This window comes from Pseudomonas fluorescens (genome assembly GCF_040448305.1).
Taxonomy (GTDB): Bacteria; Pseudomonadota; Gammaproteobacteria; order Pseudomonadales; family Pseudomonadaceae; genus Aquipseudomonas; species Aquipseudomonas fluorescens_BH.
In genome coordinates this window covers 3964972-4424993 of the sequence record NZ_CP148752.1, presented here as the reverse complement: position 1 = coordinate 4424993, position 460022 = coordinate 3964972, and the positions used below count along the sequence as shown (strand labels likewise).

Here is a 460022-nt window from a genome sequence, read left to right as displayed (position 1 = left end):
TACGGAATTGATCGAGTCCATTGCGCGCATGCATCAGCTCAGCCAGCGCGCCAGCAACAGCCGTGAACTGATCGAAGCCTTGAGCCTGCGCAGCGATGATATCCAGCGAGTGACCCTGGTGATTCAGTCCATCGCCAGCCAGACCAACCTGCTGGCGTTGAACGCAGCGATAGAAGCGGCGCGGGCGGGGGAGCACGGTCGCGGCTTTGCAGTGGTGGCCGACGAAGTTCGCGGGCTCGCCGCACGCACGGCGACCGCCACGGGGGAAGTGGGCGAAATGGTGGCCGACATCCAGCAACGCACGGCGCAGGTAGTGGAGCAGATCCGGCAACTGTCCAGCGACCTTGACTCCGGCGTCGAGCAGGTAGAGCGCACGGGGCAGCACTTGGAAAACATTGCCCGACTGGCGGCCAGCGTCGAGTCCCAGGTCGGAGCAATCGCCCAAGGGGCAGACACCAACCGCGAACAACTCGACAGCCTGTTTCACGCCATCGAACAGATGCGCAGCGATCTGGCGGTCAGCGACCAGCAGACTCAGCGCCTGGCCCAGGCGGCGGTGCAAATGGAAGGGCAGGCCGAAACCATCAGCGAGCGTCTTGCCGAGGTGGGGCTGGATGACTATCACCAGCGGATCTATGACCTGGCCCGGGAAGCCGCGAGGCAGATTGCCACGCGTTTCGAAGCGGACATCGATGCCGGTCGAATCAGTCTCGACGATCTGTTCGACCGCAATTACCAGGCCATCCCCAATACCAGCCCGACCAAGTACCAGACGCGTTTCGACCGTTACACCGATCAGGTATTGCCAGCGATTCAAGAGCCGTTGTTGCCGCGTCACGAAGGATTGGTGTTCGCCATCGCCTGCACCCAGCAGGGTTATGTGCCAACCCATAACAAGGCGTTCAGCCAGCCGCTGACGGGGGACGCGCAGGTCGATGCCTTGCAGAACCGGACCAAGCGCAAGTTCGCTGACCGCACCGGGATCCGCTGCGGCAGCCATCAGAAGGCCGTGCTGCTGCAAACCTATACACGCGACACCGGCGAGTTGATGCACGATCTTTCGGTGCCGATCATGCTCAAGGGTCGGCATTGGGGCGGTTTGCGCCTGGGCTACAAACCGGAAAAGCCGCGCTAGAAGCCTCGGGCTGCCGGACGATTGTTACGAATCCTGCAATGAACCTGTGCAGGGTTTTGCTGTTTCCTCGTCGGAAAACTGATTAACATACCTACTAATTAGGTTGCTAATGAATTTCGAGAGGTCAGCATGCAAGGCAAAGTTGATGTCGCGGTCATGATCGGCAGCGGTGTACCCGCCAATTTGCGATCCATGGGGCGCAGGGTCTGCTGGGTGGTGTTGCTCAATGGCGAGCGCCGGGGTACGGCGTTCTCCAGTCGCGATGAAGCGGAGGAGTGCAAGGCTGCCTGGGTGGCGCAATTGAGCGCCGAAAGTCCTGGCAGCCTGCATTGAGGTTGTCAGTGGGTCTGGTGCATGCGCAGGTTCAGGTCGTCGACCACCCGCGCCCAGTCGGCGTCTTCGCGCAGTTGTTCCTTGAGGAAGCCGGCCTGTTGCGGTGACCAGAACTCGGCGTCGATGAGTTTCTTGTCGTCAGGCAGGGAATGGCCGGCAATGAAGTCGTCGATCGCTTTCTGGCTGGAGTCCAGGCCGAGCTGGTCGAACAGGCCTTTCAAGTCATGGGTCGGTGATTCCATCTTCATCTCCTTGCAGGTCATCAGTCGGTTCGAGAAGCGAAGCGCGGTGTCCTGATTTCGAGGGCACCGCACGGGCGGAGTTCGATCGCGATGTTCAAGTGCAACCATGAGCATAGACCGCCAACCCGACCATCAGGCTTTCAATGCACCAGCATCGACCGCGGCCTTCAGTTCCCGGGCCGATTCCTGGGCGGCAATGGCGGCCACATCCGGGGTTTTGAACCAGCGATCCTTTTCGACCTGGTGATACGTCACGGTCTTCAGCGGTGGTTTGGCCCGCATGACAATCACGGCCTGGAATTCACCCTCGACTTCTCTGGCTTCACCCCGGATAAAAAACTCGCCGATATCAAATTCCGTCACGTTGCCGACTTCCCCTGGAAAAACATTGTTGTTGTCAACGCAACCCGATTTTCTGCGGGTCCGTTTTATTTGGCGGGCAGTATGGCAGTAGTTGCCCGTCGACGGCTGAGATAAGTCGGCGGGCAGACGAAATGTCGATGGAAATGAGCACGACGGGCATGTCAACAATGTGATTCCAGAAACCGGGCGAGGGCACAGGCTTCGTTATGATCAGCTCGGAAACCTCTTACGCAGCCTGTCGAAATATCCTTGATATGAAAGAAGGCAATGCCCGCCATCACCACCTGAAATCGCGGGCGGGCCGGGACATCGGGAAGCGGTTCGTGTACGCGCAACCGTATCGGGTGCGGGATCGGCGCTGTTTCTGAGTCAGGCGCCAAGGGATAAGCAAAGTGAGTCAGCGTGCACATATGAAGTCCTTTTCATTGTTTACCGACGTATGTACGTCGTTTTGGCTAGTCTCCAAGAGCATCGCTGCTCTAGAATCACCCCCACTGGTGGGTGAATGATGTTTATCTAAAGCAATTTTTTGCGGACGATATGTAGGAAAAGATTTTTTCTTGATGAGATTTTTCCCCGAAGTTGATAGTCCATGATTTTCTGGCAGCAGGGAGGGCGTTTTCCTTCAACCTGTGACGAACGCCACGCAGGACGACGCGAGTGACGTTCCAGTAGTCTTCTCAAGCTTCGTGATGAATGAGTGCACTGCTCATTCAGGACTTCAATCCGGGTTCTTTGGCGACACCTTCGGCATTGCCGCTTTTTTGGCTGTGCGTTTATTTTTCGCGCACGGCGCCATTTTTCAGATGTGGGGATGTTTCCTTGGCAGTAAGTAATCTCGATATGCATGCTTTGTTCGTGCTGGGTGATTTGCGCGCAAAGCTGGTAAAGCAGTTTCAGTCACGTTTCGTTTACCTCACTGAACAGAACGCTGAAGGCATTTACATTGCCGAAATCGACACCGAATCAGCCCTGGTGGTGGACGACAAGCCCGGACTCAAGCTCAAGGTCGGCGATCATTTCAGCGCGTCCGTGCTGCCCAGCCGCGAAGGCGGCAAGCTGGACATCAAGTTCCGCGACATCAAGCTGACGGTTTACGGCATTGGCGATTACGCCTTCGTGACCACGGCTGACGGTCAGGGGATCGTGTTCAAGGAAGGTCATAGCGTGGTGATGGTGTTCGCCGCCCATCAACAGTTGCAGGAAGGCCTGACCAAAACCCTCAAAGCCGTGACCGCCAAGGCGGCCAAGTGGCGCAAGGGCGAACTGGTGACCTTCAAGGCCAGCGAGTGATGACCCTGACCCGCGCCGACTTCCACGAACAGAACCTGGCCAGCGCTCAAGACGAAGCGCAGCGGTTGTTCGGGCAGAAGACCATTCTGCAGGGAGCCTGGCTGAATTGGGTGGCGTCACAGCTTTACCAACTGCAACCGGCGGAATACGCCAGCATGGTCAGACGAGAGCTGATGCGTTTGCAGGAAACCTGCGAAAACTGACCCACGCACCTCGAAAGCAGGAACCTCTACTACAGTCAGTGGACTGAGTATTCAGAGGCTTCGCGGTCTACTGCCAGGCCATCCTGCTATTGCTGTGAACAGCACGAGGTGCAAAAGCATGAACGGATTTCGACGGTTGCTGGCTGCGGTCCTGGCCACTTTCGCTTTGCTGGCGACACCCGCCCCGGTGTTTGCCGCCCAGACGCCGATCCACTTCGCCGACCTGAACTGGGAAAGCGGCAGCCTGATCACCGACGTCTTGCGCATCATTGTCGAGAAGGGCTACGGGCTGCCGACCGACACCTTGCCGGGCACCACCATCACCCTGGAAACCGCGCTGGCCAACAATGACATCCAGGTCATTGGCGAAGAGTGGGCCGGTCGCAGCCCGGTGTGGGTCAAGGCGGAAGCCGAAGGCAAGGTCGTCAGCCTCGGCGACACGGTCAAGGGCGCTACCGAAGGCTGGTGGGTGCCGGAATATGTGATCAAGGGCGACCCGGCCAAGGGCATCAAGGCGCTGGCGCCGGACCTGCGCAGCGTCAGCGACCTGCCGCGTTACAAAGACGTGTTCAAGGACCCGGAAGCCCCGACCAAGGGACGTTTCCTCAACAGCCCCATCGGCTGGACCTCGGAAGTGGTCAACAAGCAGAAGCTCAAGGCGTATGGGCTGGACGACAGCTACGTGAACTTCCGCAGCGGATCGGGCGCGGCACTGGACGCAGAGATCAGTTCGTCAATTCATCGTGGCAAGCCGGTGCTGTTTTACTACTGGTCACCCACGCCGTTGCTCGGCCGCTTCAAGCTGATCCAACTCGAAGAGCCGCCGTTCGACGCCGAAGCCTGGAAGACCTTGACCGACGCCGACAACCCCAATCCACAGCCGACCCGTTCCCTGGCCTCCAAGTTGTCGATCGGTGTGTCCACTCCCTTCCAGAAGCAATATCCGCAGATTGCCGAGTTCTTCGCCAAGGTCGACTTTCCGATCGATCCGCTGAACAAAGCACTGGCCGAGATGAGCGAGAAGCATACGCCGCCACGTCAGGCGGCGGAGGCGTTCATGAAGGCTCATCCGGACGTCTGGCGGGCGTGGTTGCCCAAGGACGTGGCGGATAAAGTCTCCGCTGCCCTGTAGGCGCTGCCGCAGGTCGGGATCTTTTGATCTTTGTCATAAAAATGCAAAATCAAAACATCGCAGCCTGCGGTAGCTCCTACAATGTTCGGTTCATATCCCTTTCAAGGATCTCTGAACCATGACCCTGTTGTTGGCTCAATGGCTGGTGACGATCTTCGCAGTGATCAGTCTGGTGCATGTGTATTGGGCGTTGGGTGGTGAGTGGGCGGCAGTGGCGGCGGTCCCGCAAGTACCGCAGGAGGGCAGCGCACAACTGAGGCCAGCGTTCAAGCCACGAGGCTGGATCACGCTGGTGGTGGCCGGGGTGTTGCTGTTGATTGCGGTGCTGGTGTGCTTGCGGGTGGGTTGGTGCCTGCCACCCTTGCATCACTGGTCGTTGCAGTGGGTGATCAGCGCGATCGCGATTTTGCTGTTTGCCCGGGCCATTGGCGATTCGGAGTTGGTGGGTTTTTTCAAAGAGGTCAAAGGCTCTAAATTTGCCCGGCTCGACACCTGGGTTTACTCGCCGTTGTGTGTGGTGCTGGGGGCGGGGTTGTTGGCGGTGGCCTGGGTCTGATTAAGCGACGTTTCTGTAGTGACAATACTGGCCTCATCGCGAGCAAGCTGAACTGGTCAAGTAATCCCGGACACCGGTTACGGTGTTTATGCCGCTTTTTGCTCCATGGCTATTGGCGACAGGTAGTTGTTGTAGCTGTGGAGCCTGGTGCGGTTGTAGTACAGGAAGAAACGCACCATATCGGTTTTTGCTTCCTCGATCTTGCTGTAGCCACTACGAGGCACCCATTCTGATTTCAGCGTGCCGAAAAAGCGCTCCGTTGGAGCATTGTCCCAGCACTGCCCGCGATGACTCATGCTTTGCAAAATGCCATGACGCTTCAGTTCTTCTTGAAACTTGCGACTGGTGTACTGACAGCCCTGATCTGAATGGAACATCAGTCCAGGAGGACACGTTCGCACCTCTGTCGCCATGCGTAGCGCCTTGCTGACCAAGTTGGCGTCATTGACCAGCGAAAACGCCCAGCCAATGACGCGGCGAGCAAACAAATCGATCACGATGGCCAGATGAACCCAGCGCTCGCCCACCATCAAGCTGGTAACGTCGCCACACCAGACCTGATCAACTGCAGTCGGCTTAAAATTGCGCTTGAGTCGATTGGGCGCGACAAATGCTTCAACGCCTTTGGATCTGAATGGGTGAGGCTGGCGTTGTTTACTGACAATGTTGGCCTCCCTCATTAGCGCCCTGACAAGGCCTCTTCCGATCGCGATGTTTTGGGACTTCAGGTTCTTGCTGATCATTCTGGAACCCATGGCTTCCCGGCTTTCGCTGTGCAGTTCAACCACTTTCAGCTTGAGGTCTTCGCGTCTGATCCGCGGTTTGGCTCGCCGCTGAAGCCACTCATAAAAGCTGCTGCGCTTCACATCGAAAACACGACACACAATGGCAGTCGGGAATGACTCTCTTAGTTCCGCAATCATCGAAAACGATCGGGATCCGACATCAAGAGAGCGGTAGCCTTTTTTAAGATCTCGGCTTCCATTTCCATGTGTTTGATCTTGGCCTTTAGTTCCTGGATCTGGCGCTGATCTTCGGTAATCGCCTTGGTGCCTTTGACTGGCTGTCCCTCGCGTTCCTTGCGAACCTGATCGACCCAACGCCGTAAAGCGGTAGGGCCGATATCCAGCGATGCACACACTTCTGGAACCGGGCAGTTATCATCAAGCACCATGCTGGCAGCAAGCAGCTTGAACTCGCGGGTATAGACCTTTCTTTCGTTCATGGAACCTCCAAGTTGGCGAAATCATATCGCCCTTAAGAGGTGTCCGGAATTATTAGGCCAGTTCAAGCTCGCTCCCACAGGGTCAGTGTCGTATACAAGTTCCGAATTAAACACTTAACCCTGTGGGAGCGGGCTTGCCCGCGAAGAGGCCAGTCCAGTCAATACAAAACTTTGGTTTAACTACCGCTCTCACTCCGGCGGCTGCTCACTTCAGCCGGCACATCATCCCCGGCCATGCGTTTGCGAAACAGCGCCGCCCGGGCCAGCAGCAGGGTCGTCACCGGCACGGTAATCGCCAGCAGGATCGGAATCAGCCAGGCGTGCAATACCGGCGCGGACTTGAGCGCCGAAAAGTAGATGATCGACGCCAGCGCCACGCACCAGGTCCCGAGCGTCGAGGCCAGGGCCGGTGGGTGCATGCGCTGGAAGTAATCCTTCATGCGCAGCAGGCCGGTGGCGCCGATCAATGCAAACAGGCTGCCGAGCACCAGCAGGATCGCCACCGGGATTTCCACCCACAACGACAATGACGTGTTCATTCGATCACCTCGCCACGCAGCAGGAATTTCGCCAGGGCGAACGAACCGACGAAACCGAACAGGGCGATCAGCAGCGCCGCCTCGAAGTAGGTGTCACTGGCATAGCGAATGCCCAGCGCCAACATCATCAGCATCGCGACGATGTACAGATAGTCCAGCGCCAGAACCCGGTCCTGGGCCGACGGCCCCTTGAACAGGCGAATCAGGGTCAGGATCATCGCCAGGGAAAAGAAGAACAGGCTCAGCAGGATCGCGTTCGACAGCAACGGGCTCATTCGAAGATCTCCATCAACGGACGTTCGTAGGTCGCCTTGAAGTGCTGGATGAACAGCGCCTCGTCGTCCAGGTCGAAGACGTGCAACAGCAGGATGCTGCGATCCAGCGCCAGCTCCGACCAGACCGTACCGGGCACCACCGTGGTGATCATCGACAGCGCGGCCAGGCCGTTGGCGTCACGCAGGTCCAGCGGCACCTTGATGAATTGCGAGCGGGGCGGGCGGCGACCGGCATTGAGCACGCTCCAGGCCACGGCGAGGTTGGACACCAGCACATCGCGCCCGACCAGCAGGACCAGGCGCAGGATCACCCAAGGGCGACGGATGCGCACCGGCAGCGGACGCAGCCTGCGCATCATCAATGGCGCACAGAACCCCAGCGCAGCACCCAGCAGCAGATTGCCGGGGCTGATCGACAGGTTCAGCAACAGCCACAGCAGCCACAGGGCCAGCGATAGCAGCGGTGCCGGAAACAGGCGCTTCATGGTTGCACCTCCTGCGGGGCCGCTACGGCCGACGGGTTCGGTACGACGCGCGTGTCAAGCACCGCCATCACGTATTGCTGCGGGTTGTACAAGGCATCGGCGGCGGCCTGGGTATAGCGCAGCAGCGGCTCTGCCTTGAAGGTCAGCGCAATGCTCAAGCCCAGCAGGGCGAAGATCGGTACGCATTCAAGGCGTCGCAGCAGGGGCGATGGTCGTTCCGCTGGCGTCCAGAAACGCTGGATGCCCAGGCGCGAGAATGCGATCAGCGACGCCAGTCCGGACACAATCAACAACACCAACAGGCCCCATGCAGCATTGGAAATCGGTGCATCGCCGCTGTTGCCCAGGCCTAGCGGATTGAGCAACGCTCCAATCAACCCGAGCTTGCCGATAAACCCGGAGAGCGGCGGCATGCCGATGATCAGCAAGGCGCAGGCGATGAAACTCAGGCCAAGAAACGCCATGGTCCAGGGAATCACCTGGCCGACCACGGCTTTCTGGTCGTCGTCGAGGTTGGTGCCTTTGGGCGGATGCAGGGATTCCAGAGGACGGGGCAGCAATTCGGTTTCATCTTCGAGCAGGATTTCGTTGGCCGAGCGCGAGCGCTCGATCAGTTCGGCCAGCAGGAACAGTGCGCTCAGCGCCAGGGTCGAGCTGAACAAATAGAAAAGCGCCGCGCCGACCAGGTTCGGCTGGGCGAAACCGATGGTCGACAACAGAATGCCCGCCGACACCAGAATGCTCAGGCTGGCCATGCGCTCCAGGCGTTGCGCGGCGAGGATCGCCATGGCGGCGCAGACGATGGTCGCCATGCCGCCATAGATCAGCCAGTCGCCGCCAAAGAACGCCGATGCCCCGGCCTGGGCGGAGAACAGCAGCGTCCACAGGCGCAGCAAGGTGTAGACGCCGACCTTGGTCATGATCGCGAACATCGCCGCCACCGGCGCGCTGGCCGACGAATAGGCCGGCACCAGCCAGAAGTTCAGCGGCCACATGCCGGCCTTGGCCAGAAACGCGACGGCCAGGATCCCCGCGCCGGCGTGTAGCAAGCCGCGATCAGCTTCGGACACCAGCGGGATTTTAACCGCCAGGTCGGCCATGTTCAGTGTGCCGGTGACCCCATAGATCAGCGCCGCGCCAATCAGGAACAGCGACGAGGCCAACAGGTTGATCGAGATGTAATGCAGCCCCGACGACACCCGCGCCCGGCCCGAGCCGTGGAGCATCAACCCGTAGGACGCGGCCAGCAGCACCTCGAAGAACACGAACAGGTTGAACAGGTCAGCGGTGAGGAACGCGCCGTAAAGGCCCATCATCTGGATCTGGAACAGCGCGTGAAAACTCGAGCCGGCGCCGTCCCAGCGTGCCATGGCAAACAGCAGTGCACTGACGCCGATGATGCCGGTCAGCACCAGCATCAGCGCCGACAGCCGATCGACCACCAGCACCAGGCCGAACGGCACTTGCCAGTTGCCCGGCAGGTACACACCGATGGAGCCGGGTACGCCGGTGGCTTGTGTCCATTGCAACAATGCCACGGCAATGCCCAGCCCGAGCAGGCTGGAGAACAGATTGATCTTCGCCTTGAGCGGCCGGTGCTTCTCGCCGAGCATCAACATGATCGCGGCGGTCAGCAGCGGCAGCAGGATGGGCGCGACGATCAGGTGAGTCATCGCCATCATTCTTTGGGCTCCCGGCCATCCACATGGTCGGTGCCGGTCAGGCCCCGGGAAGCCAGCAGCACCACCAGGAACAGCGCGGTCATGGCGAAGCTGATGACGATCGCGGTCAGCACCAAGGCTTGTGGCAACGGGTCGGTGTAGTGCAACAGGTCCTGCGGCACGCCGTCCTTGATGATCGGCTCCTTGCCGATGAACAGGCTGCCCATGCTGAAGATGAACAGATTGACGCCGTAGGACAGCAGGCACAGGCCCATGACCACCTGGAACGTCCGAGGGCGCAGGATCAGCCAGACGCCGGACGCGGCCAGTACGCCGATGGCGATTGCGATGACTTCTTCCATCAGACGGCTCCTTTGGCGGCAACGGATCTGGGCTGGGCGGCGGTTTTGTGGCCGCGCACCGATTGGTGGGCGAGGGCGGTGAGGATCAACAGGGTCGAGCCGACCACCACGCCGTACACGCCGATGTCGAAGAACAGCGCGCTGGCCAGGTGAATGTCACCCAGCAGCGGCAATGAGAAATGCCAGGTGTGGGTGGTCAGGAACGGATAGCCGACGACCATCGCGCCCAGGCCCGTGGCCGTGGCAATCATCAGTCCGGTGCCCATCCAGCGCAGTGGCCGCAGGCTCATTTGCGCCTCGACCCACTGCGTGCCGGCGACCATGTATTGCAGGATGAACGCCACCGACATCACCAGCCCGGCGACAAAACCGCCGCCCGGTTGATTGTGCCCGCGCATGAACAGGTAGAACGACACCACCAGCGCCACCGGCAACAGCAGGCGCACCAGCACCGCCGGCACCATCATGAAACCGAGCGCGGTGTCGCTGGCGTGACGCGGGTTGACCAGGTCGGTGACCACATCCGGCGCGAGCAAGCGTTGCTGGGCTGGCAGTTGCAGGCTTTCTTTCGGCGGGCGGAAACGACGCAGCAGAGCGAACACGGTCAGGGCCACGGCCACCAGCACGGTGATTTCACCAAGGGTGTCGAAACCACGGAAGTCCACCAGCATCACGTTGACCACGTTGCTGCCACCACCTTCGGGCAAGGCGCGGCTGAGGTAGAACGAGGAAATGTCGTTGGGGGTTTGGCGCGTCAGCATGGCGTAGGCCAGCAACGCCATGCCGACACCGACCGCAGTCGACAGCAGCAAGTCGCGGATACGCCGCACCCGCGCCCGACGCAGGCTGCCCGGCAACGGCGAGACCTCCTCGATCCGTCGTGGCAGCCAGCGCAGGCCCAGCAGGATCAGCACCGTGGTCACCACTTCAACCGCCAGTTGCGTCAGGGCCAGGTCCGGCGCGGAAAACCAGACGAAGGTGACGCAGGTCATCAGGCCGCAGACGCTGACCATGGTCAGGGCTGCGAGGCGGTGATACTTGGCCTGATAGGCCGCGCCAAGGGCGCAGACGATGGCCAGCAACCACAAGGTGACGAAGACGATCGACCCCGGGATTTTCGGCCGGTCACCCCAGTGAAGGCTGCTGTGCAACATGGGGATCAACCCCGCCAGCACGGCGGCGAGCACCACCAGGAACAACTGCATTTGCAGGCGTTTGGTGCCAATCCGCGGTTCCAGGCGGCGGGCCAGGCGCATGATGGCGACCAGCGCGTATTCGAACAAGTGCTTGCCGTCCAGGCGCCCGATGACGGGCGGACGGTCGAAGCGCCCGCGCTTGAATTGATTGCGCAGCAGCAGATAAAGCACGGAACCGCAGGACAATGCGATCAGGCTCATGATCATAGGCGCGTTCAGGCCGTGCCAGATGGCCAGGCTGTATTCGGGCAGTGTGCCACCGACCACCGGTTGCGCCGCGGCAGCGAGCAGCGGGCCGACTATCTGGGCCGGGAAGATCCCCACCAGCAGGCAGGCGAACACCAGCAACTCGACCGGTGCGCGCATCCAGCGCGGTGGCTCGTGGGGCGTGTGGGGCAAGTCGGTCGCGGGCGGGCCGAAGAACACATCCACGGTGAAACGCAGGGAGTAAGCCACGCTGAAGGTACCGGCAATCGTTGCCACGATCGGCAGGCTCAGTTCGACCCAGCGCGTGGCATTGATGAACACGGTTTCGGCGAAGAACATCTCTTTGGAGAGAAAACCGTTGAGCAACGGCACGCCGGCCATCGAGGCGCTGGCGACCATGGCCAGGGTGGCGGTAAACGGCATCAGCTTGTACAGGCCACTGAGTTTGCGGATATCGCGGGTGCCGCTTTCGTGGTCGATGATGCCGGCGGCCATGAACAGCGAGGCCTTGAACGTGGCGTGGTTGAGGATGTGGAACACCGCGGCGACGGCGGCCAGCGGGCTGTTCAAGCCGAGCAGCAGGGTAATCAGGCCCAGGTGGCTGATGGTCGAGTAGGCCAGCAATCCCTTGAGGTCGTTCTGGAACATCGCGCAATACGCCCCGAGCAACAGGGTGCAGGCGCCGGCGCCACTGACGATGTAGAACCATTCTTCACTGCCCGACAGCGAGGGCCATAGCCGCGCGAGCAGGAAGACCCCGGCCTTGACCATGGTCGCCGAGTGCAGGTATGCCGACACAGGGGTCGGCGCGGCCATGGCGTGGGGCAGCCAGAAGTGAAAGGGAAATTGCGCACTTTTGCTCAGTGCGCCGATCAGGATCAGGGGCAACAGGATCGGGTAGAGGGCATGGGCGCGAATCAGGTCGCCGGCGGCCAGGACCTTGTCCAGGTCATAGCTGCCGACCACATGGCCGAGCAGCATGGCCCCTGCCAGCAGGCACAAACCGCCCGCACCGGTCACCATCAGCGCCATGTAGGCGCCGCGCCGGGCATCGGCGCGATGGTGCCAGTAGCCAATCAACAGGAACGAGAAGAGGCTGGTCAGCTCCCAGAAAAACACGATCTGGATCAGGTTGCCGGAGATCACCAGCCCGAGCATGGCGCCCATGAAGGCCAGGAAAAACGCGAAGAATCGCGGCACTGGATCGTTCGGCGACATGTAGTAGCGGGCGTACAGCGAAACCAGGGTGCCGATGCCCAGCACCAGCATGGAGAACAGCCAGGCGAAACCGTCCATGCGCAGGACGAAGTTCAGGCCCAGGCTGGGCAACCATGAAAACTCTTCGCGAATGACGCCGCCATCGGCGATCTGCGGGTACAGGAAGGCGACCTGAACGGTGCCGATCAGGGCGATCAGGCCAGCCAGCAGGGATTCGGCGTTACGTGCATTGTGCGGCAACACGGCCGCCAAACAGCTGCCTATGAAAGGCAGAAGCAGTAGAACTATCAGGGACATAGGCTTCTAATCTGCGGAAGTTTGTGAAGCATCATACGTGCCAGCTCCCGGATCACCAAACGCCAAGCTGTCGCAGAATCCTACACGGTAGACGGAAAAGCCCTGATTCACATTGTTTCTGGTAGAGGGTTTTCGCCTGTACTGACGCCATCGCGAGCAAGCTCGCTCCCACAGGTTTTGAGGTGTACATACAGTTTTGTGCGCAATACATAACACTGTGGGAGCGAGCTTGCTCGCGATGGCGGCCTATCTGGAAATGCAGAGTTTGCGGTTTATCACTGTGTTTCCTGCTCCAGCTCTTCCTCAACCACCGCACCCTTACCCTTGGTCTTCAACTCACTGACTATCACCGCCGCCACAATCAACCCGGCCCCGACCAAGGCAATCGCCGGCAAGCGTTCCCCGGCAATGCGCCCGACAATCCCGGCCCATACCGGTTCGCCGGCATAGATCAGCGTGGCGCGGGTCGGTGACACGCTTTTCTGCGCCCAGTTCATCGCCACCTGAATCGCCGCACTCGCCGCCCCCAGGCCCAGCGCGCTGCACAGCAGCAACCACGAGAAGTCCGGTATCGCCTCGTTGGTCGGCACCACCATCAGGAACGACAGCACCGAAGTGACTGCCAGTTGCACCGTCGTCACCCGGCGCACATCGACCTGGCCGGCATAGGTGCTGATCAGGATGATCTCGGCCGCAATGGCCACGGCGCTGATCAAGGTGGCGATTTCACCGGGGCTGAAGTTGAACGACGCACCGGACGGCCCGGACAACAGCATCAACCCGGTAAAGGCCAGCATGATGCCGATGCTGGGCATCAACCCCGGACGCCGCCCCAGCACCAGCCATTGCAACAGCGGCACAAACGGGACGTACAGCGCAGTAATGAATGCTGATTGGCTGCTGGGAATGCTCTGCAACCCGACCGTCTGCAAACCGTAGCCGAGCATGATGGCCACGCCGATAAACGCCCCGGCCTTGAGTTCGAACAAGGTCAGGTCGCGCAGGTGACGCCAGGAAAACAGGGCGACGATGCTCGCGGCGGCGGCAAAGCGCAGGCCGACGAAAAACATCGGGCCACTGACGGTCATCGCATGCTGTACCAGCAGGAAGGTACCGCCCCAGACCATCGTGATCAGTACCAGCACGCATTCGGCCTTGCTGAACCTTGTAAAACGGGAGGAAGCCATTGGGGAGTTCACCGACGTCATGACCTTGCACGCTACTGGAGGGGGACGCACAATGCGCCGAATGTTGCGCAGTATACTGCCCAACCCCACTCAGTGAGCAATATAGTGCACAAAGATTCTACTCAACGGGCTTCGGTCCTCCAGCACGTCAGTCAAAACGTCCGCCGTTTGCGTCATGCCGCTGACCTGAGCCAGACCGCGCTAGCCGAAAAGTCCGGAGTCAGCCGCCGAATGCTGGTGGCGATCGAGGCGGGGGAAAAGAACGTCAGCCTGACCACCCTCGACCGCGTGGCCGAAGCCCTCGACGTCGCCTTCAGTGATTTGATCCAGGCGCCCGACGCCCGCGATCCCAGCCGTATCAATGAGCTGGCCTGGACTGGCACGATCCCCGGCAGTAAAGCGGTGTTGCTCTCCAAAGCCCAGGCCAGCCGCGAAGTCGAACAGTGGGAATGGTGCCTGCAACCGGGCGAGGTGTATCCGTCGGAGCCGGACGCCGATGGCTGGAGCGAGCAGATTTATGTCTTCGAAGGTTGCCTGACCGTTATGCTCGGCGACCAGCCGCAGCATATCGGCGCGGGTGAATTTTTCATGTTCGCCAGCAACCAGCCGCACTGTTATCGCAACGATGGGGCGGTGGCGGCGAAGTTTGTGCGTAATGTGGTGATCTGAACAGGGAGAGTACGATGGGCCAGACCTTGACCAATGACGCCGACATCCTGATTGTCGGCGGCGGCCTCAGTGGCGCGCTGCTGGCGGCGCAATTGATGCGTTTGCCGGGCCGGCGCCGGGTGCTGGTTATCGAGCCCCGGGCCGAGTTGGGGCGGGGCGAAGCCTACAGCGCGGTGGAACTGGGCCATACGCTCAACGGCAATGCGGCGCGGATGAGTGTCGACCCGGACAACGCCGACGACCTGACCCAATGGTTGACCGGGTACATCGAGGCTGGCGGCTGGCCGGAATCGGATCAGCAGCACGTGCCGATCAGCGAGCTGTTTCCGCCTCGCGGGATTTTCGGCCTGTACGCCCGGCAGCGCCTGGCCGAAGCGCAGGCGGTGGGCGCTTTGAACGGTTCGACGGTCGAGCATGTGCAGGCCGAAGTGGTCGATTTGCAAACCGATGCCGACGCCGTGCGGTTGACCTTGAGCGATGGCCGATGCTTGCAGGGCGCTTTTGCGGTGCTGGCCACCGGGATGTTTCCCGCCGCGCGCACGCCACAAACCCGGACCAGCGGCTTGAATGCGGCGGCCCTCGACCCATGGGACGTGGCGGCCATGCAGCGGCTCGATCCGCAATCGACGGTCATGATCATCGGCTCGGGCCTGACCATGGTCGACGCCGTGGTGTCCCTGGAACAGGCCGGGCATCGCGGGCCGATTGAAGTGTTTTCCCGGCATGGCCTGCTGCCCCATGTGCGGCGCCAGCCACCGGCCTGGGTGGATTTTCTCGCCGAGGATCAGAGCATCCGCACACCCCGCCAGTTGATGCGCGAACTGCGTCGGCACTGCCGGGACGCCATCGCTCAGGGCGTCGACTGGCAGGCGCCGCTGGACACGGTGCGGGCGCACATTGGTCGCTTGTGGCATCAGGCGACGGATATGCAGCGTCGGCAGTTTGTGCGGCATGTGCGGCCGTGGTGGGAAAGCCATCACCACCGCTCGCCACCCTTGAGTGCCGAACTGGTGGAGCGCTTATATAAAGAAGGGCGGTTACGTATTCACGCGGCCTCTTACCAGGGCCTTGAGCCTTCGCTGAATGGCGAGGTGAGTATTCGCCTTCGACGGCGCGGCGAGGCGCACAGCTGTGTGGTCAGCGGTGCCGCCCTGATCAACTCCAGCGGTATCGAATACGACTGGCGCCGGGTTGCGCGGCCGTTGCCCCGGCAATTGCTCGCCCGAGGCCTGGTCCGGCCGGGGCCGTTGGCCTTGGGCATCGCGGCAGAGGTCGATGGTGCGGTCCTGAACGCCGAGGGTCAGCCCGCCCGTCGTCTGTTTGCCATGGGGCCGCCTTTGCGCGGTATGTGGTGGGAAAGTACCGCCGTCACCGACGTGGCTAGCCAGGCCAAGGCGTTGGCCGGGCGGCTGACGGGACTCGTCGATCAGGTTGTGGGTCTGAGTACATATCCGTTTCCTTAGTTACGGCGGCTGGTGGTTTCGCCCTTACGGCGAGTCACTTTTTTTACAAGCGCCTAAAAAAAGTAAGCAAAAAAACGCTCGCCCCGAACGTCCGGCCCCTCGCCAAGGCTCGGGGTTCCTTCGCTCCGGCATTCATCCGGGGGCATCGCCTCCGGTCGGCTTCGCTCGACCTCCTCTCGATGTGTTCGGCTGCGCCGAACGGCGCTGCGCGCCCACCCCCGGATGAACACCGGAACGAGGCCTGCCGAGGGGGCGGGTGGATCAAGATCAAGAGCTGCAGGCGAGCTAACGCTCGGCCTGTTGAGTGGTTAGAAGCGTGGGTGTACGCCGATCTGCTTTTGCTCTTCTGTGGGAGCAGTGTCGAGCGCAAAATCCGTGTACAACCACGCCCCCTGTGGGAGCGAGCTTGCTCGCGATGACGGCCTGTCAACCGACTCAATTCTCACAGACGAACAAACCCGGCAAAAAACCGCGGCCCCCCACCCGAGGCCGCGGTTTTCCATAGGGCTCAAGCCGGCCCCATCAACCAAGGTGGCTAATGGGGCGCGGGCTCAGTTGGCGATCACCGGCACCGTCCGCACGGAGCCTTGGGACGAGGTGATCGTGGCGGTCGGGTTCGCCGACGGTACGACCGTGGTGGTGTTGTTCACTGTCAACCGCCAGCGACCGTTCCCCGGTACGGTGGTGGTGCCCAGGGTGACCAATCCGGTCGGAGTGGTGACCTTGATGGTGATGGTGTTGCCGGTGGTCACCGATGAGGTGCCGGCAAAGTTCCAGGTGAAGCGGTTATTGGAACGGGCGCTCACCGTTGCGGTGGTCACTGCGAAGGTTTCCGCAGCAGGTCGTGGCGAGACCTGCACCGTGACCGTGGCCGGCGACGTCGACTGGGCGCCGAAGCTGTCCCGGGCGATGTAGGTGAAGGTCGTGGTGAAGGCCGTGGTGATGGTGGCCGGTGGGGTATAGGTGAGCACCGTGCCGTTACTGCTGACGGTGCCGCGATCTGCCGGTGGTTGAGTGAAGCTGGCGACCGCGAGTGGAACATTGCCTTCCGGGTCGCTGTCGTTGGCCAGCACGTTGATTGGAATCGCCACACCCAGTGTCGTGACGGCATCGGCGACTGCCACCGGAGGCCGGTTAGGCGCCACGGTAATGGTCACGGTTGCCGCTGTCGTCGAGGCCAGGCCTTTGACGTCTTGGGCCTTGTAGGTGAACGTCGTGGTCAGCGGCGCGTTGACGACAGCGGGAGGGGTGTAGACCACCGTCGTGGTGCCGCTCAATGCCACGGAGCCCTGCTCGGTGGCCGGTTGGGTCAGCGCGGTAATGCTCAGCGGCGTATTGCCGTCCGGGTCCCTGTCATTGGCCAGCAGGTTGAGGGTGATCGGCACGCCGAAGCTGGTGCCGCCGGTATCGGCGACGGAGATCGGTGCCTGGTTCGCCCCGGTGTCCGGTGCTGTGCCGACGACTACGACCGGCTCGGTGTCATTGCCGCCGGCGGCGGATTTGACTGTAACGGTTGCAGGGGGTTGGGTCAGGTCAGCCACCGTCAGGCGTTGCAGGGTGCCGGTTTTCGACAGCCGTCCGTAACCCTGGGCGACCATGTCCGGTACGACCACCTCGTCTGTGGACGTGGCCTCGATCAGCAGGCTGTGGTTGCTCCAGCTGTAACGAGCGGTCTGGATTTTCACCACGTCCGAGAGCTTGCTCGATACCGCGGTCGGGCGGGTGGTCCCGGCCGGGTTGGTGGCGGTGACCACCACGACTGGAGGCACCGTCCCGTTGGCCAGCAGATGCTGGCCGAAGAACACGCCGTTGTTGTCGCTCAGCATGTTGGTCTGGCAAGGCGACACAGGTGGGCCGGGGACCAGGGCAATGCTTTCGCGAAAGCACAGGGTCGAACCGCTAGCGGCTTTGGCAAACACTTCGATCCGGGTGTTGTTGCCGCCCGTGCCGGCTATGCGGCGGTAGGTGGCACGGCTCATGTCCACCGCGGTTTGCGCGCGGTTGTCGAGCACCTTGCCGGACAGGGTGAAGAGGTTGGTCTGGATAGTCCCGGCCGGGCCCTGGATGCGCACGAAGTTGGTGTTGTTGGGGCTGCCGGTCACGGCTTCGGTGAGGTTCGGGTCGCCGACGAAGGTTTCGACGGCACCGGTGTCCGGGTTCACTTCGGTGTAGGGGCCGTTGACGCTGCGCAGGAACGGACCGATCGCCCCATTGACTGCACCGCTGAAAACCCCCGGCGCACCGACGCCGACGTCCCGGGTGATGTTGATTGCACGACGGCCGGGGGTGGTGACGTTGACCGTTTCCACGCCATAGGGGTGGGTAATGGTGTAGGTCCCGGCTGTGGGAATGTTCACCCGCAGACGAATCCGCGCGAAGCTGATCTGGTCGCCGTCGAGCGGGTTGCCGCCAGCAAATGCAGCTTCGATCCCGGCGACATAAGCGTCCATGCCATAGCCGGCGGTGTTGTTGGGGATGCTGGTCTCGGCAAGGAACCAGAAGGCTTCGTCTGGCCAGTTATCCGGGAACACCATCGGCTGGGTGTCGTCGAAAACGCCAGGTGTCGGCAGCAGGGTGCACATGTAGGCCGGTGGCACACTGGCAGCGACCCGCGAGCTGGCGGCGCGTGACTGGCACAGCTCCATCGACAACAGATTGTTGTCCTGATACCAGATCGGGAATTTCCCGGTGGCAAAGGTGTAGGGGCCGGGATCGACGGCGGCGAGTTGCGCGAAGGCACTGCCGGACAGCGATAGAATCAGTCCCAGGGTGTTGAGCGCCAGGCGTGGCCATTTATTCATGATGCCTCCTGATGAGGATCCGGGCATGTGAGCGTTCATTGCACGATGACCACTTCTTCGGTATCGCTGCCGCCATTGGACGACGACACACGAACCTGGGCGGGCGGAATCGGCGAAATGCCGGTGGCCAGGCTTTTCACCGCGCCGTCACCACTCAAGGCGCCGATGGCGATACCGGTGCCGGAGGTGGCAGTGAGCACCGGTGGCGATGTTTCATCGCTGGTCGAGGCCACGATGGTGATTTGCCCGGTGCTCAAGCTGTACTCGGCGCGTGAGATCGTCACCAGGTCGGTCAGCGGCATGGGCAAGGTGGTCGGCGTGCTGCTGGCGATGGCCAAGTGGTTGTCGGCGGTCACCTGCAAGGTGCTCGGCAGCGTCGGATTGTTCGGCGACTGCGCATACCAGTGGCCAGTGGTGTTCGCTTCGGTGAAGTTCAGCACCGGGTTGTTGCTGTCCAGGGTCACGCTGGCCGGTGGTGGCGGGGCCAGCACGAACACGTCCTGCTGGGCCACCAGGGCGCTGGTGCCGGCCTGTCGCGAGTAGGTGCTGCGCTCGGCGATCACCGGGGTCGGCCGGACCACCGTCGACAACTTGCCGGATACGGCGAAGAGGTTGGTGCGCAAGTCCAGGCCATTGGGGCCTTCGATGCGTACGTAGTTGGTGTTGAACGGGCTGCCAGTGACGGCTTCGGTGAGGTTCGGATCGCCAACGAATTGTTCGGCCTGGCCAGTGCTCGGGTTGGTCTCGGTGTAGGGGCCATTGACGCTGCGCAGGAACGGCCCGACGTCGCCCTTGAGCGCGCCGTCGTAGGTTTTTGGCGCACCGATGCCGATGTCCCGGGTCATGTTGATCGCCCGCCGGCCGGGAGTGTCGACGTTGAACACTTCGACGCCGTAGGGGTGGGTGATGACATAAGTGCCGGCGGTGGGCACGTCGATGCGAATACGGATACGGGCGAAGCTGATCTGGTCGCCCTCCAGCGGATCGCCGCCACTGAAGGCTGCCTCAAGCGCCGAGACATAGGTCAGGTCGATGCCTCGGGCGGCATCGACGATGGTGGTTTCGCCTGTGGACCAGAACGCTTCGTCGGGGAAATTGGTCGGGAAGACCAACGGTTGAGTGTCGTCGAAAATTCCGGGGTTCGGGATCAACGAGCACATGTAAGTCGGGGCGCCCGGCGTGCTGGCAACCCTGGAACTGACAGCCTTGGATAAACACAGGTCAAGGGTTCGGCCGTGGGTATCTTGATACCAGGCGGCGAAATTGCCATTGGCTGGCAGGTAGGGGCCGGGGTCTGCGGCAAACAGCGCTGCCTGGGCAATGCCTTGGGCTAGAGCGGTCACAATCAGGGCGGACGCGGTTTTGCACAGTAAAGGGTGCATGAGTATTCCCTCTATCGAAGTACCAGTCCCTTGGGCATGGGGCAGTTGGCAGGGTGTTCGGCAACTTCCATACCAATCAGCGAAAACGCCCGTGGGAAGCCCGGAGTAAGGGCGATGGCGCAGTCGCGGGTGACAGACCGGGAGGCTGGGGCGCGGGCGGCTTTCCCCAGCTTTGGGGGTGGATAGGGTGCGCGGGGCGGGAGGGGATCGTAGTACACCGGGCAAACAGCCATGCGTGGGCTATAAACCTATAGGGGGTTTCCGGGAACCGTGTCCATGAACACCATCGCCAAAGTACTTGCGACCGAAAGCGAAGTTCGCTTGAACACGCGCAAGGAGCCGTTCAATCTGCTGCGCTGGTTTTCGCTGATCAGCATGGTGGTGATCGGCACGGTGGCGGTGGCGCTGGGGGCGGTGTCCTCGCGGTTCGTAATTACCGAAAGCGTGCAGCGCGATGCGCTATTGACCTCACAATTCATTCAGGCGATTGCCTCGGCCGAAGTGCGCCATGTGTCGATTCCCAATGTCAGGACCATGGGCGAGTTGCTCGACCCACGAAAAGACAAGGACTTTCCTGACGTCGACCCGCTGTCCCGTGCCAGTGCCCGTGGTGAATTCCTCGACCATATCGAAAATTTGCCGGACGTGATCCTGGTCAACATCTATGCCCCCGACCGTATGGTGATCTGGTCGACCAACCCGGCCTTGATGGGCATCACGATCCATGGCGATGAAGACCTCGACCGGGCATTCAATTCGAAAATTTCCGTGTCGACCAGTTACCACGATGTGGACAAATCCCGCATGGAGCAGAAGTTCCTGGAACCACCCAAATACACCTTCATCGAAAACTACATTCCCCTGTTCGACGCCGATGGCAGCACCGTCACGGCGATGGTCGAGATTTACAAGGAGCCACAGGACCTGATCAACCGCATGGAGCGCGGCCTGGTGCTGATCTGGCTGGCGACCGCCCTGGGCGGCGGTCTGATTTATCTGGGTCTGTACTGGATCGTGCGGCGGGCGGCGATCCTGCTGGAGACGCAGCAGAAGCAATTGATCACCAACGAAACCTTTGTGGCTCTGGGGGAGGTGTCCTCAGCGGTCGCCCACAGTCTGCGCAATCCGTTGGCGAATATCCGTTCAAGCGCCGAGCTGGCGATAGAGTTCGACAGCGGTCCGGCACACGGGAACATCAACGACATCATTACTCAGGTCGATCGCATGTCGACGTGGGTACGGGAATTGCTCCAGTCCCTGCGACCGCTCAATGACGAGGCGGAACCTGTGAACCTGGTGGCGGCCCTGCATGACAGCCTGATGGCTTACGAGCATCAGATCAGCAAGGCCAGGGTCAACGTGGTGTTCGAGCCGGACCAGACGCCCATGGTCCTGAGCCAGCACGTGCAACTGACCCAGATCCTCAACAGTCTGCTGTCCAATGCGGTGGAAGCCATGGACGGCGGCGGTACGCTGACCATCCAGATCGAGCCGCAGGATGCCCGGCGCGTCAGCGTGAGGGTGAGCGATACCGGCAAAGGCATGAGCGAAGAACAGCGCACCATGGCCTTCCGGCCGTTCTTCACCACCAAGCAGGGCGGGCTGGGGGTCGGGCTGGTGCTGGTCAAGCGGATCATGGAGCGTTTTGGCGGTGCGGCGACCCTGGATAGCCGTGAAGGCGAGGGCACCACTGTTCGCCTGTCGTTTAATCTGGTCCCCTGAAAACGGGGATGAACTACCCCCAATATCGGGGGTTCAATCCCCGGTCCTTTCCACGGTCATCGCCCATTGATTGTGATAAATCATTGTTTTGTTGAGTGTTAGTACCTTTTTGTAAAAAAAACACATGGTTGGCGAGGTCCTTGCAAACCACCATTACCCCCCTTCACGACATCGAGGCGGCTGGTGATGGAAAAAAAAGAGCTGCATTCGCCACGCGCACGAGCCTTGGGCATGCACCTGGTGCTGATGTTGGTGACCGGTTTGCTGGCCAGCCAGCTGCTGGTCGCCAGCCAGCCGACGTCGACGCCTGCACCTGCTCCTGCAGCCACTTCCGAGCCCGCTGTCGTTGAAGACGCCACCCCGTGGGGTGGCGACTATTTCCCCAACACCCTGCTGACCGACCAGGACGGACAGCAGCTGCGTTTTTTCGATGACTTGATCAAAGACAAGGTGGTGGTGATCAACTTCATCTTCACCTCGTGCAGCGACTCCTGCCCCCTGGAAACCGCGCGCATGCGCCAGGTGCAGAAACTGCTGGGGGATCGGGTCGGCAAGGACATCTTCTTCTACTCCATCAGCATCGACCCCTTGAGTGATACCCCCGAGGTGCTCAAGGCCTATGCGCAACGCTTCCAGGTCGGGCCCGGGTGGAAATTCCTCACCGGGGAATTCGCCGACGTGACCGACCTGCGCAAAAAACTGGGGCTGTTCATCGAAGGCGTCGATAACGGGCGCAACAAGGACCACAACCTGAGCCTGATCGTCGGCAACCAGGCAACGGGCCGCTGGATGAAAGCCTCGCCGTTCGAAAATCCGTGGATTCTGGCCGACCAACTGGCCAATACCCTGCATAACTGGAAACAGCCCAGTGTGGAAGAAAGCTATGTCGATGCACCGGAAATTCGCCCGCCGAGCAATGGCGAAGAGCTGTTTCGCACCCGCTGCGCGTCTTGCCACAGCCTCGGTCCGCTGGACGGGCAGGGCATCGGCCTGCGCAGCATCGGCCCGGACCTGATCGGTGTGACCTATCAGCGCGATCCGGCCTGGCTCAAGCGCTGGATCCGCGAACCTGACCGCATGCTCGCGGAAAAGGACCCGATCGCGATGGAACTGTTCGAGCGCTACAACAGGATCTCGATGCCCAACTTGCGGCTGGATGAGCGTTCCGCCCAGTCCCTCATCGATTTCCTGCGAGAAGAAACCGACCGTCAGCATCCGCCGGTGGTGCCATTGGCCAGTGGTAACGAGGAGCCTGAACAACATCATTCGGTCGCGCAACCCGACATGCCCAAGGTGCAATAGCGTCAAAAAAATTACGTTGGCCGGTCAATGGCTATCAATGCCACCTACACTGATCCAGAAAGCGGCTGAACAGGCTCGATTTCAAGTACCCAGGACACCGCCATGCAGATACTAGAACAACAAAAAGTAGCTGCGCCGCAGGCTCCGGCAGCACAACGCAAGAGTTGGCGGCCGCAGTTCAATTTACTGCGCTGGTTTTCCCTGGCGAGCTTTCTGATCATCGCTGTGGTGGCGCTGGGGCTGGGTTACATCTCCACGCGCTTTGTGGTCGACGAAAGCATCGAGCGCGATTCGATGCTGACCGCGCAGTTCATCCATTCCATTGGCGAGGCCGAAATCCGGCATGCCGGCATTGTCCCGGGCCGAACCATGGGTGAAATGCTCGACCCGCGCATGGACGATGCCTACCCCGACGTCAACCCCGTATCCCGGGCCGCCGCGCGTGTTGAGTTTCTCGACCATGTGGAGCATCTGCCGGACATCCTGCTGGCGACGGTGTACGCCCTGGACCGCACCGTGGTCTGGTCGACCAACTCCGAGTTGATTGGTGTGCGCATCGAAGGCGACGATGAGCTGGACGAATCCTTCGAAATGAAATCGCCGGTGTCCACCAGTTACCACGAAATCGATGAGGAGCGTCCCGAGCAGCGCCTGCTGCGCGAACCGGAGTATTTGTTCGTCGAGAACTACATTCCGATGTTCAACGCCGACAAAAGCAAAGTGATTGCCATGGTGGAAATCTATAAAGAGCCGCTGGATCTGGTGGAACGCATCCAGCGTGGCTTCAAGGCGATCTGGCTGGCCACGCTGATCGGCGGGGCGGCCATTTACCTGGGGCTGTTCTGGATCGTGCGACGCGCGGCGACGCTGTTGCAGAGCCAGCAGAAACAACTGATCGCCAACGAGACCTTTGTCGCCCTTGGCGAGATGTCCTCGGCGGTGGCCCACAGCTTGCGCAACCCGCTGGCCAATATCCGTTCCAGCGCCGAACTGGCCCAGGATATCGCCAGCCAGACCGCACAGAAAAACATCGGCGACATCATCAGTCAGGTCGACCGCATGTCGCGCTGGGTCCGTGAATTGCTGGTGTCGTTGCGGCCGATGAATGACGACTGTGAAACGGTCGACCTGGTGCTGGCCCTCGAAGACACCCTGAGTGCCTTTGAGTCCTTGATCAAACGTTCGGACGTCGAAGTGCGTTTCTCCCCTGTCAGCGTGCCACCGATCGTCAGCCAACAGGTGCTGCTCACACAAATACTCAATAGCCTGTTTGCTAATGCACTGGAAGCCATGCCCAAGGGTGGCGTGCTGACGATCGAGATCGATTCCTCGGTGCCCGGCGACTTGAGCATGACCCTGACCGACACCGGCAAGGGCATGTCCAAACAACAGCAACAAATGGTCTTCAAGCCGTTTTTCACCACCAAGCAAGGTGGGTTGGGCGTGGGCCTGGCCCTGGTCAAAAGAATAATGGAACGGTTTGACGGCTCGGTTGAACTGACCAGTCGGGAGCAGGAAGGAACCCGCGTTTGTCTCAACTTCAAAGTGGCAACGGGAGGGGAATATGGAGCACAGCATTCTGCTGGTCGAGGATGACGAAATCCTCGCCGAGAATATTCAGACTTACCTGGAGCGCAAGGACTTCGAGGTAACCGTCTGCCACTCGGCTGAAGATGCACTGGAGCAATTGGGTTCTTTCGCGCCTGACGTGGTACTGACCGACAACTCGTTGCCGGGCATGAGTGGTCACGACCTGATCCAGAAGCTGCGCATCAGCGCGCCGGATCTGAAAGTGATCATGATGACTGGCTACGGCAACGTCGAAGACGCCGTGGTGGCGATGAAAGAGGGCGCTTTTCACTACGTCACCAAACCGGTGGCCCTGCCAGAGCTCAAGCTGCTGCTGGACAAGGCCCTGGCCACTGACCGCATGGAGCGCACGCTGTCGTTTTACCAGGAGCGCGAGGCCCAGAAGTCGGGGGTGCAGGCACTGATTGGCGAATCGGCACCGATGGCGTACCTCAAGGGCACCATCACCCAATTGCTCGACGCCGAACGGCGGATGGCCAACAGCGATCTGCCGCCGGTCCTGGTGGAAGGCGAGACGGGCACCGGCAAGGAGCTGGTAGCCCGGGCCTTGCATTTCGACGGCCCGCGCGCCAAAGGCCCGTTCATTGAATTCAACTGTGCTTCGATCCCGTCCAATCTGGTGGAGTCGGAACTGTTCGGCCACGAGAAAGGCGCCTTCACCGACGCCAAGGATCGTCGCATGGGGCTGGTGGAAGCGGCCGATGGCGGCACGCTGTTCCTCGATGAAATCGGTGAAATGGACCTGCTGCTGCAAGCCAAGCTTCTCAAACTATTGGAAGACCGGACCATTCGCCGGGTCGGTTCGGTGAAGGAGCGCAAGGTCGATTTGCGGGTGATTAGCGCCACCAACTGCAATCTCGAACAAATGGTCCAGCAAGGCAAATTCCGTCGCGACCTGTTTTTCCGCCTGCGCATCATTTCCATCAAGGTGCCGCGCCTGTATACCCGTGGCGCCGATATCCTGCTGCTGGCCCGGCACTTCCTGGGGCTGCATGGCAAACGCTATGGCAAGCCGAACCTGCATTTCAGCGACCAGGCCGAAGATTTGCTGCTCAGTTACAGCTGGCCGGGCAACGTGCGCGAACTGCGCAACATGCTGGAGCAAACGGTGTTGCTGGCGCAAAGCGACACCATCGCCGCCCATCAGTTGAACGTCTGCCTGAGCCTGGTGGATGAACCTCCGATGTTTCATCACGAGCCGCCACATTTCAGCGAACCTCGTCCGTTCCACAACGGCGGCGAATCCATGAACCTGCCGGAAGTGGAGCGCGACATGGTGCGCAAGATGCTCGACAAGACCGACTGGAACGTCACCAAATCGGCACGCCTGCTGGGTCTGAGCCGTGACATGTTGCGCTACCGGATCGAAAAGCTCGGCCTCGCCCGCCCGGACAAACGCCAGTGGTAGGGGGCGTTCTCAATTGGTTTCCCCACCGCGTTGTCGCCTTAAAGCTGGCCAGGCAAGGCGTAGGCCGCGGGGAATGGTTGTTCCCTTTCCAAGGCCTGCAACGCAGCATGGCCAGCTTTAAGGCACAACCCGAAGGGCCGGGCCTGCTGTTGTGCAGGGCTGTGTTGCTCGAAGCTGATTTGGAATGACCAAACTGCGCTTCTCGCGCCTTGCCCTGCACAACAGCAGACCCGGCGCGGCAGGGAAACCAATTGAGAACGCCCCCTAGTGCTCACTGCAACACCGGGCCTTGACTCAGACAGGACTGCATGCAGCCGGGGTTCTCGACTTCCTGGTTCACGTACACGCCACGCTCCGGATCGTAGGAGCGGATAAACACCCGAACCGTGGCGTCGGCCACAGTCGGCAGGCGCGAGTCGGTAAACACATGCTCGCTTGAAACCGGAATGAATTCCCCGGGTGCGGTCGGGATGTACGAACCCGGTGGCACGATGCTCATGGACGGTGGTACGGGGTGGGCGAAGGGTTGGTCGGCGCCGTAATAGTTGAATTCGCTACTGTAGTTGGTGGTGGGCATGTCGTCGGCGTGGGCGACAGCGGGCGCGCCAAGGCAGAGGGCAAGCAAAAACGTCAGGTCGGTCTTTTTCATGGCAACACCTGCTAAATCTGTTTAACCACATTCCCCCCAAGGTTATTAACTATAGCTGCCGCCGTGGACAGCCGTCGGCGCTGCGCGGATTACAAGTTCGCAACACCTGCCAGGTTGAGGTTGATCTAGACTCCGGCCGGTCAAATCGACGACCTGAACCCTGGAGCGTGCAATGGAACTGCCGACAAAAGAACAAGCCATCGCCAGTAACCGCGAGGCCTGGAATGACTCCGCCCGTCACCACAAAGACTCCTGCGAATGGCAAGCCTTGTTGAAGGGCGTGGAATACGCGGATTTTTCCTGCCTGGACGACACACTGACCGCTTTGCTGACCCTGACAGGTGTCGACGGCAAGGACGTGGTGCAACTGGGCTGCAACAACGGCCGCGAAAGTCTGTCGCTGTTTGCCTTGGGGGCGCGCAGCGTGGTGGGCGTCGACCAGTCTGAAGCATTTCTCGGTCAGGCACGGGAACTGGCGTCCCGCTCGCCCCATGCGCCGCAATTCATCGAAGCGGACATTCACCACTTGCCGGCCGGACTGCAGGAGCGCTTTGACCTGGCGCTGATCACCATCGGCGTCTTGAACTGGATGCCGGACATCGGTGAATTCTTCCTCCATGTGGCGCGTACGCTGAAGCCGGGTGGGGCGCTGGTGGTGTATGAAACCCACCCGTTCCTGGAAATGTTCGACCCCGAGGCAGCCGATCCTTTTCGTCTGGCCAGTTCATACTTCCGTCGCGAACCGTTCGTGCAGCACGAACCGATCGTCTACGAAGGCAAGGTCGAACAGCCGTCGGCGGCGTCCTACTGGTTCGTCCACACCCTGGGCGATCTCTTCAGCGCCGCCATTGCGGCAGGGTTGCAGATCCGTCACTTCAAGGAGTACCCGCACTCCAACCGTGAAGAATGCTATGACCGCTATCAACAGCAGGTGGTGCAGTTGCCGTTGTGTTTTACGTGGGTGGTGGTGAAGAGCTGAGTGATGTGTAGCTCGGACTGACGCCTTCGCGAGCAGGGTCGCGAAGGCGGCCTGACAGCCGACCTGTTTTTTGTTGATGGTGTACATATCCGTTTTTTTGGTAACGGCGGCTTATGGTTTCGCCCTTACGGCGAGTCCCTTTTGGCAGACGCCCCAAAAGGAACCAAAAGGTCTCGCCCCGAACGTACGGCCCCTCGCTAAGGCTCGGGGTTCCTTCGCTGCGGCATTCATCCGGGGGCATCGCCTCCGGTCGGCTTCGCTCGACCTCCTCTCGATGTGTTCGGCTTCGCCGAACGGCGCTACGCGCCCACCCCCGAATGAACGCCTCCACTCAGCCTGCCGAGGGGGCGGGTGGATCAAGATCAAGAGCTGCAGGCGAGCTAACGCTCGGCCTGATGAGTGGTGAAGAGCGAAGGTGTACTCTGACCTGCTTTTGCTCTTCTGTGGGAGTGGCGGTGCGGCGATCCGACTTGCTCGCGAAGGCGGCCTGACAGCCGACCAATTTCTTTCGAATGTACCCAGCCCAACTGTAGGAGCGAGCCTGCTCGCGATGACGGCCTGCCAGCTGACTCAATGCTCACAGGCGAACGAACCCCGCGATCAGGCCGGCCGGTAGGCCGCCTCGCTTTGGCTTTGGCTTTTGATCTTCTTGCCCCCTCGAGAGGCCGAGTGGAGGTTCTGTGCAGTGGGCAACCCGGCATGGATGCCGGGTTAGCCGCCGCCGGCCATGGATGGCCGATGGCGGCGGGCCCACGGAGCAGGACCGGAGCGAGGGCATGCCGAGCCTTGGCGAGGCACCGAACGTAAGGGGCAAGAGCCCTTGGTTACTTGGGGCTTTTCCAAGTGACCCGCCGTAAGGGCGGAACCCTAAGTGGCCGTTACCGCAGAAACGGATATGTACACCATCAAAACAAATGCGCCTGACACATAGCCATCGCGGGGCCACGCTCCCACAGCGATTGCGGATTACTCCAGAACGCCCTGTGCGCGGTGAGGCGCAGCATCGCCCGCAGCGGTATAGGCCACCCGCGGCACACCCGGCAAACGCTGCTCCAGCAAAGCACTCAAGGACTCTCCCGGTTCCAGGTAGGCATCGCCGAAGTCGGCGCCGAGCTGGTTCGGGTGGGCGACGATTTCCAGCAGTCCGTCGGGCGGTGGCTCGGCGTTGCGCAGATCCACCGGGGTGCACACGTAGTCGGCGGTGGCACCGGCCAGGTTGCTCAGGCGACGGTTGAGCAGGTCCTTGAACACGCGCTTGGGCAGGCTGAGGTTTTGCCCCAGGTTGCGCGCCAGACGCACCGGCACCCCCTGGCGGGCGGCGAAGCGCGCGACGATCTCGCCGATCGGCCAGATGTTGTGCACGTGTTGATGGGAGTCCAGGTGGCTGGGGCGCAGGCCGTTGTCCAGGCAGCGCTGCCACTGGGCTTCGAGTTCTTCGAGCACGGCGTGGCGATCACGGCGCCCGAGCCAGAGGCGGGTGCGGGGCAGGTTGAGGTCGAACACGCCGGCACCGTCGCAAAACGTCGGACGCTGCACAATGCTCTGGCTCAACGGCCGGCCATAGGTCAGGTTGAAGTGCAGGCCAATGCGGCCTTCGAGCAACGGATGCCGGGCCAGGACGCAAGCCGCTTCGAACGCCGGCATGTTGGCCATGGCGGTGGCGGAGCTGATGAGCCCGGCCTGGAACGCGCCCAGAATCACCGCGTTTTCGCAGGCACTGAGGCCGAAGTCGTCAGCGTTGACTATCACTTGCCGAGGCATGTTCACCCTCCTTGAGTTTTTCCGTAGGCGCAGGCGCTTTGACCGCAGGTGCCGCGACGGGCGCCGGGGTGGCGACTGCGGCCGCGGCGCGCCGGGCGCGCCATTGCTGCAATCGGGGTTTGAAGCGTTGCCAGACCCGCAAGGCCAGCCCCAGCAGCAGACCGCTGGGGCGCCAGGAGTAAAAACTCCAGCGCCAGTGTTCCAGTTGCCCGGTCATGCGTTCGTGCAGTTGATGGCTGGAGTTTTCCAGGCTGACCCGCGACGCATCGATCCACAGCCAGTTGTCTTCCAGGCCCCAGCGAATCCACTCTTCGAGCAGCACCCGGCCGCTGCCCAGGTCGGCATATTGCGGCAGGAACGCCAGATTGTAGTCGTACAGTCGGCCCTGCTCCAGCAAGCCGAGGCGATAGCTGATGCAGCGCCCCTCCAGTTCCAGCAACACCACGCGCACCAGGCCTCGGGCCGCCAGGGCGGTGAAGGCGCGGTCCATCCACTGGCGATGGCGCGCATCGGCAAAGATCCCGACCCCTTCATCGCCTTTCCAGCTCACCGCTTCGACTTCACTGATTTCCTGCAACAGCGGCCCCATGGTCAGTGAGTCGGGGGTAATCCGCCGCACCAGGGCACCACACGCGGCGATGCGTTTGCGCGCCCGGCGCAGTTTGTAGCGCGGGTCGCCGGAGACTTCCTGATGGTCGGCCTCGCTGATCAGGTGCACCGGCACCCGACAGCTGAGGCGTTGTTCGGCGGTCGAACTCAGTGCCTGCCACGGTGCCAAGGCCTGCGCCGTGGAACCGACCAGTTCGTTGAGTTGAAGCACGGCATGGGGCAGGCGTTGACGGATCTGCGCCAGCGCCTTGCATAAATTGTCGCCTTCCAGCCTCGTCAGCAGCGCGAGGCGGTCGGTGAGGGGATAGCCCAAATGATGCAGGACCCGAAACGGCAAACGCGCAAAGCGCTCCACGGACGCCACCAGCGGCAGGCACAGCGCCAGTTCTTCACCCTGCCAGCCAAGCAGCACGTGCAACTGCTCGCCGGGTTTGAGTGCCAGTTCCGAGGCGTATAGCCAGGCCAGGGTGTTGAACGGCGTGTGGTCCGTTACGCGCTTGCGCAACGATTCATAAGCCGCAATCGGAAAGTCGTCGGTGCACAGCGAAGTGCGCCATTCGAATCGTGCAGACATAGGGTCAGCTCGCCTCGGCTGGAACAGGAGAGGGTGCCGGTTTGCGCAAGGCATCCAGGCGTGAACCGCTGTAGCGGGTTTCGCGGAAGAAGCGCCAGCCGAACAGGTGGTAGATGTTCATGATCCGTCCCTGCTCGCGATACCCCATGCGCATGTGCAGCTTGAGCGCGGGAATGTTGTGGGACTCGCAGATATCCACCACTTTGTTGCAGCCCTGATCAGCCATGGCTTTCCACAGGTTCAGCTGGAAATCGACCGACAGCGTGGTGCCCCGGTAGGCAGGAATCTGCTCGATGGCGAACTCGAAGAACTCACCTGGCTTCACCGGGAACATGCAGCCGTAGTAATGACGGTCGAAATAATCGCGTGTGCTGCCCCAGATAAAGGCCACGGTATCGCCGTTTTCATCCAGATACATATGCCCGGTGTACCCTTCGGACGCCAACTCGGCCATGGTGCCCACGCGATCGCCGAAGTGTTTGGCGAAGGCCACGGCGTTCTGTGGGGTGATGGTTTCCAGTCGCAGCGGTGTATAGGGCCGCAGCTTGTGTGGCGGTACCGGGCTCGCCAGATCGCGCTCCATCCACAACAGTTCTTCGTGGAAAAATACGTAGTGTTTCCACAACTTGCCGACGGTGGCGCGCAGGCCTTTTTGCTTGATGTGATCGCTGAGTTTTTTCAGAGCATTCATGTTTTTGACTCCTGACGGTGTTGGCCGTGAGTGGAGTGACTCAAGGCGCGACGAATCGTCCACGCGGTAAAAAATCAATGACGTTCATGAGGTGCTCCAGCTGAGGGCAAACAGGGTTTCTCCTGGTAAATCGAAGCTGATGCGACCCTCCAGGCATTTGAAAGATGCGTCGCGACTGCGGTTGTCGGCGCCGAAATAGAGCAATGCTCCCTGGGTCAATGGACATTGCGCACCGGCCAGGCTCACACGCTGCAAGCGTGAGCCTTTGTTGACGCCCAGCAGGCTGCGTTGGTGTCCGGCAGACATGGCCAGCACGTCAACCTCGAAGGCGTCGTTTTCCAGGCGCATGACATCGTGTAGCCAATGCTGGCGGATAAATTGTTGCGCCAGGCCTACGGGCTTGAGCTCGAATTCATCCTTGCCGAGCACGCGCAACATGCCCTTGGGATACTCAGGTTCGTCGGCGGCCTGGAACCAGCCAAGCATGTCGAGCAAGCCGTCTTGGGAAGCATTGATGATGACCGAGGCCCACCATAACGAGGCGTAGTGGGTTTCCTGATCGTAAGGGCTGAGGCTGGCCCCGCTGGACATGTTGGTCTGGTCCAGCAACAAGGCTTTGCGCGGTCGTCCCTGGGCGTCGAGCCCCACCAGCTCTGCCGCTTTGCGTACGCTATCGCGGTAGACACGGGTCGCCAGCAGGTCGCGGACCATCCATTCGTGCCAGGCCAGCGCATCGATCTTGTCGCCGGACTCGGCCAGCAAGCGTCGGGCCCAGTCGATGCCGCGCTTGTCGGCGGCATGGTCGATGAACGGGCCATTGACGAACCGGGAGCTGGCCGGCATGGCGATGCGTACGCCGGCTTTGGCGTTGTCCGGGTTGCTGCGCACTTGCCAGGCCATGCTGTTGAAGAGGCGCTTGTAGCTGGCGTAGTCCGGGTAGTTGAGGTTCGGTTCGTCGGCAAAGCCGATGTAGTGCGTGCCCTTGCCGCCAAGCGCACGTGTGGCGGCGAGCCAGGCATCGAGGCCGGCGTTGCTGGTGGTGTCGGCGCGCAGGTCGGCCTTGCGCTGACGGCCGGCCAGCAGGGTGATGTCCTGAGTGATGCCCAAGCGATCCTGATACAACCGGCGGAACACGTCTTCGTAATGCGGCCGCGTCGCCATGATGTCGACCAGGCTGTAGTAGGTTCCGGCCTGTGGTTGCAGGGCATCGAGCACGGCGAAACTGGAATCGGGCAGTCGCGCATAGGGCAGGGCGATACCCAGGTTCGGGGTCTTGCCGAGCACGTCGTTGTGCAGCGTCAGCCGGGTCTGGCCTTCGTCTTCGCGCAAGGGTTTGAGCTGTTGCGGGTTCTGGGCGAACAGGTTGGCCGTGCCGTCGAGCCAGAATGCGACCTTGCCGCTACCGCGCAGGTGCAGGCGCCAGACTTGATCGGTGGTTGCAACAGGCAACTCGACTTTGTCGAACTGCCAATAGGCGGGGTAAGGCTTTAGAGACAGTGAAAGTTGTTGGCCGTCACTCACGCGCTGCGCTTGCAACGCGCCGACGCCGCCGTGGTATTTACCGGCCAGCACCGCGTGCTCACCGGCCGCGACCTTGAAATACAACTGGTCACCGTCCCGGGACTCGGCGCTGAAATGCACCTTGGCCGGGGCGAACAGTGCGACGGTGTGGTCGTCGTGCTCAACCGTATAACGGCGGAAGCTGTAGCCAGGAATTTCCAGTCGATAACTGGCGGCACCCGGCGCCAGGGTCCAGCGTTGACTACCGCGGGGCTCATTGGCGGCAATCAGTCGTTCGCTCTGGAGTTTGCCCTGGCCGTCGAGCAAGTACAGGTGTTCTTCGTTGGCTTCAGCCTGCCACACCGGGGCCCAGAGCACTGTCAGGGTGTCGGGGCGGTCCGTTTGCAGGTACAGGCTGCCGTCGCGGATATCGGCCCAACGCATGGTTGCGGCTTCGGCGCTCAGCCCGAGGCCAAGACTCACCAGCAATAACAGGCGTTTCATGCCGATTTCCGTTGCAGCATCAGCAGCATCGGCACGATGTCGCCGGGCAGGACGATGAGCGTTTGCCAGACCGGCACGTGGCTCAACCGGCAATACACCACCAACAGCGCCAGGGTCACGGCCAGGTACGCGATAGAGGACGCCGCTGCTGCGCCGACGATGCCGTAGGTCGGGATCAGCAGCACATTGAGCGCCAGGTTGAGCAGGGCGCTGATGCCCATCAACAACGAAATCGTGCCGGGCCGGTTTTTGCCCAGCAGGTCCAGGCGCAGAATGCTCATGTAGCACAGACCCAACAGGCCTGGCAGCAGCGCCAGCAACGCAGGATAGGCAGGCTGATAGGCCTCGCCAAACAGCGTCACGATCAACCATTCACCCACCACTGCCATGGTCAGGCAAGCGCCGAGCATCACCGTAGCGGTCAAGCGCAAGGCCAGAGGCGTGACTTTTTCGATGCCTGCTTCCTGTTGCAGCAGACGCTTCATCAGCGGCGTGGTCACTGCTTCCGGAACGATCAGCAGCAACTCGGCGGCCGCGCTGGCCATGGCGTAGTGACCCAGCGCCGTGGTGCCGAGCAGGGCGCCGATGAACAGGTAGTCGGAGCGCAGAATCACTTGCTGGAACAGCAGGTCTGGATGACTGCGAACGCTGTAGCGCAGCAGTTCGTTCTGACTGGCGCGGTCCCATTGCAGACTCAGCGGATGCTCGCGCTTGAGCCACACCCAACCGGCCAGCACCACCAGGCTGATCCCCGTCAGCCAACTGATCAGCGCCGCTTCCAGGGCCGCGCTTTTCCACATCCAGAACAGGGCAAGGAACACCAGCAGCGGCGCCAGCGACTCGATCAGGCGCAAGGCATTGAAGGCGACCACGCCGCCCGAGGCGTTGTGCAGGGTCAGCAAACCGCTTTTGAGCACGGTCAGCGGCACCGCCAGCAGCAACAGCCAAGCGAGCAGGCCCAATTGCGTGGTGATGTCCAGTTCACTGCCGAACTCGCGGGTCAGCGCCACCACCAGCAAGGTCAGCAACGCCGCCGGTAGACAACCGAACAGCAGCACCTGGCTGAGCAGCAAGCCCATCGGTCGCTGCTTGGCCGCCTGGTAGCCCACCGCTGAATTCAAGCCGCCGCTGGTGGCAGCGCTGATCAGGTCGGGCAGGGCGCTGAGCAAGGCAAACAAGCCCCGTTCGCTGGGGCCTAAAATCCGCGCCAGCAACACGTTACGCAGCAAGCGCAGGGCGATCATCGCCAGTTTGGTGCCCATGCTCAGGGCCAGGTGCCTGAGGTAGTTGTTGCGGCTCATGGACGCGCCCCACGGTAGATGCGCCAGGACAGCAACCCGGGATTGCGCGCGGTACGCTGGCTGACGCCGAAGCGTGGCAGGGCCAGTGGATCTTCGGTTCCTCGATAAATGCCGGTGCCGGTGCCCAGGGCAAACGGGAAGTCATGCCTGGCCACCTGTTGGCGCACCCGCGCATCGTTGTCGCCATTGGGGTAGCAGTAAACCGGCAACGGCCGGTTGCAACCGTTGAGCAGCGCGTCGCGACTGCGGCTTAGTTCTTCGTCCAGGCGTTGATCGTCGAGGCCTGTGAGTATGGCGTGGCTGGCACCGTGGGGGCCGAAGCGCACCAGGCCAGACGCTTCCAGGTGGCGCACTTGCTGCCAGTCCAGCGCCTGGGGCAACGACTCTTGCGGGCAGGCGTCGGTCAGGCGATTGAGGTCCAGGGGCGACAGGGTTTTCAGGCTCTGCAAAAAGTTCAGCAACGCCAGGCTGCGGCGTTGCGGATCCGGGTCATCGCACAGTGCCGGCAACGGGCGCCCAAGTTGCTGTTGGCATTCGATCAGGTGCCGGCGTGCCTGTTCGCCATGGCTGTTCCACAGTGTTTCGCCGATGCTTTCCCACCAGAAGCGCTGGCGGCTGCCAATGAAGTCGGTAGACAGAAAGATGCTCGCCGGCACCTGGTGTTTTTGCAGCAGCGGGAACGCGTTCACCGCGTTGTCGCGCCAGCCGTCGTCGAAGGTCAACGCCACTTTCGGCCGCTCCGAGCGTGCAGCCGGTTGCAGAATGTCCATCAGCGGTACGCAGTCGAAGTGTTTTTTCAACCACACCAGCAGATGTTCGAACGCCTTTGGCCCGACGCACAGTTCATTGCGATGGGGCAGTTCGGCGGCCTGGTCGCTGGCCAGCACCCGGTGCAGCATCAGGATCACCCCGGCGCCGTGCAGTTGATTGCGCCCGACCGGGGAGTTGAGGTACAGCCAGCCACTGGTGCGTTTTAACAGTTGTTTGATCGCCACGGCACGCGCCTCTCATCGATTTTGCTCGGGGTTCCACTGGGCGTAACGCTGACCGCGCAGGAACTGCCACAGGCCGATGCTCATCCCGGCAAGGGTCACCAGGAGGAACGCGGCGAGGCGAAAGGGTTTGGGCAAGCGGTGTTGCGAATCCAGCAGGCCGGCAATGGCCGCCGTGTAACCGAGCAGTTGAGCGATCAGACTCAGGCGATAAAAGCCGTGATCCTCCCACAGCCAGAAGTTGCTCAGCAGCAACGGCAGCAACAGGATCGGTGCCAGACGCCGGATCAGCTTGTGGCTGATCAAGGCAATCGCATACAGGCCATGGGTCAGCGGATTAAGCAGCTCCCGGCGCTGGGCCAGGCTTTGCAAACCACCCACTGTGACCCGCTGGCGGCGACGGAATTGCTTGTCGGCTTCGTCCACACCCTGGTCGATTACCCTGGCCTGGGGCACGTAGACAATCCGCTTGAACGCCACCGGCGCGCAGGTGCTGATAAAGAAATCATCGTTGACCTCCGCTGGCACGCTCTGGAACAACTCGCGGCGCAGGGCGAGCAATGCGCCATCGGCGGAGACCATGCAGCCGGTGCGATTTTCCACGTAGCGCAGCCAGCCTTCGTAATGCCGATACAGGCTGTCGCCTACGCTCAAGCCCTTGCCGGTCACCGGAATCACCATTTGCCCGGCACAGCCACCGACCTGCGGGTCGTTGAGCGGCGCGAGCAAATGGCCGAGGGTGTCGGTGGACCATTGGTTGTCGGCGTCGGTGAACACCAGGATCGCACCGCTGCTGATCGCGACCCCGGCATTGAGCGTCGCCGCCTTACCCTGGCGGGGCAGGTCGAGCACGGTAATGCGCGGGTCATTGACCTTGTGTGCACAGGCCACGGTGTCGTCGGTCGAGCCGTCACTGGCCAGGATAATGTGCAGCGAGCGGGCCTGATAATCCTGGGCCAGCACGGTGCGCAGTTTTTCTTCGATATGCCGCGCTTCGTTGTGCGCGGCAATCACGATGCTCACGTCCATCGGTTGTGCCGGTCCATGGCGCGGCGCCGGGTAAAACGGTGCCAGCAACGTCAATAACAGTGGATAACCGAGGTAGGCGTAAACCGGTAGCAACAGGCACAACCAGAAAATGAATTCAGCCACGGGCGGGCCTCCTGGCATTCCAATGACAAAGGCTGAGGATGAACCCGGCGCCCGCCAGGTGCAGGCGCACCCAGTGCAGGCCCCAGAGTTGCAGGGTCAGGAGCGGGTCGCGGTGCCTGGCACTCTGACGCAGGCTCAGTGCCAGGGCGGGCAGGACGGTCAGCAGCAGCATCAGCAACGAATGATGGGGGAAACCGTCGAACAGGGCGGAAATGGCCATGAAATCGATCACCCAGGCGGCAATCGACAGCAGCGGAAAGCGCAGTAGGCGCAGGCTCGGGCCATGGGTGCGCAGCAGCTGCAGATGACTGCCCTGGCGCCATAATTCCTTGCCCATCCATTCCCGCCAACTGCATTCGTAGCCCCAATGCAGCGCCACGCTTTGGTTGACCGAGCGCAGCTTGGCACCGGCGTCGACCAGGCGCATGGTCAGTTCCTTGTCCTCGCCGGTGCGCAGTTGTTCATTGAAACCACCGACCTTGTCGAACCAGCGACGGCGCATCAGCAGGTTGCAAGTGGGCAGCCATTGCGCGACATGCAGCGGCTGCGTGTCGGGGCGCAAGGTGCGGCGCTGCCAGGCGTCGGCGTACCACGGCGCTTCGGCCGGGGTGTGCAGGTCCAGGCCGATGACATCGGCCTGGCCGCTGGACTCGAGGTCGAACAACAGCTTGAGCCAGTTCTCGGGCATCTCGACGTCGGCATCGATAAAGGCCAGCCATTCACCGCTGGCGATCTCCGCTCCGCGATTACGCAATGCACCGATGAGCAGGCCGGGCAGGACCAGCACCTGGGCGCCGAACTGCCGGGCAATGTCCGGGCCCTGGTCATCGGAGCCGTTGTCGACCACGATCAACTCGCATTCGACGTTGGCCGCCTCGGCGGCATGTCGTGCCGCTTGCAGGGTCCGGCCGATGTGCCGGGCCTCGTTGTACATCGGGATGATGATGCTGATGCGGTTCATGCCCTGACCTCCGTCGACGGGGCTTCTTCGGCTTTCGTGCGCAGCACGCTGGTCAACGCGAGCATGATCCACAGGTACTTATGGTTCGGCGCGCTGAGGAACATCAGGAACAGCGTCAACGACAGAAAGCTCATGCCCAGGTGGGTCATCAGATCGGCCTGATGCCCGTCTCCTCGCAACAGCCAGGCCCGGCGGGCGCGAATCAGGTTGTACAACCCCAGGGCCAGCATGCCGACGAACATCAGGCCGGCGGGAATCCCCAGTTCACTGAAGATCTCCAGGTAGGTGTTGTGGGCGCGACGGTACAGGTCGTCGGTCTTGCCGCTGACGGAAAAGGTCTTGGCATAACCGGTGGTGGCGTAGTGCAGCGGGAACGTGCCGGGGCCGGTGCCGAGCAAGGGGTTCTCGGCGATCATGGCGCTGCCGACCACAATGTAGGAGGCGCGACGGCCCAGGGACGCGTCCTGACTCTTGGCCCCGGAGCTGAGGATGCTCAGCGACTGGATGCGCGCCACGTAACTTGCCGGCATCGCATAGAGCCCAAGCGTAATCACAATCGTCAGGCCGAGCATGGCAAAGCCCAGGTGGCGTGGACGAATATGTGGTAACTGCGCACGATAGTGCCACGTGCCGATCAACAGGCTGAGGAGCAACACCACCAGCCCCGAACGGGATTCAGTCTTGGTCATGCCGGCCAGCAGCACGAGGGCACAGGCCCCCCAGAACAACCGGTGCAACCGGTTCGGGCTGCGGACCACCAGCAACAGCGCCATGGGCACGGCGAAGGCGATCATCAGGGCAAAGTCGTTCGGGTCATTGAGCATCCCGGACGCACGGCCGTCGTCCTGGTATTTGGCAGAGAACATCGCCATGGCGCAGGTCACCGCGACACTGAAGGCAACCAGTTTGGCGAACAGGTCGAGATTCAACTCACGCCCGACCAGCAGGGTGATGACAAACAGAATCAGGCCGACGCTCAATTCGCGCAGGTGGCCCAGGGAGAAGCCCATGTCGTCGGTGTTCAACAGGCTGAGCAGGTACAGCACCATGAAGCCGACCAGGAAGCGCCAGATATTGCTGCGCAGGCGCTCGGCTGACAGTTGGTGAATCGCCAGTTGCAGCATCAGGATCAGCGCCAGCGAAGCCCCGAGGAACTTGGAGCCTGATAACGCGTTGTCCTTGAACAGACCCTCGAAAGGCAGGATGGCGACAATCCCCAGCAGGCCCCAGGCAGGCTTGCGGTACAGCACCGCGACACCCACCAGGCCCAGCACCGCTCCCGGCGCCAGATACGGATAAGGGCTGGCCAGCAATCCGAGGCAGACCAGGCCGAGCAAACTGACGATCGAGAGCGGAACAATCACGCGCGTGCCTCCCGTGCAGTGCGGATGTAAACCTGCGACCAGCGTTCGGCCAGGACCTTGAGGTCGTAGCGATCCCGTTGCGTACGTTTTGCGTTCTCGATCAACTCGCCGGCCAGGGCCGGGTCACCCAGCAGTGCGCCGATCTGGCGGGCGAGGGCGGTGCTGTCGGTGGGCGCGGCGAGCAGGCCGTTGTGGCGGTCCTGCAAGACATCGGGAATCCCGCCGACACCGAAGGCCACCACCGGCACCCCGGCCTGCATCGCTTCGAGCAGAATCATGGGCGTGCCTTCGGTGCGCGAGCTGATCACCAACGCATCGAGTTGTCGCCACCAGGCGCGCATGGCGGTCTGGTAGCCCGGCAGCGTGATACGCGTCTGCAATCCCGCTTCGTCTATGCGCGTCTGCAGGCTTTCGCGCTCCGGCCCGTCGCCGAGCATCACCGCGTCCAGTTGCGGGTACTGCTGACACAACGGGATCAGCGCATCGAGAAACAGGTCAGGGCCTTTTTCGCTACTCAGGCGCCCGACGTAACCGGCCAGCCAGCGTTGACGCTCACCACTGTGCGGCGGCAAGTCCTGGGCCGCCGGCAGGCCGTTGGGGATCACCTGCAACTTGTCCGTGCGCACATTGGCCTGGCGGTGCAGCGCTGCAATGCTTTCGGCGACACACACCACCCGGTTCACCGAGGCCGTGCGGCACAGTTGCAGGCTCAGCCAGGTGTAGAATTTCTGCTTGCGACTGCGCGGGGTGAAGCCGTGCTGGGTGATCACCAGTGGCAGGCGCAACAGCGTGGCGCCGAACCAGCCGAACAACAGGCCCTTGAAGTTGTGCGTATTGATCAGTGGCCGCTGGTCCCGTCGCTGGCGCAAATGCCCAAGCAATGCGCCCAAGCCTGCACAGCCGAGGCAATCGACACCGGCCTGGCGAAAACGCGTGATCAGTTCTGGCGGTGCATCGAGAAACAGCACCTGGTGCTGCCCCGGCGTCGCCAGGCAATGATCCAACAGCATCCGCTCGGCGCCATAGAAGCCGCCGCTGCTGAGCATATGAATGATCGGCAGGTCGTGGGCGGTGCCGAGGGGCGCGTTCAATTGCGCACCCAATGCAAGAGGGCCGGTACGCTCCAGTTCTTGTGCGGATTGTTCGGCAGGGTGCTTTGATCGTTGATCACCAGCAGCACCGGCAAGCCCAGTTCATGGGTGATTTGCGCAGGGTGCTTGAAGCGGTGGTCGAAGAACTCACGCACATAGACCAGGGCAATCGCCAGCAGCAAACCGGTGAACAGGCCGAACGGAATGATCAGCATCGGCTTGGGGAACGCCGCTTCGGTCGGCTCGAACGGCGGGCTGAGTACCCGTGCGTTGGACAGGTCGTTGTCCAGCGCGCGCGCGGTGCTGCTTTCGGCGAAGCGCTGGGCATAGGTGCCGAACGCCTTGTGCAGCGCGTTGATTTCGGTGTCCATCTGGCGCAGCTTGCTGCGGGTTTCCTGCAACTGGTGGATGCGATTCTTGAACTCGGCAATGCGCGCGGTTTTCTGGTCGATGACCGAGCTGATCGTCGCCAGGTCGCTGGTGCGCTCCTGAATCCGGTTGCTGACAATCTTCAGGAATTGCCCACGGGCCCGGATGATTTGCTCGCGGGCCCTTTGCATCGGCTCACTGCCGGGCTGAAAGACCGCCAGGTCGTCCATGTAGCGGCTGACCAGGGTCGTCAGTTGCTCACCCAGTTGCTTGATCTCGCGGTCTTCGAAAGCGACGCTGTCGACCGTGGTGGTGAAGGTGTAGGGGAAGGTGTAGTCGTTGAATCTGGCGTTGTTGGCGGTCGCCAGGCTGGTTTTCAGGTAATCGAGCCAGCGCTGGCTTTGCAGCAGTCGGTCCTGATACAGGTTGAGCGCCTGCTCCTCGGTGTTGATCGCGTTGAGGCGGAACGTGATTTCTTCCTTGGGGTCGGACGAACCGATGCTTTCGAGCAAGGCCAGGCGATTGGCTTCCAGGCCATCGAGACGCACCTGGTACTGCAATTTCTTGGTCTCGTAGAAGCTCTGCGGCAGGTCGATCGATTGCATTTCCTGGCGGGTGACCAGGTAGTTTTGCAGCAGGGCGGCGACGAATCGGGTGCCCTGGGCCGGGTCAGGGAAGCTGTAGACGATCGAGATCACGTTGGAACCCGGCAAGGTTTCCACCTTGAGGGCATTGGATGCTTGCTGCGTGAGGGCATCGAGCAGGGTGTCGCGTACCGGATCGGTCTGCAGCCCGAGCAAGCTGCGAACCGGGTTGATCACGTGTTCGCGAACGGGATTGATCACAAACCGTTTGAGCGGCTGCACCAGCAGTTTGTTGAAGGCGCTCACGGGCTGCGTGTACTCACCCTTTTCGCGCAACTCGCTGATGGTCTGGCGGATCAAGGCCGGCGAACGCAGGATATTGCTCTCGGTCTCCATGTCGGCCAGCGACGGCGGGATGAAGGAAGCGTTTTCCTGAGTGAGGGTGCTGGTGGCATCCCCCTGGGAGATTTTCTTGGACTGCACGATCACCTGGGCGGTGATATCGAAACTCTGCTTGAGCAACAGCGGCAAGACCACGGCGATCACGGCAAAGACCAGGAATACTCGCTTCACCAGCTGCCTGTTGGCGAAGAAGATCCTGAAGAACTCATGCAGGTAGTTTTCCTTTGGATTCATGTGGGTACCTGAGAGTTAGTTGCTGCTGTCGTCTTTGTTGTCGACGCGGTAGCTGAAGCTGAGGCCCATGCCCTGGAACAACACGACGTCCGCCAGTTGCCGCGCGAGCTCACCGGCGCTGGCCAGTTTGGTCTTGGGCACGTACAGCATGTCGTCCGCTTGCAGGTAGGCGATCTGGGAGGCGTCGCCGGACAAGGCTTTTTCCACGTCGTAACGATGCGCGACCACTTGGTTGCCGTTGCGCCGCATGATCATCACCGAGTCCAGGCGTGCCTTGATGTTGGAACCACGGGCCATGGTCAGGGCTTCGAGCACCGACACCGGGCGGCGGATCGGATAGGCGCCCGGCTGGCCGACTTCACCCAGTACATAGATTTCGTTGCCGGCGGTGGACTTGAGCAGCACGTCCACGGTCATTCGCCCCGGCAGGGTGGCATAGCGTTTATTCAGGTAGGCCTCCAGTTGGTTGAGGGTCATGCCTTGCAGCGCTACGGCACCGATTTCCGGGAAGCTGGCGTAGCCGTCGGTGCCCACGGTGATTTCCCGGCTCATGCCGGTGGCGGGGTGGTTGAGCACGGACTTGAGGTTCCATTCATTGGCCAGCGGGCTCACCACCATCACTGACAGCTGATTGCGGTTGGGCTGGAACAGCTGTTTGCGATCGTAGGCGCGCTGAATCGCGTCCCGTGCTTCATCGCGGGTCAGGCCCTCGATTTTCACCGTGGTGTGGGCCCCCGGCAGTTCGATGGTGCCATCGGGCAACACCAACTGGTTGCCGTTGAACTGGCTGGCGGCGGTGAAGTTCAGCGCGATCGTGTCCCCGGACTGCACGCGATAGGCGGCCGAGCCACTGGTGCTGATGTGGAAGATCACGTCCAGCACATCCTGTGGGCGCAGGGTCTGCTCGACCTTGGGCACGTCAGTGGCCTGGGCGTTGGCCGGTGGGGCCGTGAGGATTTGCACCGGCATGCTTTGTGATTCGTCGGAGGAAGTGCTGGAGCAACCTGCAAGGGGCAGCAACAGCAAGACAAGCATCTTGGCGTTCATGGCGTCATCCTTGTCTGACTGCTCACAGGTTTTTGTACAGCCATTCGGGCATGTAGTACTTGCGTCGGTTGAACACGCTGCCGACCAGCTTCGCTCCCGCCTGGCTCAGGCGCTGGACCGCGGCCTGGGCCACTTCCCAGCGGGTGTCTTCCGCGGGCACGACCAGGACCACGCCGTCCACCTGGGTGCTGATGACCAGGGTGTCGGAGGCCGAATACACCGCGTCGCCATCGATCACCACGAAGCGGTAGCGGATGCCGAGTTGATCGAGCAGCGGGCTCAGGAGTTCGGGTGTCAGGTGTTCGTTGCCACGGAAGTAGCGGCCGAATGGCAGAACGTGAAAGGGCAGGCTGGAGACGTCCACCACACAGTCCTGCAACAAAGGCGGGCTCTGGGTGTTGAACAACAAGTCGCGAAACCCCCGTTCCTTGCTCAGCCCCAACTGTTGCGTGAGGTTGGTCGCCGACTGGCTGGCATCCACCAGCAGTACCAGGCCGCTGCTCATCTTCGCCAGTTGACTGGCCAGCGCCAGGGCGCTGGTGGTGGTGCCCGCACCGGGGTTGGCGGCGGTCAGTAAAAGGATCCGCAGGTTCTGGTCGAGTACGGTCGATGTCAGGTTGGACTCGCTCGGGCTGGCAATGCTGAGGCTTTTAGCCGTTGAACCGTCCATTTAACTTGCTCCGTGGCCGCTGAACACCTTGAAAGGGGTTTTCAGCAGAATCTTCAAATCAAGCAGCAGGCTCTGCTGGGCGATGTAGGCCAGATCCAGCTCAACGCGCTGGTCGAAATCGATATTGCTGCGCCCGGAGATTTGCCACAGGCCGGTCATGCCGGGGTAGATGCTAAGGCGCACGAGGTGTTTGTCCTTGTAGCGGTAGGCGTTGAACGAAGTCGGCCTGGGGCCTACCAGGCGCATGTCGCCGGTCACCACGTTGAACAGGTTCGGCAGCTCGTCGAGACTGGTGCGCCGCAGGAAGCCGCCGATACCGGTGATGCGCGGGTCCTTGTCGATCTTGAAATCGATGGCGTCGGCGCCGTGCTTGTTCAGGTGCCGCAAGGACTCCTTGAGCTCCTCGGCGTTGACGACCATGGTGCGGAATTTGTACATGCCGAACAGGCGGCCGCGGTAACCGGTGCGCTTCTGCACGAACATCACCGGCCCCGGGCTGGTGAGTTTGATGGCCAGCGCCAGCCCCAGCAGCACCGGCGAAATCAGCACCAGGATCAGCAGCGCGCCGAAGCAGGCCAAGACGCGGTTGGTGCGCGACAGGGTCCACGGCCGGCCACCTTCGCGACCGGTTATCCAGCCACAACCCTGCATATGGATCGCGGCATCCATGCGCTTGCGTTGCTCGGGGTCCAGGCGCTTGTCCCTGCGCATACTGCTAAGTGGCACGCTTTTTTCGTGTTCAGACATAAATTCTCCGCAGAGTTCAGCCGTGTGCGGCATGGGCGACGCAGTCAGTAGTAAGTGCGGAACCAGGCAACGAAGCGCCCCAGTCCCTCGTCCAGCTCGATACGCGGTTGGAAATCGGTAGCGCGGGCCAGCTCGCTGGCATCGGCGCAGGTGTTGAGGACATCGCCGGGTTGCAGGGGCAGCAGTTCGACCCGGGCTTTTTGCCCCATGTGTTTTTCCAGCAACGCCAGATAATCCTTGAGCTCTACCGGGTGCTGGCCGCCGATGTTGAAAATCCGCCAGGGCGCCATGCTCGTGGCCGGGTCCGGTTGTTCGCGGTCCCATTGCTCATTGGCTTGCGGTGGGCGGTCGATCAGACGCGTGATGCTCTCGATAATGTCGTCGATGTAGGTGAAGTCCCGCTGGTGCTCGCCGTAGTTGAACAGCTTCAGTGGTCGTTCTTCGGCGATGGCCCGGGCGAACTGGATCGGCGACATGTCAGGCCGTCCCCAGGGGCCGTACACCGTGAAGAAGCGCAGCCCGGTGCAGGGAATACCGAACAGGTGGCTGTAGCTGTGGGCCATCAGTTCGTTGGATTTCTTGGTCGCGGCGTACAGCGACAGCGGATGATCGACACCATCCTGCACCGAGTACGGAGTGTGCTGGTTGGCGCCATACACCGAACTGGACGAGGCGTAGATCAAATGCTTGACCGGGTGGTTGCGGCAGCTTTCGAGGATGTTCAGGAAGCCGCTCAAGTTGCTGTCCAGGTAGGCTCGGGGATTTTCCAGGGAGTAACGCACCCCGGCCTGGGCCGCGAGGTGGATCACGACCTCCGGTTGTTCCCTGGCAAACAGTGCCTCGATGGCCGGTGTATCGGCCAGGTCAACCGTTGAGAGCGGGAAAGGGCGTGCCTGCTCCTGCACCCAACGCACGCGATCGTGCTTGAGTTGCGGGTCGTAGTAGCTGTTGAAGTTGTCGAGGCCCAATACCTGGTGTCCATCGCGCAACAGTCGCAGCACGCAATGGGCACCAATAAAACCGGCCGCTCCGGTGACGAGAATCTTCATGGGCGTACGACCTCGGGCACGATGCGGCGCAAGCCAATGCTGCTGTAGTGCAGGCCGGCGGCCGCCACCTGTTCCGGGCTGTACAGGTTGCGCCCGTCCACGATCACCCGTTTTCGCAGTTTGTTCGCCAGACTGTCGAAGTCGACCACGCGGAAGTTCTTCCACTCGGTGCAGATCACCAGGGCATCGGCGTCTTCGAGTGTGTCATCGCGGGTGGCGCACAGATGCAGGTCGTCGCGGTAGCCGTAAATGCGCCGGCATTCGGACATGGCTTCCGGGTCGTAGGCGTGCACGCTCGCACCTTCGGCCCAGAGTGCCTCCATCAGGTAACGGCTCGGGGCTTCGCGCATGTCATCGGTGTTGGGTTTGAACGCCAGGCCCCACACGGCGATGGACTGGCCGGCCAGTCCCCCAGGAAATTGCGCCTTGAGTTTGCTGAACAGGATATGCCGCTGGTGATCGTTGACATCGGTCACGCTGCGCAGCAACTTCAGGGGCATTCCGGCGTGTTCGGCGGTGTGCAGCAGAGCGCGCAGGTCCTTGGGGAAGCAGGAACCGCCGAAGCCGCAACCGGGGTAGATGAAGTGGTAACCGATGCGCGGGTCCGAACCGATGCCTTTGCGCACGGCTTCGATATCTGCTCCCAGCAACTCGGTGAGGTTGGCCAGTTCGTTCATGAAACTGATGCGCGTGGCCAGCATCGCGTTCGCCGCGTACTTGGTCAGCTCGGCGCTGCGGTTGTCCATGAACATCAATTTGTCGTGATTGCGGCAGAACGGTGCGTAGAGCTCGCTGATCTGGCTGCGGGCTTCATCGTCACCGGTGCCGACGATGATCCGGTCCGGGCGCATGCAATCGGCCAGGGCACTGCCTTCCTTGAGAAACTCCGGGTTGGACACCACCCGTACCTTCAACGAACCTTTGCCGCGGCGCTGCAACTCTTCAATGGCGGTGGCACTGACCTGGTCCGCCGTGCCGACCGGCACCGTGGACTTGATGATCAGGGTGCGGTCGGCCTCCATGAAACCGGCAATCTGCCGGGCCACGTTCAGCACATGGCTGAGGTCGGCCGAACCGTCTTCATCGGCGGGCGTACCGACGGCGATGAAGATCAGCTCGGCGTGCTCTACCGCATCGCTGGCCTGGGTGGTGAAGAGCAGGCGACCGGCCTTGATGTTTTCTTCAAGGGTGCCGGAAAGCCCCGGCTCACTGATCGGTGGCACGGCCTGTTGCAGTTGCCGGATCTTGTTCGGATCGATGTCGACACACAGGACACGATGTCCGACATCGGCCAGTGCCGCTGCTTGAATCAGGCCAACATAGCCCGTACCAAATACGCTCACGTCCATATTAGCGTGCCTCGTAAGACAGTGGGGGAGTTGCAAAACAAGACTGTCAAAAGGGGTATAGACCAGCCTCGGCAAACCGTGTCAGCAAACCGGCGTGTTAAATTGGCAAGACACCCCCCAAAGTTGGGGCCATTGCCATCAAAGTCGCACCACCATTGGGTTTCTCCCCGGGTTTGAGCGTTTTCCGAGATTTTCAAAAAAAACGACAAGCGGTCGTAAGCCTTGAAGTACAAGGGTTGTAGCTGCGTGAGTGTGTCAGGTTTGAGTCACCGAATTAATGACGTTTTTTAACAGTGTCCGACGGTTTTTACGCGCGGATGGTGCAATGCCGGTGTTAAAAAATGTCCAACAATCTATGGGTCAAGTGCCTGTCGAGTCATAGCAAATTGCGTGGTTTTTTATCGACCTTGCCGGGTTCGCCAGGAGCCCGGCGCGCACCCCAGCCACCGCAGGCATGCACGGTTGAAACTTTGCACATCGCTGTAGCCCAGGCGGTCGGAAATCTCCACCAGCTCCAGGTCTGTCCCCTGCAAAAAGTCTTCGGCCTGGTAGCGGCGGTATTCGTCGAGCAATTCTGAAAAACTCCAGCCCAACGCCTTCAAGCGTCGGGCGGCGGTGCGCTCGAGCAAATGCTGGGTGGTGCAGAATTGCTGCCAGTTGGCCTCGGCGAGGTCGCCGATCAAATGATCGCAGACTTGCTCCAGCAAGGTCGGTTCGCTGTTGCGTCGGGTCTGCTCCAGCAGCTCGACCAGCGTGTGTTCCAGTTCATGATTGCCCGGCGTCAACGGGATGACGAACAGCTGTGGATCGAGGCGGATCGAGTGCTGCGCCTGCCCCCATTGCACCGCTGCGCGAAAGGCTTGTTGATGTTCCTGCGGGTTGGCCGTGCAGGCACCGGCCAGCCCGACGCTCAGAACCGGATCACGCTCCAGGCCGCTGGCGAGGAATTTGCGCCGCAACATGCTGCACAGGCTGATGAGGATGTAATCGGTGGTAGCCGCGTTGGTTTTCACGCTGCCGCGGTCGAGCAGACGCAATTCGACGCTGTCGTCGCCGCGCACGATCTGCGCCTGGAAGTGCCCGTTGAAAAACGGAAAGAAGCGCACGAAATACTGGCAGGCGCTGTCCAGTGAGGCGGCCACGTCGAACAGGTACGTCAGGCCGTTGGTGGCGGTGGAAACGAAACGCCGGCCAGCCGCCAGGCCGATCAACGGGTCGCCGGTCTGCTCCAGGGCAAACGCCCAGAAGCGCCGCGACATGAACAGCGGAATACGCATGAACGGCGTGCGCAACTCGAACAGGCTGCGACGAAACAGGCCTTCGATGCGTTCACGGTCCACACCGCGGGCCAGCAACTCTTCGATGGCCGGCAACAGGGTCGGCGCGTAGAACGCATTGGGTATCGATCGGTCGTGCAGTGGCTGATCGCTTTTTGTCATGTAGGGCTCACAGCTTGTTCCGGAACACTGGTTAGGCTGCCCGACGTTAAGCGATTTGCCGGAGCAAGACCATGCTTGATTTACGCCAGCTCGATTTGAACCTGTTGCTCGCCTTCGATGCGATTTACCAGCAGCGCAGCGTCACCCGTGCGGCCGAGGTGATGTGCCTGTCGCAACCGGCCATGAGCAATGCGTTGCGTCGCCTGCGCGAACTGTGCGGCGACCCGCTGTTCATCAAGAGTCGCCTGGGGGTGACGCCGACACTGGTCGCCCATCGTCTGGCCGACTACGTGCGCGCCGCGCTCGAGTCGTTGCGCGATGGCTTGCGCATGATTCCGGCCGCGCGGCAGAACAATCCGCTGCTGCGCATCAGTTGCCTGGATTGCCTGCAACCGGTGCTGCTCGATGCCTTGCTCGAATCGCCCCACGCCGATTGGCAGGTGCGGTACTTCCAGCCCCGGCGCCGCGACGCCTTGCAGGACCTGGCCAGCGGCAAGCTGGATATCCTGATTGACCTCGACCAGCCTCTGGCCGGGCTTGCCGGCCTGCACAAACAGGCACTGCCCGCCGACCATTATGTGTTCGCCTATGGCGCTGCGCTCAAGGAACCGCCGCGCACCCTGCAGGAATACCTGGAGCAGCCGCAGATTCAGGTATCCAGCCGCCGCGACGGGCTCAGCCCGGTGGACTTGCAGCTTGGCTTGAAAGGCCTGCGCCGGAATGTGGCGATGAGCACCCAAAGCACCCTGGCCGCAAAGCTCATCGCCGACCGCCAGCCGTTCGGCATCAGCCTGCCAAGTCGGGTCGCCAGTGTGCTGGGCTTGCAACACGTGCCGCTGCCCCTGGACGAACCCGTGGAGCTGAAATTGGCGCTGTACATCGAGTCGCGCTATCGCTTCGAGCGCAGCCGCGAGGAGGCGATGCACTGCCTGCTGCGCGCCCTCGGTGAGCCCCGGGCGTTGCAGGGGCTGGCGCGGCGTGCGTGATGTGGAGACAGCAACGCCAAACCCTGTGGGAGCGAGCTTGCTCGCGATAGCGGTGTGTCATTCAAAACGATGTCGACTGACACGGCCCCATCGCGAGCAAGCTCGCTCCCACAGGGGGCATTGGTTGCTCGACTAATTCGACGCCAGCAAGCGCCGGTCAACCGTCAGCACTGCATCGACCATCGCCAGCGCGGCCGGTGTCAGGGAATGGCCGGCACGGCTGACGATGCCGTAGTGCAACAGCAGGCCGGGGTCTTCCTTGGGCACGTCGGTAAATTCCAGCAGCCGGATCAGACCCTGGTCGACCAGTTCGGCCAAGGCCTCCACGGTGGCGATGCCCACCGCGTCGGAGCGCATCACCACGCGGCGGATCGCATCGAATTGCGCGCATTCCACGCTCGGGTTGAAGTCCGCTTCGCCCTGTACGTCGGCGAGGATCTTGCGGATCATCGGCGGTATTCGCGTGCCGACCACCGCGTAGTCGAGCAGGGCGCGCAGGGACAGGTTCTGCTGCTGCACCAAGGGATGACCGATACGGCAAAAGAACCGCCCACGTCGAGGGCGCAGCAGTTGCACCTGATATTGCGGGTCGCCGGTGAAGTACCGCGCGTCGGCCACGAGGAATTCGATCTGCTGTTCGCGAAGCCAGACCGCCAGTTGCTCCCAGTCACCCTGGTGGAAACTGATGCGGATCGCCGGATGAGCCTGGATGAACTCCGCCAGCGCCTCGGGCACCAGCACCTGGGCCGGGTACGGGCCGCAACCGAAGTGCAACTCGCCACCGGTCAGGCCGTTGTATTGCGTCAGTTCGTTGTGCAGGGCCTGGCTGCCGGCGAGCAGGCGCCGGGCATGTTGCAGCACCAGTTCACCCTGGCCAGTCAGGCGGAATTCGCGGCTGCTGCGTTCTACCAGCGCGCAGTCGAGGTCGCGCTCCAGGGTCTGGATGCTGCGACTGAAGGCGGGCTGGCTGAGGTTGATCGCCTCGGCGGCACGGCCGAAGTTGCGGTAATCGGCCAGGGCGACAAGGTGGCGGAGTTGTCGTAGATCCATCATGCGTCTCCTGCATTCGGCGGATACTTTTAATGCATTGGATCGATAGCACAGAGACTGGCATAAGTACACGCCTGTCTTCTCGCCGTAACCTGCCATGACTAGCCAACTGTTTATTTCCAGCGCCTTCACCCGCACCATTCTCAGCCATGCCCGGCAGTCCGGCCTGTGTCAGGACCAACTGTTGCAACGGGCCGGCATCTGCCTGTCGTTGCTCGAAGGGCAGGACCTGCATGTGCCCGTGCACCTGGTTGAACGCCTGTGGAGTGAATGCGAACGTGCGGGCGCGGGGGTGGCGTTTGGCTGCGAATTGGTCAACGGCATGGCGACCACCACGTTGCGGGGGTTGAACATTCTGCTGGACTCCGCCGCGACCTTGCGCGCGAGCCTGGCGTGTTTCACTGATTTCCTGCCGCGGGTGACCAACTACGTGGTGGCGGAACTGGAGGAGGGTGACGGGCTGGCTCGTTTGCATTTGCGCAGTGTTGACCGGCAGCCGCATTTTTTCGGCCTCGATGCGGCGACCCTGACGTTGGTGCGTAACATTGCCCGGCGTTTGGGGCGAGCGCCGGCCGAGGTGTTCGTCGCGGTCCACCTGACGCCGCAACAGGCTGCCGGGCAGTGGTTGCGTAGTGCTGGTATCGAGGTGCTGGAGGGTTCACATCCGTGTTTGAGCCTGCCAGCGGCTAGCCTCGATGAGCCTTTGCTGGGGGCCAATGGGTTTTTGCATCAGAGCATGTTGCGGTACTGGCAGACTGCGGTGGCGCAGCATACTCGCAGTGACAGTCTGGAGTTGGCGCGGCATTGGTTGACGTCGGGGGATCAGCCGATTGAGCGGATTGCCGAGCGGTTGGGGTATCGGCAGCCGAGTAATTTTATTCGGGCGTTTCGTAAGCAGTTTGGGATTACGCCTAAGCAGTTTCGTCTGGGGTTGTAGGGTGTGTACATATCCGTTTTTTGGGTAACGGCGGCTTATGGTTTCGCCCTGACGGCGAGTCACTTTTTTTACAAGCGCCTAAAAAAAGTAACCCAAAAAACGCTCGCCCCGAACGTACGGCCCCTCGCTAAGGCTCGGGGTTCCTTCGCTCCGGCATTCATCCGGGGGCATCGCCTCCGGTCGGCTTCGCTCGACCTCCTCTCGATGTGTTCGGCTGCGCCGAACGGCGCTGCGCGCCTACCCCCCGGATGAACACCTCCGTTCAGCCTGCCGAGGGGGCGGGTGGATCAAGATCAAGAGCTGCAGGCGAGCTAACGCTCGGCCTGTTGAGTGGTGAAGAGCGTGGGTGTACGCCGATCTGCTTTTGCTCTTCTGTGGGAGCGAGCCTGCTCGCGATGGCGGCCTGCCAGCCGACCAATATCTTACGGATGTACTGAGTACCTGTGGGAGCGAGCCTGCTCGCAATGACGACCTGCCCGCCGACTCAATGCTCACAGGCGAACGAACCCCGCGATCAGGCCGGTCGGCCGCCTCGCTTTGGCTTTTGATCTTCTTGCCCCCTCGTGAGGCTGAGCGCAGGTTCTGCGCAGTGGGCAACCCGGCATGGATGCCGGGTTAGCCGCCGCCGGCCATGGATGGCCGATGGCGGCGGGCCCACGGAGCAGGACCGGAGCGAGGGCATGCCGAGCCTTGGCGAGGCACCGAACGTCAGGGGCAAAGCGCTTTGGTTACTTTCGCGCTTTTCGAAAGTGACCCGCCGTAAGGGCGGAACCATTAGCGGCCGTTACCGCAGCAACGGATATGTACACCCACAAAACAATCATCGCCTGACACACAGCCATCGCGAGCAGGCTCGCTCCCACAGGTAACCGCATCCGCAGAAACGGATATGTACACCTTCAAAACAAATACCGCCTGCCCCGCAGCCACCCCCGATGATTATTTTTTGTCGGCCATCGCTTGCGTGTCGCGCTCGATAGTTGGGCACCGTGTCCGGGCTGAGCAAACCTGACCGGAGCCTAATAATGATAAAAAAACGCTCGGCCACAGCCGGAGTCCGCCAACGGCTTCTCCGGCTTGGCCATACCCGCCCGCAACCCCTTGCGCTGGCGATTCTTGCCGTACTGACGGGGCCAACGTACGCCACCACATTCGATCTCAACGAAGACTGGAGCCTGTCGACCAAGACCAGCCTGAGCCTGGGCAGCAGCTGGTCGACGCAAAACCCCGACAAAAGCCTGATGACCCGCGCCAACGCCTTGCAGGCCCAGGGCGTGAACGCCAATGGCACCAGCGTCAGCGCCGACGACAACCGGCTGAATTTCGAGAAGGGCGACTCCATCTCGCAACTCTTCAAGGGCCTCACCGATGTCAGTCTCGATGGCCAGGGCCAGGGCGCGTTCATTCGCTTCAAATACTGGTACGACCACGCCTATGAAACCGGCAATGGCCGCTTCAAGGATTTCGACGATTCAGGCTGGGACGACCTGGCCAAGTTCAAGGGCTTCGAGGTGCTCGATGCGTACGTCTGGAAAGACTTCCAGGTGGCCGAGCATCCGCTGAGCGTGAAGGGCGGCAACCAGGTGTTGTCCTGGGGCGAAGCGCTGCTGATCCAGAACGGTATCAATGTGATCAACCCGCTGGACATCTCGGCATTCAACCGTCCCGGCGTGGAAATCAAGGAAGGCCAGTTGCCGGTGGAGATGATCTCCTTCAGCTTCGGCTTGACCGACAGCACCAACCTCGAAGGTTTCTACCAGTACAACTGGCGCCCCAGCGTACTCGACGGTTGCGGCACTTTCTTCGCCAGCAGCGATGTGATCCAGCCGGGTTGCGGGCCGCTGTTCCTGAGTCAGGTACAGACCGATCAACAGATGCAGGCCGCCGGTTTGTTCGCCACGTCCCGGGGCAACGAGTCGCCGTCCGACAACGGCCAGTTCGGTTTCGCCCTGCGCCAGATGATCCCGGCGCTCAACGATGCGGAAGCGGCGATCTACTACATCAACTATCACTCGCGGTTGCCGTATTTCACCATTAACGCCAGGAACACCGCCTTGCCCGGCACCTTCCCCGGTGGCATCCAGGGGCCGAGCTATGCGGCGGCTTTCCCGGAAAACATTCACCTGTACGGCATCAGCCTCAACGGCGTCGAGCCTGTCACCGGGATTTCCCTGGCCGGTGAGTTGAGCTACCGGCCGAACATGCCGATCGGGATCAACGCGCCCGACGTCAACGTCGCCGTGATTTCAGGGCCAGGGGGCAGTTCCTGGGTGCAGTTGCCGCCCGGTTTCAGCACCACCAATGGCAGCCAGTTCGATGCGTGGGAACGCAAGGGTGTCTGGCAGCTGACCGGTTCGGCCACCCAGGCCATCGACAACGTGCTGGGCGCCACGCGCCTGAGCCTGTTCGGTGAAGTCGGGGTCGTGCACATCGACGATCTCGGCGACGAGCGCCTGGGCCGTAACGCCGCGTTCGGCCGCAGCGCCCCGCGCAACGGCACGCCGTGCAACACGGTGGCTTCCGGTGTGACCAACCAATACTGCACCGACAAGGGCTTTGCCACCGATTGGTCGTGGGGTTATCGCCTGCGCGCCAGCCTCGAATACAGCGATGTGTTGCCGGGCATCAACCTGATTCCGGCCGTCAACTGGCGGCATGACATCTCGGGCTATTCCTACGATCCGCAAGGGCCGTTCCAGGAAGGCCAGCAAGCGCTGGGCGTGAGCCTGACCGGCGTCTACATGAACGATTACAGCGTGGAACTGGCCTACAACGCGTTCTTCGGTTCCAACGACTACAGCACCCTCGACGACCGCGATTTCGCATCCGTCAGCTTCAAGGCAGACTTCTAAGGAGAACCGTTATGCGTATGCAATTGTGCGTGCTGGCCCTGGCCTGCACCGTCGGCCTGGCCCAGGCCAAAGGCACCGAATCGGCGGCACTGGGCAAGACCCTGACCCCCATGGGCTCGGAAATGGCAGCCAATGCCGACGGCAGCATTCCGGCCTGGACCGGCGGCCTGGCGAGCAACGCCGGCACCGTCGACAGCAAGGGCGGATACAGCGATCCGTATGCCGCCGAGAAACCCTTGTTCACCGTCACCGCGAAGAACGTGGCGCAGTACGAGAAGTTTCTCAGCCCGGGCCAAGTCGCGTTGTTCAAGCGCTTTCCCGACACCTACAAGATGAACATCTACCCGAGCCATCGCAGCGCCAACCTGCCCAAGGAGGTGCTGGCGGCCAGTCGTGAGAACGTCGCCAAGACCAGCATGGCCGATGGCGGCAACGGCTTGCACGACTATGCCCGGGGCATTCCGTTTCCGTTGCCCACCGAAGGCCTGGAGGTGATGTGGAACCACATGACCCGTTATCGCGGCGGCAGCTACGAGCGCATCAGCAGCGCCGCGCTGGTGCGTGAAAACGGCGCCACCAGCTACGTGCGCAACCAGTCGTTGATCAACTTCGCCGACACCGTGGGCGGGCTGGAGCCCAACTCGAACATCCTGTTCATGTTCAAGAGCCGGGTGCTGGAACCGGCGCGTCTGTCCGGCGAGGCGGTGCTGGTGCAAGAGCCGATCGACCAGGTCGCCGAGCCGCGTTCGGCCTGGCAATACCTGCCGGGGCAACGTCGCGTGCGTCGTGCGCCGATGATCGCCTACGACAACAGCGCCCGTTACAGCAATGGCCTGATCACCGCCGACAACATCGACGGCTACAACGGCGCGCCGGACCGTTTCGACTGGAAACTGGTGGGCAAGCAGGAGCTGTTCATTCCTTACAACAGCTACAAGATCGGCAGCCGCGACCTCAAGTACGACGCCGTGATCAAGCCCAACCACGTCAATCAGGACCTGGCCCGCTACGAGAAGCATCGCGTGTGGGTGGTGGAGGCGACCCTCAAGCCTGATGCGCGGCATATCTACGCCAAGCGCCGGTTCTATGTGGATGAGGACAGTTGGCAGATCGCCCAGTCGGACCAGTACGACAGCCGCGGTGAACTGTGGCGCAGCGGTGAACTGCACGCGATCCAACAGTACGACCACGGCTTCACCTACAACGTGCTGGAAACCTCCTATGACCTGATCTCCGGACGCTACTACGCCGGCGGCCTGGCCAACGAAGAGACCGAGCCGATGCGCGTGGGCTTCGCCGCCAAGACCGACGACTACACCCCGTCGGACCTGCGGCGCTGGGCCAAGTAACCATTCGCCAATCCACCGTAAATCCAATGTGGGAGCGGGCTTGCTCGCGAAGGCGGCGTGTCAGTGATTCCGGAAATGCCTGGCACACCGCTTTCTCAATGTGGGAGCGAGCCTGCTCGCGAAGAGGGCATGCCAGTCGACTTGTAGGTTGCCTGACACGCCGCTTTCGCGAGCAGGCTCGCTCCCACAGGGGCCGGTGTATTGATGTTTATCTGAAAGGAGATCTGCCATGCGCTACTGGATATCCGCTCTCGCCCTGGGCGCGAGCCTGGGCACTGTTCACGCCGCAACCCTCGATCAACAGCAGGCGAAAGCCCTGGCGCAGGAGGCCTACGTGTTCGCCTACGCCACCGTCGAACACGACAAGGTGCTCAGCGCCATCGCCGCGAGCCTGCCGTTCAACCGCCTCTACAGCGAGCCGCGCCTGCTCGGCCCGCAAGACAACAAAGTGGTGTCGCCGAACAACGACACCTTCTATTCCCGCGCCTTGCTCGATCTGCGCAGCGAACCGATGGTGCTGGACGTACCGGCCGTGCAAGGTCGCTACTACAGCTTTCAACTGGTGGACATGCGCACCGACAACCTCGACTACATCGGCACCCGCGCCACGGGGGAGCAGGCGGGGCGTTACCTGATTGTCGGGCCGGACTGGAAGGGGCCAGTGCCATCGGGTTTCAGCGCGGTGATTCGCTCACCGAGCCGGCTGGTCTTCCTGTTGGGACGGACCGAGGTCAAGGGCGAAGCGGATCAGAAAGACGCCGCGCAAGTGCTGAAGGGCTACGCCTTGCAACCGCTGTCCAAAGTCAATGGCAGCACGGCCCCTGAACCCTTGGCACCGCTGCAACTGCCAGCCTACACGGACACTAAACAAGGGTCGGCGCAGGCGCTGTTCAACACCTTCAACGCGCTGGCAACCTTGCACCAATGGACCGCCATAGAGCAAAAGAAGCTGGCCCGTTTCTCCGCCATCGGCGTGAAGCCGGGGACCGGATTCCAGGCCCCGGCGGACTTGATCGAAGCCGTCGCCCAAGGCGCCGAGGCCGGTCGCGAACAAGTACGCGCAGCCTCCAGCCAGCTGTCGGTGGAACAGCAGGGCTGGTTGCCGTCGCCGTCCAACGTCGGCAAATACGGCGACGATGACCTGACCCGTGCCGCGGTCGCCTGGCGCTACATCTACGCCAACGATGCGGTGGAAGCGCTGTACCCGATGGCGTTGCACGATGCCGAGGGGCAGGCGCTCACCGGCCAGCACGCTTATCGCCTGCATTTTTCCGCCGGGCTATTGCCACCAGTGAATGCGTTCTGGTCGCTGACCCTGTATGACGGTAAAACCCAGTTGCTGGTGGCCAACCCGATCCAGCGTTACGCCCTGGGCGATCGCAGCCCTGGTCTACAATACGATGCCGACGGCGGCTTGACCCTGATCCTGCAAGCCGATGCGCCCAAGGCTGCGCCGCAGGGCAACTGGCTGCCGACGCCGCAAGGTCCGTTCAACCTGCTATTGCGCCTGTACCTGCCCAAGGGCGGGGCATTGGACGGGAGTTATCAGTTGCCGACGATAACGAGGATCGAATCATGAACCTGATTTTCAGTCGCCGCCGGGTGCTGGGCAGCATGGGGGTATTGGGCGGCAGCCTGATGTTTCCACGCTGGTTGCTGGCCGCCGATTCCGATGACCTGCGGCAGATTGCCAAAGAAGCGTGGATTTACGCCTACCCCATGCTCATGCATTACCAGACCATGGAAAAACAGGCGCTCAACCCGGCCGCGCCAGAGTACGTTGGCGGCTTTAACCGCTTTCGTCATTACAGCGAGTTGTTCACCCCGAACAACCGCGACATCGTCACGCCGAACAACGACACGCCGTACTCCTGGGCCTGGCTCGACCTGCGCAGCGAACCCCAGGTGTTGAGCGTGCCGGCGGTCGATGACGAGCGCTATTACGTGCTTCAACTGGTCGACCAGTACACCCACAACTTTGCCTATGTCGGCGTGCTCAGCACCGGTCGCGATGCGGGGAATTACCTGATCGTCGGACCCGGCTGGCAAGGTCCGACACCGGACGGCGTCAAGGCCGTGCTGCGCAGTGAAACCGAAATCGTCATGGTGCTTGGGCGAACGGGCCTGAAAAACGCCGAGGACCTGCCGGCGGTGCGTGCCTTGCAGCAGCAATACGGTTTGCGTTCGTTGCATGAATACATCGGCAGTGCACCGCCCTTGGCTGCTCCAGCCATTGACTGGCAACCCTGGGACAGCAAGACCGGACTGGGACCGGAGTTCATCGCGACGCTGAACCAGATCCTCAGCCTGTGCCCCACGCAAGCGTCCGAGCAAGCCTTGCGTGCACGCTTTGCCCGGATCGGCATCGTGCCCGGTCAGGGTTTCGACCCGGCGACGTTGCCGCAAGCAACACGTCAGGCACTGCTCGCCGGGATTCAAGACGCCCAGGCGCAGTTGCAAGCCGCAGTGAGCCAGGTACGCACCACCCTCGGCCTGTTCGGCACTCGCGAAGCGCTGAACGGCAATTACCTCAACCGCGCAGTCGCGGCGAATGTCGGCATCTACGGCAACAGCGTGGAAGAGGCCTTCTACACCGGCACTCGCCTGGATAATCAGGGGCAACCCTTGCAGGGCGGGCGAAGCTATCGCCTGCGTTTCGCACCGGGTCAATTACCGCCGGCCAGCGAGTTCTGGTCGCTGACGCTGTATGACTTGCCGGACCGGCAACTGGTGGCCAACCCGATCAATCACTACTGCCTGAGCAGCCGGGATCATTTGCAAAGCGATGCGGACGGTGGCGTGACACTAATCATGCAGAGCACAGCCCCGCAAGAGCAGAGCAACTGGTTGCCGACGCCGGCAAGCGGGGCGTTTACCCTGGTCCTGCGCCTGTATGGACCTGGGCAGCAGGTGGTCAATCAGCGCTGGCAAATGCCGGTGGTTGAAGTGGTGTCTGCCTGAACCGCACCGTCGCTCCTACATTGGATTTGTGTCGATCACAATCTTTGTGTACGACCGGGATCCTGTGGGAGCGGGCTTGCTCGCGAAAGCGGTGTGGCAGGCGGCGTGGATTTTTACGGGTGTACATATCCGTTTCTTCGGTAATGGCCGCTGGCGGTTTCGCCCTGACGGCGACTCACTTTTTTTACAAGCGCCTAAAAAAAGTAAGCAAAAAAACGCTCGCCCCGAACGTCCGGCCCCTCGCCAAGGCTCGGGGTTCCTTCGCTCCGGCATTCATCCGGGGGCATTGCCCTCCGGTCGGCTTCGCGCGACCTACATGCAATGGGTTCGACTGCGTCGAACGGCGCTGCGCGCCCATCCCCGGATGAACACCTCCACTCAGCCTGCCGAGGGGGCGGGTGGATCAAGATCAAGAGCTGCAGGCGAGCTAACGCTCGGCCTGTTGAGTGGTGAAGAGCGACGCGGTGGTGCGTGCTGCTGTGTTTTTGCTTTTCTGTGGGAGCGAGCTTGGTCCGGGCGGCGTTCCGACGATGACGGCCTGCCAGCCGACTCAATTCTCACAGGCGAACGAACCCCGCGATCAGGCCGGCCAGCAGGCCGCCTCGCTTTTGCTTTTGCTTTTGCTTTTGCTTTGGCTTTTGATCTTCTTGCCCCCTCGAGAGGCCGAGCGCAGGTTCTGCGCAGTGGGCAACCCGGCATGGATGCCGGGTTAGCCGCCCCCGGCCATGGATGGCCGATGGCGGCGGGCCCACGGAGCAGGACCGGAGCGAGGGAATGCCGAGCCTTGGCGAGGCACCGAACGTCAGGGGCAAGAGCCCTTGGTTACTTGGGGCTTTTCCAAGTAACCCGCTGTAAGAGCGGAACCGCCAGAGGCCGTTACCGCAGCAACGGATATGTACACCCACAAAATTATCATCGCCTGACACAAAGCCATCGCGAGCAGGCTCGCTCCCACAGAAATTGCAATGACCTGTGGCAGCGAGCCTGGTTTCACGGGGTAACGATATTGAACTGCGGCGCAAACGTATCGAGGCTGCCCATCAACTCCCCAAGCTTCTTGCCATTGCCCTGCAACTTGATCAGGCCTTTCTGCATCGCCGACGGGATATCCAGTTGCTTGAGGCTGATCTGCTCCAGGGTGGCCTTGCTCATGGTCACGCTGGCATCCGCCTGAGCATTGAGCCCGGCACGGTGGGTCAGCACGCCATTGCGCAGGGTCAGGTTGAAGTCCTGGTTCAGGTCATCGAAGGTCCAGTTCAGGGTCAGGTCACGGCCTACGGCCTTTTCACTGTCCAGGCGCACCGCCAGGAAGTCGAAGAACATCTGCGGGCTCATCGCCCGCACCATGTCCACGGATACCGACGTGCCCGCATTGGGTGGCACACCGTTGCGCAGTTCCATGGCACCGCTCAGGTACATGTTGCGCCAGGTGGCGTTTTCACTTTGATAGCCCATTTGCTCCAGCGCCTGGGCCTGGGCTTTGCGGGCGTCGCCGTTGTCCGGGTTGGCGAACAGCACCTGATTGCCCAGTTGCGCGGCCCAGCGGTATTCACCCTTGGCCATTGCCGCCTGCATTTTCCCCAGCACCGCCGCTTCGCCGCCCATGGCCTCGACCGAACGCTTGGCCGTTTCTACCGGCGGCAGCGGATTGAGGTTGGCCGGGTTACCGTCATAGAAACCCATGTAGCGCTGATACACCGCGCGGGTGTTGAAGCTCAGTGAGCCGTAGTAGCCGCGGGTGTACCACTTCTGGTCCAGGCTGCCGGGCAGTTTCTTGATCGAGTCGGCGATTTCCAGCGGCGTCAGGCCCTGGTTCAGCAGGTGCAGGGTGCGGTCGTTGAGGAAGGCGTACATGTCGCGCTGGTCGGCGAGGAAGGTGCGGATGCGTTCGCCGCCCCAGGTCGGCCAGTTGTGCTGGGCGAACAACACGTCGCTCTTGTCGCCGTAACGCGCCAGGCTGCCGTCCAGGTACTCGGCCCAGGCCTTGGCGTCACGCACTTGCGCGCCGCGCGGGGTGAGGATGTTGTGCATCATTTGCGTGGCGTTTTCCGCCATGCACAGCGCACGCAATTGCGGCAGGTACAGGTTCATCTCCGCCGGCGCTTCGGTGCCCGGGGTCAACTGGAATTCCACGTCGAGGCCGGCGATGGTGCGGGTTTCCAGTTCCTTGTCGATCAGGTCGGTGGGCGGGATCAGGGTGACGGTGCCGCCGCTCGGCGTGCTCTTGCCCAGGCCAGCATCGACCTGGCCTTTTTCGCCACGGGGCAGCAGGCTGCCGAACTGGAACTGCGCGCGGCGGCTCATGGCGTTGCCGGCGTAGACGTTCTCGCTCATCACGTGTTCCATGAACCCGGCGGGGGCGAATACCTTGACCTTGCCCGCCTTGACGTCGGCTTCGTCGATGACCCCGCGCACGCCGCCGAAGTGGTCGACGTGGGTGTGGCTGTAGATCACCGCCACCACCGGTTTGTGCGGACGGTTCTGGTAGTACAGGTCCAGCGCCGCCTTGGCGGTTTCGGCCATGGTCAGCGGGTCGATGATGATCAGCCCGTCGTCGCCTTCGATGATGGTCATGTTGGCGAGATCAAGGCCGCGCACCTGATACAGCCGCGGGCTGACTTCGAACAATCCGGCATGGGCGCTGAGCTGGGCCAGGCGCCAGAGGCTCGGGTTGACCGACTCCGGGGCCTTATCCTTGGCGAGGAAGTCATAGGCCTGGATATCCCAGATGACCTTGCCCGAGGCGTCCTTGACCTGACCCTTGAACGGCGCGATCAGACCCTTGGTGACCGACTCGTAGTCGGTGCGGTCGGTGAAGGGCAGTTGTTGCAGCACGGCGGCGTTACTGGCCGTGGTTTGCGGGCTGGCCGCGACCGGTCCGTCGGCGGCGACCACCGATTGCGCAAGGCAGGCAGTGATCAGGCAAGCGAGCAGCCCACGAGGGCTCAAGGTGAAACGAGGCATGGCGTCTCCGTTTTTTATCGTTATGGTCAGACCAGCTTCGAGGGTAGGGCGGGGCTCGGGCGGGGCGATCATCAGCAACGGACAAAAAACATTCAGGGCCGCTATCCTTGGGCCATGCATATCCAGCAGGTTGACCCATGCTTGAAGTCCATGGCGTTTTCAAAAGCTACGCCACACCGCAGGGGCCACTGCCGGTGTTGCAAGGCGTCGACCTGACGCTCAGGCCCGGCAGCAGCCTGGCGCTGATGGGCGAGTCGGGCAGTGGTAAAAGCACTTTGCTCCACCTGATCGCCGGGCTGGACAAGGTCGATCGCGGCAGCATCCGCAGTGGCGAGCATCGTCTGGAGCAGATGAATGAAGGGCAACTGGCGAACTGGCGCCGTACGGAAATCGGCCTGGTGTTCCAGCAATTCAACCTGATCGGCAGCCTGCGGGTCGAAGACAACCTGGCGATTCAGGCACGCCTGGCGGGGCGCCATGACCCGCGCTGGCAGGCGCACCTGGTGCAGCGCCTGGGCTTGGGCGAGTTGCTGCGGCGCTACCCGGAGCAACTGTCCGGCGGCCAGCAGCAACGGGTCGCACTGGGCCGGGCGCTAGCATCGCGCCCCCAATTGCTGCTGGCCGACGAGCCCACCGGCAGCCTCGATGAAACCACCGGCGCCGAGGTGTTGCAGTTGCTGCTGGAATTGCTCGACGACAGCCCCACCAGCCTGTTGATGGTCACCCACAGTCCCGGCGTGGCGGCACGGCTGGCAGAAAAAGCCCTGCTGTGCGGCGGTCGTCTGGCCGGTGTGGGCGAGCGCTGACATGCGCATTTTCAGCGAAACCCTGCGCGCGTTGCTCAGCCACTGGCGGCAGCACCCGGTGCAGTTTTTCAGTGTGCTGACCGGGTTGTGGCTGGCCACCGGTCTGTTGACCGGCGTCCAGGCACTCAACAGCCAGGCCCGCGACAGCTATGCCCGTGCCAGTCAGTTGATCGGCGGCGAACCCCAGGCCAGCCTCAGCGCGCCCGGTGGCGGCACGTTCCCCCAGCAATGGTTTGTCGATCTGCGGCGCGCGGGGTGGCCGGTGTCACCGGTGTTGCAAGGCCGGGTCACGCTCAAGGGGCACGAAGGGCAGCGCTTGCAGTTGATGGGCATCGAGCCGGTGTCGCTGCCGGCGGGCGCGGCGGTGGCCGGGCAGGCCTTGGCGATTGAGCAGGTGGTTGGCTTTTTCAGTCCGCCGGGCAGTACCTGGATCTCGTCGCAGACCTTGCAGGCACTGGGTTTGCGCGAGGGTGACCGGCCACTGAACCTGGCAGGCACGGCACTGCCGCCGTTGCATGTGCAGGCCGATATGGCGCCCGGTGTGCTGCTGGTGGACATCGGTTTTGCCCAGCAGATTCTGGGGTTGCCGGATCAAGTGTCGCGGCTGCTGTTACCGAAGGATTTCACCGCACCGCTGCCGGAGCCGTTCAAGGGGCAACTGCAACTCAAGCGCGCCGGCGAAGAAAACAACCTGACGCGCCTGACCGAAAGCTTCCACCTGAACCTCGATGCCCTGGGGGTGCTGTCGTTCGTGGTCGGCCTGTTTATCGTGCACGCCGCCATCGGGCTGGCGCTGGAGCAACGGCGAAGCTTGCTGCGAACCCTGCGTGCCTGCGGTGTGAGTGCGCGGATGCTGATCGCTTGTCTCGCCGTCGAATTGGGTGGATTGGCCCTGATCGGCGGTGTGGCTGGGGTGGTCAGCGGCTACCTGCTGGCCGGCGTGCTGTTGCCCGATGTCGCCGCCAGCCTGCGTGGCTTGTATGGCGCTGAAGTGGCGGGGCAGTTGAGCCTCAGTCTGTTGTGGTGGTTCAGTGGTATCGGCTTGAGTCTGATCGGCGCGTTGCTGGCCGGGGCCAACAGCCTGTTGCGGGCGGCGCGTCTGCCATTGCTGGCGCTGGCCGACCCGCAGGCCTGGCATCAGGCCCATGCACGCTGGTTGCGACGCCAGGGTTGGGTGGCGGCAATGGCCGGGGTGATCGCGCTGCTGGCGTTGATTTTCGGCGACAGCCTTATCAGTGGCTTCGTGTTGATGGCTGCACTGTTGATTGGTGCCGCGCTGGCCTTGCCGGTGGTGCTCAGTTCTCTGCTCAATCTCGTTTCGCAGCGCAGTCGCTCGGTGCTCGGCCAGTGGTTTGTCGCCGATTGCCGCCAGCAACTGCCGGCCCTGAGCCTGGCGTTGATGGCGCTGCTGTTGGCCATGGCAGCGAATATCGGTGCCGGCAGCATGACTGCAGGCTTTCGCCAAACCTTCAGCGATTGGCTCGAGCAACGGCTGACGGCCGAGCTCTACCTCAATCCACAGAACCCGGCCCAGGCCCGGGAGCTGCACGGCTGGCTCAACCAGCAGCCGCAACTGGCGGCGGTGTTGCCCAACTGGCAGGTTTCGATCCAGTTGCAGGGCTGGCCGACGGACCTGTCCGGGATCATCGACCACCCGACCTATCGCCAGCACTGGCCGCTGCTCGAGGCCTTGGGCGACGACCCTTGGGAGCGACTGGCCAAAGACGATGCGGTGATGCTCAGCGAACAACTGGCCCGGCGCCTGCACGTGCAACTGGGCGACCACCTGACGCTGTCGACGCCCACCGGCCCGTGGTCGCCGCGGATCGTCGGGATCTATGCCGACTATGGCAATCCCAAGGGCCACATTCTGGTGAACATCAACCACCTGTTGCGCGGCTGGCCGCAACTGACACCGAACCGCTTCAACCTGCGCATCGAACCGGCGTCGATCCCGGCGTTCGTCACGGCGCTGCAGGCGCGTTTTACCCTGGAGGACAGCCGCATCGTCGATCAGGCGCGGCTCAAGGGCTGGTCCACGCAAGTTTTCGAACGCACCTTCGCCGCCACCGCCGCGCTCAACAGCCTGACGCTGTGCGTGGCCGGGGTGGCGCTGTTCATCAGCCTGTTGACGCAAAGCCAGAGCCGTCTCGGGCAACTGGCGCCGCTGTGGGCGCTGGGCGTGACGCGTCGGCATTTGATGTTGCTCAACCTCGGGCAAACCTGGTTGCTGGCGATATTGACCCTGGTGCTGGCGTTGCCGTTGGGCATCGCCCTGGCGTGGTGCCTGGACACGGTGATCAATGTGCAGGCCTTTGGCTGGCGCCTGCCGTTGCGGGTGTTTCCATTGCAACTGATGCAATTGATGGGGCTGGCGCTGGTGGCGACGCTACTGGCCTCGGCCTGGCCGTTGTACCGTTTGTACCGCACGCAACCGGCGGACCTGCTGCGGACATTTGCCCATGAGGATTAACGCTTGCGTGTTGCTCCTGGCGCTGCTGGCGAGCGGTTGCGATCAACCGGATCCGGTCGAAAAGGGCTTTGCCGGGCTGGGTATCCAGGCCGCTGCGTTCACCCCGGTGGTGCCCGGACGGGTGTTCAGCTTCCCGGCGGATCACCGCCCCCACGAGGGCTTTCGCATCGAATGGTGGTATGTCACGGCCAACCTGAAGGACGATCAGGGCAATGAGTTCGGCGCGCAATGGACCTTGTTTCGCAGCGCCCTGAAAGCCAGCCCCGAGGTGGCGGGTTGGCAGAATCAGACGATCTGGCTCGGTCACGCAGCGGTGACTTCGGCGACGGTGCATTACGCGGCCGAACGTTATGCCCGTGGCGGCGTCGGTCAGGCAGGTGTCAGCGTCGCGCCGTTCAATGCGTGGATCGACGACTGGCAATTGCGCAGCCAGGCGACGGCCGACGCCCCGTTGGCTGACGTGCTACTCAGTGCCCGCGACCGGCGTTTCAGCTACCGGCTGCGGTTGACCTCGACAGGTCCGCTGGTGCTTCAGGGGGATCGGGGCTTCAGCCAGAAATCCGAACAGGGTCAGGCCTCTTACTACTACAGCCAGCCGTTTTTCCAGGCCAGCGGCACCCTGGACATCGACGGCAAGACCTTTCAGGTCAGTGGCCCGGCCTGGCTCGACCGCGAATGGAGCAGCCAGCCCCTGACGAGCAACCAGACCGGTTGGGACTGGTTTTCCCTGCACCTGGACAGCGGCGAGCAGGTGATGCTGTATCGCATGCGGCACAAGGACGGCGAGCCTTACCTCACCGGCACCTGGATCGACGCCCGGGGCCAGACACAATTGCTGCACGCCGGCGACATCAGCCTCGCGCCGCAAGACACCGCCCGGGTTGCCGGGCGCACAATGCCCATTCGCTGGTCGATCAAAATCCCCGCCAGACATCTCGATATCGCCATTACCGCGCTCAATCCCCAGTCCTGGATGGACTTGCGCATTCCCTACTGGGAAGGCCCGGTGCGCCTCAGCGGCAGCCATGCAGGGCAGGGCTATCTGGAAATGACCGGGTACTAGGCGCTCGCGTAAGGAAAATCACCGCCCCGGCGCGACCACTCGCAGAACAGCGTCTATGCTCACTCGCACACATGGCGTTGAGTCCGGTTTCAACGCCGTCTGTTGCCATCTATCACAGGGAATGTTCTGCCTATGAAACGCCATGCACTGACCAAAGCCATCACCCTCGCTACCTTGTTATCTGCTGCCAGTTTTGGCGCGGTTGCCGCCGAAATTCCGTTGTCCGAAGTCGTGGTGGCTGATCAGGTCTCCACCAAAGTCGTTTCGGTTGATGCCGCGAACCATTCCGTGGTTCTAAAAGGCCCGCAGGGTAATGAGTTCCCGGTGCAATTGACCGACAAGGCGAAAAACCTCGATAACCTCAAGGTCGGTGATACGGTCGACATCACGGTCACCAGCGCCGTTGCCGCCTACCTCGACACCGATGTCGACAAAGGTTTGCCCGGCACCGCCGAAGCCATCGGCGAAATACGCGCAGCGCCAGGCAGCGCCAACCCGGGCGGCGAAGCTTACCGCCAGGTGAAAGTGCAGTTGAAAATCACCCACATCGACCTGAAGAAAAACCAGGTGACCTTCGAAAACCCGGAAGGCAAGTCCAAGACCGTCGACGTCAAGCGACCTGAAGTCCAGGCCAAACTCAAGGACTTGAAAGTCGGACAAAGCGTCAACGTGGTTTATACCGACGTATTGACGGTGACCAGCAAGCACTGATATCGAGTAATGGTTCTATACGGGCTGATTGTTTTTGTGCAAGTTTTGTATAGGAATAATCAGCTCATAATGGTCGAACTGGTGAGTTTGAGACTCCGTGTTGCATAGTATTTAAATCAACATCCTGTTAAACATTGTGTCGATAAATTTCATCTTTGCGGCACGGACATATTAATTCGCTTCTACTAAAATACTTTCCGTTCGCCCAGTGTCAGGGCTCTTTACCAGTGCATGGATTGCCGAGGCCATTGCACTGGGCGAACACTTTGTTTGCTGCACTGAAAGTTTTGGATATAAAAAAACCGGGAGACCTGTAGGTCGCCCTTTTTTTTATTGAGTTATGAGAAATCGTTCAGTCATGTTTTTTATTGACTTGAACAACATCGGCCAACGCGGTGAAACACTCTTCGATCGAACGCCGCTGGCTCTCGGCGTACAGCTCCAGTTCATCGATCGTCGAACGCCCCAGGGCCTGTTCGAATGCCTGCTGATTGGCATGCACCCCGTAACGGGTTTGTGCCGCGTCCCCCAGGTTCGACTGAAAAATCCCCGCCGCGCTGACGGGCAGGAAGTCTTCGTACACCAGTGGTTCAACCCGCAGGCAAGCGCTGTTGATCAGGTCTTCCAGAGGGGCGTTTTTCAGGTCGCCCGCCGCCAGGCCTTTTTCCGTCACGAAGTAGCGGAAGTAAGCCAGGCCCTGTTGGCGCATGTCTTCCCAGGTGTCAGGGAACTCGCTGAAATGCTGCGCCATCAGGGCGTTGTAGCGCGCGGCGTTGGCTTCGCTGGGGAAGTCCTTGAGTTCGTCCCGTGCGGCATTGAGCAAGCGGTCGTAGAGTGCGCGGCCTTTGGGCGTGAGGGCGGCACCGCGCTGTTCGATCTCGCCGAAGCGGGCACTGTGGCTGCCGCGAGCCTCGCTTTGATCGGTAAAGGCAATCGGCTCGTCCAGGGCCTTGAAGCTGGTCTGGCGCAGCAGGATCGGACACTGGCGGCGAGGCGGGCCTTCGATCACCGCTTTGGGGGTGATGCCATGGGCCGGCATCTGCGCCTGGACGATGTCGATGTCCAGGGTCCGCGGTGTCAGGTGGTTGATGTGCGGGCCTTTGAACGCTACCACGTCGGCGATCAGTCGATGCTGGGCGCTGAGCTGTCGATACTGTTCGGCGGTGACGGTGGCGCTGTGGTGCCAGCGAAACGTTTCCAGTGCCTGCTCGACGAACTCCAGGGCTTCCTGCTCCGTCAGGCCACCCCGGGATTCGGCACGTTCGATGAGCGTGAGGGCCGTGGGGGTGAAGATCGAGCGCTGGTCGAGCATCGACTGGGCGAACGCCCGCAGCTCCAGGTCTTCGATCAATTCCAGGCGCAACAGCGAGGTGAATACCCGGAACGGGCTGACCTGCAGCGACGCTTCATGCACCGCGCGAAAAGCCGTGGAGTGCACCGGCACGCCAGCCGGTGTCAGGTCGTAGTAACCCACCGGTTGCATGCCCATCACCGCGAACAGGCGGGCGAGGGTCGCCAGTTCATCGGCCGTACCGACGCGGATCGCCCCATGACGTTCCAGGTCCAGGCGCTCGATTTCGCCGGTGCTGGTGAGCTGCCGCAGGATTTGCCCATCGCTGTCCAGCACGTGACGGTTAGTCTGTTCCACCAGCTCCATCAACGCGCCGTACAACGGCACTTCCTCGCGGTACATGTCGGACATCGCTTTGGAGAAGCGTTGGCGGATCAGGTCAGGGCTGACGAAGTTCGGGTGGTTCATGAACAGGATTCCTGGCGCGGTGACGTAAAGGATGGACGAAAGATCGCAGCCTTGCGCGCCGGCGACAAACGAAGTTTCTGACGAACTTCATTCTACAAAGGACTAATGCAGTCGTTGATCCTGAGGGCTCTCCGAACGTAGCGATGCCAAAAACTCGCGATACAGCCGCGCCGAACCATATGGCGCTTCCACCATGGGCATGTGCCCGATGGCGTCCCAGATATGCACGCGCAGGTCGGCGATGCCCTTGCTCCAGACCGCCACGCTGCTGACATCGATCAGCCGGTCCTTGCGCCCCCACAGCAACAGCGCCGGGGCGGTGATGTCGGGCAGGTGCGGTTCCATCGGCGGGCTGGCGCGCAATTCGCGGAAAATTTCTTCCAGCTCTTCGCGGGACTGTTCATAGCGCTGGGCGACGGCATCGAGCACCAGCTTCGGTACCCAGGGTGGCGAAGCCATGGTCATGGCGTAGAAGCGCCGGAATTCTTCCCGTGAATGAATCAGAAACGGATTGTGGCCTTTGGCCAAATGCCGCTCAAGGTCACTGGGCTCGGGCGAGGTGACCCCGGCCGGGTCGACCAGGGCCACGGACGCAATGCGTTCCGGGTAAGTGGCCGCTAGCCACGCCGCCATGTAGCCGCCCATGGAGTTGCCGATGACGTGGACTTTCTCCACCCCGCACACGTCCAGCAGCTGGATCATGCGCTTGGCCTGCAGCGGGATGTCGTAGCCGCCACCCGCCTTGAAGCCGGTTTCGCCATGGCCGGCGATGTCCGGGATGATCACCCGATGGCTGCCGACAAAGTGCCGGGCGAAACGCAGCCAGAGGTTCTTGTCGGCGCTGAAGCCATGGAGCATCAGCACATTGCTGGTGGCTTCGTATGGCCCGCCTTGCCAGGTCGAGACGGTCATCTCGGGGATGGGCACGACGATCTTGTGCAGCCGGTACAGCTTGGCCTCGGCCGCCATGTTCAAGTCATAGAGCCAGTAGCCGATGGCCGGGTAGGTCAGCCAGCTCCAGGTGACGAACACTGCGAGAACGACGAACAACAAAAGCATCACGCGTCTCCCTTGTATCTGCTCAGGACAAAATGTGATCGGCGGGTTTCAGCGCTCGGGTCAAGCGATGAAAGCTGAAGCTGAACCCCGGAAACATGGCAATCACATGACCGCTCTTGCTTTGATACCAGCTGTGGCAACCACCGGATTTCCACACGGTGCGTTCCATTTCCCGGTGGATCATTTCAGTGTAGGTACGTTCCGCCTCATGGCGAACTTCGATGCTGCGTAAACCTTGATTCCTCAAGGTGCGAATGCAATCGAGGATGTAGTTCATCTGGGATTCGATGATGAACAGCGCCGAGGTGTGGCCGATGCCGGTGTTCGGCCCGGTGACGATGAACAGGTTGGGAAAATCGGGCAGGGCGGTGCCGAGGTAGGCCCGCGGGTATTGCGCCCAGACCTCCTTGAGACGGGTGCCGTTTTTGCCCGTTGCCGGGTAGGAAATCACCCCGTCGGTGGCGTCGTAGCCGGTGGACCAGACGATCAGGTCCAGGTCAATGTGCTGGCCATCCCGGGTAACGATGCCGGTTTCGTCGATGGCCGCGATGCCTTGCTCGCGGCTGTGCAGCGTCACGTTGCGGCGGGCCAGGGCCGGGTACAGCGTGCTGGACAGAATCACCCGTTTGCAGCCGATGGTGTAGTCCGGCGTCAGTTTGCGCCGCAGTTCGGCGTCCGGCACCTGGCGTTTGAGGAAGTGCAGGGCCTGGCGCTGAACCATGTGCACGGCCGGCTTCGAATACTTGAAGCCAAACACCCGGGTTTCGAATTGCCAGTAGATCCCCCAGCGCAGCAGCTTGTAGGCCGGCTTGAACCCCAGCAGCCAGCGCTGGAAGCGGCCAAACCTGCGATCAGCCCGGGGCAACACCCAGTGGGGCGTGCGCTGGAACACATGCAAGTGCCCGACGTCCGGGGCAATGGCCGGAATGACCTGGGCCGCACTGGCGCCGCTGCCGACGATGGCCACGCGTTTTTGCCGATAGTCGTAGCTGTGATCCCAGTTGTTGGTATGAAACGTCTTGCCCTTAAAGCGTTCCTGTCCGTTGAAGTGTGGAACCACCGGTTGACTCAGCGGCCCGGTCGCGTTGATCAGGAACTGCGCGCAAAACGTTCCTTTGCCGGCGGTGTATACCGTCCAGCGCTTGTTGGCGTCGTCCCATTCGACACGCTCGACATTGGCGTCCAGTTCCACTTTGTCCCGCAGGCCGAAGTGTTCCACCACATGGCGGGTGTAGCGGTGCAGTTCGGCCTGTTCGGCGAACATTTGCGTCCAGCGATACGGGGCGAAAGACAGGGAGTAAAGCGGCGAGGGCACGTCGACTGCCGCACCGGGGTAGGTGTTCTGGCACCAGGTGCCGCCGAAGAAATCCCGCCGCTCCAGCAGGCGAAAATCGTCGATGCCGGCCTTGAGCAAATTAATTGCTGCACACTGGCCGCCAAACCCGCTGCCGATGATCAATACTTGAAAGGTCTGCATGGGCCTCCTCTTATGGTCATTGATCAACCCTTCTTTCATGTATAGCCGTTTCTGGAGACGAGGCTTTTGCTTTTATGCGAGCGTGATGTAGCGATATTCAGCCTGTCAGACGGTGATGGCTATTTGATTTCACCCTGATAGACTCCAGCGCATAGGCACAGGCTGTTGTCGAATTCCGTCGAGTGGCACAGAGGCCCTATGGAAAAATCGGGAGGAACGGGATATTCATTGGCCAGGAGGCTCTATACATCGCGAATCCTGGGGGTGGCCCTGGGGTTGGTATGCGTGAGCGCGGCGATGTATCCACTCGATCCGGCGCCTTGGGTCTGGGGGTTCATGTGGTTCAATGGCCTGGTCTGGCCACACCTGGCCTACCATTGGGCGCGCCGGGCCAGAAAGCCTTATCACGCCGAACACCGCAATCTGCTGATCGATGCCTTTCTCGGCGGCTTCTGGATTGCCGCGATGCATTTCAATCCACTGCCCAGCGCGACCACCATTTCCATGATGGCCATGCACAACGTGGCCATCGGTGGCATTCGCTTCCTGCTGGCCGGGACGGCCGCGCAAGTATTGGGCGTGGGCGTTGGCCTGCTGATTTTCGCCCCGGCGTTCATTCCTGCCACCAGCCCGTTGCAGCTCTATGCCTGTTTGCCGTTGCTGTGCCTGTATCCGCTGGCACTGGGCTGGATCTGCTTCCGCCAGGCCCATACCCTCGGCCGTCAGAAGCGTGAACTGCTGGCACTGAGCCGCACCGACAGCCTGACGGGCCTGCTGAACCATGGCGCCTGGAAAGACCAGATGGAGGTCGAGTTCCAGCGTTGCAAACGCCAGCAAAAAGGCGGGGCGATCGCGCTGATCGACATCGACCATTTCAAAGCCATCAACGACACCTACGGCCATGTTGCCGGCGACATCGTTCTGCGCCAGTTGAGCAAAATGCTCAAGCAGAGCCTGCGAACGGCCGATATGGCAGGGCGCTACGGCGGCGACGAGTTTTGCGTGATCCTTCCGGACCTGCCCCTGAACCGCGCCGCCGCCGTCATGGATGCCCTGCGCGATCGCTTCGCTACCTTGGGGTACAAGCAGAACCCGGCGCTGAAAGTCAGCCTGAGCATTGGCCTGGCGTCATTCAACCCGGCCCATGGCGACGCGACGCTTTGGCTCAACGACGCCGATCATGCGCTATACGAAGCCAAGACCACCGGGCGTAATCGAGTGATCTGTTGCGGTAACGGGAAACCTCACCGCGAACTGCTCGACTCGGTTTAACCGCCCACCGCAAGACCTGTGGGAGCGAGCCTGCTCGCGATGGCGGCGTGTCAGGCGGCATGGATTTTGGCTGTGATGGCCCCTTCGCGAGCAGGCTCGCTCCCACAATTGATCGTTGGTGTACGCAATGATGTGACCACTGCAAATCCACTGTGGGAGCGAGCCTGCTCGCGAAAGCGGCGTGGCGGTTTAAACCGTCATTCCTTCACGCTCATGAACTCTTCCGCGAAGCGGATGTATTCCTCGGGTTGCGTGTAGGTGTGCGTCAGCTCGGTCGCGCTCAGGTCCGAGGTCTGGGTGAGGATCTGGCGTTGCTCGCGCAGGCTGTCGTAGGTCGCCTTGATCGCGGCGAAGTACGCGCCATGGCCGTCGATGGTCACGCGCACTCCCAGTTCGGCCAGGCGTTTGTCATCGCGTAGCAGCGGGTTGCCGTAGGTCACCAGCATCAGCGGCACGCTCAGGTGCTCGGCGATCTGCTCCAGATGGTCGAAGTCCTTTACACCCACCATGCAGATCCCGTCGGCCCCGGCGCTCTGGTATTGCCGGGTGCGGCTGATGATTTCCTGCACCGGCAGAATCCCGGCGTGGGTGCGGGCGATGATTGCCATTTCCGAATCGCAGCGGGCTTCCAGTGCCGCGCGGATCTTGCCGACGCCTTCGGCGACCGTGATCAGGTCGGTGGATTTGCGGCCAAACTGCGCGGGCAGCAGGGTGTCTTCGATGGTCAGCGCAGCGACGCCGGCACGTTCGAGTTCGACGATGGTGCGCATGACGTTGAGCGCATTGCCGTAGCCGTGGTCGGCGTCGGCAATCACCGGCAACTGGGCAACACGGCCGATGCGGGTGGCCTGTTCAGCGAACTCGCTGAGGGTGATCAGGGCAAAGTCGGGGGCGCCCAGCACTTGCAGCGAGGCGACCGAACCCCCGAGGATCCCGACTTCGAAGCCCAGGTCGGCGGCGATACGGGCCGACATCGGGTCGAACACCGAGGCTGTGTGGTAGCAGGTGTCGGAGGCGAACAATTGGCGAAAATTGCGGCGCAAATCTTGATGGGAAAGCCTGGACATATGAGTTCCACCAATGGAATGGAAGGGCTTGAGCAAAAGTGTCAACGCCGAAGAAGTAAAAGGCTATCACGCGTGCCGGGGGAGAATGATGACGAATTTACTGGGTAAGGCCGATTGACGTCGCAACGATGGAACTGATAGGTCACGCCGCCTCGGCCTGTAGCCGTTGGTCAAGCAGCGGCACGGCGCGCACCGAATCACCGGGTTGCAACTGCAAGCGCTTGGCGGTCAGGCGATCAACCACCAGGCTGTTGCCCACCTGTCGGGCCGGGGCGCAGGTAATGCGACAGTTTTCCAGACGGCGGTTGTGAATCAGCCAGAGGGGCGCTTTATCGTCCGGCGAGTCGATGGCCAGTATCAGCGGTTGACTGTCGCGCACAGTGCGGATCCCGGAAACCGGGGCTTCAAGGACCGGTCCACCGTCGAAGATATCGATGTAGCCCTTGTGGGCAAACCCTTCGGCGCTGAGGATTTTCAGGGCCGGCTCGGTATTCGTGTGGGCCTTGCCGATCACCGCCTGGGCCTGTTCGGTGAGCAGGCAGGTGTACAGCGGCTGGCGCGGCATCAGTTCGGCGATGAACGATTTGTTGCCCAGACCGGACAAGTGATCGGCGTAGCTGAAATCCATCTTGAAAAAGTGTCGGCCGAGGCTGTCCCAGAATGGCGAGCCACCTCGTTCGTCGGCACTGCCGCGTAATTCGGCGATGAGCCGGTTGCCGAACAGCTGCGTAAACTCGGCTACAAACAACAAACGCCCGAGCGAAAGCAAACGGCCGTTGCTGCCCTGGCGCTGATCGGGGCGCAGGTACAACGAGCTGACTTCCGATTGCCCGGTCAATTCATTGCTCAGGAACAGGGTCGGGATCTGGCGCTGGATACCCAAGTCCGCTGAAGCGCTGACCGTCAGCCCGACCCGGTAGTTGTACCAGGGCTCGCGCAGACCGACGGCACCTGTCAGGGCACTGACGCCCACCACTTGCTGCTCGTCATCCTCGAGCACGAACAGGTAGTCGGCATCGGCCCGATCGACCTGCCCGGCGAAGGTGCGTTGGGCCCAGCGAATCCGGTGGGCCAAGCGTTCTTCGTCGGCCGGCAGGCTGGTAAGCCCCGGAACGGCCTGACGCACCAGCTTGAACAGGGCGGGCAGGTCGGTGATCTGCACCGGACGGACAATCATGCGGCTGCTCCTTGTGCGCGCGTGCTCGGGCGTTGAATCTGGCGGGTATTCACAGGGCGATCAGCCTGATCGGGCTGCCCTCGGTCACCTTCAGCGCCTCGCACATGGCGGCGTCCAGCATCACGGGTTGCCCGGCGATGTAATCAAGATCGGCGACGATGGCCCGATAATCCGCCAAGGACTCGTTGCTCACCAGAAAGCTGCCACGGGCATCGATGACCGGGCCAGGCTGCGTTACGCCGCACTGGCTGTGGGCGATGGAACGAATGCCCGAGGTGCGCGCATAGAGCGTCGGGCCTCCATCGAACAGATCGATGTAACTGTTGGTTTCGAAACCTTCACGTTCAAGGATGTCGAAGGCTTCCTGGCCGTCGGGGTGGATGCTGCCGATGCAGTCCTGTGCCGCCTGGGGCAGCATGGGCACGTAAATCGGATACTGCGGCATCAGTTCGGCGAGAAAGGTGCGGCTCTGCAGGCCGCAAAGCCGTTCGGCCTCGACGTAGGGCAAGTCGAAGAAATGCTTGCCCACGGCGTCCCAAAATGGCGAGTGGCCTTCATCACTGCTGTAGCCGACGATCTCGGTGATCACCGTTTCGGAAAAACGCCGGGCGTGGGCGGCGATGAACAACAGGCGCGCCCGCGACAGCAGTTCGGAGTGCGCGCTGCGTACCCGCGCGGCATCGATATGGAAGCCCCGCAGCAAGGTGTGGCCACTGAGGTCGTGACACAACGACAAGGCCGGTACGCCGTGCTCGATGTTCAGTTCCCGCGAGGCACTGGTGAAGTGCCGGTTGCGCAAACTGTAGAACGGCTCGCTGAACCCCGCCGTGGCGAGGATTTCCGAGCAGCCGACCAGGTGCTGTGTCGTCAGGTCTTCGAGTACAAAGAAATAGTTTTCCGGGCCATGAGCCTCGACATCCTTCTCGAATGAGGCACAGGACTCGAGGATTTTTTCGCGCAACCGTTCGCTATCATCGGGCAGGGACGTTACGCCCACGAGGCTTTCACGAGCCAGCCTCTGCAATTGGGGCAGGTCGGCTAACTCGACTGGACGCAAGACCAGCATGGAGACGCTCCTGTATCAAACGATTCGGCGGGTTGAGCCGAACCTGACTATCACTGTCGGTTTTTTCACACATTAAATCGGTGGTCGTCTGAACGTTGTCAGGCGCCACTCTTTTTCTTGTCAGATGTTTCTTGGGATGGACCGCATTAAACGAGGAACGGGCAGTTCGGCCGGATGCGATGCCTGGCCAGGCGCATTGATGGGGAGTTTGAGAAAGGGCATCCGGGCTCCTGCTGGATGAGCGTGGCAAGTGTTTTAACAGTCCGTTGAAAGGAGTATTTAATTATCGCGCACTGCCTGTCTAGTGAATTTTCGCGTGGTCTGGCCGTGCCCGAAAAAGGGGCGAAGTGCCTGTACCAAGGGGCTACGCCGATGTCGTAAAGTCTTGTAGGTGATTGCCTGCATTGCGGTCAGCCATGACAGAAAACCTGGCAGGAAATGACTGAAGGATCCGTTTCAAACAGGAAAATTAAACACCACCCGGGGCTGCTTTGTTGCGGCACAATTGCACGATGGCGGTCACCTGACGCCGTCGTTCCTTTCCATCTTTAGAGTGATTGCTGGTGCAGGCGACCCGTTTAACCCTGATTTGTCATGCTCGAACCGTCGCACAGAAATTGGCGCGCTTTCCATTGGACGAGCCTCTGGAGATGGATTGGCAAGCGCTCAGGCTTTCCCGTTGCAATCAGTTCAAGGGCGCTCCACGCCTTGTCTGTGGCCCGGAGTTGCGCACCCGGCAAACCGCTGAACTGTTCGGCAGCTCGCCGCAGATTATCGACGCACTGAGGGACTGCGACTTCGGGCGCTGGAGCGGTGTGCGCATCGGTGAGCTGCAAAAAACCGAAGCCCAGGCGCTCCAGTATTGGTTGGCGGACCCGGCTTCGACACCCCACGGTGGTGAGTCGCTGGTGCAACTGGAGGAACGGGTGGACGGGTGGTTGACAACCTTGCAGTCGACGCCGGGGCACATCGTGGCCATTACCCATCCCTTCGTCATCCGCGCCGCGCTGACGCAGGTATTGCAGGGGGCATCGTCCAGCCTGATCGACGTCGAACCCCTGTCGGCTGTCGAGTTGCGGTTCCATGGTTGCTGGCGGCTACGCTTGCCGGGCACCGCCCCTGAGGACCTGCTGTGATGAAAAAACTCCTGGTCATCGGGATCGGTGCCGGCAACCCCGACTACATCACGATGCAAGCGGTGAAGGCGCTGAATCAAGTCGATGTTTTTTTTCTCATGGACAAGGGTGAGAGCAAAGACAAACTCATCGAATTGCGGCGCGAAATCTGTGAACGCTACATCACCGGCCACGATTACCGTTTGGTCGAAGCCCACAGCCCTGAGCGTGAGCGCGGTGAGGTGGACTACAAGACCAGTGTTGACGACTTGAACCTGGCCAAACAACAGACCTTCGAACGGCTGATCAATGAAGAACTGTCCGACAGCCAGTGCGGTGGTTTTCTGGTGTGGGGCGACCCGGCGTTGTACGACAGCACCATCCGTATCCTTCTGGCGATCCAGGCTTCAGGAACCTGTGCGTTCGAGTTCGAAGTGATCCCTGGCATTACCAGCGTCCAGGCGTTGGCGGCACAGCACAAGGTGCCGCTCAACCAGATTGGCCGCTCCGTTGAAATCACCACCGGCCGGCGTTTGGCGGCGGGGCAGGTGAGCGATGCCGACAGCCTGGTGGTGATGCTCGATGCCCAGGATGCTTACCATCAGGTGGTGGATCAGGAAACCGAGATTTACTGGGGGGCCTATTTGGGGACGCCGGATGAAATCCTGATCAGCGGCAGGCTCAAGGATGTGGCGGATGAAATCGAACGGGTGCGCAAGGCTGCGCGGCTGGCCAATGGCTGGATCATGGATACCTATCTGCTGCGAAAGCCTTGAGAGTTGAGGTGACCGGGCTCACGCCATCGCGAGCAAGCCCGCTCCCACAGTGAATCTCCAGTGTTCACGCCGTCCGTGTGGGAGCGAGCCTGCTCGCGATTGGGCCCTGAAGGCCAACCGAAGATAATGTGTTGCCCCCACACCCAAACCGCTCCCGATACACCGAAGGCGGCACGCCAACCACCGTTCGAAAAGCCACCCGGAAACTTTCCACCGAGCGATAACCACAACATTCGGCAATCTGCTCGGTGTTCTGGTCGCTGCTTTCCAGCAGTTCGCGGGCGCGGCCCAGACGTTCGTGCTGCAACCAGGTTTTCGGCGACTGGCCGCTGGCTTCGGTGAAGCGACGCAGGAAGGTGCGTTCGCTCATGGCGGCTTCGCTGGCCAGGTCGCGCACCTCCAGCGGTTCGTGCAAACGCTCACGCGCCCACTGCATGACGCGGGAAAGATCGCTGCGCGGTGTGGGACTGACCGGTGTCGGAATGAATTGCGCCTGGCCACCGCTGCGTTGCGGCGACATGACCAGCCTCCGGGCCACGGAATTGGCCACCTGCGTACCGAAATCCCGCGCCACCAGATGCAGGCAGGCATCGATACCCGCCGCGCTGCCGGCGGAGGTGATCAACTGGCCGGAATCGACATACAGCACGTCCGGGTCCACCAGGATGCCGGGAAACCGCTCGGCCAGTTCCGAGGTATAGCGCCAGTGCGTGGTCGCACCGTGGCCGTCGAGCAACCCGGTGGCGGCGAGGACGAAAACACCAGAGCAGATCGACAGCAACCGCGCCCCCCGCGCATGGGCCTGGCGCAAGGCGGCGATCAGTTCTGCGGGCACCGCGGCGCTGCGGTCGCGCCAGCCGGGAATGATGATGGTGCGGGCATCGGCGAGCATTTCCATGCCGCCATCGGCCAGGACCTGGATGCCGCCCATGGCACGCATCGGACCTTGATCGACCGCGACGATACGATGCTCGTACCACGGAAAATCGAATTCAGGTCGTGGCAGGCCGAAGATCTCCACGGCAATGCCGAACTCGAACGTGCACAGGCCGTCATAGGCCAGAATCGCGACCATTCCTGGGGTGGGGTGCATTTGGCGGAAAGTTCCCGGTGAGTGTCTTGTACGCCACTGTAGCCGCAAGCGGTTGGCGGATAAAGTCTTCCCACACCCACCGCTTCTTTGGAGTACCGCCCATGACCAGCCTGGTTCGCGAAATTTCCGCTGCCCCCTCGGCCATCGCCCTGATGCATTTCAGCAACCGTCTGACCTTCGAAACCGATTGTTCCGACGTCCACGGCAGCCAGCAGGCTGGCGAAGTCGATTTCATTCTGGTGGATGTTCGTGGCCCGCTGGCGTTCGAACGCGGGCATGTACCGGGAGCGATCAACATTCCCGGGCGCTTGCTGAGCGCCGAAGGTTTGGCGGGTTATCCGAAAAGCAGCCTGTTTGTGGTCTATTGCGCCGGGCCTCACTGCAACGGCGCCAACAAGGCGGCGGTGAAACTGGCGGCCTTGGGGTATCCGGTCAAGGAGATGATCGGCGGCGTGACCGGGTGGCTGGATGAAGGGTTTGAGTTGAGTGCCGGGGTGCAGCGGCAAACCAGCAGCGTGGTCGGTTGCGAGTGTTGATGTAACCGAAAAGATCGCAGGCTGCGCCAGCTCCTACATTGGATTGCGTTGCCTGTAGGAGCTGGCGCAGCCTGCGATCTTTTGATCTGTATTATTCATTTCCCGCCGCCCACCACTCATCCAGCGTTGCCTCTAACCACTTGGCGACTGCTGCGTAAGCCTCCGTCTCCAGCGGCCCCCGTGGCAACGGCGACTCATCGCCAAAATGCACATTGAGCATGGCCACCGACTCGGCGTTCCACTCCGGATGAAACTGCAACCCCAGCCGCGTCGGCCCGGCGCGGTACATCTGCTGCGCACAGTGCTCGCTGCTGGCCAACAGCTGCGCGGCAGGCGGCAGGTCGATGGCGTCTTCGTGCCACTCCAGCACCTTCAGCGTTTGCCCATCGATAAAGTTCACGGTGGTCCATCCGGTTTCGGTCCGGTCCATCCGCCGTACATTCCCGCCCAGGCTCAACGCCAGCAACTGTGCCCCCAGGCAAATGGCGAACACAGCCGCGTCCTGATCCAGACTGCCCCTGAGCCATTGCCGTTCGGCTTCCAGCCAGGCCGGACCGGCATTGGATTCATAAGGCCCGCCCAACAGGATCACCGGATCGGCGCTGACGGGCGGCAATTGGCCGAGGTCGGCGCGAAACACCTTCAGCGTCAGCCCTCGGGATTCGGCCCAGATGGCGATAGCGCCCGAACCTTCGGCGGGGTGGTGCTGGATCAGGTTCAACGTGGGCATCACGCTACTCTCGATGGGACGCAAGGGCGCTCAATGTGCCGCAAAACGCCGGGCATCGCCAGTCGTCCCATTCTGTCGGATGGAGCCGGAAAACCTGTAGGTCCGTTATGAAAGCGCGGTATGTCTGACAGACTTTGCACCGTCATGGCGCGTTCACCTCGACACCTCCCTCCGGGTGCCACTTTTCTATAAATATTTGTCGCCTCGGCGTAATTTGCCCTCCTGTAGCCACTCTAGACTGCCGGCCACTTCGGTTCCCGCTCACGAAGCGATGACCTAACGCTGCCAATCGAAGCTGCCAATAAAAGCCTCCGCACACAGGAGTTATAAATGAAGAAGCTAGTGATGTTCGGTGCCCTGGCACTGTCGATGTTGTCCCTGACCGCCGTGGCCGAAGACGCCAAGCCGATCCGCATCGGTATCGAAGCCGGCTACCCGCCATTCTCGATGAAAACCCCTGACGGCAAACTCACCGGTTTCGATGTGGACATCGGCGACGCGCTGTGTGAGCAGATGAAAGTCAAGTGCACCTGGGTCGAGCAAGAGTTCGACGGCCTGATCCCTGCGCTGAAGGTCAAGAAAATCGACGCCATCCTGTCGTCCATGACCATCACTGACGACCGCAAGAAGAACGTCGACTTCACCATCAAGTACTACCACACCCCGGCGCGCTTCGTGATGAAGGAGGGCAGCGACGTCAAGGATCCGCTGACCGAACTCAAGGGCAAGAAAGTCGGTGTTCTGCGCGCCAGTACCCACGACCGCTTCGCCACTGAAGTGCTGCAACCGGCGGGGATTGTCCTGGTGCGCTACGGCTCCCAGCAGGAAGCCAACCTGGACATGGTGTCCGGCCGCATTGACGCGCTGCTGGCCGACTCGGTCAACCTGGACGACGGTTTCCTGAAAACCGACGCCGGTAAAGGTTTTGCCTTCGTCGGCCCTGAGTACAACGATCCGAAATACTTCGGTGGCGGCGCCGGCATTGCCGTGCGCAAGGGCGATACCGCCCTGGCCGAGAAATTCAACACAGCGATCACCGAAATCCGCACCAACGGCAAGTACAAGCAAGTGCAGGACAAGTACTTCAAGTTTGATGTTTACGGCGAGTAATCCAGCCGTTTGGAAAAGTGGCAACCGTTGGCGCGGTTGCCATTTTTTTTGTGCAATCATTTTCAGCGCAGAGAGACCTGTGGGAGCGAGCCTGCTCGCGAAAGCGTCGTGTCAGGCAACATGGATGTTGAATGTAGCGCCGCCTTCGCGAGCAGGCTCGCTCCCACAGGTGATCTCGCCGTTCTGACATCAGGAGTCCCCCCATGCAACGCATCGACCACCAACTGCCCTGGAGCCACCTGGGCAGCGAGCGCACCCTCAGCGTGTTTCGTTATGGCGCGGGCACGCGCAAGGTGTACATCCAGGCCAGCCTGCACGCCGACGAACTGCCGGGCATGCGCACGGCCTGGGAGTTGAAGAAACGCCTGGCCGAACTTGAACAGCAGGGACAATTGAACGGTGTGATCGAACTGGTGCCAGTGGCCAATCCCATTGGCCTCGACCAGCACTTGCAAGGCAGCCACTTGGGGCGTTTCGAGCTCGGCAGCGGCAAGAACTTCAACCGCTCGTTCGTCGAACTCAGTGCGCCGGTAGCCGCGTTGATCGGTGATCGCCTGGGCACCGACGCCCAGGCCAATATCGCGCTGATTCGCCAGGCCATGGGCCAGGTCCTCGACGGCTTGCCGGCAGCGGCATCGCAGCTGGAAGCCATGCACCGCCTGTTGCTGCGCCATGCCTGCGATGCCGACATCACCCTCGACCTGCATTGCGATTTCGACGCGGCCATCCACATCTACGCGTTGCCGCAGCACTGGCCGCAGTGGCAATCCCTGGCGGCGCGCTTGAAAGCCGGCGTGGCGTTGTTGTGTGAAGACTCCGGCGGCAGCTCGTTCGATGAATCCTGTTCCTCGCCATGGTTGCGTCTGGCCAGGGCGTTCCCGGCGGCGGCGATTCCACCGGCCAACCTGGCGACCACCCTGGAGCTGGGCAGCATGGGCGACACCCGGGTCGACCAGGCCCAGGCCAATTGCGAGGCCATCCTCGGGTTCCTCGCCGAGCAGGGTTTCATCTCCGGCACCTGGCCGGCGGCACCGGCCGAATGCTGCGAAGGCATGCCATTCGAAGGCACCCAATACCTGTTCGCCCCGCATCACGGCGTGGTCAGCTTCCTGCGTGAGGCCGGGGAGTGGGTGGAGAAGGGCGATGCGCTGTTCGAGGTGGTCGACCCGTTGCACGACAAGGTCACCACCGTGCAGGCCGGCACCAGCGGCGTGCTGTTCGCTATCGACCGTGGGCGCTATACCCAGCCCGGCAGCTGGCAGGCGAAGGTCGCCGGGCGGGAGCCGATTCGGGTGGGCAAGTTGATTAACGATTAGCCTGGGAGCCTTTCCGGTTTCTAAGTAGAGCCGTAACAAGTAACCCTTCAGTTTCGTTTCGTACGGGGTAGTGCCTTGGGAGGTCTATGGCGGAAGTTCCTCGCGGCTGAGGTCGGTGGTTATCCGGCATTTCCTCGACTAACTTTACTGGTCTGATCGACTAGGCGGTTATTCGGTGGCGATTTCCTCGACATTGCATGCGGCGACTCCCAATTTGGTAGGCATAGACCCCCGAGGGTTGTCTGTGCGTACGATTGCCTACCATCGTCGCGCTGAAGATGAACCTCTCGAAAGACGGATCCAGCGTCAGGAGTATGACTCGGACGGTCGATTGGTCTCGCAGTGGGACGCACGGTTATGGGCATTGACGGAAGCCGGTGCAGCGGTGCCAGCGAACCAAACGTCAGTGTACGGTCTGTCGCACCAAGTGCTCTCCCACAACAGTGTCGATGCGGGATGGCGGGTAAGTTTGTCGACTGAGTCTGGTCAAATACTGTGTCGTAGGGACAGTCGTGGTAGTGATACTCGCTATGAGTACGATGCTTTGCTGCGTCCGGTGGCTGTGTTTGAGACCGCTCGACTTGGAAGTGAGCGTTGTATTGAACGTTTGCAATATGCCGGTCCAGACGAGGGAGCAGCTACGCATAATTTGTGCGGGCGGTGCGTCCGCCACGACGATCCTGCCGGAAGCCAAATGGTGCTGGAAGCTGGACTGAACGGTAGCATCCTGTTCCAGTCACGGCATTTTTTATCTACGGAGGCACAACCGGACTGGCCGCTACCGGAGGCTCAGCGCAATGGCCTGTTGGAGCCAGGAGCCGGTGTGCTGACGCGACAGCAATTCGGTGCCCTGGGAGAGTTGCTAGTCCACATTGATGCCAAGGGTCATAGGCAGCGCAGTGTTTACACGGTAGCAGGGCAGTTGTTCAGCACAAAATTGCAGTTGATGGGCGAGGCCGAGCAGGCGATTTTCACGGCAGTCAGCTATAGCGCCTTTGGCGATATAGAGCATGAAACCGCGGGAAATGGAGTGTCCAGTCATAGCTGCTATTCGCCCATCAATGGTCGGCTGGAGCAATTGATTGCCCGAAAGGCGGACGGCACGCTGTTACAGCATCTGACGTACAGTTTCGATCCGGTAGGCAACATCATAAGTATTAGGGATAGCTCTAAACCGGTTCGTTATTTTAAGAATCAGAGCATTGAACCGCTCAGTACCTACCGATACGACACCCTGTATCAGCTAGTCGAAGCCACAGGTCGAGAGTCGCGTGCGGGGGGGCAGAAGCGTGGATTGCCGGTATTAAAGCCAATACTGACCGATCCTGATCAACTAGCCAATTACACTCAAGTCTATAGTTATGACGCTGGTGGCAATCTGACCACCCTCCGTCACGTTGGCGCACAGTCCTTTACGCGTGAAATGCAGGTGGATGCCAACAGTAATCGTAGTGTGGAGAAGGATGGGGGCGACCCTGCCACTGCCTTCGATACAAATGGAAACCAACAGCAGTTACAATCGGGATGCGAGCTGACTTGGGATTTGAGGAATCAACTCAATCAACTTATTCAAGTAAGGCGGATCAATGCCGTTAACGATTTCGAACTCTATGTCTACAATAGCGAAGGCCGGAGAGTGCGAAAAATTCACACAGTCCAAGCTCGAAAAGTGGCGCATCGGACTGAGGTTCGATATCTGTCCGGCCTGGAGTTACGCACCAATAGCGTTACAGGAGAGTCTCTGCAGGTAATCGATATTTCAGCAGGCCGCAGCAGGGTTCGGGTATTACACTGGGAGTCCGGTCGACCGGAGGAGGTGCCGAATGATCAAGTGCGCTATAACCTGAGCGATCATCTGGGTAGTAGTAATCTGGAGTTAGATCAGCAAGCTCGATTAATCAGTCAGGAGGGCTATTATCCGTACGGTGGTACCGCTTGGTGGGCTGGGCATAATGTGACCGAAGCGAAGTACAAAGTGATCCGTTACTCCGGTAAGGAGCTTGATGCGAGTGGATTGTATTACTACGGATTTCGTTACTACGCTCCATGGCTCAACCGGTGGATTAATCCAGATCCTGCAGGAGATATAGATGGATTGAATCTTTACCGGTTTGTAGCTAACTCTCCGATAAGCCTTGTCGATGGTGATGGGCGAATGTTTGAGCGGGTAGTCGCAGATTTTGGATTTAATAATCAACAGTCTCGCGGAAAATTTGTATTTGACACATTAGGCTCGCATCAATTATCGCTCGCAGCTAAAGTCGCTTTTTCCGATGAGTTGGACCTTAGTGTGGTGTATCCAATGGATATGACGGAGTATGTGAAGAAGTTTGACGGTTTGAGCAACGTTGAGAAAGTAGCAGTTCGTGGTTGGACAAGTATTGATGACGCTTTTGAGTATCATGATAGAGTCAATGATGATGACTTGCCCCAGTCAATTAACTATGAGCTTCATGAACAGCTTTCAGTGTTGACGCCTTTTTCAAAAAAGCAAATGACGGCATATGAGAATTTAAAAAGTGCACTTTCGAAAATTCCAAGTGATAAAGCATCATTAATACGTACCTCTGAATACTCTAGTAAGGAACACCTGCCATGGGGAAGGACAGTCCATCAAGGTGATGTCGTCACGAACGGGGCTTTTTTTATGTCAGTTTCGGAAAAAAACGAATATGCTAAAAAGCTCACGTATCACCCAGAGCGGAAATCAACCACTACGCTTGTGCATTTTCTGATCAAAGAGGCGACGGCGACTCCTTTGGTCTACGGCATAGCCTCACCTGCGCATGCTGAATACGAGCGACTGTTTTCACCTCATAGACTTTTCGATGTAGAGGATATTGCTTTTGCATCAAAGCTTGACGCTAACTGGAATGTTGATCCTCAATATATGGGGAGAGTTGGTGTTGTGCTGAGGGAGAGAACGGGTTATGCCGGTTTAGTTAAGAATATACACACGGGTATTAGCCAAATTTAAACGCAAAGCTTCACAAAGGATTCAATGTGCCGAAGTACGCCCGAAGTATGTTTGAGAGCGCTCGCGTTTTTGTTATTAGCCACAAGTGCGATACCTTGCGCCGCTTCACAGTGTTAGGCTCTTCCCCGAATCCTGCATTCAGTGAAGGAAGACCCATGTTGAAGATGCTCGCGCTGCTCACGCTCCTGGTATCCACTGCCGTCCACGCCCAAACCCCGCTGCAAACCGACTTGCCGCTCAAGTACCTGGAGCAGGCCAGCTCCGATTCGAACCATCAACCCCTGGTGATTTTCCTCCACGGTTACGGCAGTAACGAGCAGGACCTGTTCGGCATCAAGGATGACTTGCCCGCGTCCTACACCTACCTGTCGGTGCGGGCACCGATGGTGATGGAGCCGGGCAGCTATCAGTGGTTCCGCAAGAAGGGCGAAGGGGCCTACAACGGCGAGACCGATGATCTGAAGTCCAGCGGCCAGTTGCTGCTGGATTTCGTCGCACAGGCCACGAAGAAATATCACACCGAACCCGAGAAGGTGTTCCTGGTCGGCTTCAGCCAAGGCGCGATCATGTCCTACGAAACAGGCCTGCGACATCCCGAGGCGCTCGGTGGGATCGCTGCGTTGAGCGGGCGGATTCTGCTAGTGCTCAAGTCCGAGCTTCAACCGGATGAAAAACGCCAGTCGCTGGCGATTTTCATCGGTCATGGCGAGCAGGACAAACGCCTTCCCTACAGCGACGGCACCGAAGCCAACAGCCTGTTGCAGAGCGTGTCACTCGAACCTGAGTTTCACGCCTACCCCGGTGTCGGTCACAGCATCAGCGCCGACGAGATACAGGATTTGAGCGCCTGGTTGCAGCGTCTCAACCCCTGAGCCTTACTTCCCGCTGACGATCTGTTTGACCAGGGTTTCGTGGGCCGCCATGTCGCCTGGGCGGGAAATCACCTGGATCACCGCCATGCGAGTGCCGGATGCCGCCATCAGCGTGGTGGTGAGGGTCATGCCACCGCCCTGCGTGGCAGTGCCGTCGATCTGGCGCAGGCCCAGCCCGGTTTTCCGGGTCAGGGCTTTCTCGCTGAGCTTGTTGTAGTCGGGCAGGGATGTGTGTTGCGCCGCATCGAAGTCGGCCACGGTGCCGTCGAGGAACCCGCCGTCGTTGTCCTTGACGCTGATACCGTTGGGCAGGGTGTTTTCAGCGGCGATCACCACGGTCTTGGTGGTCTCGTTGCTGTACAGGGTGCCGCTGGCGCCGTCCGGGCTGGCCGGCAGCGGATTGGCGATGAAACCCTTGGGCAGGTTGAAGGTGAACTTGCTGCCGAGCATCGAGACTTTGTGGGCGGACGCATCGCTGGACGCAGACTTGGCGGCCTGCGCATTCAAAGCCCCAAAGCCGGTAGCGGCGGCCAACAGAAGGACAAGGGCTTTTTTACTCAACAATGACATCGGGATCTCCAGGGATGGGCGCGCAGTGGGGAGCGATCATCCCATGGAGCTTGTGATGCGTTCCAGTGTGCTCTACCCAGCGGTCACCCTGCACCTGTGCTGAGGACAGCCTGATGAGCTGATGCAGCTTAGCGTTTGATGGCTGCTCCTTCAGTGTCAGTCGCCGGGCTCGCCGGCCGCGCCAGCAGGCGTTTGGTCACGCCCAGCATGGCCACCGACACCGCGACGCCCAGCACAAAAGCGTTCATCCCCATCGTCGGCAGGGCCAGGGCCAACACCAGGCAGAAGGCCGCGAACGAGTACATGCCGGTGGCGGTAGCGCGCAGCAGCGCGGCGGTGAAGGCCGGGCCACGGGTTTGCTGAGAGAACACCGCCATCACGCTGCCCAATACCGGGAACACCGCCAGCAGGCCGCTCCAGCGGTCGCCGACGGTGCTGGCCAGCAGCGTGACGACCAGGGTGAGCAATGCACCGGCCACCATGCGCAACAGGAGCTTGTCGGATTTCGGTGCCGGGCCACTGAGCACCGGTTGCACAGTGGGGAACAGGTACGGCGCGGCGAGCAGCGCGGTGGCGGCGGCGCACACCGAAAACACCAGGGAGGCCGGGATCAGCGACAGGACAACCGCCACCAGTGCCCAGACCGACAGCGAGATCATCAACGCCAGCGGCCATCCGGCCCGTTGTGCGACCTGGGCGTAAGTCACGCAGAACGCAATCATCGCGAACATGGCCGACAGGGCGGCGGTGGCCGATTGCGCGGCGAACGCCTGGCCTTGTTCGAGGGCGAGGAACAACAGGATCGGCCCGACCACTACCGGCAACCCCGATAACCAACCGGCCACGCTCGGCCCCCAGCGTTTGCCAGCCAGGGAAATCAGTAGCAGGAAGCCTGGGATCACCAGCAACTTGAGGATCAACACGCGCACGTCTCCGACCTGTGTGAGGTGGCAACGGTAACATTGCATCGGATAGATTGCTTTATGTGTATGTGCATTTTGTATACAAAAATAGAGCCATTATTGGAAATTGTACGAAAGGGTCTATTGCGTATACGTTTTTTTGGGCATCCCGCGATGAGGCCAATCTGCCATGAACCGCCAACGAACACCGCTGCGCCATGGTCTGTGGCTGCTTGTCTTGCTGAGCTGCCAGGCCCTGGCCAATTGGCAGGATTCGCTGCCCGGTGCGCAAATCCTCGGCAGCGGCGAGTTTCGCAAGTACGGCTTCGATGTCTACAGCGCACGGCTCTGGAGTACCTCGCGGCCCCTGGCGGGCGATCAGCCGTTTGCCCTGGAACTGATCTACCAGCGCAGCATTTCCCGTGATGACCTGGTGAACGCCAGCGTCAGGGAAATCAAGCGACTCGCCGGCACTTCGGTCAGTGCCGAGCAGCTGGCGTCCTGGCAGGCGCAGATGCACCAGTCGTTCGTCGACGTGTAGACCGGCACGCGGCTGACCGGGGTCTATCTGCCGGGGCAGGGCGTGCGTTTTTTTCTCGGTCAGCAGTTACTGCGTGATGTGACGGACCTGCAATTCGCCAAGGCGTTTTTTGCCATCTGGCTCGATCCGCGTACCAACAACCCCGAGTTGCGCCAGCAGTTGCTGGGCGCGGCCCCGTAGACTTTGCGTTTTGCCGGGTCTGGCCCGAGGTTTGTGGTGATCAGTGGGGCGAACAGTTGGTTGATTCTGCAGTTTGTGGGGTGACAGATCGGGCCTCATCGCGAGCAGGCTCGCTCCCACAGTTGACTTTCTGTGCCCACAAATCCCCTGTGGGAGCGTGCCTGCTCGCGATGAACGATGACTCGGCCCACCTGAAAAAACACAGACAAAAAAGAACCCGGTGCGACTTGCATCGCACCGGGTGTTTTTCCAGACGGTCACGGATCTTCGTGGGTCCCCGCGCCGTCTGTTGAACGCTGTTGGCTTACGCTCGCTCGAGCGCCAGTGCCACGCCCTGACCACCACCGATACACAGGGTGGCGAGGCCTTTTTTGGCATCGCGCTTGAGCATTTCATGCAGCAGGGTCACCAGCACGCGGCAACCCGAGGCACCGATCGGGTGACCCAGGGCGATGGCGCCGCCGTTGACGTTGACCTTGTTCAAGTCCCATTCCAGGTCCTTGGCCACGGCAAGGGATTGCGCGGCGAAGGCTTCGTTGGCTTCAACCAGCTCAAGCTGGTCGATGTTCCAGCCGGCCTTGTCCAGGCAGCGGCGAGTGGCCGACACCGGGCCGATGCCCATGATCGCCGGATCGACGCCTGCATTGGCGTAGGCGGCGATTTTTGCAAGGACTGGCAGACCCAGGGCCTTGGCCTTTTCGGCGCTCATCAGGATCACGGCCGCGGCACCGTCGTTCAGCGACGAAGCGTTGCCGGCGGTCACCGAACCGTCCTTCTTGAAGGCTGGCTTGAGCTTGCCCAGGGATTCGGCGGTGGTGCCGGTCCGTGGCTGTTCGTCGGTAGCGAAGGACAGCGGATCGCCCTTGCGCTGCGGGATCAGGATCGGCGTGATTTCAGCGACGAAGCGCCCGGCTTCGATCGCAGCCACGGCTTTCTGCTGCGAGGCGGCGGCGAACGCGTCCTGCTGCTCGCGGCTCAGGCTGTATTTCTCGGCCAGGTTCTCGGCGGTGATGCCCATGTGGAAATCGTTGAACGCATCCCACAGGCCATCGCTGATCATGGTGTCGACGATTTGCCCGTTGCCCATGCGCAGGCCGGTACGAGCACCGGGCATGACGTAGTTGGCCAGGCTCATGTTTTCCTGGCCACCGGCGATGATCACCTCGGCGTCGCCGCAGCGAATCGCCTGGGCGCCCAGGTGCAGGGCCTTGAGACCGGAGCCGCAGACCTTGTTCAGGGTCATGGCCGGCACGGCGAAGGGCAGGCCGGCCTTGATCGCGGCCTGGCGCGCAGGGTTTTGCCCGGCGCCGGCGGTCAGCACCTGGCCCATGATCACTTCATCGACTTGCGCAGGGTCCAGGCCGGTTTGCGCCAGCAGCTGACGGATCACCGCAGCGCCCAGGTCAACCGCGGACACATTGGCCAGGGATCCCTGGAAGCTGCCGATCGCGGTGCGCGTGGCGGCAACAATGACGACTTCTTGCATGGAATGATTCCTCACTGGGCAGCGAACTGCATTTCCGGCACGTGGTCCGGCACGATCAGTTTACCGGCAGTCTTGGCAACGATCTCTTCGACGCTGACACCCGGTGCACGTTCTTTGAGAATGAACGCGCCGTTTTCGATTTCCAGGTAGGCCAGGTCGGTCAGCACGCGCTTGATGCACCCGGCGCCGGTCAGCGGCAGGCTGCATTGGGACAACAGCTTGGACTCACCGTCCTTGGAGGCGTGGGTCATGATGACGATGATGTTGTCGGCGCCGGCAACCAGGTCCATCGCGCCGCCCATGCCCTTGACCAGTTTGCCCGGGATCATCCACGAGGCGATGTTGCCTTGCACGTCCACTTCAAAGGCGCCCAGCACGGTCAGGTCGACATGGCCACCGCGGATCATCGCGAAGGACTCGGCGGAGGAGAAGATCGACGCGCCGGTACGTGCGGTCACGGTTTGCTTGCCGGCGTTGATCATGTCGGCATCGATGGTTTCTTCGGTAGGAAACGGACCCATGCCCAGCAGGCCGTTTTCCGACTGCAGCATGACTTCCATGCCTTCGGGGATATAGTTGGCGACCAGGGTCGGAATGCCGATGCCCAGGTTCACGTAGAAGCCGTCCTGCATTTCGCGGGCGACGCGTTGAGCCATTTGTTCGCGGGAAAGTGCCATTGTCGTTATTCCTTCATTCGGTCCGGGGGCAGGGGATCACTTACGCACGGTGCGCTGTTCGATGCGCTTCTCGAACGTGCCGCAGATGATCCGGTCGACGTAGATGCCAGGGGTGTGGATCTGCGCCGGGTCCAGCTCGCCGGGTTCGACGATTTCTTCGACTTCGACCACGGTGATCTTGCCGGCGGTGGCCGCCAGCGGGTTGAAGTTCTGTGCGGTGTGGCGATAGATCACGTTACCGAAATGGTCGGCTTTCCAGCCTTTGACGATGGCGAAGTCGCCGGTGATGGATTCTTCCATCAGGTACTTGCGGCCATGGAATTCGCGGACTTCCTTGCCTTCGGCGACTGGCGTGCCAACCCCGGTGGCGGTGAAGAAGGCCGGGATGCCGGCACCGCCTGCGCGCATTTTTTCAGCGAGGGTGCCTTGCGGGGTCAGGGTGACTTCGATTTCGCCCTTGAGCAGTTGCTCTTCGAACAGCTTGTTTTCGCCGACGTAGGAAGCCACCACTTTGCTGATCTGGCGGTCGGTCAGCAGTACGCCGAGGCCGAAACCGTCGACGCCGCAGTTGTTGGAAACCACAGTGAGATCGCGGGTGCCCTTGCGCTTGATCTCGTTGATCAGGTTTTCCGGGATCCCGCACAGGCCGAAGCCGCCGGCGATCACGGTCATGCCGTCTTCAAGACCTGCCAGAGCTTCCTCGTAGGAACTCACGCGCTTGTCGAAACCTGCCATATGCACCTCTTTTATTCTTTGTGGGCGGCTGGCTAGCCGAATGGGATGGAGTGTCTCGCTAGAGTATTCATTTGTTAAGTTGATTTTTAAGGTTAATTAATAGATAAAACTCAACAATATGTAGAGGCTGCCGAAGGCTGCGATCTTTTGGATCAAGATCAAAAGATCGCAGCCTTCGGCAGCTCCTACAATACCCGGGAGAAATCGAGTATGACCGTCAAGCAGATCCGCGCCTTTCTGGCCGTGGCCCAGAGCCTGAGCTTTGCCGTGGCCTGCGAGCGCCTGCACCTGTCGCAATCGGCCCTGAGCCTGACCATCAAGGCGCTGGAGGAGGGCCTGGGCGGGCGCTTGTTCACCCGCACCACGCGCAACGTGGCGCTCACCGCCGAAGGCGAATCCCTGCTGCCGCTGGCGCGCCGGTTGATCGCCGACTGGGACAATGTCGAGGATGAAATGCGCCAACGCTTCACCCTGCAGCGCGGTCGCGTGACCCTGGCGGCGATGCCGTCGTTCGCCGGCAACCTGCTGCCGCCGATCCTCAAGACCTTCCGCGCCCGTTATCCGAATGTCAACGTGACGGTCAATGACGTGATCAACGAGCAGGTGCTGGAAATGGTCCGTGACCGTCAGGTGGAGCTTGGGGTGGCGTTCGAGCCGACCCAGAGTTCGTCGCTGCAATTCACGCCGTTGTACATCGACCGTTTCGTCGCGGTGGTGCCCCTGGATTCGGCGCTGGCCGAACTCGATGACATCGACTGGCAGACCTTGCTCAAGGAGCCGTTCATTACCTTGCAGCGCCCGTCGACGGTGCGGGTGATGCTGGAAGAACACTTGCAGGCCCGCGGTATGAAGCTGCCGGTGGAGTTTGAAAGCCATCAACTGGCGACAGTCGGGCGCATGGTCGCCAGTGGCCTGGGCGTGAGCGCGGTGCCGGCCTTGTGCGCGGGGCAGATGCGCGAACTGGGGGCGCGTTGCATTACCTTGCGTGACCCGGTGGTGGAGCGGGCGCTTGGGGTGTTGACCTTGCCTGGGGGAGAACTGTCGGCGGCGGCGCAGGCGTTGTTTGATGTGCTGAAAGAGGAAAACCTTGGGCAACGAGTTGCCATGAGCTGATCACAATCTCCCTGTAGGAGTGAGCCTGCTCGCGATGGCGCAGTGTCAGTCGACAAAGATGTTGTATGTGCTGACCCCATCGCGAGCAGGCTCACTCCTACAGGGATTGGGTTTTGTCAGTGGTTAAGGCGTTCGGCCAATAACGGAAGAAGCTGCTCACACGACCCCTCTATCTTCAAATCCAGCATCTCATCCGCCCGGGTCTTGCCCAGGTTGATCGCAATCAACGGCTTGCCCTGATCCACCACCGCCTGGCACAAGCGAAACGCCGAATAGGCCATCAGCGACGAGCCGACCACCAACAACCCGGCAGCCTGTTCGACGGCGGCCATCGCCTTGGCCGCCGTGGCCTGTGCGACGTTCTCGCCAAAAAACACCACGTCCGGCTTCATCCGTTCCCCGGCGCAATGCGGGCAGCGGGGGACCTGGAAGCGTGCTTCGAAGGCCGGGTCGAGCAAGGTGTCGCCGTCCGGCGCCTGCACCGCATCGACGCCAGCCAGGTACGGGTTCTGTGTTTCCATCAGACGCTGGATCGAATCGCGCTCGCTGTGCCGGCCGCAATCCAGGCACAACACCCGGTGCAGACTGCCGTGGAGTTCGATCACGTCACGGCTGCCGGCCTGGTCGTGCAGGGTGTCGACGTTCTGGGTGATCAACCCGCTGATCTGCTGCGTGCCTTGCAAACGGGCCAGGGTGTCGTGGGCCACGTTCGGTTGTGCCAGTCGCACCCTCGGCCAGCCGAGCATCGCCCGCGCCCAATAGCGTCGCCGGGACTCCGGGGCCGAGAGAAACTCCTGGTACATCATCGGCTGCCGGCCCCGGCGCACGCCCTGGTTGTCGCGATAATCCGGGATGCCCGAGGGCGTGCTGATACCGGCACCGGTCAGCACGGCAAACGGCTGATCCGCCATCAGTTGATGGAGGCGATCGAGTTGGTCACGGGTCTGGCGGTCGAGCATGCCGGGAAACCTGTAGGAGCGAGCCTGCTCGCGATGGTCGTCAACGATAACACTGTTAGCCTGATACCCCGCGGCGTGATCGCGTTTATCGCGAGCTAGCTCGCTCCTACAGAGATGGCCGCGGGGATTATTTACGCGCCTCCAGAATCAGGTTGAACGGCGTTTCCGTGGCCCGGCGAAAACGGGTGAATCCGGCCTCGCTGAACACCTTGCGTAACCGCGTTTCACCGGCCTGGGCACCGAGGCCGAGGCCGACTTCCTGGGACAGCGAGTTCGGTGTGCAGATGAAAGTCGACGCCGCGTAGAACAGGCGTCCGACGGGGTTGACGTTGTCGTCGAGCAAATCGTTGGCGTAGGGCTCGACCAGCAGCACCGTGCCGTCGTCCTTCAATGACTCATAGGCATGTTTGGCCGCGCCCACCGGATCGCCCATGTCGTGCAGGCAGTCGAAGTAGCAGATCAGGTCGTAGTCGCTGCCGGGGTAGCTTTTGGCCGTGCCCTGGAAGAATCTGGCCCGGCTGGATACCCCCCCTTCTTCGGCCCGTTGGGTGGCAACGGTAACGGATGGCGCGTGGTAGTCGAAACCGACGAAGCGCGAATCCGGAAACGCTTGGGCCATGATCACCGTCGAGGCGCCATGGCCGCAGCCGATGTCCGCCACTTTGGCCCCGGCTTCCAGTTTGGCCACCACGTCGTCGAGGGCCGGCAACCATTCGGCGACCAAATGGGCTTTGTAGCCAGGGCGGAAGAAGCGTTCGGTGCCGCTGAACATGCACGGATGGTGATCGCCCCAGGGCAGGGCGCCGTCGCCGCGCATTGCTTTGACCAGTTTGTCCTTGTCATGGAAAAACGACGCGACCACACCGATTCCGCCCGCCACATAAACCGGTGAGTCTTCGATTGCCAAAGCCATGGCCTGCTCTTCGGGGAGGCGGAACTGGCCGTCACGGTGTTCCATGTAGCCCGAGGCGGCGTGGGCACTGAGCCATTCGCGCAGCAGGCGGGTGTTGCAGCCGGTTTTCTCGGCAAGGGTTTCGGGGGTGATCGGCTGACTGTCGGCCATCGCCCGGTACAGGCCGAGTTCTTCGCCGAGGATGACGTTGGCGAGCATCGCCGCGCCGCCCATGTCATTCACCAGTTTGCCCATGAAATCGTTGAGTCTGGCCTCGTCCATCATGTGTGCTCCTTCAGCAGGATCACGGTCCAGGGGCATTGTCTGGCGAGGTGCTCGCCGCTGGGCGGTGGTCGTGGGAATGTACAGGGCACCAAGCGGGTCCTGTGTGCAGTAAGTTTAGTCCGGACCTTGTATTGCGTGGTCTGGCGCGACGAAAGCGGCGTTTTTCCCTGCCGACGCATGACCTTGTGGGAGCGGGCTTGCTCGCGAATGCGGTGTGTCAGACGGCAATGTCTTCGACTGACACTTCCTCTTCGCGAGCAAGCCCGCTCCCACAAGGGATTTGGGTTGTGTATTCCATTGTGTCCAACCCAGGTTTCGATACACAGACACCCATTGTCGCCCCCTGTCGAACACAGTCCCGATACACCCCTTCGATTAACTCTGTCTCAAGACGGGCACCTGCCCGCAATCCTTGACACATGCGAGATCGACACCATGCAGACCTCCACTCCCCCCGTAACCAAGGCCAGCGCAGGGCTTGGCCTGCGTCGCGGTTTACTCAACGACCTCCAGGCCGCACCGGCAGGCGATTTCGACTTTCTGGAAGTCGCGCCGGAAAACTGGATCGGCATCGGCGGTGCCCATGGTGCGGCATTGCGCGTCCTGGCTGAACGCTATCCGTTGTCCTGTCATGGCTTGTCTCTGTCCTTGGGCGGGCCGTCGCCGCTGGACGTCGATTTTCTGCATGAGGTTCGCAGCTTCCTCGATCACTACAACGTGCCGCTGTACAGCGAGCACCTGAGCTACTGCAGTGATGATGGTCACCTGTATGACCTGTTGCCGCTGCCGTTTACCGAAGAAGCGGTGCACCACGTCGCCGCGCGCATTCGTCAGTCCCAGGACATTCTCGGGCGACGCCTGGCGGTGGAAAACGTCTCTTACTACGCCGCGCCCCAACAGGACATGGACGAGGTGACGTTCACCAATGCAGTGCTGCGCGAGGCCGATTGCGACCTGTTGCTGGACGTCAATAACGTGTACGTCAATTCGATCAACCACGGCTTCGATCCGCAGGCGTTTCTGGCGGGCATCGATTCGGGCCGGGTGGTGGCGATGCACATTGCCGGGCACTTCGACGAGTCCGATTCCTTGAAGATCGACACCCACGGCGCTTCGGTCAAACCGGCGGTGTGGTCGTTGCTGGCCCAGGCTTATGCCCGGTTCGGTGCGCAACCGACCTTGCTGGAGCGCGATTTCAACTTTCCGGCATTCGCTGAACTGGTGGCGGAATTGCAGATCATTCGCCGCCTGCAACAGGAGGTTTGAACCGTGGAGAAGTCGAGTCTTTTGCATCAACAAACCACCATGGGCCTGTACCTGCGCGACCCTGAACACCACGCGCCCCCCACTGAAATGGACCCGGTGCGGGCACAGGTTTATCGCGATCTGGTGTTCGCCAACCTGTCTTCGCTGCTCAGTGGCACCTTTCCGGTGCTGGTGAGGATTCTGGGGGATGAGCGCTGGTGTTCGCTGGTGCGGATCTTTCTGCGGGACTACCGCGCTCGCACTCCGAAATTTGGTGAGATTGCTGAGGAGTTTGTCGGGTTTCTCGCGGCCGGGCCTCGGGCGTTGAGTGATGGGTCGTGGCCGCCATTCATGGTCGAACTGGCGCATTACGAGTGGGTGGAAATGGCGCTGCAGCAGTCTGATGCCGAGCCTCTGGTTGGTAGTGATGTCGCGTTGCTGCTGGATCGGCCCTTGCAAGTGTCGCCGCTGGCCTGGCCGTTGGCGTATGCCTGGCCGGTGCAATTGCTGGGACCGGATTACCAGCCGGACGTTTTACCTGCTCAGCCGACCTTGTTGCTGGTGCGTCGTGCCGAGGACTGGAGTGTGAGGTTTTCTGAACTGAGTCCGTTGGCGTGGCGGTTGTTGCTGCGTATTGGTGAGTTTCCGGAGTTGACCGGACGTGAGCAGTTGCACGGATTGGCGGTGGAGGCGGGGATGGTAGGGGCTTCTGAGTTTTTGGAGGGAGGGTTGGCGTTGTTGCGGCAGATGCATGGGGAGGGGGTTGTTGGGGGGGGGGACCTGGCGGCCTCTTGGCCGACCAGGCTGCTTTTTTGATTGAGTACATATCCGTTTCTGCGGTAACGGCGACTTATGGTTTCGCCCTTACGGCGAGTCCCTTTGGCAAACGCCCCAAAGGAACCAAAGGTCTCGCCCCTTACGTACGGCCCCTCGCTGAGGCTCGGGGTTCCTACGCTCCGGCATTCATCCGGGGGCATCGCCTCCGGTCGGCTTCGCTCGACCTCCTCTCGATGTGTTCGGCTGCGCCGAACGGCGCTGCGCGCCCACCCCCGGATGAACGCCTCCACTCAGCCTGCCGAGGGGGCGGGTGGATCAAGATCAAAAGCTGCAGGCGAGCTAACGCTCGGCCTGTTGAGTGGTGAAGAGCGAAGGTGTACGCCACTCTGTTTTTGCTCTTCTGTGGGGGCGACGGTGCGGCGATCCGACCTGCTCGCGATGGCTGCCTGTCAGCTGAGCAATATCTTGCGGATGTATTGAGTACCTGTGGGAGCGGCGGTGCGGCGATCCGACTTGCCCGCGAAGGCGTCCTGCCAGCCGAGCAATATCTTGCGGATGTACTGAGTACCTGTGGGAGCGAGCCTGCTCGCGATGACGGCCTGCCAGCCAACCATTCTTTACGGCAAGGCCGATATCCTCACCCTTAAGCCAAACCCTTCTACACCGGCAACTTCAGCTCCGCGCACAACCCGCCACCCTCACGATTGCTCAAGGTCAACGACCCTCCAATTGCAACCGCTAGCTGCTGGGCGATCGCCAGCCCCAGCCCGGTGCCGCCGGTGCTGCGGTTCCGGGAATTCTCAACGCGATAGAACGGCTCCATCACTTGCTTGAGTTCTTCCTCGGCGATCCCCGGGCCACGGTCGAGGATCTTGATCGACAGGTTGCCATCGGCCTGCTTTTCCACCCGCAACTCGGCGGCCCCGGCAAACTTCAATGCGTTGTCCGTCAGGTTGACCAGCACCCGGCGCAAGGCGTGTGGGCGGGTGTCGATGACGGCTGCACTCTTGCCTGTGAGCTGAACGTCCTTGCCCACGTCCTGGTAGTCGAACACCAGGCTGTCGAGGAATGAGTCGAGGTCGGTGCGGCGGCTTTCTTCGGTGGCGCCGTGGATGCTGCGGGCGTAGGCCACGCCTTCGCGCACCAGGTGTTCCATCTCGCCCAGGTCGTTCCACAGTTTGTCTTTCTCGCTGGAGTCGTCCATGAACTCGGCGCGCAGTTTCATGCGGGTGATCGGGGTTTGCAGGTCGTGGGAAATCGCCGCGAGCAGTTGCATGCGTTCCTTCAGGTACGCCGCGATGCGTGCCTGCATCGAGTTGAAGGCCCTGGCGGCGTGGGCGACTTCGGTCGGGCCTTTTTCGTCCAGGAGTACTGGGTGCGCGTTGGGGTCCAGGGTTTCGACGGCACCGGCGAGGCGGGTGAGGGGGCGGATGGCGATTCTCACCGCCAGCCAGGAACAGGCCAGCATCAGCGCCAGTTGCCCGAGCAACACGATGGGCAGCCAGGGCGACAACGGCACCATCGCCGGGCGGACGTCGATGGTCAGCGGGCTGCCATCCGCCAGGTTCAAGTGCACTTGAAAATGTTTTTTCGGCCCGGGAATGTCGGTAAAGGTCATCGGGTAATCGTGGCCGATGGCGTCTTTGATCGAGGCAATGGCAATGGGCGCATCGGGCATGTCGGTGCGGATGGGCGTGCCCGGCGAACCCTCATTGAGCAGGTAGCTGTAATTGCGCCGCTCCAGTTGTTTGAGCCAAGCGGTTCGCTCGTCGGCGGGCAAGCGGTCGAGGATGGCAACGGACGTGGAAACGTCAGTTTCCAGGTTGCCGAGCATGGTGGTTTTCGAGGACTCGTAGCGTTCGTAGTACTGCGCGCCGAAGGACAGCGCCTGGGCGAGGATCAGGCCGATCAGGAATATCAGCGACAGCCGCGAGGCCAGGGTGCGCGGCCAATGCAGCGCCAGGGTCATGATTGATCGCCCAGGATTTCCACCGGCAGGGAAAACACATAGCCTTCGCTGCGCACGGTCTTGATGTAGGCCGGTTCGCGGGCGTCGTCGAGCAAGCGCTGGCGCAGGCGGCTGACCAAAAGATCGATGGAACGGTCGAACAGGTCGGCGTCGCGGCCCTGGGTCAGGTTGAGCAATTGATCGCGGTTGAGCACCCGTTGCGGATGGTCGAGAAACACCCGCAGCAATCGATATTCGGCACCGCTCAGGGCGACCATGGTGCCGTCTTCATCGAGCAGGTGACGGGCCGAAGTGTCCAGGCGCCAGCGGCCGAAGGCCAACAGCCGGCTGGCTTCGGTCACCACCAGGTTCGGCGGCAGCATGCGCGTGCGTCGCAGCACCGCGTTGATCCGCGCCAGCAATTCACGGGCAGCGAACGGCTTGACCAGGTAGTCGTCGGCGCCCATTTCCAGGCCGAGGATGCGATCGGTTTCGTCGTTGCGGGCGGTGAGCATCAGCACTGGCGTGGCCTTGTGCTTGCCGGCGCGCAGTTCGCGGCAGAGCACCAGGCCATCGTCCCCCGGCATCATGATGTCCAGCACGATCAGGTCCACCGGGGTGGTTTCCAGAAAAGCGCGCATCTGTCGTCCATCCGCCACGACCGTAGTGCGCAGGCCGTTCTTCTTCAGGTAGTTGCCAACCAGTTCGCGGATTTCGCGGTCATCGTCAACGATGAGGATGTGATCAACGTGATCCATTGGGCCAAACCTCTGGTAAATGGGGAATGCCACACAGTCTATCGAGCCTCGGCGGGCTCGCCTGCCGCCCTTTGTATTGCAGTGTATCTGGCTTGCCTGCGGATACACACGAAGGCAAAAAAGCCGATTTCCAGCGGTTTTGTATGGCTGTGTATCCAGACGCCGTTCTGATACGCAGCGATTGATTCACGCCGATTCCCGACACAGACGAGATACCTCGCAGGCTTTTAATGGGTTCCATCGAGGCAAACCAGAGCGCCTCGGCCCAACGACCTGTCGAACCCTGAGGAATCCGCCATGAACACTAGAGCCATCTACGCCGCCTGCCTGTTTGCCGCCCTGAACATCTGCACCTTGTCGGCCCGTGCCGAAGCCGATGTCGCTCCCAAAACCTACACCTACGGCACCCAACTGGATATCAGGAAAGTGGTGTCGCTGACCGAGGACACTTCACCTTCCTGCGGCGTGGTGAATGCGCGGCTGACGTACCTCGACTCCCAGTCAAAAACCCAGGTGCTGGGTTACAGCAAGTTGGCTGACAACTGCAACTCGGAAAACTGAGTGTCGCGATCAACCACCGCTCAATCCATTTGAAACAGGAAGGACATCATGAACAACATTTCCCGCTATTTTACCGCCATCGCCTTTTCCATCGCCGGTGCGGCGGCCCATGCCAACGCCGCGGTAGAGCAAAGTGCCTGCGCCAGCAATACCTGCTTCCAGCTGACGCCGGTGGCAGAGAAGGGCACCAATGGCTTCCTGGCGCAAGACGGTTCCAGCCGCACGCCGCAGGGGCGGATGCTCGCCGAGAACGGTGCCGGTCGCACGCCTCAGGGGCGGTTGCTGGATGAGCAGACGGCTTGAGAGCCCCCCAATCCACTGTGGGAGCGAGCTTGCTCGCGATAGCGATGGTTCAGTCAACGATGTGCCGCCTGACCCGACGCCATCGCGAGCAGGCTCGCTCCCACATTGGCCAATGTGTTGCCTTCTAATGTGTATTAGGTGATCCCATGTTACTCATCGCTTTCCTGGGCGGCATATTGACCGTCCTCAGCCCGTGCATCCTGCCGGTCGTGCCATTCCTGTTTGCCGGGGCCGATCGCACACGCTCCTCGATCCTGCTGACCCTTGGCGGCATGGTCCTGACCTTTGCCCTGGTCTCCAGCCTGGCCGTGGTCAGCAGCGAGTGGGTGATCCAGGCCAGCAACACCGGCCGCCACGTCGCGCTGGTGGTGATGGTGCTGTTTGCCCTGTCGCTGATCTCCGCCCGGGTCGGTGACTGGCTGGCGCGGCCCTTCGTGTTGCTGGGCAACCGCATCGACCCGAACTCGCGCAAGAGGTCCGGGCCGCTGGCGTCGATCATGATCGGTGTCGCCACCGGGCTGCTCTGGGCACCCTGCGCGGGGCCGATCCTCGGGGTGATTCTCACCAGCGCCATGCTGCAAGGCGCGAACGCCGGCACCAGTCTGTTGCTGGTGGCCTATGGCGCGGGCAGTGCGCTGTCCCTGGGCACCTTGATCTTTGCCGGGCGCGGCCTGGTCAATCGCTTGAAACCGTCGATTCCGGTCACCGGCTGGCTGCGCCGTGGCGCCGGGGTTACGGTGCTCGCCGGTGCGGCGGCGATTGCAACGGGGGCCAATGACCTGTTGCTGGCCAACACCTCCTCGGAAGGTGTCAGCAGTGTGGAGAAAGGCGTGCTGGAAACCGTGCCGAAAGTCGTCGATTACCTGGTCAGCAAGGTCAAGGCTGACAGCACCATGGGCGATGCCCAGGGCGCCATGCCGTCGCTGTCCGGCGCGGTGGAATGGCTCAACTCACCGGCACTGACCAACGAAGCCCTGAAAGGCAAAGTGGTGCTGGTGGACTTCTGGACCTTCGACTGCATCAACTGCAAGCACACCCTGCCGTACGTGAAGGACTGGGCGAAGAAGTATGAAAAGGACGGACTGGTGGTGATCGGCGTGCACACGCCCGAATACGGCTTTGAACGCATCATCGACAACGTCAGGGCCAAGGTGAAGGAATACGGCATCACCTACCCGGTGGCGATCGACAACAACTACGCGATCTGGCGCAACTTCGACAACCAGTACTGGCCGGCGCACTACCTGATCGATGCCAAGGGCCAGGTGCGTTACACCCACTTCGGTGAAGGTAGCTACGACACGCAGGAGAAGATGATTCAGCAGTTGCTGGAGGAGGCCAAGGCCAGCGCGCCAGCGGCTTAGTCCGCTCGTTCAATGGCTCACGGGGCTTGCCTCGTGAGCCATGGTTTTTTTCTCCTGACCGCGCCGCCACGCCGCCGGTGGGGCACCGTACTCGCGACGGAAGGCGCGGCTGAAGGCGGTATCGGTCTGGTATCCCACTTCTTCGGCGATGCGCGTCAATGAGCTGTTGCTGCTGCGTAACAGGTTGGCGGCGAGCAACATGCGCCATTGCGTCAGGTACTGCATCGGCGACACCCCTACCAGTTGCTGGAAGCGTTCGGCCAACACCGATCTTGAGGTGCTGGCGGTGCGCGCCAGTTCCTCCAGCGTCCAGGCGTGGCAGGGTTTTTTGTGCAAGGCGTTGAGGGCGGCGCCGACGATGCGGTCGCGCACACCGGCCAGCCAGCCGGTGCGGCCTTCGCCCTGTTCGTTCATGTACAGGCGCAACACTTCGATGAACAGCACTTCGGCCAGTTTGGCCAATACCCCTTCGCCGCCAGGGCGGGGCGAGCGGGCTTCGGCGAGGGCATAGCGCACGGAGGACTCCAGCCAGATACCGGCATCCGAACCGCGCACATTGACCCGCACCACGGCCGGCAAGCCCTTGAGCAACATGCCCGCCAGGCGCGTGTCGCACGCCAGGTAACCGCAGACCAATCGGGTGACCGCGCCACCCCCGCCATAGCTTAATTGCCGGGGCCGGCGCGCCAGCACCGCATCCAGTCGCGCACCCGTGGCCGGGGGCAATCCGGGATGTGAGCACATGCGATGGGCATCGCCTTGTGGAAAGATCACCACGTCGCCCGCACTCAGCAGCAGCGGCGGGTCATCGCCCAGTTCGACGTAGCACTCGCCCTCGGTGATCAGGTGAAAGATCACCACCCGCTCCGCATCGGGCTCCAGAAACGGCGCCGCCGTATCGGCGCTGGGCGACTGGTAGCACCAGGGCGCGGTGAACCGGGCGTTGATGAAGATCGCGCCAACCAGGTGCACGACGCGCAGGGTCTGTGACAGAGCGTCCATTGGGGTTTCCCCGTGGGAGGTTCCTGATTGTGAACGCGCCTGCGCGCAACGTGGAATCTCCGGACGATCGGGCAGGGTTGGGCGACGATCGGACAGGACGCCAGCGCCCGTCAGGACGATAGTTTGATCACAGGGTGAGTGCCGCCCTGCCATCCACAACAATAAAGAGAGGTTGCCATGCCTAAGTTCGTCATCGAACGTGAGATCCAGGGCGCCGGAGCTCTGTCGGAAAGGGATTTGAAAGCCGCTTCGCTGAAGTCCTGCCAGGCGTTGCGTGAGTTGCCAGAGGTGCAGTGGCTGCAGAGCTATGTCACCGGTGACAGACTCTACTGCGTGTACATCTCGCCGAACGAGGCGCAGATCCAGGAGCACGCCAGGATCAGTGGCTTTCCCGCCAATCGCATTTCCCAGGTCATGAACATCATTGATCCGACAACGGCGGAGTGAATGCCCGCCAGGCCCGATTCGTGTTTCAACCCAGAGACCGTTTCCATGAGTACACCCATTGATCTGACTGCCTTGAAAAACCGCCAGATGGCCTCCTGGGCCAGCGGTGACTACGCCGTGATCGGCACCACCTTGCAGATTGTCGGCGAGCAACTGGCCGAAGCCTGCGACCTCTTGTGCGATGAACGCGTGCTCGACGTTGCCGCCGGCAACGGCAACGCAACCCTCGCCGCTGCCCGCCGTGGCTGCCAGGTGACGTCCACCGACTATGTTGCCGCCTTACTCGAACGCGGCGAAGAACGGGCCCGGGCAGAACGCCTGAACGTCTCCTTCCAGGTCGCCGATGCCGAAGCCTTGCCCTTTGCCGACGGCAGTTTTGATGCCGTGCTGTCGACCTTCGGCGTGATGTTCACCCCGGACCAGCCCAAGGCCGCCGCGGAACTGGCGCGGGTTTGTCGCCCGGGCGGGCGGATCGGCCTGGCCAACTGGACGCCGGAAGGCTTCGTCGGCCAGATGTTCAAGACCCTGGGCCAGCACCTGCCACCCCCTCCAGGTGCGAATCCACCCTCACGCTGGGGCACCGAAGCCTGGCTGCACGAGCATTTTGACGAGCGTGAATTCCTGCTCCAGGTGACGCGCCGCACGTTCAATTTCCGCTATCGCTCGGCGGCGCATTTCATCGACACCTTCCGCGAGTGGTACGGACCGGTGCACAAGGCCTTCGCCGCGCTGCCCGCGGACGGCGCCAAGGCCCTGGAGTCGGACCTGACCGAGCTGATCAACCGGATGAACCGGGCGGGCGACAAGTCGCTGGTGGTGCCGAGTGAATATCTGGAGGTAGTGATCACGCGGCGTTAAGCGATAACGATAACAATGCAAAACCCCCTGTGGGAGCGAGCCTGCTCGCGAATGCGGTGTATCAGCCACAGCATCTATGACTGAAAGACCGCTTTCGCGAGCAGGCTCGCTCCCACAGGGGGAGTGGTGGTGCCGGCTAAATAACCTTCGCCCCCCGCGCCTCCAGCAACTCGCGCAATACCGACCGATGACAATGCGCTTCATCCTCGCAGTAACACCCCACGGCCAGGGACGTCTGATGGGAGAGCGCGGCCAGCAGATCCAGCAACTGACTGGCCGCAGGCTGGCTCATCTCGGCCTTGAACTTGCGCCGGAACACCTCCCAGGCCTTGGCATCTTGCGCAGCCTTGGCCTCGGCCACCAACTGCGTACTGGGCGACAGCAGCGGCTGCCAGACATCATAAAAGTCCCGACGGGCGAATTCGGCTTTCGGTACGCCACGGGGAGGGCGGCGTACCGTGCCCAGGCGCAAGCCTTCGTCAGGTCGACGGGGTGATCCGAGTTGAACGATATGCACCACCATGGCTACTTGAACCTCGATTCGTCGAGCCACTCCAGCGCCGTGCGCCACAAGCAGATGCCCAGGAAGTACGCCGACATCAGCAGCCACAGCCCCATCACCAACGGATTGATCAACGGATGGTTGAGCACCAGCGACAAGCTGCACAGCAACCAGATGGCCGTCACCGCAATATTGATCGGCATGAACCGGCGCACGCGAAACGGGTGCAGGAATTTCATCCGGGACACGGTCAGCAGCGCCAGGCCAATCACCGTGACGAAGGTGATCCACGGCGACGGAGCGATGATGTACAGGCACAAGGCGACCACGTTCCAGGCGGCGGGGAAACCCTGGAAGTAGTTGTCTGTGCTCTTCATGTTGACGTTGCAGAAGCAGAACAGCGACGACACCAGAATCAGCGACACGCTCAGCAGCAAGGTGTAGTCCGGCAACGGGATGTAGCGATAGATGAACAGTGCCGGGATAAACACGTACGTCAGGTAGTCGATCACCAGGTCGAGGATCGAGCCATCGAAGCTCGGCAACACCGACTGCACGTTGACCTTGCGTGCCAGCGCACCGTCCAGTCCGTCGACGATCAGGGCGACACCCAGCCACAGCAGGCAATGGGTCGGCTGGTTATCCAGCAGGGAGAGGGTGGCGAGGAAAGCGGTGACCACGCCAGTGGCGGTAAAGCCATGGGCGCCCCATGCTTTGAGCCTGGCGATGTACTGGGTTGAAATCACGGGGGCGTTCTCCAGTGAATGAAGCAAGCCAGTTGTCACCCCGCGTACGGGGTGGTGGCAAACCGGGTCGGGTTGCAGGTATCGACCGGGTATCCGGGAATAAGGTTCACCACCTATGAATCTTAGCTGGCCCACAAAAAATACCCCGGAGCAATCCGCGGTAGCGCGGGCGGGTCAGCCCAACGGTGCTGGCACATTCGCCTGCGGGGGCTATCGTTGCCTGACTGGATAAACGCCCTTCAAGAGGACAAACGGCATGAACACCAGCGATCTGCTCGAACAATTACTGCGCGCCGGCCAGGGCTCTATGGCGCAACAGGGTGGCGGTGGCGCGTCGGCCCAAGGCGGGCTCGGCGACCTGGGTGGATTGCTCGACGGCTTGTTGGGCGGTGGCGCCGGTGCGGGTGCTGGTGGCGGTGGTGCAGGGTTGGGCGGATTGCTCGGTGGTTTGCTTGGCGGCGGTTCGCCGATGGGCGGTGCACCGCAAAGTCGTTCCGCTGGCGGCACAAATTATGCGGCGCTGGCGTCCCTGGGCATGATGGCGTTCCAGGCGTACCAGGCCTGGCAACGCAGTCAGGCGTCGGCACCGCAAGAAGCGCCACGGACCGTGGACTTGCTGGCCGGCCCGGAGGTCGAGGAGCACAGCCATGCGATCCTGCGGGCATTGATTGCCGCGGCCAAGGCCGATGGCCGCATCGATGTCGCCGAGAAGCAGATGATCAGCACTGAAATCGGCCGTCACACCGACGATCCGCAATTGCAGCAATGGCTGGACGACGAGGTCGCCAAGCCACTGGACGCCAATGACGTCGCGCAGTCGGCCACTGACCCAGCCATGGCCTCGGAGATGTACCTGGCCAGCGTGATGCTGGTGGACGACCAGCAGGACGCCGAGCGCAACTATCTGGATGAACTGGCCGCAGCGTTACAGATCGACCCGCAATTGCAAGTGCATCTGGAGCAGCAGGCCAAGGGCGGTGCGGCCTAAATCGCCCTGGGCAACAGAAACGTGGTGATGAAGGAGTGACCGCAAGAGTCAGGAAGGAACTCCATGTGGCGAGGGAGCAAGTTCCCTCGCCACATGGAGTGTGTTACTTGAGGAACGCCTGGAAGTCGGTGCCCAGTTTGTCGATCGCCGCCTTGAAGTCCTTGGCGGTAATCTGCTGGCTTTCGTTTTTCAGTTCGGTGCCGAACACCTTGCGCACCACTTTGGCCACGGTCTGGTTGCTCTTGGCGTCAACGAACTCGGCTTCGATGAACAGGGTGGTGTCCTGGTCACGGTGACCGGTGGCAGCTTGAGTTGCCCCGACTACGGCCGCGATGGGAACCACTTCATACCACTTCATGCCTTCGTTCTCGGCGTTCACCCCGGTGATCGCCGCACGCATGATCAGAGGGCGGGAACCCGCCGGAGCGGATGAGGAAGTGGGTACTACGCGATACTTCTGACCCAGGGAGGCCTTGGCCTTGCTGGTCATGTAGTTCTGAATGTCGGTCAGGGTCTGCTGGTTGACTCGCTCATCGGGTTTTGGCGCTGGGTAGAGCTCCAGTTTGTTGAACACCACGGTGTCATAGGCATTGGGGTTCCACGAAGGGCTGACCCAGCGCATCGCGGTTCCACCGCTCGGCGTTTCGACTTCCTGCAGGTTGTTGTAGTTGGACAGGAAGCCTGAGTATTGCTCCTTCTCCGTCACTTTCGAGGTGCAACCGCCTAGCAGCAGACTGGCCAGCGTGGCGCCGAAGAGCAGTTTTCGGGACAGATTCATAGTGGTGTTTACTCCTTGGAAGAAATCTTCGTTCTTTTGTTTACAAGACATCAAAATCGCCAGGTCATGTTCCCGCTCAAGGCTTGAATCCAGGCATTGTCGAATTGACCGGATACTCGATTGCCCGATACGGATTTGGTCTGCTCAACCGGCATGTCGCCGAGCCAGACCATGGCCCAACTGACGTTGACATCGGTGTCCTTGTTCAGAGCATAAGTGGCTCCTGTGGCAATACGCCAGGATTCGTTCATCGGCAGGATCACGCTACGGTTGCTGTCCGAGACGGCACTGCTGTCGTAGGCCACGCCGAAGTTCCACAGCCACTGCTCGGTCGCCTGGTATTGCGCGCCAAGGGAGAGGTGCCAGGTGTCCTTGAAACCAGCGTCGATCGTTTTCGATTGCGCTCCAAACGCGGTGGTGTCGACCTCTACGCCGATGTCGCCGAACTCCGACCAGTCCTGCCAGTTGGCCGAGGCCAGCAGTGCCCATTGCCGGTCCAATTGCTGGAACAGGCTCAGGGTGACGGTTTGCGGCACCTTCGTGTCGAGTTCGGTGTTGGTGTTGTTGACTCGTTCGAGTAGCCGACCATCGCCCTTGACGTCGAGCTTGTCTTCGAAGTCCAGGTCGACCTGGCTGGTGTAGGTCAGGCCGATGCGCGTGCCGGGTTGCGGGGCGTAGATCACGCCGACGTTGGCGCCAAAGCCCCAGTCGTTGTCCCTGTATTTGAATTGGCCGTCTGAGCGGTCAGTGAAGCCGAAAGGGGAGCGGTCGATGGCGGTGTCCGCCTTCAACATGCCGTACATGGCCTTGATGCCAAGCCCGACCGACCACTGCTCGTTGAAGCGATACGCCACACTGGGCACCAGCGACAAGCCGAGCAGGCTGTCGTTCTGCACGAAGTAGCGGCCAGACCAGTCGTTGTCGTAATTGAGCGCCAGGCCGAAGTCACCGTACTGGCCGAAACCGACGCTCCAGTGCTCGTCCAGTTCATGGCTGATGAAGAAGCTGCCACCGGGCATCGGATCGAGGGCATTGCCACTGCCGCTGCCCGGGGTGTTGGTACCGGAGTCGCGGTCGAAGCTCAGGTCGCCGTACAGGACCTGCAGGCCGGCGGTGATTTGCGTGCCCGGCAGGTAACTCATGCCCGCGGGGTTGCTGGCGATGGTCGAGGGGCCTTGGGCACGGGCGGCGGCACCGGCGTTGGCCAGGCCGGCGTTATCGGTGCCGATTTCATAGAGCATGATGCCACCGGCCCAGGCTTGCTGGCAGCACAGGGCAAGTAGCGCGGAGGTGGGCAGGGCAGCTGTTTTTATTGGCATTGAAATCCCTCGGCAATTGTCCATTTCGAATACGGGTGGACTGCATCAGCCACCCGTGGATTCGGCTGTTACTTGGCCATCTCTGCCCGAGCCGCGGCGATCTTGGCTTTAACCGAGTCGAGGTTGAAGCTCGCGCCTTTTTGCATCGGCGGGAACTCGATCGCCGTTTCCGCCAGTTTGGCCACCTGTTGCTGGACGAACACGAAACGCCAGAACTGGAACTTGAACCAGTCGAAGTACTGTTGCGAACCCTGCGCGGCCTGGTTTTCCGGCCAGCCCATGCGCTCGAACGGGTCGAGTCGAAGATTGGTCAGGATCGGCACGTCCACAGCAACTTTAGCCCCCATCCAGCCCCCCGGTTGGTCAATGAAGCGATATTTGTAGTCGTCTATGCGCACTGCACCCAAGGCGCTCTCTCCAAAGTAGAAGATTTCATGCCGGTTCGACGGACCTTTTCCGGTGATCATTGGAGTTTGATCATAGCCGTCCAGATGAACTTTGTAGGTGGTGTCGCCCAATTGTTTGCCTTTGAGCAGTTCGGCGGTGATGTTCGGGTTGCCCGCGGCAGCGACCAGGGTCGGGAACCAGTCCATACCGGACATGATGCCGTTGGCGACCTGGTTGGCCGGCACTTTGCCCGGCCAGCGAATGATCGCCGGCACCCGGAAGCCACCTTCCATGACCGTGCCCTTGCCCATGGCGAACGGCGTCGTGCCGCCATCGGGCCAGGTGAAGTTTTCCGCTCCATTGTCGGTGGTGAAAATGACGATGGTGTTGTCGTCCATGCCGTCTTTCTTCAGCTTCGCCAGGACATCGCCGACGATGTCATCGAGCTGCGCCATGCCGGCTTCCTGTTCCGACCAGCCATTCTGCGAGTTGCGCATGGCCTGGTACTTGTCGGACAGGTGCGTGACGATGTGCATGCGGGTCGGGTTGAGCCAGACGAAGAACGGTTTGTTGTCCTGCCTGGCCTTGTCGATGAACGAGAAGGCCTTGTCGCGAATCTCCTCGTCGACGGTTTTCATTCGCTCCGGATAGAGCGTGCCGGCGTCTTCGATTTTCTGCTTGCCCACCTTGCCCCAGCGCGGCATCACGGTCGTGTCATCGGTGGAGGAGGACCAGCTGTGGACCATGTTGCGTGGGCCCACGGTCGCGAGCAGTTCCTGCGGATAATTGGGGTGTGCCGGATCTTCCATGGCGTCGAGGTGATAGAGGTAGCCGAAGAATTCATCGAAACCATGGACGGTGGGCAGGAACTGGTTGAGGTCGCCCAAGTGGTTCTTGCCAAACTGGCCGGTGGCATAACCCATGGCCTTGAGTGCGGTCGCGATGGTGACGGCTTCGGCGGGAATGCCTACGGGCGAGCCGGCCTGGCCGACGGTGGTCATGCCCGTGCGAATCGGCAGTTCGCCGGTGATGAAATTGGCGCGTCCGGCGGTGCAACTGGCTTCGGCGTAATAGTCGGTGAAACGCATGCCTTCATTCGCCAGTTGGTCGAGGTTGGGGGTTCTGCCAGCCATCATGCCTTGGTTGTAGACGCCGATATTCGACCAGCCGATATCGTCGCCCATGATCACCAGGATGTTGGGGGACTTGTCAGCGGCCAGGGTCAGGCCAGGAAGCGCCATGGCAGATAGCAACAGGGGGACAGCAAACATCGAGGATAAGGTTTTCCGGTTCATGTCGAGTTCCTGTGTACTAGCGTGAGTACATTGAGACGAGCCCCCAACCGCCGCTGAAATGTGTTATCCCCCCGCGATGAGCGTAGGTTTGAATTGCGAAATATCCAGTAATGAGTAGTCAGAAAATCAGTGTTGCAGGGGCGTTGCATCGAATTGGCCTTCCGGCGAAGCAGCCGCTCAAGTCGGGCGGCGAGCGATACCCGCCGCCCCCTTCGTCATTACCGGTCGGCAGTGGCGGCCAGCAATGGTGCGATTTGCTCATCGGTCAAAGCGGCATGCACGTCCATGCTCATCAGGTCGTTCCACTCCAGCACCCATTTCTGAATCGGCACCAAATCACTCGCCTCGGCAATGCCGAAGCCGGCCGAGCTCCCTACAGCGTGCCAGCGCCCGTGCATGGTGACGCCTGCGGGCGGTGCGCCACCGGTCTTGAGAAAACGTGCGATTGCGGCATCACGGTTGTCCGGGCTGATTGTCCAACTGACGATGAATAACATCGGCCATCTCCTGTTGTGCACTGGCACCTGTTGTTTGCGCGCACCTGGCTGGCGCCGGGGCCGTGGTCACGCTTGGATTTCCAGTTCCGTCCTGGCTGGCTTGCGGCAAAATCTCCCAAGGAAGGCATAGCAGTGCCCCGCGATTCATGTATGACCGCCGATCCTGTTCCGGTGCATTTTCGAGGGGGTAACAGACGCCTGTTTCACCAGCGCAACATGGGCAGCGGGCGCAGTGGCGAGCGGAGCAATTGGCGGGCTGAAAGCTTCATCAGCATCGAGTGGAAACCGTGATCGGGAAAGGTCGCCTGCACGGTTTTGATGACGCTGCGGGGCAAGCCGAAACGCACCAGGCCCAGGGACACATCCACCAGGTCGGCCTGGCGGAAGGGCTCGACACTGTCGGCGTAGGCACCGCGATAGCGGCGCAGCTTGTGATGCTCAAGTATCAACGCGCTGACTTCATCCTTCAGTTCCGGTCGTTGCTGGTTGTCGAGGTATTCGGTGACCAGGGCAATGGACGGCGGCAGGTAGTCGAGCGTGTCATCGGTCCAGATACCCAGGTCATGAAACGCCGCCGCGATTTGAACGGCCTCCGAGGGCAGGCCTTCGGCACCGCACAGGGCGCCATGGAAATTCAGCACCCGGTAAATGTGGTTGCGGTAGCCCTGCAGGTCGGCACCGATGGCCAGGGCGAACGAGGTGAGAATCTCGTCGGTGATGGGGAATTCGAGAATGGGTTTCATCAGGCGTCACGCAACAGGTCGTTGGCATTGAGCAGCTCGTAGGCAATCTCCGGGCGCTTTTCCATGGCACGGCGAATGGCGGCGGGGATATTGGCGCGGGTCTTTCGGCACAGCCCCGGCAGTTCGCCAATCTGGATGCCGATGCCGCGCATGGTGCGCACTTCATTGAAGCCGGGGGCGATGTCCACGCGGATGCCCAACTGTTCGAGCATGCGCCGTTGCAGGTGCTCCAGATCGCTCAGGCTCTGCAGGTTTTCCAGGCGTTCGATCAGGCGTTTTTCTTCGTTGCGGGTCAGAAACAGAATGCGCAGGTCCGCCCCCGGTGTTTCCAGCAACGGGTCACGCCCGCAGTCGCAGGCGCCGGGCGGGCAGGGTGAGCGGATCGCAGCGGTGGTGGTCATGGGGATTAATCATAGAGCGCTGTGATCGAGTTTGCCCATAGGGATTTTTTGGGGGATGCAAAGCAATGTGGGAGCGAGCCTGCTCGCGATGGCGGAGTGTCAGTCGACAGTGATGTTGACTGAAAAAACGCTATCGCGAGCAGGCTCGCTCCCACAGGGGTTGCGGTGAATCTGCGTGACTTATTTCAGTACCAGCATCCGATAAACGCCGTCTTCGACTTCGATCCCGTGGGTGTCATGGGTGAAGCCGGGGAAGGATTTGTCGAAGGCTTCCAGTGCCTTGAGATACGCCAGCAACGGACCGTCCGCAGGACCTGCGTTCTCACCCGGCATGAGCAGCGGGATGCCGGGCGGATACGGCACGATACCGGTCGCGGCGAGACGCCCGGCGGCTTCGTTGAGCGTCACCAGCTCGATGTCGTTGCGCACCAGTTTTTCGTAGGCCTCCACCGGGCTGAACTCGGCTTTTGGCAGGGTGCCGAAGGCCTGGGACATGTTGGCGGTGGTTTTGTGTTTCTTCATGGCGGCGAAGATTTCGTCGGCCAGATCCTTCAGGCCCATGCCGGCATAGCGATGCTGGTTGGCGTTGTACAGGTCGGGCAGGCACAGCTCGAGCTCGGCGTTGTCGTCGTAGTCACGCTTGAAGTCGAGCAGGGCGTTGAGCAGGGTGCCCCACTTGCCTTTGGTGATGCCGATGGAGAACAGGAACAGGATGGTGAAGTCGGTGGTTTTCTCGACCACGATACCCTGGCGGCCCAGGTACGCGGTGACCACGCAGGCGGGGATGCCGTTGGCGAGCAGGTTGCCGTCGTCGCCCATGCCCGGGGCAAGTACCGAAACCTTGATCGGGTCGAGCATGCAGTAGCCGTCTTCGATGTCGCCGAAGCCGTGCCAGACCGCGTTCGGGTGCAGGACCCAGCAGTTCGGGTCGGTTTTCAGCGTGGCCGGGTCGACCTCATGGAACGGCACGGTCGCTGCGCCAACCTGTACGGTCGGCGGCTGCCAGCAGGTAAAGAACCAGTCATCCTTGCTCAGCATCTCGTTGTGCATGCGCGAGAGCACCTGGCGGAAGCTGATCGCTTCTTCAATCGACTCGTTGGTGAGGATCTGCCCGCTCGGTGCTTCCATCATCGCCGAGCTGACGTCGCAGGACGCCATGATCGCGTAGTTCGGCGAGGTCGAGGCGTGCATCATGTACGACTCGTTGAAGCGCGCATGTTCAATCGGGTTACGCCCGTTACGCACATGGATCATCGAAGCCTGGGACAGGGCGGCCAGCAACTTGTGGGTCGACTGGGTGGCGAACACGGTCGGCTTGGACTTGTCGTGATCGGCCGGGTCGCCGTGCATGGCATGGCGTCCGCTGTACAGCGGGTTGAAGCGCGCATAACCGTACCAGGCTTCGTCGAAGTGCAGGCGGTCCACGCTTTCGCCCAGCAGCTCTTCGACGCGGGTGACGTTGTAGGTCAGGCCGTCGTAGGTGGAGTTGGTGACAATGGCGTGCACCGGCGTCGGGTCGATGCCTTGCTTGACCAGCGGGTTGTCGGCGATGGCGGCTTTCACGCCTTCGGCGCTCAGGGTCTGCGGCAGGATCGGGCCGATGATGCCGTAGCGGTTGCGGGTCGGCACCAGGTAGGTTGGAATCGCCCCGGACAGGGTCATCGCGTGCTCGGCGGACTTGTGGCAATTGCGGTCGCACAGGGCGATCTGGTTGCGCGTGACGCTGGCCATCAGGATGACGCGGTTGGACATCGACGAGCCGTTGGTCACGTAGTACGTGCGGTGGGCGCCGAAGACCTTGGCGGCGTAGCGCTCGCCCTGGCCGATGGGACCACTGTGATCGAGCAGGGAGCCCAGTTCGCCGACCGAGATCGACAGGTCGGAACGCAGCAGGTTCTCCCCGAAGAACTCGTAGAAGGCCCGGCCTGCGGTGCTTTTCAGGAACGCGGTGCCGCCGGCATGGCCGGGGGTGTGCCACGAGTATTCATAGTTGCGGGCAAACTTCACCAGCGCACCGAACATCGGCGGCAGGGCGGCCTGGCGATAGCGCTCGATGGCCGCCAGGATGCGCCCGCTGAGGAAACGCGAGGTGTCCTCGGGCAGCCAGATGAAGTCGTCGGCGTGTTGCATGACCAGCAACGGAATGCTCGACGCGGTGGTGCGGTCGCTGATCAGGAACACCGGCACCCGGGTGTTGCGCTCGCGCAGCTTGACCAGCAATTTGGTGCAGTCGGCGTGGCCTTCGCTGGTGTCCATTTCCCATCGGATGAGTACGCATTGAATGGCCGGGTCCGAGCGCAGGATCGAGGCGGCATCGATGAGACTTTCCGAAGCCAGAACACTGACGCCACGTCCCTCTACGTCGTGGACCAGTTGATCCAGGGCGCGGCCAAACACCGTTCGCTTGTCCGGCGGGCTGCTGACCAGTAGCGCCAGCATGCCCAGCGAGTGTTTATATTCCGTCATGCTTGAACCTCCATAGTGGCTTTATTCAGATTGTTCACCGGCACTGGCTCGCCAGTGAGGTGCTGCGCGCTGACGGTTTGCGTCGGCACGCTGTTGTTGAGTGCTTCGAGGCGGATCAGGCGGTTGTTGACGAAGCCGAACAGGGTGTAACCAACGATCGTGGCCACGCCGCCCAGCATCAGGGCCTGCTCACCGGAGCTGTACAGCGCCAGGTAGCTGTAGGCCGCCGCGATCAGGGCAATGACGTTGGTGGCCAGTGCTTTGCCTTCCGGCACGTTGGAGACTTTCTGCATGGTCATCAGCGCGGCCATGGACAGGATGTAAGGCACCAGGTTGGTCACCACAGCGAGGTTGACCAGGGTGTCGAACTGCTTGCTCAAGTCGGGGCTGATGGTGAGCAGGGCCAGCGCGGTTTGTGCCGCCAGCAGCACCAGCATGCCGACAATCGGCGTTCCCGCTTTGTTGCCCTTGGCAAAGATCGGCAGGAAGTAACCGGTGTCCGCCGAGCTTTTGTACACCTGGGCGATGGTGAACTGCCAACCCAGCAGTGAGCCGATGCAGGCGAGCACCATGGCCGCCATCACGATGTCGCCGACCATAGGGGTGAACATCTTGGCGAACACCAGGCCGAACGGCGCGGTGGACGCGACCAGTTCTTCGTTGCCGACGATACCGAAGATGACGTTGGTGGAGACGATGTAGATCACCGCCGCCCCCAGGGTGCCGCCCAGCACGGCAATCGGTACGTTGCGCTCAGGGTTTTCCACCGCGTCGGTGTTGGCGCAAGCCGATTCCAGACCGAGGAACGCCCACAGGGTAATGGCCACCGAGGCGCCTGCCGCTTCGAACCAGCCCTTGTCGTGGGGGTTCCAGCCAGCGGCGTATACGCTGCTGTCGAACCAGAACCAGCCCACCGTGGAGACCAGTACCACCGGTGCAATCACACCCCAGACCGTGACCGCGCCGATCCGGCCGGTAATGCTGGCACCGCCAAAGTTGGCGAAGGTGGTGATCCACAACAGGGCAATAGTGGCCAGGCCTACTTGCAGTGAATCGAGTGTTATCCCGAACAACACCTGGATATAGCCGACCGCGGTAATACTGATCGCCACGTTGGCAATCAACAGCGAGAGGCCATAGGTGTAGTTGGTGATGTAGTTACCTGCTTTACCGAAGGTGTATTCGGCGTAACCGCCCATGCCGCCGGTCTTGCGGCTGAGCATCCCGCATCGTGCAAAGGCGTAGGCCAGAGCGAGGGAGCCGGTGGCCGTTATCAGCCAGGAGAGGATCGAAATCGCACCGACTTCCGCGAGTTTCGTCGGTAGCAGGATAATGCCTGAGCCCAACATGTTGACGGCGGTCAACATTGTCAGTTGCCCCACACTCATTTTCTTTGCGACTGACATTCCGTTGCCTCACTTAGTTGGCGATTGAGAACCTTAGCTATAGCAAAGGTTTGAAAACTCGCAAGAAATTGACGAACCCCCATCCGGCTTTTTCATTTATTTGCAGAAAAGGCACGATGCTGGCCCCCAAGTTTCAAAGTTCTCTTCAAAATTACTTGGTTTTCAGTTGGTTAGATAGGTCGAGATGCGCAAGATATGGATCGCATTAATCCCGCTGGTAGTTGCGGGAATAGCCAATTCGGCTCAAGCAAAAGAACTGGCCGCCAAAGATCAGTACATGTGCAGTTGGGGCGCGGGAACCGCTGCAAGGGCACAGGAACTCAAGCTTTCAGGCGTTTCCTTGTATGCCGCCCGCCAGAAAATCCAGGTCTACAAGTTCGCCAAAAGCTGGATGCGCATGATGGCTCTTGGCATTACAGAGCAAACTTATGACAGTCCGTCGCGATTCAAACCGACTGCTGTACGCCAGAGCTTTTATGAGGACTGCGTCAGGTACAAGTTGGCGCGTAAATAAAGAAGAAGCGGGCACCGGTCGGATCGACCGCGGTGTGGGGCTGCGACGACTATATTGATTGACCATCCCAGCGACCCGATGGGGTGTTAAAACCGGTTTCTTACAACTCAATCAGGAGGTCACCATGAACCAGATCGATAAAGTGTTGTACACCGCCCAAACCCACACCACCGGCGGGCGTGACGGCGCGTCCCGCAGCTCCGACGGGATCCTCGACGTGAAGCTTTCGTCGCCTGGTGCGGGCGGTGGCGGTACTAACCCCGAGCAACTGTTCTCTGCCGGGTGGTCAGCCTGCTTCATCGGCGCCATGCAGGTTGCGGCCAGGGAAATGAAAGTGGCGCTGCCCAAGGATGTGGCCGTCGATGCCGAAGTCGACCTGGGCACCAATGAAGGCGGCTACCTGCTGCAGGCGCGGCTCAATGTCAGCCTGCCGGGGCTGGATCGTGAGACTGCACAAAAAATCGTCGACACCGGGCACCAGTACTGCCCGTACTCGAAAGCCACGCGCAATAACATCAACGTCGTACTCAAGCTTGTTTGAGTTGATGTGAATAGGTTTTGATCTCTAAAAAAAGATCGCAGCCTGCGGCAGCGCCTACGAAATCGGTGTAGGAGCTGCCGCAGGCTGCGATCTTTTTGGTGTTGCGATACTAAGGGAAAATCAATTCATCTTGCTGTGGTCATGCATCATCTTGCTGTGGTCCATGGTGCCAATCGCCTTGGCAACGGCTTCAACCTGAATCGACTCTTTTGCACCCTTGGCGTCTTCCACGGTCAGGGTCAGTGGCACCTTGTCGCCTTCCTTGATCTGACCTGTGAGGTTCATCAGCATGATGTGGTAGCCGTGGGGATCGAAACTCACCGCTTTACCGGCCGGCAGCGCAACGGACTGCACCTGCTGCATTTTCATCACGTCGTCTTTCATGCTCATTTCATGAATCTGTACCAGCCCGGCAACCGGCGTTTGCACGCTCAGCAGTTTGCTGTCGCTGCTCGCGGTGACGGTCATGAAGGCGCCGCTCGACGGTTGGCCGGCTACTGTGGCGCGAACCCAGGCGTCTTTCACCTCGGTTTGTGCCGATGCCTGAAAGGCCAGGCCAGCCAGGGACAGGCCCAGTGCCAGTTGCCTGCAATGTTGTGCGAAACGGTTTTTAGCCTGCGGGGCATTCATTTCAGCAAATCTCCATCACGGTGAGCAGGTCTTCTGCGCACTCTTTGGCCGTCAGGGACGCGGACAGCCCCAGGCGCAGATTGCCCCGGGAGTCGAAGACATAGCTGGTCGCGGTATGGGAGAGGGTATAGGTATCGCCGCTCGGGACCTTCTCAAAGAACACGCCGAATTCCTTGGCGGTGGCGGCGGTTTCTTCAAGCGTGCCGTACAGGGCTTCGAAACTCGGATCGAAAGCCTTGACGTACTTGTCGAGCAACTCTGGCGTGTCGCGTTCAGGGTCCAGGGTGATGAAGACCACCTGCAGCCTTTCGCCATCGCGACCCATCAGCTTCTTGGCTTGGGCGGCGCGGGCCAGGGTGGTCGGGCACACGGCCGGGCACTGGGTGAAACCGAAGAACACCATCGGCATCAGGCCGCGATAGCTGCCCAGCATCCGGGTTTCGCCCTCAGGGTTCTTGAGCTTGAAGTTACGTCCCATGATCTTGTCGCTGAGGTCCTTGCCGTAGTTGAACGACAGCTTGCTGCTGTCGTCACAACCGGCGAGCAGGCCCAGGCTCAACAGGCCCATGCCTTGCAGGACAGTCCGGCGGGTATACAAAGTACTCATGAAAAAAGCATCCTGTTGAACAGGCTGAAATGACAGCGTGATGACTGTACAGACGAAAAAATCGCGGGGATGTTAACAAACTGTGCCAGTGCCGGAGGGGCGGATACGACCATTGGACCGGCGCACAGGCGTGACATAGTGTCGCGCCGGAGCGAGGTCGACCGAGGGCGAGCGCGCTCTTGTGGCGAGGGAGCAAGCTCCCTCACCACAGGTTCAGCGACGCAGCTTCGCGCAATGATCCTGTTGCGGTTGCGCGGCGGTGTACCACACGTAATCGGCACTCTCGACGGTCACGGTCTTGCCTGCTTCGGCCAGGATCAGCACCACATTCCCTTCACCGGCACCGAGATCCTTCAGGTGCAGCGGCACCCCCAGATCCTTGCGCACATGGAAGGCACCGGCCAGCAACAGCGCCGGTGTCGGCGCAGCCATCAGGCGTTCGGCCATGCGCCGGTCACGCTGTTGTTGCACGGCGAGCATGGCTGGCATCTGCGCTTCGGGCAGCAGGCCGCAATGGGATTCGCGGATGTCGTCCAGCAAGGTCGCCTGCACCTGTGGGGTGGTGGACGCTTGCCCCGTGAGCACCGGGCGCTGTTTGTAGATTTGCATGATCTGTGCGCGGTCCAGGTTTGCCGCCAGCAGTGGATACGGTTGGCGCAGCGCGTAGGTGACGAGTGCGCCATAAACACTCCACTCCCAATTGGCCTGCCAGGACAGCGCCGTGAACGTGTCGGCCGGTGGCTGGCCAGCGCGGGTCGCGGCCTGCGCGGCATCGACCCTGGCCTGTTGATCGGGATTGAGCATTTCCATCAACAAACTGCCTTGCGAGCGTTGTGCCGCCAGTTCGCGCAGCAGCCACAATTGCAGGGCGTGGTGGTCCGGGTTGTCGTGCTGTTCACCGACCAGAACACGCGGCACAGCGGCCAGTCGTTCGACCAGTTCTTGCGGCGTCAGCGTACGGCCCGTGGCGAGTTCGCGAATGACCCCAAGGTCGGTGTGATCACGCCCTTGCGGCGCGATCGGCGCCGGCAGTGGTGTGACCTGATGGGTTTGGCAGGCAGCCAACAGGCTGAATGCACAGAGCAACAGAAAGCGCATCGGTTTTCCTTAAATAGATAGAAGCCCCCTCGATCAAGGAAGGAGGGGGGCAGTATCAGCGCGCGATGATCAACGGGTGGCCGCGTTCCGGGTGTTGGTGAATCAGCACCTCCAACCCATACACCGCTGCCAGCGCTTCGGCGGTCAGCACCTCTGCCGGTGGACCGTAGGCGTGGGGCAGACCCTCTTGCAACAACAGCAGTTGATCGCAGTAACGTGCGGCCAGGTTGAGGTCGTGCAGGATCACCAGCACCGCGGCGCCACGCTCGGCGAAGTCGCACACGGCTTGCAAAATGGTGTGCTGGTGCAGCGGATCGAGCATCGACGTCGGTTCATCGAGCAGCAGTGTTTGCCCTTCGGCACCGGGCCAGAGCTGAGCGAGCACCCGTGCCAGATGCACGCGCTGGCGTTCACCGCCGGACAGGGCCAGGTAGCTGCGTCCGGCCAGATGAAGCGCATCGGCGGCTTTGAGCGCCTCGGCGACGATTTCGGCATCACGCACGCGGCCGCTGGCGTGGGGCAAGCGACCCATGCTGACGACTTCGTTGACTGAGAACGCAAAGTTCAGGCTCGAACTCTGCGGCAGCACGGCCAGGCGTTTGGCCCGCTCCTGACCCGGCCAGTCGGCGAGTGGACGCTCGTCGAGGCTGACCCTGCCTTCACTGATCGCCAGTTCGCCGCACAAAGCGGCGAGCAGGGTGCTTTTGCCGGCGCCATTGGGCCCCAGTACACCCAGCACTTCACCGGGACGCAACTCGATATCGATGTTCGCCAGTACCGTGCGGTTGCCACGACGTACCAGCAAGTTGTTTGCCCGCAGCATCAGGAACGCCCTCGTACCAGCAGATATAGAAAGAACGGAGCGCCGATCAGCGCAGTCACGATGCCGATGGGCAATTCGGCTGGCGCCAACAACAAACGCGCCGCCAGATCGGCCAGCAACAGCAGGCTCGCACCGGCCAGCAAAGAGGCGGGCAGCAACACCCGGTGATCCGGACCCACCAGCAGGCGCATCAGATGCGGCACCACCAGACCGATAAAACCGATCAGGCCGGCCGCCGCGACGGCGGCGCCGACGCCGAGCGCCGTGCACAACACCAGCTCAAGCTTGATCCGCTCGATGTCGAAGCCCAGGTGACGCGCTTCCGATTCACCCAGCAGCATCGCATTGAGCGCCGCCGCGCGACGGGGCAACCACAACGCCACGCCCAGGGTGACGATCAGCAACGGCCACAAGCGCGGGTAACTGGCACCGTTGAGGCTGCCCAGGTTCCAGAACGTCAGGGTGCGCAAGGTCGCATCATCGGCCAGGTAGGTGAACAGCCCGACCCCGGCACCGGCCATCGCCGTCATCGCCACACCCGCCAAGAGCATGGTGGCAACGTCGGTTTGCCCGTTGCGACGACCAAATCGATACACCACTGCCGTGACGATCAAGCCACCGACGAAGGCGCTCACCGACAGCAGGTAGGGTTCGATCGCCGGCGGCAAGCCACCGAGCAGGCTGCCGCCGACGATGGCCAGGGCGGCACCGAGCGCCGCACCACCGGACACACCGACCAGGCCCGGATCGGCCAAGGGGTTGCGGAACAACCCCTGCATTGCCACGCCGGACAGCGCCAGTACCGAACCGACGGCGATACCGAGCAGACTGCGCGGCAGACGAATCTGACCGAGGATCAGCTGCGCCTGCTGCGTGTCGCCACCTTCCAACGGCAACCCGAACAGGCGCATCCCGGCTAGCAAGGTATCGCCCAAGGGCAGGCTGACCGGCCCGAGGGCCAGGGACAGCCAGAACACCAGGACCAGTAACAGCATTAGAACGATCAACGTCGGACGCGGCCGAAAAATGGCCGTCATGGGTTGGTCCCGGCGGTCTGCGCTATGGCGTCCGGGTAGAACGCCGTGGCACAGGCCGGCAGTGTCTTGATACGCATCGGGACTATTCCTTGGCCGATCAGAGGGGGGCGGGCATCGAAACCTTCGTAGCGGGTGATGATGCCATCGACGCCCGGCTAACGCACACGCCACGGTTCGGTCACGCCGGATCAGGTGTTCATGTACGGTATCATTGATCATGAGAAGAACTTGTGATCATCACGATTAAAATGAGTTTGTCTCACTCGCCTGCACTGTCGACAATGGCCCCATTGAACGCATTGGAGTTATTTGACATGGCTGTGGCCCATTCCCTTGGATTTCCGCGCATTGGTCGCGACCGCGAACTGAAAAAGGCTCAAGAGGCGTTCTGGAAGGGCGAACTCGACGAAGCCGGTCTGCGCACCGTCGGCCGCGACCTGCGCAAGACCCACTGGGATTTGCAGAAAAAAGCCGGCATCGAGCTGCTGCCGGTCGGCGACTTCGCCTGGTACGACCAGGTCTTGACCCATTCGTTGATGTTCGGTGTGATCCCGGAACGTTTCCGCCCGCACGATGGCAAGGCCAGCCTGCAAACCTTGTTCGGCATGGCGCGCGGTGTGAGCGACAGCTGCTGCGGCGGCGCACACGCCCAGGAAATGACCAAGTGGTTCGACACCAACTATCACTACCTCGTCCCTGAATTCAGCGCCGATCAGCAATTCCAGCTCGGTTGGGACCAGTTGTTCGAAGAAGTTGAAGAAGCCCGCGCACTGGGGCACAACGTCAAGCCGGTGATCATCGGCCCGCTGACTTACCTGTGGCTGGGCAAGGCCAAGGGCGCCGAATTCGACAAGCTGGAGCTGCTGGATCGCCTTCTGCCGCTGTACGGCCAGATCTTCCAGCGCCTGGCGGCACAGGGCGTCGAGTGGGTGCAAATAGACGAACCGATCCTGGTTCTCGACCTGCCACAGGAATGGAAAAACGCCTTTGAACGTGCCTACAACCTGATTCAGCGTGACCCGTTGAAGAAGCTGGTCGCCACTTACTTCGGTGGCCTGGAAGAGAACCTGGGCCTGGCCGCCAACCTGCCGGTGGACGGCCTGCACATCGATCTGGTGCGCGCACCTGAGCAGTACCCGACCATCCTCGATCGCCTGCCGGCCTACAAAGTGCTGTCGCTGGGCGTGGTCAACGGCCGTAACGTCTGGCGCTGCGATCTGGAAAACGCTTTGGCCACACTGCAGCACGCTCAAGAACGTCTGGGTGAACGTCTGTGGGTCGCGCCATCCTGCGCGCTGCTGCACAGCCCGGTTGATCTGGGGCGTGAAGACAAGCTCGATGCCGAACTGAAAAGCTGGCTGGCGTTTGCCGTGCAGAAGTGTGAAGAAGTCGCGGTGCTGGCTCAGGCGGTGAATGAACCGGAAGCGCCGAAGGTGCTTGAAGCGCTGACTCACAGCCGCGCCGTGCAGGCCAGCCGTGCGGCATCGCCACGCATTCATAAGCCAGCCGTGCAGGCGCGTGTTGCCACCATCACCGCCCAGGACAGCCAGCGTCATTCGCCGTTTGCCCAGCGCATCGAGAAACAGCGCGCCGGCCTGAACCTGCCGCTGTTCCCGACCACCACCATCGGTTCGTTCCCGCAAACCGCGTCGATCCGTCTGGCTCGCCAGTCGTTCAAACAAGGCAAGCTGACCGAAGCCGAATACACCGAAGCGATGCACAGCGAGATCCGTCACGCCGTGCAAGTCCAGGAACACCTGGGCCTGGACGTGCTGGTGCACGGTGAAGCCGAGCGCAACGACATGGTCGAATACTTCGCCGAGCAACTCGACGGCTACGTGTTCACCCGTTTCGGCTGGGTCCAGAGCTACGGTTCGCGTTGCGTGAAACCGGCGGTGATCTACGGTGACCTGAGCCGTCCGAAAGCCATGACCGTTGAGTGGATCCGCTACGCCCAGGGCCTCACCGACAAGGTGATGAAGGGCATGCTGACCGGTCCCGTGACCATGCTGATGTGGTCGTTCCCGCGCGAAGACGTGAGCCGCGAAGTGCAGGCCCGTCAACTGGCGCTGGCGATCCGTGACGAAGTGGTCGACCTGGAATCCGCCGGGATCAAGATCGTGCAGATCGACGAAGCTGCGTTCCGCGAAGGCCTGCCATTGCGCCAGGCGCAGTCGCAGCACTACCTGGACTGGGCGACCGAAGTGTTCCGCCTGTGCGCCTGCGGCGTGCGGGACGAAACCCAGATCCACACCCACATGTGCTACAGCGAATTCAACGATGTGATCGAGTCCATCGCCGCCATGGATGCCGACGTGATCACCATCGAAACCTCGCGCTCGGACATGGAACTGCTGGACGCGTTCGAAGCCTTTGCCTACCCGAACGAAATCGGCCCGGGCGTGTATGACATCCACTCGCCAAGGGTGCCGGACTCCTCGGAAATGGCCAACCTGCTGCGCAAAGCCGCCAAGCGTATTCCCGCCGACCGCCTGTGGGTCAACCCGGACTGCGGCCTGAAGACCCGCGGCTGGCCGGAAACCGAAGCAGCGCTGGTGCACATGGTCAATGCGGCACGTCAACTGCGTAAAGAATGGGCCTGACGCTATAGTGGGTGTACCACTGACCCTGTAGGAGCGGGCTTGCTCGCGAAGGTGGCATGACAGCCAGCAATGCAGCGACTGCCAGACCGCTATCGCGAGCAGGCTCGCTCCCACAGTGATTTGGTTAGTTCGCAGATTTTGCGTACAGCCGCTGAACCTGTGGGAGCGAGCCTGCTCGCGATGACGGAGTGTCAGGCGACATCGATGTCGAATGTACCGGCCTCTTCGCGGGCAAGCCCGCTCCCACAATGATTTGGGTGGTTCGCAGATTTTGTGTACAGCCGCTGAACCTGTGGGAGCGGGCTTGCTCGCGATGACGGAGTGTCAGGCGACATCGTTGTTGAATGTGCCGGCCTCTTCGCGAGCAAGCCCGCTCCCACAGTTGATTTGGGTGGTTCGCAGATTTTGCGTACAGCCACTGAACCTGTGGGAGCGAGCCTGCTCGCGATGACGGAGTGTCAGGCGACATCGATGTCGAATGTACCGGCCTCTTCGCGAGCAAGCTCGCTCCCACAGTGATTTGGTTAGTTCGCAGATTTTGCGTACAGCCGCTGAACCTGTGGGAGCGAGCCTGCTCGCGAAGGCGGGGTGTCAGGCGACATCGATGTTGAATGTGCCGGCCTCTTCGCGAGCAAGCCCGCTCCCACAGTTGATTTGGGTGGTTCGCAGATTTTGCGTACAGCCACTGAACCTGTGGGAGCGAGCCTGCTCGCGATGACGGAGTGTCAGGCGACATCGATGTTGAATGTGCCGGCCTCTTCGCGAGCAAGCCCGCTCCCACAGTTGATTTGGGTGGTTCGCAGATTTTGCGTACAGCCACTGAACCTGTGGGAGCGAGCCTGCTCGCGATGACGACTCGACAGCCAGCAATGAAGTGATTGCCAGACCGCTATCGCGAGCAAGCCTCCAACGGAATTGCATCAATCAGCGCCGTGGCTCGGCCACCAACAGCAATGACTGCGGCACAGAGCTTTGCGGGTGCTGTGGCTCCTGCAGGCTGGCAAGAGTAAATCCCGCCATGTCCAGCGCATTCAGCCAACTGGACAGGGTGCGGAAATACCATGACATGGGCTGCCACTGCCCCTTGAACCCGGCGAAGGTCTCTTCCCGCCAGCCATCCTGATAATCGCCCGCCGCAGCCACCCACGGGTGCAGCGTCTGGATCACCAGCGCGCCACCCGGGGCGAGCAGGGTGTTCATGGCGGCGAGCAGGGGGATGATGTCCTGATGCAGCAGGGCGAAGTTGGCGCAGATCAGGTTGTAGTCGCGGCCGATGTCGACTTCGGCTTCTGCCAACTGTTCATAGCTCGCCAAATGCACTGGCGCAGCGCCCGCCGCCCGTGCTGCCTCCACCAGCGTCGTATCGCCATCCACGCCAACCGCCTCGATACCCCGGTCTGCCAGCGCCCGCAACAACCAGCCTTCGCCGCAACCCAGGTCGAGCACACGCTCGGGCTGGCGACCCAGCACCGCCAGCAGGATGGCCTGGTCGGTGACCTTTTGGCGGCTTTCGATGGTGCCGCTGCGTATGGCGTCGATCCAGGCCCGGGCGTTGTGGTGCCAGCTGTCGAGGAGGGTGGTTTCGGGGGCTGACATGGTCGATGTCCGGCGTGATGGGTTGGATGAAAGGATAGGGCAACAGAAGCTTTACGGTGGAGCCGGTTTTACCCGGCACCACCGATAGCGCAGAGAAGGATGGACCCGCGGCTAGGCGCTTTTGCTGGCTGCCAGATGATAGGCAACCAGCGCATTGGCGTGACCATGACCCATACCGTGTTCGGTTTTGAGCCAGGCCACCATTTCCATGTGTTTCTTGTCGCTGACGTTCTTGAGCAGGTCCAGCCAATGGCTGATCGGCTGCCCGTGCTTTTTTTCAATGGACGGGAAATACGAAGCCGGTCCTTTGGTTTTTGTCTCTTCGGTCACGATGCAAACTCCCTTTTCGATTTTCCAGGTTCGAAAACAGCACCGAATACGTTACTTATTTGCCGTCAACGCGTCCATCGTCCAGATAGTCGAACCTGAACCACGTCGCTCTCAGTAATTCATCCCGTCATCGATCGCGATACCCTGGGCACGCATGGCCTTGATCAACTCGCTACGGGTGCCGGGCAGGTTGAGCATGGTCTTGGCGCGCAATGCCGTGACTTCTTCGGCGGTGTAGGGCTGATAGTCGGCCGGCACGCTTTTGCCCGCCATGCCGTCTTCCCGCATCAGCCAGTTGAGCAAGTCCGCCAGTTGCGCGTTGTTCAGCGCCGATTGCGACATGCCCGGCACCCGCACGAGGAATTCGCGGCCACCGGGGACTTTGAGGAAGTTGCCGACAAAGCCTTTCATCCGTGGCGTGTCGTTGGCGGCGGAACCCGTGCCGTCGCCCAGGTGGCAACCGGCGCATTGCAGCTGGTAGTTCACGCCGACGCTGTAACCGGCCTGGGCAATCGGGGTTTGCAGCGATTCATTGCCCGGCGCGTGATGCTGGTTTGGGTCGGGAATGGCCCGGGCATAGGCGAGCGGGGCGCCAAGGGCGCAGACGAGACCGAGCAATATCAAACTACGCATGTAACCCAACTCCGCTGATGACCGGTTTGGCACCTGTAGGAGCGAGCCTGCTCCGGGCGGCGCTCCGACGAAGAACTCAAGGGCGACGCGTTAAACCAGATAGCCCGCGTTATCGTTGACGTCCTTCGCGAGCAGGCTCGCTCCTACAGGTACTCACACAAAGCAGTAAAAAAATAAAAAAGCAGCCACAGAAAAAAAGCGCCGGTTGCGCGAACAACCGGCGAAAAGCGCGTTTTTTTAAACGGCGACGCCGCGGATGACCGAAACGGTGCAGTGGTAGATGTGCGATTTGGCGGCCAGGCACCAGTTCACATCGTTGTTGTTGAACGGGCGGTAGGCCGGTTCTTCACTGTCGTTACGGGTGCAGGCGCACTGGGCGCAGCTCTGCTTACCGCAGCAGTCGTTGTACGAAATAATGTAGTCCTTGCCGTCGGCCGGGTTGCGGCAGGTGCCGATCCAGGTCACTTGCGAGGCTTCGGTGCCCGGTGGGCATGACGTTACCGACCCACCGCAGCAACTGCACAGAAAGCCGTCGACGGAGCAGTAGCGCCAGTAGTCGCAGCTGTTCGGATCACCCGGGTCGCCGGCCTGCGCAGGTTCCGCGGCCAGGGCCTTGCTGGTGCGATCCAGCGGCAGCAGCAGGGGCAGGGCGGCACCGGCCACCATCAGCGAACCCATGCGTGCCAGCAGTTTGCGGCGCGAAGTGGTGTCGGCGACACGGCGGGACGAACGCTCAAACAACAGATCCAGCAGTTTCATAAAGTTCTCCCTGCCTTATCAGTGGCTATGGCCGTGGCTGTGGTCGTGATCGTGGGTGTGCGGTTGGGCATTGAGGTACTGCTGCAGCGTGGCGTGCTTCAAATGCTCGACTTCGAACAGGCTGTCCAGGTGCTCGCGGGAGTTGACCAGGCCTTTGGCGCGCAGGGTGCCGGCCTTGTCGATCAGTGCGGCGTACGGCAGCTTGCCGATCTGGTAGGTCATGCCCACTTCCGGGCCGACCACGTAGGTGGCGTCTTCGAGTTTGTGTTCGCGGATCAGCGCTTGCTGGGCGTCCATGTCGCCATCGCTGACGAACACCACGTCCAGGCGGTCCGATTGCTCCCTGGCGATGGATTTGATTGCCGGCAGCAACGACTTGCAGATCGGGCAGGTCGGCGAGAGGAAGAACAGCAGTTGCGATTTCTCGCCGGCATAACCGAAGTTCACCGGACGACCGTGACGGTCGCTGGCGGTGACTTGCGGCGCAGGTTCATTGACCGCCACGCCTTTATCGACCATCAACGCGCCGGCCGGCGCCAGGCGACCGTGCAGCACGCCAATCTGCCGCACCAGGCCCATGACGACAAACGCCACGGCCACCAGCAGCACCCAGAGCAGAACGTTGGAAACAATCAAGCCTTCCATTTCGATTACCTACCAATCAATTTGAGCAGAAGAGGGGAATTCGCCAGCAAGCCATCGGCCGCGGCGTAGATGAGCAGCGCGACTGCGGCGGCGGCCAGGGTCACGAAGCCATCGAACAAGTTGAGGTCGCGGGCAACCGGGGCCACGCTGGCCACCAGCGCCAGTGCCACCAGTGCGCTGTTGCGCAGCAGCAGTACCGGGCGCAGCGGCTGTGCCTGGTCGGGGCCGGCGCAACCGCAGTCGATGTCCGCACGACCGCGCCACAGGTTGATACCGATGGCGGCGGCGTACAGGGCTAACAGGCTGGCGGCGCTCAACGCGGCGTAACCACGGCTGACCGGCGCCAGCAGGGCAAAGGCGATGGCCAGTTCCAGCAGCGGCACCAGCCGCGCCGTCGGGCGCACCAGCGCCTCGGGCAGCAGTTGATAGTCCGCCAGCTGCCGGGCGAAGCGGGCCGGCGCGCGCAACTTGTGGGTTGCGGCGCTGGCCAGCAACACCGCGATGGCGATGGCGCTGGTTATGATGAAGATCGGATCTGTGTGCATGGCCGAACCTCTCAGTAGCTCAGGACCTGAGTCGCGGTTTTGGCGACTTTCGGCATGCTGCCGGTGAGCTTGTTGGTCTTCAGATCGAAAATCTGCAAACCGCCTTCCACGTCGGCGCCAAGCAACAACGGCTTATCGTCGCCAGTGGCCTGCATGCTCCACACCGGAACCGGGGCCTCCAGGGTCGCCACCTTCTTGTGGGTCTTGAGATCAAACGCCCAGATCAGCGGGCTCGGGTCTTCCCACTTCATCGGTTCGTGGGCGTCGTGCATCAGCACGTACAGACGGTCCAGCTTCGGCGCCACGGCCATCATCTGCCACCCGCCTGGTGCCCAACCGGCCTTCTTGTCTTCATCGGAAACCAGCGACCAGGACGGCAGGACCTTCGGCGCATCACCGGCGAAATCCACCGGGCGTACGGTGCCGGTCGTGGTGGTGAAGTAGTAGGTGTCGCCGACGTTGACGGCGCGCTCTACCAGTTTTTCCGCGTTCGGATCAAAGAACGGCGTGCGGCTGCGCGCGGTTTCCTGACCCTGATCGTTGAGGGTCACCACCTGCAGGCTGCCGTCGCCGCACAACGAGGCGAAGCGGCGGTTGCCGACCGGGTAGTTGAGCACGCAACCGGGGATCGCAATCTCCGTAGCGACTGCCTTGGCCTGGGTATCGACCACGGTTACCGAGGTCGACGGCGTGAAGTTGTAGACGTAGACGAACTTGTCGTCGCCGCTTGGCTTGAGCGAGTAACGCTGGGTCAGCGACTCGGCGCGCTTGTTCGGAATCAGCACTTCCCAGGCTGGCGACAGGGTCGAGCTGTCCCACGCGGTGAGCACGTCGGTGCGGGTGCCGCGGGTGCCGCGGGAATACCAGATGTCCGCACTGTAGAGGGTTTTCTTGTCGTGGCTGAGGGTCGACGGCGCAGCGAAACCGGTCGGCACCATGCCGAGGATGCGCTTCTGGTCCGGGTCGACCACGGTCACGCGGCCAGCCACGAAGCTTTCGAACTCGACGTCGATGACGAACGCGCGGTGAGCTTCGGGTGGAAACGCCAGAACGGTCTGGCCAATCGTACCGGCGGGCAAGTCCGCGCGGGCACTGTTCAAACCGAGTACAAGCAGGCTCAGGCCTAGCGCTGACTGTACGGAGATCCTGTTTGTTCGCATAAGGGGAACTTCCTGAATTGTTGGTAACGCGGATCGCGGATGCTTTGGCAGATTTTTACCCTTTGATTCTGCCGTGCCCCGCGATCGGGAGAATTGCCCTGCCTGCCAAGTGTTTGTGTGTCTGTGCCAGTCGTACGGAAGAGCGAAAAGATCGCAGCCTTCGGCAGCTCCTACAGGGTAGTGAGGTCTCTGTAGGAGCTGCCGAAGGCTGCGATCTTTTGCTTTAAACGAGGGAAGCGAGGGGAAGGGAGAAGCTGAACACCGCGCCGCACGGCTCGAGGTTTTGCGCCCAGATATCGCCACGGTGGCGGCCGATGATGTTCTTGCACAGCGCCAGGCCAATGCCGTTGCCGCTGACCTTGGACGAGAAGAACCCGTCGAACAGCTTTTCCTGCGCCTGGGCCTGGATGCCTCGACCGCAGTCTTCAATGCGCACCAGGGCCACATCGTTCTCGCGGCTGGCATGGATGCGCAGCAAGCGACGTTCAGTAGGCAAGTCGGCCATTTCTTCAATGGCGTTGAAGGCCAGGTTAAGGATCACCTGGCCGATCAGCACCTTCTCGCAACTCACCCGCAGCGGTTCGGGCGCGGTGACGACTTCCACGCGCACCAGGCTCGGATCGGCCCGCAGGCTGATGAAGTAGCGGGTTTCGCGCAGCAGCTCATTGAGGTCGACCAGCTCTTCGGTCTGTTCCAGCTTGACCACGTAATCGCGCACGCTCTTGATGATCACCGAGGCATGCTCGATTTGCCGCACCGCGTTCTGCAAACCCCAGGCGACGCCTTGATCGGTTTCGCCGGCGTTGCCCAGGCGAATCACTGCGCCTTCAATAAAGTTGCGAGTCGCCGCCAATGGCTGGCTCAACTCGTGGGCAATCGCCACGGCCATTTCACCCATGGCGTTGTAGCGCGCCAGGTACTCGAGTTTCTGCTCGCTGACCCGCCGCGCCTCTTCGGCCTGCACCTGCTCGGTGACGTCGCGGAACAGCAGCAGGTGGCCGACCAGATCGTCCTCTATCTCGATGTAGCGGCAGGTTGCGTCATGCCAGCGCCACTCGCCATCGCGGCGTTGCACCTTGTAATGCACGTTGAACGGCGTGTGCTTCGGTCTCTCATGGGCAAGCTGTTGCAACAGGCGCTGGCCGGATGCGTCGTCGCACCAGGCCAGGAAGTTCTTGCCCATCAGCTTGTGCACTTCGCTGTTGAGCAGGTGCGCGCCGGAGTCGCTGATAAAGCGAATGTCGCCCTCGGGGCCGAGCACCGCCACGCCTTCGGCCAGGTCCTGCATGAAGGCCTTGAGCCGGCTCTCGAAACGCTTGAGGTCGCGCTTGACCTTGTCCTCCTTGGAAATGTCGCGGAACTGCACCATCAACACATCGCGACCGTCCAGGTGCACCAGGGTCGCCACCGCCTCGGAAAGAATCTCCACCCCTTGCTTGGAGCGATAGCACCACTCGATGGCCCGTTGCCCGGTGCGCGCGGCACCTTCCAGCCAGCGCAAGCCCACCGAGCGCCGGTACTTCGGTGCGTCGCGGGTCATGTCCGGGGCCTTGAGCGGCGTCAGTTCTTCCAGGGTAAAGCCCAGCGCCGCCAGGGCAGCGGCGTTGGCCCAGAGAATTTCCTTGGTGTGCGCGTCATGAAGAATGATGCACAGCGGCATGGCTTCGATCAGCGCATAAAAGTCGTTCGGTTTTGGCTGGTACATCGCACGGCCCCTGGCGGCAGAGATTTGCAGTATGGCGTTTTATACCTGCTCGCACAGCGGGATGCGCTCAGAGGTAAGGGGTGTCGGCCTAGGGGTTTTCTTTAGTCGGGGGGCTGCACGCACCAATAGTTGTGCCGGGACGCGGTTTTTACACTGGACCGCAATGCAAGGGTAACCACACCACTACCTGTAGGAGCGAGCCTGCTCGCGATGGACGTCAACGATAACGCGTCCGGTCTGAATGACCGCGTTGTTCAGACGATTTTCGCGAGCAGGCTCGCTCCTACAGGGAGCAGCGGAGCCCACTAACAATAATCAAAACGGAGAACTAGCCCATGCTGCGTTCAGCTGTCGCGCAACAAGACCCTGTGTCCGCCCCGGTCGTGCCAATGGTCGAGAGTCAGCTATTTCAGCAGGTGCTGGATGAGGTCCGCCAACGCCGCGAAGAATTCGACGCCGGCTCCCACGTGCCTCGGGACATGATCGAGCGCTTCAAGCAGGTGGGCATCTACCGCGCCGCCACGCCGAAATGCTTCGGCGGCGACGCCCTGGCACCTTCGCTGTTCCTGCAAATGATCGAGCGCATCTCCGAAGCCGACGGCTCGGCGGGTTGGGTGGCCAGCTTCGGCAGCGCCGGTGTCTACCTGGCAGCGTTGCCTCGCGAAACCCTGGCTGAACTCTACGCCGATAGCCCTGACCTGGTGTTCGCCGGTGGCTTGTTCCCGTTGCAACCAGCCGAGGCTGTAGAGGGCGGTTATAAGGTCAACGGCACCTGGAAATTCGCCAGCGGCTGCAAAGGCGCAGACCTGTTGGGCGTTGGCATCGGCGCCGCTGGCGGCAAGCCGCGCACGGCAGTATTTCGCCCGGAGCAGGTAGACATCGTCGAGAACTGGGAAGTGGTCGGCCTCAAGGGCACTGGCAGTCATGACCTGCGAGTGAGCGATAAACGCGTTGAGGAGCGCTGGACATTCATCCGTGGCGGTGCCGCGACCATCGAAGAACCGCTGTTCCACTACCCGTCGATCGCCTACGCCGCGCAAGTGTTGGCGGTGGTCAACCTCGGCCTGGCCCGTGCCGCACTGGACGAAATCAGCCGCATGGCTGGCGGCAGCGGCATCACCGGCGCACCGAAATTGTCCGACCGCGCTTACGTGCGCATCGAGATCGCCAAGGCTGAAGCCAAGCTCAGCGCCGCCCGCGGTTTTTTCTACAACGCCACCGAACAGGTGTGGAACTCGATCCTGGCCGGCAACCCGGTCACGCCGGAGCAAACCAGCCTGTTGCGCCTGTCGGCCATTCACGTGTCCCAGGCCGGTGCCGAGGTGGTGCAGAGCGCCTACAGCCTGGCCGGCACCACCGCTATTTACCTGCGCCATCCGCTTCAGCGCTATCTGCGCGATTCGATGGTGGTGACCCAGCACGCCTTCCTCAGCGAAGGCCTGTATGACGGCGCCGGCTCGGTGTTCCTCGGCGTCTCGCCGTTTCCGGGCTACATCTGAATCCCCATTACTTTTTCAAGGAATCGCACCCATGTCGCAAACCACCCAAGAGCCGTTGCGCGTCGTCTTCTGCATTGGCATCACCCAGAACTTTTTCGACCTGCCCACCGGCGAAGGCCTGAGCGTGTGGAAAGGCTTCAGCCAGATGATGGGCGATCTCGGTGCCATGCCCGGCATCACCGTGCTCGGTGCGATGGATGACGACCGCCTGATGGTCGGCCCGTCCACCACCTCGCCCTGGACCGTGTACATCATGGCCGACGTCGACTGCCACCAGTCGGTGATCGACGCCTGCAACCTGTTCCGCACCACGCCGGTCGGCCAGTACAGCCTGTGGCGCTACGCGAAGATCGAAGCGCGCATCGGTCGCCCGTTGACCATTCCTGATGCGGCCAAGGTGTAAGCCATGAACGAGGCCTTGCTGCAGCGTCTGGCGACGCTCGAAGGGGAAAGTGCAGTTCGCCGTTTGATGGCGCGCTACATGGACCTGTGCGACGTGCCGCGGGCGGCGATTCATCTGAGCCAGTTGGCGCAACTGTTCACCGAAGATGCGATCTGGGAAGGCCTCGGCACCCAGACCGCACAGACCTTTGGTCAACACCAGGGGCGTGAAGCGGTGGCGGCGTTTGTCGGCGGTTATCTGCCGCCGTCCGACCACTTCAAGCTGAACCTGCATTACCTCACCAGCGAGTCGATCATGGTCGACGGCAAGGCGGCGCAGGGGCAGTGGATCATGCAGCAGATCTCGACTTACGCCGATGGCCGCAACGAGCTGTTCGGCACGCGGCTGAACATCGATTTTCGCTGTGTCGACGGCGTCTGGCTGATCGCGCATTTCCGTACGCAACGTCTGTTCAATACGGAGCTATTCACCTTGGGAGCGGGCGCATGAGTACTTTCATCAGCGAATTCCTCCTCGGTGGCAACGGCAAACGGGTTGCGATCAAAGACTCCATCGACATCGCCGGCCATCCGACCCGTTCGGGCAGCCGTGCCTTCGCCGATGCACCGGCGGCGACGAAAAACGCCGAAGTGGTCGATGCGATCCTCGACGCTGGCTGGCAGATCGTCGGCAAGACCAACCTGCATGAACTGGCGTTCGGCGTGACCGGCATCAACGACTGGACCGGTACACCGATCAACCCACAAGCGCCGGACCGTGTTCCTGGCGGCTCGTCCAGCGGTTCGGCTTCGGCGGTCGCGGCAGGCTTGGCGGACATCGCCATCGGCACCGACACCGGTGGTTCGGTGCGGGTGCCGGCGGCGTGCTGTGGCATTGCCGGGCTCAAGCCGACTTATGGTCGCGTCAGCCGTGTCGGCGCCCATCCGCTGGAATCCAGCCTCGATTGCGTCGGGCCGTTCGCCAAAAGCATGGACGACCTGATTGCCGCGATGCAGGTGATCTGCCCGGGCTTTACCGCTCAAGGCCTGCCAAGCGATGGCGCCAGGGTCGGCTTTCTCGAGGTGGCCTGCGATTCGCACCTGCAAGCCAGCCTGGGTGCCGCCGCCGACCGCGCCGGATGGCGTCGCAGCAACCTGCACCTGAGCGAATTCGAAGCGGCGTTCGCCGCCGGCCTGACCGTGATCAATTTCGAAAACTGGGCGGCGTTCGGCCACCTGACCGGCAAGGGCCTGATCGGCGCCGATGTGGAAACACGTTTGCTGGCGGCCAGCCGCACCACGCGCCAAGACCTGGCCGAGGCCGAAGCCGTGCGCACAGCGTTCACCCAACAAGTGGACGCGGCGCTGGAAGACTTTGCGGTGTTACTGCTGCCGACGATGCCGACCCTGCCGCCGACCCTCAGCGAGGCCCGCGCCGGCAGCAAAGCGGTGGCCGGCATGACTCCGCTGGTTCGGCCTTTCAACCTCAGCGGCCACGCGGCCCTGACGGTTCCGGTGGAACTCGACTGCGGTGGGCTGAAGGTTGGCTTGCAAATCGTTGGGCGCAAAGGTCAGGACGAACTGGTCTGCGCCTTCGGCGCGCAACTGCAACAGAGCATGGCCGGTGAACGGCTTGGCTCTAAATCAAAATCATAAAAAGAAGCCATGAGGAGAACCGCATGAGCACTCATGAATATCAGCTGATCGCAACGTCGAAAAGCCCCGAAGACCTGGTTCAGCATGACCGCGTCGACGTCTCGCTGTACAACGACCCGGCGCTGTTCGAAGCCGAGCTGGACAAGATTTTCTACCGCACCTGGGTGTGGGTTGCCCACGAAAGCGAAGTGCGCAATAGCGGCGACTTCAAGACCGCCACCATCGGCCGTCGCCCGGTGATTGTCGTGCGCGACAAGAAGAACAACATCAACGTGCTGGAAAACCGTTGTCGGCACCGTGGCGCCACCGTGTGCGAGAAGCACAAGGGCAACGCCACCGGTTTCACTTGCCCGTACCACAGCTGGTCCTATGGCCTGGATGGCAAGCTGCGTGCGCTGCCGTATCCGGATGGCTACGAAGGCATCCTGGAGAAATCCGAACTGCCGCTGACCAGCCTGCGCGTCGAAAGCTACGCCGGCATGGTGTTCGCCAGCTACAACGACGAGATCGAACCGCTGGAAGACTTCCTCGGCGGCGCCAAGCACTGGATGGACCTGTTCATGAAGCAGGGCGCCGGTTACCCGATCAAGACCCAGGGCGAACACAAGTTCAGCTTCAAGGGCAACTGGAAGATCCAGCTGGAAAACACCACCGATGGTTACCACTTCCCGATCGTGCACAAGTCGTTCATGTCGTCGGTGGATGAAGAAACCTCGGAAATGCTCTCGTTCATGACCGACGAACAAGCCGTGACCCACTCCCTGGGCAACGGCCACAGCGTGATGGTGATGGTGCCGGAGCACGTCGACCTCGATCATGACGACGGCACCGAACAGTTGCAGGAGCGCTTCGCCCATGTGACTGAAGAACTGTCGAAAACCCTGCCGGCCGATCAGGTCCGTCGCATCGTGCGCTCGCTGCACGGCGCCGGTTTCAACCTGAACCTGTTCCCGAATGTGGCGATGTCGATGTCGTTCTTCCGCGTGCTGCGCCCGGTGTCGGTCACCGAAACCGAGATCCGCCACGTCGCCCTCGGCATGGACGGCGGCCCGGAAATCGCCAACCGCGAACGCATGCGCATCCACGAACACTTCCAGGGCCCGTTCGGTTTCGGCAGCCCTGACGATGCCGAGGCTTGGGATCGCGTGCAACGCGGCTCGTACGCCGGCGTCGATGCGCCAATCCTGGTCAACCGCGGCCTGAACCGCGAAATCACTGCTGAAAACGGCGACAAGGTCAGCCACGCCACCGACGAAGGCGGTATGCGCGGTGCCTACGACATGTGGAGAAGGATGATGAGCCAATGAGCAATCACGACACCCTGAACGGTTTTGCAGGTCCCTTGGCCCAGGCCATCGAGTTCATCTGGCGCGAAGCCGAACTGCTCGACCACAAGCACTACGCCGAATGGGCGACCCTGTGGAGCGAAAGCGGCAAGTACATCGTGCCGATCGACCCGGACACCGAGGACTTCGAGGCGACCCTGAACTACGCCTACGACGATGCGCGCATGCGTGACCTGCGCATCGAACGCCTGACCGCCGGCTACTCGCCGTCGGCAGTGGATGCAGCGAAAACCATCCGCACGATCTCGCGTTTCCGCCTGGTGGAAGCGGCCGGCGACATCGTCGAAGTCAACTCGGCGCAACTGCTGTACGCCTACAAGCGCGGCGTACACACGCCATTTGTGGCCGACCTGAACCACCGTATCCGCTTCACCGACGGCGTGCCGACCCTGGAGCGCAAAGTGGTGCGCCTGATCAACTCCACCGACAGCCTGAGCGCGCTCGGCTTCCTTTTGTGAGGGCAACATCATGAGTCGAGTAGCCCTCGTAACGGGTGCCTCGCGCGGACTGGGCGAGTGCATTGCCCGCCGTCTGCACGCGGCAGGTTATCGCGTCGGCCTGGCCGATGTGCGCCTCGATGGCGTGCAGCAACTGGCTTTGGAACTCGATGGCAGCGGCGCCAGCGCTATGGCCATCGAGCTGGATGTGCGTAGCAAGGCCGACTTCCAGCGTGCCCGCGATCTGCTCACTGAGCAGTGGGGTGGCACCGACATTCTGGTGAACAACGCCGGTGTGTCGAAAGTCGCGGCGCTGATGGACATCACGCCGGAAGAGTTCGACGAGTCGATGGCGATCAACCTGCGCGGCACCTTTGTTGCCTGCCAGGTGTTCGGCGCGCATTTCGCCGAGCGCGGCTTCGGACGCATCGTCAACATTGCGTCCCTGGCCGGACAGAACGGCGGCACCGCCACCGGCGCGCACTACGCGGCGGCCAAGGGTGGCGTGGCGACCCTGACCAAGGTCTTCGCCCGTGAACTGGCACCCCAAGGCGTGACGGTCAACAGCATTTCGCCAGGTCCGCTGGACTTGCCAGTGGTACGCGAAACCGTGGCTCCGGAACGTCTGGAACAGATCCTGAAGATGATCCCGGCCGGCACCCTCGGTGATCCAGCGTTCATCGCCGACAGCGTGTTGCTGCTGATCGCCGATAACGCGACCTCCGTGACCGGCGCGTGCCTGGACGTCAATGGCGGCTTGTTCATGCGCTGAGCGCGCCAACCCAATGTTATGGCCGGGGAATGATCCTTGTAGGAGCGAGCCTGCTCGCGATGGTGTATCAGCTGAATCGATGTCGACTGACACTCCATCGCGAGCAGGCTCGCTCCTACAAGGTGTAACCAAGCCGTAGTGCTAAATCAAAACAAGTGTATTCAGGTGATGCAATGATGAAGGTGAAGATCGAAAGGATCGTCGACGAAGCGCTGGATATCCGTTCCTTTCGCCTCGTGCGCAGTGACGGCCAGCCGCTCGACACCTATGAACCGGGTGCCCACGTCGACCTCACCGGGCCGACCGGGGTGACCCGCCAGTATTCGCTGTGCAGCCCGCCACAGGATCGCCGCGCCTACCTGGTGGCGGTGAAGAAAGAAGCGCAGTCGCGCGGTGGCTCGCTCGCGCTGCACGAGCAAGTGGAAGAGGGCATGGAGCTGGAAATGGGTGCGCCGCGCAACCTGTTCCGTCTCGATGAAACGGCCAGTGAACACGTGCTGTTCGCCGCCGGTATCGGTGTCACGCCGCTGCTGAGCATGGCCTACAAATTGGCTGGAAGCGGCCAGCCGTATCGCTTGCACTACTTCGCCCGCTCGGCGCAGTACGCTGCGTTTACCGAACTGTTGGCGACGAACTTTGCTGAATCAGTGGAGTTTCACTACGGCGTGGAACCCGCGGATCTCGACGCAGCGTTGAGCGAATGCCTGGAGCGTGCCGGCAGCGCCGCCCATGTCTACACCTGCGGCCCGGCGCCGTTCATGAACAAAGTGGTGGAAGTGGCGTCCCGCAGTCGCTCGGACGATGCCATTCACCTGGAGCACTTCGCCGCAGACCCGGCCGCCAACAGCGCCCCGGCGGGTACGTTCGAAGTCGAACTGGCCAGTTCCGGCGTGGTGTTGCAAGTGCCGGCCAACACCAGCCTGGTCGATGTGTTGCAGGCCCATGGTTGCGACATCGACACCGAGTGCCGCGAAGGTATCTGCGGCACCTGCATCGTCGAGGTGCTGGACGGTTTACCGGAGCACCGCGACAACTGTCTGTCGAACAAGGAAAAGGCCTCCAACAAGCAGATTTGCGCCTGTGTATCACGGGCGCTTTCCGCTCGTCTGGTATTGGACCTTTAACCGAAAGTCGACTGGAAAGCTTGGGCCGGAGCCTGTTGAATGGGCGCCCGGCGGCCGTCGAAGGAGGAGATGGCTACAGAAATAACCGTTTTGACGAACCGCTCGATGAAGCGGTCGAAAAATAACAACAAAAACGTGAGGCTTGCGGACATGATTACAGCATCGACGGTGCGCAACGAGGCGTTCGAAAGTTGGTTGAGCCAGGTGAACCAGGCCTGTGGGCGATTCGATGCCCGGGCGCTGGACACCGATTTCTATGGCGAACTGGCGGAATTTCGCAGCGGTGCGATCAACCTCAGTGTGGTCGACATGGCGCACGTGCATTTGTACCGCACCAGCAAGGACGTCAGCACCAGCAGCGACGGCCACTACTACGCGGTGTTCCAGATGCGCGGCAGCTCGCAGCTGGAGCAGGGCGACAACCGCGCGCAACTGGGCTGTGGCGACATCGCCCTGATCGACGCCAGCCGTCCGAGCGACATGATCTACAACGACGATTGCCGACAGCTGTCGCTGATTTTGCCGCGCCAGGTGGTCGAGCGCGGTTCGCACTTCAATGCCGTCAACTGCGCCACGCGCATCGCGGCCGGCAGCCCCCTGGCGGCGATGGCCAACAAGCTGGTGCTGGACACTCGCCAGCAGGACGGGCTGGACATGCAGGAAAGCGAGGCCGTGCTCGATGCCCTGGCCAGCCTGTTGCTGCCGGGCATCAGCGCCCGCGACTGCGGTGCGGACGCCCATGAGCGGCAATTTCGCAAAATCATCGCCTTCATCGACGCGCACCTGAGCGACGAAGAACTGTGCCCCGAGCTGATTGCCCGTGAAGTCGGGATTTCCGTGCGCGGCCTGTACCGGATGTTCTCCAAGCGCGGCCTGGTGGTGGCGCAATACATCAAGCACCGCCGCCTGGATTTTTGCGCCGAAAACCTGCGCCGGGCCGATGTCGAGCAGAAGCTTTCGGCGCTGTGTTATGCGTGGGGCTTCTCGGATTCGAGCTACTTCTCGTCGGCCTTCAAATCGCGCTTTGGTGTGTCACCGGGTGCTTATCGCAAGCGCTACAGTCAGAACTGACACCCGCTATTGATGTTGAGTCTGCTGGCCTCATCGCGAGCAGGCTCGCTCCTACAGTGGATCTCCAGCGAACACAAAATCTGTGTACGACGAGAGTCCCTGTAGGAGCTAGCCTGCTAGCGATGGCGGTCTCATGACCGCCACAAATCTCTCAGTGCCGCGCCGGCTCATCCACCGGCAAATGCAGCACCTCGCGCACCAGCATGGCGATGCTGGACACACCCATCTTTTCCTTGATCTTGGTGCGGTGCACATCAACGGTCTTCACGCTGATGTTGAGCTCCCGGGCAATCACCTTGCTGGCCTTGCCATCGATCACCAGCATCAACACTTCCCGTTCACGGCTGGTCAATAACGCCAGTTTGCCCTGCAGGTTCTGGCGCTGCTGCTGATCGGCCTGGGCGTGCACGGCGGTCTTCAGCGCGGCCTGGATGCGGTCGATCATCTGCTGCGGGTTGTAGGGCTTCTCGACGAAATCCAGCGCGCCGTTCTTCATCGCCGTGACCGACATCGGAATATCGCCATGGGCCGAGACGAAAATGGTCGGCAGGGTGCTGCCGCGCTGGTTGAGGATTTCCTGCAACTGGAAACCGCTGGTTTCCGGCATGCGCACATCGAGCACCAGGCAGGCGGGCTGCTTGGGGTCGTATTGGCTGAGGAACTCTTCGGCGCCGGCAAAGCACTGCGCCTGCACGCTGACCGACTCCAGCAACCAGGCCAGCGAAGTGCGCAGGTCCTTGTCGTCGTCAACGATATAAACAATCGGTTTACGGGTTTCCATCGGGGCTGCCACGAAGTTTTTAATTATTGTTTTCGCACGCGAACGCGCGGCGCGCATCGGCTCATCTTTGCGGAGCCAGTATGCAGAATACCCACTGTGGCCGGCCCTTGCGATAAAGAAACCACCTAGTCGACTAGCGGAAAGCCAACCTCTCCATGGGGATCGTCAGAATGGTTGCGGCGCGCCCGCAGCCTTAGTCTTGTTCCATCACCTACGGGCCGCAAGATAGCGGTCCTCCTGAAGGAAGGGGCATCGACATGGCCGACCTGAGCCAGCAGCAAATCGACTTTCGCAACGCCATGGCGCAGCTGCCAGCCGCGGTGAACATCATCACCACCAACGGCCCCGGCGGACGTTGCGGCATCACCGCCAGCGCCGTGTGCTCGGTCACCGACTCGCCGCCCACCGTGCTGGTGTGCGTCAACCGCAACAGTGCCACCCACGACGTGTTCCGCACCAACGGCCACTTGTGCGTCAACGTGCTGTGTGGCGAGCAGGAAGAACTGGCCCGGCATTTCGCCGGCATGACCAAGGTGCCGATGGACGAACGCTTCGCCTGGGACCTGTGGGACGACGGCGCCGCCGACGTACCGGTGCTGCGCGATGCTCTGGTGCAGCTCGAAGGGCGGATCAGCGAGTGCAAGGAAGTGGGTTCGCATTCGGTGATGTTCGTGGAATTGACGAAGGTGGGCGTGCGCGAGCCGCGCGATAGCCTGGTGTATTTCAACCGGTTGTTTCATCGCGTTGAGCATGCCAGCGCGGCTTGATATAGACCGCGTTATCGTTCTTCGCGAGCAAGCCCGCTCCCACAGGGGATCTTCGGTGAACACAAATACTGTGTACGACGAAGCCCCTCTGTGGGAGCGGGCTTGCTCGCGAAAGCGGTATCAATCTGGAATGCATGTTTAACGGCTGTAGGAGTAACTTCCTGCAAGCTACAACCGCTTGCGGCATTGCCTACAGCTACGCCAGAATCCGCCGGCTTGTGCGCCCTGGAGGCCATCGGTAACTTGGTCTGCGTCACTGATTTCCAGTGATCGGGTTTAGCAGCCCGTGGTGACATGAGGCGCATTGGCAGTCCAGACAGTCAGGTATTTCCCATCCCTGCACTTGATGGCAGTTGTGCGCAGGGCGCCCTCGGGCGCGCCGGTTGCGTGTCTCCCCGGTCTGCTAACCTGCGTACAGCCGCCACCCCTGTTCACCATCAACTCCGACATCGACACCGAAACCCTGCTGGCCCACGCCTGCGAATCGCTGGCCTCGGCGAATGTCATGGCCCATGACCTGGCGGGTTTCCTGGAAGGCACGCACCGCAACACCCTGCTGGGCATCGCGCAAGTGATCATGCTGGGGGAGTTGGCGGTGAATCGGGCTTTGGATCAGGTCGATCGGCCCGGCTAACCACTAAACACTGTGGGAGCGAGCTTGCTCGCGAAGAGGCCAGCCCAGGCAGCATCCATGCTGAATGTGCTGGCCAGCAACTTCAGCGCAATCGCTCAAGCATCTGGTAGTACCACATGCCGGCGGCGAGCATCGGGTTGCCGAGCAGGTCGCCCATGGGCACGCGGATGTGCTGGCAGGCGGCGAAGGTGTCGAACTGTTCCAGTTGCCCGGTGATTGCCTGGCTCATGATTTCGCCCATGATGTGGGTGGTGGCGATGCCGTGGCCGGAGTAGCCCTGGCAATACCAGACGTTGTCCGACAGCTTGCCCAGTTGCGGGATACGGTTGATCACGATGCCCATCGCGCAGCTCCACTGGTAGTCGATGGCCACGCCTTTGAGCGCCGGGAAGGTCTGCTCGATACACGGGCGCAGCTCGGCGGCGATGTCCCGCGAATCCTTGCCGCTGTAGTTGGCGCCGCCACCGAACAACAGGCGACCGTCGGCGGTGAGGCGGTAGTAGTCGAGCACGAAACGGCAGTCGTAGACCGCCAGGTCTTCGGGGTTGATCTGCCTGGCCAGATCACCCAGCGGCGCGGTGGTGACGATGCCGCCCATGGCCGGGAAAATCTTGCCCTTGAGCTTGCCCGGTTCCAGCTTGTGGTAGACGTCGCCTGCCAGCAGCACCTGGTTGGCGTCGATCTGCCCGTGGGCGGTGCGTATCCCAGGCGTGTCGCCGTGGATGATCTCCAGCACTTCGCTGTTCTCGAAGATCAACGCACCCAGGCTCTCGGCTGCGCGTGCCTCGCCGATGCACAGGTTCAACGGATGCAGGTGCATGTTGCGGGTGTTCTTGATCGCGCCGTGGTAGAGCTCGCTTTGCAGCAGGTCGCGCACCTGGCTGCGGTCGAGCAGGCTGACCTCGTCGCCCATGCCACGGTGCACCGCCTCGTCGTAATCCCTGCGCAAGCCGACCATGTGCGCAGGTTTGTACGCCGCGTGCAGGTGGCCGTGCTTGAGGTCGCAGACGATGCCGTACTTTTCCACCCGCTGCTGGATGATCTGGTGCCCGCGCCAGCGCAGGTTCCAGATGAAATCGTCGACCTCATCACCGATGCTGCGGCGCATCTGTTTGCGCATGGCTTCGTCGCCCGACAGGCTGCCGGTGACCTGGCCGCCATTGCGCCCGGTGGCGCCCCAGCCGATCTTGTGGCTTTCGACAATGGCGACCTTCAGGCCTTTTTCGGCCAGCTCGACAGCGGTGGCCACGCCGGTGAACCCGCCGCCGATGATCACCACGTCAACCCGGTGCCGGCCTTTCAGCGTCGGGTAATCGGTGTCCTGGTTGAGGGTGGCGGTGTAATAGGAATTGCAACGTTGAGTCATGTCGGTGTCCACGCAAATTTGGGAGAACCCAATGCCAGCCAGTCGAAGTGCGCAACCTGTAGGAGCGAGCCTGCTCGCGAATACGGAGTGTCATTCACCGTTGATGTCGAATGACACTCCGTATTCGCGAGCAGGCTCGCTCCCACAGGGATTGCATACGCTGAGCAAACGCAGGGATAGCGAAGGAGGGGGCTCGCCGATCAGGCGAGCAGGGTGCTATCCGGCGGACGTGCGGAGTGACGCAGTTTGGAGCGGCGCAGGGCCATGGGCAGGTTGACGATGCGCTTCATGCAATGCCGTCCACGGCCAGCAACGAGGTGGCCAGGTTCGAGAGGTTCAGCAGGTGCTGTTCTGACGGCAAAGTACGCATGGCGCAGGTTTCCGGCGGCGGAAATCGTCGGTGGCGAGTGGAACAAGCCATCCGGGGATGGCTGGATACTAGGGAGGATTGGGCCGCGTGTAAATGTTTGATTCAGAACATCAGGTGCACGACAAGGCCGATCAAACCGCAGCCGATCAAAACCTCGATCACTCCACGCTTGAAACGAAGCAATGCAACGCCCGCCACCATCGCGATCAGCAGCGAAGGCCAGTCCAGTGCTCCTTCGAAGCCTTTGGGCCAAAGTACGTGGTAGCCAAAGAAACAGGCCAGATTGAGAATCACGCCGACCACGGCGGCCGTAATGGCCGTCAGCGGCGCGGTGAACTTGAGTTCGTTGTGCGTCGATTCCACCAATGGCCCGCCGGCGAGGATGAACAGGAACGAAGGCAGGAAGGTGAACCAGGTCACCAGCGTGGCGGCCACGGCACCGGCGACAAACGCTTGATCCGGTCCGAAGACCTGAAGCACGTAGGCGCCGATGAACCCGACGAAGGCGACGACCATGATCAACGGACCGGGCGTGGTTTCACCGAGCGCCAGGCCGTCGATCATCTGCGTCGGCGTCAGCCATGCGTAGTGACCGACCGCGCCCTGATAGACATAAGGCAGCACCGCGTAGGCGCCGCCGAATGTCAGCAGCGCGGCCTTGGTGAAGAACCAGGCCATCTGCGTCAGCGTGCCTTCCCAGCCGAACAGTGCGGTGAGCATGGCCATGGGCAGTGTCCACAAAATCGCACCGACAATGGCCAGGCGCGCCAGTTTCCAGCCATTGAAGCGGGCGTGTTCAGGGGTTGGGGTGTCGTCGTCGATTACTGCCGGGCCGAAGGACTTTTTCGCCGCGCTGTGGCCACCGGTCCTGAATTTTTCCGGTGCCAGACGTCCGCCAAAAAAACCGATGACTGCCGCGCCGAGCACGATCAGCGGAAACGGCATATTGAGCACGAAGATGGCCACGAAGGACGCGGCGGCGATGCCCCATAACCAGCCGTTCTTCAAGGCCCGCGAGCCGATCCGGTGAGCCGCCTGCACCACGATTGCCGTGACCGCGGGCTTGATCCCGTAGAACAATCCGGCGACCACGGGCACTTCGCCAAAGGCGATGTACACCCAGGACAGCGCAATCAGGATGAACAGCGACGGCAACACAAACAGCACGCCAGCAATCACGCCGCCCCAGGTCCGGTGCATCAGCCAGCCGATGTAGGTCGCCAGCTGCTGAGCCTCAGGCCCGGGCAGCAACATGCAATAGTTGAGGGCATGCAGAAAGCGCCGCTCCGAGATCCAGCGCCGGCGCTCGACCAGCTCCTGATGCATGATCGAAATCTGCCCCGCCGGCCCGCCGAAACTGATGAAGCCAAGCTTGAGCCAGAACAGGAAGGCTTCGCGCAGGCTGATGGACCGGGGCTGTGGCACATCCTGTTGGGTGATCGGGGAGGGTGTGGGGCTCAAGCGGAAATTCCTTGTGCAGAAAGCTTGGAGCCAATGACTGTAGCTACGCCGAGGCGCGTTGCATAGCCGCCTGATGCGGCGTATCTGCCCAGCGCTCGAGGGCTGAGCGGTCGCTGTCACGGGCATCGACCCAGCGCGCGCCACTCGCCACGTCTTCGCGTTTCCAGAACGGCGCGTCGGTTTTCAGGTAGTCCATGATGAACGCACAGGCTTCGAAAGCGGCTTGACGATGGGGGCTGCTGACGCCGACAAACACGATCGGTTCGCTGATCGACAACGGGCCGATCCGGTGCACGATCTCCACGGCCCGGAGTGGCCATCGGGCCCTGGCGTTGTCGATGATTGTTTGCAGCGAGCGCTCGGTCATGCCCGGGTAGTGCTCCAGAAACAACCCGGTGACCGCCTCACCCTGATTGATGTCGCGCACGTAGCCGACGAAGTTGACCACAGCACCCACCCCCGGATCGTTCGCCTGCAGGCTGTCGATCAAGCGGCCGACGTCGAACACTTCACGCTGGACCCGAACCGTCATGCCTCAACCCCCGGTGACCGGTGGAAAAAAGGCGATCTCGTCATAGTCCTCGATCACCCGGTCCGGATGGCACAGCTCCTGGTTCAGCGCACACATCAGGTTGTTTTCACCCAGCACATGGCTCCACAGCTCACCTCGAGCCATCAACAGTCGGCGCACGTCCTCGATAGTCTTGAGGCTGTCGGTCAGGGGCAGTTTTTCGCCGCCCAGGTTGAGCTGCTCGCGGTAACGGGCGAAGTAATTGATCAGGATCATTGTGCGTCCTCAAACTTGAAATGACCGGAGCGGCCACCTTGTTTACTCAACAGCCGAATGTCATCGATGACCATGCCGCGGTCCACCGCCTTGCACATGTCGTAGAGGGTCAACGCCGCCACACTGACGGCGGTCAGGGCTTCGAGTTCGACCCCGGTCTGGCCCTCGACGCGGCAGGTACCGACGATTTTCACGCTGTCCGGTGTGCAGGCCTTGAGTTCGACGTGGATCGAACTGAGCAGCAGGGTGTGGCACAGCGGGATCAGCTCATGGGTTTTCTTCGCCGCCATGATTCCGGCGATCCGCGCCACGGCAAATACATCGCCCTTGGGGTGGCCGTCGCTTTGAATCAGCTTCAAGGTTTCCGGGCGCATCCGCACCCAGGCCTGGGCCTGGGCTTCGCGCTGTGTCGGGGCTTTTTCACTGACATCGACCATGTTGGCGCGACCCTGGCGGTCGAGGTGGGTCAGGCCATCGGGTGATGCATCTGCAATGTCTGTCATGGGAGGTTCCTGCGCTTGCCAGCGCGGTGATCAGGTGAAGGCATCATGCCGGGCTGTAAATGCGTGGTGCGTTGCGGTGGGGGACGTGAATCAGGTTGAGGCGATGCTTGATTGCCCATTGCACGGTCAGGGCGGTGGGCGCCGATAGGCTGACCAGTGTGCCGAGCCTGGCCCTGACGGCCTTGTGGATCAGTTCCAGGCTGCAACGGCTGGTGACCACGGTGAAGCCGCAACGGCTGTCGATGCCGGCGTGTTGCAGGGCACCGATCAACTTGTCCAGCGCGTTGTGGCGGCCGATGTCTTCGCGGCAGATCAGCGCATTGCCTTCGCTGTCGAAGTACAGCGCCGCGTGCAGCGCGCCGCTGCTGCGGGCCATTTGTTGGGCCTGTTCGATGCGGTTGCGGATGTCGATGAAATGCTCGGCGGGCGGCAGGGGCACCGGGTCGAGAATGTCCAGTTTCGGCAGGGCCTGCTCCAGCGCTTCCACACCACACAGTCCGCAGCCACTGGTGCCGGCCATTTGCCGACGATGGTTCTTCAGCGCCCAGAACGCGCGACTGCAGATCTGCACGTCTGCCTGGACGGCCTGGTCGAAGTGGGTGAGGCGCAAGTCGTAGATTTCGCTCTGGTCTGCAACGATGTCGTTGCTGACGCTGAAACCACGGATGAAATCTTCGAGGTTGCCCGGCGATACCATCATCACGGCCTGACTCAAACCGTTGTAGGTGATCGCCAGGGCAATCTCTGATGCCAACGCCGCCTGACAGACTGACGCGGCATTGTCGTACTCGCGAAAGTTCACATTCAACGGTTTTGGCGCGGGGGCGTTAGTGTCGCTTCGAATATCGGCTTGTTCAACTTGGCACAACATGAAAATAACCTCGAAGCGCTGAATTAAGTTCAGGCTACGGGTAACTTTTCAGAGCGTCCAATCGCTTGTTCCGATGCGCCGATTGGTGATGTCTATCAAGCCGGGCAAATATGTCCGGTTCGGATTTATATAAAGCCGAAACTTGATCAGTGGGTCCGGCTGAGTAACGTTCGTGCTTCGGCGAAACACTTCTCGGCAATCGCCGAGCGCGGTTCGGTCTTGCGCATCACCAGGCCCAAGGGCGCGAGCACGCTGGCATCCGGCAATTCGATGAACGACAGGTGTTCGATGGGCTCTTCCAGGCCACTGTCCAGCGGCATGATCGCGCAGCAGAAACCCTCGTGAATTGCCTGCAGCAACTGGTAGGTCGAGTCGCTTTCCAGGATCGGCTGTGGGTCCAGTCCGCGGCTGCGAAAGCTCAGGTCGATGGATTTGCGGTAGTGCATGCCGTTGCTGAGCATCCCCAGCGGCAGTTCGGCGGCGTCCTCCCAGCTCATTTGCGTGCCGTCGAAATGGAAGTGGCGGTTGTCGTACAGCAGGCCGACGCGGGTCTCGCCGATCTCGAAAAACTCGAAATAGCTCGGGTTGACGTGATCGAGGTAGCACACGCCCAGGTCCAGCTGATTGTTGCCAAGGCCCTCGATGATCTGGTCGGAACTCAAGGACGACAGGCTGTACTTGAGCTCGGGAAAGCTGCGAGACAGGCCCTGGATGTAGGTGACCGGATTGAAGCTGCTCAGCGGCACCAGCCCCAGGCGCAAGTTGCCGACGAGCTGGCCCCGGCACGCGGCGGCCTCGGCGAAGAGCCCGTCGTGGGCGGCCAGCAGGGTCCTGGCCCACGCCAGTACGCGTTCGCCGGCCTCGGTAAAACCCTCGAAGCGCTGGCCCCGGGTGACCAGCACCAGGTCCAGTTCATCCTCCAGGTTGCGCAGGCGCATCGACAGCGTCGGCTGGGTGATGTGGCAGCGCGCGGCCGCCTGGCCGAAGTGGCGGGTCTGCTCCAGGGCGATCAGGAACTTGAGTTGTTTGATGTCCAAGACGGCACCTGCTGGCGGGGGAGTGAAGGGGTAAGTATTGACTCAGGTGCGCAAGACACAAGGCGAGGCAGGAATCGTGAGGTGCGGACGATCTCATTGTCTTTGGTGTGCGTCCAATCACTGCTATCTAAGGGGTTATCGACGGGCTCTATCATTGAAGTTATTTCTGGTCCTTTTATATTGATAGATCGGCTCGATAGTCTGGTTGGTTAGAGTGATTAGACACGGCTTGTTTTATCGATTTAGTCTCCGTGAGCTATTTAATTTGGTTATTTAATCAATATCTGCCGGAGAACCCCATGAGCGTCAAACCGGATGCATTGTTTATACCCCTGAATATTGCCGTGCTGACCGTCAGCGATACCCGTGAATATGCCAATGACACCTCCGGCCAATTACTCGTCAGTCGCTTGCTGGAAGCCGGCCACACCCTCAGCGAGCGCAACCTGCTCAAGGACGACCTGTACAAGATCCGCGCGCAGGTGGCGAACTGGATTGCCGACGACGGCATCCAGGTGGTGCTGATCACGGGCGGCACCGGGTTCACCGGCCGCGACAGCACACCCGAGGCCGTGGCCTGTTTGCTGGATAAGCAGATCGACGGTTTCGGTGAGCTGTTCCGGGCGATTTCGATCCTCGACATCGGCACCTCCACGGTGCAGAGCCGGGCCCTGGCCGGGCTGGCCAATGGCACGCTGGTCTGCTGCCTGCCGGGCTCCACGGGTGCCTGCCGCACCGCCTGGGAAGGCATCCTCGCCGAGCAACTCGACGCGCGCCACCGGCCGTGCAATTTCGTACCGCACCTCAAGCCGGTGCAAGCCTGCGGGACGCGGGGATGAGCACTTCACCGCTGATGTCGGTGGAGCAAGCCATCGACCGGCTGCTGGCAATGGCCGAGGCGCAGTGGATTGAAGACAGTGAAGCGGTGACGCTGAGTGCCGCCAGGCAGCGGGTGTTGGCCACTGATCTGGTGGCGAGCCTCGATCTGCCGCCGTGGCCGAACAGTGCCATGGACGGCTATGCCCTGAATGTCGACGGTTGGGGCGGGGAGCCACTGACCGTGTCGCAGCAGGTATTTGCCGGTCACGCCCCCGAAGCCCTGGCGCCCGGAACCTGCGCGCGCATCTTCACCGGCGCCCCGGTTCCGCCGGGTGCCAACTGCGTGGAGATGCAGGAGAACACTGAGGTACTGGATAACGGACGGATCCGCTTCAAGCAGCCCCAGAGCGCCGGCAGCAACATCCGTCCGCAAGGCCAGGAGAACCGCGTCGACGATGTGCTGCTGCGCGCCGGCAAGCGCCTCGGCCCGTTCGAACTGGCGATCGCGGCGGCACAGGGTTGCACCCATGTGCAGGTGGTGCGGCGACCACGGGTGGCGTTGCTGTCCACCGGCGATGAACTGGTCGATCCGGGCACACCGCTCAAGCCCGGCAGCATCTACAACAGCAACCGCACCTTGTTGAGCCATTGGTTGAGTGCGTTGGGTTGCGAGGTCATCGATGCCGGCATTCTCCCCGACGAGCCACGCCAGACGCGGCTCAAGCTCGAACAGCTGCAACACACGGCGGACCTGATGCTCAGCACGGGCGGGGTGTCCGCCGGTGACGCCGACTGCCTCGGCCAGGTACTGCGCGAGTGCGGCAAGCCGTTGCTGTGGAAACTCTCGATCAAACCCGGCAAGCCGTTGACCGTGGGCCACTTCGGCCGCGTGCCGGTGATTGGCCTGCCGGGTAATCCGACATCGGCGTTGGTGACTTTCGGCCTGTTGGCCCGGGTTTATCTGTTGCGGATTCAGGGCGCCGAAGACGTAGAGCCTTTGAGCTTTCCGGTGAGTGTCGGCTTTGCCTGGCCCAAACCCGGGAGCCGCCGCGAGTACCTGCGGGCGAAACTCGAAGCCGGTCGCGCGGTGCTCTATCCCAACCAGAGTTCCGGTGTGTTGCTGGGCGCATCCTGGGCCGATGGACTGGTGGAAGTGCCGGAAGGCTGCACGCTGGAAATGGGCGACACGGCGCGGTTCATACCCTTCAGCGAGTTGTTCTGAATACCGCAAACATCCTGTGGGAGCAGGCTTGCCCGCGAAGAGGCCGGCACATTCAACAGAGATATTGCCTGACCCACCGCTATCGCGAGCAGGCTCGCTCCTACAGTTTTGATCTTCAGTGAACGCCAACCTTGCGGCCGGCCACAATCCCTGTGGGAGCGGGCTTGCCCGCGAAGAGGCCGGCACATTCAACAGAGATGTCGGCTGACCCACCGCGATCGCGAGCAAGCCCGCTCCCACAAGTGGCCGTTACCAAAGAAACGGATATGTACACGATCAAAAGCAAAGACTATCAGCGAATAAAGTGAATCTTCCCACTGTCGTCATTACCCATGTAAATGCCATACACCCCAGCCTGACGCTCCTCGATATAGCGCTCAAGGATCTGCCGGATCGCCGGGTAGTAGATGCTGTCCCAAGGAATGTCCTCAGGCGCGAAGAATTGGTAGTCGAGGGTTTCCGGCCCGTACTGCCCGGTGATCTCCAGCGCGATGGCGCGGAAGATGATGTACACCTCGCTGATCTTGGGCACGCTGAAGATCGAATAGGGCGAGACGATTTCCGCACGCACGCCGCTTTCTTCCCAGACCTCGCGCAAGGCCGCCTGCTCGGTGGTCTCGCCGCTTTCCATGAAGCCTGCCGGCAGGGTCCAGGTGCCGGGGCGCGGCGGGATGGCGCGCTGGCACAGCAGGTACTTGCCGTCCTGCTCGATGATGCAGCCGGCAATGATCTTCGGATTGATGTAGTGGATGTAGCCGCAGCCGCGGCACATCAGGCGCTCGTGCGTATCGCCCGGCGGCAACTGTGACCTGAGGTCTGCGCTGCCGCACTTGGGGCAAAAGCTCGGGCTGAACATTTCAGCGACCTATGCGCGGTTCTTTCAGCGCGATGGGCAGGGTGATCGCCGGGATGTCGCCGGTTTCTTCCTGCTTGCGCTTGAGGTAGTCCAGGGCCACGGCCGCGGCCGCACGCACGTGGTCGACGCAAGCCTGGTGGGCGGCCAGCGGGTCACCGCCCTTGATCGCCTCGACCATGCGTTCCATTTCCTGGTTACTGGCGCCGCGCCGGTTTTCCTGGGACACCGAGGTCGCGCGCAGGTAGCTGATGCGTGCCTGCAACTGGCGCAGCTGAGTGGCCGCGACGTGGTTGCCCGAGCCTTCGAGCAGCACATCGTAGAAACCCTGCACCGAGTCGATGACCTGTTGCAGCTCGCCATCTTTCAACGCTTTGCGGTTTTCTTCCAGGGCTTTTTCCAGGGCCTTGATGTCCTTGGCCTTGGCGCGCAGGGTGAACAGTTGCACGATCAGCCCTTCGAGTACGCAGCGCAGCTCGTAGATGTCCACGGCATCGGCCAGTGTGATGATCGCGACACGCGGGCCCTTGGCGTCGGCGAATTCCACCAGGCCTTCGGATTCGAGGTGACGCAAGGCTTCGCGCACGGAGGTACGGCTGACGCCCAGGCGATCGCACAGATCGCGTTCGACCAGACGGTCTCCCGGCAGGAGCTGGAAGTTCATGATGGCACTTCGCAGTTTATCCAGCACGATTTCGCGCAGGGTAACGGGGTTGCGATTGACCTTGAAGCTGTCGTCGAGTGGCAGGCGTTTCATGGGGTCCGCTCTGATTGTGGCTGTCCATGCAAAAAGAACACTTCGATTACGGGAATCTGGGTGCCCGGTCAGATCAAACAGCCAAGGGTTAACTGGAGGCCTCGGCATCGGCTTCGGCGAAGGCTTCACGGGCAAGCCGGAAACTGTCTACGGCAGCGGGGACACCGCAATAAATGCCGACCTGAAGCAGTATTTCGCGTATTTGCTCACGACTCAGGCCGTTACGCAAGGCGCCGCGCACATGCAGCTTGAGTTCATGGGGCCGGTTGAGGGCCGAGATCATCGCCAGGTTGATCATGCTGCGCTCCTTGAGTGACAAGCCCTCACGACCCCAGACATGACCCCAACAATATTCGGTGACCATTTCCTGCAACGGTCGGGTGAAGTCGTCGGCGTTCTCGATGGAGCGATTGACGTAGGCTTCGCCCAGCACTTGGGTGCGGATCTTCAGGCCTTTTTCGTATTTTTCGTTGTTCATTTGCGTAGCTCCCGTGGGCTCAAAGGCCGCCCATCAAGGTGTATTTGAGTTCCAGGTAATCCTCGATGCCGTACTTCGACCCTTCACGGCCCAGCCCCGAGGACTTGATACCGCCAAACGGCGCGACTTCGGTGGAAATCAGCCCTTCGTTGATCCCGACCATGCCGTATTCAAGCGCCTCGCTCATGCGCCAGGCGCGGCCCAGGTCGCGGGTGTAGCAGTAGGCGGCGAGACCGAACTCGGTGTCGTTGGCCATCTCGACGGCCTGGGCCTCGGTGTCGAAACGGAACACGGCGGCCAGTGGGCCGAAAGTTTCTTCCTGGGCGACTTTCATTTGCGGGGTAACGCCTGCCAACACGGTTGGCTGGAAGAACCCATTGCCCAACGCATGACGTTCGCCGCCGCACAGCAATTGTGCGCCGTTTGCCAGGGCGTCTTGCACGTGGTCTTCGACCTTGGCCACGGCACGCTCGTTGATCAGCGGTCCTTGAGTGACTCCATCATCGAAACCGCTGCCGACCTTGAGTTGCGAAACCCGCTCAGCCAATCGCGCGACAAAGGCGTCGTGGATGCCGTCCTGCACCAGGAAGCGGTTGACGCAGACGCAGGTCTGCCCGGCGTTGCGGAATTTGGCGATCAGCGCACCGTCAACGGCGCGCTCCAGATCGGCGTCGTCGAAAACAATGAACGGCGCGTTGCCGCCCAGTTCCAGCGAGACTTTTTTCAGGGTCGGCGCGCACTGGGCCATCAGCAGCTTGCCGATGGCGGTGGAGCCGGTGAACGACAGTTTGCGCACCTTTGGGCTGGCGGTTAGCTCCCCGCCGATGGCGATGGCGTCGCCAGTGATCACGTTGAAGATGCCCGCTGGAATGCCGGCCTGTTCCGCCAGTGCGGCCATGGCCAGTGCCGAGAACGGTGTTTCCGGGGCTGGTTTGACGATGCACGGGCAACCGGCCGCCAGCGCCGGGCCGGCCTTGCGGGTGATCATCGCCGCCGGGAAGTTCCACGGCGTGATGGCCGCGACAACGCCGATCGGTTCCTTGCTGACCACGATGCGCGCATCACCCTTGTGGCTGGGAATGGTGTCGCCGTAGATGCGCTTGGCCTCTTCGGCGAACCACTCGATGAAACTCGCGGCGTAGAGGATTTCACCCTTGGCTTCGGCCAGTGGCTTGCCTTGTTCGAGGGTGAGGATTTGCGCCAGGGCGTCGGCGTTTTCCAGCATCAGGGCATGCCAGCGCTTGAGGGTATTGCTGCGCTCCTTGGCGGTCAGCGCGCGCCAGGCCGGCCAGGCCTTATTGGCGGCCTCGATAGCCAGGCGCGCGTGTTCGGCGCCGAGGTTCGGCACCCGGCCGATGAGTTCACCGGTGGCCGGGTTGAAGATGTCCTGACAGGCGCCATCCGGCGCGTCCAGCCATTGGCCATTGATGTAGGCTTGCTGGCGGAACAGTTGCGAGGCTGCTGGGTTCATGCCGGCTCCTGGAAAGAATGAAGACTTATCTGTCTGGTGCAGTACCTGTGGGAGCGAGCTTGCTCGCGATAGCGGTGTATCAGTCGACATACATGTTGAATGTCAGTCCGTCATCGCGAGCAAGCTCGCTCCCACAAGGGATTGGCTCCCACAGGGGATTGTGTAGATCCATCAGGCCAAGGTGGGCAGCGGCCCCAGCTTGCCTTTGTGGTAGATCATCGGCGTCACCGGCCGCGCGGGCAGGATCAGGTTCTTCACCGCGCCGACGATGATCGCGTGATCACCGCCGTCGTATTCGCGCCACAGTTCGCACTCGATGATCGCCGTCGCCTTGGCGAGGATCGGGTTACCCAATTCGCTCAAGTGCCAGTCGATGCCCTTGGCCTTGTCCTTGCCTTTACCGGCGAAGGCATAGGCCTCGGCGGTCTGCTCGGCGGACAGCAAATGAATCGCGAACTGCTTGCTGTCGCGCAGCACCGGATAGGTGTCGGAGCCGTAATTGGGGCAGAACAGCACCAGTGCCGGGTCGATCGACAGCGCGCTGAAGGCGCTGGCGGTGATGCCGACGATGCCGCCATCCGGGTCGAGGGTGGTGACCACCGTGACCCCGGATGGGAACGAACTCATCACGTCTTTGTAAATGCCGGGTTCGATCATTTTCCAGGACTCCTAGCGCATCACGAAGGGATCAGGCATCGGTGCCTGGGACAGGTTGATCCACACCGTTTTCAGCTCGGTGTAGGCCAGCACCGAATCGATGCCGCTTTCGCGTCCATAGCCACTGTTCTTGAAGCCGCCGATCGGCGCCATGGCCGAGACTGCGCGGTAGGTGTTGACCCAGATGATCCCCGAACGCACGTCCCGGGCCAGGCGATGGGCGCGGCCCAGGTCGCGGGTCCAGATGCCGGCGGCGAGGCCGAACTGCGAGTCGTTGGCAATCGCCAGGGCTTCGGCTTCGTCCTTGAACCGGATGACCGAAGCCACCGGGCCAAAGACTTCTTCCTGCATGATCTTCATCGAGTTGTGGTCACACTCGAACAGCGTCGGCTCGTAGAACCAGCCGTCGCCAAGATTCTCTGGACGCTTGCCGCCCAGGCGCAGACGCGCGCCTTCGGCGATGGCATCAGCCACCAGGCCTTCGACCACGGCCAGTTGCTGCGCGGTGGCCATCGGGCCCATCTCGCTGCTGTCGTCCTGCGGGTTGCCGATGCGGATGCGCTGGGCGCGCTCCACCAGACGGCCGACGAACTCGTCGTAGATCTCGTCCTGCACCAGCAAGCGCGAACCGGACACGCAGCTCTGCCCGGAGGCGGCGTAGATCCCGGCGATGGCGCCGTTGATGGCGCTGTCGAGGTCGGCGTCGGCGAAGATGATGTTCGGCGATTTGCCCCCCAGTTCCAGCGACAGCTTGGCGAAGTTCTCCGCGCTGCTGCGCACCACATGTCGCGCCGTCGCCGCGCCGCCGGTGAAGGCGATCTTGCGGATCAGCGGATGGCGGGTGAGGGCGGCGCCGGTGCTCGGGCCGTAACCGGTGACAACGTTGACCACCCCCGGCGGAATCCCGGCTTCCAGGGCCAGGCGCGCCAGTTCGAGGATGGTCGCCGAGGCGTGTTCCGACGGCTTGATCACGATGGTGTTGCCCGCCGCGAGGGCCGGGGCGAGTTTGATCGCGGTCAGGTACAGCGGGCTGTTCCACGGAATGATCGCGGCAACCACGCCCATGGCTTCGTGCACGGTGTAGGCAAACAGGTCCGGCTTGTCCAGCGGCAGGGTGCCGCCTTCGAGCTTGTCCGCCAGGCCTGCGGTGTAGTGGAAGAACTCTGGCAGATAGCCGACCTGGCCACGGGTTTCGCGGATCAGCTTGCCGTTGTCTCGGCTTTCCAGCTGCGCCAATTGTTCCTTGTTCTCGGCGATCAGGTCGCCCAGGCGACGCAGCAATTTGCCGCGAGCGGTGGCGGTCAGACCGCGCCATGCCGGGCTGTCGAAAGCCGTCTGCGCAGCCTGCACGGCGCGTTCGACATCGGCTTCGTCGGCATCGGGCAGTTCGGCCCAGGGTTCGGCCAGCGCCGGGTTGAGGCTTTCGAAGGTCTTGCCGGACAGGGCATCGACCCATTCACCGCCGATGCACATCTGGAAGCGTGCGAGTGTCATGCAACGATCCCCTTGATCTGGTTTTGTTGGGAGTGCGCGGTCTGCAGAAACTCCAGCAACAGCTGGTTGACCAGGCGCGGAGACTCTACGGGCATCATATGCCGTTGCTCGGCGAGCACGGCAACGGTCGCACCGGGAATGCGTTCGGCCAGTTGTTTGGCCATTTCCGGGGTCGAGCCGGGGTCCAGTTCGCCGGTGGCGATCAGCGTCGGCACCTGGATGCTGGCCAGGTCGTCGGCGCGGTACATGTCCTGGGTGGCAAACAGTTCATAAGTGGTCAGGTAGCCCTGGGGGTCATTGCCGGCCAGGGTCTGGCGAATCGCGGCGATCTGCGCCGGGTTCGCCGCCTGGTATTCGCGGCTGAACCAGCGCGACAGCGCCGCTTCGGCATTGGCGTCCGGCCCGTGTTCGGCAGCCTGGCTGGTGCGGGCGATGACCCCCGCGCGCTGTTCGGCGCTGCGGTTGAACACGCTATTGAGCACCACCAGGCCTTCCAGGCGTTGCGGGTAGTGCAGGGCAAAGGCCCGCGCCACCAGCCCGCCCATGGAAAAGCCGATCACCGTTGCCTTGGGCAATTGCAGGTGGTCGAGCAGCTCCAGCAACTGGTCGGCATAACCGAGCAGCGGCGTGCCGATCGTAGGGCGCGGGCTGGCACCATGGCCGAGCATGTCGTAGGCGATGACGCGGTACTGCGTGGCCAGGCCAACGATCTGGCCGCCCCACATTTCTTTGTTCAGGCCCACGCCGTGGATCAAGACCACGGGCTGGCCTTGGCCGGTCGCCAGGTAACTGGTGCCAGCCGGGGTGAGTTCAGCGGTGAGCCGAATCATGGAGCGCTCCTGCAATGCCTTCTTGTTGTCGTTCTACTGGCCGGTTACTGGGCTTTTTCGGCGGCCAGTTCTTCCAGGTCGATGTAGCGGTTGCCGATGCGCGGGTGCAGGCGGCCGCCGTCGGCGCAACCCAGGACCACGACGATTTCGTCGGCACGCGGTGCGTCTTCGATCTGCATTTCCAGGGTGATGTAGTGCGAACGCAGGCCTTCGTCGTCCTTGTGCATCATCGGGATCTGGATCGAGGTGCCCGGGCCGCCGCGCTTGTTGGTGAAGCTCAGGTAGCTCTTGGCCTTGACCGCTTCGCGGTAATGGTTACCGAAGCGCAGGGTGTGGATCACCGCCGAAGCGTGTTCGATTTCGCCGTCGGCGCCGACCACCGCAGCCTTGCCGTAAGCCTCGATTTTCTCGGCACCGCCAATGATGCCCACCAGGCGCTCGACCATCAGTGCGCCGAGGTCGGAGCAGTTGGCGCGGATCTGTGGTTTCAGGTCTTCAACGAAACCGTTGCCCAGCCAGGGGTTCTTCATCACCACGGCCAGACCGACCATGGTCACGGGCTTATCGGTGGCTTTGCCGCCTTCAATAAAGGTTTCTTCGACATAGCTGACGATCTTGCGGATTTCGAAACTCATGAGCTGCTCCGTAGAGGTTTGGGTGTCTGTGCGTCTGATGGTATACCATAATACCGATAGCACAAGACCCTGAACGGAGTTTCTGCTCGGGTGGTAGGCGATAGGGGGGAGAAAACCGTTTTTGGCAGCCACAGCGAAACTGTGGGAGCGAGCCTGCTCGCGAAAGCGGTGGATCAGTCAACATCAATGCTGGCTGTACCGCCGCTATCGCGAGCAGGCTCGCTCCCACAGGTTTTGTGAATGGCTCAGAAGTTTTGAAAAGGCGCTCAGCGGGAAATGAGGCCGTGATCCAGGGCGTACTTGACCAGTGCCGCCGGCTTGTCGATGTTGAGCTTGCGCCGAATGCTCAAGCGGTGTGTTTCCACCGTGCGCACGCTGATATCCAGTTCCCGGGCCATTTCCTTGTTGTTCAAGCCTTGCGCCATCTTCGACAGCACCTGGCTTTCCCTCGGGGTCAGTTCGTTGTCGGTGTTCCTGTCGGCGATCAGCCGTTGGGCGATTTCCGCGCTGTAGAAGGTTCCGCCGCTGCTGATGGCTTCGATGGCGGCGATGATTTCCCGTGACGGGGCGTTCTTCAGCACGTAGCCGCTGGCGCCGGAGCGCACCGATTCGCTGACGTATTCGTAATTGTCGTACATGCTCAGCACCAGCACCTTGAGCGACGGGTACTGGCTGCGCAGCACGCGGGTCAGTTCCAGGCCGTTCATGTCCGGCAGGCTGATGTCGACCAGCAGCAGGTCCGGCTGGCAGCGTCCGACCATCTCGATGGCCTCGGCGCCGTTTTCCGCTTCGCCGACCATTTCCAGGGGTGACATCACGGCCAGCAGCGCCTTGATGCCGTCGCGGACCAGGGAGTGATCGTCGACCAGGGCGACGCGGATCGGGGAGGGCAGGTTCATCGCAGCTATTCACTCTTGTAGTTTTGGGCCGGCTCAGGGTTTTACGCCAGGTATCATTGGCAGCCGTACGTCCAGCTCACTTCTGCCCGGCATCGAGATCAAATCGAAGCGCCCGCCAAAATGTTCGACGCGTTCGCGGATGTTACGCAAGCCAATGCCGGCCTGACGACGTTCGACCTGGGCGACGTTGAAACCGATGCCGTCATCGACCACCGTCAGCCGCACGGACTCGTCGCAGCCGCGCAGTGTAATGGACACGTTCTTCGCCTGCGCGTGGCGTTCAATATTGGTCAGGCCTTCCTGGACGATGCGGAACAGCGACACAGCCGCGCCGTCGACCAGTTGGCAGTCGAATTCATTTTCGTCATAGGTCACGGTCAACCCGCTGCGCTGCTCGAATTCCGCAGCCAATTGGCCGATGGCCGCCGGCAGGCCGAGGGTATCGAGCAAGGATGAGCGCAGGTCATGGGAGAGACTGCGGACTTCACCGATGGCATCGCCCAGGCGCTCGGTGGCTTCTTTTAACGTGCTCAAGCCCTTGTCGTGGGCTTGTCCGCGTTCCAGCAGATGGCTGGCCAGTTCGAACTGAAACTTGATCGAGACCAGCACCTGGCTGATGCCGTCGTGCAACTCGCGGGACACCCGTGATCGTTCTTCTTCCTGCAGGCTGACGATGCGCTGGGTCAGGCGCTGCAGTTTCTTGTCCGCCAGGCGATGTTCGCTGACGTTGAGGGTCATGCCGGTGGCGAAGACAAACAGCACCGCGACGAGGGCGACCACGGCAATCGCCATCATGGTCTTGCGAATGCCCATGGCCACTTCGGCACGGGCCTGCTGGGTGGCGCGCTCGACGTCTTCAAGGTAGATGCCGGTGCCGAGCATCCAGCCCCAGCGATCGAGCATCACCACATAGGCGAGCTTGTCGGTCACCTGGCCGGAGGAGGGTTTGTTCCAGGCGTAGCGTTGAAAACCTTCGCCCGATTGCGCGCTTTTCAGCAGCGCCTGGATCACCGGCAGGCCGTGGGGGTCTTTCATGTCCCACAGGTATTGGCCCACCAGTTCCGACTGGCGTGCGTGCATCAGGCTGCGGCCTTCATGGTCGTAGACGAAGAAGTAGCCATTGATGCCGAAGCTGAGCTTGCGCAGTTCTTCCAGCACTCGTTGCTGGGCCTGGGCATCGCCGTGGCCGTCGTCGTACAGCGGCTCGATCAGGCTCTGGGCCATTTCCACGTAGTTTTTCAGCTCCGCGCGCTTGCTCGCCAGAATGCTGTCTTCGATCAGTTGCGCCTGTTGATCGCCCAGTTGGCGATTGAGGGAAATCACCAGCGCGCAGATGACGGCAATGGCCAGCACCAGCGGCAGAATCCCGAGGGCGACGATCTTGTGTTTGAGCTGCATGTTGACTCCTGCCCGCGCGAAGGCTCGGGATCATATGCCAAAGATAGACAGCCTTGTTGGACGGAATGACCATTGGCGGGAGAGGTCATTCAGTTGAAATGCTGAACCTGTGGGAGCGAGCCTGCTCGCGAAGACGGTGTATCAGTCGACATCCATGTTGAATGACAGAATGCCTTCGCGAGCAGGCTCGCTCCCACAGGGAAATCAGAGCCGTCTACGTAGAACTACGTAGATCCCACGTACGTAGTAACGCGGATTTATTTGTGGACGACATGCGCGGATATTGGGCCAGCTCCGCACCGCGGACACAATTATAAAAATTACCGCCGCAGTCACTGGCTGTCGGCAGGAGACACGCTATGCCCCGTCTGGCTAAACACCTCGCCTGGTTTGCCGTGGCTGTCCTGGGAGCGATTGCGCTGAGTGTCGTGGCCTTGCGCCGCGGCGAAGCGATCAACGCCTTGTGGATCGTAGTCGCAGCCGTCGCCATCTACCTTGTTGCCTACCGCTACTACAGCCTGTTCATCGCCAATAAAGTGATGCAGCTCGACCCCAATCGGGCCACTCCGGCTGTGCTCAATAACGATGGTCTGGACTACGTGCCGACCAACAAACACGTGCTGTTCGGTCACCACTTCGCCGCCATTGCCGGCGCGGGTCCGCTGGTCGGCCCGGTATTGGCGGCGCAGATGGGCTACCTGCCCGGCACGCTGTGGCTGATTGCCGGCGTGGTGCTGGCCGGTGCGGTGCAGGACTTCATGGTCCTGTTCATGTCCACCCGCCGCAACGGTCGTTCCCTGGGCGACATGGTCCGTGAAGAAATGGGCCGTATTCCCGGCACCATCGCGTTGTTCGGCTGCTTCCTGATCATGATCATCATCCTCGCGGTGCTGGCGCTGATCGTGGTGAAGGCCCTGGCCGAGAGCCCTTGGGGCATATTCACGGTAATGGCGACCATCCCGATCGCGATGTTCATGGGCATCTACATGCGCTACATCCGCCCGGGTCGCATCGGTGAAATCTCGGTGATCGGCGTGCTGTTGCTGCTGGGGTCGATCTGGCTCGGCGGGCAGGTTGCCGCGGATCCGGTGTGGGCCAAGGCCTTTACCTTTACCGGTATCCAGATCACCTGGATGCTGATCGGCTACGGTTTTGTCGCGGCGGTACTGCCGGTGTGGCTGATCCTGGCGCCCCGTGACTACCTCTCCACCTTCCTGAAGATCGGCACCATCGTCGCCCTGGCCATCGGCATTCTGGTGACCATGCCCGAGCTGAGAATGCCGGCGCTGACCCAGTTCGTCGACGGCACCGGTCCGGTTTGGAAGGGCGGTCTGTTCCCGTTCCTGTTCATCACCATCGCCTGTGGCGCGGTCTCCGGTTTCCACGCGCTGATCGCTTCCGGCACCACGCCGAAGCTGCTCGCCAGTGAGGGGCATGCCCGTTACATCGGTTACGGCGGCATGCTGATGGAATCGTTCGTAGCGATCATGGCCATGGTCGCTGCATCGGTCATCGATCCGGGCGTGTATTTCGCGATGAACAGCCCGGCGGCCGTGGTTGGCGCCGATGCGGTTACCGTTGCACAAACCGTCAGCAGTTGGGGCTTCGCCATTACCCCGGAAGCCCTGCAAGCGGTGGCTCACGACATCGGTGAAACCACCATCCTCGCCCGTGCCGGTGGCGCGCCGACCCTGGCGGTGGGGATCGCGCAGATCCTGCACCACTTGTTGCCAGGTGAAAACACCATGGCGTTCTGGTACCACTTCGCGATCCTGTTTGAAGCGCTGTTCATTCTGACCGCGGTCGACGCCGGCACCCGTGCCGGGCGTTTCATGCTGCAGGACTTGCTCGGCTCCTTCGTCCCGGCGCTCAAGCGCACCGAATCCTGGACCGCCAACCTGATCGCCACCGCCGGTTGCGTGGCCATGTGGGGGTATCTGCTGTACCAGGGCGTGATCGATCCGCTGGGTGGCATCAACACCTTGTGGCCGCTGTTCGGCATCTCCAACCAGATGCTGGCCGGTATCGCCCTGATGCTCGGCACCGTGGTGCTGATCAAGATGAAACGCCAGCGTTATGTGTGGGTGACCTTGCTGCCAGCGGTCTGGTTGCTGATCTGCACCACCACCGCAGGCTTCATCAAGCTGTTCGATGCCAACCCGGCGATCGGCTTCCTCGCCCTGGCGAAGAAATACAGCGATGCCCTGGCCAACGGTCAGGTGCTGGCCCCGGCCAAGAGCATCGACCAGATGCAACACGTGATCTTCAACGCCTACACCAACGCGACGCTGACTGCGCTGTTCCTGTTCGTGGTGTTCAGCATCCTGTTCTTCGCGCTCAAGGTCGGCATCGCTGCCTGGGGCACCAAGGAACGCACGGATAAAGAAGCGCCATATCAAGCGCTGCCGGATGCCTGATCATGTTCAATGACCTGAGTCGCCTCGGTAAATACCTCGGTCAGGCCGCACGCCTGATGGTCGGCATGCCTGACTACGACAACTACGTCGAGCATATGCAGACCAAACACCCGGACAAACCGGTGATGGACTATGAGGCGTTCTTCCGTGAGCGCCAGGAAGCCCGTTACGGCAGTAAAGCCGGACCGAAGTGTTGTTGAGCGACATAAAAAAACCGGCTGAATAGCCGGTTTTTTTTATTGAGTACGGGAACGCCCTGAATGGCTCAGGCCGGGTGGCAATCCGAATCGTCGCCGCCACTTTTGTCCGGGGTCATGGAAGTATTGCCAACATTTCGTTCATGAGGCTGATGATCCGGCTTGGCGATCTTGAGCGCCCGGTCGGCGACCTTGGCGTTATGCATCAGGCGACAGAACACGGCGGCGATGATGATCGACAGCAGTGACCAGATGACAATGGCTTTGAGGAGCATGGCGAAACCTCTCGCGGCAAACAATTCTTACGATCACCAGCGTCCTTGCAGCAAAGGCTACCCATCCATTGTGGCAGGTGTTCATGATCTTGCATTTCCTTGCTGATTTGAACTGTTTATCAGCTATCTCCCCAGATGGAGCGACAGTTTCCCGGACCGGTACTTTAATGGATGTTCTGGAGCGACTGATCACTGGGCCGTCATAGCCTTAAGGCTATGGATCCCATACCGAAAAGCTATTTCTTCAATCGGTGATCCGGATCCACGCTTAAGGATGGTTAGCTGAAAACAAAATAAAGAGGAGATGCCATGTCAACTGAATCGAAATGCCCGTTCAATAACGCCGCTGGCGGTGGCACGACGAACCGCGACTGGTGGCCGAACCAACTGAACCTGAAGATCTTGAGTCAACACTCGCCCAAGTCTGACCCGTTGGGGGGCGACTTCAACTACGCCGAAGCCTTCAAGAGCCTGGACTTCCAGGCGCTGAAAAAAGACCTGACTGCGCTGATGACCGATTCCCAGGACTGGTGGCCGGCGGACTTCGGTCACTATGGGCCTTTTTTTATCCGCATGTCCTGGCACGCCGCAGGCACCTATCGCACCGGTGACGGCCGGGGCGGCGCCGGCTCCGGCCAACAACGCTTTGCACCGCTCAACAGCTGGCCGGACAACGTCAGCCTCGACAAGGCCCGTCGGCTGCTTTGGCCAATCAAGCAAAAGTACGGCAACAAAGTCTCCTGGGCCGATCTGATCGTCCTCGCCGGCAACGTTGCACTGGAGTCCATGGGCTTCAAGACCTTTGGTTTTTCCGCTGGCCGCCCGGATGTCTGGGAGCCGGACGAAGACGTCTACTGGGGCTCGGAAAGCACGTGGCTGGGTGGCGACGTGCGTTATGGCAAAGATGCCGGGCAAGCTCCCGTAGAGCGCAATCTGGAAACCCCACTCGCAGCCGTGCAGATGGGCCTGATCTACGTAAACCCCGAAGGCCCTGAAGGCAACTCCGATCCGGTCGCCGCCGGCAAGGACATCCGTGAAACCTTTGCGCGCATGGCCATGAACGACGAGGAAACCGTCGCGCTGATCGCGGGCGGTCACGCCTTCGGCAAAACCCACGGTGCCGGTACTGTCGACCATGTCGGACCTGAGCCCGAAGGCGCCGGCCTCGAACTGCAGGGCCTGGGCTGGAAGAGCACGTTCGGTACCGGTAAAGGTGGCGACACCATCTCAAGCGGCCTGGAAGTGACCTGGACGACCACGCCAACCCAGTGGAGCAACAACTACCTGGAGAACCTGTTCGGTTACGAATGGGAACTGACCAAGAGCCCGGCGGGGGCAAACCAGTGGAAGCCGAAAAACGGCGCTGGCGCCGGCACCATTCCGGATGCCCATGATCCGTCCAGACGGCGTGATCCGACCATGCTGACCACGGACCTGTCGCTACGCTTCGACCCGATCTATGAGCCGATTTCGCGGCGCTTCCTGGCCAATCCAGACCAGTTGGCCGACGCCTTTGCCCGCGCCTGGTACAAGCTGATTCACCGTGACATGGGGCCGCTCTCACGCTACCTCGGCCCGGAAATGCCGAACGAAGAGCTGCTGTGGCAGGACCCGATCCCGGCCGTCGACCATCCACTGGTCAACGACAGCGATGTCGCCGCGCTCAAGGGCAAAATTGCGGCCTCGGGGCTGTCAGTCTCGCAGCTTGTGTCTACAGCTTGGGCGGCGGCTTCCTCTTTCCGTGGCTCCGACAAACGCGGCGGCGCCAACGGCGGGCGTCTGCGCCTGGCACCGCAGAAATCCTGGCAGGCCAACCAGCCGGAGCAACTGGCCCGCGTGCTGGCAAAACTCGAAAGCATCCAGGGCGAGTTCAACAGTGGCGGCAAGAAAATCTCCCTGGCCGACCTGATCGTGCTCGCCGGTGGCGTGGGCGTGGAACAGGCGGCGAAAAATGCCGGTCATAGCGTGACGGTGCCTTTCACGCCAGGGCGCATGGACGCCAGCCAGGAACAGACCGATGTCGACTCCTTCGGTTACCTTGAACCGATTGCCGACGGCTTCCGTAATTACCTGAAGCAACAGTACCGTGTGCCGGCGGAAAAATTGCTGATCGACAAGGCGCAACTGCTGACGCTCAGCGCGCCGGAAATGACGGTGTTGCTGGGCGGCTTGCGTGTGTTGAACACCAATGTCGGCCAGAGCAGACACGGTGTGTTCACCACGCGTCCGGAAGCCTTGACCAACGACTTCTTCACCAACCTGCTGGATATGGGCGTGGAGTGGAAGCCGGTATCGGATGCCCAGCAAGAGTATGAAGGGCGCGATCGCAAAACCGGTGCAGTGAAGTGGACGGGTACCCGGGTTGACCTGGTCTTCGGTTCCAATGCGCAGTTGCGCGCCTTGGCCGAATTCTATGCCACCGCCGATGCGCAACAGAAGTTCGTCAAGGACTTCGTTGCTGCGTGGACCAAAGTGATGAATCTGGATCGCTTCGATCTGGCGTAGTCAAAAAGCCTGAACTTGCCGCGACCCGAGTGGGATCGGATCGCGGTCACTTCTTCTTCGGCATTGACCACGATGCCAGTGGTCACAATGGCGTACCCGCTGATACGGGTTTGTATCCGCAGGTATCCGCAACGCCCTCCGTTACCCGGGCATACAAAACCGCCGTTTCCCGACACCCGGGCGATACACGACAGCCTTCAAATGGAACCACCGGCATCGCGCCACTTTCGGCGCGGCCTGGCGTGGTTCAACTGGAGGAAAGACAATGTTGCGTATCCACCCCCGTCACACCATCGGCAAGCTTGGTCTGGTTCTGGCCGCCGCCGGGCTCGCCACCCTCGCGAACTTCTCTCAAGCCCAGGAAACACAGCCAGCCCCGGCGATGAAAAGCTGGCAGCAGGGCCTGCATCGCACCGACCTGGTACGTGAAGACCTGGGCGCCGCCAACCGCGAAGTCCTGCAGGTGCTCGTGGACTTCGATCCGGGCGTGACGTCGCCTAGACATGCTCACCCCGGTGTCGAGGTGGCGCACGTGATCAGCGGCACTTTTGAGTATCAACTGGAAGGGCGCGCACCGGTAACGCTCAAGGCCGGTGACTCGTTGTACATCCCCGAAGGCGTCGCCCATGTGGCGAAGAACGTGGGCCAGGGCAAGGCCTCAGAACTGGCGACCTACATCGTGAAAAAAGGCGAGCCGCTGCTGATCCTGAAGGAGTAGGCGGGGGCCACCGGGTCATTGCGCACTGCACACCTCCCACACACAACCGCGCAGCCAGCGATGCGCCGGGTCGGCGTCCATGCGCGGGTGCCACAGCATCGAAACCGTGATGGGCGGCGTGGGGAACGGCAGGGCAAAGCAGTGCATCCCCTGGCACAGGTTGCCGACGTGCCGCTGCGGTACGCTGGCGACCAGGTCTGAAGCCCGTGCCAATGCAATCGCCGAAGAGAAACCGGCGACAATGGTGGCGATGTCCCGCTTCAGTCCCAGCTCATTCAAGGCGTCGTCCATGACGCCTTTTTCGTGGCCCCGGCGCGAGACCAGAATGTGCCGGGCGGCGGCATAACGAACCGCTGTCATCTCGCCGCGAGCCAGTGGATGGCCCTTGCGCACGACGCCCACGAACCGGTCGCGAAACAGCATCCGGGTCCGCACTTCCGGGCTGGTGGATTCGCCGATCACACCGGTTTCCAAGTCCACCGCGCCTTCGCGCAGCAGGGTGCTGTCCTTGTTCAGCTTCTGCACGAAATTCAGGCGGACACCGGGTGCCTCCTGGTGGATGCGGGCGATCAGTGGCGGTCCGAAATTTTCCACGAAGCCATCGCTGGTGCGCAGGGTGAAGGTGCGTGCCAGTTGATTGAGGTCGAGTGCCTCGGCGGGGCGCAGGACGGCTTCGGCGTCCTGCACCAGCGCGCCGACCCGTTCACGCAGTTCCAGTGCCCGGGGCGTGGGAACCAGTCCGCGACCGGCCCGCACCAGCAGCGGATCACCCGTGGTTTCGCGCAACCGCGCCAGCGCCCGGCTCATGGCCGAGGGGCTCAGGCGCAAACGCTGCGCGGCGCGGGCCACGCTGCCTTCTTCGAGCAACACATTCAGGGTGATCAGCAAGTTCAGGTCGGGCATGGAATCAATTCCTGTGGGGGCGACGGTGCGGCGATCCGACCTGCTCGCGAAGGTGGCACATTAAAAATGATGTTGTCTGACACACCGCTTTCGCGAGCAGGCTCGCTCCCACATGGGGTTTCTGTTATGTGGCGTCTAGTGCATGAATAAAGTGCAAATGCTGCGTCTTCCGCCATGTTATGGCCGGGCTTAGGCTTCGGACAACCTGTTTGCGGAGTCGCGAGAAAATGAAGTCCATATCGATCCGGGGCGCCTTGGCCAGCCTGTCGTTATCCATGCTGCTGTCGTCCCTGGGCACCAGCATTGCCAATGTTGGTTTACCGACACTGGCCGAGGCGTTTTCAGCGTCGTTCCAGGCCGTGCAGTGGGTGGTGCTCGCCTACTTGCTGAGCATCACCGCGCTGATCGTCAGCGTCGGCCGGCTCGGCGACCTCCTGGGGCGGCGGCGATTGCTGCTGATCGGCATTGCGCTGTTCACCGTCGCCTCGCTCCTGTGCGCCCTGGCGCCCAATCTGTGGCTGCTGATTGCCGCCCGTGCCTTACAGGGCGTCGGCGCGGCCACCATGATGGCGCTGACCATGGCGCTGGTGAGCGGGGCGGTGCCCAAGGAAAAAATGGGCAGCGCGATGGGCGTGCTCGGCACGATGTCGGCAATTGGCACCTCACTGGGGCCGACGCTTGGCGGCGTGTTGATTGCCCAGGTGGGCTGGCAGGGGATTTTTCTATTGAACCTACCCTTGGGTGTTTTGGCGATGGGACTGGCGTGGCGCTTCTTGCCGGTGGATCGCCACGAGATGACGTCCACTCGACCCGATTTCGACGTGCTTGGCACCCTGGTATTGGTCCTGACCCTGTTGGCTTACGCGTTGGCAATGACCTTTGGACGCGGCAGCTTCGGCCTGCTCAATACGGCGTTGCTGCTGGTCGCGGTGATTGGCTTGATGGTGTTCGTGTTCGTCGAGCAGACCGCCGCGTCGCCGCTGGTCAAACTGGTGATGTTGCGCAATCCGCTGCTGGGCGCAGGGTTCGCCATGAGCACCCTGGTGACCACGGTGGTCATGGCCACCCTGGTGGTCGGGCCGTTCTATCTGTCGGGTGCACTGGGGTTGAGTGCGGCGAGTGTCGGCCTGGTGATGTCGGCCGGCCCGCTGGTGGCGGCATTGGCCGGTGTGCCCTCCGGGCGGCTGGTCGACCGATTGGGCGCACAGCGTTCGAGCACGGTCGGGCTGATTGCCATGTTGACCGGCGCTTGCATCCTTCCCGTCGTGCCGATGAGCGTCGGCGTGCTCGGCTACCTCGCGCCGCTGGTGCTCCTCACGGCCGGTTACGCGCTGTTCCAGGCGGCGAACAATACCGCCGTGATGGCGGACATCGCGCAGGACCAACGTGGCGTGATGTCCGGTGTGCTCGGCCTGTCTCGCAACCTGGGGCTGATCACCGGCGCTTCGGTCATGGGCGCTGTGTTCGCCTTCGGCACGGCCAGCGACGATATTTTGCAGGCGCAACCTGAGGCCATCGCGCAGGGGATGCGGTTGACGTTTGCGGTTGCTGCGGGGCTGATTCTCGTGGCTCTGGTGCTGGGAGCGGTCAGCAAAATCGTTTCACGTCGCTTGATTGCGCCGTGCTGAAAAACGGCGCGACTGTCGTGAAAACGACCTGTTTGCGCTGAACGCGAAGCCTCGCGAGTTTTCTGTTGAACGAGTGTTCAGTCTGGACTATGTTGGGGGCCACCTTCCCCCGGCTGGTTGCGGGCTTGCGTTTCTTCAATTCGAACGAGGCACTGGCATGCGGTTTTCACCCTTTGTTGAACGGATCAGTGGCCAAGGCGTTGCCGCCTGGGATATCCACAACGCAGCCAACGCGGCACAGCGCAAAGGCGAGGACGTGATCATCCTCAGCGTCGGCGACCCGGATTTCCCCACCCCCGATTTCATCACCGACGCTGCCATCCACGCCCTGCGTGAAGGGGATACCCACTACACCGAAATCGCCGGCCGCCAGACCTTGCGCGAGGCCATTGCCGGCCGCTACAGCCAACTGATCGACCGCGAACTGCGGGCGTCGAACGTCATTCTCACGGCCGGTGCGCAGAACGCCTTGTTCGCCACCTCGATGTGCCTGCTCGGTGCCGGCGACGAAGTGATTGCCTTCGATCCGATGTACGTCACCTACGAAGCGACGCTCAAGGCGTCCGGCGCCACGCTGGTGCGGGTGCCCTGCGCGGCGGACTCGGGTTTCCGCCTTGATGCCGCGGTGTTGGCCAAGGCCATCACCCCGCGCACCCGGGCGATTTTCTTCTCCAATCCGAACAACCCCACCGGCGTTGTGCTGGGTCGCGAAGAGCTGCAAGCCATCGCCGAACTCGCCATCGCCCATGACTTGTGGGTGGTGGTGGACGAGGTCTACGAGAGCCTCGCCTACGAGCGTGAACACCTGAGCCTGGCGGCGTTGCCGGGCATGGCCGAGCGCTGCGTGGTGATCGGCAGCCTGTCCAAATCCCATGCCATGACCGGTTGGCGCATCGGCTGGGTCGTGGCCAATGAAGCCTTGGTCAATCATGTCGAAACCCTGGTGCTGAGCATGCTGTACGGCTTGCCCGGTTTCGTCATGGAAGCGGCGCTCAAGGCCGTGCAGTCCCACGCTGAAGTCACCCACGGCATGCGCGAGATCTATCGTCGGCGCCGCGACCTGGTGGTGTCCGGCCTGGCGGATTGCCCGGGCATCAGCGTGCTCAACCCCGATGCCGGCATGTTCGTGCTGGTGGACGTACGCGGCACCGGCCTGACCTCACTGGAGTTCGCCTGGCGCCTGCTGCGCGAGGCCGGTGTCTCGGTGCTCGATGCGGCGGCATTCGGTGAGCCGGCCCAGGGGTTTGTGCGGCTTTCGTTCACCCTCAGTGACGAGCGCCTGGCCCAGGCCTGCCAGCGCATTCGCGGCTTTGTCCAGGTACTCAATGGTGAAGCGCCGAGGCCGGTGATCGGCACGGTGACCAGCACTGCGACCGTCGAACCGGTCGCGGCCAAGACCATGATCGAGGTCGATGGCCTGCACAAACGTTTCGGCAATATCGAAGTGCTCAAGGGCGTTTCCCTGACCGCCCGCGAGGGCGACGTGATCTCCCTGATCGGTGCCAGCGGCTCGGGCAAAAGTACCTTGCTGCGCTGCATCAACATGCTCGAAGTGCCGGATCAGGGACGCATCCTGGTCGATGGCGAAAGCATTCACCTTAACCAGAATCGTCCCGGCGCACCGCTGGTGTCGGACGCCAAACAGCTTGTGCGCATAAGGTCGAGCCTGGGCATGGTGTTCCAGAACTTCAACCTCTGGCCCCATCGCACGGTGCTGGAAAACCTTATCGAAGCGCCGACCCAGGTCCTGCGTGAAAGCCGTGCGGAGGCCACTGAACGGGCCGAAGCGCTGCTCGAACGCGTCGGGCTGGCGGCCAAGCGCAACGAGTACCCGGCGTTTCTCTCCGGGGGACAGCAACAACGGGTGGCCATCGCCCGGGCCCTGGCCATGCGGCCCAAGGTCATGCTGTTCGATGAACCCACCTCGGCACTCGACCCGGAACTGGTCGGGGAAGTGCTGCGGGTGATCCGCTCCCTCGCCGAAGAAGGCCGGACCATGATCCTGGTGACCCATGAAATGGCTTTCGCACGCGATGTCTCTTCCAAAGTCGCCTTTTTGCATCAAGGGCTGATCGAGGAAACCGGTTCGCCGGACGAAGTGTTCGTACACCCACGCAGCGAGCGTTGCCGACAATTCGTCAACGCTCATCAGACTCGCTAATTCATCATAAAAAGACGGGAAAACAACATGGGAAATCGACGTTTTGCAAACTGGTTGACCGGTGCGGCCTGCGTAATGCTGGCCGGCATGAGCGCTGCTCAGGCACAGCCGATCAGGTTCGCAGTGGCAGCGGAACCCTATCCGCCGTACACCGAGAAGCAGGCCAACGGCGTGTGGAAAGGTTTTGAAGTCGACCTGATTCACAAGCTGTGCAGCGAAATGAAAGCCGAGTGCGAGATCAAGGAAGTGGCGTGGGACGGCATCATTCCGTCGCTGCTGGCGAAGAAGATCGACGTGATCTTTTCCTCGATGTCGGTGACCGAAGAACGGGAAAAACAGATCGCCTTCAGCAAGGCCTACTACGACTCGGTGATTGCCGTCGTCGGCCCGAAAGAGGCGGCGGTGAAGAAGTACCCGGATGACCTCAAGGGCAAGATCATCGGCGTGCAGAACTCGACCGTGAGCGCCAGTTACCTGAAGACCTACTACGAAAAAATTGCCGACGTTAAGTACTACGACACCCAGGACTCGGCCAACGCCGACCTGATTGCCGGGCGCATCGACCTGATGATGGCCGACGGCACCGCCATGGCCGCGTTCATCAAGACCCCGGATGCCAAGGACCTGGCCTACCTCGGCACCGTGCCTTATGACCCGATCTTCGGCAAAGGCGTGGGGGCCGGCCTGCGCAAGGACGACACCGAACTCAAGGCCAAACTGGACAAGGCCATCCAGGAGTTGCTGGCGAGCAAGGACTACGACGACCTGTCCCAGAGCTACTTCGGCACCAGCGTGAAGCCTGCGTTCTGATCCCAGGCACACAAAAAACCCTGTAGGAGCGAGCCTGCTCGCGATGGACGCAAAAGCGCCGCGGGTCATCTGAATGACCGCGTCATCGTTAACGTTTTTCGCGAGCGGGCTCGCTCCTACAGGGGACCGTGTCCTCCGACTGGAGAGTGATATGCCGGCAATGTTCGATCTGATCAATTTCACCGAGCAGGGATGGGGCAGTGCGCTGTTGAAGGGGCTCTGGATGACCCTGCAGATTTCCGCCGGGGCCTTTGTGCTCGGGCTGGCGATCGGGCTGGTGGTGGCGTGCCTCAAACTGGGCGCGCCAAAGCCGATTGCAGCGCTGATGCGCGGCTACACCACCTTGTTCCGCGCGGTTCCGGAATTGCTACTGATTCTGTTGCTGTACTACGTCGGCTCCATGCTCCTCAATTCGTTGATGACCCATCTCGGCTACGGCGCGGTTAATGTCAGCGGACCGCTGGCGGCCATCGTGGTGCTGGGGCTGGTGCAGGGCGCCTACGCCTCGGAGATTTTCCGCGCGGCGATCCAGGCGATTCCCTTCGGCCAGATCGAAGCGGCCAAGGCGTTCGGCCTCAACGGCTTCGGTCTGTTCCGCCGGGTCACGCTGCCGATCATGGCGCCTTACGCCATGGCCGGGATGGCCAACCTGTGGATCAACCTGATCAAGGACAGTGCGCTGATCAGCGTGGTCGGCACCAACGAGCTGCTGTACACCGCCAAGCAAGGCGCGGGATCGACGCGCCACTATCTGTTGTTCTACCTCACGGCCGCGGCGCTGTATTACGCGGTGACGCTGGTGTCCAACTACCTTTCGGGACGGTTGGAGCGACGCATTCGTCGCTGGATGCCTCTTGTTGACTGAACCGGCAGAGAGAATGAAATGATTCCAGCGTGGATAGTTGAATACGCGGCACTGTTGGGCCGGGGGCTGCAAACCACCCTCACGATTCTATTGATCGCCAGTGTGTTCGGGTTTGTCCTGGCGGTGCTGGTGGCGCTGGCGCGGATCTCGAAAAACAGGGTGATCGCCAAGGTCAGTCTGTTCTACACCAGCGTGACCCGCGGGACGCCGTTGCTGATCCAGATCTACATTTTCTACTACGGCCTGGGCAGCCTGTTTGCCCAGTTCCCTCTGATTCGCGGCAGCTTCCTCTGGCCGTACCTGCGCGACGGTTACTGGTACATCGTGTTCGCCCTGGTGGTGTCGGTGGGGGCTTATGTCGGCGAAGTGATTCGCGGTGGCCTGCTGGCGGTGCCCAAGGGTGAAATGGAAGCGGCCTCGGCCTTCGGCATGACGGCGCGCCAGTCCTTGCTGCGGGTACGCTTGCCCCGGGCGATGCGCCTGCTGCTGCCGACCCTGGCCGGGGAAACCGTGATGCTGCTCAAGTCCACGGCGCTGGCCTCGACCATCGCCGTGATCGATCTGCTCGGCGCCGCCAACGTGGTCCGCGCACAGACCCTGCAGGTGTACGAACCCTTGTTGCTGGTGGCCGGCGTCTACGTCTGCCTGACGTTCCTGATCGAAGCGCTGTTTGCCTTTGCCGAACGGCGCGGAACGCCCGTGCGCAGGTCGGCCTGATGAGTTCGCCACGGGTTGACCGGTCGTTGCAGGGCATTGGCCTGTGCACCCTGGGCTACGCATTCCTGTCGTTGCAGGATGCGGTCATCAAGTGGCTGGTGGCCGATTATTCGGTGGTCACCATTCTGTTCTGGCGCGCCGCCGTGGTGGTCGTGGCAGTGTTGCTGGTGGGGCGCCTGCGCCTGATCCAGCGGGCCTGGCGCTCGCCGAGCCGGCGCCTGCTGGTGGTGCGCGGCTTGCTGTCGATTGTCGCCTGGGTGCTGTACTACACGGCGGCCCGGGACCTGACCCTGGCCGAGATGACCACCCTGTATTTTTCCGCGCCGATCATGGTCACGGTGCTGGCGGCGGTGATTCTCAAGGAGCGCGCCAGCGGCTGGCAGTGGTTCAGCCTGATCATCGGTTTTGTCGGGGTGGTCATTGCCTGTCGCCCCGACAACATGACCGATCCGTTGCCGATCGTCCTGACCCTGCTGGCGGCGATGTGCTGGGCGTTTACCTATATTCAGCTGCGTCAGGTGGATGAACAGACCTCGGTGCTGGAGCAGATGCTGATCACCAACGTGGTGTTCGTGATCTGCATGGCGGTCGCCCTGCCGTGGACCCACACGCCAGCGCCGACACCCGCCTGGCTGGGCATGCTCGGTGCCGGCCTGGTGGGCGGCATCGGCCAGTTCCTGTTGTTCGCCAGTTTCCGCCGCGCCACCGCGACCTTGCTCGCGCCGTTCGAATACACCGGACTGATCTGGGCGTTTGCGCTGTCGAGCCTGGTCTGGGGCACGTTGATGGATACGTCGCTGATGATCGGTGCCGGGCTGATCGCGGTCAGCGGCACCCTGGCAATGATCTTCGGCCGGCATCCGTCACAGGACGTCGTCGGTGCTGAATGCTCCGTGACGCAGCCCCTTTATCCAGCAGCGGCAGATATGCAGTCCGTTGGCGGCGCTGAAGGTCTCGGGGTTCAGGCACCACTCGAGCCAGAGACCGTCGAGCATCGCCGATAAGCCGATGGCGGCCAGGCGCGTGTCGTGAATCACGAAGCCTTCGCTGGCGGCCAGCCCGTCGAGCAACTGGCGGATCAGATCAAGGTAGGCGCGGTAGCTTTTTTCGTGGGACTGGCTGACGTGTTCGGAGTGACGGATCAGGCTCCAGAACACCACCCACACGCCGAGCAGTTTCGGGTCCATGACCCTGGGCGAGAACGAGCCTTCGAGGAAGGCATCGATCTTTTGCGCGGGTGTCTCGGCCTGCTCGATTTCCTGGAGCAGGGCGGTGGTCAGTTCGCTGGCGAGCCGCTGGTAGGTGTCGGCGATCAGTGCCTCGATGCTGCCGAAGTGGTGGTTGAGCAACCCCACGGACACCCCGGCCTCGGTGGCAATGCGCCGTACGGAAATCCCGGCGTGACCGTCGCGACCCAGGCAGCGCAGGGTGGCGGCCACCAGCATTTCGCGACGGTCATCGGGTTCGGCGCGGCGGTTTTTCGGGGCATTGGTTGTCACAAGGCTGTCCTTGGGTGAGGTTCCACGATACCGAGCTTAGTTGAACGTCTGTTCAATCACCAGCCTCGGCAGCAGCGATACAACGTTTTTCAAGGTTCATGACGGGAGGGAAAGCCAATGCCGCAGGATATTTCGTTCAGTGTTTGCAACAACAACGGCGATGCCGTGCGGGTCGGTGCCTGGCGTTATGCAGGCGACGGCAGCGGGCCGAACGTGCACCTGCAGGCCGGTGTACATGCCGATGAAATCGCCGGGATGCTGGTCCTGCACCTGCTGATGCAACGACTGCAATCCGCCGAAACCCAGGGCCGGCTCAAAGGCAACATCACCGTGGTGCCGCAGGCCAACCCGCTGGGTATCGGGCAGTTTCGTCAGGGGCGGATCCTCGGCCGTTATCACGACGCTACCGGACATAACTTCAATCGCGCGTTCGACCAGTCGGCGGCCATGGAGCGACCTTCGACCTGCGTTCAGCAATGGCAAAAGCAACTGGTGCAACTGGCCGCCCCGGCCGATGTGATGCTCGACCTGCACACCGATGACGAGGCCTTGCCGTACCTCTACGTACACCGCAGTTTCTGGCCCCGTGGCCGCGAACTGGCGGCGGCGATGAAGATGGACGTGGCGATCATCTGGGACGACGGCGGCGATGGCTCCTTCGAGGAAACCATCATTGCCCCTTGGATACGCGACGGAGTCACAGCGGGGCGCATGGCCGCCACCCTGGAGCTGCGCGGGCAGGGCGATGTCAGCGATCGTTTCGCCGAACAGGATGCAGAAGGGCTGTACAACTGGCTGTGCGGTTGCGGTGTCATCGATGAGTCAGTGGCGCTCGCGGACTGGCCCGTCGAAGCCGTGGAAATGGGCCATATGGAAACCATCATCGCCCCGCAACCCGGGGTGTTGATCTTCGAAAAGGAGCTGGGGGATTTCGTCGAAGAAGGCCAACGCTTTGCGCGGATTCTCGGGCGGCCGGGTGATCCGTCTTCCGAAGTGGTGCTGCACGCCGAACAAGCGGGGCGCCTGGTGACGCGCTATCGCGATCGACTGATACCCCAGGGCATGGGGGTGGCGAAATTCACCGGTAGCCGGGTGTCGCGTAACTGGAGTGGCGGGTTGCTGGACCCGAACTAGTGATGGCCCAGCCAACATCAAAAACACAAAACCTGTGGCGAGGGAGCTTGCTCCCGCTGGGTCGCGTAGCGGCCCCAGCTCTTCACCTGAAAAGCAGGGCCTGCTGCGCAGTCCAGCGGGAGCAAGCCCCCTCGCCACAGGGTCAGCGTCAGCCACAGATTCAGTGATTATTCGCGCGGGTCGATTTGGTCCAGCACCCGATTCGCCGTGATCTCCGCCAACATCACACTGTTGGAAATCCCCAGCAGGGCATTGCGCGATCCTCCATCCAGGTGATCCACCAACTGGTGCACCATCACATCGACCGAGGCCAGCGTTTCGACCAGATACACCATCAGGGTTTCGGTATCGACCTCAGGGTCCACGGTAAACAAAGTGCTGGGTGTACGTGGATTGGCTTTGATGTCGGCAGTCGAGGGGAAATGGAAGGCGAGCGCGCGTTCGGCGGCCTCGTTGAGCTTGTTTGAATCGGATTCGTACGGGGATGTCGGATCGGTGTCCGGCGGGTTGGGGGTGACTTTGAACATGGCTGTCTCCGCTTCATGGTTGAAGCTGCCACGTTCGTTTCCAGACGAAGGGGTGGCAGCTGTACGCAGGCTGGAAACCCGGGGAAACGGCAACCCGGTAGACCCGAAGGTCTCCCGCGCACAGCCGCCATAACGGAGTGCACACTTAAAAGCGCGCAAGCATAGGTTATGAAGGGCGCAGTTGCGCCATTTTCATTTCGGGGTTTCCAGACCCGACCACTGATGGGCAGTGGCGCGGAAACGATAGAGACCAGAGGCAAGGCGCACAAGCCGGCGGATTCTGGCGTAACCGTAGGCAACGACGCAAGGTGTTGTGGCTTTCAGGAAATACCCTACAACCTTTTTAAACAGGTGCTCTTGCGGACATGAGCAACTGACTACCGGCTTTCGTGTATCGCTGTGTATCAGGGCGCGACATCCGCATACAGCCATACAAAACCAGCGCTTTACGGATACAGCCGGGATACACCACCGGGGCCAAATAGACCTGGCAAAGCGAGATGCACAACGTACCTCGCAACCAGGTTTATCAACCCTTGTGGTACGACCAATAGTGGTCCAGCCACGCAAATGATCCGGAGTATCAACATGTCTCGTATCCAGTCGAACAAAACCCGTATTGGCCTGATCGCTGTTGCACTGGTCGGCGGTATCAACTTCGCGTCCTCGGCGTTTTCGGCCGAAGCCTTGCCTCAGGGCTATCAGCTGGCTTCCGCGGAGAAGACCAGCGAAGGCAAGTGTGGTGAAGGCAAGTGTGGCGAAGGCAAATGCGGTGCCGAAACCGGCGCGCAAAAGACCCAGGCCGAGGGCAAGTGCGGTGAAGGCAAATGCGGCGATGCTTCTTTCGCGCGCACCGACACTGATGATGACGGCCGCGTATCGCTCAAGGAACTGCTGGCCGTGGCGCCCAAGGGCACTGAGGAATTCAAGGCGATGGACACCAACGGCGACGCTTTCCTGTCCGAGGGAGAGGTGTACAAGTTCCGCACCAACCAGTTCACCTCCAACGGCAAGAAAGTACCGACCGAGCTGTTCACCAAGTTGAGCCAGGCTAAAGACTGATCGGCCGCAAACAAAAAACCCTTCCTGTGTTGAAACGCAGGAAGGGTTTTTTTGCGCGGGCAGTACTGGTTTGGTCGTCAGGCGCGAAATGGCACTCCACTTGACCACCGATTGCATCGGATTTGACCAGCAGGGTTTGTAACCATGACCGGCAGAGAACGGCCATTTCCGGCCAGCAGTGACAGACATAAACTGGTCATCGTACCTGGCTCCGGTTCCGGAACTTTGCCCTGAGTGGGTATCTAGCGGTCAGTTATGGAAAGATTCGTGAGCGAAACAGAGGTGGCGCTTGAGCAGCTTGTCCCATACAGCACAGCAGTGATCATGGGCGTGATGAGTGGCGTTGCCGGAGGGGTGATCCGGGACGTGATGTGCAACGAGATCCCCCTGATTTTTCGGCAAGGGATTTACGCCTCCGCCTGCATCCTGGGGGCTCTGGTTTACATCGGCTTACGGCAACTGCAAGGCTCTACTGAAGTGGCTTCGATTATTGCGATGAGTACTGTGTTTGGCGTTCGCATGGCTGCCATTCGCTGGGAGTGGACGCTCCCCAGATTCCACCTATTGGACTGAGCCAGCTCAGTTAACAGAGCAACACCCGCAACAATAAAAAGAGTGATGTTGATTCATTGCTGTCCTCCCTTGTTTAGGCCGCCTTGTGCGGCCATTTTATTTCTTAACAGATCAGAAGCCCCGGCAGCCCGGCACCATGGGTAGACATCAGAAGCTTTCACTTGCAGCGCGATGGCAGCCCTGGAAGCCAGCAATTCCCTCAACCGCTCCAATCAGGTGTCACCACGCCTAGTCGAGAAACAGCGGTCCGGCGCCTGAAGCAATCAGAGGCGTCGATGGAACAGTTGCATGTATGGGACGTAGATTTCCTGTGGCAGGCAGGTTGCCTAAGCCGCCGTATGTACGACGGATCTGTCCACATGATTAATAGTGGCCAGGATCTGCTCTGGTTCTGCCAGCGCGGGCGCCAGGGTCCAGCGCTCGTAGGTGTCGTTGCCGATGCGCACTACGCCTGAGTGGTTCGCTTTATTGGCGTCGATCAATGGGTTGATATCGTAGAAGCCGAGGCTAAAGCGCAGTTCCTCGATGTCGTCGGGCTCACCGGTCAAGAACAACCAGCCCGGCCCGATGTGATGCCTCTCGACGTATTCCTTCAGGATCTGCGGCGTGTCCAACTCGGGCTGCAAGGTGATCGAATACATGAAGACGTCGCGGCCCACGCGCTCGCCCAGCATCTTCTGCACGAGCCGCAGGTTCGCCGTCGCGGCCGGGCAGGTCCCTGTGCATGAGGCATACATCATGTTGATTGCGACCACTTTGCCGCGAATCAGGTCATCGTAGAACCTGACCGCCTTGCCTTCGTGGGTATAGAGCGGCGTGTTCGGGAAGTAGCTGCCGTCCGCAGACCTGCTACGAGGGCGTTGCGGCTTAGCCGTGTCCCCCTGCCAGGCGATCACTCCGAGCGCGGCGATGCCCATGCCGGCCAATAGATTTCTGCGTGTGTTCATGTGAATCCCTCCACCCTCATAAGTGTTGTTGTCGCGCGCCACTCAGACGATGTCCCACCTCAGCATCATTGCGTGGTCTTCGTGGATCAGGTTGTGGCAGTGCATGACGTACTTCCCTTTGAAGTCGCGGAAGCGCAAGAACACCCGCAAGGTCGTGAACTCTTCGATTACATACACATCCTTACGGCCTTGCTCGTGCGCCAACAAGGGCTTTTTCACTCCATTCTGGATCTTGCCGATGATCTGCCCCTCTTCGAAGTGGATATGAATGGGGTGGGTCCAACCGTCTTCGGGATTCACTAACTCCCACACCTCGGCGGCGCCTTGGGGGATCGTGGCCCGCGGAACTTTCACGTTGAACAGCTCATTATTGATCGTCCACAAGCCTTTGCTGCGGTCGAAAACCCAGCGCCGCACAGTCGCTGCCGCGATTTCCGCAGGGTTGAGTGGCGGCAGCGCGCGCAGCACGCTCGGCACCTGACTCAGGTCCTGCTCTGGCTGGGTGCGATCGACGATGAACTTGAGCACGCGCGTGCCCGGCTCCTTGATGTCCTTGCCCTCACGGGTGTCTTCCTGGCGCATCCTGTTGACCAGGTAGAGCACGGAGCCTATCGGGTACTTGGAGAAGTCCACGACTATGTCGGATCGATTGGCCACGCCCATCTGCACCTGGGTTTGGTTCAACAGCGGGGCCGGCAACAGGTTGCCGTCGTTGGCGATGAGGGTGAACGTCTGCATCGCGCCGCTCGAGGAGAGCAGATAGAACGCGTAGAAGCGGCTGGGCCCAGCGTCGAGCAAGCGGAAGCGATACTTGCGGGCCGCCACTCGTAATACCGGCTCGATATAACCGTTGACGACCACCTTGTCGCCCAGAACCCCCTCGGGATTGACCTGGTCGAAGAACAGGATGCCGTTGTTGTCGAAACGCATGTCCTGAAAGCTCAGCGGGTAGTCGTAGGGATAGCTCGGCAGCCGCAGCGCGCTCGGGTTCGGATCACGCTCGTTGCCCGAATCGATATCGTCGAACAGGAAGTACATCCCGAACAAGCCACGAAGCATGTTCGGCGCGGTGAAGTCCAGGGTGTGGTCATGGTAGAACAGCGTGCCCAGGGCCTCGTTCGGATCGCCGATGTGGTTTTGCAGCTGGTCGTAGCCCGCATAGATGTTCGGGTAGAAGTGATCCTTGAATGCCCCCGGCGCGGCTAGGGTCGGGCCCGCCTTGTTCGCACTGTAGTAGTCACCCGGGAAGCCGTCGCTTTCCGACCCCGTGTGCGCATTGTGCAGGTGGGTGGAGATCTCTGGCGTGCCGAAACCGACTTGATTTTGCGGCAGGTCGTTGCGAAAGCGGACGATGACCGGTCTGCCATAGCGCGCGAAGATCGTCGGGCCGGGAGTGACCGCGCCCGGTGTATTGCCTTCGTAACCCCAGATGCGCTGCGGCGGATAGGCCGGATGGAACACCCAATCGGGACGCTCTTTGGCCTTCAGCTCGTACAGTAGCGGTGCGCCGAACACTCCGATGAACTCGGCGAAACGTTGGTGCGGCTCTCGCCCCGCTTCACCGCCGGCAGTATTCGCCGCCTCGGTGGGTCTCGGGTTGAGGAAGGCGACCGCTTCGAGCGGTGTGATCGCGTTGGGCAGCGTCACCAGCCACGGCGTGGTTGGCGGGCTGGGGGGGAATACCGGCTCATCCCTGGCGATGGCGCTACGCCCATCCAGTATAAGCGGCGTCAGCATTGCGGCAGCGCCGAGCTTAAGGAATGTGCGCCGGGCTTCGACATCGGCTGAGTCTTGCGGACTCGGCAGTTGGCCTTTCCTGTGTCTCAAGTCTGTAGGTTTCATGGCAGTGCTTCTCTCAGGCGGCTTGCTCCTCGCTGACTGCCCCCCGACACCTGGCAGGGTGGCAAAACGTCAGCTCCGTATTCGAACCAGAAGCTCGTGGGATAACGGCCACGGCCGAACTCCACTGAGGCGCTTTCGCATATCAGCGCTCAGTCGCAAGTGGTTCTCTGTATTGAGAACAACGGACAATCGGTAAGTATGGAGTTGCTCGGACGGGGCATTCGAGTGGGCTGAGAAAGCGCCGGTTAGTGGAGGCTCCATCATGTGAGTGAGTTGCTCTCTGTCCATGATTTTCTCCGTCGTTGTGTTGACGCTGGCACCGGGTGTCGTGCCTTGCCTGTGCTACACAACGCTCTGCAAAACGTCGAACTCCTCCTTGGAATTAAACTATGTTTCTAAAGGTTTCAATGACAGTTTAGATCGGAACCGTTCATGATAAGTAGGCAAATAACCGTTCTGCCAGAGGTTCAATAGATTGTTATGGCTCATTGGTATCAGCTGTTAAGCCTGTGAGCAATGGCAGGCACTCCGCTGCTGCCTCATCTCAACCAGGCGACGATTTCCCGCACCGAGAGCGCGCGAGCCGTGCCCGGTTATGCCGTGATTGGATGGGTAAGGGGACTGATTTATTTTGTGTTGGCTGAACGTCTGCTTTTGGCTGTGGATTCAACCGGTCGATGCAACAGATTGGGGTCGTTTTCTACCGGTCATAGCCATAAAACGCGCTAGTCAACTCCATACAAATGGTTGCTCAGGTCGAATGCAATCAGCTGAGCAAATCCATCCAATCCCCCATCACGCCTTGACCCAGCGCTGGCGGCTCCAGCTGCTCAACCCATCAACGGCAAACACCAACAGCAACATGGCGAGGATCACCGTGCTGGCCTGGGCCTCCTGGAACAGGCTGAGGCTGACATAGAGCATCTGCCCCAAACCGCCGGCACCGACAAAACCGAGCACGCTGGCCATGCGGATGTTGTTTTCCCAGCGGTACAGGATGTACGCCAACAACTGCGGAAACAGGTTGGGCAGGGTGCCGTAGCAGAAGGCCCAGACGACGTTGCCGCCTTGCAAGCGGATGGCTTCGGCCGGTTGCGGCGGGGTGTTTTCCAGTGCTTCGGCGAAGAGTCGACCGAGCACCCCGGTGGTGTGCATGGCCAGTGCCAGGGTCCCGGCGTTGGGGCCGAGTCCGGCGGCCAGCACCATCAGCGCGGCCCACACCAGTTCGGGAATGGCGCGCAGGGCGTTAAGCACGAGACGCGACGCACTCTGCAACGGCCAGCCGAAACGCCCGGCTGCCGGCAGTGCCAGCACCAGGCCCAATACCGCCGCAAGCAGGGTGCCGAGGGCCGACATGGCCATGGTTTCCACGGCGCCACGGCCGATGGCTTGCAGATGGCCGGCGCTCAGGTCCGGGCTGAGAAAACGCAGCACGTAGGCGCCCATCTGCTTCAGGTTACCGCTGCCACCCAGTTCGCCGAGGTCGATCCCCAGATAGCGGAACGAAGCGACGACCGCTGCGCCAATGCACAGGATCAGCAGCAGGTTGATCAGGCGATTCATGCGAACCTCCAGCGCAACAGGCGGCTGATCTGATCGGCGAACAGCACCAATACGAAAAAGGTCAGCAACATGCTCGCCACTTCACCGCCGGCGAACATGCGCAACGACAAATCAATCTGCTGGCCCAGCCCGCCGGCGCCGACGAAGCCCATCACCACCGACGCGCGGATCGCGCATTCCCAGCGATACACGGTGTACGACAGCAACTCCGCGCCGACATTGGGCAGGATGCCGTAGCAGAACGCCGCCAACCGGCTGCTGCCGGCTTGCAGCAATGAGTGGGCGGGACGCTGGTCGACCGACTCGAAGATTTCCGCGTAGACCTTGCCCAGCATGCCGCTGTAGGTGATGGCAATGGCCAGCACCCCGGCCGTCGGGCCAAGGCCGACGGCGCGCACGAACAGCAGGGCCCAGACGATTTCCGGCACGCTGCGCAGGAAGATCAGCAGCCCGCGCACCGGCCAGCGAAACAGCCGCCCGAGTGCGCTCGGACGACCACTGCGCGAGGCTGCGGACAGCGACAGCGCTCGACTGGCCAACAAGCTGGCGGGCACGGCCAACATCAAGGCCAGGGCCATGCCGGCGGTGGCGATGGCCAGGGTTTGCAACGTGGCTTGCCACAGTAGCTGAAGGAACTCTTCGCCATGGGCCGGTGGCCAGAAGGCTGAGACAAACCGGCCCATCTCACTCTGGCTGTCGGCCTGGAGCAGTACACCCAAATCCAGTTCGCTGAAATGAATTCCGGGCCACAGCAGAGCAAGTGCCAACAGACTGAGCAGCAGGCGGGGCAGGGTGGCCGGGTCTCGTGTATCGCGCGTCAGCATCGTGGAATCTGCAGGCTCAAGGGCGCCACCGGAACTGGCGGCGATAGCAATTGTTCGTTGGCGTAGAGCTTGTCGAGCAAATCGTGGTCGACGTCGCTGGCGGGAAGGTCGAACAGGACCTGGCCGTCTCGTAAGCCGATGATGCGCGAGAAGTGCGTCAGGGCCAGTTCCACCGCATGCAGGCTGGCGACCAGGGTCACCTTGTGTTCCCGGGCGTGGCGGCAGAGGACTGACAGGGTGTGCCCGGCCAGCACCGGGTCCATCGCTGACACCGGCTCATCGGCCAGCAGTACTTCGGGCGCCTGGTACAGCACCCGGGCAATGCCCACGCGCTGCAGTTGGCCGCCGGACAATTGCTGGCACTGGGCGAACAGCTTGTCACCCAGGTCCAGCTTGACCAGTGCCGCCCGCGCCCCCGGAACATCCACCGGATGCAGCAGGCTCAACAGGCTTTTGGCAAAACCCCATTGGCCCAGCTTTCCGGCCAGCACCGCCGTGACCACCCGTTGCCGCGGTGGCAGGGGTGGCGCCTGATGCACCAGGCCGATGCGCGCCCGCAGCTGCTGACGCCGATGGGCGCCAAGCTGCCAGGCGTGCTCGCCGAGTACCTCGACCGCGCCGTCGTCCGGGCGCAGGGCGGTGGCCAGCACGTTGAGCAGGCTCGACTTGCCGGCACCGGACGGGCCGATGATTGCGACTTGCTCACCGGCACCGATGTGCAGGTCGACCTCATGCAGCGCACGCACGCCATTGCCGTGGGTGAGGCTGACCCGGTTCAGATGCAAGGTCATTTCAGCAGGTCGGCAGCGCGCGCGGCTTCCTCGATGCCCTTGTAGTTATCCGGCTTGGTCTCAATGAAACGGCTGGCGGCTTGCAGGTCGAGAATGGCCTTGTCTTCGGGTTTTGCCGGATCGAGCGCGAGGAAGGCCGCCTTGATCTTGGCCGCAAGCGCCGGGTCGAGGGTGCCGCGCACGGTCCAGTTGTAGTCGAAGTAGGCTGGCGTGGTGGCGAAGACCTTGACCTTGTCGGTATCGACCTTGCCGGCCTTGACCAGTTTTTCCCAGACGCTGGCATTCAGCACGCCGGCATCCACTTTGCCAGCCTGGACCCAGGCGACGGTGGCGTCGTGGGCGCCGGAGTAACCGACACGGCTGAAATAGGTTTCAGGCTTGATGCCGTCCTGCAGCATGAAATAACGCGGCATCAAGCTGCCGGACGTGGAAGACACCGAACCGAAGGCAAAGGACTTGCCCTTGAGGTCGGCCAGCGACTTGACGGCCGGGTCGGCGGTGATGAATTTGCTGGTGAACTGGGCGTCTTGCTCACGCTGTACCAATGGAATGGCATTGCCGGTTTTCAGTCGCGCCTGCACGAAGGTGAAGCCACCCAGCCAGGCCATGTCGATACGGTCTGTGGCCAGGGCCTCGACCACCGCCGGGTAGTCGGATACCGGCACGAACTCGACCTTCATGCCCAGTTGCTTCTCCAGGTATTCGCCCAGTGGCTTGAACTTGCGCAGCAGTTCGGTGGGTGCTTCGTCAGGAATGGCGCTGACCTTGAGGGTCTCGGCGGCCTGTGCCAGCAGGGTGGAAAGGGACAGGGTCAGGCCGACGGCCATAGCCAGGGTACGTTTGAGCATGGAAGTTCTCCGGTTCAATAGCGGAAAAATGTCGATGCGCCCCGCACAAGCTGATTGCTGCACGACGCTTCGTGAGGGTAGACGAAAACGCCGCGATTATAGGGAGTCTTGTTTGCTTGACCAGCCTTGCAACAAGACTTAAGGCCAAAAAAAGACCTGTGGGAGCGGGCTTGCTCGCGAAAGCGGCGTGTCAGTCAGCATCAATATCGACTGATCCACCGCCATCGCGAGCAGGCTCGCACACAGGGGATCTTTGATGAACAGCCAATTTTTGCATGACAGACATTCAAGTGTGGGAGCGAGCTTGCTCGCGATAGCGGCGTGTCAGTCAGCATCAATATCGACTGATCCACCGCCATCGCGAGCAAGCCCGCTCCCACAGGGGATCTCTGCTGAACAGCCAATTTTTGCATGACAGACATTCAAGTGTGGGAGCGGGCTTGCTCGCGAAAGCGGCGTGTCAGTCAGCATCAATATCGACTGATCCACCGCTATCGCGAGCAGGCTCGCTCCCACAGGGGATCTCTGCTGAACAGCCAATTTTTGCATGACAGACATTCAAGTGTGGGAGCGAGCTTGCTCGCGATAGCGGAGTGTCAGTCAGCTTCAATATCGACTGATCCACCGCTTTCGCGAGCAAGCTCGCTCCCACAGGTTTAGTGGTGTGCCGAGATTTAGGCAACTTACATCCGCGCCAACGCCTGCGCCAAGTCAGCCCGCAAATCCTCCACATCCTCAACCCCCACCGACAACCGCACCAAGCCATCGCCAATCCCCAGTTCCGCGCGGGTATCGGGTGGAATGGTGGCGTGGGTCATGATCGCCGGGTGTTCGATCAGGCTTTCCACGCCGCCCAGGCTCTCGGCCAGGGCGAAGATCTGCACGCTTTCAAGGAAGCGTTTGGTGCCGGCCAGGTCGCTGTTGAGGTCAAGGGAGATCATCCCGCCGAAACCGCGCATTTGCCGTTGGGCCAGTTCGTGTTGCGGGTGCGACGGCAGGCCGGGGTAGTAGACCCGTGAGACTTGCGGTTGGCGCTCCAGCCACTGCGCCAGCTCCAGTGCGTTGCTGCAATGCCGCTCCATGCGCAGGGCCAGGGTCTTCACCCCGCGCAGGGTGAGGAAGGCATCGAACGGGCCGGCGATGGCGCCGACGGCGTTTTGCAGGAAGCCCAGGCGTTCGGCCAGTTCGGCGTTCTGCCCGACCACGGCGATGCCGCCGATCACGTCGGAGTGACCGTTGAGGTACTTGGTGGTCGAGTGCAGCACGATGTCGAAACCCAGTTCCAGCGGGCGCTGGATCCACGGGCTGGCGAAGGTGTTGTCGGCCACGCAGATGATGCCGCGGGCACGGCAGGTGCGGGCGATGGCGGCCAGGTCCGTGAGGCGCAGCAGCGGATTGCTCGGTGTCTCGACCATCACCATGCGGGTGTCGTCTTGCAGGGAGGCCTCGAACGCCGCCAGGTCGGTCAGGTCGACGAAGCTGAAGCGGTGCCCGGCGCTGCGCTGGCGCACCTTGTCGAACAGGCGGAAGGTGCCGCCGTACAAATCGTTGCCCGAGACGATGTGCGAGCCGGCGTCGAGCAGTTCGAGCACCGTGGAAATGGTCGCCAGCCCCGAGGCGAAGGCAAAGCCCCGGGTGCCGCCTTCGAGGTCGGCCACGCAGCGCTCCAGGGCCCAGCGCGTCGGGTTGTGCGAACGCCCGTAATCCAGGCCTTTGTGCACCCCGGGGCTCTGTTGCAGGTAGGTGGAGTTGGCGTAGATCGGCGGCATCAGCGCCCCGGTCGAAGGGTCCGGCACTTGCCCGGCGTGGATCACGCGGGTGGCGAAGCCCTGTGGCGAGGCGTTTTTATCCTGTTGACTCATGGCAGGGATCTCCGCAAATGGTTGAGCATGTCGGTTCGGGTAATCAGGCCGTGGAAGCCCGAGGCATCCTGGATGATCGCCACCAGCCCACGGCCCAGTTCTGCCTCCAGATCCGCCAGCGAGGCATCGGGGGACAGGGTTTGCAGTTTGTCGGTCATGGCGCTGGATACGGCCTTGCGGAAGTGCGCAACGTCTTCATGCACGCCCAGCAGGATGTCGGACTCGTCGATCACGCCGACCAGTTGTTTGCCGTTCACCAGCACCGGTAGCTGCGAGACATCCGCCAGGCGCATGCGTTGAAATGCCGTCAGTAGCGTGTCATCCGGGCCGACGCTGATCACCCGGCCATCCTCGAAACGCCGCGCGATCAGGTCGCGCAGGTCGCCGTAGTGCTTGCGTTGCAGCAAGCCCTGATCGTTCATCCACTGGTCGTTGTAGACCTTCGACAGGTAACGCGTACCGGTGTCGCAGACGAAGCTCACCACCCGTTTCGGCTGGGTCTGTTCGCGGCAGTAACGCAACGCCGCCGCCAGCAAGGTGCCGGTCGACGAGCCGCCAAGAATGCCTTCGGCGCGCAGCAGTTGGCGGGCATGGTCGAAGCTTTCTTCGTCGCTGATCGAATAGGCGTGGCGCACGCTGGACAGGTCGGCAATCGACGGAATGAAGTCTTCGCCAATGCCTTCCACCGCCCAGGAACCGGGGGTGGGGAGGGTGCCGCCGCGGCTGTATTCGGCCATCACCGAACCGACCGGGTCGGCCAGGACCATTTCCAGGTCCGGCTGCACGCGTTTGAAGAAGCGGGTCAGCCCGGTGAGGGTACCGGCCGAACCAACACCGACGACGATGGCGTCCACATCATGCTGGGTTTGCGCCCAGATCTCCGGCGCGGTGCTGCATTCGTGGGCCAGCGGGTTGGCCGGGTTGTTGAACTGGTCGGCGAAGAACGCATCGGGAATTTCCGCGGCCAGCCGCGCGGCGACATCCTGGTAATACTCAGGATGGCCTTTGCCGACGTCGGAGCGGGTGATGTGCACCTCGGCACCCATGGCCTTTAGGTGCAAGACCTTCTCGGTGGACATCTTGTCCGGCACCACCAGCACCACGCGATAGCCCTTGGCGCGGCCGACCAAGGCCAGGCCGAGGCCGGTATTGCCGGCGGTGGCTTCGACGATGGTGCCGCCGGGCCTGAGGCGGCCATCGCGTTCGGCGGTGTCGATCATGGCCAGACCGATGCGGTCCTTGATCGAACCGCCGGGGTTCTGGGATTCGAGTTTGAGAAACAGCGTGCACGGGCCGGTATCGAAACGGCTGACGCGCACCAGCGGGGTATTGCCAATCAGTTCGAGCACGGCAGGACGGGAATTGTCGGGCATGTCATCACTCCTTGCGTAGATCCGCACTGGATGGACAGCAATCCGCGCCGGGTCTTTGCGCCGGTCGCGGGCAATGCATCGCTTGGACCATAGGCCGGGATCGGGTCGGCCGCAACCTTGCACAGCCAACCGGTCACCTCGACGCTTTTTCCTCGCCAGCGACCACAAAAAACATAATTTCGCTATTTCCCGGCTCCGAACAGAATGCGGCCAACACCCTGACACCGATAGCCGCAGCAGAAGAACAACAGTGATCAGAATCGAGGCGGCAGCCATGACCGACCTGAATCAAACCACCTTTCAGAAGTGCACAGCCATGACAGTTGATAAGACCGAAATTGATACGCTTGTTGTTGGCGCCGGACAGGCCGGCGTGGCCATGAGTGAACACCTGAGCAAGCTCGGTGTGCCTCACCTCGTTGTGGAGCGCAATCGTATCGCCGAAGCCTGGCGCACCGGTCGCTGGGATTCGCTGGTAGCCAACGGCCCGGCCTGGCACGACCGCTTCCCGGGCCTGGAATTCGACGGCCTGGACCCGGATGCCTTCGCCGGGAAAGAGCAGGTGGCTGAGTACTTCGAAGCCTACGCCCGCAAGTTCAACGCGCCGATCCGTACCGGCGTGGATGTGAAGAAAGTCGAACGTAACACCGACCGTCCAGGCTTCACTGTCGAAACTTCCGATGGCGTGATCGAGGCCCGCCACGTGGTGGTCGCCACCGGTCCGTTCCAGCGTCCGGCCATTCCGCCGATTGCACCCGAAATCGCCGGCATCACCCAGATTCACTCCGCCCAATACTACAACCCGCAGCAACTGGCCGAAGGCGCGGTGCTGGTGGTGGGCGCAGGTTCCTCGGGCGTACAGATCGCCGATGAACTGCAACGTTCCGGCAAACAGGTCTACCTGTCGATGGGCGCCCACGATCGTCCGCCCCGTGCCTATCGTAACCGTGATTTCTGCTGGTGGCTGGGGGTGCTCGGCGAGTGGGATGCCGAGGCCATGCAACCGGGCAAGGAACACGTGACCATCGCCGTGAGCGGCGCCCGTGGCGGCCACACCGTGGACTTCCGCCGGCTGGCTCACCAGGGCATGACCCTGGTCGGCCTGACCCGGGCGTTCAACGGCGCTGTGGTGAGTTTCGAAGACAACCTCGCCGACAACATTAAACGTGGCGATGAAAATTACCTGGCGCTGCTCGACAAGGCCGACGCCTATATCGAACGCAACGGCCTGGACCTGCCGCTGGAACCCGAAGCCCGGGCCATGCTGGCGGACCCGGACTGCGTGACAAATCCAATCCTTGAACTGGATCTGCTCAAGGCCGGCGTCACCACGATCATCTGGGCCACCGGTTACTCCACCGACTACAGCTGGCTGAAGGTCGATGCCTTCAAGGAAAACGGCAAGCCACAGCACCAGCGCGGCGTGTCGGCCGAGCCGGGGGTGTATTTCGTCGGGTTGCCTTGGCAGTCCCGCCGCGGCTCCGCGTTTATCTGGGGCGTTTGGCACGACGCCAAGCACATCGCCGATCACATCGTTAAACAGCACACCTATCTCAACTATCGGGATGCGACCCAGCGTCAAGCCGAGGCCGCCCGTGCACCTCTTCAGAAAGCCAGCCTCATGGGAGTTCGTTAATGCCTACTCATACCCGCATCCGCATGTTCAACACCAAAGACACTTACCCGAACCAGACGCTGGACAACGATTTGTGCCAGGCCGTGCGCGCCGGCAACACCGTGTATGTGCGTGGTCAGGTCGGCACCGATTTCAACGGCCAACTGGTGGGCCTCGGTGATCCGCGCGCCCAGGCCGAGCAGGCCATGCGCAACGTCAAGCAATTGCTGGAAGAGGCGGGCAGCGACCTGAGCCATATCGTCAAGACCACCACTTACCTGATCGACCCGCGCTATCGCGAGCCGGTCTACCAGGAAGTCGGCAAGTGGCTCAAGGGCGTGTTCCCGATTTCCACCGGCCTGGTGGTCAGCGCCCTCGGCCAGCCGCAGTGGCTGATGGAAATTGATGTGATCGCTGTCATCCCTGAATAAGGAATTCGCCATGACTTTTTCCATCGTGGGTCGCTGCGCCGAGACCGGCCAGCTGGGCATTGCCATCAGTTCTTCGAGCATTGCCGTCGGCGCGCGCTGCCCGTGGCTGCGTGCCGGTGTCGGCGCGGTGTCGAGCCAGAACATCACGCTGCCGGCCCTCGGCCCGCAGATCCTCGATGAACTGGCCAACGGCTCGGCGCCACCCCAGGCGCTGGACCACTCATTGACCCGCAACGGCTACAGCCAATACCGCCAGGTGGCGGTGGTCGATGCCCACGGGCGCACGGCGGTGTTCAGCGGCAACCATGCGCTGGGTATCAACAACGCTGTGGCCGGTGACCAATGCGTGGCGGCCGGCAACCTGCTGGCCAATAGTGGGGTGATCGAGGCGATGGTCGCGGCGTTCGAATACAGCGAAGGCTGCCTCGCCACCCGGCTGATGAACGCCTTGCAGGCCGGCCAGGATGCCGGTGGCGAAGCCGGCGCGGTGCACTCGGCGGCGCTGTCGGTGGTGGGTGACCTGACCTGGCCGATGGTCGACCTGCGGGTGGATTGGGCCGATGAAAACCCGATCGGCGAGCTGGGCAAACTGTGGACGGCCTACGAGCCGCAACTTCAGGATTATCTGACCCGCGCCCTCAATCCGACCCTGGCCCCCGCCTATGGAGTGCCCGGCGATGAGTGAGTTGCGCAGCCGCGCCATGCTCGCGCGATTGATCGGGTTCGCCACGGTCAGCCGCGATTCGAACCTGGAACTGATCGAGTTCGTGCGCGACTACCTGCACGGACTGGGCGTGGATTGCGAACTGATCTACAACGCCGAGCGGACCAAGGCCAATCTGTTGGCCACGGTCGGCCCGCGCGTGGCTGGCGGCATCGTGCTGTCCGGGCACACCGACGTGGTGCCGGTGGACGGCCAGGACTGGACGGTCGAACCGTTTTGCCTGAGCGAGGCGAACGGCAAGCTTTATGGTCGCGGCACCGCCGACATGAAAGGCTATCTGGCTTCTGTGCTGGCGGCCGTGCCGATGTTTCTCTCCAGCCCTTTGAAGCGCCCGGTGCATTTGGCGTTTTCCTATGACGAAGAGGTCGGATGCCTCGGCGTGCGCGGCTTGCTGGAAGTGCTGCCGCAACGCATCCCGGCACCGGCGCTGTGCCTGATCGGCGAGCCCACCGAACTCAAGCCGGTGCTCGGCCACAAGGGCAAACTGGCGATGCGTTGCCACGTACGCGGCGCCGCCTGTCATTCCGCCTACGCGCCTTATGGGGTGAATGCCATCGAGCAGGCCGCGCGCCTGATCGGTCGGCTGGGCGACATCGGCGCCACCCTGGCCCGGCCGCCATTGCATGACAAGCGCTTCGACCCGGCGTTCTCGACCGTACAGGTCGGGGTGATCCAGGGCGGTACGGCGCTGAACATCGTTCCAGCGGATTGCCGTTTCGATTTCGAGATCCGTGCCTTGCCGGACTTCGCCCCGCAAGTGGTCGTCGATGAGCTGCAGGACTACGCCGAACAGACGTTGCTGCCGGCCATGCAGGCCGTGGACACCGATACCGGTATCCGCTTTGAAAAAATCTCGGCCTATCCGGGCCTGGCGACACCCGCCGACAGCGCGGCGGCCCGGCTGATTGCCCAACTGTGCGGCAGCGACGAGTTCAGCACCGTGGCTTTTGGCACCGAAGGCGGGCTGTTCGATCAGGCCGGCATTCCTTCGGTGGTCTGCGGTCCTGGCAGCATGGACCAGGGGCACAAGCCCGATGAATTTGTCAGCGTTGATCAGATGGCGGCCTGTGACCGCTTGATGGATCGCCTGGCGGCTTACTTGAGTGAATCCGAACACCCATAACAACAACGGGCCGACAAGCCCCGAGGAAGCGATCCATGTCCAGATCCTTGCGTTGCAGTGTTCCGTTTGCCCTGGCGTTGTTGAGTGCCAGTGTGTGGGCGGCCCCCCAGGACCTCACCGTGATTTCCTTCGGTGGTGCTACCAAACAGGCCCAGGATAAGGCCTATTTCCAGCCCTTCAACGCCAGCGGCGCGGGCAACATCATCGCCGGTGAATACAACGGCGAGCTGTCGAAGATCAAGGCCATGGTCTCCGCCGGCCACACCAGTTGGGACGTGGTGGAAGTCGAAAGCCCCGAGCTGTTGCGTGGCTGCGAAGAGGGCTTGTTCGAGAAGCTCGATGCGGGACGCTTCGGTGATTCGGCGAACTTTGTGCCCGGTGCGTTGACCGAGTGCGGGGTGGCCACTTACGTCTGGTCGATGGTCATGGCCTACGACCAGAGCAAGCAGGCCAAGGCGCCGCAGTCCTGGGCCGACTTCTGGAATGTCGCCGACTTCCCGGGCAAGCGCGGCCTGCGCAAGAGCGCCAAGTACACCCTGGAAATCGCTTTGCTGGCGGACGGCGTCAAGGCGGACGACGTGTACAAGGTCTTGAAAACCCCGCAAGGCGTGACGCGGGCCTTTGCCAAACTCGACCAGATCAAGCCGAACATCCAGTGGTGGGAGGCGGGCGCACAGCCGGCGCAATGGCTGGTGGCCGGGGACGTGGTGATGAGCGCCGCCTACAACGGGCGGATTGCCTCGGCGCAAAAGGAAGGCATGAAGCTGAGCATCGTCTGGCCGCAGAGCCTGTACGACCCGGAATACTGGGCGGTGGTCAAAGGCACGCCGAACAAGGCGCTGGCGGAAAACTTCATCGCATTTGCCAGCCAGCCGCAGACGCAAAAGGTTTTCTCGGAAACCATCCCCTACGGGCCGGTGCATCGCCAGACCCTGCCATTGCTGCCCAAGGACGTGCAGGACCAACTGCCGACCGCCGAGGCCAACCTGGCCGGCGCCCGGGCCGTGGACGCGGAGTTCTGGGTCGACCATGGCGAAGAGCTTGAACAACGCTTCAATGCCTGGGCTGCGCGGTAACACAGGCTCCGCAGGCCCCTGTAGGAGCGAGCCTGCTCGCGATGAGGCCATCAGATCCAACATCGTCGTTGGTTGATACACCGCCATCGCGAGCAGGCTCGCTCCTACAGAAAACTGGGTGCAATACCTCGGGCGTGCCGGGTTGAAATGATTGTGTAATTCGGGATGGTCGTTTGTCGGGCGTATGGCTATGCTCAGCGAGTTTGCCAATCGCCAAATAATAATAACCACAGTGAAACCATGAGCCAATCAGACACGCGTGCGACTGTTCTAGCGCAGTATCCGGAAGACTCCCGCGAGGCCGCGGCGTTGCTCAAGCAGGCAGTGCCGCTGATGGTTCGTCACAACATTGCGCCCAACCCGGTGCACTACGCGCTCTGGTACACCTACAGCAAAGGCCAGGAGCCGGAGCTCAATCGGCACCTGGACCGGTTGGTCAACGACTTCGACTATTTCCCGCCGGAGTCGGCCACCAGACTGTTTCGCGAGTACATCATCCGCGATGAGCTGGCGGATGCCCGTTCCGGGCAGCAGGACGCAATCAACCTGGTCGACGACATGGAGCGCGATGTTTCGCGCAGCGTGAAAGGCAACCAGAACTTCCAGGCCAGCCTCGGCCAATACCTGCAGATGCTCGAAGAGCCCGCCAGCGAGCGCTTGCCGAGCATCCTGGTCCAGCTGCAACAGAGCACTCGGTTGATGCAGGGCCAGCAGGAACACTTCCTCGCCCAGTTGCAGTCGGCGCAGCATGAAATCAAAAGCCTGCGGGACAAACTGGAGCGCGCCCAACTGGCGGCGACCCTCGATGGCCTGACCGAATTGCTCAACCGCACCACCTTCAACCGCCAGCTTGAACAGGCCATGAACAACGCGGCGACAGGCGTGGCGCTGGTGATGCTGGATATCGACCACTTCAAGCAATTCAACGACCAGTACGGCCATCCCTTGGGTGACCGCGTGCTTCAGCATGTCGCCCGGGTGTTGCGCGATTCGCTGCCCGGCGAAGCGTTCGCGGCGCGTTATGGCGGCGAGGAGTTCTGCGTGGTGCTCAAGGACTGCCCGGACCTGGCCGCCGCAGGCGCTGTTGCCGAGCGCCTGCGCCTGAAAGTCCAGGCGCTGCGGGTCAAGGCCCGGGGCACCGACACGGTGCTGGACACCATCACCGCGTCGTTCGGCGTGGCCCACGCACACCCCGGCGACACGCCGGAAAGCCTGTTGACCCGCGCCGACGATGCGCTGTACCAGGCCAAGCGAAACGGGCGTAATCAGGTACGTTAGCCGAGGATGAAGTAGACCTTGCGCACCTTGGTGAGGTTTTCCCAGGTGCCGTTGAATCCGCTGGCGACCACGAAGGAGTCACCGGGGCCGAACGTGCGCGCGACGCCCTCGGCATCGGTCAGGCGCACGCTGCCTTCGAGGATGTGACACAGCTCGTCGTAATCGCACTGGCAACGCTCCCGGTGCGGTCCCGCCTCCCAGATGCCGGCCACGGCGTTTTTCTCGGGCTGCACAAAGTGCCGCCAACTCTTGCTGCGATAAGGCGCGTCGACCACGGCCGGGTCGTTGATTTCAGTTTCACGGGGGGCAAGCTCGCTGGCGAAGTCGATGACGTGCCGGGGCAGGGCTGTGGACATGGTGGTCTCCGGGTCAGGAATCGAAACCGATGCCAAAGGCATCGAAGGTCTTGAGCAGCAGGTCGCGGTGACCGTCGCGGTCTTCGCGCGCCAGTGAACGCTGGGCCAGTTTCACGCCGACATAACGCAAGGGTTCGGGCGGAAAGCGGAACGGCGCCTTGGAGGTCATCAGCAGTTCGGTGCGTTCGGTGCGCTCGCCGGCCAGCAGGTCGAGCATGTTCAGCGCGGCAAAGCGGCTGGCGGATACGCCTTGCCCGGTGAAGCCCAAGGCATAGGCGACGCGGCCCTGGTGCTCGCAACCGGTGAACATCGTGGTGCGCGCGGAGGTGTCGATGATGCCGCCCCAGGCATGGCTGAAACGCACGTCGCCCAATGCCGGGAAGGTCTGTTGGAATTGTTCGGCCAGACGCTGGAAGCTCTGCGGGCGCTGGGTCAGGGCTTCGTCGCGGCGCCCGCCGAAATGGTAGATGGCATCAAAGCCGGCCCAGAGAATGCGGTCGTCGGCGGTCTTGCGCAGGTAGTGGAACTGGTTGCCGGCGTCGGCGATGCCGTAGCGCCCTATCCAGCCGATAGCTTGCAGCTGCGCATCGCTCAAGGGTACGCTGACCAGACTGTAGTCGTAGACCGGGATCACGCTCGATGCCAGATGGCCGAGCAGCGGCGGGGCGATGTTGGTGGCGAGGGCGATTTTTCCAGCGGTCACTTCGCCGTGAGCGGTTCGCAAGTGAAGATTGTCGTTGTTGGCTTGCAGTTGCAGGACCGGGCTGTTTTCGAACAGTTGAATGCCTTGCTCAAGGCAAACGCGGCGCAATTCAGCGGCCATTTTCGCCGGGTTGAGCAGGGCGTAGTTGGGCTCGAACAGGCCGGCCACATACGCCGGTGAATCAAGCTTGCGTGCCAGGTCGCCGCCTTCCAGCCACTGGCAGTCGATGCCGAATCGCGCATAGTTACGCTGCATCGAGCGCAGCCCGTCGACCTGCCACGGCCGGCTGGCGACGTTGAGTTTGCCCTGGCGTTCGAACTCGACGTGCATGCCAAAGCGTTGCAGGTCGGCGGCCAGTGCATCGAGGTTCTGCCGGCCGAGTCGGATCAGTTGCTCCGCTTCATCCGGCCAACGCTTGAGGGCGTTGGAGACCCCATGGGAAATGCTCGGCGCGCAGAAACCGCCATTTCGCCCGCTGGCTTCACCGCCGCAGCGTCGCGCCTCGATGATCGCGATGCTCAGCCCGGGGTTGCGCTGGCGTGCCAGTAGCGCCGTCCACAATCCGGTAAAGCCACCGCCGACCACCGCCAGGTCGCACTGCACCGTGCCGGTGATGGAAGGTGCGGCGGGCGGCGGGGTGACGGTGTCCTGCCAGAAGGGATGGGGCAGGACGTGGTCGAGGGCATCGAGACGCGGTGGGGCATTCATGCTGAAACTCCGGCGGTGTGTCGGGCAGCGACGATTGCGTTCGGTTGCCCGACGGTTTTTGTTGTTATGGCTAGAGGTCTGGAAGCGCCAGGATCGCGCGGGCGGCAATGTCGGTGCCGCGGGTCGCCTGCATGCGCTCGCTGAACGCGGTGAGGCGTTGTTTCATCGGCTGGTCGGCCAGCAGCTGTTCAAGCGCGGCGGGCAGGGCGGCGACGGGGTCGGCGAAGCGTGGCAGGTAGCGGCCGACGCCGACTTCCTCGGCGCGGGCGGCGTTGTCGTGGCCGTCCCAGCAGTACGGAATGATCAGCGATGGCAGGCCGAAGTACAGCGCTTCGCAGAAGCTGTTGTTGCCACCGTGGTGGATGAACAACTGGCATTCCTTGAGCACCGCCGGCTGGGCAAACCAGCTGTCGAGGTACACGTTGTCCGGCACGGTGGTGTACATGTCGCGGTAGGCGCCGACGTTGACCAGGAAGCGGTACGGCAAGGTTTCGATTGTGCTGATCAGGCGCTTCATCATCCCGGTGTCGGCGGCACCGAGGCTGCCGAAACTGAGGTAGATCAGCGGCGCGTCGTTGTGCCGTGGAAAGTCCGGGACGATGTACGGCGCTTCGCGGCGCACGCAGCCGTCGAGGTACACGTAGCGTTGCGGATCGAGCGGTTGCTGGCGCTCATAGCGCACTGGCGTCGGTGACAACAGCAAATTGAGCCACGGCGAGTCGGTGAGGAACTGCCCCGCAGGGCACGGCGCCGTATTGTTGCCGAGGAGAAATTGCGAAAAGCGTTCATGGGCCGGTGCGACGGCCCTGAGGTACTGTTCGGTGTAGCGCTCGCAGGCCTGGGTGTCGCTGGCCAGGCATCCGGACAGGTAGGGTGGAACGGCCGCATCCGGCAGTTCGGTTTCGGCGCAGGACACCACCCGCACCCAGGGGCAACCGGCGTTGGCGATGGCCGGGAACATCACCACGTTGTCGAGCACGATCACGTCGGGCTTGAGGCGGCCAAGCAACTGCTGCAAGGGTTTTTCCGCTTCGATGGCGGTGTCGATGATGGCTTCCCAGGCCGGCGCCACGTAGCTGTCGATCTGCGCCAGCGGGGTCTGGTCGAAGTAGGGAATGCTGCGCTCGATGAAGCGCTCCCAGTAGTGCTGGTGTTCCGCCGCCGACAGCGGACTCACTTGCGGAATCGGGTACTCGTCGAAACCGTATTCGGCAAACAACCCCTGGAAATGTTCATGGCAGATGAACACCGGCCTGGCACCCAGTTCACGCAGCGACTGAGCGATACCAATGCAGTTCAAGGCCGCGCCGAAACTGGCTTCCGGAAACAGGGCGATCAGTTTTTGTTTTTGCATGGCGAGGGACTGTCCATGGCGGGTCAGACCCGCCGCTCCTGAAGGTGTTTTTGATGCTGTCTTATTTTCAAAAAAAAATCATCATGTTTTTGCGAGCCGGTTAGCGACGCCCGAACAGATGGCTTTGCGGGATGCCACGGTTGGCGGTTTGCGGGCGTTGCGCGGCGCTCAAGCGCAGGTGCAGGCGCAGCAGGTCGGCGGCGATCTCCATCTGCCCGCGTTCGATCTGCGCGATGATTTGCAGGTGTTCGCGCAGCGCTTCCTGCAGGCGGTGCACGCTCACCGAGGGCAGCAGGTTCGGCAGGCGCCGCAGGCCTTGATGCTGGAGCAGGGCGTCGCTGATGAAACGGTTGCCGCAGCTCTGGGCCAGCAGTTCGTGGAAGCTTATGTCCAGTTCGCGAAACTGCTGGATATCGAAATCTTCCACGGGGCGGGCGAGCAGGCTTTGCGTGGCGCTGCGCAGCAACGCAAGGCGTTGCGGGTCGGCGTTGAAGCTCGGGCTGAGCAAGGCCTCGGGTTCGAGAATCAGGCGAAATTTCAGGCTTTCTTCAAGGGCGGCGAGGCTGTTCAGCGACGGACGAAACAGCCAGGACTGGCCGGGGCCGCGCTCGATGGCCTGGCTTTCGCTCAATTGCTGCAGGGCCTTTTGTGCCGCTGGCCGGCCGATGTCGTAGCGGCGCATCAGTTCGCTGATGCTGATGCTGTCGCCCAGGCGCCCGGCCATGCGGTCGCGCAGCACCGAGGCGGCCAGTTCTTCTTCCTCGGCTTGCGGCAAGGCAGCGTTGAAGGCCTGGCCCGCCGGTGAGGCCAGCAATCGGTAGCCCTTGCCGGCTTCGTGGCTCAGCAGGTTTTCTTCCAGCAGCACTTTCAACGCGCCGCGAATCAGCGTGCGCGAGACCTGGAAGGTCCGGGCCAGGGCCTGCTCGGCCACCGGGTCGCCGGCCACCAGGCCACTTTCCTGAGTGTGCTCGAGGATGCGGCGGGCCAGTTCCAGGTGATTGGTGCGCGGTTTTTTTTCGGCTGTCGTGCTCAAGCGTCTTTTCTCGTTGTGATCCGCTGTCGGGCTCGGTTGCTCATCTTAAGTCATGCGCCGGCGAAGCGTCAGGCCGGAAAAAATGCGTTGACATCTTTTGATACTGGTCCTAATTTCTAAAAAAAAACACCAGTAATCGTTTCTCGTTTTGCCGTACTGCCTTCGAACACAACAATAAACAATCGTCGGGTGAGTATTTATGAGCAAGCTGAATGATCTTCTGTGCGTGGGATTGGCCGTTTCCCTGGCGATCGCTTCACAGGCTGCAAGTGCGAAAGACATGGTGATTTCCATCTGGGACGGCTACATGGCCCCGGATGCGCTGGAGAAGTTCAAGGCTGCCAGCGGTGTGGACGTCGACAAGGCGCTGCACGCCACCAACGAAGAAATCATGGGCAAGCTGATGGCCTCCGGTGGTGAAGGGTACGACGTGGTGTTCGTCTCCTCGCCTTTCGCCGAAGTCCTGCACAAGCAGGGGCTGCTGGCGGACATCGATCCGGTCAAGGTCCCCAACCTGAAAAACCTCTACCCCGAAGCCACGCACCTGGAATATGACCAGGGCAATCGGTTCTCCGTGCCTTACACCTGGGGCACCACCGGTATCTGTTATCGCTCCGACAAGGTGACGCCGGCGCCACAGAGCTGGAACGAGCTGCTCAACCCGAGCGATGCCCTCAAGGGCAAGGTCACGATGCTCGCCACCGACCGCTGGATGCTCGGTGCCGGTTTCCTCGCCAAGGGTTGGTCGGTCAACGACAGCGACCCCGCGCAAATCGCCGCGGTTCGCGATCAACTGATCGCCACCAAGAAACGCATTCTCTCCTTCGACGACACCACCTTCTACTCCAAGCTCGCGTCCGGCGAATCGCTGATGGCTCACGCCTGGGACGGCTGGTGCAACTACGGCACCCAGGCCAACGCGGCGATCAAGTTCGTGGTGCCCAAGGAAGGCTCCGACCTGTGGGTGGACACCATGGTGGTGCTCAAGAGTTCGAAGCACCAGGACGAAGCCTTCAAGTTCATCAACTTCATGCTGGCCAAGGAAAACCACGCTTGGGTCGCTGAAAACATCCTCTATAAAGTCCCCAACCAGGCGGCCATGGCCGGGCTGTCCGCGGACCTGCTCAAGCAATACCCCAATTTGACCATGACGCCGAGCGAGCTGGTGAAGATGGAGCAATTGCGCGACTTGGGCGGCACCACGCAAAAGGCCTACACCCGCGCCGTCACCGAAATCATGGCGGCGCAGAACTAACGCCACGTCGATCCGAGGCATGCCCGGCATGCCTCGCCACGCTCGCAAGCCGCCTCTGTCCTGAGGCGGGAGGATATGGGTAATGAGTGCTTTGCATGCTGACAGGCGTCTGTCGGCCTGGCTTCTTGCGCCCGGCTTTGGCTGGCTGCTGATGTTCCTGGTGATTCCGTGCCTGCTGGTGCTGGTCTACAGCTTCGTTGAACGCGGCGCGTATGGCGGCATCGACTGGTTGTTCACCTGGGAAAACTACCAGCGTGCGTTCGATCCGCTGTACCTGGGCATCCTGCTCAAGTCAGCCAAGATTGCCGGATTGGCCACGCTGTTTGCTGTGCTCATCGGCTACCCGGCAGCTTATGCGATTGCCCGTGCGCCACGGCGGCGTCAGGCGGTGTACCTGTTTCTGGTGATGCTGCCGTTCTGGAGCAATTACCTGATCCGCACCTACGCCTGGATCGTCCTGCTCAACCGCGAAGGCCTGATCAACCGCCTGCTGCAAATGCTCGGCTACAGCGGCGAACCCATCAGTCTGCTGTACACCGAGTCGTCCGTGGTGCTGGGGCTGGTCTACAACTACATCCCCTTTGTGATCCTGGCGATTTTCTCGTCGCTGTCGCGGATCAATAACGAACTGTGGGACGCCTCGAAAGACCTCGGCGCCTCGGGCTGGATGACCTTCCGCCGGATCATCCTGCCGCTGAGCGTGCCGGGTATCGCGGCGGGCGCAGTGTTTGTCTTCGTGCTGAGCATCGGCAACTTCATCACGGCCGACCTGCTGGGTGGCAAGCAGGTGCAGATGGTCGGCAACCTGATCTATTCGCAATTCCTTACGGCGCGGGACTGGCCGTTCGGCGCGGCACTGAGCTTCTTCCTGATCGCGATCATGTTGATCCTGTTGTTCATCCAGGCACTGGTGGCCCGTCGTGCAGAAGGGGCGCGCTCATGAGTCAGTCTCGTTCTGTCAGCGGCACTTTGCTGGGGTCACACCTGGGGCTGGTGTACGCCTTCCTTTATATACCGATCCTGGTGTTGATCCTGCTGTCGTTCAACAAGTCCGGCTTGCCCACCGCATGGGGTGGCGTATCGCTGAAGTGGTACGCGGCACTGGCGCACAACACGGCGATTCTGTCGGCGGCGCTCAACACCCTGGTCGTTGCGTTGTCGGCGACCTTGATTGCCTGCGTGCTCGGCACGTTCCTGGCGCTGGGCATCGAGTTGCGCCGCAAGGGCAACGATAAAGGCCAGGTGGTCGACACCTTGCTGATGGCGCCGATGATCATTCCCGACATCGTGCTGGCGATTGCGCTGTTGAGCTTTTTCAACCTGCTCAAGGTCGGCCTGGGGCTGCACTCGATCATCATCAGCCACGCCGTGTTCAATATCGCCTTCGTCTGTGCGGTGGTGCGCACGCGGCTCAAGCACTTCGACTATTCGATCCTCGAAGCCTCGATCGACTTGGGGGCGAGTTGGTTCACCACCTTGCGCCGGGTGCTGCTGCCGGTGATTTTTCCCGGTGTGCTGGCCGGTGGATTGCTCTCGTTCACCCTGTCGGTGGACGAATTCATCATCGCCTTTTTCAACTCCGGTTCCGGCCAGGCCTCGACCACGTTGCCCATGCAGATCTACGCCATGATCCGCTTCGGCGTCACCCCGGAAATCAACGCTCTGGCGACGCTGGTGATGCTGGTCAGCATCACCGCGCTGCTGGCTTCGCAGCGTCTCAACAAGGCTCCTCGCACCCATGAATAATTCATCTGCGGTACTGATCCTGGATAAGGTCAGCAAGTCTTATGGCAACGGCCTGGCGGTCAACGAGGTGTCGCTGAGCATCCGCGAGAACGAGTTCTTCGCGCTGCTCGGGCCGTCCGGCTGCGGCAAGACCACGCTGCTGCGCATGCTCGCCGGTTTCGAGACCCCCAGCGGTGGCTGCATCTACCTGGACGGCAATGACATCTCGCCGCTGCCGGCCAACAAGCGTCCGCTGAACCTGATGTTCCAGTCCTACGCGCTGTTTCCCAACATGACCGTGCGCAAGAACATCGCCTACGGCCTGGAAATGGAGCGCCTGCCGGAAAGCGAAATCCGGCGCCGGGTCGATGAAGTGCTGAGCACCGCGCAACTGGGTGAGCTGGCCGAACGCAAACCCGATCAGCTTTCCGGCGGCCAGCGCCAGCGAGTGGCGCTGGCACGGGCATTGGTCAAACGCCCGCGAGTGTTGCTGCTCGACGAGCCCTTGGGCGCCCTCGACAAGAAGCTGCGGGAAAAGATGCAGCTGGAACTCAAGCGCCTGCAACACGAGAGCGGCATCACTTTCATCATCGTCACCCACGACCAGGAAGAAGCCCTGGTGATGTCCGACCGCATGGCGGTGCTCGACGGCGGCAAGGTGTGCCAGTGCGGCAGCCCGACCGAGCTCTACGAAAACCCCAGCAGCCGTTTTGTCGCCAACTTCATCGGCGTCAGCAACCTGTTCGAAGGCGTGCGCTCGGGCCGGCACTCGGTGCGGGTCAATGGCCAGGAACTGAGCGTCGAAACCGACGCGCCGCTGGTGAGCGGCCAAGCCGTCGCCGTGGTGGTGCGCCCCGAACGCCTGCAAGTGCTGACGGAGCAGGGCGGCGATTGCGCCAACCAGGTCAGCGGCAAGATCGTCGAAGTCGCCTACCACGGCCTCGACACCAACCTGCACGTGCAGACCCCCCTCAGCGATAAACCGCTGATCGTGCGCGTGCCGTCCTCACAGTTCGAATTCGCCCATTTTGCAATCGACACGACCATCCGGCTGGGCTGGCAGGCCCGGCATGCCCGCGTATTGACGCGCTGAACAAAAAAAAGACCAGGCAGGAGCAGCACTCGATGAAACAGAAAGTGATCGCATTCTTCCCCGAAGCCGCCTACGGCCCGGCGCTGAACTCAGTGGGTATCGCGCAGGCCTGTGAAGCCCTGGGGCATAAAGCGGTGTTCCTCACCGACCCGGGCATGAGCGGTGTCTACGCCGGTTATGGTTTTGAAGAGCACATGGTCAACATGTCGGCGCCGATGCCGGCCGAAGAGATGGCCCGCTACTGGGTGGATTTCATCAACGGCCACATTCCGAATTTCCGCAAGTCGCCGCTGGAACAGATCGACAACTACGTCAAGGAATGCTGGGCCGCCATCGTCGAAACCGCCAAGTGGGCGCAAAAGGACCTGCCGGCGGTGCTGGACAAGGTCAGGCCCGACCTGATCTGCGTCGACAACGTGATCCTGTTCCCGGCGATCAAGCAATACGGCAAGCCGTGGGTGCGGATCATTTCCTGCTCGGAAAACGAGATCGAAGACCCGGATATCCCGCCGCACCTGTCGGGCATGAGCATCGATGACAGGGCCGGCCACGCGCAATTCCGCCAGCGTTTCGAGGAAGTGGTCGGGCCGATCCACGACGACTTCAACCAGTTCCTCCAGGCCCATGGCGAGCAGCCGTATCCGCTGGGGACCTTCTTTGAGGCCTCGCCGTTCATGAACCTGTTGTTGTACCCGGATGCGGTCAAGTTCGACCGCCGCCATCCATTGCCGGCCGAGCGCTTCCATTACCTGCAAGGTTGCGTGCGTCACGACACACCCTACGAGATTCCGCCGTTCCGTGCGAACGACGACAAGCCGCTGCTGTACGCCAGTTTCGGCAGCCTCGGTTCCGGCGATGTCGAGCTGCTCAAGCGCCTGATCGATGCAGTGGGCAAGCTGCCTTACCGGGCGCTGTTCAACGTCGGCGAACACCTCGACGAATACCCGGACCTGCCGGACAACGTGCAGATTTCCAACTGGTTCCCGCAGCCGTCGGTGATCGCCCAGGTCGACGCGGTGATCCACCACGGCGGCAACAACAGCTTCACCGAGTGCCTGTTCTTCGGCAAACCGGCGATCGTCATGTCCTACGTCTGGGACGGCCACGACAACGCCATGCGCGCCGAAGAAAGCGGCCACGGCTTCAAGCTCGATCGCTACGAATGGAGCGAAGAACAGCTCGCGGAAAAACTCCACGCGTGCCTCAACGATGAGGCGATGCGCCAACGCCTGCAGCGCACCAGCGCGCAGATGCAATCACGCAAGGGGCCGCAAGACGCGGCCGCGATTCTTGACAAGGTGCTTAACGATGCCTGATTCATCCACCACGGCGGGTATCACGCCGTACCTCGAAGCCGTCAGCAGCCGCACCGACCTGGTGGACTGGGGCGTGCAGAGCGATGCCGTCGAAGGTGTCTCGCATTCCAGCGGCCGCTTGCTGTTCAAGGGCCCGAACAACAGCCCGGAAAGCGGACTGTGGGTGTGCACCCCCGGGCGCTGGCGGCTGTCGATTCCCCGGGACGAGCTGTGCCATTTCATCGCGGGTGTAGCGACTTACCGCAATGACAACGGCGAAGTGATCGAAGTGCGCCCCAACACCCTGGTGCTGTTCCCGGCCGGCTGGACGGGCGAATGCCATGTCCGGGAGACCCTGCGCAACGTTTACATGCTGGCTTGAGCCGGTAATCACTGTGGGAGCCAGCCTGCTGGCGATAGCGGTGCGTCGGGCGACATCTGTGTCGACTGTCCCGGCGCAATCGCCAGCAGGCTGGCTCCCACAGGGGATAACCGCCAAGACTGATTTTTTTACTGGAGAAGATGAATGACGACCCCGTTTCTGTACGACCCGCTGAGCATCACCGACGTCAAGGATTGGGGCGTGATCCCGACCATGCTTGAAGGTGAGTCCCGTGTATCCGGCGTGGTGCTGCACAAAGGCCCCGAAGGCCAGTCCGAATGCGGTATCTGGATCTGCACCCCGGGCAAGTGGTTCTGCCATGTCACCAGCGACGAGTTCTGCCACTTCCTCGAAGGTCGCTGCACTTACGTCCACGAGTCCGGCGAAGTGATCGAGATCAAGCCGGACACCGCCGCCTTCTTCGGCAAGGACTGGAAGGGTGTGTGCACCGTCCACGAGACCATCAAAAAGGTCTACATGATCCGGTGATCGCCATGACAGATGCACGGGCTTCATTGCCAACCCGTGAAGACCAGCGCGCCGCCTTTCTGGCCCGTGCCGGTTTCGCCGAGACCTTGTTGGTTGCCTTGCCGGCGGATGCTTCGACCCGGCGGTATTTCCGCCTGGACGGCGCCGGCCTGTTGTTGATGGATTCGCCGCCACACAGCGAGCCGATCGGCCCGTTCGTGCGGATCGCCCGGCAGTTGCAGGGGCTGGGCCTGTCCGCGCCGGCCTTGCTGGCGGTGGACGAGGTAGCGGGGCTGGCGTTGATCGAGGATTTCGGTCACGACACCTATACCCGGCTGCTGCTGGCCGGGCATTCGGAGTCGGCGTTGTATCACCTGGCGGTCGATACGCTGGTGGCGTTGCATCGCGCAGCGCCAGCCACGGAACTGGCGCCTTACGACGGGCAGCGACTGGCGGACGAGTACGCGCTGTTTATCGACTGGTACGTGCCGCTGCTGATCGGCAAGGACGCGGCGCAAGACCTGCGCGATGAGTATCTGGCGCTGTTCGCCGCCGCCTGTCGTGATGTCGCAAAACGCCGCGAAGCCCTGGTGCTGCGCGACTTTCACGTCGACAACCTGATGCTGCTGCAAGGCCGTGAAGGCGTGGCGGCCTGCGGCTTACTGGATTTCCAGGACGCCCTGGTCGGGGCGGCGGCCTATGACCTGATGTCGCTGCTCGAAGACGCCCGGCGCGATGTGCCCGAAGCGCTGCGCAAGGCACTGATCAGCCATTACCTGTCTCAGCGCCCGGAGCTGGATGCGCCGGGTTTTCTCGAAGACTACCGGCGCCTGGCCGCCCAGCGTCACGCCAAGGTGCTTGGGATTTTCGTGCGCCTGGCCGGCCGTGACGGCAAGCACGGTTACCTGGCGCATCTGCCGCGTACCCTGGGTTTGTTTGTCCGCGCCCTGGACGCCGAGGCCTTTGCGCCCCTGCGCCAATGGCTCGACCGGCAGGTGCCGGGCTGGCGTGATCAACTGCCCGCCGAGACCCTGGCGACGTTGCGCGAAACCCCTTATCGATTGGTTCAAGGATCATCCCATGGCCACGTTCAACACTGACACCGCATTGCGTTTCATCAATTCTGAATTCCTGCCGCTGACCGATGGCCGTGTGCGCGAAGTGCTCGACCCGGCGACCCTGCAACCGGTCGGGCAAGTCGGCGTGTGTGGCGCAGCCGATGTGCAAGCCGCCACCGATGCCGCCACCGCCGCGCAACGCCAATGGCGCTTGATCGACGCGAAAAGCCGCGCCGCGCGCCTGCATCAACTGGCCAATGCCATCGAACAGAACCTGGCCTGCAACCGTGAAGTCGCGCGCCTGATGACCCTGGAGATGGGCAAGCCGTTTCCAGAAGCCATGGGCGAGCTGGCCAACTGCGCGCCGATCTTTCGCTACTACGCGGAGATGGCCCGGGACGATGCCGGCAAGGTCGCCGGCACCACGCAGATCGGTTCGTTCCAGCATGTGCGTTACGAGCCGTACGGTGTCAGCGTGCACATCATGCCGTTCAACTTTCCGATCCTGCTGATGTGCTGGACGGTCGCCGCGTCTTTGGCGGCGGGCAATGCCTGCATCATCAAGCCGGCGGAAGCCACGACCCTGTGCACCCTCAAGTTCATGGAACACTTCACTGCGTTGCTGCCTGGGCTGGTGTCTTGTGTGCCGGGCGATGCGGTCACCGCGCAGTTACTGGTGCAGTCGGCGCAGACCCACGCGGTGGCATTCACCGGCAGCGTGGCGGCAGGCAAGGCGGTGGCCGTGGCCTGCGCCGAACGGATGAAACCTTGCGTGATCGAGGCCGGTGGCAGCGATCCGCTGATCATCTCCAGGCATGCACCGCTGGATGTGGCAGCGGCGGGTGCGGTGACCGCGGCGTTCCACCTGAGCGGGCAAATCTGCACCTCGGCGGAACGCTTCTACGTCGTCGATGAAATCCATGACGAGTTTGTCGCCAGGTTCGCCGAGCGTAGCCGCACATTGCGCATAGGCCATGGCCTGGAACGTTCTGAGATCGGGCCGATGGTCAGCGAGGCGGCACGCAACAAGGTCATGCGCCTGGTCGATGACGCCGTGGCCAAGGGCGCGACAGTGGTGTGTGGCGGACGGATTCCGCCCGAGCACAGCGTCGGCTGGTTCTATGAGCCGACCATCCTCACCGGCGTGACCGGCGACATGGCGATTCTGCAGGAAGAGTGCTTCGGCCCGGTGGCGGCGATCTGCCGGGTCAGCGATTTCGATGAGGCGGTGCGGTTGGCCAACGACTCGCCGTTCGGCCTTGGCGCCTCGCTGTTCACCACGGATCTGGCCGAAGCCATGGAAGCCGCCGAGCGTCTGGAGGCGGGGATGGTCTGGGTCAACAATCCGCTGATCGACAACGATGCGCTGCCGTTCGGCGGCTGGAAGATGTCCGGCCTTGGGCGCGAACTCGGGCGTCAGGGGCTGGAAGCGTTCCGCCGCTCTAAGATGGTCATCATCGACCACCAGCCGAAGATTCAGGACTGGTGGTACCCGTACGCTGACGACGTGTTCTATCGCGATCCGGCCTGAAGCCGGGATGCACACAGGAGGGTCGTGATGAGCGACAACATCGGCTGGCCGACCCTGGCGGTGATTCTCGCGGCAGGGCAGGGCACGCGCATGTGTTCGCCGCTGCCCAAGGTTTTTTCCCGATTTGTGCGCCTATGGAACTGGAAACCATTCTGGCAATCGAAGCCTATACGGGCGAGACGGGACGTTGTAACGGTTACGCGTTGGCATTGAACGCCCTGTATGGCTGTAAAGCCGGGAGGGTTGCATGGAAAGGGACGCGATGTTCAAGTTCCTTGCGGGCTACCTGTTGATGTGTGCCCTGTTGGCATGGGGGGTGGTCCAGGCGTCTCACTGGATTGCCTCTCGCCTGCTGCTGTATTGGATAATTTAGCGCCGACCCTCGCTGCCTCGCTCGACGTTTCCCGATATCTCCTTGCCGATACTTCAAGCACCGCAATGGTGCGAGCCACTGTCTGGCCTTCTCACTCGGCCCCCTGCCGTTAAACACCTGAAATCCAAAAAACCAGCGTGCCTGAGGCGGCAGCAATCAAAATCAAATGTATTCGATTGAATACATTTCGACTGCATAAATGCTAATGAGATGGTTTATCAATAGTATTTGTTTCTGCATTGCTTTCGATTAGACTCCTGCCCGCTGTAGGAAAACAGCTTTCTGGATGTAAGAAAAAAACAAAATATCTGTCGCAGGGGAGCGGGGCGTGAATTTCAAAAAAAATACAATTGCGTTGGCTGTGGGGTCGGCGGCTTGCCTGATGAACAGCGCATGGGCGGCCGAACAGTCGAACACAATGGAAATCGCCCCGATCACGGTGACGGGTGAAAAAATCAACCGCACCCTGGAACAGACTCAATCGAGCGTGGTGGTCGTCACCGACAAACAATTGCGCGAGAAGGCCGACCATGACCTGGTCGACGTATTCGCCCGTACGCCGGGCGTGTACAACCAGGCCGGTAACGAAAACTGGGGCATTCGTGGTGTACCGGTGTCCGGTTTCGATGACCAGGGACCGGCCACGCTCAACGGCGCGGTCTCGGTGTTCGTCGACGGCGCCGTGCAGCCGAACCGCGCACTGACCCTCAGCCCGATGCCGCTGTGGGACGTCGAGCAGGTTGAAGTCTTCCTTGGCCCGCAGTCCACCACCCAAGGCCGTAACTCCCTGGCCGGTGCCGTTGTCATCCAGACCAAAAATCCAACCTTCGAACCGAGTTTTTCCGCGCAGACCAACGCCGGGAACTACAACGAGCGCGGAGCGGCAGTGGCCGGCGGCGGTTCGATCGTCGACGACAAGATAGCCGGCCGTATCGCCGTGGATTATCAGGAAGGCGACGGCTATATAGACAATATCGCACTGGGTAACGACGCCAACCCGACCCGTACCAGCAATGCCCGCGGCAAGCTGTTGATCCTGCCCAACGACGATCTCGATGTGCTGCTGACCTACGCCCACGGTGAAAGCCGCAAGGGCGACAACTCGGTCATGCGTGAAAACGACAAGGTCCGCTACTACAAGATTTCATCCAATACCGATGCGTACGACAAACTCAGCCAGGACACCGTCAGCGCCAAGGTCGATTACCGCCTGGACGATCACTGGTCCCTGACCAGCCTCACGGCCAATACCAGCTCGGACTACGACGCCCGCCTGGACTTCGACCAGACGGCCGTGGACAACCAGGTGGTTCTGCGCAAGCAGGACGGCGACCTGTTCAGTCAGGAACTGCGTCTGAATTACGCCTCGGACACCGTGAAGAGCTTCGTCGGCGCCTATTACGGCCGCAGTACCAACAACTTCCACGACAAATTGCTGTTCGACGACGAACTGTTCGGCACCGCCAAGGGCGACACGACGATTGAAAACCAGGCAGTGTTCGGTGAAATCAACTGGACGTTCGCCCCGCGCTGGACCTTGATCACCGGTCTGCGCTACGACCACGAGACCAACGACACCGATATCGACCAGGACGACTTCTCCAGCCCTGGCAATGTCAGCAAGTCGTTTGATGCGCTGTTGCCGAAACTGGGTATCGACCATGAACTGGCCGCCAATCAGTACCTGGGATTCATGGTGCAGAAAGGCTATCGCGGCGGTGGCGTCAACGTCCGTGCCGGTGGCGGTCACGAACCGTACGATCCGGAGTACACCACCAACTACGAGTTGTCCTACCGGGGTTCGTTCTTCGACCAGACCCTGCGGACCCGCGCCAACCTGTACTACACCGACTGGAAGGACCAGCAGGTCAGCGTGCTGGACCCGGACACACAGTTCGCTCACATCTTCAACGCCGGCAGCAGCGACATCAAGGGCCTGGAAGTCTTCGTCGAAAAAGACCTTACCGAGCAACTGACCCTGACCGCCGGTGGTGCCATCACCGATGGCAAGTACAAGGACTTCGTCACAGGTGATGGCCGCGACATGAGCGGCGAATCGTTCCTGTATGCGCCCAAGTACAAGATGTCGGTCGGCGGCACCTATCGTTGGGACGACCGCCTGACGTTCAACACCGATGTCACCTACCAGAGCACCACTCCGTCGGAATACGAGTTCGACGACGCAGGGCAGGTCACCGGCGAGCGTCAGAGCGACAACTATTGGCTGGCCAACTTCAACACCGAATACAAGGTCACCAAAAACGTTGCCGTGTCCGGTTTCGTGAAGAACGCCTTCGACAAGGAATACATCACCAACAACCGCAGTGGCGACATCGTCGATGCCGGCGCACCTCGCACGGTGGGGTTGATTCTGCGCTACGACATGTAAAGCGACGGATGCCAGGCGTCTGGCACAACCGGCCGGCAACTGACCCAATTCAAGGATTGAGCCAGTTGCCGTCGATGCCGGGTTAGTGGAACGGAAAGATGTAGTTCATCCAGGCGGCCATGCGCAGAAGGATTTTGCGCATCATCGCGATGTGATGGAAATGCTGGCTGTACAACGCCGCCTGCCCGTACGCACCGCCGGGCATCTGGCCGGCGTACTGGGCATAGTCGGGATCGGTGATTTCAATGATCACCGGAACCCGGCCGGCCGGTGGTGATCCAGTGAAGCCGATCAGCGTGCCCGACGGTTGAACCTGGCCTTCGGCGATGACCGAAACCACGGTTTTGACCTTGCCTTCGAAAACCTTTCCGGGAATGCCGTCAAAAGCGACTTCGGCCTCGTCGCCCTCGGTCAGGCGCAACAGGCTGTTCTGCCGCATCCACGCCGCGAAGTAATGCCCTTCGGCGGGAATGAAGACCATCGAAGGGCGCAGTGGCAACTTGGTCGCCATCATGCCCGGACGCAACGAAACGTGGGTGACGAAGCCTTTGCTCGGCGCGCGGACGGTGGTGTTGTCGAGTTCGTACTGCACGTTGTCCAGTTGTGCCTTCAGGTCATCACTGCGCGCGACCACAATGTCCAGTTCCCGTTGGGTACTGAAATTACGCTTGATCAGCTCGGTGATCCGCGCGCGATCGGCCTGGGCGGCAATCAGCTGTGCCTTGAGGGATTTCAGTCGGTACTCGAACGGCGCGGGATCGATGCGAAACAGCACATCGCCTTTTTCCAGGGGCTGGTTGGTCTTCACCGGTACATCGATCACCTGGCCACTGACCACGGGTATCACCGGAACCGATACGAAATAGGAACGCGCCACCTCGGAATAGGGGTGGTTGTAGTTCATCGTGAAAATCAGCGCGCCGATAATCACGACTCCGCCCAGCACCGCCGTGGGCACCGTCCATTTGTTCAGGGGGATGCGGAAGATCTTGAAGATGGCTACGCAGAGAGCGGCATACGTCAGAATGAGTAAGAGATCCATGGCTCAAATGCCCTCGCCGAGATTGTCCGTTGGTACCCGGTTCTGCGTCGTGCCCGTCGCCGCCTCGAGGCGCTCGATCCGGCCTTGCAGTTCGGCGACCTGTTGTTCGAGGTGAACCACATGACTTTTTGCTGAATGTCCGTCACTGAAACCCCAGCCCCGGTCCTCTCGATAGGCCATCGCCCAGATCCACAGGAACGGCCATAGCGCGTGTAAGGTGAACAGGCTGACCCAGCCGGTGGCGTGGATTGCATCCTGGTGAGGGTGGTTGCGGTGTACGGCAATTTCATAGGGGATGTCGTGGAGCAGAATGATCCCGTAAAACAGGACAAGCCCGACAAAGACCAGCAGGCCCAGGGCGAAGTAATCAAGCATGAACCACTCCTCTTGAAGCGGATAACGTGTGCGCATGAGTGTAGCCGTTCAATCTACACTTGACGGGGATGCGGATATCCAGCCGGAACAACCGGTGCCTGGCCGAAGCGTTGACCGATATCGTGCAAGCACACTCCGACGAGGTGAATTCATGCCAACCAATGGTCGATTCGAGAGGGCGCCTGTACTTGACCCTGTCGAGCGCATTACCGAGGTGATCTTCGGCCTGCTGATGGCCATGACGTTCACCGGCACCATCAGCGTGGCCACGGCAGACCAGGCAGCCGAACGCACGATGATGATTGCCGCACTCGGCTGCAATCTCGCCTGGGGACTGGCGGATGCGGTCATGTACCTGTTGCGCGCGCTGGTCGAGCGCACGCGCAGGATCAAGCTGTACATGGCCCTGCGCAATGGCGCGGACGCCGCGGCCGGTCAGGCGCTCGTTGCGCAGGTGTTGCCATTGCAGTTTGCGGCATTGGCCGGCAGCGAGGGCCTGGAGTTGTTGCGCCGTCGGCTGCTCGAGCAGCCCCCCTTGCCGATCAGGGCAGGCCTGGGCTGGAACGACTTCAGGGGCGCTCTCGGTGTTTTCCTGTTGGTCGTGGGCTCGACATTTCCGCTGGTGGTGCCGTTCATACTGCTCGATCAGACGGCACTCGCCATCCGCCTGTCCAACCTGATCGGCCTCGTGGTGCTGTTCATCGCAGGCTGGATGCTCGCCAGATACGCTGGCGCCACGCAATGGCAGGGTGGGGTGATCATGGCCGCCACGGGGGGCGTGCTGATCCTTGCAATCATTGCGCTGGGTGGCTGACAACCGGTCATAATTCAACACACTAAAGACTCATTCTCATTTACTATTGCCCTTCCATTTACGTCGGGCAGCCCGGTATGGATGTTCTCGCCGCAATCCATCTTTATTTATCCCAATGGGTGATCGAGCCGGTCACCCGGCAGTTCCTGGGCATTTTCGACTTCAACGGCAGACTCGGTCTAGCCTTTCTCTGCATGTCTTACGGCGTCGCCTACTGCCTGTTCCGCTACCGAAAATCCCGGGGCCTGACCGACGCGCGCTCATTCGGGCAGTTCATCGGCGGCCGCCGGGTGTACCTGCATCGCTCGGCGCTGCTCGACTACCGCTACTACTTCGTACTCGCCATCCTCAAGGTTGCCCTGGTGCTGCCCATCGTCGGGCTGGTCGATCCGTACGTCTTGCGTTCAGCGGACTACATCGCGTTCTTCACCCAACTGTGGGGCGCGCGTACGCAAGTGGAGGAGCACCTGGCGCTGACCCTGTTCTATGGGCTGGGCGTATTTCTGGTCAAGGACTTCAGCCATTACTGGGGCCATCGCGCTTTTCATTCGCGGTATCTGTGGGCCTTTCACAAAGTCCATCATTCGGCGCCCGTGCTGGTGCCGGCGACGGCCAGCCGTGTGCACTTTCTGGAAGAAGTGGTCGAGAAGCTCACGGACATCATCTGCGTCGGCGCGTTTGCCGGTGTCTTCTGGTACGTCTGTGGCGGTGAGATCAGCCGCTACACCTTGTTTGGCGTGACCTACATGGTGTTCATCTTCAATGCCCTGGCGGCCAACCTGCGTCACAGCCATGTCTGGTTTTCCTTCGGGCCGGTGCTGGAGCGGGTGCTGAGCAGCCCGGCGCAACACCAGATTCATCACAGCGATGCGCCGCGACACTTCAACAAGAACTTCGGCATCAACCTGTCACTGTGGGACTGGATGTTCGGCACGCTCTACGTCACCCGGTCCACACCCGAGTCCATCCAGTTTGGCACTGGTGAGAACGATCACGAGCGTTACCTGACGCTACGGGGGTTGATCGTCACGCCTTTCATGGATATCGCCCGCAAACTCTTTCCTGGAAAACCCCGAAAGCACAGCCTGAAAGCGGATCTGATCCGTATTTTTCAGCGCAATCTGCCTCTGTAACGGATACAGCCGCCAGCCCACAATAAGTCTTCGGTACGACGCTCGGGCAGCACACGCCGCCCCCTGTACCGCCAATTCATAGTGTGGGAGGCCCCATGGCCAAGATGACGATTTTTCTCGGCGGTTTTCTGCTGTTGACCATCCTGATCGGTATGCTGGCGACGATTCCGCCGGCGTGATTACACACCGCAGATCACTCTGATTGCCTGGCGTGCCAGCTCCGTACCCATGGAGTGTCGACCCTCCTTCATTCCTCCAGTGTTCAAGCGGTGTTTGGCGGGTGGCGGCAGCCAGTGACGTCGTTGGCGTGGCTTACCCGCGATCCGGAACCTAGCCACACCGCCTCCGCGCTCACTGGTACTCATCATGCCGGCGCCACCAGGGCCCCGTTTCATTACGCCCCTTGGGCGCGCGGTCAAGCCATTGGTACATGTTCCACAACCCGTCCAGGCCCCGCGCGTAGGTGGAATAGGTGTGATAGATCTCGCCGTCTTCCAGCACAAACGTACTCAACCCCGGCCGGTCGCGGGTGTAGGTCGGCGCATCGGTGCCACAGGTCGCGGCGAACTGTTTCACCGGTTCCGGTATTTCACTGGCGTCCATGGCATGACCGCCGCGCTGGTAGTTGTATTCGACCAGCCCTTCACGCTGCTGGGCTTCGGTGAAGTAGACATTGAAGTCGGCAGTGAAGTCGCTGTCGGCGGCCGAGGCCCAGGGGAAGGTCCAGCCCATTCGGCGCTTGTAGGCCTGCAGTTTCGCCAATGGCGCGCGGGATATCGCCATCAGGGTCACGTCGTGGTTCGCCAGGTGGACGACGACGGGGTCGAAGCCATCGGCGATGGCAGAGCAGGACGGGCAGCCGGCGGTGTAGTCGGGGCCGAACATGAAGTGGTAGACCAGCAGTTGCGAGCGCCCTTGAAAGAGTTCGGCCAGGGTGGCGCTGCCGTTGTCGGTATCGAAGCGGTACGTCTTGTCGAGGCGAACCCAAGGCAATGCCTGGCGTTGCCTGGCCACTTCATCACTGCGTCGGGTCAGGGCCTTTTCCGCTTCGAGCAGTTGCAGGCGTGCCGCCAGCCATTGCTCCCGGGACGCGGTTTTGTGAGTGTTCATCGTTCTGCGCTCCTGGTGAAAGGTGGTGATTTAGACTAAACCCGAGTGTCAAATGATGGGAGTGACAAGCGTGGCGGGATTTCCATGGACTCGATGATCACGGCAGCCGCACAGGCGCTGGCGGCGGGCAATCCGCTGGGCGCACTGGACCGCGTGGCCTTGCGCGACGATGCGCCAGCGCTGGCCCTGCGCGGTATCGCCATGGCGCAACTGGGCGAACTGGTGCGGGCCAGGGCGCTGGTCAAGCGCGCGCAACGGGCTTTTGCGCCCAGGGAAGTGCTGGCCCGGGCGCGCTGTGTGGTGGCCGAGGCCGAAATCGCCCTGGCGTCGCGGGAGCTCGGGTGGCCGGTCAAGGCGCTCGAAACGGCGCGGGTCACCCTTGAACACCACGGTGACCGGGTCAATGCCGCCCATGCGCGTTATCTGCAAATCCGTCGTTTGCTGCTGATTGGTCAGCTCGATGAGGCGCAGCAGTTATTGGCCGAACTCGACCCCGACCCGTTGCCGCCAGCCTTGCGGGCAACCCATGAACTGGTGCTGGCGGGGATCTCCATTCGCCGCCTGCAATCGCATGCAGCGCGGGAGGCGTTGAACAGGGCCGGGCAGGCTGCCAGTCAAGCCGGAATTGCCGCGCTGATCGCTGAGGTCCAACACGCTGCGTATCTGCTGGATGCCCCCGCCGCACGCCTGATTGCCCAGGGTGAAATACGGCCTCTGTTGCTCGATGACGTTGAAGCGTTGTTCTGTTCAACGTCACTGGTGGTGGATGCCTGCCGGTACGTTGTGCACGGCTGTGGCATGTCGGTGCCGCTCGCGACGCGGCCGATCCTGTTCGTGCTCGCCCGTGCGTTGGCCGAGGCGTGGCCCGCCGACGTTGCGCGGGAAACGCTGATCGTCCGGGCGTTTCGTCTGAAGCTCTCGGATGAATCCCATCGCGCCCGGCTTCGTGTGGAAATCGGCAGGCTGCGTAAGGCACTCAAGCCGTTGGCCGACGTCATCGCGACAGCCCGCGGTTATGTCCTGCAATCGCCGGTGTGTACGGAGGTGGTGACACTGGCGCGACCGGTCGAGGAAAAATTTGCCGGGGTTTTGGCCTGCCTCGCCGATGGCGAGTCGTGGTCGAGTTCCGCCCTGGCACTGGCGCTGGGCACCAGCCAGCGCACGGTGCAACGGGCGCTCGATACACTGGCGGAGCAGGGCAAGGTGCAGTGGTTTGGCCGTGGTCGCGCACGGCGCTGGATGACGCCGCCGGTGCCGGGATTCGCGACGACCTTGTTACTCCCCGCGCCGCTGCCCGGTGGCTAGGATGAACGCCACCAACCCCCAATGAGGAATGCCAGGATGAAACACGCAACTGCTGAAATCATTCGTGAATATGGCCCGTTTGCCGATGTCGATCATGTGTGCGGCGTCACCTGGGACGGCGAAAAGGTCTGGTTCGCCAGCAACAGCAAAATCAACGCCCTGGACCCGGAAAGCGGCAAGGTGCTGGGTTCGATCGATGTCGCTGCCCATGCCGGCACCGCGTTTGACGGGGAGCACTTGTTCCAGATCGCCGAAGACCGTATCCACAAGATCGACCTCCGCACCGGCCGCATCCTCTCGACGATTCCTGCCCCCGGCGCAGGCACCGATTCGGGTCTGACCTGGGCTGAAGGGACGCTGTGGGTGGGCCAGTACCGCGAACGCAAGATCCACCAGATCGACCCCGAGACCGGCAAGATCCTGCGCACCATCGAATCCAACCGTTTCGTCACCGGCGTGACCTGGGTGGACGGTGCGCTGTGGCACGGCACGTGGGAAGGCGATGAAAGCGAGCTGCGCCGGATCGATCCGCAATCGGGCGAAGTGCTGCAGAGCCTGACAATGCCCGAAGGCGTGGGCGTGTCGGGGCTGGAGTCCGATGGTGGCGAGCGGTTGTTCTGCGGTGGCGGCGATAGCGGCAAGGTGAGGGTAGTGCGTAGGCCTTCGTGAGGCTCTCCAGCAAGGTCACCGGGTACAACCATTGTGGGAGCGAGCCTGCTCGCGATTGCAGAGTGTCAGGCAACATCAATGTTGACTGATTTGACGCTATCGCGAGCAGGCTCGCTCCCACAATGGATCTTCAGTGACCACAAAAATTCAGCCCACCCTGTGGGGCTCACTCACACCACTCAGTCCGTTTGTGGATGCTGATCGTTGATGTCGTACCAATCCGCTTTCGAGCTGACGCAAACATGTTTTTGCTTGCGTGTTCGTAGCGGCGTATCCAGCGTGCCGAGGGCAATCGAAATCCACTCGGAAAACGGTCCTGTCGAGTCAGTCCAGAACATCGAAGATCCGCAGCGGGAACAGAACTGCCGTGTGACACCCCTGGACGATTCAAAGGCCTGCAGCGAGTTTGCGCCGGTCATGATGGTCAGCGCCAGGGCAGGGGCGCTGGCATAGGTTGCAAACGCAGCCCCATGGCCCTTTCGGCATTGACTGCAATGGCAATGGGTGACGGCTTTCAGCTCGGTCGACAAGCGATATTTGACGGCGCCGCAGAGGCAACCGCCTTGGTGAAACTCATCCATGTAAAGTCATCCCTGGATCAATAGTATTTTTCCGTCCTGCCATGTTTTCTGCTGGTCGAAATCGGTCTAAAAGCCCGGTTGGCAATCGCTCCTGTTTTGCTATCCTCAAAACTGTAGGTGAAGACGCAGACTGATGCGCAAAAGGATAGCAAGGAGACGTGGGGCGCGTTCCGAAGGGTACACGGTTAGAAAGATCCCCGCGCTGGGATCCAGCCCTTATGCCGTGTGAAGCAGAAGAGTTCCATTACAGTTTCACGACTCTTTTGTGGGAGGCCTGATAAACCTTGTAAGCCGGAGACCAGCACCGGCCACCTACTTGTTACATTCACCCACAAAGCCCGCTCAGTGCGGGCTTTTTAATGCCCGCAAAGTGAGTCCGGTCAGCGGCTCAAGGCGCGCCAAACAGCATCGTCCAGTAGACACCGTTGTCGCTGCGCGCGTTGGCGGCGTAAGCGGCGCCGACCTGGGTGAACATCGGGTTCATCAGGTTGGCGCAGTGCCCGGGGCTGGCGAGCCAACCGGCCATGGCCTTGCTGGGTGAACCTTGCCCGGCGGCGATGTTTTCACCGATCTGCCGGCCACGGTAGCCGGCGGCCCTGGCGCGGTCGGAGGGCATGTCACCGTCGGGGTCCTGGTGGGCGAAATAGTTGCCGTAGGCCATATCCTTGCTGTGGCTTTGTGCTGCGGAGCCCAAGGCTGCACTCCAGGACAGCGGCCGTGCGGCGGCGAACCGCTGGCGACCGCACAGGCGCGGCTTGGCCCGGGCTGCGTTGACCTGCGCCAGCAACGCCTGTGCGGCGCTGCGTGGATCGCCGGTTTTCCCGTCGAGCACCGGCCGTGCCAGCACCACTTGCCACTCGCTCCCGGCGCGGCTGACACCGATGTCGGCGTATTGGTTGTCGAGCAGCGCGGCGCAGTGCTCGTCCTGGAACATATCGAAGGCTTCTTCGGCATCCCGAGCACCCACCACACGGATGGACCGCACCATGGTTGCCTGATAGCCGGAAGCCTTTAACCGGTCCCGCAACCCACCGCCATAGCCAACGGGCAGGGCCAGGTTCGACTTGAGCGTCAGGGGTGATAAACGTTGCGTCGGCCGCCGGTCGCAGCGTTGCGGATGGGCGCGATAGTCGTTGATGGCGTCTACCAGTTGCCGTTGCCCATCGGCGTGGGCGGGGCTTGCAAAAACGGGGAGCAGGGAAAACAGGCACAGCGAAGAAAAGCGCAAGGCAACGGCGGTTTGGCGCATGGACGGACAACTCGGATGAGATGACGACGAAAGGAGAGGAAAAACGCTGGGGTATGACTGGCTTCCTGGAACAAGGTTCACGGCGGGCGTGAACCTGTTTACTGCCGGAGCCAAATGTCCGACGAAGGGTATTGAAACGTGTGGGCAACGCTGCCCCCTGTAGGAGCGAGCCTGCTCGCGATGGACGTCAACGATAACGCGTGCTTCCTGATTCAACGCGTTGTAATTGAGTCCTTCGCGAGCAGGCTCGCTCCTACAGAAAAGCGGAATCGAGGTCCATCAATCCATACAGGCGTACACCACCAGCTCCACCAGCATTTCTTCCCGGGCCAGGCCCGCCACGACCATGGCGGCGCGGTTAGGGTAGGGCGCCTGGAAGTACTCGGCGTAGACCGCATTCACGGTTGCCAGGTAGCTGCGGTCAGTGACGTAGATCAGCACCTGGGTGACCGCGTCCAGCGAGCTGCCGGCGGCTTGCAGGGTATGGCGCAGGTTGTCCAGGGTCTGCCGGGTTTGTGCTTCGATGCCGCCGCTCACCACCTGGCCCTGGCGGTCGATGGGGATTTGCGCGGTGTACAGCGTGCCGTTGCCGACAACAGCCCATTCCAATGGCGCGCGCGAGGCAAAGAGGTCGGTCTTGATCGCCTGTTTCATTGATGATTCCTGATGCGGGTTTGAGGGTTTTACCGGGCGTCGCTGCCTTCACCGGCGCCATGGCGACGGGATTCTTCGGTGCTTTCCACCAGCACCCGCTCACCCAGTTTTTTCAACTGGGCCCAGACTTCATCATTGACCTGCAGCCCGCCCGCAGGTGCTGGCTGACTGAATTCAAGCGTCGGGGTCGCGTCTTCGGCACTCAGGCGCGGCAGTAGCGCGAAGTGTCTGGAAATCAGCACGTTGATGCTTTGCTCGTCGCCCTGCGCCGGTTGCGGCAGGTCATACACCCGCAAGACCGGGCCGGTGGTCCCGGCGCTGAAGGTGGCCACCAGTTCCTGCCGGGCATCGCGCCAGTACACACAAAAATTCAGACCCTCTCCGGCACAGCGCGCCAGGTAGCCCAGCAGCAGGATGCGGTTGTGGCAATGGCGGACGCGGATCAGCGCACTGCCACCGCGCAAGGCCTTGCCTACCCCCAGTTCGATTGCCTGGGCGGCGCAGCGCAACACGCTCTGACCATGGGCATCGAGGGTCAGTTGCGTGGCGTCTTCGTAGCAGGTTTCGATGGGGCGATCGACTTCATCGTGAAGGAAGTCCAACGCTTTTTTCAATGCGCCGATACCGTCGAGGCCTTGCTGTTGCAGCCTGGTAATCATCTCGGCGGCGTCGTCGCAATCACCGGGTGCAAAGCCGATGCCTTCGAAGGCCTTGCGGCAGATCACCTGGATTTCATTGAGCGATACACGCATTTCAGAGTGCTCCGGCAACGTTGGTCAGTTCAGGCATGACGGCAAAATTCCAGTCGTCGGGGAACGGCTGGCCGATCTCGCTGACCAGCGGTGCCCCCTGAAACAAGGTGATGCGCACCCAGCGGCTGGACTTGGGGTCGAACTTGCCGGCGCCGAAGAACGCCAGTTTGCAGCGCAGCAAGTGGATCGGCAGCATGCCGCGGTCCATCAGGTTGGCGCGGATCTCCCCGAAGGCGCAGCGGGCCATGCCTTGCAGGCGGCAGACCGTGCCTTTGAACTGCGGCAGCGCCAGCAGAAAGTGCGCGGTCAATTGCCGTGGGTGTTGCTCGCGGTAGGCAAGCAGGGCGCAATGACAACGTTGAATGTTGTGCGCGATCCCCAACTGCATTTCCTTCTCGGCGCCTGGCTCCATGGCCCTTTCGCCCAGGCGTGGTTCTTCCTTTTCCGCCGAGCGATACCAGAAAAAGTGGTTGGCCTCAGCGCCGCTCAAGTCGTAATCGAGCGCCCAGCGGTACTTGGTCTCGACGAGATCGCACAGCTCATCCAATGGCATCTCGGCGTTCAGGCGAAACCCCTCGTTGACCGACATTTTCTCGGCCAGCGGATCGACCTGTTCGGGGTACAACTCCAGCAGCAGGCTGACCAGCAGTTCCTGGCAACTGGGGCCGACGTTCACTTCGGTCCAGGCTTGCAGGCGCGACCACAAACCCGCGTTGACCGACTGGCCCGCGAACCACTCGGCCAGTTGTTCGAGATCGGCCAGCGTCTGCTGGTCGATGCCGCTTTGCCGTTGGTCCTCGGTGCTGGTTTGCTGCAAGTGCCGGCGGGCCCGTAGCAGCAACGCCTGAAAGCGCTGGGCGTGAGGCAAGTCAGCCGCTTGCACCACAACCTGCGCCAGTGCGGTCTCCCTGGCCCACAGCCATTGGTTGACCAGTTGCGGGTGATTGATCAGGAACGGCGCCATGCCCAGCCCCGTGGAATTGCCGACCCCAAGGTAACGCTGCAGGGCAGGGTCCAGGCCCACCGCCCGCTGCGGGTTGCGCGCCCGGGCCATGTGTTCGATCTGCTCGATGCTGAAATGCCGCAGTAGATACACGGTAAACATCTGGGCGCTGAAGGGTTGCGTGAAGTCCGCAGTGCCTTGCAGGCAACTGAAGTCGGCGATGCCGAACTTGCCGTTGCCGTACACCGCGGTGGTGCGATACAGGTAGCCGACCTCGGCCAGTTGTCTCGGGTCTGGCTGACAGCCTTCGGCCAGCGCTTCGAGGAAACGCTCGAAGTTGCGCAGGCTGCGGTTGGCCCGCGACAGCACCAGTACTCGCGAATCAAAACGCCCGGCTTCCTGCAACGGCACATTGCGCCGCAGGTCAGCCAATTGCTGCTCATCGACATCGCCGGCGACCAGGACAAAAGTGACATCCCACTGATCTGCGATGACCCGGTCGCTGCGTTTTTCCGGTGGCAGGTACGTGGAGAAAATCACGCAGTGATAGTGGGCACTGGCGGTGTCGATGCGGTAGATCGCCGTACCGAAGCCCTCGGCATCCAGGTCGAAACAGGTGCGCTGGATGCGCCACTGCCCGTTCATCATCCGCCGCATGCTGCTGCGCACGAAACTCAAGCGGCTTTGAAAGTGGCTGCCCAGCCGCTCCAGGTCCATGACCCGAGCGGCGGGCCGCAAGGCCGAAGAGGTGTCTGTGTCGGTGTGCGACATCATTGCGATTCCTGAACTGTTCATCATCAGACTGCCTGCTCGCGAGCCATCTGCCGGGCGATGCGCAGAGCATCCCAGAGCGACGGCAGGATCAGCAGTGAAACCGGTACGGCAGTAATTACGATAAAGGATTGCAGCGCCGTGACCCCGCCCGAACCAATGGTGATCAACACCACAGCGGCCAGGCCCATGCCGATGGCCCAGAAGGCACGCAGCCATGGTTTCGGCTTGTCATTGCGGGACATCGCCATCGCCACGGTGAACGCCATCGCATCGCCGTTAGTGGCCACCGATATGAAGCTCAGGAACAGGAACAGCGCCGAGATCAGTCCTCCCAGGGGCAGGTTCTGGGTCACGCCCAGCAGCAGGTCTTCGGGCTGCGCGCCGTGGGCGGTGACGATGCCTGGCGTCTGCAATTCCATGCCGATGCCAGCGCCGCCGACCACGGTGAACCAGAACATGGTCACCAGCGGGGCGATGATCGACAGGGTCATGATCACTTCGCGGATGGTCCGGCCACGGGAAATCTTCGCCACATACAGGGCGACCATCGGCGCGTAGCCAATGAACCAGCCCCAGTAGAACACCGTCCACCAGTCGAGCCATTTCGGGTCGGCGCGGAACAGGGTCATCGGCATGAACTGCTCCAGATGCAAGGCGAACGCGGTGGGAAAGCCGCCGAGAATGAAAACGGTGGGCCCCAGCAGCACCATGAACACCGCCAGGCCGATCATCAGCCAGACGTTGATTTCACTGACGAAACGGATGCCCTTGAGCCCGACCAGGCAGGACGTGGTGTACATCACGGTGACCAGAACGATGGTGATGGACTGCACCATCAGGTCATTGGGAATGCCCCAGACCGAGTGCAACGCACTGCTGATTTGCAGGCCGAGGAAACCGATCGGGCCGATGGTGCCGGCGACGACGGCGATGATCGAGGTGGCGTCCGCCAGCGTGCCGATCGGGCCCTTGAGCGCACGCTCACCGAACAACGGATAGAGCAGGGTACGCGGTGCCAGTGGCAAGCCTTTGTCGTAGTGCAAATGCATCAGCACGATGGCCAGCAGACTGCCCAGCACTGCCCAGGCCAGGAAGCCCCAGTGCACGAACGATTGCGCGAGCGCAGCGTGTGCGGCGGCTTCGGTGTGAGGCTGCACCCCTGCGAACAACGGTGGTGGGCTGGCGAAGTGCATCATCGGTTCCGCCGCCGCCCAGAATGCGCCGCCCCCGGCGAGCAGGGCGCACATGATCACGGCGATCCAGTTGAAGGTGCTGGAGTCGGGCCGCTGATCGACGCCGCCCAGCCTGACGCGCCCGCACTTGCTGAAGCAGATGATCAGGCTCATGGCAAAGGTCGCCAGCATCAGGATCTGCCAGTACAACCCGAAGAACTTGGTCGACCAGGCGAACAGCGTGTTCACCAACAGCGATACGCCATCGATGTCGATCAGTGCCGCGATCAGGAAGGCGCCGAGGAAGCCGCCACTGATTAAAAACAGCGGCCAGTCGATGTCTTTTTTCGGCGGTGCAAGGTCCAGTGGCTGGACGTCGGCTTGCAGGGAGTCGGATGTTTTCATGATGCCTCCAAAATACGCGCCTGGGGCTGTGCATCGCCGGTCGGGGAGATGAACGGGAGGCTATTGTTGTTATTTTTCATGCTGTCCTCACGGTGTCGATCAAGAGTCAGTCTTGCGCCGTCGAAGCGTTTTCCAGCAGGCGCAACCAGTTGAGTCCCATGATGTTGCGTACCTCGTCCTCGGCGAAGCCACGGTCGCGCAGGCCCTGGGCGATGACCGGGAAATCCCGGCTGTCGCGGAACCATTGCAGCGGTGCCGGCCAGTTGGCGTTGTCCTTTGATCCTTCGCCGTAATCCTTGTCTTTGCTCCAGCGCCCGTTGCGCATCCATTCGAGCACTTGCAGGGGTTGTTGCTGGCACAGGTCGGTGCCGATGCCGATGTGTTCGACGCCCATCAGTTCCGCCGTGCTGGCGACCATGTCGCAGAACGATTCCAGGGTGCAGCCCGACGCACCCTTGAGGTGGAACGGGTAAGTGCTGAAACCCAGCAGGCCGCCGGACTCGGCGATGCCGCGCAACACTGCATTGGACTTGTTGCGTTTGGCCGCATGGAAACTCGATGGGTTGGCGTGGGAGACGATCACCGGCCGGCTCGACAACTCGATGGCTTCCAGGGTGCTGCGCTCGGCGCTGTGGGACATGTCGATCAGCATGCCGACGCGGTTCATCTCGCGGATCACCTGGCGGCCGAAACGGCTGATGCCATTGTCTTCGGTCTCGTAGCAACCGCTGGCCAGCAGGCTCTGGTTGTTGTAGGTGAGCTGCATGATCAGCACGCCGAGCTGGCGGAAAACCTCCACCAGGCTGATGTCGTCTTCGATCGGCGAGCAGTTCTGGAAACCGAAGAAAATCCCGACGCGGCCTTCCTGATGCGCCAGACGAATGTCCGACGCCTGGCGCACCGGACGAATCAGCTCGGGCCAGGTTTCGAAGCGCCGGTTCCATTCGCCGATGCGCGACAGGGTTTCCCGGGCGTTCTCGTGGTAGGCGATAGTGGCGTGCACCGCGCTCAGGCCACCGGCCTGCATCTGGCGAAAGATCTCTTCGTTCCAGTGGGAATATTGCAGGCCGTCGATCATCAATAAATCGTGCATGGTGATCTCCTGTTCAAGGACGCACGTAGGTGGTCTTGACCACGGTGTAGAACTCGCGGGCGTACTGCCCTTGCTCGCGCGGCCCGAAGCTGGAGGCTTTGCGGCCGCCGAACGGCACGTGGTAATCGGTGCCGGCGGTGGGCAGGTTGACCATGACGCAACCGGTGCGGGCACGGCGCTTGAAGTCGCTGGCATAACGCAGCGACTGGGTGATGATCCCGGCGGTGAGGCCGTATTCGGTGTCGTTCAACACAGCGAGGGCTTCTTCGTAATCGCTGACACGGATCACACAGGCAATCGGCCCGAAAACCTCTTCGCGATTGATGCGCATGGTGTTGTGGGTGTTGGTGAACAGGGCAGGGCGCATGTAGTGCCCGTCCGGTTGCAGGTTCAGCAATTGGCCGCCCTCGACCAGGGTTGCGCCTTCGTCTTCGGCCAGTTGCAGATACTGAAGGTTCTGTTCCAGTTGCCGGGCTTCAGCCACCGGGCCGATCTGCACCCCTTGTCCGAGCGCATGACCGACCTTCAGCTGACGCATGCGTGCCACCAGCGCCTCGACGAAGCGGTCATGGATGCCGTCGCAGACGATCAATCGCGAAGAGGCCGTACACTTTTGCCCGGTACCGAAGAAGGCGCCGTTCAACGCGCATTCCACGGCGATTTCGAGGTCGGCGTCATCGAGCACCACCAAGGCGTTCTTGCTGCCCATTTCCAGTTGGCAACGCACCAGATTGCCGGCGGTGGCGACCGCGACGCGGCGACCGGTCTGCAGGGAACCGGTGAAGGTCAACGCATCGATGTCGGCGGACTGGATCAGGCTTTCGCCGACCACAGCGCCGCTGCCCATCACCAGGTTGAAGGTGCCGGCGGGCAAGGCCTGGCGACTGATGATTTCAGTCAGGGCCCAGGCGCTGGCCGGTACCAGGTTTGCCGGTTTGAACACCACGGCGTTGCCGAAGGCCAGGGCCGGGGCAATCTTCCACGCGGCGGTGGCCATCGGGAAATTCCACGGTGTGATGATGCCGATCACGCCAACCGGTTCACGCTGGACTTCGATCTCGATGCCAGGGCGTACCGAGGTGGCTGTCTCGCCCATCTGACGCAGCACTTCAGCCGCGTAGTAGTGGAAGAATTGCGCGGAGCGATTGACCTCGCCGACGCCCTCGGCCAGCGGCTTGCCTTCTTCCCGGGAGAGCAGTTCGCCGAGTTCTTCCTTGCGCGACATCAACTCGTTGCCGATGGCCATCAATACTTGCTGGCGCTGTTCCAGGCCACTGGCGGCCCATTGCGGTTGGGCGTCGCGGGCGGCGGCGATGGCATCCAGCGTCTGTTCGGCGCTGGCCTGGTGGTAATGGCCAATGAGGTCTTGAACATCCGAAGGGCTGTGGTTGGCGATGACGCCTTGGCCTTCGCACCAGTTGCCGCCGATGTAGTTTTTGTAGGGTTGCAGTGCCATGGGAACCTCCGATTGCGTTGGCCCCATCTTGAGAGTATTAGTCTGCAAATAAAAATTAATAATAAATATGAAATGATAAGGAAAACTTACCGTGCTTCCCGAGCTGAAGATTACCCAACTGCGCTATTTCGTCCTGGTTGCCCAGCTGAAAAGCTTCCACGGCGCAGCAAGACAGGCCTATCGCACGCAACCGGCGCTGTCCCTGGCTGTGCGCGAGTTGGAGCAGAAGCTCGGCCAGCCATTATTCGAAAAGGGCGGCAAAACCGAACTGACGCCATTTGGCGAGCATTGTTTGCCGCTGTTCCAGGATTTGCTGGCGCATCACGACCGCATCGCCCGCGAAGTCAGTTTGCTGGCGCGGCATGAAATCGGTCAGGTGAGCATCGCTACGGTGCCGTCGGTGGCCAGTCGGTTGTTGCCGCATCTGCTTGCACGGTTTGTCAGCGAGCACCCGAAAATGCAGATCAGCATGCAGGACGGCAATGCCGACAGCGTGCAGCAGTTGTTGGTCCAAGGGCAGGTGGATTTTGCGATCAGTAGCGTGTGGGCGGCGGACGAAAACATTGAGTTCGTGCCGATCCTGAGTGATCGGGTGGGGGTGGTCTGTCGCCACGATCATCCGTTGGTGGCCAAAGGCGAGGCACTGCATTGGTCGAGCCTGCAAGCCTATCCGTTGGTGCGCAATGGCACCTCGCGCTTGCTTGCGGGCACGGAAGCGGCGGGGTTGCTGGACAGCAGTTTGTTGTTCGTCTCCAACATGATTTCGCTGATCGCGATGCTTGAAGAGGGCATTGGCATCACGACGCTGCCGTCCCTGGCGTTCCCACAGGGCAATGAGAAGCTGATGTTCCTGCCGCTTTCAGAACCGCGGCTGGAACGCCAGATCGGCATTCTGTGCCGCAAGGGGCACAGCCTGTCGCCAGCGGCAGCCGAGTTGATGGGCTTTCTCAAAGCGAACATGCAGATGGTCGATCTGTAAGGTCAGTGTTCGAGTGGTGGCTCCGGGCTTTCTGTCGGTCGCAGCCTGAAGCGACAGACATGCCCGCCACGCACCATGCATTCGCTGTGCTCGACTTCGCCGCCGCCCAACGCGCCGATCAAGGCCAGGTCCAGTTCGCAGACCACCGGGTGCTCGGCGGCCAGGCGATGGAACACGCAGTTATGCGCGACGATTTCCGGGGTGCCGCCTGAACGAAAAAACACCTCGGCTTCGTAGCCCGTCTGGTTCATGTGCTGCACGATCCTGGCTTCATCCACGACCTGTTGTTCCAGATCCGAAGCCAGCTTGCGACCCATGCTGCGCATCAGCGAAGCCATGGCTTCAGGACCGATGATGGCGGCGACTTCATCAATCAATACGCTGGCCAGTAGCTGATAGTGGCGAGGGAACTGCTCCCGCGCGTGGTCGGTGAGCCGATACAGCTGCTCTGGACGACGACCCGTCGGACGGGTGTCGCCGCGCAGCACCAGACCGTCACGCTCCAGCGCTGCCAGGTGTTGGCGGATCGCCGTGCGCGTGACGGCCAGGTGTTCAGCCAACTCGTCAATGCTCATGCCGCCCGCGTGGTGCAGCAGTGCATTGAGCAGGTCCTGCTGTGTTCGGCCCAGTCCTTCCAGCATGGTGTGCCCTCGCGCGATATCAGAACTTGTCCGGGAATTGCTTGACCAGCGCGCCGGTCAACGCGTCGGCCAGGGCCAGGATGTGCGTGCGCATCATCGCCCAGGTACGGGCTTCGCCGGCGTAATCGTGTGCGGCGAATTCATCGATCTGGGTGATGTGGTGACCGCCATGGGCTGACAACATCGTCACCAGTGTCGCCTCAGGCAGATTGGGGTTCGCCGTAGCCAGAAACGCCGCAATCGCCTTGGCATTACTGGTCAACTCGGTGACGGCGGCCTGTTTGCCTTTCGCGTCTTTGGCGACTGTGGCGTCACTGTAGTGTTTCACCGCGCCCCAATGACCGGCAAGCAGCTTTAGCAGTTGATCCGCCGCCGGTTGGCCGTAGAGCGGGGCGATGCTGTTGGCGATTTTGGTGGCGTTGTCGACCACCTGGTCCGCCGCGACTTTGGCTTGCTTTTTGTCGGCGGATTGATTGGCCAGCGCGTAGTTTCTGATCCAGAAAATGTGCTCGACCCAAAGGTCACGCTCGGCCAGGCGCGTGGTCAGCGCGGGGCTGTCGGCAGCGGCGGGTGAGGCGGCAGGCGTTTGGCTCCAGACCGGTTGCGCACACAAAGCCAGCAGGAGCAAAGCCAGGGTTTTGATATTCATGACGGCACCCTCGGAGAGTGGGAATGTTCGACAATATCAATATAGGCATAAAAATATGTTTTTATTGGGCGAAGACATAATCTCGGACCAATGGTCGCCACGTACTACTTTGCTGGCTACAACCCATCCCCCAGCGCCTTTAAGTATTCAGGGCTTTCGCCGATCGAGTTATGCCCCGTCCCCGGTATCACCCGCAGTGACGCCACGCCTTTGGCGAAGTGTGTGTACAAACGTTCAGTACTCGGGCGCGGAATCACCTCGTCATGCTCAGCCGCGATCAACAATGTCGGCACCGTGATGCGGCCGGCGTACTGCCAGGACGGGTATTTGTCCTTCAACAACCAGCGCACCGGAAACCAGCGGAACTGACGGGCGGCCAGCCCTTCGAGGCTGTTATAGGGCGTGATCAGCACCAGTCGTGCGGCCGGGCGCTCGCTGGCAAGGCGCACGGCCACCCCGGAACCCAGGCTGCGTCCGACCAGCGCCACATGCGGATGGCTGGCATACACCTGGTCGAACAAGGTGATGGCATCGCGGGCAATGGCCTCTTCGGAAGGCGAGCCAGAACTGCCGCCATAACCACGGTAATGCAGCAGGTACAGCGCGTAGTCCGGGAACGCTTGGGAGAACTCGGGCAGGTTGCGTGAGACGTCTTCGGCATTGCCGCCGAAATAAATCAGCGCGTTCGGGCCATCGTGAGGACGGACGGAGACCAGCACCTGTGCGTCGGCGACCGGCAGGGTGAGCAGCGTCCCGGCTGCCCCAACGGCACGAGGCTGTGGGTAGTAAATCAGCGCCCGTTGAAACACGAACAACGTGACGCACAGCACCAGGTACAGCGCAGCGACAATGACGACGAGTAACACCAGGGTGCGTGACATTCGACTAACGTTAGTGGGCGGCATTGACGGCTCGGGGTTTGCAAGTGGCTAGCGCAAGGCTTCTTGAGTGTAGTCAATCGACCCTTGGCGCGGGGTATCCGGGTTGTCGGCGCAACAGCTCGGACCCCGGCGACTGGTGAGAAACGTTTTATGAGCCATCCTGAGGGTTACACCCGTAGAAAAGTACTCACGCTGGCTGCCGGTGCTTCGGCGGTCTTCACGTTCGGTCCGGTGGGTGCACAACCCGAGCCGTCGACGGGAACAGGAGGCAAGACTATGCAGACCCGCGCCATTCCTTCCAGCAACGAGTCCTTGCCGATCGTAGGGTTGGGCACTTACCGCGGATTCGATGTCGAGCCTTCGCAACCGGCTTACAAAGACTTGCCCGCGGTGCTGGATGCCTTGTTCGACAAGGGTGGCAAGCTGATCGACAGCTCGCCGATGTACGGTCGCGCCGAACAGACCCTCGGCGAACTGCTGTCGATCCATGAGCCGCGCTCGCCGGCCTTCCTGGCCACCAAGGTGTGGACCCGGGGCCGCGAAGAAGGCATCGCGCAGATGGAACAATCCTTCGCCCTGTTGCAGACCGACCGGATCGACCTGATGCAGATCCACAACCTGCTGGACTGGCAGACGCACCTGCCGACCCTGCGCCACTGGAAGGAAGCAGGGCGCATCCGCTACATCGGCATCACCCATTACACGGCGTCGGCCTATGAAGAAGTGGAAGCGGTACTCAAGGCCGAGCCACTGGATTTCTTGCAGATCAACTACGCCCTGGATGATCGCGGCGTCGAGAAACGCCTGCTGCCGTTGTGCCGTGAGCGAGGGGTGGCGGTGATCTGCAACCGGCCGTTTGGCGGGGGCGGCTTGCTGGCCAAACTCAAGGATAAGCCGCTGCCAGGCTGGGCGGCGCAAGTCGGGGTCAAGAGCTGGCCGCAACTGGCGCTGAAGTTCCTGCTGTCGCATTCGGCGGTGACTTGCGTGATTCCTGGCACCGGCAACCCGCGCTACATGGCGGAAAACGCACGGGCCGGTTTCGGCCCGATGCTGACCGATGCCCAGCGTCATCAACTGATTGCGCTGGTGGGCTAACGACTTGTTCCAAGCGTTGCGGCGAGTCGTCGAACCTCTCCTATACTGTCTCGCGTCCATGCCGTTTAAAGCGCATTCGTTGCCCTGACGGCGTCCCTGTCCATCACTGCAAGGAGATCGAACATGGCTATCCGCATTGGCGACGAAGCACCGGATTTCACCGCCGACACCACCGAAGGCACCCTCAACTTTCACCAATGGATCGGCGATGGCTGGGCCATCCTGTTTTCCCACCCCAAGGATTTCACCCCGGTGTGCACCACCGAACTGGGTTACCTGGCCAAACTCAAGCCGGAATTCGACAAGCGCAACACCAAGGTCCTGGGCCTCAGCGTCGACCCGGTCAGTGACCACAACCGCTGGGTCGGTGACATCGCCGAGACCCAGGGCGCAGCGGTCAACTATCCGCTGATCGGCGACGAAAACCTGGTGGTGGCCAAGCTCTACGACATGATCCACCCCAATGCCAGCGGCGGCGCGCGCACGGCAGTGGACAACGCCACGGTGCGTTCGGTGTTCATCGTCGGCCCGGACAAGAAGGTCAAGGCCATGCTGATCTACCCGATGAGCGCCGGGCGCAACTTCGATGAAGTGCTGCGCCTGCTCGATTCCCTGCAACTCAATGCCAAACACACCGTCGCCACGCCAGTGAACTGGCGGCCGGGTGAAGACGTGATCATCCCGACCTCGGTGTCTGACGAAGACGCGAAGAAGAAATACCCGGATGGCTTCACGACCCTGAAGCCGTATCTGCGGACGGTGGCTCAGCCAAAGTAGTCATCAGCCGTGAGACCGCCATCGCGAGCAGGCTCGCTCCTACAGGGATCTTCGGTGAACACAAAATCTGTCTACGACTGAAGCCCAATGTAGGAGCGAGCCTGCTCGCGATGGGGCCAGTCCTGCTGGCCTAGGACTTTTATTCAAACCAGATACTTTTTAAACCACCCCAACGTCCTCTCCCACGCCAGTTTCGCCGCCGCCTCGTCATAACGCGGCGTCGAATCATTGTGAAAACCATGATTACAGCCAGGGTAGATATAGGCCTCATAGATCTTGCCCCCGGCCTTCAACGCTTTCTCATAGGCCGGCCAGCCTTCGTTGATCCGCGTATCCAGTTCGCCGAAGTGCAGCATCACCGGGGCCTTGATCCGGGGCACTTCTTCGGCTGTCGGCTGACGGCCATAAAACGACACGGCGGCCCCCAGTTCCGGATAGGCCACGGCGGCGGCGTTGGTCACACCACCGCCGTAGCAGAACCCGGTGATACCGACTTTTCCAGTGGCGGCAGGGTGTTTCATCATCCACTCTACGGCGGCGAAAAAGTCGTTCATCAGCTTTTCCGGGTCGACCTTCGCCTGAAGCTCGCGGCCCTTGTCGTCATTGCCGGGATAACCGCCGACCGAACTCAGGCCGTCCGGGGCGAGGGCGATGAAACCGGCCTTGGCCAGACGGCGGGCCACGTCTTCGATGTAGGGGTTGAGCCCACGGTTTTCGTGCACGACCACCACCGCCGGCACCTTGCCGGTGGCCTTGGCCGGGCGCACCAGATAACCGCGAACCTGGCCGTGGCCCTTGGGCGAGGGGTAGGTGATGTACTCGGCAATGATGTCCGGATCGGTGAACTCGACCTGTTCGGCCAGCGCATAGTTGGGGCTTAGCGCGGCGAGCAGGGCGCCTGCGGTCAAGCCGCCGAAGGTAAACAACGCCGCGCGGTCGAGAAACTCCCGGCGGTTGATCTTGCCGTGGGCGTAGTAGTCGTACAGTTCCAGCAGTTGCGGGGAAAAGTCTTTGGCAGTTAGACGGGTCATTGCTGCAACTCCTCTCGGCTGGTTTAACACGGATCAATCTTGTTGGCGAAACGCCGTCCCTGTGGGAGCGAGCCTGCTCGCGATAGCGGAGTGTCATTCAGCATGGATGTCGACTGATCTGCCGCCATCGCGAGCAGGCTCGCTCCCACAGGGATCTATGGTGGATGTTTGATGTGCATTCTGTTCATTTCAGGCACTGCGCCCCGGCCTTGGCCACTTGCGCATCCTGCTCGGGCTTGACGCCCGACACGCCGATGGCGCCAATCACCTGGCCATCGAAAACAATCGGCACGCCACCCTCAAGCGAAGTCAGCAAGGGTGCTGAGAGGAAAGCGTAGCGCCCGGCGTTGACCATGTCTTCATAGCTTTTCGATTCGCGCCGCCCGAGGGCTGAAGTGCGCGCCTTTTCGGTGGCGATGTAGGCACTGGCGGGCGCGCAGCCGTCGAGGCGTTCGAGGGCCAGCGGGTGGCCGCCGTCATCGACCACCACGATGGTCACGGCCCATTGATTGGCCTGTGCTTCGGCGCGGGCGGCGGTGAGGATCTGGGCGACTTCGGCCTGGCTCAGGACGGATTTGCTGTTCATGGGCATCTCCAGGGTTCGGTTAAGGCAGGGCGGCTTCGACCAGTTCGATCCAGTGCCGCACCGGGGTTCGCCCCGCGCCGTCGAGGTGCGACTGGCAGCCGATGTTGGCTGTGACAATGACCTCGGGATGGCCGCTTTCCAGGGCGTTGAGCTTGTTGTCGCGCAGTTGTCGCGACAGTTCGGGCTGGGTCAGCGAATAGGTGCCCGCCGACCCGCAACACAGGTGTCCGTCGGGAACGGACGTCAGATTGAAGCCGAGTCCGGTCAGCAGCGCTTCCACGGCACCGCCGAGTTTCTGTCCGTGTTGCAGGGTGCAGGGGCAATGGAAGGCCACACGCTGCGAGGCATGGATGCCGAGCTTTTCCAGTGGCTCATCGCGCAACACCTCCACCAGATCCCGGGCCAGCGCACTGACCTTTTTCGCCTTGTCGGCATAGGCCGGGTCGCTGGCGAGCAGATGGCCGTAATCCTTGATGAAGGCGCCGCAACCGCTGGCCGTCTGCACAATCGCCTCGGCACCTTTTTCGATGCCCGGCCACCACGCGTCGATGTTGCGTCGGGCGCGATCGAGGCCGGCGGCCTGGGCGTTCAGGTGGTAGTCCACGGCGCCGCAGCAACCGGCTTCGCGGGTCGCGATGACACTGATCCCCAACCGGTCCAACACCCGCGCCGCCGCGGCATTGGTGTTGGGAGACAGGCTGGGCTGTACGCAACCTTCGAGCATCAGCACCTGACGCTCACGCAGGGTCGTGGGTCGCGGCTTGGCTGGGTAGACATTGCGCGGCAATTTGCTTTGCAGGGTGCCGGGCAGCAGCGCGCGGAACACCTGACCGCTATTGACCAGGCTCTTGAACAGCTCTGGATGGGGGACGGTCTGCCGCAACCCCTCGCGCAACAGGCGCTGACCGAGCGGGCGTGGCACCGCCGCATCGACCACCGCCCGCCCGATGTCCAGCAGGTTGTGGTAGTCGACGCCCGACGGGCAGGTGGTTTCGCAGTTGCGGCACGACAGGCAGCGGTCAAGGTGCTGTTGGGTCTTTTGCGTGACGTCGTTGCCTTCCAGCACTTGCTTGATCAGGTAGATGCGGCCCCGCGGTCCGTCCAGTTCATCGCCGAGCAATTGATAGGTCGGGCACGTGGCATTGCAGAACCCGCAGTGCACGCAGGTGCGCAGGATGCTTTCGGCTTCTGCGGCGCGGGGCAGATGGCTGGCGCTTTCACTCAAGGTCGTCTGCATGATTCAAAGCTCCGCGTACAGGCGTCCGGGGTTGAAGATGCCCCGTGGATCGAGTTGTTGTTTCAGGTTGCGGTGATAACGCATCAGCGCCGGGGGCAGCGGATGGAAGGGGCTGTCGGTCAGGCCGTGGCTGAAACAGGTGACATGGCCGCCGACCTCGTCGACGACCTGGCGGATGTACGCTGCATCGGCATCGGATTTCAGCCAGCGCTGGGCGCCGCCCCAGTCGATCAACTGGCGCCCCGGCAGCGACAGGAGCGGCGTGTTGTGCGGCAAGGACAGGCGCCAAAGCGGTTGGTCTTGATCGAAGAAACTCAAGCGCTGCTCGTTGAGATCGTCCCACCAGCAAGCCTCCAGCCGCTCACCCCCGAGGCGTTCATGGGCCGCCGCCACCGAACCTTCACCGCCCTCCAGTCGCAGGTGCAGGCGTTCGCCATCGTGGCAGGCCGCGCTGATCGGCAACGGCTGCTGGCCCCATTCCGCCAGGCGCAGCAAGGCCCGTTCGGCGTCCATTTCCAGGCTGATGCTTAAGGCTTGCCGGGGTTTTGGCAGCACTTTGAGGGAAACTTCGGCGATCAGCCCGAGGCTGCCGTAACTGCCGGCCATCAGGCGCGACAGGTCGTAGCCGGCGACGTTTTTCATCACCTCGCCACCGAAGCGCAACAGCTTGCCCTGGCCGGTGATGACCCGCGTGCCGAGCACGAAATCCCGCACCGAGCCGGACCACGGGCGCCGTGGCCCGGACAGCCCACAGGCGATCATGCCGCCGACGGTGGCGCCGTCGCCGAAGGACGGTGGCTCGCAGGGCAGCATCTGCTGCGCGGCGTCCAGCACCTGCGCCAGCTGCGACAACGGTGTGCCGCAACGGGCGCTGATCACAAGTTCAGTCGGGTCGTAACTGACAATGCCCCGGTGCGAGCGGGTATCGAGAATTTCCCCGGCCGTGGTGCGGCCGAGAAAGGCTTTGCTGTTTGAACCCTGGATGCGCAACGGCGTGGCGTTTTCCAGCGCCTGATTGACCTGTTCCAGCAGTGACGCGCTGTCATCGAAATCTTCAGGGCTGCGCATCAGAAACGCTCCAGCTCAGGGAAGGGCAATTGACCGCCATGTATGTGCATGGCACCGAATTCGGCGCAGCGGTGCAGGGTCGGAATGTTCTTGCCGGGGTTGAGCAGGCCGCCGGGGTCGAAGGCGGCCTTGATGGCATGGAACAGGGTCAGCTCATCGCTGTTGAACTGCGCGCACATCTGGTTGATCTTCTCGCGGCCCACGCCGTGTTCACCGGTGATGCTGCCGCCGACTTTCACGCACAACTCCAGAATCTTGCCGCCCAGGGTCTCGGCTCGATCAAGTTCACCGGGTTGATTGGCGTCGAACAGGATCAGCGGATGCATGTTGCCGTCGCCGGCATGGAACACGTTGGCCACCCGCAGGCCGTATTCGTTCGAGAGCTCGGCGATGGCCTTCAGCACGCCGGGCAGTTCGCGGCGGGGAATGGTGCCGTCCATGCAGTAGTAGTCCGGCGAAAGGCGGCCCACCGCCGGGAACGCATTCTTGCGCCCGGCCCAGAAACGCACGCGCTCGGCTTCGTCCCTGGCCTGGCGCAACTCGATGGCGCCGGCCTGTTGCAGCACTTGGCGCACCCGGTCGCAGTCATCTGAGACATCGGCTTCAACGCCGTCGAGTTCGCACAGCAAAATCGCCTGGGCATCCACCGGATAACCGGCGTGGATGAAGTCCTCGGCGGCGCGGATCGCCAGGTTGTCCATCATTTCCAGGCCGCCGGGGATGATGCCGGCGGCAATGATGTCGCCGACGGCGCGCCCGGCTTTTTCCACGGAATCGAACGCCGCCAGCAGCACTTTGGCGGTCTGCGGCTTGGGCAGCAGCTTGACCGTGACCTCGGTGATCACCCCGAGCAGGCCTTCGGACCCGGTGAACAGCGCCAGCAGGTCGAAACCGGGGGCGTCGAGGGCGTTGGAGCCCAGGCTCAGGTGCTCGCCGTCGACGGTGAGGATGTCGACCTTGAGCACGTTGTGCACGGTCAGGCCGTACTTCAGGCAGTGCACGCCCCCGGCATTTTCCGCGACGTTGCCGCCGATGGAGCAGGCGATTTGCGAGGATGGGTCCGGCGCGTAATACAGGCCGAAGGGTGCCGCCGCCTGGGAGATCGCCAGATTGCGTACACCGGGCTGAACCCGCGCAGTACGGGCGGCAGGGTCGATGTGCAGGATGTTGTTGAAGCGCGCCATCACCAGCAGCACGCCTTTCTCCAGGGGTAGCGCGCCGCCGGACAAACCGGTGCCGGCGCCACGGGCCACGACGGGGACGTGCAGCTCATGGCAGACCTGAAGCACCCCCTGGACTTCGTCGATGTATCGGGGCAGCACCACCAGCATCGGCGTGGTGCGATAGGCCGACAGTCCGTCGCATTCGTAGGGCTTGAGTTCCTCGCGCTGATGCAGGACTTCCAGATTCGGCAAGCGGGTTTGCAGGGCCTGCAGCAGCGCCTGTTTGTCGACGTCGGGCAGGGCACCGTCAACGCGTTCATCGTAGAGAATGTTCATCGGTTCATGACTCCCGCTGGAGGCCACTGATGTACATCATTGGCCTGAGACGGCCGGCTGTCCATGGGATCTTTGTCTGCTCGACGGACGATTCATTCCATAAACCACCGTCCACCAATGTGGGAGCGAGCTTGCTCGCGATAGCGGTGGCACAGTCGACATCTCTGTCGAATGTGACACGGTCATCGCGAGCAAGCTCGCTCCCACAATGGATCAGTTTTAAGCAGAATGACGCGTGTATTCGACTCAATGCCCGCCCACCACCATATGGCTGAACGGCGCGACGTAGGCCTGCAGCGTCACCAGGCCACCGACCAGGATCGCCAGCACAATCGAGTGGAAGAACACGTAGCGCAGGATTTCCCCTTCATGGCCGTACCAGCGGGTGGCGGTGGAGGCGACCACGATCGACTGGGCGTCGACCATCTTGCCCATGACCCCGCCGGAACTGTTGGCGGCGGCCATCAACACCGGGCTGATGCCCAACTGCTCGGACGTCACCCGTTGCAAGCCGCCGAACAGCACGTTGGACGCGGTGTCCGAGCCGGTCAGCGCCACGCCGAGCCAGCCGAGCAGGGTGCCGAACATCGGGTAGAAAATGCCCGTGGCAGCGAAGGCCAGGCCCATGGTCGCGTCCAGGCCCGAGTAGCGCGTGAGGAAGCCCAGCGCGAGCATCGCCACAATGGTGATCAGCGAGTAACGCACCACCCACAAAGTGCGCAGGTACTGGTGAATCAGTTGCGGGATCGAATACCCCATCAGCAAACCGCCGACAATCGCCGCCAGCAGAATGCCGCTGCCGGTGGCGGTGAACCAGGTGAACTTGTACACCGCTTCTTCGGTTTTCGGTGCGGCCACCACGGGCGGGACTTTCTCAATCTGCAAGTGCAGGGTGGTGAAGGTCACGACCGGTGCAAACAGCGGGTTCGCCTCACGCATCGGCTTGCCCTGCGGATCGAGCTTGGCGGCACTGGTTTGCGGGTCGATGGCAGGGCGGGTGTCGAAGGTGTTCTTGAAGCCCTGGGTGCCCCAGATGAACACGAAGACCGTCAGGATCAGCCACGGCATCCACGCCCGCATCACCGCCGGTTTTGCCTCGTTGGAAAAGGTTGCAGTGGGTACAGGCTTTTCGTCGTGCTCGGCGTCGATCTTCGAGTCGTCGACCCGGCCGGACAGGGCGGCGGACGTGTGTACGGTGGCCGGTTTCCACACCTTGAGGAAACCGGTCAGGCAGGCCATGGAAATCAGTGCGGCGATCACGTCCACCAGCATCGGCCCGTGGTAGTTGGACACCAGGAACTGCGGCACGGCAAAACTGACCCCGGCCACCAGGATCGCCGGCCAGATTTCCACCATCTTGCGCCAGCCGGCAAAGGCCCAGATCAGCCAGAACGGCACCAGCACCGAAAAGAAGGGCAACTGCCGACCGACCATCATCGACAGTTCCATTTCATCCAGCCCGGTGACCTTGGCCAGGGTGATGATCGGCGTGCCGAGGGCGCCGAACGCCACGGGGGCGGTGTTGGCGATCAGTGCCAGCCCCGAGGCGGCGAGTGGCGAGAAGCCCAGCCCGATCAGAATCGCCCCGGTCACCGCCACCGGCGTACCGAAACCGGCCGCGCCTTCGAAAAACGCACCGAAGCAGAAGGCGATCAGCAGCAATTGCAGGCGCCGGTCATCGGTGATGCGCGCCAGGGAGTCTTGCAACACCTTGAACGAACCGTTCTCGGTGGTCAGGCGGTGCAGGAAAATGATGTTCAACACGATCCAGCCAATCGGCAGCAGACCGTTGGCCGCACCGAACAGCGCCGCCGAACCTGCCATGCCCGCTGGCATGCCGAAGGCGAAGATCGAGATCAGCAAGGCCGAGACCAGGGCGAGCAACGCCGCCAGGTGCGCCTTGATATGAAAGAACGCCAGGGACGCCAGCATCACCACCACCGGCACAGCCGCCATGAGCGTTGAAAGCAACGGGTTACCGAACGGATCGTAGACTTGCTGCCAGACCATGTTCCACCTCTGCATTTTATTGTTGGACGTGCAGATCCCCTGGGGGGAGGTGGCTTTCAGTATAGGTGGCATTGCGCCGCTGTCAGGGCTGGCCTCCGGTCCTGCCAATCGGCGCACTTCCGAGGGCTGAGCTAGCATGGCCAGTAGGGTTTGAATTCAGTCAGGGGAGCAATGCAGTCATGACCGAGCGCCATATGGAGCACAAGGAAACGCTATCGAACGGATGCAGCATCAAAGTCACAGCCGAGATATTGAAAGACGGTTCGTTGGGCATGTTCATCGGCATCTATCGGCCGGACGGCACGGCCATCGATGAAAACCACGACCCACGGCCGCACATGCTGGACATGGAAGCGGCGATGGATTGGGGGATCGATATTGCCAAGGGGATCGGCAATAGTCAGCGAACGTTGTGAGCGGTTGCCGCCCATGCCCGGGCGACCGTTGGTCGCTGTCAGAACCCGAACGAACGGGCCGAGCCTTTTGCCAGTTCGACATCCAGCAGATGCTCGACCAGCACGTCATTCAAAAACCGGAACTGATCATTGAGCCCGACCACTTCGTTGCTGAAGTGATGATCGGCTGCCGGGATCAGCAATGCCTCGAACTTCTCGTCGAACATCAGAGTCAACTCTTTACGTGACTCGAATTCCTGCGCGTAGAAATTGTTGCCGAACAGCGGGAAACGTACGGCGAGGGTGACCGTGTGGATCATGATGTTTGCTCCTCGCTCAGGACGTACCAGGCAAACACACTCAATGTGAACGCCGTCAGGGCCAGGCAGGTCAGCAGATGGATCAGCATGAGGTTCCCCTCCGATTCGGGGTTTCGTGTTGGCTTGGGATCGATCCTACGCTGACGGCGTTCAAGCGGAAGGCAATCGCGGCGATGGTGAATATCGACGCCAGTGATGGTGGTTTTTGTGTTGTCTGCTCTGGCCCCATCGCGAGCAGGCTCGCTCCTGCAGGTTCACTGCCGACCAGAGTGGGAGCGAGCCTGCTCGCGATGGCGGCCTGCGGAGCACCGCCACCTATACTTAAACCGAGGGTTTTGGGTGTCGGGCATTTCGCCCGGTACACACTGCAGGAAGTCGCGATCTTGAGCCTGCGTTCGCTGGTCATTGCCGTACTGGTGGTGTTGGCAGGGTGCGCCACACCGCCGCGTGCGCCGGTGGAAGTGGCGCCGGTCATCGTTTCAGAGAGCACCTGGCAACAAGTGGATCGGGAGATCGTCGCCGCGTCGCAGTCGGCCACCGAGCAGACCCGAATCTACGCCCGCGGCGCCATGGATTACTGGCGCACACGGGTCTATGAATTGACCGAACAGAATTTCATTCCGTGGTTCAGCAATTACTGGACCCAGGAATGGCTGTCGGTGAAGGTCAGCTGGTACAACCTCAACGCCAAGGGCGAGCAGGACGCATCGGAAAAACGTCTGGCGGCGTACCTGCTCGAAGCCTATCAGGAGAAGGTTCTGGCCCCGGTGGCACGGGAAGTCGATCCCGATTCGATTCTCGGCCTGGCAGCGGCGTTCTACGTCGACATCCTCAAGGAAGAACTGCAGAAGATCTCCACCCGCCACGGCGTGCCGATGGCCCAGCTCAACGGGCGCATCCAGAAAATCCCGGCCATCGCCCTCGGGCCGCCGCCAGCGCGGAACGCCTCGTTGTACCAGATCGTGCACACCGAACAGCTGAACACCTTGCCGGCCTACGCCGCGCTGGTCGACAAAATCCACAAGGCCGGCGGCGACAGGGGCGTGGGTTCGACCGACACCGCGATGGCGCCGGTGGCCAGGCGCGCCAGCCGGCGGATGGAAGCCGAAATGGCCCCGCGCGGGGCCGCCAGCGCCGTGGCCGCGGCAGTCGGGAAACTCGCCGGTAGTTTGATCACGGTCGGGGTGGCGGGCATTCGCGCACTGATTCAGGCCAATGACCGGCCCGACAGCGAGGCGCTGATTCGCAGCAGCCTGGGCAATACCTTCGACAAGGCCTGGCTCAAACTGATGCAGAACCCGACCACCGGTGTCATGGCCGGCACGCTTTACATGGCGGGGCAGATCGAAGGCAGCCTGGCGGACCGCACTGCACCGCCGGTCGGTTTGAGCGCCGGGACTGTCGATTGGACGCCAGCGCAATCGACTACCCAGCAGAACACCCCATGACCCAAGGAGAAATACTCATGTCTTACGTCGATGGTTTTATCGCTGCCGTACCCTCCGCCAACCGCGGGCAATACATCAAGCACGCCGAAATCGCCGCCTCGATCTTCAAGGAAAACGGTGCCTTGAGCGTGGTCGAATGCTGGGGCGAGGATGTCCCGGAAGGCAAGGTCACCTCGTTTCCAATGTCGGTGAAGCTCAAGGAAGGCGAAACCGTGGCCTTCGGCTGGATCGTCTGGCCGGACAAGGCCACCCGCAATGCCGGGATGGACAGGATGATGCAGGACCCGCGCATGAAGCCGGACGTCAATCCGATGCCCTTCGACGGCCAGCGCATGGTGTACGGCGGGTTCGAAGTACTCCTCAAGGCCTGACGCCGCACGCGGGATCACTCCGGCGTCGGGGTGATCCTGCAACTCTTGCGCTGGCGGATTTCGTCGTCCGTCGGCCGCTCGCGGATGAACTCGAAGCGCGGTTCACCTTCGCTGTAATGCACCAGCCAGCCCCATTCCAGCTTGAGCTCATCCTGGCCGGGCTCGGGCGGTCTGGCCCACCATGGTTCCTTGCTGATGATCTGTCGCATGGCCCCCTCCGGTTTTTCGGGATGCTGAAACTATAACCTGCATGCCCCTCGGCGCCACAAATGCGCTGGTCGGCAAGCGGGTGTTGAGTACACTCAGGCAGTCTTCCCAGGAGGTGCCCGGCATGAACGACGAATCCCGCGAGCCGTTCAAGCGTCTGTTCTTTGCGCTGAACTGCGCCCCGGCCCAGCGCCGGGAGATCGCGCGGTGGCGCAGTGCGCTGCAACTGCGCAACGGACGGCCGGTGCCGGCGGAAAACTTTCACCTGACGCTGAAGTTTTTGGGGGCGGTGGGCGTGGCGCAGATTGCCGAGATCTGCACCGCTGCGGCGTCGATCCGTACACCGGGCGAGCGCTTGACGGTGGTGCTGGATCGGCTGGACGTGTGGCGCCGGGCAGGGGCGCTGGTGCTCGCGCCGGAGCAGGCGTCCCCGGCATTGCTACGCCTGGTGTATGCCCTGGAGCAGGCGATGTTGCCGTTCGGGCTGGAGGAAGCTCCAAGGGAGTACCGTCCGCACCTGACCCTGGCACGGCAGTATCGAGCGCCGGTACCGGAGTCCGCGACACCCCCCGAATTCTTCCTGCGAGCTGATCGATTCACCCTGTTCGAATCCCACAAGGGACGTTATCGGGCGCTGGCCGAATGGCCGCTGCTTGATTTTGACCGCTCATAAAAAAGGCGCCCGAGGGCGCCAAAATTCACCTGAACCGAGGGAACCAGGTGAGGCCGTTCTACTTGCAGGAGAGGCAGCGGTGGTAAGGCGCTGCGTGAACGGAAATTGGTAAAGCTGAAATGTGTGCTGGATGTTCTGGCCTCATCGCGAGCAGGCTCGCTCCCACAGGGGGGAGCGTCGTTCACATATCACGGGTTCAACACGGACCAATGTGGGAGCGAGCCTGCTCGCGAAGGCATTTGCGAGTGAATTACTGGCCGAGTTTCACCTTGGTCCAGCCACGGGTCATGACCCGCTGGACGGCAATCGGCTGGTCCGGCACGGCATAGAGCGTCGCCATAACCGCTTCCGGCGGGTAGGAGCCCGGATCGTTGCGGATCGCTTCATCGACCAGTGGCGTGGCCGCCGCGTTGGCGTTGCTGTAGCCGATGTTGTTGGTGATGTCGGCAATCACGTCGGGGCGCATCAGGAAGTTCATGAACAGGTAAGCGTTCTCGACGTTGGCGGCATCGCGGGGGATGGCGAGCATGTCGTAGAAACTGGCGGCGCCTTCTTTCGGGATGCTGTAGTCGATCTTCACCTTGTCCCCGGCTTCCTGGGCGCGGGCCTTGGCCTGCAGCACGTCGCCGGAGTAACCGACGGCCACGCAGATGTTGCCGTTGGCCAGGTCCGAGATGTATTTCGACGAGTGGAAGTACGCCACGTTCGGGCGAATCCTCATGAACAGCGCCTCGGCTTCGGCGATGTGCTGTTTGTCCTGATCGTTCACCGGGTAGCCCAGGTAGTGCAGGGCGGTCGGGATCATTTCAGTCGGCGAATCGAGGAAACTGATGCCGCAGGCTTTGAGCTTCTCGGCGTTTTCCGGTTTGAACAGCAGGTCCCAGGAGTTGGTCGGGGCGTTGGCGCCGAGCACTTCCTTGACCTTCTGCGGGTTGAAGCCGATGCCGATCGAGCCCCACATGTACGGGATGGCGTGGGCGTTTTCGGGATCGCTGGCGGAGGCGTTTTTCAGCAGCACCGGGTTGAGGTTTTTCCAGTTCGACAGCTTCGACTTGTCCAGTTCCTGATAGACGCCGGCCTTGATCTGCTTGGCCAGGAAGCTGTTGGACGGCACGACGATGTCGTAGCCGGATTTACCCGCCAGCAGGCGTGCCTCAAGGGTTTCGTTGCTGTCGAAGACATCGTAGGTCACCTGGATGCCGGTTTCGTCTTCGAACTTCTTGACGGTGTCCGGGCCAATGTAATCCGACCAGTTGTAGACGCGCAGAACCTTGTCATTGGCCTGGGCGCCAGTGGCGATTGCGCCCAATAAGGACAGTGTCAGCAGAGTCCTGCCAAACATTTTCATCGGTACAACTCCATTTCTTTTTTATTCAAAAACACAAAACCTGTGGCGAGAGCGCTCATTTGTAGGAGCGAGCCTGCTCGCGAAAAACACAAGGACGCCGCGTTAATTCAGACAGCCCACGTCATCGTTTACGTCCATCGTCGGATCGCCGCCCGGAGCAAGCTCGCTCCTACAGGAGGCGGCACTAGGCCGTCGCTCCTGCCATTTTCTTTTCAGGCTGCTGCCAGGATTCGCTGGTGGTCTGGTCCATGGCTTCCTGGATCGCGCGCTTACGGCTGGCTTCGGCACGGCGGCTGAAGTACCAGACCATGAAGGTCACGATCGACACGGCCAACAGGATCAGGCTGGCCACGGCGTTGATTTCGGGCTTGACCCCCAGGCGCACCGCCGAGAACACTTCCATCGGCAGGGTCGTGGAACCCGGGCCCGACACGAAGCTCGCCAGCACCAGGTCATCGAGGGACAACGCGAACGACATCATGCCGCCGGCCGCCAGTGACGGCGCGATCATCGGAATGGTGATCAGGAAAAACACCTTGAACGGCTTCGCACCCAGGTCCATGGCCGCTTCTTCGATGGACAGGTCCAGTTCGCGAAGGCGGGCGGAGACTACCACCGCCACATAGGCGGCACAAAACGTGGTGTGGGCGATCCAGATCGTGACGATGCCACGCTCCATCGGCCAGCCGATCAACTGCGCCATGGCCACGAACAGCAGCAACAGCGACAGACCGGTGATCACTTCAGGCATCACCAGCGGCGCGGTGACCAGGCCGCCGAACAGCGTGCGACCCTTGAAACGCGTAACGCGCGTCAGGACGAACGCGGCTAACGTCCCTAGTGCGACTGCCGCAATCGCGGTGTAGCAGGCGATTTCCAGCGAGCGTCCCACCGAGCCCATCAACTGGCTGTTGTCGAGCAAACCGGCGTACCACTTGATCGACCAGCCACCCCACACCGTCACCAGCTTCGAGGCGTTGAACGAGTAGATCACCAGAATCAGCATCGGCAGGTAGATAAACGACAGGCCGAAAATCAGCATGAACTTTGAAAATCCGAAGCGTTTCATCCCCGTGCCTCCATCTCTTTGGCCTGGCTGCGGTTGAACAGCAGAATCGGCACAATCAGGATCAACAGCATCACCACCGCCAGGGCGGACGCCACCGGCCAGTCGCGGTTGTTGAAGAACTCTTGCCACAACACACGGCCGATCATCAGGGTTTCCGGGCCGCCCAGCAGTTCCGGAATCACGAACTCACCGACCACCGGAATGAACACCAGCATGCAACCGGCGATGATGCCGTTCTTGGCCAAAGGCACGGTGATTTTCCAGAAGCTGTTGAAGGTGCTCGAACCCAGGTCCGATGCGGCTTCCAGCAGGCTTTGGTCATGCTTGACCAGGTTGGCGTACAACGGCAGCACCATGAACGGCAGATACGCATACACCACGCCGATGTAGACGGCGATGTTGGTGTTGAGGATCTCGATCGGGTGCGACGTCAGCCCGGTCCACATCAGGAACCCATTGAGCAGGCCGTTGTTGCTGAGGATGCCCATCCACGCGTAAACGCGGATCAGGATCGCGGTCCAGGTCGGCATCATGATCAGCAGCATCAGCACGTTCTGCGCTTCCTTGCTGGCCTTGGTGATGGCGTAGGCCATCGGGAAACCGATCACCAGGCACATCACAGTGCTGAAAAACGCCACCTTCAACGAACCCAGGTAGGCGGACAGGTACAGCTCATCCTCGCCCAGCAGGGTGTAGTTGCCGATGTTGAGCAACAGCTGGAATTTCTGCTCGGCGTAGGTGTAGATCTCCGAGTAGGGCGGAATGGCCAGGGCCGCTTCCGAGAAGCTGATCTTCATCACCAAAAAGAACGGCAGCATGAAGAACAGGAACAGCCAGATGAACGGAATCCCGATGACGAACTTGCGCCCGCTGGGGACCCACCTCAGGAATTGCTGATTGAAGGTTTTCATGCGCGCAGTACCACGCCGCTGTCGTCTTCCCACCACACGTAGACCTGATCGTCCCAGGTCGGACGCGCACCACGGCGTTCGGCGTTGGCCATGAACGACTGGACGATCTTGCCCCCAGGCAGCTCGACGTAGAACACCGAGTGGCCGCCGAGGTAGGCGATGTCATGCACTTTGCCGGCGGACCAGTTGTAGCGGTTTTCGGGCTTGACGGTGCTGACCAGCAGTTTTTCCGGGCGGATCGCGTAGGTGATCGACTTGTCCTGCACCGACGTGCTGACGCCGTGACCGACGTAGATCTTCTGCGCAAGATCCGGGCTGTGGATGATCGCGTGACCTTCCAGGTCCTCGACCACGGTGCCGTCGAAGGCGTTCACGTTGCCGATGAATTCGCAGACCATGCGGCTGACCGGTGCTTCATAAATGTCCACCGGGCTGCCGATCTGGGCGATCCAGCCCAGGTGCATGATCGCGATGCGCTGGGCCATGGTCATGGCCTCTTCCTGGTCGTGGGTCACCATCACGCAGGTCACGCCGACGCGCTCGATGATCTCGACAAGTTCAAGCTGCATCTGCGAACGCAGCTTTTTATCCAGTGCGCCCATCGGTTCGTCGAGCAACAGCAGCTTCGGACGCTTGGCCAGGGAACGGGCCAGGGCCACGCGCTGACGCTGGCCGCCGGACAGTTGGTGCGGCTTGCGCTTGGCGTACTGGGTCATGTGCACCAGGCGCAGCATCTCCTGCACCCGGGCGTCGATTTCGGCCGCTGGCAAACGGTCCTGCTTGAGGCCGAAGGCGATGTTCTGCGCCACCGTCATGTGCGGGAACAGCGCGTAGGACTGGAACATCATGTTGATCGGTCGTTCGTACGGAGGCATGTCGGTGATGTCGACGCCGTCGAGCAGAATCCGGCCTTCGGTCGGGCGCTCGAAACCGGCGAGCATGCGCAGCAGGGTCGATTTTCCGGAACCGGAACCACCGAGCAGGGCGAAGATTTCACCCTGGTGGATTTCCAGGGACACATCGTCCACGGCGGTGGTTTCGTCGAACTTCTTGGTGACGCGATCGATTTTCACCAACACCTTTTTCGGTGCCTGGTGACCCTCAAGAGCCTTCCTGTAGATGCTGGAGGCGTTTGCCATGTGAAACTCCCAACAGGTTTCAGTCGCCCGGCCAACACGGCCCGGCTTAATAGTGGATTGCAAACCCGTATCGGGGACTTCGGTCATAACGCAGATCCTGTGGGAGCGAGCTTGCTCGCGATGAGGCCGGCACAATCGACATTGATGTCGCCTGACACACCGCTATCGCGAGCAAGCTCGCTCCCACAGGGTTTTGCGTTTGCTGATCGAACTCACCCATACCGCTCGGGTTTATTCGGCGCCGCCATCCTGGCTGCCTGGTCGTACTTGTTGTTATTGCAGTGTGTTGTTTTCGCGAGCGGGGCACGCACAAGCGCCTGCCCGCTCGCGTTGGGCAGTTAATCGTTGAATGTGGGTATCAGTTCGTCAGCTCGAGTGACGCAGTGCCGCCCGTTGCCGGCAGGCTTCGCCGAACGCCTGGAAAATACTCAGATAAGGAGGGTTGTTCAGCACTTGCCATTCCGGGTGCCATTGCACGCCGAGGGCAAACGCCTGGCTGTGTTCGACCGAGATCGCCTCGATCAGGCCATCGGGTGCGACGGCTTCGGCGCGCAGGCCGGGCGCGAGGCGGTCGATGCCCTGGCTGTGAATCGAATTGACCTGGAACACCGCAGGCAGGTCCAGCGCTTCGAACACACCACCGGGCTGCACATTCACCCCGTGAGCGGGAGCGTATTGCACGGCCAGGTCCGGATGGTCGGCCTCGCGATGGTCGAGGAAGCCAGGCAGTTCATGGACCTTCTGATGCAGGCTGCCACCGAACGCCACGTTCATCTCCTGGAAGCCACGGCAGATGCCGAGCACCGGCACGCCCGCTGCAATAGCGGCGCGGATCAGGGGAAGGGTGGTGGCATCCCGCGCCGGATCATGATCCGTGCCGGGGGCGCTGTCGGGGCCTTGATAGTGGAAGGGTTCCACGTTCGAAGGCGAGCCGGTCAGCAACAGACCGTCGAGCTGCGGCAGCAGGTCATCGATGTCGGTCAGGTCGCCTAAGGAAGGAATAACGACGGGCAGCCCCAGTGCGGCAACGCTGACAGCACGCAAGTACTTGTCACCGCTGATGTGGTAGGGGTGCAGGCCAATCTGTTTGACGCATGCAGTAACGCCGATCAATGGCTTGAATGCCATTTTTATCACCTCGAAGTTTCACACTTGAACGAGCTTTTCTGGAGCTTAGCCTTGTTGATTTTAATTAACAACTCTCATGTAAAAAATTCTAAACGCCGCACGTCCGATCTTCAGGATTTACGCGTGTTCGAGGGCGTATCTGGCACTCTCGTCCCCTGATAGGCCCGAAAATAAACGTTGAAAGGCCAAGTGTTCGCTATTGACTTCACTTTGCCTTTCGGATTGACTGGGCTCGTGAAAGGGCGGTGAACATAATAATTAACAGTAAAAAATAGGTGCATCATGTCGGTCCCTCTGCGTACCGTTCAACTCAACGAAGCAAACGCATTCCTTAAGAAATATCCTGAGGTTTTGTACGTCGACCTTCTGATTGCGGATATGAACGGTGTGGTGCGCGGTAAGCGCATCGAACGCACCAGTCTTCATAAGGTTTACGAGAAAGGCATCAACCTGCCTGCGTCCCTGTTTGCTCTGGACATCAATGGTTCCACGGTGGAAAGCACCGGCCTGGGTCTGGACATCGGCGATGCCGACCGGATCTGCTACCCGATCCCCGGCACCCTCAGCATCGAGCCTTGGCAGAAGCGCCCAACCGCGCAACTGCTGATGACCATGCACGAAATCGAAGGTCAGCCGTTCTTCGCCGACCCGCGTGAAGTACTGGCCAATATCGTGCGCAAGTTCGACGACCTTGGCCTGACCATCTGCGCCGCGTTCGAGCTGGAGTTCTACCTGATCGACCAGGACAACGTGAACGGTCGTCCGCAATCGCCACGTTCACCGGTATCCGGCAAGCGTCCGATGTCGACCCAGGTGTATCTGATCGACGACCTCGACGAATACGTCGACTGCCTGCAAGACATCCTCGAAGGCGCGAAAGAGCAGGGCATCCCGGCTGACGCCATCGTCAAGGAAAGCGCCCCGGCGCAATTCGAAGTCAACCTGCATCACGTGGCTGACCCGATCAAGGCGTGCGACTACGCCGTCCTGCTCAAGCGTCTGGTGAAGAACATCGCCTACGACCACGAGATGGACACCACCTTCATGGCCAAGCCGTATCCGGGCCAGGCGGGCAACGGTCTGCACGTGCACATTTCGATTCTCGACAAAGAAGGCAACAACATCTTTGCCAGCGAGGATCCCGAGCAGAACGCCGCGCTGCGACACGCGATCGGCGGTGTGCTCGAGACCCTGCCGGCGCAGATGGCGTTCCTTTGCCCGAACGTTAACTCCTACCGCCGTTTCGGCGCGCAGTTCTATGTACCGAACTCGCCGAGCTGGGGCATCGACAACCGCACCGTGGCCGTGCGTGTACCAACCGGTTCGCCGGACGCCGTGCGCATCGAACACCGCGTGGCTGGTGCCGACGCCAACCCATACCTGTTGATGGCTTCGGTATTGGCAGGCGTGCATCACGGCCTGACCAACCAGATCGAACCGGGCGCCCCGGTGGAAGGCAACAGCTACGAGCAGAACGAGCAGAGCCTGCCGAACAACCTGCGCGATGCCCTGCGCGAGCTGGACGACAGCGAAGTCATGGCGCGCTACATCGACCCGATGTACATCGACGTGTTCGTGGCGTGCAAGGAAAGCGAGCTGGCCGAGTTCGAGAACTCCATCTCGGACCTTGAGTACAACTGGTACTTGCATACCGTTTGATGGCCCCGTGGATGGGTGGTGTGTACAGAGCCTGTGCCACCACCAGTCCCCTGTGGGAGCGAGCTTGCTCGCGATGAGGCCGTCACATTCAACATTAATAGTGACTGTTCCACCGCTATCGCGAGCAAGCTCGCTCCCACAGGTACTGCGGCAATCTGATCCATGACCGAATGGCATCAGTCCGACGATCACTTATCGAGTCACAACCATGACAAACACTCGCAGCGATTGGGAGCAGCGCTTCCAGTCCCTAACCATCGAAGGTCGCGCATTCATTGACGGCCAATACTGCGCGGCTGCCAGTGGCGCCACGTTCGAATGCATCAGCCCCGTGGACGGTCGTTTCCTGGCGAACGTCGCCAGCACCGACGAAGCCGACGCCAATGCAGCAGTCGCCGTCGCGCGCCGTACCTTCGAATCCGGCGTCTGGGCCAACCTGGCCCCAGCCGAGCGCAAGCGCATCCTGATCCGTTTCGCCGATCTCATTCTGGCGAACCAGGAAGAACTGGCCCTGCTCGAAACCCTCGACATGGGCAAGCCGATCAGCGACTCCATGAGCATCGACATTCCGGCGACCGCCAACGCGATCCGCTGGACCGCCGAAGCCATCGACAAGATCTACGACGAAGTCGCCGCCACGCCCCAGGATCAGCTTGGCCTGGTGACCCGCGAAGCGGCCGGCGTGGTCGCGGCCATCGTGCCGTGGAACTTCCCGCTGATCATGGCCAGCTGGAAATTCGCCCCGGCCCTGGCGATGGGCAACTCGTTCATCCTCAAGCCTTCGGAAAAATCCCCGCTGACCGCGATCCGCATCGCACAGCTGGCGCTGGATGCCGGCATCCCCAAAGGCGTGTTCAACGTCCTGCCGGGCTACGGCCACACCGTGGGCAAGGCGCTGGCATTGCACATTGACGTCGACGTGCTGGCCTTCACCGGCTCCACGGCGATTGCCAAGCAGCTGATGATCTATGCCGGGCAGAGCAACATGAAACGGGTCTGGGCCGAAGCTGGGGGCAAGAGCGCCAACGTGGTATTCGCCGATGCACCGGACCTGCGCGTCGCCGCACAAGCCGCGGCCGGTGCCATTGCTTTCAACCAGGGCGAAGTCTGCACCGCCGGTTCTCGTTTGCTGGTGGAGCGTTCGATCCGCGAGCAGTTCATTCCGCTGTTGGTGGAAGCCCTGCAAGCCTGGAAGCCAGGCCACGCGCTGGATCCTGCGACCACCGTCGGCGCGGTCGTCGACCAGCGTCAACTGGACAACGTGCTGCGCTACATCGGCATCGGCAAAGAGCAGGGCGCCGAACTGATCGCGGGCGGCAGCCGCACCCTCGAAGACACTGGTGGCCAGTACGTGGAACCGACGATTTTCGACGGCGTGACTAATGCCATGACCATCGCCCGGGAAGAAATCTTCGGCCCGGTGCTGTCGGTCATCACCTTCGATACCTTCGATGAAGCCCTGGCGATTGCCAACGACAGCATCTTCGGCCTGGCCGCCGGCGTATGGACCAGCAACCTGAGCAAGGCCCATACCTTCGCCCGTGGCCTGCGTGCCGGCAGCGTCTGGGTCAACCAATACGACGGCGGCGACATGACCGCGCCGTTCGGCGGGTTCAAGCAGTCGGGTAACGGTCGGGACAAATCGCTGCACGCGTTCGACAAGTACACCGAACTCAAGGCGACCTGGATCAAGCTCTAACACCTTTACAGCGACGGCCGCCGACACACTGTCGGCGACCCTCGGAGAAACGTATGAAACAGAACTCTTCAACACAACAGCATGTAAACAGCTACTACGCCGCCACCCGCAACTTCACCGGCGATTTCCCGGTGCTCGAAGGGGCGGTGGACTGCGACGTCTGCGTGATCGGCGCCGGCTACACCGGCCTGTCCTCGGCCCTGTTCCTCGCTGAAGCGGGCTACAGCGTGACCGTGCTCGAAGCGGCCAAAGTCGGTTTCGGCGCCAGCGGTCGCAACGGCGGCCAACTGGTCAACTCCTACAGCCGCGACGTCGATGTCATCGAAGAGCGCTACGGCGACAAGACTGCCGAAATCCTCGGCAGCATGATTTTCGAAGGCGCCGACATCATCCGTCAGCGCATACAGCACTACGACATCCAGTGCGACTACCGCCCCGGCGGCATCTTCGCGGCGATGAACAAGAAGCAACTCAAGGGCCTGGCCGAGCAGAAGAAGAGCTGGGAACGCTATGGCAACAAGAACCTGAAAATGCTCGACGCGGCCGACATCAAGCGCGAAGTCGGTTCCGATGCCTACGTCGGCGGCCTGCTGGACATGCAGGGCGGCCACATTCACCCGCTGAACCTGGCCCTCGGTGAGGCTTCGGCGATCATTGGCCTGGGCGGCAAGATCTACGAGCAATCGGCGGCGGTGGAAATCACCTACGGCGAACCGATCACTGTGCGCACTGCAAAAGGCGTGGTGAAGGCCAAGTACCTGCTGATCGCCGGTAATGCCTACCTGCCGCAGGGCCTGGACAACCGCGTGACCAGCAAGAGCATGCCGTGCGGTTCGCAGATCGTCGTCACCGAGCCGTTGTCGGAAAAGCAGGCCCGCAGCCTGATCAAGAACAACTACTGCGTCGAAGACTGCAACTACCTGCTCGACTACTACCGCCTGACCGCCGACAACCGCCTGCTGTACGGCGGTGGCGTGGTCTACGGTGCGCGCGAGCCGGACGACATCGAACAACTGATCCGCCCGAAGATCCTCAAGACCTTCCCGCAATTGAAGGACGTGAAGATCGATTACCGCTGGACCGGCAACTTCCTGCTGACCATGTCGCGCATGCCGCAATTCGGCCGTATCGAGAAGAACGCCTACTACATGCAGGGCTACAGCGGCCACGGCGTCACCTGTTCGCACCTGGCTGGCAAACTGATCTCGGAAATGATCCGTGGCGACGCCGAGCGCTTCGACGCGTTTGCCTCGCTGCCGCACATGCCAATGATCGGCGGGCGCACCTTCTCGGCCCCGTTGACCGCCCTCGGCGCCGTGTACTACTCGCTGCGTGACCGTTTTGGCATCTAAGCTTTACCTCGCCAGCGGCATCTCCCCAAAGGGTGCCGCCGGCTTTTTAATACCAGAAACACCGCGGTCCCCTGTGGGAGCGAGCCTGCTCGCGAAGAGGCCATATCGGCCAAAAAGGATGTCGCCTGACACACCGCTTTCGCGAGCAGGCTCGCCCCCACAGATCGTTTTTTTCTGCCGTTTATCGAACCTGCTGAGCATTATGAACAAACGTGATTTAATAGCCGCCTTTCACGTTTCCGGGACCGGAAAACGGCGTGATCCGCGCCTGCACTCCACCCATCCATTATCCCTGTAGGAGCGAGCCTGCTCGCGAAAGCGTTGGTTCAGTCGACATCAATGTTGAAGGTCAGATCGCAATCGCGAGCAAGCTCGCTCCTACGGGTTGGCACATAAGGCTGTCATGGACACGGGCTCACGACTCAAATTAGTACGCGAAAGCTACAAAATGTCCCAGCGCGAGCTGGCCCGGCGTAGCGGCGTCACCAATGCAACCATCTCCCTGATCGAACAGAATCGGGTCAGTCCTTCCGTCAGCTCCCTGAAGAAATTGCTGGAGGGCATCCCCATGTCCCTGGCCGACTTCTTCACCTTCGATCAGCCACCGCGCGAACACCAGTACGTCTTCCGCGCCAACGAACAGCCCGACCTTGGCCGCCATGGCCTGCGCCTGCTGCTGATCGGCGCGTCCGTGCCAAGCCGGCAGATGCGCTTGCTGCGCGAGCAATACGCACCGGGCGCCAGCTCGGGCGAAGAGCCGATCGTGCATTCCGAAGGCGAGGAGTGTGGGTTGGTGACACGGGGCACCGTGGAATTGACCGTGGATGGCCAAGTGAGTGTGCTCAACGCCGGGGATGGCTATTACTTCCCGACGACCTTGCCGCACCGGTTTCGCAATATCGGGGCGGATGAAGCGGAAATCATCAGCGCCAACACACCGGCGAACTTCTGATAACCGCTTTGCGGGCAGGGTTCATCAGGAACCAGTCGTTAAAACCCGCAGCTGATGCGGGTTTTTTTATCATTCGAATCTGGTGACTGCCAGGCATCTTGAATGTGCAGCGTTGGTCATTCCCGCTGCTCAGGACGAAACACTGCACCCTTTGCGGGTTATTTCGATCTGTTGGTAGTCGGCACGGTTATCTTTCTGCTGGGTGGCCAACAGAGCCAAAGTGGCTTGCGGATCATTGAGCGGTAATGTCTTGAGTACCTCGACATCGACATCCCACCACTTGCTGTCGATCAGCGCCTCAATCAACTCGGGTGTGTGCCGATACTTGACGACTTTTGCCGGGGTGCCGGCAACAATGGCGTACGGTGGCACGTCATGGGCAACCAGGGCGCGGGTTGCGATGACTGCGCCGGTGCCAATGGTCACGCCTTCCAGGATCATCGCGCTATGGCCGATCCAGACGTCATGCCCAATCGTGATGTCCGCAACCTCCGGGTCGTAAACCAGCGCGGTGTCGGTATATTGAAAGGGATGTGAACTGAGCCAGTCCAACGGATGGGAGCTCTTTTGTTGGCCGATAAAACAGCTGCTACTGATGGAGCAAAACCTGCCAATGGAGGAGACCGCCGAAAGGAAGCAGTCACTGCGGATATAGGTATGGGCACCGATTTCCAGCTTTTTTGACTCTATGACCACATGCCCAAGCGTCACGCCTTCTTCAATGGTCAGTGTCGTTCTTTTGTGCAGTGACAATAAACCGCCCGCCACTTTGCATTTGTGTTTGCGAATCCATCTTTTCCAGTAACTATTTCGCAAATAACTGATTATTTTTTTCATGAAAGGCTGTCTTGGATATCCGATACAGGGCAGGGCAGGGCAGGGCAGGGCCTGGCCTTATGAGCCAACAGTCGAGTCTAAATGAATCGGCCGGGGAGATGAATTTTTTAGAAGTTTTCAAAAACCGCTTTTGTGTCTCTCAGCCGCTGATCAGTGCAGGTGTCAGGGATGTGCGATGAGGAGGCGCAGTGAGATGCCTATAATCGACAAGCCCCATCCTTCGGCAAACACCTGCAAGGCTTCGATCGGATGAGCGTAGACGGTTTGGTGGTTGGTGACTTGATGGAACCAACTTCGTCTATAACGTCTAAATATTCAGGGAATATTCCCCACCACGAAGGAATGAATCATGTTCAGGACTCGATCATTGATTGCAGCTGTTACCTGTTTGACTCTGGTCTGCGGCTCGGTGACGGCGCTGGCTGATCCCGGTAATGGCCAGGGTAGCGGGAAGGTCACCCATGGCAACCAGGGCCAGGGCAACCAGGGTGGTCATGGCAACAAGAACAAAAGTTCCGGCGGCGGTGGGGACTGGAGCAATGGCCCGAGCATCAACCGGAGCAGCGTGCTCGAGATCATTGGCGTGAATACCGGCTACTGGAGCCCCGGACCCGACTTGCCACCGGGTATTCAAAAGAATCTTGCCCGAGGCAAACCACTTCCACCTGGCATCGCCAAAAAACTGGATGGCCGACTGGTCGGCAGGCTGCCCCACTATGATGGCTACGAATGGCAGCAAGTCGGCACGGACCTGATCCTGGTTGCGCTGGCCACCGGGCTTGTCTATGAAATTCTCAACGGTGCGTTTGATTAACGTGTGGAAGGTAGTCTTCTCGTTGTTTCAAGGTGCTCCAGCCGTTTGTCGTGGTACTTGAACTGTTGGAGGGATATCGCGTCATACGTCACGCGATATCAACCTCCTACGGAAGCAATCATGCTTTTTAAAAACAAGAGTCTCGTTGCTGTAATGTCATGCGCCATGATGCTTGCAGCCGCCCCGTTACTCCCTGATGGCTTGTCGATCATGGGTTCCGCATACGCGAAAGACGGCGGTGGCGGCGGTGGTGGTGGCGGAAACGGCGGCGGTGGCGGTGGCGGCGGTGGAAACGGCGGCGGTGGCGGCGGCGGAAACGGTGGCGGAAATGGCGGAGGCCACGGCGGCGGTATGGGTGGCGGACACGCCGGCTCAGGCCACTCCGGCAGTAACGGCCGCGGCAACGGGCTGGACAGCGACCATGCCGGCAAGTCCGTGCGCGACCGTGGCCTCAGTGGGAACCACTACGGTAGTGAGCGCAATGATGATAACGGTCATGGCACCACGACCTCAGGCCTCGCCCACTCCGATACCCGTGGCGTTGCCAAGGCCAGGGCGATTTCGGCCTCTACGCCGGGTGAGCACAATACCAAAGGCTTGAGTAAAGCCGGGCTGTCGACCTCGAAAAAGTCCCATTGAGTTCGCGGTTGTAGAAATCAGTTTCTGAAAAGCCAAAAACCCGCTGAAAGGCGGGTTTTTTGCAACTGGAATTTGATCACCGGACATTGCGCAGCTCGCTTCCCAACGGCATATCATCATTTCCGGCACCAAAGTTGGCCGCACAACGGGCATTACACGGACAGAAAACGAGCCACCCGGACACATCGCGCAGTGATTTGCGTTTGCCGGCGATTTGTCATGTTCAGCGCCATTTCAATGTAGATATTAGTCAGCCCAACGCGATTTCAATGAGGCTGCACTGTGTTCCAACGACTTGTGTGTTCGCTGTCTGTTTTGAGCCTGTCTATCTCTGCCGCCCAGGCCGCCGAGACTGTCCCCCTCAACACCCCACGCCTGAAGAGCATCGATAACTTGCGTGATGTCGCCGGTCTCACCACCGCGTATACCACGGCCAACGACGGCACCATGCGTGGCGGGGTGTTTTACCGCTCCAACGCGCTGACGCCGTCGGCGGCGGATCTGGCGACCCTCAACGGCCTGGGCATCAAGGCGGTCTACGACCTGCGCACGCCCAGCGAGATCGCCGCCACGCCCGACACGATGCCCACGGGTGCGACGTACACCAACATCGACATCATCGGCGGTTCCACGTCTGGCGCGAACATCACCAACATCGCGTTCCACAGTGCCGCCGAAGCCACTGCCATGATGCAGGACACCAACCGTGATTTCGTCCGGAACGCGGGGATGCGCAGCGAGTTCAACCAGCTGTTCAATGAGTTGGCCACGGTCGACGGCGCCGCGCTGTTCCATTGCACCGCCGGCAAGGACCGCACGGGCTGGACCGCCGCTGTGCTGCAAAGCATCGCCGGGGTCGACGATGCCACCATCATGAGCAACTACCTGGCGACCAACGACTACACCGCCGCGCGCATCAAGGCGACCATGGCGGCCTTGCCACCGAGCCTGGCGACCATCTATGGGCCGCTGATCGGTGTGGAGGCCAGTTACCTGCAAGCCGGCCTGGACCAGGTGACCGCGCAGTACGGCACGATGGACAACTACCTCAAGCAAGGCCTCGGCCTGTCCCAGGAAACCATCTACGTGCTGCGCGGCAAGATGGTGTTCTACAACAGCCTGCCTGGCGCTGCGGACCTGGCGGGCAACGCCGCGGCCGGCGCGCAGTTGCTGCAGCAACTGCAGAACAGCAACCTGTCGGGCACCTACAGCGCCTATAACTACTACCTGCAGTCGGCCATCGATGCCCGCAGCCTCGGGGGCGTGGAGTCCACCGTCGGCGGTCAGGTGCATGCCGACGCTGCGAGCTACCTGCTGCGCCAGGGCGCGATGATCGAGCAGGCCGCCGCGCCGTTCACCAGCGGCATCGACCTCAAGGCCGGGCAATATCGCCTGTGGAGCACCGCCCTGGCGGGGTATCTGGGCACCGACGGTTCGTCCCAGGCCTCCAGCAGCAACGAGCATAGCCAGGGCATGATGATTGGCCTGACCCAGCGCTTTTCCGAACAGCTCAGCGCCCATGCCGGTTTCGGCTACAGCAGCGGCAATGTCGGTGGCGCAGGTGGCGAGGCCGATACCGACCTGACCTTCTTCAGCGTCGGCGCACGCTTCGCACCGAACGGTCTGGAGCGCGGCCTGTTTGTGGATGCCGATGCCAGCGCCGGCTATCTCGATTACGAGAGCAAGCGCGAACTCGGCGGCGGTCTGGGCACGGCCAAGGGCGACAGCCATGGCAACCTCACCGGCGCGACCCTGGCGCTCGGTTACCGTGTGCCGGTGAACGGCGTGACCCTCGAGCCGAGCCTCGGCGTGCGGATCAGCCACGTCAACCTGTCGGGCTTCCAGGAAAAAGGCAGCGAACTGGCCCTGGACGTCGACGGCATCCACCAGACCCGCAAGAGCGCGGTGGCCAACCTCAACGCATCCTTTGCACCTGTCGGCCTGGGCGCCTGGCAAGTGGTGCCGGGCGTGCAAGTGGGCTACGAGCATGTGTTGGGCGACCCTGAAGTCGACAGCGAAGGGCAGCTGCTGGGCCTGGATATCGAACAGCAAGCCGCCTTCGACAACCGTGACCAGTTCACCGCTGGCGTCAACGTCATGGCCAACCTTGGTCCGTGGAGCGTGGGGGCAGAAATCGGCGCCAGCGGTGGCGGCGACAGCCATGGCTTCAATGGTGGGCTGAAGGCCAGTTATCTGTTCTGACGGTTAGTTGAGGCAATCTGTGGGAGCGAGCCTGCTCGCGAAGAGGCCGTATCAGTCGACGTAGATGTTGAATGTCACTCCGCCTTCGCGAGCAGGCTCGCTCCCACAGTGTTTTTTTGTCGTACACCGGATTTGTGTTCGGCACCGATCAAAGTGTGGGAGCGGGCTTGCTCGCGAAGGCGGACTCACAGCTAACGAAGAGGGCGGCTGACATTTCGCTTTCGCGAGTGCTCCCGCTAACCCCTCAATTGGTCGCCATCGGCCGCGTTCGCAGGCCCTTTCTCACGTCTGCGGGACTGATGCCGTAGGCACTCTGGAAATACTGGCAAAACCGGCCGACATTGCTGAAGCCGTGTTGCAAGGCCACGTCTGTCACCGACGGCGACACCTCCTGGGACAGCGCGGCAAAGGCGCGCTCCAGGCGTACCTGGCGCTGATAGGCAACGATCGAAGTGCCCATGAAACGCTGAAAACCTTCCTGCAATGCACGCAGGCTGACGTTGGTCAATTGCGCCAGCTCGGTGCCGCTGGCCAGGTGCTCGGGGTGCTCCTGAACGTACTCGACGGCCAGCTTCACATGCCGTGGCGCTAACAGTGGGGAAGGGCGTTGAAGGGCTTCGGTGAAGTTGTGCGGCCAGGCTTCCAGCACCGCATCGACCAGCATTTCGCGAAGGCGCGAAGGCATCAGCGAACCTGTGTTGATCAGCAGGTCGAATTCGGTTCCGGTGGCCATGTTCACCAGCGCCTTGATGCCCTGCAAGGCTGGTACGCTCAGATCCACCACGGGCTCAAAACAGACTTTTTGCAGGATCGGCTTGCCCAGCAACATCGACAGTCGTTCGGTGATCAGCGCCCGGCTGATCGAAATCCCGTGCTGCGCATGATTGTCGACAAAGCTCGCCGAGCGAACCTCGGCCTTGTCGATCGCCAGGCCGATCCGGGCGAAGCCTACCGATTCGGTGACGTGGTTGAAGATGATCTTGCCGGCGGTGGGAATGACAAACGTGATTTCATCAAGGGGGGCGGGGAAAGCCACCGTGAAGTCACCGCGATAGTGCATGCGACGAAAACTGACACCTTCGTGCCGGCCGTAGACCCCGCCGATGATGATGTTTTTCGGCGGCGGCGCAGAGTCGGAATAGAGGTTGCCGAACAGGTTCGAGAACAACGCGCCAAAGTCGTCGCAGCTCATGTCGTTGGACCTGATGATGATTTGCTTGCGCGTCGTGCTTGCGTACACCTGAAGTGTCACCTTGAGCGGATGGGCAAAGCCCTGGTACAGGGAACTGGGCGATCGGAGATCGAGCGGATGCGGTTCGGGAAAGCGCTTGGACGTTATCAGTGAGTAATGACAGGTTTGTTACCGGTTGTTGCCGTCGGCCCCGTTTCCGTCCATCCAACGCCACCGCTCGCACCGGACAACCGGTGGCGCGAGCGGTACTCGGGCGTGGGCCGACCTGAAACGGCCGGGGTTATTTCACTGGTTCTGTTGCCTTGATATCCCCGCAAAAGATATCGACGTTGCCATCGGTCGAAGCCGTTCGCACGACCACCGAATACTTGCCGTCCAGCAGGGTTTGCAACGGTACAGGCGCGGTTCTGGTAAAGGACCAGCCGCGTACGGGTTGGGCTTCGGTGTTGACGGTGTCGTTCATCGCGTAGGCGACTGACCCGGGTTGCTGGCAGGTGCCGTTATTGATGAACGAGTAAAGGCGCAGGGGCAGGGTAACCCCCATTGGAGCACCGCTGATGAAGAAACTGAGCCCGGTTTTCTTGTCCCAGTCAGTCAAGGTGACGGTGCCGATCTGACCGGCGTTTTGCCGGGTGGCGACCAGGTTGACGTTCACGCCGTGGGTCGATGAAGTGGTGCAGCCGAAAAGGCTTGCCGCAACCATGAGTGCTGCCAGTGAGGTTTTGAGCTTCATTGCCAAACTCCTGAGTTGAAGAACTGCAATGGGGAGAATTAGCGGGTATAGCTCATTTATCGCGTTCATGACGTCGTCCATATAAGGCTTTCCATTTTTTAGTGGTGATGGTGGGGCGTCTGTCTCCTTCGCCAGCCATGTGGCGGCGTAGCCGTGCAAACCGGCTACATTTGTAACTGGTCGAGTCTGCGTGTATTGCCTGCTGACACACGCGCTTCGATGCCAATGAAGGTTTGCAATGGTTGCGCGTGCAGTTAAAGGATTGTGCGGTCAGTTGAGCCCACTCATCATCCGCATGGAAGATTTGCCACCGGAGTGACTGATGAATCAACAAGGCAGCCATCCGCAGGAGCGGATTCCAGGCACTCCACAGCGGGGAACCTTGCGCAGCCTGTTGATCCCGGAATGGCTCGGCAGCTACCGGCCAGACTGGCTGCGCAGCGATGTGGTCGCCGGGCTGACGGCAGCGGCCGTGGTCATTCCCAAGGCGCTGGCGTACGCCACCATTGCCGGCCTGCCGGTGCAGGTCGGGCTGTACACGGTGCTGGTGCCGATGGTGATCTATGCCGTGCTCGGCACATCGCGCCCGCTTAGCGTCAGCACCACGACCACCCTGGCCATTCTTGCCGGCTCCGCGTTGGGCCAGCTCAGCCCCGATGGCGATGCGGCGACCTTGCTCGCCGGTTCCGCCACGCTGGCCCTGATGGTGGGCGCGATCCTGATTGTCGCGGGGCTGCTGCGCCTGGGTTTCGTCGCCAATTTCATTTCCGAACCGGTGTTGGTGGGTTTCAAGGCCGGCATCGGCGTGGTCATCGTGCTCGACCAGTTGCCCAAGCTGCTGGGCACTCACATCGACAAAGGCGGCTTCCTGCACAACCTGGTGGCCACGGTCCAGAGCGTCGGCCATGCCTCGCTGCCGACCGTGGCGGTCGGTGTGTTCATGGTCCTGCTGCTGGTGGGCATGAAGCGTTTTACGCCCCGGCTGCCCGCCCCATTGATTGCAGTGGCGCTTGGCATCATTGGCATGAACCTGTTTGGCCTGGAGCGCTTTGGTGTGTCCGCCGTCGGCGTGGTGCCGATCGGGTTGCCCACGCCGACCCTGCCGGTATGGTCGATGGTCGAGACCCTGTGGTCCTCGGCGATGGGTATCGCGCTGATGAGTTTCACCGAAACCATCGCGGCGGGGCGCGCTTTCGCCCGCAGTGACGAGCCCGCGCCACAACCGAACCGGGAGCTGCTGGCCACAGGCGTTGCCAACATCGGCGGTGCGTTTCTCGGGGCCATGGTCGCCGGAGGCGGGACCACCCAGACGGCGGTGAACCGCTTGGCCGGCGCCCGTTCGCAACTGGCCGCACTGGTCACCGCTGCACTGGCACTGGGCACTTGCCTGCTGCTGGCACCGCTCATTGGCCTGATGCCCAATGCCACGCTCGCCGCCGTGGTGATCGTGTATTCGGTGGGCCTGATCGAACCGGCGGAATTTCGCGAGATCCTGTCGGTTCGTCGTACCGAATTTGCCTGGGCCGTGGTGGCCATGATCGGCGTGATACTGCTGGGCACGCTGCAAGGGATCGTCGTGGCGATCATCGTCTCGTTGCTGGCCCTGGCCTATCAGGTCTCGGACCCGCCCGTGCATGTCCTGGGACGCAAGCCCGGCACCAATGTCTATCGCCCGCAGGCCACCGACCACGCAGACGACGAACACTTTGACGGGCTGCTGTTGCTCAGGCCTGAAGGGCGGGTGTTCTTCGCCAATGCCGAGCGCATCGCCGACAAGATCCGGCCGCTGATCGACGAGGCGAACCCCAAGGTCGTGGTCCTGGACCTGCGCAGCGTGTTCGACCTGGAATACACCGCGCTGAAAATGCTCACCGGGGCGGAACAGCAACTGCAGGAAAAAGGCATTTCATTGTGGCTGGTGGGCATGAGCCCGAGCGTATGGGAAATGGTCATCAAGGCACCCCTGGGCCATAGGCTGGGCGAGGCGCGCATGTTCCTGAACCTGGAACTGGCGGTTGAACATTATCAGCGCAGTCGACGCTGAATGAACGCGGCCGGGGGCACTCCGGACGCTATGTGACGCATTGAAGGAGGTAACGGGCATGGCGAAGAAGAAGGCCGCAACCAAAAGCAAACCGGTTGAAAGCGGCAAGCTCAAGAACAAGGTGTATCTCGAGGAGCTGGCGCAGCTGCATGTCGAGATGGTCAAGCTGCAGGAGTGGGTGCAGCACACGGGGGCCAAGGTCTGCATCATCTTCGAGGGCCGCGATGGCGCCGGCAAAGGCGGGACCATCAAGGCGCTCACCGAGCGGGTCAGTCCGCGAGTGTTCCGGGTAATGGCGCTGCCGGCGCCGACCGAGCGGGAAAAAAGCCAGATGTATGTGCAGCGTTATCTGCCGCACCTGCCAGCGGCCGGCGAAGTGGTGATCTTCGATCGCAGCTGGTACAACCGCGCCGGAGTTGAGCGGGTCATGGGCTTTTGCACCGATGAGCAGGTGCGCAATTTTCTCACCGTGGTGCCGCGCGTCGAGCAGGCACTGGTGGAATCGGGAATCATCCTGATCAAATACTGGCTTGAAGTGAGCCAGGAAGAACAGACCCGACGCCTCAAGGAGCGTATCACCGACGGGCGCAAGATCTGGAAGCTGTCGCCCATGGACCTCAAGTCCTATAACCGCTGGTACGACTACTCCCGTGCCCGGGACGACATGTTCGAGGCCACCGACACCGAATTCGCCCCGTGGCGGGTCGCCAACTCGAATGACAAGCGACGGGCGCGACTGAACATCATCAACGATGTGTTGAGCAGCATTCCCTACGAGGAAGTACCGCGGGCGAAAGTGAAACTGCCCAAGCGCCAAAGTCCCGGCAACTATCGGGATCCGAACTATCCGTTCAAGTTCATCGCGGAAAAATTCTAGAACGATGCATTGGGCAGGAGCCGGCCCACGCCGGCTCCTGCTGCAGCATCAGGCCTTGATCACGTACCCATACGCCCGGGTACGACCGCCTTCCTGCTTCAGGTACACCCCTTGCAACTCCGGCGTGAAACCGGGCAAGCGGTTGATGCCTTCTTCCAGGGCCAGGAAGTACTTCAGTACGGCGCCGCCCCAGATCTCACCCGGTACCACGCACAAGACGCCCGGCGGATAAGGCAACGCGCCCTCGGCGGCAATGCGCCCGTCGGCCTGCGCCAGCGCCACCAGTTCGACGTTGCCGCGGATGTACTCGATTTGCGCTTGCTGTGGGTTCATGGCCTTTTTCGGGAAGTGTTCCTTGCGGAACATGTCCTTCTGCAACTGCTGCACGTTGTGATGGCGATACAGATCGTGCATTTCCTGGCAGAGCTGGCGAATGGTGTAGTTGCGATAGCGCTCCTGATGCTGCGCGTAGATGGCCGGCAGCACCCGGCTCATCGGCGCGTCATCGCTGATGAAGCGTTCGAAGCGGGCGATTTGCGCCGCCAGGTGGGTCATCTTCGCCCAGTCTTCGGCCGGCGTGAGCAGGAACAGGATCGAGTTGAGGTCGCACTTTTCCGGGACGATGCCGTTCTCGCGCAGGAAGTTGGCCAGGATGCCGGCGTGAATGCCGAAGTCGGTGTAGCTGCCGTCCACCGGGTCGATGCCCGGCGTGGTGAACAGCAACTTGCACGGGTCGATGAAGTACTGCTTCTCGGCGTAGCCGGCAAAGGCGTGCCAGCGATCCTTGGGATGGAACTCGAAGAAGCGGATGTCGTTGGCGATTTCTTCCGTGGGATAGTCTTCCCACGCACGCCCTTCAATGCTGTACGGCACGAACGGGCGGACCATGGTGCAGGCTTCGAGGATCAACTTGCGCGCTTCGATGCCGAACTTCACGCAGTCTTCCCACAGGCGCAGGCCGCTGCGGCCGGAGTGGATGCGCGCATTCACATCCAGCGAGGCGAACAGCGGGTAGAACGGGCTGGTGGACGCCTGGGCCATGAACGCGTTGTTGAGCCGGTGATGGTTGCAATAGCGCGCCTGGCCTTTGATGTGGCGGTCCTTCTTGTGCACCTGGGAAGCCTGGGAAAAACCCGCCTGCTGTTTGTGCACCGACTGGGTGACGAAGATGCCCGGGTCGTTCTCGTCGAGGTCCAGCAACAGCGGCGAGCAGTCCTTCATCATCGGGATGAACTGCTCGTAGCCGACCCACGCCGAGTCGAACAGGATGTAGTCGCACAGCTTGCCGATGCGGTCGACCACTTGCCGGGCGTTGTAGATGGTGCCGTCATAGGTGCCCAGTTGAATGATCGCCAGGCGGAACGGCCGCGGCAACTGGGCCTTGTCCGGGGCGACTTCGGCGATCAGCTCGCGCAGGTAGTCTTCGTCGAAACAGTGGGCGTCGATGCCGCCGATGAAGCCGTAGGGGTTGCGCGCGGTTTCCAGATACACCGGCGTGGCACCGGCCTGCAGCAACGCGCCCTGGTGATTGGATTTGTGGTTGTTGCGGTCGAACAGCACCAGGTCGCCGGGGGTCAACAGCGCGTTGGTCACCACCTTGTTCGAGGCCGAGGTGCCGTTGAGCACGAAGTAGGTCTTGTCCGCATTGAACACCTGCGCGGCGTGTTTCTGCGCCAGCAGTGCCGGGCCTTCGTGGATCAGCAGGTCGCCGAGCTTGACGTCGGCGTTGCACATGTCGGCGCGAAACAGCGTCTCGCCGAAGAAGTCGAAAAACTGCCGACCGGCCGGGTGCTTGCGAAAGAACTGGCCGCCCTGGTGACCGGGGCAGGCAAAGGTCGCGTTGGCCGCCTCGGTGTAGTGTTTGAGCGAGTCGAAGAACGGCGGCAGCAGGCTTGCTTCGTAGGCCTTGGCGGCGGTCTCCAGTTGGTTGCCGTGGTATTCGACGTTGCTGGGGGACAGGTCGAAGATGCCGTTCACTTGCAGCAGCACGTCATTGAGGTGTTTGTAGACTTCCCGGGGGTGGGTGCTGGTGCCGGGGGACGCCACCAGGAAAATCGGGATATCAAACCCGGTGCGCTGAATGGTGTCGAGGGATCCGGCCAGCACATCATTGACCGACACCACGGCCACGGCGACGTCGGTGAAATCGGTGTGACTGAGCGGGACCACCTCCCGGGCATTCAGGAAACAGGCGGATGCGCCTTCACTGGCGGCGATTTTCAGGTCTTTCATCGGTGGTGTCTCCTGGCGGGCACTCAATTGTCCGCAGCTTTTTTAGAGATCAACTTCCGGGGGAGCCTTCCAGTTCCCCCTGATCGGAAATCGTGTCACCACTGGTTATAGAGCATATTCCTGATCTGTCAGGCTTTTACCGCGACCTTGCACATCTTGACGCCCCGCGACCTGTCGGTCAGGCGTGAACCAGCGCAATCGTGAACGAGACCACGATCATGCACGCAAAAGCAAAATTGATATTCATGAAGTTTCCATTCCGAAACATGAGTGACGGCGCCATCTTGAACAGGTCACGGGAAAATGAAAAATTCGGCGTAATGATTTGAAAGATCGAAAAAAATGATACTTGGCCGGTTCGTTGTTTTTGCTCCGGGTTGCGGATACTCTCGTGTAACGCGCAGTTTCACGCAAAAACGAGCAAAAACATGCACGACAACCATTCCGCTGCCGAACTTCCGTCAGTACGCCGGCAAAAAATCCTGTTGATCCTCGAACGTGACGGCAAGGTCATGGCCTCGGAGTTGAGCCTGCATTTCGCGGTGTCCGAAGACACCATCCGCCGGGATCTGGCGGAGCTGGCCAGTGCCGGCCTGGTGCAGCGGGTGCACGGCGGGGCGTTGCCGCGGCCCAAAGACACGGGCAAGGACTATTTCACCCGGATCAGTGAAACCGATGAAGTGAAAACCCATCTGGCGCAACTGGCCGCGCAACGGGTGCTGGACGGTCAGATCGTGGTGTTCGATTCCGGCACCACCACCTTGCAGATCGCGCGTTCGCTGCCGGTGGAGATCGCCATTACCGCGATCACCGCGTCGCCGATGACGGCCATTACCTTGTCCGAATACAAAGGCATCAAGGTGATTCTGGCGGGCGGCCAGCTCAACCCGGCGACGATGTCGGCCAGCGGCCACGAAACCCTGCGGCTGCTGGCGGGCATCAAGGCCGATCTGCTGTTTACCGGGGTCTGCGCGATTCACCCGCAGGTGGGCTTGAGCTCACTGCATTTCGATGAAGTGCCGGTGAAACAGGCGATGCTCGACTGTGCCTCCCACGTGATTGCCGTCACCACGGCGGACAAGCTCGGCGCGGTGGAACCCTTTGTCGTCGCGCCTTGCAACCGCGTGCACACGCTGATCACCGAACGGCATGTGGCGTCAGGCAATGTCGAGGACTACCGGGCGCTGGGGATCGAGGTGGTGCAGGCTTGAGTGGCTCTTTGTGGGAGCGAGCCTGCCCGCGATGACGGAGTGTCAGGCGACATCGATGTTGAATGTGCCGGCCTCATCGCGAGCAGGCTCGCTCCCACAATGATTTGGGTAGTTCGCAGATTCTGCGTACAACCGCTGAACCTGTGGGAGCGGCGGTGCGGCGATCCGACTTGCCCGCGAAGGCGGTGTATCAGGCACTGCAAATCTCAGATACGAAAGCTCCCCACCAACTGATTCAACTTCCACGTGGGCAACGACAACACTGTTGCCCACGGCCGAAATCAGAAACCGGTGGCGAACACCACCTGGGCGTAGACGTTCCTGTCGTTGTTACCCAGTTGGGTACCACCGTCTTCGGCGCTCTTGTCCGGTTGGTAGATGCCCACCAGTGGCATCACGGTCAGGTGGTCGTTGACGTGCCATTCGGCGTACAGGTCGACTTCGTGGCCATCGGTGTTGCCCAGGTTGCGGTCGATGGTGTCGAAGTTGAAGTACATCGCGCCGACGGTGAGGTTCTCCAGCGGCGAGACTTTCAACGTGACGTTCTGGATGCGCGAGTTGCTGTTGAACGGCCCGGCGTAGTTGCCCGCCACTTCACCCTGGAACCAGGTGCCGTAGCCACGGCTGAAACCGTAGAACAGGGTGTCGTAGCCTTCCGAGAAACGGCTGTAGCGGTAGCTGGCGCTAGGTGTCCAGACCGCGTCGGAGAAGGTCCAGCCGGCTTCCAGGTACCAGGCGTCTTCGCTGGAGGTGTTGGGTTTGTCCTGCTTGGCGTATTCACCGGACAGGAACAGGTCTTTGACCCCGGCGTTGCCCGCCGCACGCAGGCTGTAGGTCTTCATGCCGTCGCGTTCGAGCTGGATCGGCGAGGCGTACTGTTCATCGATATCGGTGGTCTTGATGTAGGTCAGGCCGACCGTGCCGGCCTCGGCCACGTGCTCCAGGGTACCGACGTACATTTCGGTCTTGGCCTGGGCGCGGTTGTCGGATTTGAGCCACATCAGGTCGCTGCGCCAGCCTTCCTTGCCGCCCAGACGCAATACGGCGGTTTTGTCGAAGGCCTTGCGCGCCGCCAGGTAGTAGGCGCCGCCACGGTTGAATTCGCCGTCGGCCAGGCCCTTGCCCATGTTCAGCGCGTCGCCGTCGATCAGGAACCCGTCGCCGACCACAATGTTCTGGCGACCGAAGGACAGGTCGACGCCGTCACTGCCCAACGCGCCGAACAGATCGGCCGAGCGCCAGCCGAGGTAGGCGTCTTCGAACTTGGTGGTGCGTTCGGAGCCATCGGAGAAGCCGGCGGCATCGCCATCGCCCCAGGTGCCGGAGCTGAGCATGTTCCCCGCGCCGTATGCGGTGCCCACACCGCCCAGGCCTTGATCGAAGCTCAAGCCGTATTTGATGTAGCCCTCGCGCCACGACGAGCTGCCTTCATTCAGGCGACCGGACAGGGCGTAGTTTTCCTGGCTGTGGAAAATGCCGAACACGGCTTCGAGGGTGGCGTTCAGGTGGCTGTCGTCATCGGCGTAGAGTTCATAGGCACCGGCATTGCCGGCACTGATCATCAGCGCGAGCGTCGAGAGACGAAGCAAGGGGGACTTGAGCATGGTGTGGCATCCGTTCTTGTTCTTGAGCGCAGGTTTGCGGTCTGTCCGGATACTAAGGCGCGACTTTCGTTTGCCCTTTTCCCTGTTTGCCAATTAGTTGGTTGTGCATGCCAGATTGCCCGGTTTGGCAGCCCGGCCAACACAACTGGCACGCAGGGCAAAACCTGCGCGCCGGCGACCACCGACAATCCCTACCAACCTGCCGAAGCACCGTTGCCTCGGCATTTTTAGTGTTGGCGTTCGCTTGCTGGCGGGCGCGTGGATTTTCAAGGTCGTTTTCCTATGTTCACTTCGCTGCGTTTGCCCCTGATCGGTTTGTTGTCCTTCACCCTGGTCCAGGCAGTGTCTGCCGCCGAGTGCGCCCCGGACACGCGCCGTGGTAGCGAGGTGTTTGCCACCGAGTGCAGCGTCTGCCACGCGGTGACCAAGGGCACGACCGGCATGATGGGGCCAAACCTGTTCGGTGTGTATGGGCGCAAGTCCGGCTCGCTGGCGGGCTTCAGCTACTCCCAGGCCATGCGCGACAAGGACGTCGACTGGCAAGCCGAGAACATCACCCAATTGATCACCCAGCCCCAGGCCTTCGTGCCGGGCACCTACATGCCCTACATGGGCCTGGCTTCCGCCGACGACCGCCAGGCGGTCGCTTGCTTCCTCAAAGAACAACACTGATCAGGCCGGATCTGCGCCTGAACAACTCGTCTGAATGAAAGGTGAATTATGAGCAACGTTGAAATCCTGCCCCAGGTTGCTGCATTCCTCGAACGTCGCCACGGCTGCTTCATCGATGGCCAGTGGGTGCTTGCCGAGGGCGACAGCATCGCCGTGGTCAACCCGGCCACCGGGCAAACCCTGTGCGAAACCCTGGATGCGCCGCTGGAACTCGTCGAGCGCGCCGTGCAGTCGTCCCACAAGGCGTTCAAGTCCGGCGTGTGGTCGAGCCTGCGTCCGGCCGACCGTGAACGCATCCTGCTGAACTTCACTCGCCGGGTCGAAGAACACGCCGAAGAACTGGCCCAACTGGAAACCCTGAGCCAGGGCAAGTCGATCAACATGGCCCGCGCGCTGGACCTCAACGCCACCGTGGAATTCATGCGCTACATGTCCGGCTGGGCGACCAAGATCGAAGGCCAGACCTTCGATGTATCGATCCCTCTGCCACCGGGCGCCAAGTTCACCGCGTTCACCAAGCGCGAGCCGGTGGGCGTGGTGGTCGGCATCGTGCCGTGGAACTTCCCGCTGCTGATCGCCGCCTGGAAACTGATGCCAGCCCTGGCCACCGGTTGCACGGTGATCATCAAACCAGCCATGGAAACCCCGCTGACCGCCATGCGCCTGGCTGAACTGGCGCTGGAAGCCGGCATCCCGGCCGGCGTATTCAACGTGGTCACCGGTGGCGGCGCTTCCGTTGGCGGCGTGCTGACCGCGCATCCGTTGGTGAGCAAAGTGTCGTTCACCGGTTCCACCGCCGTGGGCAAAAGCGTCGGCGTGGCGTGCATGGAAAACATGACGCGCTTCTCCCTGGAACTGGGCGGCAAGAACCCGATGATCGTGCTCGCCGATGCCGACATCGAAAAAGCCGTGCAAGGCGCGATCCTCGGCGGCTTGCTGAACAACGGCCAGGTCTGCGCCGCAGCCTCGCGCTTCTACGTGCACCGCTCGATCCACGACCAATTCGTCGAAGCCTTGGCCGCCGCCGTCTCCTCGATGCCGATTGGCGCCGGCATGAACTGTGATGCAGCGATCAACCCGCTGGTGTCGCGCAAGCAACAGCAAAGCGTACTCAAGCACATCGAACTGGCCCGCCAGCAAGGTGCGCGGGTGGTGACTGGCGGCGAGTTGCTGGAAGGCGACGGTTTCTTCGTGCAGCCGACCATCCTGGCGGACATCGACCACAGCATGGCCGTGGCCCGCGAAGAAGTGTTCGGCCCGGTGCTGGGCGTGATGCCGTTCGACGACGAAGACGCCGTGATCGAACTGGCCAACGACAACCGCTACGGCCTGGCCGCCAGCCTGTGGACCAACGACCTCGGCAAAGCCATGAACCTGGTGCCGCGCATCGAAGCCGGTACGGTCTGGGTCAACGCCCACGTGCTGCTCGACCCGGCGATGCCGTTCGGTGGTGTCAAGCAATCGGGCATGGGCCGCGAGTTTGGCCGTGCGGTGATCGAGGCTTACACCGAGCTCAAGTCGGTGTGTATCGCGCATTGATCGAGCGACCGCCTGCCGCGTGATCGAACATCACGCGGCAGGCGATCTCGCCAGTTCAATCCCGGCGGCCCCCAGCCGCTTGAGGATTTCAAACAGCAGCTCGCTTTTGATCGCGCCGACCGTGCGTGGGCTGCCGACATAACCGGTGATGGTCAATGTGATGCCTTCAGGTTTCAGCTGACTGAAGCGCAAAAACGGCGCTGGTTTATCCAGAATGGATTCATGCTCGGTGTAGGTGTCCATCAGCAGGTTCTGCACCAGCTCCGGATCGATGTTCAGCGGGAACATCAGTTCGAGTATCACCACGCCCTGGGCGCTGCCGCCGAGGGTGACGTTGCGCAGGTTCTGCGAAATCAGGTGAGAGTTGGGCACGATCATGATCGAGCGGTCGGCCAGTTGGATTTCCGTGGCCCGTACGTTGATCCGGCGAATGTCGCCTTCGACCCCGCTGATGCTGATCAGGTCGCCGACCTTCACCGGACGCTCGGTGAGCAGGATCAGGCCGGAGATGAAATTCTTCACAATCTCCTGAAGGCCGAAGCCGATACCCACTGACAGGGCACTGACGATCCAGGCCAGGTTGGTCCACTTGATCCCCAGCGACGCCAGTGTGAGCAGGACGACGGACACGTAGCCGATGTTGGCAAACAGGGTGCTCAACGAGGCGCACATGCCCGGGGCCATCTCGGTTTTCGGCAGGAACTCGTTATCCAGCCAGCGGCGCAGCGTGCGTATCAGGTAGACACCGATCATCAGTGTCAGGAGGGCATGCATCAAATTGTCCGGGACGATGTTCAGCTTGCGCAGCCCTTCACCACCGAGAATGGCCACGGTGCCGGTGACCAGTTGCCCGAGCGTCGTCCCCACGCCGCCGACAAACAGGGCAATGACGCCGATCAGCATCAGGATGGCGCGGCCAGCCCCGGACATTACGGTGCAAATCTGCTCCAGGCGTGGATTGCCGATGCCCAGCAGTTGTTTGATCGCCTTGCCGGTGGGTTGCCGGGGTGAAAAAACGTAGTCGCAGGTGTCCTGGTAGACCTGTGCGAGCAGGTAGAAGCCGGCGAAGATGATGAATATCCAGACCAGTTCATAGGTGATGAACCGGGCCATCGTCACGTAGCCGATCAGCAGGGCGAACAGGGACACCACCACGGCCGCGCCGGTGAAGGTGTAAATCAGACCGGCGAAGGTGGTGACGCCTTCGGGGTTTTCCCCGGCCGCTATCAGGTCGCGGCGAGTCTTGTTGACGCGCAACAGCAGCGCACCGATCACCAGTGCCACGACCAAGGCCACGATGCCCCGACCGAACAACACCACTTCGGCGCTCATGCCGGTGACATTGCTCATCTGCACCAGGGTTACCAGCACCAGCAGCAGGCTGGCCAGCAACCGCGGATAGGGCTCCATCGCCAGCGCCACCCGATCGGCAATATCGGGCAGGCGCCATGAAGGATGTTTGGTCGACAGCAGCGCGCGACTCAGCCCGGTGATCAGCACGCAGGTATAGGCCAGCTTTTCCAGATATTGCGCCAGGTCGTCCAGTTGGGGGGGGTAGGGCAGTTGCCGGGTCCCGGCAAAATGCAGCAGTTGCAGGGCGATGCCGGCGGTCAGCAGCGTCGCCATCACCGACGCCAGCGCAAGGGAGCTGCGCCGCAGCCGGCCTGCAGGCATTCGATGAAAGCACAGCCACGCCAGGACCCGGCCGGCGAGGTTTCGCCCCACGGTCCATATGACCAGGGCCAGCAACAGCAGGGCGGCCGTGATCGCGCGTTGTCCGGGTTGCCAGGCGGCCCGGTGCGTGGCCTCGAGTTGCTCGATGAGGGCGCTGAAACGTTGGCGGTCCTCGATCGGAAGATCGAACAATGGCGACCAGAAACCTGGGTTCAGGATGCTGCTGGTCTGCTGGGTCACCTCCGCTTCCAGCAGACTGCGCCGAATGCTGGCAATCTGGGTGATCAACTCGGCGGCACTTGTTTTAAGCGCGGCCAGGGTTTTGAGTTGGCTATCGATCTTGTTTTTTTGCTCGCTGAGAGTGTCTCGTTGAGAGGTAATGGCAGTCGTCACCTGTGCGTTCTCGTCGAGCGGTACTGGCCCCAGCACGTTCAGTTGCGCCTGCAATTGCGCCTGTCCAGGCAGCAGTGATGTGGACAGGCGTTCAATCTCCTGAATCAGTACTTGCATCTGGTCCTGTGAGTTTTCCAGCTGGGTGTGATTGGTGGCCTGGGAAACCTGCTGCTTGAGGCTGTTGAGCTGGTTTTGCACCCCCAGCAATTCGCTGTCGGAGATGCTGATGATCGGGGCTGCGGGAGCGGGAGCGGGGGCAATAGCAGGAGCAGGAGCGTCGGCCATGTCCCCCGCCAACAGCCATCCCGGGCTTGCCGCCAGAACCGCGAAGGCGACGTAGATCATTGACTTCAAGACATTGCGCATCGGCGAGCTCGACGGTTTGTTAGTCACATAGCCAATGAGGTTAGGTCAAGACACGCACCCTAGAGCATTGTTTTGTCGCAAGTGCTGCGGGTGGTTTTCGCCTGGGCGCTACTCATGCTGTTGTCGCGCCGGGAAAAACAGTTCGAAGCAGGTGACGCCGTCGGCACTGCTGACGTGGCAGGCACCGTTGTGCAGTTGCATGATCGTCGCCACGATCGACAGTCCCAGGCCATTGGATTGGGCCGAGCGTTCGCGGGACTCGTCGACCCGGTAGAAACGTTCGAACAACCGTGGCAGATGCCGGGCCGGGATGGTCGGGCCGTGGTTGCGCACTTGCACCTGGATGCCGTCGGCGGTCGGGCTGGCGTGGATACACAGCTCGGTATGCGGCGCGCCGTACTTGATGGCGTTGGCGCACAGGTTGGCCAATGCGCGGCGCAGCAGCATGGGCTCGGCCCAGATCAAGCCGCTGCCCCGGGCATCGATGCAGATGCCAACGTCGGTCGCCGGGCCTTCGAAATAATCGGCCATGCGTTGCATCTCGTCGGCGGCATCCAGCTCCTGACGCTGGCGCAAGGCACTGCGCGGATCGGTGCGGGCCAGGAACAGCATGTTGTCGAGCATGCGCGCCAGGCGTTCGAGTTCTTCGACATTCGAGGCCAACAGCTGCTGATAGGCTTCGGTGCTGCGGTTCTGCTGCAAGGCCACCTGGGTTTCGCCCAGCAGGTTGTTGATCGGCGTGCGCAGTTCGTGGGCCATGTCGGTCGATACCTGGCCCAGCTGGATGAAGCCTTTGTCCAGCCGGTCGAGCATGGCGTTGAAGGCGTCTATCATCGGCAACAGTTCCAGCGGCGCGCCCTGGCTGTCGAGGCGTTCGTTGAGGTTGCCGACGTCGATGCTCTGGGTGTGGCGGGCCAGGCGCCGCACGGGCAACAGGCCGCGATGCACCAGCACATAACCGGACAGCGCCAGCAGGATCGCCGCGACGCTGGCGAACAGGTACACATTGAGCCGGTAGTCGGCGAGCACGGCGGTGCGTTCGGTCATCAGGCGCCCGGTCACCACTTGCAGGCTGCCCAGGTCACCGGAATCGATGGTCGCCGCCAGGGCGGAAAACGGCACGCCGTTGACGTTGGGCAAATGTTGCACGTCGCTCAGGGTCAGCCGATGATCCATGGCCACCGGGGTCAGCGCCGGCATCGTCAGATTGCCCGGGTTGACCACCAGCAACGGCGGCTGGCCTGGGGTGCCGATGGTCAGCAGGGCCTCGCGGTTGCCCATCATGTTCTGGAACAGCGCCGGCTTGGCCTTGATCAGGTCCAGGGTATTGCTGTCATTGAGGAAGGTACGCAACTGGTCAATGCGGGTGATCAGGGCAATGTCGTCGCGATGGATCAGCTCGCGCTCCAGGTCGCGGTACAGCGCCACGCCCAGCAGCGCCAGCGAGACAAACGCCAGCAGGGCGAACACCAGCGCCAGGCGCAGGGTCAGGGAGTGGCTGAGGCGGGAGGCGGATTGCAGCGGCGTCATCACATTCATGGTTGAGTGTCGAAGCGGTAGCCGATGCCGCGCACGCTGTGGATCAACTTGAGCGGGAACGGATCATCGACTTTCAGGCGCAGGCGGCGCACCGCGACATCGACGACATTGGTGTCGCTGTCGAAATTCATGTCCCAGACCCGCGAGGCGATCATCGAGCGTGACAGCACCTCGCCCTGATGCGTGGCGAACAGGTGCAGCAGGGCGAACTCCTTGTTGGTCAGGGTGATGCGGTTGCCGGCGCGGCTGACGCGGCGCTTGAGTACGTCGATCTGCAGGTCGTCGACGTGCAGGTGTTCTTCTTCCCGGGTAGGACCGCGCCGGGTCAGGGTGCGCAGGCGTGCCACCAGTTCGGCGAAGGAAAACGGCTTGATCAGGTAATCGTCGGCGCCAAGTTCCAGGCCTTTGATGCGGTCGGCGATGTCATCCCGGGCGGTGAGGAACAGCACCGGTGTATCGGCCTCCTTGCGCAAGCGGCGCAGGACTTCCCAGCCATCCATCTTCGGCATCATGACGTCCAGCACGATCACATCGAAGTCGTGTTCCAGGGCCAGGTGCAAGCCATCGACGCCGTCCCGCGCCAGGTTCACGGTGTATCCGAGTTCCTGCAGGCCGTTGAGCAGGTAATTGCCGGCCTTGGGTTCGTCTTCGACAACGAGGATGTTCATGCAAACCTGCCTGATCCGGTCGGGCTACAGGGGCGAGCCAATGGCGAAAGTGTAGCCCGGTCGGCGGTGAATACAGGCATCCGCTCAGTTCTCACCAAGGCAACCCACGCCCTGGACCTGATAGTCCAGCTGGTGCTCGCGACCTTGGTGGTCGAGGTAGTTGAACTGCGCCGGAACGATGCCGCACTTGCCGTTGAGGTCGGTCATGGACAGGACCTTGGCAACATCTACCGGGACATAAAAGCCGACCTTGTCGTGGATGACCGGCGAGGTGGACTGGGTGGCGGCAAACGCCGAACCGGTGGCGAGCAGGGCGGTAAAACCCGCGATCAACATTTTCATGACGAATCTCTCTCTACAAGGGCAGGGTGACTGCCGGTGGTTGGCCTGACAGTGAGTTCAGGCTAACGAAGTGATCCGGACAGCCGACCAACAGCTTGATGACAAAGTTGTAATGAATGGATGGCAGGAGCACCCAGGTCCCTGTGGGAGCGAGCCTGCTCGCGATAGCGGTGTGTCAGACACCGAAAATGTCGACTGACACTCCGTCATCGCGAGCAGGCTCGCTCCCACAAGGGGCTCCCACAGGGGGTTTGCGGCGCCATTGGCGGGAGGTTTCAGCAAAACAGATCAGCCCACGGATCCATGGCCTAAGCTTGTTTGCAGGCCCCTGTTCATCGCACATCTCGATGAGCAAGCGGCACCCATAAAAACAATGCAATCAGGAGATGCCCATGTCCGCTTTGATCCGTCGTTTCAGTCGCTGCATGGCCGCCGGTTTGGCCGCAGCCGTGTTTGTTGCGCCAGCCTTCGCGCTGGATACCGTGAAATTCATGGCCCCGGGTTCCGTGGGCGGTGGTTACGACCAGACCGCCCGGGTGCTGGGCAAGGCCATGGTCGAGGCCAATACGGCCAAGTCCGCGACCTTCGAGAACAAGGGCGGGGCGGGCGGGACCCTGGGGCTGGCGCAATTTGCCAACAGCACCAAGGGTGACCCGAACGCATTGCTGGTGGTTGGCGCGATCATGGTCGCGGGCATCGAACAGAACAAACCGCAGATCAGCCTGAAGGATGTGACGCCCATTGCCCGGCTGTTCACCGAATACAACGTGATCGCCGTGCGCAAGGAATCTGAATTCAAGACCCTCGATGACCTGATCAAGGCCTTCAAGGCCAAGCCAACGAGCATCACCTGGGGCGGTGGCTCCAAGGGCTCGGTGGATCACATCGGCATCGCCGAGCTGGCCGGCAAGCTGGACGTGCCGGTCAGCAAGGTCAACTACGTGGCCTTTGGTGGCGGCGGCGAGGTGGTTGCCCAGGCGCTGGGCGGCCAGCTCAAGGTGATCACCGGCGGTTACGCCGAGCTGGGCCAATACATCAAGACTGGTCAGTTCCGGGTCCTGGGCATCGGCGCGCCGGAGCGGGTTCCCGGCATTGATGCACCGACCCTCAAGGAGAGCGGCTATGACGTGACGATCGGCAACTGGCGCGGTGTTTACGGTGCCTCGGGCCTCACCCCGCAACAGCGTAAAGAGGTGATCGACGCGGTCGTGGCTGCCACCAACAGCAAGGTCTGGCAGGACAATATCCAGGCCAATGCCTGGACGCCCAGCGTGCTGACCGACGATGACTTCGGCAAATTCGTCGAGGAAGAACACGTGCGGTTGCGCGCCATGCTGGTCAAGGTCGGGTTGCTTTGACATGGCCACACAGCGCGCAGTGGTGCCGACGCAATTGGCGGTCGGCATCGGCCTGATCGCCATCAGCGTTGTATTGGCGATTGGCGCCTACCGTTTCCCGCCCGAAATGGGCTTCGTGATCCTCCCGGCATACGTCTATCCCTATGTCGTGGCGGCGTTTCTGGGTGCAGTGGGGCTGCTGCTGGGGTATCAGGCCGTCAGTGGCGGCTTTCGCGAGCTGGACAACGACTCCGCCACGGTGTCCGGTGGAAAAACCGGTGCGGCCTGGGTGACGGCGGGGCTTGTCGGGGTGGCGGTGCTGATCCACCTGATCGGTTTTGTGCTGGCCGCCGGGTTGCTGTTTGTCTGTTCGGCGCGGGGTTTCGGCAGCCGTCATCCCCTGCGGGACCTGGCCATCGGCATTGCCTTGACCCTGCCGATCTACTGGCTGTTCAACGCCGGGCTCGGGGTTTCCCTGCCGTCGCTGATCAACATCTGGCTTTGAAAGGAGATCGACACCGTGGACATTCTTTCAAGTCTGGCGATGGGTTTTGCCGCGGCGCTGACACCGATCAATCTGATGTGGGGGTTCATCGGCTGCCTGCTCGGCACCGCCATCGGCGTGCTTCCGGGGATCGGTCCGGCGCTGACGGTGGCCCTGCTGTTGCCGATCACCGCCAAGGTCGACCCCACTGGCGCGCTGATCATGTTCGCCGGTATCTATTACGGCGCGCAGTTCGGTGGCTCCACCACTTCGATCCTGCTCAACACGCCCGGTGAGTCTTCGTCGATGGTCACGGCGCTGGAAGGCAACCTGATGGCGCGCAACGGCCGGGCCGGACCTGCGCTGGCGACGGCGGCGATCGGCTCGTTCGTCGCCGGCACCTTCGCCACGATTTTGCTTACGCTGTTTGCGCCCATCGTGGCCAGGCTGGCCCTGAATTTCGGTCCGACCGAATATTTCGCGATCCTGGTGCTGTCGTTCACCACCGTGTCGGCGGTGCTCGGCGCTTCGATGCTGCGCGGGTTTGCCTCGCTGGGCGTCGGGCTGACCATCGGCTTGATCGGCCTGGACTCGACCTCGGGCATTGCCCGCTACACCCTCGGCGTGCCGGAACTGGTGGACGGCATCGAAGTGGTGCTGGTGGCGGTTGGATTGTTCGCGGTGGGCGAAGCCTTGTACAGCCTGCTCTATCAAAAGGAATCAAGCGAAGGACGGCATCGCCTGACCTCGTTGTGGATGACCCGTGCCGACTGGAAACGCTCGGTGCCCGCGTGGCTTCGGGGCACGCTGATCGGTTTTCCGTTTGGCTCGATTCCGGCCGGTGGCGCCGAGATTCCAACCTTCCTGTCCTATTCCACCGAACGCAAACTCAGCAAGTATCCGAAGGAGTTTTCCGCCAACAAGGGCGAAGGCGCCATCGAAGGCGTGGCCGGCCCGGAAGCGGCCAACAACGCCAGCGCGACCGGATCGCTGGTTCCGTTGCTGACCCTGGGCATCCCGACGTCCGCCACCGCGGCAATCCTGTTGGCGGCGTTCCAGAACTACAACCTGCAACCGGGGCCGATGCTGTTCGAAACCTCCGCCGAACTGGTCTGGACGCTGGTGGCCTCGCTGTACATCGGCAACGCGATTCTGCTGGTGTTGAACCTGCCGCTGGTGGGGCTGTGGGTCAAACTGCTGCAAATCCCCCGGCCGTACCTGAACGCCGGCATCCTGGTCTTCGCTACCATCGGCGTGTACGGCATGCGCCACTCATCCTTCGACCTGATCCTGATGTTGGCGATTGGCTGGGGCGGGGTGCTGATGCGCCGGTTCGACTTCCCCGTCGCCCCGGTGATCGTCGGCATGCTGCTGGGGCCGATGGCCGAGAAACAACTGCGCAACGCCTTGTCCATCAGCGAAGGGGACTGGACGGTGTTCCTCACGCAACCGATCTCGGCGTTCTTCCTCGCCCTGACACTGCTGGTGCTGGTGGTGCCCCATGTGCTGCATAAACGCGGCATCAAGTTGCATGAGGATGATTGAGTCCCCCCTGTGGGAGCAAGCCCGCTCCCACAGGGTCTTGCAGTGGACCAGGTGGAAAACCAATACCTGACTAACTCAGGCCAGCATCGACATCAACCCACCCTGACGATCCAGTTTGGCCAGGTCGTCGAAGCCGCCGATGTGCGTGTCGCCGATGAAGATCTGCGGCACGCTGCGTCGACCACTGCGGTTGAGCATTTCCTGCATTTTTCCGGGCTCGCGCTCGATATTGATCTCTTGCATCACCGCGCCTTTGCTCGCCAGCAAGGCTTTTGCGTTGCGGCAGTAAGGGCAGGTGTCGGTTGTGTATAGGGTCACGGTGTTCATGGTGGGTCCTCCGTCAATCCAGTCATTCAGGCATCGATGGCCGGGAAGTCGATATCGGTCAGCGCTGTGTTGTTCAGGTAGTTGGTCAATGTCTGCGAAGCCACATGGGCGATCACTTCGATGATTTTGCTATCGTCGATGCCGGCGGCACGGGCAGCGGCGATCTGTTTGACGGTCAGGTGCCCACGGCTTTCGGTGATCTGGCGGGCGAGGGTGGCGAAGGCGTTTAACTCGCCGTGTCGTGCGCTGAGGATGTCCTGCTTCGACAGTCCGGTCTTGCTGGCGAACAGTGTGTGAGCGGCCAGGCAGTAGTCGCAGCCGTTGACCTGCGAAGTGGCGAGGGACACTGCTTCCTTTTCCGTGGCGCTCAGGGACGTTTTGCCCAACGCTGCCGAGTTTTGCAGGTACGCGGCCAGCACCGCTGGGGCGTGAGCCAGGACTTTGAAGGTATTGGGCACAAAGCCGACTTTTTTCTGCACGGCTTCCAGCAGCGGGCGGGTGGCGTCGGTGGCGTGTTCCAGGCTGATCGGGGCAATGCGGGTCATGGTGATACTCCGTGGTGTGAAGCGCGGTATGCGCTGGGAACGGAGCTGATGTTAGGGCGTGTGTCTGGCGTGATGGGTGCAAATCGTCGATGATATGCGACAGATCGTCCAGAATAGCCTTCGGGAGCCCTGTCATGGATCGTTTGTCCACGTTGCTCACACACTTCGGCGTCAATGCCGGCACTTTCCATAGCGGTACTTTTTGCGGCACCGCCGCCTACGATGGCCAACAGACCAGCGGTCATTTGCACTTGCTTCAGGCGGGCGAGTTGCGGCTCAAGTTGGGCGATCAGCCGGATCTGCAACTGACTGAACCGAGCCTGATCTTTTTCCCCCGGCCCTATCGTCATCGCCTGTTCGCGTCTGAAGCGTCCGGCACGCAACTGGTGTGCGCGACCCTGGATTTCGACGGCGGTGCGGGCAATGCCCTGGCGGCGGCGCTGCCGGATTACCTGGTGCTCAAGCTCGATGAAATCCCGACCCTGGCCGGGACTCTGGAATGGCTGTTCAACGAGGCGTTTGACGGTACGTGCGGACGCGAAGCGGTGATGGATCGCCTGTTCGAGCTGCTGGTGATTCTGTTGCTGCGGCACATCCTGAGCACCACCGGCCAGCAGCCGGGCATGATGGCCGGCCTTGCCGATGTGCGCCTGGCGCGGCCCCTGAGCCTGATGCACGAAACCCCGGCCAAGGCCTGGAGCGTGGCCGAACTCTCGGTCGCCGCCAATATGTCGCGGGCCAGTTTCGCCGAGCACTTTCGCCGGGTGGTCGGGCAGACGCCGGTGGATTATCTGGTGAGCTGGCGCATCAGCCTGGCGCAGAAACGCCTGCGCGAGGGTCGGCCGATTGCGTTGATCGCCGAGGAAGTCGGTTACGAAAGCCCCTCGGCGCTGGCCCGGGCGTTTCGGCGCAAGACCGGGCTCAGTCCCAGGGAGTGGAAAGGTAGTTGATTCACCCGAAAACCCCTGTAGGAGCGAGCCTGCTCGCGATGGTTGCTAACGATTACGCGTGTTACCTGAATAAACGCGGTGCATTTACGTCCATCGCGAGCAGGCTCGCTCCTACAGGTTATGTTGGTGGCTTACGAACTCATCAGAACTTGAACGCCTGCCGTCCCACCAGCAACCATTTGCCTTCCTGCTTTTGCCAGATCTGGAGGTTTTCGATTTCCGTCGGCACCACTTCAGTGCCTTTGAGCGCTTGCGCCGAGAAGTGGTGACGGACCAGCGCGACATCGCCGGAGACGGTTATGGTCTGGTTCTGCATCTCCAGGGTCTTGAACGCGCTTTTGCCGGTTTCGATGTCGGCGATGAAGGCCTTCTTGTCCTGGATCTTGCCGCTGGAATGCCCGTAGGTCAGGTTCTCGGCGGTCAAGGCGTTCAGTTCCGGGATGTCCTTGTGCAGCATGGCCTGGGTCAGATGGTCGACCGCCTGGGCCACGTCCTTGTCCGCGGCAACCGGGGTGGCCGCGACGTAGCCGCTGAACAGGCACAGAAAGCCGATCAGCACTTTTGCTTTTTTCATGGGTGTTTCCTTGTTGTTGTAGGAGTGGCGCGATGACTGGATGATAATTCGTCAGTCATCGTACAACATAGCATGCATTGGATGAAAAAAGCGAACTTGCCTGGCACCCTTGCCTCGAAGTTAAAAGGGCGATGCCCTGACTTCGAGGTATTGCACCATGCAGCCTGACCCGCGTTTACGGCTCGACCTGACGTTGCTCTTGGTGTTCGTGCTGATTGTCGTGGTGTCGGGTTTTTCTCCTCGCAGCCGGGTGGACTGGGCGCTGGAAAACCTGCTGGTGCTGTTGCTGGTGGGGACTTTGGTGGCGGTATCTCGTCGGTTCCGCTTGTCGGCGACGTCTATCACGCTGGTGTTTGCGTTTCTGTGCGTGCATGAACTGGGTGCCCATTACACCTATTCCCGGGTGCCTTACGATCATTGGTTTTCGGCGTGGTTGGGCTTCAGTTTCGACCGGGTGGCAGGTACACACCGCAATCACTACGACCGACTGGTGCATCTGAGCTACGGGCTGCTGCTGGTTTATCCGGTTCGTGAAGTGCTGTGGCGGCTGACGCCGTTGCGCGGGTTCTGGCTGTTTTTCGTGACCCTGAACATCATGCTGTCGACATCCGCCGTATATGAACTGGTGGAGTGGATCGGCGGTGCTTTCCTGGGCAAAGACACGGCGAAGGCCTTCGTCGGCGCGCAAAACGATCCTTGGGATTCGCAAAAGGACATGGCCATCGCGGTGGTCGGTGCGTTTGCCAGCCTGTTGCTGGTGTCCCTGCGGGGCATGGCGCAAAAACAAGCGATGACGACGGCGAGGTGATCGGTTCAGGCTTTGAGGTAGAGGTTGCCTGACAGGCGTCCTTCGCGAGCAGGCTCGCTCCCACAGGGGATCTTCGGCATATGGAGATCAACTGTGGGAGCGAGCCTGCTCGCGATGGCATTAGACCAAACAGCGCCAGACTCAAACCTTACAGGTACTTATCCGTCACAGCCCCCTCCGAAGCACTGGATACGGTCTTCGCATACTTGGCCAACACCCCGCGCGTATATTTGGATGGCGGCCGCACCCAGCGCGACTTGCGCTCGGCCAGCATGGCATCGGAGACGTCCACCGTGATCTGCCGGGTTTCAGCATCGATGATGATCCTGTCGCCATTCTCCACCAGCGCAATGGGCCCGCCTTCAAAGGCTTCCGGCGTGATATGCCCGACCACGAAACCATGGGAGCCACCGGAAAAACGCCCGTCGGTGATCAGCGCCACCTCCTTGCCGAGGCCCTTGCCCATGACCGCCGAGGTCGGCGAGAGCATTTCGCGCATGCCCGGCCCGCCCTTGGGCCCTTCGTAGCGGATCACGATCACTTCGCCGGGCTGCACTTCGCCATTGAGAATGCCGGCCAGCGCACCTTCCTCGCCGTGATAGACCCGGGCCGTGCCTTCGAAGCGCAGGCCTTCCTTGCCGGTGATCTTGGCCACGGCCCCGTTGGGCGAGAGGTTGCCACGCAGAATGACCAGGTGAGAGTCCTTTTTGATCGGCTGGTCGAAAGGCCGGATCACGTCCTGGCCGGCCGGGTAGTCGGGCACGCTGGCCAGGTTTTCCGCCAGGGTCTGGCCGGTGACGGTCAGCACATCGCCGTGCAGCATGCCGGCATCGAGCATGCGCTTCATCAGCGGTTGAATGCCGCCGATGGCCACCAGCTCGCTCATCATGTATTTGCCGCTGGGGCGCAGGTCGGCGACCACCGGGGAAACCTTGCCCAGCTCGGCGAAGTCATCCAGGGTCAGCTCGACATCCACCGCATTGGCCATGGCCAGCAGGTGCAGCACGGCGTTGGTCGAGCCGGCGAGGGCGATCACCACGCGAATGGCGTTCTCGAAGGCTTTGCGGGTCATGATGTCGCGGGGCTTGAGGTCGAGCTTGAGCAGCTCCATCACCTGCTGGCCGGCGCGGAAACTGTCCGAGGCCTTGTCGCCGCCAATGGCCTCCTGAGAGCTGGAGCCGGGCAGGCTCATGCCCAAGGCTTCAATGGCCGAGGCCATGGTGTTGGCGGTGTACATGCCGCCACAGGAACCGGGGCCGGGAATCGCCACTTCCTCGATCTGCTTGACCTGGATCTCGCTGATATCGCCCCGCGCGTGTTGGCCCACGGCCTCGAACACGGAAATGATGTCGGTGTGGCCGGCGCCCGGCTGGATGGTGCCGCCATAGACAAAGATCGACGGGCGATTCAGCCGTGCCATGCCGATCAGGCAGCCCGGCATGTTCTTGTCGCAGCCACCGATGGTCACCAGGCCGTCGAAACCTTCGCAACCGGTGACCACTTCGATGGAGTCGGCGATCACCTCGCGGGACACCAGCGAATACTTCATGCCTTCGGTGCCGTTGGCGATGCCGTCGGAAATGGTGATGGTGTTGAAGATCACGCCCTTGGCACCGGCGGCGTTCGCACCTTTTTCAGCTTCGAGCGCCAGCTTGTCGATGTGCATGTTGCATGGGGTGACCATGGCCCAGGTCGAGGCGATGCCGATCTGCGGCTTCGTGAAGTCTGCATCGGTAAAGCCCACGGCCCGCAACATGGCGCGTGCCGGTGCGGCCTCCACGCCGTCGATCACTTGAGAGGAGTACTTGCGCAGATCGTCTTTGTCACTCATGACTGCTCCTATCGCTCATGGCTGTTCCTCGCACACTCATTGAGAAAAACAGGATGAGTATAGAAGGCCGGGCGCCCGGGCCCGGACTTACCGGTCGGGAACAGACGCGCGGGTAAGCCTTGTCGTGATATTCTTGGCGACAACTTGGTTTGATCAATTCAGTTTGCGTGTCCTTGAGACGTGCCGACGGAATCACTGTCGCTCAAGTAGCTGAAGCCAATAAAGATAAAAAGTCAGTTCAGAAGGGACATTAAAGTGGGGTCGATGCGGTTCATCGGCCTTGTGTGCCCACCCTGCAATCCTTGAGTGCCGCACCCGTGACTGCCGTGAAACATGGGGCTGTGCGCGTGAGGATGGAAGGGCGGATGGCGTTTTATCATAGGTGCTACAGATGTTTAAGAAAGTGAACACGGCCCTGCTGGGGCTGGCTTTGTCCATGGGGATGTCTGCGGTCCACGCGGAAGAGGCCAAGAAAGTCGATGTGCTGCTGATCGGCGGCGGCATCATGAGCGCGACCCTGGGTGTGTGGCTCAATGAGCTGGAACCTGGCACCTCGATGCAAATGATCGAGCGCCTCGACGGCGTCGCCCAGGAAAGCTCCAACGGCTGGAACAACGCCGGTACCGGTCACTCCGCCCTGGCCGAGCTGAACTACACCCCGGAAGACGAGAACGGCAAGGTTTCGATCCCGAAGGCCGTTGAAATCAACGAAGCGTTCCAGATCTCCCGTCAGTTCTGGGCCTGGCAGGTTCAGCAAGGCGTGCTGAAGAACCCGCGTTCGTTCATCAACTCCACCCCGCACATGAGTTTCGTGTGGGGCGATGACAACATCAAGTTCCTGAAAAAACGCTACGAAGCCCTGCAGGCGAGCCCGCTGTTCGCCGGCATGCAGTACTCCGAAGACCCGGCTGTGATCAAGCAGTGGGTGCCGCTGATGATGGAAGGGCGTGACCCGAACCAGAAAATCGCGGCCACCTGGAGCCCGCTCGGCACCGACGTGAACTTCGGCGAAATCACGCGTCAGTTCGTTGCGCACCTGCAAACCACGCCGAAGTTCGACTTGAAGCTGTCCAGCGAAGTACAGGACATCACCAAGAACGAAGACGGCAGCTGGCGTGTCAGCTACAAGAACCTCAAAGACGGCAGCAAGACCGAAACCGACGCCAAGTTCGTGTTCATCGGCGCCGGCGGCGGTGCCCTGCACCTGCTGCAGAAGTCCGGCATTCCTGAAGCCAGGGAATACGCAGGCTTCCCGGTAGGCGGCTCGTTCCTGGTGACCGAGAACCCGACCATCGCCGAGCAACACCTGGCCAAGGCCTACGGCAAAGCCTCCGTTGGCGCTCCGCCGATGTCGGTTCCGCACCTGGACACCCGCGTGCTGGACGGCAAGCGCGTGATCCTGTTTGGCCCATTCGCGACCTTCAGCACCAAGTTCCTGAAAGAAGGTTCGTACCTGGACCTGCTGACCACCACGACCACCCACAACGTGTGGCCAATGACCAAGGTCGGCATCAAGGAATACCCGCTGGTCGAGTACCTGGCAGGCCAGCTGATGCTGTCTGACGAAGACCGCCTCAACGCCCTGAAGGAATACTTCCCGAACGCCAAGGCTGAAGACTGGCGCCTGTGGCAAGCCGGCCAGCGCGTGCAGATCATCAAGCGTGACGAAGCCGCCGGTGGCGTGCTGAAACTGGGTACCGAAATCGTCGCTTCGCAAGACGGCAGCATCGCCGGCCTGCTGGGCGCCTCCCCAGGCGCTTCGACCGCCGCACCGATCATGCTGACCGTGCTGCAGAAAGTGTTCAAGGACAAGGTCGCGACCCCTGACTGGCAGGCAAAACTGCACCAGATCGTACCGAGCTACGGCACCCAGCTGAACGCCAGCCCTGAGAAGGTTGCTGAGGAGTGGGCCTACACCGCCAAGGTGCTGGAACTGACTCCGCCACCAGCGGTGATCGCGCCGGCTGTGAAGCCTGTGACTGTCGACACGGATGCGAAAGCGCCGAAGGCTAATGCTGCGAGTGATATGGCTCTCTAATTAGACTGCCGGATCAAAAAAAGCCCACTGAACCGGCGACGGTCAGTGGGTTTTTTTGTGGGCTGGAAAATGATTCTGGAGGCATGATCGGCATTATGTTTGGTCGCGGTAGGGACGGCAGGTAACTGCCGTCCCTACCGCGACCGCCGAACTCACCTTCCTGATGCCTGCGCTCAGGGCGATGGAGTCCATCTATTGAGATGCCCTCACCTGTCGGGCAAACTCCTGTTGCTTCATTGGCCGATAACAGGAGTTTACGGATGCCATTTCCACTGACGGAACATAATGCCTTGTTGGCCCTGAAGGGCGTAGGGCCGGCCGTTATCGCTCGCCTTGAGCAGATGGGCATTGACTCGCTAGCTGTGCTCAGCAAAGCGAATGCTTGTGACATCCTGGCTCAGGCATCGGCAGCAGTGGGGTCGACTTGCTGGAAGAATAGCCCCCAAGCTCGGGCCGCCATTAACGCGGCCATTGAGCTTGCAAAGGACTCTCAGTTGAGCACACCTGGTGCGTAAAGCGGATCGCTTATTTCAATTGGTAAATCTGATTCGTGTCCATCAGCCAATCTCTGCTGAACGACTGGCGAGCCGAATTGGCGTTTCCGTTCGCTCGATCTATCGATACATCGACGACCTTTCCTTCAGTGGAATCCCAATCTATGGTACCGCTGGCGTGGGGTATGCCTTGGATGCCGATTTTGAGATGCCGCCGTTAACGTTGAACAGACTCGAACTGGATGCATTGATGCTCGGGATGGAAATGCTTTCAGCTTCCGCCGATAACGATCTAAGTGCTGCTGCGAGGATGTTGTTGAGCAAAATCTCAGCGTCCATAGTCCATCACAAGGTTGACCCCAGCGCAGCAAAAATCAGGGCACTTGGAACAACACCTTCCTCGACACGTGGTCATTTGGCAACCCTTCGAAATGCCATCGAAAACACTCAGGCGCTGAAGATAACTTATACCAGCTTGGACGGTGCGGTTTCGCAACGCCTCATTTCCCCCCTTGGCCTTTTCTACTGGGGAGGAAAGTGGACGGTTGGAAGCTGGTGTAGTACCAGGGCGGCTTACCGCGATTTTCGGGTCGATCGCATAGCCTCCATCGTTATTGCCCAACAACCATCACCCGACAATCCTGCCCTTGATCTCCAGGCGTATATGAAGCACCAGGCAAGCCAGTGGAAAGCGATCACCACTACTGACACTACGCTGTCAGTATGAGCTGCTGATAGTTGGGACTTCCTAACACAAGCAGGTCATCCCTATGCAGCGCTCATCTCATGTACTCGAATTAGCCATTTTCAAGGTCAAACAGGAATGCGTTGCGCAAGTGCCTGTACTCCGCGCGAGGCTTCGTGAAACGTTAAAGACTTTTCCGGGTTTGATTGAGTACCACGCGTACTGCCCTATGAGCGACGACCGAATCTTCGCGGACCTGGCAATGTGGGACAGTCTTGAGAGCGCACAAAAAGTGGCAAAGGCGTTCAACGATGGAGATCCGAGATTCTCTGAGTATATGTACGCTATTGAAAACCTGACGTTCATGAGTCATCTCGTTCCAGAGATGAGTTGACCCCCGACGGACTGCCAGAGCAGGCAAGAGACACCGATGCCTTTGCTTTCAGGCATCGGTGTCGTCACTTACAGTGTAAGTGTTCTCAGATCACCTATTGCTGGATTCCGGGCTGCAAACTGAAGTCATATGGTAAAACCGTTTCGAAAAAAGTAACCGTCCGGCCAACACATCTTCCTGATCCCCGCATTTAAGGCTACGGGGTCTGCCTTTGTCGATGTCAGCTACGCGGATCGAGCTTCGGCTCTAGAAGCTCTGAAGGCATCAATTACGTCTTGAGTGAGCGCCATAACTGTCGTTGTACTGACTTCAATGAGGCTGATAATGTCTGCTCGCGGGCCCTGTTTCCAGGCAGCGCTTGCGTAAAAAATATCTTGAGATGCTTGGCGATGGCTCTCGCTTTCATAGGCGCGAATCAGGTGATAGCTGTCACAATCATGCAATGAGCCGCCATATGAAACGACATCTATGCCAGCTTCCAGGTGAAGCGGAACACTTACATTCTGCATTATTCGATGAAAATCCAATCCCGATCCTGGCTTTAAGGTGTACATCAGGATTTCAATAATTCGAGTCATTCCAAGTCTTCCATGTGGAGTTTCAACGTGAGTATCCGTACATCCCGGTTTACGTTGTCAGGCGGGTGGCCAGTTATGCGGCAGCAGCTCGGTAATCTTACTCGCCCGCTGCGTCGGCAGGCGCGCTAAAACATCCTTCAGGTAAGCATACGGATCATGCCCGTTGAGCAAGCTCGGTTTACAGCATCTTTTTTGGTATCGAAGTGACCAGATGAACGCTGAGCACTACTGTACATATGCAGCGTCCCGCCCGGCTTTTGAGGACTTTTTGTTGGTTTGAAAGCGGTAATTAGTCTCAAGTTTTTCCATATCCCATGGGGCTTGCACTGCACAACCCACCTCGCTAACCTTCGCCCGTCGCTGCCAATTCAGCGACCGGGTGTGGTAGCCCGATTTTCATAGGAGCCCAATCCATTGGAGTTCCAAATGCTCAACGAAAACGCTAATTCATCAGCAACCCCAAGCTCGTCAAAGTTCGATGCTGAGTTCGTGTCCCGCAAACCGGCCGGGGCGGACCGCCGTCCCAACCCCATCTTCACCATTGCCCCCAACGTCAACAACGAAACCCTCCTGGTTCATGCCTGTGAAACCCTTGCCTCGGCCAGTGTCATGGCCAGTGAACTGGCGTTTATCCTCAACGGCCCTAAATGCAATTTGGCATTGGGAATTCAACAGATGATTGCCTTGGCAGAGTTATCGGTGAACCGCGTGCTGGATCAGGTAGATCCGCAGTAGCAGGCGAGGGCGGTTATTAGCCTGATGGGAAAAAGCCCACTGAACCGGCGACGGTCAGTGGGTTTTTTTGTGGGTGATGGCACAGGCAACGCCTTGAACCCGGAGTGTCTACGCCGGCCTTGACAGGGGGTTCTGTCATCAATTGTCAAGTCGCTGACGCTCAATGAGAAGCAGACAGTTTGGCCCTGAGGATACTGGTTTGTTTACCTACCTCGGTAAGGCGAAACCGTAGACCTGATACCTCTCCGCCCTGGCGGGAACTTGTAGGAGCGAGCGTGCTCGCGATGGACTCAAGTGCGCTACGTTTAGTCAGTAAGCACGCGTTTTCGTTAACGACCATCGCGAGCAAGCTTGCTCCTACAGTCAGTTGCATCTCAATAAAACAATCATAGAGAGCGCAGAATGAAGTTCAGTTTTGTAGACAACAGCAAACCGACCCGCCGGCGGGTTCTACGCGATGCTTTCACTCTGGCTTTGGCGGCCTCGCCGCTGGCAAGCCTGGCCCGGGCAGCCGACGGAACCGGGGCGGCCGGTGGGGCTGCCGAGGAAGTGACTTTTGCGGCGGGCCCACGACCATTGGTGCAATACCCGCAGAAACGCCCGTTGACCCTGGTGACCACGCGGCCGCCGCATCTGGAGACGCCGTTCCCTGTCTTCAACGAAGGGCCGATCACGCCCAATGACGCCTTTTTCGTGCGTTACCACCTGGCCAATTTCCCGACCAGCATCGATCCGGACAGCTACCGCCTGACGATCAAGGGCTCGGTCGACACGCCGCTGTCGCTTTCCCTCGCCGAGCTCAAGGCCCTTGCCAAACCGGTTGAAGTGGTGGCCGTCAATCAGTGTTCGGGTAACAGCCGTGGCTTCTCTATGCCGCGGGTCTTCGGTGCTCAGTTGGGCAATGGCTCCATGGGCAATGCGCGCTGGGTGGGGGTACCGCTCAAGGCGGTGCTGGAAAAGGCGGGGGTAAAAGCCGAGGCCCGGCAAGTGACCTTCCGTGGGCTGGATAAACCCGTGCTGCCGAGCACGCCGGAGTACATCAAGGCGCTGGACATCAGCCATGCCATGGACGGTGAGCCGATGATCGCCTGGTCGATGAATGGCACCGACCTGCCATTTCTCAACGGTTACCCGATTCGTCTGGTGGTGCCCGGCTATTTCGGCACGTACTGGGTCAAGCACCTGAGTGAGATCGAGGTCCTCGACCATACCTACGACGGTTTCTTCATGGCCAAGGGTTACCGGGTTCCGGATAACGATTGCTTCTGCATTGCTCCCGGCACCACGGCGGCGAAAACCCTGCCGATTTCCAAATTGCCGGTGCGCAGTTTCATCACCAGCGTTAAACACGGCGATGTAGTGCCGCTGAACAAAAGCCTGGAGCTCAAAGGCATCGCGTTCGACGGGGGCGTTGGGGTCAACAAGGTGGAAGTGTCGATCGACGGCGGAAAAACCTGGCGCGAAACCACGCTCGGGCAGGACCTTGGCCGTTACTCCTTCCGTGAGTGGACACTGCCGATCAGCTTTACCAGCAAGGGCGCCACGCAGTTGATGGTGCGAGCCAGCAACAGTGCCGGCGAGACACAACCGCCGCAAGCCGACTGGAACCCTGCTGGCTACCGCCGCCACGTCGTCGAAACCACCCACGTCACTGTCGCCTGAGGAGGGCTGCATGAAACTTGTGAAATGCATGACCGCCTTGCTCTGCGCGGCTCAGGTTTGTCTGGCGACCCTGGCTGGCGCCGCGCCGCTGTCCATCACGCTGCCGCCTGAAACGGCTGCGTTCAAGCCCAGCACGATGCCTGGCTACGCTTTGGCGCAGCAGAAGTGTTCCATCTGCCATTCGGCCGATTACATCAGCTTCCAGCCGCCTGGCCTGAGCCTGGCGCAGTGGACCGCCGAAGCGGGCAAGATGCAGCACGTGTACGGCGCTCCGATCAGCGATCAGGATGTGAGTGTGATCGGCGCTTACCTGGCGGTGACCTACGGCAGTGCGAAGGCCAATGATGCCGATGTTCAGGCTGCCTCGAACGCCCCGGCGGCCCAGCCCCCGGCGGTGGCTGTGGCAAAAGTCGACGCCAAGGCCTTGCTGCAGAACAACGCCTGCCTGGCCTGCCACGCGATCGATCACAAAGTGGTAGGCCCGGCCTACCGCGATGTGGCGGCCAAATATGCCAAGGACCCGCAAGCAATGGACAGGCTTATGTCCAGCATCCAGCACGGCGGCAGCGGGAAGTGGGGGGATGTGCCCATGCCGCCTTTCGCGCAGTTGAGTCCGGACGACCTGAAAAGCCTGGCGACCTTTATCCTGCAACAGTGAGCCAGTATCAGCCTGATGCGAAAAGCCCACTGAACCGGCAACGGTGAGTGGGCTTTTTTGTGGGCGCGGGATTATTCAAGACGTCGAGGTGTTGGCCGCACCGAAGCGCTTGAGTATGTCCTGGTACATTTTCGTCCGTCGATGACCTTGGCCATATCCGCCCGCCGCGGCGACGGTGCCGGACTGGACGTGGTCCAGGTACTTGAAGATTTTGCCGGGCGAAAGAAACACGACTTTGTAGCCAAGGTCGATCACGCGGTCTTGCAGCTCATAACCGGGCACACGGTCATCGATCTGAAAATGCAAACCCTGCTGCTTGATCAGCCTGCCATTCCATAGCGTGCAAAAGCTTTTCAGGTAGGTTTCCCGGTAGGGTTTCGGCTCCTTTGATCGCAGGCCCAGCGATTGCTTCAGGCGTCGGTAGTGGTGCTTGATCAGGCGTGAAGTAAAGCGCCACGCAGTCCTTGGCAGTCCGCGGTTGAGTTGCTCCGTGCAACCGACCGCGATGACGTTTTGATCCTTGGTGCAGTAGTCCATCATCATCGCAAAGACGTTTGCATCGAAGACGAACGTGTCGGTGTGCATCAGGAACAGGTAGTCGGTATTGACCCTGGCCAGCGTCATGTCCAGCGCTTTGCCGTGGGCGATGTGCCCTGGTTCTTTGGTGGGGGCATCGCGCTCGATCAGGTTGATCCAGTCGAGCGAGCGCAAATACTCGACGCTGGCGTCCGCCGAACCGTTATCCACCACCCAGACCGCAATGCCTGATTTTTGGACATGCTCCTGCAGCAGCTCCAGGCAGATCCTGGTGAGTTCGGGGGTTTTGTAATTAACCAGAACGATGCTGAACGGTGGCTTGGCGTTTGTATCGACACTACCCATCTTCGAAATGCTCGACTACTCGAAAGTGTCGAAGATTAAAGAAGCAACCTTAGCCCAAGCTTAATTTCACGCTTTGACGATAAAGCTCCGAATGTGGCGAGGGAGCTTGCTCCCGCTGGACTGCGCAGCAGGCCCATTTTTTGGGGTCGCTTCGCGACCCAACGGGAGCAAGCTCCCTCGCCACGGGTGCGGTGTTTGTCCTCCAGGACTTTCTGAGTGAGAGGCTTCTTACGGTTTGGCCTGGTTTTTCTGCCTCTCTTCGATTTTCGCGTCGACCGCCGCGCGAATCTGGTCAACGCTGAAACTGGCGGGCTTCTGGCTCGGCGGGTACTCGATGAAGGTCTGCAGGAAGCGCGCAGCCTTGGCCACACCCGCGGCCAGCAGGTAGGAGTTCTTCACGAGCCAGTCGTTGTACTGGTTCGAGACCAGGTCAGCCCGCTCATATGGGTCCATGCGCAGGTTGAACAGCTTGGGCACCCGCAGCGGCACGAACGGGCTGCTCCATACCGCAAAACCACCGGGTTCGCGCTGTTCGGCGAAGACCACTTTCCAGTTGTCGAAGCGCATGGACACCAGCACGCCGTCGTCGTTGAAGTAATAGAACTCGCGACGTTCCCCTTTGGGTTGTCGACCGGTCAGGTAGGGCAACTGGTTGTAGCCATCCAGGTGCACCTTGAAACTGGTGCCGCCCGAAGTCGGTGCCCAGCCTTTCAACAGCTTGTCCTTCACCTCGGTATCGCCAGCCGCCGCGAGCAGGGTAGGGAACCAGTCCAGGCCCGAGAACATCTCGTTGGACACTTCACCGGCCTTGATCTTGTCCGGCCAACGCACAATCGCCGGTACGCGATAGGCGCCCTCCCAGTTGGAGTTCTTCTCGTTACGGAACGGCGTGGTCGCCGCGTCCGGCCAGGAGAACTGGTTCGGACCGTTGTCGGTGGTGTAGACGACGATGGTGTTGTCGGTGATTTTCAGGTCGTCGAGGGTTTTTAGCAGTTTGCCGACGTCGCCGTCGTGCTCGATCATGCCGTCGGCGTAATCGTTGCCGGGCATGCCGCTCTGGCCCTTCATCGATTCACGCACGTGGGTGAACACGTGCATGCGCGTGGTGTTCATCCAGACGAAGAACGGCTTTTCCGCCTTGGCCTGTTTCTCGATGAACGCTTGCGCGGCGGCGGTGGTTTCGTCGTCGATGGTTTCCATGCGCTTGGTGGTCAGTGCGCCGGTGTCTTCGATCTTGCCGTCGGCGTAGCTGTGGATCACGCCACGGGGAGTCCGGGATTTGACGAAGTCCGGGTCGTCCTTGGGCCAGTACGGGCGCTCGGGTTCTTCTTCGGCGTTGAGGTGGTACAGGTTGCCGAAGAACTCGTCGAAGCCGTGGTTGGTCGGCAGGAATTCATCCTTGTCGCCCAAGTGGTTCTTGCCAAACTGGCCGGTGGCGTAGCCCTGGGACTTGAGGGCCTGGGCGAGGGTGATGTCGCGTTTCTGGATACCGATCGGTGCCCCCGGCACGCCGACCTTGGTCAGGCCGGTGCGCAGCGGTGACTGACCAGTGATAAACGATGACCGTCCGGCCGTGCAGCTGTTCTCCGCGTAGTAGTCGGTGAATAGCATGCCTTCGTGAGCGATGCGGTCGATGTTCGGGGTCTTGTAGCCAACCACGCCCATGGAATAGGCGCTGATGTTGGTCTGGCCGATGTCATCGCCGAAGATCACCAGGATGTTGGGTTTGTCAGCGGCATTCGCCGCCATTGCCATGACCGTTGTCGCCACCATGGCGAGTTTCGGCAGCCACTTTTTTATGCGAGTCATCTGACTGGCTCCTTGTTGACGGGCGTCGCGCAGGGCGACCGGTCCCGATGTTCAAGGGTCGTCAGAAACAACACGCCACCCGTATCAGGTGGTGTGGTTGTCGATATGCAACACCGCACCGGTGACGCTGGCACCCGCGCCACTGGCCAGCAATAGCAAGGGCCCGTTGAGCTCCTGCAGACCCGTGTCCTTGCCGCGTCCGGCGGCAATCACATTGACCCGAATCCGATGCGGCGTCAGCGACTGGGCCATGGCCCGGCTCATGCGGATCAGGCTGCTGTTGGAGCGCAAACAAGGGTTGGGCTCGCTGATCGGGCGGGGCGGCGGTTCGATGTTAACGATGCTGCCGCCACGTTCGGCCTTGATCATGCGCAGGCTGGTGCAATGGACCAGGTGATTGTTCAGCGCCACGTGCTCGCGCTCGGCGCTGTTGTTGATCAGTACATCGATGCTGCCGAAGCGCTCCTCGACGGCCTCAAGCGCCGCTTCGATGCTGGGACGGCGGGCGCTGTCGAGGCTGACGATCAGCACTTCACCACCCTCCCAGCGCAGGTCGGCTTCCAGCTGCTCAAGCTGTGCGGGGCGTTGCGCGCCGAGGGCTACCCGGGCGCCGGCGAGGCTGATCAGTCGGGCGAAATGGGTGCCGAGCCGGGTGGTGGCATCGGCTACCAATACGGTTTTGCCGGCCATGGAAAAGGGTTGCATGAGGTCGCTCATGAAACTGCCTCCATCGGCACAGCGCGGCGTGTAATGGCCACACGACGCACGGGTGGGCGAGGTGATGCGATGGGCGCGGCACCGAGCATTTTCAGCACCAGTTCCGAGTAATGGCGGATCACTTCGTCGACGCTCCAGCGGCCATCGGCCTGATACCAGACACAGGCGTGGGTGAGCATGTTGAACAGGGTGCGCGCCATCAGTTTGGGTTCGGCGCAGCTGAGCGAGCCTTCACGCACGCCTTGTTCCAGCAGATCTTGCACGTCTTTGAGGTAAACCCGACGGGCCTGGCGCACCAATGCCAGCGAATTTTCGTCCAGGCTCCTGAATTCCAGGTTGCCGAGTACTGCCTGGTCCTGATGTTCCAGGTGATAACGCACATGGCAGGCCACGAAAGCGCGGAGTTTGAAATCGGCACGCGCTACGGCGGGGCGGCACCGGGCCCACTCCTGGGACATTGCCTCGAAGTATTCGAGGATCAGCTCCAGCAGCAACTCGCCTTTGCCTTGGTAATAGAGGTACAGCGTCGAGGCGTTGATCCCCGATTCGGTTGCCAGTTGACGCAGGCTCATCGACCCGTAGCCATTACGCGAGATCAGTTTGATGGCAGCCTGGCGGATATTGGTTTCAGTCATGTTCATGGGTGATCCTGCGGTCATCAATCTCAAACAACGCCGCCGCGCCTGATCGGTGCGGCGGCGTGAACAGTTACTGCAGATTGCCGGCCACCGCGATGGTCTGGGCCGTGATGTAGTTCGACTCCGGCGAGCAGAACAGGTACACGGCGTCGGCCGCTTCCTTCGTGGTGCCCGGGCGGCCCAACGGGTTGCGCTGCGCGAAGGACTTTGCCGCTTCCGGGCTGATGCCGACGCGGATGTCACGGCCTTCGATGTTCACCGTGGCACCGGCATGGGCGTCGGCGCTGGTCATGCGGGTTTCGATGAAACCGAAGGCCACGGCGTTGACGTTGACCTTGAAACGGCCCCATTCACGTGCCAGCGCGCGGGTCATGCCCAGTACGCCGGCCTTGGCCGAGGAGTAGTTCATCTGCCCGGCATTGCCGTTGAGGGCCGAGACCGACGAGATGTTCACCACTTTGCGGAACACTTCGCGCTCTGCTGCGGCGTCCGCCTGGGCCTGCGCCTTGATGATCGGGTAGGCGGCACGCAGGATGCGGAACGGTGCGGTCATGTGGCAGTCGAGAATCGCGTACCACTGCTCGTCGGTCATCTTCTGGATCACGTCGTCCCAGGTGTAGCCGGCGTTGTTGACGATGATGTCGATGCCGTTGAAGTTGTCCATCGCGGTCTTGATGTAGCGCTCGGCGAAGTCCGGGGCGCTGACGTTGCCGTGGCAGACGGCGGCTTCGCCACCCATCTTGCGGATCAGTTGCGCAGTCTCGTGGGCCGGATCGGCGTCGAGGTCGTTGATCACGATACGCGCGCCTTCGCTCGCCAGTTTCAGGGCGATCTGCTGGCCGATGCCACGACCGGAACCGGTGACCAGTGCTACTTTGCCTTCGAGTTTTGCCATGGGGTGTTGCTCCTCAATTCTTGGGTTTGTTTACAGAGCGATCACGGCGTCACCAACGATCTTGGTCTCGCCGTATTGATTGGTGGTGCGCACTTCAACCTTGATGCGTTGCTCGCCGTCGACGTCAAAACGCTCGACCACGGTGCCGGTGCAGTTGATCTGGTGGCCCAGGTGGGTGATGCCGAGAAAGCGCACGCCGAACTCGCGCACTTGGCGCTGGTCGACCCACTGGGTCAGCAGGCGACCGAGGTAGGCCATCGACAACATGCCGTGGGCGAACACGTCGGCCATGCCGGCCTTGCGCGCGTAGTCGGTGTCGATGTGAATGGCGTTGTGGTCGCCCGACGCGCCGGCGAACAGCGCCAGGGTGGTGCGGTTGATCGGCGGCAGCGCCAGCGGTGGCAGGGTGTCGCCGATGTTGATTTTTTCCAGGCTAATCGCGTTCATCAGTGTTCTCCGCTTCAGCTGTTGCGCTGCACGAGCACGCTGCGCAGGTCCGCGACGTGCTCACCGTGCTGGTTGGTGACTCGGGTCTCGCGCACCACGAATTCCAGCGCGCCGCCTTTTTTTTCGTAGATGTCGGCGATGCGTACGTCGAAGCGCAGGGTGTCGCCGGCATAGGCCATGCGGTGATAACGGAACGATTCCTCACCGTGCAGGATGCGCGCGGTGACGATGCCCAGCTCAAAGCGCCAGGCGTTGGACGGGATCTGGAATTCCAGTGAGAACAGAAAGGTCGGTGGCAATGGCAGGTTCGGATGCCCTGCATCGCGAGCGGCCTGCTCGTCGAAGTAGATCGGGTTGGTTTCCCCGGTGGCCTTGGCGAAGAAGCGCAGTTGCCCGGCTTCGGCGGTGGCGAGGAAGGTGGGCAGTTGTCTGCCGATGTGTTTCTTGTCGATCATCTGAGTGACTCCTTGATTACCCGGTCGCTTCAGTTTTTCTGGTACACGGTGACGACGCAGGCGCCGCCCAGACCGAGGTTGTGCTGCACGGCGATGCGCGCGTTCGGCACCTGGCGTTGTTCGGCGGTGCCGCGCAGCTGATGAGTCAGCTCGTAGCACTGGGCCAGGCCGGTGGCGCCCAGCGGGTGGCCCTTGGAGAGCAGGCCGCCGGAGGGGTTGGTCACCCACTGGCCGCCATAGGTGTTGTCGCCGTCGTTGACCAGTTGCTCGGCGCCGCCTTCAGCGCACAGGCCGAGGCCTTCGTAGGTCAGCAGCTCGTTCTGCGCGAAGCAGTCGTGCAGTTCGATCACGTCGATGTCTTGTGGACCGATGCCCGCCTGGTTGTAGGCGATGTCGGCGGCCATGCGGGTCATGTCGAAACCGACCACGCGGATCATGTCCTTGGCGTCGTAGGTGCTCGGCAGGTCAGTGGTCAGGGCCTGGCCGGCCATCAGCACGTCGGTGCGCAGGCCATGCTTTTTTGCGAAAGCTTCGGAGACCACGATGCTCGCGGCGGCGCCGCAGGTCGGCGGGCAGGCCATCAGGCGGGTCAGCACGCCTTCCCACAACATTGGCGCAGCCAGGACTTCCTCAGGGGTGACTACGTTGCGGAATACGGCCAGCGGGTTGTTGGCGGCATGGCGGCTGGCCTTGGCGCGGATTTTGGCGAAGGTTTCCAGCCGGGTGCCGTACTTCTGCATGTGTGCGTAACCGGCGCCGGCGAACTGGCGGATGGCGGTCGGCAGGTCGGGCATGCCCACCAGTTCGTTGGTCAGCTTGAGGGCGCGCTCGGTGGCCGGGGCGCGGTCGGTCCAGGCGGATTTCAACGCGCCGGGATTCATCTGCTCGAAGCCAAATGCCAGGGCGCAGTCCACCGCACCGCTGGCCACGGCCTGCCGGGCCAGGAACAGCGCGCTGGAGCCGGTGGCGCAGTTGTTGTTGACGTTGATCAGCGGGATACCGGTCATGCCCACGCGGTACAGGGCTTTCTGGCCGCAGGTGGAGTCGCCGTAGACGTAACCGGCGTAGGCCTGCTGGATGTCACTGAAGTCCAGCCCGCAATCGGCCAGGGCCAGGCGAATCGCCTGTTCACCCATGATGTCGTAGGGCTCGTTGGTCCCCGGTTTCTTGAACTGGATCATGCCGACGCCAGCAACGAACACTTTATTGCTCATCGTTGTTTTCCTTGTTGTTTGAGAGGTTCAGAGCTTGCGCGCGATCATTTCGCGCATGACTTCACTGGTGCCGCCGTAGATGCGGTTGACGCGCATGTCGACGAACGCGCGGGCAATCGGGTACTCCATCATGTAGCCGTAGCCGCCGTGCAGCTGGACCATGTCGTCGATGCATTTCCACAGGGTTTCGGTGGTGTGGAGCTTGGCGATGGCGGCTTCTTCCAGGGTCAGCCGTCGGCGCATGTGTTCGCCCAGGTAGTAGTCGACCATCACCCGCAGGGCGGTGGCCTGGGCCTTGATGTCGGCGAGCTTGAATTTGCTGTTCTGGAAGTCCCACACGGTCTGGTTGAAGGCCTTGCGGTCTTTCACATACTCGATGGTCTGCTCCAGCAGGCGCTCAAGTTTGGCGGCGGCGGACACGGCGATGGAAAAACGCTCCTGGGGCAGTTCCCCCATCAGGTAGGTGAAGCCCAGGCCTTCCTCGCCCAGGCGGTTGCCCACCGGTACACGGACGTTGTCGAAGAACAGCTCGGCGGTGTCCTGGGCGTGCTGGCCGACCTTTTCCAGCTTGCGGCCATGATTGAAACCGGCGCGGCCGGTTTCCACGGCAATCAGGCTGATGCCCTTGGCGCCAGCGGCCGGGTCGGTCTTGCACACGACGATCACCAGGTCGGCAGTCAGGCCGTTGCTGATGAAGGTCTTGCTGCCATTGATCACGTACTCGTCGCCATCGCGTACGGCGGTGGTGCGCACGGCTTTCAGGTCGCTGCCGGTGCCGGGTTCGGTCATGGCGATGGCGAGGATGATTTCGCCTGCGCAGATGCCCGGCAGCCATTTCTGTTTCTGTTCTTCGTTGCCGCAACGGTTGATGTAGGGGGCGATCACGTCGGAGTGCATGCCGAAGTAGGCGCCGCTCACGCCAGCCCGGGCGAACTCTTCGTTGAACACCGCGCAGTGGCCGAAATCGCCGCCGCCACCACCGTATTCGGTGGGCAGGGTGATGCCGAGCAGGCCTTCGCGGCCGGCCTTGAGCCAGGTTTCCCGGTCGACCTGGCCGGCCTTGTCCCAGGCGGCCTGGCGCGGCAGGCATTCACGCTCGAAAAAACGCCGCACGGTGGTGCGGAACATCTCATGGTCGTCGCGGAAAACGGTTCGGGCGATGTGCACGCAAGACTCCTCAAAAATGCCAGGCCGGCCATAGGCCGAGCGCTTACGCAAGGCGCGAACTGCGCCTGTGGTCTGAGGGTTACGATAGGTGGGGGGCAGCGAGCGAACGCCACCCGAGGTGGGTGGCGGGGGGAGAATTTGCCGGTTACAGGCTCAACACAATCCCTGTGGGAGCGAGCTTGCTCGCGATAGCGGACTGTCAGTCGACATCTGTATTGGCTGGCAGTCAGTCATCGCGAGCAAGCTCGCTCCCACAGGTTCTTTACTTGTCTGTTATGGAGGGGTAACCCCGGTATCGCTTTGCGATTCCAGATCCCGCACCCGCGCCACCGCTTCATCGCGGCTGCTGACGCCGAGCTTGCTGTAGATATGGCTCAGGTGCCATTTCACGGTTTCCGGGGACAGCCCCAGCGCACGGGCGATTTTCTTGTTGGGCAGGGCCTGGGCCAGCAGGCGCACCACTTCGATCTCCCGCTCGCTCAAGGGCTCGATCCCGGCCGCCAGCGGTTTGCTGGTTGCCGCCGTCGCGGGCTTGGCTTTCGAGACCGCAGGGGCCGTGGCCCCGGCGGCCTGCAAGCGCTCGACATAAAACGCCAGCACCGGGTCCAGGACTTCCCGGCTGGTGATATCGCAGATCAGGTTCAACCCGTTCGGGTGGGCGTCGATGAGGCTACGTACCAGGCCGAAGCGTTGCCCTCGGCGCAGCGCCTCCATGACCTTGTCCCGCGCCTGCTCATGGTGACCCCGTTCGGACTCGATCACGGCACTGAGCACCATCAGGCGTACCGCTCCGAGTTGGCGGCGGTGCCTTTCACAGGTTTCGATCAGCTGTTCTATGCGTGCGAAGGCGCCGTCCAGGTCGCCCTGTGCCAGTTGCCAGCGAGCGCGGGCGTTCTCGGCCAGGATGTGGATTTCCTTGAGTGCCGTGTGCCCGGCGTCCGGGTGGCGCGCGTCGATGGCATCCAGGCGCGCCAGTTTGGCCTGGGCTTGTGCGGTTTCCCCGAGCGTCAGCAACCAGCGCACCTGCCAGGTCAGGCAGTAGGCTTGCAGGCGCTCCAGGCCGAGTTTGATCGCGTACTCATCAAGCCGCTCGACAAACGCCAGGGCCTCCTGATGGTTACCCGCCAGCCATTGCACATTCCACAGCACTTGCAGCACACGCAGCACGGAATCGGGAATCGAAATCCGTTCGAGAATGTCGATCCAGCCCGAGAGCATCTTGAACGCGGCGTCGAGGTCGTTGGTTTCGTATAGCACTTCGCCGAGCAGCGCAGCGGAGAGATAAGTCGCGTCGGCACCGCCCTTGCCGCATTGGCTGGCTTCATGCAGCACATCGCGGTAAACCCGTTCCGCCTGGGTCATCTGGCCTTCAAGGGCCAAGCTCAAGCCGATCAGGCAACGACCCTGAAGGCTGCCCGCCGTGGTCCCCAACAGCGGCTGGCCATTGATCAGCAGGTTCGGCCGGTCGAGTTGCACCTGCCGGGCCTTTTCGTATTCACCGCGGTGCATGTACAGCCAGGACAGGATGTTGGCACAGGAGCCGATGGCCACGCTGTTGCTGCCCGCAGGCGGGTTGAGCAATTGCGGCAGGACCGTCATGGCCGCATCGGTGTCATCCCGTTGCAGGGCCAAAGAGGCGCGCAGCAGCGAGATCATGAAGCGGTCATGGACTTCGCTCTCGGGAACGTCGCGAAACAGTTGTTCGAGGCTGGCGGTGCAGGCCACGAAGTCCCTGGCATACAGCTGCATCCGCGTTTTGAGAATGCGCAGCTTGACCCGGGCCTGTACCTGTTCGACCGGCAACAGCCGCACCAGCTCGATCAACATGCGCAGGTCGCCATGGGCGTACAGCGCCTCGCAGTGTTGTTCCACCAGATCGGCGGCGGCCGACGGGTCGCCGCCCATGACCGCATGGTGCACCGCTTCATCCAGGTGATTGTGCTCGCGGAACCAGTTCCATGCGCGAACGTGCACCGCTTGTTGCTCGGCGTTGCTGCGCGAGTCGAAATACTTGAGCAGGGTTTCGCGCAGCAATGGGTGCAGGCGATACCAGGTTTCGCGCTCGGCGCTGTCCACCGGAATCAGGAACAGGTTGTCTCGCTCCAGCCGCGTCAGCAGCGCGTTCGCCTCGGCAACCGCCTGCGGGTGACCGCTCAAGGCAGCGCACAACGAGGCGCAGAAACGGTTGCACACGGCCATGAGCAGCAACAGGTCCAGGTCTGTCGGTGACAGGTGGGACAACACTTCGACCTCGAAAAACCTGGCGAAGGCTTGATCGTCCCGTAGCTGCGCCTGCACCGACGTTGCCTCTGTGGCGGCAGGCGGGCGATTCTTTTTGCGGCTGACGGCGAGCAGTTGCAGGCCGGCGACCCAGCCATCGGTCAGCTCATGCATCATCCTGGCGTCCCGGGCGGTGATCTCGCCCAACTGCGCCTTGAGGAACTGTTCGGATTCGGCGGACGTGAAACGCAAGTCCCGCAGGTTCAGTTCCAGCACCAGTTCCTGGCTGCGCAACCGCGCCAGGGACAGCGGCACGACACTGCGCGATATCAGCGCCAGATGCAGGTTGGCCGGGGCGTAGTCGATCAGCCATTGCAGGGCCTGGTGAATGCCTACGTCAGTCAGGTGGTGCAGGTCGTCGAGTACCAGCACCAGCTCACGGCCACGGCTGGCAATGCTGCGCACCAGGGTGATGACAGTCCGCTCCACGGCTTCGCTGTCGATGCCGCGACCTTCCAGTTGAGTCGCTTCGCGCACGAGCGTCGGGTCGATCTGGCCGAGGCTCGCCAGCAGATAGTCAAGAAAGCGCGCCAGTTCGTTGTCATCCGCCGACAGCGTCAGCCACGCCACATCGAACCCCAGCGGCAACAGCGCCTGGCGCCAGGCGATCAGGGTCGAGGTCTTGCCACACCCGGCCGGCCCCTTGAGCACGATGCAACGCAGGCGGCGGGCCTTGAGCATTTGCTCCTGCAGGCGCTCGCGGGAAATCAGGCGCCCGGCGCTGCGCGGCGGAACCAGTTTGGTGCTGACGATCGGGGACTGAACCGGATTGAAGACCTGGCTGGCATGGGTGTCCGATGCATTGGACTTGCGGTGTTTATCCATGGGGCTGTCCGATTCTTTTTTGTTTTGTGAGTGCGCCGAATCTCATCGAGTGTAACCCAGACCATGGCCGGGATGACCCTGTCTTTGGCGGCCACCACCCGATGCGGGTGGTGGTCGGTGGGGCCGGGATTGATCTACTGGATGGCACAACAATAGGAGTGCTGCTGGCGCTCCAGAAGAATCACGGAGCGTTGGCGATGGGCGTACTGAGCGGCATTCGGGTGGTGGAGTTTGAGGCAATCGGGCCGGCGCCGTTTGGCACCATGCTGTTGGCCGACATGGGCGCCGACGTGGTACGCATCGACCGGCCGCAGAAGGCCAGTGACCTGGGGCCGAAACTTGAAGGCAAGCGGGCCGACATCACCGGGCGCAACCGCCGTTCGGTCACTCTCGACCTGAAACGCCCCGACAGTGTCGCTGTCGCGCTGGAGTTGATTGAACGCGCCGACGTGGTGATCGAAGGGTTTCGCCCCGGCACGATGGAGCGCCTGGGGCTCGGCCCGGAAGTCGCGCTACAGCGCAATCCGCGCCTGGTCTACGCCCGTATGACCGGCTGGGGCCAGACCGGCCCGATGGCCGATCGCGCCGGTCATGACCTGAACTACATCGCCTTGTCGGGTGTGCTGTCGAGTATTGGCCCGGCCGGTGGTCGGCCGGTGCCGCCGCTGAACCTGGTGGGTGACTATGGCGGTGGCGGCATGTTGCTGGCGATGGGCGTACTGGCGGCGCTGGTCAATGTGCAGCGCGGCGGCGCCGGGCAGGTGGTCGACGCGGCGATGACCGAAGGTGCGGCGCAGCTGGGCTCGGTGATCTGGGGCCTGCTGGCCGGTGGTCACTGGAAAGAACAGCGCGGCAGCAACCTGCTCGATGGCGGTGCGCCCTGGTACGACACCTACGAAACCCGCGACGGCCAGTACATGGCGATCGGGCCGATTGAATCGCGCTTCTATGGGCAGATGCTGGACATTCTCGGGCTCTCCAACGCAGACCTGCCCAGCCAGCACGACCGGGTTGGCTGGCCACGCCTGCGTGAGGCATTTACTGCCGCGTTCCTCGGTCGTACCCGCAAACAATGGGAAGAGGCCTTCGAAGGCAGCGACGCCTGCGTTGCACCGGTGTTGGGCCTGGCCGAAGCAGCCAGGCACCCCCACGGCGTTGCCCGTGGCAGCTTCATCGAAGTCGACGGGGTGGTGCAACCGGTCCCGGCTCCGCGTTTCCTCGGCACGCCATCGGCGCAACCGCAACCGGCGCCCGAGCGTGGAGAACATGGCGACGCAGCACTGCGCGACTGGGGCTTCGACACCGCGGCCATCGAGCGCTTGCGTGAACTGGGCCTGGGTTTTGGCGCCTGAAAAACAACATGAAGAATCGCGCAGCGCAGGAGTTACACCATGGCCATTCAGTTCAAGATCATCGATCACGTGGCACTCATCACGCTCGATGCGCAACAGTCGAACAACGCGCTGAGCGTCAGCGATCTGATGCACCTGCGCAAGACCCTGGGTGCCTGCCAGGATGACGAGCAGGTGCGGGTGATCGTCTTGACCGGTGCCGGCGAGCGCGCGTTTTGCAGCGGTGCAAGCCACAAGGAGTCGTTGCTGGCGGCATCCGGTTTTGTCGCCGGCACCCTCAAAAGCCGCGAAACCGAAGCCGAGGAGGGCGGCTACAGCCGGCTGTTCGACCTCAGCGACCTGGACATCTGGAAACCGGTGATTGCCGCCATCAATGGGGCCTGCCTGGGGGGCGGTCTTGAGCTGGCGCTGCAATGCGATCTGCGCATTGCCTCGGCCAGCGCCACGTTCGGCTTGCCTGAGGTGTGCGACGCGACCATTCCGGCGGCCGGTGGCGTGCAGTACTTGCTGCGTGCAATTCCAGCGGCCCATGCCATGAAAATGGCGCTGACCGGGGAATCGATCAACGCCGGGCAGGCCTTGGACATCGGTTTGATCATCGAGCTGCTGCCCAAGGACCGTCTGCTGGCAGCGGCGCTGGACCTGGCCGAGCGCATTGCCGCCAACGGCCCGCTCGCGGTGCAGTCGATCAAGCGCCTGGCCTTGCAGAGCGCCCATCTCGCGCCCCGGGATTTCGTCACCCAGGCCCATCTGCACTGGGGCTTGCTGCGCGACAGCGAAGATCACGCCGAAGGGCGCATGGCCCAGGTCGAGCAGCGCTCGCCGAAATACACCGGTACCTGATCCGTAGAGTCGCGTTCGTTACCTGACAACAATAATTCACAGGAGAACCTCATGTATCTGACCCAAGGCCTGCACCGCGTGCTGCAGCAACGTCCCCATGCCGTGGCGACGGTCTTTCGTGACCGACGCCGCACCTATGCCGAACTGGCCGACCGGGTGGCTCGCCTGGCCGGGGCCTTCCAGCAACTAGGGATGCAGACCGGCGATCGCGTCGGTCTGCTGGGCCTGAACTCCGACCGATTCCTTGAGTATTTCCTGGCGACCTGGTGGGGCGGTGGCGTGGTCAACCCGGTGAACATTCGCTGGAGCGTGCCGGAAATCGTCTATTCGCTGGACGACTGCGACACCCGCATCCTGCTGATCGACGACACCTTCCTGCCCTTGGCCGAAGGCATTGCCAGCAGCGCCAGGGTGCGGCCGCTGTTGATCCACATTGGCGACGGGCCGTTGCCAGAAGGCATGCTGTCCTACGAGCAATTGATTCGTGAAGCCACGCCTGTGGACGACGCGTTTCGCGGCGGCGATGACCTGGCGAGCATCATGTACACCGGCGGCACCACCGGCCGACCGAAAGGCGTGATGCAGTCGCACATGAACCTGTGGACCGCTGCCGTGGCCCGCGCCGCCGACGTGCCGGTGCCGGCGGACGCCTTGACCCTGCACATCGCGCCGATGTTCCACCTGGCGGCGCTGTCGCGGGTGATCCTGATTTCGCTGCTGGGGCTGCCGAGTATTTTCGTTCCGGCCTTCGATGCCCAGGACGTGATGCGCACCATCGAGCGCGAGCGCATCACCGATATCCTGATCGTGCCGACCATGCTTCAGGCGCTGATCATGCACCCCGATTTCGCCAGGCATGATCTGAGCTGCCTGCGCAGCCTGACTTACGGCGCTTCGCCGATTGCCGTGCCCTTGCTGGAAATGGCACTCAAGGCCTTGCCGAATGTCGAGTTCACCCAAGGCTACGGCATGACCGAAGCGGCGCCGCCGATCTCTGCCAACGGCCCGGAAAACCACAGCGCCGAAGGCATCGCCAATGGCCGCCTGCGCTCGGCCGGGCGGCCGGGGCTGGGGGTCACGGTGCGCATCGTCGACGAAAATGACAACGAAGTGCCCTGCGGTACCGTCGGCGAAGTGGTGGTGCGCGGCCCGAACATCATGCTCGGCTACTGGAACAACCCCGAGGAAACCGCCAAGGCCTTGCGCGGCGGCTGGATGCACACCGGCGACGGCGCCTACATGGACGCGGATGGCTTTATCTACATCGTCGACCGCTTCAAGGACATGATCGTCAGCGGTGGCGAGAACGTGTATTCCGGCGAGGTGGAAAGCGCCATTGCCAGTCACCCGGCCGTCGCCGCCTGCGCAGTGATCGGCATTCCCTGCGCGCAGTGGGGCGAAGCGGTGCACGCGGTGGTGGTGCTCAAGCCGGACAACGAGGTTGCAAGCGCCCAGATCATTGAACACTGCCGTCGGCAGATTGCCGGCTACAAGACCCCGAAATCCGTGGAATTCCGTGCTGCGTTGCCGTTGTCCGGTGCGGGCAAGGTACTCAAGCGCGATCTGCGCGAACCGTTCTGGCGGGGCACGGATCGGGGCGTGAGCTGACAGCATGTACATGACCCAATGCCTGCAACGCACGCTGCAACAGAACCCGGACCATATCGCGACTATCCATGGCGAGCGTCGCCACACCTACCGTGAATTTGGCGAACGGGTCGCTCGCCTGGCGGGCGCCTTGCAGAAACTAGGCATGGCGGCCGGTGACCGGGTCGGCATGCTGGCGCTGAACTCCGACCGCTACCTGGAATACATCATGGGCGTGTGGTGGGGCGGTGGGGTACTCAACCCGGTGAACATCCGCTGGAGCGTGCCGGAGATCGTCTATTCGCTGGACGATTGCAGTACCGGCATCCTCATCGTCGATGAACACTTCGCCGGGCTGGCCGACAGCATTCGTGCCCGTGCCCAGCGTGCTCCGTTGTTTATCTACGCGGGCGACGGTGACGTGCCGGCCGGCATGTCGGGTTTCGAGCAACTGATTGCCCAGACTGCTCCGGTGCAAGACGCCGGGCGGGGCGGGGAAGACCTTGCTTGCATCATGTACACCGGCGGCACCACCGGGTTTCCAAAGGGTGTGATGCAGTCGCACCTGAACCTGTGGTCGGCGTGCATGCCCCGCATGGTGGACATGCCGCCGATCCGCGGCGGCCTGCTGATGCATGTCGCACCGCTGTTCCATGTCGCCGGCATGGCCCGTGCGCTGATTCAGTTTCTGGCCGGTGAAAGCCATGTGCTGGTGTCGAGCTTCGACCCGTTGCAGACATTGCAGATGATTGAGCGCGAACGGGTCACCGAGACGTTGCTGGTGCCGGCCATGATCCTTGCGCTGTTGGCTCATCCTGACTTTGACCAGTATGACCTGGGCAGCCTGGAACGCCTGACCTACGGCGCTTCACCCAGTGCCGGGGATATGGTCGAGCAAGTGCTGGCCAGACTGCCGGACATCGAACTTTCACATTCCTACGGACTGACCGAGGCCTGCCCGGTGGTGTCCAGCAACCTGCCGTGCAATCACACGCCAGAGGCGCGCATCAGCGGTTTGTCGCGCTCGGTGGGGCGTGGCGGCCTGGGCGTCAACGTGAAGATTGTCGACCCGCAGGGTCAAGAGGTGCCGCGTGGCACGGTGGGCGAGATCATCGTGCGCGGGCCGAACATCATGCAGGGCTACTGGAACAAGCCCGAGGAAACCGCCAGCGCGTTGCGCGACGGTTGGCTGTACACCGGCGACGCAGCGTGGATGGACGAGCAGGGCTACCTGTTCATCGTCGACCGCTTGAAGGACATGATCGTCAGCGGTGGGGAAAACGTTTACTCGGCAGAAGTCGAAAACGTACTGGCGCGACACCCGGCCGTGGCGATGTGCGCAGTGATCGGCATTCCCCATGAGCAGTGGGGCGAGGCGGTTCACGCGGTGGTGGTGCGCAGGCCTGATTCGCAGGTCGATGAAGAACAATTGCGCCTGTTTTGTCGTGAATTCATCGCCCCCTACAAGTGCCCCAAGACCGTCGAGTTCCGCGACGAGCTGCCACTGTCAGCCGCCGGCAAAGTCCTCAAGCGCGAACTGCGTAAATAAGCGCATCACAAAAACCTGTGGGAGCGAGCTTGCTCGCGATAGCGGAGTGTCAGGCACCGCCAATATTGAATGTGCCGCCGCCATCGCGAGCAAGCTCGCTCCCACAGGGGGTCGCAATCCGCTACCCGATCCGGGTGGCTTCATCACCCACCCCCCGCCAATACAGTGGGCCCACGAACCAGGCGCATGCCTGCCTGGCAACCCACTGGAGATCCCGATGCACATCAACCGTACCGTCTACCGTGAAGACCACGAAATGCTGCGTGAAACCGCGCGGCGTTTCTTCGAGCGTGAATGCCTGCCCAAGCAGGCGCAGTGGGACGAGGCCGGGCAGGTCGACCGGGAAACCTGGCTCAAGGCGGGCCGTCATAACCTGCTGTGCCTCACCGTGCCGACCGAGTACGGCGGTGGCGGCGGCGACTTCGGCCATTCGGCGGTGCTGATCGAAGAGCTGTACCGCGCCGGTGTCTCGGGCTGGAGCCTGGGCGTGCATTCCGACATCGTCGCGCCCTACATCGTGCGCCTGGGCACCGAAGAGCAGAAGCAGAAATGGCTGCCGAAAATCTGCTCCGGCGAAACCGTGCTGGCGGTGGCCATGACCGAACCGGGCACCGGTTCCGACCTCAAGGCGATCCGCACCACCGCCGTGCGTGACGGTGACGAGTGGGTGATCAATGGCAGCAAGACCTTCATCAGCAACGGCCTGACCTGCGACATGGTCGTGGTGGTGTGCAAGACCGACCCGAGCGCTGGCGCCAAGGGTTGCAGCCTGATCATGGTCGAGTGCAATCGCGTGGGTTTCCGTCGTGGCCGCAAGCTGGAGAAGGTCGGCCAGCACGCTGCCGACACCGCCGAGCTGTTCTTCGACGACGTGCGCGTGCCGGTGGGCAACCTGCTCGGTGAAGAAAACAAAGGCTTCATGCACCTCATGGAAGAGTTGCCCCAAGAGCGCCTGGTGATCGCCCTGTACAGCGCCGCCAAGCTCGAGCGCCTGCTGGAGCAGACCGTCGAGTACGTGAAGGACCGCAAGGCCTTCAACCAGACCGTGTGGGATTTCCAGAACACCAAATTCAAGCTCGCCGACATCAAGGCCAAGGCCACCGCCGTGCGCCTGACCATCGACCACTACATCGCCGAACACATGCGCCGCCGCCTGACCGTGCAGGAATCGGCCATCGCCAAGCTGTACGCCACCGAGACGCTTTGGCAGTGCATCGACGACATGGTCCAGCTCCACGGCGGCTACGGCTACATGCTCGAGTACCCGATTGCCCGCGCCTTCGTCGACATGCGTGTGACGCGGATTTTTGGCGGCACCAGTGAAGTGCTGCGCGAGCTGATCGCGCGCCAGTTGTGATCCTTCCCCCTCATTTTCAGGTGACACCATGAGCGAAAAAGTACTGGTGGCCGGCGTCGGCATGATCCCGTTCCGCAAGCCCAGCGACAGCCCGACCTATGTGCAGATGGGTTCCGAAGCGGTACGCCTGGCCCTGGCTGATGCGGGCATTGACTACAAACTGGTGCAAGAAGCGTATGCCGGTTATGTCTACGGCGACTCCACCTGCGGTCAGACCGTGCTGTACGAAGTGGGCATGACCGGGATTCCTGTGGTCAACGTCAACAACAACTGCTCCACCGGTTCCACCGCGTTGTACCTGGCGCGCAAGGCCATCGAGTCCGGTTCGGCCGATTGCGTATTGGCGGTGGGTTTCGAGCAGATGCAGGCCGGCGCGTTGAAATCCCACTGGGACGACCGCCCGCCAACCCGCGAACGCTTCCTGCCGATCCTGCGCGGTCTCACCGCCGATATGGATGGCATGCCTCAGGCCATCCGTACCTTCGGTGGTGCCGGGCGCGAGTACATGCACAAATACGGCACCAAAATGGAAACCTTCGCCGCCGTGCGCGCCAAGGCCAGCCGTCATGCAGCCAACAACCCGCTCGCATTGTTTCGCAAGGTGCTTAGCGTCGAAGACGTGATGAACGACCCGGTGATTCTGCCAGGCGTCATGACCCGCCTGATGGCGTGCCCGCCAACCTGCGGTGGTGCCGCGGCGATCCTGGTGTCCGAGCGTTTTGCGAAAAAGCATGGCCTGCGCCGCGACGTGGAAATCGTCGCCCAGGCGATGACCACCGACACCCCGGAATCCTTCAACTTCGAAAAGCCGTCGCTGCTCGATTGGGTCGGCACCCACATGACCCACGCCGCCGTGGGCCAGGTCTACGAGAAGGCCGGTGTCGGCCCGCAGGACATCGATGTGTGCGAGCTGCATGACTGCTTCGCCCAGAACGAAGTGATCTGCTACGAGTCGCTGGGTTTCTGCCCCGAGGGCGGGGCCGAGAAGTTCGTCATGGACGGCGACAACACCTATGGCGGGCAAATCGTCATCAACCCGTCCGGCGGCCTGCTTTCCAAGGGCCATCCGTTGGGCGCGACCGGTCTGGCGCAGTGCTACGAGCTGACCCGGCAATTACGCGGCAACGCCGATCAACGCCAGGTCGACGGTGCACGTCTGGCCATGGCCCATAACCTCGGGCTGGGCGGTGCATGCGTGGTGACGCTGTACGGCAAAGTCAGTGGAGGTGCCCAGTGAGCAGCTTGCTCGACGCCTTTCGCCTGACCGCGCTGCCGCCACACGCCGAGGCCTTTCGTGCCGAGGTCAAAGGTTTTCTGGCCGAGCATCTGCCGAGCGTCCCGGCGGATGTACGGGCCCGCAGCTGGACCGGTTTTGACGCCGGTTTCAGTCGCCAACTGGCGCAACGTGGCTGGGTCGGCCTGACCTTGCCGGCTGCTTATGGCGGTGCCGGGCTGGATGCATTCAGTCGCTTCGTGCTGGTCGAGGAACTGCTGTCGGCCGGTGCTCCGGTGGCGGCGCACTGGATCGCCGACCGCCAGAGCGGGCCGTTGATCCTGAAATTCGGCAACGACGCGCAGAAGGATTTTTTCCTGCCGCGCATCTGCGCCGGCAAGGCGTTTTTCTGCATCGGCATGAGCGAACCGAACTCGGGGTCTGACCTGGCCAGCGTGCGCAGCCGCGCCACCCGTTGCCCTGAAGGCTGGCGTCTGAGCGGGCGCAAGATCTGGACCACCAATGCTCATCACGCCGACTACATGATCGCCTTGGTGCGCACCAGCGGTTCGCCCGAGGACCGTCACAACGGGCTGTCACAATTCATCATCGACCTCAGGCAGCCAGGCATCAGCGTGCGTCCCATTGTCGACCTGGCCGGCGACGCGCATTTCTCCGAAGTGGCCTTCGACGACGTCTTGCTCGGTGAAGACGCGTTGGTGGGCGAGGAGGGCAGCGGCTGGAAGCAGGTGAATGCCGAACTCGCGTTCGAGCGCAGCGGGCCGGAGCGTTTCTACTCCAGCGTGGTGTTGCTCGATCTGTGGGCCGACACCTTGCGCCGTCACGGCGCCACTGCACAGGAATCCGCGTTGCTCGGCAGTTTCCTCACGCAGTTGACCTGCCTGCGCAACCTCTCGCTGGCGCTGACTGCATTGCTCGCCCGGGGTGAAAGCCCGGTGGTGGAAGCCGCGCTGGTCAAGGACATCGGCACTGAATTCGAACAGGCGATTCCGTCAGCGATTGCCTCGGCGATCAGCGCCCATCCGGACATCCCCGTCGATGACGAGCTGTACCGCACGGTCGCCTACCTGAACCAGGTCGCGCCGACCTTCTCGTTGCGCGGCGGCACCCGGGAAATCCTGCGCGGCATGATCGCCCGCGGCCTCGGCCTGCGCTGATGCACCTCGAATAGGAAAAACTTCATGTTCACTGAAGCCATTGAAAAGATCCTCAGCGACTTGTGCACGCCGGCGCTGGTCCGTGCCGTGGAAAGCGGAGACAGCGCTGTAACGCTGTGGAGTGCCCTGGAAGACAGCGGTTTTCTCGAATTGCTGACGCCTGAAGTCGCTGGTGGCGCGGGACTGGCGCTGAATGCACTGCTGCCGATTTTTGTCGCCTTCGGTCGCTGCGCGCTGCCGGTCCCGGCGGCGCAAAGCATTGCCGCCCGCGCGTTGATGCGTGACTGCCCGAGCCGGCCACCGACCGGCATGTTGACCCTGGCCGGTACGGCCTGCCACCAGCCCGATGGCCTGTTGTGTGTGCCGCGTGTGGCGTTTGGTTTGTTGGCTGATTTCGCCCTGGTCAACCTGGACGGCGAGTTGCTGCTGCTCGATTGCAGCCTCGCCCGCCGCGAGCCCACGGGCGTTCACGGCAGTCAATGCGCCACCTTGTACTGGCCGCAGGATTCACTTGGCAGCGCAATCGGCAATAACGGCGAAGAAGTACGAGTGTTCAATGCCGCCATTCACGCCGCCGCCATCGCCGGGGCCATGGAGCAGGTTCTCGCCATGACGCTGGCGTACTGCAACGACCGGGTGCAGTTCGGCAAGGCCATTGGCAAATTCCAGGCCGTGCAGCATCAACTCAGCGTGATGGCCGAGCAAGTGGCCGCCGCGCGCATCGCCGCTGAACTGGCGTTTTCCGGCGCTTTGCAGGTGCCGGACCTGATGGCGACGGCCATTGCCAAAGCGCGGACCAGCATGGCCGTGCCTCAAGTCACTGCCATCGCCCACGCACTGTTCGGCGCCATCGGCGTGACCGAAGAACTGGACTTGCAACTGTTCACCCGGCGCCTGCACGAGTGGCGCATCAGCGACGGCTCGGAAACCTGGTGGAACGGCATCGTCGGCCAGGCGTTTCTTCAACAACCGGATACCTGCGCCAGCCATTTCGTGCGTCACGTCACCCTGTCCCCATCGGCCTGAGGATCATTCATGAGCCCGTTTTTGAAATACGAACAGGAAGGTCATGTCGTCACCCTGACAATGAATGACCCCGAGCGACGCAATCCGCTGACCGGCAACAGCGCCGTGTCGGAATTCCTCGAAGCCATTGAGCGAATCGAACGCGACAGCAGTGTGCGTGCAGTGATCATCACCGGCGCCGGCACGGCGTTCTGCTCCGGTGGCAACGTGCGCGACATGGATCGCTATGCGCAGATGTCGGGCATGCAATTGCGTCAGGAATATCGCACCGGCATTCAGCGCTTACCCCTGGCGTTGTTCAATCTGGAAGTGCCGGTGATCGCCGCGGTCAATGGCGCGGCCATCGGCGCGGGGCTGGATCTGGCGTGCATGTGTGACATCCGCGTGGCGTCGGAGCACGCGAAGTTTGCCGAGAGTTTCGTCAAGTTGGGGATCATTCCTGGCGACGGCGGTGCCTGGTTGTTGCCACGCATCATCGGTTTGTCCCGTGCCACCGAACTGACCCTGACCGGACAAATGATCGACGCTCGCCAGGCCGAGCAATGGAACCTGGTGTCCCGCGTTGTTCCCGCCGAGCAGTTGCTGGATACGGCGCGGGACATCGCTGCGTCGATCGCCGCCAACCCGCCTCACGCCGTGAGACTGGCCAAGCGTTTGTTGCGCGAGGCCTTGCACACCCGACTCGACACGCTGCTGGAAATGTCGGCGACGTTCCAGGTGTTGTCGCACCAGACCGCCGATCACCGCGAAGCCGTGGCGGCGTTTATCGACAAGCGAGCACCAACTTTTACCGGGTGAGTGTCACCGAGCGTAACGCACGGTGAGCGTCGTTCGAACCGGGTGGTTACGCGGCACAAAACCCCATCAATAACGCTGTTTCAAATCACCCGTTCGGGTGTGAGACCACCAACGGAGCGCCGCTAGCATGGGCGCTCCAACACTTAATCCTTAACCGGAGAAACCGCATGACAACAAAAACAATGCGCGGAGTCTTCCAGCCGAGTCTGCTGGCCGTCGCTGTGATGGTTGCCACTTGCGCGAGCAATGAGGCTCACGCTGTCGCTTTCAATATCGGGGAAATTCAGGGCAATTTCGATTCGTCGCTGTCGATTGGCGCGAGCTGGTCGGCAGCTGATCCAGACAAGCAATTCATCTCCAACTTCAACTCCCAGGGTGTCACCGGCGGCAAGTCCGCGTCCCGGACCACCGACGACAACCGCCTGAACTTCAAGAAGGGTGAAACCTTCTCGAAGATCTTCAAGGGCGTGCATGACCTGGAGCTCAAGTACGGCGACAGCGGCGCCTTCGTGCGCGGTAAATACTGGTACGACTTCGAGCTGATGGACGAGAGCCGTCCGTTCTATGACATCGACGACTCGGGACGTGACCGTGCGGCCAAGTCGTCCGGCGCGATGTTCCTCGACAGCTTCGTCTACCACAACTACACGATTGGCGATCAGGTCGGCAACGTGCGCCTGGGCAAGCAAGTGGTGAGCTGGGGCGAGAGTACCTTCATCGGCAACTCGATCAACAGCATCAACCCGATCGACGTCGCCGCCTTGCGTCGCCCGGGTGCGGAAGTGAAGGAGGGCCTGATCCCGGTCAATCTGCTCTACGTGTCCCAGGGCCTGGCCGACAACATCACCGCTGAAGGTTTCTACCAGCTGCAATGGGACAAGTCGGTGGTCGATAACTGCGGCACGTTCTTCGGCAACGACGGTGTGCCGCAAGGCTGTGACGATCGCCTGGTGATCGCCGGTCTCGACCTGCCACCGGGTGTTGCGAAGAACACCGGCGGTCTGGCTGCCATTGCTGCCGGCACCGACGACGCGTTCATCCCGCGCCTGAAGGACAACGATGCGCGCGACGGTGGCCAGTATGGCCTGGCGCTGCGCTGGTATGTGCCGGAAGCCAACGACACCGAGTTCGGCGCCTACGCGATGAACTACCACAGCCGCAACCCGCTCCTGAGCATCAATCAGATGAGCAACCCGGCCGGTGGCTTGGCCTCGGCGCGCAGTGCGCGTTACTTCATCGATTACCCGGAAGACATTCGTCTGTACGGCTTGAGCTTCCAGACCAACGTCGCCGGCGTATCGCTCGGTGGCGAACTCAGCTACCGGCCGAACATGCCGCTGCAACTGAACACCGCTGACCTGTTGTCCGCCGCGACTTTCGGCGCGACGTCACCGCTGATCACCACCGGTTTCGCCGGACGTACCCTGGGTGCCGAGGTCAACGGCTACAAGCGCATGCCGGTGACCCAGGCCCAGGTGACCGCCACGCAGTTCTTCGATCAGGTCTTCGGCGCCAGTCGCCTGACCCTGGTGGGCGAGGTGGGTTACAACAAGATCAACGGCCTGGGCAAGGCGGACGGTACGGACCTGCGCTTCGGTCGCAGCCCGGCCTTCGGTTCCGGCGAACTGCCGGGCGCAGCGGGGGCGGCCACTTGCCGTGGGACCGCAGCGGGCCTGCCCAACGCCAGCAACCCGGCGCAGGAGTGCAACAACGATGGCTTCTACACCAGCAGCAGCTGGGGTTATCGCCTGCGCGGCAAGCTCGATTACCAGAACGTGATCGCCGGTATCAACCTGTCGCCGAACATCGCCTGGTCCCACGACGTGCAGGGTTACGGCCCGAACTTCGATGAAGGCTCCAAGGCCGTGAGCCTCGGTGTCGACGCCGACTACCAGAACACCTACACCGCCAGCCTGAGTTACACCAACTACTTCGGTGGCGATTTCAACACCAACGTCGACCGCGACTATGCCGCGCTGAGCTTCGGCGTGAATTTCTGATGCAACCCTGCCAGAGGAAACTGAACATGAACGCACGTTTAATTCTGCGCGCTGGCGCACTGAGTCTGTCGTTGCTGGCCAGCGGTGTGATGGCCGCGGTTTCGCCACAGGAGGCGGCGCAACTGGGGACTACGCTGACGCCGTTGGGGGCACAGAAAGAGGGCAATGCCAACGGCAGCATTCCGGCCTGGACCGGGGGCCTCAAACCCGGCGCGGCGGCACTCGACAATGGTTTTCTCGGCGATCCGTTTGCCGGCGAAAAACCGCAGTTCGTGATCACGGCAGCCAATGTCGACCAGTACAAGGACAAGCTGACCCCGGGCCAGCTGGCGATGTTCAAGCGCTATCCGGACAGCTACAAGATCCCGGTGTTCAAGACCCAGCGCACCGCAGCCTCGCCACAAAACATCTATGACATCGCCAGGAAAAGCGCGGTAACCACCGAACTGACCCCCGATGGCAACGGCCTGGTGAACTTCACTCAGACCCGCTATTACCCGTTCCCGATTCCAAAGAACGGTGTGGAGGTGTACTGGAACCACACCAACCGTTATCGCGGCGGCAACATGGAACGTATTGCGGCCCAGGCTGCCCCGCAAACCAATGGTTCTTACAACATTGTCGAGTACGAAGACAAACTGGCTTTCCCGCAATTGATGGAAGGCGTCGATGCCGGGCAGGCCGATAACGTCCTGTACTACTACAAACAGGAAATCACCGCGCCGTCGCGCATGGCCGGTAGTGTGATCCTGATCCACGAGACCATCGACCAGGTCAAGGAACCGCGCCTGGCGTGGGTCTACAACGCCGGCCAGCGCCGCGTACGGCGTGCACCGCAAGTGGCTTACGATGGCCCGGGCAACGGCTCCGACGGCATGCGCACCGCCGACAACACCGACATGATGAACGGCGCGCCGGATCGTTATGACTGGAAACTGGTGGGCAAACAGGAGCTGTACATCCCGTACAACAACTACAAGTTGCAGTCGCCGAAGGTCAAGTATGACGACATCATCAAGCCGGGGCATATCAACCAGGACCTGACGCGCTACGAGTTGCACCGCGTCTGGCACGTGCAGGCCACGCTCAAGCCGGGTCAGCGTCACGTGTATGCCAAGCGTGACATGTACTTCGATGAGGACACCTGGCAACTGGCCGAGGTCGATCACTACGACGGTCGTGGCCAGCTGTGGCGGGTGGCGGAAGGTTATGCGATCAACGATTACGAGCGTGGCGCGCCGAACTTCGCGATGCTCGGTATCTACGATCTGATCGCAGGCCGCTACAACGTGCTGGCCATGACCAACCAGTCCAGGCATGCCACCACCTATGGCTTGACCGCGAAGATGACCGATTTCACCCCGGCTGCGCTGCGCAACGACGGCATTCGCTGACCGTTCGCCCTCGCCTCAAGCAACGCCCTGTTCGCAGGGCGTTGTGCATTGCAGGGCTTGCACCCACCTGATGCGGGTGGCGCGCAAACCGGTGTCCGGCTCAATGATGGAGTCCACTTCCCATCAGCGAGGTCCGCCATGTTTGTGCCACGGCCGCATCTGATCGATGCACTTGAGGGCAAGCAGTGCCGCTTGCAACTGCTTTGCGCGCCTGCCGGGTACGGCAAGACGTCATTGTTGCAGCAGTATTTGCAAGGCGTTGCGCCGCCGGGGCAAGTGGTGTGGATGTCTTTGGGTGCACAGTGGCAGACGCTGGAGCACTTCATTTCAGGATTGGCGGGTGAATTGGGGTTGGCGGTTGATACTGCGGCGGATGCAGTATTGGCGTTTCTCGATTCAAGAGCTGTGGTGCCTGAGCTATTGCTATCGCGAGCAGGCTCGCTCCTACAGGGGAACGCGGTCAACTGTAGGAGCGAGCCTGCTCGCGATGAGGCCCTTGAGGTAGCCCCAATCCACCTGGTATTCGACGATCTTCCCGTCGATATGCCCGCAGACCTGAACCACTGGTTCGATCAACTCCTGTCCCTCAAAACACCACGACTGCAAGTGCTGGTCACCTGCCGCCAGCGCCCGGACTGGAATCTGCCGCGCTTGATGCTGACCGGGCAGTTGCAGGAGCTGGGCACCGGGCAACTGGCCCTGCGCCCCGATGAGTTCGAATCGCTGATCGATGCCCTGGCGCCGCACACCGATGCACCGGCCAGAGAAAAACTCTGGCATGAGACAGGCGGGTGGTGCGCCGGTATTCGCCTGTCGCTTTCTTTGGAACAGGCACAGTCCTCACCCTTGCTCGCCCAATACCTTGAGCGCGAACTGTTGTCGCGACTGAGCCAGGAACAGCGCGAGGTCCTGTGTGGGCTCGCGCATTTGTCCCGATTCAGCGCGCACTTCTGCGAACAGTTATGGGAAGGCCAGCAGGGCGGTCGGGTGTTCAACAGCCTGCTGCACGGCCAGGCTTTTGTGTTCCCGGTGGAGCAACAATCTGGCTGGTTTCGGCTGCTTCCGGCCGTGGCCCTGGCGTTGCAGCACCAATTGACTGGCCTGGCACTGAACCGCTTGCGCCTGAGGGCCTGTCAGTTGCTCAGCGTGCTGGGGCATGTCGATGAGGCGGTGGAGCAGGCGTTGTGCGCTGATCAGCCCGAGGTGGCCGCCAATTACATGGAGCGCTTGTGGCTGAGCTGGATCCTCGGCGAACGGCATCTGAGCAAGCTGATGGACTGGCGTGAGCGTATCGAGCCGCAGTTGCTGCACAGCAGCCCGCGCCTGATTTACCTGTGCGCCAAGGCGCTGTTGTTCAGTGGGCGGCTGGACGAAGCCGCCGAGTGCCTGGCGCGGCTCGGGCATTTTCTGCCGCTGCCCGATACCCGACGCAATCAGCGCCTGCTGGCGAACTGGCAGGCGCTGTACGGCACCTTGCAGGCATTGCGCGGCCATGCCGATTCGGCGCGCCTGCATTGTCGGGCGGCCCTTGACGACCTGACGGCTGAAGATTGGCTGTCGGTGTTGCTGTGCCATTGCATCCTGGCGCGAATCGCGATGGAGGCCGGCGATCTGGTCGAGGCCCAGTCGCTGCTGGATCACTCACTGGAACTGGCCCGACGCCAGGGCAGTCATGAGTCGGAAGTGCTGGTCAACGTCGACCGGACGCGCCTGCTGATGCTCCAGGGGCAATGGGGGCAGGCGCAATCGCTGGTGCGTAGCGAGCTCAACCGACTGACCGTGAAGGGCGCGCAACCTTACCCGTTGCTCGGGCGGCTGCTGTTCGCGCAAGGCGAGTTGCTGTTGCAGCAGGGCCATACCCACGAAGCCGAGGTGGTGGTGCAAGCGGGGCTGTTGCAGGTCCGCGACTGCTGCGCCCCCTTTGTACTCAACGGCTATCTGCTGTTGTCGGAAATCGCTTCGCGCAGCCGTGACCCGGAAAAGGCCCGCTGGCACTTGTACGAAGCCGAGCGGCGCATGCATTGGGGCAAGATCCACGCGGCGTGTTACCAAGGGCCGATCGCACGGCAGAAAGCCCGGATCGCCGCCCGCGAGCAACCGGCCAACGACGACAAGGTTTTGCCGGTTCGCCTGACCGGCGTGGCGGATTACCAGGATGACCTGACACCCCGCGAGGTGTCGGTGCTCAAGTTGCTGGCCGAAGGCATGTCGGTACGCGAAGTGGGCAGCCGCTTGTTCATCTCGGAAAACACCGTGAAAACCCACGCCAAGAACATCAACGTCAAGCTCGGCGCCTGCCGTCGCACCCAGGCCATCAACAGTGCCAAGGCCATGGGCATCCTCGCTTGAGCCCATCGTCGTGGCGCCACCCACCTGATCCGGGTGGCGGCGCCGCGCCAGTGATGATCAACCATGCAGCCAGACCCTGTGCATTGCAGCCCGACCGTGGCCGCGTCCTGACAAAAACAAGAGAGGTAGTGATGAACGCCATCGAGAGTTCGACGAGCTGTGACATCCGCACGATCCTGGAAAAACAACGCGCGGCCTTCCACGCCCGCGAACCCTATACCCTTGAAGAACGCTGTGAATTGCTCGACCGGGCGATCGGTTTGCTGGTCAATCATGAGCAGGAAATCATCGAGGCCCTGACCGCCGATTTCGGCCATCGCAGCCCCGGTTTCTCCAAAGGCAGTGAAGTGCTGTCGCCACTGGCCACGCTCAAGCAGACCAAAGCCGAACTGGCGCAATGGATGCGCCCGGAACAACGTCAGGCCCGGGCCGGTGAAGCCTGGGTGCAATACCAGCCCCTGGGAGTCGTGGGCATCGTCACGGCCTGGAATGTGCCCGGCTACATGGTGTTCAGCGGGCTTGCCGGCGCTTTGGCGGCGGGCAACCGGGTGATGATCAAACCGTCGGAATTCAATCCGCACACCTCGGCATTGATCGCCCGTCTGATTCGTTCGGTGTACGCCGAAGAAGAGGTAGCGGTCGTTCTGGGCGGCGCAGAGGTCGGCCAGGCGTTCTGCGGCCAGCCGTTCGACCATCTGCTGTTCACGGGCGCCACCAGCATCGGCAAACACGTATTGCGCGCGGCGGCAGAGAACCTGGTGCCGGTGACCCTGGAATTGGGCGGCAAGTCGCCGACGATCATCTCGCGCTCGACGGACTTCAACGACGCGGTGGCCAAGATCGTGATCGGCAAGCTGCTCAATGCCGGCCAGTTGTGCGTGGCACCGGACTACGTGTTTGTCCCGCAAGAGTCGGTGGACGCCTTCATCGGCGTGGCCAAGGCCGTGGTGGCGAAGTTCTTCCCGACGCTCAGGGACAACCCCGACTACACCTCGATCATCAACGCCCGGCATTTCGAGCGCTTGCAGGGTTACCTGAGCGAGGCCCACGCCGCCGGTGTCGAGTTGATAGAGCTGAACGCCGGCGCTGAAGATTTCAGTCAATCGACACTGAACAAGATCGTGCCGACGCTGCTGCGCAACCCCGGTGACGATTTGCAGGTGATGCAGGATGAAATCTTCGGCCCGCTGCTGCCGATCAAGCCTTACGAATCGATCAGCGACGTGATTGCCCGGATCAACGCACGGCCGCGTCCGCTGGCCTTGTACTACTTCGGCAACGATGCCGCCGAAGAGGCCCAGGTACTCAGCCGCACCTGTTCCGGTGGCGTGACCCTCAACGGCGTGATGAGCCACGCCAGCACCGAAGGCTTGCCGTTCGGCGGTGTCGGCCAGAGCGGCATGGGTGCCTACCACGGCATCGACGGTTTCCGCACCTTCAGTCATGCCAAGGCCGTATTGCGTACAGCGGCCAGCCCGGCCTGAACCCCACATCATTGTTGAGAGAACTGCCATGAAAGCTGCCGTATTCCATCAGGTTGGAGCCCCGCTGGTCATCGAAGAGGTGGGCATCAGCAAACCGGGTCCGCGCGAAGTGTTGATCCGCACCAAAGCCGTGGGTGTGTGCCACTCGGACTTGCATGTCATCGACGGCTCGTTTCCGTATCCCGGCCCGATGGTGTTGGGTCATGAAGCCGCCGGTGTGGTCGAACAGGTCGGCTCCGAAGTGCGTTCGGTCAAGCCCGGCGATCATGTGGTGACCTGCCTGACGGTGTTCTGCGGTCATTGCGAACACTGTGTGACCGGCCATCTGGCGCGCTGCGTGTCGCCGGAAACCAAGCGCGACAAGGACGAAGAGCCGCGCCTGACCTACGTGCACAAACCGATGCCGCAATTCGTCAACCTGTCCGGGTTCGCCGAGCAGATGCTGGTGCACGAAAACGCCTGCGTGGCGATCCGCCGCGACATGCCGCTGGACCGCGCCGCCTTGCTCGGTTGCGCGGTGACTACCGGCACCGGCGCGGTGTTCAACACCGCCAAGGTGCGGCCGGGGGAGACGGTGGCCGTGATCGGTTGCGGCGGTATCGGTCTGGCCGCGATCAACGGCGCGGCGCTGGCCGGGGCAGGGCGGATCATTGCCATCGACATGCTCGACTCGAAGCTGGAACTGGCCAGGCAGTTCGGCGCCACCGATGTGATCAACGGCCGGGACGGCGATGCCGCCAAGCGAGTGATGGAGTTGACTCGCGGCGGTGTGCACCACGCTTTCGAATGCATCGGCCTCAAGCAGACCGCCGAGCAGGCGTTCGCCATGTTGGCTCGCGGCGGCACCGCCACGGTGATCGGCATGCTCAAGCCGGGCCTGAAAATCGAACTCGACCCGTTGCAATTGCTCCACGAACGGCGCATCCAGGGCTCGCTGATGGGCTCCAACCGCTTCCCGGTCGACATGCCGCGCCTGGTGGATTTCTACATGTCCGGCAAGCTCAAGCTCGACGAGATGATTTCCCAGCGCATCCGTCTGGACCAGATCAACGAGGCGTTCGAAGAACTGCGTCGCGGTGAGCTGGCGCGTTCGGTGATCGTTTTCGAATAAACACTGTATTGACCCCTGTAGGAGCGAGCCTGCTCGCGATGGCGGTGGGCCATTCAGCACATATGTTGAATGTGAAGACGCTATCGCGAGCAGGCTCGCTCCTACAGGGATTGTGTGTTGCCCAGATGGTTTTGGAGTGGATGGATGGACATTGAATTTTCCCCACAGGAACAGGCCTTTCGCCAGGAAGTCCGGGCTTTCTTGCGCGACCATTTGCCTGGCGAACTGTCCGAGCGAATCTCGTTGGGCAAACGCCTGAGCAAAGCGCATCAGGTGCAATGGATGCAGATTCTCGACCGCCAGGGCTGGCTCGCGCCGGGGTGGCCGGTCGAGTTCGGCGGCACCGGCTGGAGTGCCGTGCAGAAGCATATTTTCGACGAAGAATGCTTTGCCGCGGGCGCACCGAAAGTGGTGTCGTTCGGCCTGAAAATGGTCGCCCCGGTGATCATCAAGTTCGGCACCGCCGAGCAGAAAGCACACTTCCTTCCCCGGATTCTTTCCTGTGAGGACTGGTGGTGCCAGGGCTACTCCGAACCCGGGGCCGGCTCTGATTTGTCGTCGCTGAAAACCCGCGCGGTGCGCGAGGGCGATCACTACGTGGTCAACGGCCAGAAGACCTGGACCACCTTGGCGCACTTTGCCGACTGGATGTTCTGCCTGGTGCGTACCGACCCCGAGGCCCGTAAGCAACGAGGCATTTCGTTCCTGCTGATCGACATGAAAACCCCGGGCATCACGGTGCGGCCGATCATCACCCTGGACGGCGAACATGAAGTCAACGAGGTGTTCTTCGACAATGTGCGGGTGCCGGTGGCGAATCTGGTCGGGCAAGAGAATGAGGGCTGGACCTGCGCCAAGTACTTGCTGACCCACGAACGCACCAGCATCGGCGGGATCGCGCAGAACAAGGCATTGCTCACCCGGCTCAAGCGCATTGCCAGCCAGGAAGTGCGTGACGGTCGGCCGCTGATCGAAGATCCGTTGTTCCGCGCGCAGATCGCCGAAGTCGACATGCAATTGATGGCGGCCGAAATGAGCAACCTGCGCACGTTGGCGGCGACACAAAACGGCGATGTACCCGGTGCCGAAAGCTCGTTCCTGAAGATCAGGGGCACCGAGATTCGGCAGGCCATCACCTACCTGATCAGTAAGGCCGTGGGGCCGTACGCGTTGCCGTTCATTGAAGATGAACTGGGTTATGGCAGCGAACCGTTGCTCTACACCGACTACAGCAGCGCGGCCACCTACCAGTACCTGGATGCGCGCAAGGCCTCGATCTATGGCGGCGCCAATGAAATCCAGAAGAACATCATCGCGAAAATGATCCTCGAACTCTAAGGCGCCACGACCATGGATTTCAAACTGACAGAAGAGCAGCTGATGCTGCAGGAAACCGCCGCGCGCCTGGTGCGTGACGTTTATGGTTTTGAGCATCGCGAGCAGTACCGCCAGAGCAGGCAGGGTTTCAGCGGTCCGTTCATGCAGCAACTGGGTGAACTCGGACTGTGCGCCGCGCCCTTTGCCGAAGCCTATGGCGGCTATGGTGGCAGCGGTGTGGAGAACATGCTGATCATGACCGAACTGGGCCGGGGCCTGTGCCTGGAGCCTTTCCTGCATTCGGTGATTTTCGCCGGCGGCCTGGTCGACCAGTTGGGCAACGCTGCCCAGAAAGACACGCTGTTGCCGCAAGTCGGCAGCGCCGGCCTGCAACTGGCCGTGGCCCTCGATGAGCCGCAGAGTCACTACCAGCTGCACGACGTTCAGACCATCGCCGAGCCAGTCAGCGGCGGCTGGAAACTCAATGGCCGCAAGTCGGTGATTATCGGCGGTCAGAGCGCCGGGCTGATTCTGGTGTCGGCGCGCACCAGTGGCGGTGTTCGGGACGAGAAGGGCATCACTCTGTTCCTGGTCGACCCGCAAGACAGCGGCGTCAGTCGACGCACCTTCGACACCCTGGACGGGCGGATGGGCTGCGAGCTGTACCTTGAAGACGTGTTCGTCAAAAGCAGTGCGGTGCTCGGCGAAGTGGGGCAGTCCTTGCCGGCGCTGCGTTACCAGCAAGGTCGTTGCATCGCCGCGCAATGCGCTGAAGCCGTGGGCAGCATGGAAGCGGCGTGCGCCTTGACCCTCGATTACCTGAAAACCCGCCAGCAGTTCGGTCAGCCCATCGGCAAGTTCCAGGTGCTGCAACACCGCATGGTGGATATGCGCATCGAGCTGGACCAGGCCACCTCGATGACCCTGCTCGCCGCTTGCGTGGGCGATCAGGCCGACAGTGACGAGCGCAGCCGCGTCCTGGCCGCCGCCAAGTTTATCGTCAGCCGCGCCAGCCGCTTTGTCGCGGACCAGAGCATCCAGTTGCACGGCGGTATCGGCCTGACCTGGGAATACATGTTGTCGCACCATGCCAAGCATCTGCTGATGGTGGCGCGCCAGTTCGGCGACGACGATCACCATTTGCAGGCTTACGCGAAGTTGATGCCGGTGGCGTGAGGCATACCCCAACCGAGAGAGACGGTGGCTATCGCTGCCTGACGCCCTCGAACGAACCTGTGCGCACCTCGCCGCTGCGGATGTAGCGGGCGATCAGCACACCCCCGGGTGAGCTGATCGAATTCACCAGGGTGAAGGCCGACGCCTGTGCGTTGTCGTCGAACAGGCGCTTGCCGCGCCCCAGCAGGATGGGGTGAATCATCAGCCGCAACTCGTCCACCAGGCCGGCGGCAAGCAGTTGGCGTACCAGATCGCCGCTGCCCTGGGTCAGTAGCTGAGGACCGTCCTGGCGTTTAAGCGCGCTGATCGCGTCGACCAGGTTGCCTTCCAGCGCATGACTGTTGTGCCAGGCCAGCGAGTTGGCGCGATGGGTGGCCACATGTTTGGGGACGGCGTTGAACAGGTCAGCGATGGTGTGGTGGGTTGAGTCGGCCTGAATGTGCGGCCAATAGGCGGCGAAGATGTCGTAGGTACGACGTCCCAGCAGCAACTCGAATGGCTGCGAGAACAGGTCCTGGACGGCCTGGCCGGTGGTTTTGTCGGCGTAGGGCACGATCCAGCCACCGAAGCGGAATCCGCCACTGCAATCCTCCTCAGGCCCGCCGGGCGCTTGCATGACGCCGTCCAGACTCACGAATGCGGCAACGGTCAGTGTGCGCATGCTGTTCTCCTGGTTGATCCTGATTACAGAGTTTGAGTAGGGAAGTCTGCGATCCCCTTGAGGCCGTTCCCTGAAAGATAGTCGTTTCCATGTGCGACGAAAGTCATATGGCGGTCTGTGCTGGCGAATGTTAGAGAACGTTAATCTTGAAAGTGCAATTGCAAATTTGTATCATTCGTTTTCACTTCAGCGAAGCAGGGAACGCAGCGCCAAAACAATAATAAGGTCAAGGCAATGCTCAAAATGCTTCTCGTGTACGGTCATCTGCTCGCTACGTGTATTGCCCTGGGGAGGGTGTTGCAGGCGGATCACAAGCTTTGGAGTTGGCGCAAGGAAATACTGGACCAGGCGAGGCTTGAATACCTCGATGAAACCCAGAAGATTGTCAGCCTTGCCCTGCTGGCCCTTTGGGCAAGCGGACTGTTGCTGGTGCTACAGGGTTATCTCAATGAAGGCGACGCGTATCTGCTCAATCAGAAACTCTGGGCCAAGGTGACGGTCGTCGCGCTGCTGAGCCTCAACGGTGCACTCTTGCATCGAATCGGCTTCCCGCTGCTGCAAAAGGCTCCATTCGTCGCACTGCGCAGTGCAGGCCGCACGCGGCTCGCCTTGTTGGGTGCGCTTTCCATGAGCGGTTGGCTATTCGCCGCTTTCCTGGGGGTGGCTCGAGCCTGGAATCACGTGTTGCCTTATCTGCATGTGATGGGCGCATTCGCCGCATTCTCGTTACTGGCCTGTTGCGTGGCACTGGTCGTCGCCGGCAGGGCGGGCAGTGTCGGTGCGCAAAAAACCTCGGTACCGGGGTAGCGATCAACAGACTGTATTTCACATCTGTAAACCCGAACTAACTTCATTGCGCGGGAAAAATTCCCGCGCATAAAATTCAGGCGATGCTGTAAGTCTGACGGATTGCTCCCGTGCTATTCAGGGATTGCAACGCGTATTGCGTTGGCACTGCTCGCGGGAAATTCATGGGATTATTTCCCACGCAGCTATACTGGGGTTGTCTACCCAGGAATTCGCTGAATGCAATCGTCCACGCTGCCTACTTCGCTCCTCAAAGCCTTGCGGCATGTCATGCAGCCGCTGGTGCGCCTGATGCTGCGCAAAGGCGTCACCTACCTGGTGTTTGCCGACCTGCTCAAGGAGGTTTTCGTCGAAGTGGCGGACCGTGAGTTCCGCTTGGGCGAGAAGGCACCGACCGACAGCCGCATCAGCCTGCTCACCGGCGTGCATCGCAAGGATGTACGGCGCTTGCGCAATACCAGCGACCCGGCTGCTTCCACGCTTCCGGAAAACATCACGTTCGGTGCGCAACTGGTCAACGCCTGGGCCAAGGCGCCCTTTTGCAACGACGCCGGCCAGCCGCTGCCACTGCCTCGATTGGCCAGTGTCGGCGGCGACCGCTCCTTTGACGCCTTGGTGGCGCAGGTCAGTACGGATATCAGGGCGCGGGTGGTATTGGACGAGTGGCTGCGCCTGGGGGTCGTGCGCCTTGACGAACAAGAGCGCGTTCACCTTGAAGCCCAGGCCTTCGTGCCACAAAAGGGCTTCGATGAGAAAACCGCTTACCTGGGGCATAACCTGCACGATCATGCCTGCGCTGCGGTACACAATCTGAGCAGCGAAGCCCCGGCCTTTTTTGAACGCAGCGTGCACTATGACGCACTGGCCCCGATGAGCGTCGAGGCGTTGCGCGAGGCCGTGGCCAGCGAGGGAATGCAGGCCCTGTTGAGCTTCAACCGACTCGCCGCCGAACTGGAATTCCGGGACCTGCCCAGCCTTGAACCACGCCAACGCATCACGGTCGGCTTGTACTTCTACACTGAAGCTACCGATACCCATTCGCCAAAAGCCCCTGAACCATGACCGTCAAATTGCGCCTGATTCGTGCAGTCGCCCTCGTTCTGGGCCTCGCGCTTCCGATTGTGTTGCAAGCCGCCCCGGCCTGTGTCAGCCAGAATGACGCGGGCACCAGCGAAGTGCCGGTCATTCAGGCGCCGGGAGGCACCGGCGGCACGGGCGCAGCGCCTGGCGGCATGGGCGGTACCGGCATCGACACCGACAACGGTGGAGTCGGTGGTACCGGCGCACCGCTGAAAAAACGCCCTGGCGGCATTGGCGGCACCGGTGCCGTTGCAGGTGGAGTGGGTGGCACGGGTATCAGCGACGATAACGGAGGAATCGGTGGCACCGGGATTGTCGGCACCATCACCGGGTTTGCCTCGATCTGCGTCAATGGCGTGGAAGTGCACTTCAACAACAACGTTCCTGTCAGCGAGAACGGCATTGCCAGCTCCAGTACCCGCCTGGCGGTAGGCCAAGTGGTTGCCGTGGAAGCGTTCAACTCCCGGCGAGGGCTGGAAGCCGGGCGCATTTCTATCCTGCACGCCTACGAAGGCCCTTTGACAGCCCTGCCGCGCGATTCCATGCCCATGCGCGTCATGGGGCAACCAGTACGCCTGGCCAACGGTGCCCAGGTCGCTGCCGGTCTGCGTCCGGGTGATCCCGTACGGGTCAGCGGGCTGCGCGATGCTCGTGGCGAAGTGGTGGCCAGTCGCATCGACCGGGCGCCCGGCCTCAAGGAGGCCAGTGCCATCGGCTCGGTGGATCGCAGCGGCTATCTCCAGGGGCTCAAACTCAGCAATCACTCAGGTGCGGCGCAGGAAATGTTGGTGCGCGGCCACTGGTCCGGTCGCGAGCTGGACGTGAGCCAAAGCCGCCCCGACCCGAGCCTGCCTTTCATTGGCCGGGCACACAATGCGGTGATCGAGGGCCTGATACAGGGCCGGCAGGACCGCCATTTGGTGGTGGGCGGCTTTAATGTGACGCTGGCGCGCGACACTGTGTTTGTCGGTGTGCAGGCTTCGCAGCTGACGCTGGATCGACGTGTGCGGATCAACGGCGTGTTCACCGGCGCGCGGGACGTGCAGGCAACGCGTATCGAATTGCCCCGCGAGCGCTCCGATTCGCCAGCCAGCAACCGGCACGGACGACTCGGCACCAGCGAGCAAGACACCGACGACTCAAGTGGCTCGGGCAACTCGAGCGGCTCCGACAGCCCTGACAGTTCCGACAACTCCGGCAATTCCGGCAGTTCAGGGAACTCGGGCAGTGACAGGAGCGGCCGCTCCGAGGGCGCAGGCAACGTCATCGACGATACTCGCCACGGGGGCAGTGACAGTCATGGCGGTGGCGACAAGATAGAACGCGTGGACGTGGACAAGTCCGGCAAGTCAGAGCGTATCGAGAAGGTCGAGCAATCCGGCAAAGCCGAGAAAGTGGAGAGGGTAGAGAGGGTAGAGAAAGTCGAAAAGGTCGAACGTCCGGAGAAAGTCGAGAAAGTTGATCGGCCAGAGAAGGTAGAGAAGATTGATCGGCCAGAAAAAGTCGAGAAGGTAGAAAAAGTGGAAAAAGTGGAAAAAGTCGAGAAGGTTGAGCCGGTTGAAAAAGTCGATCGCTCTGGCAAGTCGGGTTAAGCAGTGCAGCCATGATGCACTTGCGTCATAAGTAACTAGGCTGGGTAAGTCACGCAACAAAACCTGCGTGTGAACTTCGATGACGCCAGAGACGAGGTGAACATGGACCCCAAGCGCATCCTGCTCGTCGGTTGGCTTGCCAGCCTGGCCTTGCCGGTCTTGGCCGATACCTTCACGACCTCGATCGGAGCCGACTACTCGCGGGGCGACTATGGCACCGGTACGACTTCCGAAACCTGGTACGTCCCGCTGGTGGGCAGATACGAAACCGGTCCCATGACCTACAAGCTCACCGTGCCTTGGCTGCGCATCACCAATCCTTCGGTCGGCCCTGACGGCGAGCCGTTGCCCGGCGGCTGCGGCAAAGTGGAAAGCGGTTTGGGCGACACCGTCGCCGGTGCTGGCTATGCCGTGCTTGACGGCAGCGTTGGCGGGCTGTTCGTGGACCTGATCGGCAAGGTCAAGTTGCCCACCGCCGACGAAGACGAGTGTCTGGGCACCGGCAAAACCGACTATTCCGCCCAGGTCGATGTCGCCAAAGCCTTCGGCCCTGTGACCGGGTTTGCGACCCTGGGCTGGAAAAAGTTCGGCGACCCGTCGGGCTCCGACTTCGACAACCCGATATTCGCCGGCCTGGGCTTCGCCATGCCGGTGTTCGCGCGCACCACGGCGGGCGTGTCCTACGACTGGCGACAGAAGGTCGTTTCCACGGGCGACCAGATCAAGGAACTCACCCTCTTTCTCACGCACAAGCTCAATCAGAACTGGAAGATTCAGTTGTATGCCGTCAAGGGGTTTTCCGACGCCAGCCCGGATAGCGAGGCTGGACTGTTGCTTGGCCACGGTTTCTGATACCCGGCCGTTGCCTGATATTTGGTCGTTGACACTTGGGCTGATAGGGCTAATCTGAATATGTGGGAATATTTCCCACGCTAAAATGCTAGCTGGCTCTGAGGGATCGTACGGAAACCGCGGTGGCTCGTTATTGCTGCAGATTTATGGCCGTGCCGGTTGGCTGGCCGCTCCAATGGGCGGCCGCGAACTCACTGGACATTGCGTTCAATACGGAGGTGACAACGCAACTCCAAGAGGAGGTGCATCATGCTGCTCAAGAAATGTTTGTTGGCTCTGGCAATAGGCGGGGTCCTGTCGGCATCGACTGTCCTGGTGCCCGATTACATCGGTAGTTTCTCCAGCGTGTATGCCAAAGATGGCGGCAGCGGCGGTGGTGGTAGCGGCGGAGGCGGTGGAGGTCACGGCGGTGGCGGTGGCGGCGGCTCCGGAGGTGGTGGTAACGGTGGTGGCGGTGGCTCCGGAGGCGGTGGTCACGGTGGTGGCGGTGGCTCCGGAGGTGGTGGTCACGGCGGTGGCGGCGGTTCCGGAGGTGGTGGTGACGGCGGAGGTGGCCACGGCGGCAGTGGAGGCGGTGGCTCCGGTAGTGGAGGTGGTGGCTCCGGTAGTGGAGGCTCAGGAGGCGGCGGTCACGGTGGTGACGGCGGTGGCGGTCATGGTGCAGCAGGCCATGGTGGTGACGGTAATGGAGGCTCTGGGCGCGGCGACGCTGACCATGGTGGTGTAGCCGGGAACAAAGGCCCGGGCAATGCGCATGACAACGACGATGACCATGGTGGTATGGCCGGGAATAGAGGCCCAGGCAAAGCAAAAGACAAAGACGCGCGTGACAACGACGATGACAACGACGCGGATAACGCCGCAGATGCCGCCAGGGAAGCCGCAGAAGACGCCGATGACGCTGCAAGGGAAGCCGCAGAAGACGTTGGTGACGCTGCAAGGGAAGCCGCAGAAGACGTTGGTGACGCTGCAAGGGAAGCCGCGGAAGACAGAGGCGTTGCCAGAAATGACGCTGATGTAGCCAGAGACGTGGCCAAGGCTGATGCAGATGCGGCCCGGGATGCGGCAAAAGCCGCTGCAGATACAGCCCGGGACGTCGCCAGAGCTGAGGCGGATGCAATCCGGGATGCCGCAAGAGCTGCTGGCGTACCGCGTGCAGAGGCCGATGCAGCCAGAGACGCTGCCCGGGCCGCTGCGGATGCAGCCAGGGATGCCGCGAAGGCAGACGCAGATGCCGCCAGGGACGCCGCCAAAGCCGAAGCGAACGCAGTCAGAGACGCTGCCAAAGCTGAGGCGAGAGCGGCCAGAGAGGATGTGGCGGACGCCCCGGATGCACCGGATGCGCCAGACGCCCCGGATGCACCAGACGCACCAGACGCGCCGGATTTCGACACGGTTGAGGTGCAGAACTAGGCCCGCACGTTCGGCAATGAACACGGCAGGCCTACCCGTCGATGACGTCCAGGGAGTTTGAAGGACGTATCGGCAACGAGTCGCAAGCCCTGAATAGTCGCGGGGCTTGCGACTTTTTTTCGAAGTCTGTCGCAGGTCTGAAACACTGACGAGGATGACGGAAGAAGAAGCGGAACTGGAAGGGTAAGCAATTGCCAGCCGTTCACAAAACCCGGAACCCTCCGTTTTTCCCGAACCAGCGGATTTAATGGGTTATGTCCGACACGACAAAATGTGCCGGACACTTCCACCACCGGAATTTACTTTTTAATGGACACAATCGAGGCGCTGTTACCCTCTAGCCGGAAGGAAAACGATACCCGGTCTCCAGGCATCAACCCCGACAACTGATCTTGCGTCACCGAAAAGGCCATCGTCATCGGCGGCCATTGCAGGGCGGGAACGGCGCCGTGGGAGATCGTCACCGTATGCTTCGTAGTATCGATAGCCTTGATCGTACCTTCGGCATTGGATACCGGAGCCTGTTTTGTTTCCTGCTTCATCTGCATGCCTTCCATGCCGTCCATTTTCATGCCTGGCATGTCCTGCGCGTGGGCAGAAAGTGATAGCGCGAATACGGTGCTTGCGACTGCAGTCAGGGTGAGTTTCATACGACTTTTCCTTGAGGTGTGGTGGGTACAGGCAGGAGGTGCCGGCGGCGCATCAATCGATAGGCTGCCGGAATGACAAACAGGGACAGCAAGGGTGCCGTGATCATGCCGCCGACCATGGGCGCGGCGATACGGCTCATCACCTCACTACCGGTTCCGCTGCCCAACAGAATGGGCAGCAGACCGGCAATGATCACGGCAACGGTCATGGCCTTGGGTCGAACGCGCTGCACAGCGCCTTCACGAATCGCCGCCACCAGCCCGCGTTCAGTGCGGTCACCGAGGTCTTCACGTTCGGCCCAGGCGTTTTTCAGGTAAAGCAACATAATCACGCCGAACTCGGCAGAAACACCGGCCAAGGCTATGAAACCGACCCCGGTGGCGACCGACAGGTTGAAGCCCAACAGGTAGAGAAACCATGCCCCCCCAGTCAGTGCGAATGGCAGAGTGGCCATGATCAGCAGGGCCTCATCGAATCGGGCAAAAGTCAGGTAGAGCAACACGAAGATGATCAGCAGCGTGGCAGGCACCACCAGTTTGAGCCGTGCGTTGGCCCTTTCGAGAAACTCGAACTGTCCTGAGTAGCTCAGGCTCATACCGGGCTGCAACCTGACCTGCTCATTGACGATCCGACGTAGATCGGCAACCACAGAAGCAATGTCCCTGCCGCGCACATCGATGTACACCCAGCCTGAAGGCCTTGCATTCTCGCTTTTGAGCATCGGCGGACCGTCGTTGACCTTGACCTTTGCCACAGTGCCAAGGGTGATCTGGCTCCCCAGAGGGGTGTAGATCGGCAATTGCTCCAGGGCGCCGAGCGAGTCGCGCCACTCCCGTGGGTAACGTACGTTGATCGGGAAACGCGCGAGACCTTCAATGGTCTCGCCGACGTTTTCACCACCGATGGCACCGGCCACGATGGACTGCACATCGGCGATGTTCAGCCCGTAGCGGGCGGCGGCCTTGCGGTCGATATCGACATCGATATAGCGGCCACCAGTCAGCCGCTCGGCCAGGGCCGAACTGACACCGGGTACATCCTTGGCCACTCGCTCGACCGCCTGGGTGACCGCATCGATTTCCGCCAGATTGGTGCCGGCAACCTTCACGCCGATCGGGCTCTTTATACCCGTCGCCAGCATGTCGATACGGTTGCGAATCGGTGGTATCCAGATATTCGTAAGCCCAGGGACTCGTACCACTCGATCCAGTTCTTCCGCCAACTTTTCCTGGGTCATGCCTGGACGCCATTGCTCATGTGGTTTGAACTGGATGGTGGTTTCGAACATTTCCAGCGGTGCGGGATCGGTGGCGGTTTCGGCACGACCAGCTTTACCGAAGACGTGTTCAACTTCTGGCACGGTCTTGATCAGGCGGTCAGTCTGTTGCAGTAGTTGCGCGGCTTTCTGCGCAGACAATCCCGGCAAGGCAGAAGGCATATAGAGCAGGTCGCCCTCGTCCAGCGGGGGGAGAAACTCGCCACCCAAGCGCGACATTGGCCATAGCGCACTGACGAAAACCAATAACGCCACCAGCAACGTGATCTTTGGTCGACGCAAGACCGCGTCCAGAGCCGGCTGATAGATCCGGATCAACCACCGGTTCAACGGGTTCTGTTGTTCACTGGGAATTCGCCCCCGAATCCAGTAGCCCATCAGCACCGGCACCAGGGTCACTGACAATCCCGCCGCTGCGGCCATGGCGTAGGTCTTGGTGAAAGCCAATGGGCCGAACAGTCGTCCTTCCTGAGCCTCCAGCGTGAACACCGGAATGAACGACAGGGTGATGATCAGCAAACAGAAGAAAAGCGCCGGGCCTACCTCTGCCGCTGCTTCGGTCATGACATGCCAATGACGCTCACCCTTCAGTTCCTCCCCTGGATTGGCCACGTGCCAGGCCTCAATCTTCTTGTGGGCATTCTCGATCATCACCACGGCGGCATCGACCATGGCGCCGATGGCGATGGCGATCCCGCCCAAGGACATGATGTTGGCGTTGATGCCTTGGTAGCGCATGACGATGAAGGCAATCAGCACCCCCACCGGCAGCGAAATGATCGCCACCAGCGATGAGCGCAAGTGCCAGAGAAAGATCCCGCAGACCAACGCGACGACGATGAATTCTTCGATCAGTTTGTGGCTGAGGTTTTCCACCGCGCGGTCGATCAGCTTGCTGCGGTCGTAGGTGGTGACGATTTCCACCCCGGCCGGCAGACTGCTTTTCAGTTCGTCGAGTTTGGTCTTGACCGCTGCGATGGTCTGGCGAGCGTTCTTGCCACTGCGCAAAATCACCACGCCACCGACCGTCTCGCCTTCGCCGTCGAGTTCGGTGATGCCACGGCGCATTTCCGGTCCCAGTTGAATCGTGGCGACATCGCCAAGGGTCACCGGCACACCACCCGCACCCAACTTGAGTGGAATCGCCCGAAAGTCATTGAGCGTCTTCAAGTAACCGGAAGCCCGCACGATGAACTCGGTCTCGGCCATCTCCAGCACCGCGCCTCCGGTTTCCTGGTTAGCCTTGCCGATAGCCTCGGTCACCTCGGCTTGAGTGATGCCGAGGCTGGCCAGTTTCAGCGGATCCAGCTGCACCTGGTACTGCTTGACCATCCCGCCGATCGTCGCTACCTCTGCGACGTTGGGCAGCGTCTTGAGTTCGAACTTGAGAAACCAGTCCTGAAGCGCGCGCAGTTGCGCCAGGTCGTGTCCACCACTGCGATCCACCAGTGCGTACTGGTAGATCCAGCCCACCCCCGTCGCATCGGGCCCCAACGCTGGCTTGGCGCTGGCCGGCAACCGACTCTGTACTTGGCTCAGGTACTCCAACACCCGCGAGCGAGCCCAATACAAGTCAGTGCCGTCTTCAAACAGCACGTAGACAAAGCTGTCACCGAAGAAGGAATAACCACGCACGGTCTTGGCGCCCGGCACCGAGAGCATGGTGGTGGCCAACGGATAGGTCACCTGGTTCTCGACAATCTGCGGCGCTTGTCCTGCATAAGGAGTGCGGATAATCACCTGCACATCGGATAGGTCTGGCAGCGCATCGATGGGCGTGCTCTGCACCGACCAGATCCCCCAAGCCGTGACGAACAGGGTCGCCAGTAGCACCAGGAATCGGTTGGCCACCGACCAACGAATCAGGGCGGCAATCATGGCTGGCCCCCCGATTTATCCAGGCGCTCGACACGCAAGCCATCGTCGGTCTGGCTCACCGCGACCCGAACCTTGTCACCCGCCTTGAGGCCCTGCATCAGCGCCGGACTGGCGAGTGGGAACGTCATCGTCATGCCAGGCATGCCCAGTGTCTTGAAGGGACCGTGGGCGAGCGTGACGTCTTTGTCGTTGATCTCGACGATCTGCCCATCCGCCTCATGCAAACTGGCGGCTGCTCCACTGGGTGGCGACTCTTCCTCCGTGCGAGCGACAATGCCCTTGAGACTGGCCTCGGAATCGAGGAGGAACTGGCCAGACGTAACCACCTTCTGGCCTTCTTCCAGGCCTTTCAAAATCGCCGTCTTGCCATCGCTTTCCTGCCCGGGTTGCACCTCCACCGGGCGGTAGCGGCCGGCGACTTCGGCGAGCATCACCAGGGCACGTCGGCCAGTGCGAATCACCGCTTCGCTCGGCACCCACAATACACTTTGCCCAGATGTACGATTCAGGCGGACCTGCGCCGTCAAACCTGGTCTCAGGCGTCCGTCCGGATTGGGTAACTCGACACGTACGCGAAGGGTGCGGCTGTCCGGATTGGTCTCGGGCAAAATCGCGCTGACCTTGCCATTGAGCATTGTCCCGGGGAAGGCGGGCAGTCGCGCTTCGACTGCCTGGCCCACAGTGATGGTTCCCGCCTCCGATTCCGGAACGGCCACGGCCAGCCAGACACTGCTCAAGCCATTGACGCGTGCCAGAGTCTCGCCAGCCGACACGGTCATACCCGCACGTACGTTCAACTCTTGCAGCACGCCGCTGATGGGGCTGGTGAGGGTCAGGTTCGGCTGGACTTTGCCACTGCGCTCTACCTGAGTGATCAGCGCTGCCGGCATCCCTGTGAGCCTCAGTCGCTGGCGGGCCGCAGCCAACAGGTCGGCATCACCGTTGCGCTTGAGGGCAAGAAACTCTGTCTGGGCGGCAGCCCACTCCGGCACCAGGATATCCGCCAAGGCCGCGTTGGCTTTGAGCACATCACCGGGTGCATGGGCATAGACCCGCTCCACAAAGCCAGGGGTGCGTGCCTGAATCACGGCGACATCACGTTCGTTGAACGCCAGGACACCGGTCACGTCGAGGCTGGACTCAAAATTTCCACGAGTGACAGTCGCAAAACGCAGACCGAGATTCTGGGTCAGGCCCGGATCGATACTGACGCTCGCACGGTCCCCTGTGCCGCTGGCGTACTGGGGGACCAGTTGCATGTCCATGAAAGGCGACTTGCCCGGCTTATCGAACTTTTGCTGCGGGTACATGGGGTCGTACCAATACAGAGCCTTGCGTTCGTCCGGTGAATTGAGGCTCTGCTGCGGGGCGGTACTGGGTACTCCGCTCATGCGTTGGGGAGTGAACCAGTAGCCACCGGCAACACCCAATGCCAGCGAGATGCCAACCAGCAATGCCCCGTTCCATTTTTCAAGGATCATTGGCCGGACTCCCCATAAGCAAAAAACAGACGCGCACTGGTCAGTGCTCGCTGTTCTTCCACGTCGATCTGTTTGAGTCGGGCTTCGATGAGTTCACGTCGGGCGGCAACAACGGCGTTTAAATCGCCTTTGCCGGCACGGTAGCTGGCCATGCTGAGTTCGACCTTTTCCCTGGCCAGCGGCAACAGCTTTTCCTGGTTGCGGCTTACCGCACGATTCAGGCGCTCATAGTCAGCCAGTTCGTTTTCCAGTTGCTGAGTGTGCTCGCGTGACAGGGCAACGCGCTCAGCCTCAAGCTGACTGAGTTCAGCCTGTTTGGCTGCGATTTTTGGATTTTGACGAGAGTCAGGAAACAGCGGTAGATCCCAGGAAAATTGCACACTGACCATGTCGCCAAACTCACGGCCACGGCGCTGGTAATCCAGTTCCCAGCTCCAGTCCGACTGCTTCTGCGACACGGCTTCACGAACCTGGGCTTGCGCTTCACGGGTCATCGGCGCAAACGCTGCCAACTCGGGGTGGTGTTGCAGTTTATGGGCGTAGCTTGAGGGATCGACAGGCCACTCCGGCAAGGTGCCCACAGGCTTGTCGTTGGCGGCGGAGCCAATCCAGCGTTTGAGGGCCGCTCGGGCCTGCGCTCTCTGGAGAACCAGATCGTCCTGTTGCTCCGCCAGTCGAGCCGCTTCTTGCTTGGGCGTCACCGCATCGGCGGGTTGAGCGCGGCCACCGGCAATTTGCGCCCGGACGGTGTCGGTCAGCAGGCGGTTTTCTTTGTAGAAGTCCTGGAACAGCGCATCTTTGCGCTCGACCGAGTAGCTGCTGATCCAGGCCAACGCCGTGGACTGGCGTACCTTCAGGCGTTCGACCCGACGCTCTGCCGCAGCTCGATCAACGGCCGCATCGGCGACCTCAATGCGCGCTTTGCGCTTGTCGCTGTTGGGCATCTCTTGCCTGACCCCGACCATTTGCATGGTCATGAAGTCCTGGTCGATGCTCCAGCGATCCGGGCCGCCGATGGGGTAGTTCTGCACACCTGCCAGCAACTTGGGGTCAGGTAATTCACCCGCTGGAATAGCCGCACTGCTGGCAGCCTGAATTTTGGCGTCTTGTGCGGTCAGCGACGGTGCATTGTTTTCAGCCAGCCGCAACGCTTCATCGAGTGTCAATGCGGCAGCGAAGCTCGGCAATGCCAGTACGCTTGCCGCCAGACCGGCCACGAGGGACCAACCTGTGCAATAGCACTTGGAGTTCATGTTTACGATTCCTGTGATCATCCACTGCACGCGTCAAAAGACATGCGCGCAGCCAGTCCATCCCGCTAATGCGGAATGAGGCTCAATGTTGGACAGGAATCAAACGCGAGGCGGTCGCCATACCCCGGACGGGGTTTGTACGGGCAGGGAATCACTGAAGAAGGAAACCACTACGGGGCTGAACACGGTTACAGGAGGCTTGAGGATCGAGACTTGCAGCATGCCGCCCGTCTTGCATTCCTGGCCCGGCTTGCAGGGTTTGCCATGCTCGGAAGGGCTTTTCATATCGTTGCAGCAGTCCATCCCCATGTCGTCCATCATCGCCATGCCCATCGTCTTCATCGGGCAAGGTTCTGTCGGTGCCTGAACGCCCGCCATCCCGCTGAGAGGAAGCGTCAAGCTGATCATGAAGATGATGCAAAACCGCAGGTAGCGTTTCATGGGCTGGAGTGTAGTGGCTGAAATGGGCTCTTACAATTGGATGAACGTTCTCACAGCCTGCCGAAGGCCCTGATTCAGGCGATATCACCGTACCTGTGTTAAGCCAGCATTATCGCTGACAGAGGATTTACGTCGCAGGTGCAATGACCCACAAGCGACATGCGTTGAAATTTCCTGCCGCAATCCAGCCCATCCATGGTGGTTTGTGCGAAAGCCCGCACGGTTACCTGGGGTTTTTGCACGAATCTTCACGGCTGTCGCTCGTATCATTTCACCCGGAAACCACGGTGAGCATTGCGATGACAAAAAACACAGCGTTGTGGGACATCAGTCCACCCTTGAGTAGCGAAACACCGACCTGGCCGGGTGACACGCCTTTCCGGGAGGAGCGTGTCTGGACCTACGGTCCCGAGTGTCCGGTGAATGTCGGACGCATCACCCTGTCGCCGCATACCGGCGCCCACGTCGATGCGCCGCTGCACTACAGCGCTGACGGCGCGGCGATTGGCGATGTCGGGTTGGATGTCTATATCGGGCCTTGCCGCGTTTTGCATTGTCTGGACAGCGGTGAGTTGGTGCAGCCGGGGCAACTGGAAGGGCGTTTGCACGATGTGCCCGAGCGTGTGCTGCTGCGCACCTATCGACAGGCACCGCTGACGACCTGGGATTCGAATTTCACAGCCGTTGCCAAGGAAACCATCGACCTGTTGGCGAGCCTTGGCGTGCGCTTGATCGGCATCGATACGCCGTCGCTGGACCCGCAGCAATCCAGGACCATGGATTCACACGGTGCCGTGGCTCGCCATCACATGGCGATTCTCGAAGGCATCGTGCTGGATGAGGTTCCGGAAGGGGATTATGAATTGATCGCCTTGCCGCTGCGGTTCGCTCATCTGGACGCCAGTCCGGTCAGGGCGATTTTGCGGCCGCTGAGTACGTCACAACCCGTGTAACCCATTCAACAAATCCGAAGTGGACGCCGGAACCGGGCGCCCGGTTCCGGCGTCGGTTCCGGCGCTCCCTTCGGGTGAGCGGTGTGGCGTTTCGCGCTTCAAGTTGTTCGACGCGTTCAAGAAGTACTGCGCCCTGTCGCCGATGGCCTACCTGAAAAAGTATCGCTTGAACGCCGTACGCCAGGAGATCCTCGAGCACGGCACGCAGTATTTCCGGGATCGCCATGGGCTGGGGCTTCATGCACCTGGGCCGTTTTTCCACCGAGTACCGCAAGCTGTTCGACGAAATCCCGAGCACCACCTTGCAGCGCAACGAAGCCCGGCGCCAGCAGGGACTTTGAAGGGCCACCCCGGCCTTACTTGCGCACCACCAGATCGAGCAATTGCTCGCGCTCCTTGATTTTTTGCAGGACGATTTCCGAACGTATATCGGTGACGCCGGCGGTGCGATTGAGGTGATTGACGATGAAATCCGAGAAGTGCTTGAGGTTGCGGGCCTGGACTCGCAGCACATAGTTGCTCGCCCCGGTGATGACATACGCGGTGACCACCTCCGGCCACTGCTGAACCTTCTTGATGAAGGTCTCGTGCCAGTCCTCGACGTCCTGTCGCAGCGACACATGAACGATGGCTTCCAGCTCAATGCCCAGCCGCTCGGCATTCAGCACCGCGCGATAGCCGGTGATGATTCCTTCGCTTTCCAGCAGGCGTAAACGGCGCAGGCAAGCCGAGGGTGACAAGGCGACTTTCTCCGCCAATTCCTGATTGCTGATACGGCCATCCTGTTGCAATTGATGCAGGATTCTCAGGTCTGTCGAGTCAAGATTCATGGTTTGAATAAATCCGCGTTTATTTTGGTTTGATTCGAATATTCTGCGAAATAACTACTACATGGCCGGTTACTTTGCACGAAAATTCTTCAATGGTTCGTTCATTATCTCTCCACCGAAAGGCAAGCGAATCGCCTTGAATCAGGGCGCCAGAACCGGCTGATGCAATCTGCCCGGATGGCGTCGCATAACAAAAAACAGGACACCCGATGACGACAAGAAACGATTGTCTGGCGCTTGATGCCCAGGACACGCTGGCGCCCCTGCGCCAGCAATTTGCGCTCCCCGAAGGGATTATCTATCTCGATGGCAATTCCCTGGGCGCGCGGCCGGTCGCTGCATTGGCGCGGGCGCAAGCGGTGGTCGCCGAGGAATGGGGCAATGGCTTGATCCGCAGCTGGAACAGCGCCGGCTGGCGCGAGCTGTCCGAGCGTTTGGGCAATCGCCTGGCGGGTTTGATCGGCGCGGGGGAGGGTGAAGTCGTGGTGACCGATACCACCTCGATCAACCTGTTCAAGGTGCTGAGCGCTGCCTTGCGCGTACAGGCTACAAGGTCGCCACAGCGGCGAGTGATCGTCAGCGAATCGAGCAATTTCCCCACCGACCTGTACATCGCCGAAGGCCTCGCGCAGATGCTGCAACAGGGTTACACCCTGCGCCTGGTCGACAGTCCTGAAGCGTTGCCGCAAGCGATTGACCAGGACACGGCGGTGGTCATGCTCACCCACGTCAATTACAAGACCGGCTACATGCACGACATGCAGGCCCTGACCGCGCTGAGCCACGAGTGTGGCGCGCTGGCCATCTGGGACCTGGCCCATTCCGCGGGCGCGGTGCCGGTCGACCTGCATCAGGCGGGTGCCGACTACGCCATCGGCTGCACCTACAAATACCTCAATGGTGGGCCAGGCTCGCAAGCCTTTGTCTGGGTTTCGCCGCAGTTGTGCGATCTGGTGCCGCAACCTCTGTCCGGCTGGTTCGGCCATTCGCGGCAGTTCGCCATGGAGTCGCATTACGAGCCGAGCAGCGGCATCGCGCGGTACCTGTGCGGCACCCAACCGATTACCTCGTTGGCGATGGTCGAGTGCGGCCTGGATGTGTTCGCCCAGACCGACATGGCCAGCTTGCGCCGCAAATCCCTGGCCCTGACGGACTTGTTCATCGAATTGGTCGAGCAGAGTTGCGCGGCTCACGAACTGAAGTTGATCACGCCGCGTGAGCACGGCAAACGAGGCAGCCACGTCAGCTTCGAACACCCGCAAGGTTATGCAGTGATCCAGGCCCTGATCGAGCGGGGCGTTATTGGTGACTACCGCGAGCCGCGCATCATGCGTTTCGGTTTCACCCCGCTGTACACGACCTTCACCGAAGTCTGGGATGCAGTACAGATCCTCGGCGAGATTCTTGATCAGAACACCTGGTCGCAAGCGCAATTCCAGGTTCGCCACAGCGTGACCTGAACCCTGCGGCGTCTGTGTCCTGCCGCGGGATTTTCCCCGCGGCAGGGCTTCGCTCGCCCAACAACCAGTTCTGCAATCACAATAATAAGGAGCACGCAGAATGAAACCGTCCCTCTGGCCTGCCTTGCCGCTCGCCATCTCCAGTTGCCTTGGCCAAATGGCCTGTGCCGCCTCTGACAACGGATTTGTCGAAGACAGTAGCCTGACCCTGACCAACCGTAACTTCTATTTCTACCGCAATAACCTCAACAACCCGGGCGGGCAGAACTATCGGGACGAGTGGGCCCACGGGATCATGCTTGATTACCGCTCCGGCTACACCCAGGGAACGGTGGGGTTCGGGGTCGATGCCTATGCGCAGTTGGGCCTCAAGCTCGACAGTGGCAAGGGACGCACGGGCACGGGTTTGCTGCCGGTCGATTCCGATGGCCGCCCTGAGGACGAGTACTCCGAAGCGGGTGGTGCGGTGAAGGCACGGATTTCGCAGACCGAACTCAAGTACGGCAACCTGACCCCGCTCAATCCGGTGTTCGGCACCGGCAATGCGCGACTGTTCACCAGTGTTGCCACCGGCTTTCAGCTGACCAGCAATGAACTCAAGGCATTGCAACTGGACATCGGTCACTTCACCGCCGGCAACGACAGTAATTCGACCAACGCCAATGGCGCGCTCAAAGCGCTGTACGCCGGCGTTGAAACCCGCAGCGTCGATTATCTGGGCGGCAGTTACGCCCTGAGCGATCAACTGAGTGTCAGCCTGTACGGTTCGCAGTTCACTGACATCTGGCGCCAGTACTACGCCAATACCAACTACACCTATGCCCTTGATGAAGGCCAGTCGCTGAACCTGGATTTCAATCTCTATCGCACCAACGACAGCGGCCAGAGCCTGGCCGGCAAGATCGACAACACCACCTGGTCGCTGTCCTCCGCATACAAGTTCGGTGCCCATCGGTTGACCCTGGCGTACCAGCGGGTCGATGGCGATGAGCCGTTCGATTACCTGGGGTTCGATCAGCAACCGGGTACCTCGATTTTCCTCGCCAACTCGATTCAGGTCCTGGACTTCAACGCCCCCAACGAACGCTCCTGGCAACTGCGTTACGACCTGGACATGGCGCCTTTCGGCGTGCCGGGCTTGAGCTTCATGTCCCGTTACGTCAGTGGTGACCACATCGATGACAGCCATTACGACGGCGGCCCCAATGGCGCCTATGGACGTTACGGCGATGACGGCAAGCGCTGGGAGCGCGACATCGAGGCGCGCTATGTCGTGCAGTCGGGCAAGGCCAGGGACCTTTCAATCCGCGTGCGTCAGGCCAGTGTGCGTTCCACCGCCCAGGTCGCCCGCGCCGACACCACGGACAACGACGAAGTCCGGGTGATCATCGAGTATCCACTGAGTATTTTCTGATCCGTGTCCTGCTGTGCGTGGCTGATCCCCACCGTTAAATCCACGACGTGCTCTTCAAGAAAGACAAAATCCAGAGGACATAAAAATGACCGATAACGCCGGTTTCGAAACGATATCCAACCGTGAACACGGCCTGCGGCGTCAGCTGACGTCGGGGCAGATGAGCATGATCGCCATTGGCGGTGCAATCGGCACCGGGCTGTTCATGGGCAGCGCCTATGCCATCGGCTATGCCGGGCCGAGTGTGTTGCTCAGCTATGCCATCGGCGCAATCATCACCTTGCTGCTGATGGGCTGCCTGGCGGAAATGACCGTGGCCCATTCGACCTCGGGCTCGTTCGGTGCCTATGCTGAATTTTATGTCAGCCCGCTGGCCGGGTTCCTGGTGCGTTATGCCTACTGGGCGGCGATTGTGCTCGCGGTCGGCACGGAAGTGACGGCGGTGGCGATGTACATGAAGTACTGGTTTGCCAACGTGCCGGAGTGGATATGGATCGTCTCGTTCTCCAGCGTGTTGATCGTGCTCAATGCCATCAGCGTGAAGACCTTCGGCACCTTCGAGTACTGGTTCTCGACCATCAAGATCGGCGCGATTGTCGGCTTCATCATCCTGGCGGTGTATGTGGTGTTCGGTTCCGGCAATCCGCAATACGGCGTGCACAATTACACCGCTCACGGCGGTTTCTTCCCCAATGGTCTGCAAGGGATGTGGATCGCGGTGATCGTGTCGATCTTCAGTTACCTGAGCGTGGAGATGATCGCGGTGGCTGCCGGTGAGGCAAAAGACCCGGAGCAAGCGGTGAAGAAAGCCTTTCGCGGGACTATCGTGCGCCTGGTGGTGTTCTACCTGCTGACCCTGGCGTTGATGCTGGCGATCGTGCCTTGGGTCCAGGCGGGCCATGCCCAGAGTCCGTTCGTCATGGTGATGCAAGCCATCGGCATTCCCGGCGCCACCGGCGTGATGAATTTCGTGATCCTGATCGCGGCGTTGTCAGCGATGAACAGCCAGTTGTACATCACCACGCGCATGATGTTCAGCCTGTCTCGTGCCGGCTACGCGCCAAAATCCATGGGGGTGTTGAGCAAGACCGGGATCCCGCTGAACGCGCTGTTGCTCTCGAGTTCAGGTATCGCCCTGGCGACCTTGCTCAACATCCTGTACCCGGAAAGTTCGTTCACCCTGATGATGGCGATCTCGATGTTCGGCGCGATCTTCACCTGGTTCATGATCTTCCTCACGCACTTCTGTTTCCGTCGTTTTCACGAACGCAATGGCAACCGCAAACTGTCGTTCCGCATGCGCCTGTTTCCCTACAGCACATTGTTGGGGCTGGTATTGATGGGGGCGGTGATGATCACTACCTACTTCACTGAAGCCTTCAAGATGACCCTGGTGTTCGGTGTGCCGTTCCTGCTGGTGCTGTCGATTGTCTATGGTGTTTTCTTCAGGAAAACCAGGGCGGTCACGGCGCTGAGTGCGCAGCCCAAGCTATAGCCTGAAGGTCGTACCGGGGCGGTGAAGTCCAGTCAGGTCGATGCATGGGTAATGCCCGGAACCTGACGATGCGTTGCCCCGGGTTCGATCAGGTTGCGGATTGATACTCGGGGTGTTGTTGATTCAAGCGCGGTACGGAGCGCGCACTGCTTCGAAAACAAGCAGCTGCGCGCAGTGGCACACGCAGCTCAACGATAATCAAGCTCTGTCAGGGGCATTTGGCCCTGAAGCAAATGAGCTGGATGCAGCCTCAATCCGCTCTTGCAGTTGCGCGACATATGTTTGGGCATCTTCCAGGTTCTTGAACGATACAGGGGAGTCGTCAAGCCAGACTTTGCAACCGCTTCCTTGTTCATTTGTTTCAATTTTGACATTCATCTGCAGCGTCCTTATGCGTATGGAGCGGCGGAGAGTAGCGCACTTTTAATGTGCTTCAAAATTAAACAAAGGCTCTAGAACAAGGCTTTCGTTGAGTCGACGCATGTTTCGTAGACGCTACTCAATGACTGTTTCTGGCCGTTTATTGCCTGGCGCCACCGGCCGCTTCACGCCCTGAGGAAGTCAGTCAACCTGAATCAAGACTCTTGAGGAGCGCCACACGCTACCGTGCCAGCGCTATTCGTCCACGCTGACGCCCGATCCCCCTAATTCGCTGGGGACATCCTTCAGCTTGGGTAACCCGTCTTTGATGCGCAGTACGGTTTCCTGATAGTGGACGTGAACGCCTGGCGAATACGCGAGATCCGGGATGACAGCGGCATATACGTCGATGAGCCCCATCCCTGGGTGTTCGGTGAAGATATGACCGCCGCAACTCTTGCACCATTTGCGATAACTCTGCGGTGTCTTGTTGTAGGTGCCAATGTTGTCAGCCCCCCGAGTCACTTGCACCGCCTCGGGTTTCCACAGCGTGAAGACATTGACCGGCGCTGCTGACCAATGTCGACACGACTCGCAATGGCAATAGCCCATTGCGGCCGGCTCACCGCTGACGGTGAACTCGACTGCGCCACAAAAACAACTGCCTTTGTAAGACCTTTGAATGCTCATGGAATGACTCCTTCATCAGTTGTTACGCATACCGCCGAAGTTGGGATGGATCGCCTGCGCGTTGGTTAGCTTCACCCGTCAATGTAGCGCACCGCTGTCGCCGGCGTGCGTCGCACCTGCAGCTCGAAAATGTCAGGGCGCGCATAGTGCCCGGTGACGTCGAGCGTCCGCCGCGCTGGCGCCACGAGTGAGACGTCGATGTCCGCATACAGAATGCCTGCCTCTCGGTGTAATGGACCGGCTGTGATCCGGCCTTGAGGGTTGACCACCACCGAGTCGCCGTCGTTGATCCACTCTTGCGGATCGGGAAACAGTTGCATGCGAGCCGGAAAGTCATCGGGGATATCGCTGCCGCGCAGCAAGGTGCCGCTGCCAAGCACCCAGCAACGGCCTTCGAGTGCAATGTGGCGCATCGTGCTGATCCAGCCATCGCCACTGTCATACGTGGGTGCGATGTAGATCTCCACCCCTTGGGCATACAGTGAATAGCGAGCCAGCGGCATGTAGCTTTCCCAACAGATGAGTGTGCCAACACGGCCGACGGGTGTGTCGACCGTACGTAACCCTGACGCATCACCGAAACCATGGACCATGCGCTCGGGGTTCGTTGGCATCAGCTTGCGGTGTCGGTTGAGCACTTCGCCGTTCGCGCCGATAACGACTACGCTGTTGTAGAGCGTGCCGCCGCCATGGCGCCGGTCGCATTCATTGATGCCGCACACGATCGTCACGGCGTGAACTCTGGCGGCCTCGCACAATTCGCTCAGGTCACCGTTCGCAATATCGACGGCGTTGGCCAGCAGCCGCGCATGCAACTGGCCCATTAAAGCCCCGTCCCTTCCCGCCGCCAGCCGCCAGATCCATGACGGGTAACCTGGAATGAACTGTTCGGGCAAAACGATCAGCGAGGCTCCCGCCGCCGCGGCCTCAGCGACCGATTGCACGGCCCGGGCGATCGTCGCGCTGCGATCGAGCAGCACTGGCGGCCGCTGAATGATGGCTATCTTGGTCATGGCGTTCTCCTGGGACGGTGGCTTTCGCAGGTTTGAGCGTGCACGTGGCGAAGTCGCGAGGCTAGTTCAGAATCTGAAGCGTTGTAGTTGCGGAGTACAGGCGATGGATGAAAGCTACGGTCAGTTTTGCACGGTCGCGCGCGGTGCTGAGGCACTGTGCGAGCGCTGGACGCCTTTGGTCGTGCGCGAGCTGCTATGTGGCAGTAAGCGCTTCAATGAGCTGCACCGTGGCGTACCACGGATGTCCACCAGCTTGCTGGCACAGCGGCTGCGCCACCTGGAAGATATTGGTGTCGTACATCGCACAGCCGCAGGCAAGGTCTGGGAGTACAGCCTGACCGAGGCAGGCGAGGAATTGCGCCCCATCATAATGGCGCTAGGCCATTGGGGCGCGCGCTGGATCGGCAGTCGCCTTCGCGATAACGAACTCGACGCGGGCCTGCTCATGTGGGACGTGCGCCGGTTCGCGCGCATCGAGATGTTCCCGTCCCGGTCGGTGGTCATCCACTTCAAGTTCCGCGACGCGCGGTCCGGCGAGCAAGAGTGGTGGCTTGTGGTCGAACATGGTGTGGCAGATCTGTGCCGCGACGACCCCGGACGCGAACTCACGCTCGTCGTGGACTCTAGCGTGCGCGCGTTGACCGAGGTGTGGACCGGCGACCGCACACCAAGGGAGGTTCTTCAGTCGCGAGAGCTGCGTGTAGACGGCGCTGTGCAGGATGCGGAAAACCTGTGGCGCTGGCTTGGCACGAGTGCGTTCGCCGGTACCCGGAGCGCTGCAATCGAGCCTTTGCAATAGCCATCGAGAAAAGTAAGCGGTCGACCGTCCGCTTTTGGCTGTGGATTCAACCGGTCGATGCAACACAACTAAATTCTGTGTAAGCAGAAGGAGTGTTGCAGATGAAGCAGAGACCTCGGTTGTTTTCAGAAACGGCACTGAGCAAACCTTTCCAATAGCGGTGAGGTCGGGAGCGCAGTGCCGCGGCACTCATCCCTCAGAAGCGAGCGCGGCGTTCCCCATCACCTGTTGGATGCCAGCGGCCGTCTGGCGACCCACCTTGAACCACGCGGCGTACAACGCCGGGACGAAGAAAATCGTCAGCAGCGTCGCCACGGTCAGGCCGCCCATGATCGCTATTGCCATCGGCCCCCAGAACACACTGCGCGTTAGCGGGATCATGGCGAGGACGGTGGCCAGCGCCGTCAGCATCACCGGACGAGCCCGGTGAATGGCAGCATCCAGAACAGCATTCCACGGGTCGCGCCCTTCGGCGATCTCGATCTGTACCTGATCGATCAGGATCACTGCGTTGCGCATGATCATGCCACCCAGTGCGATGATGCCCAGGATCGCGACGAAACCCAGTGGCGACTGGAACACCAGCAGTGCCGGCACCACGCCGATCAGGCCCAGCGGCGCGGTCAGCACCACCATCCACATGCGGGAGAAGTTCTGCAGTTGCAGCATCAACAGCAGAAGGATAGTGACCATCATCAGCGGGGCCACAGCCAGCAGCGCCTTGTTGGCCTTGTCACTTTCCTCCACCGCACCGCCCACGTCGATGCGGTAGCCCGACGGTAGCTTCGCTTCGATATCCTTGAGCAACGGCTGGATTTCCTGCGTCACCGATACACCTTGTTCGCCATCCCTCACATCGGCACGCACCGTGATCGCCATATCGCGGTTACGGCGCCACAGCACTGGCTCTTCCAGTTCAGAGCGCACCTGTGCGACTTGCGACAGCGGCACCACCGTGCCATGTCGCGTGTAGAGATTGATGTCTTTGAGTGTGTCGAGGCTCAAGCGCTCCTCAGGCACGGCACGGGCCACGATGTCGATCAGGTCCTCGCGCTCACGCAGCTGCGACAGGGTTGCGCCGTTCAGCACGGTCTGGGTCGCCAGCGACACGTCGGCCGGCGTGAGGCCAAGCGCGCTCGCCTTGTCCTGATCGAGCTCCACTTTCAGCGTGCGCACCGGGTCGTTCCAGTCGAGCTGGAGGTCGCGCACCTTAGGGTTGGCCCCAACCACCTTCTCCACGTCGCGGGCAATCTGGCGCACCACCTGGGTATCGGGACCTACGACGCGGAACTGCACCGGGTAGCCGACAGGCGGCCCCAACTCGAGGCGGGTCACGCGCACCCACGCCTGCGGGAATTGTTGGTCAGCCGAGGTCACCAGCCTCTCACGTACCCGTTCACGTGCATCCAGGTCCTTGGTCATTACAACGAATTGGGCGAATCCCGGATTCGGCAGCTCGGGGTTGAGCGAGAGATAGAAGCGCGGTGCGCCGGCGCCGGTGTAGGCGGTATAGAAACGCACGTCCTCGTCCTTCGCCAGGATCTCCTCCATGCGCTTGACCTGCTCGGTCGTCGCGGCGAACGAGGCGCCTTCCTTGACGCGCAGGTCAATGACCAGTTCAGGACGCGAACTGTTGGGGAAGAATTGCTGCGGTACTAGCTTGATACAGGCCAGAGCAAGCACCAGGGCGCCAAACGTCGCACCGATGACCACCCAGCGGCGCTCGATAGCGGCGTCGATCAGGCGGCGCAGTCTGCGGTAGAACTTCGTGTCGTACGGATCACCATGCTGGTGCTTGCCCAAGTCGTTGGGCAGCATCTTGACCGCCAGGTACGGCGTGAAGATGCCGGAGCAGATCCACGAGAACAGCACCGCGGCGCCGACGATCCAGAAAATGCCACCCGCGTACTCGCCGGTGGTGGACTGCGAGAGGCCAATCGGCAGGAAGCCCACGACGGTGATCAGCGCGCCGGTCAGGCGCGGCATGGCAGTAGACTGATAGGAGAACGCGGCCGCCTTCACGCGGTCCATGCCGGTTTCCATCTTCGCCACCATCATCTCGATGGCGATGATGGCGTCATCCACCAGCAGTCCCAACGCGATAATCAGCGAGCCGAGCGAGATGCGCTCGAGGTTCCAGCCCATCGCCAGCATCACCAGCGCCACGCCGCCCAGCACCAGCGGCACCGTGGTCGCGACCACGAGGCCGGCGCGCCAGCCCAGGCTGGCCAGGCTCACCGCGATCACAATGATCAGCGCCTCGGCCAGCGCGCGCCCGAAGTCGTGAATAGCATCCTTCACCGTGGTGGGTTGGTCGGCCACGAGCTCCAGCTCCACGCCGTGCGCAAGTTCCGACTGGATCCTGGCGACTGCCGTGTCCATCGCCTTGCCAAGGTCCACGATGTTGCCGTCGCTGGTCATTGTGATGCCGAGCATCAGCACTGGCTGGCCGTTGTGGCGCACCGTGTAGGTCGGCGGATCCTCGAAGCCACGTGCAACGGTCGCGATGTCGCCGAGCTTGATCAGCCGGCCGCCCGCAGAGATGGGTACGTTGCGGATAGCCTCTTCGCTGGAGAATTGGCCACTCACGCGCACCATGACGCGGTCGCCGCGGGTGTCGATCTGGCCTGCGGGCAACATCGCGTTCTGGCTCTTGAGGCTTTCGGCGATGGCCAGCGGTGTAATGCCCAGCGCTGCCAGGCGCTCGTGCGAGAACTCGACATAGACACGCTTGGCCTGCTTGCCGATGAGATCGATCTTCTTGACCATCGGCACCTTCAGCATCTGGCGCTTGATGTCCTCGGCCGCGTCCGACAGGTCGGCGTGGCCGACGCCGTCACCCTTGACCGCGTACATGAGGCCGTACACGTCGCCGTACTCGTCGTTCAGGATCGGGCCGATCACGCCGTCAGGCATCTCGAGGCTCAGGTCGTTGAGTTTCTTGCGCGCCTGGTACCAGGCCTCGCGCTGGTCAGCCTTGGAGGTGCCGCCGCGCACGGTGAGCGTCATGCCTGCGTAGCCTTGCCGTGCGTAGGTGACCACTTTCTCGAAGTTGTCGATCTGCTCGAATTTCTTCTCCATGCGGTTGAGGACCTGGTCCTGCAACTGCTGGGCGGTGGCGCCCGGCCAGATGACCATGGCGGTCATGGAGGGCACGGAAAAGTTCGGATCCTCGAGTTGACCGAGCCTGGTGAAACTGAAGGCACCGGCCACCGCGACAATGAGGAGCATGAACAGGACGATGGCGCGATGGCGCAGCGCCCAGTCGGTGAGGTTGAAGTTGTTCATCGGGCTGCCTGCTGCGTGGTGTTTGCGTCAACAATCGCCGCGCCAGGAAGCGCGACCTTCAATCCGGACGTCATTTTCTGGATCCCGGCGGTAACGACCAATGCGCCAGCCTGCGGCCCGGAGACGAGCACCTCGTCGCTGCGGTAGCCCCAAACTGCCACACGCTCCAGTTCGACGATGCCTACCGGATTCTTGCCCACAGGCGTGACGACCCACAGCGCCGGCTGGCCGCCGCTCTGCGTCAATGCAGTGGTTGGCACTGCCGCTACAGAGACACTTGTCATGACTCGCTCGGCCATCACCGTGGCGGTGGCGCCCAGCGGCAGCGTCTGCAACGGCTTGAGCCGCGCGCGATAGGTGCGCGTCTGTGCTGCAGCCTGTGGCGACAGCTCGCGCAGCTTGACATCGAAGATCTCGTTCGGCGCACTGGCCAGCGAGGCCTTGAAACGCGCGTCCTTGAAGACGGCTAGCTGATCCTCGGGCACGTCGATGACGATCTCGGCTTCATCCGGGTTCGCGATCGAGACAACCGGTTGCCCCTCCGGTACGACCTGCCCGGCCTCAAAGCGCACCGCCGTGACGACGCCGCTACGCGAGGCGCGCAGCATGGTATATTTGAGCCGGTTACGCGCGAGTTCGAGCTTTCGCGCCTCGGCCTCGGCGGTTGCATGCGCGGTTTGGGCATTGGTATGCGCGCGCTCGGCGTCGGCCGCACTGACCGAGCCGTCAGCCTTCAGGTCGGTCAGGCGCTGGCGGTCCGAGTCGGCCTGACGCGTCTGCTCGACGGCAACCGTCCACTGTTGTCGCGACGCTTCCTCGGCGAGGCGGTAGTCGCTGTCATCCAGCACAGCCAGTATGTCGCCTTCGCGCACGAACTGGCCTACCTCGACCTTGCGTTGTGCGACCTTGCCGCCCACGCGGAAGGCTTGGTCGACTTCATGTCGCGATTGTACGGTACCCACGTATCGGCTGATGTCGCGGGCATTGTCGTAGCTGATTTCAACGGTGTGTACCGGTCGTGGTGCCTGCACGGTGGGCTGGTCGGGGCTACACGCGGACAGCATGACGGCGACGGCCAGGGCGCCGGCCGCAGTAAGGGAGTTCTTCAAGACAGTTCCTCTTTGGAAAACGACAGATTCTTAGGAAAGTGGTGGCCGGTCGGCTTTGGCGGTTGCGGTTGGGTTGGAGGGTTGTTCGAACACCTGCCAGCCCCCGCCCAGTGCCTTGTAGAGCTGCACGCTATCGAGCAGCAGGCGGGTGTTGCTTTCGTTGGAATTCAGGCGTGCCGCCAGGCGCGCCCGCTGCGAATCCAGCAGTGGCAACAGGTCGATTTGCCCGCGGTTATACAGCGACTGGGCGCGGTTCTGCGCAGCCTCCGCGGACGCGGCGGCCAATTGCAGCGACCCCGAGCGGCGGCGTTCCTGCGCAAGCGTGACGAGGGCGTTTTCCACATCCTCGAGCGCCCGTACGATGCCGTCTTCCGCGCGCAGCAGCGCCTCTTGTTGAGCACTTTCGGCCGCTTCGTTGATCGCTTGCGTGCGCCCGGCGTTGAAGAGCGGCATCGCCAGCAGGCCCGCGACGTTGGTGAAGCGTGCAGCGCCGAGATCGGCACCGTTCAGGTTGAGACCCTGGCGGCCGAAGGACGCGCCGAGAAAGAGTTGCGGGAACCACTCGGCTTTCGCTTGCTGGCGACGAGCATTGGCGGCGTCGAGTTGTGCCATCAGCGCCAGTACGTCAGGTCGGCGTTGCAGCAACTCGGCGGGCTGGCCGGGCTTGGCCTCGGGCACGTCGATCAAATCACCGCTTGAAGGCTGGATGTTTGTGGTGTTGAAAGACTGATCTGCGGTTAGCACGGCGATACGGTGACGTGCCACCGCCACTTGGGTTTCCAGCGGCGGAATCTGCGCCCGCGCCGACAAGGCGTCGGTCTGCGCGCGTTCGACGTCGAAGGCGGATGCCAGCCCCACCTGTTGACGTGCGGTCACCAGGCGCAGCGTCTCGTCCTGCATCGCTGAGATTGCACGAAGCGTCGCGACCTGGCGTTGCGCACCGACCAGTGTGAAGTAGTTGCTGACGACGTCGCTCATCACCAGCAGGCGTACGCCGCGCATGCTGTGCTCCGCGGCCAGCGCATCGGCGTCAGCCGCTGCTGCGCCGGCGCGCAGACGGCCGCTCAGGTCGAGTTCCCACGAGACGTCCAGACCCACACTGGTGGTCTTGGTATCCGGATAGCCCTGTTTCGTGGTCGAGTTGTAACCGCTGCTGCGATCGCTGCCGGAGACGGATGCACCGACGCTCGGGAGCAGCCAGGACTGGCTGACGGTTTCTCCGGCACGCGCGGCACGCAAGCGCTCGGCGGCAATCTTGACGTCGCGGTTCTCACGCGCGGCTCGGCGCACCAGATCCGTCAGCACCGGGTCGTGGTAGACCTCCCACCACGCCGCCTCGGGTTCCATCTCAGAGGCCGTGCTCGCAGCGAAGTTGCTCGGCAGGTCGACCGACGGCTTGACGACCGGCGTGGAGCAACCGGCCAGGGCGAGGGCGATCGAAGTGGCAAGGGCGGCCGCAACGGCGAGCCCGGCCGGGCGTTTGGCCCGTTTCAAGGTTGTCCGAGCGGTGTGAAGGGGCAGTGGAAAGGAAACTGGAAGTCGCGGCATCGCATTGGACTCGTGTGGATTCGAGATGGCATCAGCGTATGGCCCGGCGTGCACGAAGTCGTCAGCGAAGCGTCGCCGTTCGGTCGCCATATCGAGCGCACATTCATGTGGGAGGCGTCACTCGCCGTCGGCATCGGCCGTGTGCTCGCCGGCTGCCAACGCGAGGTCCGAGGCAATCGACTCCAGCAGCTCTTCGGCTGACGAAAACTCGCGCTGTCGTCCGGTGACCAGGTTTTCGAGGCGGCCCACCAGGGCCCCCGGCGCGGCGTCGCTACGCAGCTTCACTACGTACGAGCGGCGGCTCGGGTATTTGGATTCAGGGTTCAGGATCATCGCAGGCCAGGGGGCAGGAAAGTTCGACGACAGCGTAAGCGGTTCCCTGGGGCGAGTCGTAAGCGAAAGGTCAGACTTCGGTCGGGACAGCGCCGCTCCCACAGAAATTAATGCCGGTAAGTTAAGGATTTGAACAACGCGAACTTGTGGGAGCGAGCCTGCTCGCGATGACGGCGGCACATTCAGCATCAATATTGGCTGACCCGCCGCCATCGCGAGCAGGCTCGCTCCCACAGGTCTGCGTCCTTAACTTTTCAATCAGACTTGGCAGCGTGAATCAGCGAGCGCGCACGTTTCGCCAGCTCGGTTCCGTCAGTTTCGGGTGACTGGTCAACCAGCGTGGCCAATGCCTTTTGGTCCTCGGCCGTAGCGTCAGGGTGCTCGCACAGTTCGACCAGCGCTTGCAGCTCCAGCCACGGTGCTTCCTGGGCGCGAGCCTCTGCAACCGCGCGCCGCACCGCAGCGATGCCGGCGTCGGGCTGACCCTGTGCTCGCGAGATCGCTGCCTCCAGCAGCAATAGCTGTGGCAGGTATACGCGCTCGCCCAGTTCCTCGCCCACCCGAAATGCTTCCTGCAGCTCGACTTGCGCTGCGTTGCAATCACCTGCGAGCAGCAGCGACTCGGTGGCGTAGCCGAGCACCTCGCTGGCACCGGAGCGCATTCCAAGCCCGGTGTGTTCATCATAGGCCTCACGGATGCGGCGGTAGCCGTCGCGCGGTGCACCGTTGCGCGCGTCGGCCCAGCCGCGCCACCAGCGACAAGCCGTTCGCCCCAATGCAAGCGAGTATTCATCGACCAACTTCTGCATGTCGTCAGCCAGCGCGGCTACACGCAGATGGTTCCCCAGCCGTACCTCGATCAGCACCTCCTGCCAGGCAGCGACCAGCCATGTCATAGGCTGGCGAAGCGCTTGCGCGCGGGTCCGCGCCCGCTGCATGTGGGCCCGGCCTTGCTCAACCAGGCCAGAACGCACGAGTTCTATGGCCAGCATACCGTGCAGCATGACCTGAGGGTCGACCGCAAAGATCTCGTTCGTCCCGATGTCCAGCGGCTCGGCGATCGCGAGGGCGCGCTCTAGCCAACGGCGGGTTGTCTGCGTGCGACCCTGGAGATGATGCACCTCGCCCTGCACGATGCACGCCACCAGCATGAGCACTGGATCGTTCGCCTCGCACGAGAGGGCTTCGGCGCGTTCCGCCACCTCCAGCGCCAGCGCATAGTCGCCGCGCAGACCGAGCAGATAGCCGAATCCGTGCAGCAGGCGACCGCGCATTGGATGCCCGGGTACATTCGTTAGCAGCGTGTACGCGCGTTCGAACGCGTTCCTGGCTTCGCTGCCGACACCGAACGTGTGGAAAGCCGACACCCCCTGCAGTGTGGCCAGGGTAATTTCGAGTGCATCGCGCTCCATCCCTTCTGGCGCTTGGCGCAGCGGGACCAATGCGCGCTCAGTGAGACCGATGCACAAGGCCGGGCTGAAGTGCAGCAGCGCGGCTTCTGCGGCCTCGGCGTAATAGCGCAGCGCGATCATCGGCTGCCGAGCCCGGTCGAAGTGCGTCGCCAGCTCCGAGGCAGCAACCGGCACGCCGGCCATGCGCTCACGTTCGAGGGCAGTGCCAACCTGGCGATGGAGGTGGGTGCGCAATGAGCGCGGCGTGCGGTCGTACAGTACCTGACGGAAGAGGGCGTGCCGAAACGAGTAGGGTAGCTCCACCGTCTCCTCAGGTTCGGCGGCCCGCGTGAGCCACACCTGCTCGCGTACCAGTTCCTCGCAGGTCTGGGCCACAGAAGCGAGGTCGCGTTCGAGGGCCAGCGAAACCGTCTCAACCCGGAATTCGACTCCGCATACCGCTGCCGCCGAGAGCAGCGCATGCTGCTCCGGGCCGAGCCTGGTGATGTAGTGATCAATGATGGCCGCGAGGTTCTCGGGAACCGCCATCCCCGCCAGCCGGGCCTCGATGGTGGCGTCGTCGTCCGTGGTGTCCATCACTTCGCTGATGACTGACGACACGAACAGCGGCACACCGTCGGTGCGCTCATGCAGGGCACGCACGAAGGCTTCATCGCGGGCCAGAGAGGCCGAACGCAGCGCAACAAAGTCAGCGACCTCGGTTTCCGAGAAAGGATCGAGCACCACTTCCTCGCACAGACGTTGCAGGCGCAGTTCGTGGCGCAACGAGTTGAGCGGGTGATCGAGCGCCACCACCTCGGCGACGCGGAAGCTCGCCAGCCACATAAGCCGAGTGCGGCTGCGTCGCCGCGCCACATAGTCGATGAGCTGGACCGTCGCCCGATCGCTCCAGTGCAGGTCTTCGGTTATCAGCAACAGCGGTCGCTGCTCGGTGTAGCGGTCCAGCAGTTCACCCATTTCCCGCAACATGCGATCCGGACCGATGCCGGCAAGCTCGCGCCGCAACGCGTCTCGCTCTTGCGCAGTGCTCAGCCACGGCAGTTGCAGCAACCAGGTCGGTGCCACGGCGCGCATCAGCGTCGGCAGGGCAGGGTCGCTGCGGCACAGATCGGCCAACGCCTCCAACACCGGCAGGTACGGCTCGCCGGTGCCGTAGTGCTCCACGCAATGGCCGCGTGCGCAGGCAATGCCGCCAAGGCTGGCGAGGAAATGCTCGATCAACGTGGTCTTGCCAATCCCCGGTTCTCCGGCAAGCCAGAGCACTGCACGTTGCCCGCCGTCAGCCCGTTCCCATGCCCGATGCAGCCTTGAGAGCTTGTCGATGCGACCAATGAACGGCGGTGATGGATGCACACCGACCGACGGCACTGTCGCGGATTCAGACGGCATCGAAGGCGCAGGGGAGGGCGCGGCGATGAAGCGATAGCCGCGTCGCGACACAGTCTCAATGAAGCGGGGCTGCCTGGAGTCGTCGCCCAGCACCTTGCGCAGATCGCTGATGGCCGTCTTCAGCACTGAATCGCTGACGAACCGATGCCCCCACACGGCATCAAGCAAGGCATCCTTGGTCACCAGCGATCCGGGTTGGCGTGCAAGTGCGCACAGCAGGGTGAAGGGCGTTGGCGCCAACGGCACGGTTTCTCCGTTACGTAACAAGCACGCGTTGGCCTCGTCGAGCTCGAAATCGACGAAACAGAGCTGGACCGGGTTCGGATGGGACTGCGGACGCGCCACGGTGGATTCCTGAAGTCTAAAACATGGGTGTGCCCTCGTGAGGCATGGCACGTGGTCACTCCAATAACAACGCTGATCGGCTCGGAAGCCAAGCCTCACCGGTCGGAAACTGGCCCTCGGCATAGCTCACATGGCCTCATCACGGTGCGGTAATGATCCCGGAAAATTAATGACAAGAATATCAATATTGAAATAATCCTCAATTTTACTTACCTTCACCTTGCCTGACGATGAGATCTCCACGTCTCACGACTTCAATCACAACAAGGGCTCGAGATGAACAACAACAAGAAAACTACCGAACTGCCTCCCACCGCTGTCGATGTGCTGGTCGTCGGTAACGGTCCGGTAGGGGCGACAATCGCGGCGCTGCTCGGCCGCTATGGGGTAAAGACACTGGTATTGGACAAGACCCATGAGGTCCTGCTGATGCCCCGCGCCATTGCTCTGGATAACGAGGCGCTTCGCATCCTGCAACTCGCCGGATTGTCGGAAGACGCTTTCGAGAAGATCGCTATCCCTGAAGTGAGGATGCACTCCCCGGTCCTCGGGCAATTCGGTCGGGCCAATACCGCGGGGTGCATCGACGGCCATCCCAAACTGGTGACTTTCTATCAACCCGACCTCGAACACGCGATGCGCAGCCAGGTTTCCCGGCTGAAGACAGTGACCAGCCTGGGAGGATTCGAGCTCGAGAACCTGGTCGAGGAATCAGATTGTGTCGTCGCCACCGTACGGGGCGATGATGGCCAGACGTATCCCGTTCGCGCCCAATACCTGGTAGGTGTGGATGGCGCAAGCTCCAGGGTCAGGGCACTGATTGGCCAGGAATTCGAAGGACAGACCTATGGTGAGGATTGGCTGATTGTCGATGCCAGGAACCGGCATAAGTCAGCCATCGATCACGTTGAGTTTATCTGTGATCCACGGCGTCCAACGCCGCACATGCCCGCTCCCGGCGGAAGGGAGCGTTGGGAGTTCATGCTACACCCGGGCGAATCCCGGGAAGAGCTGGAAAGCCCCGAAAGCATAGCCCGACTGATCGCGCCATGGATCAATCCGCAAGAGCTGGAAATCGAGCGAAAGGCGGTGTATCGGTTCCACGCGCGCTGCTGCAACAGATTCAGCAAGGGACGCATCTTTCTCGCGGGAGATGCAGCCCACATCACCCCCCCTTTTGTCGGGCAAGGTCTCGTAGCGGGACTGCGCGATGCAGCCAATCTTGCCTGGAAACTGGCCTGGGTCCTTCGTGGCCATGCCGCGCCTGCAATACTCGATACCTATGACGTAGAGCGTCGCCCCCATGCCCAGGCGATGATCAATCTGGCGAAACTCATGGGCCGCCTGGTGATGCCGAGAAACAAGGTCGCAGCGTTCTTCATCCACGGCCTGATGCGCACGCTGGCGTTGACTCCCGCTACCAGAAAGTACTTCGAGCAGCTGGACATCAAGCCAAAGAACATCTTCAAACAGGGGCTGTTCGTGCAGCATCGTCGTGGCGACAAGCTGGTTCGTGGCAGTCTGTTTCCCCAAGCCTGGGTTCGCAACATGCAACAGCAGATCCAACTGAGCGACGATGCGCTTGGAGCCAACCTGACCCTGGTTGGATTCGGTGTTGACCCAATGTCACTGCTGACCGCCGCTCAGGTCGTTTCCTGGGACAAAATGGGCGGCCACTTCTTGCAGATCGGACCCTGCGGCCAGCGCTCCGGTGGCGGTTGCGACTTCGTCGAAGACCTGAACCATGGCATCCTGCCGTTGGCTGCCAAAGGCACGCTGGTTGCGGTTCGCCCCGACCGTATCATCATGCACCACGCCCCAGGCGTAGAGGCAGGCAGTCTCGTTCGAGACTGTATGGGCCTGTTGGCTAGCGCCGACGCCACAGCCGATAGCGTTTCGATTACCATTAACGAGCCCCCTCGATTAAGAGCCTGAAGATGCCTTCCCCCACTTTTCCTTCAGAAGCAACTGAACAAGAGCCTCTCACTCGGGGGCACAAGAAGCGTGAACGCACCCGTCGCGGCCTGGTGGATGCGGCATTGCGTCTTGTCGCACGTAAGGAGGTGGGGGAGATTGCACTGCTCGATGTCGCCTCGGAGGCCGCGGTGTCCAACGGCACCATCTACAACTATTTTCGAACGCGCGACGAAGTACTCGAGGCGGTTGGCATCGCCATGGCGAGTGAGTTCTCCGATGCCATTTCCGCCCTGAGTTCGGGCGTGCACTGCGGTGCGCAGCGGCTTTCGATTGGTGTGCGTATGTTCGTATGCCGGGCTGCGTACGACCATCAATGGGCCAACGCACTGCTGCGCATCATCCATTCCGATCAGACCATGCGCTCGCGCCTGGCTGCTCATGTGCTGGGCGATCTGCGTGAAGGTCTGCGCGCGGGGACTCTCGCTTATGAGGACGAGGGGATCGCCCTGGACATGGTCGTATCGTGCACAACCGGAGCCATGCGCTCGGTTGTCGAAGGGCGTGTAGTGGCGGAACACGACCAGCGGGTCGCCGAGATGATTCTCAAGGCTCTGGGCGTAACACCTGCCAGAGCCAAGAGAATCGCCGGTAAGCCGCTACCCTAGGGGGCGTTCTCAATTAGTTTCCACACCGCGCCGGGTCTGCTGTTGTGCAGGGCAAGGCGCGAGAAGCGTGGTTTGGTCATTCCAAATAAGCTTCGAGCAACGCAGCCCTGCACAACAGCAGGCCCGGCCCTTCGGGTTGTGCCTTAAAGTGGGCCAGGCTGCGTTGCAGGCCTTGGAAAGGGAGCAACCATTCCCAGCGGCCTGCGCCTTGCCTGGCCCGCTTTAAGGCGACAACGCGGCGGGGAAACTAATTGAGAACGCCCCCTACATTGGCCGGCTAAACCCGGCCAACCCATTGCCGATAGTTCTTCGCCTGGCGACGAGACTTCAGCTGATTGCCGATCAATGCCATGAGTGGCGACGTCCTGGGTTTTGTCCGTTTCCCTTGACTCAGCAAGCCGAGCTGCTTCTTGATCACCGACGCCACTGCAAGCGATGCCAGCGCCTTGTTCTTCCAGCGGACGACGATGGGCTCCACTTCGGTGTCCTGACCTGCCATCCACTGGCTTGGCAGGGCCGGCTCGATTGCCAGCGCGGTGGCAAGCCCCACCATCGACACCGAACCGCTCACCACTCGCTGCGCCACCTCCTTTCTACGCACGCCGCCGGTGACCATCAGCGGCATGTGCGCTATTTCTCCTATTTTCTCCGCGAACTCGAGAAAATACGCCTCTCGAGCCAAGCGGCTGCCATCGCGGGTCTGCCCCTGCATCGCCGGGCTTTCGTAGCTGCCACCCGACAACTCGACCAGGTCGACCGCCTTGGCATTAAGCATTTCCACCACGCGAGCCGCATCCTCAGCATCGAAACCGCCGCGCTGAAAGTCCGCGGAATTGAGCTTCACAGCAACGCAAAATATAGGTGCTACTCGCTGACGTATTGCATCGATGGTTCGCAGGAGAATTTGCGCACGATTTTCCAGGCTGCCACCCCAGCAGTCGTTACGCTGGTTGGTCAAGGGCGAAAGGAATTGGCTGAACAGGTAGCCATGTGCTGCATGAATCTCCACGCCGGTGAATCCGGCACGTTCTGCCAACACCGCCGCTTGGGTATAGCGCTCAATCAGTTCCTCGATCTCCTGCTCATTCAAGGCCCTGGGTGGCACAAAAGCTTTTGAGAGGCCGGGGATATCGACCGCAACGGCGGAGGGGCCTCTTGCCGGTTGCCCCATTGAAGCCAATAGCTGCCGTCCAGGATGATTGATTTGCATCCAGGCCTGAGCTCCGCGACAGCGGCAAGCATCGGCCCACAGCCTGAATTTGCCCAGGTTGCGATCGTCCTCAAGCACCACGCCGGCGGGTCCGGTCAAGGCGTGGCGATCAACCATGACGTTGCCAGTGATGATCAGACCGGCCCCACCCTCCGCCCAGCGCCGATAGAGCTTGACCAGTGCTTCCCCAGGAGCGTGATCCTCATCGGCAAGGTTCTCCTCCATGGCAGCCTTGGCGATTCGGTTTGGAATCACCGTGCCGTTAGGTAATCGAAGCGGTTTGAAGAGCTTTGAGCCGGTCATGTTCTGTCCTTCAGCCGATGAGAATTTGGCCAGCCCGCGCAGGGCTTGATGTGCCGAGAAGGCAAGCCTGAAATACAACACAACTGAACATGCGTGTTCAATTGTGTCAATGGCGTAGGACTTTAATTGACCTGGCTTAAGGCCGGTTTTCAGGCAGAAAAAACGACATGCTTAAAAATATGGTTGACGAGAAATGAACACGAGTGTTCAATCGGTCCATGAGGTAATCCTGGAGAGAGAACCGTGGAATCCCTGAATCCAACACAGCGCCGCATTCATCAAGCTGCCTTTCGCCTGTTCGCCGAGAGAGGCACCTCCCAAGTGAACATCCTTGACCTCGCGCAAGAGGCAGGCGTGGCGCGCGGAACGGTCTATAGCAACATCGACAGCATGGAAAGCCTGTTCGAGGCGGTCGCCAGCCATCTCGCGAGGGAGATGCATGAGCGCGTCAACAAGAGCTTCAATTCCCTCTCCGATCCGGCTCAGCGCCTTGCCAATGGCATTCGGTTCTTCATTCGTCGAGCGCACGAAGATTCACAGTGGGGAGCATTCATCCATAAGTTCGCCATGAGCAATTCTTCGTTGCGCGAAATGTTTAGCAGCCAGGCGACTACGGATCTTCTGAGCGGGCTTTCCAATGGGCGCTACCAGTTTGCGCAGGAGCAATTGCTCTCAGTACTGACGCTGATATCGAGCAGCGTCCTGGGCTCGATTTTCCTGGTTCTGGAAGGGCACAGAACGTGGCGCGAATCGGGATCTGACACAGCGGAACTAGTGCTGCGGGCATTGGGTGTGCCTCTCGAGGAGGCTAGAGCGCTGGCAACCAAAGAGTTGCCGGCACTTCCTCCTCTCGACTGAGCGCTGTAACCGACTCAACAAAAAACACCCCTGGAATTTTCAGGGGTTCGGGGATCGCTTTGCCCTGAAAACTGGAAAACAAGAACAATGAATAACAAAAATGAAATGCCCCAGTTGGCAACACAACAACCTGTCCGGCATCCGCAACCGACGGTTAAAGCCCAAGGCCTGACTCACCTGATCTTTCAAAGGCCAGACTTGAATGAGGCGGCGCATTTCCTGACAGACTTCGGCCTGGCCGTCAGTCATCAGAACGCCGAAACGCTCTATCTGCGCGGCACTGAACCGGCTCCCTATTGTTACCGTGTCCAGCGTGCAGAAAATGCATGCTTTGTCGGGTTCGGGCTGGCAGTCCAATCGCTCAAGGATCTGGAAAAGCTGACGCAAATTCCAGGTGCGTCATCGATCGAGACATCGACACATCCTGGCGGCGGGCATTACCTCAGACTGACCGATCCTTCAGGGTTTACCGTCGAAGCAGTTTGTGGCCAGACTCCAAGTAAAACCCTGGCACACAGAGCCCCACTTCCCTGGAATCTGGCGCAAGAGCAATCGCGAATCAACGCCACGCAGCGTCCGCCGATTGCACCGCCTGAAGTAATCAAACTTGGTCACATCGTAATTGAGGTGGCTGACTACCAAGCGACCTGTGCCTGGTATACCCAGCATTTCGGGTTTATTCCCAGCGATGTGCAGGTACTGCCCGACGGCACCCCCATAGTCGCCTTCATGCGCCTTGATCTTGGTGAAACGCCCGCGGATCACCATACGCTCGCGATCGCGCAGGGGTTCATGGCGACCTACAGCCATAGCGCCTATGAAGTTGTCGATGCAGACGCGGTGGGCATGGGGCAACGGGTCCTGCGAGAGCGGGGTTGGGAGCACTCATGGGGAATCGGTCGGCACATCCTGGGCAGTCAGATCTTCGATTACTGGCAAGACCCTTGGGGTGATAAGCACGAGCACTACTGCGATGGGGATATTTTTACGGCCAGGCAGCCTACGGGCATACATCCCGTGAGTCCCGAGGCAATGGCGCAGTGGGGGCAGCGCATGCCCAAGAGTTTCACAAAACCCAAGATGAGCTTGATCAATCTGCGAGCACTGATCCGTAACCTGCGAAGCAGCCCGGACTTAACCATTCGCAAGTTGATAACGCTTATGCGGATGTTCGGGTAGAGCTGCCGTCATGTCGGGCAAATCTACTCGGTATGGCCGGCGAGACGTGCTCAAAGCCGGCGCTTTGATCGTCGGCGGTTCGTTGATCTACAGCATCGCCAGCCCACCCACAGAACAACACCTCAGTTCTCGTGCCACCGAGCTCGGGACAAACGCCGCTCCAGGAGTGCCTTCAATGTCTGCTGTACACGTAGTCCGTTTTGAATTCGAGAACGGTATCCATTGGGGCGTGCTACGCCAAGGCCGTATCACGGTTGTCCCAGGTACTTTCGAAACCACCGGTGACTTCATTCGCCAGAACAGTATCGACGACCTCGCTCAACTGAAAGGCCCTGAGCTGGAGGAGGGCGAAGTAAAGCTGCTGTCGCCGGTGACCCGTAACCAGCAGTTCCTCTGCCAGGGCGCCAACTATCGTCAGCACATGATCGAGTCGGGCATGGACCCGGATGCGAAGAAATTCAACATGATCTTCACCAAGGCGACGAGTTGCCTGGTAGCGGCTGACAGCGACCTGATCAAGCCGCGCCACGTGCGCTTCCTTGACTACGAGATCGAACTGGGCCTTGTGATGAAGCGCTCGATCAGCGGCGCTGTTGCTGTCACCGACGCCAATCTGCATGAGTTCATTGCAGGCGTCGTCATTGTCAATGACTACTCGGCGCGTGACATTCAGATTCCCCAGATGCAGTTCTACAAGGGCAAGAGCTACCGCACTTTCGGCCCAGTCGGCCCGTACCTCTGCCTTCTGGATACCAAGGACATGCATTACCTCAAGGCACTGCAGTTGAAGCTGACGGTCAACGACCAGGTGCGACAGAACGACAGCACGGCCAACCTGGTTTACGGCCCCGCTGAAACCCTGACCGAACTCTCCGCCTTGCAAGATCTTGACGTTGGAGACCTGATCGCCACCGGTACTCCTGCCGGCTGCGCTCTAACGATCCCTTCTCCTGGCAAAATGCGCATTGCAGCCCTTTTGCCAGAAGCCACCAAGTGGAAGCTTTTCCTCAAGGCGCAAGAAGGCCGGACGCAATACCTCAAGGCCGGTGACGTGGTCGAGGCGCGCATTCGTAGCGCCGATGGTGTGGTCGACCTCGGAGTGCAACGCAACCGAGTCGTGGGGGAAGCCTGATGGTTGTGCAGACCCTGAACGACATCGAAAGTCTCGAACGAGTCCCCTTGTCGGAGCGAGGCCTGGCTTGCAGCACTTATGACGCGCTGCGACAGGCGGCCGAGTACTTCCCTGAGGCACCGGCGCTAAGCTTCTTCGCCGATGCCGCCGATTTCAAACGTACCTACGAGTGGAACTACTCCCAGCTCTTCGCGGATATCACCCGCGCGGCAAATGCCTTCCATGACCTGGGCATAAAACCGGGAGAGGTGCTTGCCTTCATCCTGCCCAACCTGCCGGAAACCCATTTCACTATATGGGGCGGGGAGGCGGCGGGCATCGTCATGGCGATCAATCCTCTGCTCGAGGCCAGGCAGATGGCTGGCTTGCTGAATGCCGCGAAGGTATCCGTGGTGGTAACGCTTGCGCCGACTGCGGGCAGTGATCTGTGGCCCAAACTGGCTTCGCAGCTGGATCAGCTACCCACGGTCAGGTCTGTCGTTTGGGTCAGCATGGAGCCCTATGTCGCCGAACCTGTGCGTGGGGCTCTAAAGGCCGTGGCACTGAAGGAGCGAGACTTACACAGCGATATCGCGATCCACGATTGGCAATCGCTGATGTGTACTCAGCCGCACACACACCTGAAAAGCGGTCGACAAATCCGCCAGGATGACTGCTCCTCCTACATCTGTACTGGCGGCACCACCGGGCTCCCCAAGATCGCCGCGCGTACCCATGGTTCGGAAGTATTCAATGCATGGGCTGTGTCCGCTCATTTGCAGCCACGCAGTGGTGGTCAGGTTATCTTTTGTGGCCTGCCGCTATTTCATGTAAACGGACAACTGGTGACTGGACTGATGCCTTGGACTCAAGGCGACCATGTGATCCTCGGGACGCCTCAGGGGTATCGTGGCGAGGGAGTGATCCCGCGATTCTGGGAGATGGTCGAGCACTTCGGTATCAACCTCTTCTCCGGCGTGCCAACTGTCTATGCAGCACTTCTGCAAAATGAATGGCAGGGCCGCGACCTGTCCAGTCTTCGCTTTGCAATGTGTGGCGCCGCACCCATGCCGGCTGAGCTTTTCCGCGAGTTCGAGCGCCGGACCGGGGTAAAGATCCTTGAAGGTTACGGTCTTACTGAGGGCGCCTGCGTCTCCTCAATCAATCCACCCCATGGCGAGCGCCGTATCGGCTCCATCGGGATACGGATCGCCTACCAGAATATGCGCGCGGTCTTGCTCGATGACTCTGGAGAGTACCTGCGCGACGCTGATGTGGATGAGACCGGCCTCATCACGATCAGTGGTCCGAATCTCTTCGAAGGCTATCTGGAGGAGCGTCATAACCAGGGCCTCTGGATCGATATCGACGGTCAGTGCTGGCTGAATACGGGCGACTTGGGTCGCCAGGATGCACAGGGTTACTTCTGGCTGACCGGACGCAAGAAAGAATTGATCATCCGCGGCGGCCACAATATCGATCCCAAGCAAATCGAGGAGGCGCTGCAGGCGCATCCCGCCGTTGCCCTGGCCGCTGCGATCGGCAGCCCCGACGCCTATTCGGGCGAGGTGCCGGTCGCCTACGTTCAACTGCGCCCCGGGCACACCTGCAACGCTGAAGAACTTGAGTCGTTCGCTCAACTCCACATCAGCGAGCGGGCAGCCGTTCCCAAGCGCATTGAAATCCTCGAAGCGCTGCCTCTGACTGCCGTGGGCAAGATATTCAAGCCCGCCTTGCAGCAGCGCGAGATTGCCAGGGTAGTCCAGCAGGAAGTGGAGCACCTGTGTCTGCAGGAGATTGCGGTAGACGTGGTGCAGGATGGTCGTCGTGGGCTAGTCGCATGCATACGGGCCGGGGCCGATGAGGAAAACCTGGCCCGCCTTCTGGGTCGCTACAGCTTTCAAGTGGAATGGCTCAAATGAGCCAGAATTTGCCGCCGTAAGCCCAACAAACATGCCGTGGTGCTGTTCCGCCAGGGCCTTTGCACAACTTCGGTCAACTTCAACTGGCACTGACAAGTGCGCAGGAAGGCGAAGCCTTGCCTGCGTGCAATCAAAAAAATAATAAAGAGGTGGAAAATGAAACTGAATGGCCGTGCGATTCCTTATTTCTCCGCTCCGCGAGCAAGTGCTGCCTGGATCAAGTTTACTGGCGCCATTGCAATACTCACCGCCTCAACAACCGCGGGCGCCAATGGCATTGCCCTTAATGAGCAGAGTGCAAGCAGTGCGGGAACTGCTTATGCGGGAAGGTCGTCTTCGGCGTTGGACGCCAGCACCATCTTTGGAAATCCAGCGGGCCTGACCAAGTTGAAGCGTAGTGAGATTTCCGGCGGAGTCGCGGTCATCTCGGTGAGCGACGACATTAGTGATGCGCAGAGCAGTGCCTCAGGAACAAATAAGGGGGACTCGGTACCTTTGGGGGGGGTGCCCTTCGCCTATATGTCGACGCCGCTTGATGATCGTCTTTCGATTGGTCTGGGCCTCTATGCTCCGAGTGGCCTGATCAATGATTACGAGGGCTCTTTTCAGGGGCGCTACCATGGTTCCTATAGCACGACAAAGGAAATAACCCTGCAGCCCACCATTGCCTATCGGATCAATGATTACGTGTCCATTGGTGGCGGACCGACCATAAACCGTTTCAATGCAAAGCTTCAGAATTACCTGGCCACCGGCGCCCTGAACAACGGCGAGGACACTCTGGTTACCATCAAAGGCGATGACACGGCACTTGGCTACAACGTCGGCATCTTGGTTGACTTTACTGAGGCTACCCGTTGGGGGATTAACTATCACTCGAAGGTGGACTATGAACTCGAAGGGCATACTGAGGTTTCCGGCTCCCCGAGCGTTATCCCGCTGGACGGAAAGTATGACAACAAGATAGACCTCACTATGCCCGAATCAGTGGACACGTCCATCACCCATCATTTCAATAGTCGCTGGACGGGATACCTGGGGACCACCTGGAAACGTTGGAGCCGGATCAAGAAGGTCGAGGCAGTCAACAGCGGTCTTTCCCCCTTGGGCCAGGCGGCTGGCCTGGGACGTGTGACCGAAGAAATGAACTGGCGTGACACTTGGGCCACCGCAATTGGCGCGTCCTATCAATTGAACCAACAATGGCTGCTGCGCGCAGGCTACGCTTATGATCCGTCGCCTATCAGGAATGCCGATCGCAGCGTGCGCGTTCCGGTTGGGAATCGCCAGGCCGTGACCCTGGGCGGTGCTTATTCGCCGGATGCCGATCTGACGATAGACTTTGCTTATGGTTATCTCTGGGATTCCAAAGTATCAGTAACGCAGTCGAACACCTCCGGTCTTCAACCGGAATACAGTGCCAAATATGACAATAGTGCGAATGGAGTTTCAGTGCAGGCTACCTATCGGTACTAATCGACAGAACTCCATTTTTAATGGAGTCCATTTGCACAAGCCTTCCACCTTTAATCGATAGGCAACTATCCCTATGGGCGTGATGCAGTTCCGCCTGTCAATCAGCACCAACTGCCGCGAATGCTTTCGCGGTAGTTGGTGAGTTGTCGGCAATAACCCATTCGAGAATGTGCCGGTCGATTTGCAGGTACCGTCACCTTCGATGAATCGCTTCATGATCGCCCCCGGCAAAAAATACTCAAGGGTAAGAGACGGTTGTTGGCCCCACTTTGCCAATCGTCACCGGCTGCTTTTGGCCGATTTCTGCCTTCCACGACCGGCTGAAGCCGACCCATGGCGGTCAGTCCAGACAGGCAAAATGTCGAACAGACCCAAGCCGCCAGATCTGATGTTTCGAATATCTGCCGTAAATTTTTTACGCTTTCTTTACGACTGCTGTTTCCGCCCTCAAAGATACTGGCCGCGAATTTCTAGAACGTCCATGCGCCTTGAGGCCTCAGTGGCCTGGGCATATCGTTTTGCCCAAGGATGGCATGCACTTCCTCCCCGTAATTCGAGAGAAGCGACCCTTGAGTGAAGCAGCAATCGGAGCACATGAAAACCCGCAATCCAAAACGTCAGGACTGGGCTTGCTCGTCGCAGCGGTCGGTGTGGTTTACGGGGACATCGGCACCAGCCCCCTCTACACGCTGAAAGAAGTATTTTCTGGCCACTACGGCGTTCAGGCCAACCACGACGGCGTGCTGGGTATTCTGTCGTTGGTCTTCTGGTCACTGATTTGGGTCGTTTCGATCAAGTATGTGCTGTTCATCCTGCGTGCCAACAACCAGGGTGAAGGCGGCATCATGGCGTTGACGGCGTTAGCCCGCCGCGCGGCCACACCTTATCCGCACATGAGTAAAATACTCGTTCTGCTTGGCCTCTTCGGTGCGGCACTTTTTTACGGGGACAGCATGATTACCCCGGCTATTTCGGTGCTCTCTGCGGTTGAAGGGCTACAGCTGGCGTTTGACGGAATCGGGCACTGGGTTGTGCCCTTGTCAGTGATCGTGCTGGTGGCGCTGTTCTTGATACAGAAACACGGCACGGCTCGCATCGGTATCCTGTTCGGCCCAGTGATGGTGCTGTGGTTTGTCGTGCTGGGTGCGCTGGGGATCTACGGGATTTTGCAGCGGCCGGAAGTGCTGCAAGCGCTCAATCCATACTGGGGAGCGCATTTTTTTATCGCTCATCCGGGAATCGGTGTGGCCATTCTTGGTGCAGTGGTACTCGCGCTGACGGGCGCCGAAGCACTGTATGCCGACATGGGGCACTTCGGTCGCAAGCCCATTGCCCGCGCGTGGTTCATTTTGGTATTGCCAGGACTGGTACTCAATTATTTTGGCCAAGGTGCCTTGATCCTCGAGAATCCGGAGGCGGTGCGCAATCCGTTTTATTTGCTCGCGCCGGGCTGGGCCTTGCTGCCGATGGTCGCACTCTCCACACTGGCGACCATCATCGCTTCTCAAGCCGTGATCTCCGGCGCATTTTCCCTGACTCACCAGGCCATCCAGCTTGGGTATGTCCCCCGCATGTTCATCCAGCACACCTCCAGTCAGGAGCAGGGACAGATTTACATTGGCACGGTTAACTGGGCATTGATGGTCGGTGTTGTTCTGCTGGTCATCGGTTTCGAGTCGTCCAGTGCGTTGGCCGCAGCCTATGGTGTCGCGGTGACGGGCACCATGTTGATCACAACAATTTTGTCCTCGGCGGTGGTCCTGCTCCTATGGAAAACACCACGCTGGTTGGCCATTCCAATGTTGCTGGGATTTTTGCTGGTCGATGGCCTGTACTTCGCGGCCAACGCGCCGAAGATTTTCCAGGGCGGTGCGTTCCCGGTGATTGCAGGTATTGGCCTGTTCATTTTGATGACCACCTGGAAACGGGGCCGCAAGATCATTGTTGAACGGCTGGATGAAACCGCGCTGCCTCTACCGCTATTCATCGGTAGCATCCGTACGCAACCTCCTCATCGCGTACAAGGCACGGCAGTGTTTCTAACGGCCAGGGCCGATGCCGTTCCGCATGCGCTGCTGCACAACCTGCTGCATAACCAGGTTTTGCATGAGCAAGTGGTGTTGCTCACTGTGGTGTCTGAAGACAGCCCTCGTGTGAGTGCTGATCGACGGTTTGAGGTTGAAGCGTATGGCGAAGGGTTCTTCCGGGTCAGTCTGCACTTTGGTTTTATCGAGGAGCCTGATGTCCCCTTGGCGTTGAGTCTCTGTCACTTGACTGAACTTGACTTCAGTCCGATGCGCACCACCTATTTCCTCAGCCGGGAAACGGTGATCCCGACCAAGCGCATCGGTATGGCCCGTTGGCGAGAAAGCCTGTTCGCCTTTTTACTCAAGAACGCCAACAGCAACCTGAAGTACTTCAAGTTGCCGTTGAATCGGGTGATAGAACTGGGTACACAGGTTGAGATGTAAGGAATTGGCAAGGCCGCACTGGCGGCCTTGTTTGTTCGCAGAATAAGAGACATGAAGACCTCCGTGATCAGCGTCTGTTTCAGCAGTTGATCCCGGTCATCATGAATGTCTGCTCCAGCCGATTGCTGCCTGTTTACGCCAGCCCGGAGACTCAGGCTTTCGAGGATCACCAACGATCAGATTCTCGACTTGGGTGAGAAAGATTGCATTTTCTTTCTGCAGGACTCTTTCGCCCCATATCCCATACCCCCATGTCACCAGCACCCCGCCCGGGTGTTCCCGCAAGCTCTCATTCTGTCCTGTGTAATTCATGCCGCTGCCTGACGGGATCGTCAGGGCGCCAGGCTGCGGTTGGCTTGTGCCCTGACGATACGCTGCTTGCACGGCAGCGGCAGTGCTCAGGCGGTCTGCATCAGGCTGCGCTATTGGAGAATCGCCTGCGCAATCGGGGAGGTTGGCAAGCAGTGCAATCGCTAGTTTAGGGCCCATCCAACAACAAGACCTCGTTAAAGGAAGGCTTATGCAATACAGGCTTGCCGTCTCCCACTGTGTGCCCTGCGCTTTTGAGTCGACTAAGGGAAACCTTTAGCCGGGTTGAAGATTTCCCCCCAACGGATGCTGTTCATCTCGATATCGGCGCGGCGCCTGCTGACTTACCTTGGGTAGACAAGAGGCGCGTCGTCTTGGCGGACTGTTCCATTGAGCCCGCCTGGCGTTTTACCCCATAACAACAATAGGCCTGACAATGCTCGAACCCACCGTTCTTTATATCCCTGATGCAATCCGCCTTCCTGCGCAAGAAGGCTCGGGGTTCGGCTGCCGGCATTTTTAGTTTTTAGTTCGAATCTGCTCCTATAAATACAGTGCCCAGCACATACAGATGTGGAGAAGTTAGATGTATCAGGTAAAACAATCTTGCCGTGGGCTCGGTATTGCCGGCGTGTTGGGAATGATCTGTTCGCCATTGGCAGCCTATGCCGATGTTATTGATGACAGTCACTTCAAAGTGGACACGCGTAACTTCTACTTGCACCGTAACTACACCAATAACAATGCGCCGGTTTCTGAAGTGCATAGTTGGTCTCAGGGTTTCGATGCGCAGTTTACTTCCGGTTACACCGACACAGCCTTGGCAATCGGCCTTGATGTGGATGCGCAATACGCCGTGCGCCTGGATTCGTCGGGCAACGACGGTTCGCTGCCGTACAGCGTCCGTGACCAGCAGACGGCCGATGACTACAGTCGCGCCGGTGCAACCTTGAAGATGCGCTACAGCAAGACCGAGTTGAAGGTCGGTGACCTTCGCCCACAACTGCCGGTGGCATTCGATGACCCCAGTCGGCAACTGGATACCATCTACCAAGGAGCCGTGGTCGAGTCCAAGGAAGTCGATGGGTTGACGATGACCGGCGGCCGTTTCTGGTCTGCTGCGACACGGGAATCTTCCAACCACGAGAAACTGTACAAATTTGGCTCCACCGATAATCTCGACAGTGACGGCCTTGACTTTGGCGGCGCAACTTACGACATCACCAAGAACCTGCAAGCCAGTTATTTCTATGGCGTGTTGCACGATATTTATCAGCAGCACTATTTTGGCCTGATGCATATGGCTGATCTGGGTAATGGCTACAAACTTAAAACCGATTTGCGCTACTTCAACAACAATGAAGATGGCAATGCGTTGAACGGTGAAATCGACAACCGTTCCTACGGTGCCTTGTTCACCTTGCTCAAGGGCGCACACATGTTTGGCCTCAGTTACCAGCGCATGCTCGGTGACAGCGTGTTCCCGACGATGAACGGTTATATCCCACAACCTTATCTGGTTCACTGGTCGTCCCTGGGGTTTGTCCGCCCGGATGAAAAGTCCTGGGGGGCGCGCTACAGCTATGACTTTGCCGGGATGGGCGTGCCGGGGCTGAAGCTCTACACCCGCTACATCAAGGGTACCAACTGGGACCGTGGCAACAACCTGAGCGACAACCAGGAAAGCGAACGCTTTCTGGGGCTCAGCTACGTGGTGCAGAGCGGGGCGCTGCAAGGCCTGGGGCTGGACCTGCGCAACATCGACGTGAAACAGAAGTACGGCTACGACTACAACGAATTCCGTGTCGCCACGACCTACACCTGGAAGTTCTGGTAAGCCCAGTCCACCCGGGATTTGACCCCATAACAATAAGAGGCCTGACCATGTTCGAACCCTTTGTCCTTTACATCTGCCCCGCAACTTCCCAGTCGGTGTGCTGTGCACCGTCACCCGGCGCGCTGCGCGCATGAGCGGATTCCAAGAGGAGCAAACACTAGTGAATATCCAGGTCGATAACGCGGTCCTGCAGCAGAAGAAGAAAACCTACATTTACGAGTGGTACGTGGTCGGCCTGTGCATGATCGCCTACATCTTTTCATTTGTGGATCGGCAGATCCTGGCGCTGATGATCGAGCCGATCAAAGCCGACCTGCAGATCAGCGACACCCAGTTCAGCTTGCTGCACGGGCTGGCCTTTTCGTTGTTCTACGCGTTCATGGGCATGCCCATCGCCTACCTGGCCGACCGCTTCTCCCGACCGAAGATCATCGCCGTCGGCGTCGTGTTCTGGAGCCTGGCGACGGCTGCCTGCGGCATGAGCAAGAACTTCCTGCACATGTTCCTCGCCCGCATTGGCGTCGGCGTCGGCGAAGCGGCCCTGTCGCCCTCGGCCTACTCGATGTTCAGCGACATGTTCCCCAAGGAGAAACTCGGCCGCGCAGTGGGCATCTACTCGATCGGCTCGTTCGTCGGTGGTGGCCTGGCCTTCCTGGTGGGTGGCTATGTGATCGCGATGCTCAAGGACATGAACACTATCGAGGTCGCCTTTCTCGGTGCGATGAAGGCCTGGCAGCTGGCGTTCTTCATTGTCGGCCTGCCCGGTATCGTGGTTGGCCTGTTGATCTGGCTCACCGTGCGCGACCCGGCGCGCAAAGGCTTGCAGGTCGATGCGCAGGGTCGGGCGAAGAAGGTCGCGATGAGCGATGGCTTGCGCTTCCTCGGCCGCCACCGAGCCACCTTCACTTGCCATTACCTGGGCTTTTCGTTCTACGCCATGGCCCTGTTCTGCTTGATGAGCTGGAGCCCGGCGCTGTACATCCGCAAGTTTGGCCTGTCGCCAATGGAGGCGGGCTACATGCTCGGCACCGTGCTGTTGGTGGCCAATACCGCCGGGGTGCTGTTCGGTGGATGGCTCACCGATTATCTGGCCAAGAAAGGTCATCAGGACGCTGCCATGCGCACTGGCGTCATCGGTGCCCTCGGCATGGCGGTGCCGGCCGTGCTGTTCCCTCAAGTCGATCAACTGTGGCTGTCGGTGACGTTGTTGGTGCCAGCGATGTTCTTCGCTTCGTTCCCGATGCCGGCGTCCACGGCGGCGATGCAGATCCTTGCGCCGAACCAGGTGCGCGCACAGGTCTCGGCCGTGTTCCTGCTGATCAGCAATCTGCTGGGCCTGGGCCTGGGCACCACGCTGGTGGCGCTGTTGACCGACCGCTACTTCGGATCGCCCGCAGCAGTCGGTTCTTCGATGTCGCTGGTGATTGCCGGCGCGTCGGCATTGACCGTGCTGCTGCTATGGCGTGGTTGCCGTCATTTCCGCGAAAGCTATGCCCGTGAGCACCCGACCCGGGCTTGATTGGTCATAGTCCACGATCGGCGCCCCGGCCTCGCTCCTGTTAAAGGGAACGGGGCCGAGGTGCTCCAGGTCAGGAGAATCCTTGATGTTGAATGATGTACACCTGTTGGAACGGCATAGCCTGCTCAGCTCGGCCGATTACCGCGAGATCAAGGACAAGGTCAGCCAATACCTGTGCCCGCACAGCTTCAACGTGCTGCGTGACGAGCCGATCTACACCCGGCTCAACGGCGTATTCTTCGGTGATTCGGCGCTGCTCGACCTGCGCTATGGCGCGCCGGTGGAGATCACCATCGGCGACATTGCCGATCAGTACCTGTTTCGCATTACCTTGCAGGGGCATTGCGAAGTGGCCCACGGGCGGCGCAGCGCGGCGATGCAGTCGGGCTACCTGAGTGTTTCCTCACCGTTCGCGCAAAGCCGCATCGTCACCGATGGCGAGTGCCGCAACCTGATCCTGCGCGTCGACCGTGATGCCCTGGAGACGCAACTGCAACGCCTGCTCGGCCGCAGCCTGCGGCAGTCGGTGATCTTTGATGTCAGTGTCGACCACCTGGGCGCCGGCGTCGTCAGCCTCTATCACACCCTGGACTACATTTGCCGGCTGTACGGCAGCGGCGTGGACGGTTCGCGTCTCGCCAGCGGCCTGTCCGAATACCTGATGCAATTGCTGCTCACTCAGTTGCCGCACAACTACTCGGCGGATCTGTTGATCGATTCGCGCGCGCCGCTGCCGCACCATGTGAAAAAGGCCCGTGACTACATCGAGGAACACCTCGACGAACCCATCAGCCTGACGACCTTGAGCGAGCTGTGTGGCGTCTCGGTGCGTACCCTGCAGAACGGCTTCAACCAGTTCCTCCAGCAGGCGCCGGTCGAGTACATCCGCGACCGGCGCCTGGGTGATCCACGAGTCGCTCAAGCAGGGCAGGGCCGGCGAAACCGTCACCGATATCCTGTTGCGTCATGGCATCAACAGCTTCGGGCATTTCTCCAGCGCCTATCGACAACGCTATGGCTGCCTGCCGTCGGACACTTTGCGACGGCAGAAGCATTGAGACTCCTGCGCAATCCGTCATTCGGCTGCGCAATCGGATGAGTCTGTGGCGGTGCGGCTCGATAGCATCGAGTCTCAAACAAAAAGGAGTATCTGCATGAATATTACCGTGCTGGGTGGTGGTCACGGCTGTTACGCCGCTGCTGTCGAAATGGCTGAAAAGGGGCACCAGACCCGCCTGTGGCGTCGAGACTGCGCCGCGCTCAAAGAGCTGCTGGCCATCGGCAGCCTGACCATCAAGGACTATCAGGGCACTCGCCAGTTGTCTGTCTGTAAACAAGGCGACCAGCCGGGCGACAAGCTGTCGCTAACCGACGACCTCGCCGAAGCGTTGGGCGACGCGCAACTGGTGATCATTCCACTGCCTTCGACCTCCCACGAAGACCTGGCCAGACACGTCGCGCCGCACCTGCACGACGGTCAGGTAGTGTTCCTGCCGCCGGGCACCTTCGGCAGTTTCGTGTTCGCCAAGGCCATGGCCGATGCGGGCAACCACAGCAAAGTCGCCTTCGCTGAAACCGGTACGCTGCCGTACCTGGTACGCAAGCACGGCGCCAGCGACCTGGTGATCAGCGGCTACGCCACGCGCCTGCCGACCGGCGTATTCCCCAGCAACCTGTCCGGACATGCTTTTGCGGTACTGCGTGAAGCCTACCCGAGCGTCGAGCCGATTGAAGACGCCCTGAGCGGGGCACTGATGAACGCAGGCCCCATCATCCACCCGCCGCTGATCATGATGAACGCGGGGCCTCTGGAGCATTTCGAGGCCTGGGACATTCACAACGAAGGCACCCAACCGTCGATTCGTCGCGTGACCAACCAGCTCGATGCCGAACGCATGGCCGTGCGTGAAGCGCTGACCTACGGCGCGCCGCATTTCCCGCTGGCCGACCACTACAACACCAGCGAAGGCGACGAATGGATGTACGGTCGCGGTGCCCATGGCAAGCTGACCGACAGCGGCGACTGGCGCGAAGACATCGACCTGCAGAAGCATCGCTACATGCTCGAAGACACCCGCCTGGGCCTGTCCTTCCTGGTGTCCGTCGGCCGCTGGGCCGGTGTGCCGACCCCGGTGGCGCAGGGCCTGCTGAGCATTGCCTCGGTCGTCGCCTGTCGTGACCTCTACGCTGAAGGCCGCACCCTGGAAAACCTCGGTCTGGCCACGCTGAGTCGGGCGCAGATGACCGAACTTTTGACCAAGGGCTACAACTGATGAACGCCGCGCTGCCTCACGTCAGCGTGGTCGGTGCCGGCCGGATGGGCGAGGGCATTGCCCTGGCATTCATCCATGCCGGCCTGCCCGTCACCCTCATCGATATCAAGGATCGCGCCGAGGATGAGCGGCACGGCTACTTCGAGCGTGTGCGCAACAACATCCGCAGCGAATTGCAGATGCTGGTACGCCTTGGCGTGCTTGAGCTGGAACAGGCGGACATAGCGATATCCCGGTTGACGCTGCAATTCCGGTCCCAGGCCGCAGAGGCATTGCGTCTGTGCGACCTGGTGTTCGAAGCAGTGCCGGAGGTCATCGGGGTCAAGCAGGAGACCTTCGCCTGGGTCAGCGAGCATGTCCCGGCGTCGACGATCATCGCGTCCACCACCTCGACTTTCCTGGTCACCGAGTTGAGCGAAATGGTCAGTACGCCTGCGCGCTTCGTGAATGCGCACTGGCTCAATCCCGCGTACCTGATGCCGCTGGTGGAAGTCAGCCGCACCGAAGCGACCTGCCCGCAGGTGGTCGAGCGGCTGCTGCAACTGCTCAAGCGCATCGGCAAGGTGCCCGTGGTGTGCAATCCGGTGGCTGGCTACATCGTGCCGCGCATCCAGGCATTGGTCATGAACGAAGCGGCACGGATGGTGGAAGAGGGCGTGGCCAGCGCAGAAGATATCGACACGGCGGTACGCGTCGGCTTTGGTTTGCGCTTCTCGGTGCTGGGCCTGCTTGAGTTCATCGACTGGGGCGGCGGCGATATTTTGTACTACGCCTCGCGCTACTTGAGTGGCGCGCTGTCACCGCGTTTCGAATCGCCGCAGGTGATCGCCGACAACATGCAAAACGGCCGCAATGGCTTGCGCGATGGCCAGGGTTTCTACGACTACCGTGACATCGACGTGGATGCCTACAAGCAGCAGCGTCTCGGCGACTTTGTCCGCAAGCTGGAGTTGTCGGGGCTGACGCCTGCGTTCGATGGCGCCTTGAAACAGGCTTGAGCATCAGGGCCCGGAGGCCGGGCCCTGACTGCATCACCAGTGGTCGAAATACATCAATTTTTCGCCATCCATCTGACAGACCGCCTACCCATCGACCGCTCCGGGTTTCATTTTCACGACTCTAGAGTCCTGCCAGCGTTGCGACATAGAACCCCAAGGGTCAGTTCGCCTCTTCACATCCATGCACTGATTGCCAACGCCTCCTTGCCCGCAAAATCGCGCATGGCGAAATTTTGATACTACACGTCGAGTTGGCGGGAGCGACGAAGCACTGACGACGATTATTGTTTTCGCACAAAAGCAGGAAACAATAATCATGCTGCCGCTGATCAAAAGAATAGACAGTCACGTTCATTTTTATACATCGCAAGACCTGCGCCGAGTGGCCGGTTCGCTGCCCTATGCATTACCTGAGCCGCATCCGCTGACTGCTTATCTGGATACATTGATCGATGCCGGAATTGCTCCGACGCTCCTCAATAACGTCCATTTGAGCATTCTGCCGGATTCAGAAAACGTATTTGCTTCATTTGACGAACTCAAGAATCTCCAGGCGGCCAACCCTCTGCGCTATGGGGACGTCAAATTGGTGGGGACGATCAAGGCAGAACCTGCTTACGCCACCCAGGAACGCCTCTCGCACCCGCAGGTGGTTGGCGCACGGATCGTTCTGCACGATGCAAGGCCTGAAACGGTTTCCGATACGCAATTCAGCGATGGGCAGTGGGCTGCGTTTTATGGTCGCTTGCAACCGCGCCAGCACCTGCACATTTACGCGAAAGAAGCCGAGACGAATCTGCGCGTATTGCGCCAGATCCCTCGTGATGTGCGGGTCATTATCGATCACCTGGGCACATGCCACAGCGAGCGTGACATCACTGAGCCGGCTTACATCGCGCTACTCACTGAGGCCAGAGAACGAGGCAACGTGTGGTTCAAGGGCCCTGGCTATCGCACTTGCGTCCATCCCGAGGAATCAGCTCGTTTCGTGACGCAAATTGTTTGCGCCGTCGGCGCGGACAAGATTCTTCTGGAAGCAACGGATGCACCTCATGTTGGAACTGACAACAAGGGAATTCCGTACTCCGACCTCTTTAATCTGGGCAAGGCTTTCAACTTTGTTGATGCCGTTGCACTGCATGTTTCCAAAGAAACCCGAACTCCTGTTGGCCAGCTTCTGCGAGGAGCATTTGGCCAATTGGTAAGTTGATCTACGCCCACGCTCCCACTTCGAGATAACCAGCAATGACGAACATTACAACAAAAGACATCAACTTCACCGTCAAGTATGGCGATGAAACCCTGAGCCTCAAAGGCACGGTTTTTCAGCCAGAACAACTCGACGCTGCGTTGCAAAAACTGCCACCGGTCATCTTCAACTCCGGCTTCACCGGCGGGGTCACGATGTACGGCCAACTGTTCGGTCGCGCCCTGGCAGGCCTGGGTTATCGCGTCATGACCTACGACGTGGCAGGCTTTTTTTCCAACAAGCACATCCGTAACACCCTCGAGGCTGGTGACAAGGTCATCACCAGCGTCATCCTCGAAGACCAGAAAGATGAAGTGCTCGGTGCCGTTGAATGGGCGCGCGAGAATTTCGGTGAGATGCCGGTGGTCGCATCGTGGGCGATGGGCTCGGTGGCAAGCCTCGGTGCAGTGGCTGAGCTGGCTGCGGCCGGCGGTGAACAGATCCGCTTCTGGGTGCCGATGAGCTATACCAACATCCGCAAACTGCAAGCCTTGCGCGCTGATCAGGCTGCGGCTGACGCAGCCATCCAGCAACTCGCGGATGACGCGCCGATCCCTCCATTCGACACCGGCACTGATGGGACCCGTCTCGGTTACTACCCGCTGGATCCTGAGACCCAGGCTTATGTCGATCAGCAACTGGGCGGCTACACCGAAGCGGGCGGCGCGGACCGTTGGCCGGGCTGCACTTACGTGACGGCGAAGTCCTACAAGTCCTATGTGGCGTATGACCCGGAGCAGTCCATCGAAGGTGCAAAAGGCTTCCCGCCAGCGCTGATCATCCATGGCGCTGACAACACCTTGCACATGCCGTCGGAGTCTGTGCGTCTGCACCAGAATTATCCCGGCGATGCCGGCCCGAATGCGCTGATCATTTCGCACATGCAACATGGCCAGCAGAATCAGGTCGACAGCCCTGTGTTCAAGTCGATGATCCAGAGCATCGACGAAGCCATCCGCGCGCGCGGCTGATCCGCTCGCCATTCTCCTGCGAGACCTCGGGCGTCGAGCTCTCGCAGCGATTTCCAGCATCGCGGGGTGTATTGCTTCCGTCGTTCTGATCTGTCGTAACGCTTCGGCAGGGCTGGTTCGCTGTCTCAACGATTGAATCTGGCTGAATGCGTGCCCAACCCCTAACATGGCGGGTGCAAAGCCACTTCCTCGGGTGGCCCAGGCTGTTCACTTGAACGGCTGCCCCCATGAAAGGATCTGGCGATGACAGCCCCCAGTGAGTCAGCGACGTCTGTGAATAGCCACACAACCAAGCGAATCGGGCTGCTGATTCTCCCTCAGTTCTCCATGATGGCCCTGGCGGGTGCCAGCGAGCCTTTGCGCGCGGCCAATCGACTGTCCGGCAAAACGCTTTATGAGTGGACCCTGCTCACGGAGTCGGGCGGACCGGTCAGTTCCAGCAGCGGTATCGAAATCCAGACCGTGCCGATTGATCAGGCGCCGGAACTGGATCGCGTGTTTGTCCTGGCGAGCCTGGACATCGAGCATCAGAAACCACCCAAAATGCTGCGCTTCCTGCAGCGCGCAGCGTCCCGCGGGATCACCGTCGGCGCACTGAGCACCGGTACGTTCATCCTCGCACGCGCAGGCTTACTGGAAGGCAAGCGTTGCACCTTGCACTGGGAGTCCATCGGCCAGTTTTCGGAGGAATTCCCCACGATCGAAGTCACCAGGGAGCTGTACGTCAACCATGGCAACCGCTGGACGTGTGCCGGGGGAACGGCGGCCATCGACCTCATGCTGGCACAAGTCGCGCTTGATTTCGGTAACCAGCTCGCGGCGAGCATCGCCGAGCAATTTCTGCACGCCAGGATACGCGCGCCGGAAGAGCATCAGCGGATGTCGATCCAGTGGCGGTTCGGCATTCACGATCGCAGGCTGACAGCCGCCATCGCCTTCATGGAGAACAATCTGGAGAACATCGTCGGCATCGAAGAGATCGCCGACCGTTGCAATCTGTCCCACCGTCAACTCGAACGGCTGTGGCATCAGCACTTCGGCATGACGCCGAAGAAATTCTACCTGGAGCTCAGGTTGAACGAAGCACGCCGGTTGCTGCGTGAGAGCACCCAGCCCATTGCGTCCATCGCTTACAGCTGTGGGTTCGTCTCAGCGTCACATCTGGGTGCTGCTTACCGTCGTATCTGGGGATGTACGCCCGGTGAAGAGCGGCGGAAATTTGATGATGCTCACTCCTGATTTCAGTCACCGAGTGCATGGGTCAACAAACGCCAATCCCCTGAAAAACCCCTGAACCAATCCTCTCTGCAAAATCCCATAGCAAGCTAATGACTCGGCCCGACAGGCGGTGCGCTCTGGCAAGCCTGGGTCATATGGCGATCCCGCATACTTGCGTCCTCAATCGACCCTGCGCCTTGCATTGCGAGTTGGCTTGCCGCGTGACGTCGTTTTTTTGATAGAAATCGTCGAACTCGAAGCTCAGAGTGCCTACGGTAGCGCGGTAATGTTTCCTACAGATCCGGCGTTCAATTCCAGATGCGCGACCGATAAAAACAACAATGACGTACAGAAGGCATAACAACCATGGAAACCTTGAGTTTCATTCTGGAAAACGGCGGGCTGATCAGTCTGCTACTCGGGCAGCACCTGCTCATCGTGACGGTTGCGGTGGGTTTGGCGATTCTGACGGGCGTGCCTGTCGGGATCGCGATCTCCCAGCACCCCAGAACGCGGCGCTGGGTCCTGGCCTTCGCCGCGGTCCTGATGACCATTCCCTCTGCCGCGCTGTTCGGGCTGATGATTCCGGCCCTGTCGCTGATCGGCTACGGGATCGGCGTCGTGCCGGCGGTCATTGCGCTGTTTCTCTACTCCCAATTACCCATCATCCGCAACACCACCACTGCGATCTCCAACATCGATCCGGCCTTGCGCGAAGCGGCGATCGGGATGGGCATGTCGACCGGGCAACGATTGCGCAAGGTTGAACTGCCGATTGCGGTCCCGCTGATCATGGCGGGCGTGAGGATGGCGACCGTCATCAACATCGGCATCGCGGCCATCGCGGCGTACATCGGCGCCGGCGGCCTGGGCAGCCTGATCATTCGCGGCATCGCGCAATCGGATACCCGACAGCTGTTGGCCGGCGCGATCGTCATCAGTGTCATCGCCATTGCGGCCGATTACGCGTTGTACGGCTTGCAGCGCCTGCTGACGCCAAAAGGCTTGAACAAGAACAAAGTGGCCACCGGCCGAATGAAGGAAGCTACGACGTGATCCAGATCGAAAACCTGAACAAGCAATTCGGCTCAATCACTGCAGTAGAAGATGTCTCATTCAATGTTGAAGAGGGGCAGATCTGCGTACTGCTTGGGCCGTCGGGCTGCGGTAAAACCACGACGCTGAAAATGATCAACCGACTGATCACGCCGACCTCCGGCACGATCAGAATCGGCGGTCGCGACACGTCCGAACTGGACAGCGTCACCCTCAAGCGCTCCATCGGCTATGTGATCCAGCAAGTCGGCCTGTTCCCGAACATGACCGTTGAGGAAAACATCTGCGTCGTTCCCAATCTGTTGGGATGGGACAAAACCAAAAGCCGAAAGCGCGCCGCGGAGTTGCTGGAAGTGGTCGCGCTGGATCCGTCGAAATTTCTCAAGCGCTATCCGTGTGAACTTTCCGGTGGTCAACAGCAACGCGTAGGCGTGGCCCGGGCCCTGGCAGCGGATCCGCCCGTGATGCTGATGGACGAGCCCTTTGGCGCGATCGACCCGATCAACCGGGAAGTGATCCAGGACGAATTCATGCGCATCCAGCGCCTCGTCAACAAGACTGTCCTGTTTGTCAGTCACGACATCGATGAAGCGGTGAAGATGGCGGACTGCGTCGCCCTGTTCCATAACGGAAAAATCCAGCAGTTCGGCAGCTCGGATGATCTGCTGGCCCGGCCCAACAGTGAGTTCGTGGCGAACTTCATGGGTGGCGACCGGATCATGAAGCGCCTGCGTCTGCTGCGTGCGGCTGACGTGGCCAGCAAGGTTCCGCCACGGGAACACATGCAGATCGTTGGCGGCAACAGCGCTGTTTTTTCGCAATCGCACCTGATCGTCAAGCCAGGAGATGACCTGCGCCAGGTGCTTTCGCAATTGCTGGGTCGCGGCCAGGACTGGGCACTTTGCAACGACAGCGACGGGCACTTTATCGGCTATGTCCACCAGGCCGACATCCTGGCACGACTTGTTGAAAACATTACTCCGGTGGTGCACTGAAGATGTCTGACTTACTGATCAGATTGTGGGAAGGGCTGCAGTTTTACTGGGGCGACATCAGCTACCTGACGGTCCAGCATCTGCAGATCGTGGCGGTCAGTGGTCTCCTGGCCCTGGTCATCGCGCTGCCGTTGGGTGTCTGGATGAGCCGTCCGGCGAACCAGCGTTACGCCATGGCCAGCATGCAGGTCCTTAACGTAGGGCAGGCGATTCCCAAGCTCGCGTTGCTGGCTTTGGCCATGAGTTTCATTGGTGTCGGTAGCGGCGCGGCCATCATCGGGTTGTTTGTCGCGACGTTGCTACCCGTGGCAGTCAACACCTATGAAGGCTTGCGCGCCGTGCCGCAGCACTTGGTCGAAGCGGCCGAGGCCATGGGCATGACGCCACGGGAAACGCTGTGGAAAGTTGAAATTCCGAACGCGATGAACGTGATTTTCGCGGGCATCCGCACGGCGCTGGCGATCAACGTCGGTACCGCTCCGCTGGCCTTCCTGGTCGGTGGCGGCGGGCTGGGCGAGTTGATCTTTACCGGGATCGACTTGAATGACTTCGGCATGATGCTGGCCGGTGCCGCGGCGACCGCGCTGTTGGCGATTGCGGTCGATCTGGGCTGCGGCTTGATTCAAAACATTGCAGTGTCACGGGGCTTGAGGTTGACCGGGCGCGAGTGAATCCGATGACCATGGACAAAACCAATAATATGAGGTGCACGATGATCTATCGAATGCTGGCCAGTCTGATCTTTACCCTGAGTCTTGTTTGCGGTGTTGTGGGCAGTGCTTCTGCCAATAACACGATTGTGGTCGGCGGCAAGAAGTTTACCGAGCAGCAATTGGTTGCCGAGATGACCACACAACTCCTGCGCGCCAATGGCTACAGTGTCGATAAACGTCCGGACCTGGGTTCTTCCGTATTGCGCGCGGCGCAAGAGAATGGTCAGGTCGATGTGTATTGGGAATACACCGGCACTTCGCTGATTACTTACAATAAAGTCACGGACAAGCTCAACGCTGACGAAACGTACAAGAAAATCAGCGAGCTTGATGCGCAGAAAGGCATCACCTGGCTGAACCCATCCAAGGCCAATAACACCTACGCCTTTGCTATGCGCAAGGACGAGGCAGAGAAGGATGGAATCGCCTCGATCAGCGATCTTGCAAATAAGATCGCAACAGGCAAGTCCTACAAGTTTGCCTCCAATGCTGAATTCTTTTCCCGCCCTGATGGCCTGCGTCCTCTGCAAGAGACCTACAAGTTTGAATTTGAGCGCAAGAACATCGTCCGCATGGACGGCGGGCTGACCTATCAGGCGCTTCGAGACGGGCAGGTCGATCTGGCCTTGGTCCTGTCGACGGATGGGCGGATTCCGGCCTTCGGCTTTGTGGTGCTGCAAGACGATAAAGGCTTCTTCCCCAGCTACGCGCTGACCCCGGTTATTCGCACCGAAGTGTTTAAGGCGAATCCAAAGATCGGCGAGTTGCTCAACGCACTGTCGTCCAGGCTGGATGACGACACCATCGCGGGTCTCAATTCCCGGGTCGATGTCGGCCGTGAATCCATCGAGAGCGTGTCCAAGGAATTTCTGCAAAAGAGCAAGTTGCTGTAGAAACTGCCGAAGGCTGCGATCTTCGACATTGTCTTAAGAACTTTCCAGGGCCGGCGGAATAACCCCGGCCTTTTTTCCCTGCCTCCCATCCACTCCCTTGCACCTCTATCAGGTGCGAGCCGGTTTCGTTCGCCTGTACCCACTCGGAGAATAAAAATGCAGTTGAATAAAAAGTTCGTGGCGTGCGCGTTTTTGCTAATGGCGGCAAGTGCTCAGGCGGATGACGGTATCGACCGCATGAGTCTCGCCGATATGCGTCATGCGTTGAATGCCGGGACCCTCAGTTCCGAGCAACTGGTCCGGCATTACCTCAATAACATTCAGGCGAACAATCACCAGGGCCAAAACATCAATGCACTGGTGACCATCAATGAACAGGCGATCGATCAGGCCCGCAAGTGGGATGCTGAACGGGCGAAAAACCCCACTTTTAAATACGCACCGCTGGCCGGCATTCCATTCGTGGTGAAGGACAACTTTGACACCGCTGGTATGGTCACCTCCGGTGGTTCCTTCGTGCTGCGTTCGTCGGTGCCAAGCCAGGATGCCTTCACCGTCAAGATGCTGATCGACGGGCAAGCCATTCTGCTCGGCAAAGCCAACCTGTCGGAACTGGCGGCGTCCTTTGGCTGGTTTGGCTACAGCTCGTTTGGCGGCCAGACGCTGAATCCGCGGAACACCAAGCGGGATGCTTCCGGCTCCAGCAGCGGTTCTGCCGCCTCGGTGGCGGCGGCGTTTGCCCCCTTCGCGTTGGGGTCGGACACGAGCGGCTCGATCCGGGCGCCGGCCAGCGTCACCGGCACGGTGGGTTTTCGACCTTCGCTGGGGCTGATCAGTCGTAGCGGCATCATTCCGCTGTCGCTCGCGTTCGATACCGCCGGCGTCATTACCAACAGCGTGCTGGATCAGGCCATTGTGCTCGATGCGATCAAGGGCCAGGACAAAAGCGATCCGGCGACCCTCGACCTTGCTGCAGATAAAATACAGTTCGAACCGGCACTGAGCCGTTCCTCGCTGCAAGGCAAGACCATTGGGGTGATCACCAATTTCAAGGGGGCGAACCCGGAGGTGGATGCGGTCTTTAAAACGGCGCAGGAAACCCTCGGCAAGCGCGGTGCGCATGTCGTCTCCATCGAATTGCCCAAAGCCTTTGAAACCCTATGGAGCGATGTGCTCGGACCAGTAGGAGAGGGTGAGTTCAAGCCGCAATTCGAACGCTACCTCGCCACCCTCAATCCGAACCAACCGCGAACGCTTGTGCAGTTTCTCGACCTGGCCAAACAAAATCAGGCGCAAAACGCTGCGCACGGGATGAACCCGGCACGCCTGGCCGGACTGGAAACGCTAGCGAGTGCCACCAGCACCGATTCACCGCAGTACATCTCCATCCTCTCCCGGAAGATTCCACAGTTGCGCGCGCAACTGATGGACGTCATGAAGAAGAACAAGGTGGACAGCCTGTTCTTCGCGACCATCAACTGCCCGGCTTCGGTGGTGCACGGTGTGAGCGATGACAGTTACGTGTGCAAGTCCGGCGATACCTACGCGTCGTCGTACATTGCCTCGGCCACGGGATTTCCCGAGATCACCGTTCCGGCAGGCATCATCGAGGGCAACCTGCCGGTCGGTGTTTCGTTCCTGGGCGGCTACGGCGAAGACGCCAAGGTGGTTGGTTTCGGCTACGCGTTCCTTGGGCGGTAATCGTCAGATCTGCTCCAGCAACCAGGTACGAAACGCGACGAGTGACGGCAGCATTTCGTTGCGCGGCGGATAGGCCAGGTAGTAACTGCGCTGGCTGGCAAAGGGCTGATCGAGGCTGATCAGTTCGGTATTGGCCAGCTCGTCGGCCACCAGGATACGCGGTACCAGACCGATGCCGATGCCGGCCCTGACTGCCTGGATCAAGTGCGAGGTGAGTTCGAAACTCGGCCCCAGCCGCATCATCCGATGGGGCAGGCCGTGGTGGCTGAACCACTCGCCCCAGACGTTGGCGTTGCTCGCGACGTTGAGCAGCGTCTGGCCACCGATGCGCTCCGGGGTCCAAGCGTCATGGGTTTCGGCCGCTTGTGGCGAAATGATCACCATCAGTTCTTCGGTGTGCAGACGATGGCTGATCAGGCCCGGCAAGTCGGCATTGCCGACGACGATCGCGGCATCGATCCCGCTGGTTTCAAAGTCGATGGCATCGATCCGGGAATTGATGTGCACCAGCATGCCGGGATGGGTTTTGTAGAAGTCATGCAGGCGCGGCAATAACCACTTCGAGCCGAAGGTCGGCAAGGTGGCCAGGCGCAAGGTGCCGCTGCCTGATTGATAAGCCATGGCCTGCAACGTGGCGCTGCGGATGCGTCCGAGCGCTTCGCTCATTTCCCGCTGATAAAGACGACCGACATCGGTCAACTGCACTTGCCGGCCTTCACGGCGGAACAGCGTCAGGCCCAGTTGCTGTTCCAGCGCCTGGACCTGCCGGCTCACGGCGCTTTGGGTCAATGACAGTTCCATCGCGGCACGGGTATAGCTTTCATGACGGGCGGCAGCTTCAAAGGCCAGCAGCAGCGACATCGAAGGGGTGAGGTGACGGTAATTCATTCGTAAAAGTCATCGATAGCGGCAGGATTATCCGTTTGTCTGGTGCCACAGCCTGCAGGATCATTGGCGTACCCGACGACCTGAGGCTGACCCATTAATGCTCAGGCGACAAGTGTTTTGAGTTTTCCCGTGATTAGACCGACAAGAGAACAGCCTGCGATGATCGCTCAGTTGCCCACCGTTGCACTCGCGGCACAGTACCCGGAATTTCTTCAAGCCCTGCGTGCCAGCGGCTTTCGCGGCCAGCTCAGCGCTGACTACGCCACCCGCACCGTGTTGGCGACCGACAACTCGATTTACCAGCGGCTGCCGCAAGCGGCGGTGTTCCCCCTGGATGCAGGTGACATCGCACGCATCGCGACCTTGATGGCCGAGTCACGCTTTCGCCAGATCAAGCTGACCCCGCGCGGTGGTGGCACCGGCACCAACGGGCAGTCATTGACCGATGGCATCGTGGTCGACCTGTCGCGGCACATGAACACCATCCTCGAAATCAACGTCGCCGAGCGCTGGGTGCGGGTGCAGGCGGGCGTGGTCAAGGATCAGCTCAATGCAGCGCTCAAACCTCACGGGCTGTTCTTCGCACCGGAGTTGTCGACGTCCAACCGTGCCACCGTCGGCGGCATGATCAACACCGACGCCAGCGGCCAGGGCAGTTGCACCTATGGCAAGACCCGTGACCACGTACTGGAATTGCACAGCGTGCTGCTCGGCGGTGAGCGCCTGCACAGCCATCCGCTGTCCGACGCGGAACTGGAGGCGGCTTGCGCGCAGTCCGGCCGTATCGGCGAAGTGTATCGGGTGGCGCGCAATATCCAGGAGACCCAGGCCGATCTGATCGAATCGGTATTCCCCAAACTCAACCGTTGCCTGACCGGTTACGACCTGGCGCACCTGCGCGACGAGCAAGGGCGTTTCAACCTCAACAGTGTGCTGTGCGGTGCGGAAGGGTCATTGGGCTACATTGTCGAAGCCAAGCTCAACGTGCTGCCGATTCCCAGGTATTCGGTGCTGGTGAACGTGCGTTACGGCAGCTTCATGGATGCGCTGCGTGACGCCGATGCGCTACTGGCGCACAAGCCGTTGTCCATCGAAACCGTGGACTCCAGGGTGTTGCTGCTGGCGATGAAAGACATCGTCTGGCATAGCGTCGCCGAGTATTTCCCGACGGACGTCGAGCGCCCGACGCTGGGCATCAATCTGGTGGAGTTCAGCGGTGACGACGTGGTGCGAGTGAACACGCGCGTGGCGTCGTTCGTGGCGCATCTGCAGGCCGACTCGACGATTGAGCGGCTGGGCCACACGTTGGCAGAAGGCGTCGAAGCCGTGACCCGCGTGTACGTCATGCGCAAACGCTCGGTCGGGCTCCTGGGCAACGTCGAAGGTGAGGTTCGCCCGCAGCCTTTCGTTGAAGATACCGCCGTGCCGCCGGAGAAACTGGCCGACTACATCGCCGAGTTTCGTGCCTTGCTGGACAGCTATGGTCTGGCGTACGGCATGTTCGGTCACGTCGATGCCGGTGTGTTGCACGTGCGTCCGGCGCTGGACATGAAAGACCCGTCCCAGGCCGCGCTGGTCAAGCCGATTTCCGACGCCGTGGCCGAGTTGACCCGGCGTTACGGCGGGTTGCTATGGGGCGAGCACGGCAAGGGTTTGCGTTCGGAATACGTCCCCGGGTTTTTTGGCGAGTTGTACCCGGCATTGCAATCGCTCAAGGGCGCGTTCGACCCGCACAATCAGCTCAACCCCGGGAAGATCTGTACGCCGCCGGATGCTGCCCAGGGCTTGCTCAAGGTCAACGAAGTGACGCTGCGCGGAGATCTGGATCGGCAGATCGACGAGCGCGTCTGGCAAAGCTTCGGCACCGCCATGCACTGCAACGGTAATGGCGCCTGCTACAACTACGACCCCAATGATGCGATGTGTCCCTCGTGGAAAGCCACCCGTGAGCGCCAGCACTCGCCGAAGGGCAGGGCGTCGTTGATTCGCGAATGGTTGCGTCTGCAAGGCGCGGCCAATATTGATGTACTGCAAGCGGCCCGAGGCAAGTTGTCGTGGTTGCGCGGGTTGCCAGCGCGGTTGCGTAACAACCTGGCGCGCTCGCGGGGCGAGGCGGATTTTTCCCATGAAGTCTATGACGCGATGGCGGGCTGCCTGGCCTGTAAATCCTGCGCGGGACAATGCCCGGTCAAGGTCAACGTCCCGGAATTCCGTTCGCGTTTTCTGCAGCTGTACCACGGTCGCTATCAACGACCGCTGCGTGACTACCTGATCGGCTCGCTGGAGTTCACCATTCCATACATGGCGTATGCGCCGGGTCTTTACAACGCGGTGATGGGCTCGAAATGGGTGAGCCGCCTGCTTGAGCGACAGGTCGGCATGCTCGACAGCCCGCTGATCCACCGTCATGACTTGCAGGCCACGTTGACCCGTTGCAAGGTCGCGGTCGCCAGCGTGCCAGCCCTGCGCGAACTGACCGTGGCACAACGTGAGCGCAGCGTGGTGTTGGTGCAGGACGCCTTCACCCGTTACTTCGAAACGCCGTTGCTGGCGAGCTTTATCCAGTTGGCGCATCAGTTGGGTTATCGGGTGTTTCTGGCGCCCTATAGCGCCAACGGCAAGCCTTTGCACGTGCAGGGTTTTCTCGGCGCCTTCGCCAGGGCGGCGATCCGCAACGGCAATCAGCTCAAGGCGCTCGCCGACTGCGGTGTACCGCTGGTGGGACTGGACCCGGCGATGACGCTGGTCTACCGCCAGGAATATCAAAAAGTACCAGGGCTCAACGATTGCCCGAAGGTCTTGCTGCCTCAGGAGTGGTTGTCCGATGCGTTGCCGGAAAACCCGCATCCCGCGACCGGGACATTCCGTTTGTTGGCGCACTGCACCGAAAAAACCAATGTCCCGGCCAGCACTTCGCAATGGGAAGCCGTTTTTGCCCGGCTCGGGCTCAAGCTGACGACTGAGGCGACCGGCTGCTGCGGCATGTCCGGAACCTTCGGCCATGAAGCACGTAACCAAGGCCGCTCACGAACCATTTTTGAGCAGTCCTGGTCCGGCAAACTGAACAAAAACAGCGAGGCGCTGGCCACGGGATACTCCTGTCGCAGTCAGGTGAAGCGCTTTGCCAACCTGCAATTGCGCCATCCATTGGAGGTTGTGTTAGAGCATACGCTCGCGAAGTGAAGAGGAGCGCTCGGTTGAATCATCGCGCCGATGTCGGCTCAGTTGCCGCTCTTGATATTGCTCCAGGAGCGCGTGCGGACACGATCGACCGCATGGGACTGCGGTTGCAGGGTGAACAGCGTGGCTATCACCTGCGCAGAGGGGTAGATGTTCGGGTTGTCTTGCACCTCGGCCGAAACCAGCGCGTTCGCGTCTTTGTTGGCGTTGGCGTTGGCGGTGAGCGCCAGATTGGTAGCAGGCGCAATCACTTCGGGGCGCAGCATGTAGTAAGACAGGCGCCAAATGGCCGGTGTTGTGCCCCTTGGGAAACAACACCGGCCAGTCGAAGAGAAAAATGAACGGTCGCTGCCGACGAAGATCCCAGCTACTTGCCATTCCTGGCATGCGCTACCTTCGCTCGAATACCATCAAAATACTGGGACTTCAGCTCTGTCGTTAACGGGCCAAGGATGGGGTTTGCTTTGAACCGGGCCAACAGATGCTCAATCACCCGATCCACCTTGGCGTAGGCAGCAGTGACGCTTGAAGGCACCAGCGGATCAAACTCAATCCCTTCCATCTCGATATCGAGTGTTTTCAACACGGGTTCGGCGTCCAGGATCTGGTGGCGTATTTCATCCGGCGAGCATTGCATTGTCGACCTCCTTGTAATGCCATAAGTACAGACACGCCTCTGGTTAACTGCATGTCGGATGACGCAGTCAACGCATGGCAGCCACTGTCTTAAAAATGAAACAAAATTGTCGCTTAGAAATATTGCTGAAATATTTCAATCCTATGATCGAGGGAGAACTTTTTCAGGTTACCTCCCTCATGCGTCGAGTTGTGTTCAATCAAAAAGGAGGCGTTGGCAAATCAAGCATCGCCTGCAATCTCGCGGCTGTCAGTGCTGCCGAAGGCTACAGGACGCTGCTGGTGGATCTCGATCCGCAGGCTAACTCGACCCAATACCTGACAGGACTGACCGGCGATGATATCCCCATGGGGATTGCCGATTTCTTCAAGCAAACCTTATCCAGCGGCCCGGCCAGCAAAAAGAACCGGGTGGCCATCACTGATACTCGCTACGACAATCTGCACCTGGTCACGGCCAGCCACGAGCTTGCTGATCTGCAGTCAAAGCTTGAGTCAAAATTCAAGATCAACAAGCTGCGCCGCTTGTTGGTGGAGCTTTCCGAAGATTACGAACGTATTTATATCGATACGCCGCCTTCCCTGAATTTCTATACGTTCAGCGCACTGATCGCCGCCGACCGCGTGCTGATTCCTTTCGATTGCGACAGTTTTTCTCGTCAGGCGCTCTACAGCGTCATCGCGCAAGTGGCCGAGTTGCAGGCTGACCATAATGAGTCGTTGATCGTGGAAGGTGTGGTGGTCAACCAATTTGTGGCGCGTGCCAGCTTGCACCAAATGCTGATCGACGAGTTGGTGGCCGAAGGCTTGCCGGTGTTACCGGATTATTTGAGCAGCACGGTCAAAATGCGGGAGTCCCATGAAACGTCGGTGCCCATGATCCACCTGGCGCCACGCCATAAGCTTTCATTGGAATTCGTCAGTCTGTTTTCCGCTTTGGAGCGGGCCAGTTGATCGCAAAAGCAATGTTGACGTTTCAGCATCCAGCGATGGGATAGCACGCCTTGGTTCCCCTTCTGGTTTCACTGCTACCACAAAGCACTCCAGCCAGGCCCCAGGCCCAGACGCGAGCGACTCGGCATGCTCACGCCATCACTCGGCGTGAGCATGCGCCGATCACTCAGGCAAAGGTGAAGTCCGCCTCGGTGATGGCGGCCTGTGGGACGCCAGTCAAGGTGATGCTTCCCACATTCGGCTGACCAGTGACGGTTATGACGGCCTCGCCGAACTGTTCTCCAACGGTGAGATTCGCGAACGTGAAACCGCTGGTGCTCAGGTCGATCAGGTCAGTGCCGTCCTCGAAGTCGAAGATGGTGTCCGCTCCCCACACCGCACCGAACTGGAACTTGTCCGCACCGAGGCTCGGCTCGAAGAAGACGTCACCGACCATGAAGTCGTCGACGCTGCTGCTCACCAATACGTCGGCGCCTACGCCGCCTTCCATGACGGCGCCGCTGGGGCCCGCGGTCAAGGTGTCGTTGCCGGCGTCACCGTCGAGGTTGGACTGGAAGCCGAAGAGGTCGTCGCCCCCGAACAGCTGGTCGTCACCATCGCCGCCACTGGCATTGGCGAACTCCTGAACGATCAGAGTGTCGTTGCCGGCACCGCCGAGCAACTCGTCGAAGCCCGGGCCGCTATCGATGACGTCGTCACCGCTGCCGCCGTCGAGGAAGTCGGCTCCTTCCAGACCGAAGATCTGGTCATTACCGCCCAGGCCGAAGATGCGATCGTCGCCATCGGTGCCGGTGAGCACGTCATTACCCTCGGTGCCGGCGGTGATGAGGATCGTGTTACGACCGAAGTCGCCCGCCGTCAGGTTGTGCGTGCCCTGCAGGCGCAGGGTGAAGTCGAGGCTGTCGAGCACACCGTCGTCGTTTTCGTCGGCGATCAGCCAGGTATTGCCCGGGCGCAGGCTGTAGAACAGGTCGGTCACGCCGTTGCCACCGCCCACCAGTACGGCGCCCAGTTGCGGATTGACGTTGAACTGGCCGCGGAAGAAGAACTCATTGTTGAGTTCCAGGGTGTCGCCGCCCACTACGCCAGCGCCCTGGAAGTCGACCAGGGTGTCGAAGGTGGCGAAGGGCGAGCTGGGGTTGAAGCCGGTGAAGAACTCGAACTCGTCGTCGCCGGCGCCACCGGTGAGACTGTCCTGGCCACCTTCACCCATGATCAGGTCGTTGCCGGCGCCGCCATTGAGCATGTCGCTGCCGGGGCCGGCGAACAGTTCGTCGTTGCCGTCTTCGCCGAAGATCTGGTCATTGCCGTCGCCGCCGAAGAAGTCGTCGTCGCCCACGCCGCCGTTGAGGACGTCGTTGCCGTCGTCGCCGTCGAGGGTGTCGTTGCCTTCGCCGCCATTGACGACGTCGTTGCCAGCGCCGCCGGACATGGTGGTGTCGTTGCCGGCGCCACCGTTGATGATGTCGTTGCCATCATTGCCGGTCAGAAGGTCGCGGTCGGCGCCACCATTGATAATGTCATTGCCGTTGCCGCCGGAGATCCGGTCGATGCCCGCGTCACCGTTCAGGGTGTCGTTACCGTCGCCGCCATTGATGATGTCGTTGCCGCCATTGCCGTTGATCACATCGCCGCCGCCCAGGCCGAAGATGGTGTCGGGATCGTTGGTGCCATCGATCACATCGCCGCCTTCAGTACCGCGCAGGACGAAGGCGGTGGTGCCGAAGTCGCTCCTGACCAGGTTGTGGATGCCGTCCAGCTGCACAGCGAAGTCAGTGGCGTCGAAGATGCCGTTGTCGTTGGAGTCGGCGAACAGCAGGGTGCTGGCGGCGCCGAGGGCGAAGAAGACCTCGGTGAAGCCGTTATTGCCGAAGCCGAGGCTGGTTCCCACCGTGGGTACGCCGTTGTGGGCGCCCTGGAAGACCAGGCGGTTGGGGAAGCTGGAGAGCCGCAGGATATCGCCGCCGACCAGACCCGCACCTTCGAAGTCGGTGACGCGGTCCTGGCTCAGTGAGCTGGACTCGTTACCGGTTTCCACGGTCCAAAAGTAGCTGTCGATGCCAGCACCGCCGGTGAGGATATCGGCGCCTGCCCCGCCGTCGAGAGTGTCGTTGTCGTTGCCTGCGAGAAGTGTGTCGTTGCCGAGGTCGCCGAAGAGGTCATCGTTGCCGTCACCGCCGTCGAGAGTGTCGTTGCCGCCAAGGGCGAACACGGTGTCGTTGCCGGCCAGGCCGGTTATTTGGTCGTCTTCCTCAGTGCCGAGCAGAAAGTCATCACCTGGGGTGCCAGGGATAGTAGCCATGGTTCTACCCTCCGTTGATGGAGATGGTAAGCGTGAACTGCGTTACAGCAGATCGGGGTTAATTAGACAAGCCAAAGGGTCACAAGTACGCCACTTTGACCTCACCGTTTATCGCGCATGCAGCCGAGTGTTGATGAGCCCTGGAGCATTCGCCAACCCTCCACAGCTGCCACATGGCTAGCTCCGGAGTTCCAGGGCAGGAGAGGTTGAAAAGCTGTCATCCCCCGGTGACTTGATGAAATATCATGAAACACATAAGACTTCCCTGCGTGAACTTTCACAACGTTCTACCGCACAGAGTGAGTGACTCAGGAGGGGGAGACTCGCACTGCCAAATCCACTCGTAGCTTGGACTACGGTCCGGGGTGCGTGGGGTAATTCAGCAGCTGTGACATTCGTTTACTTCGGGCTTTGAAAACGTGATTGATATTCGCATAGGGTCGATAGCTACCCTTTACGACAGGCAGCAATCGGCCCGAAGGAGACATTCGTTTGCGTCGGGATGCCCCCTATCCAGTCGTCAGGCATTAAGCACTGTTGATATGGTCGCGTATGAACTCGATGAGCCGCTGGGTCTTTGCAGGAAGCAGCCGAGTTGCGAGTGCGCACCGTGCGCCTGACCGATGCGGACGGCGTGGCGAAGACCTTCGGGCCGGGGGATTCGTTCGTGGCGGCGGCGGGGTTCAAGGGAACCTGGGAAAATATCAAGCCTGCGCCTCGCCTGGGAACGCCGGCAGCCCGTACGTCAACGCAAGTTCCAAGGCCGGTTACAAAGGGTATAACTATCAGAACAAAAGGCGGGTCACCCGGAATAAGCCCTCCAAAGGCAGCGCCCGGGCCAGGCGCCCCAGGCCTGATCGGCGCCTGCGGCGCGGAGCGATGTGATGAGTTCCAGAGCATGGCGATGGGCTCGCAAGAGCCTTCTTGGCTGCATCCAGCTAGCCTTGCTGGTCGCTCCACTGTGCGCCAGCGCCATGTTCAAGTGCCAAGCCAGGGACGGAGCCATCAGCTACACCAGCCAAGCCATCGCCAGCGCCCGCTGCACTCGCCTGAATGGCATGGCGGGCGCAGGTAGAGGCGCCAAGGCAATGGCCCTGCCACGGGTTGTGCGGGACGACGACTCAGGCGCGGTGCGGATTCGGGTGTACACCTTCATCCACAGGGGTGTTCGTCAATATGTGAGCCGGCGCCCCGTCGGGATCTCCGCACGGGTCGATGTCCTTGAGCTCTATTACATCAAGGGCTGCTATCTGTGCATGGCGCCGAAGGATTTCAAGGTCACCTCACTGCGCCTGGACACCCAGTCCTATCGGCGAGAGATCGAAGCCGCTTCGGGTCATTATGGTGTCGACAGGGCGCTGGTCCGCGCAGTGATACATGCCGAATCGGCGTTTCGCCCCAACGCCATTTCCGAAGCCGGCGCCCAGGGGCTGATGCAGTTGATGCCCGCCACCGCCGAGCGTTTCGCCGTGGACGATCCGTTCGACGCACGACAGAACATTCGTGGCGGCGTGCGCTACCTGGCCTGGCTGCTCAAGCGCTTCAACGGCAACCAGGTACTGGCGTTGGCAGGTTACAACGCCGGCGAAGCGTCCGTGGTCGAGTACAACGGGGTGCCTCCCTACGCCGAGACGCAATCCTACGTCACCCTCGTGCAGTCCTTGACCGAACGCTATCGCAACCATCGTTAGTACCGTAGGGCGCATAACCCGGAATAGGTAATACGCCGGCCCCTCCACGGCGGATAACGCTGGCGCGTAATCCGCCCTACGAAAGCAATCAGGTTCCGCGCTCGACCGATTCTGTCGGTCGAGATCGGCAGCTATGGGTTGATCAGGGCTGATCGCAATAAGGACTGTTTGGAGTGCTCTGTAGGTGTTGCGCCTGGCACAGAGCGACCAAGGCGGACGTTCACGGGGACAGCGCTCTGACCGCAGGCAACGGCCGTACTATAATTAATTTCTGTCAATGTTTGCGTGGCGAGCTCTCCAAAACGAATCAGGTATCCATAGCGTTCACCTGAGAGGCAGAGGACGGCACAGCAAATGGGATGGACAGTACGTCTGATTACGCGAGAGAGGGTTCAGCCATGAAAATTCACTCCTTCCAGCATTACTCTCATGGTCTGGAAATGGCCGTTCACGATGCATGGATTACCGCCAAGGTGAAGTCGGCCCTGGCATTTTCCGATCCGACCCTTAGCCTGCATATCAATGTCAAAACCCATGCGGGCATAGTGGGGTTAAGCGGCCGCGTCAACACTCATAGACAGTGTGAACAGGCCATTGGTCTGGCCCGTTCGGTTCATGGTGTCGCCGAAGTCGATGCCAGCGACCTGCAGACCCATGTGTTCACGCCAGGGAGTTTTCCAGAAGCGCCCAACGCCGAAGAGAGCACTGAGCGCCGGCCACAATCGTCAACAAAGATGGACGACAAATGATAATGGCAACTTTGTAGGCGCCGCGCTCCCAGTCGGGAACCGAGGGCGCAGGGAAGCTGAATGCCTGTTTGCCCCAGAGTGAATCGCACATGGTTTCGTGGACATTTGCGACTGGCTGCTTTTGGCCGATTTCTGCCTGTCGCCACAGTCTGCTTTGGGTCGATCCAAGTCATACAGCCGCCAATCATACGCCCCGTGAAAGAGATGAGGGCTTAGTTAACCATCACCTCGTCCAGTGCCTGCTCGAGGGTGCTGACCGTGCGCTCGATATTGTGCAGCTTTTCGAGTCCGAACAGACCGATGCGGAAAGTCTGGAAGTCGGCCGGCTCGTCGCATTGCAACGGCACTCCGGCGGCGATCTGTAGGCCGTGGTCGGCAAATTTCTTGCCGCTCTTGATGTCGGCGTCATCGGTGTAGCTCACTACTACGCCAGGGGCCTGAAAGCCGGCTGCGGCCACGCTTTTGATGCCTTTGCCGGTCAACATTGCGCGCACCCGATCACCCAGAGCCTGTTGTTCGCCGCGGACCTTGTCGAAACCGTAGGCTTGCGTCTCTTTCATCACTTCGTTAAATCGCGCGAGGGAATCGCTGGGCATGGTCGCATGGTAGGCATGTCCGCCCTGTTCGTAGGCCTGCATGATCTGAAGCCACTTTTTCAGGTCGCAGGCGAAGCTGCTGCTATGCGTCTGTTCGATGCGCTCGAGGGCCAAAGAACTGAGCATCACCAGGGCGCAGCAAGGGGAGGCGCTCCAGCCTTTCTGCGGTGCGCTGATCAGCAGGTCGACTGCGCATTTCTGCATATCAACCCAAATCGTGCCTGAGGCGATGCAGTCCAGCACGAACAGGCCACCCACCGCATGCACGGCGTCGCCGACGGCCCGCAGGTACTCGTCGGGCAGGATAATCCCTGATGAGGTTTCAACGTGGGGGGCGAAGACAATCTGCGGCCTCGAAGCCTGAATGGCTGCCAGCACTTCGTCCAGAGGGGGTGGGGCGTAGGCAGCCTGGCGACCAGTGTCGACCGGTCGGGCTTTCAGCACCGTGGTGGCCGCCGGGATGTTGCCCATCTCAAGGATCTGGCTCCAGCGATAACTGAACCAGCCGTTGCGTATCACCAGACATTGCTGGTCGGTGGCAAACTGTCGCGCCACCGCTTCCATGCCGAATGTGCCGCTGCCCGGGACCACCGCAACAGCCTGGGCGTTGTAGACCTGTTTCAGGGTCCTGGAAATGTTCTTCATCACGGCTTGAAATGACTGCGACATGTGGTTCAGCGAGCGGTCGGTGTAGACCACTGAGTACTCGACCAGCCCCTCAGGATCGATACCGGGATATAGCTTTGACATGGGGTGACTCCTTTGGCAGAGATGTCAGTGGTATCGACCCTGCCCTAAGCCTTGGCAAATGACAAGATTGCTCGGGATTGAATTGCGACTTCTCAGGCAATTACCTATGCACAAGTAAAATGGTGCAACTGCCCCCAGTCCGGTTGGTCGACAACGATGGCGCAACGCAGCAATCAGGTTACACCTAGTCTGTCCACTGACTGCTTATGGCCGATTTCTGCCTGCCGCGATTGTCCATGGATGCCTGCTTGATGGTGCGAGCCAGCTTCTATGCTTGTATACAGCACCCACCCCTGCCGTGGTTTTCCACGTTCGTTAGCGAGCCTCCAAACCCTTGTACATGCGCATTGTAGTGCTGGCCCTGATCCTGACGCTGTTCGGCTGCGCTACCGCGTCGGACCCGCCGAGGGGCGAGGGTGGCGATTGGCGGTCCTTCTATGTAGTAAATCATGGCCTGCATACCGGGTTGGCAATTGCGCGCCCCGATCTACTTCAGGTGCTTCCCGCACTGGCCGAAGAGTTCGGCGACGGCGACTTCGTTGAGTTCGGCTGGGGTGACGAGGACTTTTACCGAGCCCCACAGGCCACCTTGAGCCTCGCCCTGCGAGCCTTGTCCGGGTCGACGGCAACCGTGCTGCATGCGGTCAAGATTGACGGAGACCCCAGGCGGCGTTTCGCCGCAAGCGAGGTCATCGAGGTGCGGGTGACGGAGGACGGCTACCGGCGACTGCTCGCGTTCGTGGCCGGGACCTTCACCCACTCAGCGACGGGCACCTTGGCGGTGCTCGGGCCTGGCCTGTATGGAGAGAGCCGGTTCTACCAGGCCGAGGGTAGCTATTCGCTGTTTTATACCTGCAATACCTGGGTCGCAGAGGCGCTGGCCGCGAGCAGCTGCCCAATGTCGCCTACAGCGGTAATTACGGCGGGGAACGTCATGTCGCAGTTACGCCGGGCGACAGCGGTCGGTGCAGCCTGCCTGGTTACCCATCAGTGAGTTTAAAAACTGACTGTAGCGCCCGTCGTCTAACCAGACGTGGGGTACAGACACTGTTGGCACGAACAAGGCAGCGCGTCGACAGTGCAAATCTCAGTTGATATGGCTGCCCACTACTTCACCAATTCGCTGAGCAATATGCTCGGCGTGGGTCTCCAGCGCGAAGTGGCCAGTATCCAGTAACTCGATCACCGCATTCGGGTTGTCACGCTTGTAGGCCTCGGCACCTGGCGGAATGAAAAGCGGATCGCCCTTGCCCCAGATCGCTCCAACAAAAACGCGTCCAGATAATAACCCTCGGGTGCAATGAGTTCGGGGTTGCTCACGCCTGCCACATACTGCCAACGTGTGCCTTCCAGGTGCAGGATGGCATCGTTGATCACCTGGCGGTTGGCTTGCGTCGGCTCGGCCCAATACTGGCGGATCGACGACGGAAGTGGCGGCGGGTGACGGGCTTTTGCTCGATCAATTGATGTTTTATGACCGCACCAAGTCGCACAAACGGCGCTGGTGCAGCATGGCGTTATGCGGAAACCGGCATAAGGTCGCCGAGTTCCGCAAGCGACGTCAAAGTGCTGCGGACTAGGCATTTCGATTGCCCCGCTCAATGGCGACCAGATGATCAACAAGCTCATCGACGTATTACGAGGGGATATCAAGGCCATCCATGAGAAGCGCCGGGAGGGCTGGAAAACGAAAAATCCCGGCATCAGGCCGGGCTCTCTGTAGAGGGGCCAAATCCCTTTGGCTGTTTGCATTTTGCTTTGTGGATGTGACGAAGGTGTGACGGGGCAGATACAAAAAGCCCGGCACGGTTGTGCTTCATACCGTACGTCTAATGCGGTGAATTCCCTCAAGTGTTCCGACTTCAACCGTAAAACACTTGGGAGAAGGGGTATGTACGAGGACGCGAAGGCACAGGCGTTTTCCGCCTGGCATGAGTTGCTGATGTGATGTCAATTAACAGTCTCCGCGATAGATCATGTCTGTGCCCTGACATGCACCTCAGGCGTAAACTAAACACGGTGCAGCATGCATTGAAAAGCGCTGCACCTGGAGGTGAGCCATGCGCTCCATTACCGTTTACACCTCGATCGCACTGCTGGCGCTATTGATGGTGCCACTTGCCACCGCAGCGACTTCGGTCGAAGTCGTCTTCAACAACCCCGAAAAATTCAGCGATGCCAGCCTTGATAGTCCGGGCTATGAACGTGGTGCCGATCCTTATGTCATGAAAGAGCTGCGTAGCTACATCCAGAAGCTTGGCGAGCGGTACCTGCCCCCCGGCCAGCAGCTGCAAATTGAAATACGCAACATCGACCTGGCCGGTCGCTATGAACCTTGGAGGCCTAATGCCTATGAGGTGCGCTTCATGCGCGACATCACCTGGCCGAGCATCGATCTACATTACGTGCTCAAACAAAACGGCCAGATCGTGAGCCAGGCCGACGCCAGGGTCATGGATCAGCTCTACCTCCAGCGTCCGGGGCGTGCCAACAGAAGTGACAGGCTCTACTCCGAGAAGGCCATGCTCTCGGACTGGTTCCACAGACAATTCGCCGGGCAACATCAGAGCGGGTTGAATTGAACCACCCTGCACTCTGAATCACCCGTCCGGTATGGGACGTATGAGTCAGAAACGAAAAGCCTGATGCCGTACGTCGAATGCGGTGAATTCCCTCAAATGTTCCGACTTCTACCGAAAAACACCTGGGAGAAGGGTCATGTACGATGACGTGAAGGCACGGGCGTTTTACGCTTGGCATGAGTTACTGATGAACCCCGAAGATCAGATGGATGCGCAGCAGCAGTACGACGAACTGCTTCGGCTTGCTGACAATTTTCGGAAGAAAGGAATTATTGATCCGAAAGAGCGCAAGACCTTGATAGAGATCGCGACGGTTGCCTATGCACGCGCCGTGGAAGGCGCTGGGTAATCGAATCGCAGGCAAAGAAAAGCCCGCGTGGGGAGCGCGGGCTAAAAAATCACGAAGGAGCTGTGTGCACCCTATATTGCGAGTGGTGAAAAACTTGTGAAAGTGCAGAAAAAATCCCGGCAATGGTCGGGTTCTCTGTAGACGGGCCAAATCCATTGGCTGATCGCATTGTGCTTGGTGAGTGTGACGAAGGTGTGATGGGCGCGGAAACAGAAAGCCCGGTGCCGGGCCGTAATGGCGGGGCAGAATTACCAGAGAATACAGTGCTTTTCAGTGATGAGAATGGCGAGGTACAACCCAATATAGATAGTCCGTCCCACCTTCAACGATATTGGTAACGGTTGGACCCGCAGCTGATGAAAATGGTCGATGAGCAGTCGTCCAATGCCAGCACAGGAAAGGAAGCCAGTGCCATGACGGGTTCTTTGAAATACTCCGGTTCTCTGGACGCGTAAGTCTGCTCCCGGTTTATTCCATTGAAAAAACCACTCGTTCCATGTGTCAGTCCCGATTCTGTTTTTTTGAACTCGGGCTGAAAGCACTTATCCAAAAAAAATGTGGGATTGTTTCCCACGCTACGATGCCAACTGGCTCTGAGGGATCGTGCGGATACCGCAGTGGCTCGTTAATGCTGCAGATTTATGGCCGTGCCGGTTGGGCGGCTGCTCCAATGGGCGGCCGGGAACTCACTGGACATTGCGTTCGATACGGAGATGAGTACGCAACTCCATGCGGAGGTGCATCATGCTGCTCAAGAAATGTTTGTTGGCTATGGCCATCGGCGGAGTCCTGTCGGCATCGACTGTCCTGGTGCCCGATTACATCGGTAGTTTCTCCAGCGTGTATGCCAAGGATGGCGGCGGTGGTGGCGGTAGCGGAGGCGGCGGTGGTCACGGCGGTGGCGGTGGCTCCGGAGGCGGTGGTCACGGTGGTGACGGCGGTGGCGGTCACGGTGACGGCGGCGATGGAGGAAAGGGTGGTGATCATGGTGCTGCAGGCCATGACGGCGACGGTCATGGAGGCCCGGGGCGCGGCGATGCTGACCATGGTGGTGTAGCCGGGAACAAAGGCCCGGGCAATGCTCATGACAACGACGCTGACGACGCTGATCATGATGCTGACAACGATGCCGCCGATGCAGCCAGGGACGCGGCCAGGGCTGATGCCAATGCAGCCCGGGACGCAGCCAGAGCGACTGCGGATGCAGCCCGTGATGCGGCAAAAGCGACTGCAGATTCCGCCCGTGACGCCGCCAGGGCTGAAGCAGATGCAGCCCGGGATGCCGCAAAAGCTGCTGGCGTAGCTGGCGCCGATGCAGACGCCGCCAGAGACGCTGCCCGGGCCACCGCGGATGCAGCCAGGGACGCCGCCAAGGCCGAAGCAGATGCCGCCAGGGATGCTGCCCGGGCTACCGCGGATGCCGCGAGGGACGCTGCCAAAGCCGAGGCGAAGGCAGCCAGAGAGGCCGCAAAAGCCGTGGCGAAGGACGCCAGAGAGGATATGGCGGACGCCCCGGATGCTCCGGACGAACCGGATTTCGACGCGGTTGAGGTCGAGAACTGAACCTGCACGTTCGGCAATGAACACGGCAGGCATACCGTAGAAAACGTCCCGGGAGCGTGAGGGACGTATCGGCAAAGAGTCGCAAGCCCTGGAACGTCGTGGGGTTTGCGACTTTTTTCGGCTATCGAGCCAAGGGGAGCATTTCTACAGTCAGATCGACCGCTGATTCACGCGCTGAGTCAGCTCTTGCGCGGACTCTTTGCGTTCCGAGTAGCGGTCAACCAGATCGGGGCGATCCCGTAGCAGCAGGGTAAATTTCACCAGTTCCTCCATGACGTCCACCACCCTGTCGTACAGCGACGAGGGTTTCATGCGATTGGCGTCGTCAAACTCCAGAAAAGCCTTTGGCACGGAAGATTGATTGGGGATGGTGAACATGCGCATCCAGCGCCCCAGCACACGAAGCTGATTCACCGCATTGAAGGACTGGGAACCGCCGCAGACCTGCATGACCGCGAGGGTTTTTCCCTGGGTTGGGCGAACCGCGCCCAACGCCAGCGGCACCCAGTCGATTTGCGCCTTGAACACCGCAGACATGGAACCGTGGCGCTCTGGCGAGCACCAGACCTGTCCTTCGGACCATTGCATCAGTTCGAGCAGTTCCTGGACTTTCGGGTGATCGGAGGGCGCGTCGTCCGGTAGCGGCAGGCCAGATGGATTGAAGATCCGTGTCTCGGCGCCGAAGTGTTCGAGCAACCGGGCCGCTTCCTCGACCAGCAGGCGACTGAACGACCGCGCACGAGTCGAACCGTATAGCAACAGGATGCGCGGCTTGTGCTGGTCGTCGCGTCCATGGGCGATGGGCTGGGTCAGTGACGTGTCGAGATGGGGCAGGGGATGGGTCATGGGGGCTCCGGTCAAAGCGTGCCGATGCGGTCGAGTTCTCGCTTCAGCGCATCGCGGTCAAGTTGTGCAAAAGGCAGGTCGAGCAATGCCCGGCAGCGCGTTTCGATGCGCGCCAGGGTTGAGTGGAACGCCGCCGATACTGTCGCTTCATCGCCCATAATGTCCGATGGGTCTTCCAGGCCCCAATGAGCTTTCAGTGCCGGCCCGAAATACACGGGGCACGCCTCACCGGCGGCATTGTCGCAGACCGTAATGACGATGTCCGGCGGGTTGGCTTCGAAAGCCTCATTGCCTTTGCTGCTCAAGCCGTCGATGGCGATGCCGGCTTCTTGCAACGTGCTCAGGCTGCGGGGCAGCACCTGGCCCTTGGGGAAGCTGCCGGCACTGATCGCCTCAAAACCTTGCGGGGCGAGATGGTTGAACATGGCTTCGGACAGGATGCTGCGACAGCTATTGGCGGTACACATAAACAGAACGCGCATGGTGACTCCTCTTTGCAGTCGCACAGGGGCTAAACGCTCAGGCGCAGGGCCAGGGCAGACAAGGTGATGAATAGAATCGGCAGCGTCAGGACCACGCCGACCTTGAAGTAGTAACCCCAGGTAATGCGGATGCCCTTGCGCTCCAGTACATGCAGCCAGAGCAGGGTGGCCAGGCTGCCGATGGGGGTGATTTTTGGGCCCAGGTCGGAACCGATGACATTGGCGTAGATCATGGCTTCACGCACCACACCGGTGGCGTCGCTGGCCTGAATCGACAGGGCGCCCACCAGCACCGTGGGCATGTTGTTCATGCCCGATGACAGCAAGGCCGTGAGCAGGCCCGTGCCCAATGCGGCGCCCCAGATGCCGAATTCGGTCATGCGGTTCAGGGCCATGGTCATGTAGGTGGTCAGCCCGGCGTTTTTCAGCCCGTACACCACCAGGTACATGCCCAGCGAAAAGATCACGACCTGCCAAGGCGCCTCACGCAGCACCCGTCGCGTTGAAATCACATGCCCACGCGCCGCCACGGCGAACAGCATCGCGGCACAGACCGCTGCGATGGCGCTGATCGGAATGCCCAAGGGTTCCAGCGCAAACAGCCCGATCAGCAGCAGAGCCAGGACAAGCCAGCCGACGCGGAAGGTCAGGGGATCACGCACGGCGCGTCGCGGATCCATCACGTCATCGAGAGAGTAGTGCGTGGGAATGTCGCGCCGGAAAAACCAGTACAGCACCACGAGCGTAGTCGCCACGGCAACGAAGTTGACCGGCACCATGATGGCGGCGTACTCGCTGAAGCCCAGGTCGAAGTAGTCGGCCGAAACGATGTTGACCAGGTTGGACACCACCAGGGGCAAGCTCGCCGTGTCGGCAATGAAACCGGCCGCCATGACGAACGCCAGGGTAGACGCTGGCGAAAAACGCAGTGCGAACAGAATTGAAACAACGATGGGGGTCAGGATCAGGGCTGCACCGTCATTGGCAAACAGAGCGGATACGCCGGCCCCCAGCAGTATCGTGAATACGAACAGGCGACGGCCGTCACCCTTGGCCCAGCGCGCTACATGCAACGCCGCCCACTGGAAAAACCCGGCCTCATCGAGCAGCAGACTGATGATGATGAGCGAGATGAAGGTCGCGGTGGCGTTCCAGACAATGCCCCACACCAGTGGAATATCGTCCAGCGTCACGACGCCGGCAAGCAGTGCCAGGATGGCTCCCAGGGAGGCGCTCCAGCCGACGCCCAGGCCCTTGGGTTGCCAGATGACCAGCACCATGGTGAGCAGGAAAATGCTAAACGCAGTAAACATGCACAGTCTCGATGAGTGAAGGGTCAGCAGCAGGCGGAAGTGTTGAGCGGACGGTCGCCCATCGCGGCAAGGCGAGTGCTGTTGCCCGCAAGCCAGTCGGCGTTTGCCAGCAAGGTTGTCTCGAGAACGTCGCGAACCCACGCGGGCAGATCGGGGTTGAGCCGGTAATACACCCACTGCCCCTGGCGGCGGTCGAGAAGCAGGCCGCAGCCGCGAAGCTGGGCGAGATGGCGGGAAATTTTAGGCTGACTGTCGTCCAGGGCGCAGACCAGCTCACACACGCATAACTCGCCTTCACGAGTGATGAGCAAAGTGGCCCGGGCGCGGGTTTCGTCAGCCAGACATTTGAATACGGCGGCAGGATTGAGCATTGGCGTGGTTCGATACATATGGTTATTCGAATATACGATTTTCCATATGTATTGTGCAAGCCGCTCGGGCTCGAGAAGGGGAAGGCTCGGCCCGGATGTTCAGGTATGGGATAGACTCGAGCCTTTTCGGCACAAGGCACAGGAGAGGTAGTGAATGGAATCATTTAGCGTACGCGAGCTGAAAATGACTGACGCTCAAGCGTTGCTGGCTTTCGAAATCCAGAACCGTGAATGGTTCGAATCCCATATCGATGCGCGCGCCCCTTCCTTTTACTCGTTGCAGGGGGTCACCGATCATATCGAAAGTTATTTATCCGATTTCGCCATCGGCGCCTGGCACCCCTTTGTCATCGAGGATTCCAGCCAGAGAATCGTCGGTCGAGCCAATCTGAAAAGCATCGACTCATTGACGGGCTCCGCGCAGGTGGGCTATCGGATCGGTCAGCGCGCATGCGGCCAGGGGCTGGCAACACTGGCGCTGAGGCACCTGATCCAGGAGGCACGGATGCGCTGGGGACTTGCGCAACTGGTTGCGTATGCCTTCAGGGAAAACGCCGGCTCCAGAAAAGTACTGGATCGGTGCGGATTCAAGCTTGAGCAACCCTCCTGTCACGACAACAAGGGGGGCGAAGACCGATTCGTCCTGTCGATCAGATAACTGCTTTCAACCGTTCCGCAGGCTTGTAGCAGGTCACGCCTGCTACTCCTGATCTTCAGCCACCTCTTTCCAGCTGTCATCCGGATCAAAGCGCTTCATCGCTAGCGCCAGTTTTTCACCACCGGGGCCCAGGTCTTTCTCGAACACCTGGCCTTCATGACTGATCATGAAACTCATCACGCCGGTGTCGTTGTACTTCACCGGCCAGGCAATCAGCGCAAAGCCCCGGCTCATCTTGTCACCGATGAGGTAGCTGTAGGCACCGCCCGGTGCTGAAGGACCCTGGCCATGAAGGATGCGGAAGCGGTAACCATGCCACTCTTCGTCGGCAATGGCTTTGCCGAACGAAGGCCCCAACGGGCTGATCTGGTCGCTGTCGTCTTCGGCCCAATAGAGTCCGTCGTGCTTGCCGGGGGTGCTGAAGATTTTCTGCGCATACTCGAGTGCGCCGTCATCGTCTCGATCCACCGACGCATAGTCCATCTGGGCGTCGTGGTAGGCCAGCACCGATTGCACCGCGGCCAGTTCATTGCGGCCGATTTGACGTGCACGGATCTCGGCACTGCCGGCCTTCATGTCGAAGCGCCAACCGTCCGCGGCTTTGGTCATGGGGATGGGCAGTGTCCAGTTCTTGCTGCCAACCGCCAGGATGGCCTTGCGCCCGCTGGTGTTTTCAATGTGGTGTTGCTCGCGGTACTGCTGCAAAAACGCATCCACATCTTCGCGCTGTACGCCTTCGCGGGGGATGTAGCTGTGCCAGTCGCTGCCCAACAGCTCGGTCAGGCGTGCCTGGTCGGAGTGTTCGGTGCCCAGTGCTTCGACAAAGGCTTGTGCTGCCTTTTCCGGGGTTGGAAAGGCCTGCTGTGCCGTCGCCATGCACGACCACAACAAGCCGGCGGCTATCGCCAGGACATGAGGGAGCAAACCCGTGAGTCCCTTCAATCGAGGATGGTTTTTCAACGACGGCCCCCCCTTTGACGCGCTGGTGGATTGGACGGCCGACTGACCTGGTGACCGGCTGAACGCGAGGCGCTGGGGCGTTGGGCGGATGCCTGGCTGGCCCGCCCACGATTGGCCTGGACGTTGGCCTGGGACGGTGAACGTGCGCCGGCGAACGCATTGTTGCGGGCACTGCCGGCACTGGCGGCGGGCCGTTTATTCGTCGCTTGCCGCGTCTGCGCGGAGCCTTCTCTGCGCTGATCCAACTGGGAACTCTGGTTCCTGGCCTGCTGAGTCTCTCTCCTGGGCTGCTGGTTCTCCCGGGTGTTTCTGGCCGTGCCCTGGCTTCTGTCAGCCGCCTTGGGCCTGTCTGCACCGGCCTGCAGCCGATCGCCGCCTGCGGTTGCGGACTGGAGTTTGCGCGTTTGATCACGGGCTTCGCGGTTGCTGGTGGCAGGTCGTTCGATACCGTGCCTGTCCATTGAGGTGCGGGCATTTTCACGGGCCTGGGCGCGTTGGGCATTGTCCCCGCGATAGGCTTCACGCTGACTGGCGCCGTTCAGTTGCCGGCCGTACTGTGCGCGGCTCGCATTGTCTCGATAGGGCACGCCATTGCGATGCACTGGGTTGTGCTGCCATTTGTTGTTGGTGATCCGGTTGTTGGCATTGATGTTGTTGTAGCGATTGACGTCGATGTCGACGTCGTTATTGCCCCAGTCACATTCACCCCACAACGATCCAATGATCGCCACACCGGCACCAAACGCGAGTCCGGCCATCAGGGCCTGACCAGGGTAATAGGCCGGTGGCGGTGGATAGTACGCGGGCGGTGACGCCGGGTAGGGCCAGGTGCCGTAGGTGGTCGTCGGGTTATACGTGGGGACGTACACCACCTGCGGATCGGCAGGCTGAATGATGATGGTGGAGTTGCTGGCCGGGGCCGCTTCAGGGGCTGGAGCCGGTGCCGCAGTCGTGGTCGCCGGTGCCGGCGCCGCGACATTCTGGATCGTCACGTTCTGGTATTGGTTGCTCTGCAGATTGCCCGCTGCCTGTGCCTGGCGACGCAAGCGTTGCGCGCTTTCCATGAGATCGTCGGGCTGCGCCAGGAAGGCATCACCCAGGCGCTGGACCCAGACGGGATCCTGTCCCAGCAATGCCAGAACCTGCGGGAAGGCGACCAGCGCCTGTACGCTCGGATCCCAGGGCTGGTTCGCCACCTGTTTGACCGCATCGTCACCCTTGGCGTCCGGGTGCGCTTTGGACCAGCTGACCGCCTCGCCAACTTCCCCGGGGTAAGTGGTGGCCATCAGTACCTGTGCAAACAGTGGGTCCGGGTAAAGCGCAATGGGCGCCAGCATCTGATCCAGCTGTTCCTGGGTAAATACCGGATCCTTGGTCACCGGGGCGGCGGGCGCTGTAGTGGCCGCGCTTGCCGGTGCCGGTGCGGGGGCGGCGGCGGGCGCCGGAACCGGGGCTGGTGCGGCAGCGGTCCCATCCGAACCCAGTGCCAGGCACGAAGATCCGCTCAAAAACAGTACGGCCGACAACGCGTAAAGTAATGGATTGTGCATTGCACCCCCCATGGGGTCAGGCAGGCTTGAAATGAGTGGATCTATCCCTGGCAGGTGAAGCCGACTTTGCAAGCCACAGAGCCCGGCCTCGACACCGCTTTCTAATGGTAGCAGTTGATTCGAAGGATCAAGGCGGCCTGAAAAATTGCGCCTCGATCACTGGGCGCTGGCATCGCTTTCGTGCTCTTCGGCGAATGCCATGAACACCTTCAGGTCCAGCACATCCAGCTTGATCTGGGCGATGAACGCCGAGAAGGCGAGGTTGGCGGCCAGCAGACGCAGGTCGCTGGCCCAGGCCGGAAGATAGACCGGCCCCTTGAGCCAGCCGGATTCGAAAAGAGGGGCCAGGCGCACGGTGTCAGCCAGGCTGAGACGCCCTGCAAACAGATGCCCGACCAGTTCCGGCCGGTTATCGCGAATTGCGATACGCAGCAGGGTGTGGACGCCGAGCAACCCGGTCAGGTAAGCGGCATCCTTGGTGAACGCCGAACCACCCCGCAGGTCGGCGCCGCGGAACACCCGTTGGGTTGAGCGGAAGGATTCCTCTTCTGTCTGCCCGGCCGCCAGAAAACCTTCGAACACCTGGATGAAGTCGGCACCCTCCAGCGCCTGCTGGACGGCGAGCACGCGCAGGGCCAGGCGACGCAGGCGGTTGATGTCCATGCTGCCGGTGAACAGTTCGGCCAGGGTGGCAATGCCTTCCTGGGTCTGGGTCGTACGGGGCGCCCCCAGGCCCAGGCTTGTGAGGTTGGGCTGGCGCGCGCCGTTCTGTGCCGTGGCGACATGCACGAAGGCCTCGTGTTGCAACAGCTGATGCTTGTCCAGCTCCGAGAACAGCGCGCTGGCCCGCAGGCGAATGCGGCTCGATCCGGCGATGGCCTTGGCGGCCAGGTTCGGATCGAGTACGACCGTGATCTGTCCGGCACCGAAGAAGCGGTCCAGTTCCGGTTGAATCCAGGCGGCGAACGCCTTGGCCGGGATATCGGCCGGGCAGGGTGGAATCCGCGCACCGCCCAGCAGGGCGTCGGTGGTCTTGAGGAAGAAACGGGCCGCGTCGAGCATGCTCAGTTGCAAGCGCGTGTAATAGAAATCCGGGCGCCGGTACAGCGCTGACGAATATTGGGTAAAGGCGGGAGTACCAATGGCCCCCAGCATGTGTCCGGCGGTGGCATAGCTACGGGCGGTCATGGCGAGGAAATTCCCGGCCGGATGCCCCACATCGCACTGGGTGATAAAGGTTTCCAGGGCGGCGATGTCGGCGCTGTGGTCGCGGGGCTGCAACTCGCCCTTGGGTAACTCGGCCCGCCCGCCGCGCCATTTCGCCAGGAAGTCTTCCTCGACGCCATCCGGCCAGGACAGGGCATCCAGCACTCGGATCTTGCGGGTCAGACCGGGCAGGGCGGCATCGAGTTCGGACAGGGCGGCGGCGCTCATGGATATCTCCTTGAGGGACGAAGTGACGTTACAAAAGCTTAGTCGTCGCGCGCGGTTACGTTTTGGGCTGGCGGGCGGTGCGGGCAAACTCGATGAATGCCTTGAGCGCTGCGGGCACATGACGGCGACTGGGGTAATACAGGTGCAGACCCGGATAGTAGGGGCACCAATCGGCCAGCACCTGGACCAACCGGGCATCGGCCAGATACCCGCTGACCATGTCCTCGAACACATAGGCCAAGCCCACACCTTGCAATGCCGGGCCGATCATCAGGCTGACATCGCCAAGCGTGAGCGGGCCGATGACTTCGATTTCCTGGGTGATCGCGCCGCGTTCGAATTCCCATCGGTACATCGCGCCGCTGGGGAAGCGATGGCGGATGCACGGCAGGCCATGCAAGTCTTCTGGTTTGCGTGGTGCCACATGCTGTTCGAAGAATGCCGGTGAGCCCACGACCACCGAACGCATGTTCGGCCCAATGGGCAGTGAAACCATGTCGGCTTCCAGGCGGTTGCCAAAGCGTACCCCCGCGTCAAAGCCGCCGGCCACCACGTCCACCAGTGCGTCGCTCTCGACGATCTCCAGCCGGATGTCCGGATACACCTGCAAGAACTGGCTGACGATCGGCAGCAGCACCAACTCGCATGCCTGTCGACCTGCGGTGATGCGCAGGTTTCCTGAGGGCTTGTCGCGAAAGTTATTGAGGTCTTCCAGCGCATCATCGATGTCACGGAAGGCCGGTTTCAGTCGGGTGTAAAGGCGTTCCCCGGCGTCAGTCAAGGCCACGCTGCGGGTGGTGCGGTTGAACAGGCGTACGCCCAGGCGATTCTCCAGGGCGCACAATGAGTGACTCAAGGCCGAGGGCGTGAGGCCCAGTTCCACCGCCGCACGACTGAAGTTCAGGTGCTGGGCGATGCACAGGAAGACCGACAGGTCAGCAGTGGAGGGGGATTTCATTTGTGAGCGCCTTTCACAAAGTCATGCAAAATTGCTGGGATTATCACATCAGTAGCACAGCCTTAAAGTGGCATCAACTCATCGAGAAGGCCCGGCAATAACGCTCGGGTCGCTGACAGGAGGAGTTGAAATGCGTATCTGGTTCATTACTGGCGCTTCCCGTGGTTTTGGCACCCTCATCGCAGAACACGCCCTGCGTGCCGGCGACGCGGTCATTGCCACCGCCCGCAATCCACAAGACATCACCGATCGCCTGGGTGATCAACCAAACCTGCTGGCCGTGCGGCTGGACGTCACCCGCGAGGAAGAAGCGCATCAGGCGGTCGCCGAAGGCATCAAGCGTTTCGGGCGCATTGACGTGCTGATCAACAATGCCGGTTTCGGGGTGCTCGGCGCGGTGGAGGAAACCAGTGCCAGCGAGACGGAACGCCTGTTCGCCACCAACGTGTTCGGCGTGCTCAACGTCACCCGCGCGGTACTGCCGCACATGCGTCGCCAGCGTAGCGGTCACGTCATCAACATCTCGTCGATTGGCGGTTATCAGGCCTACATGGGCTGGGGCGTCTACGGTTCCACCAAGTTTGCGGTGGAGGGCATTACCGAAGCGCTGCATCAGGAACTGGCGCCCTTGGGCATCCATGCGACAGTCGTCGAGCCCGGGTTCTTCCGCACCGATTTCCTGGACGAGCAGTCGCTGATCAAGACCGCCCTGGAACTGCCGGACTATGAGGAAACCGTCGGCAAGATGCGCCAGTTCGCCGAAGGCGCCAACCATGCGCAGCCTGGGGATCCGGTGAAGTTTGCCGAAGCGATGCTCGCACTGGTCAACGCCCCGAAACCGCCACAACGCCTGGCGCTGGGCAGCGACACCCTGGCGCGAATCGAGGCGAAAAACCGTTTTGTAGAGACGGAACTAAGTGAGTGGAAAGCATTGGCGCTGTCCACCGACTTTGAGGTCTGAGGCGGCATCGATCTGCTCATTCCGGATGACGTACGGTGTGTCAATCAGGCCTCAGAGCAGGCTCCACGACACCCCGAGGTACATCGCCATGCCCTCGCCTGGGGTGGATCGTGCCGCGTCCAGCCCTTTGTCGTCGTAGCCCGGCGTGACCGTGGCGGCATAGTGCTTGTCGGTCAGGTTGCGCATGTCCAGCCAGGTCTGCCAGTCACCCTTGGGCGCGTTGTAGCCCAGTGTGGCGCCGAATATGGCGTAGGGATCGGCGTAGTAGCTGTTGGCGTAATCGACCGCCACTTTGGACACCCATTGCGTGTTGACCGCGGCGAAAAAGCCTTGTGGCCAGTCGTAGCGCAGTTCGCCCTGGTAATAGTGCATCGGCAGGCCCGGCAGGCGGTTGTCGCCGAAGCGCTCATCGTCGCGGTAGTGGAAGTCACTGAAGGTATAGCTCTGGCGCAGGCTCAATTGGCCGCCATCCTCCGGCGACCAGAGGGGGCTCAGCAGGCTGGCTTCCACGCCCTGGTGCACGGTGGGGCTGGCGTTGAGCTCGTAGGGCGTGGTGGCGTTGGCGTCGGGCAGCACCGAAAGCAGTTCGTGGCGCACCTGGGCGTAGTACCAGGCCAGGCTCCACTGCCCCAGCGTGCTGTCACCGCGGCCGCCGATTTCCAGGGTAGTGGCGGTCTGGTTTTGCAGCGTGATTGGTTGGCGCTGGGCGCCCGTGGCGACGCCGCTGCCTGCGGGGAATCGGATGTTCGAGCTATAGATTAGCGACCATGGGTGCGGCGCCTCGACCGAGCGGCTGAGATTGCCGAACAGTTGCAGGTCCGGTGTCAGTTGGTAGCGCAGGCCCACGCGCGGGGCGTAGTCCCAGTCGTGCAGGCTGGTCTTGCCACCTTCTTGCGGGTAGGTGACATCGCTTTCGCGGCGGGTGTAGATCGCGGCGAGGCCGGTGGTCAGCCACAGGTCGTCGGCGATCTCCAGGTCGTTGCCGACATGCAGAACCGTGTCCGAGCCCTGGTAGGTGAAGTTGCGAATCAGTGTGCCCGGTGCATAACCGGCGGTGTTGCCGGTGGGGATGCGCACGAACTCACTGGCGCCGGCATTGGGCAGGTGTTTGGTCACTCGCAGGCCCAGGGTGCTTCGGCTTTCCAGCCCCCAAAGCGTGTCGCGACGCTTGTAGTCGAACGTGCCGCTGACGTCGGTGTATGCCACCTTCAGGCGGTTGGGACCCTCGCTCAAGTCCATGGGATAGTCGTGGTAGACAAGGCCGGTCTGGATGCTCGAATCGTCATCGATGTACCAGGTGGTCTTGTTGCCGATAAAGGTGCTGCCCGGCTCGTCGCGGCGGTCGTCCCGCGCCACGTAGGCCGGGTTGGCCGCCCGTGGGTCATGCTCGATGGAGTGCTTGGTCACCCGTCCCGCGAGGTCGTTGTCGGTCTGGCGGTGGCGCAGGTAGAAGCGTGTTTCCAGGTTGGCGTTGAAGCGATAACCGAAGTTGGCGATGACACCCTGGCTCTCGCTGGCCGTGTGGTCCTGGTAGCCGTCGGCGTCGGCATCGGTCATGGCCACGTAGTAATCGAAGGCGCCGAGCACTTGCCCTGAACTGATCTGGCGCTGCTGATAGCCGTGACTGCCCGTTGCGTAACGTACCTGCAACTTCGGTGCGTCGTAGCCGGTATGGCTGACGTAATCGATGGCCCCGCCCAGGGCCAGAGCGCCCCGGTCGAACCCATTGGCGCCGCGTAGCACCTCCACATGGTCGAGCCACAGTGGTTCCAGCAATTCATAGGGCGTGCCGCCGGGGCCGGTCAGCGGCAGGCCGTCGAGCAGGGTGTACAGCCCCGAGGCATGGGCGCCCGGTGCACGGTTGATGCCCGATCCGCGGATCGAGATCTTCACCCCTTCGTTGCCCGCCGACTGCGCATAGATCCCCGGCTGGTACGCCAGCACATCCTGATTGCTGGCCACGCGGCCCTGCAACGGACGGCGCATGTCGACCAGGTTGGTGCCGCCGGGAACCTGGGCCAGCCGGGCCCTGGCGTCCTCGATCCCCTGGTCTTCGTCGCTCTGGTCCTCGGCGCCAATCAGCACTTGTCCCAGCTCCAGGCCCTGAGCCTCGGTCATGGCCGGACAAACAAGGGCCAGGCCCAGCAGCGCAGCGGGCAAGTATTCAGGCGAGGGCATTGGGGAAACTCCAGACGTACGGGAACGGGCAATGAACAGTGCGACGCAAGAAGGAACGAAGGGAGCACATGGCAATTTTGTTATTTTGTGTCCGCCAAGGGCTGGCGGCTATCGGTTCAGCAGCGGTGCCAGCAATGCGCACATACCGCGCCAGTGCGAACCCTCCCAGTAAACCCGTTGGCAGGCGTCGCAACGCAGGAAGCGTGAATAGAGGACGCCAATGCGTGGCGGCACCTGCGTCCGGGCCAGTTCCAGGCTGATCTCGTGCAGTGGCAGGTTGCAATGAAGGCACAGGCTGAATGGCCGTGCGCTACGCGCCAGATCGAGGCGCTCGTACAATTCGCGCAGCTGCAGCGACGGTTTCAGGGCATGCACATAACAGCCGTGGCTGATGATTCGTCGCTTGAGCAGTTCGCGGTCGCGGGTCAGCACGATGCGTCCTTGCTGCGCAGCGATCTCGGCGATCTCACCATCCTCGAAGGCATTGTCGTAGAGGGTGTCGAAGCCGCTCATGCGCAGCAGGCTGGCCAGCCCGCCAAGGTGCGCATCAGCGACGAAACGCAGCACCCGTAAAGGTTGCGCACGAACCTTGAGCAGCGGGCTGATGTCCAGCGCTTCGAACTTGGGATACACCGCCAGCCGGTCACTGTCGAGGATCACCCGCTCCAGGCCCACCGACTCACCGTTGAGCAGCACCAGTTCGACCTCGGTGTGCGGCACCCCGAGCGCCTCGATCATGTGCTTGACCGTCGCCCCTTGCGCGCACTGGCAGGTGAAGGGTTGCCGCCGCCGTTCGGCCGGCAGGAAATCGTTGAGCTCATCAAAGAAGCGGAAAGTTGCACTGGTCATGCTGAACAGTATGGCAGGGCTGCGGGATGTGTGAGTCTGGTCCGGACAACACCCATCTCGCTTGGGAGTGATCGACTTACCTGCTTATCACGATTTAGCCACTACAAAGCCTGTAACAGGGCGCCCGAAATCTCATTGGACACGGGCTCATCGGACGCCTACGAATTCCTCTCTGGTTTCAGCAGGCTGTCAGAGGAGTCAACACCTGTTTTTTGACAAGGTGGAACCACGTATGGCCACAGTCCTCAGTCGCCTGTGGAAAGCCCATACTTGTGTGCGTAGGCGTACAGATCTACGCGGTTCGTCAGGCCCAGCTTGCTGTAGATCGATGTCAAATGGTTGCGCAGCGTGTGCTCGCTGATGTGCAGTTTCTCGGCCACCAACTTGCCTGGGGCTGAGGGGTCGCTGGCCAGCGATGCAATGGTTTGCTGCTCGCGGCGCGTCAGTTTGGCGATTTTTTGCTGCTCCGGGTCTATATCGCGCTCGACTTTCTTGCGCGCCAGTTCAAGGAAGATACGGCTGGTCGCATTGCGGTCAATCCAGAGTTCGCCGTCATGCACTTTTTCTATGGCCTTGAGCAATGTCGAGGCGGATGCCGACTCCCGCTTATCCACCACGCCACGTGCGCCCGCCAGCACCGCACGGTCATGCAGCGCCACGTCGCTCGACCCTGTCACTACCAGAATCTTGGCTTTGGTCTGGCTGTGCAATTCGGCCAGTGACTCGATACAGTCCTCGCTGTCCAGGTCCAGCACCACCACATCTGGAGCGTATGGGTGCAGTGAAAGCAGGTACTCCGCCACCGACGCCGCCGAGCCCGCCAGCATCAACCTCGGTTGAGCGCTTTCCACCAGACGCTCAAGGCCCCAGGCCACGAGCGGTAGAGCGACTAACTGGACTTGGATTGGCATGCGGGTCGCTGCCTCTTTAGGCGGGTTGTGTTAGCTGATCATGATAGCAATCGTTGCAGCCTGTAGCTTTTTTCTATAGCGCTTCAGGCACCCCCTCCCATGACATTTGTCCCGTAAAACACTGTTTTCATGGGTGATTGACTCCCAGAAAAAAAGGGATAGCGCACTCATGTAAAAAACAGCGGCCGTTTTTAGACTGCAGCCATGAAAGACGCACACCGAATTGAGCCCCGTGAACAAGTCACCCTGTCGCTGCAACTGATCGGCGGGGGCAGCGGTGTCATCCGTGACATCAGCGCCTCCGGTTTGTATTTCGAAACCGAAAGCGAGCAGCAGATGGGTAGCTTGATTGACTTCGAGATCGAACTCGACACCCCCGGCGGCCCCATGAAGTTCAAGGCGCAAGGACAAATCGTGCGCATTGAGCCGCAGGGCGGCAGGGTCGGGGTGGGCGTGAAGCTGCTGGCCAGCCGGCTGGTACCGGTGGAGTGAAGTGTTCGTGGGTTGAGGAGGAATCGGCATGTGGCTGTTAGCGGCCCACAGCGGTTTTTTGCTCAGAGTGAAATTCTTGGGAGAAAGACATGGCTAGCACCACAACTACCAGCGGCGGAACCGTTACTTCGTTTTCCAACACGCCGCAGGCGAAGGAAGATGTCTTTACCTCCACTGAAAATCTGTTGGGGGTCGTGTATTGGGACGTCATGTCCAATGACCTCGGCGGCAGCGCGAAGACACTCTGGTCACTCGACAACGCGGACAGTCTTACTACTGCCACCAAGGTTTATGCTCCGACCGACCTCCTGGCCCAGGATACGGCGAGGGCTGAGGCGACGAGTACTGACACCAGCGAGAATGGTGCAAAGATCTGGATCACCTCGGACGGTAAGGTCGGCTACGACGCCGCTACTTTTTCAGAGGCTTTCAAGGCACAACTCCAGGCGCTTGCGACTGGCGAGCTCCTGACGGACAGCTTTACCTATGCGATACGTCTCGGCAACGGAACGCTCAGTTGGGCCACCGCGACAGTGCAGTTTTCGGGTGTGAATGATGGTGTGACGATTTGCATCGGCGCGCAGGCCGGCATAGTGACCGAAGACGCCGACACCACTGCGAGCACGACCGACTCGCTGACGGCCAGCGGCACGATTACCTTCAACGACATCGACCTGAGCGACACGCACACGGCGACGTTCGCGCCGGCGGCGGGCAACGCTACTTATCTTGGTACGTTCGAGCTCTCGGCGGTAAGCGAAGCAGCGAACGCGGCCAACGGTTCGGTGCAATGGACGTACAACCTGAGCAATGCGGCGGCGCAGTACCTGGCCCAGGGACAGACAGTCACCGAAACTTACCTGGTCACCATCAACGATGGTCATGGCTCGTCGGTCGCGCAGAATGTGACCGTCACCATCACTGGCACCAATGACGCGCCGACGGTGACGGCGGCAGAGGTCGAAAGCGGTGCGGTGACCGAAGACGGCACCACGGTGGTCAGCGGCAGCTTCGCCTTCGGCGACGTGGACCTGGCCGATGACGCACATGTGGCCAGCGTGAGTGCGCCATCCGGTGCGCTGGGTACGCTGGTGGCCAATGTCAGCGACGAGAGCACCGGCGGTGCTGCGGGCAGCGTGGGCTGGACCTATACGCTGAATAACAGTGCGGCGCAGTACCTGGCCGAGGGCCAGACCAAGACCGAAGTGTTCACGGTGACGCTGACCGACGACTTCGGGGCGACGGTGACCAAGGACGTGACGATCACCCTGACCGGCACCAACGACCAGCCGACGCTGACCATCGGCGACACGACCGGGGCGATGAGTGAAGGCAACGGCGCGGCCACGCTGAGCGACAGCGGGGTGCTGAGCTTTGCCGATCTGGACAGCAGCGACGTCGTGACGGTCAGCAAAAGCTCCAATAACGACCTCGTCTGGAGCGGCGGCACCCTCGGTGCTGCGCAGGCCGCAGCGCTGGTCGCTGGTTTCTCGGTTGATCAGGACAGCTGGAACTACAGCAGCAGCGAGAACCTGGACTTCCTGAGCGCCGGTGAAACCATCAGCTTCACCTACACCGTGGTGGCCACCGACGACAGCGGCGCGGGCAACGCGGCCTCGGCGGCGCAGACCGTCACCATCACCATTACCGGCAGCAACGATGCGCCAGTGCTCAGTTTCGCGACGGGCAACGAGGCCGGCGCGGTGCAGGAGGACACCACGCTCAGCGTGAATGGCCAGTTCAGCTCGGCCGACATCGATCACGACGCCACGGCGACTTGGAGCATTGCGGGTACGGATACAGGCACCTACGGCGCGATCGCCGTGGACACCACCGGCAAGTGGACCTACACGCTTGCCAATGGCACCGATGGTGTCGCCAGTGCGGTGCAGTCGCTGAAGGCGGGCGAGAGTCATGATGAGGTGTTTACGGTGCAGGTCAGCGACGGCCTGGGCGGCGTGGACACCCAGCTGGTGACCGTCACCATTACCGGCAGCAATGACGCACCCGTGCTCAGCTTCGCGACCGGCAATGATGCCGGCGCGGTGCAGGAAGACACTACCCTCAGCGTGGATGGCCAGTTCAGCTCGGCCGACATCGATCACGACGCCACGGCGACCTGGACCATCAATGGCTCGCCAACAGGCACCTACGGCGCGATCGCCGTCGACAACACCGGCAAGTGGACTTACACCCTGGCCAATGGCACCGATGGCGTTGCCAGTGCGGTGCAGTCGCTGAAGGCCGGCGAGAGTCACAACGAAGTGTTCAGCGTGCAGGTCAGCGACGGCCTCGGCGGTGTCGACACCCAACTGGTGACTATCACCGTCAGCGGCAGCAACGATGCGCCCGTGCTCAGCTTCGCGACCGGCAATGCTGCGGGCGCGGTGCAGGAAGACGGCACGCTCAGCGTGAATGGCCAGTTCAGCTCGACCGACATCGATCACGATGCCACGGCGACCTGGACCATCAATGGCGCGGCAACCGGCACCTACGGCTCGATCGCCGTGGACACCACCGGCAAGTGGACCTACACGCTGGCCAATGGCACCGATGGTGTCGCCAGTGCGGTGCAGTCGCTGAAGGCTGGCGAGAGTCATGATGAGGTGTTTACGGTGCAGGTCAGCGACGGCCTGGGCGGCGTCGACACCCAGCTGGTGACCGTCACCGTCAGCGGCAGTAACGATGCGCCCGTGCTCAGCTTCACGACGGGCAATGCTGCGGGCGCGGTGCAGGAAGACGGCACGCTCAGCGTGGATGGCCAGTTCAGCTCGGCCGACATCGATCACGACGCCACGGCGACCTGGACCATCAATGGCTCGCCAACAGGCACCTACGGCGCGATCGCCGTCGACAACACCGGCAAGTGGACTTACACGCTGGCCAATGGCACCGATGGCGTTGCCAGTGCGGTGCAGTCGCTGAAGGCCGGCGAGAGTCACAACGAAGTGTTCAGCGTGCAGGTCAGCGACGGCCTCGGCGGTGTCGACACCCAACTGGTGACTATCACCGTCAGCGGCAGCAACGACGCGCCCGTGCTCAGTTTCGCGACGGGCAATGCTGCGGGCGCGGTGCAGGAAGACGGCACGCTCAGCGTGAACGGCCAGTTCAGCTCGACCGACATCGATCACGATGCCACGGCGACTTGGACCATCAATGGCGCGGCAACCGGCACCTACGGTTCGATCGCCGTGGACACCACCGGCAAGTGGACCTACACGCTGGCCAATGGCACCGATGGTGTCGCCAGTGCGGTGCAGTCGCTGAAGGCTGGCGAGAGTCATGATGAGGTGTTTACGGTGCAGGTCAGCGACGGCCTGGGCGGTGTCGACACCCAGCTGGTGACCATCACCGTCAGCGGCAGCAATGACGCGCCCGTGCTCAGCTTCGCGACCGGCAACGATGCCGGCGCGGTGCAGGAAGACACCGCGCTCAGCGTCGATGGCCAGTTCAGCTCGGCCGACATCGATCACGACGCCACGGCGACATGGACTATCAATGGCTCGCCAACAGGCACCTATGGCTCGATCGCCGTCGACAGCACCGGCCAATGGACTTACACCTTGGCCAATGGCACCGATGGTGTCGCCAGTGCGGTGCAGTCGCTGAAGGCGGGCGAGAGTCATGATGAGGTGTTTACGGTGCAAGTCAGCGACGGCCTGGGGGGCGTGGACACCCAGCTGGTGACCGTCACCGTCAGCGGCACCAACGACGCCGCCGTGCTGTCCGCCGACATCGCCAACCTCACCGAGACCAATGCCGCCGTCGACATTTCCACCGCCGGCACCCTGACCATCAGCGACGTCGACAGCGCCGCAACCTTCGTCGCCCAAACCAACACCGCCGGCAGCTACGGCCAGTTCTCCATCGGCACCGGCGGTGCCTGGACCTACGTCGCCAATTCCGCCCACAACGAGTTCGCCGCCGGTACCACCTACACCGACACCTTCGCGGTGAGCAGTGCCGACGGCACCCTCACTTCGGTCACCGTGCATATCCTCGGCACCAACGATGCCTCCGTGCTGTCCGCCGACATCGCCAACCTCACCGAGACCAATGCCGCCGTCGACATTTCCACCGCCGGCACCCTGACCATCAGCGACGTCGACAGCGCCGCAACCTTCGTCGCGCAAACCAACACCGCCGGCAGCTACGGCCAGTTCTCCATCGGCACCGGCGGTGCCTGGACCTACGTCGCCAACTCCGCCCACAACGAGTTCGCCGCCGGTACCACCTACACCGACACCTTCGCGGTGAGCAGTGCCGACGGCACCCTCACTTCGGTCACCGTGCATATCCTCGGCACCAACGATGCCGCCGTGCTGTCCGCCGACATCGCCAACCTCACCGAGACCAATGCCGCCGTCGACATTTCCACCACCGGCACCCTGACCATCAGCGACGTCGACAGCGCCGCAACCTTCGTCGCCCAAACCAACACCGCCGGCAGCTACGGCCAGTTCTCCATCGGCACCGGCGGTGCCTGGACCTACGTCGCCAACTCCGCCCACAACGAGTTCGCCGCCGGTACCACCTACACCGACACCTTCGCGGTGAGCAGTGCGGACGGCACCCTCACTTCGGTCACCGTGCATATCGCCGGCAGCAACGACTCACCGACGATCACTTCCAACGGTGGCGGTACGACGGCTTCGATCAATGTGGCGGAGAACACCACGGCGGTCACGACGGTGGCGGCGACCGATGCTGATCTGCCGGCGCAGACGCTGAGCTACTCGCTCCTGAATACGGCCGGGACGGACTTCAGCAAGTTCTCGATCAGTTCGAGCGGGGTGCTGACGTTCAATTCGGCGCCCGATTACGAGAATCCCCAGGATGTCGGTGGTACCGATGGCGACAACGCCTACGTTGTGGATGTTCAGGTGGCCGACGCCAGTGGCGGAATCGATACGCAGACGATTACGGTAAACGTGCAGAACGTCGTTGAAACTCCGATTGATACAACGCCGCCAGCGTCACCGACTGGGCTGACTTACAACAACTCTGGTACAAACCATAAGCTTTCAGGGAGCGCCGAAGCTAATTCATTCATTAAGGTTTACCTGGACAATGGCAATGGCGTGTTTGGCGCCGGCGACACAGAAATTGGGACCGGAACGACCAATACCGGCGGTCAATTCGCCAATATTGATTTGACTGGCAAGTTTATGGGTACCAAGACGCTATTTGTCACGGCTATGGACGCGGCAGGCAACGTTAGTGCTGCAACAAGCATTAGCCTGACTTACCCTGCGGGAGTGTCCGGAGAAGCAATAAACCTTGCGATTGCTGATCCATCGGCAGGCCTGAGCGATAGCTTTGTTGTCACAATTGCCGACGTTCCGTCAAATTGGACTATAAACGCCGGAATCAACAACGGCGACGGCACCTGGACCGTGCAGACCAGCGATCCCGGAGCATTGACCGTGACAACACCAGAAGGCTTCGCGGGCGCTGCGGTACTCCACATCAACATGACCTGGACTAACGCCGACGGCAGTGTGGGCAGTTCCTATGTATTCAATAACGTCGAGGCCTTTGCCCCCGGCACGCCGATCTTCGCCTTGTCCGCTGACGACAACCTGACCGGTTCGTCCGGTGCCGACACCTTCGTCTTCGCCCAGCCGATCGGCAACAATCAGATCTACAGTTTCGATGCCATGGCAGACAAGATCGACATGATCGGCTTCACGGGTGTCACCGGTGTTGCTGACTTGAGCATCACTAACGACGCCAATGGCAATGCACTGGTCAGCATAAGCTCCGGCCAGACGATCACCCTGAAAGGTGTCGATGCAGCGAACTTGAGCGAAGCGAACTTCCAGTTCGATGTGGACCCGATCACCAACAACGCCGGTACCCTCACCATTGCCGACGGCGCGATCATGCCGTTCGGTGGCAGCATCCATAACAGCGGCACCATCGAGCTCGGCTCCACCGGCAGCGCGACCAACCTTGAGATTCTGTTCCGTGGCGCGACCTTGACCGGTGGCGGCCAGGTGCTGCTATCCGACAACGCGCAAAACGTGATTTTCGGCGGCAGCGCCGACACGGTGCTCACCAATGCCGACAACACCATCTCGGGTGCCGGCCAGTTGGGAGCGGGGCAGATGATGCTGGTCAACTCGGGCCTGATCCTTGCCAGCGGTGCGAATGCGCTGGTGATCGATACCGGTAGCAGCGCCGTCACCAACACGGGTGTGCTGCAAGCCAGTGGTAGCGGCGGATTGGTGATTGAAAGTGCGCTCCTCAACAGCGGTAGCCTGTGGGCGAACGATGGCAACATCACCATCCACGCAGATGCCAGTGGCGCGGGAAGCGCGACAATCAGCGGTTCGGCGACACTGGAGTTCGGTGCAGCCTCCGATCAGCATGTGACGTTTGACAGCGGCGCGGCAGGCACGCTCAAGCTTGATGTGTCGGCGGCGTTCAGTGGCAGCGTCAGCGGTTTTACTGCGGGTGACAAGCTGGAATTTGGCGATGTTGCGTTCGGTGCCGATACGCAGATCACCTATGCAGCGAATGACACCGGCACCGGCGGCATGTTGAGCGTAAGCGACGGTGCGCATGTGACGCAGGTCGCGCTGAACGGCCAGTATGCGGCCGCGGGTTTGCAGGCGAACGCCGAGGGCAGCGGCAGTGAGCTGGCCTACGATGCCGCGGCGGCAAACCACAGGATGCTGGGCGGCCTGGCCAACGACATTCTGGTTGGCGGTGCGGGTGACGATCTGTTCTTCGGCGGGCTGGGCGACGACACGCTCAACGGCGGCCTCGGCAACGATACCTTCATGTTTGCTGCGGCAGGCTTCGGCAACGACTCGATCCAGGGCTTCGATATCGATCCGGTCGGAGGGCAGGACTTGCTCAATATCGCGGGGCTGGGGATCAGCAGCGAAACGTTCGCTGCCAACGTGAGCATTGCGGCTGACGGGGCGGACACGGTGATCGGGATCGGAGTGGACTCTATTCGCCTTGTCGGTGTTAACAGTGCAGGTATCGATCAGGCGGACTTTATCCTGACGGCATGATGCTTTTGCTGCTGGCCGCACGTAGCTATGCGGTTGCAGGGGCATGCCGTCCAGGCTGAACCGGCCATGAACATTGGTGGCGAATCGCTGGTGTCTACACAGAGGCGGCCTGACACTTGCTGACCTTACCAAAGCGCTTCGCAGAGACCTGGAAAAGTCTTTCCTTGGGTTGGCAGCTCGGTTCGGGGTGCCCTCCAATCGTCGACATTTCATTGAGGGACATCCGGTCACAGCGTTGAGTGAGTTTGCTAATGAACACAACGTGGATGTGATCGTGATGGGCAGAGTCCAGTCCCATGGTGTGCACAAGCTTTTGGGCAGCACGACCGAGCATATTCTGTATCAGGTGCCATGCTGCGTTCTGGCGATCTAGATCGAATCTGTACCGGGCTTGATGGCACACCGTCAGTTCGACAGTTGAGTCTGATACGAGTGAGAAAAGGGATTAGTTGCGCTTCCAGTACTTCTGCATTTCCAGAAACAGGAAGGATGCGGTCCATGTGATGAGCACCAGCCCGGTAAGGGCTTGTAGACCGGTCAAGTATTTGAGGTTGCCCACAGGCGAAATATCGCCGAAGCCGATCGTCGTGTACGTCGTAAAGGAAAAGTAAACGCAGTCCATCAGCGTACCGTCGAAGTTGCCCGTCAGGCTGCCCCATCTGCCGGAGTGCACCATCAGGTAATAGACCAGCGCAAAGCACCAGACCTCTATCGCGTGGGCCAGGAGGGCGCCGAATACTCCAACTACGATTCTGAAACGGCTCCACAGCTTGAGCCGGGGTAGCCAATCATTCAGGCGTAACAGACATTCATAGTGGATCACTACGGTGATGATGACCACCAGTGCATTGATCAGCGTGACTGCCAGCATGGCAAATCTCCAGCGAAAAGGGAGGCGGTGAATCAGAGTACTTCTACGCCTGGGAGCCGGAAAATCGTTGAGCTGAATCAACAAGGGGTTTAGTAATCGAAAACCAGTCGTGCGTTAACGATAGCTGCTGATTAGTTGATAAAAGTCAGGACCCCCACGGCATAACGCCAAGTAATTGAACTACAGCTCTCCAGTGCAGCAGGCCCGGTTTCAACGATGCGGTGGCTGGCAGGTGACCACCGAAGTGGACTGGCGACTGCTACGCGAGTGTCCGACCCACCTGCACCTGGTTACCAGAATCCACTACCCATAGCGGACTCTCGGAGACAACCGTTGGCTTTCTCCATAATCACATGAACCCAGCATGCTCCACGTAGCAATGCGTGCTATCAGCAATTATATTGCTGCATTCAGTGCATTAATGTCCTGCAATCAACCAGTCTTGTTCATCAGCAGATCAGTTCTCACACTGGGGCCACTCATTTGATAACGGCTCGTGACTGAAGGAGAAATGACCATGGTATCTGCGATCCGGTTCAACCAGCTCGGCAGCCCTGAAGTACTGAACCTGGAGACACTGGGCGAACAAGCGCCAGGCCAAGGCGAGGTCTGGCTTGAGCAAGAGGCTGTAGGTGTCAACTTCCTCGACGTTACCCAGCGCAAGGGAGCGGTGCCCGTTGCGTTGCCATCCGGACTTGGGCTGGAAGGCGCCGGGCGTGTCGCAGCTGTGGGGGCGGGTGTCAGCAACGTGCGAGTAGGGGATCGCGTGGCCTATGCCACCGGCCCTATCGGTTCCTATGCTTCGGCCCGGCTTTATCCGGCAGAGCGGGTGGTCAAAATTCCGGATTCGCTGTCATTTGACGATGCCGCAGCCGTCATGTTCAAGGGCATCACTGCACAGTACCTTTTGAAAGCCACCTATCCGGTAGGGCCCGGCACAACCATTCTCCTTTACGGTGTGGCTGGAGGGTTGGGGGAAATCATGGTGCCGTGGGCCAAGCATTTGGGTGCCACGGTGATCGGCGTGGTTTCAAAGCAAGCCAGTGTCGAGAAAGCTCAGGCGTCGGGATGCGATGAAGTCCTGGTGTTCGATGCTGACAGCCTGGCTTCCCAAGTCGCTCGAATCACCGAGGGTAAAATGGTCGACGTCGTCTATGACCCGATAGGGCGTGTTTCTTTCCAGGCATCCCTGGATAGCTTGCGACCACGAGGTCTGATGGTATCGTTTGGCGCTTCATCAGGTGCGCCGTCAGCCGTGGAACTGTCGACACTCAATGCCAAAGGCTCGCTGTTCCTCACACGTCCTTCTTTGGCAGCCCATACGGCGAGTGCCTCCGAGTATCAGGAGCGAGCGCAGGATGTGTTGGCCGCCATAGGTGCGGGAATTATCAAACCTCGGGTTCGGGCAAGCTACTCTCTGGCTGACGCAGCATTGGCGCATGCGGACCTGGAGTCGGGGCGTTCATCGGGGGCGATCATTCTAAAACCATGAATCTTGATGTTCTGAACAATCAGTACAGTGACGAAATCGCTGCGTTTCTGGCCGTGGCCTCGCAAGGCTCATTTGTCGGAGCTGGCCGGCTATTGCAGCGACACCCTACAGTCGTCTCGAAACGACTCGCCGCAATGGAAAAGCGCCTTGGCGTTCGGCTCGTGGAGCGCTCCACCCGGCAGGTTCGAATCACTGAAACAGGTGCCAGGCTGGAGCAGCGCCTTCGCTCGGCCATCGAATTGATGAATGAAGCGCAGCAGCAAGCGTCCGAGGGCGCCAGCGAAATCCGCGGTACTTTGCGCCTTGCATTGCCGGCAGCCATGGGCAGGCGTTGGCTTGGCCCGATGCTGCCGGAGTTTCTCAAGGCTCATCCGCATGTCTCGATCCTTGCAGACTACAGCGAGCGTCTGGTCGACATCATCGATGAAGGTTTTGACGTGGCGATCCGAATCGGAGAGTTGGAAGACAGCCGGTTGATCGCCAAGAAACTGAGTGACCATCGGCGGATACTCTGTGCCTCGCCTGCTTACATCGGACAGCACGGCATGCCCGAAACGCCACAGGACCTGATCCGGCACAATTGCCTTCGCTTCAGTGGCCTTGCGTCTTTTCCCCAGTGGAGACTCCATTGCGGCAATGAGCTGCAGACGGTTTCTCCCAAAGGAAACCTGACGGCCAATGACAGCGAATCATTACTGGCAGCGGCCCGCGCCGATGCCGGAATACTGGGGGCAGGTGACTGGTTGATGAGTCGTGATATTGCTGCCGGGAGGCTGTTGCATGTTCTTCCTGACTGGCAATTGGACACCGCCGGTGGGGTCTACCTGGTCAGGCCATCGGCCAAATTTCCGGGTGCCGTGGTCGTCGCGTTCAAACAATGGATTGAGTCAAAGTTTATCCCCGCGCCCCCATGGGCCATTTGACCGGCAGACCTTCGGTGGGCCGATGGCTGCCGGTCGGAAAGGGCAGCAATCGACTCCCTTCAGTGGCAAATACCCGTGAATCAAAAGTAGTACCCGATATTGATGTTTGTTCGGTAGTACCACTGATTACTGCCTGTTGAACTGGTATTGGTAAACCCGGTGCCATTTTCTGCACCGCCATAGGGGTTGGCGTTTTTCGCCCAGGTCAGGTCGACCCACGCCATGATCGGCATCGCGAGGAACTGTGCACCGACGGTGTACATCTGCGAGTCGTCCCAACCGCTCTTGTCTTTCATCATGCGGCTGTAGTCGTTGTACAGTTTGATTTTCTTCAACTGCCCCAGTTTCGGCGTGGGGATGTCGTAGCTGACGTTCAGCGAAGCGATGGTGGCTTTGGCGGCAATCAGGTAAGCGGGCGTCAGCCCGTTGCCGCCCATGAGTATTGAATCGTCGCTGACGCCGGTCGGGTTTTTCGGGTCGTATTCGTAGCGAATGCCTTGGGTGCTGACGGTCCACTGACCGGCGTTGATGATGGCGTGGATGCCGCCGGCCCAATAGTCGCCGTCATCCTTGGTGGTGGCGTTATAGAGCTGGGCAGTGGCCAGCGATGCGCCGATTTCGGTTTTCCAGCCATCGTTGACAAAGGTCCGCGCGACGCGTGCATTGAGCTGGTTGTGCTTCTCGTTATCCTGGCGCGACTGGATAAAGGGAATCGCATTGTCCTTGAGATCGGCGTAACGGCCGACCTCCGGCGAGTAGCGGATGTCGGAAGGCAACATGCGCGGGAAGTACCCCAGCTGCAGGTCCCAGTCCTTGTCCTTGTAGCTGTACTTCAAACCGGTGCCGGCGCTGACGCCGTAACCCATGAAGAAGGGCAGGTGATAGCTCCAGCCGAATTGCGGGTAGGGTTCCAGCCCGAACGGTTTGAACGGCGCCCCCACTTGCAGATTGGAATTGCTGTTCAGGCGATAGCCAACGAAACCACGATCGATGGAACGTTTACCGTCGTCCTGGAACCAGTAGCCGACATCACTGTAGAGGTTCTTGTAAGTCGCTTGCACATCGATACGGAAGGTGTCGAACAGAAACCGGCCATTGTTTTCGGTAGTATCCCAATGCTCATCGCGATAGTTGGTGCGCAAGGCGCCGCCGATGTCCAGGCTGCTTTGGCCGTCCTCGCTACGCCAGGCGATATGCGGAAACGGCTTTTTCGCGGTGGCCGATGACTCTGGCGCAGCAGGACCGGGTTCGCCTGCGAAGCTGAGGCAGCTGCTCATCAACAGTCCCAGACCTATAACGTAATTCTTCATGCTGACTTCCCCTGCAATGTTGAGCGCTACAAAGTGACCGGCAACACTTCTCCGCTTGCCTTTAAAGTGGCAATGGCTGGAAACGTTCGAATGTTGCTATGTGGCGTGGGTTTTTATTTTTACTGTTTCATAGGTAATACGGCGTATGACATATGAATCTGATAGATATAGAGCAGAAACTATGCCAACTGCTGGCTGCACTTTCAGTCAGGAATAAACCTAGTAAAAACAATTGTTTATATAGGAAACGCATTTCCTTGTATTGCCCGTGAAACGTGAGGTCGCGGGGGTAACCAAAGTGCACGTTAACTGTGCGATGTAACTTCATGCGCATAAAAAAGGCCGACATAAAGTCGGCCTGTTTAACGGGTGAAATAGAGGTGTTACAGGTCGAGCACCAGTCGCCGGCTCTTGCAGCCGGATACACACACCATCATTGATTTATTCGCGGCACGCTCGGCTTTGGTCAGCACGCCGTCACGGTGGTCGACATCACCCTCCAGCACCCGCGTTTCGCAGGAACCACAAACGCCTTCGCGACAGCTGTACTCGATGTCACAACCGGCCTCTAGCAACACATCGAGCAAACTCAGGCCCGGTTCGATCGACAGTGTCTTGCCGGACTTTTTCAGCTCGACGCTGTAACTGCTCTGCGCGTCTTCGGACGGCGGCAGTTCAGCCGCGGCGAAACGCTCGATATGCGCATGGGGATAACCCAGGCCTTCGCAGGTGCTTTCAAAGGCATCGAGCATCGGTGTCGGACCGCAGCAATAAAAATGCGTGTCGTCGGGCTGGCCTGCCAGGTAGGCGCTCAGGTCCGGCGGCATGCCTTTTTCGTCATTGAAGTGGTAAACCACCTTGGCGCTCAGACCGCTGAGTTCTTCCACCAGTGCCGCTTCCTGCCGCGAACGGGCGCAGTAGATCAGTTCGGCAGATTTTCCCAGTGCCAGCAATTGGCGGAACATGCAGTAGATCGGCGTGATACCGATACCGCCGGCTACCAGCACGCTGTGCCTGGCGCTCAGGTCGAGCTGGAAGTTATTGCGCGGTGCCGAAATCGGCAGTTGCATGCCGACCCGCAGTTGCCCATGCACATATTCCGAACCACCACGGCTGTTGCGATCACGCAGGATGCCGACCACATAGCGGTCTCGATCGCTCGGCGAGTTGAGCAGTGAGTAGCTGCGCACCAGCCCGTTGGGCAGATGCAGATCAATGTGCGAACCGGCTTCGAACGGGGCGAATACCGTGTCGCCGTAGGGCCGCAACTCGACACTGATGATGCCTTCGGCTTCGTAGCGCAGGGTATGCACAAGCGCGGTGAGGGGGGAGGAAATGGACATCGGTCACCTCTTTTCGACAGTTCGCAAATCGAGATCGAGACGCGCGCCGGCCTCGATCTCCACCCGCAGTTCGGGAAACACCAGCGCGCTCACTTCGACCAGCGTGGAGGTCGGGAACAGCGCCTGACCGGCGAAGAAGTCGCGACGCGCGCGACCCACTTCGTCCTTGTCGGCGATGGCGGTGACATACACCGTGAGCCGGTAGATATTGCCGACATGGCCACCGGCCGCTTCGACCAGCGCTCGAACCTTGCCCAGCACCACCAGGGTCTGGGCATAGGTATCGAGCGGCGTGCCGGATTCAGCGGCAAGGCGCGTGGCGGGATGACCGGTCATGCCGGACATCACCACCTCGTTGCCGATCAGCAAGGCATTCGACCAGGTGTTGCTGGCCGACTCGTTCAGCGAGTCGGCCTGAACACGTTGCACCGCTGCGTTCATGACAATTGCTTCGCGTCGATCAGCTCCAGTTGGGCCTTGGCCGCGTTTTTCAGGTAGCGACGCAGGCGCACTACACCAAGGTCGTGCTGGTAGAGGTTTTCCCGCTGGTTGGCGTCTGGTTCCATGAATTCGAGCAGCGTCCGATCCTGTTCCAGCACCGCCCAGTGGCGGGCTTCCAGACGATTCTTGTAGAGGAACCGCCAGGTGTCGCGTTGCCAGCCGGTCAGTGGGCGGCAACGCCAGTGGAACACCGCCGACATGGAAGGGCCGCTCGGCGTGTAGCTGCCGATGATGGTGAAGTTACCGCCCGGGCCGCCGGTTTTCGGATACGGGATTTCCAGGCGCAGCCAGTGGCAGCTGTCGTCCATGAATTCGGTCCAGTCGAAGTTCACCCCGCGCTGGCCTTCCTTCTCGAAGAAGAAACCTTTGTCGGTGTCGCGGGTGACGAACTTGGCGGTGGCTTCGCCTTCGCTCATGGAGTGCGACATCTTGTGCAGGTAGGTGCCGTGCATCGGGTCCATGACGTTGTCGATGACGTAGCGGTAGTCGCCTTTCCACTCGGCGTAGCAGACGAAGCTGCTCCACTCCGGGGAAGTCAGCTGCTCGGGCAGCACCAGTTCCGGTGGGTTTTCAACGTGCGGTTCGGCGGCGTTGTAGAGAAAGATCGCGCCGGCGGCTTCACGGGTGTGGAACATCCGGGTCGGGCGGCTGCCTTCGAGTTTGCAACCGGGGCTGCCGGGAACCTTGGTGACGGTACCGTCGCAGCGCACTTCGACGCCGTGATAAGGGCATTGCAGACGATCACCCAATACCGGGCCCTGGGACAACGGTGCGCCGCGATGTGGGCAATGGTCTTCGAGGGCATGCACACTGCCGTCATTGTCACGCCACAAGGCAATCTTGTAGCCCAGTCGACGGATCGACACCGGCTTCTCGCCCAGTTGGTCGCTCGGCAGGACCGGGAACCAGAGGTTCTTCAAGCCATTTGCCAGGAGGTTTTCTACAGGATCAACGGTTGTGTTCATGTTCATTTCTTATTTACCTCCGGCGGGTCATTCGCCCAGCCGAGCCATCAGGGTTTTATAGGCGTCCGGTGTCCATTCGCCGGTGGTCAGGGGGCAGGGCGGACCCGCCAGGTTCAGGTGCGCGAGCAGGTCGGGCAACTCGGTCACCCCGTTGCCGAAGGCGCGTTCGATGGAGTCGCCCAGCAACTCTTCGAACTGGGTGTTGGGGCGCTTGCGGGCCTGATTGGGCTGCAGGTAGGGTTCGGTATTGCTCATTTCATTGACCTCCGTTGCGTACCCGTTCGCGGATCGTTTCGCGCACGGGGATAAAGTCATACGTCGGGAAAACTTCGGTGCTGAACACGCCCCAGGCCGAGCGTTCGAGCTCGACGTTGAGGGTCGGCAGCAGGCTCGGCGGCAAACGCAGGGTGACGATCTGGCCCAGGCCCATGGCCACGGTCCAGGACATCACCTCGACGCCTTGCGGGGGAAAGCGCTCCCACCAGTCCTGCTGTTTCATGTGCCGCTGAATGTCTTCCAGGTTTTTCGATTGGTCGTGCTTGAGCAGCACGGTCACCAGCAAGGATTCGCTCATGCTCGTGACCTGCTCAGGGCTTCGGTTTGTCAGTCAGGAACTTGCCTTGCGGCGCCTCGACGTTTTGCTGGCGGCGGGTATTGCCATCGATGCCGCCAGCAATCGCCCATTCGGCGAAGACTGTCGGGCCGGGTTCGAAGTCGCGTGGTTCCCATTCGCCGGTCAGTTGGTCTTCGTCGGCGTAGTACTCGACCAGCGCGCCGGCCGGGTTCTTGAAGTACCAGAAGAAGGCCGAAGACACCGGGTGCCGCCCCGGGCCGATTTCAGTGGCCCAGCCGCTGCGGGAAATGTGCATGCCGCCGCCGAACACTTCGTGCACATCGCGCACGGTGAAGGCGACGTGGTTCAGGCCGGCGCGAGGGGCGGGCAGTTGCAGCATGAACAGATCGTGGTGACCGCCTTCTTCAGCGGTGCGCAGGAACGCGCCGCGATCCGGATAGCGGTCTGAGGCCTGGAAGCCGAAGCGCTCGTGATAGAAGGCTTCGCAGGCGTTGACGTCCTTGACGAAAAACACCACATGCCCGACCTCGATGGGTGTTGCGCGTTCGTAGACCGGCGCAGCCTTGTTGATCCGGCCCTTGGTTTGCCAGGTGTTATGGCCGCTGCACTCAATGTTCAGTTCACGCTTGCGGGTCACCTGCAGACGGATCGCCAGGCCATTGGGGTCGGTGCAACCAATACGGCCGTTCGCTTCGATGAAGCCCGGATCGTTGGCGATTCGTTCGCTGTAAAGCTTCAGGTCGGCGTCGCTTTCGACGCCCCAGACCACTTCGCGCACGGTTGAACCGGGCTCGATGGCCGGCGGCAGGCCAGCCTTATTGATGTCGGCGAGCACCACGCGGCAGCCGTTGAGGGTTTCAAAGATCACCTCGTCAGGTTGTTCGCTGACTTTGCTCAGGCCCCAGTCACTGAAAAACCGTGCGCTGGTGTCCAGGTCCTCGACACCGTAGGTGACTTCATCAATGCCTAAAACGCTCATAACCCTACCTCTCGTTGCACACCGGCCCAGGCCAGTGGCTGTTCATTCATGCCCCAATAAAGGCTTTTCTGTTCCATGTACTGCAGGATGCCGAGTCGACCTTTTTCGCGGCCCAGGCCACTGTCGCGCCAGCCACCGAACGGGGTGGAAATCGAGAACTGCTTGTAGGTGTTGATCCACACCGTACCGGCCTGGATTTTTCGACCCAGCGCCCAGGCGCGCTTGTAGTCGCCGGTCCAGATGCCGGCGGCGAGGGCGTACAGGCTGTCGTTGGCCTGCTCCAGCAATTGCGCTTCGTCGTCGAACGGCATGGCCACCAGCACCGGGCCGAAGATTTCTTCCTGGCACACTTGCTGGCTGTTGTTCAAACCTTCGAGGATGGTCGGCGGGTAGTAGTAACCCTGGTCGTAAACGCCGCCGCTCGGGCGCTTGCCACCGAGCAGCAGACGTCCGCCTTCTGCCAGCCCCAGCGCCACATAGCGTTCCACCGACTCGCGGTGGCCGGCGCTGATCAGCGGGCCCATTTGCGTACGCTCATCCGCCGGATCACCGACACGCAACTCGGCTGCCGCCGCCACCAGGCGCGCCATGAACGGCTCATACAGTGCGCGGGCGACGAACAACCGCGAACCGGCGATGCAGGCTTCGCCCGAAGAACTGAAGATGCCGTACAACACACCGGCCACCGCATGGTCGAGGTCGGCGTCATCGAGGATGATGGTCGGCGATTTGCCGCCCAGTTCCAGTGACACCGGCATCATCTTGTCGGCGGCGATGTGGGCAATGTGCTTGCCGGTTTTGGTACCGCCGGTGAACGACACGCGCTTGACCAGCGGGTGACGGGTCAGCGCATCGCCGAGCAGCGAGCCCTTGCCCGGCAGCACACTGAGCAGGCCTTTGGGCAACCCGGCGTCTTCGCAGATGCGCGCCAGTTGCAAGGCCATCAGCGGAGTGATTTCCGCAGGTTTGATGACCACCGCATTGCCGGCAGCCAGGGCCGGGGCGACTTTCTGCGCTTCGCTGGCAATCGGTGAGTTCCACGGTGTAATCGCGGCGATCACACCCATCGGCTCGTAAACGCTCATGCTGACGAAATCACCACGGGACGGCGTGATGGTTTCTTCGAGGGTTTCACAGGCCGCGGCGAAGAACTGGAAGGTGCCGGCCGCGCTGGCCACCAGGGCGCGGGTTTCGTTGATCGGCTTGCCATTGTCCTGGCGCTGCAATTGCGCCAGTTCTTCGCTGCGCTCACGGATCAGCTCGGCAATGCGGTACAGCACGCAGGCGCGTTCATGAGGTTTGCGCTGCGCCCAGCCGCTGTGCAGAAACGCCTGGTGGGCGCCTTGCACGGCCTCTTCAACGTCTTCGACACTGGCGGCGTTGAGCCAGGCAACGGCTTCGCCGGTGGCGGGGTAGCACGTGGCGTAGCGTTCACCACGCCCCAGCCGCCATTGGCCAGCAATGCAGATCGGTAAAGTCTGTTCGAGAGTCATCGCAGTCCCCTAAATCGAAATCGCGTGGGCGTGGTTGCCCAAGGCGCGGACGACGCTGTAAACGGTCAACGCCGAGGTCTTCGGGTTGGCCAGCAGCGGTTTACCACGCAGGCTCAGTTCGAACCCGCCAAAGGCGCCGCGGGCTTCGAAGTGGTGGACGTTCTCCTCGCTCAGTGGGTCGGCGATCAGGGTCACATGGGTGCGATCCAGGCCGAGACCGGCCAGCGACAAGGTCGCGGCGACGTTGGCGTTTTTCGGGTAGAGGTGCGCCGCTTCGCGGGCGCTGCCCTGAAAAATCACCGTGGCTTCGGTAAGGTTGTCCAAGTCAAAGGCCTGTTCAGCCGGGGTGTTTTTCCAGGCGCGCGCCGGTTTGCGTCCGGTGTAGTTCACCGCGTCCAGGCCCCCGACCTTGGCCGCCGACAAGGCGTCGATACCGCCGATGGCGCCGGGCAGCAATTCGATGCGGGTCTGACCGCGTTCGGCTGCCGCTTCCAGACGCTCTACCAGGCCGACTTCGGACAGCGCGCCGACCGAGACGATCAGGCAGGCAATGCCACGCTCCAACGCCGGCAACACATGTTCTTCGATGGCTTTGTGACCGGCGCACTCGACCAACAGGTCGGGGCGCGCGTCGGCCGGTAGCGCCGTCAGCACTTGCGGTGGTTGTTTGAAACTGGTCAGCCTTTGACGTACAAGCTCTTCGGAACCGGCCGAGGCGATGACGTAGTCGACGCACAACTGCGGGTCTTTCTCCAGCAGTTCGAGCACGCCGACGCCAATTGCGCCGCAGCCGATCATGGTGATATGCAACATGGCGAAGTCCTCAGGCCGTGGCTTTTTGCGCTTTGGTTTCGCTGTTGGGCGGACCGGCGAACTGGGTGGCGAAGCTGCCGACACTGAGCATGTCGACTTCCAGCAGGAACGGTCCCGGCTGCGCGAGTGCACCGTCGACGACCTTGCCGAAATCCTTCAGGTCGGTGACCAGGCCATGGCGCAGGTTCAGCGACTCGGCCAGCTTGGAATAGTCCGGTGTGTGCAGGTCGACGTAGCAATGGCGACTGCCGTACACCGCGTCCTGAATGTTGCGGATGACGCCGTAGCGCTGATCGTTCATCAGCAGAATCACCACGTTGGCGTTCTCTTGCACCAGCGTTGCCAGCTCGCCGAGGTTGAGAATGAAACCGCCGTCGCCGGCCAGGGCGAAGACCTTGCGCTCAGGTGCCGTTTCCGCTGCCGCAACGGCCGCGCCAATGCCCATCGACAAACCCTGGCCAATGCCGCCGCCCAATGCATGCACGCCGGCACGCGGATGGAACAGTGTCAGCAGGCGGTTGCCCCAGATGCTGTTGGAAAGCGTGACGTCGCGCACCCACGAGAAGTTGCGCCCGGTCAGGGCTTGCAGCTGTTCGACCATGGCCGAGTACGGGCCGAGGTCGGCGATCAGTTGCGTGCGGGATTTTTCACGCACGTGCTTGAGCTCGGCGAGGAACGTCGGGTCGATTTGCAGGCGACCTTCCAGACGATCCGCCAGGCCTTCCAGCGCCAGTGCCGAATCACCGCAGATGAACAGTTCGCTGTTGTAGCTGCGACCTTCGATGGCCGGGTTGGCGTCGATGCGCAGGGTGTTGCGTGGCAACTTCAGCGCGTATTTGAACGTCTCGTTGCTGCGCAGTCGTGAGCCGGCGATCAGCAGGGCGTCGCAACTCTGCAGGAATTGCTCGACCAGTTTGTTTTGCGAGAACGCACCGAGGCAGCGCTCGTCGTCTTCGTTGACCACACCGCGACCTTGGGTCGAGGTAATCACGCCGACGCCCATGTCCAGCAGGCGCTTGACTTGCGGGCCGGCATGCCGCGCGCCGCCGCCGAGCCACAACAGGGGACGGGTGGCCGTGGCCAGGCGCTCGGCCACCAGGTCCAGTGCTTCAGGTGCGGGCACGGCAACGGGAACCGGCAGCGGCGACAGGTCGGTCGGCATCGGGATGAAAGTCGACTGGATGTCGATCGGGATTTCAACGCTGACCGGCCCGGTCGGTGCGGTCAACGCGGTCTGCACGGCCAGCTTCATGGTGCTGAGTGCGGTTTCGACGCTGCGCACGCGGAACGCGGCCTTCGACACAGCCTTGAGCATGGTCAGCTGGTCACGGGCTTCGTGGATGTAAGCGAATTCCTGATCCAGATACGGCGTTTCGATTTGCCCGGTGATGTGCAGCAGCGGCGTGCCAGCGGTCAGCGCTTCGACCATCGCCCCGGCGGCGTTACCGGCCGCGGTGCCGGTGGACGTCAGGCAAACACCCAGGCCACCGGTGGTACGGGCGTAGGCGTCGGCCATGTTAGTGGCGCCGGCTTCACCGCGGGCCATGACGAAACGGATGTTGCCGCGCACGGCGAACGCATCGAGGATCGGCATGTTGTGGATCGAGATCACACCGAACGCGGCCTTGACGTCGCATTGCTCGAGAAACGCGGTGATGGCAGCGCCAACGGTGACAGTATTTTCATTACGCATGGCGGGACAGGCCTCCAGAAACATCGATATGGCTGCCTGTGGTGTAAGCCGACAGAGGCGAGGCCAGAAACAGGATTGCGCGGGCCGCTTCAATCGGCAGGCCCAGGCGTCCCAAGGGAATGTGTTTGCGTTGTGCCAGCTGAGCGGTCCATTGGGCCCAGTCCAGATCCCGCTCTTCGCGGGCTTCGAAACGTCGGCGCCATTGCCCGGACTCGACCAGGCCAATGAGGATGCCGTTGACCCGAATGCCTTCGACGGCAAATTCGGTGGCCATCGAGCGCACCAGGTTCATCACCCCTGCGCGCGCGGCCGAGGTGGCGACCATGTGCGGTTCCGGCTGGCTGGCCAGCAGCGAATTGACACAGACGATGGCCGCGTTCGCTTCACCTTGCAGCTGTGCCTTGAAGGCGCGGACCGGGTTGATGACCGAGAAAAATTTCAGGTTCAGTTCTTCGGTCCAGGCGCTGTCCGTGGTCTCGGCGAAGGTCGACACGCGACCTTGTCCGGCGTTGTTGATCAGCACGCTGGCCGGCCCCAATGCAGCAAGGCTGGCGGCGGCAAAGGCGTTGACCGAGTCGGCGTCAAGGACGTTGCAGACCTGGGCCAGCAATCGCGCCTTGGGAAAGCGCTGACGTAATTTGTCTTCGGCGCCGCGCAGGCGATCTTCGTCGCGCCCGCAGAAGGCCACGGCTGCACCGGCTTCGAGCAACAGCTCGACACAGGCCAGGCCAATTCCCGAAGAACCACCGGTGACAATCGCGGTGCTGTCTTGCAGTTGATAGAGACTCATCTCAATCCCTCATCAGAGCCGTTACGCGGTTGTGGCCGTCGTGGCCAGTCGCAGTGTTGTAATCGAGCAACCGCGACAGTTCGTCAGCGCTGCGACGTACTTGCAGGAGCAATTCGTTGAAGTTGACGTGAACGATCTGAGTGGTCGGAATCGTCACGCCCAGCGCCGCGACGATCTGCCCGGATTGATCGCGCACCGGGGCGGCGACGGTCGAGATCGCCGACTCGAAGAAGCCTTCACCGCTGATAAATCCGCGCTGACGGTCGGCTTGAACCATGTCAAACAACTCCATCACGGTTTTCGGCGTGCAGGGCGAGAACTGTTCCAGATGATCTTCCGGGTACAGCTCGCGCAATTCTGCCAGCGACAGGTCTTCGAGCAGGATGCGGCCAAGAACGGTGGCGTGGGCGGGCAGGCGGGTGCCGACATTCACCGCGGTGGAGAACACCGACGGCGGCGAGACCTTGGCCACGTAGACGATCGAGCGGCCGTCGCGCACCACCAGATTGCTCGGGTAGTTGAGGCGGTCGCACAAGCGGGCCAGCAGCGGCTGACCGAGCTCGGTCAGTTCCAGTGAGGCGAGGTACTCGAAGCCCAGGCGCAGCACCGACATGCCGAGGCGGTATTCATTGCCGCTGCGGGTCACGAAGCCCATGGTTTCCAGCGTCGTCAGCAGACGAAAGATTGTCGAGCGCGGCAGCGACAGGCGTCGGGCCAGTTCCGGCGCGGTCAGCGTGCGATTGCGTCGGCTGAATTCGCACAGCAGCAGCAGGCCGCGCTCCAGACCTGGCACGATGTATTTGTCCTGAGCGTCCTTCAGCAGATCTGAATCGTTCATAGCGATGCACCTGTCAGGGATTCTTCGATAGCGAAGGCCAGGCGGCCTGCCACTACACAAGGTTGTTCGATGGGGCTGGCGTGCCCGGCATCTTTGATAAGGTCGAAAGTACCGCCCAGGGCCTTGGCCAGGGTCTGGCAGCTTTCGGGAGCCGTGATGCCGTCGGCTTCGCCGCAATGCACTTCGCAAGGCATTGAAAGCGGTGCATGGCGCAGCAGATCCTCGCCGCACAGCAGTTCTATGGCCTGGCGATAACCCTCTGGCTTGAGCCGCGCCATGTTCCACTGCACCCAGGCCTGTGCCTGAGGGCTGGCAGCGGGGGAGAGCATGTAGGCACTGCGCTGCTCGGCCATGTGTTGAATGCCCAACTGTTCCAGGGCGCGCAGGCGTTTATTGCGCACTTCCTGGCGCTGCAAGGCGCGTGATGGATGGCCATAGCCCTGCGCCGGGCTGATCAACACCAGGCGGCTGATGCGCTGTTGGTGCACGCCACTGGCGAAAGCGATGGCGGTAATTGCCCCGAGTGAATGCCCCACCAGCACGCAGCGCTGGATGCCCAGCGCGTCGAGCATCTGCAGCAGCCGTTCGGCATAATCCGAAGCATCGGGGGCCAAGGCTCTGAGCGGCGTGGAGTCGCCGTATCCGGGCGCGTCCCAGGCAATCACCCGGGCGCTGCGGCCAAGCTCCTGCGCCACCTCTAACCACGACGCCGAGCCCGAGCCAATCCCGTGCAACAACACAATGGCAGGACCGCTTCCGCATTCGCGAAAGGCCTGGCGTGCGCCCGCGATCTCCAGCGTGCGCTGGGGAAAGTCCCGGGCCAATTGAGCCTGGAGACCGGCGGTGAGCCGCGGGGCGAGATTATCGATGGCGTGTGACATGGGCTTATCCGCGCTTGATCGAGGCCAGGGGGTGTTCTGGCGGGTAGGTCGGGGTCAGCGGTTTTTTCGCACCGAGCATCACGCACATCAGCGCGTCTTCATCGCCGATGTTGATCTCTTCGCGGTACACGCCGGGCGGCACGGAAATGACGTCGCGGTCGGTGAGGATGGTTTCGAAACGCTCGCCGTCCTTTTCGATGATCACCTTGAGTTTGCCGCGCAGCACGAAGAACACTTCTTCAACGTCGGTGTGCAGGTGCGGCGGGCCTTCGTGACCGGCCGGAATCACCATGGTCGAGAACGTGAAGTTCTCCGACGGGATAGTGTTCATGTCCGAGGTCACGCCGGTGCCACCGGTGCCGATGTAGCGCATTTGCGCGCGGCGGAATTTCGGGTCGTAGTCGGCCTGGAATTTCAAGGCGCTCCAGTCGTACTTGCGGGTTTCGTAGCGCGCGATACGGGTTTTCATCCAGCTTTCGAGATCGCTGCCGGCGGGCTGTTCCCAGCTTTTCGGGGTGTCGTGCTGTGTATTCAAGTTTGCAGAAAGGTCGGTCATGACAGTCTCCATTATCAAGGCATGACGAACCCGCCGTTGACCGGCAAGGTTTGTCCAGTGATGAAGCGGGCGAGGTCGGACAGCGCGAACAACACGGCGCCGCTGACGTCTTCGGGAAGTTGTGGGCGTTGAATGGCCCGTTGATCGTTGTACAAACGGTGGCGGGCTTCAGGCACATAAGCCGTGGCCTCGACCAGCACCAGGCCGGGCGCGATGGCGTTGACCGTGATGTTGTCGGTCCCCAGTTCGCGGGCCAGGCTGCGGGTCATGGCGATGATTGCGCCCTTGCTCGCGACATACGCCAGCAGGTTCGGCGCACCCCACAGCGGGGTGTCGGAGGCCAGGTTGACAATGGCGCCATGACCGCTGGCGCGCAGGGCAGGCAGACAGGCCTTGGTCATCAACCAGGTGCCGCGCACGTTGACTTGCATGACCTGATCCCAGGTGTCCAGGCTCAGCTCTTCGCAGGTCTTGCCGCCGGAGTTGGTGATCGAGGCGTTGTTCACCAGACCGTCGAGCCCACCGAGCAAACGGGTGGTTTCGGCGATGCAGGCGTCGATCGAATCCGGTTGCGCCAGGTCGACCGTCACGCCGTGCACGGTCAGGCCTTCAGCGACCAGTTCGGCGGCCGATTGCTGCACACGTTCGGCGAGAATGTCGGCGATGACCACGTGGGCACCGGCCCGGCCGATGGCCTGGGCAAAGGCGTAACCCAACCCGCGGGCGCCACCGGTGACCAGCACGCGACGGCCTTCGAGCAAGCGATTGAAGGTCGTCATCATTGGGTGCTCAGCATGGCTTTGGGCATGTAGTGCAGGACACGTTTTTCGGTCCAGACCACTGCGCCGTAAGCGAGTACACCGATCAGCGTGAGCATGACAATGGCCACGAACACGCCTGCGGTATTGCCCTGACCTTCGGCATCGACCAGCAGGAAGCCCAGGCCCTGATTGCCGCCCACCAGTTCACCGACGGTGACACCGATGACGGCCAGGGTCGAAGCGATGCGCAGGCCGGAGAACAGCGCGGCCATGGCCGAAGGAAACTCCACCAGGCGAAAGATCTGCCAGCGACTGGCGTTCATGGTCCGCACGAGGTTGATCATGTCCGGGTCCACGGTGCGGATTGCCGACAGTACGTTGATCATCACCGGGAAGAACACGATCAGGATGGCGATCAGGATCTTCGGGTAAATGGTGTAGCCCAGCCACATGACGAACAGCGGGGCGAAGGCGACTTTCGGGGCGATCTGCAGGGCGAGGATGTACGGCGACAGCATGGCCTCAGCGGCGGGCGAAAGGCCCAGCGACACACCGATCACCACGCCGAGCAGGGCACCCAGGCCAAAGCCGACAATGATTTCGAAGGCGGTGATCAGGGTGTGTTGCAACAGGCCGCCGGTGTGCCACATCACCAGGCTTTCCTGGGCCACGCGGCTCAGCTGCGGCATCACGAATTCGGGCATGCCGAGCAATCCCGGGCCCCATTGCCAGAGCACCAGGAACAGGATCAGCAGGGCGACGCTGCCGAGCATGGAGTTATTAAGGTTTTTCATCGTGTCGGTACCTTGTTGTCACTGGCCGTCATTGCGCGGCTGTTTGGGTGTCGATGAACTGGTTGGTGTACAGGTCGTCGAGCTTTGGCTCCTGGGTGACGATGCCTTCGCTGACATAGAACTGGCGGACCGTTTCAAGTCGCGCCGGATCGATGCGCCCCGGTACTAACTGATTGGCGTAGACGTGCTCGACATAGAGCTTGAAGACCTTCTCCAGCGACGCTTCCTTGCCGGCATAAGCCGGGACCGCCTTGGCGAATGTGGCCGCTGCGGCTTTAGGGTCTTGAATGATGTCGTTCATGCCTTGCAGGGTGGCCTGGACCACATCACGGACAATCTGCGGGTGATGCTCGATGGCGTCGTCGGACGCGAGAATCGCCTGGGCCATGCTTTCGAAAATCTGTGCCTGCGGGATCAGTTTGATCTTCACCCCGGCTTCCTCGGCGTTGACCACCCAGTCCGGCACGCCCGCCATCGCCTGGGATTTGTCGGCCGAGAACAACTGCCACACGCCCGATGGACCGGCCGCCTGGATGTTCACATCGGTCTTGCTCAGGCCGGCTTTGCGCAGCGAGGCGAGCAGGGCGTAGTAGGTGGTGTCCGAGTAGGACATCACCGTCATGGTCTTGCCCTTGAGGTCGGTGATGGAATTGATGTTTTCCGCTGCATTGGTGGCAATCATGGTCACGCCGCCGGCACCGAGCACCGCGACGGCGCGCACTGGAATCCCGTTGGCCCGCACCACGATCGGGGTATCGCCGATGGCGCCGCCGAGCATGGCGTTACCGGCGCCGATCTGTTTCGCCACGTCCACGCCGCCCTTGGCAGCGATGAAGGTCATGTTCAGGTTCCGGGCTGCGTAGTAGCCCTTCTGCTGCGCGATGATCCATGGGGCGAACGCCGGCGAGTTCGGTGGCGCCGGCAACAGGTAAGTCACGTCGGTCGACTGCGCCTGAGCGGCGAAAGCCATGCCCAGGCCGAGCGCGATGCCGGTAACCTGGCTGAAGCGTTGAAACAGAGACTTGAACATGCGTACTCCTCAATCGGTTGATGGCCACACGGGCGTGGATCAATGCAGTTCGGTGTCTTCACTGACTTGCAGCAACTCCATCAGGCGACCGACCAGCGGGCCGATCTCCGGCAGCTTGCGGCGCTCCAGCGGGTTGTCGCGGAACGGCAGATCAATGTTGATTTCTTCGATGATGGTGCCGGGGCGGGCGCTCATGACCAGCAGCCGATCCGACATGGCGATGCCTTCGATCAGGTCATGGGTAATGAACAGTGCGGTTTTCTTTTCATCAAACAGCATCCGCGCCATGTCCTGTTGCAGGATCATCTTGGTCTGCGCATCCAGCGCCGAGAATGGCTCGTCGAGGAACAGCACTTGCGGGTCGATTGCCAAGGTGCGGGCCAGGGCAGCACGCTGGCGCATGCCACCCGACAGCTGGAACGGGTAATGGTCGGCAAAGCCTTGCAGGTGGCAACGATCGAGCAGATCTTTGGCCACGGCCTGACGTTTGGCGGCCGCCACACCTTGTATTTCCAGGCCCAGTTCAACGTTGCGGCGAATACTGCGCCACGGCATCAACAGGTCTTTTTGCAGCATGAACGCGACCTGACGGACCGGGCCGGTGACCGCTTCACCACCGACGAACACTTCGCCTTCGGTCGGACGATAGAGGCCGGAACCCATATTGAGGATGGTGCTCTTGCCGCAACCGGAAGGGCCGATGATCGACACCACTTCACCACGGCGAATCTTGAAGTTGACCCCGCGAATGGCGAACGGCGCTTCGGGCTTGCCCTTGGCCGGAAAACATTTACCGACATTGCGAAATTCAATTTCGGTGGGCTCCAGGTCTTCCTTGGGAGCGGAGTTGTTCCATTGAGGGGTGACGGCGTACATCTCTTTCACAGCCATTGGGAAGGGTCTCTGGTCTGTTTTATAGGTGATACGGTGTTTAGTGCATGAACAATGCCAGAGATTGGCTGATTCGTTTTTATGTTGGAAAACCATTTAAAAACAACGATTTAAGAGTTATTTAAAGATTTGATGGCGTTTCATATATGAAACGTAGTTTCTTATATGGCACGAAATTGCACATCGATTGTGCGAGGCTCGATGATTTTCGAGCAGGCAGTGCTTTTTTAAGTAACGCTGAGCGTGTGGAAATAACGAATTTGTTTTAAATGTGAAACAAAGTTTGCCGAAACAAAAAACGGGCCCGATAAGGCGCCCGTTTTTATTACGAGAAGATTGTGAAATGCGTCGGCGCACTGACTACTGGCCGTATGAAAGTGTGTTCTTTGCTGAGGATGCCGACGTGTTCAGCTGTTACCCGGCACTAGCGGCTGTGCAAGTGAGCGGATAACTGCGTGGTGATCGATCCGTATTGACGCCCCGTAAGGCAGCGGATCAGTGCCTTTCGCATTCGGACGATGGGCACGTTGATGGGGATGTTGAACCGAAAGACTTGTGCTGCTCGCCAGTTCACAGCGCATGCGATCATGGGGGCTAGCCTCAGAACCGCAAAAAGAATGCGAGGGTGGTTTCCTAGGCCACCCTCGCATCCGTTCACGCGCGCAAAACCTCAAACGCTGCCAAAAAAGATGTCGGTACTCTGAAGATCGACCCCGACCAAGGTGATGGTCGTTGCTTGTCCGCCAGACTCGGCAACCGTCACGACGCTGTCTGCGCCGGTGTTGTCGATCGATTGGACAACGGCGTTCGGGTCGCCGTTGAGCACCAGCTTGTCTTGCACGCCAGCGCCCACATCGAAGCCGGTGACCTGGTACAGGATCTCATTGACTGACAGATCGATGTTGAACGCATCCTGTTCACCGATCGTGCCCGCCAGCGTGAAGTCGAAGGGTGCGTTGGCCGGTTCGTTGGCGAACAGGTTGGCGTCAAACGCACTCGTCGCCGAGTCCCCGTCCTTGTCCGTCAGCGTCGCGCTGAACGCCAGCTGGACATCGCTGGCCAGACTCTCGCTCTCCTGAATGAACTGGATCACCGGGATCTTGATATCGCCACGGCCCATCGTCAGCTGAACAGCGTCGATCAGTGACGCCCCCGCCTTCTCGACGAGGAAGGACACCTGCCCGCCAGCCTCCGGCGTCAGGGTGTTCACCTCGACGCGGTCCGAAAACGTCCCATCCGCGTAGTAGATCCTGTAGTACAGGTCCTCGGTCGCCGTGTTGTAACCCGCCACGGAGTTGTCGATGAAGACCTTCATTGCTGTCAACAGGCTCTCTGGGTTGATGACGAAACTTTCATCGGCGGCGCTGATTGCCGCCAGGTTATCTCCCTGGAACACGTTATTGGCGACGCCGATGCCGGACGTGCTGACGTTCATGGCCCTCGGGTCGATGTACGACGGCAGGGGGTTGGTTTGTAGCGCGGCTTCGGTGGGGTCGGGTGCTCCGAGCCCGATGCCGGTCAGGATGTCCGCAGTCGACGCAAGCGCCGTCGCGGAAAAGAACACAATCTCCTCGGAGGCCGAAGGAATAGCCGGGTTACTCGTCTGCGGAATCAACAATGTGCGCACTGGATCCGGGCCGCCGGCCGCGAGCGAGCCGTCGGCACTGCTGAGCACGATCGTCGAACGGAAGCCTTGCACCAGATCCAGTGCATAGCGGCCATCGGCATAGGCGGTCAGCGTGTAGTCGACGGTGGTGTTCGCCGTTGCGGCGTTGTTGTCGAAATCACCGGTCAAGGTTCCCGCGAATTGGTACGCGCCATTAGCATCCGGTGACAGCGCCAGCTCGGTGAGCGTGCCGGTCCCGGTCGTGGTCGTATTGTCTGGCCTGACGAGGGTGAACTGGTTATTGACCAACGAAATATCCAGACCGGCCGCACCCAGCTCGTCGGCTCCCGTCGCCATATTCCAGAACCCGGATTGCGCCAGGACGCTACCGGTCCCGATCAGGTTGCCGAAAGCGAGTGCCGGGCCGTCATCCCTGAACACCAGGTTATGCCCGATGTTCAGCGTCGCTGGGGCGCTGTCGCCGTCCCTGTCGGTAATGGTCGCCGTCAGCGTCACCAGGTTGTCCGAGGTCAAACTCCTCGAATCATCGGGATTGGCTGGGTCGGAATGCACCACGGCGCGGAGCTGGTCGAGCGTGACGCTGCCATTGGCGGCGACGCTGACCGTGAACACCAGCAGGTTGCCCGTGGCCGTGCGGCCTTCCACCACGGTGCCATTGAGCGACAGGTTCACCGCCTGGCCCGAGGCCGTGTCCGTCAGCCCGGAGGCTCCGGCCACCACGCCCAGCGCATAGGTCAGGGTGCCAGCCCCATCAGCACCAAACCCTGAATTGAAGTTGGCGGCAAAGCTCTGGGTATCGTTGGTCAACAGTACCGTCTCGTCCACCGTCAGCGTCGGCTCCGTGCCGGTAGTGGTGATGCTCGGTCCGTCGTCCTTGAACACCAGATTCTGCCCGATGTTCAACGTTGCCTGGTCGCTGTCGCCCTCCTTGTCGGTAATGGTCGCCGTCAGCGTCACCAGGTTGTCCGAGGTCAGGCTCGTCGAATCATCGGGATTGGTTGGGTCGGGATGCACTACGGCGCGAATCTGGTTGAGCGTGACGCTGCCATTGACGGCGACGCTGACGGTGAACACCAGCAGGTTGTCCGTGGCCGTGCGACCTTCCACAACGGTGCCATTGAGCGACAGGTTCACCGCGTCGCCCGTGGCCGTGTCGGTCAGCCCGGAGGCTCCGGCCACCACGCCCAGCGCATAGGTCAGCGTGCCAGCCCCATCCGCGCCAAACTCTGAATTGAAGTTGGCGGCAAAGCTCTGGGTATCGTTGGTCAACAGTACCGTCTCGTCCACCGTCAGCGTTGGTTCCGTGCCGGTAGTGGTGATGCTCGGTCCGTCGTCCTTGAACACCAGGTTGTGCCCGATGTTCAACGTCGCCGGGGCGCTGTCGCCGTCCCCATCGGTAATGGTCGCCGTCAGCGTCACCAGGTTGTCCGAGGTCAGGCTCGTCGAATCATCAGGATTGGTTGTATCGGGATGCACCACCGCCCGGATCTGGTCAAGCGTGACGACACCATTGGCGGCCACGCTGACCGTGAACACCAGCAGGTTGTCCGTGGCCGTGCGACCTTCCACCACGGTGCCGTTGAGCGACAGGTTCACTGCGTCGCCCGTGGCCGTGTCAGTCAGCCCGGAGGCTCCGGCCACCACGCCCAGCGCATAGGTCAGGGTGCCAGCCCCATCCGCACCAAACTCTGAATTGAAGTTGGCGGCAAAGCTCTGGGCATCGTTGGTCAACAGTACCGTCTCATCCACCGTCAGCGTCGGCTCCGTGCCGGTGGGGCTGATGCTCGGTCCGTCGTCGTCGAAGATCATCTGGGAGCCGATTTCGGTGGTCGTAACAGAGGCTTGGACCAGCGTGAAACCACCGATATCAAAGTCGGCGTGATCATTGCCCCTGGCATTGACGGCCGCCCCGTTCTCGACGAGCACGCGGTTGTGATCCGACGTTGTGGTGTATTCAATCTGGTAGCCGGCTTTAACGCCGGTGATGGTGGCAACCCCTTCAGGAGTAAAGCTGATGGAAATGGCGGGATCATTCACCGAGCCGTCTGAATTCTCGATCACCAGCCCGGTGCTATTGTTGATGACGCGCACATTGGTGATTGCAACCGGCGTATCGTCCGCGTATCCGTTGATGAAATCCGTGCCAGGTTCAGCAGCGGTACTGAATGCGCTGATTTTTACGATAGCGCTCTTGCCGCTTTGCAATTGCACAACGTCGAAATTGGCCGACGTCGTGTTGTAGACGTTGGTAAAGTCGATGTTGGATTCAAGATCTGCTTCGTTCTGATCCAGGCTGGGAATGGTCACATCCTGTCTGGCACCCGTGACGAACGAAAAGCGAATGCCCTCTTGTTCCACAATCATCTGATTGTTGGTGCCGAAGGTGGTCGGGCCACCCGCCTGGCTGGTATTGATCGTGTCGCCAGTGTTTATGTTGACGCCGCTTGACTGGTCTGCGGGGTCCTTGCCGGTGGCAATGATGGTGGGATCCGTGATCCGCGTGACACCATCGACAATTTCAGTTTCCGGGTTCAATTTCGTGAACATCAGGAACAGGTTCTGACCGGAGGGTGCATTGGCCAGACTGAATTCCAGGTCCTGGCTGGTGCCGATGAAAACCTTATCCAGCAGATTGACCGAATCATCGGCGTTCGTACTATCTGGATGGCTGAGTGGTTGGTATTCCACGACCCAGATCTTGCCGCCCGTGACCGGCGAACCGGTTTCTTCAATGTAGGCAGCGAACACGATCGCGCCGGCCGGGCCCCCGGCTCGACCCAAAACGATGTTGTTGTCGTTCGTGTCGGTATAGAGAAAGATGCTGGTGCCATCGAGGGTATCCAGTCCGCTGTCCTGGCCATCGAGCGGTGCGCCTGAACTGTCGGTGAAGCTGATATCGGTAATGTTTGCTCCGGGGGCAGCGGTGATGGTGAATGCATCGCTGCCGGTGTTGCCAACGGCACCGGTATAGCCGCTCAAGGCTGCGCCCGTTGCGGTACCTGCCCCAAGTCCGGCCAAACGGTCAGCGAAGCTCGTGGGCAGGGACGCCACCAGAATGTCGTTGTCGTCAGCGTCCCCCGCAGGGGTTGGCGTGGCAGTGGCGTTCTGCAACCCGGCCGATTCGTCCAGCGTGACGTCCGCGCCGGTCGCCACGACGCCCAAAGCGCTGGCTGTAACCGATGTTGTCACCACTGAATCGTTGAGGTCAGTGGTGAGTGACGGAGTGTTTAGGGGGGGCAGATCGTTCGTTAGCGACGAGTTTTTTTTGTGAGTAGCCATGACGTTCTCCAAAGCAATTGCAGTCACCAAAGCGGACCGTGGACCTTTTTCAGGTACGTGCCACAACTATGGATAAACGCCGGGCGATATACATCGGCCGATACTCCCAGGCGGGGTGGGAGTTTCAGACTACTGGGAGGGGGAGACGGGATGACGCGAAGGAGCGGCGCCGCCTGTTCCGCTTGGGAATGAGGACATGGCGCTGAAGTTCAAGGTCGCCGGGGCTTTAACCGCCAGCGCGTCGAGCTGAGGCTGAACCTGCACAGGCGGCCGGGTAGAAAGGCGACATGGATTTAACTGGTCGAGAAGGGCCGGTCCTGGCCGAAAGCAGTCTGTCACGACTGAACGAAATCGACTTGATTCCGCTGGTGGCACGCTGAGGGACTCGCCTGGAAAAGTACAGCTTCGAACTCAAACTGTTGATCGCGAGAAGTGGGCTTGCGAGAAAGACAAGTGAACTCATGTCTGGAAGAATCGGTCGGGGCGACACGAGTCAAGGGCCGAGGATGCCTTGTTATTGACTATTTCCTCGCTGGCAAGACGGCCCACAATCGCCGCCAGAGTGACGCCAGGATGCATTGCGCAAACGTACACTCCGCCGATATCGGGTAGATAGCCGATGATGGGGATACCATCGACAGGAATTGGCCTGAGTCCGACACAAGCCAATTCTGGATCAATGGAAGTAATCCCATAGAGTTCGTTCTGGATGGCCCGGGCAGTTCGTAGCGCTATCTCTACTGGCTGGTTTTCCAGGGAGTCTCCCAAATAATCTTCCGCCGCCAGCAACGTACCATCGGTGCTTTGCCTTACTTCCATTTGAGGGCTGGAGATGATGGTGTTCACGAGGTTGGGTTGTGTCTTGTAGCGGATGAGTATTGCCGCAGAGGCCTCTATTGGCAGGGATATCTTTAACTTCTCAGTCAGCTTCGTGATGCCTGTCCCCGCTGCCAGTACGACAATGTCTGCATCGATGATGCCCGTTACGGTTTCGACTCCCATCACCTTTGCGTTCTGAGTTGAAAAGCCAAGCACCTTAGTATGCGTAAGAACTTTCGCGCCATGATTCCGGGCTCCTGCGATCAAGGCGTGAGTTGCTTCCACTGCGTCCAGCGCGCCTTCTTCGGCTTCATATAAGGCATGTTGAGGGGGATTCTTGAGGTTCGGCTCAAGACCGAGTATCCGGGAGCGAGATACCAGGGTTGCCGAAGGCGGGTTGCCTGAGTCTTGCAGCTCTCTATCAAGGTTCGCGCTGTAAGACAGGGAGCCTGTCCATCGTACTTTCAGACCCGGCAGCTCGGTTTGGAGGCGGCGGTATTCCCGGGTGGCGGCGCTACGCAATTCTGCGATTGGATCGGGCCCGCTATGTGAGGTGTTGATCCAAGCGAATGAGCTTCCGGTCACGCCGGACGCTATACCTTCAGCCTCGACCAGGATGACATTCGCGCCTTTGCCTGCCAGGTGATACGCCACGGACGCGCCCACAATGCCTGCGCCAATGACAACAACTCGTTTGCCTGCGCTACTTTCCAAAACAGCTTCCGTTCTGTTGACCTGATGAAAGTACTACATCCAGATGATCTCAGGGTTTGCGAACCTGGTCGTCTGCAGGTGCGCTTGCGCTCGATGACGAATACTCAGGGTTCGCCGTTGCACCGGCTCACTATATTGCCTTCGCTGAACGCAAACATGCATGTCCCTGGCAGCTAATTTATCGCTGGCGGATCACGTTGAGGGTAAACATGCGGAGCCTCGATTCTCTCCTTGAGCTTGGCAGCAAAGTCGTGAGCACTTTTTTCATGCCGAAACTGAACTCGCCTGATGCCAGAACATACAGACCAAAGAGCTTCGCCTTGACTGGACAGGTACTCGACGTTCACTGACATGATCATGTCTCCAGGGCGTGATCCAAGGGTTAAAAGTGGATTTCAGCGGTCTTGAGGCCCAAGTCTCGAAGCTCGGCGATCAAGTCATCCAGATGCCCGAAAGACTCGACTTCCTCGTTGTCATCAACCAGGAAATAACTTCTCCCGGCGTCCTTCTTGAAAAACACGATCCACTCCTTGGGGTTGGTCGGGTTTGCGATCACATGGGTGTCAAAGGTCACGCCTTCGGCGTGTTTGCTTTTCACAGTTTTACGATTCATGTCAGTCACCACGCTACACGCGCTCTCAAGATTCTCTATTTGCAGTGCATGCCCGCCCAGCTCCATCTGAACTTTCTCTATAAACATCTCCAGCCGCACGAAGCAGTGGATCAGGGCATTTCAATTATCACTGTATGTTAATATTATGCACATGCATCCACTGAGGAGCTAGCCATGATTGCGATAGGTGAGGCATGGAAGGCGGGGTTGTTGGGGCGAAAGCATTGGCTGCGCAATTTGGTGTCTGGCGTGATCGTCGGGGTCGTGGCGCTCCCCCTTGCAATGGCGTTTGCCATTGCATCTGGCGTCAAGCCTGAGCAAGGCATCTACACCGCAATCATCGGTGGTCTGCTGGTTTCACTCTTTGGCGGAAGCCGCTTGCAGATTGCCGGACCGACAGGTGCGTTCATCGTGATTCTGGCGGGAGTCACGGCCAAGCATGGTGTTGACGGTCTGCAAATCGCCACGATGATGGCGGGTGCCATGTTGTTATTGCTGGGGATGGCCCGGCTCGGCGCAATCATCAAGTTTATCCCCGATCCGGTGATCGTCGGATTCACCGCAGGCATCGGCGTGATCATCTGGGTCGGACAGTGGAAAGACTTTTTCGGATTACCGAGGATCAGTGGAGAGCATTTCCATGAAAAGTTCTGGCATTTGCTCCAGGCGCTCCCGGATCTTCATATGGCCACGACCCTGTTGGCTGTACTTAGTCTTTTCCTGGTCATCACCGCTTCCAGAATTCCCGGACTCAAACGGGTACCTGGCCCATTAGTCGCAATGGCGGTAGCTACGGCGATACAGTCAACCTTTCATTTCGAGGGGGTAGCCACGATTGGCAGCGCATTTGGTGGCATACCTCAAGGCCTTCCAGCGTTGGGCCTGCCTGAAATCACGCTGTCTCGCGTCATCGATTTGATCGGTCCGGCGTTCACTATCGCCATGCTTGGAGCGATCGAATCGCTGCTATCCGCAATGGTGGCCGATGGCATGGCAGGCACTAAGCACGATTCCAATCAGGAGCTGATCGGTCAGGGAGTGGCTAACCTGGTCACGCCATTGTTTGGCGGCTTTGCAGCTACCGGAGCCATTGCCCGTACTGCAACCAATATCCGTAACGGCGGCACGAGCCCGCTGGCCGGCATTACGCACGCGGTCACGTTGGTGCTTATTATTCTGTTTCTGGCACCTCTGGCCTCAAACATCCCACTGTGCGCCCTGGCCGCGATTCTTTTCGTGGTCGCGTACAACATGAGCGAGTTGAAGCACTTCAAACGCATGGTCCAGCGGGCCCCACGCGCAGACGTAGCTATCCTGCTCATCACTTTCAGCCTCACGGTGTTCAGTGACTTGGTGATCGCCGTGAATATCGGCGTCATTCTTGCGATGCTGCACTTCATGCGCCGCATGGCCTCCTCTGTGGAGGTGCAACAGGTAGTCGAGCACGAGCTTGAAGAAGAGCTGAGGGCCAATGGCCATGCTCGCCTGCCGCCAGGGACATTGATTTATACGATTGAAGGGCCATTGTTCTTTGGCGCGGCTGAGACCTTCGAGCGTGTCTTGGCACAGACCCATACCGATCCACACCTGCTGATTATTCGCTTGAAGCGTGTACCATTTATGGATATCACTGGCTTGCAGGTGCTGGAGGAGGTCATTCAGCAACTGCACAAGCGCAATATCGTGGTGAAACTCTGCGAAGCGAACACGAAGGTGCTCAACAAGCTCGATAGGGTGGGTATCTTGCAAGAAATCGGCACGGAGCATTACCACGCCGACTTCAACACCGCGCTGGCTAAAGCGGTCAGTCTCGCAGAGGGTACGTCGACCATTTAGAGTTAGAGGCTTGCTGCCCGTGTCAGGTTATGACTTGGTACTGGCGGCATGCTTACTCTTGGTCGAATAGCTGGCACCGTGGGTGTCCAGGTAGTCACGAATCAGTTGACGGACAACCTGCGAAGGCGTCAGGTCTTGTGCTGCACAGAGTTCCTCGAAAGCTTTTTTCTTGACGGGATCAATGAGCACAGTGAGGCGCGCAGTCTTGCTTTCCATGGGGTATTCAATCGCTCAAGTCGCTAGATGTTAATCAAATTGTAATTGCCTTGTCCGGTGCTGTCACTGAGCTGCTCGTTACTTCGACTTTACTCAGAAGAAAAGATTTGGCTCTCACGGTGGGTGATGAGGACGTGAGGGGCTGCAATCGATCAGAGGCAGACGGACTTGCCGTCCTGTCGGTAGTGACTGGGCGTTGCTATCGAACCTGAGCTTTCGCCTGGATCACCCACAACCCCAGAAAAGTCAGAACAGCAAAGCCGCCTCCCGTCAGGAAGGTAGCCTGGTAGCCAACCGTATCCCACAGCGCCCCCGCGATGACACTGGCCAACAGCAAGGCCAACCCGGTCAGCAGATTGAACATGCCAAATGCCGTCCCACGCAGTTCAGCCGGCGCGCAATCGGCGATCAGGGCGGCGAATGTCCCTTGGGTAAACCCCATGTGCAGCCCCCATAGAACGACGCCGACGACCAGGCCGGCGATACCCGGCGCGAACGCCAGCGTCAGATCGGCAGCAATCAGAAATATCAGGCCTGCGCCGAGCACCGTCACGCGGCTGACACGATCGGACAATGCCCCGGCGGGATAGGCTGACAGCGAGTACGCCACTCCCATGAGGACAAGTACCGCTGGCGCCCACATCGGCGCCAGCCCAACGGCCTGGCCGCGCAGGATCAGAAAGGCTTCGCTGAAGCGCGCCAGGGTGAACACCGCAGCGACACCCACCACCCACCAGTAGCCGGCGCCCAGTCGGGCCAATTCCCGCGTGCTCAAGGGCGTACGCACCCGTTGCGTCCCTTGCACCTGTCTGGGCTCATGGACGAACAACAGCAGCACCGCGACGGCGAGGAAGGCCGGGATGACGGCGACCCAGAACACAGTCTTGAAGTGGTTCGCGGTCAGCCACATCAAACCAATCGCCAGCAACGGTCCCAGGAATGCACCAACGGTATCCAGAGTCTGACGCAGGCCGAAAGCCGCCCCCCGTATCGCAGGTGGCGTGATGTCGGCCACTAATGCATCACGCGGGGCGCCGCGAATCCCTTTGCCAATGCGGTCGATAAAGCGCGCCCCGGTCAGCCAGTCCAGCGAGCCTGCCAAAGGAAAGATCGGTTTGGACAGCGCCCCCAACCCATAGCCCAGCGCCGCAAGCAGTTTGCGCTTGCCCAATCGATCACTGAGTGCCCCGGAGAATACCTTGGTGATCGAGGCCGTAGCCTCGGCTATTCCTTCGATGAGACCCACTGCCAAGACGGAGGTACCCAGTACTGTCACCATGTAGAGCGGCAACAATGCATGGATCATCTCTGAGGAGATGTCCATCAGCATCGAGACGAAGCCTAGCGCCCAGATGCCGCCAGGCATGGTGCGCCAGGCACTGCCGGTTGACGCCTTCTGGATTGGCGCAGCCGTTGAAGCACCGCCCGACTTGTCAGTGGTTTTCATCATGAGCCTCGACAACCTGTTTGGCATAGGCATCTGAAAGCGCTTCGCACTCCTTGAGCCGCGTCGCGGCTAGCCGACTCCTATGAAGGCGGGAGTGAGAAAAACTGAAAGCTGCGCAAGGCAGCCTTCAGCTATAACCCCGGTGTACCGGGCAATAGTGACGCAGAGCGGAACGCTTACCAGATCGGTAAGGTGTAGCTGACGATCAAACGGTTTTCATCCAGATCGCTGCCAAAGTTGCTCGAACGCACCGTCGCGTTGCGCCATTTCACCCCGACGTTTTTCAGCGGGCCGCTTTGCACGACGTAACCGATGTCGGTATCGCGCTCCCATTCCTTGCCCTCTGGCCGGTTATTGCCCAGGTCGATGTTGTCGCCGTTGATGTAGCGGGTCATGAAGGTCAGGCCAGGCACCCCGATGGCCGCGAAGTTGTAGTCGTAGCGAACCTGCCAGGACTTTTCGTCCTTGCTGGCGAAGTCGCCGATTTGCACGAAGTTCACCAGGAACGCGTCGGCGCCGTTAACGTAAGCATAACCAGTGTCACCGCTCATGCCTTGATAGCCCAGGCCAAACGCGTGCCCGCCGAGGTTATAGGTGAACATCGCACCGAGCGCATTGTTGTCCACATTGCTGCCGCCATCGTCCGTAGAACGGGCGAAGCGCAGATCCGTCTTCAGCGACTGGCCCGTGGTGACCGGCAACATGTAGGTCAGGTTGACCAGGTGTTGACTGTAGAAGTTGTCGAGATGCCCATAGCTGTAGGCTGTAGCGAGATTGCCGGTCCATTTGTAATTCAGGCTGGCGAAATCGAATGTGTCGCTGGCGGCATTTTGCGTTGTGATGCCTTTGGCGCCAGTTCGGGTGATGCTCATGTCTTCGTAATTCGAGGAGTCGCGCTGATTGACCTGCGTCAGTCGTCCGGCATCCACCGTCAGGCCTTCAATCTCCAGCGACGTCAGCTGACCGCCCTCGAACGTTTGTGGCAGCAACCGTGAATCGTTGGCCAATATCGTCGGCAGTTTAGGCATCAGCGTGCCGAGTTTCAGCGCGCTTTTGGAGGCGCGCAGTTTAGCGGTAAGGCCAAGTTCGCCATACTCGTCCTGGGAACCATTACGGGGGTTGCTGTGGCGTTTGAGCAGGCCGGAACCCGCGCGATCAGGGCTGGAATCGAGCTTGACGCCCTCAAGGCCCAGGGCATCGAAACCCACGCCAATCAAACCTTCGGTGTATCCCGATTCATAGCGCAGCAGGAAACCCTGCGCCCACTCCTCTTGTTTGGATTGCGCGGCATTGGTTTGGCGAAAGTCACGGTTGAAATAGAAGTTGCGCAGTTCAAGGCTGGCCTTGCTGTCCTTGATGAAGTCAGCAGCGGCCGGAGCTGAAAGGCTGATGACGCCTCCAGTGAGCAGGATTCGGGTAGCGAGAATGCGGGTGTTGCGGTCCATGGTGAAGCTCCTTTGTTTTTATTTTTGGAATCATGGGTCTGTCACCGGGCGACTGGGGCTCGATGTCCAGGGGCAGTGCAGGTGTGAAGCAGCCCTCGCCAGAGGGGCGAGGGTTACTGGAGAAAAAACGCCAACGCCCAAAGAGAGGAGTTTTTGACGCGGCGTCGACCCAATCGTCAGAACTGTTCCGCGCTCAGGCCATACAACGAGGCACTGCCGGCCCGAACGGATTGTTCCAGGCTCAAAATGCGTGGTAGCAAACGGTGGATGTAAAAGTCGGCGGTGGCGATTTTCGCGTCGTAGAAATCTTCGTCTTCACAGCGTTTTTGCCGGGCAACCTGAGCCATGCGCGCCCAGAGCCAGGCGTAGGCGACGTAACCGAACAGGTGCAAATACTCCACCGAGGCTGCGCCGACTTCGTTGCGGTTGGTTGCGGCACTGTCGTGTAGCCAGTCGCTGATGTCCTCCAGCCGCTGCACGGCATCGAGCAGCTGTGCGGCATAGGGTGCATCGGGCTGAGCGGCAAAACGGCGAATCTCGCCGGTGAATTGGCGAAGCACGACGCCTTTATCGGCGAGCACTTTGCGTCCGAGCAGGTCCAATGCCTGGATGCCATTGGCGCCTTCGTAGATCTGTGCAATGCGCACATCACGGACCAATTGTTCCTGGCCCCATTCGCGGATGTAGCCATGGCCGCCGAAAACCTGCTGGCCATTGATGCAGCTTTCCAGGCCAGTGTCGGTAAAAAACGCCTTGGCCACCGGCGTCAGCAGCGCAACCAGGTTCTGTGCACTATCGCGCTCGCAGGCATCGCAGGAAAACTTCGACAGATCCAGTTGTTGCCCGACATAACTGGCGAACGCGCGGCCGCCCTCGGTCATGGCTTTCATGCCGAGCAGCATACGCCGCACATCCGGGTGCACGATGATCGGGTCGGCCAGTTTGTCCGGGGCCACGGCACCGGTGGGTGCCCGACTTTGAAGGCGTTCGCGAGCGTAGGCGACAGCGCTCTGGTAAGACGCCTCGGCGCAGCCGATGCCCTGAATGCCGATGGACAGCCGCTCGTAATTCATCATGGTGAACATCGCCGCCAGGCCTTTGTTCTCCTCACCGACCAGCCAGCCACTGGCGCCGTCGAAGTTCATCACGCAGGTGGCCGAGGCCTTGATGCCCATCTTGTGTTCGATCGAGCCGCAACTCACGGCATTGGCAGCGCCGAGGGAGCCGTCGGCATTGACCAACACTTTAGGTACGACAAACAGCGAAATGCCTTTCGGACCAGCAGGAGCGTTCGGCAGTTTGGCCAGTACCAGATGCACGATGTTTTCGGTCAGGTCCTGATCGCCTCCGGTGATGAAAGTCTTGCTGCCGGTGATCTTGTAGCTACCGTCAGCCTCAGGTTCGGCGCGGGTGCGGATGAGTCCGAGGTCGGTGCCGGCATGGGCCTCTGTGAGGCACATGGAGCCGGCCCAACGGCCTTCATACATCGGTGGCAGATAGAGGTTTTTCAAGGTGTCGCTGGCGTGGGCGTCCAGCGCCAGGCAGGCACCGGAACTCAATGCCGAATACAGCGCAAAACTTGAGTTGGCGCCGTAGAGCATCTCTTCGAACTGCACGGCGAGCATTTTCGGCATGCCCATGCCTCCGAACCCGGGGTTGCCGGACAGTCCCACCCAACCGCCTTCGATGTAGGTAGCGTAAGCCTGCTTGAAACCGATGGGGGTGGTGACTCGCCCCTCATGCCACTGCGCGCCTTCTTCGTCGCCGCTGCGATTGAGGGGCGCAATCAGGTGCGAGGTGACTTTAGCCGCCTCTTCAAGAATGGCGTCTGCCGTATCGGTGTCGATGCTGTCGGCCAAGGCCGGCAGGCGCGCCCACATGGCCGGGGCGTCGAACACTTCGTGCAGTACAAAGCGCATGTCGCGCAGCGGGGCTTTGAATTCGGGCATAACGTAAACCTCGTTGGGACGATTGTGTTGCGGGCACAGCGCCGCACAGGCGGGCCGTGCCCCTTCAGTCAATGGCTGGAAGCGGCGGCAGCGCCGAGGCCGGTCTGAGCGCGAACGAATTGGTCGGCGTAGGCGTCACGCTCCTTGTCGGCGCGCGCACTGCGGTCGAGTCTGGACACCACGATGATCACCAGGAAGGCCAGCGGCATGGAGAACAGCGCTGGATGGTCGTACGGGTAGATCGCTTGCGCATGACCAAGTACGGTCACCCAGACAGGTGGCGACAGGATCACCAGTGCCAGCGCACAGATCAGCCCGGCAAAACCGCCGAGGATCGCGCCTTTGGTCGTCAGGCCTTTCCAGTACATGGCCATGATCAGCACCGGGAAGTTGGTCGAAGCGGCGATGCCGAACGTCAGGCCCACCAGAATGGCGACGTTCATCTTCTCGAACACAATGCCCAGCACAATCGCGATGATGCCCAGGCCCACAGTGGCCATGCGGGTCACGCGCATTTCCTGCTTCTCGTTGGCGGTGCCTTTCTTGTACACGGTGGCGTAGAGGTCATGGGAAATCGCCGAAGCACCGGCCAGCGCCAGACCGGACACCACCGCAAGGATGGTTGCGAACGCTACAGCGGCGAGGAAACCAAAGAACAGATTGCCGCCGACAGCTTTGGCCAGGTGCATGGCAACCATGTTACCGCCGCCAATCAAGGCACCGCCGACTTCGCCATTGACGTAGTACTGCGGATCGGTGCCGATGATCACCATCGAGACAAAACCCAGGGTGCAGACCACGAGGAAGAAGAAACCGATGAAACCGGTGGCGTAGAACACCGACTTGCGGGCTTCCTTGGCGCTCGGCACGGTGAAGAAGCGCATCAGGATGTGCGGCAGCCCGGCAATCCCGAACACCAGGCCCAGCGACATCGACACGGTGTTTATCGGGTTGGCGAGCAGTGAGCCCGGGCCCATGATGTTCCAGCCGCTGGCGTGAACACTGACGGCTTTTTCGGCCAGGGTTTCATAGCTGAAACCGAACTGCGACATGGCCATGACCGCGAGGGTGGTGCCGCCGACGAGCAACAGCACAGCCTTGATGATCTGGACCCAGGTGGTGGCGATCATTCCGCCGAAGATCACGTAGATCAGCATCAGTGCGCCAACGATCATCACCGCAACCGGGTAGTCGAGGCCGAACAGCAATTTGATCAGTTGGCCGGCACCGACCATCTGCACGATCAGGTAGCAGCACACCACCGTCAGCGAGCCGAAGGCTGCGAAGATCCGCACCTTGTTCTGGTCCAGTCGATAGGAAACGATGTCGGCGAAGGTATAGCGCCCAAGGTTGCGCAGACGCTCGGCCATCAGGAAGGTAATGATGGGCCAGCCAACGAAGAAGCCGATGGTATAGATGAAACCATCGTAACCCTTGGCGAATACCAGGCTGGAAAGCCCCAGCAGGGTGGCTGCGGACATGTAGTCGCCGGCAATCGCCAGGCCATTCTGAAACCCGGTGATACCTCCGCCCGCCGTGTAAAAGTCCGAGGTGGATTTGGTTTGGCGCGCAGCCCACCAGGTGATGGCCAGCGTGCCGAGGACGAACACGAAGAACATGCCGATCGCATTCAGGTTCAGTGGTTGCTTTTCCACCGCGCCCATCGTCGGCGCGGCGAGCGCAATGGAGGTTGGCAGCAGGCCGGTAGCGGCGAGGATCAGTTTACGCAACAGAGTCATCACTTGCTCTCCTCGATAATGGCTGCGCCCAGGGCGTCAAAACGGGTATTGGCGCTGTAGACATACCAACCGGTCAGTAACCAGGAAAACACGATGATTGCCGCGCCAACCGGCATGCCCAAGGTCAACATCCGATGTTCGCCCAGTGGTGCATGCAGCCACTGCGGGGCAAACGCCACCACCAGCATGAACAGGTAATAGGTGCCCAATACAACGGCGCTCAACGTCCAGGCCAGGCGTGAACGGCTGCTCACCAATTGAAGGAATTTCGGATTGCGCCGAATGCGTTCGCAACGTTGGGTATCGGTTGAATGGATGTCGATCATCGGTAGCTCCACATTGTTTTTGTTGTCGTTGTGTAGGGGCAGGGCACTGCCGAATTCGGCCTGCACGAACCCCTGGCAGCAGGTAAAACACCTGCTGCTTGATGGATGCAATGTCAGATGGGGTTAGAGCGCCTTGGCCCGGTCGCGCAACACGTACTTCTGGATCTTGCCGGTGGAAGTCTTCGGCAAGAGCGTGAAAACCACTGTTCGCGGTACCTTGAATCCGGCCAGATGCTCACGGCAGAAACTGATGATGTCGGCCTCGCGAACGTCCTGGTGGTCAGCCTTCAAGGTTATGAAGGCGCAGGGCGTTTCGCCCCATTTCTCATCGGGACGGGCGACCACGGCGGCTTCCATCACACCCGGGTGGCGATAGAGCACGCCTTCGAGTTCGATGGTGGAGATGTTCTCGCCGCCCGAGATGATGATGTCCTTGAGCCGGTCCTTGATTTCGACGTAACCGTCGGGATGCCAGACGGCCAGGTCACCGGTGTGGAACCAGCCGCCCTCGAACGCTTCGGCAGTGGCGGTCGGGTTCTTCAGGTAGCCCTTCATGACAGTGTTGCCGCGCAGGAAGATCTCGCCGATAGTCTGGCCGTCGCGCGGGGTTGGCTCCAGCGTTGTGCAATCGCCGACCATCACGCCTTCCAGGGTCGGGTAGCGCACGCCCTGTCGTGACTTGATTTGCGCTCGCTCCTCCAGAGAAAACTCATCCCATTCGGCGTGCCATGCGCAGACCGTCACCGGGCCATAGGTTTCGGTCAGGCCAAACACGTGAGTGACATTGATGCCCATCTCTTCGACGGCACCGATCACTTTGGCCGGTGGCGCGGCACCCGCGACCAGGGCGTTGACCGGGTGATCGATGGCCGCTTTCGCTGATTCGGGCATGTTCACCAGTGCATTGAGCACGATCGGCGCACCGCACAGGTGAGTGACCTGGTGCTCGCGGATCAGCGTGAGGATTTTCTGTGGGTCGACCCGGCGCAGGAAAACGTGCACACCCGCCAGGGCGGTGATGGTCCATGGGTAGCACCAGCCATTGCAATGGAACATCGGCAGGGTCCAGAGGTACACCGGATGGTTGCCTATGGCCCAGGTCATCTGGTTGCCCAATGCGCTCAGGTAAGCGCCGCGATGGTGGTAGACCACGCCCTTGGGGTTGCCGGTGGTGCCTGAAGTGTAATTCAGCGAAATGGCTTGCCACTCGTCGACCGGCCATTGCCAGTCGAATGCCGGGTCGCCTTCGGCCAACAGCGCTTCGTAGTCCAGGTCGCTCGCGGCCTGACCTTCACCGTATTCCGGGTCATTGACGTCGATCACCAGAGGCGGGTGATCGAGCATGCCAAGCGCCGCCTGGATCACGTCATGGAACTCGCGGTCGGTAATCAACACCTTGGCCTCGCCATGCTGCAGCATGAAGGCGATCGCCTCGGCATCGAGGCGCACGTTGAGCGGGTTGAGCACGGCGCCGATCATCGGCACACCGAAATGCACTTCAAGCATCTCGGGAATGTTGGGCAGCATCACCGCGACCGTGTCGTTCTTGCCGATACCGCGACCGGCCAGCGCCGAGGCCAGACGTCGGCAACGGGTGTAGGTCTGCGCCCAGGTGCGACGAATCGAACCGTGGATAACGGCGGGGTGGTTCGGATAAGTGCTGGCGGTGCGCTCGATGAAGCTGAGCGGAGACAAGGCAATGTGGTTGACAGCCGAAGGGCCTAGGCCTTGGTCATAGATAGACATGTGCGGGTACTCGATGGCTGATTGTTAGCTCTATGGTTGACCTCGCCGAGGTCACCTTCAAAGTCCGGATTACCTTATATAATATTCTGCTGTGAATATGGAAGTACAACCTACGGCGTATAGTACATATACTATATTTGATTCTTGTGACTCCAAATCTCCGCCGCCAGCCCTCCGAGGCTGGTATATGCTTGGTTTCCCTGACGAAGTGGACCCGCAATGACCCTGACTCCCGTTCGATTGCACAGTTGGTTGCGCCTGCAGCGCGAGGGCGTGTCTCTGGCCGCCCGGGCCGATGCGTTGTGTCGGGCGCTGCAGGATTGCCCCGAGGTGCAGCGGGCGGTTTACCTGAGTTGGCAGCCCAATGCGCGGATCTACAGCCATGAGGGCGCCGCCCAGCATTTTCCGCCGGGACTTGGCGACCCGGCGCTGGCCAGCGACCAGTTGCTCTTCGAGCATCTGGTCGAGGCAGGGCGCCTGGACCTGGCTCAAGTCCGTCAACTCGATTGCTGGTTGTCCGGCCGGTTGCGGCGGGCCGCGATCAGCCATGGCCAGGTATTCGATCTGGCCTTGCAGCCAGGGCAGCCGGGGTTGTTGCTGGTGCAAGTGTGCGAGGGCGTGAGTCTCGATTGGCTGGGCTGGGTGCAGGATTTGCTGACGACGCTGCTGAGCAGCGTCAACGGCATGCTGCGGGGTTCGCCGCTGCTGGGCCACGATCCACAACCGAGCCTGTTGCTCGATGCACAAGGTCGACCGCTGGAGTTCAACGCGGCACTGATGGCGCTGCTCGCCGAGAAGTCGCTGACCGATGTGTTGGGTTTTTTACCGGTCAATCATCGGGTGCTGGTGCGTGCCTGCCTGGACCAGCAACGCGCCGTCGAAGGCGTCGAGGCTCAGTTTGAAGCGCAGATCCTGATCTGGACGTTCATCCCCGATCCCCAGGACAACCGAGTGCTCGCCCGTTGCCGAGACGCCACGACCCAAGTGCTGGCCGAGCGTGAAGCGGCCACCGCACGGCGGCTGTACCGGCTGATCATCGAAAACACCACCGACCTGATTTCTCGCCACACGCCGGATGGGCACGTTATCGATGCGTCACCGGCCTCCTGGACCTTGCTCGGTTACTGGCCCGAAGAGTTGCGCGGGAAATTGGCCCAGGGCCTGTTTCATGGCCAGGATCTGGCCGGTCTGGTGCAGCGCGCGCGTGATGCGCTGGAGCAGGATGGCTATCACACCATGACTTATCGCATCCGCCATCGCGACGGCCATTACCTGTGGTTCGAAACTGCCAGCCGGGCGATCCGGGAAACCTACACCGGGGCGGTGGTCGAAGTCGTCAGCGTATCCCGGGACATCACCGCCCGAGTGCAGGCCGAGGAGAACAAGCGACGCCTGGCCGAAGTGGTCGAGGCCAACATCGATCCGGTGTTGTTCATCGCTCCAGAGGGCCAGGTCACTTACCTCAATCCGGCCGCGCGCCGCATCCTCGGGATTGATGAGCAACAACCCATGCCGGCCCTGGCCGCGTTGTTCGCCAGCGGCGACCTTGCGCGCCTGCAACGCGATGGCTGGCGAAGCGCCGAGCGCGACGGTGTCTGGAGCACCGATGCGCGCTTGCAACCACCGGGTGGCGGTACATCCGTGCCGGTGTCGCTGGTACTGTTGGCGCACCGTTCCGCCGGCGGCGAGCGTTATTACTCATTGGTCGCGCGCGACATGACCGAGCGCGAGCTGCGGGAAGTGCAACAGCGCCGTCATCAGGACGAACTGGCACACACCGCGCGGTTGGTCACCCTCGGTGAACTGGCCTCGGGGATCGCCCACGAAATCAACCAGCCGCTGGCGGCCGTGGTCAATTATGCGAATGCGAGCCAGCGCTATTTGCAGACGCTGGATTCCAATCCCCAGGCCGCTGCAAGGGTGACGCAAGGCCTGGAACGCATTACCCATCACGCCACCCACGCCTCCGAAGTGATCCGGCGGTTACGCTCCTTTTTGCGCAAGGGGCAGCGGCGCATGCAGGCGTTGAACTTGACCGACGTCGCCCGCGAAGCCGTGCGTTTGTGTGCCTGGGAGGCGAGTAATTGCCAAGTGACAATCGAGGATCGACTGCCGGATAATCTGCCGCCCGTTTATGCCGACCGCGTGTTGCTGGAACAGGTGCTGCTCAATCTGTTGCGCAATGCCATCGACGCCAACCGTGAACAACATCCCGGGCTACCTTCGCTGATCGTGATGACCGTGGAGCAGGGCAGTGGCGCCTGCGTGGAAATCCATGTGCGAGACCAGGGGCCGGGCGTCAGCGAGCCGGAACTGGAACAGATATTTACCCCGTTCTACACCAGCAAGGCCGATGGCCTGGGGCTCGGTCTGTCCATGAGCCGCAGCATCATCGAAGGTTTCGGTGGCGAATTGAATGCCCGGCGCCAGCCTGTCGGACTGCTGATGTGTTGCCGCTTGCCGCTTGCCGGCCCAACAAAACAACAACAATAGGAATCAGGTAATGGCAGGTGTAACGGAGCAGGTTGTGTACGTGGTCGATGATGACCAGGGCATGCTCGAATCGACGGTCTGGTTATTGGAGTCGGTCGGCCTCAAGGCCTTGCCGTTCACCAGTGGCGTCGCGTTCCTCGATGCCTGCGATGCAAGTCTCGATGCCTGCGTGCTGCTGGACGTGCGCATGCCCGGCATGGGCGGGTTGAACGTGCAGGAAGAAATGCGCGTACGCCAACTGGGCCTGCCGATCATCTTCGTCAGCGGGCACGCGGATGTGCCGATCGTGGTCCGCGCGTTCAAGGCCGGTGCCCATGATTTTATCGAGAAACCCTACAACGAGCAGCTGTTGCTGGACAGCGTGCAACAGGCACTCAGCAACTGTGCAACCAACCGCTCGGGCAACCAGGGCCATGAAGCCTTGCAGACGCGCTTGCTGAGCATGACCCCGCGCGAGCGCGATGTCATGTTACCGCTGGTGCAGGGTTACACCACCCGCGAAATCGCGGAGCAACTGGGCGTGAGCGCAAAAACCGTTGATCTGTATCGCGCGCGCGTCATGAAACGCATGCAGGCCAACACGTTGCCGGACCTGGTAGGCATGGCCATCGCGGCGCAGATGGTCGATCCGCTGAAGTTGCGTTGATCCCTCGCAGGAAAAACCGCAACGCAATCACTTTTTCGCTGGTTTACCGCTGGCAGGGATGTGCAGGTACGACATCACGCTTTCAGTCAGTTCGGTTGCCAGTTTGACCGCTTCTTTATTGCGCGCCATCACGCCGGCGACCAGGCCTTCGATCAAGGCCAGTACGGCGATGTTGGAACTGGTCAGCACCGGGTGATCGCAAGGTGCAAACAGCGTGTGCTGGGCAATGCCG

Annotated in this window: 407 protein-coding genes and 8 pseudogenes (2 of these 415 only partly in view); 189 read left to right on the top strand and 226 right to left on the bottom strand. The window is 61.1% G+C overall.

What is annotated here, in order from left to right; all coding sequences use genetic code 11:
* Positions 1-1135, top strand: the 3' portion of a protein-coding gene (locus WHX55_RS20070) for a methyl-accepting chemotaxis protein (protein WP_353743071.1). 470 nt of this gene lie to the left of the window's left edge; the window shows 1135 of its 1605 coding nt (coding positions 471-1605); its start codon lies beyond the left edge, outside the window; the stop codon is at positions 1133-1135.
* Positions 1136-1264: 129 nt separating this feature from the next.
* The gene (locus WHX55_RS20065) at positions 1265-1468 is read left to right on the top strand and encodes a hypothetical protein (protein ID WP_150726044.1); all 204 of its coding nucleotides are present in this window, start codon (positions 1265-1267) and stop codon (positions 1466-1468) included.
* Between the two features lie 5 nt (positions 1469-1473).
* Here WHX55_RS20065 and WHX55_RS20060 read toward each other — a convergent pair whose 3' ends face one another.
* The 3 genes from WHX55_RS20060 to WHX55_RS20050 all read right to left on the bottom strand — a co-directional run bounded on the left by WHX55_RS20060 (position 1474) and on the right by WHX55_RS20050 (position 2483).
* A complete protein-coding gene (locus tag WHX55_RS20060) occupies positions 1474-1710 on the bottom strand; it encodes a DUF2789 domain-containing protein (RefSeq protein WP_007973758.1) in 237 nt (78 codons plus the stop codon).
* 132 nt (positions 1711-1842) lie between these two features.
* A complete protein-coding gene (locus WHX55_RS20055) occupies positions 1843-2073 on the bottom strand; it encodes a hypothetical protein (protein WP_007973761.1) in 231 nt (76 codons plus the stop codon).
* Positions 2074-2234: 161 nt separating this feature from the next.
* Entirely contained in the window at positions 2235-2483 is a 249-nt protein-coding gene (locus WHX55_RS20050; protein ID WP_150726045.1) for a hypothetical protein, read from the bottom strand.
* Positions 2484-2895: 412 nt separating this feature from the next.
* On the opposite strand from WHX55_RS20050, the gene WHX55_RS20045 reads away from it, so the two are divergent.
* The 4 genes from WHX55_RS20045 (at position 2896) to WHX55_RS20030 (ending at position 5257) form a co-directional block, all read left to right on the top strand.
* Positions 2896-3366 carry a hypothetical protein gene (locus WHX55_RS20045; RefSeq protein ID WP_150726046.1) on the top strand — a complete coding sequence of 157 codons (471 nt, stop codon included), beginning with the start codon at positions 2896-2898 and terminating at the stop codon, positions 3364-3366.
* Positions 3366-3569, top strand: coding sequence for a hypothetical protein (locus tag WHX55_RS20040; RefSeq protein WP_353741143.1), 204 nt, complete (start codon positions 3366-3368; stop codon positions 3567-3569). Before WHX55_RS20045 ends, WHX55_RS20040 begins: the two co-directional genes overlap by 1 nt.
* Positions 3570-3687: 118 nt before the next feature.
* The gene (locus WHX55_RS20035) at positions 3688-4701 is read left to right on the top strand and encodes an ABC transporter substrate-binding protein (protein ID WP_150756606.1); all 1014 of its coding nucleotides are present in this window, start codon (positions 3688-3690) and stop codon (positions 4699-4701) included.
* A gap of 118 nt (positions 4702-4819) precedes the next feature.
* Positions 4820-5257, top strand: a complete 438-nt coding sequence (locus WHX55_RS20030; protein WP_150756605.1) for a DUF3995 domain-containing protein — start codon at positions 4820-4822, stop codon at positions 5255-5257.
* Between the two features lie 86 nt (positions 5258-5343).
* Here the strand turns inward: WHX55_RS20030 and WHX55_RS20025 are convergent, their stop codons facing one another.
* From WHX55_RS20025 to WHX55_RS19985, 9 genes are all read right to left on the bottom strand, one after another.
* Complete coding sequence (locus WHX55_RS20025) at positions 5344-6180, bottom strand: IS3 family transposase (protein ID WP_224794543.1); 837 nt, start codon at positions 6178-6180, stop codon at positions 5344-5346.
* On the bottom strand, positions 6177-6482 hold the full coding sequence (locus WHX55_RS20020) for a transposase (RefSeq protein ID WP_353741142.1): 306 nt from the start codon (positions 6480-6482) through the stop codon (positions 6177-6179). Before WHX55_RS20020 ends, WHX55_RS20025 begins: the two co-directional genes overlap by 4 nt.
* A gap of 176 nt (positions 6483-6658) precedes the next feature.
* Positions 6659-7021, bottom strand: coding sequence for a Na+/H+ antiporter subunit G (locus tag WHX55_RS20015; RefSeq protein ID WP_353741141.1), 363 nt, complete (start codon positions 7019-7021; stop codon positions 6659-6661).
* Positions 7018-7296, bottom strand: a complete 279-nt coding sequence (locus tag WHX55_RS20010; RefSeq protein WP_007986253.1) for a K+/H+ antiporter subunit F — start codon at positions 7294-7296, stop codon at positions 7018-7020. The genes WHX55_RS20015 and WHX55_RS20010 overlap by 4 nt, the downstream gene beginning before the upstream one ends.
* The gene (locus WHX55_RS20005; protein WP_095945850.1) at positions 7293-7781 is read right to left on the bottom strand and encodes a Na+/H+ antiporter subunit E; all 489 of its coding nucleotides are present in this window, start codon (positions 7779-7781) and stop codon (positions 7293-7295) included. Before WHX55_RS20005 ends, WHX55_RS20010 begins: the two co-directional genes overlap by 4 nt.
* Complete coding sequence (locus WHX55_RS20000) at positions 7778-9463, bottom strand: monovalent cation/H+ antiporter subunit D (RefSeq protein ID WP_150759418.1); 1686 nt, start codon at positions 9461-9463, stop codon at positions 7778-7780. The genes WHX55_RS20005 and WHX55_RS20000 overlap by 4 nt, the downstream gene beginning before the upstream one ends.
* Positions 9460-9804 carry a Na+/H+ antiporter subunit C gene (locus WHX55_RS19995; protein ID WP_007986256.1) on the bottom strand — a complete coding sequence of 115 codons (345 nt, stop codon included), beginning with the start codon at positions 9802-9804 and terminating at the stop codon, positions 9460-9462. The genes WHX55_RS20000 and WHX55_RS19995 overlap by 4 nt, the downstream gene beginning before the upstream one ends.
* Positions 9804-12722 carry a monovalent cation/H+ antiporter subunit A gene (locus WHX55_RS19990; protein WP_353741140.1) on the bottom strand — a complete coding sequence of 973 codons (2919 nt, stop codon included), beginning with the start codon at positions 12720-12722 and terminating at the stop codon, positions 9804-9806. The genes WHX55_RS19995 and WHX55_RS19990 overlap by 1 nt, the downstream gene beginning before the upstream one ends.
* Positions 12723-12997: 275 nt before the next feature.
* The gene (locus tag WHX55_RS19985; RefSeq protein ID WP_257605573.1) at positions 12998-13930 is read right to left on the bottom strand and encodes a DMT family transporter; all 933 of its coding nucleotides are present in this window, start codon (positions 13928-13930) and stop codon (positions 12998-13000) included.
* A gap of 84 nt (positions 13931-14014) precedes the next feature.
* On the opposite strand from WHX55_RS19985, the gene WHX55_RS19980 reads away from it, so the two are divergent.
* A complete protein-coding gene (locus WHX55_RS19980) occupies positions 14015-14578 on the top strand; it encodes an XRE family transcriptional regulator (protein WP_353741139.1) in 564 nt (187 codons plus the stop codon).
* A 14-nt stretch (positions 14579-14592) separates the two neighbouring features.
* A complete protein-coding gene (locus WHX55_RS19975) occupies positions 14593-16041 on the top strand; it encodes an FAD/NAD(P)-binding protein (RefSeq protein WP_353741138.1) in 1449 nt (482 codons plus the stop codon).
* 551 nt (positions 16042-16592) lie between these two features.
* Here WHX55_RS19975 and WHX55_RS19970 read toward each other — a convergent pair.
* Together WHX55_RS19970 and WHX55_RS19965 are read right to left on the bottom strand one after the other, a co-directional pair.
* The gene (locus WHX55_RS19970) at positions 16593-18842 is read right to left on the bottom strand and encodes an Ig-like domain-containing protein (protein WP_353741137.1); all 2250 of its coding nucleotides are present in this window, start codon (positions 18840-18842) and stop codon (positions 16593-16595) included.
* Between the two features lie 35 nt (positions 18843-18877).
* Positions 18878-20224 carry a hypothetical protein gene (locus tag WHX55_RS19965; protein ID WP_353741136.1) on the bottom strand — a complete coding sequence of 449 codons (1347 nt, stop codon included), beginning with the start codon at positions 20222-20224 and terminating at the stop codon, positions 18878-18880.
* Between the two features lie 276 nt (positions 20225-20500).
* On the opposite strand from WHX55_RS19965, the gene WHX55_RS19960 reads away from it, so the two are divergent.
* From WHX55_RS19960 to WHX55_RS19945, 4 genes are all read left to right on the top strand, one after another.
* Entirely contained in the window at positions 20501-21946 is a 1446-nt protein-coding gene (locus WHX55_RS19960; protein ID WP_150752986.1) for a HAMP domain-containing sensor histidine kinase, read from the top strand.
* 186 nt (positions 21947-22132) lie between these two features.
* On the top strand, positions 22133-23248 hold the full coding sequence (locus WHX55_RS19955; protein WP_150752985.1) for an SCO family protein: 1116 nt from the start codon (positions 22133-22135) through the stop codon (positions 23246-23248).
* 102 nt (positions 23249-23350) lie between these two features.
* A complete protein-coding gene (locus tag WHX55_RS19950) occupies positions 23351-24844 on the top strand; it encodes an ATP-binding protein (RefSeq protein ID WP_150752984.1) in 1494 nt (497 codons plus the stop codon).
* Positions 24813-26246 carry a sigma-54 dependent transcriptional regulator gene (locus WHX55_RS19945; protein ID WP_150752983.1) on the top strand — a complete coding sequence of 478 codons (1434 nt, stop codon included), beginning with the start codon at positions 24813-24815 and terminating at the stop codon, positions 26244-26246. The genes WHX55_RS19950 and WHX55_RS19945 overlap by 32 nt, the downstream gene beginning before the upstream one ends.
* Positions 26247-26517: 271 nt before the next feature.
* Here the strand turns inward: WHX55_RS19945 and WHX55_RS19940 are convergent, their stop codons facing one another.
* Positions 26518-26895, bottom strand: a complete 378-nt coding sequence (locus WHX55_RS19940) for a hypothetical protein (protein WP_150752982.1) — start codon at positions 26893-26895, stop codon at positions 26518-26520.
* A 172-nt stretch (positions 26896-27067) separates the two neighbouring features.
* Between WHX55_RS19940 and WHX55_RS19935 the strand changes: the two genes are divergently transcribed.
* Positions 27068-27874, top strand: coding sequence for a class I SAM-dependent methyltransferase (locus tag WHX55_RS19935; RefSeq protein ID WP_353741135.1), 807 nt, complete (start codon positions 27068-27070; stop codon positions 27872-27874).
* Positions 27875-28840: 966 nt separating this feature from the next.
* Here the strand turns inward: WHX55_RS19935 and WHX55_RS19930 are convergent.
* The 17 genes from WHX55_RS19930 to WHX55_RS19850 all read right to left on the bottom strand — a co-directional run bounded on the left by WHX55_RS19930 (position 28841) and on the right by WHX55_RS19850 (position 48264).
* Entirely contained in the window at positions 28841-29635 is a 795-nt protein-coding gene (locus tag WHX55_RS19930) for a ChbG/HpnK family deacetylase (RefSeq protein WP_150752979.1), read from the bottom strand.
* Positions 29607-30818: a GNAT family N-acetyltransferase gene (locus WHX55_RS19925; protein WP_353741134.1), complete on the bottom strand. Its 1212-nt coding sequence runs from the start codon at positions 30816-30818 to the stop codon at positions 29607-29609. Before WHX55_RS19925 ends, WHX55_RS19930 begins: the two co-directional genes overlap by 29 nt.
* 4 nt (positions 30819-30822) lie before the next feature.
* Positions 30823-31509 carry an N-acetyltransferase gene (locus WHX55_RS19920; protein WP_150752977.1) on the bottom strand — a complete coding sequence of 229 codons (687 nt, stop codon included), beginning with the start codon at positions 31507-31509 and terminating at the stop codon, positions 30823-30825.
* 84 nt (positions 31510-31593) lie between these two features.
* The gene (locus tag WHX55_RS19915) at positions 31594-33513 is read right to left on the bottom strand and encodes a hypothetical protein (protein WP_353741133.1); all 1920 of its coding nucleotides are present in this window, start codon (positions 33511-33513) and stop codon (positions 31594-31596) included.
* Positions 33510-34814 (bottom strand): oligosaccharide flippase family protein, encoded by a 1305-nt coding sequence (locus WHX55_RS19910; RefSeq protein ID WP_353741132.1) that lies wholly within the window; start codon positions 34812-34814, stop codon positions 33510-33512. The genes WHX55_RS19915 and WHX55_RS19910 overlap by 4 nt, the downstream gene beginning before the upstream one ends.
* Positions 34811-35809 (bottom strand): polysaccharide deacetylase family protein, encoded by a 999-nt coding sequence (locus tag WHX55_RS19905; protein ID WP_353741131.1) that lies wholly within the window; start codon positions 35807-35809, stop codon positions 34811-34813. Before WHX55_RS19905 ends, WHX55_RS19910 begins: the two co-directional genes overlap by 4 nt.
* A gap of 12 nt (positions 35810-35821) precedes the next feature.
* Positions 35822-36958, bottom strand: coding sequence for a glycosyltransferase (locus WHX55_RS19900; RefSeq protein WP_353741130.1), 1137 nt, complete (start codon positions 36956-36958; stop codon positions 35822-35824).
* A complete protein-coding gene (locus WHX55_RS19895; protein WP_353741129.1) occupies positions 36951-37919 on the bottom strand; it encodes a glycosyltransferase in 969 nt (322 codons plus the stop codon). The genes WHX55_RS19900 and WHX55_RS19895 overlap by 8 nt, the downstream gene beginning before the upstream one ends.
* Positions 37916-39283 carry an O-antigen ligase family protein gene (locus WHX55_RS19890; RefSeq protein ID WP_353741128.1) on the bottom strand — a complete coding sequence of 456 codons (1368 nt, stop codon included), beginning with the start codon at positions 39281-39283 and terminating at the stop codon, positions 37916-37918. The genes WHX55_RS19895 and WHX55_RS19890 overlap by 4 nt, the downstream gene beginning before the upstream one ends.
* Positions 39280-40329, bottom strand: a complete 1050-nt coding sequence (locus WHX55_RS19885; RefSeq protein ID WP_353743070.1) for a glycosyltransferase family 4 protein — start codon at positions 40327-40329, stop codon at positions 39280-39282. Before WHX55_RS19885 ends, WHX55_RS19890 begins: the two co-directional genes overlap by 4 nt.
* A gap of 41 nt (positions 40330-40370) precedes the next feature.
* Positions 40371-41963 carry a Wzz/FepE/Etk N-terminal domain-containing protein gene (locus WHX55_RS19880; protein ID WP_353741127.1) on the bottom strand — a complete coding sequence of 531 codons (1593 nt, stop codon included), beginning with the start codon at positions 41961-41963 and terminating at the stop codon, positions 40371-40373.
* A gap of 15 nt (positions 41964-41978) precedes the next feature.
* Positions 41979-43010: a polysaccharide biosynthesis/export family protein gene (locus WHX55_RS19875; protein ID WP_150752969.1), complete on the bottom strand. Its 1032-nt coding sequence runs from the start codon at positions 43008-43010 to the stop codon at positions 41979-41981.
* 22 nt (positions 43011-43032) lie between these two features.
* Positions 43033-43680, bottom strand: coding sequence for a CpsD/CapB family tyrosine-protein kinase (locus WHX55_RS19870; RefSeq protein WP_150752968.1), 648 nt, complete (start codon positions 43678-43680; stop codon positions 43033-43035).
* Positions 43681-44427 carry a sugar transferase gene (locus tag WHX55_RS19865; RefSeq protein WP_353741126.1) on the bottom strand — a complete coding sequence of 249 codons (747 nt, stop codon included), beginning with the start codon at positions 44425-44427 and terminating at the stop codon, positions 43681-43683.
* 44 nt (positions 44428-44471) lie between these two features.
* Positions 44472-45476 (bottom strand): NAD-dependent epimerase, encoded by a 1005-nt coding sequence (locus tag WHX55_RS19860; protein ID WP_353741125.1) that lies wholly within the window; start codon positions 45474-45476, stop codon positions 44472-44474.
* Complete coding sequence (locus WHX55_RS19855) at positions 45473-46825, bottom strand: UDP-glucose/GDP-mannose dehydrogenase family protein (RefSeq protein ID WP_150752965.1); 1353 nt, start codon at positions 46823-46825, stop codon at positions 45473-45475. The genes WHX55_RS19860 and WHX55_RS19855 overlap by 4 nt, the downstream gene beginning before the upstream one ends.
* A 398-nt stretch (positions 46826-47223) precedes the next feature.
* Positions 47224-48264 carry an AraC family transcriptional regulator ligand-binding domain-containing protein gene (locus WHX55_RS19850; protein ID WP_353741124.1) on the bottom strand — a complete coding sequence of 347 codons (1041 nt, stop codon included), beginning with the start codon at positions 48262-48264 and terminating at the stop codon, positions 47224-47226.
* A gap of 71 nt (positions 48265-48335) precedes the next feature.
* Here WHX55_RS19850 and WHX55_RS19845 point away from each other — a divergent pair, with 71 nt between their 5' ends.
* Positions 48336-49250 carry a LysR family transcriptional regulator gene (locus WHX55_RS19845; RefSeq protein WP_353741123.1) on the top strand — a complete coding sequence of 305 codons (915 nt, stop codon included), beginning with the start codon at positions 48336-48338 and terminating at the stop codon, positions 49248-49250.
* 132 nt (positions 49251-49382) lie between these two features.
* On the opposite strand, the gene WHX55_RS19840 is transcribed toward WHX55_RS19845, so the two are convergent.
* Entirely contained in the window at positions 49383-50303 is a 921-nt protein-coding gene (locus WHX55_RS19840) for a LysR family transcriptional regulator (RefSeq protein WP_353741122.1), read from the bottom strand.
* Between the two features lie 94 nt (positions 50304-50397).
* Here WHX55_RS19840 and WHX55_RS19835 point away from each other — a divergent pair, with 94 nt between their 5' ends.
* From WHX55_RS19835 to WHX55_RS19815, 5 genes are all read left to right on the top strand, one after another.
* On the top strand, positions 50398-51237 hold the full coding sequence (locus WHX55_RS19835; RefSeq protein WP_353741121.1) for a helix-turn-helix domain-containing protein: 840 nt from the start codon (positions 50398-50400) through the stop codon (positions 51235-51237).
* A gap of 1025 nt (positions 51238-52262) precedes the next feature.
* Complete coding sequence (locus WHX55_RS19830) at positions 52263-54089, top strand: DUF1302 domain-containing protein (RefSeq protein WP_353741120.1); 1827 nt, start codon at positions 52263-52265, stop codon at positions 54087-54089.
* Between the two features lie 11 nt (positions 54090-54100).
* Positions 54101-55438: a DUF1329 domain-containing protein gene (locus WHX55_RS19825; RefSeq protein WP_353741119.1), complete on the top strand. Its 1338-nt coding sequence runs from the start codon at positions 54101-54103 to the stop codon at positions 55436-55438.
* 229 nt (positions 55439-55667) lie between these two features.
* Positions 55668-57017 carry a DUF1254 domain-containing protein gene (locus WHX55_RS19820; protein WP_353741118.1) on the top strand — a complete coding sequence of 450 codons (1350 nt, stop codon included), beginning with the start codon at positions 55668-55670 and terminating at the stop codon, positions 57015-57017.
* Complete coding sequence (locus WHX55_RS19815; protein WP_353741117.1) at positions 57014-58399, top strand: DUF1254 domain-containing protein; 1386 nt, start codon at positions 57014-57016, stop codon at positions 58397-58399. The genes WHX55_RS19820 and WHX55_RS19815 overlap by 4 nt, the downstream gene beginning before the upstream one ends.
* Before the next feature lie 990 nt (positions 58400-59389).
* Here the strand turns inward: WHX55_RS19815 and WHX55_RS19810 are convergent.
* On the bottom strand, positions 59390-61363 hold the full coding sequence (locus tag WHX55_RS19810; protein WP_353741116.1) for an alkyl sulfatase dimerization domain-containing protein: 1974 nt from the start codon (positions 61361-61363) through the stop codon (positions 59390-59392).
* Between the two features lie 137 nt (positions 61364-61500).
* Here WHX55_RS19810 and WHX55_RS19805 point away from each other — a divergent pair, with 137 nt between their 5' ends.
* The 4 genes from WHX55_RS19805 to WHX55_RS19790 all read left to right on the top strand — a co-directional run bounded on the left by WHX55_RS19805 (position 61501) and on the right by WHX55_RS19790 (position 66416).
* Positions 61501-62169 (top strand): ABC transporter ATP-binding protein, encoded by a 669-nt coding sequence (locus tag WHX55_RS19805; RefSeq protein WP_150725234.1) that lies wholly within the window; start codon positions 61501-61503, stop codon positions 62167-62169.
* 1 nt (position 62170) lies between these two features.
* Positions 62171-64642 (top strand): FtsX-like permease family protein, encoded by a 2472-nt coding sequence (locus WHX55_RS19800; protein ID WP_353741115.1) that lies wholly within the window; start codon positions 62171-62173, stop codon positions 64640-64642.
* Positions 64632-65705, top strand: coding sequence for a lipocalin-like domain-containing protein (locus WHX55_RS19795; RefSeq protein ID WP_353741114.1), 1074 nt, complete (start codon positions 64632-64634; stop codon positions 65703-65705). The genes WHX55_RS19800 and WHX55_RS19795 overlap by 11 nt, the downstream gene beginning before the upstream one ends.
* A gap of 132 nt (positions 65706-65837) precedes the next feature.
* Positions 65838-66416 carry a hypothetical protein gene (locus WHX55_RS19790; RefSeq protein ID WP_150725237.1) on the top strand — a complete coding sequence of 193 codons (579 nt, stop codon included), beginning with the start codon at positions 65838-65840 and terminating at the stop codon, positions 66414-66416.
* Between the two features lie 352 nt (positions 66417-66768).
* Here the strand turns inward: WHX55_RS19790 and WHX55_RS19785 are convergent, their stop codons facing one another.
* The 3 genes from WHX55_RS19785 to WHX55_RS19775 form a co-directional block, all read right to left on the bottom strand.
* Entirely contained in the window at positions 66769-68175 is a 1407-nt protein-coding gene (locus tag WHX55_RS19785) for a VOC family protein (protein WP_150752951.1), read from the bottom strand.
* A gap of 102 nt (positions 68176-68277) precedes the next feature.
* Entirely contained in the window at positions 68278-69234 is a 957-nt protein-coding gene (locus tag WHX55_RS19780) for an alpha/beta fold hydrolase (protein ID WP_150725239.1), read from the bottom strand.
* 22 nt (positions 69235-69256) lie between these two features.
* The gene (locus WHX55_RS19775) at positions 69257-70711 is read right to left on the bottom strand and encodes an NAD(P)/FAD-dependent oxidoreductase (RefSeq protein ID WP_353741113.1); all 1455 of its coding nucleotides are present in this window, start codon (positions 70709-70711) and stop codon (positions 69257-69259) included.
* A gap of 198 nt (positions 70712-70909) precedes the next feature.
* Between WHX55_RS19775 and WHX55_RS19770 the strand changes: the two genes are divergently transcribed.
* The gene (locus tag WHX55_RS19770; protein WP_353741112.1) at positions 70910-71983 is read left to right on the top strand and encodes a diguanylate cyclase; all 1074 of its coding nucleotides are present in this window, start codon (positions 70910-70912) and stop codon (positions 71981-71983) included.
* 197 nt (positions 71984-72180) lie between these two features.
* Here WHX55_RS19770 and WHX55_RS19765 read toward each other — a convergent pair whose 3' ends face one another.
* The 3 genes from WHX55_RS19765 to WHX55_RS19755 form a co-directional block, all read right to left on the bottom strand.
* Positions 72181-73050, bottom strand: coding sequence for an oxaloacetate decarboxylase (locus WHX55_RS19765; protein WP_353741111.1), 870 nt, complete (start codon positions 73048-73050; stop codon positions 72181-72183).
* Between the two features lie 142 nt (positions 73051-73192).
* Positions 73193-74227, bottom strand: a complete 1035-nt coding sequence (astA, locus tag WHX55_RS19760) for an arginine N-succinyltransferase (protein WP_150752947.1) — start codon at positions 74225-74227, stop codon at positions 73193-73195.
* Between the two features lie 49 nt (positions 74228-74276).
* Positions 74277-75293, bottom strand: a complete 1017-nt coding sequence (locus WHX55_RS19755) for an arginine N-succinyltransferase (RefSeq protein WP_353741110.1) — start codon at positions 75291-75293, stop codon at positions 74277-74279.
* Positions 75294-75856: 563 nt separating this feature from the next.
* On the opposite strand from WHX55_RS19755, the gene WHX55_RS19750 reads away from it, so the two are divergent.
* Positions 75857-76429, top strand: a complete 573-nt coding sequence (locus WHX55_RS19750; RefSeq protein WP_353741109.1) for a histidine phosphatase family protein — start codon at positions 75857-75859, stop codon at positions 76427-76429.
* Positions 76429-77184 carry a precorrin-6A synthase (deacetylating) gene (gene cobF, locus WHX55_RS19745; RefSeq protein ID WP_353741108.1) on the top strand — a complete coding sequence of 252 codons (756 nt, stop codon included), beginning with the start codon at positions 76429-76431 and terminating at the stop codon, positions 77182-77184. The genes WHX55_RS19750 and cobF overlap by 1 nt, the downstream gene beginning before the upstream one ends.
* 64 nt (positions 77185-77248) lie before the next feature.
* Here the strand turns inward: cobF and ftrA are convergent, their stop codons facing one another.
* Positions 77249-78277 (bottom strand): transcriptional regulator FtrA, encoded by a 1029-nt coding sequence (gene ftrA / locus WHX55_RS19740; protein ID WP_353741107.1) that lies wholly within the window; start codon positions 78275-78277, stop codon positions 77249-77251.
* Positions 78278-78378: 101 nt separating this feature from the next.
* On the opposite strand from ftrA, the gene WHX55_RS19735 reads away from it, so the two are divergent.
* On the top strand, positions 78379-78813 hold the full coding sequence (locus WHX55_RS19735; RefSeq protein ID WP_353741106.1) for a rhodanese-like domain-containing protein: 435 nt from the start codon (positions 78379-78381) through the stop codon (positions 78811-78813).
* Between the two features lie 91 nt (positions 78814-78904).
* On the opposite strand, the gene WHX55_RS19730 is transcribed toward WHX55_RS19735, so the two are convergent.
* Positions 78905-79543 carry a type 1 glutamine amidotransferase gene (locus tag WHX55_RS19730; protein ID WP_353741105.1) on the bottom strand — a complete coding sequence of 213 codons (639 nt, stop codon included), beginning with the start codon at positions 79541-79543 and terminating at the stop codon, positions 78905-78907.
* 330 nt (positions 79544-79873) lie between these two features.
* Between WHX55_RS19730 and WHX55_RS19725 the strand changes: the two genes are divergently transcribed.
* The 4 genes from WHX55_RS19725 to WHX55_RS19710 all read left to right on the top strand — a co-directional run bounded on the left by WHX55_RS19725 (position 79874) and on the right by WHX55_RS19710 (position 85818).
* On the top strand, positions 79874-80653 hold the full coding sequence (locus WHX55_RS19725) for an ABC transporter substrate-binding protein (RefSeq protein ID WP_353741104.1): 780 nt from the start codon (positions 79874-79876) through the stop codon (positions 80651-80653).
* 203 nt (positions 80654-80856) lie between these two features.
* On the top strand, positions 80857-81969 hold the full coding sequence (locus tag WHX55_RS19720; protein ID WP_353741103.1) for a succinylglutamate desuccinylase/aspartoacylase family protein: 1113 nt from the start codon (positions 80857-80859) through the stop codon (positions 81967-81969).
* A 694-nt stretch (positions 81970-82663) separates the two neighbouring features.
* Positions 82664-84946, top strand: coding sequence for an RHS repeat-associated core domain-containing protein (locus WHX55_RS19715; RefSeq protein WP_353741102.1), 2283 nt, complete (start codon positions 82664-82666; stop codon positions 84944-84946).
* Positions 84947-85101: 155 nt separating this feature from the next.
* On the top strand, positions 85102-85818 hold the full coding sequence (locus tag WHX55_RS19710; protein WP_353741101.1) for a dienelactone hydrolase family protein: 717 nt from the start codon (positions 85102-85104) through the stop codon (positions 85816-85818).
* Between the two features lie 3 nt (positions 85819-85821).
* Here the strand turns inward: WHX55_RS19710 and WHX55_RS19705 are convergent, their stop codons facing one another.
* Together WHX55_RS19705 and WHX55_RS19700 are read right to left on the bottom strand one after the other, a co-directional pair.
* Complete coding sequence (locus WHX55_RS19705) at positions 85822-86388, bottom strand: hypothetical protein (RefSeq protein ID WP_353741100.1); 567 nt, start codon at positions 86386-86388, stop codon at positions 85822-85824.
* A 128-nt stretch (positions 86389-86516) separates the two neighbouring features.
* On the bottom strand, positions 86517-87311 hold the full coding sequence (locus WHX55_RS19700) for a hypothetical protein (protein ID WP_353743069.1): 795 nt from the start codon (positions 87309-87311) through the stop codon (positions 86517-86519).
* 169 nt (positions 87312-87480) lie between these two features.
* On the opposite strand from WHX55_RS19700, the pseudogene WHX55_RS19695 reads away from it, so the two are divergent.
* Positions 87481-88011 (top strand): annotated as a pseudogene (locus WHX55_RS19695) (chalcone isomerase family protein).
* A 304-nt stretch (positions 88012-88315) separates the two neighbouring features.
* On the opposite strand, the gene WHX55_RS19690 reads toward WHX55_RS19695, so the two are convergent.
* The 3 genes from WHX55_RS19690 to WHX55_RS19680 are packed head-to-tail and all read right to left on the bottom strand — an operon-like array spanning position 88316 to position 90909.
* The gene (locus tag WHX55_RS19690) at positions 88316-89497 is read right to left on the bottom strand and encodes an acetyl-CoA C-acetyltransferase (protein ID WP_150752934.1); all 1182 of its coding nucleotides are present in this window, start codon (positions 89495-89497) and stop codon (positions 88316-88318) included.
* A gap of 11 nt (positions 89498-89508) precedes the next feature.
* A complete protein-coding gene (locus WHX55_RS19685) occupies positions 89509-90174 on the bottom strand; it encodes a CoA transferase subunit B (RefSeq protein WP_008026717.1) in 666 nt (221 codons plus the stop codon).
* A gap of 36 nt (positions 90175-90210) precedes the next feature.
* The gene (locus WHX55_RS19680; RefSeq protein WP_046043267.1) at positions 90211-90909 is read right to left on the bottom strand and encodes a CoA transferase subunit A; all 699 of its coding nucleotides are present in this window, start codon (positions 90907-90909) and stop codon (positions 90211-90213) included.
* Between the two features lie 210 nt (positions 90910-91119).
* Here WHX55_RS19680 and WHX55_RS19675 point away from each other — a divergent pair, with 210 nt between their 5' ends.
* Positions 91120-92022 carry a LysR family transcriptional regulator gene (locus tag WHX55_RS19675; RefSeq protein WP_150752933.1) on the top strand — a complete coding sequence of 301 codons (903 nt, stop codon included), beginning with the start codon at positions 91120-91122 and terminating at the stop codon, positions 92020-92022.
* Positions 92023-92138: 116 nt separating this feature from the next.
* Here WHX55_RS19675 and WHX55_RS19670 read toward each other — a convergent pair whose 3' ends face one another.
* Positions 92139-92981, bottom strand: coding sequence for an NAD-dependent protein deacetylase (locus WHX55_RS19670; RefSeq protein WP_353741099.1), 843 nt, complete (start codon positions 92979-92981; stop codon positions 92139-92141).
* Between the two features lie 127 nt (positions 92982-93108).
* Positions 93109-94155 carry a class I SAM-dependent methyltransferase gene (locus WHX55_RS19665; protein WP_150725666.1) on the bottom strand — a complete coding sequence of 349 codons (1047 nt, stop codon included), beginning with the start codon at positions 94153-94155 and terminating at the stop codon, positions 93109-93111.
* A 438-nt stretch (positions 94156-94593) separates the two neighbouring features.
* Between WHX55_RS19665 and WHX55_RS19660 the strand changes: the two genes are divergently transcribed.
* Both WHX55_RS19660 and WHX55_RS19655 read left to right on the top strand, forming a co-directional pair.
* Positions 94594-95424: a DUF692 domain-containing protein gene (locus tag WHX55_RS19660; RefSeq protein WP_353741098.1), complete on the top strand. Its 831-nt coding sequence runs from the start codon at positions 94594-94596 to the stop codon at positions 95422-95424.
* Positions 95425-95427: 3 nt separating this feature from the next.
* Positions 95428-96219 carry a putative DNA-binding domain-containing protein gene (locus WHX55_RS19655; protein ID WP_353741097.1) on the top strand — a complete coding sequence of 264 codons (792 nt, stop codon included), beginning with the start codon at positions 95428-95430 and terminating at the stop codon, positions 96217-96219.
* 619 nt (positions 96220-96838) lie between these two features.
* Here the strand turns inward: WHX55_RS19655 and WHX55_RS19650 are convergent.
* Positions 96839-98149 carry an ATP-binding protein gene (locus WHX55_RS19650; RefSeq protein WP_353741096.1) on the bottom strand — a complete coding sequence of 437 codons (1311 nt, stop codon included), beginning with the start codon at positions 98147-98149 and terminating at the stop codon, positions 96839-96841.
* A complete protein-coding gene (locus tag WHX55_RS19645) occupies positions 98146-98886 on the bottom strand; it encodes a response regulator (protein ID WP_095946382.1) in 741 nt (246 codons plus the stop codon). The genes WHX55_RS19650 and WHX55_RS19645 overlap by 4 nt, the downstream gene beginning before the upstream one ends.
* A gap of 297 nt (positions 98887-99183) precedes the next feature.
* On the opposite strand from WHX55_RS19645, the gene WHX55_RS19640 reads away from it, so the two are divergent.
* From WHX55_RS19640 to WHX55_RS19630, 3 genes are all read left to right on the top strand, one after another.
* Positions 99184-99447, top strand: a complete 264-nt coding sequence (locus WHX55_RS19640) for a DUF2790 domain-containing protein (protein WP_150759659.1) — start codon at positions 99184-99186, stop codon at positions 99445-99447.
* A 48-nt stretch (positions 99448-99495) separates the two neighbouring features.
* Positions 99496-99750, top strand: a complete 255-nt coding sequence (locus WHX55_RS19635) for a hypothetical protein (RefSeq protein ID WP_353741095.1) — start codon at positions 99496-99498, stop codon at positions 99748-99750.
* Positions 99751-99896: 146 nt separating this feature from the next.
* Positions 99897-101114: a cytochrome c biogenesis protein DipZ gene (locus tag WHX55_RS19630; RefSeq protein ID WP_150759657.1), complete on the top strand. Its 1218-nt coding sequence runs from the start codon at positions 99897-99899 to the stop codon at positions 101112-101114.
* Positions 101115-101123: 9 nt separating this feature from the next.
* Here WHX55_RS19630 and WHX55_RS19625 read toward each other — a convergent pair whose 3' ends face one another.
* Entirely contained in the window at positions 101124-102116 is a 993-nt protein-coding gene (locus WHX55_RS19625; protein ID WP_150725267.1) for an AraC family transcriptional regulator, read from the bottom strand.
* A 177-nt stretch (positions 102117-102293) separates the two neighbouring features.
* Here WHX55_RS19625 and WHX55_RS19620 point away from each other — a divergent pair, with 177 nt between their 5' ends.
* Together WHX55_RS19620 and WHX55_RS19615 are read left to right on the top strand one after the other, a co-directional pair.
* Positions 102294-102563, top strand: a complete 270-nt coding sequence (locus WHX55_RS19620) for a DUF4242 domain-containing protein (RefSeq protein ID WP_150752925.1) — start codon at positions 102294-102296, stop codon at positions 102561-102563.
* A gap of 45 nt (positions 102564-102608) precedes the next feature.
* The gene (locus WHX55_RS19615) at positions 102609-103421 is read left to right on the top strand and encodes a class I SAM-dependent methyltransferase (protein WP_150752924.1); all 813 of its coding nucleotides are present in this window, start codon (positions 102609-102611) and stop codon (positions 103419-103421) included.
* A gap of 136 nt (positions 103422-103557) precedes the next feature.
* On the opposite strand, the gene WHX55_RS19610 is transcribed toward WHX55_RS19615, so the two are convergent.
* Together WHX55_RS19610 and pcsA are read right to left on the bottom strand one after the other, a co-directional pair.
* On the bottom strand, positions 103558-103944 hold the full coding sequence (locus tag WHX55_RS19610) for a DUF488 family protein (RefSeq protein ID WP_353741094.1): 387 nt from the start codon (positions 103942-103944) through the stop codon (positions 103558-103560).
* Between the two features lie 2 nt (positions 103945-103946).
* Positions 103947-104669, bottom strand: a complete 723-nt coding sequence (gene pcsA / locus WHX55_RS19605; protein WP_353741093.1) for a phosphatidylcholine synthase — start codon at positions 104667-104669, stop codon at positions 103947-103949.
* A 256-nt stretch (positions 104670-104925) separates the two neighbouring features.
* On the opposite strand from pcsA, the gene WHX55_RS19600 reads away from it, so the two are divergent.
* Positions 104926-105657 carry a tellurite resistance TerB family protein gene (locus WHX55_RS19600; protein WP_353741092.1) on the top strand — a complete coding sequence of 244 codons (732 nt, stop codon included), beginning with the start codon at positions 104926-104928 and terminating at the stop codon, positions 105655-105657.
* 103 nt (positions 105658-105760) lie between these two features.
* Here the strand turns inward: WHX55_RS19600 and WHX55_RS19595 are convergent, their stop codons facing one another.
* From WHX55_RS19595 to potE, 8 genes are all read right to left on the bottom strand, one after another.
* Positions 105761-106435 carry a DUF3313 domain-containing protein gene (locus tag WHX55_RS19595; RefSeq protein WP_150725272.1) on the bottom strand — a complete coding sequence of 225 codons (675 nt, stop codon included), beginning with the start codon at positions 106433-106435 and terminating at the stop codon, positions 105761-105763.
* Positions 106436-106485: 50 nt separating this feature from the next.
* Complete coding sequence (locus tag WHX55_RS19590; RefSeq protein WP_150752921.1) at positions 106486-107754, bottom strand: outer membrane protein transport protein; 1269 nt, start codon at positions 107752-107754, stop codon at positions 106486-106488.
* Between the two features lie 68 nt (positions 107755-107822).
* Positions 107823-109436, bottom strand: a complete 1614-nt coding sequence (locus tag WHX55_RS19585) for an arylsulfatase (protein WP_353741091.1) — start codon at positions 109434-109436, stop codon at positions 107823-107825.
* A 218-nt stretch (positions 109437-109654) separates the two neighbouring features.
* Positions 109655-109933 carry a DUF3303 family protein gene (locus tag WHX55_RS19580; protein ID WP_057398488.1) on the bottom strand — a complete coding sequence of 93 codons (279 nt, stop codon included), beginning with the start codon at positions 109931-109933 and terminating at the stop codon, positions 109655-109657.
* Between the two features lie 203 nt (positions 109934-110136).
* Positions 110137-110676, bottom strand: a complete 540-nt coding sequence (locus WHX55_RS19575; protein ID WP_150759655.1) for an HD domain-containing protein — start codon at positions 110674-110676, stop codon at positions 110137-110139.
* Positions 110676-111077: a hypothetical protein gene (locus WHX55_RS19570; RefSeq protein ID WP_008050481.1), complete on the bottom strand. Its 402-nt coding sequence runs from the start codon at positions 111075-111077 to the stop codon at positions 110676-110678. Before WHX55_RS19570 ends, WHX55_RS19575 begins: the two co-directional genes overlap by 1 nt.
* Before the next feature lie 180 nt (positions 111078-111257).
* Positions 111258-113543, bottom strand: a complete 2286-nt coding sequence (locus WHX55_RS19565) for an Orn/Lys/Arg decarboxylase N-terminal domain-containing protein (protein ID WP_353741090.1) — start codon at positions 113541-113543, stop codon at positions 111258-111260.
* Positions 113540-114949 (bottom strand): putrescine-ornithine antiporter, encoded by a 1410-nt coding sequence (potE, locus tag WHX55_RS19560; RefSeq protein ID WP_150752917.1) that lies wholly within the window; start codon positions 114947-114949, stop codon positions 113540-113542. The genes WHX55_RS19565 and potE overlap by 4 nt, the downstream gene beginning before the upstream one ends.
* Positions 114950-115133: 184 nt before the next feature.
* On the opposite strand from potE, the gene WHX55_RS19555 reads away from it, so the two are divergent.
* Complete coding sequence (locus WHX55_RS19555; protein ID WP_150725278.1) at positions 115134-115463, top strand: hypothetical protein; 330 nt, start codon at positions 115134-115136, stop codon at positions 115461-115463.
* 124 nt (positions 115464-115587) lie between these two features.
* A complete protein-coding gene (locus WHX55_RS19550; RefSeq protein WP_150725279.1) occupies positions 115588-116004 on the top strand; it encodes an organic hydroperoxide resistance protein in 417 nt (138 codons plus the stop codon).
* Positions 116005-116124: 120 nt separating this feature from the next.
* Here the strand turns inward: WHX55_RS19550 and WHX55_RS19545 are convergent, their stop codons facing one another.
* From WHX55_RS19545 to WHX55_RS19525, 5 genes are all read right to left on the bottom strand, one after another.
* Positions 116125-116634 carry a copper chaperone PCu(A)C gene (locus tag WHX55_RS19545; RefSeq protein ID WP_353741089.1) on the bottom strand — a complete coding sequence of 170 codons (510 nt, stop codon included), beginning with the start codon at positions 116632-116634 and terminating at the stop codon, positions 116125-116127.
* Position 116635: 1 nt separating this feature from the next.
* Positions 116636-117241: an SCO family protein gene (locus WHX55_RS19540; RefSeq protein WP_150725281.1), complete on the bottom strand. Its 606-nt coding sequence runs from the start codon at positions 117239-117241 to the stop codon at positions 116636-116638.
* A 213-nt stretch (positions 117242-117454) separates the two neighbouring features.
* On the bottom strand, positions 117455-118339 hold the full coding sequence (locus WHX55_RS19535) for a ChaN family lipoprotein (RefSeq protein WP_150759652.1): 885 nt from the start codon (positions 118337-118339) through the stop codon (positions 117455-117457).
* Positions 118340-118394: 55 nt separating this feature from the next.
* Positions 118395-119162, bottom strand: coding sequence for a heme ABC transporter ATP-binding protein (locus tag WHX55_RS19530; protein WP_151214793.1), 768 nt, complete (start codon positions 119160-119162; stop codon positions 118395-118397).
* Entirely contained in the window at positions 119162-120199 is a 1038-nt protein-coding gene (locus WHX55_RS19525) for an iron ABC transporter permease (RefSeq protein WP_150725284.1), read from the bottom strand. Before WHX55_RS19525 ends, WHX55_RS19530 begins: the two co-directional genes overlap by 1 nt.
* Before the next feature lie 314 nt (positions 120200-120513).
* On the opposite strand from WHX55_RS19525, the gene metE reads away from it, so the two are divergent.
* Positions 120514-122802, top strand: coding sequence for a 5-methyltetrahydropteroyltriglutamate--homocysteine S-methyltransferase (gene metE, locus WHX55_RS19520; protein ID WP_353741088.1), 2289 nt, complete (start codon positions 120514-120516; stop codon positions 122800-122802).
* A gap of 924 nt (positions 122803-123726) precedes the next feature.
* Here the strand turns inward: metE and WHX55_RS19515 are convergent.
* The 8 genes from WHX55_RS19515 to WHX55_RS19480 form a co-directional block, all read right to left on the bottom strand.
* A complete protein-coding gene (locus WHX55_RS19515) occupies positions 123727-124398 on the bottom strand; it encodes a class I SAM-dependent methyltransferase (protein WP_353741087.1) in 672 nt (223 codons plus the stop codon).
* A 111-nt stretch (positions 124399-124509) separates the two neighbouring features.
* Positions 124510-124728, bottom strand: a complete 219-nt coding sequence (locus WHX55_RS19510) for a DUF4287 domain-containing protein (RefSeq protein ID WP_150752909.1) — start codon at positions 124726-124728, stop codon at positions 124510-124512.
* Between the two features lie 111 nt (positions 124729-124839).
* A complete protein-coding gene (locus tag WHX55_RS19505) occupies positions 124840-125361 on the bottom strand; it encodes a cytochrome C (RefSeq protein ID WP_150759257.1) in 522 nt (173 codons plus the stop codon).
* Between the two features lie 237 nt (positions 125362-125598).
* The gene (locus WHX55_RS19500; RefSeq protein ID WP_150725289.1) at positions 125599-126120 is read right to left on the bottom strand and encodes a methylamine dehydrogenase light chain; all 522 of its coding nucleotides are present in this window, start codon (positions 126118-126120) and stop codon (positions 125599-125601) included.
* An 18-nt stretch (positions 126121-126138) separates the two neighbouring features.
* Positions 126139-126765: a methylamine dehydrogenase accessory protein MauD gene (gene mauD, locus WHX55_RS19495; RefSeq protein ID WP_150725290.1), complete on the bottom strand. Its 627-nt coding sequence runs from the start codon at positions 126763-126765 to the stop codon at positions 126139-126141.
* Positions 126766-126770: 5 nt separating this feature from the next.
* Entirely contained in the window at positions 126771-127310 is a 540-nt protein-coding gene (locus WHX55_RS19490) for a MauE/DoxX family redox-associated membrane protein (RefSeq protein WP_150759255.1), read from the bottom strand.
* Positions 127311-127321: 11 nt separating this feature from the next.
* Positions 127322-128470: an amine dehydrogenase large subunit gene (locus WHX55_RS19485; protein ID WP_150759254.1), complete on the bottom strand. Its 1149-nt coding sequence runs from the start codon at positions 128468-128470 to the stop codon at positions 127322-127324.
* 223 nt (positions 128471-128693) lie between these two features.
* Positions 128694-130175, bottom strand: a complete 1482-nt coding sequence (locus WHX55_RS19480) for an ATP-binding protein (protein WP_353741086.1) — start codon at positions 130173-130175, stop codon at positions 128694-128696.
* Between the two features lie 335 nt (positions 130176-130510).
* Between WHX55_RS19480 and WHX55_RS19475 the strand changes: the two genes are divergently transcribed.
* From WHX55_RS19475 to WHX55_RS19440, 8 genes are all read left to right on the top strand, one after another.
* Positions 130511-131674, top strand: a complete 1164-nt coding sequence (locus WHX55_RS19475; RefSeq protein WP_353741085.1) for an acyl-CoA dehydrogenase family protein — start codon at positions 130511-130513, stop codon at positions 131672-131674.
* 31 nt (positions 131675-131705) lie between these two features.
* Positions 131706-132077, top strand: coding sequence for a hypothetical protein (locus tag WHX55_RS19470; RefSeq protein ID WP_057715413.1), 372 nt, complete (start codon positions 131706-131708; stop codon positions 132075-132077).
* A gap of 3 nt (positions 132078-132080) precedes the next feature.
* The gene (locus WHX55_RS19465) at positions 132081-132566 is read left to right on the top strand and encodes a nuclear transport factor 2 family protein (RefSeq protein WP_150759250.1); all 486 of its coding nucleotides are present in this window, start codon (positions 132081-132083) and stop codon (positions 132564-132566) included.
* Positions 132563-133711 (top strand): amidase, encoded by a 1149-nt coding sequence (locus tag WHX55_RS19460; protein ID WP_353741084.1) that lies wholly within the window; start codon positions 132563-132565, stop codon positions 133709-133711. Before WHX55_RS19465 ends, WHX55_RS19460 begins: the two co-directional genes overlap by 4 nt.
* 23 nt (positions 133712-133734) lie before the next feature.
* Positions 133735-135018 (top strand): aromatic ring-hydroxylating dioxygenase subunit alpha, encoded by a 1284-nt coding sequence (locus tag WHX55_RS19455; protein ID WP_353741083.1) that lies wholly within the window; start codon positions 133735-133737, stop codon positions 135016-135018.
* Complete coding sequence (locus WHX55_RS19450; RefSeq protein ID WP_150725300.1) at positions 135015-135515, top strand: aromatic-ring-hydroxylating dioxygenase subunit beta; 501 nt, start codon at positions 135015-135017, stop codon at positions 135513-135515. Before WHX55_RS19455 ends, WHX55_RS19450 begins: the two co-directional genes overlap by 4 nt.
* Positions 135516-135525: 10 nt before the next feature.
* Complete coding sequence (locus WHX55_RS19445; RefSeq protein ID WP_353741082.1) at positions 135526-136266, top strand: SDR family oxidoreductase; 741 nt, start codon at positions 135526-135528, stop codon at positions 136264-136266.
* Between the two features lie 173 nt (positions 136267-136439).
* Positions 136440-137390: a PDR/VanB family oxidoreductase gene (locus WHX55_RS19440; RefSeq protein WP_150752901.1), complete on the top strand. Its 951-nt coding sequence runs from the start codon at positions 136440-136442 to the stop codon at positions 137388-137390.
* On the opposite strand, the gene WHX55_RS19435 is transcribed toward WHX55_RS19440, so the two are convergent.
* Positions 137387-137542, bottom strand: coding sequence for a hypothetical protein (locus WHX55_RS19435; protein ID WP_191624997.1), 156 nt, complete (start codon positions 137540-137542; stop codon positions 137387-137389). The genes WHX55_RS19440 and WHX55_RS19435 overlap by 4 nt on opposite strands.
* Between WHX55_RS19435 and feaR the strand changes: the two genes are divergently transcribed.
* Entirely contained in the window at positions 137541-138461 is a 921-nt protein-coding gene (gene feaR, locus WHX55_RS19430; RefSeq protein WP_150752900.1) for a transcriptional regulator FeaR, read from the top strand. The genes WHX55_RS19435 and feaR overlap by 2 nt on opposite strands.
* A 151-nt stretch (positions 138462-138612) precedes the next feature.
* Here the strand turns inward: feaR and WHX55_RS19425 are convergent, their stop codons facing one another.
* Positions 138613-139242: a response regulator gene (locus WHX55_RS19425; RefSeq protein WP_007945336.1), complete on the bottom strand. Its 630-nt coding sequence runs from the start codon at positions 139240-139242 to the stop codon at positions 138613-138615.
* Positions 139243-139499: 257 nt separating this feature from the next.
* Between WHX55_RS19425 and hpaC the strand changes: the two genes are divergently transcribed.
* Both hpaC and WHX55_RS19415 read left to right on the top strand, forming a co-directional pair.
* Positions 139500-140009 (top strand): 4-hydroxyphenylacetate 3-monooxygenase, reductase component, encoded by a 510-nt coding sequence (gene hpaC, locus WHX55_RS19420; RefSeq protein WP_056723075.1) that lies wholly within the window; start codon positions 139500-139502, stop codon positions 140007-140009.
* Positions 140010-140409: 400 nt separating this feature from the next.
* Positions 140410-140643: a DUF6124 family protein gene (locus WHX55_RS19415; RefSeq protein WP_353743068.1), complete on the top strand. Its 234-nt coding sequence runs from the start codon at positions 140410-140412 to the stop codon at positions 140641-140643.
* Positions 140644-140725: 82 nt separating this feature from the next.
* Here the strand turns inward: WHX55_RS19415 and WHX55_RS19410 are convergent, their stop codons facing one another.
* From WHX55_RS19410 to WHX55_RS19380, 7 genes are all read right to left on the bottom strand, one after another.
* A complete protein-coding gene (locus WHX55_RS19410; RefSeq protein WP_353741081.1) occupies positions 140726-142009 on the bottom strand; it encodes an FAD-binding oxidoreductase in 1284 nt (427 codons plus the stop codon).
* Between the two features lie 472 nt (positions 142010-142481).
* The gene (chrA, locus tag WHX55_RS19405; RefSeq protein ID WP_353741080.1) at positions 142482-143840 is read right to left on the bottom strand and encodes a chromate efflux transporter; all 1359 of its coding nucleotides are present in this window, start codon (positions 143838-143840) and stop codon (positions 142482-142484) included.
* A 43-nt stretch (positions 143841-143883) separates the two neighbouring features.
* Positions 143884-144372, bottom strand: coding sequence for a molybdopterin synthase catalytic subunit MoaE (gene moaE / locus WHX55_RS19400; RefSeq protein WP_150752897.1), 489 nt, complete (start codon positions 144370-144372; stop codon positions 143884-143886).
* A gap of 3 nt (positions 144373-144375) precedes the next feature.
* On the bottom strand, positions 144376-144627 hold the full coding sequence (gene moaD, locus WHX55_RS19395; protein ID WP_046044028.1) for a molybdopterin converting factor subunit 1: 252 nt from the start codon (positions 144625-144627) through the stop codon (positions 144376-144378).
* Positions 144624-145130, bottom strand: a complete 507-nt coding sequence (moaC, locus tag WHX55_RS19390; RefSeq protein WP_150725310.1) for a cyclic pyranopterin monophosphate synthase MoaC — start codon at positions 145128-145130, stop codon at positions 144624-144626. The genes moaD and moaC overlap by 4 nt, the downstream gene beginning before the upstream one ends.
* A 43-nt stretch (positions 145131-145173) precedes the next feature.
* On the bottom strand, positions 145174-146001 hold the full coding sequence (gene fdhD / locus WHX55_RS19385; RefSeq protein ID WP_353741079.1) for a formate dehydrogenase accessory sulfurtransferase FdhD: 828 nt from the start codon (positions 145999-146001) through the stop codon (positions 145174-145176).
* A gap of 146 nt (positions 146002-146147) precedes the next feature.
* Positions 146148-147038 carry a LysR family transcriptional regulator gene (locus WHX55_RS19380; RefSeq protein ID WP_150752895.1) on the bottom strand — a complete coding sequence of 297 codons (891 nt, stop codon included), beginning with the start codon at positions 147036-147038 and terminating at the stop codon, positions 146148-146150.
* Positions 147039-147337: 299 nt separating this feature from the next.
* On the opposite strand from WHX55_RS19380, the gene moaB reads away from it, so the two are divergent.
* Both moaB and glp read left to right on the top strand, forming a co-directional pair.
* Positions 147338-147877 carry a molybdenum cofactor biosynthesis protein B gene (moaB, locus tag WHX55_RS19375; RefSeq protein ID WP_007976036.1) on the top strand — a complete coding sequence of 180 codons (540 nt, stop codon included), beginning with the start codon at positions 147338-147340 and terminating at the stop codon, positions 147875-147877.
* On the top strand, positions 147874-149079 hold the full coding sequence (glp, locus tag WHX55_RS19370; RefSeq protein WP_353741078.1) for a gephyrin-like molybdotransferase Glp: 1206 nt from the start codon (positions 147874-147876) through the stop codon (positions 149077-149079). The genes moaB and glp overlap by 4 nt, the downstream gene beginning before the upstream one ends.
* A 292-nt stretch (positions 149080-149371) precedes the next feature.
* On the opposite strand, the gene WHX55_RS19365 is transcribed toward glp, so the two are convergent.
* From WHX55_RS19365 to WHX55_RS19320, 10 genes are all read right to left on the bottom strand, one after another.
* Entirely contained in the window at positions 149372-149935 is a 564-nt protein-coding gene (locus WHX55_RS19365; protein WP_150725314.1) for an NUDIX hydrolase, read from the bottom strand.
* 1 nt (position 149936) lies between these two features.
* Positions 149937-150689: a GntR family transcriptional regulator gene (locus WHX55_RS19360; RefSeq protein ID WP_015095667.1), complete on the bottom strand. Its 753-nt coding sequence runs from the start codon at positions 150687-150689 to the stop codon at positions 149937-149939.
* An 88-nt stretch (positions 150690-150777) separates the two neighbouring features.
* Positions 150778-151167 (bottom strand): carboxymuconolactone decarboxylase family protein, encoded by a 390-nt coding sequence (locus WHX55_RS19355; RefSeq protein ID WP_007991919.1) that lies wholly within the window; start codon positions 151165-151167, stop codon positions 150778-150780.
* A 19-nt stretch (positions 151168-151186) separates the two neighbouring features.
* Positions 151187-152638, bottom strand: a complete 1452-nt coding sequence (locus WHX55_RS19350; protein WP_353741077.1) for an NAD-dependent succinate-semialdehyde dehydrogenase — start codon at positions 152636-152638, stop codon at positions 151187-151189.
* A gap of 171 nt (positions 152639-152809) precedes the next feature.
* Complete coding sequence (locus WHX55_RS19345) at positions 152810-153295, bottom strand: flavin reductase family protein (protein ID WP_353741076.1); 486 nt, start codon at positions 153293-153295, stop codon at positions 152810-152812.
* Between the two features lie 12 nt (positions 153296-153307).
* The gene (locus WHX55_RS19340) at positions 153308-154789 is read right to left on the bottom strand and encodes an aldehyde dehydrogenase (protein WP_353741075.1); all 1482 of its coding nucleotides are present in this window, start codon (positions 154787-154789) and stop codon (positions 153308-153310) included.
* The gene (locus WHX55_RS19335; protein ID WP_150725316.1) at positions 154786-155619 is read right to left on the bottom strand and encodes an alpha/beta fold hydrolase; all 834 of its coding nucleotides are present in this window, start codon (positions 155617-155619) and stop codon (positions 154786-154788) included. The genes WHX55_RS19340 and WHX55_RS19335 overlap by 4 nt, the downstream gene beginning before the upstream one ends.
* Before the next feature lie 44 nt (positions 155620-155663).
* Positions 155664-156254 carry an amino acid synthesis family protein gene (locus WHX55_RS19330; protein WP_007978708.1) on the bottom strand — a complete coding sequence of 197 codons (591 nt, stop codon included), beginning with the start codon at positions 156252-156254 and terminating at the stop codon, positions 155664-155666.
* 266 nt (positions 156255-156520) lie between these two features.
* Positions 156521-157153, bottom strand: a complete 633-nt coding sequence (locus WHX55_RS19325) for a response regulator transcription factor (RefSeq protein WP_046042521.1) — start codon at positions 157151-157153, stop codon at positions 156521-156523.
* Positions 157154-157186: 33 nt separating this feature from the next.
* The gene (locus WHX55_RS19320) at positions 157187-158551 is read right to left on the bottom strand and encodes a cache domain-containing protein (RefSeq protein WP_150725317.1); all 1365 of its coding nucleotides are present in this window, start codon (positions 158549-158551) and stop codon (positions 157187-157189) included.
* Positions 158552-158910: 359 nt separating this feature from the next.
* Here WHX55_RS19320 and WHX55_RS19315 point away from each other — a divergent pair, with 359 nt between their 5' ends.
* Positions 158911-160968 (top strand): carbon starvation CstA family protein, encoded by a 2058-nt coding sequence (locus WHX55_RS19315; RefSeq protein ID WP_353741074.1) that lies wholly within the window; start codon positions 158911-158913, stop codon positions 160966-160968.
* A gap of 2 nt (positions 160969-160970) precedes the next feature.
* Entirely contained in the window at positions 160971-161168 is a 198-nt protein-coding gene (locus WHX55_RS19310) for a YbdD/YjiX family protein (RefSeq protein ID WP_007976534.1), read from the top strand.
* 65 nt (positions 161169-161233) lie between these two features.
* Here WHX55_RS19310 and WHX55_RS19305 read toward each other — a convergent pair whose 3' ends face one another.
* Positions 161234-161440: a hypothetical protein gene (locus WHX55_RS19305; RefSeq protein WP_150725323.1), complete on the bottom strand. Its 207-nt coding sequence runs from the start codon at positions 161438-161440 to the stop codon at positions 161234-161236.
* A 309-nt stretch (positions 161441-161749) separates the two neighbouring features.
* Here WHX55_RS19305 and katG point away from each other — a divergent pair, with 309 nt between their 5' ends.
* A complete protein-coding gene (gene katG / locus WHX55_RS19300; RefSeq protein ID WP_353741073.1) occupies positions 161750-163945 on the top strand; it encodes a catalase/peroxidase HPI in 2196 nt (731 codons plus the stop codon).
* A gap of 265 nt (positions 163946-164210) precedes the next feature.
* A complete protein-coding gene (locus WHX55_RS19295; protein ID WP_353741072.1) occupies positions 164211-164663 on the top strand; it encodes a cupin domain-containing protein in 453 nt (150 codons plus the stop codon).
* A 15-nt stretch (positions 164664-164678) separates the two neighbouring features.
* Here the strand turns inward: WHX55_RS19295 and WHX55_RS19290 are convergent, their stop codons facing one another.
* On the bottom strand, positions 164679-165566 hold the full coding sequence (locus WHX55_RS19290) for a LysR family transcriptional regulator (RefSeq protein ID WP_353741071.1): 888 nt from the start codon (positions 165564-165566) through the stop codon (positions 164679-164681).
* A gap of 227 nt (positions 165567-165793) precedes the next feature.
* On the opposite strand from WHX55_RS19290, the gene WHX55_RS19285 reads away from it, so the two are divergent.
* The 6 genes from WHX55_RS19285 to WHX55_RS19260 all read left to right on the top strand — a co-directional run bounded on the left by WHX55_RS19285 (position 165794) and on the right by WHX55_RS19260 (position 172751).
* Positions 165794-167194 (top strand): MFS transporter, encoded by a 1401-nt coding sequence (locus WHX55_RS19285; protein WP_353741070.1) that lies wholly within the window; start codon positions 165794-165796, stop codon positions 167192-167194.
* Between the two features lie 157 nt (positions 167195-167351).
* The gene (locus WHX55_RS19280; RefSeq protein ID WP_353741069.1) at positions 167352-169355 is read left to right on the top strand and encodes an aminotransferase class I/II-fold pyridoxal phosphate-dependent enzyme; all 2004 of its coding nucleotides are present in this window, start codon (positions 167352-167354) and stop codon (positions 169353-169355) included.
* Between the two features lie 27 nt (positions 169356-169382).
* Positions 169383-170165 (top strand): transporter substrate-binding domain-containing protein, encoded by a 783-nt coding sequence (locus WHX55_RS19275; protein ID WP_150752884.1) that lies wholly within the window; start codon positions 169383-169385, stop codon positions 170163-170165.
* Between the two features lie 151 nt (positions 170166-170316).
* Positions 170317-171030 (top strand): ABC transporter permease subunit, encoded by a 714-nt coding sequence (locus WHX55_RS19270; protein ID WP_353741068.1) that lies wholly within the window; start codon positions 170317-170319, stop codon positions 171028-171030.
* A gap of 18 nt (positions 171031-171048) precedes the next feature.
* Positions 171049-171747: an ABC transporter permease subunit gene (locus WHX55_RS19265; protein WP_103397407.1), complete on the top strand. Its 699-nt coding sequence runs from the start codon at positions 171049-171051 to the stop codon at positions 171745-171747.
* The gene (locus tag WHX55_RS19260) at positions 171747-172751 is read left to right on the top strand and encodes a DMT family transporter (protein WP_353741067.1); all 1005 of its coding nucleotides are present in this window, start codon (positions 171747-171749) and stop codon (positions 172749-172751) included. Before WHX55_RS19265 ends, WHX55_RS19260 begins: the two co-directional genes overlap by 1 nt.
* Here WHX55_RS19260 and WHX55_RS19255 read toward each other — a convergent pair.
* Positions 172707-173192 (bottom strand): annotated as a pseudogene (locus WHX55_RS19255) (TetR family transcriptional regulator C-terminal domain-containing protein); the annotation flags it as partial. The gene WHX55_RS19260 and the pseudogene WHX55_RS19255 sit on opposite strands and share 45 nt — an antisense overlap.
* A 171-nt stretch (positions 173193-173363) precedes the next feature.
* Here WHX55_RS19255 and WHX55_RS19250 point away from each other — a divergent pair.
* Positions 173364-174380, top strand: coding sequence for a succinylglutamate desuccinylase/aspartoacylase family protein (locus WHX55_RS19250; protein ID WP_353741066.1), 1017 nt, complete (start codon positions 173364-173366; stop codon positions 174378-174380).
* A 167-nt stretch (positions 174381-174547) separates the two neighbouring features.
* Here the strand turns inward: WHX55_RS19250 and WHX55_RS19245 are convergent, their stop codons facing one another.
* Positions 174548-174907: a hypothetical protein gene (locus tag WHX55_RS19245; protein ID WP_353741065.1), complete on the bottom strand. Its 360-nt coding sequence runs from the start codon at positions 174905-174907 to the stop codon at positions 174548-174550.
* A gap of 588 nt (positions 174908-175495) precedes the next feature.
* Here WHX55_RS19245 and WHX55_RS19240 point away from each other — a divergent pair.
* Together WHX55_RS19240 and WHX55_RS19235 are read left to right on the top strand one after the other, a co-directional pair.
* Positions 175496-175969, top strand: coding sequence for a hypothetical protein (locus WHX55_RS19240; protein ID WP_353741064.1), 474 nt, complete (start codon positions 175496-175498; stop codon positions 175967-175969).
* Positions 175970-176236: 267 nt separating this feature from the next.
* The gene (locus WHX55_RS19235) at positions 176237-176542 is read left to right on the top strand and encodes a TRIC cation channel family protein (protein ID WP_224789153.1); all 306 of its coding nucleotides are present in this window, start codon (positions 176237-176239) and stop codon (positions 176540-176542) included.
* Between the two features lie 326 nt (positions 176543-176868).
* Here WHX55_RS19235 and WHX55_RS19230 read toward each other — a convergent pair whose 3' ends face one another.
* From WHX55_RS19230 to WHX55_RS19195, 8 genes are all read right to left on the bottom strand, one after another.
* Positions 176869-177489 (bottom strand): SCO family protein, encoded by a 621-nt coding sequence (locus WHX55_RS19230; RefSeq protein WP_150759226.1) that lies wholly within the window; start codon positions 177487-177489, stop codon positions 176869-176871.
* A gap of 42 nt (positions 177490-177531) precedes the next feature.
* Entirely contained in the window at positions 177532-179226 is a 1695-nt protein-coding gene (locus tag WHX55_RS19225) for a multicopper oxidase domain-containing protein (protein WP_151214817.1), read from the bottom strand.
* A 900-nt stretch (positions 179227-180126) separates the two neighbouring features.
* Complete coding sequence (gene phnE, locus WHX55_RS19220; RefSeq protein ID WP_150759225.1) at positions 180127-180894, bottom strand: phosphonate ABC transporter, permease protein PhnE; 768 nt, start codon at positions 180892-180894, stop codon at positions 180127-180129.
* Entirely contained in the window at positions 180891-181718 is an 828-nt protein-coding gene (locus WHX55_RS19215) for an ABC transporter permease (protein WP_353741063.1), read from the bottom strand. Before WHX55_RS19215 ends, phnE begins: the two co-directional genes overlap by 4 nt.
* The gene (locus WHX55_RS19210; protein ID WP_353741062.1) at positions 181712-182509 is read right to left on the bottom strand and encodes an ATP-binding cassette domain-containing protein; all 798 of its coding nucleotides are present in this window, start codon (positions 182507-182509) and stop codon (positions 181712-181714) included. Before WHX55_RS19210 ends, WHX55_RS19215 begins: the two co-directional genes overlap by 7 nt.
* Positions 182506-183357, bottom strand: coding sequence for a putative selenate ABC transporter substrate-binding protein (locus WHX55_RS19205; RefSeq protein WP_150759223.1), 852 nt, complete (start codon positions 183355-183357; stop codon positions 182506-182508). The genes WHX55_RS19210 and WHX55_RS19205 overlap by 4 nt, the downstream gene beginning before the upstream one ends.
* Positions 183358-184040: 683 nt before the next feature.
* Entirely contained in the window at positions 184041-185219 is a 1179-nt protein-coding gene (locus WHX55_RS19200; RefSeq protein ID WP_150752872.1) for a PLP-dependent aspartate aminotransferase family protein, read from the bottom strand.
* Positions 185216-186592 carry a pyridoxal-phosphate dependent enzyme gene (locus WHX55_RS19195; RefSeq protein WP_150725346.1) on the bottom strand — a complete coding sequence of 459 codons (1377 nt, stop codon included), beginning with the start codon at positions 186590-186592 and terminating at the stop codon, positions 185216-185218. The genes WHX55_RS19200 and WHX55_RS19195 overlap by 4 nt, the downstream gene beginning before the upstream one ends.
* Positions 186593-186866: 274 nt before the next feature.
* Here WHX55_RS19195 and WHX55_RS19190 point away from each other — a divergent pair, with 274 nt between their 5' ends.
* The 6 genes from WHX55_RS19190 (at position 186867) to WHX55_RS19165 (ending at position 192839) form a co-directional block, all read left to right on the top strand.
* On the top strand, positions 186867-188228 hold the full coding sequence (locus tag WHX55_RS19190; RefSeq protein ID WP_353741061.1) for an NAD(P)/FAD-dependent oxidoreductase: 1362 nt from the start codon (positions 186867-186869) through the stop codon (positions 188226-188228).
* A complete protein-coding gene (locus WHX55_RS19185) occupies positions 188228-188638 on the top strand; it encodes a RidA family protein (RefSeq protein WP_003201555.1) in 411 nt (136 codons plus the stop codon). The genes WHX55_RS19190 and WHX55_RS19185 overlap by 1 nt, the downstream gene beginning before the upstream one ends.
* A gap of 10 nt (positions 188639-188648) precedes the next feature.
* A complete protein-coding gene (locus WHX55_RS19180; protein WP_150752871.1) occupies positions 188649-189323 on the top strand; it encodes a DUF1028 domain-containing protein in 675 nt (224 codons plus the stop codon).
* On the top strand, positions 189316-190485 hold the full coding sequence (gene argE, locus WHX55_RS19175; protein WP_150752870.1) for an acetylornithine deacetylase: 1170 nt from the start codon (positions 189316-189318) through the stop codon (positions 190483-190485). The genes WHX55_RS19180 and argE overlap by 8 nt, the downstream gene beginning before the upstream one ends.
* Positions 190486-190520: 35 nt before the next feature.
* A complete protein-coding gene (locus WHX55_RS19170) occupies positions 190521-191561 on the top strand; it encodes an ABC transporter substrate-binding protein (protein ID WP_090456239.1) in 1041 nt (346 codons plus the stop codon).
* A 240-nt stretch (positions 191562-191801) separates the two neighbouring features.
* The gene (locus WHX55_RS19165; protein ID WP_353741060.1) at positions 191802-192839 is read left to right on the top strand and encodes a GGDEF domain-containing protein; all 1038 of its coding nucleotides are present in this window, start codon (positions 191802-191804) and stop codon (positions 192837-192839) included.
* Here WHX55_RS19165 and WHX55_RS19160 read toward each other — a convergent pair.
* From WHX55_RS19160 to WHX55_RS19145, 4 genes are all read right to left on the bottom strand, one after another.
* Positions 192836-193195, bottom strand: a complete 360-nt coding sequence (locus tag WHX55_RS19160) for a cupin domain-containing protein (protein WP_353741059.1) — start codon at positions 193193-193195, stop codon at positions 192836-192838. The two genes, WHX55_RS19165 and WHX55_RS19160, sit on opposite strands and share 4 nt — an antisense overlap.
* A gap of 13 nt (positions 193196-193208) precedes the next feature.
* The gene (locus WHX55_RS19155; RefSeq protein ID WP_353741058.1) at positions 193209-194606 is read right to left on the bottom strand and encodes an FAD-dependent oxidoreductase; all 1398 of its coding nucleotides are present in this window, start codon (positions 194604-194606) and stop codon (positions 193209-193211) included.
* 70 nt (positions 194607-194676) lie between these two features.
* Positions 194677-195960 (bottom strand): glycosyltransferase, encoded by a 1284-nt coding sequence (locus WHX55_RS19150; protein ID WP_353741057.1) that lies wholly within the window; start codon positions 195958-195960, stop codon positions 194677-194679.
* A gap of 100 nt (positions 195961-196060) precedes the next feature.
* A complete protein-coding gene (locus WHX55_RS19145; protein WP_150752865.1) occupies positions 196061-196993 on the bottom strand; it encodes a GntR family transcriptional regulator in 933 nt (310 codons plus the stop codon).
* 199 nt (positions 196994-197192) lie between these two features.
* Here WHX55_RS19145 and WHX55_RS19140 point away from each other — a divergent pair, with 199 nt between their 5' ends.
* From WHX55_RS19140 to WHX55_RS19090, 11 genes are all read left to right on the top strand, one after another.
* Positions 197193-198248, top strand: coding sequence for a spermidine/putrescine ABC transporter substrate-binding protein (locus WHX55_RS19140; RefSeq protein WP_353741056.1), 1056 nt, complete (start codon positions 197193-197195; stop codon positions 198246-198248).
* 82 nt (positions 198249-198330) lie between these two features.
* Positions 198331-199191 (top strand): ABC transporter permease, encoded by an 861-nt coding sequence (locus tag WHX55_RS19135; RefSeq protein WP_151214762.1) that lies wholly within the window; start codon positions 198331-198333, stop codon positions 199189-199191.
* On the top strand, positions 199188-199994 hold the full coding sequence (locus WHX55_RS19130) for an ABC transporter permease (protein WP_353741055.1): 807 nt from the start codon (positions 199188-199190) through the stop codon (positions 199992-199994). The genes WHX55_RS19135 and WHX55_RS19130 overlap by 4 nt, the downstream gene beginning before the upstream one ends.
* Complete coding sequence (locus tag WHX55_RS19125; RefSeq protein ID WP_353741054.1) at positions 199987-201066, top strand: ABC transporter ATP-binding protein; 1080 nt, start codon at positions 199987-199989, stop codon at positions 201064-201066. Before WHX55_RS19130 ends, WHX55_RS19125 begins: the two co-directional genes overlap by 8 nt.
* Positions 201067-201098: 32 nt before the next feature.
* Positions 201099-202382, top strand: a complete 1284-nt coding sequence (locus WHX55_RS19120; protein ID WP_353741053.1) for a glycosyltransferase — start codon at positions 201099-201101, stop codon at positions 202380-202382.
* Entirely contained in the window at positions 202375-202743 is a 369-nt protein-coding gene (locus WHX55_RS19115) for a cupin domain-containing protein (protein ID WP_353741052.1), read from the top strand. Before WHX55_RS19120 ends, WHX55_RS19115 begins: the two co-directional genes overlap by 8 nt.
* A 144-nt stretch (positions 202744-202887) precedes the next feature.
* Positions 202888-203232 (top strand): cupin domain-containing protein, encoded by a 345-nt coding sequence (locus tag WHX55_RS19110; RefSeq protein WP_007976122.1) that lies wholly within the window; start codon positions 202888-202890, stop codon positions 203230-203232.
* Positions 203233-203237: 5 nt separating this feature from the next.
* Positions 203238-204311 (top strand): phosphotransferase, encoded by a 1074-nt coding sequence (locus tag WHX55_RS19105; protein WP_353741051.1) that lies wholly within the window; start codon positions 203238-203240, stop codon positions 204309-204311.
* Positions 204292-205800 (top strand): aldehyde dehydrogenase family protein, encoded by a 1509-nt coding sequence (locus tag WHX55_RS19100; RefSeq protein WP_353741050.1) that lies wholly within the window; start codon positions 204292-204294, stop codon positions 205798-205800. The genes WHX55_RS19105 and WHX55_RS19100 overlap by 20 nt, the downstream gene beginning before the upstream one ends.
* Positions 205801-205827: 27 nt before the next feature.
* A complete protein-coding gene (locus WHX55_RS19095) occupies positions 205828-206013 on the top strand; it encodes a hypothetical protein (protein ID WP_353741049.1) in 186 nt (61 codons plus the stop codon).
* A 488-nt stretch (positions 206014-206501) separates the two neighbouring features.
* Entirely contained in the window at positions 206502-208562 is a 2061-nt protein-coding gene (locus WHX55_RS19090; protein ID WP_353741048.1) for a TonB-dependent receptor, read from the top strand.
* Positions 208563-208644: 82 nt separating this feature from the next.
* On the opposite strand, the gene WHX55_RS19085 is transcribed toward WHX55_RS19090, so the two are convergent.
* Together WHX55_RS19085 and WHX55_RS19080 are read right to left on the bottom strand one after the other, a co-directional pair.
* Complete coding sequence (locus WHX55_RS19085; protein WP_150725364.1) at positions 208645-209604, bottom strand: biotin/lipoyl-binding protein; 960 nt, start codon at positions 209602-209604, stop codon at positions 208645-208647.
* A 3-nt stretch (positions 209605-209607) separates the two neighbouring features.
* The gene (locus WHX55_RS19080) at positions 209608-209979 is read right to left on the bottom strand and encodes a DUF3302 domain-containing protein (RefSeq protein WP_150725365.1); all 372 of its coding nucleotides are present in this window, start codon (positions 209977-209979) and stop codon (positions 209608-209610) included.
* A gap of 151 nt (positions 209980-210130) precedes the next feature.
* Between WHX55_RS19080 and WHX55_RS19075 the strand changes: the two genes are divergently transcribed.
* Both WHX55_RS19075 and WHX55_RS19070 read left to right on the top strand, forming a co-directional pair.
* A complete protein-coding gene (locus WHX55_RS19075) occupies positions 210131-210793 on the top strand; it encodes a hypothetical protein (protein WP_150759206.1) in 663 nt (220 codons plus the stop codon).
* Positions 210794-210870: 77 nt separating this feature from the next.
* On the top strand, positions 210871-211926 hold the full coding sequence (locus tag WHX55_RS19070; protein ID WP_353741047.1) for a sterol desaturase family protein: 1056 nt from the start codon (positions 210871-210873) through the stop codon (positions 211924-211926).
* A 351-nt stretch (positions 211927-212277) separates the two neighbouring features.
* Here the strand turns inward: WHX55_RS19070 and WHX55_RS19065 are convergent, their stop codons facing one another.
* Positions 212278-213036 (bottom strand): DUF899 domain-containing protein, encoded by a 759-nt coding sequence (locus WHX55_RS19065; RefSeq protein WP_353741046.1) that lies wholly within the window; start codon positions 213034-213036, stop codon positions 212278-212280.
* Between the two features lie 84 nt (positions 213037-213120).
* Between WHX55_RS19065 and WHX55_RS19060 the strand changes: the two genes are divergently transcribed.
* Entirely contained in the window at positions 213121-214341 is a 1221-nt protein-coding gene (locus WHX55_RS19060; protein ID WP_353741045.1) for a helix-turn-helix domain-containing protein, read from the top strand.
* A gap of 36 nt (positions 214342-214377) precedes the next feature.
* The gene (locus WHX55_RS19055; protein WP_151214747.1) at positions 214378-215010 is read left to right on the top strand and encodes a DUF5074 domain-containing protein; all 633 of its coding nucleotides are present in this window, start codon (positions 214378-214380) and stop codon (positions 215008-215010) included.
* A 179-nt stretch (positions 215011-215189) separates the two neighbouring features.
* On the opposite strand, the gene WHX55_RS19050 is transcribed toward WHX55_RS19055, so the two are convergent.
* The 8 genes from WHX55_RS19050 to WHX55_RS19015 all read right to left on the bottom strand — a co-directional run bounded on the left by WHX55_RS19050 (position 215190) and on the right by WHX55_RS19015 (position 224089).
* Complete coding sequence (locus tag WHX55_RS19050; protein ID WP_353741044.1) at positions 215190-215591, bottom strand: GFA family protein; 402 nt, start codon at positions 215589-215591, stop codon at positions 215190-215192.
* A 388-nt stretch (positions 215592-215979) separates the two neighbouring features.
* On the bottom strand, positions 215980-216840 hold the full coding sequence (locus WHX55_RS19045; RefSeq protein WP_353741043.1) for a CAP domain-containing protein: 861 nt from the start codon (positions 216838-216840) through the stop codon (positions 215980-215982).
* A 279-nt stretch (positions 216841-217119) separates the two neighbouring features.
* Entirely contained in the window at positions 217120-217494 is a 375-nt protein-coding gene (locus WHX55_RS19040) for a RidA family protein (protein ID WP_150752852.1), read from the bottom strand.
* Between the two features lie 29 nt (positions 217495-217523).
* Positions 217524-218246, bottom strand: a complete 723-nt coding sequence (locus tag WHX55_RS19035) for a DUF3726 domain-containing protein (RefSeq protein ID WP_150752851.1) — start codon at positions 218244-218246, stop codon at positions 217524-217526.
* Between the two features lies 1 nt (position 218247).
* Positions 218248-219963, bottom strand: a complete 1716-nt coding sequence (locus tag WHX55_RS19030; RefSeq protein WP_353741042.1) for a hypothetical protein — start codon at positions 219961-219963, stop codon at positions 218248-218250.
* 23 nt (positions 219964-219986) lie between these two features.
* The gene (locus WHX55_RS19025) at positions 219987-221540 is read right to left on the bottom strand and encodes a BCCT family transporter (RefSeq protein ID WP_353741041.1); all 1554 of its coding nucleotides are present in this window, start codon (positions 221538-221540) and stop codon (positions 219987-219989) included.
* Between the two features lie 106 nt (positions 221541-221646).
* Positions 221647-222633, bottom strand: coding sequence for a dipeptidase (locus WHX55_RS19020; protein WP_150759198.1), 987 nt, complete (start codon positions 222631-222633; stop codon positions 221647-221649).
* A 13-nt stretch (positions 222634-222646) separates the two neighbouring features.
* Positions 222647-224089, bottom strand: a complete 1443-nt coding sequence (locus WHX55_RS19015; RefSeq protein WP_353741040.1) for an aldehyde dehydrogenase family protein — start codon at positions 224087-224089, stop codon at positions 222647-222649.
* Between the two features lie 91 nt (positions 224090-224180).
* Between WHX55_RS19015 and WHX55_RS19010 the strand changes: the two genes are divergently transcribed.
* A complete protein-coding gene (locus tag WHX55_RS19010; RefSeq protein ID WP_150759196.1) occupies positions 224181-225068 on the top strand; it encodes a LysR family transcriptional regulator in 888 nt (295 codons plus the stop codon).
* 2 nt (positions 225069-225070) lie between these two features.
* On the opposite strand, the gene WHX55_RS19005 is transcribed toward WHX55_RS19010, so the two are convergent.
* From WHX55_RS19005 to WHX55_RS18995, 3 genes are all read right to left on the bottom strand, one after another.
* On the bottom strand, positions 225071-225709 hold the full coding sequence (locus WHX55_RS19005; protein ID WP_150752845.1) for an HTH domain-containing protein: 639 nt from the start codon (positions 225707-225709) through the stop codon (positions 225071-225073).
* Between the two features lie 19 nt (positions 225710-225728).
* Positions 225729-226358 carry a hypothetical protein gene (locus WHX55_RS19000; protein ID WP_150759195.1) on the bottom strand — a complete coding sequence of 210 codons (630 nt, stop codon included), beginning with the start codon at positions 226356-226358 and terminating at the stop codon, positions 225729-225731.
* A 116-nt stretch (positions 226359-226474) separates the two neighbouring features.
* A complete protein-coding gene (locus WHX55_RS18995) occupies positions 226475-227263 on the bottom strand; it encodes an alpha/beta fold hydrolase (RefSeq protein WP_353741039.1) in 789 nt (262 codons plus the stop codon).
* A 126-nt stretch (positions 227264-227389) separates the two neighbouring features.
* Between WHX55_RS18995 and WHX55_RS18990 the strand changes: the two genes are divergently transcribed.
* A complete protein-coding gene (locus WHX55_RS18990) occupies positions 227390-228334 on the top strand; it encodes an aldo/keto reductase (protein ID WP_353741038.1) in 945 nt (314 codons plus the stop codon).
* A 123-nt stretch (positions 228335-228457) separates the two neighbouring features.
* A complete protein-coding gene (locus WHX55_RS18985) occupies positions 228458-229111 on the top strand; it encodes a peroxiredoxin (RefSeq protein WP_150725397.1) in 654 nt (217 codons plus the stop codon).
* 143 nt (positions 229112-229254) lie between these two features.
* Here the strand turns inward: WHX55_RS18985 and yghX are convergent, their stop codons facing one another.
* The 6 genes from yghX to WHX55_RS18955 all read right to left on the bottom strand — a co-directional run bounded on the left by yghX (position 229255) and on the right by WHX55_RS18955 (position 236542).
* Positions 229255-230142: a YghX family hydrolase gene (yghX, locus tag WHX55_RS18980; protein WP_353741037.1), complete on the bottom strand. Its 888-nt coding sequence runs from the start codon at positions 230140-230142 to the stop codon at positions 229255-229257.
* Between the two features lie 184 nt (positions 230143-230326).
* Entirely contained in the window at positions 230327-230728 is a 402-nt protein-coding gene (locus WHX55_RS18975) for a heme-binding protein (RefSeq protein ID WP_353741036.1), read from the bottom strand.
* A 19-nt stretch (positions 230729-230747) separates the two neighbouring features.
* Positions 230748-231965 carry a glycolate oxidase subunit GlcF gene (gene glcF, locus WHX55_RS18970; RefSeq protein ID WP_150752840.1) on the bottom strand — a complete coding sequence of 406 codons (1218 nt, stop codon included), beginning with the start codon at positions 231963-231965 and terminating at the stop codon, positions 230748-230750.
* Positions 231966-231968: 3 nt separating this feature from the next.
* Positions 231969-233033: a glycolate oxidase subunit GlcE gene (gene glcE / locus WHX55_RS18965; protein ID WP_353741035.1), complete on the bottom strand. Its 1065-nt coding sequence runs from the start codon at positions 233031-233033 to the stop codon at positions 231969-231971.
* Positions 233033-234532 carry a glycolate oxidase subunit GlcD gene (glcD, locus tag WHX55_RS18960; RefSeq protein WP_353741034.1) on the bottom strand — a complete coding sequence of 500 codons (1500 nt, stop codon included), beginning with the start codon at positions 234530-234532 and terminating at the stop codon, positions 233033-233035. The genes glcE and glcD overlap by 1 nt, the downstream gene beginning before the upstream one ends.
* 246 nt (positions 234533-234778) lie before the next feature.
* On the bottom strand, positions 234779-236542 hold the full coding sequence (locus WHX55_RS18955; RefSeq protein ID WP_150752837.1) for an L-lactate permease: 1764 nt from the start codon (positions 236540-236542) through the stop codon (positions 234779-234781).
* Positions 236543-236721: 179 nt separating this feature from the next.
* Between WHX55_RS18955 and WHX55_RS18950 the strand changes: the two genes are divergently transcribed.
* Entirely contained in the window at positions 236722-236958 is a 237-nt protein-coding gene (locus WHX55_RS18950) for a hypothetical protein (RefSeq protein ID WP_150725404.1), read from the top strand.
* 38 nt (positions 236959-236996) lie between these two features.
* Here WHX55_RS18950 and WHX55_RS18945 read toward each other — a convergent pair whose 3' ends face one another.
* Positions 236997-237257: a hypothetical protein gene (locus tag WHX55_RS18945; RefSeq protein WP_150752835.1), complete on the bottom strand. Its 261-nt coding sequence runs from the start codon at positions 237255-237257 to the stop codon at positions 236997-236999.
* A 383-nt stretch (positions 237258-237640) separates the two neighbouring features.
* Between WHX55_RS18945 and WHX55_RS18940 the strand changes: the two genes are divergently transcribed.
* Together WHX55_RS18940 and WHX55_RS18935 are read left to right on the top strand one after the other, a co-directional pair.
* A complete protein-coding gene (locus WHX55_RS18940; RefSeq protein WP_353741033.1) occupies positions 237641-238705 on the top strand; it encodes a hypothetical protein in 1065 nt (354 codons plus the stop codon).
* 17 nt (positions 238706-238722) lie between these two features.
* Positions 238723-239076 carry a DUF1428 domain-containing protein gene (locus WHX55_RS18935; protein WP_150725407.1) on the top strand — a complete coding sequence of 118 codons (354 nt, stop codon included), beginning with the start codon at positions 238723-238725 and terminating at the stop codon, positions 239074-239076.
* Positions 239077-239090: 14 nt separating this feature from the next.
* Here WHX55_RS18935 and WHX55_RS18930 read toward each other — a convergent pair whose 3' ends face one another.
* Complete coding sequence (locus WHX55_RS18930; protein WP_056727280.1) at positions 239091-239285, bottom strand: hypothetical protein; 195 nt, start codon at positions 239283-239285, stop codon at positions 239091-239093.
* A gap of 122 nt (positions 239286-239407) precedes the next feature.
* Here WHX55_RS18930 and thpR point away from each other — a divergent pair, with 122 nt between their 5' ends.
* Positions 239408-239956 carry an RNA 2',3'-cyclic phosphodiesterase gene (gene thpR, locus WHX55_RS18925; protein ID WP_150725408.1) on the top strand — a complete coding sequence of 183 codons (549 nt, stop codon included), beginning with the start codon at positions 239408-239410 and terminating at the stop codon, positions 239954-239956.
* Positions 239957-240206: 250 nt separating this feature from the next.
* On the opposite strand, the gene WHX55_RS18920 is transcribed toward thpR, so the two are convergent.
* The 5 genes from WHX55_RS18920 to WHX55_RS18900 form a co-directional block, all read right to left on the bottom strand.
* Complete coding sequence (locus WHX55_RS18920; RefSeq protein ID WP_150752833.1) at positions 240207-241304, bottom strand: polyamine ABC transporter substrate-binding protein; 1098 nt, start codon at positions 241302-241304, stop codon at positions 240207-240209.
* Between the two features lie 184 nt (positions 241305-241488).
* Positions 241489-242373 carry an ABC transporter permease subunit gene (locus tag WHX55_RS18915; protein WP_150752832.1) on the bottom strand — a complete coding sequence of 295 codons (885 nt, stop codon included), beginning with the start codon at positions 242371-242373 and terminating at the stop codon, positions 241489-241491.
* Positions 242370-243284, bottom strand: a complete 915-nt coding sequence (locus WHX55_RS18910) for an ABC transporter permease subunit (protein ID WP_056727966.1) — start codon at positions 243282-243284, stop codon at positions 242370-242372. The genes WHX55_RS18915 and WHX55_RS18910 overlap by 4 nt, the downstream gene beginning before the upstream one ends.
* The gene (gene potA, locus WHX55_RS18905; protein ID WP_150725412.1) at positions 243281-244423 is read right to left on the bottom strand and encodes a polyamine ABC transporter ATP-binding protein; all 1143 of its coding nucleotides are present in this window, start codon (positions 244421-244423) and stop codon (positions 243281-243283) included. Before potA ends, WHX55_RS18910 begins: the two co-directional genes overlap by 4 nt.
* Positions 244424-244789: 366 nt before the next feature.
* Positions 244790-245551, bottom strand: coding sequence for a gamma-glutamyl-gamma-aminobutyrate hydrolase family protein (locus WHX55_RS18900; RefSeq protein WP_150725413.1), 762 nt, complete (start codon positions 245549-245551; stop codon positions 244790-244792).
* 282 nt (positions 245552-245833) lie between these two features.
* Between WHX55_RS18900 and WHX55_RS18895 the strand changes: the two genes are divergently transcribed.
* The 4 genes from WHX55_RS18895 (at position 245834) to WHX55_RS18880 (ending at position 251213) form a co-directional block, all read left to right on the top strand.
* Positions 245834-247210 carry a glutamine synthetase family protein gene (locus WHX55_RS18895; RefSeq protein WP_150725414.1) on the top strand — a complete coding sequence of 459 codons (1377 nt, stop codon included), beginning with the start codon at positions 245834-245836 and terminating at the stop codon, positions 247208-247210.
* Positions 247211-247418: 208 nt separating this feature from the next.
* The gene (locus WHX55_RS18890; RefSeq protein WP_151214738.1) at positions 247419-248909 is read left to right on the top strand and encodes an aldehyde dehydrogenase; all 1491 of its coding nucleotides are present in this window, start codon (positions 247419-247421) and stop codon (positions 248907-248909) included.
* Between the two features lie 53 nt (positions 248910-248962).
* Positions 248963-250261 carry an FAD-binding oxidoreductase gene (locus tag WHX55_RS18885; protein WP_150752829.1) on the top strand — a complete coding sequence of 433 codons (1299 nt, stop codon included), beginning with the start codon at positions 248963-248965 and terminating at the stop codon, positions 250259-250261.
* Between the two features lie 403 nt (positions 250262-250664).
* Positions 250665-251213 carry a cupin domain-containing protein gene (locus WHX55_RS18880; protein ID WP_046042404.1) on the top strand — a complete coding sequence of 183 codons (549 nt, stop codon included), beginning with the start codon at positions 250665-250667 and terminating at the stop codon, positions 251211-251213.
* A gap of 129 nt (positions 251214-251342) precedes the next feature.
* On the opposite strand, the gene WHX55_RS18875 is transcribed toward WHX55_RS18880, so the two are convergent.
* Positions 251343-252050 (bottom strand): CatB-related O-acetyltransferase, encoded by a 708-nt coding sequence (locus WHX55_RS18875; protein WP_353741032.1) that lies wholly within the window; start codon positions 252048-252050, stop codon positions 251343-251345.
* Positions 252051-252399: 349 nt separating this feature from the next.
* Between WHX55_RS18875 and WHX55_RS18870 the strand changes: the two genes are divergently transcribed.
* The 3 genes from WHX55_RS18870 to WHX55_RS18860 all read left to right on the top strand — a co-directional run bounded on the left by WHX55_RS18870 (position 252400) and on the right by WHX55_RS18860 (position 255705).
* Positions 252400-252864, top strand: coding sequence for an anti-virulence regulator CigR family protein (locus WHX55_RS18870; RefSeq protein WP_353741031.1), 465 nt, complete (start codon positions 252400-252402; stop codon positions 252862-252864).
* Between the two features lie 120 nt (positions 252865-252984).
* Positions 252985-253503, top strand: a complete 519-nt coding sequence (locus WHX55_RS18865) for a hypothetical protein (RefSeq protein ID WP_353741030.1) — start codon at positions 252985-252987, stop codon at positions 253501-253503.
* A 282-nt stretch (positions 253504-253785) separates the two neighbouring features.
* A complete protein-coding gene (locus tag WHX55_RS18860) occupies positions 253786-255705 on the top strand; it encodes a tyrosine-protein phosphatase (RefSeq protein WP_150752824.1) in 1920 nt (639 codons plus the stop codon).
* Positions 255706-255949: 244 nt separating this feature from the next.
* Here the strand turns inward: WHX55_RS18860 and WHX55_RS18855 are convergent, their stop codons facing one another.
* Together WHX55_RS18855 and WHX55_RS18850 are read right to left on the bottom strand one after the other, a co-directional pair.
* The gene (locus WHX55_RS18855) at positions 255950-256897 is read right to left on the bottom strand and encodes an AraC family transcriptional regulator (protein ID WP_224789151.1); all 948 of its coding nucleotides are present in this window, start codon (positions 256895-256897) and stop codon (positions 255950-255952) included.
* 280 nt (positions 256898-257177) lie between these two features.
* Entirely contained in the window at positions 257178-257630 is a 453-nt protein-coding gene (locus tag WHX55_RS18850) for a hypothetical protein (protein ID WP_150725423.1), read from the bottom strand.
* A 322-nt stretch (positions 257631-257952) separates the two neighbouring features.
* Between WHX55_RS18850 and WHX55_RS18845 the strand changes: the two genes are divergently transcribed.
* Positions 257953-259674: a SulP family inorganic anion transporter gene (locus WHX55_RS18845; protein ID WP_353741029.1), complete on the top strand. Its 1722-nt coding sequence runs from the start codon at positions 257953-257955 to the stop codon at positions 259672-259674.
* 58 nt (positions 259675-259732) lie between these two features.
* Positions 259733-260551 (top strand): polyphosphate kinase 2, encoded by an 819-nt coding sequence (gene ppk2 / locus WHX55_RS18840; RefSeq protein WP_150752821.1) that lies wholly within the window; start codon positions 259733-259735, stop codon positions 260549-260551.
* A gap of 48 nt (positions 260552-260599) precedes the next feature.
* Here ppk2 and speF read toward each other — a convergent pair whose 3' ends face one another.
* On the bottom strand, positions 260600-262783 hold the full coding sequence (speF, locus tag WHX55_RS18835) for an ornithine decarboxylase SpeF (RefSeq protein ID WP_353741028.1): 2184 nt from the start codon (positions 262781-262783) through the stop codon (positions 260600-260602).
* Between the two features lie 428 nt (positions 262784-263211).
* Between speF and WHX55_RS18830 the strand changes: the two genes are divergently transcribed.
* A complete protein-coding gene (locus tag WHX55_RS18830) occupies positions 263212-263994 on the top strand; it encodes a DeoR/GlpR family DNA-binding transcription regulator (RefSeq protein WP_150756137.1) in 783 nt (260 codons plus the stop codon).
* Between the two features lie 281 nt (positions 263995-264275).
* Here WHX55_RS18830 and WHX55_RS18825 read toward each other — a convergent pair whose 3' ends face one another.
* Entirely contained in the window at positions 264276-265598 is a 1323-nt protein-coding gene (locus tag WHX55_RS18825; protein ID WP_150756136.1) for a hypothetical protein, read from the bottom strand.
* A gap of 282 nt (positions 265599-265880) precedes the next feature.
* On the opposite strand from WHX55_RS18825, the gene WHX55_RS18820 reads away from it, so the two are divergent.
* Positions 265881-266270: a c-type cytochrome gene (locus tag WHX55_RS18820; RefSeq protein ID WP_353741027.1), complete on the top strand. Its 390-nt coding sequence runs from the start codon at positions 265881-265883 to the stop codon at positions 266268-266270.
* 48 nt (positions 266271-266318) lie between these two features.
* A complete protein-coding gene (locus WHX55_RS18815; protein ID WP_353741026.1) occupies positions 266319-267809 on the top strand; it encodes an aldehyde dehydrogenase family protein in 1491 nt (496 codons plus the stop codon).
* Positions 267810-267839: 30 nt separating this feature from the next.
* Here WHX55_RS18815 and WHX55_RS18810 read toward each other — a convergent pair whose 3' ends face one another.
* The 4 genes from WHX55_RS18810 to WHX55_RS18795 all read right to left on the bottom strand — a co-directional run bounded on the left by WHX55_RS18810 (position 267840) and on the right by WHX55_RS18795 (position 272791).
* Positions 267840-270242: a DUF3772 domain-containing protein gene (locus WHX55_RS18810; protein ID WP_150756133.1), complete on the bottom strand. Its 2403-nt coding sequence runs from the start codon at positions 270240-270242 to the stop codon at positions 267840-267842.
* A 108-nt stretch (positions 270243-270350) separates the two neighbouring features.
* Entirely contained in the window at positions 270351-271781 is a 1431-nt protein-coding gene (locus WHX55_RS18805; protein WP_353741025.1) for a heavy metal sensor histidine kinase, read from the bottom strand.
* Positions 271778-272449: a heavy metal response regulator transcription factor gene (locus tag WHX55_RS18800; protein WP_150756131.1), complete on the bottom strand. Its 672-nt coding sequence runs from the start codon at positions 272447-272449 to the stop codon at positions 271778-271780. Before WHX55_RS18800 ends, WHX55_RS18805 begins: the two co-directional genes overlap by 4 nt.
* Positions 272450-272533: 84 nt before the next feature.
* On the bottom strand, positions 272534-272791 hold the full coding sequence (locus WHX55_RS18795) for a DUF2790 domain-containing protein (protein WP_150756130.1): 258 nt from the start codon (positions 272789-272791) through the stop codon (positions 272534-272536).
* A gap of 392 nt (positions 272792-273183) precedes the next feature.
* On the opposite strand from WHX55_RS18795, the gene WHX55_RS18790 reads away from it, so the two are divergent.
* From WHX55_RS18790 to WHX55_RS18780, 3 genes are read left to right on the top strand one after another with little or no spacing between them, the layout of a single operon-like run.
* Entirely contained in the window at positions 273184-274149 is a 966-nt protein-coding gene (locus tag WHX55_RS18790) for a tripartite tricarboxylate transporter substrate-binding protein (protein ID WP_353741024.1), read from the top strand.
* Position 274150: 1 nt separating this feature from the next.
* Entirely contained in the window at positions 274151-274633 is a 483-nt protein-coding gene (locus WHX55_RS18785) for a tripartite tricarboxylate transporter TctB family protein (RefSeq protein ID WP_353741023.1), read from the top strand.
* A 15-nt stretch (positions 274634-274648) separates the two neighbouring features.
* Positions 274649-276157 (top strand): tripartite tricarboxylate transporter permease, encoded by a 1509-nt coding sequence (locus WHX55_RS18780; protein ID WP_150725457.1) that lies wholly within the window; start codon positions 274649-274651, stop codon positions 276155-276157.
* Positions 276158-276232: 75 nt separating this feature from the next.
* Here the strand turns inward: WHX55_RS18780 and grxC are convergent, their stop codons facing one another.
* Both grxC and WHX55_RS18770 read right to left on the bottom strand, forming a co-directional pair.
* A complete protein-coding gene (gene grxC / locus WHX55_RS18775) occupies positions 276233-276484 on the bottom strand; it encodes a glutaredoxin 3 (protein ID WP_150725458.1) in 252 nt (83 codons plus the stop codon).
* Positions 276485-276510: 26 nt separating this feature from the next.
* Positions 276511-277029, bottom strand: coding sequence for a carboxymuconolactone decarboxylase family protein (locus WHX55_RS18770; protein WP_353741022.1), 519 nt, complete (start codon positions 277027-277029; stop codon positions 276511-276513).
* A 134-nt stretch (positions 277030-277163) separates the two neighbouring features.
* Between WHX55_RS18770 and WHX55_RS18765 the strand changes: the two genes are divergently transcribed.
* Positions 277164-277979 carry an AraC family transcriptional regulator gene (locus WHX55_RS18765; RefSeq protein WP_353741021.1) on the top strand — a complete coding sequence of 272 codons (816 nt, stop codon included), beginning with the start codon at positions 277164-277166 and terminating at the stop codon, positions 277977-277979.
* A gap of 142 nt (positions 277980-278121) precedes the next feature.
* On the opposite strand, the gene WHX55_RS18760 is transcribed toward WHX55_RS18765, so the two are convergent.
* The gene (locus WHX55_RS18760) at positions 278122-278553 is read right to left on the bottom strand and encodes a nuclear transport factor 2 family protein (protein WP_150758713.1); all 432 of its coding nucleotides are present in this window, start codon (positions 278551-278553) and stop codon (positions 278122-278124) included.
* Between the two features lie 157 nt (positions 278554-278710).
* Between WHX55_RS18760 and WHX55_RS18755 the strand changes: the two genes are divergently transcribed.
* Positions 278711-279361 (top strand): DUF2238 domain-containing protein, encoded by a 651-nt coding sequence (locus WHX55_RS18755; protein WP_353741020.1) that lies wholly within the window; start codon positions 278711-278713, stop codon positions 279359-279361.
* Positions 279362-279509: 148 nt separating this feature from the next.
* Here WHX55_RS18755 and ilvD read toward each other — a convergent pair whose 3' ends face one another.
* Positions 279510-281192, bottom strand: a complete 1683-nt coding sequence (gene ilvD, locus WHX55_RS18750) for a dihydroxy-acid dehydratase (RefSeq protein WP_353741019.1) — start codon at positions 281190-281192, stop codon at positions 279510-279512.
* 391 nt (positions 281193-281583) lie between these two features.
* Here ilvD and mqo point away from each other — a divergent pair, with 391 nt between their 5' ends.
* The 4 genes from mqo (at position 281584) to WHX55_RS18730 (ending at position 284803) form a co-directional block, all read left to right on the top strand.
* Positions 281584-283230, top strand: coding sequence for a malate dehydrogenase (quinone) (gene mqo, locus WHX55_RS18745; protein ID WP_150756122.1), 1647 nt, complete (start codon positions 281584-281586; stop codon positions 283228-283230).
* A 260-nt stretch (positions 283231-283490) separates the two neighbouring features.
* Entirely contained in the window at positions 283491-283745 is a 255-nt protein-coding gene (locus tag WHX55_RS18740; RefSeq protein ID WP_026331705.1) for a hypothetical protein, read from the top strand.
* Complete coding sequence (locus tag WHX55_RS18735; RefSeq protein WP_150758717.1) at positions 283738-284451, top strand: YafY family protein; 714 nt, start codon at positions 283738-283740, stop codon at positions 284449-284451. Before WHX55_RS18740 ends, WHX55_RS18735 begins: the two co-directional genes overlap by 8 nt.
* Positions 284452-284494: 43 nt before the next feature.
* A complete protein-coding gene (locus WHX55_RS18730) occupies positions 284495-284803 on the top strand; it encodes a hypothetical protein (RefSeq protein ID WP_150756120.1) in 309 nt (102 codons plus the stop codon).
* A 224-nt stretch (positions 284804-285027) separates the two neighbouring features.
* Here the strand turns inward: WHX55_RS18730 and WHX55_RS18725 are convergent, their stop codons facing one another.
* On the bottom strand, positions 285028-285381 hold the full coding sequence (locus WHX55_RS18725) for an NIPSNAP family protein (RefSeq protein WP_150725466.1): 354 nt from the start codon (positions 285379-285381) through the stop codon (positions 285028-285030).
* Positions 285382-285438: 57 nt separating this feature from the next.
* Positions 285439-285549: pseudogene (locus WHX55_RS18720) on the bottom strand (transposase domain-containing protein); the annotation flags it as partial.
* A 258-nt stretch (positions 285550-285807) separates the two neighbouring features.
* Here WHX55_RS18720 and WHX55_RS18715 point away from each other — a divergent pair.
* The 3 genes from WHX55_RS18715 to WHX55_RS18705 all read left to right on the top strand — a co-directional run bounded on the left by WHX55_RS18715 (position 285808) and on the right by WHX55_RS18705 (position 288436).
* Positions 285808-286116, top strand: a complete 309-nt coding sequence (locus WHX55_RS18715) for a DUF6124 family protein (RefSeq protein ID WP_353741018.1) — start codon at positions 285808-285810, stop codon at positions 286114-286116.
* A 402-nt stretch (positions 286117-286518) separates the two neighbouring features.
* On the top strand, positions 286519-287778 hold the full coding sequence (locus tag WHX55_RS18710; RefSeq protein WP_353741017.1) for a molybdopterin-dependent oxidoreductase: 1260 nt from the start codon (positions 286519-286521) through the stop codon (positions 287776-287778).
* Between the two features lie 10 nt (positions 287779-287788).
* On the top strand, positions 287789-288436 hold the full coding sequence (locus WHX55_RS18705; RefSeq protein ID WP_353741016.1) for a c-type cytochrome: 648 nt from the start codon (positions 287789-287791) through the stop codon (positions 288434-288436).
* 75 nt (positions 288437-288511) lie between these two features.
* Here the strand turns inward: WHX55_RS18705 and WHX55_RS18700 are convergent, their stop codons facing one another.
* The 10 genes from WHX55_RS18700 to WHX55_RS18655 all read right to left on the bottom strand — a co-directional run bounded on the left by WHX55_RS18700 (position 288512) and on the right by WHX55_RS18655 (position 299765).
* Complete coding sequence (locus WHX55_RS18700) at positions 288512-289318, bottom strand: glycosyltransferase (RefSeq protein WP_151214405.1); 807 nt, start codon at positions 289316-289318, stop codon at positions 288512-288514.
* A gap of 228 nt (positions 289319-289546) precedes the next feature.
* The gene (locus WHX55_RS18695; RefSeq protein ID WP_151214404.1) at positions 289547-291127 is read right to left on the bottom strand and encodes an arylsulfatase; all 1581 of its coding nucleotides are present in this window, start codon (positions 291125-291127) and stop codon (positions 289547-289549) included.
* Between the two features lie 84 nt (positions 291128-291211).
* A complete protein-coding gene (locus WHX55_RS18690; RefSeq protein ID WP_353741015.1) occupies positions 291212-291844 on the bottom strand; it encodes an SDR family oxidoreductase in 633 nt (210 codons plus the stop codon).
* The gene (locus WHX55_RS18685) at positions 291841-292485 is read right to left on the bottom strand and encodes a TetR/AcrR family transcriptional regulator (protein ID WP_151214402.1); all 645 of its coding nucleotides are present in this window, start codon (positions 292483-292485) and stop codon (positions 291841-291843) included. The genes WHX55_RS18690 and WHX55_RS18685 overlap by 4 nt, the downstream gene beginning before the upstream one ends.
* 67 nt (positions 292486-292552) lie before the next feature.
* Entirely contained in the window at positions 292553-293377 is an 825-nt protein-coding gene (locus tag WHX55_RS18680) for an SDR family oxidoreductase (protein ID WP_151214401.1), read from the bottom strand.
* A gap of 30 nt (positions 293378-293407) precedes the next feature.
* On the bottom strand, positions 293408-293824 hold the full coding sequence (locus WHX55_RS18675) for a MaoC family dehydratase (protein WP_353741014.1): 417 nt from the start codon (positions 293822-293824) through the stop codon (positions 293408-293410).
* A 14-nt stretch (positions 293825-293838) separates the two neighbouring features.
* Positions 293839-294279: a MaoC family dehydratase N-terminal domain-containing protein gene (locus WHX55_RS18670; protein ID WP_151214399.1), complete on the bottom strand. Its 441-nt coding sequence runs from the start codon at positions 294277-294279 to the stop codon at positions 293839-293841.
* Positions 294280-294308: 29 nt separating this feature from the next.
* Entirely contained in the window at positions 294309-295493 is a 1185-nt protein-coding gene (locus tag WHX55_RS18665; protein WP_151214398.1) for a lipid-transfer protein, read from the bottom strand.
* 27 nt (positions 295494-295520) lie between these two features.
* Positions 295521-296621, bottom strand: coding sequence for an acyl-CoA dehydrogenase family protein (locus WHX55_RS18660; protein ID WP_257605547.1), 1101 nt, complete (start codon positions 296619-296621; stop codon positions 295521-295523).
* Positions 296622-296933: 312 nt separating this feature from the next.
* Complete coding sequence (locus WHX55_RS18655; protein ID WP_151214396.1) at positions 296934-299765, bottom strand: LuxR C-terminal-related transcriptional regulator; 2832 nt, start codon at positions 299763-299765, stop codon at positions 296934-296936.
* A 197-nt stretch (positions 299766-299962) separates the two neighbouring features.
* Between WHX55_RS18655 and WHX55_RS18650 the strand changes: the two genes are divergently transcribed.
* From WHX55_RS18650 to WHX55_RS18575, 16 genes are all read left to right on the top strand, one after another.
* A complete protein-coding gene (locus WHX55_RS18650; protein WP_151214395.1) occupies positions 299963-301117 on the top strand; it encodes a CaiB/BaiF CoA-transferase family protein in 1155 nt (384 codons plus the stop codon).
* A gap of 39 nt (positions 301118-301156) precedes the next feature.
* Positions 301157-301960 (top strand): enoyl-CoA hydratase-related protein, encoded by an 804-nt coding sequence (locus tag WHX55_RS18645; protein ID WP_151214394.1) that lies wholly within the window; start codon positions 301157-301159, stop codon positions 301958-301960.
* 51 nt (positions 301961-302011) lie between these two features.
* Entirely contained in the window at positions 302012-303568 is a 1557-nt protein-coding gene (locus WHX55_RS18640; protein ID WP_151214393.1) for a long-chain fatty acid--CoA ligase, read from the top strand.
* Positions 303569-303572: 4 nt separating this feature from the next.
* The gene (locus WHX55_RS18635; RefSeq protein ID WP_151214392.1) at positions 303573-305096 is read left to right on the top strand and encodes a long-chain fatty acid--CoA ligase; all 1524 of its coding nucleotides are present in this window, start codon (positions 303573-303575) and stop codon (positions 305094-305096) included.
* Between the two features lie 217 nt (positions 305097-305313).
* A complete protein-coding gene (locus WHX55_RS18630; RefSeq protein ID WP_353741013.1) occupies positions 305314-306453 on the top strand; it encodes an acyl-CoA dehydrogenase family protein in 1140 nt (379 codons plus the stop codon).
* 28 nt (positions 306454-306481) lie between these two features.
* Positions 306482-307690, top strand: a complete 1209-nt coding sequence (locus WHX55_RS18625) for a lipid-transfer protein (RefSeq protein WP_151214390.1) — start codon at positions 306482-306484, stop codon at positions 307688-307690.
* Positions 307687-308844, top strand: coding sequence for an acyl-CoA dehydrogenase family protein (locus WHX55_RS18620; protein WP_353741012.1), 1158 nt, complete (start codon positions 307687-307689; stop codon positions 308842-308844). Before WHX55_RS18625 ends, WHX55_RS18620 begins: the two co-directional genes overlap by 4 nt.
* A 24-nt stretch (positions 308845-308868) precedes the next feature.
* On the top strand, positions 308869-309870 hold the full coding sequence (locus tag WHX55_RS18615) for an acyl-CoA dehydrogenase family protein (protein WP_353741011.1): 1002 nt from the start codon (positions 308869-308871) through the stop codon (positions 309868-309870).
* A gap of 9 nt (positions 309871-309879) precedes the next feature.
* The gene (locus tag WHX55_RS18610; RefSeq protein WP_151214387.1) at positions 309880-310668 is read left to right on the top strand and encodes a crotonase/enoyl-CoA hydratase family protein; all 789 of its coding nucleotides are present in this window, start codon (positions 309880-309882) and stop codon (positions 310666-310668) included.
* A gap of 167 nt (positions 310669-310835) precedes the next feature.
* Positions 310836-312668, top strand: coding sequence for a DUF1302 domain-containing protein (locus WHX55_RS18605; RefSeq protein WP_151214386.1), 1833 nt, complete (start codon positions 310836-310838; stop codon positions 312666-312668).
* A 26-nt stretch (positions 312669-312694) separates the two neighbouring features.
* Positions 312695-314062, top strand: a complete 1368-nt coding sequence (locus WHX55_RS18600; RefSeq protein ID WP_151214385.1) for a DUF1329 domain-containing protein — start codon at positions 312695-312697, stop codon at positions 314060-314062.
* A 138-nt stretch (positions 314063-314200) separates the two neighbouring features.
* Positions 314201-316411, top strand: a complete 2211-nt coding sequence (locus WHX55_RS18595) for a LuxR C-terminal-related transcriptional regulator (protein ID WP_353741010.1) — start codon at positions 314201-314203, stop codon at positions 316409-316411.
* A gap of 131 nt (positions 316412-316542) precedes the next feature.
* Entirely contained in the window at positions 316543-317895 is a 1353-nt protein-coding gene (locus tag WHX55_RS18590; RefSeq protein WP_151214383.1) for a coniferyl aldehyde dehydrogenase, read from the top strand.
* Positions 317896-317923: 28 nt separating this feature from the next.
* A complete protein-coding gene (locus WHX55_RS18585; protein WP_151214382.1) occupies positions 317924-319006 on the top strand; it encodes a Zn-dependent alcohol dehydrogenase in 1083 nt (360 codons plus the stop codon).
* 144 nt (positions 319007-319150) lie between these two features.
* The gene (locus WHX55_RS18580; RefSeq protein ID WP_353741009.1) at positions 319151-320344 is read left to right on the top strand and encodes an acyl-CoA dehydrogenase family protein; all 1194 of its coding nucleotides are present in this window, start codon (positions 319151-319153) and stop codon (positions 320342-320344) included.
* Between the two features lie 12 nt (positions 320345-320356).
* The gene (locus tag WHX55_RS18575; protein WP_151214380.1) at positions 320357-321499 is read left to right on the top strand and encodes an acyl-CoA dehydrogenase; all 1143 of its coding nucleotides are present in this window, start codon (positions 320357-320359) and stop codon (positions 321497-321499) included.
* 28 nt (positions 321500-321527) lie between these two features.
* Here WHX55_RS18575 and WHX55_RS18570 read toward each other — a convergent pair whose 3' ends face one another.
* Entirely contained in the window at positions 321528-322160 is a 633-nt protein-coding gene (locus tag WHX55_RS18570; protein WP_353741008.1) for a dihydrofolate reductase family protein, read from the bottom strand.
* Between the two features lie 234 nt (positions 322161-322394).
* On the opposite strand from WHX55_RS18570, the gene WHX55_RS18565 reads away from it, so the two are divergent.
* The 5 genes from WHX55_RS18565 (at position 322395) to WHX55_RS18545 (ending at position 327218) form a co-directional block, all read left to right on the top strand.
* The gene (locus tag WHX55_RS18565; protein ID WP_353741007.1) at positions 322395-322967 is read left to right on the top strand and encodes a hypothetical protein; all 573 of its coding nucleotides are present in this window, start codon (positions 322395-322397) and stop codon (positions 322965-322967) included.
* A 219-nt stretch (positions 322968-323186) separates the two neighbouring features.
* On the top strand, positions 323187-324029 hold the full coding sequence (locus WHX55_RS18560) for a DUF6502 family protein (RefSeq protein WP_353741006.1): 843 nt from the start codon (positions 323187-323189) through the stop codon (positions 324027-324029).
* Positions 324026-325639: a DUF5666 domain-containing protein gene (locus WHX55_RS18555; RefSeq protein ID WP_353741005.1), complete on the top strand. Its 1614-nt coding sequence runs from the start codon at positions 324026-324028 to the stop codon at positions 325637-325639. Before WHX55_RS18560 ends, WHX55_RS18555 begins: the two co-directional genes overlap by 4 nt.
* A gap of 102 nt (positions 325640-325741) precedes the next feature.
* Positions 325742-326491, top strand: coding sequence for a hypothetical protein (locus WHX55_RS18550; RefSeq protein WP_150758726.1), 750 nt, complete (start codon positions 325742-325744; stop codon positions 326489-326491).
* Positions 326492-326840: 349 nt separating this feature from the next.
* A complete protein-coding gene (locus WHX55_RS18545) occupies positions 326841-327218 on the top strand; it encodes a hypothetical protein (RefSeq protein ID WP_353741004.1) in 378 nt (125 codons plus the stop codon).
* Here WHX55_RS18545 and WHX55_RS18540 read toward each other — a convergent pair.
* The 6 genes from WHX55_RS18540 to WHX55_RS18515 form a co-directional block, all read right to left on the bottom strand.
* Positions 327107-327928 carry a hypothetical protein gene (locus WHX55_RS18540; RefSeq protein WP_353741003.1) on the bottom strand — a complete coding sequence of 274 codons (822 nt, stop codon included), beginning with the start codon at positions 327926-327928 and terminating at the stop codon, positions 327107-327109. The two genes, WHX55_RS18545 and WHX55_RS18540, sit on opposite strands and share 112 nt — an antisense overlap.
* Positions 327929-328203: 275 nt before the next feature.
* Positions 328204-328554 carry a copper-binding protein gene (locus WHX55_RS18535; protein WP_150725475.1) on the bottom strand — a complete coding sequence of 117 codons (351 nt, stop codon included), beginning with the start codon at positions 328552-328554 and terminating at the stop codon, positions 328204-328206.
* On the bottom strand, positions 328551-331709 hold the full coding sequence (locus tag WHX55_RS18530; RefSeq protein WP_353741002.1) for an efflux RND transporter permease subunit: 3159 nt from the start codon (positions 331707-331709) through the stop codon (positions 328551-328553). The genes WHX55_RS18535 and WHX55_RS18530 overlap by 4 nt, the downstream gene beginning before the upstream one ends.
* Positions 331706-333190, bottom strand: coding sequence for an efflux RND transporter periplasmic adaptor subunit (locus WHX55_RS18525; RefSeq protein ID WP_353741001.1), 1485 nt, complete (start codon positions 333188-333190; stop codon positions 331706-331708). The genes WHX55_RS18530 and WHX55_RS18525 overlap by 4 nt, the downstream gene beginning before the upstream one ends.
* Complete coding sequence (locus WHX55_RS18520; RefSeq protein ID WP_353741000.1) at positions 333187-334443, bottom strand: TolC family protein; 1257 nt, start codon at positions 334441-334443, stop codon at positions 333187-333189. Before WHX55_RS18520 ends, WHX55_RS18525 begins: the two co-directional genes overlap by 4 nt.
* Positions 334444-334542: 99 nt before the next feature.
* Positions 334543-334884, bottom strand: a complete 342-nt coding sequence (locus tag WHX55_RS18515) for a hypothetical protein (RefSeq protein WP_150756107.1) — start codon at positions 334882-334884, stop codon at positions 334543-334545.
* Positions 334885-335183: 299 nt separating this feature from the next.
* Here WHX55_RS18515 and kynB point away from each other — a divergent pair, with 299 nt between their 5' ends.
* A complete protein-coding gene (gene kynB / locus WHX55_RS18510) occupies positions 335184-335837 on the top strand; it encodes an arylformamidase (protein ID WP_353740999.1) in 654 nt (217 codons plus the stop codon).
* Positions 335838-335922: 85 nt separating this feature from the next.
* Positions 335923-336178, top strand: a pseudogene (locus tag WHX55_RS18505) (helix-turn-helix domain-containing protein); the annotation flags it as partial.
* Between the two features lie 15 nt (positions 336179-336193).
* Here WHX55_RS18505 and WHX55_RS18500 read toward each other — a convergent pair.
* Entirely contained in the window at positions 336194-336667 is a 474-nt protein-coding gene (locus tag WHX55_RS18500; RefSeq protein WP_007971266.1) for an Lrp/AsnC family transcriptional regulator, read from the bottom strand.
* Between the two features lie 209 nt (positions 336668-336876).
* On the opposite strand from WHX55_RS18500, the gene kynU reads away from it, so the two are divergent.
* From kynU to WHX55_RS18485, 3 genes are all read left to right on the top strand, one after another.
* The gene (kynU, locus tag WHX55_RS18495) at positions 336877-338127 is read left to right on the top strand and encodes a kynureninase (RefSeq protein WP_151214376.1); all 1251 of its coding nucleotides are present in this window, start codon (positions 336877-336879) and stop codon (positions 338125-338127) included.
* Positions 338128-338227: 100 nt separating this feature from the next.
* A complete protein-coding gene (locus tag WHX55_RS18490) occupies positions 338228-339541 on the top strand; it encodes an OprD family porin (RefSeq protein WP_353740998.1) in 1314 nt (437 codons plus the stop codon).
* A gap of 85 nt (positions 339542-339626) precedes the next feature.
* Positions 339627-341036 (top strand): amino acid permease, encoded by a 1410-nt coding sequence (locus WHX55_RS18485; RefSeq protein WP_353740997.1) that lies wholly within the window; start codon positions 339627-339629, stop codon positions 341034-341036.
* A 198-nt stretch (positions 341037-341234) separates the two neighbouring features.
* On the opposite strand, the gene WHX55_RS18480 is transcribed toward WHX55_RS18485, so the two are convergent.
* From WHX55_RS18480 to WHX55_RS18470, 3 genes are all read right to left on the bottom strand, one after another.
* Positions 341235-341414, bottom strand: coding sequence for a hypothetical protein (locus WHX55_RS18480; RefSeq protein WP_150725484.1), 180 nt, complete (start codon positions 341412-341414; stop codon positions 341235-341237).
* Positions 341415-341651: 237 nt separating this feature from the next.
* Positions 341652-342086 (bottom strand): GFA family protein, encoded by a 435-nt coding sequence (locus WHX55_RS18475; protein ID WP_353740996.1) that lies wholly within the window; start codon positions 342084-342086, stop codon positions 341652-341654.
* Between the two features lie 71 nt (positions 342087-342157).
* Entirely contained in the window at positions 342158-343099 is a 942-nt protein-coding gene (locus tag WHX55_RS18470) for a carbon-nitrogen hydrolase family protein (protein WP_150725486.1), read from the bottom strand.
* Positions 343100-343202: 103 nt separating this feature from the next.
* Here WHX55_RS18470 and WHX55_RS18465 point away from each other — a divergent pair, with 103 nt between their 5' ends.
* Positions 343203-343898 (top strand): helix-turn-helix domain-containing protein, encoded by a 696-nt coding sequence (locus WHX55_RS18465; protein ID WP_150756101.1) that lies wholly within the window; start codon positions 343203-343205, stop codon positions 343896-343898.
* A gap of 189 nt (positions 343899-344087) precedes the next feature.
* Here the strand turns inward: WHX55_RS18465 and WHX55_RS18460 are convergent, their stop codons facing one another.
* The 5 genes from WHX55_RS18460 to WHX55_RS18440 form a co-directional block, all read right to left on the bottom strand.
* The gene (locus WHX55_RS18460) at positions 344088-347186 is read right to left on the bottom strand and encodes an efflux RND transporter permease subunit (protein ID WP_353740995.1); all 3099 of its coding nucleotides are present in this window, start codon (positions 347184-347186) and stop codon (positions 344088-344090) included.
* Positions 347183-348295, bottom strand: a complete 1113-nt coding sequence (locus tag WHX55_RS18455; RefSeq protein ID WP_353740994.1) for an efflux RND transporter periplasmic adaptor subunit — start codon at positions 348293-348295, stop codon at positions 347183-347185. Before WHX55_RS18455 ends, WHX55_RS18460 begins: the two co-directional genes overlap by 4 nt.
* A gap of 30 nt (positions 348296-348325) precedes the next feature.
* On the bottom strand, positions 348326-349843 hold the full coding sequence (locus WHX55_RS18450) for a TolC family protein (protein WP_353743067.1): 1518 nt from the start codon (positions 349841-349843) through the stop codon (positions 348326-348328).
* Between the two features lie 117 nt (positions 349844-349960).
* Positions 349961-350176, bottom strand: coding sequence for a hypothetical protein (locus WHX55_RS18445; protein WP_150756142.1), 216 nt, complete (start codon positions 350174-350176; stop codon positions 349961-349963).
* A 254-nt stretch (positions 350177-350430) separates the two neighbouring features.
* Positions 350431-353322 carry an AAA family ATPase gene (locus WHX55_RS18440; RefSeq protein ID WP_353740993.1) on the bottom strand — a complete coding sequence of 964 codons (2892 nt, stop codon included), beginning with the start codon at positions 353320-353322 and terminating at the stop codon, positions 350431-350433.
* A gap of 276 nt (positions 353323-353598) precedes the next feature.
* Between WHX55_RS18440 and WHX55_RS18435 the strand changes: the two genes are divergently transcribed.
* Together WHX55_RS18435 and WHX55_RS18430 are read left to right on the top strand one after the other, a co-directional pair.
* The gene (locus WHX55_RS18435) at positions 353599-355257 is read left to right on the top strand and encodes a bifunctional 3-(3-hydroxy-phenyl)propionate/3-hydroxycinnamic acid hydroxylase (RefSeq protein WP_353740992.1); all 1659 of its coding nucleotides are present in this window, start codon (positions 353599-353601) and stop codon (positions 355255-355257) included.
* Positions 355258-355259: 2 nt separating this feature from the next.
* Positions 355260-355904 carry a TetR/AcrR family transcriptional regulator gene (locus tag WHX55_RS18430; protein WP_150756096.1) on the top strand — a complete coding sequence of 215 codons (645 nt, stop codon included), beginning with the start codon at positions 355260-355262 and terminating at the stop codon, positions 355902-355904.
* 277 nt (positions 355905-356181) lie between these two features.
* Here WHX55_RS18430 and WHX55_RS18425 read toward each other — a convergent pair whose 3' ends face one another.
* Positions 356182-357417, bottom strand: coding sequence for an NADH:flavin oxidoreductase/NADH oxidase family protein (locus WHX55_RS18425; protein ID WP_353740991.1), 1236 nt, complete (start codon positions 357415-357417; stop codon positions 356182-356184).
* 243 nt (positions 357418-357660) lie between these two features.
* Here WHX55_RS18425 and WHX55_RS18420 point away from each other — a divergent pair, with 243 nt between their 5' ends.
* The 19 genes and pseudogenes from WHX55_RS18420 to WHX55_RS18330 all read left to right on the top strand — a co-directional run bounded on the left by WHX55_RS18420 (position 357661) and on the right by WHX55_RS18330 (position 382166).
* The gene (locus WHX55_RS18420) at positions 357661-358275 is read left to right on the top strand and encodes a TetR/AcrR family transcriptional regulator (protein WP_150756094.1); all 615 of its coding nucleotides are present in this window, start codon (positions 357661-357663) and stop codon (positions 358273-358275) included.
* Between the two features lie 87 nt (positions 358276-358362).
* On the top strand, positions 358363-359454 hold the full coding sequence (locus WHX55_RS18415) for a VOC family protein (RefSeq protein ID WP_151214368.1): 1092 nt from the start codon (positions 358363-358365) through the stop codon (positions 359452-359454).
* A gap of 175 nt (positions 359455-359629) precedes the next feature.
* Positions 359630-360586 (top strand): fumarylacetoacetate hydrolase family protein, encoded by a 957-nt coding sequence (locus WHX55_RS18410; protein WP_151214367.1) that lies wholly within the window; start codon positions 359630-359632, stop codon positions 360584-360586.
* Positions 360586-362487, top strand: coding sequence for an acyl-CoA synthetase (locus tag WHX55_RS18405; RefSeq protein ID WP_353740990.1), 1902 nt, complete (start codon positions 360586-360588; stop codon positions 362485-362487). The genes WHX55_RS18410 and WHX55_RS18405 overlap by 1 nt, the downstream gene beginning before the upstream one ends.
* A 156-nt stretch (positions 362488-362643) precedes the next feature.
* Positions 362644-363963 carry an outer membrane protein transport protein gene (locus WHX55_RS18400; RefSeq protein WP_151214366.1) on the top strand — a complete coding sequence of 440 codons (1320 nt, stop codon included), beginning with the start codon at positions 362644-362646 and terminating at the stop codon, positions 363961-363963.
* 569 nt (positions 363964-364532) lie between these two features.
* Positions 364533-366434: a potassium transporter Kup gene (locus tag WHX55_RS18395; protein ID WP_150725499.1), complete on the top strand. Its 1902-nt coding sequence runs from the start codon at positions 364533-364535 to the stop codon at positions 366432-366434.
* Positions 366435-367329: 895 nt separating this feature from the next.
* Positions 367330-368580 (top strand): OprD family outer membrane porin, encoded by a 1251-nt coding sequence (locus tag WHX55_RS18390; RefSeq protein WP_150758734.1) that lies wholly within the window; start codon positions 367330-367332, stop codon positions 368578-368580.
* A 160-nt stretch (positions 368581-368740) separates the two neighbouring features.
* A complete protein-coding gene (locus WHX55_RS18385) occupies positions 368741-370099 on the top strand; it encodes an MFS transporter (protein WP_353743066.1) in 1359 nt (452 codons plus the stop codon).
* Between the two features lie 85 nt (positions 370100-370184).
* Positions 370185-371157, top strand: a pseudogene (locus tag WHX55_RS18380) (AraC family transcriptional regulator).
* A 96-nt stretch (positions 371158-371253) separates the two neighbouring features.
* Positions 371254-372372 carry an NAD/NADP octopine/nopaline dehydrogenase family protein gene (locus WHX55_RS18375; RefSeq protein WP_353740989.1) on the top strand — a complete coding sequence of 373 codons (1119 nt, stop codon included), beginning with the start codon at positions 371254-371256 and terminating at the stop codon, positions 372370-372372.
* A complete protein-coding gene (locus WHX55_RS18370; protein ID WP_353740988.1) occupies positions 372372-373370 on the top strand; it encodes a 3-hydroxybutyryl-CoA dehydrogenase in 999 nt (332 codons plus the stop codon). The genes WHX55_RS18375 and WHX55_RS18370 overlap by 1 nt, the downstream gene beginning before the upstream one ends.
* Positions 373371-373686: 316 nt before the next feature.
* The gene (locus WHX55_RS18365) at positions 373687-374580 is read left to right on the top strand and encodes an amidohydrolase family protein (protein WP_353740987.1); all 894 of its coding nucleotides are present in this window, start codon (positions 373687-373689) and stop codon (positions 374578-374580) included.
* Positions 374581-374615: 35 nt separating this feature from the next.
* Positions 374616-375590, top strand: coding sequence for an alpha/beta hydrolase (locus tag WHX55_RS18360; RefSeq protein WP_150725505.1), 975 nt, complete (start codon positions 374616-374618; stop codon positions 375588-375590).
* A 243-nt stretch (positions 375591-375833) separates the two neighbouring features.
* Positions 375834-376829 carry a GlxA family transcriptional regulator gene (locus WHX55_RS18355; RefSeq protein WP_150725506.1) on the top strand — a complete coding sequence of 332 codons (996 nt, stop codon included), beginning with the start codon at positions 375834-375836 and terminating at the stop codon, positions 376827-376829.
* Positions 376830-377174: 345 nt separating this feature from the next.
* Positions 377175-377864, top strand: coding sequence for an ABC transporter permease (locus WHX55_RS18350; RefSeq protein ID WP_150754096.1), 690 nt, complete (start codon positions 377175-377177; stop codon positions 377862-377864).
* Positions 377861-378859 (top strand): ABC transporter ATP-binding protein, encoded by a 999-nt coding sequence (locus WHX55_RS18345; protein ID WP_353740986.1) that lies wholly within the window; start codon positions 377861-377863, stop codon positions 378857-378859. Before WHX55_RS18350 ends, WHX55_RS18345 begins: the two co-directional genes overlap by 4 nt.
* A 2-nt stretch (positions 378860-378861) precedes the next feature.
* The gene (locus tag WHX55_RS18340; protein ID WP_353740985.1) at positions 378862-379530 is read left to right on the top strand and encodes an ABC transporter permease; all 669 of its coding nucleotides are present in this window, start codon (positions 378862-378864) and stop codon (positions 379528-379530) included.
* Positions 379531-379535: 5 nt separating this feature from the next.
* On the top strand, positions 379536-380465 hold the full coding sequence (locus WHX55_RS18335) for a glycine betaine ABC transporter substrate-binding protein (protein WP_353740984.1): 930 nt from the start codon (positions 379536-379538) through the stop codon (positions 380463-380465).
* Positions 380466-380621: 156 nt separating this feature from the next.
* A complete protein-coding gene (locus WHX55_RS18330; RefSeq protein WP_353740983.1) occupies positions 380622-382166 on the top strand; it encodes an amidase family protein in 1545 nt (514 codons plus the stop codon).
* Between the two features lie 3 nt (positions 382167-382169).
* Here WHX55_RS18330 and WHX55_RS18325 read toward each other — a convergent pair whose 3' ends face one another.
* Positions 382170-383054, bottom strand: a complete 885-nt coding sequence (locus WHX55_RS18325) for a LysR substrate-binding domain-containing protein (protein WP_151214349.1) — start codon at positions 383052-383054, stop codon at positions 382170-382172.
* A gap of 159 nt (positions 383055-383213) precedes the next feature.
* On the opposite strand from WHX55_RS18325, the gene WHX55_RS18320 reads away from it, so the two are divergent.
* Positions 383214-386237 (top strand): FAD-binding and (Fe-S)-binding domain-containing protein, encoded by a 3024-nt coding sequence (locus WHX55_RS18320; RefSeq protein WP_353740982.1) that lies wholly within the window; start codon positions 383214-383216, stop codon positions 386235-386237.
* A gap of 38 nt (positions 386238-386275) precedes the next feature.
* Here WHX55_RS18320 and WHX55_RS18315 read toward each other — a convergent pair whose 3' ends face one another.
* Entirely contained in the window at positions 386276-386500 is a 225-nt protein-coding gene (locus tag WHX55_RS18315; RefSeq protein WP_353740981.1) for a hypothetical protein, read from the bottom strand.
* 101 nt (positions 386501-386601) lie between these two features.
* Entirely contained in the window at positions 386602-386871 is a 270-nt protein-coding gene (locus tag WHX55_RS18310; protein WP_150725514.1) for a hypothetical protein, read from the bottom strand.
* Between the two features lie 179 nt (positions 386872-387050).
* Here WHX55_RS18310 and WHX55_RS18305 point away from each other — a divergent pair, with 179 nt between their 5' ends.
* Positions 387051-387824, top strand: coding sequence for a ParA family protein (locus WHX55_RS18305; RefSeq protein ID WP_150725676.1), 774 nt, complete (start codon positions 387051-387053; stop codon positions 387822-387824).
* A gap of 166 nt (positions 387825-387990) precedes the next feature.
* On the opposite strand, the gene WHX55_RS18300 is transcribed toward WHX55_RS18305, so the two are convergent.
* The gene (locus WHX55_RS18300; protein ID WP_353740980.1) at positions 387991-390126 is read right to left on the bottom strand and encodes a calcium-binding protein; all 2136 of its coding nucleotides are present in this window, start codon (positions 390124-390126) and stop codon (positions 387991-387993) included.
* Between the two features lie 884 nt (positions 390127-391010).
* Between WHX55_RS18300 and WHX55_RS18295 the strand changes: the two genes are divergently transcribed.
* Together WHX55_RS18295 and WHX55_RS18290 are read left to right on the top strand one after the other, a co-directional pair.
* Positions 391011-391817: a lytic transglycosylase domain-containing protein gene (locus WHX55_RS18295; protein ID WP_151214345.1), complete on the top strand. Its 807-nt coding sequence runs from the start codon at positions 391011-391013 to the stop codon at positions 391815-391817.
* 398 nt (positions 391818-392215) lie between these two features.
* A complete protein-coding gene (locus tag WHX55_RS18290) occupies positions 392216-392566 on the top strand; it encodes a BON domain-containing protein (protein ID WP_150812540.1) in 351 nt (116 codons plus the stop codon).
* Between the two features lie 212 nt (positions 392567-392778).
* Here WHX55_RS18290 and WHX55_RS18285 read toward each other — a convergent pair whose 3' ends face one another.
* Positions 392779-393912 (bottom strand): aminotransferase class V-fold PLP-dependent enzyme, encoded by a 1134-nt coding sequence (locus WHX55_RS18285; protein ID WP_353740979.1) that lies wholly within the window; start codon positions 393910-393912, stop codon positions 392779-392781.
* A gap of 340 nt (positions 393913-394252) precedes the next feature.
* Between WHX55_RS18285 and WHX55_RS18280 the strand changes: the two genes are divergently transcribed.
* Positions 394253-394906 (top strand): DUF2459 domain-containing protein, encoded by a 654-nt coding sequence (locus WHX55_RS18280; RefSeq protein WP_150754085.1) that lies wholly within the window; start codon positions 394253-394255, stop codon positions 394904-394906.
* A gap of 93 nt (positions 394907-394999) precedes the next feature.
* Here WHX55_RS18280 and WHX55_RS18275 read toward each other — a convergent pair.
* Positions 395000-395331: pseudogene (locus WHX55_RS18275) on the bottom strand (alpha/beta hydrolase); the annotation flags it as partial.
* A gap of 44 nt (positions 395332-395375) precedes the next feature.
* Here WHX55_RS18275 and WHX55_RS18270 point away from each other — a divergent pair.
* The 4 genes and pseudogenes from WHX55_RS18270 to WHX55_RS18255 form a co-directional block, all read left to right on the top strand.
* A pseudogene (locus tag WHX55_RS18270) lies at positions 395376-395492 on the top strand (CGNR zinc finger domain-containing protein); the annotation flags it as partial.
* Positions 395493-395972: 480 nt separating this feature from the next.
* Entirely contained in the window at positions 395973-396494 is a 522-nt protein-coding gene (locus WHX55_RS18265; protein ID WP_353740978.1) for a DUF3016 domain-containing protein, read from the top strand.
* A 136-nt stretch (positions 396495-396630) separates the two neighbouring features.
* Positions 396631-396843, top strand: coding sequence for a hypothetical protein (locus tag WHX55_RS18260; RefSeq protein ID WP_150756657.1), 213 nt, complete (start codon positions 396631-396633; stop codon positions 396841-396843).
* 744 nt (positions 396844-397587) lie between these two features.
* Positions 397588-398406: a hypothetical protein gene (locus WHX55_RS18255; protein ID WP_353740977.1), complete on the top strand. Its 819-nt coding sequence runs from the start codon at positions 397588-397590 to the stop codon at positions 398404-398406.
* Between the two features lie 150 nt (positions 398407-398556).
* Here the strand turns inward: WHX55_RS18255 and arsH are convergent, their stop codons facing one another.
* Genes arsH through WHX55_RS18235 form a run of 4 tightly spaced genes read right to left on the bottom strand, consistent with a single transcriptional unit; the run spans position 398557 to position 401418 of the window.
* Positions 398557-399252, bottom strand: a complete 696-nt coding sequence (gene arsH / locus WHX55_RS18250; protein WP_353740976.1) for an arsenical resistance protein ArsH — start codon at positions 399250-399252, stop codon at positions 398557-398559.
* 11 nt (positions 399253-399263) lie between these two features.
* A complete protein-coding gene (locus WHX55_RS18245; RefSeq protein ID WP_353740975.1) occupies positions 399264-399734 on the bottom strand; it encodes an arsenate reductase ArsC in 471 nt (156 codons plus the stop codon).
* A 29-nt stretch (positions 399735-399763) separates the two neighbouring features.
* Positions 399764-401047 (bottom strand): arsenic transporter, encoded by a 1284-nt coding sequence (locus tag WHX55_RS18240; RefSeq protein ID WP_353740974.1) that lies wholly within the window; start codon positions 401045-401047, stop codon positions 399764-399766.
* Between the two features lie 23 nt (positions 401048-401070).
* The gene (locus WHX55_RS18235) at positions 401071-401418 is read right to left on the bottom strand and encodes a metalloregulator ArsR/SmtB family transcription factor (protein WP_150725526.1); all 348 of its coding nucleotides are present in this window, start codon (positions 401416-401418) and stop codon (positions 401071-401073) included.
* A 154-nt stretch (positions 401419-401572) separates the two neighbouring features.
* On the opposite strand from WHX55_RS18235, the gene WHX55_RS18230 reads away from it, so the two are divergent.
* On the top strand, positions 401573-402076 hold the full coding sequence (locus WHX55_RS18230; RefSeq protein WP_150758747.1) for a GNAT family N-acetyltransferase: 504 nt from the start codon (positions 401573-401575) through the stop codon (positions 402074-402076).
* A gap of 42 nt (positions 402077-402118) precedes the next feature.
* Here the strand turns inward: WHX55_RS18230 and WHX55_RS18225 are convergent, their stop codons facing one another.
* The 4 genes from WHX55_RS18225 to WHX55_RS18210 form a co-directional block, all read right to left on the bottom strand.
* Positions 402119-402952, bottom strand: coding sequence for a DUF2950 domain-containing protein (locus WHX55_RS18225; protein ID WP_353743065.1), 834 nt, complete (start codon positions 402950-402952; stop codon positions 402119-402121).
* Positions 402953-403032: 80 nt separating this feature from the next.
* Positions 403033-404586: a DUF3300 domain-containing protein gene (locus WHX55_RS18220; RefSeq protein WP_353740973.1), complete on the bottom strand. Its 1554-nt coding sequence runs from the start codon at positions 404584-404586 to the stop codon at positions 403033-403035.
* A 156-nt stretch (positions 404587-404742) separates the two neighbouring features.
* Positions 404743-406020, bottom strand: coding sequence for a flavohemoglobin expression-modulating QEGLA motif protein (locus tag WHX55_RS18215; protein WP_353740972.1), 1278 nt, complete (start codon positions 406018-406020; stop codon positions 404743-404745).
* Positions 406021-406075: 55 nt separating this feature from the next.
* Positions 406076-406978 (bottom strand): LysR family transcriptional regulator, encoded by a 903-nt coding sequence (locus WHX55_RS18210; protein WP_353740971.1) that lies wholly within the window; start codon positions 406976-406978, stop codon positions 406076-406078.
* A gap of 130 nt (positions 406979-407108) precedes the next feature.
* On the opposite strand from WHX55_RS18210, the gene WHX55_RS18205 reads away from it, so the two are divergent.
* Entirely contained in the window at positions 407109-407939 is an 831-nt protein-coding gene (locus tag WHX55_RS18205) for an oxidoreductase (RefSeq protein ID WP_353740970.1), read from the top strand.
* Between the two features lie 51 nt (positions 407940-407990).
* Here WHX55_RS18205 and WHX55_RS18200 read toward each other — a convergent pair whose 3' ends face one another.
* The 3 genes from WHX55_RS18200 to WHX55_RS18190 all read right to left on the bottom strand — a co-directional run bounded on the left by WHX55_RS18200 (position 407991) and on the right by WHX55_RS18190 (position 411877).
* Positions 407991-410117, bottom strand: a complete 2127-nt coding sequence (locus WHX55_RS18200; RefSeq protein WP_353740969.1) for a TonB-dependent receptor — start codon at positions 410115-410117, stop codon at positions 407991-407993.
* Positions 410118-410225: 108 nt separating this feature from the next.
* Positions 410226-410966 (bottom strand): Mut7-C RNAse domain-containing protein, encoded by a 741-nt coding sequence (locus WHX55_RS18195; protein WP_353740968.1) that lies wholly within the window; start codon positions 410964-410966, stop codon positions 410226-410228.
* Between the two features lie 245 nt (positions 410967-411211).
* The gene (locus WHX55_RS18190) at positions 411212-411877 is read right to left on the bottom strand and encodes a response regulator transcription factor (protein ID WP_353740967.1); all 666 of its coding nucleotides are present in this window, start codon (positions 411875-411877) and stop codon (positions 411212-411214) included.
* Positions 411878-412081: 204 nt separating this feature from the next.
* Between WHX55_RS18190 and WHX55_RS18185 the strand changes: the two genes are divergently transcribed.
* From WHX55_RS18185 to WHX55_RS18175, 3 genes and pseudogenes are all read left to right on the top strand, one after another.
* A complete protein-coding gene (locus tag WHX55_RS18185) occupies positions 412082-412369 on the top strand; it encodes a PilZ domain-containing protein (RefSeq protein WP_353740966.1) in 288 nt (95 codons plus the stop codon).
* 89 nt (positions 412370-412458) lie between these two features.
* Positions 412459-419397, top strand: a complete 6939-nt coding sequence (locus tag WHX55_RS18180) for a VCBS domain-containing protein (protein ID WP_353740965.1) — start codon at positions 412459-412461, stop codon at positions 419395-419397.
* A 103-nt stretch (positions 419398-419500) separates the two neighbouring features.
* A pseudogene (locus WHX55_RS18175) lies at positions 419501-419770 on the top strand (universal stress protein); the annotation flags it as partial.
* 72 nt (positions 419771-419842) lie between these two features.
* Here WHX55_RS18175 and WHX55_RS18170 read toward each other — a convergent pair.
* Positions 419843-420268, bottom strand: a complete 426-nt coding sequence (locus WHX55_RS18170) for a potassium channel family protein (RefSeq protein ID WP_150756360.1) — start codon at positions 420266-420268, stop codon at positions 419843-419845.
* Positions 420269-420785: 517 nt separating this feature from the next.
* On the opposite strand from WHX55_RS18170, the gene WHX55_RS18165 reads away from it, so the two are divergent.
* Together WHX55_RS18165 and WHX55_RS18160 are read left to right on the top strand one after the other, a co-directional pair.
* Positions 420786-421760 (top strand): quinone oxidoreductase, encoded by a 975-nt coding sequence (locus WHX55_RS18165; RefSeq protein ID WP_150756359.1) that lies wholly within the window; start codon positions 420786-420788, stop codon positions 421758-421760.
* Positions 421757-422683 (top strand): LysR family transcriptional regulator, encoded by a 927-nt coding sequence (locus WHX55_RS18160; RefSeq protein ID WP_353740964.1) that lies wholly within the window; start codon positions 421757-421759, stop codon positions 422681-422683. The genes WHX55_RS18165 and WHX55_RS18160 overlap by 4 nt, the downstream gene beginning before the upstream one ends.
* An 80-nt stretch (positions 422684-422763) precedes the next feature.
* Here WHX55_RS18160 and WHX55_RS18155 read toward each other — a convergent pair whose 3' ends face one another.
* The 21 genes from WHX55_RS18155 to WHX55_RS18055 all read right to left on the bottom strand — a co-directional run bounded on the left by WHX55_RS18155 (position 422764) and on the right by WHX55_RS18055 (position 445947).
* Complete coding sequence (locus WHX55_RS18155; RefSeq protein WP_150725537.1) at positions 422764-423993, bottom strand: hypothetical protein; 1230 nt, start codon at positions 423991-423993, stop codon at positions 422764-422766.
* Positions 423994-424376: 383 nt separating this feature from the next.
* On the bottom strand, positions 424377-425336 hold the full coding sequence (locus tag WHX55_RS18150) for a PDR/VanB family oxidoreductase (protein ID WP_150758756.1): 960 nt from the start codon (positions 425334-425336) through the stop codon (positions 424377-424379).
* Positions 425337-425339: 3 nt separating this feature from the next.
* Positions 425340-425777, bottom strand: coding sequence for a RidA family protein (locus WHX55_RS18145; RefSeq protein WP_353740963.1), 438 nt, complete (start codon positions 425775-425777; stop codon positions 425340-425342).
* Positions 425774-426808 (bottom strand): aromatic ring-hydroxylating dioxygenase subunit alpha, encoded by a 1035-nt coding sequence (locus WHX55_RS18140; RefSeq protein WP_150756355.1) that lies wholly within the window; start codon positions 426806-426808, stop codon positions 425774-425776. Before WHX55_RS18140 ends, WHX55_RS18145 begins: the two co-directional genes overlap by 4 nt.
* A gap of 21 nt (positions 426809-426829) precedes the next feature.
* Positions 426830-427057, bottom strand: coding sequence for a recombinase-like helix-turn-helix domain-containing protein (locus WHX55_RS18135; protein ID WP_150725541.1), 228 nt, complete (start codon positions 427055-427057; stop codon positions 426830-426832).
* Between the two features lies 1 nt (position 427058).
* Entirely contained in the window at positions 427059-427376 is a 318-nt protein-coding gene (locus tag WHX55_RS18130; RefSeq protein ID WP_150725542.1) for a hypothetical protein, read from the bottom strand.
* Positions 427377-427389: 13 nt separating this feature from the next.
* Positions 427390-428355 (bottom strand): VOC family protein, encoded by a 966-nt coding sequence (locus WHX55_RS18125; protein ID WP_150756354.1) that lies wholly within the window; start codon positions 428353-428355, stop codon positions 427390-427392.
* Positions 428352-429848 (bottom strand): aldehyde dehydrogenase, encoded by a 1497-nt coding sequence (locus WHX55_RS18120; protein WP_151214328.1) that lies wholly within the window; start codon positions 429846-429848, stop codon positions 428352-428354. The genes WHX55_RS18125 and WHX55_RS18120 overlap by 4 nt, the downstream gene beginning before the upstream one ends.
* A 9-nt stretch (positions 429849-429857) precedes the next feature.
* A complete protein-coding gene (locus WHX55_RS18115) occupies positions 429858-430661 on the bottom strand; it encodes an aspartate dehydrogenase (protein WP_150725545.1) in 804 nt (267 codons plus the stop codon).
* Positions 430662-430671: 10 nt separating this feature from the next.
* The gene (locus WHX55_RS18110; RefSeq protein ID WP_150756351.1) at positions 430672-432354 is read right to left on the bottom strand and encodes a thiamine pyrophosphate-binding protein; all 1683 of its coding nucleotides are present in this window, start codon (positions 432352-432354) and stop codon (positions 430672-430674) included.
* On the bottom strand, positions 432347-433144 hold the full coding sequence (locus tag WHX55_RS18105) for an SDR family oxidoreductase (RefSeq protein ID WP_150756350.1): 798 nt from the start codon (positions 433142-433144) through the stop codon (positions 432347-432349). Before WHX55_RS18105 ends, WHX55_RS18110 begins: the two co-directional genes overlap by 8 nt.
* A 1-nt stretch (position 433145) precedes the next feature.
* The gene (locus tag WHX55_RS18100; RefSeq protein ID WP_150725548.1) at positions 433146-433982 is read right to left on the bottom strand and encodes an IclR family transcriptional regulator; all 837 of its coding nucleotides are present in this window, start codon (positions 433980-433982) and stop codon (positions 433146-433148) included.
* Positions 433979-434863 carry an alpha/beta hydrolase gene (locus tag WHX55_RS18095; RefSeq protein WP_150725549.1) on the bottom strand — a complete coding sequence of 295 codons (885 nt, stop codon included), beginning with the start codon at positions 434861-434863 and terminating at the stop codon, positions 433979-433981. Before WHX55_RS18095 ends, WHX55_RS18100 begins: the two co-directional genes overlap by 4 nt.
* A gap of 4 nt (positions 434864-434867) precedes the next feature.
* Positions 434868-435419 (bottom strand): cupin domain-containing protein, encoded by a 552-nt coding sequence (locus WHX55_RS18090; RefSeq protein WP_150756349.1) that lies wholly within the window; start codon positions 435417-435419, stop codon positions 434868-434870.
* A 14-nt stretch (positions 435420-435433) separates the two neighbouring features.
* Entirely contained in the window at positions 435434-436201 is a 768-nt protein-coding gene (locus tag WHX55_RS18085; RefSeq protein ID WP_150725551.1) for an SDR family oxidoreductase, read from the bottom strand.
* Positions 436198-436974: an ABC transporter permease gene (locus WHX55_RS18080; protein ID WP_150725552.1), complete on the bottom strand. Its 777-nt coding sequence runs from the start codon at positions 436972-436974 to the stop codon at positions 436198-436200. The genes WHX55_RS18085 and WHX55_RS18080 overlap by 4 nt, the downstream gene beginning before the upstream one ends.
* Positions 436975-437002: 28 nt before the next feature.
* The gene (locus WHX55_RS18075) at positions 437003-438004 is read right to left on the bottom strand and encodes an ABC transporter substrate-binding protein (protein WP_150725553.1); all 1002 of its coding nucleotides are present in this window, start codon (positions 438002-438004) and stop codon (positions 437003-437005) included.
* A gap of 39 nt (positions 438005-438043) precedes the next feature.
* Positions 438044-438880: an ABC transporter ATP-binding protein gene (locus tag WHX55_RS18070; RefSeq protein ID WP_224789134.1), complete on the bottom strand. Its 837-nt coding sequence runs from the start codon at positions 438878-438880 to the stop codon at positions 438044-438046.
* Between the two features lie 685 nt (positions 438881-439565).
* Positions 439566-443801 (bottom strand): DUF5801 repeats-in-toxin domain-containing protein, encoded by a 4236-nt coding sequence (locus WHX55_RS18065; protein WP_353740962.1) that lies wholly within the window; start codon positions 443799-443801, stop codon positions 439566-439568.
* A gap of 459 nt (positions 443802-444260) precedes the next feature.
* Positions 444261-445334: an FAD-binding oxidoreductase gene (locus WHX55_RS18060; protein WP_353740961.1), complete on the bottom strand. Its 1074-nt coding sequence runs from the start codon at positions 445332-445334 to the stop codon at positions 444261-444263.
* A 382-nt stretch (positions 445335-445716) separates the two neighbouring features.
* Positions 445717-445947 carry a hypothetical protein gene (locus tag WHX55_RS18055; protein WP_046043128.1) on the bottom strand — a complete coding sequence of 77 codons (231 nt, stop codon included), beginning with the start codon at positions 445945-445947 and terminating at the stop codon, positions 445717-445719.
* A gap of 174 nt (positions 445948-446121) precedes the next feature.
* Here WHX55_RS18055 and WHX55_RS18050 point away from each other — a divergent pair, with 174 nt between their 5' ends.
* On the top strand, positions 446122-447783 hold the full coding sequence (locus tag WHX55_RS18050) for a SulP family inorganic anion transporter (protein ID WP_150758767.1): 1662 nt from the start codon (positions 446122-446124) through the stop codon (positions 447781-447783).
* 27 nt (positions 447784-447810) lie between these two features.
* On the opposite strand, the gene WHX55_RS18045 is transcribed toward WHX55_RS18050, so the two are convergent.
* The 7 genes from WHX55_RS18045 to WHX55_RS18015 form a co-directional block, all read right to left on the bottom strand.
* Entirely contained in the window at positions 447811-447999 is a 189-nt protein-coding gene (locus WHX55_RS18045) for a ribbon-helix-helix protein, CopG family (protein WP_150725560.1), read from the bottom strand.
* A 199-nt stretch (positions 448000-448198) separates the two neighbouring features.
* Complete coding sequence (locus WHX55_RS18040; RefSeq protein WP_224789135.1) at positions 448199-449365, bottom strand: MFS transporter; 1167 nt, start codon at positions 449363-449365, stop codon at positions 448199-448201.
* Positions 449366-449622: 257 nt separating this feature from the next.
* Complete coding sequence (locus WHX55_RS18035; protein WP_353740960.1) at positions 449623-450891, bottom strand: OprD family porin; 1269 nt, start codon at positions 450889-450891, stop codon at positions 449623-449625.
* A 176-nt stretch (positions 450892-451067) separates the two neighbouring features.
* Positions 451068-452840 carry an acyl-CoA dehydrogenase C-terminal domain-containing protein gene (locus WHX55_RS18030; protein ID WP_353740959.1) on the bottom strand — a complete coding sequence of 591 codons (1773 nt, stop codon included), beginning with the start codon at positions 452838-452840 and terminating at the stop codon, positions 451068-451070.
* A gap of 68 nt (positions 452841-452908) precedes the next feature.
* Positions 452909-454579, bottom strand: coding sequence for a cation acetate symporter (locus WHX55_RS18025; RefSeq protein WP_150758770.1), 1671 nt, complete (start codon positions 454577-454579; stop codon positions 452909-452911).
* Positions 454579-454905, bottom strand: coding sequence for a DUF485 domain-containing protein (locus WHX55_RS18020; RefSeq protein ID WP_108217678.1), 327 nt, complete (start codon positions 454903-454905; stop codon positions 454579-454581). The genes WHX55_RS18025 and WHX55_RS18020 overlap by 1 nt, the downstream gene beginning before the upstream one ends.
* A gap of 123 nt (positions 454906-455028) precedes the next feature.
* Positions 455029-456651 carry an acyl-CoA synthetase gene (locus WHX55_RS18015; protein ID WP_353740958.1) on the bottom strand — a complete coding sequence of 541 codons (1623 nt, stop codon included), beginning with the start codon at positions 456649-456651 and terminating at the stop codon, positions 455029-455031.
* Between the two features lie 219 nt (positions 456652-456870).
* Between WHX55_RS18015 and WHX55_RS18010 the strand changes: the two genes are divergently transcribed.
* Together WHX55_RS18010 and WHX55_RS18005 are read left to right on the top strand one after the other, a co-directional pair.
* Entirely contained in the window at positions 456871-459144 is a 2274-nt protein-coding gene (locus tag WHX55_RS18010) for a PAS domain S-box protein (protein ID WP_353740957.1), read from the top strand.
* 10 nt (positions 459145-459154) lie between these two features.
* The gene (locus WHX55_RS18005) at positions 459155-459790 is read left to right on the top strand and encodes a response regulator (RefSeq protein WP_150756332.1); all 636 of its coding nucleotides are present in this window, start codon (positions 459155-459157) and stop codon (positions 459788-459790) included.
* A gap of 27 nt (positions 459791-459817) precedes the next feature.
* Here the strand turns inward: WHX55_RS18005 and WHX55_RS18000 are convergent, their stop codons facing one another.
* Positions 459818-460022: the final stretch of a MurR/RpiR family transcriptional regulator gene (locus WHX55_RS18000; RefSeq protein ID WP_353740956.1), read on the bottom strand. Its footprint extends 704 nt past the window's final position; the window shows 205 of its 909 coding nt (coding positions 705-909); its start codon lies off the right edge, out of view; it ends in the stop codon at positions 459818-459820.

Bases quoted from the DNA above. Each gene is read 5' to 3' on its own strand.
- WHX55_RS19995 (WP_007986256.1), bottom strand. From the start codon at position 9,804: ATGGAAGAAGTCATCGCAATCGCCATCGGCGTACTGGCCGCGTCCGGC.
- WHX55_RS18885 (WP_150752829.1), top strand. From the start codon at position 248,963: ATGAAACAGAACTCTTCAACACAACAGCATGTAAACAGCTACTACGCC.
- WHX55_RS18325 (WP_151214349.1), bottom strand. From the start codon at position 383,054: ATGAATTACCGTCACCTCACCCCTTCGATGTCGCTGCTGCTGGCCTTT.
- WHX55_RS19940 (WP_150752982.1), bottom strand. From the start codon at position 26,895: ATGAAAAAGACCGACCTGACGTTTTTGCTTGCCCTCTGCCTTGGCGCG.
- WHX55_RS19035 (WP_150752851.1), bottom strand. From the start codon at position 218,246: ATGCGTGTATCGCTCAATGAAATCCAGGTGATCTGCCGCAAGGCCTTC.
- WHX55_RS18360 (WP_150725505.1), top strand. From the start codon at position 374,616: ATGACGAACATTACAACAAAAGACATCAACTTCACCGTCAAGTATGGC.
- WHX55_RS18015 (WP_353740958.1), bottom strand. From the start codon at position 456,651: ATGTCTATCTATGACCAAGGCCTAGGCCCTTCGGCTGTCAACCACATT.
- WHX55_RS18265 (WP_353740978.1), top strand. From the start codon at position 395,973: ATGCGCTCCATTACCGTTTACACCTCGATCGCACTGCTGGCGCTATTG.
- WHX55_RS19950 (WP_150752984.1), top strand. From the start codon at position 23,351: ATGCAGATACTAGAACAACAAAAAGTAGCTGCGCCGCAGGCTCCGGCA.
- WHX55_RS19105 (WP_353741051.1), top strand. From the start codon at position 203,238: ATGACAGATGCACGGGCTTCATTGCCAACCCGTGAAGACCAGCGCGCC.
- WHX55_RS19615 (WP_150752924.1), top strand. From the start codon at position 102,609: ATGAGTACACCCATTGATCTGACTGCCTTGAAAAACCGCCAGATGGCC.
- WHX55_RS19735 (WP_353741106.1), top strand. From the start codon at position 78,379: ATGACCAGCCTGGTTCGCGAAATTTCCGCTGCCCCCTCGGCCATCGCC.
- WHX55_RS19920 (WP_150752977.1), bottom strand. From the start codon at position 31,509: ATGAATGCTCTGAAAAAACTCAGCGATCACATCAAGCAAAAAGGCCTG.
- WHX55_RS18920 (WP_150752833.1), bottom strand. From the start codon at position 241,304: ATGAAAATGTTTGGCAGGACTCTGCTGACACTGTCCTTATTGGGCGCA.
- WHX55_RS18010 (WP_353740957.1), top strand. From the start codon at position 456,871: ATGACCCTGACTCCCGTTCGATTGCACAGTTGGTTGCGCCTGCAGCGC.
- feaR (WP_150752900.1), top strand. From the start codon at position 137,541: ATGATTACAGCATCGACGGTGCGCAACGAGGCGTTCGAAAGTTGGTTG.
- WHX55_RS19045 (WP_353741043.1), bottom strand. From the start codon at position 216,840: ATGCGCCAAACCGCCGTTGCCTTGCGCTTTTCTTCGCTGTGCCTGTTT.
- WHX55_RS19715 (WP_353741102.1), top strand. From the start codon at position 82,664: ATGGTGCTGGAAGCTGGACTGAACGGTAGCATCCTGTTCCAGTCACGG.
- WHX55_RS19485 (WP_150759254.1), bottom strand. From the start codon at position 128,470: ATGCGAACAAACAGGATCTCCGTACAGTCAGCGCTAGGCCTGAGCCTG.
- WHX55_RS18820 (WP_353741027.1), top strand. From the start codon at position 265,881: ATGTTCACTTCGCTGCGTTTGCCCCTGATCGGTTTGTTGTCCTTCACC.
- WHX55_RS19475 (WP_353741085.1), top strand. From the start codon at position 130,511: ATGCTGCGTTCAGCTGTCGCGCAACAAGACCCTGTGTCCGCCCCGGTC.
- WHX55_RS18560 (WP_353741006.1), top strand. From the start codon at position 323,187: ATGCAATCGTCCACGCTGCCTACTTCGCTCCTCAAAGCCTTGCGGCAT.
- WHX55_RS19860 (WP_353741125.1), bottom strand. From the start codon at position 45,476: ATGAAGATTCTCGTCACCGGAGCGGCCGGTTTTATTGGTGCCCATTGC.
- WHX55_RS19365 (WP_150725314.1), bottom strand. From the start codon at position 149,935: ATGTTCAGCCCGAGCTTTTGCCCCAAGTGCGGCAGCGCAGACCTCAGG.
- WHX55_RS18525 (WP_353741001.1), bottom strand. From the start codon at position 333,190: ATGATCCTTGAAAAATGGAACGGGGCATTGCTGGTTGGCATCTCGCTG.
- WHX55_RS19595 (WP_150725272.1), bottom strand. From the start codon at position 106,435: ATGAATCTGTCCCGAAAACTGCTCTTCGGCGCCACGCTGGCCAGTCTG.
- moaC (WP_150725310.1), bottom strand. From the start codon at position 145,130: ATGACAGACATTGCAGATGCATCACCCGATGGCCTGACCCACCTCGAC.
- WHX55_RS18450 (WP_353743067.1), bottom strand. From the start codon at position 349,843: ATGCCGCGACTTCCAGTTTCCTTTCCACTGCCCCTTCACACCGCTCGG.
- WHX55_RS18315 (WP_353740981.1), bottom strand. From the start codon at position 386,500: ATGCTGCGCCCCGAAGTGATTGCGCCTGCTACCAATCTGGCGCTCACC.
- WHX55_RS18530 (WP_353741002.1), bottom strand. From the start codon at position 331,709: ATGATTGCCGCCCTGATTCGTTGGTCGGTGGCCAACCGATTCCTGGTG.
- WHX55_RS18300 (WP_353740980.1), bottom strand. From the start codon at position 390,126: ATGGCTACTATCCCTGGCACCCCAGGTGATGACTTTCTGCTCGGCACT.
- WHX55_RS19855 (WP_150752965.1), bottom strand. From the start codon at position 46,825: ATGGACGTGAGCGTATTTGGTACGGGCTATGTTGGCCTGATTCAAGCA.
- cobF (WP_353741108.1), top strand. From the start codon at position 76,429: ATGAAAAAACTCCTGGTCATCGGGATCGGTGCCGGCAACCCCGACTAC.
- WHX55_RS18640 (WP_151214393.1), top strand. From the start codon at position 302,012: ATGTATCTGACCCAAGGCCTGCACCGCGTGCTGCAGCAACGTCCCCAT.
- WHX55_RS19040 (WP_150752852.1), bottom strand. From the start codon at position 217,494: ATGAAACAGGCGATCAAGACCGACCTCTTTGCCTCGCGCGCGCCATTG.
- WHX55_RS18425 (WP_353740991.1), bottom strand. From the start codon at position 357,417: ATGACCGGCTCAAAGCTCTTCAAACCGCTTCGATTACCTAACGGCACG.
- ilvD (WP_353741019.1), bottom strand. From the start codon at position 281,192: ATGAGTGACAAAGACGATCTGCGCAAGTACTCCTCTCAAGTGATCGAC.
- ftrA (WP_353741107.1), bottom strand. From the start codon at position 78,277: ATGCACCCCACCCCAGGAATGGTCGCGATTCTGGCCTATGACGGCCTG.
- WHX55_RS18435 (WP_353740992.1), top strand. From the start codon at position 353,599: ATGAACAACAACAAGAAAACTACCGAACTGCCTCCCACCGCTGTCGAT.
- WHX55_RS19535 (WP_150759652.1), bottom strand. From the start codon at position 118,339: ATGCGCTTTCTGTTGCTCTGTGCATTCAGCCTGTTGGCTGCCTGCCAA.
- WHX55_RS19050 (WP_353741044.1), bottom strand. From the start codon at position 215,591: ATGGATGAGTTTCACCAAGGCGGTTGCCTCTGCGGCGCCGTCAAATAT.
- WHX55_RS19480 (WP_353741086.1), bottom strand. From the start codon at position 130,175: ATGTACCAGCCAAAACCGAACGACTTTTATGCGCTGATCGAAGCCATG.
- WHX55_RS19130 (WP_353741055.1), top strand. From the start codon at position 199,188: ATGAGTCAGTCTCGTTCTGTCAGCGGCACTTTGCTGGGGTCACACCTG.
- WHX55_RS18165 (WP_150756359.1), top strand. From the start codon at position 420,786: ATGGTATCTGCGATCCGGTTCAACCAGCTCGGCAGCCCTGAAGTACTG.
- WHX55_RS19320 (WP_150725317.1), bottom strand. From the start codon at position 158,551: ATGCAGCTCAAACACAAGATCGTCGCCCTCGGGATTCTGCCGCTGGTG.
- WHX55_RS19290 (WP_353741071.1), bottom strand. From the start codon at position 165,566: ATGCCCGACCTGAACTTGCTGATCACCCTGAATGTGTTGCTCGAAGAA.
- WHX55_RS19545 (WP_353741089.1), bottom strand. From the start codon at position 116,634: ATGAATGCCCCGCAGGCTAAAAACCGTTTCGCACAACATTGCAGGCAA.
- WHX55_RS18715 (WP_353741018.1), top strand. From the start codon at position 285,808: ATGCTCAACGAAAACGCTAATTCATCAGCAACCCCAAGCTCGTCAAAG.
- WHX55_RS19455 (WP_353741083.1), top strand. From the start codon at position 133,735: ATGAGCACTCATGAATATCAGCTGATCGCAACGTCGAAAAGCCCCGAA.
- WHX55_RS19325 (WP_046042521.1), bottom strand. From the start codon at position 157,153: ATGAACCTGCCCTCCCCGATCCGCGTCGCCCTGGTCGACGATCACTCC.
- WHX55_RS18480 (WP_150725484.1), bottom strand. From the start codon at position 341,414: ATGAATGTCAAAATTGAAACAAATGAACAAGGAAGCGGTTGCAAAGTC.
- WHX55_RS19120 (WP_353741053.1), top strand. From the start codon at position 201,099: ATGAAACAGAAAGTGATCGCATTCTTCCCCGAAGCCGCCTACGGCCCG.
- WHX55_RS19180 (WP_150752871.1), top strand. From the start codon at position 188,649: ATGACTTTTTCCATCGTGGGTCGCTGCGCCGAGACCGGCCAGCTGGGC.
- WHX55_RS19665 (WP_150725666.1), bottom strand. From the start codon at position 94,155: ATGGACGAGGCCAGACTCAACGATTTCATGGGCAAACTGGTGAATGAC.
- WHX55_RS19620 (WP_150752925.1), top strand. From the start codon at position 102,294: ATGCCTAAGTTCGTCATCGAACGTGAGATCCAGGGCGCCGGAGCTCTG.
- WHX55_RS18100 (WP_150725548.1), bottom strand. From the start codon at position 433,982: ATGAACGATTCAGATCTGCTGAAGGACGCTCAGGACAAATACATCGTG.
- WHX55_RS18975 (WP_353741036.1), bottom strand. From the start codon at position 230,728: ATGAACAGCAAATCCGTCCTGAGCCAGGCCGAAGTCGCCCAGATCCTC.
- WHX55_RS19240 (WP_353741064.1), top strand. From the start codon at position 175,496: ATGTCTCGTATCCAGTCGAACAAAACCCGTATTGGCCTGATCGCTGTT.
- WHX55_RS19505 (WP_150759257.1), bottom strand. From the start codon at position 125,361: ATGCGTAGTTTGATATTGCTCGGTCTCGTCTGCGCCCTTGGCGCCCCG.
- WHX55_RS18550 (WP_150758726.1), top strand. From the start codon at position 325,742: ATGGACCCCAAGCGCATCCTGCTCGTCGGTTGGCTTGCCAGCCTGGCC.
- WHX55_RS18105 (WP_150756350.1), bottom strand. From the start codon at position 433,144: ATGAGTCTCTATCAACTGCAAGACAGCACCGCGATTGTCACCGGTGGT.
- WHX55_RS18310 (WP_150725514.1), bottom strand. From the start codon at position 386,871: ATGCAATGCTCGCCGGATGAAATACGCCACCAGATCCTGGACGCCGAA.
- WHX55_RS18710 (WP_353741017.1), top strand. From the start codon at position 286,519: ATGAAGTTCAGTTTTGTAGACAACAGCAAACCGACCCGCCGGCGGGTT.
- WHX55_RS19335 (WP_150725316.1), bottom strand. From the start codon at position 155,619: ATGATTCGGCTCACCGCTGAACTCACCCCGGCTGGCACCAGTTACCTG.
- WHX55_RS18850 (WP_150725423.1), bottom strand. From the start codon at position 257,630: ATGAAGCTCAAAACCTCACTGGCAGCACTCATGGTTGCGGCAAGCCTT.
- WHX55_RS18545 (WP_353741004.1), top strand. From the start codon at position 326,841: ATGCCAAAGATGGCGGCAGCGGCGGTGGTGGTAGCGGCGGAGGCGGTG.
- WHX55_RS18725 (WP_150725466.1), bottom strand. From the start codon at position 285,381: ATGACTCGAATTATTGAAATCCTGATGTACACCTTAAAGCCAGGATCG.
- WHX55_RS18630 (WP_353741013.1), top strand. From the start codon at position 305,314: ATGCACATCAACCGTACCGTCTACCGTGAAGACCACGAAATGCTGCGT.
- WHX55_RS19150 (WP_353741057.1), bottom strand. From the start codon at position 195,960: ATGCAAAAACAAAAACTGATCGCCCTGTTTCCGGAAGCCAGTTTCGGC.
- WHX55_RS19670 (WP_353741099.1), bottom strand. From the start codon at position 92,981: ATGCTCGACCGCCAGACCCGTGACCAACTCGATCGCCTCCATCAACTG.
- WHX55_RS18765 (WP_353741021.1), top strand. From the start codon at position 277,164: ATGGATCGTTTGTCCACGTTGCTCACACACTTCGGCGTCAATGCCGGC.
- WHX55_RS18070 (WP_224789134.1), bottom strand. From the start codon at position 438,880: ATGTACGCCGTCACCCCTCAATGGAACAACTCCGCTCCCAAGGAAGAC.
- WHX55_RS19865 (WP_353741126.1), bottom strand. From the start codon at position 44,427: ATGTCTGAACACGAAAAAAGCGTGCCACTTAGCAGTATGCGCAGGGAC.
- WHX55_RS19685 (WP_008026717.1), bottom strand. From the start codon at position 90,174: ATGGCACTTTCCCGCGAACAAATGGCTCAACGCGTCGCCCGCGAAATG.
- WHX55_RS18870 (WP_353741031.1), top strand. From the start codon at position 252,400: ATGTTCAGGACTCGATCATTGATTGCAGCTGTTACCTGTTTGACTCTG.
- WHX55_RS18190 (WP_353740967.1), bottom strand. From the start codon at position 411,877: ATGCCAATCCAAGTCCAGTTAGTCGCTCTACCGCTCGTGGCCTGGGGC.
- WHX55_RS18170 (WP_150756360.1), bottom strand. From the start codon at position 420,268: ATGCTGGCAGTCACGCTGATCAATGCACTGGTGGTCATCATCACCGTA.
- glcF (WP_150752840.1), bottom strand. From the start codon at position 231,965: ATGCAGACGACCTTGAGTGAAAGCGCCAGCCATCTGCCCCGCGCCGCA.
- WHX55_RS20065 (WP_150726044.1), top strand. From the start codon at position 1,265: ATGCAAGGCAAAGTTGATGTCGCGGTCATGATCGGCAGCGGTGTACCC.
- WHX55_RS19125 (WP_353741054.1), top strand. From the start codon at position 199,987: ATGAATAATTCATCTGCGGTACTGATCCTGGATAAGGTCAGCAAGTCT.
- WHX55_RS18930 (WP_056727280.1), bottom strand. From the start codon at position 239,285: ATGCGACAGATCATCAGCAAGGAACCATGGTGGGCCAGACCGCCCGAG.
- WHX55_RS18160 (WP_353740964.1), top strand. From the start codon at position 421,757: ATGAATCTTGATGTTCTGAACAATCAGTACAGTGACGAAATCGCTGCG.
- WHX55_RS18900 (WP_150725413.1), bottom strand. From the start codon at position 245,551: ATGGCATTCAAGCCATTGATCGGCGTTACTGCATGCGTCAAACAGATT.
- WHX55_RS19315 (WP_353741074.1), top strand. From the start codon at position 158,911: ATGCCCCGTCTGGCTAAACACCTCGCCTGGTTTGCCGTGGCTGTCCTG.
- WHX55_RS18815 (WP_353741026.1), top strand. From the start codon at position 266,319: ATGAGCAACGTTGAAATCCTGCCCCAGGTTGCTGCATTCCTCGAACGT.
- WHX55_RS19930 (WP_150752979.1), bottom strand. From the start codon at position 29,635: ATGCCTCGGCAAGTGATAGTCAACGCTGACGACTTCGGCCTCAGTGCC.
- WHX55_RS18120 (WP_151214328.1), bottom strand. From the start codon at position 429,848: ATGACTCTCGAACAGACTTTACCGATCTGCATTGCTGGCCAATGGCGG.
- WHX55_RS18695 (WP_151214404.1), bottom strand. From the start codon at position 291,127: ATGACTCGCATAAAAAAGTGGCTGCCGAAACTCGCCATGGTGGCGACA.
- WHX55_RS19085 (WP_150725364.1), bottom strand. From the start codon at position 209,604: ATGGATCTCTTACTCATTCTGACGTATGCCGCTCTCTGCGTAGCCATC.
- WHX55_RS18785 (WP_353741023.1), top strand. From the start codon at position 274,151: ATGGCCACACAGCGCGCAGTGGTGCCGACGCAATTGGCGGTCGGCATC.
- WHX55_RS18790 (WP_353741024.1), top strand. From the start codon at position 273,184: ATGTCCGCTTTGATCCGTCGTTTCAGTCGCTGCATGGCCGCCGGTTTG.
- WHX55_RS19020 (WP_150759198.1), bottom strand. From the start codon at position 222,633: ATGCACGATTTATTGATGATCGACGGCCTGCAATATTCCCACTGGAAC.
- WHX55_RS19635 (WP_353741095.1), top strand. From the start codon at position 99,496: ATGAACAACATTTCCCGCTATTTTACCGCCATCGCCTTTTCCATCGCC.
- WHX55_RS19645 (WP_095946382.1), bottom strand. From the start codon at position 98,886: ATGGATCACGTTGATCACATCCTCATCGTTGACGATGACCGCGAAATC.
- WHX55_RS19065 (WP_353741046.1), bottom strand. From the start codon at position 213,036: ATGAACACTCACAAAACCGCGTCCCGGGAGCAATGGCTGGCGGCACGC.
- WHX55_RS19515 (WP_353741087.1), bottom strand. From the start codon at position 124,398: ATGTCAGCCCCCGAAACCACCCTCCTCGACAGCTGGCACCACAACGCC.
- WHX55_RS18645 (WP_151214394.1), top strand. From the start codon at position 301,157: ATGGCCATTCAGTTCAAGATCATCGATCACGTGGCACTCATCACGCTC.
- WHX55_RS18580 (WP_353741009.1), top strand. From the start codon at position 319,151: ATGGACATTGAATTTTCCCCACAGGAACAGGCCTTTCGCCAGGAAGTC.
- WHX55_RS19585 (WP_353741091.1), bottom strand. From the start codon at position 109,436: ATGAACCGGAAAACCTTATCCTCGATGTTTGCTGTCCCCCTGTTGCTA.
- WHX55_RS19810 (WP_353741116.1), bottom strand. From the start codon at position 61,363: ATGCCTCGTTTCACCTTGAGCCCTCGTGGGCTGCTCGCTTGCCTGATC.
- WHX55_RS19680 (WP_046043267.1), bottom strand. From the start codon at position 90,909: ATGGCAGGTTTCGACAAGCGCGTGAGTTCCTACGAGGAAGCTCTGGCA.
- WHX55_RS19990 (WP_353741140.1), bottom strand. From the start codon at position 12,722: ATGTCCCTGATAGTTCTACTGCTTCTGCCTTTCATAGGCAGCTGTTTG.
- WHX55_RS18200 (WP_353740969.1), bottom strand. From the start codon at position 410,117: ATGCCCTCGCCTGAATACTTGCCCGCTGCGCTGCTGGGCCTGGCCCTT.
- WHX55_RS19590 (WP_150752921.1), bottom strand. From the start codon at position 107,754: ATGCCAATAAAAACAGCTGCCCTGCCCACCTCCGCGCTACTTGCCCTG.
- WHX55_RS18460 (WP_353740995.1), bottom strand. From the start codon at position 347,186: ATGAACAACTTCAACCTCACCGACTGGGCGCTGCGCCATCGCGCCATC.
- WHX55_RS18680 (WP_151214401.1), bottom strand. From the start codon at position 293,377: ATGGCAAAACTCGAAGGCAAAGTAGCACTGGTCACCGGTTCCGGTCGT.
- WHX55_RS18295 (WP_151214345.1), top strand. From the start codon at position 391,011: ATGAGTTCCAGAGCATGGCGATGGGCTCGCAAGAGCCTTCTTGGCTGC.
- WHX55_RS18055 (WP_046043128.1), bottom strand. From the start codon at position 445,947: ATGAATCGTAAAACTGTGAAAAGCAAACACGCCGAAGGCGTGACCTTT.
- WHX55_RS19060 (WP_353741045.1), top strand. From the start codon at position 213,121: ATGGACTCGATGATCACGGCAGCCGCACAGGCGCTGGCGGCGGGCAAT.
- WHX55_RS18915 (WP_150752832.1), bottom strand. From the start codon at position 242,373: ATGAAACGCTTCGGATTTTCAAAGTTCATGCTGATTTTCGGCCTGTCG.
- WHX55_RS19015 (WP_353741040.1), bottom strand. From the start codon at position 224,089: ATGGCACTGCAACCCTACAAAAACTACATCGGCGGCAACTGGTGCGAA.
- WHX55_RS18035 (WP_353740960.1), bottom strand. From the start codon at position 450,891: ATGGACCGCAACACCCGCATTCTCGCTACCCGAATCCTGCTCACTGGA.
- WHX55_RS18615 (WP_353741011.1), top strand. From the start codon at position 308,869: ATGTTCACTGAAGCCATTGAAAAGATCCTCAGCGACTTGTGCACGCCG.
- WHX55_RS18705 (WP_353741016.1), top strand. From the start codon at position 287,789: ATGAAACTTGTGAAATGCATGACCGCCTTGCTCTGCGCGGCTCAGGTT.
- WHX55_RS19465 (WP_150759250.1), top strand. From the start codon at position 132,081: ATGAACGAGGCCTTGCTGCAGCGTCTGGCGACGCTCGAAGGGGAAAGT.
- WHX55_RS18625 (WP_151214390.1), top strand. From the start codon at position 306,482: ATGAGCGAAAAAGTACTGGTGGCCGGCGTCGGCATGATCCCGTTCCGC.
- WHX55_RS19280 (WP_353741069.1), top strand. From the start codon at position 167,352: ATGCGGTTTTCACCCTTTGTTGAACGGATCAGTGGCCAAGGCGTTGCC.
- WHX55_RS19260 (WP_353741067.1), top strand. From the start codon at position 171,747: ATGAGTTCGCCACGGGTTGACCGGTCGTTGCAGGGCATTGGCCTGTGC.
- WHX55_RS19000 (WP_150759195.1), bottom strand. From the start codon at position 226,358: ATGAATATCAAAACCCTGGCTTTGCTCCTGCTGGCTTTGTGTGCGCAA.
- WHX55_RS18125 (WP_150756354.1), bottom strand. From the start codon at position 428,355: ATGAGCGTTTTAGGCATTGATGAAGTCACCTACGGTGTCGAGGACCTG.
- glp (WP_353741078.1), top strand. From the start codon at position 147,874: ATGAGCACTTCACCGCTGATGTCGGTGGAGCAAGCCATCGACCGGCTG.
- WHX55_RS18020 (WP_108217678.1), bottom strand. From the start codon at position 454,905: ATGATCGACATCCATTCAACCGATACCCAACGTTGCGAACGCATTCGG.
- WHX55_RS18520 (WP_353741000.1), bottom strand. From the start codon at position 334,443: ATGAACTCCAAGTGCTATTGCACAGGTTGGTCCCTCGTGGCCGGTCTG.
- WHX55_RS19555 (WP_150725278.1), top strand. From the start codon at position 115,134: ATGCGCAAGATATGGATCGCATTAATCCCGCTGGTAGTTGCGGGAATA.
- WHX55_RS19460 (WP_353741084.1), top strand. From the start codon at position 132,563: ATGAGTACTTTCATCAGCGAATTCCTCCTCGGTGGCAACGGCAAACGG.
- potE (WP_150752917.1), bottom strand. From the start codon at position 114,949: ATGTCAGTCGCAAAGAAAATGAGTGTGGGGCAACTGACAATGTTGACC.
- WHX55_RS18995 (WP_353741039.1), bottom strand. From the start codon at position 227,263: ATGCCGCCCACTAACGTTAGTCGAATGTCACGCACCCTGGTGTTACTC.
- WHX55_RS19500 (WP_150725289.1), bottom strand. From the start codon at position 126,120: ATGAAACTGCTGGATCTGTTGTTTGAGCGTTCGTCCCGCCGTGTCGCC.
- arsH (WP_353740976.1), bottom strand. From the start codon at position 399,252: ATGACCCATCCCCTGCCCCATCTCGACACGTCACTGACCCAGCCCATC.
- WHX55_RS18605 (WP_151214386.1), top strand. From the start codon at position 310,836: ATGACAACAAAAACAATGCGCGGAGTCTTCCAGCCGAGTCTGCTGGCC.
- kynU (WP_151214376.1), top strand. From the start codon at position 336,877: ATGACGACAAGAAACGATTGTCTGGCGCTTGATGCCCAGGACACGCTG.
- WHX55_RS19800 (WP_353741115.1), top strand. From the start codon at position 62,171: ATGCGCATTTTCAGCGAAACCCTGCGCGCGTTGCTCAGCCACTGGCGG.
- WHX55_RS19725 (WP_353741104.1), top strand. From the start codon at position 79,874: ATGAAGAAGCTAGTGATGTTCGGTGCCCTGGCACTGTCGATGTTGTCC.
- WHX55_RS18890 (WP_151214738.1), top strand. From the start codon at position 247,419: ATGACAAACACTCGCAGCGATTGGGAGCAGCGCTTCCAGTCCCTAACC.
- WHX55_RS18235 (WP_150725526.1), bottom strand. From the start codon at position 401,418: ATGCTCAATCCTGCCGCCGTATTCAAATGTCTGGCTGACGAAACCCGC.
- WHX55_RS19755 (WP_353741110.1), bottom strand. From the start codon at position 75,293: ATGCTGGTCTTGCGTCCAGTCGAGTTAGCCGACCTGCCCCAATTGCAG.
- WHX55_RS18075 (WP_150725553.1), bottom strand. From the start codon at position 438,004: ATGTTCAAGTCTCTGTTTCAACGCTTCAGCCAGGTTACCGGCATCGCG.
- WHX55_RS18210 (WP_353740971.1), bottom strand. From the start codon at position 406,978: ATGAAATCCCCCTCCACTGCTGACCTGTCGGTCTTCCTGTGCATCGCC.
- WHX55_RS19970 (WP_353741137.1), bottom strand. From the start codon at position 18,842: ATGAATAAATGGCCACGCCTGGCGCTCAACACCCTGGGACTGATTCTA.
- WHX55_RS19530 (WP_151214793.1), bottom strand. From the start codon at position 119,162: ATGCTGCGGGCAAACAACTTGCTGGTACGTCGTGGCAACCGCACGGTA.
- WHX55_RS19250 (WP_353741066.1), top strand. From the start codon at position 173,364: ATGCCGCAGGATATTTCGTTCAGTGTTTGCAACAACAACGGCGATGCC.
- WHX55_RS19410 (WP_353741081.1), bottom strand. From the start codon at position 142,009: ATGACTCAACGTTGCAATTCCTATTACACCGCCACCCTCAACCAGGAC.
- WHX55_RS18340 (WP_353740985.1), top strand. From the start codon at position 378,862: ATGTCTGACTTACTGATCAGATTGTGGGAAGGGCTGCAGTTTTACTGG.
- WHX55_RS19295 (WP_353741072.1), top strand. From the start codon at position 164,211: ATGTTGCGTATCCACCCCCGTCACACCATCGGCAAGCTTGGTCTGGTT.
- WHX55_RS19835 (WP_353741121.1), top strand. From the start codon at position 50,398: ATGACTAGCCAACTGTTTATTTCCAGCGCCTTCACCCGCACCATTCTC.
- WHX55_RS18245 (WP_353740975.1), bottom strand. From the start codon at position 399,734: ATGCGCGTTCTGTTTATGTGTACCGCCAATAGCTGTCGCAGCATCCTG.
- WHX55_RS19200 (WP_150752872.1), bottom strand. From the start codon at position 185,219: ATGAGTCAACAGGATAAAAACGCCTCGCCACAGGGCTTCGCCACCCGC.
- WHX55_RS18095 (WP_150725549.1), bottom strand. From the start codon at position 434,863: ATGTCACACGCCATCGATAATCTCGCCCCGCGGCTCACCGCCGGTCTC.
- WHX55_RS19075 (WP_150759206.1), top strand. From the start codon at position 210,131: ATGCCAACCAATGGTCGATTCGAGAGGGCGCCTGTACTTGACCCTGTC.
- WHX55_RS19205 (WP_150759223.1), bottom strand. From the start codon at position 183,357: ATGCTCAAACGTACCCTGGCTATGGCCGTCGGCCTGACCCTGTCCCTT.
- WHX55_RS19625 (WP_150725267.1), bottom strand. From the start codon at position 102,116: ATGGACGCTCTGTCACAGACCCTGCGCGTCGTGCACCTGGTTGGCGCG.
- WHX55_RS19170 (WP_090456239.1), top strand. From the start codon at position 190,521: ATGTCCAGATCCTTGCGTTGCAGTGTTCCGTTTGCCCTGGCGTTGTTG.
- WHX55_RS18730 (WP_150756120.1), top strand. From the start codon at position 284,495: ATGCAGCGCTCATCTCATGTACTCGAATTAGCCATTTTCAAGGTCAAA.
- WHX55_RS19030 (WP_353741042.1), bottom strand. From the start codon at position 219,963: ATGATGTCGCACACCGACACAGACACCTCTTCGGCCTTGCGGCCCGCC.
- WHX55_RS18050 (WP_150758767.1), top strand. From the start codon at position 446,122: ATGATTGCGATAGGTGAGGCATGGAAGGCGGGGTTGTTGGGGCGAAAG.
- WHX55_RS19095 (WP_353741049.1), top strand. From the start codon at position 205,828: ATGAGCGACAACATCGGCTGGCCGACCCTGGCGGTGATTCTCGCGGCA.
- WHX55_RS19550 (WP_150725279.1), top strand. From the start codon at position 115,588: ATGAACCAGATCGATAAAGTGTTGTACACCGCCCAAACCCACACCACC.
- WHX55_RS19445 (WP_353741082.1), top strand. From the start codon at position 135,526: ATGAGTCGAGTAGCCCTCGTAACGGGTGCCTCGCGCGGACTGGGCGAG.
- moaB (WP_007976036.1), top strand. From the start codon at position 147,338: ATGAGCGTCAAACCGGATGCATTGTTTATACCCCTGAATATTGCCGTG.
- WHX55_RS18655 (WP_151214396.1), bottom strand. From the start codon at position 299,765: ATGGATAAACACCGCAAGTCCAATGCATCGGACACCCATGCCAGCCAG.
- WHX55_RS19490 (WP_150759255.1), bottom strand. From the start codon at position 127,310: ATGCACACAGATCCGATCTTCATCATAACCAGCGCCATCGCCATCGCG.
- WHX55_RS18205 (WP_353740970.1), top strand. From the start codon at position 407,109: ATGCGTATCTGGTTCATTACTGGCGCTTCCCGTGGTTTTGGCACCCTC.
- WHX55_RS18285 (WP_353740979.1), bottom strand. From the start codon at position 393,912: ATGTCAAAGCTATATCCCGGTATCGATCCTGAGGGGCTGGTCGAGTAC.
- WHX55_RS18335 (WP_353740984.1), top strand. From the start codon at position 379,536: ATGACCATGGACAAAACCAATAATATGAGGTGCACGATGATCTATCGA.
- WHX55_RS19690 (WP_150752934.1), bottom strand. From the start codon at position 89,497: ATGCAAGAAGTCGTCATTGTTGCCGCCACGCGCACCGCGATCGGCAGC.
- WHX55_RS19875 (WP_150752969.1), bottom strand. From the start codon at position 43,010: ATGAACGCCAAGATGCTTGTCTTGCTGTTGCTGCCCCTTGCAGGTTGC.
- WHX55_RS19425 (WP_007945336.1), bottom strand. From the start codon at position 139,242: ATGGAAACCCGTAAACCGATTGTTTATATCGTTGACGACGACAAGGAC.
- astA (WP_150752947.1), bottom strand. From the start codon at position 74,227: ATGATTGTCCGTCCGGTGCAGATCACCGACCTGCCCGCCCTGTTCAAG.
- WHX55_RS18665 (WP_151214398.1), bottom strand. From the start codon at position 295,493: ATGAGCAATAAAGTGTTCGTTGCTGGCGTCGGCATGATCCAGTTCAAG.
- WHX55_RS18025 (WP_150758770.1), bottom strand. From the start codon at position 454,579: ATGACTCTGTTGCGTAAACTGATCCTCGCCGCTACCGGCCTGCTGCCA.
- WHX55_RS18855 (WP_224789151.1), bottom strand. From the start codon at position 256,897: ATGAGCTGCGACGACTTTGGCGCGTTGTTCTCGAACCTGTTCGGCAAC.
- WHX55_RS19190 (WP_353741061.1), top strand. From the start codon at position 186,867: ATGACCGACCTGAATCAAACCACCTTTCAGAAGTGCACAGCCATGACA.
- WHX55_RS19525 (WP_150725284.1), bottom strand. From the start codon at position 120,199: ATGACGGCCATTTTTCGGCCGCGTCCGACGTTGATCGTTCTAATGCTG.
- WHX55_RS18030 (WP_353740959.1), bottom strand. From the start codon at position 452,840: ATGCCCGAATTCAAAGCCCCGCTGCGCGACATGCGCTTTGTACTGCAC.
- WHX55_RS18830 (WP_150756137.1), top strand. From the start codon at position 263,212: ATGCACGACAACCATTCCGCTGCCGAACTTCCGTCAGTACGCCGGCAA.
- WHX55_RS19820 (WP_353741118.1), top strand. From the start codon at position 55,668: ATGCGCTACTGGATATCCGCTCTCGCCCTGGGCGCGAGCCTGGGCACT.
- WHX55_RS18700 (WP_151214405.1), bottom strand. From the start codon at position 289,318: ATGGGTAGTGTCGATACAAACGCCAAGCCACCGTTCAGCATCGTTCTG.
- WHX55_RS19100 (WP_353741050.1), top strand. From the start codon at position 204,292: ATGGCCACGTTCAACACTGACACCGCATTGCGTTTCATCAATTCTGAA.
- WHX55_RS19215 (WP_353741063.1), bottom strand. From the start codon at position 181,718: ATGCTGACGCGCGATACACGAGACCCGGCCACCCTGCCCCGCCTGCTG.
- WHX55_RS18845 (WP_353741029.1), top strand. From the start codon at position 257,953: ATGAATCAACAAGGCAGCCATCCGCAGGAGCGGATTCCAGGCACTCCA.
- WHX55_RS19185 (WP_003201555.1), top strand. From the start codon at position 188,228: ATGCCTACTCATACCCGCATCCGCATGTTCAACACCAAAGACACTTAC.
- WHX55_RS19805 (WP_150725234.1), top strand. From the start codon at position 61,501: ATGCTTGAAGTCCATGGCGTTTTCAAAAGCTACGCCACACCGCAGGGG.
- WHX55_RS19785 (WP_150752951.1), bottom strand. From the start codon at position 68,175: ATGAACCACCCGAACTTCGTCAGCCCTGACCTGATCCGCCAACGCTTC.
- WHX55_RS18445 (WP_150756142.1), bottom strand. From the start codon at position 350,176: ATGATCCTGAACCCTGAATCCAAATACCCGAGCCGCCGCTCGTACGTA.
- WHX55_RS19945 (WP_150752983.1), top strand. From the start codon at position 24,813: ATGGAGCACAGCATTCTGCTGGTCGAGGATGACGAAATCCTCGCCGAG.
- WHX55_RS18400 (WP_151214366.1), top strand. From the start codon at position 362,644: ATGAAACTGAATGGCCGTGCGATTCCTTATTTCTCCGCTCCGCGAGCA.
- WHX55_RS19915 (WP_353741133.1), bottom strand. From the start codon at position 33,513: ATGAAACGCCTGTTATTGCTGGTGAGTCTTGGCCTCGGGCTGAGCGCC.
- WHX55_RS19925 (WP_353741134.1), bottom strand. From the start codon at position 30,818: ATGTCTGCACGATTCGAATGGCGCACTTCGCTGTGCACCGACGACTTT.
- glcE (WP_353741035.1), bottom strand. From the start codon at position 233,033: ATGCGCAGCCCTGAAGATTTCGATGACAGCGCGTCACTGCTGGAACAG.
- WHX55_RS18810 (WP_150756133.1), bottom strand. From the start codon at position 270,242: ATGCGCAATGTCTTGAAGTCAATGATCTACGTCGCCTTCGCGGTTCTG.
- WHX55_RS19055 (WP_151214747.1), top strand. From the start codon at position 214,378: ATGAAACACGCAACTGCTGAAATCATTCGTGAATATGGCCCGTTTGCC.
- WHX55_RS19775 (WP_353741113.1), bottom strand. From the start codon at position 70,711: ATGCAGACCTTTCAAGTATTGATCATCGGCAGCGGGTTTGGCGGCCAG.
- WHX55_RS19565 (WP_353741090.1), bottom strand. From the start codon at position 113,543: ATGACGGAATATAAACACTCGCTGGGCATGCTGGCGCTACTGGTCAGC.
- WHX55_RS18950 (WP_150725404.1), top strand. From the start codon at position 236,722: ATGACCGAGCGCCATATGGAGCACAAGGAAACGCTATCGAACGGATGC.
- WHX55_RS18430 (WP_150756096.1), top strand. From the start codon at position 355,260: ATGCCTTCCCCCACTTTTCCTTCAGAAGCAACTGAACAAGAGCCTCTC.
- WHX55_RS18390 (WP_150758734.1), top strand. From the start codon at position 367,330: ATGTATCAGGTAAAACAATCTTGCCGTGGGCTCGGTATTGCCGGCGTG.
- glcD (WP_353741034.1), bottom strand. From the start codon at position 234,532: ATGAACATTCTCTACGATGAACGCGTTGACGGTGCCCTGCCCGACGTC.
- WHX55_RS18080 (WP_150725552.1), bottom strand. From the start codon at position 436,974: ATGAAAAACCTTAATAACTCCATGCTCGGCAGCGTCGCCCTGCTGATC.
- WHX55_RS18155 (WP_150725537.1), bottom strand. From the start codon at position 423,993: ATGAAGAATTACGTTATAGGTCTGGGACTGTTGATGAGCAGCTGCCTC.
- WHX55_RS18045 (WP_150725560.1), bottom strand. From the start codon at position 447,999: ATGGAAAGCAAGACTGCGCGCCTCACTGTGCTCATTGATCCCGTCAAG.
- WHX55_RS18280 (WP_150754085.1), top strand. From the start codon at position 394,253: ATGCGCATTGTAGTGCTGGCCCTGATCCTGACGCTGTTCGGCTGCGCT.
- WHX55_RS18600 (WP_151214385.1), top strand. From the start codon at position 312,695: ATGAACGCACGTTTAATTCTGCGCGCTGGCGCACTGAGTCTGTCGTTG.
- WHX55_RS19845 (WP_353741123.1), top strand. From the start codon at position 48,336: ATGCTTGATTTACGCCAGCTCGATTTGAACCTGTTGCTCGCCTTCGAT.
- potA (WP_150725412.1), bottom strand. From the start codon at position 244,423: ATGGCAAACGCCTCCAGCATCTACAGGAAGGCTCTTGAGGGTCACCAG.
- WHX55_RS19770 (WP_353741112.1), top strand. From the start codon at position 70,910: ATGGAAAAATCGGGAGGAACGGGATATTCATTGGCCAGGAGGCTCTAT.
- WHX55_RS19985 (WP_257605573.1), bottom strand. From the start codon at position 13,930: ATGACGTCGGTGAACTCCCCAATGGCTTCCTCCCGTTTTACAAGGTTC.
- WHX55_RS20060 (WP_007973758.1), bottom strand. From the start codon at position 1,710: ATGGAATCACCGACCCATGACTTGAAAGGCCTGTTCGACCAGCTCGGC.
- phnE (WP_150759225.1), bottom strand. From the start codon at position 180,894: ATGAATCGCCTGATCAACCTGCTGCTGATCCTGTGCATTGGCGCAGCG.
- WHX55_RS19195 (WP_150725346.1), bottom strand. From the start codon at position 186,592: ATGCCCGACAATTCCCGTCCTGCCGTGCTCGAACTGATTGGCAATACC.
- WHX55_RS19470 (WP_057715413.1), top strand. From the start codon at position 131,706: ATGTCGCAAACCACCCAAGAGCCGTTGCGCGTCGTCTTCTGCATTGGC.
- WHX55_RS18240 (WP_353740974.1), bottom strand. From the start codon at position 401,047: ATGTTTACTGCGTTTAGCATTTTCCTGCTCACCATGGTGCTGGTCATC.
- WHX55_RS20050 (WP_150726045.1), bottom strand. From the start codon at position 2,483: ATGTGCACGCTGACTCACTTTGCTTATCCCTTGGCGCCTGACTCAGAA.
- WHX55_RS19910 (WP_353741132.1), bottom strand. From the start codon at position 34,814: ATGAGCCGCAACAACTACCTCAGGCACCTGGCCCTGAGCATGGGCACC.
- WHX55_RS18005 (WP_150756332.1), top strand. From the start codon at position 459,155: ATGGCAGGTGTAACGGAGCAGGTTGTGTACGTGGTCGATGATGACCAG.
- WHX55_RS18350 (WP_150754096.1), top strand. From the start codon at position 377,175: ATGGAAACCTTGAGTTTCATTCTGGAAAACGGCGGGCTGATCAGTCTG.
- WHX55_RS19730 (WP_353741105.1), bottom strand. From the start codon at position 79,543: ATGCCCACGTTGAACCTGATCCAGCACCACCCCGCCGAAGGTTCGGGC.
- WHX55_RS19705 (WP_353741100.1), bottom strand. From the start codon at position 86,388: ATGTCATTGTTGAGTAAAAAAGCCCTTGTCCTTCTGTTGGCCGCCGCT.
- WHX55_RS19895 (WP_353741129.1), bottom strand. From the start codon at position 37,919: ATGAACCGCATCAGCATCATCATCCCGATGTACAACGAGGCCCGGCAC.
- WHX55_RS18740 (WP_026331705.1), top strand. From the start codon at position 283,491: ATGCCATTTCCACTGACGGAACATAATGCCTTGTTGGCCCTGAAGGGC.
- WHX55_RS18910 (WP_056727966.1), bottom strand. From the start codon at position 243,284: ATGAAAACCTTCAATCAGCAATTCCTGAGGTGGGTCCCCAGCGGGCGC.
- ppk2 (WP_150752821.1), top strand. From the start codon at position 259,733: ATGGCGAAGAAGAAGGCCGCAACCAAAAGCAAACCGGTTGAAAGCGGC.
- WHX55_RS19115 (WP_353741052.1), top strand. From the start codon at position 202,375: ATGCCTGATTCATCCACCACGGCGGGTATCACGCCGTACCTCGAAGCC.
- WHX55_RS18290 (WP_150812540.1), top strand. From the start codon at position 392,216: ATGAAAATTCACTCCTTCCAGCATTACTCTCATGGTCTGGAAATGGCC.
- WHX55_RS19840 (WP_353741122.1), bottom strand. From the start codon at position 50,303: ATGATGGATCTACGACAACTCCGCCACCTTGTCGCCCTGGCCGATTAC.
- WHX55_RS18945 (WP_150752835.1), bottom strand. From the start codon at position 237,257: ATGATCCACACGGTCACCCTCGCCGTACGTTTCCCGCTGTTCGGCAAC.
- WHX55_RS19830 (WP_353741120.1), top strand. From the start codon at position 52,263: ATGATAAAAAAACGCTCGGCCACAGCCGGAGTCCGCCAACGGCTTCTC.
- WHX55_RS20015 (WP_353741141.1), bottom strand. From the start codon at position 7,021: ATGAACACGTCATTGTCGTTGTGGGTGGAAATCCCGGTGGCGATCCTG.
- WHX55_RS19285 (WP_353741070.1), top strand. From the start codon at position 165,794: ATGAAGTCCATATCGATCCGGGGCGCCTTGGCCAGCCTGTCGTTATCC.
- WHX55_RS19650 (WP_353741096.1), bottom strand. From the start codon at position 98,149: ATGACCCTGGCGCTGCATTGGCCGCGCACCCTGGCCTCGCGGCTGTCG.
- WHX55_RS18760 (WP_150758713.1), bottom strand. From the start codon at position 278,553: ATGAAAAAAGCAAAAGTGCTGATCGGCTTTCTGTGCCTGTTCAGCGGC.
- WHX55_RS19355 (WP_007991919.1), bottom strand. From the start codon at position 151,167: ATGAACAACGAAAAATACGAAAAAGGCCTGAAGATCCGCACCCAAGTG.
- WHX55_RS18880 (WP_046042404.1), top strand. From the start codon at position 250,665: ATGGACACGGGCTCACGACTCAAATTAGTACGCGAAAGCTACAAAATG.
- WHX55_RS19080 (WP_150725365.1), bottom strand. From the start codon at position 209,979: ATGCTTGATTACTTCGCCCTGGGCCTGCTGGTCTTTGTCGGGCTTGTC.
- WHX55_RS18500 (WP_007971266.1), bottom strand. From the start codon at position 336,667: ATGAATCTTGACTCGACAGACCTGAGAATCCTGCATCAATTGCAACAG.
- WHX55_RS18685 (WP_151214402.1), bottom strand. From the start codon at position 292,485: ATGAACATGACTGAAACCAATATCCGCCAGGCTGCCATCAAACTGATC.
- WHX55_RS19155 (WP_353741058.1), bottom strand. From the start codon at position 194,606: ATGAATGCCCCACCGCGTCTCGATGCCCTCGACCACGTCCTGCCCCAT.
- WHX55_RS18415 (WP_151214368.1), top strand. From the start codon at position 358,363: ATGAATAACAAAAATGAAATGCCCCAGTTGGCAACACAACAACCTGTC.
- WHX55_RS18140 (WP_150756355.1), bottom strand. From the start codon at position 426,808: ATGAACATGAACACAACCGTTGATCCTGTAGAAAACCTCCTGGCAAAT.
- WHX55_RS18585 (WP_151214382.1), top strand. From the start codon at position 317,924: ATGAAAGCTGCCGTATTCCATCAGGTTGGAGCCCCGCTGGTCATCGAA.
- WHX55_RS18410 (WP_151214367.1), top strand. From the start codon at position 359,630: ATGTCTGCTGTACACGTAGTCCGTTTTGAATTCGAGAACGGTATCCAT.
- WHX55_RS18555 (WP_353741005.1), top strand. From the start codon at position 324,026: ATGACCGTCAAATTGCGCCTGATTCGTGCAGTCGCCCTCGTTCTGGGC.
- WHX55_RS19880 (WP_353741127.1), bottom strand. From the start codon at position 41,963: ATGAATCCAAAGGAAAACTACCTGCATGAGTTCTTCAGGATCTTCTTC.
- WHX55_RS18215 (WP_353740972.1), bottom strand. From the start codon at position 406,020: ATGAGCGCCGCCGCCCTGTCCGAACTCGATGCCGCCCTGCCCGGTCTG.
- WHX55_RS18195 (WP_353740968.1), bottom strand. From the start codon at position 410,966: ATGACCAGTGCAACTTTCCGCTTCTTTGATGAGCTCAACGATTTCCTG.
- WHX55_RS19310 (WP_007976534.1), top strand. From the start codon at position 160,971: ATGTTCAATGACCTGAGTCGCCTCGGTAAATACCTCGGTCAGGCCGCA.
- WHX55_RS19230 (WP_150759226.1), bottom strand. From the start codon at position 177,489: ATGAACACACGCAGAAATCTATTGGCCGGCATGGGCATCGCCGCGCTC.
- WHX55_RS18255 (WP_353740977.1), top strand. From the start codon at position 397,588: ATGCTGCTCAAGAAATGTTTGTTGGCTATGGCCATCGGCGGAGTCCTG.
- moaD (WP_046044028.1), bottom strand. From the start codon at position 144,627: ATGATCCTGATCAATTACTTCGCCCGTTACCGCGAGCAGCTCAACCTG.
- WHX55_RS19795 (WP_353741114.1), top strand. From the start codon at position 64,632: ATGAGGATTAACGCTTGCGTGTTGCTCCTGGCGCTGCTGGCGAGCGGT.
- WHX55_RS19350 (WP_353741077.1), bottom strand. From the start codon at position 152,638: ATGAACCCAGCAGCCTCGCAACTGTTCCGCCAGCAAGCCTACATCAAT.
- WHX55_RS18375 (WP_353740989.1), top strand. From the start codon at position 371,254: ATGAATATTACCGTGCTGGGTGGTGGTCACGGCTGTTACGCCGCTGCT.
- WHX55_RS18405 (WP_353740990.1), top strand. From the start codon at position 360,586: ATGGTTGTGCAGACCCTGAACGACATCGAAAGTCTCGAACGAGTCCCC.
- WHX55_RS19160 (WP_353741059.1), bottom strand. From the start codon at position 193,195: ATGTCCACAGCCCTGCCCCGGCACGTCATCGACTTCGCCAGCGAGCTT.
- WHX55_RS19640 (WP_150759659.1), top strand. From the start codon at position 99,184: ATGAACACTAGAGCCATCTACGCCGCCTGCCTGTTTGCCGCCCTGAAC.
- WHX55_RS18660 (WP_257605547.1), bottom strand. From the start codon at position 296,621: ATGTTCCGCACCACCGTGCGGCGTTTTTTCGAGCGTGAATGCCTGCCG.
- WHX55_RS19265 (WP_103397407.1), top strand. From the start codon at position 171,049: ATGATTCCAGCGTGGATAGTTGAATACGCGGCACTGTTGGGCCGGGGG.
- yghX (WP_353741037.1), bottom strand. From the start codon at position 230,142: ATGACCCGTCTAACTGCCAAAGACTTTTCCCCGCAACTGCTGGAACTG.
- WHX55_RS19005 (WP_150752845.1), bottom strand. From the start codon at position 225,709: ATGCTGGAAGGACTGGGCCGAACACAGCAGGACCTGCTCAATGCACTG.
- WHX55_RS20020 (WP_353741142.1), bottom strand. From the start codon at position 6,482: ATGAACGAAAGAAAGGTCTATACCCGCGAGTTCAAGCTGCTTGCTGCC.
- WHX55_RS18690 (WP_353741015.1), bottom strand. From the start codon at position 291,844: ATGAGCGACCTCATGCAACCCTTTTCCATGGCCGGCAAAACCGTATTG.
- WHX55_RS19610 (WP_353741094.1), bottom strand. From the start codon at position 103,944: ATGGTGGTGCATATCGTTCAACTCGGATCACCCCGTCGACCTGACGAA.
- WHX55_RS18590 (WP_151214383.1), top strand. From the start codon at position 316,543: ATGAACGCCATCGAGAGTTCGACGAGCTGTGACATCCGCACGATCCTG.
- WHX55_RS19305 (WP_150725323.1), bottom strand. From the start codon at position 161,440: ATGCTCCTCAAAGCCATTGTCATCTGGTCACTGCTGTCGATCATCATC.
- WHX55_RS18535 (WP_150725475.1), bottom strand. From the start codon at position 328,554: ATGAAACTCACCCTGACTGCAGTCGCAAGCACCGTATTCGCGCTATCA.
- WHX55_RS18150 (WP_150758756.1), bottom strand. From the start codon at position 425,336: ATGTCCATTTCCTCCCCCCTCACCGCGCTTGTGCATACCCTGCGCTAC.
- WHX55_RS18595 (WP_353741010.1), top strand. From the start codon at position 314,201: ATGTTTGTGCCACGGCCGCATCTGATCGATGCACTTGAGGGCAAGCAG.
- WHX55_RS18675 (WP_353741014.1), bottom strand. From the start codon at position 293,824: ATGAACGCGATTAGCCTGGAAAAAATCAACATCGGCGACACCCTGCCA.
- WHX55_RS19135 (WP_151214762.1), top strand. From the start codon at position 198,331: ATGAGTGCTTTGCATGCTGACAGGCGTCTGTCGGCCTGGCTTCTTGCG.
- WHX55_RS19435 (WP_191624997.1), bottom strand. From the start codon at position 137,542: ATGTCCGCAAGCCTCACGTTTTTGTTGTTATTTTTCGACCGCTTCATC.
- WHX55_RS19885 (WP_353743070.1), bottom strand. From the start codon at position 40,329: ATGCTCAGCAGCGGCGGCTTCTATGGCGCCGAGCGGATGCTGTTGGAT.
- WHX55_RS19870 (WP_150752968.1), bottom strand. From the start codon at position 43,680: ATGGACGGTTCAACGGCTAAAAGCCTCAGCATTGCCAGCCCGAGCGAG.
- WHX55_RS20025 (WP_224794543.1), bottom strand. From the start codon at position 6,180: ATGATTGCGGAACTAAGAGAGTCATTCCCGACTGCCATTGTGTGTCGT.
- WHX55_RS18370 (WP_353740988.1), top strand. From the start codon at position 372,372: ATGAACGCCGCGCTGCCTCACGTCAGCGTGGTCGGTGCCGGCCGGATG.
- WHX55_RS19345 (WP_353741076.1), bottom strand. From the start codon at position 153,295: ATGATCGAACCCGGCATTTACAAAGACGTGATGAGTTCGTTCCCATCC.
- WHX55_RS19765 (WP_353741111.1), bottom strand. From the start codon at position 73,050: ATGTCCAGGCTTTCCCATCAAGATTTGCGCCGCAATTTTCGCCAATTG.
- hpaC (WP_056723075.1), top strand. From the start codon at position 139,500: ATGGCCGACCTGAGCCAGCAGCAAATCGACTTTCGCAACGCCATGGCG.
- WHX55_RS19575 (WP_150759655.1), bottom strand. From the start codon at position 110,676: ATGAAACCCATTCTCGAATTCCCCATCACCGACGAGATTCTCACCTCG.
- WHX55_RS19340 (WP_353741075.1), bottom strand. From the start codon at position 154,789: ATGACACTCGCACGCTTCCAGATGTGCATCGGCGGTGAATGGGTCGAT.
- WHX55_RS19825 (WP_353741119.1), top strand. From the start codon at position 54,101: ATGCGTATGCAATTGTGCGTGCTGGCCCTGGCCTGCACCGTCGGCCTG.
- WHX55_RS18185 (WP_353740966.1), top strand. From the start codon at position 412,082: ATGAAAGACGCACACCGAATTGAGCCCCGTGAACAAGTCACCCTGTCG.
- WHX55_RS18320 (WP_353740982.1), top strand. From the start codon at position 383,214: ATGATCGCTCAGTTGCCCACCGTTGCACTCGCGGCACAGTACCCGGAA.
- WHX55_RS19675 (WP_150752933.1), top strand. From the start codon at position 91,120: ATGACCGTCAAGCAGATCCGCGCCTTTCTGGCCGTGGCCCAGAGCCTG.
- WHX55_RS18895 (WP_150725414.1), top strand. From the start codon at position 245,834: ATGTCGGTCCCTCTGCGTACCGTTCAACTCAACGAAGCAAACGCATTC.
- moaE (WP_150752897.1), bottom strand. From the start codon at position 144,372: ATGACGGTTCGGGTCCAGCGTGAAGTGTTCGACGTCGGCCGCTTGATC.
- WHX55_RS19600 (WP_353741092.1), top strand. From the start codon at position 104,926: ATGAACACCAGCGATCTGCTCGAACAATTACTGCGCGCCGGCCAGGGC.
- WHX55_RS19790 (WP_150725237.1), top strand. From the start codon at position 65,838: ATGAAACGCCATGCACTGACCAAAGCCATCACCCTCGCTACCTTGTTA.
- WHX55_RS19360 (WP_015095667.1), bottom strand. From the start codon at position 150,689: ATGAAACGCCTGCCACTCGACGACAGCTTCAAGGTCAATCGCAACCCC.
- WHX55_RS18365 (WP_353740987.1), top strand. From the start codon at position 373,687: ATGCTGCCGCTGATCAAAAGAATAGACAGTCACGTTCATTTTTATACA.
- WHX55_RS18935 (WP_150725407.1), top strand. From the start codon at position 238,723: ATGTCTTACGTCGATGGTTTTATCGCTGCCGTACCCTCCGCCAACCGC.
- WHX55_RS19630 (WP_150759657.1), top strand. From the start codon at position 99,897: ATGTTACTCATCGCTTTCCTGGGCGGCATATTGACCGTCCTCAGCCCG.
- WHX55_RS18180 (WP_353740965.1), top strand. From the start codon at position 412,459: ATGGCTAGCACCACAACTACCAGCGGCGGAACCGTTACTTCGTTTTCC.
- WHX55_RS19140 (WP_353741056.1), top strand. From the start codon at position 197,193: ATGAGCAAGCTGAATGATCTTCTGTGCGTGGGATTGGCCGTTTCCCTG.
- WHX55_RS19330 (WP_007978708.1), bottom strand. From the start codon at position 156,254: ATGAGTTTCGAAATCCGCAAGATCGTCAGCTATGTCGAAGAAACCTTT.
- WHX55_RS18110 (WP_150756351.1), bottom strand. From the start codon at position 432,354: ATGCGTAATGAAAATACTGTCACCGTTGGCGCTGCCATCACCGCGTTT.
- WHX55_RS18230 (WP_150758747.1), top strand. From the start codon at position 401,573: ATGGAATCATTTAGCGTACGCGAGCTGAAAATGACTGACGCTCAAGCG.
- WHX55_RS18805 (WP_353741025.1), bottom strand. From the start codon at position 271,781: ATGAATGTGATGACGCCGCTGCAATCCGCCTCCCGCCTCAGCCACTCC.
- fdhD (WP_353741079.1), bottom strand. From the start codon at position 146,001: ATGTTGTGCCAAGTTGAACAAGCCGATATTCGAAGCGACACTAACGCC.
- WHX55_RS18470 (WP_150725486.1), bottom strand. From the start codon at position 343,099: ATGACCAAGATAGCCATCATTCAGCGGCCGCCAGTGCTGCTCGATCGC.
- WHX55_RS19275 (WP_150752884.1), top strand. From the start codon at position 169,383: ATGGGAAATCGACGTTTTGCAAACTGGTTGACCGGTGCGGCCTGCGTA.
- WHX55_RS18795 (WP_150756130.1), bottom strand. From the start codon at position 272,791: ATGAAAATGTTGATCGCGGGTTTTACCGCCCTGCTCGCCACCGGTTCG.
- WHX55_RS20005 (WP_095945850.1), bottom strand. From the start codon at position 7,781: ATGAAGCGCCTGTTTCCGGCACCGCTGCTATCGCTGGCCCTGTGGCTG.
- katG (WP_353741073.1), top strand. From the start codon at position 161,750: ATGTCAACTGAATCGAAATGCCCGTTCAATAACGCCGCTGGCGGTGGC.
- WHX55_RS19720 (WP_353741103.1), top strand. From the start codon at position 80,857: ATGCAACGCATCGACCACCAACTGCCCTGGAGCCACCTGGGCAGCGAG.
- WHX55_RS19450 (WP_150725300.1), top strand. From the start codon at position 135,015: ATGAGCAATCACGACACCCTGAACGGTTTTGCAGGTCCCTTGGCCCAG.
- WHX55_RS18955 (WP_150752837.1), bottom strand. From the start codon at position 236,542: ATGGTCTGGCAGCAAGTCTACGATCCGTTCGGTAACCCGTTGCTTTCA.
- WHX55_RS20035 (WP_150756606.1), top strand. From the start codon at position 3,688: ATGAACGGATTTCGACGGTTGCTGGCTGCGGTCCTGGCCACTTTCGCT.
- WHX55_RS18085 (WP_150725551.1), bottom strand. From the start codon at position 436,201: ATGATGACGACCTTCAATCGCTTGCTCGAAGGCCGTCGCGTGCTGGTC.
- WHX55_RS18875 (WP_353741032.1), bottom strand. From the start codon at position 252,050: ATGAAAAAAATAATCAGTTATTTGCGAAATAGTTACTGGAAAAGATGG.
- WHX55_RS19780 (WP_150725239.1), bottom strand. From the start codon at position 69,234: ATGCTTTTGTTGTTCGTCGTTCTCGCAGTGTTCGTCACCTGGAGCTGG.
- WHX55_RS18305 (WP_150725676.1), top strand. From the start codon at position 387,051: ATGCGTCGAGTTGTGTTCAATCAAAAAGGAGGCGTTGGCAAATCAAGC.
- WHX55_RS19570 (WP_008050481.1), bottom strand. From the start codon at position 111,077: ATGACCACCACCGCTGCGATCCGCTCACCCTGCCCGCCCGGCGCCTGC.
- WHX55_RS18755 (WP_353741020.1), top strand. From the start codon at position 278,711: ATGCAGCCTGACCCGCGTTTACGGCTCGACCTGACGTTGCTCTTGGTG.
- WHX55_RS19850 (WP_353741124.1), bottom strand. From the start codon at position 48,264: ATGACAAAAAGCGATCAGCCACTGCACGACCGATCGATACCCAATGCG.
- WHX55_RS18220 (WP_353740973.1), bottom strand. From the start codon at position 404,586: ATGCACAATCCATTACTTTACGCGTTGTCGGCCGTACTGTTTTTGAGC.
- WHX55_RS20030 (WP_150756605.1), top strand. From the start codon at position 4,820: ATGACCCTGTTGTTGGCTCAATGGCTGGTGACGATCTTCGCAGTGATC.
- WHX55_RS18570 (WP_353741008.1), bottom strand. From the start codon at position 322,160: ATGCGCACACTGACCGTTGCCGCATTCGTGAGTCTGGACGGCGTCATG.
- WHX55_RS18670 (WP_151214399.1), bottom strand. From the start codon at position 294,279: ATGATCGACAAGAAACACATCGGCAGACAACTGCCCACCTTCCTCGCC.
- WHX55_RS19025 (WP_353741041.1), bottom strand. From the start codon at position 221,540: ATGAAAACATCCGACTCCCTGCAAGCCGACGTCCAGCCACTGGACCTT.
- WHX55_RS19225 (WP_151214817.1), bottom strand. From the start codon at position 179,226: ATGCTGACGCCGCTTATACTGGATGGGCGTAGCGCCATCGCCAGGGAT.
- WHX55_RS20000 (WP_150759418.1), bottom strand. From the start codon at position 9,463: ATGATGGCGATGACTCACCTGATCGTCGCGCCCATCCTGCTGCCGCTG.
- thpR (WP_150725408.1), top strand. From the start codon at position 239,408: ATGAACGACGAATCCCGCGAGCCGTTCAAGCGTCTGTTCTTTGCGCTG.
- WHX55_RS19580 (WP_057398488.1), bottom strand. From the start codon at position 109,933: ATGTTATTCATCGTCAGTTGGACAATCAGCCCGGACAACCGTGATGCC.
- WHX55_RS18985 (WP_150725397.1), top strand. From the start codon at position 228,458: ATGGCTATCCGCATTGGCGACGAAGCACCGGATTTCACCGCCGACACC.
- WHX55_RS18635 (WP_151214392.1), top strand. From the start codon at position 303,573: ATGTACATGACCCAATGCCTGCAACGCACGCTGCAACAGAACCCGGAC.
- grxC (WP_150725458.1), bottom strand. From the start codon at position 276,484: ATGAACACCGTGACCCTATACACAACCGACACCTGCCCTTACTGCCGC.
- WHX55_RS18475 (WP_353740996.1), bottom strand. From the start codon at position 342,086: ATGAGCATTCAAAGGTCTTACAAAGGCAGTTGTTTTTGTGGCGCAGTC.
- WHX55_RS18490 (WP_353740998.1), top strand. From the start codon at position 338,228: ATGAAACCGTCCCTCTGGCCTGCCTTGCCGCTCGCCATCTCCAGTTGC.
- WHX55_RS18225 (WP_353743065.1), bottom strand. From the start codon at position 402,952: ATGGCGACGGCACAGCAGGCCTTTCCAACCCCGGAAAAGGCAGCACAA.
- WHX55_RS18465 (WP_150756101.1), top strand. From the start codon at position 343,203: ATGGATGAAAGCTACGGTCAGTTTTGCACGGTCGCGCGCGGTGCTGAG.
- argE (WP_150752870.1), top strand. From the start codon at position 189,316: ATGAGTGAGTTGCGCAGCCGCGCCATGCTCGCGCGATTGATCGGGTTC.
- WHX55_RS18865 (WP_353741030.1), top strand. From the start codon at position 252,985: ATGCTTTTTAAAAACAAGAGTCTCGTTGCTGTAATGTCATGCGCCATG.
- WHX55_RS18825 (WP_150756136.1), bottom strand. From the start codon at position 265,598: ATGCTCAAGTCCCCCTTGCTTCGTCTCTCGACGCTCGCGCTGATGATC.
- WHX55_RS20010 (WP_007986253.1), bottom strand. From the start codon at position 7,296: ATGAGCCCGTTGCTGTCGAACGCGATCCTGCTGAGCCTGTTCTTCTTT.
- WHX55_RS19070 (WP_353741047.1), top strand. From the start codon at position 210,871: ATGGATGTTCTCGCCGCAATCCATCTTTATTTATCCCAATGGGTGATC.
- WHX55_RS19210 (WP_353741062.1), bottom strand. From the start codon at position 182,509: ATGACCTTGCATCTGAACCGGGTCAGCCTCACCCACGGCAATGGCGTG.
- mqo (WP_150756122.1), top strand. From the start codon at position 281,584: ATGTTTAAGAAAGTGAACACGGCCCTGCTGGGGCTGGCTTTGTCCATG.
- WHX55_RS19710 (WP_353741101.1), top strand. From the start codon at position 85,102: ATGTTGAAGATGCTCGCGCTGCTCACGCTCCTGGTATCCACTGCCGTC.
- WHX55_RS18090 (WP_150756349.1), bottom strand. From the start codon at position 435,419: ATGACCGACCTTTCTGCAAACTTGAATACACAGCACGACACCCCGAAA.
- WHX55_RS18115 (WP_150725545.1), bottom strand. From the start codon at position 430,661: ATGTTGCATATCACCATGATCGGCTGCGGCGCAATTGGCGTCGGCGTG.
- WHX55_RS19975 (WP_353741138.1), top strand. From the start codon at position 14,593: ATGGGCCAGACCTTGACCAATGACGCCGACATCCTGATTGTCGGCGGC.
- WHX55_RS19965 (WP_353741136.1), bottom strand. From the start codon at position 20,224: ATGCACCCTTTACTGTGCAAAACCGCGTCCGCCCTGATTGTGACCGCT.
- WHX55_RS18145 (WP_353740963.1), bottom strand. From the start codon at position 425,777: ATGAACGCAGCGGTGCAACGTGTTCAGGCCGACTCGCTGAACGAGTCG.
- WHX55_RS19270 (WP_353741068.1), top strand. From the start codon at position 170,317: ATGCCGGCAATGTTCGATCTGATCAATTTCACCGAGCAGGGATGGGGC.
- WHX55_RS20040 (WP_353741143.1), top strand. From the start codon at position 3,366: ATGACCCTGACCCGCGCCGACTTCCACGAACAGAACCTGGCCAGCGCT.
- mauD (WP_150725290.1), bottom strand. From the start codon at position 126,765: ATGGAAGGCTTGATTGTTTCCAACGTTCTGCTCTGGGTGCTGCTGGTG.
- WHX55_RS19960 (WP_150752986.1), top strand. From the start codon at position 20,501: ATGAACACCATCGCCAAAGTACTTGCGACCGAAAGCGAAGTTCGCTTG.
- kynB (WP_353740999.1), top strand. From the start codon at position 335,184: ATGACAAAAAACACAGCGTTGTGGGACATCAGTCCACCCTTGAGTAGC.
- WHX55_RS19540 (WP_150725281.1), bottom strand. From the start codon at position 117,241: ATGAGTACTTTGTATACCCGCCGGACTGTCCTGCAAGGCATGGGCCTG.
- WHX55_RS19815 (WP_353741117.1), top strand. From the start codon at position 57,014: ATGAACCTGATTTTCAGTCGCCGCCGGGTGCTGGGCAGCATGGGGGTA.
- WHX55_RS19440 (WP_150752901.1), top strand. From the start codon at position 136,440: ATGATGAAGGTGAAGATCGAAAGGATCGTCGACGAAGCGCTGGATATC.
- WHX55_RS19955 (WP_150752985.1), top strand. From the start codon at position 22,133: ATGGAAAAAAAAGAGCTGCATTCGCCACGCGCACGAGCCTTGGGCATG.
- WHX55_RS19165 (WP_353741060.1), top strand. From the start codon at position 191,802: ATGAGCCAATCAGACACGCGTGCGACTGTTCTAGCGCAGTATCCGGAA.
- WHX55_RS18330 (WP_353740983.1), top strand. From the start codon at position 380,622: ATGCAGTTGAATAAAAAGTTCGTGGCGTGCGCGTTTTTGCTAATGGCG.
- WHX55_RS18800 (WP_150756131.1), bottom strand. From the start codon at position 272,449: ATGAACATCCTCGTTGTCGAAGACGAACCCAAGGCCGGCAATTACCTG.
- WHX55_RS18065 (WP_353740962.1), bottom strand. From the start codon at position 443,801: ATGGCTACTCACAAAAAAAACTCGTCGCTAACGAACGATCTGCCCCCC.
- WHX55_RS18565 (WP_353741007.1), top strand. From the start codon at position 322,395: ATGCTCAAAATGCTTCTCGTGTACGGTCATCTGCTCGCTACGTGTATT.
- WHX55_RS18575 (WP_151214380.1), top strand. From the start codon at position 320,357: ATGGATTTCAAACTGACAGAAGAGCAGCTGATGCTGCAGGAAACCGCC.
- WHX55_RS18650 (WP_151214395.1), top strand. From the start codon at position 299,963: ATGGGCGTACTGAGCGGCATTCGGGTGGTGGAGTTTGAGGCAATCGGG.
- WHX55_RS18485 (WP_353740997.1), top strand. From the start codon at position 339,627: ATGACCGATAACGCCGGTTTCGAAACGATATCCAACCGTGAACACGGC.
- WHX55_RS19935 (WP_353741135.1), top strand. From the start codon at position 27,068: ATGGAACTGCCGACAAAAGAACAAGCCATCGCCAGTAACCGCGAGGCC.
- metE (WP_353741088.1), top strand. From the start codon at position 120,514: ATGGCTGTGGCCCATTCCCTTGGATTTCCGCGCATTGGTCGCGACCGC.
- WHX55_RS18260 (WP_150756657.1), top strand. From the start codon at position 396,631: ATGTACGATGACGTGAAGGCACGGGCGTTTTACGCTTGGCATGAGTTA.
- speF (WP_353741028.1), bottom strand. From the start codon at position 262,783: ATGAAAGACCTGAAAATCGCCGCCAGTGAAGGCGCATCCGCCTGTTTC.
- WHX55_RS18515 (WP_150756107.1), bottom strand. From the start codon at position 334,884: ATGAAACGCTACCTGCGGTTTTGCATCATCTTCATGATCAGCTTGACG.
- WHX55_RS18130 (WP_150725542.1), bottom strand. From the start codon at position 427,376: ATGAGCGAATCCTTGCTGGTGACCGTGCTGCTCAAGCACGACCAATCG.
- WHX55_RS18610 (WP_151214387.1), top strand. From the start codon at position 309,880: ATGAGCCCGTTTTTGAAATACGAACAGGAAGGTCATGTCGTCACCCTG.
- WHX55_RS18135 (WP_150725541.1), bottom strand. From the start codon at position 427,057: ATGAGCAATACCGAACCCTACCTGCAGCCCAATCAGGCCCGCAAGCGC.
- WHX55_RS18040 (WP_224789135.1), bottom strand. From the start codon at position 449,365: ATGCCTGGCGGCATCTGGGCGCTAGGCTTCGTCTCGATGCTGATGGAC.
- WHX55_RS19110 (WP_007976122.1), top strand. From the start codon at position 202,888: ATGACGACCCCGTTTCTGTACGACCCGCTGAGCATCACCGACGTCAAG.
- WHX55_RS19245 (WP_353741065.1), bottom strand. From the start codon at position 174,907: ATGTTCAAAGTCACCCCCAACCCGCCGGACACCGATCCGACATCCCCG.
- WHX55_RS19660 (WP_353741098.1), top strand. From the start codon at position 94,594: ATGCAGACCTCCACTCCCCCCGTAACCAAGGCCAGCGCAGGGCTTGGC.
- WHX55_RS18990 (WP_353741038.1), top strand. From the start codon at position 227,390: ATGAGCCATCCTGAGGGTTACACCCGTAGAAAAGTACTCACGCTGGCT.
- WHX55_RS18355 (WP_150725506.1), top strand. From the start codon at position 375,834: ATGACAGCCCCCAGTGAGTCAGCGACGTCTGTGAATAGCCACACAACC.
- WHX55_RS18770 (WP_353741022.1), bottom strand. From the start codon at position 277,029: ATGACCCGCATTGCCCCGATCAGCCTGGAACACGCCACCGACGCCACC.